General features: G+C 58.6%; 400 protein-coding genes, 1 other RNA gene, 15 pseudogenes and 1 riboswitch (1 of these 417 cut by a window edge). Of the genes and pseudogenes, 198 read left to right on the top strand and 218 right to left on the bottom strand.

Annotation, left to right across the window (positions count from 1 at the left end; all coding sequences use genetic code 11):
* Window positions 1-268 precede the first annotated feature (268 nt).
* From betI to yccS, 9 genes are all read left to right on the top strand, one after another.
* Entirely contained in the window at window positions 269-862 is a 594-nt protein-coding gene (gene betI / locus ACA044_RS28370) for a transcriptional regulator BetI (protein WP_497444219.1), read from the top strand.
* A 111-nt stretch (window positions 863-973) separates the two neighbouring features.
* Window positions 974-2,446 carry a betaine-aldehyde dehydrogenase gene (gene betB, locus ACA044_RS28375; protein ID WP_497444220.1) on the top strand — a complete coding sequence of 491 codons (1,473 nt, stop codon included), beginning with the start codon at window positions 974-976 and terminating at the stop codon, window positions 2,444-2,446.
* A gap of 217 nt (window positions 2,447-2,663) precedes the next feature.
* Window positions 2,664-4,367, top strand: coding sequence for a choline dehydrogenase (betA, locus tag ACA044_RS28380; protein ID WP_497444221.1), 1,704 nt, complete (start codon window positions 2,664-2,666; stop codon window positions 4,365-4,367).
* A 256-nt stretch (window positions 4,368-4,623) separates the two neighbouring features.
* Window positions 4,624-6,066 carry a TldD/PmbA family protein gene (locus ACA044_RS28385; RefSeq protein WP_497444222.1) on the top strand — a complete coding sequence of 481 codons (1,443 nt, stop codon included), beginning with the start codon at window positions 4,624-4,626 and terminating at the stop codon, window positions 6,064-6,066.
* Window positions 6,066-7,415, top strand: a complete 1,350-nt coding sequence (locus ACA044_RS28390; protein ID WP_497444223.1) for a TldD/PmbA family protein — start codon at window positions 6,066-6,068, stop codon at window positions 7,413-7,415. Before ACA044_RS28385 ends, ACA044_RS28390 begins: the two co-directional genes overlap by 1 nt.
* A gap of 189 nt (window positions 7,416-7,604) precedes the next feature.
* A complete protein-coding gene (gene mdtD / locus ACA044_RS28395) occupies window positions 7,605-9,032 on the top strand; it encodes a multidrug transporter subunit MdtD (protein WP_497444224.1) in 1,428 nt (475 codons plus the stop codon).
* A 231-nt stretch (window positions 9,033-9,263) separates the two neighbouring features.
* Window positions 9,264-10,601 (top strand): ATP-dependent RNA helicase DbpA, encoded by a 1,338-nt coding sequence (gene dbpA, locus ACA044_RS28400; protein ID WP_497447326.1) that lies wholly within the window; start codon window positions 9,264-9,266, stop codon window positions 10,599-10,601.
* A gap of 147 nt (window positions 10,602-10,748) precedes the next feature.
* Window positions 10,749-11,927, top strand: coding sequence for a BaiN/RdsA family NAD(P)/FAD-dependent oxidoreductase (locus ACA044_RS28405; protein ID WP_497444225.1), 1,179 nt, complete (start codon window positions 10,749-10,751; stop codon window positions 11,925-11,927).
* Between the two features lie 229 nt (window positions 11,928-12,156).
* Window positions 12,157-14,340: a YccS family putative transporter gene (yccS, locus tag ACA044_RS28410; protein ID WP_497444226.1), complete on the top strand. Its 2,184-nt coding sequence runs from the start codon at window positions 12,157-12,159 to the stop codon at window positions 14,338-14,340.
* Between the two features lie 121 nt (window positions 14,341-14,461).
* On the opposite strand, the gene ACA044_RS28415 is transcribed toward yccS, so the two are convergent.
* Window positions 14,462-15,199, bottom strand: coding sequence for a substrate-binding periplasmic protein (locus ACA044_RS28415; RefSeq protein ID WP_497444227.1), 738 nt, complete (start codon window positions 15,197-15,199; stop codon window positions 14,462-14,464).
* A 258-nt stretch (window positions 15,200-15,457) separates the two neighbouring features.
* Between ACA044_RS28415 and ACA044_RS28420 the strand changes: the two genes are divergently transcribed.
* Window positions 15,458-15,910 (top strand): GNAT family N-acetyltransferase, encoded by a 453-nt coding sequence (locus ACA044_RS28420; protein WP_497444228.1) that lies wholly within the window; start codon window positions 15,458-15,460, stop codon window positions 15,908-15,910.
* Window positions 15,911-16,014: 104 nt separating this feature from the next.
* Here the strand turns inward: ACA044_RS28420 and ACA044_RS28425 are convergent, their stop codons facing one another.
* From ACA044_RS28425 to ACA044_RS28435, 3 genes are all read right to left on the bottom strand, one after another.
* Window positions 16,015-16,311: a winged helix-turn-helix domain-containing protein gene (locus tag ACA044_RS28425; RefSeq protein WP_090178776.1), complete on the bottom strand. Its 297-nt coding sequence runs from the start codon at window positions 16,309-16,311 to the stop codon at window positions 16,015-16,017.
* Window positions 16,312-16,796: 485 nt separating this feature from the next.
* Entirely contained in the window at window positions 16,797-17,387 is a 591-nt protein-coding gene (locus ACA044_RS28430) for an acyl-homoserine-lactone synthase (protein WP_497444229.1), read from the bottom strand.
* A 127-nt stretch (window positions 17,388-17,514) separates the two neighbouring features.
* A complete protein-coding gene (locus tag ACA044_RS28435; protein WP_497444230.1) occupies window positions 17,515-18,231 on the bottom strand; it encodes an autoinducer binding domain-containing protein in 717 nt (238 codons plus the stop codon).
* Window positions 18,232-18,629: 398 nt separating this feature from the next.
* Here ACA044_RS28435 and ACA044_RS28440 point away from each other — a divergent pair, with 398 nt between their 5' ends.
* Window positions 18,630-19,574: a class I SAM-dependent methyltransferase gene (locus ACA044_RS28440; protein WP_497444231.1), complete on the top strand. Its 945-nt coding sequence runs from the start codon at window positions 18,630-18,632 to the stop codon at window positions 19,572-19,574.
* A gap of 85 nt (window positions 19,575-19,659) precedes the next feature.
* Here the strand turns inward: ACA044_RS28440 and ACA044_RS28445 are convergent, their stop codons facing one another.
* The 4 genes from ACA044_RS28445 to ACA044_RS28460 all read right to left on the bottom strand — a co-directional run bounded on the left by ACA044_RS28445 (window position 19,660) and on the right by ACA044_RS28460 (window position 25,302).
* Complete coding sequence (locus ACA044_RS28445) at window positions 19,660-21,330, bottom strand: B12-binding domain-containing radical SAM protein (protein ID WP_497444232.1); 1,671 nt, start codon at window positions 21,328-21,330, stop codon at window positions 19,660-19,662.
* Window positions 21,331-21,454: 124 nt separating this feature from the next.
* Window positions 21,455-22,372, bottom strand: a complete 918-nt coding sequence (locus ACA044_RS28450; RefSeq protein WP_497444233.1) for a DMT family transporter — start codon at window positions 22,370-22,372, stop codon at window positions 21,455-21,457.
* Between the two features lie 269 nt (window positions 22,373-22,641).
* Window positions 22,642-23,133, bottom strand: a complete 492-nt coding sequence (locus ACA044_RS28455; RefSeq protein ID WP_497444234.1) for a M48 metallopeptidase family protein — start codon at window positions 23,131-23,133, stop codon at window positions 22,642-22,644.
* A gap of 45 nt (window positions 23,134-23,178) precedes the next feature.
* Window positions 23,179-25,302, bottom strand: a complete 2,124-nt coding sequence (locus tag ACA044_RS28460) for a putative bifunctional diguanylate cyclase/phosphodiesterase (RefSeq protein ID WP_497444235.1) — start codon at window positions 25,300-25,302, stop codon at window positions 23,179-23,181.
* 318 nt (window positions 25,303-25,620) lie between these two features.
* On the opposite strand from ACA044_RS28460, the gene ACA044_RS28465 reads away from it, so the two are divergent.
* Window positions 25,621-26,289, top strand: coding sequence for a polysaccharide lyase family 7 protein (locus tag ACA044_RS28465; RefSeq protein WP_497444236.1), 669 nt, complete (start codon window positions 25,621-25,623; stop codon window positions 26,287-26,289).
* A gap of 698 nt (window positions 26,290-26,987) precedes the next feature.
* Window positions 26,988-27,350, top strand: coding sequence for a DUF6124 family protein (locus ACA044_RS28470; RefSeq protein ID WP_497444237.1), 363 nt, complete (start codon window positions 26,988-26,990; stop codon window positions 27,348-27,350).
* Window positions 27,351-27,443: 93 nt separating this feature from the next.
* On the opposite strand, the gene fba is transcribed toward ACA044_RS28470, so the two are convergent.
* The 6 genes from fba to tkt form a co-directional block, all read right to left on the bottom strand.
* Window positions 27,444-28,508 carry a class II fructose-bisphosphate aldolase gene (gene fba, locus ACA044_RS28475; protein WP_007945427.1) on the bottom strand — a complete coding sequence of 355 codons (1,065 nt, stop codon included), beginning with the start codon at window positions 28,506-28,508 and terminating at the stop codon, window positions 27,444-27,446.
* Window positions 28,509-28,787: 279 nt separating this feature from the next.
* Window positions 28,788-29,120, bottom strand: coding sequence for an MliC family protein (locus ACA044_RS28480; protein ID WP_497444238.1), 333 nt, complete (start codon window positions 29,118-29,120; stop codon window positions 28,788-28,790).
* Between the two features lie 57 nt (window positions 29,121-29,177).
* Window positions 29,178-29,399 carry a hypothetical protein gene (locus ACA044_RS28485; RefSeq protein ID WP_497444239.1) on the bottom strand — a complete coding sequence of 74 codons (222 nt, stop codon included), beginning with the start codon at window positions 29,397-29,399 and terminating at the stop codon, window positions 29,178-29,180.
* Window positions 29,400-29,433: 34 nt separating this feature from the next.
* A complete protein-coding gene (locus ACA044_RS28490) occupies window positions 29,434-30,597 on the bottom strand; it encodes a phosphoglycerate kinase (RefSeq protein ID WP_497444240.1) in 1,164 nt (387 codons plus the stop codon).
* Window positions 30,598-30,622: 25 nt separating this feature from the next.
* Window positions 30,623-31,684 (bottom strand): erythrose-4-phosphate dehydrogenase, encoded by a 1,062-nt coding sequence (gene epd / locus ACA044_RS28495; RefSeq protein WP_497444241.1) that lies wholly within the window; start codon window positions 31,682-31,684, stop codon window positions 30,623-30,625.
* Window positions 31,685-31,834: 150 nt separating this feature from the next.
* The gene (gene tkt / locus ACA044_RS28500; RefSeq protein WP_497444242.1) at window positions 31,835-33,832 is read right to left on the bottom strand and encodes a transketolase; all 1,998 of its coding nucleotides are present in this window, start codon (window positions 33,830-33,832) and stop codon (window positions 31,835-31,837) included.
* A gap of 273 nt (window positions 33,833-34,105) precedes the next feature.
* Between tkt and ACA044_RS28505 the strand changes: the two genes are divergently transcribed.
* The 4 genes from ACA044_RS28505 to ACA044_RS28520 all read left to right on the top strand — a co-directional run bounded on the left by ACA044_RS28505 (window position 34,106) and on the right by ACA044_RS28520 (window position 38,802).
* Window positions 34,106-35,101 carry an ArsR/SmtB family transcription factor gene (locus ACA044_RS28505; RefSeq protein ID WP_497444243.1) on the top strand — a complete coding sequence of 332 codons (996 nt, stop codon included), beginning with the start codon at window positions 34,106-34,108 and terminating at the stop codon, window positions 35,099-35,101.
* Between the two features lie 18 nt (window positions 35,102-35,119).
* The gene (gene metK, locus ACA044_RS28510; protein WP_497444244.1) at window positions 35,120-36,310 is read left to right on the top strand and encodes a methionine adenosyltransferase; all 1,191 of its coding nucleotides are present in this window, start codon (window positions 35,120-35,122) and stop codon (window positions 36,308-36,310) included.
* A 325-nt stretch (window positions 36,311-36,635) separates the two neighbouring features.
* Window positions 36,636-38,315 (top strand): NAD-dependent DNA ligase LigB, encoded by a 1,680-nt coding sequence (ligB, locus tag ACA044_RS28515; protein ID WP_497444245.1) that lies wholly within the window; start codon window positions 36,636-36,638, stop codon window positions 38,313-38,315.
* A 91-nt stretch (window positions 38,316-38,406) separates the two neighbouring features.
* Window positions 38,407-38,802 (top strand): DUF1090 domain-containing protein, encoded by a 396-nt coding sequence (locus ACA044_RS28520; RefSeq protein ID WP_497444246.1) that lies wholly within the window; start codon window positions 38,407-38,409, stop codon window positions 38,800-38,802.
* A gap of 153 nt (window positions 38,803-38,955) precedes the next feature.
* Here ACA044_RS28520 and ACA044_RS28525 read toward each other — a convergent pair whose 3' ends face one another.
* Window positions 38,956-39,405 carry a c-type cytochrome gene (locus ACA044_RS28525; RefSeq protein WP_052965033.1) on the bottom strand — a complete coding sequence of 150 codons (450 nt, stop codon included), beginning with the start codon at window positions 39,403-39,405 and terminating at the stop codon, window positions 38,956-38,958.
* Window positions 39,406-39,533: 128 nt separating this feature from the next.
* On the opposite strand from ACA044_RS28525, the gene mltA reads away from it, so the two are divergent.
* Window positions 39,534-40,727, top strand: coding sequence for a murein transglycosylase A (mltA, locus tag ACA044_RS28530; protein WP_497444247.1), 1,194 nt, complete (start codon window positions 39,534-39,536; stop codon window positions 40,725-40,727).
* Window positions 40,728-40,893: 166 nt separating this feature from the next.
* Here the strand turns inward: mltA and ACA044_RS28535 are convergent, their stop codons facing one another.
* Window positions 40,894-41,277 (bottom strand): MAPEG family protein, encoded by a 384-nt coding sequence (locus tag ACA044_RS28535; RefSeq protein ID WP_497444248.1) that lies wholly within the window; start codon window positions 41,275-41,277, stop codon window positions 40,894-40,896.
* A gap of 50 nt (window positions 41,278-41,327) precedes the next feature.
* Window positions 41,328-42,162, bottom strand: a pseudogene (locus ACA044_RS28540) (EamA family transporter).
* Window positions 42,163-42,407: 245 nt separating this feature from the next.
* Here ACA044_RS28540 and ACA044_RS28545 point away from each other — a divergent pair.
* Window positions 42,408-42,635 (top strand): annotated as a pseudogene (locus ACA044_RS28545) (MFS transporter); the annotation flags it as partial.
* A gap of 111 nt (window positions 42,636-42,746) precedes the next feature.
* Here the strand turns inward: ACA044_RS28545 and ACA044_RS28550 are convergent.
* The gene (locus ACA044_RS28550; protein ID WP_497444249.1) at window positions 42,747-43,640 is read right to left on the bottom strand and encodes a formate/nitrite transporter family protein; all 894 of its coding nucleotides are present in this window, start codon (window positions 43,638-43,640) and stop codon (window positions 42,747-42,749) included.
* A gap of 225 nt (window positions 43,641-43,865) precedes the next feature.
* On the bottom strand, window positions 43,866-44,270 hold the full coding sequence (locus ACA044_RS28555; protein ID WP_038981033.1) for an acyl-CoA thioesterase: 405 nt from the start codon (window positions 44,268-44,270) through the stop codon (window positions 43,866-43,868).
* A 198-nt stretch (window positions 44,271-44,468) separates the two neighbouring features.
* A riboswitch (S-adenosyl-L-homocysteine riboswitch) is annotated at window positions 44,469-44,567 on the top strand.
* Window positions 44,568-44,590: 23 nt separating this feature from the next.
* On the opposite strand from ACA044_RS28555, the gene ahcY reads away from it, so the two are divergent.
* The 4 genes from ahcY to rhlE2 all read left to right on the top strand — a co-directional run bounded on the left by ahcY (window position 44,591) and on the right by rhlE2 (window position 50,100).
* A complete protein-coding gene (gene ahcY / locus ACA044_RS28560; protein ID WP_497444250.1) occupies window positions 44,591-46,000 on the top strand; it encodes an adenosylhomocysteinase in 1,410 nt (469 codons plus the stop codon).
* Between the two features lie 162 nt (window positions 46,001-46,162).
* Window positions 46,163-47,008 carry a methylenetetrahydrofolate reductase [NAD(P)H] gene (gene metF / locus ACA044_RS28565; protein WP_497444251.1) on the top strand — a complete coding sequence of 282 codons (846 nt, stop codon included), beginning with the start codon at window positions 46,163-46,165 and terminating at the stop codon, window positions 47,006-47,008.
* A 189-nt stretch (window positions 47,009-47,197) separates the two neighbouring features.
* Window positions 47,198-48,013 (top strand): substrate-binding periplasmic protein, encoded by an 816-nt coding sequence (locus ACA044_RS28570; protein ID WP_497444252.1) that lies wholly within the window; start codon window positions 47,198-47,200, stop codon window positions 48,011-48,013.
* Between the two features lie 221 nt (window positions 48,014-48,234).
* Window positions 48,235-50,100 carry an RNA helicase RhlE2 gene (gene rhlE2 / locus ACA044_RS28575; RefSeq protein ID WP_497444253.1) on the top strand — a complete coding sequence of 622 codons (1,866 nt, stop codon included), beginning with the start codon at window positions 48,235-48,237 and terminating at the stop codon, window positions 50,098-50,100.
* 261 nt (window positions 50,101-50,361) lie between these two features.
* Here the strand turns inward: rhlE2 and ACA044_RS28580 are convergent, their stop codons facing one another.
* Window positions 50,362-50,955: a YceI family protein gene (locus ACA044_RS28580; RefSeq protein WP_253546516.1), complete on the bottom strand. Its 594-nt coding sequence runs from the start codon at window positions 50,953-50,955 to the stop codon at window positions 50,362-50,364.
* 32 nt (window positions 50,956-50,987) lie between these two features.
* On the bottom strand, window positions 50,988-51,539 hold the full coding sequence (locus ACA044_RS28585; protein WP_497444254.1) for a cytochrome b: 552 nt from the start codon (window positions 51,537-51,539) through the stop codon (window positions 50,988-50,990).
* A 284-nt stretch (window positions 51,540-51,823) separates the two neighbouring features.
* Here ACA044_RS28585 and ACA044_RS28590 point away from each other — a divergent pair, with 284 nt between their 5' ends.
* Window positions 51,824-52,747: a YncE family protein gene (locus tag ACA044_RS28590; RefSeq protein WP_497444255.1), complete on the top strand. Its 924-nt coding sequence runs from the start codon at window positions 51,824-51,826 to the stop codon at window positions 52,745-52,747.
* Window positions 52,748-53,106: 359 nt separating this feature from the next.
* Window positions 53,107-54,054 (top strand): IS110 family RNA-guided transposase, encoded by a 948-nt coding sequence (locus ACA044_RS28595; RefSeq protein WP_497442862.1) that lies wholly within the window; start codon window positions 53,107-53,109, stop codon window positions 54,052-54,054.
* A 93-nt stretch (window positions 54,055-54,147) separates the two neighbouring features.
* Here the strand turns inward: ACA044_RS28595 and ACA044_RS28600 are convergent, their stop codons facing one another.
* Window positions 54,148-56,022 carry a flavin monoamine oxidase family protein gene (locus ACA044_RS28600; protein WP_497444256.1) on the bottom strand — a complete coding sequence of 625 codons (1,875 nt, stop codon included), beginning with the start codon at window positions 56,020-56,022 and terminating at the stop codon, window positions 54,148-54,150.
* 222 nt (window positions 56,023-56,244) lie between these two features.
* Here ACA044_RS28600 and ACA044_RS28605 point away from each other — a divergent pair, with 222 nt between their 5' ends.
* Together ACA044_RS28605 and ACA044_RS28610 are read left to right on the top strand one after the other, a co-directional pair.
* Entirely contained in the window at window positions 56,245-57,651 is a 1,407-nt protein-coding gene (locus tag ACA044_RS28605; RefSeq protein WP_497444257.1) for an adenosylmethionine--8-amino-7-oxononanoate transaminase, read from the top strand.
* Between the two features lie 158 nt (window positions 57,652-57,809).
* Window positions 57,810-58,529, top strand: a complete 720-nt coding sequence (locus ACA044_RS28610) for a 16S rRNA (uracil(1498)-N(3))-methyltransferase (RefSeq protein WP_497444258.1) — start codon at window positions 57,810-57,812, stop codon at window positions 58,527-58,529.
* Window positions 58,530-58,661: 132 nt separating this feature from the next.
* Here ACA044_RS28610 and trhA read toward each other — a convergent pair whose 3' ends face one another.
* Window positions 58,662-59,279, bottom strand: coding sequence for a PAQR family membrane homeostasis protein TrhA (gene trhA / locus ACA044_RS28615; protein ID WP_497444259.1), 618 nt, complete (start codon window positions 59,277-59,279; stop codon window positions 58,662-58,664).
* Window positions 59,280-59,417: 138 nt separating this feature from the next.
* Between trhA and ACA044_RS28620 the strand changes: the two genes are divergently transcribed.
* Window positions 59,418-60,332 (top strand): LysR family transcriptional regulator, encoded by a 915-nt coding sequence (locus ACA044_RS28620; RefSeq protein WP_052965016.1) that lies wholly within the window; start codon window positions 59,418-59,420, stop codon window positions 60,330-60,332.
* Window positions 60,333-60,446: 114 nt separating this feature from the next.
* Here ACA044_RS28620 and madM read toward each other — a convergent pair whose 3' ends face one another.
* From madM to mdcA, 9 genes are all read right to left on the bottom strand, one after another.
* Window positions 60,447-61,211 carry a malonate transporter subunit MadM gene (madM, locus tag ACA044_RS28625; protein ID WP_123500490.1) on the bottom strand — a complete coding sequence of 255 codons (765 nt, stop codon included), beginning with the start codon at window positions 61,209-61,211 and terminating at the stop codon, window positions 60,447-60,449.
* A 5-nt stretch (window positions 61,212-61,216) separates the two neighbouring features.
* Entirely contained in the window at window positions 61,217-61,609 is a 393-nt protein-coding gene (gene madL, locus ACA044_RS28630) for a malonate transporter subunit MadL (protein ID WP_052965014.1), read from the bottom strand.
* A gap of 66 nt (window positions 61,610-61,675) precedes the next feature.
* Complete coding sequence (gene mdcH, locus ACA044_RS28635; protein ID WP_497444260.1) at window positions 61,676-62,587, bottom strand: malonate decarboxylase subunit epsilon; 912 nt, start codon at window positions 62,585-62,587, stop codon at window positions 61,676-61,678.
* Window positions 62,584-63,204, bottom strand: coding sequence for a malonate decarboxylase holo-ACP synthase (locus ACA044_RS28640; RefSeq protein WP_497444261.1), 621 nt, complete (start codon window positions 63,202-63,204; stop codon window positions 62,584-62,586). Before ACA044_RS28640 ends, mdcH begins: the two co-directional genes overlap by 4 nt.
* Window positions 63,198-64,001 (bottom strand): biotin-independent malonate decarboxylase subunit gamma, encoded by an 804-nt coding sequence (gene mdcE, locus ACA044_RS28645; protein ID WP_497444262.1) that lies wholly within the window; start codon window positions 63,999-64,001, stop codon window positions 63,198-63,200. The genes ACA044_RS28640 and mdcE overlap by 7 nt, the downstream gene beginning before the upstream one ends.
* Window positions 63,998-64,849: a biotin-independent malonate decarboxylase subunit beta gene (locus ACA044_RS28650; protein ID WP_497444263.1), complete on the bottom strand. Its 852-nt coding sequence runs from the start codon at window positions 64,847-64,849 to the stop codon at window positions 63,998-64,000. The genes mdcE and ACA044_RS28650 overlap by 4 nt, the downstream gene beginning before the upstream one ends.
* On the bottom strand, window positions 64,842-65,141 hold the full coding sequence (locus tag ACA044_RS28655; RefSeq protein ID WP_007897982.1) for a malonate decarboxylase subunit delta: 300 nt from the start codon (window positions 65,139-65,141) through the stop codon (window positions 64,842-64,844). The genes ACA044_RS28650 and ACA044_RS28655 overlap by 8 nt, the downstream gene beginning before the upstream one ends.
* Entirely contained in the window at window positions 65,141-66,016 is an 876-nt protein-coding gene (locus ACA044_RS28660) for a triphosphoribosyl-dephospho-CoA synthase (RefSeq protein WP_497444264.1), read from the bottom strand. The genes ACA044_RS28655 and ACA044_RS28660 overlap by 1 nt, the downstream gene beginning before the upstream one ends.
* Window positions 66,016-67,686 carry a malonate decarboxylase subunit alpha gene (mdcA, locus tag ACA044_RS28665; RefSeq protein WP_497444265.1) on the bottom strand — a complete coding sequence of 557 codons (1,671 nt, stop codon included), beginning with the start codon at window positions 67,684-67,686 and terminating at the stop codon, window positions 66,016-66,018. The genes ACA044_RS28660 and mdcA overlap by 1 nt, the downstream gene beginning before the upstream one ends.
* A 487-nt stretch (window positions 67,687-68,173) precedes the next feature.
* On the opposite strand from mdcA, the pseudogene ACA044_RS28670 reads away from it, so the two are divergent.
* Window positions 68,174-68,311, top strand: a pseudogene (locus ACA044_RS28670) (DUF6124 family protein); the annotation flags it as partial.
* Window positions 68,312-68,440: 129 nt separating this feature from the next.
* On the opposite strand, the gene ACA044_RS28675 reads toward ACA044_RS28670, so the two are convergent.
* The 6 genes from ACA044_RS28675 to pilG form a co-directional block, all read right to left on the bottom strand.
* On the bottom strand, window positions 68,441-68,896 hold the full coding sequence (locus ACA044_RS28675; RefSeq protein WP_497444266.1) for a chemotaxis protein CheW: 456 nt from the start codon (window positions 68,894-68,896) through the stop codon (window positions 68,441-68,443).
* Window positions 68,889-74,792, bottom strand: a complete 5,904-nt coding sequence (locus ACA044_RS28680; protein WP_497444267.1) for an Hpt domain-containing protein — start codon at window positions 74,790-74,792, stop codon at window positions 68,889-68,891. The genes ACA044_RS28675 and ACA044_RS28680 overlap by 8 nt, the downstream gene beginning before the upstream one ends.
* 49 nt (window positions 74,793-74,841) lie before the next feature.
* A complete protein-coding gene (locus ACA044_RS28685) occupies window positions 74,842-76,899 on the bottom strand; it encodes a methyl-accepting chemotaxis protein (protein WP_497444268.1) in 2,058 nt (685 codons plus the stop codon).
* Window positions 76,900-77,045: 146 nt separating this feature from the next.
* Window positions 77,046-77,600 carry a chemotaxis protein CheW gene (locus tag ACA044_RS28690; protein ID WP_497444269.1) on the bottom strand — a complete coding sequence of 185 codons (555 nt, stop codon included), beginning with the start codon at window positions 77,598-77,600 and terminating at the stop codon, window positions 77,046-77,048.
* 10 nt (window positions 77,601-77,610) lie between these two features.
* Window positions 77,611-77,976, bottom strand: a complete 366-nt coding sequence (gene pilH, locus ACA044_RS28695; protein ID WP_008068134.1) for a twitching motility response regulator PilH — start codon at window positions 77,974-77,976, stop codon at window positions 77,611-77,613.
* A 57-nt stretch (window positions 77,977-78,033) separates the two neighbouring features.
* Window positions 78,034-78,438 carry a twitching motility response regulator PilG gene (pilG, locus tag ACA044_RS28700; RefSeq protein WP_038980984.1) on the bottom strand — a complete coding sequence of 135 codons (405 nt, stop codon included), beginning with the start codon at window positions 78,436-78,438 and terminating at the stop codon, window positions 78,034-78,036.
* A gap of 220 nt (window positions 78,439-78,658) precedes the next feature.
* On the opposite strand from pilG, the gene gshB reads away from it, so the two are divergent.
* The 7 genes from gshB to ACA044_RS28735 all read left to right on the top strand — a co-directional run bounded on the left by gshB (window position 78,659) and on the right by ACA044_RS28735 (window position 84,717).
* Window positions 78,659-79,612: a glutathione synthase gene (gene gshB, locus ACA044_RS28705; protein ID WP_497444270.1), complete on the top strand. Its 954-nt coding sequence runs from the start codon at window positions 78,659-78,661 to the stop codon at window positions 79,610-79,612.
* Window positions 79,613-79,689: 77 nt separating this feature from the next.
* Window positions 79,690-80,589, top strand: a complete 900-nt coding sequence (locus tag ACA044_RS28710) for an energy transducer TonB (protein ID WP_497444271.1) — start codon at window positions 79,690-79,692, stop codon at window positions 80,587-80,589.
* A gap of 215 nt (window positions 80,590-80,804) precedes the next feature.
* Entirely contained in the window at window positions 80,805-81,377 is a 573-nt protein-coding gene (locus tag ACA044_RS28715) for a YqgE/AlgH family protein (RefSeq protein ID WP_497444272.1), read from the top strand.
* On the top strand, window positions 81,377-81,814 hold the full coding sequence (gene ruvX / locus ACA044_RS28720; protein ID WP_007897947.1) for a Holliday junction resolvase RuvX: 438 nt from the start codon (window positions 81,377-81,379) through the stop codon (window positions 81,812-81,814). The genes ACA044_RS28715 and ruvX overlap by 1 nt, the downstream gene beginning before the upstream one ends.
* 99 nt (window positions 81,815-81,913) lie before the next feature.
* Complete coding sequence (pyrR, locus tag ACA044_RS28725; RefSeq protein ID WP_497444273.1) at window positions 81,914-82,417, top strand: bifunctional pyr operon transcriptional regulator/uracil phosphoribosyltransferase PyrR; 504 nt, start codon at window positions 81,914-81,916, stop codon at window positions 82,415-82,417.
* A 27-nt stretch (window positions 82,418-82,444) separates the two neighbouring features.
* Window positions 82,445-83,449, top strand: a complete 1,005-nt coding sequence (locus ACA044_RS28730) for an aspartate carbamoyltransferase catalytic subunit (protein WP_007897943.1) — start codon at window positions 82,445-82,447, stop codon at window positions 83,447-83,449.
* Entirely contained in the window at window positions 83,446-84,717 is a 1,272-nt protein-coding gene (locus ACA044_RS28735; RefSeq protein WP_497444274.1) for a dihydroorotase, read from the top strand. The genes ACA044_RS28730 and ACA044_RS28735 overlap by 4 nt, the downstream gene beginning before the upstream one ends.
* 96 nt (window positions 84,718-84,813) lie before the next feature.
* Here the strand turns inward: ACA044_RS28735 and ACA044_RS28740 are convergent, their stop codons facing one another.
* On the bottom strand, window positions 84,814-85,245 hold the full coding sequence (locus ACA044_RS28740; RefSeq protein ID WP_497444275.1) for an NINE protein: 432 nt from the start codon (window positions 85,243-85,245) through the stop codon (window positions 84,814-84,816).
* A 250-nt stretch (window positions 85,246-85,495) separates the two neighbouring features.
* Between ACA044_RS28740 and ACA044_RS28745 the strand changes: the two genes are divergently transcribed.
* Window positions 85,496-86,113: a C40 family peptidase gene (locus ACA044_RS28745; RefSeq protein WP_497444276.1), complete on the top strand. Its 618-nt coding sequence runs from the start codon at window positions 85,496-85,498 to the stop codon at window positions 86,111-86,113.
* A 144-nt stretch (window positions 86,114-86,257) separates the two neighbouring features.
* Here the strand turns inward: ACA044_RS28745 and ACA044_RS28750 are convergent, their stop codons facing one another.
* Window positions 86,258-87,292, bottom strand: a complete 1,035-nt coding sequence (locus ACA044_RS28750) for a type IV pilus twitching motility protein PilT (protein WP_497444277.1) — start codon at window positions 87,290-87,292, stop codon at window positions 86,258-86,260.
* Between the two features lie 197 nt (window positions 87,293-87,489).
* On the opposite strand from ACA044_RS28750, the gene ACA044_RS28755 reads away from it, so the two are divergent.
* The 10 genes from ACA044_RS28755 to ACA044_RS28800 all read left to right on the top strand — a co-directional run bounded on the left by ACA044_RS28755 (window position 87,490) and on the right by ACA044_RS28800 (window position 94,520).
* Window positions 87,490-88,185 (top strand): YggS family pyridoxal phosphate-dependent enzyme, encoded by a 696-nt coding sequence (locus tag ACA044_RS28755; protein WP_497444278.1) that lies wholly within the window; start codon window positions 87,490-87,492, stop codon window positions 88,183-88,185.
* Window positions 88,186-88,209: 24 nt separating this feature from the next.
* Complete coding sequence (gene proC / locus ACA044_RS28760; protein ID WP_497444279.1) at window positions 88,210-89,028, top strand: pyrroline-5-carboxylate reductase; 819 nt, start codon at window positions 88,210-88,212, stop codon at window positions 89,026-89,028.
* A gap of 24 nt (window positions 89,029-89,052) precedes the next feature.
* Window positions 89,053-89,640, top strand: a complete 588-nt coding sequence (locus ACA044_RS28765) for a YggT family protein (RefSeq protein ID WP_497447327.1) — start codon at window positions 89,053-89,055, stop codon at window positions 89,638-89,640.
* Complete coding sequence (locus ACA044_RS28770) at window positions 89,640-89,933, top strand: DUF167 domain-containing protein (RefSeq protein ID WP_497444280.1); 294 nt, start codon at window positions 89,640-89,642, stop codon at window positions 89,931-89,933. The genes ACA044_RS28765 and ACA044_RS28770 overlap by 1 nt, the downstream gene beginning before the upstream one ends.
* A gap of 230 nt (window positions 89,934-90,163) precedes the next feature.
* Window positions 90,164-91,303: a homoserine O-succinyltransferase MetX gene (gene metX, locus ACA044_RS28775; RefSeq protein WP_497444281.1), complete on the top strand. Its 1,140-nt coding sequence runs from the start codon at window positions 90,164-90,166 to the stop codon at window positions 91,301-91,303.
* 7 nt (window positions 91,304-91,310) lie between these two features.
* A complete protein-coding gene (gene metW, locus ACA044_RS28780) occupies window positions 91,311-91,931 on the top strand; it encodes a methionine biosynthesis protein MetW (protein WP_497444282.1) in 621 nt (206 codons plus the stop codon).
* Window positions 91,932-91,957: 26 nt separating this feature from the next.
* Window positions 91,958-92,392 carry a DUF4426 domain-containing protein gene (locus tag ACA044_RS28785; RefSeq protein ID WP_497444283.1) on the top strand — a complete coding sequence of 145 codons (435 nt, stop codon included), beginning with the start codon at window positions 91,958-91,960 and terminating at the stop codon, window positions 92,390-92,392.
* Window positions 92,389-92,985, top strand: a complete 597-nt coding sequence (gene rdgB, locus ACA044_RS28790; RefSeq protein ID WP_497444284.1) for an RdgB/HAM1 family non-canonical purine NTP pyrophosphatase — start codon at window positions 92,389-92,391, stop codon at window positions 92,983-92,985. Before ACA044_RS28785 ends, rdgB begins: the two co-directional genes overlap by 4 nt.
* A complete protein-coding gene (gene hemW, locus ACA044_RS28795) occupies window positions 92,982-94,187 on the top strand; it encodes a radical SAM family heme chaperone HemW (RefSeq protein ID WP_497444285.1) in 1,206 nt (401 codons plus the stop codon). The genes rdgB and hemW overlap by 4 nt, the downstream gene beginning before the upstream one ends.
* A gap of 9 nt (window positions 94,188-94,196) precedes the next feature.
* A complete protein-coding gene (locus ACA044_RS28800) occupies window positions 94,197-94,520 on the top strand; it encodes a DUF3392 domain-containing protein (protein WP_084322429.1) in 324 nt (107 codons plus the stop codon).
* A 116-nt stretch (window positions 94,521-94,636) separates the two neighbouring features.
* Here the strand turns inward: ACA044_RS28800 and trmB are convergent, their stop codons facing one another.
* The 4 genes from trmB to ACA044_RS28820 form a co-directional block, all read right to left on the bottom strand.
* Complete coding sequence (gene trmB / locus ACA044_RS28805; RefSeq protein WP_497444286.1) at window positions 94,637-95,362, bottom strand: tRNA (guanosine(46)-N7)-methyltransferase TrmB; 726 nt, start codon at window positions 95,360-95,362, stop codon at window positions 94,637-94,639.
* A 9-nt stretch (window positions 95,363-95,371) separates the two neighbouring features.
* Complete coding sequence (locus tag ACA044_RS28810) at window positions 95,372-96,166, bottom strand: thiazole synthase (RefSeq protein ID WP_052964984.1); 795 nt, start codon at window positions 96,164-96,166, stop codon at window positions 95,372-95,374.
* 60 nt (window positions 96,167-96,226) lie between these two features.
* Complete coding sequence (gene thiS / locus ACA044_RS28815; RefSeq protein WP_008026157.1) at window positions 96,227-96,427, bottom strand: sulfur carrier protein ThiS; 201 nt, start codon at window positions 96,425-96,427, stop codon at window positions 96,227-96,229.
* Window positions 96,428-96,517: 90 nt separating this feature from the next.
* Window positions 96,518-96,889, bottom strand: coding sequence for a DUF423 domain-containing protein (locus ACA044_RS28820; protein WP_038980963.1), 372 nt, complete (start codon window positions 96,887-96,889; stop codon window positions 96,518-96,520).
* Window positions 96,890-96,963: 74 nt separating this feature from the next.
* On the opposite strand from ACA044_RS28820, the gene mtgA reads away from it, so the two are divergent.
* The gene (mtgA, locus tag ACA044_RS28825; protein WP_497444287.1) at window positions 96,964-97,686 is read left to right on the top strand and encodes a monofunctional biosynthetic peptidoglycan transglycosylase; all 723 of its coding nucleotides are present in this window, start codon (window positions 96,964-96,966) and stop codon (window positions 97,684-97,686) included.
* A 182-nt stretch (window positions 97,687-97,868) separates the two neighbouring features.
* Here mtgA and rpoH read toward each other — a convergent pair whose 3' ends face one another.
* The 4 genes from rpoH to ftsY form a co-directional block, all read right to left on the bottom strand.
* Window positions 97,869-98,723 carry an RNA polymerase sigma factor RpoH gene (gene rpoH, locus ACA044_RS28830; protein ID WP_007897890.1) on the bottom strand — a complete coding sequence of 285 codons (855 nt, stop codon included), beginning with the start codon at window positions 98,721-98,723 and terminating at the stop codon, window positions 97,869-97,871.
* Between the two features lie 113 nt (window positions 98,724-98,836).
* Window positions 98,837-99,859, bottom strand: a complete 1,023-nt coding sequence (ftsX, locus tag ACA044_RS28835; RefSeq protein WP_497444288.1) for a permease-like cell division protein FtsX — start codon at window positions 99,857-99,859, stop codon at window positions 98,837-98,839.
* A complete protein-coding gene (gene ftsE / locus ACA044_RS28840; RefSeq protein WP_105340799.1) occupies window positions 99,856-100,527 on the bottom strand; it encodes a cell division ATP-binding protein FtsE in 672 nt (223 codons plus the stop codon). The genes ftsX and ftsE overlap by 4 nt, the downstream gene beginning before the upstream one ends.
* The gene (ftsY, locus tag ACA044_RS28845; protein WP_497444289.1) at window positions 100,524-102,056 is read right to left on the bottom strand and encodes a signal recognition particle-docking protein FtsY; all 1,533 of its coding nucleotides are present in this window, start codon (window positions 102,054-102,056) and stop codon (window positions 100,524-100,526) included. The genes ftsE and ftsY overlap by 4 nt, the downstream gene beginning before the upstream one ends.
* Window positions 102,057-102,400: 344 nt before the next feature.
* Between ftsY and ACA044_RS28850 the strand changes: the two genes are divergently transcribed.
* From ACA044_RS28850 to ACA044_RS28865, 4 genes are all read left to right on the top strand, one after another.
* Complete coding sequence (locus ACA044_RS28850; protein ID WP_497444290.1) at window positions 102,401-103,756, top strand: M16 family metallopeptidase; 1,356 nt, start codon at window positions 102,401-102,403, stop codon at window positions 103,754-103,756.
* Window positions 103,749-105,239 (top strand): M16 family metallopeptidase, encoded by a 1,491-nt coding sequence (locus ACA044_RS28855; RefSeq protein WP_497444291.1) that lies wholly within the window; start codon window positions 103,749-103,751, stop codon window positions 105,237-105,239. The genes ACA044_RS28850 and ACA044_RS28855 overlap by 8 nt, the downstream gene beginning before the upstream one ends.
* A complete protein-coding gene (gene rsmD / locus ACA044_RS28860) occupies window positions 105,239-105,856 on the top strand; it encodes a 16S rRNA (guanine(966)-N(2))-methyltransferase RsmD (protein WP_497444292.1) in 618 nt (205 codons plus the stop codon). Before ACA044_RS28855 ends, rsmD begins: the two co-directional genes overlap by 1 nt.
* 73 nt (window positions 105,857-105,929) lie before the next feature.
* Window positions 105,930-106,928, top strand: coding sequence for a hydrolase (locus ACA044_RS28865; protein ID WP_497444293.1), 999 nt, complete (start codon window positions 105,930-105,932; stop codon window positions 106,926-106,928).
* Between the two features lie 259 nt (window positions 106,929-107,187).
* Here ACA044_RS28865 and ACA044_RS28870 read toward each other — a convergent pair whose 3' ends face one another.
* Window positions 107,188-108,042 (bottom strand): sulfurtransferase, encoded by an 855-nt coding sequence (locus ACA044_RS28870; RefSeq protein ID WP_497444294.1) that lies wholly within the window; start codon window positions 108,040-108,042, stop codon window positions 107,188-107,190.
* Between the two features lie 33 nt (window positions 108,043-108,075).
* Window positions 108,076-108,747, bottom strand: a complete 672-nt coding sequence (locus tag ACA044_RS28875) for a TetR/AcrR family transcriptional regulator (RefSeq protein ID WP_497444295.1) — start codon at window positions 108,745-108,747, stop codon at window positions 108,076-108,078.
* Between the two features lie 147 nt (window positions 108,748-108,894).
* Between ACA044_RS28875 and ACA044_RS28880 the strand changes: the two genes are divergently transcribed.
* The 5 genes from ACA044_RS28880 to ACA044_RS28900 all read left to right on the top strand — a co-directional run bounded on the left by ACA044_RS28880 (window position 108,895) and on the right by ACA044_RS28900 (window position 113,605).
* Window positions 108,895-110,325, top strand: a complete 1,431-nt coding sequence (locus tag ACA044_RS28880; RefSeq protein WP_497444296.1) for a coniferyl aldehyde dehydrogenase — start codon at window positions 108,895-108,897, stop codon at window positions 110,323-110,325.
* A gap of 28 nt (window positions 110,326-110,353) precedes the next feature.
* Window positions 110,354-110,899 carry a twin-arginine translocation pathway signal protein gene (locus ACA044_RS28885; protein WP_497444297.1) on the top strand — a complete coding sequence of 182 codons (546 nt, stop codon included), beginning with the start codon at window positions 110,354-110,356 and terminating at the stop codon, window positions 110,897-110,899.
* A 160-nt stretch (window positions 110,900-111,059) separates the two neighbouring features.
* Window positions 111,060-112,655 carry a GMC family oxidoreductase gene (locus ACA044_RS28890; RefSeq protein WP_497444298.1) on the top strand — a complete coding sequence of 532 codons (1,596 nt, stop codon included), beginning with the start codon at window positions 111,060-111,062 and terminating at the stop codon, window positions 112,653-112,655.
* A 115-nt stretch (window positions 112,656-112,770) separates the two neighbouring features.
* Window positions 112,771-113,250, top strand: a complete 480-nt coding sequence (gene coaD / locus ACA044_RS28895; protein ID WP_218395317.1) for a pantetheine-phosphate adenylyltransferase — start codon at window positions 112,771-112,773, stop codon at window positions 113,248-113,250.
* A gap of 103 nt (window positions 113,251-113,353) precedes the next feature.
* A complete protein-coding gene (locus ACA044_RS28900) occupies window positions 113,354-113,605 on the top strand; it encodes a YfhL family 4Fe-4S dicluster ferredoxin (RefSeq protein ID WP_003195146.1) in 252 nt (83 codons plus the stop codon).
* A 125-nt stretch (window positions 113,606-113,730) separates the two neighbouring features.
* On the opposite strand, the gene ACA044_RS28905 is transcribed toward ACA044_RS28900, so the two are convergent.
* Genes ACA044_RS28905 through ACA044_RS28915 form a run of 3 tightly spaced genes read right to left on the bottom strand, consistent with a single transcriptional unit; the run spans window position 113,731 to window position 115,764 of the window.
* On the bottom strand, window positions 113,731-114,054 hold the full coding sequence (locus ACA044_RS28905) for a multidrug transporter (RefSeq protein WP_497444299.1): 324 nt from the start codon (window positions 114,052-114,054) through the stop codon (window positions 113,731-113,733).
* A 54-nt stretch (window positions 114,055-114,108) separates the two neighbouring features.
* Window positions 114,109-114,921: a bifunctional DNA-formamidopyrimidine glycosylase/DNA-(apurinic or apyrimidinic site) lyase gene (gene mutM, locus ACA044_RS28910; protein ID WP_497444300.1), complete on the bottom strand. Its 813-nt coding sequence runs from the start codon at window positions 114,919-114,921 to the stop codon at window positions 114,109-114,111.
* Between the two features lie 30 nt (window positions 114,922-114,951).
* On the bottom strand, window positions 114,952-115,764 hold the full coding sequence (locus ACA044_RS28915; RefSeq protein ID WP_497447328.1) for an HDOD domain-containing protein: 813 nt from the start codon (window positions 115,762-115,764) through the stop codon (window positions 114,952-114,954).
* A 320-nt stretch (window positions 115,765-116,084) separates the two neighbouring features.
* Between ACA044_RS28915 and ACA044_RS28920 the strand changes: the two genes are divergently transcribed.
* The 5 genes from ACA044_RS28920 to ilvD all read left to right on the top strand — a co-directional run bounded on the left by ACA044_RS28920 (window position 116,085) and on the right by ilvD (window position 123,071).
* On the top strand, window positions 116,085-117,281 hold the full coding sequence (locus ACA044_RS28920) for a class I SAM-dependent rRNA methyltransferase (protein ID WP_497444301.1): 1,197 nt from the start codon (window positions 116,085-116,087) through the stop codon (window positions 117,279-117,281).
* A gap of 435 nt (window positions 117,282-117,716) precedes the next feature.
* On the top strand, window positions 117,717-118,796 hold the full coding sequence (locus tag ACA044_RS28925; RefSeq protein WP_497444302.1) for a SagB family peptide dehydrogenase: 1,080 nt from the start codon (window positions 117,717-117,719) through the stop codon (window positions 118,794-118,796).
* On the top strand, window positions 118,793-119,770 hold the full coding sequence (locus ACA044_RS28930; protein ID WP_497444303.1) for a diiron oxygenase: 978 nt from the start codon (window positions 118,793-118,795) through the stop codon (window positions 119,768-119,770). The genes ACA044_RS28925 and ACA044_RS28930 overlap by 4 nt, the downstream gene beginning before the upstream one ends.
* On the top strand, window positions 119,763-120,971 hold the full coding sequence (locus tag ACA044_RS28935; RefSeq protein ID WP_497444304.1) for a multidrug effflux MFS transporter: 1,209 nt from the start codon (window positions 119,763-119,765) through the stop codon (window positions 120,969-120,971). Before ACA044_RS28930 ends, ACA044_RS28935 begins: the two co-directional genes overlap by 8 nt.
* Before the next feature lie 258 nt (window positions 120,972-121,229).
* Window positions 121,230-123,071 carry a dihydroxy-acid dehydratase gene (gene ilvD, locus ACA044_RS28940; RefSeq protein WP_497444305.1) on the top strand — a complete coding sequence of 614 codons (1,842 nt, stop codon included), beginning with the start codon at window positions 121,230-121,232 and terminating at the stop codon, window positions 123,069-123,071.
* 228 nt (window positions 123,072-123,299) lie between these two features.
* On the opposite strand, the gene ACA044_RS28945 is transcribed toward ilvD, so the two are convergent.
* The gene (locus ACA044_RS28945) at window positions 123,300-124,361 is read right to left on the bottom strand and encodes an HAD family hydrolase (RefSeq protein ID WP_497444306.1); all 1,062 of its coding nucleotides are present in this window, start codon (window positions 124,359-124,361) and stop codon (window positions 123,300-123,302) included.
* 236 nt (window positions 124,362-124,597) lie between these two features.
* Here ACA044_RS28945 and ACA044_RS28950 point away from each other — a divergent pair, with 236 nt between their 5' ends.
* Entirely contained in the window at window positions 124,598-125,989 is a 1,392-nt protein-coding gene (locus ACA044_RS28950; RefSeq protein ID WP_497444307.1) for an L-cystine transporter, read from the top strand.
* A gap of 119 nt (window positions 125,990-126,108) precedes the next feature.
* Here the strand turns inward: ACA044_RS28950 and ACA044_RS28955 are convergent, their stop codons facing one another.
* On the bottom strand, window positions 126,109-126,621 hold the full coding sequence (locus tag ACA044_RS28955; RefSeq protein ID WP_497444308.1) for a dihydrofolate reductase: 513 nt from the start codon (window positions 126,619-126,621) through the stop codon (window positions 126,109-126,111).
* Between the two features lie 85 nt (window positions 126,622-126,706).
* On the opposite strand from ACA044_RS28955, the gene ACA044_RS28960 reads away from it, so the two are divergent.
* On the top strand, window positions 126,707-128,086 hold the full coding sequence (locus ACA044_RS28960; RefSeq protein WP_497444309.1) for a DUF2868 domain-containing protein: 1,380 nt from the start codon (window positions 126,707-126,709) through the stop codon (window positions 128,084-128,086).
* Window positions 128,079-129,455 carry a GTPase/DUF3482 domain-containing protein gene (locus ACA044_RS28965; RefSeq protein ID WP_497444310.1) on the top strand — a complete coding sequence of 459 codons (1,377 nt, stop codon included), beginning with the start codon at window positions 128,079-128,081 and terminating at the stop codon, window positions 129,453-129,455. Before ACA044_RS28960 ends, ACA044_RS28965 begins: the two co-directional genes overlap by 8 nt.
* Before the next feature lie 176 nt (window positions 129,456-129,631).
* Here the strand turns inward: ACA044_RS28965 and ACA044_RS28970 are convergent, their stop codons facing one another.
* Window positions 129,632-131,911, bottom strand: a complete 2,280-nt coding sequence (locus tag ACA044_RS28970) for a heavy metal translocating P-type ATPase (protein WP_497444311.1) — start codon at window positions 131,909-131,911, stop codon at window positions 129,632-129,634.
* A gap of 84 nt (window positions 131,912-131,995) precedes the next feature.
* On the opposite strand from ACA044_RS28970, the gene cadR reads away from it, so the two are divergent.
* Window positions 131,996-132,445, top strand: coding sequence for a Cd(II)/Pb(II)-responsive transcriptional regulator (gene cadR, locus ACA044_RS28975; RefSeq protein WP_007897786.1), 450 nt, complete (start codon window positions 131,996-131,998; stop codon window positions 132,443-132,445).
* 122 nt (window positions 132,446-132,567) lie between these two features.
* On the opposite strand, the pseudogene ACA044_RS28980 reads toward cadR, so the two are convergent.
* Window positions 132,568-132,885 (bottom strand): annotated as a pseudogene (locus ACA044_RS28980) (thymidylate synthase); the annotation flags it as partial.
* Between the two features lie 300 nt (window positions 132,886-133,185).
* On the opposite strand from ACA044_RS28980, the gene ACA044_RS28985 reads away from it, so the two are divergent.
* Together ACA044_RS28985 and ACA044_RS28990 are read left to right on the top strand one after the other, a co-directional pair.
* Entirely contained in the window at window positions 133,186-134,244 is a 1,059-nt protein-coding gene (locus tag ACA044_RS28985) for a hypothetical protein (RefSeq protein ID WP_497444312.1), read from the top strand.
* A 249-nt stretch (window positions 134,245-134,493) separates the two neighbouring features.
* On the top strand, window positions 134,494-135,561 hold the full coding sequence (locus tag ACA044_RS28990) for a beta family protein (protein ID WP_497444313.1): 1,068 nt from the start codon (window positions 134,494-134,496) through the stop codon (window positions 135,559-135,561).
* On the opposite strand, the gene ACA044_RS28995 is transcribed toward ACA044_RS28990, so the two are convergent.
* The gene (locus ACA044_RS28995) at window positions 135,553-136,107 is read right to left on the bottom strand and encodes a sce7726 family protein (RefSeq protein WP_497444314.1); all 555 of its coding nucleotides are present in this window, start codon (window positions 136,105-136,107) and stop codon (window positions 135,553-135,555) included. The genes ACA044_RS28990 and ACA044_RS28995 overlap by 9 nt on opposite strands.
* 519 nt (window positions 136,108-136,626) lie before the next feature.
* Between ACA044_RS28995 and ACA044_RS29000 the strand changes: the two genes are divergently transcribed.
* The 5 genes from ACA044_RS29000 to ACA044_RS29020 all read left to right on the top strand — a co-directional run bounded on the left by ACA044_RS29000 (window position 136,627) and on the right by ACA044_RS29020 (window position 140,212).
* On the top strand, window positions 136,627-136,947 hold the full coding sequence (locus ACA044_RS29000; protein ID WP_497447329.1) for a GntR family transcriptional regulator: 321 nt from the start codon (window positions 136,627-136,629) through the stop codon (window positions 136,945-136,947).
* 413 nt (window positions 136,948-137,360) lie between these two features.
* Window positions 137,361-137,981 carry an SLATT domain-containing protein gene (locus ACA044_RS29005; RefSeq protein ID WP_497444315.1) on the top strand — a complete coding sequence of 207 codons (621 nt, stop codon included), beginning with the start codon at window positions 137,361-137,363 and terminating at the stop codon, window positions 137,979-137,981.
* Window positions 137,974-139,257, top strand: coding sequence for a nucleotide-binding domain-containing protein (locus ACA044_RS29010; protein WP_497444316.1), 1,284 nt, complete (start codon window positions 137,974-137,976; stop codon window positions 139,255-139,257). The genes ACA044_RS29005 and ACA044_RS29010 overlap by 8 nt, the downstream gene beginning before the upstream one ends.
* Before the next feature lie 72 nt (window positions 139,258-139,329).
* On the top strand, window positions 139,330-139,545 hold the full coding sequence (locus ACA044_RS29015; protein ID WP_497444317.1) for a helix-turn-helix domain-containing protein: 216 nt from the start codon (window positions 139,330-139,332) through the stop codon (window positions 139,543-139,545).
* A 49-nt stretch (window positions 139,546-139,594) separates the two neighbouring features.
* Window positions 139,595-140,212 (top strand): hypothetical protein, encoded by a 618-nt coding sequence (locus ACA044_RS29020; protein WP_497444318.1) that lies wholly within the window; start codon window positions 139,595-139,597, stop codon window positions 140,210-140,212.
* Window positions 140,213-140,273: 61 nt separating this feature from the next.
* Here the strand turns inward: ACA044_RS29020 and ACA044_RS29025 are convergent, their stop codons facing one another.
* The 6 genes from ACA044_RS29025 to ACA044_RS29050 form a co-directional block, all read right to left on the bottom strand.
* On the bottom strand, window positions 140,274-143,495 hold the full coding sequence (locus ACA044_RS29025) for a hypothetical protein (protein ID WP_497444319.1): 3,222 nt from the start codon (window positions 143,493-143,495) through the stop codon (window positions 140,274-140,276).
* Window positions 143,496-143,678: 183 nt separating this feature from the next.
* Window positions 143,679-144,392: a hypothetical protein gene (locus tag ACA044_RS29030; RefSeq protein ID WP_497444320.1), complete on the bottom strand. Its 714-nt coding sequence runs from the start codon at window positions 144,390-144,392 to the stop codon at window positions 143,679-143,681.
* A 150-nt stretch (window positions 144,393-144,542) separates the two neighbouring features.
* A complete protein-coding gene (locus tag ACA044_RS29035) occupies window positions 144,543-145,658 on the bottom strand; it encodes a hypothetical protein (RefSeq protein ID WP_497444321.1) in 1,116 nt (371 codons plus the stop codon).
* Window positions 145,659-145,712: 54 nt separating this feature from the next.
* Window positions 145,713-146,513 carry an abortive infection family protein gene (locus ACA044_RS29040; RefSeq protein ID WP_497444322.1) on the bottom strand — a complete coding sequence of 267 codons (801 nt, stop codon included), beginning with the start codon at window positions 146,511-146,513 and terminating at the stop codon, window positions 145,713-145,715.
* A gap of 174 nt (window positions 146,514-146,687) precedes the next feature.
* On the bottom strand, window positions 146,688-149,993 hold the full coding sequence (locus tag ACA044_RS29045) for a UvrD-helicase domain-containing protein (RefSeq protein ID WP_497444323.1): 3,306 nt from the start codon (window positions 149,991-149,993) through the stop codon (window positions 146,688-146,690).
* Between the two features lie 2 nt (window positions 149,994-149,995).
* Window positions 149,996-150,961: a hypothetical protein gene (locus ACA044_RS29050; RefSeq protein ID WP_497444324.1), complete on the bottom strand. Its 966-nt coding sequence runs from the start codon at window positions 150,959-150,961 to the stop codon at window positions 149,996-149,998.
* A gap of 144 nt (window positions 150,962-151,105) precedes the next feature.
* Here ACA044_RS29050 and ACA044_RS29055 point away from each other — a divergent pair, with 144 nt between their 5' ends.
* Entirely contained in the window at window positions 151,106-152,197 is a 1,092-nt protein-coding gene (locus ACA044_RS29055) for a TauD/TfdA family dioxygenase (protein WP_140894902.1), read from the top strand.
* Window positions 152,198-152,492: 295 nt separating this feature from the next.
* Here the strand turns inward: ACA044_RS29055 and ACA044_RS29060 are convergent, their stop codons facing one another.
* Window positions 152,493-152,960, bottom strand: a complete 468-nt coding sequence (locus ACA044_RS29060; RefSeq protein WP_140894901.1) for a transcriptional regulator — start codon at window positions 152,958-152,960, stop codon at window positions 152,493-152,495.
* Between the two features lie 192 nt (window positions 152,961-153,152).
* Here ACA044_RS29060 and ACA044_RS29065 point away from each other — a divergent pair, with 192 nt between their 5' ends.
* From ACA044_RS29065 to serS, 4 genes are all read left to right on the top strand, one after another.
* Window positions 153,153-153,881, top strand: coding sequence for a metallophosphoesterase (locus tag ACA044_RS29065; RefSeq protein WP_140894900.1), 729 nt, complete (start codon window positions 153,153-153,155; stop codon window positions 153,879-153,881).
* 23 nt (window positions 153,882-153,904) lie between these two features.
* Window positions 153,905-154,240: a hypothetical protein gene (locus ACA044_RS29070; protein WP_140894899.1), complete on the top strand. Its 336-nt coding sequence runs from the start codon at window positions 153,905-153,907 to the stop codon at window positions 154,238-154,240.
* Window positions 154,241-154,631: 391 nt separating this feature from the next.
* A complete protein-coding gene (locus ACA044_RS29075; RefSeq protein ID WP_140894897.1) occupies window positions 154,632-155,096 on the top strand; it encodes a DUF6957 family protein in 465 nt (154 codons plus the stop codon).
* A gap of 507 nt (window positions 155,097-155,603) precedes the next feature.
* Window positions 155,604-156,887 carry a serine--tRNA ligase gene (serS, locus tag ACA044_RS29080; RefSeq protein WP_140894895.1) on the top strand — a complete coding sequence of 428 codons (1,284 nt, stop codon included), beginning with the start codon at window positions 155,604-155,606 and terminating at the stop codon, window positions 156,885-156,887.
* 259 nt (window positions 156,888-157,146) lie between these two features.
* On the opposite strand, the gene ACA044_RS29085 is transcribed toward serS, so the two are convergent.
* A complete protein-coding gene (locus ACA044_RS29085) occupies window positions 157,147-157,818 on the bottom strand; it encodes an HNH endonuclease (RefSeq protein ID WP_140894894.1) in 672 nt (223 codons plus the stop codon).
* Between the two features lie 156 nt (window positions 157,819-157,974).
* On the opposite strand from ACA044_RS29085, the gene ACA044_RS29090 reads away from it, so the two are divergent.
* Together ACA044_RS29090 and ACA044_RS29095 are read left to right on the top strand one after the other, a co-directional pair.
* Window positions 157,975-158,805, top strand: coding sequence for a hypothetical protein (locus tag ACA044_RS29090; protein WP_007897749.1), 831 nt, complete (start codon window positions 157,975-157,977; stop codon window positions 158,803-158,805).
* Window positions 158,806-158,859: 54 nt separating this feature from the next.
* Window positions 158,860-159,015, top strand: a complete 156-nt coding sequence (locus ACA044_RS29095; RefSeq protein ID WP_161990865.1) for a hypothetical protein — start codon at window positions 158,860-158,862, stop codon at window positions 159,013-159,015.
* A gap of 72 nt (window positions 159,016-159,087) precedes the next feature.
* Here ACA044_RS29095 and ACA044_RS29100 read toward each other — a convergent pair whose 3' ends face one another.
* From ACA044_RS29100 to ACA044_RS29145, 10 genes and pseudogenes are all read right to left on the bottom strand, one after another.
* Window positions 159,088-159,279, bottom strand: coding sequence for an MbcA/ParS/Xre antitoxin family protein (locus tag ACA044_RS29100; RefSeq protein WP_007897747.1), 192 nt, complete (start codon window positions 159,277-159,279; stop codon window positions 159,088-159,090).
* Window positions 159,280-159,395: 116 nt separating this feature from the next.
* Window positions 159,396-160,379, bottom strand: a complete 984-nt coding sequence (locus tag ACA044_RS29105; RefSeq protein WP_497444325.1) for a hypothetical protein — start codon at window positions 160,377-160,379, stop codon at window positions 159,396-159,398.
* Window positions 160,380-160,512: 133 nt separating this feature from the next.
* Complete coding sequence (locus ACA044_RS29110; protein ID WP_140894893.1) at window positions 160,513-161,346, bottom strand: thymidylate synthase; 834 nt, start codon at window positions 161,344-161,346, stop codon at window positions 160,513-160,515.
* Window positions 161,343-161,849 carry a hypothetical protein gene (locus tag ACA044_RS29115; RefSeq protein ID WP_007897744.1) on the bottom strand — a complete coding sequence of 169 codons (507 nt, stop codon included), beginning with the start codon at window positions 161,847-161,849 and terminating at the stop codon, window positions 161,343-161,345. The genes ACA044_RS29110 and ACA044_RS29115 overlap by 4 nt, the downstream gene beginning before the upstream one ends.
* Window positions 161,846-163,927, bottom strand: coding sequence for a tyrosine-type recombinase/integrase (locus ACA044_RS29120; RefSeq protein ID WP_497444326.1), 2,082 nt, complete (start codon window positions 163,925-163,927; stop codon window positions 161,846-161,848). Before ACA044_RS29120 ends, ACA044_RS29115 begins: the two co-directional genes overlap by 4 nt.
* The gene (locus ACA044_RS29125) at window positions 163,924-166,272 is read right to left on the bottom strand and encodes a site-specific integrase (protein WP_497444327.1); all 2,349 of its coding nucleotides are present in this window, start codon (window positions 166,270-166,272) and stop codon (window positions 163,924-163,926) included. Before ACA044_RS29125 ends, ACA044_RS29120 begins: the two co-directional genes overlap by 4 nt.
* On the bottom strand, window positions 166,269-167,516 hold the full coding sequence (locus ACA044_RS29130; protein WP_497444328.1) for a tyrosine-type recombinase/integrase: 1,248 nt from the start codon (window positions 167,514-167,516) through the stop codon (window positions 166,269-166,271). Before ACA044_RS29130 ends, ACA044_RS29125 begins: the two co-directional genes overlap by 4 nt.
* A 126-nt stretch (window positions 167,517-167,642) precedes the next feature.
* Window positions 167,643-168,311: pseudogene (thyA, locus tag ACA044_RS29135) on the bottom strand (thymidylate synthase); the annotation flags it as partial.
* A gap of 64 nt (window positions 168,312-168,375) precedes the next feature.
* On the bottom strand, window positions 168,376-169,182 hold the full coding sequence (lgt, locus tag ACA044_RS29140; RefSeq protein ID WP_497444329.1) for a prolipoprotein diacylglyceryl transferase: 807 nt from the start codon (window positions 169,180-169,182) through the stop codon (window positions 168,376-168,378).
* Between the two features lie 82 nt (window positions 169,183-169,264).
* A complete protein-coding gene (locus ACA044_RS29145) occupies window positions 169,265-170,047 on the bottom strand; it encodes a sulfite exporter TauE/SafE family protein (protein WP_497444330.1) in 783 nt (260 codons plus the stop codon).
* A 134-nt stretch (window positions 170,048-170,181) separates the two neighbouring features.
* On the opposite strand from ACA044_RS29145, the gene ACA044_RS29150 reads away from it, so the two are divergent.
* Window positions 170,182-170,928: an NRDE family protein gene (locus ACA044_RS29150; RefSeq protein WP_497444331.1), complete on the top strand. Its 747-nt coding sequence runs from the start codon at window positions 170,182-170,184 to the stop codon at window positions 170,926-170,928.
* Window positions 170,929-171,088: 160 nt separating this feature from the next.
* Here ACA044_RS29150 and ptsP read toward each other — a convergent pair whose 3' ends face one another.
* Together ptsP and ACA044_RS29160 are read right to left on the bottom strand one after the other, a co-directional pair.
* On the bottom strand, window positions 171,089-173,368 hold the full coding sequence (gene ptsP / locus ACA044_RS29155) for a phosphoenolpyruvate--protein phosphotransferase (protein ID WP_497444332.1): 2,280 nt from the start codon (window positions 173,366-173,368) through the stop codon (window positions 171,089-171,091).
* Window positions 173,369-173,390: 22 nt separating this feature from the next.
* Complete coding sequence (locus ACA044_RS29160; protein WP_007897732.1) at window positions 173,391-173,870, bottom strand: RNA pyrophosphohydrolase; 480 nt, start codon at window positions 173,868-173,870, stop codon at window positions 173,391-173,393.
* Window positions 173,871-174,013: 143 nt separating this feature from the next.
* Between ACA044_RS29160 and ACA044_RS29165 the strand changes: the two genes are divergently transcribed.
* Window positions 174,014-174,670, top strand: coding sequence for a histidinol-phosphatase (locus tag ACA044_RS29165; protein ID WP_497444333.1), 657 nt, complete (start codon window positions 174,014-174,016; stop codon window positions 174,668-174,670).
* A gap of 120 nt (window positions 174,671-174,790) precedes the next feature.
* Here the strand turns inward: ACA044_RS29165 and ACA044_RS29170 are convergent, their stop codons facing one another.
* A complete protein-coding gene (locus ACA044_RS29170; RefSeq protein ID WP_497444334.1) occupies window positions 174,791-175,219 on the bottom strand; it encodes a DUF2269 domain-containing protein in 429 nt (142 codons plus the stop codon).
* Window positions 175,220-175,258: 39 nt separating this feature from the next.
* Window positions 175,259-176,773, bottom strand: a complete 1,515-nt coding sequence (ilvA, locus tag ACA044_RS29175; RefSeq protein ID WP_497444335.1) for a threonine ammonia-lyase, biosynthetic — start codon at window positions 176,771-176,773, stop codon at window positions 175,259-175,261.
* Between the two features lie 335 nt (window positions 176,774-177,108).
* Between ilvA and rpiA the strand changes: the two genes are divergently transcribed.
* Window positions 177,109-177,783, top strand: a complete 675-nt coding sequence (rpiA, locus tag ACA044_RS29180) for a ribose-5-phosphate isomerase RpiA (RefSeq protein WP_497444336.1) — start codon at window positions 177,109-177,111, stop codon at window positions 177,781-177,783.
* 144 nt (window positions 177,784-177,927) lie between these two features.
* Here the strand turns inward: rpiA and ACA044_RS29185 are convergent, their stop codons facing one another.
* From ACA044_RS29185 to ACA044_RS29200, 4 genes are all read right to left on the bottom strand, one after another.
* A complete protein-coding gene (locus ACA044_RS29185; protein WP_497444337.1) occupies window positions 177,928-178,845 on the bottom strand; it encodes an SdiA-regulated domain-containing protein in 918 nt (305 codons plus the stop codon).
* Window positions 178,846-178,942: 97 nt separating this feature from the next.
* The gene (locus tag ACA044_RS29190) at window positions 178,943-179,872 is read right to left on the bottom strand and encodes an SdiA-regulated domain-containing protein (protein ID WP_497444338.1); all 930 of its coding nucleotides are present in this window, start codon (window positions 179,870-179,872) and stop codon (window positions 178,943-178,945) included.
* Between the two features lie 183 nt (window positions 179,873-180,055).
* The gene (locus ACA044_RS29195) at window positions 180,056-180,721 is read right to left on the bottom strand and encodes a fumarylacetoacetate hydrolase family protein (RefSeq protein WP_497444339.1); all 666 of its coding nucleotides are present in this window, start codon (window positions 180,719-180,721) and stop codon (window positions 180,056-180,058) included.
* A gap of 36 nt (window positions 180,722-180,757) precedes the next feature.
* The gene (locus ACA044_RS29200; RefSeq protein ID WP_032835036.1) at window positions 180,758-182,152 is read right to left on the bottom strand and encodes a D-2-hydroxyglutarate dehydrogenase; all 1,395 of its coding nucleotides are present in this window, start codon (window positions 182,150-182,152) and stop codon (window positions 180,758-180,760) included.
* 202 nt (window positions 182,153-182,354) lie between these two features.
* On the opposite strand from ACA044_RS29200, the gene serA reads away from it, so the two are divergent.
* Window positions 182,355-183,584 (top strand): phosphoglycerate dehydrogenase, encoded by a 1,230-nt coding sequence (serA, locus tag ACA044_RS29205; RefSeq protein ID WP_497444340.1) that lies wholly within the window; start codon window positions 182,355-182,357, stop codon window positions 183,582-183,584.
* A 77-nt stretch (window positions 183,585-183,661) separates the two neighbouring features.
* Here serA and ACA044_RS29210 read toward each other — a convergent pair whose 3' ends face one another.
* The gene (locus ACA044_RS29210; protein ID WP_497444341.1) at window positions 183,662-184,087 is read right to left on the bottom strand and encodes a DUF4399 domain-containing protein; all 426 of its coding nucleotides are present in this window, start codon (window positions 184,085-184,087) and stop codon (window positions 183,662-183,664) included.
* Between the two features lie 135 nt (window positions 184,088-184,222).
* Here ACA044_RS29210 and ACA044_RS29215 point away from each other — a divergent pair, with 135 nt between their 5' ends.
* Window positions 184,223-184,810: a transporter substrate-binding domain-containing protein gene (locus ACA044_RS29215; protein ID WP_497444342.1), complete on the top strand. Its 588-nt coding sequence runs from the start codon at window positions 184,223-184,225 to the stop codon at window positions 184,808-184,810.
* A 124-nt stretch (window positions 184,811-184,934) separates the two neighbouring features.
* Here the strand turns inward: ACA044_RS29215 and ACA044_RS29220 are convergent, their stop codons facing one another.
* Together ACA044_RS29220 and ACA044_RS29225 are read right to left on the bottom strand one after the other, a co-directional pair.
* Window positions 184,935-185,420: a 2-thiouracil desulfurase family protein gene (locus tag ACA044_RS29220; protein ID WP_497444343.1), complete on the bottom strand. Its 486-nt coding sequence runs from the start codon at window positions 185,418-185,420 to the stop codon at window positions 184,935-184,937.
* Between the two features lie 2 nt (window positions 185,421-185,422).
* Window positions 185,423-186,055 carry a 2OG-Fe(II) oxygenase gene (locus ACA044_RS29225; RefSeq protein ID WP_497444344.1) on the bottom strand — a complete coding sequence of 211 codons (633 nt, stop codon included), beginning with the start codon at window positions 186,053-186,055 and terminating at the stop codon, window positions 185,423-185,425.
* Window positions 186,056-186,188: 133 nt separating this feature from the next.
* Between ACA044_RS29225 and ACA044_RS29230 the strand changes: the two genes are divergently transcribed.
* Window positions 186,189-186,941: a DUF2059 domain-containing protein gene (locus tag ACA044_RS29230; RefSeq protein WP_497444345.1), complete on the top strand. Its 753-nt coding sequence runs from the start codon at window positions 186,189-186,191 to the stop codon at window positions 186,939-186,941.
* A 120-nt stretch (window positions 186,942-187,061) separates the two neighbouring features.
* Here the strand turns inward: ACA044_RS29230 and bipL are convergent, their stop codons facing one another.
* Window positions 187,062-188,009 (bottom strand): phospholipase BipL, encoded by a 948-nt coding sequence (gene bipL / locus ACA044_RS29235; RefSeq protein WP_497444346.1) that lies wholly within the window; start codon window positions 188,007-188,009, stop codon window positions 187,062-187,064.
* Between the two features lie 97 nt (window positions 188,010-188,106).
* On the opposite strand from bipL, the gene ACA044_RS29240 reads away from it, so the two are divergent.
* Both ACA044_RS29240 and ACA044_RS29245 read left to right on the top strand, forming a co-directional pair.
* The gene (locus ACA044_RS29240) at window positions 188,107-188,685 is read left to right on the top strand and encodes a DUF6436 domain-containing protein (protein ID WP_497444347.1); all 579 of its coding nucleotides are present in this window, start codon (window positions 188,107-188,109) and stop codon (window positions 188,683-188,685) included.
* A gap of 103 nt (window positions 188,686-188,788) precedes the next feature.
* Window positions 188,789-191,200 (top strand): penicillin acylase family protein, encoded by a 2,412-nt coding sequence (locus ACA044_RS29245; RefSeq protein ID WP_497444348.1) that lies wholly within the window; start codon window positions 188,789-188,791, stop codon window positions 191,198-191,200.
* Between the two features lie 94 nt (window positions 191,201-191,294).
* Here the strand turns inward: ACA044_RS29245 and ACA044_RS29250 are convergent, their stop codons facing one another.
* From ACA044_RS29250 to ACA044_RS29285, 8 genes are all read right to left on the bottom strand, one after another.
* Window positions 191,295-192,185 (bottom strand): ABC transporter permease subunit, encoded by an 891-nt coding sequence (locus tag ACA044_RS29250; RefSeq protein WP_497444349.1) that lies wholly within the window; start codon window positions 192,183-192,185, stop codon window positions 191,295-191,297.
* Window positions 192,182-193,063, bottom strand: a complete 882-nt coding sequence (locus ACA044_RS29255; protein WP_497447330.1) for an ABC transporter permease subunit — start codon at window positions 193,061-193,063, stop codon at window positions 192,182-192,184. Before ACA044_RS29255 ends, ACA044_RS29250 begins: the two co-directional genes overlap by 4 nt.
* A gap of 35 nt (window positions 193,064-193,098) precedes the next feature.
* Window positions 193,099-194,241: an ABC transporter ATP-binding protein gene (locus ACA044_RS29260; RefSeq protein WP_497444350.1), complete on the bottom strand. Its 1,143-nt coding sequence runs from the start codon at window positions 194,239-194,241 to the stop codon at window positions 193,099-193,101.
* Between the two features lie 61 nt (window positions 194,242-194,302).
* Window positions 194,303-195,400, bottom strand: coding sequence for a polyamine ABC transporter substrate-binding protein (locus tag ACA044_RS29265; RefSeq protein WP_008067987.1), 1,098 nt, complete (start codon window positions 195,398-195,400; stop codon window positions 194,303-194,305).
* A gap of 239 nt (window positions 195,401-195,639) precedes the next feature.
* Window positions 195,640-196,737 carry a polyamine ABC transporter substrate-binding protein gene (locus ACA044_RS29270; protein WP_052964627.1) on the bottom strand — a complete coding sequence of 366 codons (1,098 nt, stop codon included), beginning with the start codon at window positions 196,735-196,737 and terminating at the stop codon, window positions 195,640-195,642.
* 182 nt (window positions 196,738-196,919) lie between these two features.
* Window positions 196,920-198,284, bottom strand: coding sequence for an aspartate aminotransferase family protein (locus tag ACA044_RS29275; protein WP_497444351.1), 1,365 nt, complete (start codon window positions 198,282-198,284; stop codon window positions 196,920-196,922).
* Window positions 198,285-198,342: 58 nt separating this feature from the next.
* Window positions 198,343-199,701 carry a glutamine synthetase family protein gene (locus ACA044_RS29280; protein ID WP_497444352.1) on the bottom strand — a complete coding sequence of 453 codons (1,359 nt, stop codon included), beginning with the start codon at window positions 199,699-199,701 and terminating at the stop codon, window positions 198,343-198,345.
* 37 nt (window positions 199,702-199,738) lie between these two features.
* Window positions 199,739-200,515, bottom strand: coding sequence for a gamma-glutamyl-gamma-aminobutyrate hydrolase family protein (locus ACA044_RS29285; protein ID WP_497444353.1), 777 nt, complete (start codon window positions 200,513-200,515; stop codon window positions 199,739-199,741).
* Window positions 200,516-200,793: 278 nt separating this feature from the next.
* On the opposite strand from ACA044_RS29285, the gene ACA044_RS29290 reads away from it, so the two are divergent.
* Together ACA044_RS29290 and ACA044_RS29295 are read left to right on the top strand one after the other, a co-directional pair.
* Window positions 200,794-202,170, top strand: a complete 1,377-nt coding sequence (locus tag ACA044_RS29290; RefSeq protein ID WP_007897683.1) for a glutamine synthetase family protein — start codon at window positions 200,794-200,796, stop codon at window positions 202,168-202,170.
* Window positions 202,171-202,431: 261 nt separating this feature from the next.
* Window positions 202,432-203,070 (top strand): TetR/AcrR family transcriptional regulator, encoded by a 639-nt coding sequence (locus ACA044_RS29295; protein ID WP_497444354.1) that lies wholly within the window; start codon window positions 202,432-202,434, stop codon window positions 203,068-203,070.
* A 195-nt stretch (window positions 203,071-203,265) separates the two neighbouring features.
* Here the strand turns inward: ACA044_RS29295 and ACA044_RS29300 are convergent, their stop codons facing one another.
* From ACA044_RS29300 to ACA044_RS29340, 9 genes are all read right to left on the bottom strand, one after another.
* Window positions 203,266-203,481, bottom strand: coding sequence for a TOBE domain-containing protein (locus ACA044_RS29300; protein ID WP_003229256.1), 216 nt, complete (start codon window positions 203,479-203,481; stop codon window positions 203,266-203,268).
* Between the two features lie 34 nt (window positions 203,482-203,515).
* The gene (gene ssuB, locus ACA044_RS29305; protein WP_497444355.1) at window positions 203,516-204,322 is read right to left on the bottom strand and encodes an aliphatic sulfonates ABC transporter ATP-binding protein; all 807 of its coding nucleotides are present in this window, start codon (window positions 204,320-204,322) and stop codon (window positions 203,516-203,518) included.
* The gene (ssuC, locus tag ACA044_RS29310) at window positions 204,319-205,101 is read right to left on the bottom strand and encodes an aliphatic sulfonate ABC transporter permease SsuC (protein WP_497444356.1); all 783 of its coding nucleotides are present in this window, start codon (window positions 205,099-205,101) and stop codon (window positions 204,319-204,321) included. Before ssuC ends, ssuB begins: the two co-directional genes overlap by 4 nt.
* A gap of 9 nt (window positions 205,102-205,110) precedes the next feature.
* A complete protein-coding gene (gene ssuD / locus ACA044_RS29315) occupies window positions 205,111-206,259 on the bottom strand; it encodes an FMNH2-dependent alkanesulfonate monooxygenase (RefSeq protein ID WP_497444357.1) in 1,149 nt (382 codons plus the stop codon).
* A gap of 25 nt (window positions 206,260-206,284) precedes the next feature.
* Complete coding sequence (locus ACA044_RS29320; RefSeq protein WP_497444358.1) at window positions 206,285-207,250, bottom strand: sulfonate ABC transporter substrate-binding protein; 966 nt, start codon at window positions 207,248-207,250, stop codon at window positions 206,285-206,287.
* 101 nt (window positions 207,251-207,351) lie between these two features.
* Window positions 207,352-207,945, bottom strand: coding sequence for an NADPH-dependent FMN reductase (ssuE, locus tag ACA044_RS29325; RefSeq protein WP_497444359.1), 594 nt, complete (start codon window positions 207,943-207,945; stop codon window positions 207,352-207,354).
* A complete protein-coding gene (locus tag ACA044_RS29330; protein WP_497444360.1) occupies window positions 207,946-208,212 on the bottom strand; it encodes a hypothetical protein in 267 nt (88 codons plus the stop codon).
* Between the two features lie 82 nt (window positions 208,213-208,294).
* On the bottom strand, window positions 208,295-208,933 hold the full coding sequence (locus ACA044_RS29335) for a peroxiredoxin (protein ID WP_497444361.1): 639 nt from the start codon (window positions 208,931-208,933) through the stop codon (window positions 208,295-208,297).
* A 295-nt stretch (window positions 208,934-209,228) separates the two neighbouring features.
* Window positions 209,229-210,593 (bottom strand): OprD family porin, encoded by a 1,365-nt coding sequence (locus ACA044_RS29340; protein ID WP_497444362.1) that lies wholly within the window; start codon window positions 210,591-210,593, stop codon window positions 209,229-209,231.
* Window positions 210,594-210,958: 365 nt separating this feature from the next.
* Between ACA044_RS29340 and tauA the strand changes: the two genes are divergently transcribed.
* A complete protein-coding gene (gene tauA / locus ACA044_RS29345; RefSeq protein ID WP_497444363.1) occupies window positions 210,959-211,945 on the top strand; it encodes a taurine ABC transporter substrate-binding protein in 987 nt (328 codons plus the stop codon).
* Between the two features lie 160 nt (window positions 211,946-212,105).
* Here tauA and argA read toward each other — a convergent pair whose 3' ends face one another.
* Window positions 212,106-213,404, bottom strand: coding sequence for an amino-acid N-acetyltransferase (gene argA / locus ACA044_RS29350; RefSeq protein WP_007899457.1), 1,299 nt, complete (start codon window positions 213,402-213,404; stop codon window positions 212,106-212,108).
* Window positions 213,405-213,634: 230 nt separating this feature from the next.
* Window positions 213,635-214,801 carry an acetylornithine deacetylase gene (gene argE, locus ACA044_RS29355; RefSeq protein ID WP_497444364.1) on the bottom strand — a complete coding sequence of 389 codons (1,167 nt, stop codon included), beginning with the start codon at window positions 214,799-214,801 and terminating at the stop codon, window positions 213,635-213,637.
* Between the two features lie 157 nt (window positions 214,802-214,958).
* On the opposite strand from argE, the gene ACA044_RS29360 reads away from it, so the two are divergent.
* On the top strand, window positions 214,959-216,326 hold the full coding sequence (locus ACA044_RS29360; RefSeq protein WP_497444365.1) for a CYTH domain-containing protein: 1,368 nt from the start codon (window positions 214,959-214,961) through the stop codon (window positions 216,324-216,326).
* Window positions 216,327-216,482: 156 nt separating this feature from the next.
* Here the strand turns inward: ACA044_RS29360 and ACA044_RS29365 are convergent, their stop codons facing one another.
* Window positions 216,483-216,953 (bottom strand): Lrp/AsnC family transcriptional regulator, encoded by a 471-nt coding sequence (locus ACA044_RS29365; protein ID WP_018927598.1) that lies wholly within the window; start codon window positions 216,951-216,953, stop codon window positions 216,483-216,485.
* 126 nt (window positions 216,954-217,079) lie between these two features.
* Between ACA044_RS29365 and ACA044_RS29370 the strand changes: the two genes are divergently transcribed.
* The 5 genes from ACA044_RS29370 to ACA044_RS29390 all read left to right on the top strand — a co-directional run bounded on the left by ACA044_RS29370 (window position 217,080) and on the right by ACA044_RS29390 (window position 221,347).
* Entirely contained in the window at window positions 217,080-217,418 is a 339-nt protein-coding gene (locus tag ACA044_RS29370; protein WP_497444366.1) for an ACT-like domain-containing protein, read from the top strand.
* A gap of 101 nt (window positions 217,419-217,519) precedes the next feature.
* A complete protein-coding gene (gene tfpB, locus ACA044_RS29375) occupies window positions 217,520-219,304 on the top strand; it encodes a type IV pilus assembly ATPase TfpB (protein ID WP_497444367.1) in 1,785 nt (594 codons plus the stop codon).
* A gap of 293 nt (window positions 219,305-219,597) precedes the next feature.
* Entirely contained in the window at window positions 219,598-220,512 is a 915-nt protein-coding gene (locus tag ACA044_RS29380) for an SPFH domain-containing protein (protein ID WP_497444368.1), read from the top strand.
* Window positions 220,513-220,523: 11 nt separating this feature from the next.
* A complete protein-coding gene (locus ACA044_RS29385; RefSeq protein WP_497444369.1) occupies window positions 220,524-220,961 on the top strand; it encodes an NfeD family protein in 438 nt (145 codons plus the stop codon).
* Window positions 220,962-221,029: 68 nt separating this feature from the next.
* Complete coding sequence (locus ACA044_RS29390; RefSeq protein ID WP_497444370.1) at window positions 221,030-221,347, top strand: DUF2388 domain-containing protein; 318 nt, start codon at window positions 221,030-221,032, stop codon at window positions 221,345-221,347.
* A gap of 115 nt (window positions 221,348-221,462) precedes the next feature.
* Here ACA044_RS29390 and gcvP read toward each other — a convergent pair.
* Window positions 221,463-224,337 (bottom strand): annotated as a pseudogene (gene gcvP / locus ACA044_RS29395) (aminomethyl-transferring glycine dehydrogenase).
* 511 nt (window positions 224,338-224,848) lie between these two features.
* On the opposite strand from gcvP, the gene ACA044_RS29400 reads away from it, so the two are divergent.
* Window positions 224,849-225,538 carry a hypothetical protein gene (locus ACA044_RS29400; protein WP_497444371.1) on the top strand — a complete coding sequence of 230 codons (690 nt, stop codon included), beginning with the start codon at window positions 224,849-224,851 and terminating at the stop codon, window positions 225,536-225,538.
* A gap of 211 nt (window positions 225,539-225,749) precedes the next feature.
* On the top strand, window positions 225,750-226,469 hold the full coding sequence (locus ACA044_RS29405) for a hypothetical protein (protein ID WP_497444372.1): 720 nt from the start codon (window positions 225,750-225,752) through the stop codon (window positions 226,467-226,469).
* 96 nt (window positions 226,470-226,565) lie between these two features.
* Here the strand turns inward: ACA044_RS29405 and gcvH are convergent, their stop codons facing one another.
* The 9 genes and pseudogenes from gcvH to ACA044_RS29450 all read right to left on the bottom strand — a co-directional run bounded on the left by gcvH (window position 226,566) and on the right by ACA044_RS29450 (window position 235,872).
* Window positions 226,566-226,949: a glycine cleavage system protein GcvH gene (gene gcvH / locus ACA044_RS29410; RefSeq protein WP_497444373.1), complete on the bottom strand. Its 384-nt coding sequence runs from the start codon at window positions 226,947-226,949 to the stop codon at window positions 226,566-226,568.
* 50 nt (window positions 226,950-226,999) lie between these two features.
* On the bottom strand, window positions 227,000-228,082 hold the full coding sequence (gene gcvT / locus ACA044_RS29415; RefSeq protein ID WP_497444374.1) for a glycine cleavage system aminomethyltransferase GcvT: 1,083 nt from the start codon (window positions 228,080-228,082) through the stop codon (window positions 227,000-227,002).
* 316 nt (window positions 228,083-228,398) lie between these two features.
* Entirely contained in the window at window positions 228,399-230,015 is a 1,617-nt protein-coding gene (locus ACA044_RS29420; RefSeq protein WP_497444375.1) for an ABC transporter permease, read from the bottom strand.
* A 177-nt stretch (window positions 230,016-230,192) separates the two neighbouring features.
* Entirely contained in the window at window positions 230,193-231,197 is a 1,005-nt protein-coding gene (locus tag ACA044_RS29425; protein ID WP_497444376.1) for an extracellular solute-binding protein, read from the bottom strand.
* Between the two features lie 229 nt (window positions 231,198-231,426).
* On the bottom strand, window positions 231,427-232,644 hold the full coding sequence (locus ACA044_RS29430) for a 2-octaprenyl-3-methyl-6-methoxy-1,4-benzoquinol hydroxylase (protein WP_497447331.1): 1,218 nt from the start codon (window positions 232,642-232,644) through the stop codon (window positions 231,427-231,429).
* 9 nt (window positions 232,645-232,653) lie between these two features.
* Window positions 232,654-232,749 (bottom strand): annotated as a pseudogene (locus tag ACA044_RS29435) (tetrameric acyl-CoA thioesterase); the annotation flags it as partial.
* A gap of 22 nt (window positions 232,750-232,771) precedes the next feature.
* Window positions 232,772-233,959, bottom strand: coding sequence for a 2-octaprenyl-6-methoxyphenyl hydroxylase (gene ubiH / locus ACA044_RS29440; RefSeq protein ID WP_497444377.1), 1,188 nt, complete (start codon window positions 233,957-233,959; stop codon window positions 232,772-232,774).
* Window positions 233,956-235,290: a Xaa-Pro aminopeptidase gene (gene pepP / locus ACA044_RS29445; RefSeq protein WP_497444378.1), complete on the bottom strand. Its 1,335-nt coding sequence runs from the start codon at window positions 235,288-235,290 to the stop codon at window positions 233,956-233,958. Before pepP ends, ubiH begins: the two co-directional genes overlap by 4 nt.
* A 27-nt stretch (window positions 235,291-235,317) precedes the next feature.
* The gene (locus ACA044_RS29450) at window positions 235,318-235,872 is read right to left on the bottom strand and encodes a YecA/YgfB family protein (protein ID WP_497444379.1); all 555 of its coding nucleotides are present in this window, start codon (window positions 235,870-235,872) and stop codon (window positions 235,318-235,320) included.
* A 216-nt stretch (window positions 235,873-236,088) separates the two neighbouring features.
* Here ACA044_RS29450 and ACA044_RS29455 point away from each other — a divergent pair, with 216 nt between their 5' ends.
* From ACA044_RS29455 to ACA044_RS29470, 4 genes are all read left to right on the top strand, one after another.
* Window positions 236,089-236,298, top strand: a complete 210-nt coding sequence (locus ACA044_RS29455) for a TIGR02449 family protein (protein WP_007982902.1) — start codon at window positions 236,089-236,091, stop codon at window positions 236,296-236,298.
* Entirely contained in the window at window positions 236,295-236,612 is a 318-nt protein-coding gene (locus ACA044_RS29460; RefSeq protein WP_105340714.1) for a cell division protein ZapA, read from the top strand. The genes ACA044_RS29455 and ACA044_RS29460 overlap by 4 nt, the downstream gene beginning before the upstream one ends.
* 30 nt (window positions 236,613-236,642) lie before the next feature.
* Window positions 236,643-236,821: non-coding RNA, 6S RNA (gene ssrS / locus ACA044_RS29465), on the top strand.
* An 85-nt stretch (window positions 236,822-236,906) separates the two neighbouring features.
* A complete protein-coding gene (locus tag ACA044_RS29470) occupies window positions 236,907-237,512 on the top strand; it encodes a 5-formyltetrahydrofolate cyclo-ligase (protein ID WP_497444380.1) in 606 nt (201 codons plus the stop codon).
* A gap of 35 nt (window positions 237,513-237,547) precedes the next feature.
* Here ACA044_RS29470 and ACA044_RS29475 read toward each other — a convergent pair whose 3' ends face one another.
* Window positions 237,548-237,697: a hypothetical protein gene (locus ACA044_RS29475; protein WP_497444381.1), complete on the bottom strand. Its 150-nt coding sequence runs from the start codon at window positions 237,695-237,697 to the stop codon at window positions 237,548-237,550.
* 200 nt (window positions 237,698-237,897) lie between these two features.
* On the opposite strand from ACA044_RS29475, the gene ACA044_RS29480 reads away from it, so the two are divergent.
* On the top strand, window positions 237,898-238,350 hold the full coding sequence (locus ACA044_RS29480) for an EVE domain-containing protein (protein WP_497444382.1): 453 nt from the start codon (window positions 237,898-237,900) through the stop codon (window positions 238,348-238,350).
* A 139-nt stretch (window positions 238,351-238,489) separates the two neighbouring features.
* Here ACA044_RS29480 and ACA044_RS29485 read toward each other — a convergent pair whose 3' ends face one another.
* The gene (locus ACA044_RS29485; protein WP_497444383.1) at window positions 238,490-238,897 is read right to left on the bottom strand and encodes a flagellar basal body-associated protein FliL; all 408 of its coding nucleotides are present in this window, start codon (window positions 238,895-238,897) and stop codon (window positions 238,490-238,492) included.
* Between the two features lie 150 nt (window positions 238,898-239,047).
* Here ACA044_RS29485 and ACA044_RS29490 point away from each other — a divergent pair, with 150 nt between their 5' ends.
* The 3 genes from ACA044_RS29490 to ACA044_RS29500 all read left to right on the top strand — a co-directional run bounded on the left by ACA044_RS29490 (window position 239,048) and on the right by ACA044_RS29500 (window position 242,592).
* Window positions 239,048-240,025 carry an NADPH:quinone oxidoreductase family protein gene (locus ACA044_RS29490; RefSeq protein WP_497444384.1) on the top strand — a complete coding sequence of 326 codons (978 nt, stop codon included), beginning with the start codon at window positions 239,048-239,050 and terminating at the stop codon, window positions 240,023-240,025.
* Between the two features lie 183 nt (window positions 240,026-240,208).
* Window positions 240,209-242,326, top strand: a complete 2,118-nt coding sequence (locus tag ACA044_RS29495; RefSeq protein WP_497444385.1) for an S-type pyocin domain-containing protein — start codon at window positions 240,209-240,211, stop codon at window positions 242,324-242,326.
* On the top strand, window positions 242,323-242,592 hold the full coding sequence (locus ACA044_RS29500) for a bacteriocin immunity protein (RefSeq protein ID WP_497444386.1): 270 nt from the start codon (window positions 242,323-242,325) through the stop codon (window positions 242,590-242,592). Before ACA044_RS29495 ends, ACA044_RS29500 begins: the two co-directional genes overlap by 4 nt.
* Window positions 242,593-242,790: 198 nt before the next feature.
* On the opposite strand, the gene ACA044_RS29505 is transcribed toward ACA044_RS29500, so the two are convergent.
* Window positions 242,791-243,246: an energy transducer TonB gene (locus tag ACA044_RS29505; RefSeq protein WP_497444387.1), complete on the bottom strand. Its 456-nt coding sequence runs from the start codon at window positions 243,244-243,246 to the stop codon at window positions 242,791-242,793.
* 328 nt (window positions 243,247-243,574) lie between these two features.
* Between ACA044_RS29505 and glpT the strand changes: the two genes are divergently transcribed.
* Window positions 243,575-244,924 (top strand): glycerol-3-phosphate transporter, encoded by a 1,350-nt coding sequence (gene glpT / locus ACA044_RS29510; protein WP_497444388.1) that lies wholly within the window; start codon window positions 243,575-243,577, stop codon window positions 244,922-244,924.
* Here glpT and ACA044_RS29515 read toward each other — a convergent pair.
* The 6 genes from ACA044_RS29515 to ACA044_RS29540 all read right to left on the bottom strand — a co-directional run bounded on the left by ACA044_RS29515 (window position 244,900) and on the right by ACA044_RS29540 (window position 251,004).
* A complete protein-coding gene (locus ACA044_RS29515) occupies window positions 244,900-245,568 on the bottom strand; it encodes a gamma-glutamylcyclotransferase (protein WP_497444389.1) in 669 nt (222 codons plus the stop codon). The genes glpT and ACA044_RS29515 overlap by 25 nt on opposite strands.
* Before the next feature lie 194 nt (window positions 245,569-245,762).
* Complete coding sequence (locus tag ACA044_RS29520) at window positions 245,763-246,731, bottom strand: CDP-6-deoxy-delta-3,4-glucoseen reductase (protein WP_497444390.1); 969 nt, start codon at window positions 246,729-246,731, stop codon at window positions 245,763-245,765.
* Window positions 246,731-248,197 (bottom strand): 4-hydroxy-3-polyprenylbenzoate decarboxylase, encoded by a 1,467-nt coding sequence (ubiD, locus tag ACA044_RS29525; protein WP_497444391.1) that lies wholly within the window; start codon window positions 248,195-248,197, stop codon window positions 246,731-246,733. The genes ACA044_RS29520 and ubiD overlap by 1 nt, the downstream gene beginning before the upstream one ends.
* 142 nt (window positions 248,198-248,339) lie before the next feature.
* Window positions 248,340-249,599, bottom strand: a complete 1,260-nt coding sequence (gene rho, locus ACA044_RS29530; protein WP_007899384.1) for a transcription termination factor Rho — start codon at window positions 249,597-249,599, stop codon at window positions 248,340-248,342.
* A gap of 247 nt (window positions 249,600-249,846) precedes the next feature.
* Window positions 249,847-250,176, bottom strand: coding sequence for a thioredoxin TrxA (gene trxA, locus ACA044_RS29535; RefSeq protein WP_003206727.1), 330 nt, complete (start codon window positions 250,174-250,176; stop codon window positions 249,847-249,849).
* Window positions 250,177-250,296: 120 nt separating this feature from the next.
* The gene (locus ACA044_RS29540) at window positions 250,297-251,004 is read right to left on the bottom strand and encodes a FadR/GntR family transcriptional regulator (protein WP_497444392.1); all 708 of its coding nucleotides are present in this window, start codon (window positions 251,002-251,004) and stop codon (window positions 250,297-250,299) included.
* A 256-nt stretch (window positions 251,005-251,260) separates the two neighbouring features.
* On the opposite strand from ACA044_RS29540, the gene ACA044_RS29545 reads away from it, so the two are divergent.
* The 5 genes from ACA044_RS29545 to ppx all read left to right on the top strand — a co-directional run bounded on the left by ACA044_RS29545 (window position 251,261) and on the right by ppx (window position 255,857).
* On the top strand, window positions 251,261-252,046 hold the full coding sequence (locus ACA044_RS29545; protein WP_305424593.1) for a transporter substrate-binding domain-containing protein: 786 nt from the start codon (window positions 251,261-251,263) through the stop codon (window positions 252,044-252,046).
* Window positions 252,047-252,068: 22 nt separating this feature from the next.
* The gene (locus tag ACA044_RS29550; protein ID WP_497444393.1) at window positions 252,069-252,737 is read left to right on the top strand and encodes an amino acid ABC transporter permease; all 669 of its coding nucleotides are present in this window, start codon (window positions 252,069-252,071) and stop codon (window positions 252,735-252,737) included.
* A complete protein-coding gene (locus ACA044_RS29555) occupies window positions 252,734-253,384 on the top strand; it encodes an amino acid ABC transporter permease (protein WP_008012514.1) in 651 nt (216 codons plus the stop codon). Before ACA044_RS29550 ends, ACA044_RS29555 begins: the two co-directional genes overlap by 4 nt.
* Entirely contained in the window at window positions 253,371-254,108 is a 738-nt protein-coding gene (locus ACA044_RS29560) for an amino acid ABC transporter ATP-binding protein (protein WP_497444394.1), read from the top strand. The genes ACA044_RS29555 and ACA044_RS29560 overlap by 14 nt, the downstream gene beginning before the upstream one ends.
* A 246-nt stretch (window positions 254,109-254,354) precedes the next feature.
* Window positions 254,355-255,857 (top strand): exopolyphosphatase, encoded by a 1,503-nt coding sequence (gene ppx / locus ACA044_RS29565; protein WP_497444395.1) that lies wholly within the window; start codon window positions 254,355-254,357, stop codon window positions 255,855-255,857.
* Between the two features lie 222 nt (window positions 255,858-256,079).
* Here the strand turns inward: ppx and ppk1 are convergent, their stop codons facing one another.
* Both ppk1 and hemB read right to left on the bottom strand, forming a co-directional pair.
* A complete protein-coding gene (ppk1, locus tag ACA044_RS29570) occupies window positions 256,080-258,302 on the bottom strand; it encodes a polyphosphate kinase 1 (protein ID WP_497444396.1) in 2,223 nt (740 codons plus the stop codon).
* Between the two features lie 18 nt (window positions 258,303-258,320).
* Window positions 258,321-259,334 (bottom strand): porphobilinogen synthase, encoded by a 1,014-nt coding sequence (hemB, locus tag ACA044_RS29575; protein WP_008150323.1) that lies wholly within the window; start codon window positions 259,332-259,334, stop codon window positions 258,321-258,323.
* A 207-nt stretch (window positions 259,335-259,541) separates the two neighbouring features.
* Between hemB and ACA044_RS29580 the strand changes: the two genes are divergently transcribed.
* A complete protein-coding gene (locus ACA044_RS29580; protein ID WP_497444397.1) occupies window positions 259,542-260,174 on the top strand; it encodes a DedA family protein in 633 nt (210 codons plus the stop codon).
* On the opposite strand, the gene ACA044_RS29585 is transcribed toward ACA044_RS29580, so the two are convergent.
* Window positions 260,155-261,390 (bottom strand): sterol desaturase family protein, encoded by a 1,236-nt coding sequence (locus tag ACA044_RS29585; RefSeq protein WP_497444398.1) that lies wholly within the window; start codon window positions 261,388-261,390, stop codon window positions 260,155-260,157. The two genes, ACA044_RS29580 and ACA044_RS29585, sit on opposite strands and share 20 nt — an antisense overlap.
* A gap of 115 nt (window positions 261,391-261,505) precedes the next feature.
* On the opposite strand from ACA044_RS29585, the gene elbB reads away from it, so the two are divergent.
* Window positions 261,506-262,174 (top strand): isoprenoid biosynthesis glyoxalase ElbB, encoded by a 669-nt coding sequence (gene elbB / locus ACA044_RS29590; protein ID WP_497444399.1) that lies wholly within the window; start codon window positions 261,506-261,508, stop codon window positions 262,172-262,174.
* A gap of 28 nt (window positions 262,175-262,202) precedes the next feature.
* Here elbB and ACA044_RS29595 read toward each other — a convergent pair whose 3' ends face one another.
* Both ACA044_RS29595 and ACA044_RS29600 read right to left on the bottom strand, forming a co-directional pair.
* Complete coding sequence (locus tag ACA044_RS29595) at window positions 262,203-262,658, bottom strand: YaiI/YqxD family protein (RefSeq protein ID WP_008012502.1); 456 nt, start codon at window positions 262,656-262,658, stop codon at window positions 262,203-262,205.
* 106 nt (window positions 262,659-262,764) lie between these two features.
* Complete coding sequence (locus tag ACA044_RS29600; protein WP_497444400.1) at window positions 262,765-264,663, bottom strand: FTR1 family protein; 1,899 nt, start codon at window positions 264,661-264,663, stop codon at window positions 262,765-262,767.
* Between the two features lie 153 nt (window positions 264,664-264,816).
* Between ACA044_RS29600 and ACA044_RS29605 the strand changes: the two genes are divergently transcribed.
* From ACA044_RS29605 to ACA044_RS29625, 5 genes are all read left to right on the top strand, one after another.
* Complete coding sequence (locus ACA044_RS29605) at window positions 264,817-266,211, top strand: COG3014 family protein (protein WP_497444401.1); 1,395 nt, start codon at window positions 264,817-264,819, stop codon at window positions 266,209-266,211.
* A gap of 206 nt (window positions 266,212-266,417) precedes the next feature.
* A complete protein-coding gene (locus ACA044_RS29610; protein WP_497444402.1) occupies window positions 266,418-267,812 on the top strand; it encodes a COG3014 family protein in 1,395 nt (464 codons plus the stop codon).
* Window positions 267,813-267,827: 15 nt separating this feature from the next.
* On the top strand, window positions 267,828-268,199 hold the full coding sequence (locus ACA044_RS29615; protein ID WP_497444403.1) for a YcfL family putative periplasmic lipoprotein: 372 nt from the start codon (window positions 267,828-267,830) through the stop codon (window positions 268,197-268,199).
* Between the two features lie 39 nt (window positions 268,200-268,238).
* On the top strand, window positions 268,239-268,826 hold the full coding sequence (gene lpoB / locus ACA044_RS29620; RefSeq protein ID WP_497444404.1) for a penicillin-binding protein activator LpoB: 588 nt from the start codon (window positions 268,239-268,241) through the stop codon (window positions 268,824-268,826).
* A gap of 3 nt (window positions 268,827-268,829) precedes the next feature.
* Entirely contained in the window at window positions 268,830-269,573 is a 744-nt protein-coding gene (locus ACA044_RS29625; RefSeq protein WP_497444405.1) for a penicillin-binding protein activator LpoB, read from the top strand.
* Window positions 269,574-269,768: 195 nt separating this feature from the next.
* On the opposite strand, the gene ACA044_RS29630 is transcribed toward ACA044_RS29625, so the two are convergent.
* The 4 genes from ACA044_RS29630 to ACA044_RS29645 all read right to left on the bottom strand — a co-directional run bounded on the left by ACA044_RS29630 (window position 269,769) and on the right by ACA044_RS29645 (window position 274,799).
* On the bottom strand, window positions 269,769-271,103 hold the full coding sequence (locus ACA044_RS29630; RefSeq protein WP_497444406.1) for an IS110 family RNA-guided transposase: 1,335 nt from the start codon (window positions 271,101-271,103) through the stop codon (window positions 269,769-269,771).
* Window positions 271,104-271,423: 320 nt separating this feature from the next.
* Entirely contained in the window at window positions 271,424-272,056 is a 633-nt protein-coding gene (locus ACA044_RS29635; protein ID WP_497444407.1) for a LysE family transporter, read from the bottom strand.
* 251 nt (window positions 272,057-272,307) lie between these two features.
* Window positions 272,308-272,889, bottom strand: coding sequence for a mechanosensitive ion channel domain-containing protein (locus ACA044_RS29640; protein ID WP_497444408.1), 582 nt, complete (start codon window positions 272,887-272,889; stop codon window positions 272,308-272,310).
* On the bottom strand, window positions 272,889-274,799 hold the full coding sequence (locus tag ACA044_RS29645) for an ATP-binding cassette domain-containing protein (protein WP_497444409.1): 1,911 nt from the start codon (window positions 274,797-274,799) through the stop codon (window positions 272,889-272,891). The genes ACA044_RS29640 and ACA044_RS29645 overlap by 1 nt, the downstream gene beginning before the upstream one ends.
* 50 nt (window positions 274,800-274,849) lie before the next feature.
* Between ACA044_RS29645 and ACA044_RS29650 the strand changes: the two genes are divergently transcribed.
* Window positions 274,850-275,314, top strand: coding sequence for a TIGR02444 family protein (locus ACA044_RS29650; RefSeq protein ID WP_497444410.1), 465 nt, complete (start codon window positions 274,850-274,852; stop codon window positions 275,312-275,314).
* On the opposite strand, the gene ACA044_RS29655 is transcribed toward ACA044_RS29650, so the two are convergent.
* A complete protein-coding gene (locus ACA044_RS29655) occupies window positions 275,311-276,432 on the bottom strand; it encodes an AlgP family protein (RefSeq protein ID WP_497444411.1) in 1,122 nt (373 codons plus the stop codon). The genes ACA044_RS29650 and ACA044_RS29655 overlap by 4 nt on opposite strands.
* 192 nt (window positions 276,433-276,624) lie before the next feature.
* Here ACA044_RS29655 and ACA044_RS29660 point away from each other — a divergent pair, with 192 nt between their 5' ends.
* Window positions 276,625-277,290 carry an FKBP-type peptidyl-prolyl cis-trans isomerase gene (locus tag ACA044_RS29660; RefSeq protein WP_497444412.1) on the top strand — a complete coding sequence of 222 codons (666 nt, stop codon included), beginning with the start codon at window positions 276,625-276,627 and terminating at the stop codon, window positions 277,288-277,290.
* Between the two features lie 75 nt (window positions 277,291-277,365).
* Here ACA044_RS29660 and ACA044_RS29665 read toward each other — a convergent pair whose 3' ends face one another.
* The 7 genes from ACA044_RS29665 to ACA044_RS29695 all read right to left on the bottom strand — a co-directional run bounded on the left by ACA044_RS29665 (window position 277,366) and on the right by ACA044_RS29695 (window position 283,884).
* Window positions 277,366-277,824 (bottom strand): Rsd/AlgQ family anti-sigma factor, encoded by a 459-nt coding sequence (locus ACA044_RS29665; RefSeq protein WP_007899333.1) that lies wholly within the window; start codon window positions 277,822-277,824, stop codon window positions 277,366-277,368.
* 179 nt (window positions 277,825-278,003) lie between these two features.
* Window positions 278,004-278,555 carry a disulfide bond formation protein B gene (locus tag ACA044_RS29670; protein ID WP_497444413.1) on the bottom strand — a complete coding sequence of 184 codons (552 nt, stop codon included), beginning with the start codon at window positions 278,553-278,555 and terminating at the stop codon, window positions 278,004-278,006.
* Window positions 278,556-278,900: 345 nt separating this feature from the next.
* On the bottom strand, window positions 278,901-280,139 hold the full coding sequence (locus tag ACA044_RS29675; RefSeq protein ID WP_497444414.1) for a heme biosynthesis protein HemY: 1,239 nt from the start codon (window positions 280,137-280,139) through the stop codon (window positions 278,901-278,903).
* Complete coding sequence (locus ACA044_RS29680; protein ID WP_497444415.1) at window positions 280,136-281,290, bottom strand: uroporphyrinogen-III C-methyltransferase; 1,155 nt, start codon at window positions 281,288-281,290, stop codon at window positions 280,136-280,138. Before ACA044_RS29680 ends, ACA044_RS29675 begins: the two co-directional genes overlap by 4 nt.
* A 16-nt stretch (window positions 281,291-281,306) precedes the next feature.
* Window positions 281,307-282,074, bottom strand: coding sequence for a uroporphyrinogen-III synthase (locus tag ACA044_RS29685; protein ID WP_497444416.1), 768 nt, complete (start codon window positions 282,072-282,074; stop codon window positions 281,307-281,309).
* Window positions 282,071-283,012, bottom strand: coding sequence for a hydroxymethylbilane synthase (gene hemC, locus ACA044_RS29690; RefSeq protein ID WP_497444417.1), 942 nt, complete (start codon window positions 283,010-283,012; stop codon window positions 282,071-282,073). Before hemC ends, ACA044_RS29685 begins: the two co-directional genes overlap by 4 nt.
* 125 nt (window positions 283,013-283,137) lie before the next feature.
* Window positions 283,138-283,884, bottom strand: coding sequence for a LytR/AlgR family response regulator transcription factor (locus ACA044_RS29695; protein ID WP_497444418.1), 747 nt, complete (start codon window positions 283,882-283,884; stop codon window positions 283,138-283,140).
* A 462-nt stretch (window positions 283,885-284,346) separates the two neighbouring features.
* Here ACA044_RS29695 and argH point away from each other — a divergent pair, with 462 nt between their 5' ends.
* Window positions 284,347-285,741: an argininosuccinate lyase gene (gene argH / locus ACA044_RS29700; protein ID WP_497444419.1), complete on the top strand. Its 1,395-nt coding sequence runs from the start codon at window positions 284,347-284,349 to the stop codon at window positions 285,739-285,741.
* 95 nt (window positions 285,742-285,836) lie between these two features.
* On the opposite strand, the gene ACA044_RS29705 is transcribed toward argH, so the two are convergent.
* Window positions 285,837-286,496 (bottom strand): glutathione S-transferase family protein, encoded by a 660-nt coding sequence (locus tag ACA044_RS29705; protein ID WP_497444420.1) that lies wholly within the window; start codon window positions 286,494-286,496, stop codon window positions 285,837-285,839.
* Window positions 286,497-286,621: 125 nt separating this feature from the next.
* On the opposite strand from ACA044_RS29705, the gene ACA044_RS29710 reads away from it, so the two are divergent.
* The 3 genes from ACA044_RS29710 (at window position 286,622) to ACA044_RS29720 (ending at window position 290,502) form a co-directional block, all read left to right on the top strand.
* The gene (locus ACA044_RS29710; protein ID WP_497444421.1) at window positions 286,622-286,906 is read left to right on the top strand and encodes a hypothetical protein; all 285 of its coding nucleotides are present in this window, start codon (window positions 286,622-286,624) and stop codon (window positions 286,904-286,906) included.
* 308 nt (window positions 286,907-287,214) lie between these two features.
* Window positions 287,215-287,460, top strand: a complete 246-nt coding sequence (locus ACA044_RS29715; protein ID WP_007894898.1) for a TIGR02647 family protein — start codon at window positions 287,215-287,217, stop codon at window positions 287,458-287,460.
* A gap of 195 nt (window positions 287,461-287,655) precedes the next feature.
* Window positions 287,656-290,502 (top strand): class I adenylate cyclase, encoded by a 2,847-nt coding sequence (locus tag ACA044_RS29720; protein ID WP_497444422.1) that lies wholly within the window; start codon window positions 287,656-287,658, stop codon window positions 290,500-290,502.
* A 7-nt stretch (window positions 290,503-290,509) separates the two neighbouring features.
* On the opposite strand, the gene rnk is transcribed toward ACA044_RS29720, so the two are convergent.
* The 3 genes from rnk to cyaY form a co-directional block, all read right to left on the bottom strand.
* The gene (gene rnk / locus ACA044_RS29725) at window positions 290,510-290,920 is read right to left on the bottom strand and encodes a nucleoside diphosphate kinase regulator (RefSeq protein ID WP_497444423.1); all 411 of its coding nucleotides are present in this window, start codon (window positions 290,918-290,920) and stop codon (window positions 290,510-290,512) included.
* A 289-nt stretch (window positions 290,921-291,209) separates the two neighbouring features.
* A complete protein-coding gene (locus tag ACA044_RS29730) occupies window positions 291,210-291,428 on the bottom strand; it encodes a DUF1289 domain-containing protein (RefSeq protein ID WP_497444424.1) in 219 nt (72 codons plus the stop codon).
* Window positions 291,429-291,432: 4 nt separating this feature from the next.
* Window positions 291,433-291,765, bottom strand: a complete 333-nt coding sequence (gene cyaY / locus ACA044_RS29735) for an iron donor protein CyaY (protein ID WP_223429530.1) — start codon at window positions 291,763-291,765, stop codon at window positions 291,433-291,435.
* 307 nt (window positions 291,766-292,072) lie between these two features.
* On the opposite strand from cyaY, the gene lptM reads away from it, so the two are divergent.
* The 6 genes from lptM to ACA044_RS29765 are packed head-to-tail and all read left to right on the top strand — an operon-like array spanning window position 292,073 to window position 296,677.
* Window positions 292,073-292,243, top strand: coding sequence for an LPS translocon maturation chaperone LptM (lptM, locus tag ACA044_RS29740; RefSeq protein WP_074871901.1), 171 nt, complete (start codon window positions 292,073-292,075; stop codon window positions 292,241-292,243).
* A 9-nt stretch (window positions 292,244-292,252) separates the two neighbouring features.
* Window positions 292,253-293,500, top strand: a complete 1,248-nt coding sequence (gene lysA / locus ACA044_RS29745; protein ID WP_007894881.1) for a diaminopimelate decarboxylase — start codon at window positions 292,253-292,255, stop codon at window positions 293,498-293,500.
* A 4-nt stretch (window positions 293,501-293,504) separates the two neighbouring features.
* Window positions 293,505-294,335: a diaminopimelate epimerase gene (gene dapF, locus ACA044_RS29750; protein ID WP_497444425.1), complete on the top strand. Its 831-nt coding sequence runs from the start codon at window positions 293,505-293,507 to the stop codon at window positions 294,333-294,335.
* Window positions 294,336-294,348: 13 nt separating this feature from the next.
* The gene (locus tag ACA044_RS29755) at window positions 294,349-295,074 is read left to right on the top strand and encodes a DUF484 family protein (RefSeq protein ID WP_497444426.1); all 726 of its coding nucleotides are present in this window, start codon (window positions 294,349-294,351) and stop codon (window positions 295,072-295,074) included.
* 2 nt (window positions 295,075-295,076) lie between these two features.
* Window positions 295,077-295,976, top strand: a complete 900-nt coding sequence (gene xerC, locus ACA044_RS29760; protein ID WP_018927532.1) for a tyrosine recombinase XerC — start codon at window positions 295,077-295,079, stop codon at window positions 295,974-295,976.
* Complete coding sequence (locus ACA044_RS29765; protein WP_497444427.1) at window positions 295,973-296,677, top strand: HAD family hydrolase; 705 nt, start codon at window positions 295,973-295,975, stop codon at window positions 296,675-296,677. Before xerC ends, ACA044_RS29765 begins: the two co-directional genes overlap by 4 nt.
* 199 nt (window positions 296,678-296,876) lie before the next feature.
* On the opposite strand, the gene sutA is transcribed toward ACA044_RS29765, so the two are convergent.
* The 4 genes from sutA to glnK all read right to left on the bottom strand — a co-directional run bounded on the left by sutA (window position 296,877) and on the right by glnK (window position 299,655).
* Entirely contained in the window at window positions 296,877-297,200 is a 324-nt protein-coding gene (sutA, locus tag ACA044_RS29770; protein ID WP_497444428.1) for a dormancy-specific transcriptional regulator SutA, read from the bottom strand.
* 103 nt (window positions 297,201-297,303) lie between these two features.
* Window positions 297,304-297,729 (bottom strand): secondary thiamine-phosphate synthase enzyme YjbQ, encoded by a 426-nt coding sequence (locus ACA044_RS29775; protein WP_007989493.1) that lies wholly within the window; start codon window positions 297,727-297,729, stop codon window positions 297,304-297,306.
* 214 nt (window positions 297,730-297,943) lie between these two features.
* Window positions 297,944-299,281: an ammonium transporter gene (locus tag ACA044_RS29780; RefSeq protein ID WP_497444429.1), complete on the bottom strand. Its 1,338-nt coding sequence runs from the start codon at window positions 299,279-299,281 to the stop codon at window positions 297,944-297,946.
* A gap of 35 nt (window positions 299,282-299,316) precedes the next feature.
* A complete protein-coding gene (glnK, locus tag ACA044_RS29785; protein WP_002555808.1) occupies window positions 299,317-299,655 on the bottom strand; it encodes a P-II family nitrogen regulator in 339 nt (112 codons plus the stop codon).
* Window positions 299,656-300,072: 417 nt separating this feature from the next.
* On the opposite strand from glnK, the gene ACA044_RS29790 reads away from it, so the two are divergent.
* Window positions 300,073-300,333: an accessory factor UbiK family protein gene (locus ACA044_RS29790; RefSeq protein WP_008076132.1), complete on the top strand. Its 261-nt coding sequence runs from the start codon at window positions 300,073-300,075 to the stop codon at window positions 300,331-300,333.
* A gap of 438 nt (window positions 300,334-300,771) precedes the next feature.
* Entirely contained in the window at window positions 300,772-301,293 is a 522-nt protein-coding gene (locus ACA044_RS29795) for a BRO-N domain-containing protein (protein WP_497444430.1), read from the top strand.
* An 11-nt stretch (window positions 301,294-301,304) separates the two neighbouring features.
* Here ACA044_RS29795 and ACA044_RS29800 read toward each other — a convergent pair.
* Window positions 301,305-301,400, bottom strand: a pseudogene (locus ACA044_RS29800) (HigA family addiction module antitoxin); the annotation flags it as partial.
* Between the two features lie 376 nt (window positions 301,401-301,776).
* Between ACA044_RS29800 and ACA044_RS29805 the strand changes: the two are divergent.
* A pseudogene (locus ACA044_RS29805) lies at window positions 301,777-302,622 on the top strand (YifB family Mg chelatase-like AAA ATPase); the annotation flags it as partial.
* Between the two features lie 582 nt (window positions 302,623-303,204).
* Here the strand turns inward: ACA044_RS29805 and ACA044_RS29810 are convergent.
* Genes ACA044_RS29810 through ACA044_RS29820 form a run of 3 tightly spaced genes read right to left on the bottom strand, consistent with a single transcriptional unit; the run spans window position 303,205 to window position 317,000 of the window.
* Entirely contained in the window at window positions 303,205-303,555 is a 351-nt protein-coding gene (locus ACA044_RS29810) for a hypothetical protein (protein WP_497444431.1), read from the bottom strand.
* Window positions 303,552-315,269, bottom strand: a complete 11,718-nt coding sequence (locus ACA044_RS29815) for a two-partner secretion domain-containing protein (RefSeq protein WP_497444432.1) — start codon at window positions 315,267-315,269, stop codon at window positions 303,552-303,554. The genes ACA044_RS29810 and ACA044_RS29815 overlap by 4 nt, the downstream gene beginning before the upstream one ends.
* Window positions 315,270-315,293: 24 nt before the next feature.
* Window positions 315,294-317,000, bottom strand: coding sequence for a ShlB/FhaC/HecB family hemolysin secretion/activation protein (locus tag ACA044_RS29820; protein ID WP_497444433.1), 1,707 nt, complete (start codon window positions 316,998-317,000; stop codon window positions 315,294-315,296).
* Between the two features lie 566 nt (window positions 317,001-317,566).
* Between ACA044_RS29820 and ACA044_RS29825 the strand changes: the two genes are divergently transcribed.
* Complete coding sequence (locus ACA044_RS29825) at window positions 317,567-317,872, top strand: hypothetical protein (RefSeq protein WP_497444434.1); 306 nt, start codon at window positions 317,567-317,569, stop codon at window positions 317,870-317,872.
* 683 nt (window positions 317,873-318,555) lie between these two features.
* Here ACA044_RS29825 and ACA044_RS29830 read toward each other — a convergent pair.
* Together ACA044_RS29830 and ACA044_RS29835 are read right to left on the bottom strand one after the other, a co-directional pair.
* Window positions 318,556-322,686, bottom strand: coding sequence for a hypothetical protein (locus tag ACA044_RS29830; RefSeq protein WP_497444435.1), 4,131 nt, complete (start codon window positions 322,684-322,686; stop codon window positions 318,556-318,558).
* Window positions 322,687-323,657: 971 nt separating this feature from the next.
* On the bottom strand, window positions 323,658-325,265 hold the full coding sequence (locus ACA044_RS29835; protein ID WP_497444436.1) for a hypothetical protein: 1,608 nt from the start codon (window positions 325,263-325,265) through the stop codon (window positions 323,658-323,660).
* Window positions 325,266-325,601: 336 nt separating this feature from the next.
* On the opposite strand from ACA044_RS29835, the gene ACA044_RS29840 reads away from it, so the two are divergent.
* From ACA044_RS29840 to ACA044_RS29850, 3 genes are all read left to right on the top strand, one after another.
* Complete coding sequence (locus ACA044_RS29840; protein WP_497444437.1) at window positions 325,602-326,582, top strand: TIR domain-containing protein; 981 nt, start codon at window positions 325,602-325,604, stop codon at window positions 326,580-326,582.
* A 203-nt stretch (window positions 326,583-326,785) separates the two neighbouring features.
* Window positions 326,786-327,214 (top strand): DUF6957 family protein, encoded by a 429-nt coding sequence (locus tag ACA044_RS29845; protein WP_497444438.1) that lies wholly within the window; start codon window positions 326,786-326,788, stop codon window positions 327,212-327,214.
* A 150-nt stretch (window positions 327,215-327,364) separates the two neighbouring features.
* Window positions 327,365-328,003 (top strand): antitoxin Xre/MbcA/ParS toxin-binding domain-containing protein, encoded by a 639-nt coding sequence (locus ACA044_RS29850; protein ID WP_497444439.1) that lies wholly within the window; start codon window positions 327,365-327,367, stop codon window positions 328,001-328,003.
* A gap of 278 nt (window positions 328,004-328,281) precedes the next feature.
* Here the strand turns inward: ACA044_RS29850 and ACA044_RS29855 are convergent, their stop codons facing one another.
* The 5 genes from ACA044_RS29855 to ACA044_RS29875 all read right to left on the bottom strand — a co-directional run bounded on the left by ACA044_RS29855 (window position 328,282) and on the right by ACA044_RS29875 (window position 334,772).
* The gene (locus ACA044_RS29855; RefSeq protein WP_497444440.1) at window positions 328,282-329,082 is read right to left on the bottom strand and encodes a hypothetical protein; all 801 of its coding nucleotides are present in this window, start codon (window positions 329,080-329,082) and stop codon (window positions 328,282-328,284) included.
* 123 nt (window positions 329,083-329,205) lie between these two features.
* A complete protein-coding gene (locus ACA044_RS29860) occupies window positions 329,206-329,967 on the bottom strand; it encodes a hypothetical protein (RefSeq protein WP_497444441.1) in 762 nt (253 codons plus the stop codon).
* A 4-nt stretch (window positions 329,968-329,971) separates the two neighbouring features.
* Complete coding sequence (locus ACA044_RS29865; protein ID WP_497444442.1) at window positions 329,972-331,069, bottom strand: hypothetical protein; 1,098 nt, start codon at window positions 331,067-331,069, stop codon at window positions 329,972-329,974.
* Window positions 331,070-331,078: 9 nt separating this feature from the next.
* Window positions 331,079-333,436 (bottom strand): sensor histidine kinase, encoded by a 2,358-nt coding sequence (locus ACA044_RS29870; protein WP_497444443.1) that lies wholly within the window; start codon window positions 333,434-333,436, stop codon window positions 331,079-331,081.
* Between the two features lie 25 nt (window positions 333,437-333,461).
* A complete protein-coding gene (locus ACA044_RS29875) occupies window positions 333,462-334,772 on the bottom strand; it encodes an Eco57I restriction-modification methylase domain-containing protein (protein WP_497444444.1) in 1,311 nt (436 codons plus the stop codon).
* A 742-nt stretch (window positions 334,773-335,514) separates the two neighbouring features.
* Here ACA044_RS29875 and ACA044_RS29880 point away from each other — a divergent pair.
* Entirely contained in the window at window positions 335,515-337,254 is a 1,740-nt protein-coding gene (locus ACA044_RS29880) for a hypothetical protein (RefSeq protein WP_497444445.1), read from the top strand.
* Between the two features lie 469 nt (window positions 337,255-337,723).
* Here the strand turns inward: ACA044_RS29880 and ACA044_RS29885 are convergent, their stop codons facing one another.
* The 5 genes from ACA044_RS29885 to ACA044_RS29905 form a co-directional block, all read right to left on the bottom strand.
* Entirely contained in the window at window positions 337,724-338,725 is a 1,002-nt protein-coding gene (locus ACA044_RS29885) for a hypothetical protein (RefSeq protein WP_497444446.1), read from the bottom strand.
* Between the two features lie 449 nt (window positions 338,726-339,174).
* A complete protein-coding gene (locus ACA044_RS29890) occupies window positions 339,175-340,293 on the bottom strand; it encodes a TniQ family protein (protein WP_497444447.1) in 1,119 nt (372 codons plus the stop codon).
* Window positions 340,245-341,138, bottom strand: coding sequence for a TniB family NTP-binding protein (locus ACA044_RS29895; protein ID WP_497444448.1), 894 nt, complete (start codon window positions 341,136-341,138; stop codon window positions 340,245-340,247). Before ACA044_RS29895 ends, ACA044_RS29890 begins: the two co-directional genes overlap by 49 nt.
* Entirely contained in the window at window positions 341,135-343,054 is a 1,920-nt protein-coding gene (locus tag ACA044_RS29900; protein ID WP_497444449.1) for a transposase, read from the bottom strand. The genes ACA044_RS29895 and ACA044_RS29900 overlap by 4 nt, the downstream gene beginning before the upstream one ends.
* A complete protein-coding gene (locus ACA044_RS29905) occupies window positions 343,051-343,602 on the bottom strand; it encodes a TnsA endonuclease N-terminal domain-containing protein (RefSeq protein ID WP_497444450.1) in 552 nt (183 codons plus the stop codon). Before ACA044_RS29905 ends, ACA044_RS29900 begins: the two co-directional genes overlap by 4 nt.
* A gap of 231 nt (window positions 343,603-343,833) precedes the next feature.
* Here ACA044_RS29905 and ACA044_RS29910 point away from each other — a divergent pair.
* Window positions 343,834-344,484 (top strand): annotated as a pseudogene (locus ACA044_RS29910) (ATP-binding protein); the annotation flags it as partial.
* Window positions 344,485-344,490: 6 nt separating this feature from the next.
* Here the strand turns inward: ACA044_RS29910 and ACA044_RS29915 are convergent.
* From ACA044_RS29915 to ACA044_RS29925, 3 genes are all read right to left on the bottom strand, one after another.
* Complete coding sequence (locus tag ACA044_RS29915) at window positions 344,491-345,705, bottom strand: aldose 1-epimerase family protein (protein WP_497444451.1); 1,215 nt, start codon at window positions 345,703-345,705, stop codon at window positions 344,491-344,493.
* Between the two features lie 251 nt (window positions 345,706-345,956).
* Entirely contained in the window at window positions 345,957-347,933 is a 1,977-nt protein-coding gene (locus ACA044_RS29920; protein WP_497444452.1) for a methyl-accepting chemotaxis protein, read from the bottom strand.
* Between the two features lie 184 nt (window positions 347,934-348,117).
* On the bottom strand, window positions 348,118-349,038 hold the full coding sequence (locus ACA044_RS29925; protein WP_497444453.1) for a LysR substrate-binding domain-containing protein: 921 nt from the start codon (window positions 349,036-349,038) through the stop codon (window positions 348,118-348,120).
* A 157-nt stretch (window positions 349,039-349,195) separates the two neighbouring features.
* Between ACA044_RS29925 and ACA044_RS29930 the strand changes: the two genes are divergently transcribed.
* Complete coding sequence (locus tag ACA044_RS29930) at window positions 349,196-350,593, top strand: NorM family multidrug efflux MATE transporter (protein WP_497444454.1); 1,398 nt, start codon at window positions 349,196-349,198, stop codon at window positions 350,591-350,593.
* Window positions 350,594-350,734: 141 nt separating this feature from the next.
* Here the strand turns inward: ACA044_RS29930 and ACA044_RS29935 are convergent, their stop codons facing one another.
* Complete coding sequence (locus ACA044_RS29935) at window positions 350,735-352,408, bottom strand: putative bifunctional diguanylate cyclase/phosphodiesterase (protein WP_497444455.1); 1,674 nt, start codon at window positions 352,406-352,408, stop codon at window positions 350,735-350,737.
* A 262-nt stretch (window positions 352,409-352,670) separates the two neighbouring features.
* On the opposite strand from ACA044_RS29935, the gene rep reads away from it, so the two are divergent.
* Together rep and ACA044_RS29945 are read left to right on the top strand one after the other, a co-directional pair.
* Complete coding sequence (rep, locus tag ACA044_RS29940; protein WP_030132421.1) at window positions 352,671-354,680, top strand: DNA helicase Rep; 2,010 nt, start codon at window positions 352,671-352,673, stop codon at window positions 354,678-354,680.
* A gap of 55 nt (window positions 354,681-354,735) precedes the next feature.
* Window positions 354,736-355,308: a xanthine phosphoribosyltransferase gene (locus ACA044_RS29945; RefSeq protein ID WP_497444456.1), complete on the top strand. Its 573-nt coding sequence runs from the start codon at window positions 354,736-354,738 to the stop codon at window positions 355,306-355,308.
* Between the two features lie 159 nt (window positions 355,309-355,467).
* Here ACA044_RS29945 and srmL read toward each other — a convergent pair whose 3' ends face one another.
* Window positions 355,468-356,616 (bottom strand): PheS-related mystery ligase SrmL, encoded by a 1,149-nt coding sequence (srmL, locus tag ACA044_RS29950; protein WP_497444457.1) that lies wholly within the window; start codon window positions 356,614-356,616, stop codon window positions 355,468-355,470.
* A 456-nt stretch (window positions 356,617-357,072) separates the two neighbouring features.
* On the opposite strand from srmL, the gene ACA044_RS29955 reads away from it, so the two are divergent.
* A complete protein-coding gene (locus tag ACA044_RS29955) occupies window positions 357,073-357,996 on the top strand; it encodes a CgnE/CgnB domain-containing protein (RefSeq protein ID WP_497444458.1) in 924 nt (307 codons plus the stop codon).
* Window positions 357,997-358,367: 371 nt separating this feature from the next.
* Here the strand turns inward: ACA044_RS29955 and ACA044_RS29960 are convergent, their stop codons facing one another.
* The 6 genes from ACA044_RS29960 to dadA form a co-directional block, all read right to left on the bottom strand.
* Window positions 358,368-360,290 (bottom strand): acetyl-CoA hydrolase/transferase C-terminal domain-containing protein, encoded by a 1,923-nt coding sequence (locus ACA044_RS29960; protein WP_497444459.1) that lies wholly within the window; start codon window positions 360,288-360,290, stop codon window positions 358,368-358,370.
* A 135-nt stretch (window positions 360,291-360,425) separates the two neighbouring features.
* Complete coding sequence (locus ACA044_RS29965) at window positions 360,426-360,839, bottom strand: c-type cytochrome (RefSeq protein ID WP_063342144.1); 414 nt, start codon at window positions 360,837-360,839, stop codon at window positions 360,426-360,428.
* Between the two features lie 182 nt (window positions 360,840-361,021).
* Window positions 361,022-361,570 (bottom strand): cupin domain-containing protein, encoded by a 549-nt coding sequence (locus tag ACA044_RS29970; RefSeq protein WP_007894746.1) that lies wholly within the window; start codon window positions 361,568-361,570, stop codon window positions 361,022-361,024.
* Between the two features lie 128 nt (window positions 361,571-361,698).
* Window positions 361,699-362,772 (bottom strand): alanine racemase, encoded by a 1,074-nt coding sequence (alr, locus tag ACA044_RS29975; protein ID WP_497444460.1) that lies wholly within the window; start codon window positions 362,770-362,772, stop codon window positions 361,699-361,701.
* A 125-nt stretch (window positions 362,773-362,897) separates the two neighbouring features.
* Entirely contained in the window at window positions 362,898-363,251 is a 354-nt protein-coding gene (locus ACA044_RS29980) for a RidA family protein (RefSeq protein ID WP_497444461.1), read from the bottom strand.
* On the bottom strand, window positions 363,223-364,527 hold the full coding sequence (dadA, locus tag ACA044_RS29985; protein ID WP_497444462.1) for a D-amino acid dehydrogenase: 1,305 nt from the start codon (window positions 364,525-364,527) through the stop codon (window positions 363,223-363,225). Before dadA ends, ACA044_RS29980 begins: the two co-directional genes overlap by 29 nt.
* Window positions 364,528-364,683: 156 nt before the next feature.
* Between dadA and ACA044_RS29990 the strand changes: the two genes are divergently transcribed.
* The gene (locus ACA044_RS29990) at window positions 364,684-365,172 is read left to right on the top strand and encodes an Lrp/AsnC ligand binding domain-containing protein (RefSeq protein WP_497444463.1); all 489 of its coding nucleotides are present in this window, start codon (window positions 364,684-364,686) and stop codon (window positions 365,170-365,172) included.
* Window positions 365,173-365,293: 121 nt separating this feature from the next.
* Here the strand turns inward: ACA044_RS29990 and ACA044_RS29995 are convergent, their stop codons facing one another.
* On the bottom strand, window positions 365,294-365,647 hold the full coding sequence (locus ACA044_RS29995) for a YkgJ family cysteine cluster protein (RefSeq protein WP_476217099.1): 354 nt from the start codon (window positions 365,645-365,647) through the stop codon (window positions 365,294-365,296).
* A 147-nt stretch (window positions 365,648-365,794) separates the two neighbouring features.
* On the opposite strand from ACA044_RS29995, the gene ACA044_RS30000 reads away from it, so the two are divergent.
* On the top strand, window positions 365,795-367,108 hold the full coding sequence (locus tag ACA044_RS30000) for an NAD(P)/FAD-dependent oxidoreductase (protein WP_497444464.1): 1,314 nt from the start codon (window positions 365,795-365,797) through the stop codon (window positions 367,106-367,108).
* Between the two features lie 143 nt (window positions 367,109-367,251).
* Here the strand turns inward: ACA044_RS30000 and ACA044_RS30005 are convergent, their stop codons facing one another.
* Window positions 367,252-367,485, bottom strand: coding sequence for a DUF1127 domain-containing protein (locus ACA044_RS30005; protein WP_497444465.1), 234 nt, complete (start codon window positions 367,483-367,485; stop codon window positions 367,252-367,254).
* Window positions 367,486-367,664: 179 nt separating this feature from the next.
* On the opposite strand from ACA044_RS30005, the gene ACA044_RS30010 reads away from it, so the two are divergent.
* Window positions 367,665-369,086: an aminotransferase-like domain-containing protein gene (locus tag ACA044_RS30010; RefSeq protein WP_497444466.1), complete on the top strand. Its 1,422-nt coding sequence runs from the start codon at window positions 367,665-367,667 to the stop codon at window positions 369,084-369,086.
* Window positions 369,087-369,156: 70 nt separating this feature from the next.
* Window positions 369,157-370,005, top strand: a pseudogene (locus ACA044_RS30015) (phospholipase D-like domain-containing protein); the annotation flags it as partial.
* Window positions 370,006-370,178: 173 nt separating this feature from the next.
* Here the strand turns inward: ACA044_RS30015 and ACA044_RS30020 are convergent.
* Window positions 370,179-371,324: an MFS transporter gene (locus tag ACA044_RS30020; RefSeq protein ID WP_497444467.1), complete on the bottom strand. Its 1,146-nt coding sequence runs from the start codon at window positions 371,322-371,324 to the stop codon at window positions 370,179-370,181.
* A 183-nt stretch (window positions 371,325-371,507) separates the two neighbouring features.
* Window positions 371,508-373,001 (bottom strand): aldehyde dehydrogenase, encoded by a 1,494-nt coding sequence (locus ACA044_RS30025; RefSeq protein WP_497444468.1) that lies wholly within the window; start codon window positions 372,999-373,001, stop codon window positions 371,508-371,510.
* Between the two features lie 236 nt (window positions 373,002-373,237).
* On the opposite strand from ACA044_RS30025, the gene ACA044_RS30030 reads away from it, so the two are divergent.
* Window positions 373,238-373,600 carry a cupin domain-containing protein gene (locus ACA044_RS30030; RefSeq protein ID WP_497444469.1) on the top strand — a complete coding sequence of 121 codons (363 nt, stop codon included), beginning with the start codon at window positions 373,238-373,240 and terminating at the stop codon, window positions 373,598-373,600.
* Between the two features lie 189 nt (window positions 373,601-373,789).
* On the opposite strand, the gene rpmG is transcribed toward ACA044_RS30030, so the two are convergent.
* Window positions 373,790-373,945 carry a 50S ribosomal protein L33 gene (gene rpmG, locus ACA044_RS30035; protein ID WP_007894709.1) on the bottom strand — a complete coding sequence of 52 codons (156 nt, stop codon included), beginning with the start codon at window positions 373,943-373,945 and terminating at the stop codon, window positions 373,790-373,792.
* 11 nt (window positions 373,946-373,956) lie between these two features.
* Window positions 373,957-374,190: a 50S ribosomal protein L28 gene (gene rpmB, locus ACA044_RS30040; RefSeq protein ID WP_007894701.1), complete on the bottom strand. Its 234-nt coding sequence runs from the start codon at window positions 374,188-374,190 to the stop codon at window positions 373,957-373,959.
* 447 nt (window positions 374,191-374,637) lie between these two features.
* Here rpmB and ACA044_RS30045 point away from each other — a divergent pair, with 447 nt between their 5' ends.
* Window positions 374,638-376,224, top strand: coding sequence for an ABC transporter substrate-binding protein (locus ACA044_RS30045; protein ID WP_497444470.1), 1,587 nt, complete (start codon window positions 374,638-374,640; stop codon window positions 376,222-376,224).
* A 135-nt stretch (window positions 376,225-376,359) separates the two neighbouring features.
* Here the strand turns inward: ACA044_RS30045 and radC are convergent, their stop codons facing one another.
* Window positions 376,360-377,034 (bottom strand): RadC family protein, encoded by a 675-nt coding sequence (gene radC, locus ACA044_RS30050; protein WP_497444471.1) that lies wholly within the window; start codon window positions 377,032-377,034, stop codon window positions 376,360-376,362.
* A gap of 135 nt (window positions 377,035-377,169) precedes the next feature.
* On the opposite strand from radC, the gene coaBC reads away from it, so the two are divergent.
* The 8 genes and pseudogenes from coaBC to ACA044_RS30090 all read left to right on the top strand — a co-directional run bounded on the left by coaBC (window position 377,170) and on the right by ACA044_RS30090 (window position 382,924).
* On the top strand, window positions 377,170-378,378 hold the full coding sequence (gene coaBC, locus ACA044_RS30055) for a bifunctional phosphopantothenoylcysteine decarboxylase/phosphopantothenate--cysteine ligase CoaBC (protein ID WP_497447332.1): 1,209 nt from the start codon (window positions 377,170-377,172) through the stop codon (window positions 378,376-378,378).
* A 5-nt stretch (window positions 378,379-378,383) separates the two neighbouring features.
* A complete protein-coding gene (gene dut / locus ACA044_RS30060) occupies window positions 378,384-378,839 on the top strand; it encodes a dUTP diphosphatase (protein ID WP_007894692.1) in 456 nt (151 codons plus the stop codon).
* 120 nt (window positions 378,840-378,959) lie between these two features.
* Window positions 378,960-379,169 carry a hypothetical protein gene (locus tag ACA044_RS30065; protein WP_497444472.1) on the top strand — a complete coding sequence of 70 codons (210 nt, stop codon included), beginning with the start codon at window positions 378,960-378,962 and terminating at the stop codon, window positions 379,167-379,169.
* Window positions 379,170-379,186: 17 nt separating this feature from the next.
* Window positions 379,187-380,563, top strand: a pseudogene (locus ACA044_RS30070) (phosphomannomutase/phosphoglucomutase); the annotation flags it as partial.
* A 39-nt stretch (window positions 380,564-380,602) separates the two neighbouring features.
* The gene (gene argB / locus ACA044_RS30075) at window positions 380,603-381,508 is read left to right on the top strand and encodes an acetylglutamate kinase (RefSeq protein ID WP_305497915.1); all 906 of its coding nucleotides are present in this window, start codon (window positions 380,603-380,605) and stop codon (window positions 381,506-381,508) included.
* 199 nt (window positions 381,509-381,707) lie between these two features.
* Window positions 381,708-381,968: a hypothetical protein gene (locus ACA044_RS30080; protein ID WP_497444473.1), complete on the top strand. Its 261-nt coding sequence runs from the start codon at window positions 381,708-381,710 to the stop codon at window positions 381,966-381,968.
* A gap of 13 nt (window positions 381,969-381,981) precedes the next feature.
* Window positions 381,982-382,554: a hypothetical protein gene (locus ACA044_RS30085; protein WP_497444474.1), complete on the top strand. Its 573-nt coding sequence runs from the start codon at window positions 381,982-381,984 to the stop codon at window positions 382,552-382,554.
* On the top strand, window positions 382,541-382,924 hold the full coding sequence (locus ACA044_RS30090; RefSeq protein WP_497444475.1) for a hypothetical protein: 384 nt from the start codon (window positions 382,541-382,543) through the stop codon (window positions 382,922-382,924). The genes ACA044_RS30085 and ACA044_RS30090 overlap by 14 nt, the downstream gene beginning before the upstream one ends.
* 194 nt (window positions 382,925-383,118) lie before the next feature.
* Here ACA044_RS30090 and pyrE read toward each other — a convergent pair whose 3' ends face one another.
* Window positions 383,119-383,763: an orotate phosphoribosyltransferase gene (pyrE, locus tag ACA044_RS30095; RefSeq protein ID WP_007894680.1), complete on the bottom strand. Its 645-nt coding sequence runs from the start codon at window positions 383,761-383,763 to the stop codon at window positions 383,119-383,121.
* An 82-nt stretch (window positions 383,764-383,845) separates the two neighbouring features.
* Here pyrE and crc point away from each other — a divergent pair, with 82 nt between their 5' ends.
* Window positions 383,846-384,625, top strand: a complete 780-nt coding sequence (gene crc / locus ACA044_RS30100; protein WP_007934608.1) for a catabolite repression control protein Crc — start codon at window positions 383,846-383,848, stop codon at window positions 384,623-384,625.
* 172 nt (window positions 384,626-384,797) lie between these two features.
* On the opposite strand, the gene ACA044_RS30105 is transcribed toward crc, so the two are convergent.
* Together ACA044_RS30105 and rph are read right to left on the bottom strand one after the other, a co-directional pair.
* A complete protein-coding gene (locus ACA044_RS30105; protein WP_497444476.1) occupies window positions 384,798-385,166 on the bottom strand; it encodes a DUF4870 domain-containing protein in 369 nt (122 codons plus the stop codon).
* 29 nt (window positions 385,167-385,195) lie between these two features.
* Window positions 385,196-385,918 carry a ribonuclease PH gene (gene rph, locus ACA044_RS30110; protein ID WP_497444477.1) on the bottom strand — a complete coding sequence of 241 codons (723 nt, stop codon included), beginning with the start codon at window positions 385,916-385,918 and terminating at the stop codon, window positions 385,196-385,198.
* A 269-nt stretch (window positions 385,919-386,187) separates the two neighbouring features.
* On the opposite strand from rph, the gene ACA044_RS30115 reads away from it, so the two are divergent.
* The 6 genes from ACA044_RS30115 (at window position 386,188) to ACA044_RS30140 (ending at window position 391,481) form a co-directional block, all read left to right on the top strand.
* On the top strand, window positions 386,188-387,051 hold the full coding sequence (locus tag ACA044_RS30115; protein WP_497444478.1) for a YicC/YloC family endoribonuclease: 864 nt from the start codon (window positions 386,188-386,190) through the stop codon (window positions 387,049-387,051).
* Window positions 387,052-387,063: 12 nt separating this feature from the next.
* On the top strand, window positions 387,064-387,684 hold the full coding sequence (gene gmk, locus ACA044_RS30120) for a guanylate kinase (RefSeq protein ID WP_497444479.1): 621 nt from the start codon (window positions 387,064-387,066) through the stop codon (window positions 387,682-387,684).
* Window positions 387,685-387,851: 167 nt separating this feature from the next.
* Window positions 387,852-388,115, top strand: coding sequence for a DNA-directed RNA polymerase subunit omega (rpoZ, locus tag ACA044_RS30125; protein ID WP_003177259.1), 264 nt, complete (start codon window positions 387,852-387,854; stop codon window positions 388,113-388,115).
* Between the two features lie 57 nt (window positions 388,116-388,172).
* On the top strand, window positions 388,173-390,278 hold the full coding sequence (spoT, locus tag ACA044_RS30130) for a bifunctional GTP diphosphokinase/guanosine-3',5'-bis pyrophosphate 3'-pyrophosphohydrolase (protein WP_007934594.1): 2,106 nt from the start codon (window positions 388,173-388,175) through the stop codon (window positions 390,276-390,278).
* 24 nt (window positions 390,279-390,302) lie between these two features.
* The gene (locus ACA044_RS30135; RefSeq protein ID WP_253546077.1) at window positions 390,303-390,683 is read left to right on the top strand and encodes a RidA family protein; all 381 of its coding nucleotides are present in this window, start codon (window positions 390,303-390,305) and stop codon (window positions 390,681-390,683) included.
* Window positions 390,684-390,740: 57 nt separating this feature from the next.
* On the top strand, window positions 390,741-391,481 hold the full coding sequence (locus ACA044_RS30140) for a hypothetical protein (RefSeq protein WP_497444480.1): 741 nt from the start codon (window positions 390,741-390,743) through the stop codon (window positions 391,479-391,481).
* A 140-nt stretch (window positions 391,482-391,621) separates the two neighbouring features.
* On the opposite strand, the gene ACA044_RS30145 is transcribed toward ACA044_RS30140, so the two are convergent.
* A complete protein-coding gene (locus ACA044_RS30145; RefSeq protein ID WP_497444481.1) occupies window positions 391,622-392,479 on the bottom strand; it encodes an SDR family oxidoreductase in 858 nt (285 codons plus the stop codon).
* Between the two features lie 189 nt (window positions 392,480-392,668).
* On the opposite strand from ACA044_RS30145, the gene exbB reads away from it, so the two are divergent.
* From exbB to ACA044_RS30165, 4 genes are all read left to right on the top strand, one after another.
* Window positions 392,669-393,670: a tonB-system energizer ExbB gene (exbB, locus tag ACA044_RS30150; RefSeq protein WP_497444482.1), complete on the top strand. Its 1,002-nt coding sequence runs from the start codon at window positions 392,669-392,671 to the stop codon at window positions 393,668-393,670.
* Between the two features lie 6 nt (window positions 393,671-393,676).
* Window positions 393,677-394,105 carry a TonB system transport protein ExbD gene (gene exbD / locus ACA044_RS30155; RefSeq protein WP_007894651.1) on the top strand — a complete coding sequence of 143 codons (429 nt, stop codon included), beginning with the start codon at window positions 393,677-393,679 and terminating at the stop codon, window positions 394,103-394,105.
* Complete coding sequence (locus tag ACA044_RS30160) at window positions 394,102-394,857, top strand: energy transducer TonB family protein (protein WP_497444483.1); 756 nt, start codon at window positions 394,102-394,104, stop codon at window positions 394,855-394,857. The genes exbD and ACA044_RS30160 overlap by 4 nt, the downstream gene beginning before the upstream one ends.
* Before the next feature lie 505 nt (window positions 394,858-395,362).
* Window positions 395,363-395,743: a DUF6124 family protein gene (locus tag ACA044_RS30165; RefSeq protein ID WP_497444484.1), complete on the top strand. Its 381-nt coding sequence runs from the start codon at window positions 395,363-395,365 to the stop codon at window positions 395,741-395,743.
* A 251-nt stretch (window positions 395,744-395,994) separates the two neighbouring features.
* On the opposite strand, the pseudogene ACA044_RS30170 reads toward ACA044_RS30165, so the two are convergent.
* The 4 genes and pseudogenes from ACA044_RS30170 to ACA044_RS30185 all read right to left on the bottom strand — a co-directional run.
* A pseudogene (locus ACA044_RS30170) lies at window positions 395,995-396,786 on the bottom strand (serine/threonine-protein kinase); the annotation flags it as partial.
* Window positions 396,787-397,232: 446 nt separating this feature from the next.
* Window positions 397,233-397,406, bottom strand: coding sequence for a hypothetical protein (locus ACA044_RS30175; protein ID WP_497444485.1), 174 nt, complete (start codon window positions 397,404-397,406; stop codon window positions 397,233-397,235).
* Window positions 397,407-397,426: 20 nt separating this feature from the next.
* Window positions 397,427-397,699 (bottom strand): hypothetical protein, encoded by a 273-nt coding sequence (locus ACA044_RS30180; RefSeq protein WP_497444486.1) that lies wholly within the window; start codon window positions 397,697-397,699, stop codon window positions 397,427-397,429.
* A 188-nt stretch (window positions 397,700-397,887) separates the two neighbouring features.
* Window positions 397,888-398,067: pseudogene (locus ACA044_RS30185) on the bottom strand (transposase domain-containing protein); the annotation flags it as partial.
* Between the two features lie 292 nt (window positions 398,068-398,359).
* Here ACA044_RS30185 and ACA044_RS30190 point away from each other — a divergent pair.
* The 3 genes and pseudogenes from ACA044_RS30190 to ACA044_RS30200 form a co-directional block, all read left to right on the top strand.
* Entirely contained in the window at window positions 398,360-399,031 is a 672-nt protein-coding gene (locus ACA044_RS30190) for a DUF2931 family protein (RefSeq protein WP_497444487.1), read from the top strand.
* Window positions 399,032-399,044: 13 nt separating this feature from the next.
* Window positions 399,045-399,398, top strand: coding sequence for a hypothetical protein (locus ACA044_RS30195; protein ID WP_497444488.1), 354 nt, complete (start codon window positions 399,045-399,047; stop codon window positions 399,396-399,398).
* A gap of 12 nt (window positions 399,399-399,410) precedes the next feature.
* Window positions 399,411-399,589, top strand: a pseudogene (locus ACA044_RS30200) (DUF6124 family protein); the annotation flags it as partial.
* A gap of 59 nt (window positions 399,590-399,648) precedes the next feature.
* On the opposite strand, the gene tagQ reads toward ACA044_RS30200, so the two are convergent.
* The 12 genes from tagQ to tagH form a co-directional block, all read right to left on the bottom strand.
* Window positions 399,649-400,578, bottom strand: a complete 930-nt coding sequence (tagQ, locus tag ACA044_RS30205) for a type VI secretion system-associated lipoprotein TagQ (RefSeq protein ID WP_497444489.1) — start codon at window positions 400,576-400,578, stop codon at window positions 399,649-399,651.
* 84 nt (window positions 400,579-400,662) lie between these two features.
* Window positions 400,663-402,390: a formylglycine-generating enzyme family protein gene (locus ACA044_RS30210; RefSeq protein ID WP_497444490.1), complete on the bottom strand. Its 1,728-nt coding sequence runs from the start codon at window positions 402,388-402,390 to the stop codon at window positions 400,663-400,665.
* Complete coding sequence (locus ACA044_RS30215; RefSeq protein WP_497444491.1) at window positions 402,383-403,579, bottom strand: ABC transporter permease; 1,197 nt, start codon at window positions 403,577-403,579, stop codon at window positions 402,383-402,385. Before ACA044_RS30215 ends, ACA044_RS30210 begins: the two co-directional genes overlap by 8 nt.
* Window positions 403,579-404,295, bottom strand: a complete 717-nt coding sequence (locus tag ACA044_RS30220) for an ABC transporter ATP-binding protein (RefSeq protein ID WP_497444492.1) — start codon at window positions 404,293-404,295, stop codon at window positions 403,579-403,581. The genes ACA044_RS30215 and ACA044_RS30220 overlap by 1 nt, the downstream gene beginning before the upstream one ends.
* Entirely contained in the window at window positions 404,295-407,336 is a 3,042-nt protein-coding gene (locus ACA044_RS30225; protein ID WP_497444493.1) for a serine/threonine-protein kinase, read from the bottom strand. The genes ACA044_RS30220 and ACA044_RS30225 overlap by 1 nt, the downstream gene beginning before the upstream one ends.
* On the bottom strand, window positions 407,333-408,064 hold the full coding sequence (locus ACA044_RS30230; RefSeq protein ID WP_497444494.1) for a PP2C family protein-serine/threonine phosphatase: 732 nt from the start codon (window positions 408,062-408,064) through the stop codon (window positions 407,333-407,335). The genes ACA044_RS30225 and ACA044_RS30230 overlap by 4 nt, the downstream gene beginning before the upstream one ends.
* The gene (gene tagF / locus ACA044_RS30235; RefSeq protein WP_497444495.1) at window positions 408,065-408,718 is read right to left on the bottom strand and encodes a type VI secretion system-associated protein TagF; all 654 of its coding nucleotides are present in this window, start codon (window positions 408,716-408,718) and stop codon (window positions 408,065-408,067) included. It lies immediately after the preceding gene.
* Window positions 408,715-412,215, bottom strand: a complete 3,501-nt coding sequence (tssM, locus tag ACA044_RS30240) for a type VI secretion system membrane subunit TssM (RefSeq protein ID WP_497444496.1) — start codon at window positions 412,213-412,215, stop codon at window positions 408,715-408,717. The genes tagF and tssM overlap by 4 nt, the downstream gene beginning before the upstream one ends.
* Window positions 412,212-413,510, bottom strand: coding sequence for a DotU family type VI secretion system protein (locus ACA044_RS30245; RefSeq protein ID WP_497444497.1), 1,299 nt, complete (start codon window positions 413,508-413,510; stop codon window positions 412,212-412,214). Before ACA044_RS30245 ends, tssM begins: the two co-directional genes overlap by 4 nt.
* Before the next feature lie 6 nt (window positions 413,511-413,516).
* Window positions 413,517-414,851, bottom strand: a complete 1,335-nt coding sequence (tssK, locus tag ACA044_RS30250) for a type VI secretion system baseplate subunit TssK (protein WP_497444498.1) — start codon at window positions 414,849-414,851, stop codon at window positions 413,517-413,519.
* 15 nt (window positions 414,852-414,866) lie between these two features.
* Entirely contained in the window at window positions 414,867-415,385 is a 519-nt protein-coding gene (gene tssJ / locus ACA044_RS30255; RefSeq protein WP_497444499.1) for a type VI secretion system lipoprotein TssJ, read from the bottom strand.
* A 74-nt stretch (window positions 415,386-415,459) separates the two neighbouring features.
* On the bottom strand, window positions 415,460-416,899 hold the full coding sequence (tagH, locus tag ACA044_RS30260) for a type VI secretion system-associated FHA domain protein TagH (protein WP_497444500.1): 1,440 nt from the start codon (window positions 416,897-416,899) through the stop codon (window positions 415,460-415,462).
* Window positions 416,900-417,303: 404 nt separating this feature from the next.
* Between tagH and tssA the strand changes: the two genes are divergently transcribed.
* From tssA to ACA044_RS30350, 18 genes are all read left to right on the top strand, one after another.
* Window positions 417,304-418,329, top strand: a complete 1,026-nt coding sequence (gene tssA, locus ACA044_RS30265) for a type VI secretion system protein TssA (RefSeq protein ID WP_497444501.1) — start codon at window positions 417,304-417,306, stop codon at window positions 418,327-418,329.
* Window positions 418,330-418,409: 80 nt separating this feature from the next.
* Window positions 418,410-418,919 carry a type VI secretion system contractile sheath small subunit gene (gene tssB, locus ACA044_RS30270; protein WP_007894500.1) on the top strand — a complete coding sequence of 170 codons (510 nt, stop codon included), beginning with the start codon at window positions 418,410-418,412 and terminating at the stop codon, window positions 418,917-418,919.
* A gap of 15 nt (window positions 418,920-418,934) precedes the next feature.
* Window positions 418,935-420,428, top strand: coding sequence for a type VI secretion system contractile sheath large subunit (gene tssC / locus ACA044_RS30275; protein WP_497444502.1), 1,494 nt, complete (start codon window positions 418,935-418,937; stop codon window positions 420,426-420,428).
* Between the two features lie 225 nt (window positions 420,429-420,653).
* Window positions 420,654-421,142, top strand: a complete 489-nt coding sequence (locus tag ACA044_RS30280; RefSeq protein WP_497444503.1) for an Hcp family type VI secretion system effector — start codon at window positions 420,654-420,656, stop codon at window positions 421,140-421,142.
* Between the two features lie 81 nt (window positions 421,143-421,223).
* On the top strand, window positions 421,224-421,682 hold the full coding sequence (locus ACA044_RS30285) for a type VI secretion system amidase effector protein Tae4 (RefSeq protein WP_497444504.1): 459 nt from the start codon (window positions 421,224-421,226) through the stop codon (window positions 421,680-421,682).
* The gene (locus ACA044_RS30290; RefSeq protein WP_497444505.1) at window positions 421,679-422,119 is read left to right on the top strand and encodes a hypothetical protein; all 441 of its coding nucleotides are present in this window, start codon (window positions 421,679-421,681) and stop codon (window positions 422,117-422,119) included. The genes ACA044_RS30285 and ACA044_RS30290 overlap by 4 nt, the downstream gene beginning before the upstream one ends.
* 68 nt (window positions 422,120-422,187) lie before the next feature.
* Entirely contained in the window at window positions 422,188-422,625 is a 438-nt protein-coding gene (locus ACA044_RS30295; protein WP_497444506.1) for a hypothetical protein, read from the top strand.
* Window positions 422,619-423,131, top strand: a complete 513-nt coding sequence (tssE, locus tag ACA044_RS30300) for a type VI secretion system baseplate subunit TssE (protein WP_497444507.1) — start codon at window positions 422,619-422,621, stop codon at window positions 423,129-423,131. The genes ACA044_RS30295 and tssE overlap by 7 nt, the downstream gene beginning before the upstream one ends.
* Window positions 423,128-424,987, top strand: a complete 1,860-nt coding sequence (tssF, locus tag ACA044_RS30305) for a type VI secretion system baseplate subunit TssF (protein ID WP_497444508.1) — start codon at window positions 423,128-423,130, stop codon at window positions 424,985-424,987. The genes tssE and tssF overlap by 4 nt, the downstream gene beginning before the upstream one ends.
* Window positions 424,951-426,003: a type VI secretion system baseplate subunit TssG gene (tssG, locus tag ACA044_RS30310; RefSeq protein ID WP_497444509.1), complete on the top strand. Its 1,053-nt coding sequence runs from the start codon at window positions 424,951-424,953 to the stop codon at window positions 426,001-426,003. The genes tssF and tssG overlap by 37 nt, the downstream gene beginning before the upstream one ends.
* On the top strand, window positions 425,996-428,674 hold the full coding sequence (gene tssH / locus ACA044_RS30315) for a type VI secretion system ATPase TssH (RefSeq protein WP_497444510.1): 2,679 nt from the start codon (window positions 425,996-425,998) through the stop codon (window positions 428,672-428,674). The genes tssG and tssH overlap by 8 nt, the downstream gene beginning before the upstream one ends.
* A gap of 171 nt (window positions 428,675-428,845) precedes the next feature.
* Window positions 428,846-430,783, top strand: a complete 1,938-nt coding sequence (locus tag ACA044_RS30320; protein ID WP_497444511.1) for a type VI secretion system Vgr family protein — start codon at window positions 428,846-428,848, stop codon at window positions 430,781-430,783.
* A gap of 18 nt (window positions 430,784-430,801) precedes the next feature.
* Window positions 430,802-431,236 (top strand): DcrB-related protein, encoded by a 435-nt coding sequence (locus tag ACA044_RS30325; protein ID WP_497444512.1) that lies wholly within the window; start codon window positions 430,802-430,804, stop codon window positions 431,234-431,236.
* 12 nt (window positions 431,237-431,248) lie between these two features.
* On the top strand, window positions 431,249-435,700 hold the full coding sequence (locus ACA044_RS30330) for an RHS repeat-associated core domain-containing protein (RefSeq protein WP_497444513.1): 4,452 nt from the start codon (window positions 431,249-431,251) through the stop codon (window positions 435,698-435,700).
* Between the two features lies 1 nt (window position 435,701).
* Window positions 435,702-435,980, top strand: a complete 279-nt coding sequence (locus ACA044_RS30335) for a hypothetical protein (RefSeq protein ID WP_497444514.1) — start codon at window positions 435,702-435,704, stop codon at window positions 435,978-435,980.
* Window positions 435,981-436,124: 144 nt separating this feature from the next.
* Complete coding sequence (locus tag ACA044_RS30340; protein ID WP_497444515.1) at window positions 436,125-436,406, top strand: hypothetical protein; 282 nt, start codon at window positions 436,125-436,127, stop codon at window positions 436,404-436,406.
* 96 nt (window positions 436,407-436,502) lie between these two features.
* Window positions 436,503-440,921: an RHS repeat-associated core domain-containing protein gene (locus ACA044_RS30345; protein ID WP_497444516.1), complete on the top strand. Its 4,419-nt coding sequence runs from the start codon at window positions 436,503-436,505 to the stop codon at window positions 440,919-440,921.
* 12 nt (window positions 440,922-440,933) lie between these two features.
* The gene (locus ACA044_RS30350; RefSeq protein ID WP_497444517.1) at window positions 440,934-441,545 is read left to right on the top strand and encodes an Imm43 family immunity protein; all 612 of its coding nucleotides are present in this window, start codon (window positions 440,934-440,936) and stop codon (window positions 441,543-441,545) included.
* A gap of 226 nt (window positions 441,546-441,771) precedes the next feature.
* Here the strand turns inward: ACA044_RS30350 and ACA044_RS30355 are convergent, their stop codons facing one another.
* The 3 genes from ACA044_RS30355 to ACA044_RS30365 form a co-directional block, all read right to left on the bottom strand.
* A complete protein-coding gene (locus tag ACA044_RS30355) occupies window positions 441,772-442,047 on the bottom strand; it encodes an HU family DNA-binding protein (protein ID WP_003213368.1) in 276 nt (91 codons plus the stop codon).
* A gap of 192 nt (window positions 442,048-442,239) precedes the next feature.
* Window positions 442,240-443,388 (bottom strand): NAD(P)/FAD-dependent oxidoreductase, encoded by a 1,149-nt coding sequence (locus ACA044_RS30360; protein ID WP_497444518.1) that lies wholly within the window; start codon window positions 443,386-443,388, stop codon window positions 442,240-442,242.
* Between the two features lie 23 nt (window positions 443,389-443,411).
* The gene (locus ACA044_RS30365; protein ID WP_282376312.1) at window positions 443,412-443,579 is read right to left on the bottom strand and encodes a rubredoxin; all 168 of its coding nucleotides are present in this window, start codon (window positions 443,577-443,579) and stop codon (window positions 443,412-443,414) included.
* A 200-nt stretch (window positions 443,580-443,779) separates the two neighbouring features.
* On the opposite strand from ACA044_RS30365, the gene ACA044_RS30370 reads away from it, so the two are divergent.
* Window positions 443,780-444,343, top strand: coding sequence for a chorismate--pyruvate lyase family protein (locus ACA044_RS30370; protein WP_497444519.1), 564 nt, complete (start codon window positions 443,780-443,782; stop codon window positions 444,341-444,343).
* Window positions 444,343-445,233 (top strand): 4-hydroxybenzoate octaprenyltransferase, encoded by an 891-nt coding sequence (ubiA, locus tag ACA044_RS30375; RefSeq protein ID WP_497444520.1) that lies wholly within the window; start codon window positions 444,343-444,345, stop codon window positions 445,231-445,233. Before ACA044_RS30370 ends, ubiA begins: the two co-directional genes overlap by 1 nt.
* 78 nt (window positions 445,234-445,311) lie before the next feature.
* On the opposite strand, the gene ACA044_RS30380 is transcribed toward ubiA, so the two are convergent.
* Window positions 445,312-445,698: a COG4315 family predicted lipoprotein gene (locus ACA044_RS30380; protein WP_497444521.1), complete on the bottom strand. Its 387-nt coding sequence runs from the start codon at window positions 445,696-445,698 to the stop codon at window positions 445,312-445,314.
* Window positions 445,699-445,850: 152 nt separating this feature from the next.
* Between ACA044_RS30380 and phoB the strand changes: the two genes are divergently transcribed.
* The 3 genes from phoB to ACA044_RS30395 all read left to right on the top strand — a co-directional run bounded on the left by phoB (window position 445,851) and on the right by ACA044_RS30395 (window position 449,365).
* Entirely contained in the window at window positions 445,851-446,540 is a 690-nt protein-coding gene (gene phoB / locus ACA044_RS30385; protein WP_497444522.1) for a phosphate regulon transcriptional regulator PhoB, read from the top strand.
* Window positions 446,541-446,614: 74 nt separating this feature from the next.
* Window positions 446,615-447,901 (top strand): phosphate regulon sensor histidine kinase PhoR, encoded by a 1,287-nt coding sequence (phoR, locus tag ACA044_RS30390; RefSeq protein ID WP_497447333.1) that lies wholly within the window; start codon window positions 446,615-446,617, stop codon window positions 447,899-447,901.
* A 123-nt stretch (window positions 447,902-448,024) separates the two neighbouring features.
* Window positions 448,025-449,365 carry a hemolysin family protein gene (locus tag ACA044_RS30395; protein ID WP_497444523.1) on the top strand — a complete coding sequence of 447 codons (1,341 nt, stop codon included), beginning with the start codon at window positions 448,025-448,027 and terminating at the stop codon, window positions 449,363-449,365.
* A gap of 114 nt (window positions 449,366-449,479) precedes the next feature.
* On the opposite strand, the gene ACA044_RS30400 is transcribed toward ACA044_RS30395, so the two are convergent.
* The 8 genes from ACA044_RS30400 to ACA044_RS30435 all read right to left on the bottom strand — a co-directional run bounded on the left by ACA044_RS30400 (window position 449,480) and on the right by ACA044_RS30435 (window position 460,317).
* A complete protein-coding gene (locus ACA044_RS30400; RefSeq protein ID WP_497444524.1) occupies window positions 449,480-450,376 on the bottom strand; it encodes a peptidoglycan DD-metalloendopeptidase family protein in 897 nt (298 codons plus the stop codon).
* A gap of 209 nt (window positions 450,377-450,585) precedes the next feature.
* Window positions 450,586-451,536: a response regulator gene (locus ACA044_RS30405; RefSeq protein ID WP_497444525.1), complete on the bottom strand. Its 951-nt coding sequence runs from the start codon at window positions 451,534-451,536 to the stop codon at window positions 450,586-450,588.
* A gap of 168 nt (window positions 451,537-451,704) precedes the next feature.
* Entirely contained in the window at window positions 451,705-452,466 is a 762-nt protein-coding gene (phoU, locus tag ACA044_RS30410) for a phosphate signaling complex protein PhoU (RefSeq protein ID WP_007896483.1), read from the bottom strand.
* Window positions 452,467-452,538: 72 nt separating this feature from the next.
* The gene (pstB, locus tag ACA044_RS30415) at window positions 452,539-453,372 is read right to left on the bottom strand and encodes a phosphate ABC transporter ATP-binding protein PstB (RefSeq protein ID WP_095052363.1); all 834 of its coding nucleotides are present in this window, start codon (window positions 453,370-453,372) and stop codon (window positions 452,539-452,541) included.
* A gap of 206 nt (window positions 453,373-453,578) precedes the next feature.
* Window positions 453,579-455,249, bottom strand: coding sequence for a phosphate ABC transporter permease PstA (pstA, locus tag ACA044_RS30420; RefSeq protein ID WP_497444526.1), 1,671 nt, complete (start codon window positions 455,247-455,249; stop codon window positions 453,579-453,581).
* A 15-nt stretch (window positions 455,250-455,264) separates the two neighbouring features.
* Window positions 455,265-457,298: an ABC transporter permease subunit gene (locus ACA044_RS30425; RefSeq protein ID WP_497447334.1), complete on the bottom strand. Its 2,034-nt coding sequence runs from the start codon at window positions 457,296-457,298 to the stop codon at window positions 455,265-455,267.
* 480 nt (window positions 457,299-457,778) lie between these two features.
* A complete protein-coding gene (locus ACA044_RS30430) occupies window positions 457,779-458,777 on the bottom strand; it encodes a phosphate ABC transporter substrate-binding protein PstS (RefSeq protein WP_497444527.1) in 999 nt (332 codons plus the stop codon).
* Between the two features lie 241 nt (window positions 458,778-459,018).
* Window positions 459,019-460,317 carry an MFS transporter gene (locus tag ACA044_RS30435; protein WP_497444528.1) on the bottom strand — a complete coding sequence of 433 codons (1,299 nt, stop codon included), beginning with the start codon at window positions 460,315-460,317 and terminating at the stop codon, window positions 459,019-459,021.
* Window positions 460,318-460,826: 509 nt separating this feature from the next.
* Between ACA044_RS30435 and ACA044_RS30440 the strand changes: the two genes are divergently transcribed.
* Together ACA044_RS30440 and ACA044_RS30445 are read left to right on the top strand one after the other, a co-directional pair.
* Complete coding sequence (locus ACA044_RS30440; RefSeq protein ID WP_007896491.1) at window positions 460,827-461,231, top strand: acyl-CoA thioesterase; 405 nt, start codon at window positions 460,827-460,829, stop codon at window positions 461,229-461,231.
* An 83-nt stretch (window positions 461,232-461,314) separates the two neighbouring features.
* Window positions 461,315-461,373: the beginning of a D-hexose-6-phosphate mutarotase gene (locus ACA044_RS30445; protein WP_497444529.1), read on the top strand. 841 nt of this gene lie beyond the right edge of the window; the window shows 59 of its 900 coding nt (coding positions 1-59); the start codon lies at window positions 461,315-461,317; its stop codon lies beyond the right edge, outside the window.

Raw genomic sequence — 461,373 nt, forward strand, 5'->3', positions numbered from 1 at the left:
CCAATCGGTTAGTTGGCAGCCGACCGGTGGGTGATATAAAGACACCCCGAAAAAAGCCCGAAACCCTTGGAACGCCTACGCGTATAGGTTTCGAGCATTTTTGGATGTCGGTTTATCGCCATTTACACGTAGGAAAAATCTGTAAGCAGCGACGATTTGTCGCAGATCTTATTCTTTGTTAATTGAACGTTCAATCAAAACAAAATAGACTGGCCGTCAATCCGGTAGCCGTTTTTCGTCCACCGGAAGGCCTAAGGAGATGTGCAAGATGCCCAAGGTCGGTATGCAACCCATCCGCCGCCAGCAATTGATCGATGCCACGATGCAGGCCGTCGATCAGGTCGGCATGGGGGATGCCAGCATTGCGCTGATCGCCCGTTTGGCCGGTGTCTCGAATGGCATCATCAGTCACTACTTTCAGGACAAGAATGGCCTGATCGCCGCCACGGCGCAGTATCTGATGAGTGTCCTCAGCGAGAACGTCACCGCGCGCCGTCAGGCGCTGGAGGACAACAGCCCACGGGCTCACCTTCAGGTGATTATCGAAGGCAACTTCGACGCCAGCCAGGTCAATGGCCCGGCAATGAAAACCTGGCTGGCCTTCTGGGCCACCAGCATGCACCACCCGTCTTTGCACAGGTTGCAGCGGATCAACGATCACCGCCTGTATTCCAACCTGTGCTGCCAGTTCCGCCGTGTGTTGCCGCTTGATCAAGCGCGCAGTGCCGCCCGCGGCCTGGCAGCCCTCATTGACGGTTTGTGGTTGCGCGGCGCGCTGTCGGGAGATGCTTTCGACACCGGGCAGGCGCACCAGATCGCTTACGAATACATGGATTTCCAACTGGCCAAGCAGGTGAGTTAGAGCACACATAAAACCGCTCAGCCCCTGAACCGCCACTGACCAGCGTCGCCAACGCTACACGGCACGCCCCAGTGGTTAACGCCAACCAACTTATGCACTTGCGAGGACTTTATGGCCCGTTTCGAACTGCAAAAACTCTACATCGATGGCGGCTACAGTGACGCCAGCAGCGACGCCACTTTCGAAGCCATCAACCCGGCTAACGGTGAAGTCCTCGCAACCGTACAACGTGCGACCAAGGAAGACGTTGAGCGTGCTGTGGTCAGCGCCGAAAAGGGTCAGAAAATCTGGGCCGCGATGACCGCCATGGAGCGTTCGCGCATCCTGCGTCGTGCCGTCGACATCCTGCGCGAGCGCAACGATGAACTGGCCGCCCTGGAAACCCTGGACACCGGCAAGGCGTACTCCGAAACCCGTTACGTCGACATCGTCACCGGCGCTGACGTGCTGGAGTACTACGCAGGTCTGGTGCCGGCCATCGAAGGCGAGCAGATCCCGCTGCGCACCACGTCTTTCGTCTACACCCGTCGCGAGCCGCTGGGCGTTGTGGCCGGTATCGGCGCGTGGAACTACCCGATCCAGATCGCTTTGTGGAAATCCGCACCGGCCCTGGCAGCCGGTAACGCGATGATCTTCAAGCCAAGCGAAGTCACTTCCCTGACCACGCTGAAACTGGCCGAGATCTACACCGAAGCCGGCGTTCCGGCTGGGGTGTTCAACGTCCTGACCGGCAGCGGCCGTGAAGTCGGTACCTGGCTGACCGAACACCCACGCATCGAAAAAATCTCCTTCACCGGCGGCACCGACACCGGCAAGAAGGTCATGGCCAGCGCTTCTGGCTCGTCCTTGAAAGACGTGACCATGGAACTGGGCGGCAAATCTCCGCTGATCATTTTCGACGACGCCGATCTGGATCGCGCCGCCGACACCGCGATGATGGCCAACTTCTACAGCTCCGGTCAGGTCTGCACCAACGGCACTCGCGTGTTCGTCCCGAGCCACCTGAAGGCTGCGTTCGAAGCCAAGATCGTTGAGCGCGTTGCGCGCATTCGCGTTGGCAACCCGGAAGACGAAAACACCAACTTCGGCCCTCTGGTCAGCTTCGCCCACATGGAAAGCGTGCTGGGTTACATCGCCAAAGGTAAGGAAGAAGGTGCGCGTCTGCTGTGCGGCGGCGAGCGTCTGACCGACGGCGAATTCGCCAAAGGCGCGTTCGTGGCCCCGACCGTGTTCACCGATTGCACCGACGAGATGACCATCGTTCGCGAAGAGATCTTCGGCCCGGTGATGAGCATCCTGTCTTACGAAACCGAAGAAGAAGTGATCCGTCGTGCCAACGACACCGAGTTCGGTTTGGCGGCTGGCGTCGTCACCAAAGACCTGAACCGCGCTCACCGCGTGATTCATCAACTGGAAGCCGGTATCTGCTGGATCAACGCCTGGGGCGAGTCCGACGCCAAGATGCCGGTCGGCGGCTACAAGCAGTCGGGCGTGGGCCGTGAGAACGGCATCAGCTCGCTGAACAACTTCACACGCATCAAATCGGTACAGGTCGAACTGGGCGATTACGCCTCGGTGTTCTGATCTGGCGCAGAACCTGAGGCTTGGGCTTTTTGTGGCGAGGGAGCTTGCTCCCGCTGGGCTGCGAAGCGGCCCCAACCTCAGGTTCCGCGCTCATTCAGACAGAACATGGTCGCTGATTTGCGACTGCTGCGCAGCCGAGCGGGAGCAAGCTCCCTCGCCACAGTTGAGTGGTGCATCGGCGACCGCGACCTGACCAACTTCAAAGAGGGTGCATTCAATGTCCCAAGAATTCGATTACATCATCATCGGTGCCGGCTCGGCCGGTAACACCCTGGCGACCCGTCTGACTGAAGACGAAGGCGTCACCGTCCTGCTGCTCGAAGCGGGCGGCCCGGATTACCGTCTGGATTTCCGCACGCAAATGCCGGCCGCCCTGGCGTTCCCGCTGCAAGGTCGTCGCTACAACTGGGCGTATGAAACCGATCCAGAGCCGCACATGGACGGCCGCCGGATGGAATGCGGTCGCGGCAAGGGCCTGGGTGGCTCTTCGCTCATCAACGGCATGTGCTACATCCGCGGCAACGCCATGGACTACGACAACTGGTCGAAGCTGCCCGGTCTGGAAGACTGGACCTACCTCGACTGCCTGCCGTATTTCCGCAAGGCGGAAACCCGCGACATCGGCCCGAACGACTACCACGGTGGCGACGGCCCGGTCAGCGTGACCACACCGAAGGCTGGCAACAACCCGCTGTTCAGCGCGATGGTTGAAGCAGGCGTACAGGCCGGTTACCCGCGTACCGAAGACCTGAACGGCTACCAACAGGAAGGTTTCGGCCCGATGGACCGCACCGTGACGCCGAACGGCCGTCGCGCCAGTACCGCTCGCGGTTACCTGGACATCGCCAAGAAGCGCTCGACCCTGACTATCGTTACCCACGCCCTGACCGACAAAATCCTGTTCGAAGGCAAGCGTGCGGTCGGTGTGCGTTACCTGATTGGCGCCGCAGAAGAGCGCGTTGAAGCCCGTGCCCGCAAGGAAGTGCTGCTGTGCTCCGGCGCCATCGCTTCGCCGCAGATCCTGCAACGTTCCGGCGTCGGCCCGGCCGAACTGCTGAACAAGCTCGACATCCCCGTGGTCCACAACCTGCCGGGCGTCGGTGAAAACCTGCAGGATCACCTTGAGCTGTACCTGCAATACGCCTGCACCCAACCGGTCTCGCTGTACCCGTCGCTGTTGCTGCACAACCAACCGGCCATCGGTGCCGAGTGGCTGTTCAACGGCACCGGTATCGGCGCCAGTAACCAGTTCGAAGCCGGTGGTTTCATCCGCACCCGTCCGGAATTCGATTGGCCGAACATTCAGTACCACTTCCTGCCGGTCGCGATTAACTACAACGGCAGCAACGGTGTGAAAGAGCACGGTTTCCAGGCGCACATGGGTTCCATGCGTTCGCCAAGCCGCGGTCGCATTCAGGCCAAGTCCAAGGATCCGCGCGAGTACCCGAGCATCCTGTTCAACTACATGGCCACCGAGCAGGACTGGCAGGAATTTCGCGACGGCATCCGCCTGACCCGTGAAATCATGCAACAGCCAGCGCTGGACGCCTTCCGTGGTCGCGAAATCAGCCCGGGCATCGAGGTGCAAACCGATGAACAGCTGGACACGTTCATCCGCGAACACGCCGAAACCGCGTTCCACCCATCCTGCTCGTGCAAGATGGGCACCGACGAAATGGCGGTGGTCGATGGCGAAGGTCGTGTGCACGGCATGCAAGCCCTGCGCGTGGTCGATGCTTCGATCATGCCGATCATCACCACCGGCAACCTGAACGCGCCAACGATCATGATGGCCGAGAAAATCGCCGACAAGATCCGCGGTCGCAAGCCACTGCCGCGCAGCAAGGCTGATTACTACGTGGCAGGCGATGCGCCGGTGCGTGGCAAGCCGTTGCGGGATGTGAGCCTGATTGCTCAGTAAGTCGTAATACCGAGGCGCGGCCTTCGCGGGCAAGCCTCGCTCCTACAGGGAATCGCACTCTTCCTTGTAGGAGCGAGGCTTGCCCGCGAAGGGGCCAGACCAACCAACACACACCCTCCGACACATCCTGGCAATCCCCTCCGGCTCCGCTCCGCCCTTGATCTACCCCCCGCCCAAGCCTAATCTAGCGCCACGCAAACGCTTCACCCCCTCGCCACATCGATGCACCGCCACTCCATAACAAGGAGGTTCCCGAATGTTCGATTTCCACCCCCAGCTCAAGCAGCGTTTCGCTGCGTTGCGCACGGGCGCTGAGTTCTTTTCGCTACGTTATGTGCGCGAATCCGGACAGTACCTGTCGGTGCGCAAGAACGTCGCCGAACCGCCGAGCCTGAGCCGGGACGAAGGCGCGATGCTGACCGTTCGGGTCAACGGCGTCGAAGCCTATGCCGCGACCAATGACCTGTCGCAACAAGGCTTGCAAGCCGCGCTGGATAAAGCCGAGCAACAAGCCCGTCGACTCAAGCCCCACGCCCTGCTCGACCTGCGCGAGCAAGCGGTTTCCAGTGACCGCGCCGACTATTTCTCGCCTGACTTCGACCAGCCCTTTGCGTCCCTGAGCGATTGCTACCAATTGCTCGGTGCCGAATCTGCCAGCGTGCCCAAGGACGAGCGACTGGTGAACTGGCAGGCGAGCATCGGCATCACCAACGTCGAGCAAATCTACCTCAACAGCGCCGGCGCCGAATTACGCCAGGCCCAGCGCTTCGTCTACCCGAGCATGGACGTCACCGCCTACGACGGCAGCGACAGCCAGACCCGCACCCTGGGCCGCGAGAACTTCGGCCAGCAGGGCGGCTTTGATGTGATCAGCCGTTGCGGCCTGATCGGCGCCGGCCCGAAAGTCGCGGATCAGGCGCTGCAATTGCTGCTGGCGCCAAACACCCCGCAAGGCCCGCGCGATCTGTTGCTGATGCCTGACCAAATGATGCTGCAGATCCACGAGTCCATCGGTCACCCACTGGAACTGGACCGCATCCTTGGCGACGAGCGCAATTACGCCGGCACCAGTTTCGTCAAGGCAGAAGACTTCGGCAGCCTGCAATACGGCTCCGAACTACTCAACGTGACGTTCGACCCGGACATCCCCGAGCAACTTGCCAGCTACGGGCATGACGACGACGGCAGCGCCGCCAGCAAGCAATTTCTGATTAAAGAAGGTTTGCTGCTGCGTCCGCTCGGTGGCGCGCTGTCGCAATTTCGCGCAGGCCTCGACGGCGTCGCCAACAGCCGCGCCTGCGGCTGGAACCGTCCGCCGATCGACCGCATGGCCAACCTCAACATCGAGCCCGGCGATCAACCGCTGGAACAGCTGATCGGCAATAGCGAGCACGGGATTTTGATGAGCACCAACCGTTCGTGGTCCATCGACGATGCGCGCAACAAATTCCAGTTCGGCTGCGAATGGGCTCAGTTGATCGAAAACGGCGAACTCAAGGGCGTGGTGAAGAACCCGAATTACCGGGCGATTTCCGCACAGTTCTGGAAAAGCCTCAGCGCCGTCGGCGACGCCAGCACCTTCAAGGTGCTGGGCACGCCGAACTGCGGCAAGGGCGAACCGAACCAGGTGATCCGCGTCGGCCATGCATCGCCGGCCTGCGTGTTCAGCAATGTTGATGTGTTTGGGGGAGATGCCTGATGAGTACTTCAACGAGCACTTCAAATAGCCAGGCTGAGTCGTTCAAGGCCCTGGTCAACTGGTTGCGCGACGCGCTGCACACGCCTGAGCAATTCACCCTCAGCTACGCCGCCGAGTCGTCGGCCTTCGTGCGCTTCAACCACGCCAAGGTCCGTCAGGCCGGGCAAGTGCAGCAAGCGAGCATCGGTTTCAAACTGATTAACGACGGCCGTCATGCTGATCTGAATATCACGCTGTCGGGCGATGTAGAAATCGACCTTCAGCGTCTGGCCGAGGGACTGCAGCAATTGCGCGAAACCTTGCCGCTGCTGCCTCAGGACCCGTACCTGCGGCTCAACCACAACAGCTGGCAGAGCAACAACGTGCAGGATCATCCACTGCCGGATACCGAACAGGTGGTCGCTGAAATCACTCAGGCTGCTGAAGGCCTGGATCTGGTCGGCTTCTATGCCGCCGGGCCGATCAGTCGTGGTTTCGCCAGCTCTGCAGGCGCGTTCGGCTGGCATCAGGCCAACAGTTTCAACTTCGATTTCAGCCTGTTCCATGAAAACGGTCAGGCGGTGAAAGCCAGCTATGCCGGTCACGACTGGAACAGCGAAGGGTTTGCCAGACGCTTCCAGCAGGCCCGCGAGCAGTTGGCGTTTCTGGGTCGGCCGTTGCGCACGCTGGCGCCCGGCGAATACCGCGCCTATCTGGCGCCGGCAGCGCTGGAAGAAATCATGGGCATGCTGAGCTGGGGCGGGTTTTCGGCCCAGGCGATTGCCAGCAAGCAGAGCCCGTTGCAGAAGTTCTACGCCAACGAAAACGTCTTCAGCCCCAACGTATGGTTGAGTGAGCAGGTCAGCGGCTCCTTGAGCCCAGCGTTTTCCGACGAAGGTTATCCCCGCGATGATCTGGGGTTGATCGCCAAAGGCATGGCCAATGCCCGACTGATCAATTCCCGCAGCGCCGCCGAATACGGCCTCACGGCCAACGGCGCCAGCAGCCATGAATACCCGACGGCGCTGGTCATGAACGGTGGCAACCTGGAGCAGGCGGACATCCTCAAGCGCCTCGGCACCGGGCTCTACATCAGCAACCTGTGGTACCTGAACTACTCGGACCAACCGGCGGCGCGCCTGACCGGCATGACACGGTTTGCGACCTTCTGGGTCGAGAACGGCGAAATCCAGGCGCCGGTGAGCACCATGCGGTTTGATGACAGTGCTTACAGCTTGCTCGGTTCGCAGCTGGAAGCGTTGACCGAGGAGCGGGAATTACTGCTGTCGGCCAGCACTTACAGTCAGCGGGCGACTGCTTCGGCGTTGTTGCCCGGTGCGCTGATAAACCGACTCACCTTAACCTTGTAAACACTACCCCTGTGGCGAGGGAGCTTGCTCCCGTTGGGCTGCGCAGCGGCCCCAAACCCGGCACATGCGGTTTACCAGTTAAACCGCATTCTCAGGATTTACGACTGCTACGCAGCCGAACGGGAGCAAGCTCCCTCGCCACAGGGTTCAGCGTCAGCCATGAATCTGCATTAACCCACAAGAGGTCCCATGCCCAACCGCCAACCTCTCGACGCTGTCACCGCCCGCTGGGTACCGTGGGTTGTGGCCATTGCCTTCTTCATGCAGTCCCTCGACGGGACGATCCTCAACACCGCCCTCCCCGCCATGGCCCGGGACCTGGCCGAAGACCCGCTGCGCATGCAGGGCGTCATCATCGCCTACATGCTCACTGTCGCCTTACTGATCCCCGCCTCCGGCTGGATCGCCGATCGTTTCGGCACCAGGAAAATCTTCTTCGGCGCGATCTTGCTGTTCAGCTTCGGCTCATTGCTCTGCGCCTTGTCGAGCACCTTGAGCATGCTGATCGGCGCCCGGGTAATCCAGGGCTTGGGCGGCGCCTTGATGTTGCCGGTCGGTCGATTGGTGGTCCTGCGCGCGTATCCGCGCTCAGATCTGGTGCGGATCATGGGGTTCATCACCATTCCTGGCCTGCTCGGCCCACTGATCGGCCCGACCATGGGCGGCTGGATGGTGCAATACCTGACGTGGCACTGGATCTTTCTGATCAACCTGCCGGTGGGTCTCGTCGGTTGTTACGCGGTATGGAAATTCATCCCCGACCTGCGCGGCAGTGAGCGCACCCGCTTCGATAGCCTGGGCTTTTTGCTGTTCGGTGCGGCGATGGTATTGATCACCATCGCCATGGAAGGCCTCGGCGAACTGCACCTGCCGCACTTGCGAGTGATGTTGTTGCTGTTTGGCGGCATGGCGTGTCTGGCGGCGTATTGGTTGCGGGCCGGGCACATCGACAATCCGCTGTTTGCGCCATCGCTGTTCAAGACCCGGACCTTCGCCGTGGGCATCCTCGGCAACCTGTTCGCCCGGCTGGGCAGCGGCGCCCTGCCTTTCCTCGTACCGCTGCTACTGCAAGTGGCGCTGGGTTATTCGCCCTCACAGGCCGGGATGAGCATGCTGCCCCTGGCGGCGGCCGCGATGGTCGCCAAGTCAGTGGCGCGGCCGCTGATCGAACGTTTCGGCTACCGCACAGTGCTGACCGGCAACACGCTGGCGCTGGGGATCATGCTGGCAAGCATGGGCCTGGTCAGCGAGCAGACGCCGTATTGGCTGCTGCTGGCTCAGTTGGCGATTCTGGGAGCGATCAATTCCTTGCAGTTCACCGCGATGAACACCGTCACCCTGATCGATCTCGACGACGCCAGCGCCAGCAGCGGCAACAGTTTGCTGTCGGTGGTCGCGCAATTGTCCCTGAGCCTCGGTGTGGCCTGCGCCGGCGCCCTGCTCGGCGGCTTCACGGCGGAGATCGGCAATGACGGCGTGGACACGGTTCTGGGCGCGTTCCAGCTGACGTTTGTCACGGTCGGAATCATGGCGATGCTGGCTGCAACGATCTTCTCGCAGCTTTCACCCAAGGATGGCCGACGGACGGTCAGCCGCGAGCACGATATAGAACACTGACTTGTAGCAGCTGCCGAGGCACGAGGCTGCGCTGGGCTGCGCAGCGGCCCCTGAGGGCGGTCCTGCGGACACGCAACGCAGCCTCGTGCCTCGGCAGCTGCTACACGCTATTCGTCCAGAACTTGCAGGTGGAGAGCACGGGACTGATACACTGCGCGACATTTTGTTTTGCAGGCCAGTCCCGTGACCACCATCGCCACCGCTTTTAATACTTTGCCGCTGTCCGCCGCCATGCTGGCTAACCTCGACTCCCTCGGTTATGCCCAGATGACGCCGATCCAGGCGCAAAGCTTGCCGGTGATCCTCAAGGGGATGGACCTGATCGCCCAGGCCAAGACCGGCAGCGGCAAGACCGCGGCCTTTGGTATCGGCCTGTTGAACCCGATCAATCCGCGTTTCTTCGGTTGCCAGGCGCTGGTCATTTGCCCGACCCGTGAGCTGGCCGACCAGGTCGCCAAGGAAATCCGTCGTCTGGCCCGTGCCGAAGACAACATCAAGGTGCTGACCCTGTGTGGCGGCGTGTCCTTCGGCCCGCAGATCGGCTCGCTGGAGCACGGCGCGCACATCATCGTCGGCACCCCGGGGCGCATTCAGCAACACCTGCGCAAAGGTTCGCTGGTGCTTCATGGCTTGAACACCCTGATCCTCGACGAAGCCGATCGCATGCTCGACATGGGTTTCTACGACTCCATCGAAGAAATCATCGCCCAGTGCCCGGAGCGTCGCCAGACCTTGCTGTTCTCCGCCACTTATCCGGTGGGCATCAAGCAACTGGCTTCCAAATTCATGCGCAACCCGCAGCAAGTGAAGGCCGAGGCGTTCCACGACGATACGCAGATCGAGCAGCGCTTCTACGAAATTTCCCCGGAAGAGCGCATGGATGCCGTGGTCAAAGTCCTCGCGCATTTCCGCCCGGCGTCCTGCGTAGCGTTCTGCTTCACCAAGCAGCAGGTTCAGGAAACCATCGATCACCTGACCGCCAAAGGCATCTCTGCCGTCGGCCTGCATGGCGATCTGGAACAGCGTGACCGCGACCAGGTGCTGGCGATGTTCGCCAACCGCAGTACTTCGGTACTGGTCGCCACCGACGTCGCTGCGCGTGGTCTGGACATCGATGCATTGGACATGGTGATCAACGTCGAACTGGCCCGTGACTCGGAAATTCACATCCACCGTGTCGGCCGTACCGGTCGTGCCGGTGAGAAAGGCATTGCGATCAGCCTGGTCGCCCCGTCCGAAGCGCACCGCGCCCAGGCCATCGAGCAACTGCAGAAGTCGCCGTTGAGCTGGGATCAACTGGACAGCCTGAAATCCCAGGGCGGCGCGCCGCTGCTGCCGGTGATGAGCACGCTGTGCATTGGTGCGGGCCGTAAAGACAAGGTGCGTCCAGGCGACATTCTTGGCGCACTGACCGGCGATGCCGGCATTCCGGGCGCCCAGGTCGGCAAGATCGCGATTTTCGACTTCCAGGCCTATGTGGCTGTGGAACGCGGGATCGCCAAGCAAGCCTTGCAACGCCTGAACGACGGTAAAATCAAAGGCCGCTCGCTGCGTGTGCGCATCCTGTAAAACCGCCACAGCCCCCTAGTAGGAGCGAGGCTTGCCCGCGAAGAACGATTACACGGTGAATCAGGTAGACCGAGTTATCGTTCTTCGCGGGCAAGCCTCGCTCCTACAGGATTTGGTTAGCCCTGAGATTTGTGTGAGGACACCGTTTTGCGCTCTACCGAAGTCGTGATCATTGGCGCTGGCGCCGCAGGGTTGATGTGTGCGCTGGCCGCAGCCGGGCGCGGACGCAAGGTGATGTTGCTCGACCACGCGAACAAGGCCGGCAAGAAAATCCTGATGTCGGGCGGTGGCCGCTGCAATTTCACCAACATGTACACCGAACCAGGCAATTTCCTGTCGCAGAACGCACACTTCTGCAAATCCGCGTTGGCGCGCTACACCCAATGGGATTTCATCGCCATGGTCGCCAAACACGGCGTGCCGTACCACGAGAAAAAACTCGGTCAGTTGTTCTGCGATAACAAATCCAGCGACATCCTTGAAATGCTGCTCGATGAGTGCGATCAGGTCGGCGTCAGCCTCCACCTGGACACCTCGATCCAACACATCGAGAAAATGGAAAGCGGTTACCTGCTGCAAACCACCCTCGATCAGATCACCTGCGAATCCCTGGTAATCGCCACCGGTGGCCTGTCGATTCCGACCCTGGGCGCCACTGGTTTCGGCTATCAGGTAGCCAGACAATTCGGCCACGATTTGCTGCCGACCCGCGCCGGCCTCGTGCCGTTCACCATCACCGATCAGCTCAAGGAGCTTTGCACCGAACTGTCCGGTACGTCGGTGGATTGCCTGGTGAGCTGCAATGACCAGAGTTTCCGCGAGAACATCCTGTTCACCCACCGCGGCCTCAGCGGCCCGGCGATTTTGCAGATCTCGTCGTTCTGGGAATCCGGCGACACGGTGGAGATCAACCTGATGCCGGATCACGACGTGCCGAACTGGCTGCAACAACAGCAGGCCGAACGCCCGAACAGCGAGTTGAAAACCCTGCTCGGCGAAATCTTCACCAAGAAGATGGCCAACCTGCTGGCGGACAACTGGTTCGTCTCAAAACCGATGAAGCAATACACCCACGCCGAGCTGGCGGACATCGCCGAAAAACTGGCGAGCTGGAAAGTCGTGCCGGCCGGCACCGAAGGCTACCGCACTGCCGAAGTGACCCTGGGCGGTGTCGACACACGTGAAGTGTCGTCCAAGACCATGGAGTCGCTGAAAAGCCCCGGCCTGTATTTCATCGGCGAAGTGCTCGACGTCACCGGGCATCTGGGTGGTTTCAACTTTCAGTGGGCCTGGGCCTCCGGTTACGCCGCCGCGCAGTACGTCTGATCGACCGCGTTATCGTTCTTCGCGGGCAAGCCTCGCTCCTACAGGTTCACAGTATTATTCGCGCATACCGAAAACCTGTAGGAGCTAGGCCTGCCCGCGAAGGCCGTGCTGACAGTCAACATACAATGCGCAAGGAACAGATTTTGCTGTCAGATGTGATCGGCGCCATTGCGCCGGCGTCATTAGTGGCTCAATTTAGCGTCATCGCCTCGGAAGGCCTTCGCACTTCATGTCATCGACCACATTTCGGCAATCTCTGCGCCGCCTCTGGGCGCTGGATAAATTCAGTTACAGCGTTCGGGTATTCATCGCCCTGACCGGCAGCATGGCGCTGTGTTGGTATCAGGATGAAATGGGACTGCTGATCCCGTTGTTCCTGGGGATCATCGCCAGTGCCCTGGCCGAAACCGACGACAGCTGGCAGGGGCGCCTCAACGCGCTGGCCGTGACGCTGGTGTGTTTTATTGTCGCCGCCCTGTCCGTCGAACTGCTCTTCCCTTACCCCATCCTCTTTATCATCGCCTTTGCACTGGCCAGCTTCTGTCTGACCATGCTCGGTGCGCTGGGCGAACGTTATGGCGCGATTGCTTCAGCGACGTTGATTCTGTCGGTCTACACCATGATCGGTGTGGACCAGCGCGGCGGTGCAGTCACCGATTTCTGGCACGAACCGGTGCTGCTGGTGGCCGGTGCAGCCTGGTACGGTTTGCTCTCGGTGCTGTGGCAGGCGCTGTTTTCCAACCAGCCAGTGCAGCAAAGCCTGGCGCGGTTGTTCCGTGAACTGGGTTTTTACCTGAAACTCAAATCGTCGCTGTTCGAACCGATCCGGCAAATGGACGTGGAAGCGCGACGGCTGGAACTGGCCCAGCAGAACGGTCGTGTGGTCGCCGCGCTGAACGCCGCCAAGGAAATCATTCTGCATCGGGTCGGTGACGGTCGGCCGGGCTCGAAGCTCAGCCGTTATCTGAAGCTGTACTTCCTCGCCCAGGACATCCACGAGCGCGCCAGTTCCTCCCACTACCCCTACAACGCGCTGTCCGAAGCGTTCTTCCACAGCGACGTGCTGTTCCGCTGTCAGCGCCTGCTGCGCCAGCAAGGCAAGGCCTGCCGCGCGCTGGCCGAATCGATCCAGATGCGCCAGCCATTCATCTATGACGCAAGCTTCGCCGAAACCCTAAACGACCTGCACGCCTCCCTCGAACACCTGCGCATCCAGAGCAATCCGGCATGGCGCGGTCTGTTGCGTTCATTGCGGGCATTGGCGGCGAACCTCGGCACCCTTGACCGCTTGCTCAGCGACGCCAGCAACCCCGATGCGCTCGCAGATGCTACCGACAGCAGCCTGCTCGACCGTTCGCCCCGCAGCCTCAAGGATGTCTGGGTACGGTTGCGCACACAGCTGACGCCGACCTCGTTGCTGTTCCGTCATGCCCTGCGTCTGCCTCTGGCGTTGAGCATCGGCTACGCGATGGTGCATTTGATCCACCCTTCGCAGGGTTACTGGATCATCCTCACCACGCTGTTTGTCTGTCAGCCGAACTACGGCGCCACCCGCCGTAAACTCGGCCAGCGGATCATCGGCACCGCCATCGGCCTGACCGTGGCCTGGGCGCTGTTCGATCTGTTTCCGAACCCGCTGGTGCAGTCGTGCTTCGCGATCGTTGCCGGGGTAGTGTTCTTTACCAACCGCACCACCCGCTACACCCTGGCGACTGCCGGGATCACGATTATGGTGCTGTTCTGCTTCAACCAGGTGGGCGACGGTTATGGGCTGCTCCTGCCGCGACTGTTCGATACCTTGCTCGGCAGCCTGATCGCCGGGCTGGCGGTGTTCCTGTTCCTGCCGGACTGGCAGGGCCGACGCCTGAACAAAGTGCTGGCCAATACCCTGACCTGTAACAGCATTTACTTGCGCCAGATCATGCAGCAATACGCCGCTGGTAAAAGCGACGACCTGGCTTATCGCCTGGCTCGGCGCAACGCGCACAACGCCGACGCCGCGTTATCGACGACGCTGGCCAACATGCTGATGGAGCCGGGGCACTTCCGTAAAGAAGCGGATGTCGGGTTCCGTTTCCTGGTGCTGTCGCATACCTTGCTCAGCTATTTATCGGGGCTTGGGGCACACCGCGAAACCCAACTACCGTCGGACGTGCGCGAGCATTTGATCGACGGCACCGGCGTGAACCTGGCCGCCAGCCTCGACGAAATCGCCCAAGGCCTGGCGAGCAAACAGCCGATTGCGATTCAGAGTGATGAGGAAGAAGCGCTGGCCAATGAGCTTGAACAGATGCCGGATGAAATCGATGAAGGCCAGCGGTTGGTTCAGACACAACTGGCGTTGATCTGCCGGCAACTGGGGCCGTTGCGGACGTTGGCGGCGCATCTCATCAAGGACACTAGCGAAGCCTGAGATTTGTAGTGACGGGGCCGGCCTCATCGCGGGCAAGCCTCGCTCCTACAGGTTGAGGTGATTCCGTAGGAACGAGGCTTGCCCGCGAAAGCGTCAGCTCAGACACCGCAGTCCTTTCAGATCACATCCCATGCTGCTTGAGCAACTTCTCATAACTCCCATCGGCCTTCATCGCCGCAATCTCGCGGTCGAAGCCGGCGACGATCTGTTCATGCTGCGGATTTTTCAGGCTCACCAGAATATGCAGGCTGTTCTCGCTCAACGGCTTGGGCAAAAACTCCACGGCATTGCGCACTTTGGATGATTCACGAGCGAGGTAATACCGGGCGACAAACTCGTCTTCCAGGGTCAGCTTGACCCGATCGGCCGCAACCATGCGCACGGCCATGGCGAAGCTATGCACCGGGACTTTCTGCAGCGACACATCGTCGTCGAATGCTTGCGAATAGGCATAACCGCGTACCACCGCAATCGGGTAAGTGTGCAGTTGTTGCAGGTTATTGAATTCGATCGGCGCGTCCTTGCGCTTGAGAAAGCGCACGCGGTTGAGCAGGTACTCGCCGGAAAACTGCCCCAGCTTCGTCCGATCGTCGGTGTACCAGGCGTTGACCAGCACGTCGTAACGCCCCTCGCCTACCCCAAACAAGGCTCGCGCCCACGGCACTTGCTCAAAATCACTGGCATACCCTGCCCGGGCCAGCGCGGTGCTGACGATGTCCGTGGCCAATCCGCCATTGATCAGCGTGGCGTCGGTAAAGGGCGGCCAGGCATCGGCTACCAGACGCAGCTTTTCCGCTGCCGCGGCGTGTGTCAGCAACAGCAATCCAATCAAAGCAAACGCTCGATGCAATCGCGGCATGCCAGAAAATCCTTAGCGGGCGGGCTGCCCGACGCGTTTTTCAACCAAAACTCCAGGGTCCTTTACCGGCGAAACCCAGGTCCTAACATTAGCTCATTGAGGCCATTGCACAGCGCTTCATCGCAGATTACACAAAGAAGACAATCTCGCGAGAAATGAATGATGGCATTTTGGGCTTTATCAAAGATTTCTCCGCCATCAAGACATCCCGCGTCAGGGCGCTTAGTATCAGAACAACGTTGTTCAAGGAATGTGAAGATGACAATCGATTGGATCTGTAAACACCACAGCAATCTGGGTAAAGAGCAGCTGTATGCGATTCTGCAGTTACGCGCCGAGGTGTTCGTCGTCGAGCAGAAATGCGTTTATCAGGACGTCGATGGCCAGGACCTGGAAGGTGACACCTGCCATTTGATGGGCTGGGACGGGGATCGGTTGGTGGCCTATCTGCGCTTGCTCGACCCGGAGTTACAGGGCGGCGACGTGGTGATTGGCCGAGTGATCATTGCTCCCGCTGCACGCGGCACCGGACTTGGCCATGAGATGATGAGCCAGGCGTTGAAACAGGCCGGGAAGCACTGGCCTGAAGTGCCGATCTATCTCTCGGCCCAGGCGCATTTGCAGGGGTATTACGGGCGGTACGGGTTTGTGGTGGTGGGTGAGGAATACCTGGAGGATGACATTCCGCATATCGGGATGCGCCGCCCTTAAGGGCCTCTTCGCGGGCAAGCCCGCTCCACGTTCGTCCTGTGACCGCAGTTCCAGTGTGGGAGCGGGCTTGCTCGCGAAAGCGTCAGCCGAATCACAGCAAGCGTTCAGGGGTATTCCAGCACCGCTTTGATCTGCCGCAGATTACGCTCGATCCACCCCCGATCAATCGCCCCCCACTCGCGAATCCGATAGCGCCCCGCATGGTTGCGCGCGCCTTCTTCCTGCTCGAATTCACAAATGATATCCAGATCCGCCAACGCCGCGATGGTGTCCTGAGCCGTGCGCCTAGGCATGCCAGTCACTTCGGTCAGCGCCGGCACGCTGCTCGCCAGCCCGCTGTCGATCAGGTACGCCACGTACAACCGGCGGTAAAAACTGCTTTTAGTCTTGCTTACGTCCATCCGCCTGTTCCTCGCCTCCTAATGACCCCGAAAGATCGCAGGCTTGCAGGACGATAACAAGCCATCACCCTCAATCACCCGAGTGTTTATGACCGCAACCGCTGTGGACTATCTGTTTTGATAGTGTACATTCAGCGAACTCCCGGACTAGATTCCAGTTAACTAACCTATGCGCTCTTCATTGCGCGCCACTGAAGCCTTTTTAAAGCACTGGCGAAGAGCTAAATGCCGTTTTGGGAGAACAACAATATGACTGTATTTGAACCTGGCGCATGCGTTCGCCTACGCTCGGGGGGAAGGAGGATGGTGGTAAAATCCCCATCATCCGATGTCTATTTGCTCACGACGTCCCTGGTACCGTGCGAATACCGTGAAAAACACCGAATTGTCCAAGGATTTTACGCAGCATGTGACCTGATCGCCACACCTGACAACCTCCCATTCAAGCGCCCATAACTACCTGAATTAATAGGTAGAACACCTTTTTATGGGCACTGAACGACAGCATTCAACCCTAAAGCCTTACGAGTAAGGTCGCCAAGATCGATAGTCAATGCAACAGCCTTTTCGACCCCAATTTGCAATGGTGTGCCTAGACGACCGATCTCCAGCCCCGCCTTCAACAACATCCGTTCAATACCTACCGTCGTTACCGTTACATAAGTTTTTATACCATTACGGATACCAAAAGAAATGACTTCCTTGATCGCCTCGAAGGTTAAATTTGAAAACTGCATTGTTGACTGTTGCCCTGCAGCGACAGCGAATCGACTGAGTTCCCACACATCGCTGGCTTCAGGAGCCGCCGCGGCAAGAAGCTCAGGAAATGTATCCTTGAGCATGTAAGGACCGGTCGTAGGTAATAATCTCCAGCATCCTTGGACATCATTCGGCTGAGCCTGGCTATTGATCAGCATGTAAAACGGATTAAGCGCGTCGTATCCATCGATTTCCATACCGGCAATCAGAGTAACGTCCCAACCTTTTTTATACTTGAATACTTGGGCCCGCAAAGTGTGCATGGCTTGAAGTTTTGAGCCATCAAACTCTGTACGTCGGGCGATTTCATACTGCATGAACAGATCCTCAATTGACTGGCTAGCCAGACAAAACTATTCAACTTCAACTTGGTTTTCACCTATCAAATGCAGTAGTTCCTTGAGGAAAAATATTCTGCTACCGTAAAGGCAACCGCCCTGCCTTTCATACGGCTATAAGTCCTAGCGCTATCGCTTTAACGGCAGCGGCACGCCGGGTATTAACTTTGAATTTTGATCTTATGTTTTTAATATGATAATCGATATTCGCCTCAGAGCAATTGCAAATTTTCGAAATCTCCCATGTCGACTTCCCGATCGCACTCCACTTTAGAATTTCCATTTCACGCGGAGAAAGTATGATATCAGGCTCAGCCTTATGGCCCCTTACAAAACCAAGCGCCTTCTGAAACAACGAATCCTTTAAAAAACTGATCTCCATCAATTTACTGTGAATGAATTTTTCGGCATCCGCATTCTCAGCATCGACTTGCAGGCTTAACATCCCAAACTCGGCAGCTGGGCCATGAAGCGGAAATGTCACACCCGATTTCAAATTGAAAGACTTGGCTTCTTCCAGAAAGCACTTCTGCCGGGGTGTCACATACAAATCGTCGTGCCAGATGACATGCCTGACACTACTTCGTGCATGTGCAACCACAGGATCTATATCAGCGTATCCATGGGCGTCGTATCTATCACGCCAAATCGAGGAATAACTGGTCAGAATAATTGCTTCATGCAGCGGAGACTGAGCACTGTCGATAATGCCAAGAAGTGTTTGCTCAAAGCCCATAAAATTGGCTGTTTCGGTGATCAGCCCATGCCAATTTTCAATATTCGTTGCTGATTCTAATTGCACTACTCTCTCGAGAAAATCCATTTCCAATACCTCTCCCTTTGCGCCGCATGCTACCACGCACGTTGTTACATTCTCAATCCACCTAGGCCGGCAAGCAACAGGGCCAATATCTTGAAAATACACCCGTATCGTTTGTAATCGCCTTATTTCAAAAATGAAAAACCATACAAATAAATCACCTTAAACCTTAAGATTCTTTCTTGACATCGCCCTATCAAGCATCGTTGAAGTTTTTCGCGATGCACTTTGGCGACCTCAGTAGCTTTCGAGAATAAAAAGGCCAAAACAGCAAGCAGTTGATGCAAAAACTGTCAACGTTTAAAGCGTCCGCATAGCTATCAAAACAGATAGTGTTCATGCCCTGCTTTGCTTGCTAAGTTCAATCAGTATTTTTATTCATCATCGAGACCCTGTGACCTATGACCACTTCCACTCAGAGCGTCAGTGATTTTTACAGCCGGTTTTCGGCAAGTTATACGCAATACGCCAACGGCACTTCGACGTTTGAAGAGATTATCGACCTCAAGGCCTGCAAAGCCGACCACCCTTTTTCCTGGAGCGACTTACAAACCTGGCAAGCCCTGCAGGAATCTATTGATGCGATTATTCTTGAAAAAGAGAAATCCGGAGAACCCCGGGCTCTTCAACTGCTGGACGTGGGGTGTGGTGATGGAATGTGGGCCATCAGAATTGCGAACTATTGCCTGCAACAAGACATTGCCATTGATGTTGAATGCCTGGACTTGTCTACGGACATGCTGCAGCAAGCCGAAAATATGTTTTCAGCTTATATAGAAGCACGAAAGGGTACTGCTGCACTGTCAGTGACTTACGCACAGTGCGATTTGACAAAGGGACTGGCGCATACGCTTCGACACACAACTTATGATTTGACCCTGTGCCTTCACACCGTCTTGAATCATGTGCCCAGTGAACATCTGGCGTTCTGTATTGCAGAGCTTATCGAATACAGTTCCGGCTTTCTTTACTTCTCGGTCAAGCCGCCCTTCAGCCGCCCAACGTTCTACGCCGCCCCCATGTCCGAGATCCTGCATTATGAAAGGCGCGACGAGCATCTCTATGCTCTGGACCTGAAGGGTCACTTCCATGTCGTACGCTCTAATCCTATTTCACGTAAACAGCTGGATGAACTGTTGAGCCAGCATCCCGTGAGCTATGATTTCGTTGCGCTGGATGTGCTGATATCACGCTTCCTGCCGGATCCTAGATGGCTAGGTGATGAAAAGCACACCAGCTCTCTTCCGATGGATGATCTTCTCGCGCTGGAAGCAAGAACCGGCCTCAATCCAAAATACCTGGACTTTGCCAATCATATTCTTGCGGTGGTTAACACACGTCAGTAGCAGGACGGTACAGAAAAACAGGCCTGCCGCCGCACTTCGTATCAAAGAAGTGCGGGGCGGTCATGGTAGCCATGCCCTGAGCAGATCAAGCGCCTATTGCAATGATGTTAGTAGCCTCATCCTCGAACGATGCGTGTGTGAAAAGGTCCTCGAATCGCTCGCTCGAGAGGTAATGCACCTCATCGTAATCATCAATTAACGCGTCACTATTGAGCATTTTGGCCATGGCACCGCGCGCTTGCGTGATTTCCAAGGGGGAAAAAAATGGCGTCCTCAAGGAACCCAGATAAAAAGTAATAACTTCAGGGTCTTGCGTCAAATCAAACTCCAGATTCTGTTTGTAACGTCTAAAGTCAACGGTGCCGGGTAGCAACGAAAGAATATATATATTGAAATAAACCTGAACCTGCGGATTAAACTCCTTACACAGTGAACGAATCTGCAAGGAGCGAAGATAAGTCAGGCTCAAGCTTTGTTCATCATCCTCGGGCCGACCAATAATCACATTGAACGAAAGCGAATGAATTCCGGTATTAACGATTTCCTCAATAACATCCTTGATAACACCCAGCGGCTTTAGCTTCCTGAATAATTTCGAGCAATCGTCCGTCAAATTTTCCAGTGGCAATGTTGCGCGATAGCAACCAACCAGTTCACCATTGACAAATTCGGAGTCAAACATGACACGAATCAATTCACGATCCACGACACCTTGATATTCAAACTGCCCCAATTCGATACCATTGGTAAATTCCCAGCTAAACCCCATATCCCTTGCAAGGTTAAACATATCAAACAACTCATCCCGCCCCGTTGAGAACACTTGCTTCCCTGAGGTAGAACGATGAATACGGGACAACAAGTTATCCTCTTGAAACAAAAGCGTCCTGATGCCCTTGCTTTTGAAATAATCGAAATGCCGTCTTATTTTTTCAAGTTGCATAAACCTGAACCGACCTTTGGTCGTCGGCGTTGCACAAAACGAACAAGCTTGCGCACATCCGCGTGAAGTTTCCACACTGATAAAAGGACCTTCAATACCGTAGGGTGGTTTACCCTCACCGGTATCGGAGTAACGCTCAAGATCGACAATATCCAGGTTGGGAGGAGGCATATCGTTGACATCATAGGCTCCCGTTTTTGTTAAGAACGATTTGACCGTGTGAACAACTTCACCATCCATGGCACGATAGGCAATATTGGGGACCGCGCTATAATCCTTGCCCTTATCGACACATTCCAGCAAATCGGCAAAACAAAGCTCTCCTTCGCCTTTAACGACCACATCAGCGCCAACGGAAACATGATAGTCCGGCTCTACAGTGGCGTCGGTTCCGCCCAGCACAATAACGGCATCAGGATTTTGCTCTTTACAGTACTGTATGAAGTCAACGACAATTCGACGAGAATGAGTAAAATTAGAATTAATACCAATAACGTCAGATTCCTGGATTTCTTTTATAACGGCATTGAACGGTAAGCCTACCCGGAATTTTTCCAGCACCAGGTCACCAAAAAAAAGTTCTCCGTACTTCTCTTTGAGCCTGTCTTCAACCCGCAGCGCGCCTTGTGTTTGCATGTCACATATTCGCACATCAACAATGACACTCCGCGCCAGCATGGCTTCTTTCAATCCTGCTGCCAGCGCCGTTAAAGGCGCCTTATGCATACTCGTCCTCACCGTGCCAAGAAAACGATCATCGCCTTTGACACATTGTCCCGGCGCGGGAACCGAAAAAAGGGTAACCGTCAACATAGCTCTATATTCCTTGTGTTATTCCACCAAGAAGCCAGCCCCTTGAAATTAACAAGGGGCAGAACAAGATGAGTTGGAGGCCGGCTTTATCAGACTTGACTAACAATCTGATCCAGCGTGTATATCATTCGCGAATAAACAGTGCCTTACGACGCAAGAACGTCAAAAAGGAACGATGATCAATCAGTCCGATGGACACACCGAAGATAACCAACATCATGGACATCATTTGCGTCCAGTCGACGTTCTCGTTGAGGATCAAAATAGAAAACAGCAAAGTGAAAATAGGGATGAGATTAAAATACATGCCCCCCTCGGAAGCGCTCACCTTGGAGATACCTATATTGAAAAAAGTATAGGCACCGGCCGTCACTATGGTTCCAAGATAGAGAACCGCCAATAGAGCATGGACACTTACTTCACGGGGAATGTCCGACTCATAAAGGGCAAAAGGAAGAAAAAATAGAGTACCTATAAAACTTTGCATTGCTGCCAATAAAAATGGAGAGTATTGCCCAGATAATTTCTTCAACATAATGGTGTATACGGCTGCACAGGCCATCGCCAATAATTCCAGAAAGTTACCTTTTACTGGCGCAATAGCTGCCTCGCTCTTCGTACCCGTCAAGCATAATAGGATGACGCCGAGAGTGGCGACAACCCCACCCAGGCATTGCGAGATACTGGGTTTTTCTCGAAGCGCAAAAAAACTGAAGGCAATAATGAATATCGGGAGAAAGGCAAATACCACACCCGCCTGGGACGCTGTTGTATATTGAAGAGCCATTGTTTCAAATATGAAATACAGACACGGCTCGAGCGCGCCCATCATCAGCAAATACACATAGTCCTTCTTTTCTATTTTTGCCTGCCCCTTATATTTCCATAACATCAAGAAAAAAATGCTTCCGAGTGCCAATCGAGAAAAAATAAGCAAAAACGGAGGCACCTCTTCAAGTGCTATTTTCAAGGCGATGAAAGCGCTGGCCCACAACGCCATTGCCAGCGTCAGGCACATCATCGCCTTCATATTTTCAACCATTGACGTCATCCAACTTGCCCCTTGCGTAAATTTGGCGGCAACGCTGAACGCGCTCCGGCAAAAAATGGGAACAGCAGTGATTTACGGTGGGTAGGGCATGGTTGAAAAAGGTATCAGGGAACACCTGGCTTCAGAACTATTGATTTGGGTAGTTGCTTTCACTGCGCAATTCAGTTCAGTTTCCAAGGCTCGTCTGCATGCACTCTGGAATGTTCGAAGCCACCATCACAGGTGATTGATTTTATTGATATTTATTCACTTCTCGATTTTTACTGCATATCCCGCCACGTCAGGTACACCCGCAAATCGAACTCCACCTGGTGATACCCCGGCAACATGTGTTCGCACAGTTTGTAGAACGCCTTGTTGTGATCCGACTCTTTGAAGTGCGCCAATTCATGCACCACAATCATTTTCAGAAACTGCGGCGCGGCGTCCTTGAACAGCGAGGCGATACGAATTTCTTTCTTGGCCTTGAGCTTGCCGCCCTGCACCCGGGAGATCGCGGTGTGCAGGCCGAGCGCGCGGTGGGTCAGGTCCAGGCGGTTGTCGAATAACACTTTGTCGATGGCCGGGGCGTTACGCAGGTATTCCTGCTTGAGGTCCAGGGCATAGGCGTACAACGCCTTGTCGCTCTGCACCCCGTGCTTTTCCGGATACCGTTGGCTCAGGTAGTCGCCCAGCCGACTTTCGGCGATCAGCTGGCGCACCTGGTCTTGCAACGCAACGGGATAGGCCTGGAGGTATTTCAACACAGTCATTGGGGCGGTAACACGAGTCACGAAAAGGTCGCCAGTGTAGCGAATTCAACTCGTCAGCGCGCTCCAGTCGAACGGTTCCACAAAGTGACGGGTATCCTCGGCCATCAACGGCCGCGCTACCAGAAACCCCTGCACGTACTGGCAACCATTGGCTTGCAGCCATTCAAATTGCGCCACCGTTTCAACCCCTTCGGCAATCACCAGCAGACCGAATTGTTTGCACAAATCGATGACACTGCGTGCCAGCGCCGCATCCCGTTCGGAGCCCGGCAACCGGGCGATCAAATGCCGGTCGAGTTTGAGCGTGTCCAGTTCCAGGTCTCGCAAGTGCGCCAGCGAACAAGCCCCGGAGCCAAAGTCATCCAGCGCCACCCGCACCCCCAGATTGCGCAACAAACGCAGTTGCTTGCGGGTTTCATCGGGGTTATGCATCAAGGCCTCTTCCGTGACCTCGACCTCCAGCTGACGTGGCTTTAAACCATGACGCTCCAGTACCTGACGCAGCTCGGTGACCAGGTTGGGCAAACCGAACTGCGTGCTGCTCAAACTGACGCCCAGCACCAGATCTTCGGCAAACAAGGTTTCCCAGGCTTTTCGCTGTTTGGCCCCGCGATGGTAAATCCAGCTGCCCAGACGACTGATCAACCGCGCCTCTTCCAGCAACGGCAAAAACAGTCCCGGCGGCACATCGCCAACACTCGGATGCTGCCAGCGCAGCAACGCCTCGAACCCGCGAATCTGCCCGTCGGCAATGGCCACCTGAGGCTGATAAACCAGGTTGAAATCACGGTTCTCGATAGCCGTGCGCACGCTTTCTTCGAGCATCAGCCGCGAGCGCGCCCGGCCATTCATTTCGTGATCGTAGAAGCGATATTGCTGACGCCCGGCCCGCTTGGCTTCGTACATGGCGATGTCAGACGCCCGCATCAACCCGTCGAGATTAGCTCCGCAATCGGGATAAGTGGCAATGCCGATACTGGCGCCCAAGGCAATGTCCATGCCTTCGATTTGCTGACAGATCGACACCCGCTCGATGAGTTTCTCGGCAATCTTGGCCGCTTGCTCGGGGAGCTCAAGATCCAGCAGCGCGGTGAACTCATCGCCACCCATCCGCGCCAGAATGTCGAAGGGCCGCAGACACGCCTTCAACTGCTCGGACACCCAACGCAGCACCCGGTCGCCGGCATCGTGGCCGAGGGAATCGTTAACCCGCTTGAAGCCATCGAGGTCCAGGTACAACAGCACCCACGTGCTGTCGGAGCGTTCGCCGCGCAGCAGCAGGTTTTCAACGGTCTGGTAGAAACCCCGGCGATTGAGCAGCCCGGTCAACGGATCGGTTACCGCCTGGAACTCCAGTTGCTGATGCAGATGGCGCACCACCGACATGTCCAGCACCGTCACCACCATGGCGTGTTGCTCGGTGGGCAAAGGCGCGCAGGACAACGCCACCGGCACTTGCTGGCCGGGCGCCGTACGCAGCAGCGCATCGTGCAGGCGCAGGGTTTCACCGCGTTTGTAGCCAGCAAACAATTCGGAGTCGGCCCAGATCGGGATGTGCGGTTTTTGCAGGAAATCCAGAAACTCCTTGCCTTGCAGCTCGTGCACCGTGGCATTGAGCAGGCGGGACATCGCCGGGTTGGCAAAGCGAATCAGCCCGTCCTCGCCTACCACCAGAATGCCTTCGGCGGCGTTATCCAACACCGAGGCATTGAAGGCCCGCGCGACTTCCAGGTCATGGCTCAACCGCTGCAAGGCACGGCGATTACGTTGGTGTTCGAGCAACGCCTGGACTTTGGGTTTGAGAATTTGTGGGTCGAACGGTTTGAACAGATAATCCACCGCACCACTGGCATAGCCCTTGATTACAGCGGTCTGGGACTGTTCGTTGGCGGTGAGGAAAATGATCGGCGTGAGGCGGGTTCGCTGGCTGCCGCGCATCAGGTGCGCCACTTCAAAACCGTCCATACCCGGCATCTGCACATCCAGCAGCACCAGGTCGACATCGTGTTCGAGTAACAGACTGAGGGCTTCAAAACCGGAAGCCGCAGTAATGATCTGCCAGTCCTGGCGCTGTAGCAACGCGCGCATGCTGATCAGGTTTTCAGGGTAGTCATCGACAATTAAAAGGATTGAGCTGCCTTCAGCTGGCGTAGGTTGTGCGCATTCCATGCTGCATCTCTTGTGCGGGACCCCAGGCCGGTCTCTTGTGAAAACCGGACACATACTGCGACTTCACTCTAGACCCGGATCCGCGAAAGCAGAAGCGGCCGGTGTGCCATCATTTAAGCAAAGTTTCAGAAGCCGACTAACGGTCAGTCCTACAGCCCCCGGAAACCGGGAAAGATGGCATTTCGACAGGTTGTTGACGTCAACCATCTGCCGGACGGGCGTTAACAAACAACCGTTCTACGCTTATAAAGACGGCTCGAAGGCGCGGGCCAGAGCTTCTGGTACGCGCGTGCAGTAAAAAAATGTGGAAGCTTGAATATGATCGATCTCGCAACCTGGAACCTCAGTGTTCCTGTCGGCAGTCCGCCGTATACCGTCGAAACACCCAAGCTGGTGGACGGCTTCAAGGATCAATACTTCCACTCTGATACCGGTACGTTGTTTTTCTGGTCCCCGGTAACCGGCTCCCGCACTGAGAACGCAATCTACCCTCGCACCGAACTCCGCGAAACCTACAGCAACGGCACGTTGAAAAACTGGTACTACCCTGACGCGGACAATTCCCTGCGTGCGACCCTGACGGTCAACCAGGTACCCAGCACGGGCAAGATCGTCATTGGCCAGATCCACGCCTACAACAGCCAGAAGCCAATGGTGAAACTCGAGTATCAATATAAAGACTACAGCGCGACCGGAAACATCGTCGCCAAAGTCCGCATGCACCCCGACGACGACACCGCCCGGGTCATCACCCTTGCCACTGGAGTGAAACTCGATCGGGAATTTTCCTACCTCATCCACCTCAGCCCCGGCGGTGCATTGGGTATCAGCGCGGCAGGCTACCAGTGGGACACCGACATCAGCGCGATGTGGCGTGATAAGCCGCTGTACTTCAAGGCCGGCGTCTATGTACAGGACAACAGCGGGTACACCAGCGAAGGCGGGAAAGTAACGTTCAGCAAGCTGGATATCGATCACGATACCTGAGGGGCAACTCGATCCTCTGTAGCAGCTGCCGAGCCCGCGAGGCTGCGTTCGGCTGCGAAGCAGTCGCAGTCCGGCGAATACGTTTTACCTGGAATAACGCGGTGTCTGATTTTACGACTGCTGCGCAGCCTCGCAGGCTCGACAGCTGCTACGCAAACAAGAACGATCCAGGCATCCGAAAACCTCGTAGGAATCCACCCATTGTGGCGAGGGAGCTTGCTCCCGCTGGGCTGCGAAGCAGTCCCTCTTTTTGGGGCCGCTTTGCGCCCCAGCGGGAACAAGCTCCCTCGCCACAGGTTCTTTATTTCCAACTCCATCTCTTCACTGATCGGCTCAGGCCCCACTTAAACGCCCACGTTTAAAGACACTCAGCGTTACTTCATGAGGCCTACAACGGCTTGCGTCGCCGCCTACAGGTACGCCAGAATCCGCTGGCTTGTGCGCTTTGAAGCCCATCGGTAACTTGATTCGCATCACTGATTCCCAGTGATCGGGTTTAGTAGCCCGTGGTGTTTTTTCAGTTAGGTGCAAAGCTCTATCCATCAGATGTTCCTGTCTGAACGTGATGGTGGCTGTGCTCAGGGCGCTTCGGCGCGCCGGTTAATGCTGATAACTCCCCGGTCTACTAACCTGCGCACAGCTGCCACCCTTCTTTTAGTAGAGAAGGTTAAGCAGCTCCATTCAGGAGTTTTCAGCTTATGTTCAAGGTAACGCCTAATCCGCCGGACACAGATCCGGCATCCCCCTACGAATCCCCCGATTCAAAAAAATTCCACGAAGCCGCCGAGCGCGCCCTCGACCACTACCTCAACCCGGCCGCCCAAATCATGGCCAGCACCAACGAACCCGAACCCATGTTCCTCGCCAATCCGAAGTACAACACCGAATCCCTGCTGGCCAACGCCAGCGAAACACTGGGATCGGCCACCACCATGCTCAACAATTTCGCGGCGCTGCTGGAGACCTCACATCGCAAGACCCTGCTTGGCATTGCCCAGGTGGTCATGCTCGGCGAACTGGCGGTGAACCAGGCGCTGGATCACGTCGAACCGAAGGAGTAATCGCAGCCCGGTTGGAGCAAGGCGAGCAAACTTGCTTCCAACAAAAAACCCGCCTCTCGGCGGGTTTTTATCAATGCAGCATAACGCTCAGGCTCAGTTCACCTTGGCGTTCAACTCACCCTTCAAATACCGCTGATACATCCCTTCCAACGAAATCGGCTTGATCTTCGAAGCGTTGCCCGCTGTACCAAATTGGTTATAACGGTCAATACACACGTCACGCATGGCAGTGACGGTAGCGCCGAAGAACTTACGCGGGTCGAACTCGCTCGGGTTGGTAGCCATCAAACGACGCATCGCACCGGTGGAGGCCAGGCGCAGGTCGGTGTCGATGTTGACCTTGCGCACGCCGTGCTTGATGCCTTCGACGATTTCTTCAACCGGTACGCCGTAGGTTTCTTTGATGTCGCCGCCGTACTGGTTGATGATCGCCAGCCACTCTTGCGGAACCGAAGACGAACCGTGCATCACCAGGTGGGTGTTCGGGATGCGTTTGTGGATTTCCTTGATGCGGTCGATGGCCAGCACGTCGCCGGTAGGCGGCTTGGTGAACTTGTAGGCGCCGTGGCTGGTGCCGATGGCGATGGCCAGGGCGTCGACCTGAGTGCGTTTGACGAAGTCCGCGGCTTCTTCCGGGTCGGTCAGCATTTGGCTGTGATCCAGAACGCCTTCTGCGCCGATGCCGTCTTCTTCACCGGCCATGCCGGTTTCCAACGAACCCAGGCAGCCCAGCTCGCCTTCTACCGATACGCCGCAGGCGTGAGCCATGGCTACGGTTTGTTGGGTAACGCGGACGTTGTAGTCGTAGTCGGTCGGGGTCTTGCCGTCTTCGCCGAGGGAGCCGTCCATCATCACTGAGCTGAAGCCCAGTTGGATGGAGCGCTGGCAAACGTCAGGGCTGGTGCCGTGGTCCTGGTGCATGCACACCGGGATGTGCGGGAATTCTTCGATTGCCGCCAGGATCAGGTGACGCAGGAACGGGGCGCCTGCGTATTTGCGAGCACCGGCCGAAGCCTGGACGATCACCGGGGAGTCAGTCTTGTCAGCGGCTTCCATGATGGCGCGCATCTGCTCAAGGTTGTTGACGTTGAAGGCTGGAACGCCGTAGCCAAACTCGGCTGCGTGGTCCAGCATCTGGCGCATGCTGATAAGTGCCATTGTGTGTGTCTCTCCCGGTTGAGGGTCGTTAATCGTGCCAGCCTGCCGTAGCGGCGGCGGCTATTCAAGTTATTGCAGATCGGGGGTTGGCCCGGGCTGCGAATTCGGTGTCACTAGAATCTCAAGAACTACACAGAACCAGTGTGGGAGCGGGCTTGCTCGCGAATGCGGTTTCACATTCAACATTGATGCAAGCTGACCCACCGCTTTCGCGAGCAAGCCCGCTCTCACATTTGGGTCTGCTTCCACATTGGCTCTGTGGTGTATCAACTTCGTGTCTTACTCGGCTTTACAACCGCGGCCGATCAAATCATTGGTGGCGACCCAGTACACCAGGCCTTCCTCACCCTTTACGTGAAACGCCAGCATGTCGTTACTGTACAGCGAACCTTCGGCACCTGGCTCAAGCTTCAAGCTGTAGACCTGATCGGCGCCGCCCAAGCGAACATCGACTTCCTTGCGGCTAGCGTCAGTGTAGCGCCAGAGTACTTTGGCCTGACTGTCGCAGGTCCAGGTGGTCCAGCTGTCCGCAGGCTTGGCAGCGTTGAACAGGTTCAAATTGGAGCAACCTGCCAGCAATGCCAGTGCCGCAACGGCGATAAAGCCTTTCATCCGTGTTCCTCGACTGACGGCGCACGCCGCCAGCCTTGAGTTAAAGAGTCAGACCCATCAAGGGCAGCCACGTTCCTTGGCCGGGGTCTGTGTCTCGTATTTGTCCAGGCCATCCGGCCCGGAACGCTTGTTGATCACCGGGTTGGTTTCCGCTTGCCAGTCGGCCTGGTAGCAGCCTTTTTCCTGTGTTTGCGGCGCGGGTTCCGGCGTGGCTTTCGGGTTACTCCCGCAAGCCGCCAGCATACCCGCGGCGATCAACAGCACTAAGGACCTGACCATGTGAACACTCCTTTGCCTGGTCAAATGGACGGTCTCAGGCCTTGGCCCGGCTTTCCAGGACTTCAACGGCCGGCAGCACTTTGCCTTCGACGAATTCGAGGAACGCGCCGCCGCCGGTAGAAATGTAGGAGATCTGCTCGGCAACGCCATATTTATCGATGGCCGCCAGGGTGTCGCCGCCGCCGGCGATGGAGAACGCCGAGCTTTCGGCGATGGCCTGGGCCAGCACTTTGGTGCCGTTACCGAATTGGTCGAATTCGAACACGCCCACCGGACCGTTCCACAGAATGGTCTTGGACGACTTCAGCAACTCGGCGAAATTCGCCGCGGTCTGTGGGCCGATGTCCAGGATCATGTCGTCTGCGGCCACATCGGCAATCAGCTTGACGGTTGCGGTCGCGCTTTCAGCGAATTCCTTGGCAACCACCACGTCCACCGGCAGTGGCACGCTGACCTTGGCAGCGATTTCACGGGCAGTGTCCAGCAGGTCCGGCTCGTACAGGGACTTGCCAACCGGGTGACCGGCCGCAGCCAGGAAGGTATTGGCGATGCCGCCACCGACGATCAGCTGGTTGCAGATCTGGCTCAGGCTGTTGAGCACATCGAGTTTGGTCGATACCTTGGAGCCGGCAACAATGGCAGCCATTGGCTGGGCCGGGGCACCCAGGGCCTTGCCCAGCGCGTCCAGTTCGGCGGCCAGCAATGGGCCTGCGGCAGCGACTTTGGCGAACTTGGCCACGCCATGGGTCGAACCCTCGGCGCGGTGAGCGGTGCCGAAGGCGTCCATCACGAACACGTCGCACAGGGCGGCGTATTGCTTGGCCAGTTCGTCAGCGTTCTTTTTCTCGCCCTTGTTGAAGCGCACGTTTTCGAACAGCACGATGTCGCCAGCTTTCACGTCGACGCCGCCCAGGTAGTCGGACACCAGTGGCACTTCGCGGCCCAGGGCGCGGCTCAGGTAATCAGCCACTGGCTTGAGGCTGTTTTCGGCCGAGAACTCGCCTTCGGTCGGACGGCCAAGGTGCGAGCAGACCATCACGGCCGCGCCTTTTTCCAGGGCCAGCTTGATGGTCGGCAGCGAAGCCAGGATTCGCGCATCGCTGGTGACAACACCGTCCTTGACTGGGACGTTGAGGTCTTCGCGGATCAGTACGCGCTTACCTTGCAGATCGAGGTCGGTCATCTTCAACACGGTCATGGGTCGCATTTCCTGGATAGCTGTTTTAGAGAGCAGGTTTTAGTTGTGGTGCAGCTGTTTGCAAATAGTGTTCTGCAACGTCCAGCATTCGATTGGCAAAACCCCATTCGTTGTCGAACCAGGCCAGGATGTTCACCAGCCGCGGGCCGGAAACTCGAGTCTGACTGGCATCGACGATGGCCGAATGTGGGTCATGGTTGAAATCACAACTGGCGTGAGGCAACTCGGTATAGGCCAGAAGGCCTTTGAGCGGGCCAGTGGTGGCGGCCTCGCGCAAAATCCGGTTGACCTCGGTGGCGTCGGTGTCGCTCACGGTCTGCATCGTAATATCGAGGCAAGACACATTAACCGTCGGCACCCGCACGGCTTTGGCCTGAATTCGCCCGGCAAGTTCCGGCAACAGACGCTCAATGCCTCGCGCCAGACCAGTGGACACCGGAATCACCGACTGGAACGCCGAACGGGTGCGGCGCAGGTCTTCGTGGTGATAAGCGTCGATCACTGGCTGATCGTTCATCGCCGAGTGGATGGTGGTGATCGACACGTATTCCAGACCAATGGCCTGATCCAGCAAGCGCAACAACGGCACACCGCAATTGGTGGTGCAGGAGGCGTTGGACACCAGCAGCTCAAAGCCGGTCAGGCAATCCTGGTTCACACCGTAGACGATGGTGGCGTCGACATCCGCCTCGCTGGCCATCGGCTGGGAAAACAGCACCCGTGGCGCACCGGCGTCAAGGAAACGCTGGCCATCCTGACGGGTGTGATAAGCGCCGGAGCACTCCAGCACCAGATCGACGCCCAGCGACGCCCAATCGATGCCTTCGGGGGTGGCACTGCGCAGGACCTTCACGCAGTCGCCATTAATATGCAGACAATCGCCCTCGACCTTCACTTCGCCGGGAAACCGCCCGTGAGTGGAGTCGAAGCGTGTCAGGTATTCGATGCTGGCCATGTCGGCCAGATCGTTGATCGCGACAATTTCAAACCCAGCCGTCGAGCCTCGCTCAAACAACGCACGCAAGACGCAACGACCAATCCGGCCGTAGCCGTTGAGTGCAACTTTGTAAGGACGCGGTTGAGGCATGGGGTTCTCGATTACCGTGGTGAATCCGTCATTGCAGCGTTGGCCGGACCACCGTCTTCGCGAGCAAGCCCGCTCCCACAGGAGAATGCGATCTCATGTGGGAGCGGGCTTGCTCGCGAAGGCGGCAGTCCAGATAACGCAACTTCTGGATCAGTCTTCCAGCAGCTCTTCAGCCTGACCCAGGATGTTTTCCAGGGTGAAGCCGAACTCTTCGAACAAGGCAGGCGCAGGCGCCGACTCGCCGTAGGTGGTCATGCCGATCACGCGGCCCTCCAGGCCCACGTACTTGTACCAGTAGTCCGCGTGAGCAGCTTCGATGGCGATACGCGCGCTGACCTGCAACGGCAGAACCGCTTGCTTGTAGCCGGCGTCCTGGGCATCGAACACGCTGGTGCACGGCATCGACACCACACGCACCTTGCGGCCTTGCTCGGTCAGTTTGTCGAAGGCTTGAACCGCCAGGCCGACTTCCGAACCGGTAGCGATCAGGATCAGCTCAGGCTCGCCTGCACAGTCTTTCAGCACGTAGCCGCCGCGATTGATGCACTCGATCTGTACCGCATCACGGGTTTGGTGCTGCAGGTTCTGACGGGAGAAGATCAGTGCCGACGGACCATCGTCACGCTCCAGAGCGCATTTCCAGGCCACCGCCGATTCAACGGCATCGGCTGGGCGCCAGGTGTCGAGGTTCGGCGTGCAGCGCAGGCTGGCCAGTTGCTCGATCGGCTGGTGCGTCGGGCCGTCTTCGCCCAGACCGATGGAATCGTGGGTGAACACATAAATGATGCGTTTTTTCATCAACGCCGACATGCGCACCGCGTTGCGGGCGTATTCCATGAACATCAGGAAGGTCGCGCCGTAAGGCACCAGGCCGCCGTGCAGGGCCACGCCGTTCATGATCGCGCTCATGCCGAACTCGCGAACGCCGTAGTACATGTAGTTGCCGCTGGCGTCTTCGGCGGTGACGCCTTTGCAACCTTTCCACAGGGTCAGGTTGGAACCGGCCAGGTCAGCCGAACCGCCGAGCAGTTCCGGCAGCAGCGGGCCGAATGCGTTCAGGGCGTTCTGGCTGGCTTTACGGCTGGCAATGGTTTCGCCTTTGGCCGCGATTTCAGCGATATACGCCGAGGCTTTTTCAGCGAAGTCCGTCGGCAGGTCACCGCTCAGACGACGAACCAGTTCGTTGGCCAGCTCCGGGAACGCCGAAGAGTAAGCCGCGAAACGCTGGTCCCACTCGGCTTCGGCAGCGCGACCGGTTTCCTTGGCGTCCCACTCGGCGTAGATGTTGGCCGGGATTTCGAACGGGCCATGGTTCCACTTCAGTGCTTCACGGGTCAGAGCGATTTCCGCGTCACCCAACGGGGCGCCGTGGCAATCTTCCTTGCCTTGCTTGTTCGGCGAACCGAAGCCGATGGTGGTCTTGCAGCAGATCAGCGTCGGTTGCGCGCTTTTGCGCGCGGTGTCGATGGCGATCTTGATTTCTTCCGGGTCGTGACCGTCGACGTTGCGGATCACCTGCCAGTTGTAGGCCTCGAAACGCTTCGGCGTGTCGTCGGTAAACCAGCCTTCGACTTCGCCGTCGATGGAGATGCCGTTGTCATCGTAGAAGGCGATCAGTTTGCCTAGGCCCAGTGTACCGGCAAGGGAACTGACTTCGTGGGAAATGCCTTCCATCATGCAGCCATCACCCAGGAACACGTAGGTATGGTGGTCGACAACGTTATGGCCGGGACGGTTGAACTGCGCCGCCAGGACTTTCTCTGCCAGGGCGAAACCCACGGCGTTGGCCAGGCCTTGGCCCAGTGGACCGGTGGTGGTTTCGACACCCGGTGTGTAGCCGTATTCCGGGTGACCCGGAGTGCGGCTGTGCAGCTGGCGGAAGTTTTTCAGGTCATCGATCGACAGGTCGTAGCCGGTCAGGTGCAGCAGCGAGTAGATCAGCATCGAACCGTGACCGTTGGACAGCACGAAGCGGTCACGGTCGGCGAACGATGGATTGCTCGGGTTGTGCTTGAGGTAGTCACGCCAAAGTACTTCGGCGATATCCGCCATACCCATAGGGGCACCGGGATGGCCGCTGTTGGCTTTTTGCACGGCATCCATGCTGAGGGCACGAATGGCGTTGGCACGCTCACGACGGCTGGGCATCGCTGTTCTCCTGCGGATATTGAATCGAGAGTGAATAAAACGAAACGGAAAAAAGGCGAGCATTTTCCCTCACCGACCGCCCTCGGGGCAATGACAGATAATCATCTGAAGGCGTTTTTCCAATGCATAACGACGTATTCGGCTGATGAAACCTTTCCGCTGTTCGTTTGTTGACTGAACCTGACGTCAAGAAGTGCCATCCATCGAGCAATATCAAAACTTTTTGATATTGCTCTTGCGGTGATTTCTGAGCGTCACTAGACTGCTGGCCTTATGAATTTACGCGTGCCTTCCATTCGACATGACGATTGCGATGAGCTGGCGGCCCTGTGCAAGGCCGGCGGCGATCCTCTGCGGCTGAATGTATTGCGCGCGCTGGCCAACGATTCGTTTGGCGTACTGGAACTGGCGCAGATCTTCGGCATCGGTCAGTCCGGCATGAGTCACCACCTCAAGGTACTGGCCCAGGCCGACCTGGTGGCGACCCGCCGTGAAGGCAATGCGATTTTCTACCGTCGTGCCCTGCCCCACACCGACCTGTTGGGCGGCAAACTGCATGCCGCGCTGCTGGAAGAAGTGGACAACCTGACCCTGCCTGCCGATGTGCAGTCGCGGATCGGTCAGGTCCACGGGCAACGGGCGGCGGCCAGCCAGGACTTTTTTTCACGGGTCGCGGAGAAGTTTCGCGCCCAGCAAGACTTGATCGCCGGCCTGCCGCAATACCGCGAAAGCGTGGTGGCGCTGCTCGACAAGCTGAGCTTCGGCCCTGGTGCCACGGCCATCGAAGTGGGCCCCGGCGATGGCGGTTTTCTGCCAGAGCTGGCGCGTCGTTTCACTCAGGTCACGGCACTGGACAACAGCCCGGCGATGCTCGAACTGGCCCGTCAGGTCTGCGAACGCGAAACGCTGGCTAACGTCAGCCTGCAATTGGCCGATGCATTGAACGGTGTGAGCCTTCAGGCCGATTGCGTTGTACTGAACATGGTGCTGCACCATTTCGCTGCACCGGCCGAAGCGCTCAAGCACATGGCCGACTTGCTGCAACCGGGCGGTAGCCTGCTCGTGACAGAGTTATGTAGCCACAACCAGAGTTGGGCCAGGGAGGCCTGCGGTGATCTGTGGTTGGGGTTTGAACAGGACGATCTGGCCCGTTGGGCCACCGCTGCGGGACTCGTTCCCGGGGAAAGCCTCTATGTAGGCTTACGTAATGGTTTCCAGATTCAGGTCCGCCATTTTCAGCGACCTGCTGGCGACACTCACCATCGGTAAATTCAGGAAAAAATCGAGATGAGCGAATACTCCCTCTTCACCTCCGAGTCCGTGTCCGAAGGGCATCCGGACAAAATCGCCGACCAGATTTCCGATGCGGTGCTGGACGCCATCATTGCTGAAGACAAGTTCGCCCGTGTGGCGTGCGAAACTCTGGTGAAAACCGGCGTGGCAATCATCGCAGGTGAAGTCACCACGTCGGCCTGGGTCGATCTGGAAGACATCGTCCGTAACGTGATTCTCGACATCGGCTACAACAGCTCCAATGTCGGTTTCGACGGTGCAACCTGCGGCGTGATGAACATCATCGGCAAGCAGTCCCCCGACATCAACCAAGGCGTTGATCGTGCCAAGCCTGAAGACCAGGGCGCCGGCGACCAGGGCCTGATGTTCGGCTACGCCAGCAACGAAACCGACGTGCTGATGCCAGCACCGATCACCTTCTCGCACCAGTTGGTTCAACGCCAAGCCGAAGCCCGTAAATCCGGCCTGCTGCCTTGGCTGCGCCCGGATGCCAAGTCGCAAGTGACTTGCCGTTACGAAGGCGGCAAGGTTGTGGGTATCGACGCCGTTGTTCTGTCGACCCAGCACAACCCTGAAGTGTCCTACAAAGACCTGCGCGAAGGCGTGATGGAGCTGATCGTCAAGCACGTACTGCCTGCCGAACTGCTGAGCAAAGACACCCAGTTCCACATCAACCCGACCGGCCAATTCATCATCGGTGGCCCGGTGGGCGACTGCGGCCTGACCGGTCGCAAGATCATCGTCGACAGCTACGGCGGCATGGCCCGTCACGGCGGTGGCGCGTTCTCCGGCAAGGATCCATCGAAGGTTGACCGTTCGGCGGCCTATGCCGGTCGTTACGTGGCCAAGAACATCGTCGCCGCCGGCCTGGCCGAGCGTTGCGAGATTCAGGTTTCCTACGCGATCGGTGTTGCCCAGCCTACGTCGATCTCGTTGAACACCTTCGGCACCGGCAAAATCAGCGACGACAAAATCGTCAAACTGGTTCGCGAAGTGTTCGACCTGCGCCCATACGCGATTACCACCATGCTCGACCTGCTGCACCCGATGTACCAGGAAACCGCTGCGTACGGCCACTTCGGTCGCACCCCGGAATCCAAGACTGTGGGCGAAGATACTTTCACCACCTTCACCTGGGAAAAAACCGACCGCGCCGACGACCTCCGTTCGGCTGCCGGCCTGTAAGACTTTCCTGGCGGTACCAAAAGCCCCGCACGGTTCGCCGTGCGGGGCTTTTTATTGTCCGTGCTTTTTGTAGGAGCGGGCTTTTGTGGAGAGGGGGCTTGCCCACGTTCGGCTGCAAAGCAGTCGTAAATCGGACGACGCAGTCTAACTGAAGCATCGCACCCGCTGCCTTCGGGAGCGCTTCGCACTCCAACGGGGGCAAGCCCCCTCGCCACAAAGCCTCGTTCCAGCAGGGTCCATCGACACACACTGAAAAACAGTCAGCCTCGTCATTGTGAAAATCCGTCCTAGCCTTCAAGCATCCCAACGAGCAAGGACGCTCTCGATGCTGCCCAACCTGCGCCTGTTTTTCGGTTTCCTGCTGACCTTCGCCTGCCTGACCGCCAATGCCGCCGAATGCCCCGACTGGCCACCCGTCCGTGCGCAGGAAGAAATCACCACCCTGCAACAGCAAATCGATCGCTGGGACGACAGCTACCACCGTGAAGGCCAATCGCTGATCGCCGACGAACTCTATGATCAGTCCCGTGCGCGACTGAGCGAATGGCGCGAGTGTTTTGATTCCGGCCCCTCCCCCGAACCGTTGCGTACGGCCGGCGGCACGCTTGCTCACCCCATCGCCCACACCGGCCTGGAAAAGCTGCGCGATGGGCTCGCCGTCGAAGCCTGGCTAAAAGATCGGGAGGAGGTCTGGATTCAGCCCAAGGTCGACGGCGTGGCGGTGACGTTGATCTACCGCAACGGCTGGCTGCACCGGGCGATCAGTCGGGGTGACGGGGTAAACGGCCAGGACTGGACTGCCTCGGCGCGCCAGATCGCCGCCATCCCTCAAAAACTTCCGCAGTCGCTGGATCTGCTGCTGCAAGGCGAACTCTATTGGCGCCTGACCGAACACATACAAGCCCAGGCCGGCAGCCTCAATGCTCGCACCACGGTGGCCGGGCTGATGGCGCGCAAGGCGCTGAGCCCTGAGCAAGCCGCCGGTATCGGGCTGTTTGTCTGGGATTGGCCCCAAGGCCCGAAAAGCCTGCCGGCTCGCGTGGCAGCGCTGGATAAACTGGGGTTCCCGAGCATGGCGCCCTACAGCCAGCCGATCAAGGCATTTGCCGATGCTGAACGCTGGCGCGATCACTGGTATCGCTCGCCCCTGTCCTTCGCCAGCGATGGGGTGGTCTTGCGTCAGAGCCAGCGCCCACCGGCCGAGCGCTGGCAGGCGAAAGCGCCTTACTGGAGCGTTGCCTGGAAATACCCCTTTGCCCAGGCACTGGCCGAGGTGCGCAAGGTCCACTTCAAGATTGGACGAACCGGCCGAATCACGCCGGTGCTGGATCTGGTACCGGTGATGCTCGATGACCGGCAGATCAAGCGCGTCAGTGTCAGCTCTCTGCAACGCTGGGAGGCGCTGGACATTCGTCCCGGTGATCAGGTCGCCATCAGCCTGGCGGGGCTGACCATCCCCAGGCTCGATGGTGTCGTATTGCGCAGCACCGAACGGCCTGAATTGAACGTACCGCGGGCAGCAGACTTTCACCCGTTAAGCTGCTGGCAGCCGACACCGGGATGCGAGAGCCAGTTCCTCGCACGCCTTAATTGGCTCAGCGGCAAACAGGGGCTGGCCTTGCCTCATGTCGGGCCGGGCACCTGGGAGAAACTGCTCAAGGCCGAACGCCTCGGCAGTCTGCTCGATTGGATGACCCTCGATGAGCAAGAGCTTGCTAACATTGATGGCTTCGGCGAACGCAGCAGCGCGCGTCTTTTGAACAGCCTCAACAGCGCCAGGCAACGCCCATTCGCTCGCTGGCTCAAAGCCCTGGGCTTGCCTCCAACCGGCCAGGCACGCCTTGCCGATTCATGGCAGGCGCTGGCGCAACGAAACACCGAACAATGGCAGGCCGAAGCCGGCATCGGCCCGGGACGCGCGGCGCAATTGAGCGCTTTTTTCCGCGACCCTCAGGTCCTGGCCTTGAGCGAGACATTACGTGTTGCCGGGATTGACGGTTTTTAGCAGGCGGGGATGCCCGTCAACCCGGGAACCCAAAGGTGCCGATGCGCTCAAACAGCCCATCGCTACATCGATTTTTTCATCTGGAGCTTTTATGAAACTTCTTTCACCGCTCGCCTTGTTGACCCTGTGCAGCGTGATGGCCGCTCCATTAATGGCCGCTGAAGACGCCCCGGGCCTGACCGGCTGCGCCGCAAAGAAACAAGGCTTCATCAACCAGATCGAACTGGCCAAGTCCCGCGGCAATGCCGATCAACAGGCTGGCCTGGAAACCGCCCTGAGCGAAGTCACTGCCCAATGCACCGACGCCTCCTTGAAGAAGGAACGGGAAAACAAGGTGCTCGACGCCAAGCACGAAGTCAGCACGCGTCAGGCCGACCTCGACAAGGCGATGAAAAAAGGCGATGCCGAGAAGATCAACAAGCGAAAGGACAAACTGGCTCAGTCGCGCAAGGAATTGCAGGAAGCGCTCGACGAGCTGGACAAGTAGTCTGGCTTGAACAAGGGGCCTTTGTGGCGAGGGGGCTTGCCCCCGTTCGGCTGCGCAGCAGTCGCAATCCAACCAATGCAATCTGACAGATTGATTGCGGTTGCCATTTGGGGCTGCTTCGCAACCCAACGGGGGCAAGCCCCCTCGCCACAATCAATGATCCCGAAACTCTTTATGGCAGGCACTACAAGCGTCTTCGACTTTCTGCACCGCCGGCCCCAGATTGCTGACCTTGTAAGGCTGAACCTTGCTGGCAATCACCAGTTCACCGGTGGCACCTTCAAGGGTACGGGCCATTTCCTGGAAACGTGCCTGCTTCTGCCAGACATCGTCCTTGGCGCTGGTGTGATCCTCTTCGCGCACTTGCGGGAAATGCTTCCACGGCTCATGGGACAACGCGTCGAGTTTCACAGCGCCGTCGGCGAATTTTGGGCCATCGAACGGAATACGCCCACGCAACATGCCGCCCAGGTCTTCGCCGGTCTTGAGCATCTGTTTGAAGATCGCCTTGCGCTGACCCAATGGCGAGTTGGGGTCGACACCGCCGCAGGCGGACAAGGTCAGGCAGGCCAGCAATACAACAGAAAGTCTTTTAAGAGTCATGGTGGCTTCAGGTCACTGGAAACGGCGGCCAGTATCCTCGCGTCACCCGCAAAGACCAATAGCCCTATTATCAATACGGGTTGCTTGAGCGCATGGAGCACTCAAGCAACCGGCAAAGGAATTACTCCATGAACAGCCGTTTCAAGGCATGGCGTCACAATCTGGCCTGGACCCTTCCGATGGTGGCCGTGCTTGCGGGCTGCACCGGTGGCGACAGCAGCAAACCGAAAACCCACGCACTGGCGACCTACTCCAGCGCCACCTGGGAAGCGCTACCAGCGGTGTCCGACAACGACCTCGTCGCCGGTTTCGGCTCGTGGCGCAGCGCCTGCACCCGACTCAAGGCCGACCCGGTCTGGGGCTCGACCTGTGCGGCTTCCGCCAATGTGTCGCCAACCGCCAGCGACATCCGCGGTTTTCTCAAACAGAACCTCGACGTCTACGGTCTGCGTGCCGCCAATGACAACCCCAACGGGTTGATCACCGGTTACTACGAACCGGTGTATCCCGGCAGCCTGACTCAAACCGAGGAAGCCAACATCCCGGTGTACGGCGTGCCCGAGGACATGATCATCGTCTCCCTGGACAGCATCTACCCGGAACTCAAAGGCAAACGCCTGCGCGGACGACTCGAAGGGCGCGTGCTCAAGCCGTACGACGATGCGGCAACGATTGAAACCAAAGGCGTGAAAGCGCCGGTGATTGCCTGGCTGACCGATCCGATGAACCTGCAGTTTCTGCAAATCCAGGGTTCGGGTCGCATCCAGCTTGATGACGGTCGTCAGTTGCGCATCGGTTACGCCGATCAGAACGGCCACCCCTACCGGCCCATCGGCCGCTGGCTGGTGGATCAGGGCGAGCTGAAGAAAGAAGACGTAACCATGGGCGCCATCAATAACTGGGCCAAGGCCAATCCGACGCGCATTCCCGAACTGCTCGGCAGCAACCCCAGCTACGTGTTCTTCAATCGCAATCCCGACAGCAACGAAGGGCCACGCGGCTCGCTGAATGTGCCATTGACCGCCGGTTATAGCGCGGCGGTGGACCGCAAGGTAATTCCACTCGGCAGCCTGTTGTGGTTATCGACCACGCGACCGGACGGCAGCGCGCTGGTACGTCCGGTGGCCGCTCAAGATACTGGCGGCGCGATTGCCGGCGAGGTCCGCGCGGACCTGTTCTGGGGCACGGGCGACGCGGCCGGGCAATTGGCCGGCGACATGAAACAGCAGGGGCAGATCTGGATGCTCTGGCCTAAAGGGGCGGCGTTGCCTCAGGTGCCACAGGTGCCACAGGTGGCTGATACGGTTAAAGCCAATCCTTAAGCGTTGTATCGACAGCACGACTGCATTCGCGAGCAAGTCGGATCGCCGCACCGCCGCTCCCACATTGAATTATCGGCGGACACATATCTTGTGCTCACTGAAGATCCAATGTGGGGCTTGCTCGCGAAGAGGCCCTGACAGACACCGAAAATTTCAACGGCAAGATTCAGACCGACACAACGAAGAAACTGACGATCAACCCCATCCCCACAAACCACACCAGCGACCGCAGAGTCGCCCAGTCCGCCAGGTAGCAAATGATGAATAGCAACCGGCTGGTGATGAATAACACCGACAGCACATTGATCGTCACCAGTTCAGCATTGCCAGCCAGATGCGCCACGATCACCGCCGCCGCAAACGCCGGGGTCACTTCAAAACTGTTCAGTTGCGCCGCATACGCCCGCTTGCCCAAGCCTTCCAGGGAGTCGAGAAACCCTCGAGGGTCATGATTGTGTCTAAGCCCGTACCCGCCACTGATCTTGGCGATGCCTATGCACAAGTAAGGCAAGCAGATCGCAATCAAAATGCACCACAGAGCAACTGTCATAACACAGTCCCTTCTTCAAGTTATAGAAAATCGAATTCCATCAGGGGCGACTAAAACTTCATCACCAACATGCCGATCAGCACCAGCCCACAGGCTAAGAGCCGCGGTCTGCCGAAAGGTTCTTTCAGGTAACGCATACCGAACAGCACCACCAGAATCACGCTGATCTCGCGCAGCGCCGCCGCTTCGGCAATCGAGCCGAGCTGCATGGCCCACAGCACCAGAGCGTAGCTAAACAATACGCAGAACCCGACTGCCAGCCCCAACCGCCACTGCTCACGCCAGAACAGCATGAACGCCGGCCGCTTGCGCAGCAGCGCCAGCAATGGAAACGGCCAGGCGCTGAACAAGGTAACCCAAACCAGATAATCCAGCGGATGGGACCAGCGCCGCAGGGCCTGGCCATCGATGAAGGTATAGCAACCGATGCACAACCCGATCAGCGCCACCACCGGCAGCATCGACCACGGCAGACGCACCCCGCCACCGCCCTGCCAAAGCAGACACAACATGCCGAACGGGATCAGCAAAATCCCGAAAACCTGCTGGGCCGTCAGCACTTCTGCGGCGAAGATCAGCGTCAGTGCCAGCACCACCCAGCGGCGACAGGCCGCGCATCAACGGATAGACCAGACCGAGATCGCCGACTCGATAGGCCTGGATCAGCAGGTAGCGATAAAGCAGCTCGAATGCCGCCGACGCCAAAATCCACGGCCACATTACCAGAGGCGGAAGCGCCACGAAGGGCAGCATCAGGGCGACAAACAGCAGCGCCACGCTGTCCATGCAGGCCACCACCAACAGCCGCTCCGCGCTGAATTTGATCAGGGTATTCCACGCCGCGTGCAACAGCGCTGCCACCAACACCAGAACCGTCGCAAGCACGGCACACTCCTTTTTGTTGCCCGTCTCTCCCTTGCAGGAGCACGGCTTGCCGGCGATATCGTTGTCAAGATCGCCAGCGCCGGCAAGCCGTGCTCCTGCATAAAGCGGGGCAGAAAATTGATTCGCCATGTCCGCAGCTGTTTATACTGCAAACGACCACGCCGCACTCAGTTGCGCACACACTAATTCCAATAATGCCTGCCTCTGCCCGCTCTCACCGAGAACGGTCTTCGGCCTGCGTATGCCTGATCATCGATCAGGCCCATGAGGCGCCGAATCTCGGGTCGACGTTGAATCAAAGCGCATTCAATCTCGGCAACGCAGCCGGGCCGTGGATTGGCGGGTTGGTTGTGGCCAGTGGTGCGGACCTGGCGGACTTGCCGTGGACCGGCGCACTGGTCAGCGGGTTGACGGCACTGCTCTTCATCTACCTGCAACGTCGCAGTGCTGCCACGGTCAATGTGTCCGGCTAAATGCCAGCCAGTTAATGTGTGGGCTTGCTCGCGAAGGCGGCGGCACAGTCAAGATTCATGTCGCCTGACACACCGCCTTCGCGAGCAAGCCCGCTCCCACATGGAATTGCGCTACCCTTCATTTTCGATCTTCTGCGGTTCGGGTTCCTGACCCCGTTCCGCAGATGTCTTCGACGGCCCGCCTTCACTGCGAATCTGCGCGTGACTGATCAATGCGAAGATAAAACTGCCACCGATGATATTCCCCACCAGCGTGGGACCTGCGAACACCAGCCAGAAATCCTTCCACGGCAACTCGCCGGCAAACACCAGGTACGAGACCTCGACCGATCCGACCACGATGTGGGTGAAATCGCCCAGCGCCATGAAATAGGTGATGAGGATGATGATCCACATCTTGGCGCTTTCCATGGACGGGATCATCCAGACCATGGTGGCGATCATCCAGCCGGAGATGATGCCTTTGGCGAACATTTTGCTGGCGTCGTTCTCCATGACCTTGCGCCCGATGTCGAGGAAGGCCAGATCGGTCTTGGTGTCGAAAATCGGCAGATGCAACATGACATACGCCACCAGCAAGGTGCCGCAGAGGTTGCCCACCAGCACCACCGTCCACAGCCGCAAAAGCCGACCGAAGTTACCCAGCGTAGGTTTGCTCATGATCGGCAGCACGGCGGTCAGGGTGTTTTCGGTAAAGAGTTGCTGACGGGCGAGAATCACCGCGAGAAAACCTGCGCAGTAACCGAAACTGGCGATCACCTTGAAGCCTTCGCCGTCTGGCAGACGCGAGTTGAGCAGCCCCATGCCCATCAGCGACAAGCCCATGGTCAGGCCGGCAGCCAGAGCCGACCACCACAGCGCCGCAACGCTGCGCTCGAGTTCCTGATCACCTTGGGTACGAATGATTTCGTGCAGCACCGCCGCGCGCGGTGGCTGATTCTTGTCGACCTCGCGCTGTTCTTGCGCCGAGAGGTCCGGGGTCTTGCCGTCTTTTGGCGTGTCCATAAAGCACCTGAACCAGTGGCGTGTCGTTTAGATACGACACGCGGGGTTCGGAGCTGTTCACTATCCGGTAGAACGAAGCAAGCCCTGTGGCGAGGGAGCTTGCTCCCGCTCGGCTGCGAAGCAGTCGTAAGCTGACGTGAAGTCTGCCTGAAAGAACCCGATGACAGATTTCAGGGCCGCTTCGCACCCCAACGGGAGCAAGCTCCCTCGCCACAGAAGCGGCAATTACTCGCCGATGTCATCATCCTTGAACTGGTCTTTGACGTACCTGATCTCGGTCCGGCCGTGCGGCGCGGGCAGGCCGTCTTCGCCCAGGTTCACGAAAACCATCTTCTCCACCGTCAGGATGCTCTTGCGGGTGATTTTGTTACGCACTTCACAGGTCAGCGTGATCGAGGTGCGACCGAACTCGGTCGCCGTGATGCCCAGCTCGATGATGTCGCCCTGACGCGAGGCACTGACAAAGTTGATTTCGGAAATGTATTTGGTGACCACGCGCTGATTACCCAGCTGGACGATGGCGTAGATCGCCGCTTCTTCGTCGATCCAGCGCAGCAAACTGCCGCCGAACAGCGTGCCGTTGGGGTTGAGGTCTTCGGGTTTTACCCATTTGCGGGTGTGGAAATTCATACTCACTCCTGACCGTCTTGCCTTTGATGCCCTGCATCATGGCAGAGCACTACCCTTAAGCTCTATTAAGCATCGACTATGGTCTCGATTACCGTTCGGACATTGACCAACAGAAACGCTTTGGAAGTATCGTCTACACGGCTATAATCGCCACCGTTTCAAAACGGTAACTTTCACTTGTTACCGTTTTCCCGCCACCTGTCCGAGGGGCGCTGCAGCAGGTTCGACCTGTCAGGCTCGGATGGGGCGTTGACTGGCCACGGTCGGACACTAAACGCACAACGGCGCCCATTCGCATACATTACGAATGGAGGCTCTTTATGAGCGCTGTTATCACGCCTGTAGATTTTAACGATTACAAAGTCGCCGACATGTCCCTGGCTGCCTGGGGCCGTCGCGAAACCATCATCGCCGAATCCGAAATGCCAGCCCTGATGGGTCTGCGCCGCAAGTACTCCGCCGAGCAACCGCTCAAAGGCGCGAAGATCCTCGGCTGCATCCACATGACCATTCAGACTGCCGTGCTGATCGAAACCCTGGTTGCCCTGGGTGCCGAAGTGCGTTGGTCGTCCTGCAACATTTTCTCGACTCAAGACCAGGCCGCTGCCGCTATCGCCGCTGCTGGTATCCCGGTTTTCGCCTGGAAAGGTGAAACCGAAGAAGAGTACGAGTGGTGCCTGGAGCAAACCATCCTGAAAGATGGCGCGCCTTGGGATGCCAACATGATCCTCGACGACGGCGGCGACCTGACCGAGCTGCTGCACAAGAAATACCCGGCGATCCTGGACCGCGTCCACGGCGTGACCGAAGAAACCACCACTGGCGTTCACCGCCTGCTGGACATGCTGGCCAAGGGCGAGCTGAAAATCCCGGCCATCAACGTCAACGACTCGGTGACCAAGAGCAAGAACGACAACAAGTACGGCTGCCGTCACAGCCTGAACGATGCTATCAAGCGCGGTACCGACCACCTGCTGTCCGGCAAGCAAGCGCTGGTCATCGGTTACGGTGACGTGGGCAAGGGCTCGGCCCAGTCCCTGCGTCAGGAAGGCATGATCGTTAAAGTCTCCGAAGTCGACCCGATCTGCGCCATGCAAGCCTGCATGGACGGTTTCGAACTGGTTTCGCCGTTCATCGACGGTATCAACAACGGTACCGAAGCAAGCATCGACAAAGCGCTGCTGGGCAAGATCGACCTGATCGTGACCACCACCGGTAACGTCAATGTTTGCGACGCGAACATGCTCAAAGCCCTGAAGAAGCGCGCTGTTGTCTGCAACATCGGCCACTTCGACAACGAAATCGACACCGCTTTCATGCGCAAGAACTGGGCGTGGGAAGAAGTGAAGCCACAGGTTCACAAGATCCACCGTACCGGTCCTGGCGCGTTCGACGCCCAGAACGACGACTACCTGATCCTGCTGGCCGAAGGCCGCCTGGTTAACCTGGGTAACGCCACTGGCCACCCAAGCCGCATCATGGACGGTTCGTTCGCCAACCAGGTTCTGGCACAGATCTTCCTGTTCGGCCAGAAGTACGCCGACCTGTCGCCAGCCCAGAAAGCCGAGCGCCTGACCGTTGAAGTACTGCCGAAAAAACTCGACGAAGAAGTGGCCCTGGAAATGGTCCGCGGTTTCGGTGGCGTGGTCACTCAACTGACCAAACAACAGGCTGACTACATCGGCGTGACCGTCGAAGGCCCGTTCAAGCCGCACGCTTACCGCTACTGATTGGTCCTGCTGCCTGCTCTCCCTTGTGGGAGCGGGCTTGCTCGCGAAGGCGGTTTATCATTCAACATTAATGTCGTCTGACCCACCGCTTTCGCGAGCAAGCCGGCTCCCACATTGGGATGTGCACGTCTTCCAGGCTTACGTGTTTCCAAGGATATGACCATGTCCCAAGACCGTCGCTACAGCTTCGAGTTCTTCCCTACGAAGACCGATGCTGGGCATGAAAAACTGATCGCCACTGCCCGTCATCTGGCAACCTACAATCCTGACTTCTTCTCCTGCACCTACGGCGCTGGCGGTTCGACTCGTGATCGCACCCTCAACACCGTGTTGCAACTTGAAAGTGAAGTCAAAATCCCTGCCGCACCGCATCTGTCTTGCGTGGGCGACAGCAAGGACGACCTGCGCGGCCTGCTGGCTCAATACAAGGCAGCCGGTATCAAGCGTATTGTTGCCTTGCGCGGTGACCTGCCGTCTGGCATGGGCATGGCCAGCGGCGAGATGCGCCACGCCAACGACCTGGTTGAATTCATTCGTGAAGAGACCGGCGATCATTTCCACATCGAAGTCGCCGCTTATCCGGAGATGCATCCGCAAGCGCGCAATTTCGAAGAGGATCTGACCAACTTCGTGCGTAAGGCCAACGCTGGCGCCGACAGTGCGATCACCCAGTACTTCTTCAACGCCGACAGCTACTTCTATTTCGTCGAGCGTGTACGGGCAATGGGCGTGAACATTCCGATCGTGCCGGGGATCATGCCGATCACCAACTACAGCAAGCTGGCGCGCTTCTCTGACGCTTGCGGTGCGGAAATCCCGCGCTGGATCCGCAAGCAGCTGGAAGCCTACGGCGACGACACCCAAAGCATCCAAGGCTTTGGTGAGCAAGTCATCACCGAAATGTGCGAACGCCTGCTGCAGGGTGGAGCTCCAGGGCTGCATTTCTACACATTGAACCAGGCCGAAGCGAGTCTGGCGGTGTGGAACAACCTGAAGTTGCCGCGTTAAGAAAAAAGCCACAAGCAAAAGCAAGATCAAAGGATCGCAACCTTCGGCAACTCCTACGCACCGGTGGGCAATGCCGAAGGCTGCGATCTTTTGCTTTTTGGTGCCCTGTTATTGTGCGGCAATGTCTTGAACCAGAGCTTCTGGATCCGCTTTCTGGCTCTTTATGATTTCTCGTCGTAATCTCAAGCCATGCCTCTGATCGCTCAGTTACTGACCGTGCTTCTGTTCACTTGCCTGAGCTTCACCGCTCGGGGCGAGCAGTTGCGTATTGTCACCGAACCCTGGGCACCTTACGTGTACGAGGAAAACGGCAAGTCTCTGGGACTCGACTACGAAACCACCGCCATTGTCTTCAAACGCCTCGGGATCGATGTGGAATGGCAGTTCCTGCCGTGGAAACGCTGCCTGTCAATGCTCGAGCAAGGCCAGGCGGATGGTGCGCTGGATATTTTCCACAGTGATGAACGCGACGCGACCCTGCTCTACCCCAGCGAACCGCTCTCGCAAGTCGAGTTCGTGATGTTCTACGCCAACGACCGGCCGTATCCGTTTCGCATCCTGGACGATCTGAAAGGCCTGACCATCGGCACCTCGCCGGGCTACCTGTACAGCAAGGACTTCAGCGAATCGACACTGTTCACCCGGGAACCGGCGCCCACCCATGAAGCCAATTTCGGCAAACTGGTGCGCGGCCGGATCGACTTGATGATCACCGATCGCCGGGTTGGCCAGCATTTGCTCGATCAACTGAACATACGCGACAAGATCACCGAAAACCCGACCGTCATCAGCCAGCAGAGCCAGTTTCTGGCGGTACGCCGCAACGCCGGGATGGATTTGTTGGTGCAGCGTTTCGGTGCCGAGCTCAAACGCTTCAAGCGCGAGCCCGCCTACGCCGAACTGAGCGCCCGCTATGGCGCCGGCCCGACCATCGAAGCACGGGCCGCAAGCGCCACCGCAACCGGCGGAAAAACCGTTGAGCAGCGGGAAAGCGGCACGCAGTGATTGCTCTGTTATACTCCGGCCTTCCCGCCAGGCTCACGCCCGGACGCTCGGACTTGTTCAAGGCATCTCGAACCGCTACAGCGCAGCTTTTCAGCCCGCGCGAGCGCTCCAGATGAGCCTTCGAGACCCAGCAGGACCGGACGGGATTGCGTCCTCTTAAACGCCATTCGCGCCAGGCAAGACTCCCATTGGGCCAAGCCCTAACTAAAACAGGATTACTCATGTCCTTTGCTTCCCTCGGTCTCTCCGAGGCTTTAGTCCGCGCCATCGAGGCAGCGGGCTATACCGAGCCTACTCCGGTGCAACAGCGGGCCATTCCCGCCGTGTTGCAAGGTCGCGACCTGATGGTTGCGGCACAGACAGGTACTGGTAAAACCGGCGGCTTCGCCCTTCCGATTCTGGAGCGGTTGTTTCCCAACGGTCACCCGGACAAATCCCAGCGTCACGGCCCGCGCCAACCGCGCGTACTGGTCCTGACCCCAACCCGCGAACTCGCAGCCCAGGTACACGAGAGCTTCAAGGTCTATGCCCGTGACCTGAAGTTCGTCAGCGCCTGCATCTTCGGCGGCGTTGGCATGAACCCGCAGGTTCAGGCCATGTCCCGCGGCGTCGACGTGTTGGTGGCCTGCCCTGGTCGCCTGCTCGACCTCGCCGGCCAAGGCAGTGTCGATCTGTCCCACGTGGAAATCCTCGTACTGGACGAAGCCGACCGCATGCTCGACATGGGCTTTGTCCATGACGTGAAAAAGGTCCTCGCCCGTCTGCCGAGCAAACGCCAGAACCTGCTGTTCTCGGCGACGTTCTCCAAAGACATCACCGACCTCGCCGGCAAGCTGCTGCACAACCCGGAACGCATTGAAGTCACGCCGCCGAACACCACGGTCGAGCGGATCGAACAACGCGTATTCCGCCTGGCTGCCAGCCACAAGCGTTCGTTGCTGGCGCACCTGATCACCGCCGGTGCCTGGGAACAGGTGCTGGTGTTCACCCGCACCAAGCACGGCGCCAACCGTCTGGCCGAGTACCTGGACAAGCACGGCCTTACCGCCGTCGCCATCCACGGCAACAAGAGCCAGAACGCCCGCACCAAAGCTTTGGCCGACTTCAAGGCCGGTGAAGTGCGCATCCTGGTTGCCACCGACATCGCCGCTCGCGGCCTGGACATCGACCAGTTGCCCCACGTGGTCAACTTCGAACTGCCAAACGTCGACGAAGACTACGTTCACCGCATCGGTCGTACCGGCCGTGCCGGTCGTTCGGGCGAGGCGATCTCGCTGGTGGCTCCGGACGAAGAAAAACTGCTGAAAAGCATCGAGCGCATGACCAAGCAGAAAATCGCCGATGGCGACCTGATGGGCTTCGATTCCAGCGCCGTGGAAGCCGAGAAACCGGAAGTTCGCGAGCGTCCGGATGTGCGTAACCCGCGCAACCCACGTGGCCCGCGCGGCGACGGTCCGAACGGCAGCGGTGGTGGTGGCGGTCGTAAAGACAAGGGCAAGGACAAGGGCGGCAAGGAAAAACCTGCTGCCACTGGCCGAGGCGAGCGCCCTGCACGTGAACACAAGCCGCGCGAAGGCACTCCGGCCCGCGAGCAACAGCGTCCGGCACCACGCGCCGCCGCTGATCGTGCTCCAGACGAGTTCCTGGACGACGATGTCGATAACTTCGGTAACCGCGTCGATTACGTTCCTCAAGCCAAACCGGCTCAGGGCCGTGGCCGCCGTCCCGGCGCACCGGCACAAGGCGCAGGCGCGAGCACTCCGCGTACCGGTCAGCCACAAGGTCGTCAGAACGGTCCGCGCAACAGCAGTGGCGCAACCACTGGTACTCCGCCGGCCAAGCGTAGCGGCCCACGCAACGGTGCTCCACGTGACGGCCAGGCCCGTCGCGAAGAGTCCCGCAACCGCCGCCCGGCCCGTGACGAACAGCCGCGTCCGGAACCGACCGTGCAAAACCCGCGAGGGCCGGCGCCGAAGATCATTCACAAGGAGTCGAAAAGCGATCGTTTCCCGACACCTGAGCAACTGGATCAACTGCCAGGCCGCCCGCGCGGCGAAAAACCAGCGTTGCTGACCCGCAACCGCTGAGTTTTTCAAAGCCATGAAAAATGCCCCGGATCGCAAGATCAGGGGCATTTTTTTATGCTTCAACGTAACCCTGTAGGAGCCAGGCTTGCCGGCGAAGGGGGCGACCCGGTTTCTGCGGCGTAGCTGATGACGCCTTCGCGGGCAAGCCTCGCTCCTACAGGGTTATGTGCCGATCACAGAAATAGCGGTTGGCCCGAACCCATCAGAAAAAAAACGCCCCGGATCGCGAGATCAGGGGCGTTTTTGTTCAAGAGACGAAATTCACTTCGCTTTGACACCTTCAAACGTAACGTACAGCTCAACCGCGTCGGACGCTGGGCCCAGGTCTTTCTGTTTGCCGAAATCGGAACGCTTGATGCTGGTGGTGCCTTCGAAACCGGCACGGTAGCCGCCCCATGGATCCTTGCCTTCACCCAGGAAGGTGGCCTTGACCACGATTGGCTTGGTCACACCCAACAGGGTCAGGTTACCGGTCACGTCGGCGGTGTCTTTGCCTGCGGCGTTTTTGCCGGTGGATTTGACGCTGGTGGAGACGAACTTGGCGTCGGCGAATTTGCCCACGTTCAGGAAATCACCGCTGGCGATGTGCTTGTCACGTTCGGCGTGGTTGGTGAACACGCTGGCGGTGCGCACATTGAACTCGATTTTGCTGTCTTCAGGTTTGGCAGCGTCGAAGCTGAACTTGCCGTCGATATCCTTGAAGGTACCGGTGATGTAGCTGTAGCCCAGGTGGCTGATCTTGAAGTCAACGAAGGCGTGCTGGCCTTCTTTGTCGACCACGTAATCGGCCGCCATCACGTTAGCGGACAGCAGAGCAGAACCGATTGCCAGAGCGGCGAGCGTCTTTTTCAACATGCTTTCTATTCCTTGGGAGTCGAGGTTGAACATCAGGCTTTGCGTCCCAGCATTCGCGTCAGGGTCGCATCACGATCGATAAAGTGGTGTTTCAATGCTGCCAACGCATGGAGACCGGAAAAAATTACCAGCACCCAGGCCAGGTACAAATGGATCACACCCGCGGTGTCTGCCTGGTCCGGTAGTCCGGAAACCAGTGCAGGAACTTCAAACAGACCAAACACCGGAATCCCGACACCGTCTGCGGTGGAAATCAAGTAACCGGCAATCATCACAGCGAACAGACTGAGATAGAGGAAGGAATGACCGAACACGGCACTGAGGCGCGTCATGCGGCTATAGCTTTGCAGAGGTGACGGCGGTGGGCTGATGAAACGCCACAATACCCGCAGTGACATAACGGCGAACAACACCAGACCAATGCTCTTGTGCAGATCCGGCGCGTCTTTGCGCCAAACGCTGTAGTAGTCGAGACCGATCATCCACAACCCCAATGCAAACAGGCCGAAGACCGCGAGCGCCACACCCCAGTGCATGAAGATGCTGACCCAACCGTAGCGGGAAGAAGAGTTACGTAGCTGCATTGCCCAAATCCTGTAAGAACTGCGCCCAAGACTATCGAGTTATCTATTGATTTAAAGCGGAAAATTTCGCTCTGAAATATCGAGAAATACGATCAAGACCTTGGGGGCGAGATGTTAAGAGAGTGTTAACCGGAGGAAAAATTTTCAGACGCCGTCCGCATTTTCACTTCCAAGAGCCTTTGCCACTCGTCAGAACTGTCATATCTGCCAGTAGATGTCACTTCTGGTCATTGATGAACTTGAACTCGGGCGTTTGTCCGAGCGTCCCGAACAGGAGTTCTATCATGAGTCACAATTCGAGTTCATCCCCCGTGACAACGCACAACGATTCGATAGCTGTAGGGGAAGGACCACGAGGAATAGCCATCAGCGATGATGGGGTACGGGTTTTTGTTTGCAATTACATTTCAAGCAATGTGTCAGTCATCGACACCCGGAACAAAAAGGTAATCTGCATTATCGCCGTCGAGCGTTACCCCCAAAGCATCGCCCTCGACCCCGCTGGAAAAAGAGCTTACGTGACCAACTACGGTTCAAGCTCGGTATCGGTTATTGATACCGAAACATACGCGGTGGGTAACGTCACGGTGGGAAGACACCCTTGGGGCGTCGTCGCGAGCCGAGACGGGAAGCATGTTTACGTCACTGTTCGACATGAGAAAGAATGGTTGGCAATTATTGACACCCACACTTATGCGGTGAGCAGAGTGCGAGGGTTACCCTCTCCGTCCATCAGTGTGGATATCAGCCAGGACGATTCGCGTCTTTATATTTCCAGTACCAATTCCCCTACCGGCCCCTATCGGGACGCGCTCACGGTCATCAGCAGCAAGACTTTCGAAGTCATCAACATCATCAAAACCGAACAATATCCGTCAGCGGTTACTGTCAGTCCTGATGGCAGCAGCGTGTATATCGTGGGTCTGGACGCTCGAAAACTTACGGTGCTGGACACTCGATCATCGACCACCCGGCATTTCGATTTTGTGACTTGCGAAGGAAAAATAGTGTTTGGCGAAAACAACGCTTATGCCGTTGATCAAACCAAAAAAGAGGTCGTGGAAGTTAATACCGCCACGCATGAGATTGTTCGCAGGATCCCCATCCCTGGCGCTTTCGAACCGTATGACATGGTGCTTGATCAACACAACCGTGCCTATATCAGCGACTACCAAAGCGACGAAGTCCATATTGTCGATCTGGATTAGCCTCAAAGCACAATCAGCAGCAACACATAAAAAAGCGCGGCAGTGATGCCTGTCAGTTAAGGAACGAAACCTGTGGGAGCGGGCTTGCTCGCGAAGACGGTGTGTCATTCAGCATTGATGTTGGCTGACCCGACGCATTCGCGAGCAAGCCCGCTTGTATGGTAGGACTTGAAGGGAGGAGGAGGGACAAAGCCCGATTCTGACTGTTGACGCAGTACAGATCCGTGGGAGATTTCGCCCCTCCTCCTTTCACCCAAGCGCCGATAAAGAATGCATCTGGCTAGACCGACGATAGGAACAAGCCTGCGCCTCTGGGTGAGCCCTTCAAGTGCTCAAAACCATATCCCGGAGGAAATTTAATGGCAATGCTGGTTTCTGTCTCAAAGCCGATCGTAGGCGTGGATGTTGCCAAGAATGAACTGGTGATCTATCACGCCGAACTTGACCTGCTTGAAACGATTCCCAACAACAAGGCAGCCATCAAGAAGTGGTTGAAGGCCTTGTCGGGGACTGTCGCTATTGCCATTGAATCGACCAATATCTATCACCTGGAGTTCGCCGATCTGGCCTATGAGGCCGGCTGCGTGATTTACATGGTGGGTGGCTACGAACTCAGCCATTACCGCAAAGGGGTGAATGTCCGCGCCAAAACCGACGCGCTGGATGCCAGGCTACTCGCTCGCTATCTGAAGAACGAGGGTGATGATCTTCATCCTTGGACCCCGCCATCACCGCTGTACCGCCAGCTCTTGAGCCTTTTTCGTCGTCGCGCAGCCTTGGTTCAGGCTCGAGTCGGCCTGGTGCAAAGCTGGGCGAATGAGCCGCTGCTGAAGGCGGCTTTTGCCGAGCAAGTGAAATCGATGCAGCAGCTTGAGACGCTGGTCGAGAAGACGATTAACGATCATCTGAAAGAAGCCGGTTTGCTCGGCCAGTTGAAGCGTTGCCTGAAAGTTGAAGGCATCGGATTTCTGACCGGGGCTCGCTTGCTCACGGCGTTTCAGCGGGGCGACTTCAGAAACGCAGATGCCTTTATTGCCTTTCTGGGAATGGATTTACGGGTGTCGAAGTCGGGACAAAAAGACGGTCGCCGGAGCTTGACCAAGCGAGGTGACCCGGAAGCTCGCCGGCTTCTGCACAACGCGGCCATGTCGGCCAGTCGTACGCCAGCCTGGAAAGGCTTTTACGAAGAGCAAAGAGCTCGAGGCTTCAGCACCACTCAGGCGCTGGTGATACTGGCTCGCAAGCTTGCTCGGATCGTATTCGCTCTACTGAAAGGACAGAGCGAATACCAACCCAAAGCCGGTTGAGGGGCTTCCCCTCAACCATAGAATCTCCCACAGGGATTTCGCTTAACTGACTGGCATTTGGCAGAGATGCCGCGCTTTTTTTGATTCCAGGACTTACTGCGTCTTGGTTTCAGTCGCCGCTGGGGTCTTCGCGGCGGTACTGGTCGCTGGTTTCTTCACCGGTTCAGGCTTTTTTACCGTCGCCTTGGCCGGAGCCTTTTTGGTCTCGGTTTTGGCAGCAGGCTTTTTCACGGGTGCTTTGGCCGGGGCCTTCTTGGCAGGCTCGGCTTTCACCGGCACCGCTGGCTTCGGTGCCTCAACCGGTGCGGCCACTGGAGCCGGCGCAGGTACAGGGGCTGGAGCTGGAGCTGGAGCAACCGGTGCCACTGGTTCTGGCGCCTTGGCCGGGGCCTTGTCGGAACCGCCGCCGAACATCCGCGAGAATAAGCCAGGCTTGGACTCTTCAGCTTTCACTTCAGCCTTGGCCGGTTCTGGTTTGTCGGCCGCTTTATCAGACGAGCCACCAAACATGTTGCTGAAGAAGTTGCCTTTCTTCGCCGCTACCGCGCCTGCCGCCGCCGCGGTCGCCGCCGGCACAACCTTCGCCGGTTCAAACGATTTGCCCGCCGCCAGGTCTTCAACCTGACTGGCCGCACGCTGACCGGTGCGCAATGCGCCTTCCAGGGTGCCTGGGTACATCGTGTCGGTGTGTTCGCCGGCAAAGGCTACCCGTTGCAGTGGGCGTTCCCACAGGCGCCAGTACTTGCTGATCTGGCCCGGGCCGAAGGCCAGGTAAGCGCCGCCCATTGACGGGTCGGTGCTGTAGCGACGGATTTCATAACCGGTGAACGAACCGCGTGCCTGTGGATAAAACGCATGCAAACGAATCAGTACCTGATCGACCATCTGCTTGTCGCCGAAGGCCTGCATTACCCGCGCGTTGTCGCCGGACAGGTTGATCACCACGTTGGCGCCGCCCTTCAGGGCCGGCTCAACCCACAACATGCCAAGGCCGGTGTTGCTGTAGATTTCGCCGGACATGCGCGCCTTGCTTTCCCACACCGGCGTCTTGAACTTCAGCATGATCTGATCACGCCAGCCGTAGTTGGTGCCTTTGATGGCGCCCATGTGCTGGGCATCCAGCGCCGGAGTCATCTGGATCTTGCTCAGTGCGCGCAACGGCACGGCCAGTACGACGTAATCGGCCTGATAGCCAACACTGCCGACCTTGACGGTCACGCCGTCCTTGTCCTGAGTAATGGCCGAAACCGGGGAGCTGGTCTTGATGGTTTTCAGTTGTTTGACGAAAGCCTGGGCCAGCACCGGGCTGCCGCCGGGCAGACGCGAAGCGCGCAGGTCACGGTCGGCAATGCCCCGGTAGACGCGGCTCTGTTGTGCAAAGTACAGCAACGACAGGCGCGAAGGTTCGTCATAGCGGGTACGAATCTGCTGATTCACCAACTGACGCGCAGTGGCTGGCAGATTCAAGCGATCGAGCCAGTTGGACACGTTGATCTGGTCCAGGGCAAACAGCGTGCTGTTGGCGGCCGGGTTTTGCGGGTCCTCGATCGAACGCGCCAGATCATCCAGAGTCTTTTCGTAGCGTTTCAGCGCGTCGCTGGTGGCCGGCTGTTTAGTCGCCAGATCGGCAGCGGTGAAGTATTCGCCATCGATCAGATAGCCTGGGGTGCGCACGAATTCAGGGGCTGGCGTGGTGGTCAGCTTGAATGTCGAGACGTACTTGTTCAGCACCGGTTGGGTCTTGTCGTTGCCGATCCACTCACTGGTGGCCATGCCAGAGCGACCGCCCAGGGTCGGTTTGGATTCCAGCAGGGTGACCTGCCAACCCTTGCTTTGCAGTTCGTAAGCAGCAGTGAGGCCCGAGAGCCCGCCGCCGACCACGATCGCCGTTTTATCCTTGGCCAGCGCCGAAACGCTGAACAGCCCCAACATCACCAGCGCACAGGCGCGCAGCCAACCAGCAGACATTCAGCGAACTCCGGAAATACACGAGGAAATAGCGGTTTTACGAGTCAGACGACTCAAAGAGCCGCGAAGAATACGTCAGCCATCAAAACGCCGCCAGCAACGTCTATCTCCTTATACAAAGTAGCTCAATCGACACAATGGGTTGTCCCCATGACGCGCATTGCATAGGCTTGCGCGATTGTTTGCCCGCGCACCAAGCGAGCCGCCTCGAGGAGACTGAAAATGGGCCTGAATAATCAGTGGATGCAACGCGATCTCGCGGTGTTGTGGCATCCCTGCACCCAGATGAAAGACCACGAACAGCTGCCGCTGATCCCGATCAAGCGCGGTGAAGGCGTGTGGCTTGAAGACTTCGAAGGCAAACGCTACCTCGACGCGGTCAGCTCCTGGTGGGTCAATGTGTTCGGTCACGCCAACCCGCGGATCAACCAGCGCATCAAGGATCAGGTCGATCAGCTGGAACACGTGATCCTCGCCGGTTTCAGCCATCAGCCGGTGATTGAATTGTCCGAGCGTCTGGTGAAGATGACGCCCGAAGGCCTGACCCGGTGCTTCTATGCCGATAACGGTTCGTCGTGCATCGAAGTTGCGCTGAAAATGAGCTTTCACTACTGGCTCAACCGCGGCCAGCCGAACAAGAAGTGCTTCGTCACCCTCACCAACGGCTACCACGGCGAGACCATGGCGGCGATGGCGGTGGGCGACGTGCCGCTGTTCACCGAAACCTACAAAGCCCTGCTGATGGACACGATCAAGGTGCCGAGCCCGGATTGCTACCTGCGCCCCGAGGGCATGAGCTGGGAAGAACATTCACGCAATATGTTCGCCGCCATGGAGCAGACGCTGGCCGACAACCACGACTCCGTGGCTGCCGTGATCCTGGAACCGCTGATTCAGGGCGCCGGCGGGATGCGCATGTACCACCCGGTGTACCTGAAGTTGCTACGCGAAGCCTGTGATCGGTATGGCGTACACCTGATCCACGACGAAATCGCCGTCGGCTTCGGCCGCACCGGAACGATGTTCGCCTGCGAACAGGCCGGCATCCGCCCGGATTTCCTCTGCCTGTCCAAGGCCCTGACCGGCGGTTACCTGCCGTTGGCGGCCTGCCTGACCACCGATGAGGTCTACAGCGCCTTCTACGACGACTACCCGACCCTGCGCGCCTTCCTGCACTCCCACAGCTACACCGGCAATCCGCTGGCGTGCGCGGCGGCATTGGCGACCCTGGATATCTTCGAAGAAGACAACGTCATCGAGAACAACAAGGCCCTGGCCCAGCGCATGGCCTCCTCCACCGCGCACCTGGCCGATCACCCGAACGTTGCCGAAGTGCGCCAGACCGGCATGGTGCTGGCCATCGAGATGGTCAAGGACAAGGCCAGCAAGACCGCTTACCCGTGGCAAGAACGTCGCGGTTTGACCGTGTTCCAGCATGCGCTGGAGCGGGGTGCTTTATTGCGGCCGTTGGGCAGCGTGGTGTATTTCCTGCCGCCGTACGTGATTACCCCGGAGCAGATCGATTTTCTGGCCGAGGTGGCCAGCGAAGGCATCGACATCGCCACCCGTGACAGCGTCAGCGTGGCGGTGCCTAAGGACTTTCATCCGGGCTATCGCGATCCGGGCTAGAAGTCACCGAGAAACCCTGTGGCGAGGGAGCTTGCTCCCGCTGGGTCGCGAAGCGGCCCCAAAAGAGGGACTGCTGCGCAGTCCAGCGGGAGCAAGCTCCCTCGCCACAAAAGCTGATTGCGCACGCTGCTACATTCGACTTTTTACAGAGACCCAAGATGAGACTGTCCCGCTTTTTTATCGACGCCCCTTTAAGCACCGGCGAACACGAGCTTCCCGAGGCCCAGGCCCATTACATTAGCCGTGTGCTGCGCATGGCCGAGGGTGATGCGGTGCAATTGTTCGACGGCTCGGGCCATGAGTTTCGCGGCACGCTGGCGGAAGTCGGCAAGAAGCGCGTCGTGGTAAACATCGATGAAAGCTTCGCCGGGCAGGTCGAGTCGTCACTTGCGGTCCATCTCGGCCAGGGTTTGTCCCGTGGCGAGCGGATGGACTGGGCGATTCAGAAAGCCACCGAACTGGGCGTCAGCGAAATCACCCCGATTTTCACTGACCGCTGCGAAGTCCGCCTCAAGGACGAGCGCGCCGACAAACGCCTGATGCACTGGCGTCAGGTGGCGATCAGCGCCTGCGAGCAGTGCGGACGTTCACGGGTACCGGTGATTCATCCACCGCTGTTGTTGGCCGATTGGCTGAAGCAGACAGAGGCAGACTTGAAACTGGTACTGCACCCGGTGGCCGAACCGCTGGTGAGCCATGCGAAACCGGCGACGCTGGCGTTTTTGATCGGCCCGGAAGGCGGATTGTCCGACGCTGAAGTCGAGCAGGCCAAGGCTGGCGGTTTTCACGCCGCCCGCCTCGGCCCTCGCGTGTTGCGTACCGAAACCGCGCCGGTGGTGGCGCTGGCGGTGGCCCAGCAGTTATGGGGCGATTTCTAGAGCCTTGTGGCGAGAGGGCTTGGCCCCGTTGGGCTGCGAAGCGGCCCCGGTCTTGCAACGCGTCTTCTCAGATACAACGCATAAACCGGATTTACGACTGAACGGGGGCAAGCCCCCTCGCCACAAAAGCAGTCACAAGACATAAAACCAAATCGCCACAAAGTGCAGCAAACTGCCGGCAATCACGAACAGATGCCAGATCCCGTGGGCATGGCGCAAACGGCTGTCCAGCGCAAAAAAGACAATCCCCACGGTGTACAACACCCCGCCCGACGCCAGCCAGGCAAAGCCGACAGGGCCCAGTGCCGCCAGTAACGGCTTGACCGCCACCAGCACGATCCAGCCCATCACCGCATAAATCACGATCGACAGAATCCGCGCTTCCGAGCGGGGTTTGATCTCTTGCAGGATACCGATCAGCGCCAGCCCCCAGACAATCCCGAACAGCGTCCAGCCCCACGGCCCGCGCAAGGTCACCAGGCAGAACGGTGTGTAGCTGCCGGCGATCAGCAGATAGATCGAAAAGTGATCGACCTTCTGCATGATTGCTTTCTTGCGCCCGCGAACGCTGTGATACACGGTCGAGGCGCTGTAGAGCACCAGCAAGGTAAACGCGTAAATCGCTACGCTGACGATCTTCCACGGACTGCCGTCCATACTGGCGATCACCAGCAGCCACACACCCCCGACAAACGCCGCCACCGCCCCGACCAAATGCGTCCAGGCGTTCAATCTTTCCCCGTGATACATGTGTTGCTCACCTCAAAATTCATTACCGCCGCGCGCAAGGCTCAGGCCTCAAGGTTAAAAGCGCAATGTTTCAGAACACAGCTCCTGCAAGAACCCACATATGTGCACAATCGAGCCATTCGAATAAGAGCCACGTCCATGCTGATCGATGAAGAGTTGACCCTGAAAAAACTCGAGGTGTTCCTGGCCTTCATGCGCACCGGCAACCTCGCCCGCGCTGCCGCCGAGTTGCAGACCAGCAACGTCAGCGTGCACCGCGCCATCCATTCTCTGGAAAGTGCCCTGCGTTGCCCGCTATTCAAGCACGAAGGCCGCAACCTGACCCCACTCGAAAGCGCTTATGTGCTGGAAGAACGGGCGCAGAAGCTGATTCAGGACGTGCTCGAAAGCGTGCGCCTGACCCGCGAAGCTGCCGGGTTCTCGGCTGAGCGTTTCAAGCTTGGGTCACTGTATTCGCTGACGGTGAAGACCGTACCGCAGCTGATCATGGGCCTGAAAATTCGCCGCAGCGAACTCAATATCGACCTGATCCTGGGCTCGAACATCGACCTGTTGTACAAGCTCAAGAACATGGAAGTCGACGCGATCCTGGTGTCGCTGGACGACAGCGTCAACGACCCGGACTGCGAACAGATCCCGCTGTTTTCCGATGACATCTTCCTCGCCACCCCGGCGGACTCGCCCTTTGCCCAACGGACCGAAGTCGACCTGGCCGAGGTGCGCGACGAGACGTTCATCACCTTGACCCAAGGCTTCGCCACGCACCAGGACGGTATTCGGGTGTTCAAGCAGGCGGGGTTCGAGCCGAAGGTGGCGATGCAGGTCAACGACATCTTCACCCTGCTGAGCATGGTCAGCTCGGGAGTCGGTTATGCGTTGCTGCCGGGAAGGATTGCGGCGGTGTATGAGAATCGGGTGAAGCTGATTCCATTGCAGGAAAAGTATCGGTTGCAGCAGCACATCGGCGTGGTGTTTCTGAAGGCCAAGGAGCGTGATCCAAATTTGCTGGCGTTGTTGGCGGAGTGTCGGATGTATGCCAATCGGCAAGCCTGACAGACCGTGGCGCCTGCATCGCGGGCAAGCCACGCTCCCACAGGAAATGCGCTGTCCTTGTGGGAGCGTGGCTTGCCCGCGATGGCGACAGCCCGGTCAATAAGGATTCAAATCCTAGCCAAGCAATCCGCGCATGATCAGAAACAGCAGCGAAGGCCCGAGCAGGCAGCCCAGTGCGGTATAGAACGCCGCCGTCAGGCAACCATAAGGCACCAGCTTCGGATCAGTCGCCGCCAACCCGCCGGCCACACCGCTGGAGGTACCCATCAACCCACCGAAAATCACCGCACTGCGTGGATTGTTCAAACCGATCATCGGCGCCACGAACGGCGTCATGACCATGACCAGAATCGCCTTGATCAGCCCAGCCGCAATCGATAGCGCCATGACTTCCGAACTGGCCCCGATAGCCGCGCCAGTCACCGGCCCGACGATATAAGTCACCGCGCCCGCGCCGATGGTGGTCAGGCTAACCGCATCGGTATAACCAAACGCCATGGCCACCGCGACACCTGCGATGAACGAAGTCCCAACACCTACGAACAGTGCCAGAACTCCGACGAAGCCGGCTCGTTTGAGCTCATCGACACTCACACCGAATGCCGTGGCGACAATGGCGAAGTCTCGCAGCATGGCTCCGCCGAGCAGACCGATACCCGAGAGCAACGGAATGTCGACCACGCCTTTCTGGCCACCGGTCAACGCGCCACCGATGTAAGACAGCAGCAGGCCCAGCAGAATGGCGATGGCCGAACCGTGCAGGCGGCCTTTGGTAAATGTGTTGGAAATCCAGTAGGACAGCCACATGGTTACGCCGACAATGGCAAACCCACTGATCAGCCCGTAGCTGGTAATCACCTTCATCATCGATTCGTACATGGTGATCACCCTACTGTTTTTGGTGGAGTGACAGGTTCAGGTGCCTTGTTGCCGATACGCACCAGTACCGGTACCAGAGCGAAGGCAATGGCCACTGCCACCGTACCGGCCAGGATCGCCATCGGCCCACCCTTGAGCGCACCGTAGACGTTTTGCTGCGCGGCCATGGCGACCACGATAGGGATGTAGATCGCGCTCCAGAACTCCACGCCCTGCTCGGTCTTGCCTTTGAACCAACCGCTTTTGTTGAGGTAGCTGCCGAGCCCGATCAACAGCAGCATCGCGATACCCACGCCGCCCACGTTGGCCGGCACGCCAATCAATTTGCCAAGCAGTTCGCCGATAAAAATACCCGCCAGGGTACAAAAGGCGAGAAACGCCACACCGTAAATAATCATTGTTGTAGTCCTCAAAGTGCATCGTCGGAATTGTTGTTTTTTTCGTTCGCAGCCTGAGTCGGTGATCTAGGGTTGGCGGCTTCCCTCCTCACGCAACAGCGCCTGCAAGGTATCGAGCCGCGCACCGTCGAAGGCAATCACGGTGCCCTGCTCGAACACCCGGCGCGCCAGCCCGGTCAACACCGCACCGGGCGGCAGTTCGATCTGTAGACGTACGCCACGCTCGTAAGCGCTTTGCACCGTGCCGCGCCAATCCACCACGCGGCACATGTTGAACGCCAGGTCGTCGCGTAGCGCCTCGGGATTGATAACAGGCCGGGCGCGACTGCCGCTCAGGTAACCCAGGGTCGGCGTTTTCAATTGCACCTTGGCGAACGCTTCAACCAGGGTTTTTGCCGGTGTTTCCAGCAGCGGGCAGTGGGACGGCACGCTGACCGCCAGACGCTTGGCCAGTCCGGCGCCACGCCCTTTCGCCAACTCGGCAACTGCTTTCATCGCACCATCGCTGCCGGCGATGACGACTTGGTTATCGGCGTTGATGTTGGCCAGGTAAACCGGCGTGTCGAGGCTATGAACCTGCGCCAGCAAACCTTCCACCGCCGCCAGATCCAGACCGATGATCGCGGTCATGCCGTAGCCCTGAGGATAAGCCTGCTGCATCAGCTCACCGCGCAGGCTGACCAGATGCAGCGCATCGCTGAAGCTCAAGGCACCGGCAACCACCGCCGCCGGATAGGCGCCGATGGACAATCCAGCCACGTAATCCGCGCTCAATAACAACTGACGTGAAGCTGCCACTCCGGCGATCAGCAGGCATAACTGAACCGCCCTCGTCGACTGCAACGCCTCGGCAGAATCCAGCAACAAAACATCTTCACCCAGCACCTCGCTCGCCTCGATCAGCGTTTCCCGAGGCAAGCGATGGAGCATGCCCGGTTGCTGCGCGCCCTGGCCGGGGAACACCAGCAAACTGCTCACGCTGCTTGCTCCTGCGGGTTCCAGGGATCGGTGACCAGGCAGGCGACCTGAGCGTTTTTGAGCAGTACCCGTTGCGACGGGCCGGCCCATTCGCGCAGAGCCACGGCGCCATTCGGCGTCTGCAACTGCATGTCCACCAGACATTCAGCGGTGCCGAGAAGAGTCACCAACTCTTGCGCTTGAAGTCGGCTCAGCGGTTGCGGTGTACGCAGAATCAAATCGAGATCGCTGCGCTCATGCAACGCCGCAAAACCACTGGCCAATTCAAACCCGGCGCTGCCGCTGACACCCCACACCCAACCGCAGGTGTCGAGCATTGGTCGCAATTTCGCCAGCGCTCGCAAAGCCGGGAGATCCCGAGCTGTCTCGACATGACAAAGCTCTTCCGGCCTTACCCGACGTGAAATCGCCGTGATCGCCATCGACGTTGCATAACGCTGCTCGCGCAAGCGTCCGCGCACGCCGACCGCGATCTGATCCGGCGCGGTCATCGCGCGCCGAACCACCACCGGCTGACCCGCGCTGATCGACTCGACCACCCACCCAGGCGCCTCCGCAGGCAACTGCTCCGGGGTCATCCCCCACAGCAGGTCGTGGGCCAGAAGCGAGTTCACCACTGCTCTCTCAGCAGTTGGCGCACCTTGCTCGACGCGGCGCGATTGCTCGCACCCAAGCGGCCGCTCAAATCGCGACGACCTGCCTCGACATCTTCAATCGCCTGAACCAGACACTCGTTCACCCGCGCCAGATCCGCCGTCGTCGGCTGCTCGATCTGATCCACCGACAAGGTTTCCCAAAGCAAACCCAGGCTGGCAAAGCTGTCGATGTCATACGCCATCGGCGGCACGCTGGCGGCCAGCGCTTCAAGCTCTTCGACGCTGCGCAATGTGACTCGCGCCGCCGAAACCTTGCCCATCGCATGCACCATCACCCCCGGATCGCGCAACGCGATCAGCCGGTTGGCCTGATAACCATGAGCGAGAAACGCCCCGGACATCGCCTTGCCCACCAGCAAACCGATCACCCCATGGCCGGCCAAACGGGCGCGGGCATAGCTGTCCGCCGCACCGGCCAGGGCCTGATGAATGCCGAGGGCTTCTTCGCGTCGGCCGTAAGCCTGACTCGGCACATCGACAATGGCGATCAAGGCGCGTTTTTGAGGTTTGTCGGCATCCGCAGTAATGACTTCATCCACCGCTTTGGCCAGGCCCCAACCTTCCAGCAGACCGACCTCGCCATTGCGCGCGCGGACGAAGCGGTTGTCAGGATCGGCCACCACCGCGATAAACCGCACGGGTTGATCGCCCAATAAACCATCGGCGACTTTCAACGACGCCGGCAAACCCTCGACCGGTTTCGCGCTGGCACTCAAGGCGTTGAACCAGTTCAAGCCCCTCAGGGAATACGAACTCATGAGCGCTCTCCTTGATACAGATCGCGAACCGTCGCCGGCTCGATTTGCGGTTCGGCGTCCAGGCTGGCCAGTCGTCGCAGAAACCATTCGGCCTGGCGACTGCGTTGCTGCGCCGACAAACCTTGCTGGAGCAACTCGCTAATCTGCTGCTGAATCTGCGCCACGTCGTCAGCGACATAGCGGTCCACCAAGCGACTGGCAAAACGTTGCTCGCCGCCGGTCAGGCTCCAGATAAACGGGCGGTCGCGGGAGTCGTATTCTTCAAGCCCGGCTTCCTGCTCAATCACTTGTGGACCGTTGAGGCCAAGGCGCGCTTCCTGAGTCACCAGCAAATAGCTGCACAACCCGGCGGCAATCGACATCCCGCCAAAACAGCCAATGCTGCCGGCGACCACGCCAACTACCGGTTGGTACTGGCGCAGATCGACAATCGCGGCATGAATATCGGCAATCGCCGCCAGCCCGAGGTTGGCTTCCTGCAAACGCACGCCACCGGTTTCCAGCAGCAACACGGCGCGAGTGGCAATGCCTTTGCGGTTGTCCTCGGCGGCCAGTTCCAGCGCACCGGCAATCTTCGCCCCGCCGACTTCACCCAGGCTGCCGCCCTGAAACGCACCCTCGATGGCCGCGATCACCACCGGCAAACCGCCGATGCTGCCCTTGGCGATCACCACGCCGTCATCGGCCTGCGGCACCACGCCCTGGCGCGACAGCCATGGCGACATGACCCGCTGAAACGGGTCGAGCAGTTCACGGAAAGTCCCGGCGTCGAGCAGCGCTTTTGCCCGTTGTCGGGCGCCGAGTTCGACGAAGCTGTACTTGTTGAGAAGCGCTGCGCTGTCAGTCATGGCTGATCTCCTCAAAGCCTTGTTCCAGGCGCAAGCGCACCACGCCGGGAGTGGCGCCGAAATCGTGGATATCAATCGCCATCGCAGGCGGTGTCTGGCCGTCGAACATCCGCGCGAACAGATGCTGCCAGCGTTGTTCGCTGCCGTTGACCGAGGTCTGCACCTGAATCGTCAACTTGCCGGCCAGCCCCGGTTCGATCAGCACTTCCAGATCGCCCGAGCCCACGCAGCCCACCAGCGCCCTGCCCCTGGGCGGCTGCCCGGCGGGGAATTCAAAGGATAAGGTTTCCATCAAAATGCTCCCTGGAAGATGCCGTCACACGACTCGATACGGTCGATAAACAGGCAGGCTGCGAGCAAGTCCGCAGCACCGCCGGGCGAGGCATTCAACGTGATTAATTGTTGGTCCAGCTCATGCAAACGGCGGCGACCGGCGAGGCTGGCGCTGCCGCCGGCGTCGAGCACGGCTTGAGCGCCGAGTTGCATCGTCTGCAGGCCGAGTTCGCCCGCGCGGTAGAGCACGCAGGTGTCGGCCAGCGTCGTCATGATCGCCAGCAAAGCATCAAGCCGGGCGTTCTGTTCGCCATGGCCTGCGGCGCGGCTGAGTTTGAGTTGCGGCAATGCGCGTTGAATCACTGCAGGGAAACCAAGCTGCGCCTCTTCACGAGCACCGCGAGCACCATAACGTTGCGCGACTTGAGCGCCGTGACTGAGCACACGCGGCGCGTAACGGTCGTCGAGCAAGGCCAGACGTGCAGCGCGCAAGGTCACGGCGCTTGCTTTGGTATTCGTGCACTCCAGCGCCGCAGCAGCGACCAACAGCCCCAGCGCCCAGATCGCCCCACGATGAGTATTCACACCGTGGGTGGTGGCGAGCATTGTTTGCTCACCGTCGCGACCAATCCGCCCAAGGGCTTCGCGCAGGGGTAAACCGACTTCGCCAAACTCGATGGCCGCTTCTGCCATGGCCTTGAACGCCGGCCACAACGACAGCGCCGATGCGTGCATCAGGCTCAGGTGTAAATCGGTGTGCGCGCCATTGCCGCGACGGTCGACCAGCGCCGGTTTCGGCGACAGATCGGCTTCGTCGATCAGCGCGTCCACCGCCATGTCCGCCAGCCGCTCGGGCAGGGATAACGCTTTCGGTTGCAGGTTGAATGCGTGCATTACCAGCTCCTGAACTTGGCGGGCGGGTTGTAGAGGCCACCGGACCACTCCACCAGATCGGCCACGCTTTTGGCCGCGAGCAGCTCGCGAGTGGCGTCGGTGCGGCGGATGCCGAGGTCTTCGGGCAAGGCAATCAGGCCTTCGCGGCGCATGCGGGCGGTGTCTTTCGGGTTGTGGCGCAGGCCGATGGCGGTCACTCCGGCGACGGCGGCAATCATCGCCTGGCGCTCTTCGAGGGAACGGGCCTTGTACAAATAGGCGATGCCTTCCTCGGTGAGCAGGTGGGTGACGTCGTCGCCGTAGATCATGATCGGCGCCAGCGGCATGCCGCTTTTCTTCGCCACTTCCACCGCGTCGAGGGTTTCGACGAACGTCGGTTTGCCGCCCTCCTGGAAGGTCTCGACCATTTGCACCACGAGTTTTTTACCGCGTTCCAGCAACGCTTCAGGCGCATCGTCGTGACGCATGTCGAGCCAGGCCGGCGTGCCATGGCGGCGACCACGCGGGTCGTGGCCCATGTTCGGCGCACCGCCGAAACCGGCCAGCCGTCCACGAGTCACGGTGGAGGAATGGCCGTCGCCATCGATTTGCAGGGTCGCGCCGATGAACAGGTCCACCGCGTATTGCCCGGCCAGTTGGCAAAACATCCGATTGGAACGCAGCGACCCGTCGCGGCCGGTGAAGAACACATCCGGTCGAGCGGCGATGTAGTTTTCCATGCCCAATTCGGTGCCGAAGCAATGCACGCTTTCAACCCAGCCGCTTTCGATGGCCGGGATCAAGGTTGGATGAGGATTGAGCGTCCAGTTGCGGCAGATCTTGCCCTTGAGGCCGAGGGATTCGCCGTAGGTCGGCAGGATCAGTTCGATGGCGGCGGTGTTGAAACCAATGCCGTGGTTCAGGGACTGGACGTTGTGCTTTTCGTAGATCCCGCGAATCGCCATCATCGCCATCAGCACGTGTACAGGCTTGATGTGCCGTGGGTCGCGGGTGAACAGCGGTTCAATGTAGAACGGCTTGTCCGCCACCACCACGAAGTCGACCCACGACGCGGGGATATCGACACGGGGCAACTCGCTGACGTCGTCCACCAATTGGTTGACCTGAACGATGACAATGCCGTCGCTGAACGCCGCCGGTTCGATCAACGCCGGAGTGTCTTCGGTGCTCGGCCCGGTGTAGATGTTGCCGGCGCGGTCGGCCATGAAACCGGCCGAGAGCACAACGTTGGGAATCAGGTCGACCACCAATCGAGCGTAGAGCTCGATGTAGGTGTGGATCGCGCCGATTTCCAGCAAACCGTCTTCGAGCAACTGGCTGATGCGCAGGCTCTGGGTGCCGGCGAAAGAGAAATCGAGCTTGCGGGCGATGCCGCGCTCGAACAGGTCCAGATGCTCGGAACGCCCGACGCTGGGCATGATCATGTGCAGGTCATGCAGCTTGCCCGGATCAGCCTTGGCCAGGGAGCGAGACAGGAAATCCGCCTGCTTCTGGTTATTACCCTCCAGCACCACACGGTCGCCGGGCAGGATCAACGCCTCCAGCGCCGCAACGATCTTGTCGGTGGGCAGCACCACACCGTCGGTGAAACTCGCTACCTGCGCGAGGCGCCGCTGCTTTTCGCTGCGCCGCCGCGTCCATCGCGAGTCGGGGGATATTGTTGTTGTCATGACCACTCCACGGGTTCGCTGTCGTGGGGGTCACCTTAGGAGTGTTGGTGGGGGGCATCAATCAAGCTGGGCGTTGGATCGTTACGGCCAGGGTAATGGTTGTCCCGACTGACGCCTTCGCGGGCAAGCCTCGCTCCTACGGATTGGTGTGATGCGACATAAACCCGTAGGAGCGAGGCTTGCCCGCGAAGGGGCCAGAACAATCCCCGCCGGTTTCAATGCCGGAGTGCAATGATCGATAAGTCCCAAAATAGGACCAATCGGTCCCTTTTTGGGAATCTTCAACCTAGCGCAGAAACCTTTGTGGCGAGGGGCTTGTCGGAACGCCGCATCGCCCCGTTCGGCTGCGCAGCAGTCGTAAACCATTGTTCTCGACGTACCTGATACACCTCGGTTGCAGGTTTTGGGGCTGCTTCGTAACCCAACGGGGGCAAGCCCCCTCGCCACAGGAAGGTCCGATAGCCTGAGGTTTTGTGTTTAAACATTTGCGAGTGTGATGCTCAGTGATTTCGCCGCGTTGCTGGACGCGCCATATCGCAACACGATGCTCGGGACTCAACAGGTCGTGATGCTCGGTGAGCTGGCGGTGAACCGGGCGCTGGGTAATATCGATCCGCAGGGATAGCGGCTTTAGCGGTCTGTCAGGTGGACCGCGTTATCGTTCTTCGCGAGCAAGCCCGCTCCCACAGTTGACCGAGTTCTTAGCAACTACTCGATCAAACTGTGGGGGCGGGCTTGCTCGCGAAGGGGCCAGTCAGATCAACCCAGCGTTCACAAGTAACTCCTCCAGCGCCAACAAATCCGGCACTTTCGCCACCTGCTCGCCCACCTGCACCGCCGCTTTTTCCAGCGAACACAACGGCACATCGACATAACTCAACTGACTGTCGAGCTTGTAAGACCGCGGAATCCCCTGAACCAATAACGCGATGAACTTGAGCTCAGGCCGCCCACCGAGGGCATTGAGGATGACGATCCGCGCTCGCTCACCAATCACCACTTTGTCGCCACACGCCGACTCGAAACTGAGCAATGGAATCTGCCGTTCCCGCCACGTCACCCGCCCCAGGTACCACGGCGGGGTGTCGAGGTCGAAGGCACCGGGGTGGTAATCGATGAGTTCGGCGACGGCAACGTTAGGCAGGATCAGGTTGCGGTCGGCCAGGGGCAGCAACAGGCCGGTGAGGTTGCTGGAGCGGTGTTCATGCATGGGTTTTGCTCCACAATGCGATGCTGTCGAGCAGCACCGATTCCTGATACGGCTTGCCGAGGTAGTCGTTGACGCCGATGGCCATGGCGCGGTCACGGTGTTTCTGGCCGGTACGGGAGGTGATCATGATGATCGGCAGATGGCGCAGACGCTCGTCGGCGCGTACCTGGGTCGCCACTTCAAAGCCGTCCATGCGCGGCATTTCGATGTCCAGCAGCATCAGGTCGGGCATGTGCTCTTCGAGCAGCAACATCGCGTCGACACCGTCCTTGGCGGTCAGCACGTTCATGCCGTGGCGTTCCAGCAGACGGCTGGTGACCTTGCGCACGGTGACCGAATCGTCGACCACCAGCACCAGCAAGGGTCGTTGCGATTCGGCCTCTACGTCCTGCGTCACAGGCCGTTGCGGCACCCGCGTTTGCATCGCGCGGATCGGCGCCAGCAAGTCGAGAATCAGCACCACCCGGCCATCACCGAGAATCGTCGCGCCGGACAAACCCTGCACCGCGGCGAACTGCGGGCCAAGGCTTTTGACCACGATTTCCCGGGTGCCGGCCATGGCATCCACTTGCACCGCGACGTGCCGCTCGTTGCATTGCACCAGCAACACCGGCAACGGCAGGCTCTGGCCCAATAGTTTCGGACGCGTGCCGGTTTTCAGCAGCTCGCCGAGGTAGCACAACTCATAACGTTGCCCGGCGTATTTGTAGGTCGGCGGATCGAGCCGGTAATGCCCTTCGAGTTCGTTGGGCAACACACGCACGATGCCGTCGATGGTGTTCAGCGGAATCGCATATTGATCCTCCCCGCATTGCACCATCAGCGCGCGGTTGACCGACACGGTGAACGGCAGGCGAATCCGGAAATGCACGCCCTGCCCCGATGTCGAGTCGATGCTCATGCTGCCACCGAGCTGCCGGACCTCTTCGTGAACCACGTCCATGCCGACGCCACGCCCAGATATCTGGGTGATTTTTTCGGCGGTGGAGAACCCCGGTTGCAGGATGAATTGCAGTACGTCGCGATCACTGATGTCGCTGTCCGGGTCGAGTAACCCGCGCTTGATCGCCTTGCGTCGCACGGCGTCCAGCGGCACGCCGGCACCGTCGTCACGGATGTCGAAAATGATGTCGCCGCCCTCTCGCGACAGGTCCAGGGTGATCTTGCCCTGAGCCGGTTTACCGGCCGCGATCCGCACCTCGGCCGATTCCAGCCCATGGTCGACGGCATTGCGCAGCATGTGTTCCAGCGGCGCGGCCATGCGTTCGAGCACGTTACGGTCCATCTCGCCTTCGGCATTGCCGACGACGAATTCCACGTCCTTGCCCAGCTCGCTGGAAACCTGACGGACGATGCGCTTCAAACGTGGCAGCATCCGTTCGAACGGCACCATGCGCGTACGCATCAAGCCTTCCTGCAATTCAGTGTTGATGCGGCCCTGCTGTTGCAACAGGTTTTCTGCGTCCTGGTTTCGCCGCTCGAGGGTTTCCTTGAGGTCGAGCAGGTCGGAGGCAGACTCGAACAGCGCCCGCGACAGCTGTTGCAGCTGCGAGTGGCGGTCCATTTCCAGCGGATCGAATTCTTCGTACCCCAGCCGTTCGGCTTCGACTTGCTGACGGCTGAGAATCCGCCCCTGGGTTTCGGTGTCGAGGCGGCGTAACTGATCGCGCATGCGCTCGATGGTGGTTTCCATCTCGCTCAGGGCCACCCGTGCGTCGTTGACCTGTTGTTCAATGCGGCCACGGAAAATTGAAGTTTCCCCGGCCAGGTTGACCAGATCGTCGAGCAACTCCGCCGAAACCTTGACCGTGTCGGTGCCTTCGGGTTGCGGTGTGGCTGGCTCGGCTTTGGGGGCTGCGGGTATCACCACCGGTGCCGGTGTTTCGGGCACCGCCGGATGGCTGAAATTCTTGATCGCATCGATCAGCCGATCGGCCAGTGGCAATGGCTGACCGGCGCGGGTGGCGTCGAGCATCTGCGCCAGTCGGTCATGGCTGCTTTGCAGCAGCGAGAACAGCGCAGCGGTCGGTTGCAACACGCCAGCCGACAAGCCTTCGTAGAGGAATTCCAGTTCATGGGCCAGGTCGCCAATCGGGGCGATCTCCACCATTCGTGCCCCACCCTTGAGGGTATGCAGGTCACGCAGCAGGGTTTCCACTTCCTGGCGATTCGCAGGCTCGGCCTGCCAGCGCAGCAGTGCCGCGCCGGAATTTTCGATGATGTCGAAACCCTCCTCGAGGAAGATCTCCAGAAGCTCGGGATCATGGCCCGCCGAATCGTTGCGGGCCTTCGGTTCGATCAACTCGACGCTGCCAGCATGGCCCTGGCGAAACTCACGAATGGCTTCGATCAACTCACCTGGATCGCCCAACGGTCGGTTGTGCTGCAACTGATCAAGGAACACGGCCAGTCGGTCATGGCTCTGTTGCAGCAACTGCGCCAGGGCTTCGCTGTGGCTGTAACGGCGGTCCACCAGGCCTTCGTAAAGGCTTTCCAGTTCATGGGCCAGATCGCCGACCGGCTCGACCTCGGCCATCCGCGCACCGCCCTTGAGGGTGTGCAAGTCGCGCTGCAAGGACGACAGCGGCGCGGCGTTGTCTGGATCGCCCAGCCAGCGCTGCAAGGCTTGGCCGGCGCTTTCGAGGATGTCCACCGCTTCTTCCAGGAAGATCGAAACGATTTCGTCGTCCAGCTCCACCTGCGTCGCGGCCTGCTCCAGCTCGGCCGTGGCACTGCCCAGCTCCCGAATGCTCGGGGTACGGCTGCCGTCACTGCGGATCAGGCCCATGGAGGATGGGTCGAGACTCTCATCGAGCAAGCCGCGCAAGGCCCGAACGCGCTCTGGCTGCGCAGTGACTTCCTGGCCGGCGGCCAGCTCGTCGAGCATGTTGATCAGCGCTTCATGGGCACTTTGCGCCTCGTGGAAAAACCTGTCGCTGACCGCCAGGCTGCTTTCTTCCACAGCACCATAGAGGTCGAGCAAGGCTTCGCAGAGTTCATCCACCGGATGCAGATCGGCCAGGTGCGCGCCTTCGCCGAGGGTGGTCAATTCGTCCAGCAGCGCGCTGAGTTCCTGGCGCTCGCCGGGATGCTGCTGCCAACGCTGCAACAGGCTTTCGGCGTCCAGCAGGATATCCATGCCCTGGGCGAGGAAGTTATTGATCAGTTGTGGATCGCGCTTGATGCGCAGCTTCGTATTGGGTGCGCTCAAGAGGCTTTGCAAACGTTCGGCCAGCAAGGCCTGGGTTCGCTCGATCAACGAGCGGGCGTCGGGAATTTCGGCCAGCGGGTCGCTCTTGAGCTGTCGCAGCCCAAGACGGAACAGCCCTTCGGCTTCCAGCAGCAATTCGACTTCATCCAGGTCGAGGACAATCCGGTGTGCCTTGTATTCCCGGGCCAGTTGGTCCAGCGACGCCGCCAGCTCGGCGATCGGCAGCACCCCCGCCATCGAGGCGCTGCCCTTGAGGGTGTGCAAGGCCCGCTGTAACTCATCGCTGGCCTGAAGCGGCACATGCTCGGCGGCTTGGTCGAGGAAGCGATTGAGGCTGCTCAAATGGGTTTCGGCTTCGTTGCGGAAAATCTCCAGCAACAGTGGATCGAGCGCCGCGACATCCTGCGCGTCCTCATCGGACACTGGCTCATCGCCCTTGGCGAGGGCATGGGCGCGGGCGGCCAATTGGTCGACATCGTTGCGCTGGCACTGGGCATTGGCAGCGAACTCCGCCACCAGTTCCGGCAGCAGCTTCAGCGTATCGCCCACCAGGTACTGCACCGCAGGCGAAGGCGCAACGCTGTGTTCAAGCACACGGTTGAGCAGGTTTTCCACTGCCCAGGCCAACTCGCCCAACACCAGCGCGCGGACCATCCGGCCACTGCCCTTGAGGGTGTGGAAGGCACGGCGCAATTCACTCAAGGCCGATGGGCTGTCGGGATTGGCCGACCAGCGCGGTAGATACTCCTGGAGGATTTCCAACACTTCGTCGGTCTCTTCGAGGAAGACCTCCCGCAGCTCATCGTCCACCGGCTCTTCACCGGCGGGCGGCGGCAACAGGCTACCCGGCGTCGTCAGCGCCGGCGGGTTTACCGACGACACCGGGCTGGCCAGCACCTCGGCCAGAGACTGAACGATCTCGGGGTCGTTCAGTTCCTGCATGTCCTTCATGACCAGGGCTTCACTGGGGCTGAGCACATCTTCAAGCATCGGCACGTGTTGTTCGCTGGGGAAAAAACCGAGTGAGACCAGGCCTTTTTCCGCGACGTCGAGCAGGTGTTCCCCCGGCGCTTCGGGGTCGTCACTGAGGCGCTCCAGGTAATACTCGATGCTGGTGACGACATCGGCCAGGCTGTCCAGTTGCTGCCAACCGGGCTGGCCCGGGTCCACCAGCAAATGCTCGCGGATGAAGCCGTTGCAGGCCTCGACCAGGCTCGCCGTGCGGGCCAACGGAATCATCGCCAGCGCACCGCGCACTTGGGTCAGCAACGCCGGCAAGGGTTGCAAATACTGACGGTCCCAGTCGGCGTCGATGTAGTCGACGATCATGTCCTTGGCCTGTTGCAGGCAGATGCGCGCTTCCTTGATCACGATCTGATGGATCTGCGTCAGGTCGGTGGTCGGCAGACGGCTGTCTTCCTGGCTTTCCGGTTCCACGGTGCCGACCATCCCGGCCAGGGTCGCTTCGACGTAGAGCAAGGCCCCGGCAACGTCCATGAGGGTCGCGTCGTTGGGCTCGCGCTGGCCCTGGGCGAGGCTCAGCACCACCGCCAATTGATCGATGATGACCTTGCGCGGCTGGCCGAAACCGAGCACCGCCAGGGTGTCGGCGATTTGCCGCAGGGGCGCCAACAGGCTGTCGAGGTCCGAGGTGTGCTGACGGTCGCTGCGCACGAACAGGTCCAGGCGTTCCTTGACCCGCACCAGCTCTTCGCACAGCGCTGCCAATACCGAACGCATGGCGTCGCGGTCAGGGCCGGCCAGCCGTGCCCGTTCTTCATCGACCATCGCGCTGTCGGGTAGCGCGTCGTCAAGTGAGTAGCGATCTTTCATGGTCAGCATCTGCCCGGTGGGGTGTTCGGCCTTGGCAATATAGAACAACAAGCTCTTGAGCAGCTCTGGCGGCGCCGGTTGATTGATTCCGGACATGCCTTGTTCAAGCAAACGCTTGAGCTCTTTGTCGGCGTCCTTGAACAGGCTGCGCAACGCGGGGCTGTTGGCGATCGCGCCGTTGCGCATGCCTTCGACCAGCGCCGAAGCGACTTGCCATAACGGGCTCAGGGGCGCATTACCGCACAGCCCTTCAAGGCGCGCAAAAACCCTGGCCAGATAGCCGAAGTGGGTTTCGTCATCCTGCTCGCGCAGCAAGCCGACCAGCGCCATCTGCAACATCTGCCGCAACTTGCGCAGCACATTCGGCAAGTCGGACGGTTCCAGCAGCACCAGGGCTTCGTCGCTCAGGGGTGGCAGGTCTGGCAGTTGCGGGCTGAACAGACTGGTTTCCGACAACAGACTTTCGCCACGGGCACTGCGCAGGTCGTTGATCAGCGGCAACACCACCAGCGGCAAATCACGACGGGCGCCTTGCACCCTGTCGAGGTATGTCGGCAATTGCCCCAAGGCTTGCAGCAAGAGATGGAGCGCCTCGTCGTGATGGCTGACGCGGTTCTGCTGCAAGGCGATGGTCAGTTGCTCGATCTCTTCGGCGAGCAGGGCTGCGCCGTAGAATTCGACCATCTGCAAACTGCCGTGAACCTGATGGACACAGGCCAGGCACTCACTCAGCGCGTGCGTCGCCTGCGGGTCGTCGATCAGGGTTTCGATCGCCTGATGAGCCTGCTTCAGCGTTTCGGCAATCTCGCCTTTGACCCACTCGAGGGCCACATAGTCGTGCCGATCACCCATAACCACTCCAATCCCCACTCCAATCAAGATGCATCCGCCCGGGGGCGGCTCAAGCGTTGTCCGCAGTCTCGGCAGGCTTGGCCGGCAAGGTGAAACCGGACACCGAACGCCGCAGCTGGCTGGCCATTTTCGCCAGGTTGCCAATGCTCTCGGCGGTGGCTGTGGAGCCGGACGAAGTCTGCGTGGTGATCTGCTGGATCACGTTCATCGTCAGGGAAATCTGGCCGGCCGAAGAGGTCTGCTGCTGCGCGGCGTTGGAAATACTCTGGATCAGCGCCGCGAGGGTCTTCGATACACCTTCAATTTCTTCCAGGGCTACTCCGGCATCCTGCGCCAGACGCGCGCCGCGCACCACTTCGGTGGTGGTCTGCTCCATGGAAATCACCGCTTCGTTGGTGTCGGTCTGAATTGCCCGCACCAGGGTTTCGATCTGCCGGGTCGCCGCCGATGAGCGCTCGGCCAGGCGCTGCACTTCGTCGGCCACCACCGCAAAACCGCGCCCGGCATCACCGGCCATGGACGCCTGAATCGCCGCGTTGAGGGCGAGTATGTTGGTCTGATCGGCAATGTCATCGATCAGGCTGACAATGTCGCCGATTTCCTGAGAAGACTCCCCCAGCCGTTTGATGCGCTTGGCCGTGTCCTGAATCTGCTCGCGAATATTGTCCATGCCATGGATGGTGTTGTGCACCACTTCGTTGCCCTTGTTGGCGATTTCCACCGAGCGCTCGGCCACCGCAGAGGATTCGGCAGCGTTGGCCGAGACTTGATCGATGGACTGGGCCATGTCATTGATGGCCGTGGAGGCTTCGGAAATCTGCTGCGCCTGATGCTCCGAGGCCTGGGCCAGGTGCATCGCAGTGGCCTGGGTTTCCTGCACGGCAGCGGCGACCTGGCCGGCGGTGAGGTTGATGGTCGCCACCAGATCGCGCAGTTGATCGACGGAATAGTTGATCGAGTCCGCAATGGTTCCGGTGAAGTCTTCGGTCACCGAGGCGGTCACGGTCAGGTCGCCGTCGGCCAGGTCTTCGATTTCATCCAGCAGACGCATGATCGCGTTCTGGTTGCGCTCGTTCTTCTCGGCGGTTTCGCGCAGCTGACGGTTGGTTTCGCGCACCATCACCAGGCCGATGAGGATGATCGACATCAATGCAAGCAAACCCAGCACATAGCCGCCAATGGTATCGGTGTCGCGCCCGCCGGCAAGGTTTTCGAAACGGCTGGCCAGGTGCGAGGCTTCATCAAGCAGGGTTTGCGACAGGGTAAAAATGTTGGAGGCCGATTCGCGGACCTTGAACAGCTCCGGCGAGGTTTCGAGGATTTCGTCCACCGAACCCGACACGAATTCGAACAGCTCTGAAATCTCGGTCAACCGGGCGCGCGCATCGCGGTCTTCGACCTGGCTGATTTTCAGTGCCGCATTGCCCTGAAGCATGCCGTTGAGCACCAGGCCAAAACGCGCCGCGTCGCGACCGAAGGCGTCGGCCGCCTGCTGGGAGTTTTCGTCGCCGGACAGCACGGTGTTCACCGCACCGAGAATCCGCTCGGCCAGCAGCGACTGACGCTGGGCCATCGCCACCTGAGCGGCCGGGGCGCCACGTTGAAGGAGGGTTTCGACGACCTTTTCATACTCGACCTGCAACTGCGGCACGGTTTCGGCCAGGGTCGCGGCGACCTGATGCAAGGACAGCACGGTTTGTTCGCTGGAGAGGATGGCGTCGGTGTTTTTCAGCAGACGCTCCCAATCCAGCTGCACCGCGCGCATTTCCGGGCGCACGGTGGACGGTGCCGACGGCAGGCCGGTGGATGGGTCGCCTTTTTTCAGATAGCCCCAACGCTGGGCGAAGTCGTTGCGCGCATCGCTGAGCAACTTGAACGCAGCAGCCTTGCCGGCGGCGGCTTCGGTGGCGTTCTTGGCAATGCGCTGGGACAGCACCCGCAGTTCACCGGCGTGGCCGATGTACTGCTTGTCGTAATTCGCCTGGGTGTTGAGGTACGCGAAGTTGGCGAACAGCAGCATGATGAAGACGATCAGCGCGATGAACAGCACGATGATCTGCGACCGGCTGCGCGACCCTTCTGGCTTGCCTGTTTTTGCTTTTATCATCGGTCCTCGCCTGTCCTGCCCAATTCACTCTATGCCCTTGTAGGAGCGAGGCTTGCCCGCGAAGCAGGCGCTGCGGTCTTTCAGGAACACCGCGTTTTCGTTCTTCGCGGGCAAGCCTCGCTCATACAGGATCGGCGTCGCCGCGTTTACAGCGCCACGTTCATGAATCCTTGCGACTGCGCCAACGCAAACGGGCTGAACACCTGCCACTTCTGCTCACGCTGAAACCGGCCTTTGACGAACGCCGACATCGGCCCTTGCAAGTCATCGGCCGGCACCGGCTCCAGACTGTCCTGGGCAAAGTGCTGCAAACCGAAGACCTCATCGACCATCAACCCTGCAAACACGTCCTTGTGCTCCACCACCAATATCCGCCGTTGCTTGCGCAAGGCAGGCAGTTCATGGCCGAGCTCATAGCCATAAAAAAAGCCATACAAATCCATGATCGGCAGCAGTCGCCCGCGCAGGTTCGACACACCCTTGACCCAGGGTTTGACCCCCGGCAATTGCGTAGCGCGCGGTTCGTGCAGGACTTCGCTGACTTCGCCCATGGGCGCAACGTACCAATGCTCGCCCAAGCGAAAGCCGATGCCGCTCCAGCTGTCCTGTCGGGTCGGCTGGGACGGCAGGTCCGCCGCCAGCAGGCGACAGCGCTGGTCAATCTGCAGCAGCAGTTCGAAGGCCGTCAGCGACTCGGTCATGGCCGGACGATCAACCGGCCAGCACGTTGTTCAGGGTTTTGATCAGGGTCTCTTCGTCGACCGGTTTGGTCAGGTAGTCCTTGGCGCCTTGACGCGTACCCCAGACTTTGTCGGTTTCCTGATCCTTGGTGGTGATGATGATCACCGGGATATGCCCGGTTTCCGGGTCTTTGGTCAGCTGACGGGTCGCCTGGAAACCATTGAGGCCAGGCATGACGATGTCCATCAGCACCGCGTCGGGTTTTTCCTGACGAGCCAGGGCCACGCCGTCGGCGCCGTTTTCGGCTTTCAACACCTCATGACCGTGCTTTTCGAGCATGCCGGTCAGTTTGTACATTTCAGTCGGCGAATCATCGACGATCAGAATACGTGCCATGGTCTTCCCCATTCTTGTCGACACCGGGCCCCATGGCCGAGCGTCACTGTGCGTGTCCTACTGCGGCGAAACGGCGGCGAAGCCCGGTACATGGGCCTGAATCGCGTTCAGCAGTTCTTCCTTGCTGAAAGGCTTGGTCAAAAACTGGTCGGAACCGACGATCCGACCCTTGGCCTTGTCGAACAACCCGTCCTTGGACGACAGCATAATCACTGGCGTGGACTTGAACGCACTGTTGTTCTTGATTAAAGCGCAGGTCTGATAGCCATCCAGACGCGGCATCATGATGTCGACAAAAATGATGCCGGGGTGATTGTCGGCAATCTTGGCCAGGGCATCGAAACCATCGATTGCGGTGATGACTTCACAGCCCACGTTTTTCAACAGCGTTTCGGCGGTGCGACGAATCGTTTTCGAATCGTCGATCACCATGACCTTCAAGGCGCTGGAATGCTGTTCCATAGTGGCTCTACCGTCGCCTTTGTGAATCAAATTGTCCGTTTACGGCTCATCGATGGCTCGAAGCCCTTGATACTCAAGGGCCAGCCTTTTTAGCACAGTCTCCCAATCCAATCTATCGGGCGACCTTTGCGGTGGTTTCTCCTTGACCGGGAACACACTCAGCGCCACTCTGACGCCACTTTTTCACAACACTTTCCACCCCAATTTCGAGGAAAACCCCATGAGCGTTCGCGTCGGGATTGTCATGGATCCTATCGCCAGCATCTCCTATAAAAAGGATAGCTCGCTGGCCATGCTGCTGGCCGCGCAAAAGCGTGGCTGGGAACTGTTCTATATGGAACAGCGCGATTTGTATCAGGCCGAAGGTGAGGCGCGCGCACGGATGCGTCCACTGAGGGTGTTCGCCAACCCGGAAAAATGGTTCGAACTGGGCGCCGAAAGCGACGCACTGCTGAGCGATCTGGACGTGATCCTGATGCGCAAGGATCCACCGTTCGACATGGAGTTCGTCTACTCCACTTACCTGTTGGAGCAGGCCGAGCGCGCAGGCGTGCTGGTGGTCAACAAGCCGCAAAGCCTGCGCGATTGCAACGAGAAGCTGTTCGCCACGCTGTTCCCGCAGTGCACGCCGCCGACCATCGTCAGCCGTCGCCCGGACGTACTGCGTGAATTTGCCGACCATCATGGTGACGTGATCCTCAAGCCGCTGGACGGCATGGGCGGCTCGTCGATCTTCCGTCACACCGCTGGCCACCCGAACCTGTCGGTGATCCTCGAAACCCTGACCTTGCATGGCAAGCAGCAGATCATGATCCAGGGTTACCTGCCGGCGATCGTCGATGGCGACAAACGCATTCTGATGATCGACGGTACACCTGTGGATTACTGCCTGGCACGGATTCCGGCCGCAGGCGAAACCCGTGGCAACCTCGCCGCCGGTGGCCGTGGCGAAGCGCGACCGCTGACCGAGAAAGATCGCTGGATCGCCGCGCAAGTCGGCCCGACCCTGCGCGAGAAAGGCTTGCTCTTCGTGGGTCTGGATGTGATCGGTGAGCACCTGACCGAGATCAACGTCACCAGCCCGACCTGCATTCGCGAGATCGATAATGCGTTCGGTACCGACATTGGTGGCCTGCTGATGGATGCCATCGATCAGAAGCTCAAAGCTCGTTGACATAGAACAGCCAAGAAGGAACCAACATTGCGTTATCATCCCCGGCCTGTAAAAAACGCGATGTTGGTTTTCTTGTCATGACACTCCCGTCCGATCTGCCCGCTGAACTCGCCCATCGTGGCGTGCGCCCGGCCGATCGCCTCGGTTTTACCCTGTTTCTCGCGGCGCTGATTCACCTGGCCTTGCTGTTGGGCGTCGGGTTCACCATGGTCGAACCCCAGCAAATCAGCAAAACCCTGGAAATCACCCTCGCCACCTTCAAAAGCGAAAAAAAACCTGCGAAAGCTGACTTTCTCGCCCAGGAAAATCAGGAAGGCAGCGGCACCCTGGAGAAAAAGGCGATTCCCAAGACCACCGAGGTCGCGCCGTTCCAGGACAACAAGGTGCAGAAAGTCACCCCACCGCCGGCGGCCAAGCCTCAAGTGCAGGAAGCCGCGCCCAAGGCGTCTGTGACCACCGTCGCGCCGAAGCCGAAAAAAGCCGCAACCAAGACCGAAGAACCCAAGCCCCAAGCCAAACCCCAAGTGGCGGCACCGACGTTCGACAGCTCGCAGTTGTCCAGCGACATCGCCAGCCTGGAAGCCGAACTGGCCAACGAACAACAGCTGTACGCCAAGCGCCCGCGCATTCACCGCTTGAGCGCCGCTTCGACCATGCGTGACAAGGGTGCCTGGTACAAGGATGAATGGCGCAAGAAGGTCGAACGCATCGGCAACCTCAACTATCCCGACGAGGCCCGGCGCAAACAGATTTACGGCAATTTGCGACTGATGGTCTCGATCAACCGCGACGGCTCGCTGTATGAAGTGCTGGTGCTGGAATCGTCCGGGCAACCGTTGCTGGACCAGGCGGCGCAGCGCATCGTAAGGCTCGCGGCGCCGTTCGCACCGTTTACCGGGGATCTGTCGGATATCGACCGCCTGGAAATCATCCGCACCTGGAAGTTTGCGCGTGGGGACCGGTTGTCCAGTAACTGACCGATTGATTTGTAGTGATTGAGCCGACGCCTTCGCGGGCAAGCCTCGCTCCTACAGGTTTGGTATGCACCACGAAAATGGCGCATGACCTGTAGGAGCGAGGCTTGCCCGCGAAGAGGCCCTCAAGCAAAACCCCATCAAAAAGACATTCACGCAGACATTTCCTGTGCATCCTCGGCTTGTCAGTTCGCCCCTCCAACGCCACACTAGCGCTCATGAAGAACGTCAGCCCCAGCTACCTCAAGCATCACTTCCTGATCGCCATGCCTCACATGGCCGACCCGAACTTTGCGCACACCTTGACCTACATCGTCGAGCACACGGCCAATGGTGCCATGGGGCTGGTGGTCAACCGTCCGCAGGACCTGAACCTGGCCGATATCCTCGAGCAATTGCGTCCCGATATCGAACCGCCAGTGCTCTGCCAGCATGTGCCGATCTTTATCGGTGGCCCGGTGCAAACCGATCGCGGTTTTGTCCTGCACCCGTCGGGAAAAACCTATCAGGCAACCGTTGATCTGGAAGGTGAGCTGTCGCTGTCGACCTCCCAGGACGTGCTGTTCGCCATCGCCGACGGCGTCGGCCCCGCGAAAAGCGTGATCACCCTCGGCTATGCCGGTTGGGAAGCCGGGCAACTGGAAGCCGAACTGGCCGACAACGCCTGGCTGACCTGCCCGTTCAACGCCGACATCCTGTTCAACACCAGCAGCGAATTGCGCCTTGAAGCGGCGGCCAGGCATCTGGGTGTCAATCTCAGTCTGCTCACCAGCCAGGCGGGGCACGCCTGATGGCCCTGCGGTTGATTTTGGGTTTCGACTACGGCACCAAACAGATCGGCGTTGCGGTCGGCCAGGTGATTACCGGCCAGGCCCGCGAGCTGTGCACCTTGAAGGCGCAAAACGGCATACCTGACTGGAATCAGGTCGAAGCCCTGATCAAAGAGTGGAAACCCGACGCCGTGGTGGTCGGCCTGCCGCTGAACATGGACGGCACACCCAGCGACATGTGCCTGCGGGCCGAAAAGTTCGCCCGACGTCTGAACGGCCGCTATAACCTGCCCTTCTATACTCACGACGAGCGCCTGACCACCTTCGAGGCCAAGGGTGAACGCCTGGTCCGTGGCGGCCAGAAAGGCAGTTACCGCGACAACCCGGTCGATGCCATCGCCGCCGCCCTGCTGCTGCAAGGCTGGCTCGACGAAAACACCGCGCTGTTCGAATCCTGACCGCACCTAATTCTGAAGAGCCGCTGCGGCGTCTCCCTTAGCTACAACCCGAGCCACCACTCAAGCAGCATCCGGCTCGGGACAAAGAAGGAGCAAACCATGAGCCTGCCCAATCCCGCCGAACTGATCAGCCAGATGGCAACCCGTCTTGACACCTATCTGGCCAAACGGGGCATCAGCGAACCGCGCTATATCGGCATTCGGACCGGTGGCGTCTGGGTCGCGCAGGCGTTGCTCGATGAACTGGGCAGCGATTCGCCCCTGGGCACCCTGGACGTTTCGTTCTACCGCGACGACTTCAGCCAGAACGGTCTGCACCCACAAGTACGCCCATCGGCGCTGCCGTTCGAGATCGAAGGCCAGCACCTGGTGCTGATCGATGACGTGCTGATGAGCGGTCGGACCATCCGCGCCGCGATGAACGAACTCTTCGACTACGGCCGTCCGGCCAGCGTGACACTGGTGTGCCTGCTGGACCTGGACGCCGGTGAGCTGCCGATCCGTCCGAACGTGGTCGGCGCGACCCTGACGCTGGCGGCCCATGAACGGGTGAAGCTGTCCGGCCCGGAGCTCAAGCTCGAACTTCAAGACCTCGCCCTTTAATTCGCCCTATTGAGAGTCCCCCTCGCGATGACGCCTCTAGAAACCAAGCGCCCGCTGCAGCTCAATGATCAGGGCCAGCTGCGCCACTTCCTCTCGCTCGACGGCCTGCGCCGCGAGCTGCTGACGGAAATCCTCGACACCGCCGACTCGTTCCTCGAAGTCGGCGCCCGGGCGGTGAAGAAAGTCCCGTTGTTGCGCGGCAAGACCGTGTGCAACGTGTTCTTCGAGAACTCCACCCGCACCCGCACCACCTTTGAACTGGCGGCCCAGCGGCTGTCGGCCGACGTGATCACCCTGAACGTGTCCACGTCGTCGGCGAGCAAGGGCGAAACCCTGCTCGACACCCTGCGCAACCTGGAAGCCATGGCCGCCGACATGTTCGTCGTGCGTCACGGTGACTCCGGCGCGGCGCACTTCATCGCCGAGCATGTCTGCCCGCAAGTGGCGATCATCAACGGCGGCGATGGCCGCCACGCCCACCCGACCCAGGGCATGCTCGACATGCTCACCATTCGTCGGCACAAGGGTGGCTTCGAAAACCTTTCGGTGGCCATCGTCGGCGACATCCTGCACTCGCGGGTGGCGCGTTCGAACATGCTGGCCCTGAAAACCCTCGGCTGCCCGGACATCCGCGTGATCGCGCCGAAAACCCTGCTGCCGATCGGCATCGAGCAGTACGGCGTGAAGGTCTACACCGACATGACCGAAGGCCTGAAAGACGTCGACGTGGTGATCATGCTGCGCCTGCAGCGTGAACGCATGACCGGCGGCCTGCTACCGAGCGAAGGCGAGTTCTACCGCCTGTTCGGCCTGACCACCGCGCGCCTGGCTGGCGCCAAACCGGATTGCATCGTCATGCACCCGGGGCCGATCAACCGTGGGGTGGAGATTGAGTCGGCGGTGGCCGACGGTCCGCACTCGGTGATCCTCAACCAGGTGACCTACGGCATCGCCATTCGTATGGCCGTGCTGTCCATGGCCATGAGCGGGCAGACTGCCCAGCGCCAATTCGAGCAGGAGAACGCCCAGTGAAGCTCAGCATTCTCGGCGCACGCGTTATCGATCCAGCCAGCGGCCTGGATCAAGTGACTGATATCCACGTTGAAGCCTGCAAGATTGTCGCCCTTGGCGCCGCTCCGGCCGGTTTCACTGCAGTAGACACCATCGACGCCAAAGGCCTGGTGGCCGCTCCAGGCCTGGTTGACCTGAACGTCGCCCTGCGCGAGCCGGGCTACAGCCGCAAAGGTTCGATTGCCAGCGAAACCCGCGCCGCTGCCGCCGGTGGCGTCACCAGCTTGTGCTGCCCACCGAAAACCAGACCGGTGCTGGACACCTCGGCCGTGGCTGAATTGATCCTCGACCGCGCTCGCGAAGCCGGCAACACCAAAGTGTTCCCGATCGGCGCCCTGAGCAAAGGCCTGGATGGCGAACAGCTGGCCGAACTGGTCGCCTTGCGCGATGCCGGCTGCGTGGCCTTCGGCAACGGTCTGGAGAGCTTTCGCAACACCCGCACCCTGTGCCGGGCGCTGGAATATGCGTCGACGTTCGACCTGACCGTGATTTTCAACTCGCAGGACCACGACTTGGCCGAAGGTGGTTTGGCCCATGAAGGCGCGACCGCGAGTTTCCTCGGCTTGCCGGGCATTCCGGAAACCGCCGAAACCGTGGCCCTGGCCCGGGATCTGCTGCTGGTCGAGCAAAGCGGCGTGCGGGCGCACTTCAGCCAGCTCACCAGCGCCCGCGGCGTGGCGCTGATTGCTCAGGCCCAGGCCCGTGGCCTGAAGGTCACGGCAGACGTGGCGTTATATCAACTGATCCTCACCGACGAAGCGCTGATCGACTTCAGCAGCCTCTATCACGTCCAGCCGCCGCTGCGCACTCGCGCCGACCGCGACGGCCTGCGGGCAGCGGTGAAGTCGGGGGTGGTGTCAGCCATCTCCAGCCATCACCAGCCCCATGAGCGCGATGCCAAACTGGCGCCGTTCGGCGCGACCGAGCCAGGCATCAGCAGTGTTGAACTGCTACTGCCGCTGGCGATGACGCTGGTGGAAGATGGTTTGCTCGATCTGCCAACCCTACTCGCGCGCTTGAGCGCTGGCCCTGCCGAAGCGTTGCGCTTACCCGCGGGGAAATTGGCGGTCGGTGGGCCGGCAGATATCGTGCTGTTCGACCCTGCGGCTTCGACCGTGGCCGGTGAAACCTGGCTGTCCAAGGGCGAAAACTGCCCGTTCATCGGCCACAGCCTGCCGGGCGTGGTGCATTACACCCTGGTGGATGGGCGGATCAGTCACCAGGCTTAAGACTGTGGCGAGGGAGTTTGCTCCCGCTGGGCTGCGCAGCAGACCTGTTTTGGGGTCGCTTCGCGACCCAGCGGGAGCAAGCTCCCTCGCCACAACTTACTGGAAGGCGCCTCTGTTCTGAGCGTTACGAATCGACACTTGGTCATTCAACGTCCAGAAGTCATACAACACCCCCAGAAAGAACAACCCACCCGTCACCAGATACAGCAACCCGCTGATCCACTTCCCCTGATACATCCGGTGCACACCGAATACCCCAAGAAACGTCAGCAGAATCCACGCAACGTTGTATTCGATAGGCCCGGAGGTAAAACGCAGGTCCGCTTCACGATCCATGGCCGGGATCAGAAACACGTCGATCAACCAGCCGATACCCAACAAACCGAAGGTAAAAAACCAGATCGTCCCGGTCACCGGCTTGCCGTAATAGAAGCGGTGAGCCCCGGTAAAACCGAAAATCCACAACAGGTAACCGATCACTTTGCTATGTGTGTCTTGCTGTGAAACGGTGTGTTGATAGGTGTTCATGGATGACCTCGACTCACACGATAGAGAAATATTCTTGAATTCTTTGTGACTTTTTTACAGGCGGCCGACATACGGCAAATGCTACTTTCCCTCCTGTCAAAGCCTTGTAATGCCTGACTTTTGTCCGACAACTCACGTCAATTTTGCCGCTTTTTAGTTCCGCGGCCCCCAGCCTGAATCGACCAACGGCCTCGGAAGGGAAAAAAAAGCTGTTATAAAGTTGCGCGCTAACCCATATGAGCCTTGCCTAATGCGTCCATTTTTCAAGACATGGCTAACCATTTGCCTATTATTGCCCCTGGCCGCCCACGCCACCAATCGTGAGCAACGTCTTCCTAACGTTAATGGTTACACCCCAAAATCCCATGCTTCTGCTCCTTCGAGCAAAAACAAACAGACTGTAAAACGCGCCCCGCAGCTTGCCAGTAAAAGCAGCCTGGTTCCGCCGATGGCGACCAAGGAAAGCAGCAACGTGTTAAGCCGCGCGGTGAACGTCCTCGGTACACCTTACCGTTGGGGCGGCAGCAGCCCAAGTAAAGGGTTCGATTGCAGTGGTCTGGTGAAATACGCGTTCAACGACGCTACGTTTGACCTGCCGCGCACTTCCAACGCGATGGCCAGCGGTCATGGCGAGAAAGTCGATCGCAAGGATCTGAAGCCGGGCGACCTGATTTTCTTCAACATCAAGAGCCGTCGAGTCAATCATGTTGCCATCTACCTGGGCAACGACCGCTTCATCCACGCACCACGCCGTGGCAAATCGGTGACCATCGACACCCTGAAAAAACCGTACTGGGAAAGCCACTACGTGGTTGCCAAACGGGTTATGCCGAAAGAACAGAACGCGTTGCGGGTTGTGCAGCGCTGATTTGAGAACCCCCACCTTCTGAAGGCGGGAATTTGTGGCGAGGGCGCTTGCTCCCGTTCGAGTGCGCAGCGCTCGCAGTTTTTTGGGGCTGCTTCGCAGCCCAGCGGGAGCAAGCTCCCTCGCCACAGGTCCGCGCTCCAACCCTCAAAAATTATCCGGCGACCGCGCCTTTTCCCGCGCATGCTCGCGACTGATCACGCCTTTGGTCACCAACTCCTTCAGGCACATATCCAGCGTCTGCATCCCCAACGACCCTCCGGTCTGAATCGATGAGTACATCTGCGCCACCTTGTCTTCGCGGATCAGGTTACGGATCGCCGCGGTGCCGAGCATGATTTCGTGGGCGGCAATCCGTCCGCCGCCGATTTTCTTGATCAATGTCTGGGACACCACTGCCAGCAACGACTCGGAGAGCATTGAGCGCACCATCGACTTCTCGTCGCCCGGAAACACGTCCACCACCCGGTCGATGGTTTTTGCCGCCGACGTGGTGTGCAGCGTGCCGAATACCAGGTGACCGGTTTCGGCGGCGGTCAATGCCAGCCGAATAGTCTCCAGATCTCGCATTTCTCCCACCAGTATCACGTCCGGGTCTTCACGCAGGGCCGAGCGCAGGGCGGTGGCGAAACTGCGGGTATCGCGATGGACTTCACGCTGGTTGATCAGGCATTTTCGCGATTCGTGGACGAACTCAATGGGGTCTTCGATAGTGAGGATGTGGTGATGGCGATGACTGTTCAGGTAATCGATCATCGCCGCCAGGGTGGTGGACTTGCCGGAACCGGTCGGGCCAGTCACCAGCACCAGCCCCCGGGGCGCTTCGGTAATCTTGCGAAACACTTCCCCCATGCCCAGATCCTCCATGCTCAGGACCTTGGACGGAATGGTCCGGAATACCGCGCCCGCACCACGATTCTGGTTGAAGGCATTGACCCGAAAACGCGCCACACCGGGCACTTCGAAGGAAAAATCGGTTTCAAGATGCTTTTCGAAGTCCACCCGCTGGACGTCGTTCATGATGTCGTAGATCAGCTCATGCACCTCCTTGTGGTCCAGAGCCGGCAGGTTGATGCGCCGCACATCGCCATCAACCCGAATCATCGGTGGCAGGCCGGCAGACAGGTGCAAGTCGGACGCGCCCTGTTTGGCGCTGAAAGCCAGCAGCTCAGTGATATCCATAGCGCTCCTCAATTCCAGTAGAATGCCGCGAACCTCAGACCCGCTGGCGCCTCAGATCCTCGTCTGAAAAGTTGCCGAGCGATGATCAGGCAAGGCAAAAGTCGGCGAAGAAGCGGAGTTGACGTCAGTCAATGAGCATTCTGAGTCGACTTTTAACGCCGCATGATCGAGTGCAGGCACTTTTCAGGCAGGATTGAATGTCCACGATAGCAGACAACATTGCTCAGGTTAGTTCACGCATCCGCGCTGCAGCGCTTGTCGCCGGGCGCGACGAACACAGCATCCAGCTGCTGGCCGTGAGCAAAACCAAGCCCGCCGAAGCCCTGCGGGAAGCGTATGCCGCCGGCCTGCGCGATTTTGGCGAGAACTACCTGCAGGAAGCGCTGAGCAAACAGCTCGAATTGGCCGACCTGCCCTTGATCTGGCACTTCATCGGCCCCATTCAATCGAACAAGACTCGTGCTATCGCCGAGCACTTCGCTTGGGTGCACTCCGTGGATCGCTTGAAAATCGCACAACGCCTGTCCGAACAACGCCCTGCCGATTTGCCTCCATTGAACATCTGCATCCAGGTCAACGTCAGTGGTGAAGCCAGCAAATCCGGCTGCACCCCCGCCGACCTGCCTGCCCTGGCCAATGCCATCAGCGCTCTGCCCCGCCTGAAATTGCGCGGTTTGATGGCGATTCCCGAGCCGACTGAAGATCGCGCCGCCCAGGACGCTGCTTTTGCTGCCGTGCAGAGCCTGCAAGCCAGCCTGAACCTGCCACTCGACACACTTTCCATGGGCATGAGCCACGACCTCGAGTCGGCCATCGCCATGGGCGCCACTTGGGTCCGCATCGGTACGGCCCTGTTTGGCGCCCGCGACTACAGCCAGCCTCAACGTGGCTGACACACCTCTCTATAAGGACCTGACATGAGCAAGACTCGTATTGCCTTTATCGGAGCCGGCAACATGGCTGCCAGCCTGATCGGCGGCCTGCGCGCCAAAGGTCTGGACGCCGCGCAGATCCGCGCCAGCGATCCGGGTGAAGAAACCCGTGCCCGCGTGCACGCCGAACACAGCATCGACGTGTTTGCCGACAACGCCGAAGCCATTCAGGGCGCGGACGTGGTCGTGGTGGCGGTCAAACCCCAGGCGATGAAAGCCGTTTGCGAAGCCATTCGTCCCAGCCTCAAGCCAAATCAACTGGTGGTCTCGATTGCGGCCGGCATCACCTGCGCCAGCATGAACAACTGGCTTGGGGCCCAGCCCATCGTGCGTTGCATGCCCAACACCCCGGCGCTGCTGCGTCAGGGCGTGAGCGGCTTGTACGCCACAGCCGAAGTAAGCGCCGAGCAACGCCAGCAAGCTGAAGAGCTGCTGTCGGCGGTTGGCATTGCTTTGTGGCTGAACGAAGAACAGCAACTGGACGCGGTCACGGCCGTTTCCGGCTCGGGCCCTGCGTATTTCTTCCTGCTGATCGAAGCCATGACCGCCGCTGGCGTGAAACTCGGTCTTCCAGCGGAAATCGCCGCACAACTGACCGTGCAAACCGCTTTGGGCGCTGCACACATGGCAGTTGCCAGCGATGTCGACGCGGCTGAACTGCGTCGCCGCGTGACGTCGCCTGCGGGCACCACCGAAGCGGCGATCAAGTCGTTCCAGGCCGGCGGCTTCGAAGCCCTGGTAGAAAAAGCACTCGGCGCCGCCGCGCACCGCTCGGCCGAGATGGCTGAGCAACTCGGTCGCTAATCAGCTCTAACAAAGGAATCAATGATGCTCGGACTCAATGACGCTGCCATTTTTGTGATTCAAACCCTGTGCAGCCTGTATCTGCTGATCGTGCTACTACGCTTCATCCTGCAACTGGTACGGGCGAATTTCTACAACCCGCTCTGCCAGTTCGCCGTGAAAGCCACTCAACCGCTGCTCAAGCCATTGCGTCGGGTTGTCCCGAGCATGTTCGGGCTGGACATGTCGTCGCTGGTACTGGCGTTGATCGTGCAAATGGCGCTGTACGCGGTCATCCTGCTGCTCAGTGGCTACGAGGTCGACGTGCTGTTTCTGGCGCCGTGGGCATTGATTGGTATCTTCGCGCTGTTTCTGAAGATCCTGTTCTGGGCGATGATCATCAGTGTGATTCTGTCCTGGGTTGCTCCGGGAAGCCACAACCCCGGCGCAGAACTGGTCCAGCAGATCACTGAACCGGTACTCGCGCCGTTCCGCCGGATCGTGCCGAACCTGGGCGGCCTCGACATCTCGCCGATCTTCGCGTTTATCGTGCTGCAGTTGCTGCAAAGCTGGGTGATTCCACGTCTTGCGGGTTACGCCCTCATGCCGAAGGAATTGTTCGGCCTGATCTGATGAGCTACTTTCGCTGGGACGGCGATGACCTGATTCTGGAATGTCACCTGCAACCTGCGGCCCGTAGCGATGATTTCGCCGGGCTGCATGGTGATCGTCTGAAGATCCGCCTGACCGCACCGCCTGTCGAGGGCAAGGCCAATGCGTATCTGATGGCGTTTCTGGCCAAGGCTTTCGGGGTTTCCAAGAGCCAGGTGAACTTGATCAGCGGGGAGCTGAACCGGCAGAAGCGGGTGCGGATTTGCTCGCCGAAGAATCTGCCGGATTTGCCCGATCTTGCGCGCCCGGCCTGACCTCAATGTGGCGAGGGAGCTTGCTCCCGCTGGGCTGCGAAGCGGCCCCAGACCAGTCGCCGCAAGATCCCTGACAGACCCGGGCATCAGCTTTCAGGGCCGCTTCGCGCCCCAGCGGGAGCAAGCTCCCTCGCCACAGGTACATCGGGGAAAAATCAGGCCCGGCCTTTGCTTGCCGCTAGCCACAGCGGTCTTTAGACTTACGCCTCATTTCAACGAGAGCAGGGTCGATGCCAGCTGCCTTCCCCCCCGATTCTGTTGGTCTGGTGACGCCGCAACTGGCGCACTTCAGTGAACCCCTGGCCTTGGCCTGCGGCCGTTCGCTCCCAGCTTATGACCTGATCTATGAAACCTACGGCACGCTGAACGCTGCGGCGAGCAATGCCGTGCTGATCTGCCACGCCTTGTCCGGTCACCATCACGCCGCCGGCTTCCACAGCCCCGACGACCGCAAACCCGGTTGGTGGGACAGCTGCATCGGCCCCGGCAAACCGATCGACACCAACAAGTTCTTCGTGGTCAGCCTGAACAACCTCGGCGGGTGCAACGGCTCCACCGGCCCCAGCAGCGTCAATCCGGAAAGCGGCAAGCCATTCGGTGCCGACTTCCCGGTACTGACCGTGGAAGACTGGGTGCACAGCCAGGCGCGCCTCGCCGACATGCTCGGCATCGGCCAATGGGCGGCGGTGATCGGCGGCAGTCTCGGTGGCATGCAGGCGATGCAGTGGAGCATCACGTACCCTGATCGCATTCGCCACTGCCTGGCCATCGCCTCGGCACCCAAGCTGTCGGCGCAGAACATCGCGTTCAACGAAGTCGCACGCCAGGCGATCCTCACCGACCCGGAGTTCCACGGCGGCTCGTTCCAGGAAGCGGGCGTGATCCCCAAGCGCGGGCTGATGCTGGCGCGAATGGTCGGGCACATCACGTACCTGTCCGACGACTCCATGGGCGAGAAATTCGGTCGCGGCCTGAAGAGTGAAAAGCTCAACTACGACTTCCACAGCGTCGAGTTCCAGGTTGAAAGCTACCTGCGATATCAGGGCGAGGAGTTCTCCGGGCGTTTCGACGCCAACACCTACCTGCTGATGACCAAGGCGCTGGACTACTTCGACCCGGCAGCGAACTTCGACGATGACCTGGCGAAAACATTCGCCAATGCCCAAGCCAAGTTCTGCGTGATGTCCTTCACCACCGACTGGCGCTTCTCCCCTGCCCGCTCGCGAGAGCTGGTGGACGCGCTGATGGCGGCCAGGAAAGACGTCTGCTACCTGGAGATCGACGCTCCGCAAGGCCACGACGCCTTCCTGATTCCGATCCCGCGTTATTTGCAGGCCTTCAGCAATTACATGAACCGTATAGCGCTTTGAGGAAGACATGAGAGCCGATCTGGAAATCATCCAGGAATGGATCCCCGCCGGCAGCCGCGTGCTCGACCTCGGCTGCGGTGACGGCGAACTGCTGACCTGGCTGCGCGATCACAAGCAAGTCACCGGCTATGGCCTAGAAAACGACCCGGACAACATTGCCGAGTGTGTGGCCAAGGGCATCAACGTCATCGAGCAGGACCTAGACAAGGGCCTGGGCAACTTCGCCAGCAACAGCTTCGACATCGTGGTCATGACCCAGGCCCTGCAAGCCGTGCATTACCCGGACAAGATCCTCGACGAGATGCTGCGGGTCGGTCGCCAGTGCATCATCACCTTCCCCAACTTCGGTCACTGGCGCTGCCGCTGGTACCTGGCGAACAAGGGCCGGATGCCGGTTTCGGAATTTCTGCCGTACACCTGGTACAACACGCCGAACATTCACTTTTGCACCTTCGAAGACTTTGAAGCGCTGTGTCGCGAACGTGAAGCCAAGGTCATTGATCGGCTTGCCGTGGATCAACAGCATCGGCACGGGTGGGCCAGTAAGCTATGGCCTAATCTGTTAGGTGAGATCGGCATCTACCGCGTCAGCAGCCCCGGTCTGCCGGACCACAAGGTCGCGGTCTGAATCACGACACTTCGAGGAGAACCATCATGGGTCGTCTAGCGCTGTTTTTACTTACTGCCTGCCTGAGCGTCACCGCCATGGCCGCCGATGTCATCAAGGGCGAGCGCAAGGAAACCTTTGGCGACGTGACGGTGCATTACAACACCTTCAATTCCACCTTCCTGACACCGGATATCGCCAAAGCGGCCGAGCTGACCCGCAGCAAGAATCAGGGCGTGATCAACGTCTCGGTACTCAAGGAAGGTAAACCACAGACGGCTCAGGTCAGCGGCACGGTCAAAGACCTGACCAGCCAAAGCATCCCGCTGAAGTTCAAACAGATCACTGAAACAGGCGCGGTGTACTACATCGCCCAGTTCCCGGTGGATCAGCAGGAAATCCGCACCTTTGACATCAAGGTGCAGACCGGCGACAAAATCAACACCATCAGTTTCCAACAAGAGCTTTTCCCCGGCCAATGATGAATTTCACGCAACTCGTACTGGCCAGCCATAACGCCGGCAAACTCAAAGAACTCCAGGCCATGCTCGGCGAATCGGTGCACTTGCGCTCGATCGGCGAGTTCAGCAGTGTCGAGCCTGAAGAAACCGGCCTGTCGTTTGTCGAAAACGCCATTCTCAAAGCCCGCAATGCCTCGCGCATTTCCGGTCTGCCGGCCTTGGCCGATGATTCGGGGCTTGCAGTGGATTTCCTCGGCGGCGCACCGGGTATCTATTCGGCCCGTTACGCTGACGGTCAAGGCGATGCGGCGAACAACGCCAAACTGCTCGACGTCTTGAAAGACGTGCCCGAAGCCGAGCGCGGTGCGCAGTTCGTCTGTGTGCTGGCGCTGGCGCGACATGCCGACGATCCGTTGCCGATCCTCTGCGAAGGCCTGTGGCATGGGCGTATCCTGACCCAGGCCAGCGGCTTACACGGTTTTGGCTACGATCCGCTGTTCTGGGTGCCGGAGCGCGAATGCTCCAGCGCCGAGCTGAGCCCGAGCGAAAAGAACCTCATCAGCCACCGCGCCCGTGCAATGGATCTGCTGCGCCAGCGTCTGGGCCTGAAATGACCCATGACTCGTCCGCGTCGCCGCTGATCTTCGGCGGCGCCGCACAATCGCCTCGGGCGGCCCTGCCCGTGCTGCCGCCCCTGGCGTTGTACATCCACATCCCGTGGTGTGTACGCAAATGCCCTTATTGCGACTTCAACTCCCACACCGCCAGCCCCGTGCTGCCGGAAGAAGAGTATGTGGATGCCTTGCTGGCCGACCTCTATCAAGACCTGCATGCAGTCTATGGCCGCGAGCTGAGTTCGATCTTCTTCGGTGGCGGCACGCCGAGCCTGTTCAGTGCCCAAGCGCTGGGCCGCTTGCTCAAGGGCATCGAACAACGAATTGCGTTTGCCAGCGACATCGAAATCACCCTGGAAGCCAACCCCGGTACATTCGAGCAGGAGAAATTCCGCGCCTATCGGGCGTTGGGCATCAATCGCCTGTCGATCGGCATCCAGAGCTTTCAGCAAGAAAAACTCAAGGCCCTGGGGCGGATTCACAACGGCGATGAAGCCGTGCATGCCGCCGGCATGGCCCGCGAGGCCGGCTTCGACAACTTCAATCTGGACCTGATGCACGGTTTGCCCGATCAGTCCCTAGACGACGCCCTGAACGACCTGCGTCAGGCCATCGCACTGAAGCCGACCCACTTGTCCTGGTATCAGCTGACCCTGGAACCGAACACAGTGTTCTGGAACCAGCCGCCAACGCTGCCGGAAGACGATACGCTGTGGGACATTCAGGAGGCCGGTCAGGCGCTTTTGGCCGAACACGGTTACGCGCAATACGAAGTCTCGGCCTATGCCCAGCCCGGCCGTCCGGCACGGCATAACCTCAATTACTGGAGTTTCGGCGACTTCATCGGCATCGGCGCCGGCGCCCATGGCAAACTCAGCCATCCGGACGGGCGCATCGTGCGCACCTGGAAGACCCGCTTGCCGAAGGACTACCTCAACCCGGCCAAAAGCTTCCAGGCCGGCGAGAAAACCCTGACCAACGAAGAGCTGCCGTTCGAGTTCCTGATGAACGCCTTGCGCCTGACCGAGGGCGTCGAAGCGCGGTTGTATCCAGAGCGTACAGGGTTGCCTCTGGAAAGCCTCGCCGAAGGCCGCCGCGAGGCCGAACAAAGTGGCTTGTTGCAGGTCGAACCGTCACGTCTGGCGGCCACGATGCGCGGACAACTCTTTCTCAATGACTTGCTGCAGAATTTTCTGACATAAGGAAATCGAATGGATCTGATACTCGACCTGCTCGCCACTGTGTCCCGCTGGAGCCGTAGCAACCTGTCGGAAATCTCTCTGGCGCTGGTGGGCTGCTTGCTGGTGTTGTTTGGCGCCGATATCAAAGGCTGGGTCGACCAACGCCTGGGCAGCATCGCCGGCGCCTTGCGCGTCCCGCTGATGGCCCTGCTGTGCATGGTCGGCAGCGGCGTGGCGCTGATCTATGCCACGCCATGGATCATCAAAGGCCTGAGCCAGTTCAACAACTACAGCCTGGCGCCGGTGTTGTTGGTGGTGCTGGTGTTGATCGGCGTCGTAGCAGACCGCCGCTAAATTCGAATAGCACACAAAACAATGTGGGAGCGGGCTTGCCCGCGATGAGGCCATAACATTCAACATCTTTGTTGACTGTCAAACCGCCATCGCGGGCAAGCCCGCTCCCACAGGTTTTACGCCTGTTTCTCGAACTTCAGGTCCCACACACCATGCCCAAGACGTTCGCCGCGGCGTTCGAACTTGGTGATTGGGCGTTCGGCCGGGCGTGGGACGCATTTGCCGTCTTCGGCGAGGTTGCGATAGCCCGGCGCGACGTTCATCACTTCCAGCATGTACTCGGCGTACGGTTCCCAGTCGGTGGCCATGTGCAACACACCGCCGACTTTCAACTTGCTGCGCACCAGTTCGGCGAACGATGCCTGCACGATACGACGCTTGTGGTGACGGCTCTTGTGCCACGGGTCCGGGAAAAACAGCATCAGGCGATCGAGGCTGTTGTCGGCGATGCAACGGTTGAGCACTTCGATCGCATCGCAATCGTAGACGCGCAGGTTGGTCAGGCCCTGAGTCAGCACGCCATTGAGCAGCGCGCCAACACCCGGACGGTGCACTTCCACGCCGATGAAATCCTGTTCCGGCGAGGCCGCGGCCATCTCCAGCAGCGAATGGCCCATGCCGAAGCCAATTTCCAGCGAACGCGGTGCCGAGCGACCGAACACCTGGTCGAAGTCCACCGGCGCATCGGCCAAAGGCAGTACGAACAGCGGCGTACCTTGGTCCAGACCGCGTTGCTGGCCTTCGGTCATGCGCCCGGCACGCATCACGAAACTCTTGATGCGGCGGTGTTGGCGCTCTTCGCCTTCTTCCGTCTGGATTGGCGTGTTGTTCGATTCAGTCATCAATGGCTCTTACTTGATCAGACCATCCAGCGGCGAGGAGGCGCTGGCATAGAGTTTTTTCGGCATGCGGCCGGCGAGGTAGGCCAGACGGCCCGCCACGATGGCGTGTTTCATGGCTTCGGCCATCATGATCGGCTGCTGGGCGTTGGCGATGGCCGAGTTCATCAGCACCGCTTCACAGCCCAGTTCCATGGCGATGGTGGCATCGGAGGCGGTACCAACACCGGCGTCCACCAACACAGGGATCTTGGCTTCTTCAAGGATGATCTGCAGGTTGTACGGGTTGCAGATCCCCAGGCCTGTGCCGATCAGACCGGCCAGTGGCATCACCGCAATACAGCCGATTTCCGCCAGTTGACGGGCAATGATCGGGTCATCGCTGGTGTAGACCATCACGTCGAAGCCTTCCTTGACCAGCACTTCGGCGGCCTTGAGGGTTTCGATCACGTTGGGGAACAGGGTTTTCTGGTCTGCCAGCACTTCCAGCTTCACCAGGTTGTGGCCGTCGAGCAGCTCACGGGCCAGGCGGCAGGTGCGCACGGCTTCAATGGCGTCGTAGCAACCGGCAGTGTTCGGCAGGATGGTGTAGCGATCCGGCGGCAGGATATCGAGCAGGTTCGGTTCGCCGGGGTTCTGGCCGATGTTGGTCCGACGCACGGCGACGGTCACGATTTCGGCGCCCGAGGCTTCGATGGCCAGGCGGGTTTCTTCCATGTCGCGGTACTTGCCGGTGCCTACCAGCAAACGCGACTGGTAAGTACGACCGGCCAGGACGAAGGGCTTGTCGCTACGAACGATGCTCATGGGAAATCCTCTGTTGGGGTGAGGTTCTTGCAGAATTCTGTGCCCTTGCGAGCTGCACGGCTAGCCGCCGCCGATGGCGTGAACGACTTCGACAGAATCTCCGTCGTTCAGCGTGGTGTCGGCATGCTGACTGCGCGGGACGATATCCAGATTGAGTTCGACCGCCACCCGGCGTCCAGTCAGTTCCAGACGGGTCAGCAGGGCCGCAACGGTTTCACCGTCGGGCAGTTCAAGGGATTCGCCGTTCAATTGAATGCGCATACCGAATGCCGCCATCATTTTTAGGGGCTGGCATTCTAGCCCGATCAGTCAGGCCGACCCAAGCCATTCGTCACGAAATGGACCGCGTGGTCAGCTCAACCGCCAGGCGGCAAGCCCCAGGCAAACCCAGCCGACCAGGAACGCCAGGCCACCGAAGGGCGTAACGATCCCGAGCTTGCTGATGCCCGTTATCGTCAGCAGGTACAGGCTGCCGGAAAACAACAGAATGCCGATAGCAAATGATGCGCCGGCCCAAGTAATCAGTCGACCGGGAATCTGCGTGGCCAGCAGCGCCACCCCCAGCAACGCCAAGGTGTGCACCAGTTGATAGGTGACGCCCGTATGGAAAATCGCCAGGTACTCGGCACTCAGGCGGCTTTTCAGGCCGTGGGCGGCGAATGCGCCCAAGGCAACACCGGTGAAGCCGAAAAAGGCAGCCAGCATCAGGAAGCCACGCAACATGAAGAACTCCAGTCAGACTCGATCAACAGGGTCTGTATAATGGCCGGCTCAACGGGTTCGGCCAAGCCATCTCTATGCTGCATTTATTTTTCCGTCGTTTCACGAAGGCCCTGCTCTGGTTCGCGGGGGGCAGTGTATTGCTGGTGCTGCTGTTTCGGGTCGTGCCGCCACCGGGAACGGCGCTGATGGTCGAGCGTAAGGTCGAATCCTGGTTCGACGGCGAACCCATCGACCTGCAACGCACCTGGAAACCCTGGGATGAAATCTCCGACGACCTGAAAGTCGCAGTGATTGCCGGTGAAGATCAGAAGTTTCCCGAGCATTGGGGCTTCGATATCGGCGCGATTCAGGCTGCATTTGCGCATAACGAGCGCGGTGGCTCGATTCGCGGCGCCAGCACCTTGAGCCAGCAAGTGTCGAAAAACCTGTTTTTGTGGTCTGGCCGCAGCTGGCTGCGCAAAGGCCTGGAAGCCTGGTTTACCGGGCTGATCGAAGTGTTCTGGCCCAAGCAGCGGATTCTTGAGGTGTACCTCAACAGCGTCGAGTGGGATGAAGGCGTGTTTGGCGCTGAAGCGGCGGCTCGGCATCACTTTGGTGTGGGCGCTCGTTCGCTGTCCCGGCAGCAGGCAAGTTTGTTGGCTGCGGTACTGCCGAACCCTCGGGTGTGGAGCGCCAGCCATCCAACCTCTTACGTTGCAAGACGGGCCGGGTGGATACGCCAGCAGATGAGTCAGTTGGGTGGGGACAGTTATCTGGTCGGCCTAAACGATTCGCGCCGGGCGCCTTGGTCCCAGTAACTTGACGCAAATCCTGTAGGAGCGAGGCTTGCCCGCGAAAGCGGTGTGTCAGTCGACATCATTTCTGAATGACACACCGCTTTCGCGGGCAAGCCTCGCTCCTACAAGGGTTCGGTGTAAGCGGGCATAAACAAAAACGCCCCGATCAATGATCGGGGCGTTTTTTTATGCCTGCGCTGCGGTTATGCAGCGATCGACAACTTGAGCTTGTTCATCGCGCTCTTCTCGAGCTGACGAATACGCTCGGCCGACACGTTGTACTTCTGCGCCAGGTCGTGCAGCGTGGCCTTTTCTTCCGCCAGCCAGCGCTGGTAGAGGATGTCGCGGCTGCGGTCGTCCAGCACTTCAAGCGCTTCGTGCAGGTTGTGGTTGGAGTTGTCGCTCCAGTCGGCATCTTCCAGTTGACGGGCCGGGTCGTACCGGTGGTCTTCCAGATAGTTGGCCGGCGACTGGAATGCACTGTCGTCGTCCGCTTCCGCGGCCGGGTCGAAAGCCATGTCATGGCCGGTCAGGCGACTTTCCATCTCGCGCACTTCCCGCGGCTCTACGCCAAGGCTTTCCGCCACACGATGGACTTCCTCGTTGTTCAGCCAGGCCAGACGTTTCTTCTGGCTGCGCAGGTTGAAGAACAGCTTGCGCTGAGCCTTGGTGGTCGCGACTTTCACGATCCGCCAGTTGCGCAGGATGAACTCGTGGATTTCCGCCTTGATCCAGTGCACCGCAAAGGACACCAGGCGTACGCCCATTTCCGGGTTGAAGCGCTTGACCGCTTTCATCAGGCCGACGTTGCCTTCCTGGATCAGGTCAGCCTGGGCCAGGCCGTAGCCGGAATAGCTACGGGCAATGTGTACGACAAAACGCAGGTGGGCGAGCACCATCTGCCGAGCCGCCCCCAAATCCTGCTCATAATAGAGACTCTCGGCCAGTTCACGCTCCTGCTCCGGTGTCAGCAATGGAATGCTGTTCACCGTGTGCACATAGGCCTCCAGGTTCGCACCCGGGACCAGAGCATATGCAGGCTGCAAAGAATTGGTCATACGAAAAAACCTCCGACTTACATAACTCGTGCAGTTCAGCACTGCGAAAATTGACCGGAAACCAAAAGACAAGTTCCCATAAACGCTGAAAGGTCAATACGAGCAAAATGATATTACTTTGGCGCAAGCTCCCGCAGGTGGCGTGCGACTGCAATCCATGCACCGATATACCCCAACAGCACCGCGCCAAGCAAGAGCGATAGACCGTCGGCAACTGGCACTCCGGCCAGCGCAAAATCACTGCCGTACAAACCGGCCAGTCCAACTACCGCGTCGTTCAGCCAGTTCAGGCCAAACGCCAATACACCCCAGGAAAGAATCCCCGCACCGAAGCCATAAAGCGCGCCCATATACAGAAAGGGCCTGCGCACATAGCTGTCAGTGCCGCCGACGAGTTTAATCACTTCTATCTCTGTGCGGCGGTTTTCAATATGAAGACGAATGGTATTGCCTATCACCAAAAGTAATGCAGAAACCAAAAGCACGGTCAGACCGAAGACAAAACGGTCGCCCAGCTTGAGGATGGCTGCCAGACGCTCGACCCAGACTAGATCAAGTTGCGCCTGTTGTACCTTCGGCAATTCGGAAAGTTTTTGTCTCAATGCTTCAAGCGCGGACTTGTCGACCTCGTTCGGGGTCACCAGGACCACGCCCGGCAGCGGGTTTTCCGGGAGCTCCTTGAGCGCCTCACCCAGTCCGGACTGCTGCTGGAACTCTTCCAGCGCCTGATCGCGGCCCACGTATTCGGCGTCGGCCACACCCGGCATGCCCTTGATCTGCTCGCGCAACGACTCACCCTGTTCAGGGCCGGCATCGAGTTGCAGGTACAGGGAAATCTGCGCCGCACGCTGCCAGGAACCGCCGAGACGCTCGACGTTATTCAGCAAAAGTGACAGGCCCATCGGCAAGCTCAGGGCAACCGCCATCACCATGCAGGTGAAAAAGCTGCCGATCGGGTGTTTACCCAAGCGGCGCAAACTATCCAGCAGGCTGGCGCGGTGGCTTTCGATCCAGGCGCGGAACAGCGTGGCGAAATCCGGGCCGTCGTCATCGTCGCGTTTTTTCTTCTGCGGTTGCGGATCGGCGGCCTTCGGGGCCACGCGCTCGGAAACCTTGGGACTACGTGTCGCACTCATACGCCAGCCTCCCCGTCACCGATCAATCGGCCACGCTGCAGGGTCAGCATGCGGTGACGCATGCGGGCAATCAGCGCCAGGTCGTGACTGGCGATCAGCACGCTGGTGCCCAGACGGTTGATGTCTTCGAAAACGCCCATGATTTCTGCCGCCAGACGCGGGTCGAGGTTACCGGTCGGTTCATCCGCCAGCAGCAAGGCCGGACGGTGAACGATGGCGCGAGCGATGCCGACGCGCTGTTGCTGGCCGGTGGACAGATCGCCGGGGTAGAGATCGGTTTTGTCCGAGAGCGCCACGCGCTCCAGAGCCGAGTCCACGCGCTTGGCGACTTCGGCCTTGGACAGGCCAAGGATCTGCAGCGGCAACGCGACGTTGTTGAACACCGTGCGATCGAACAGCAGCTGGTGATTCTGGAACACCACGCCGATTTGCCGGCGCAGGAACGGAATCTGCGCGTTACTGATGGTGCCCAGGTCTTGCCCTGCCAGCAGCAATTTACCGGTGGTCGGACGCTCCATGGCCAGCAACAGCCGCAACAAGGTGCTTTTGCCGGCGCCGGAATGGCCGGTGACAAACAAGAATTCGCCCCGACGGACTCGAAAGCTCAGCTCATGCAAGCCTACGTGACCGTTCGGGTAGCGTTTACCGACCTGCTCGAAACGAATCATGAACGCTCCCGCTCGGCAAACAATGCCTGGACAAAGGGTTCTGCTTCAAAAGTACGCAAATCATCAATGCCTTCACCGACGCCGATGTAACGAATCGGCAAGCCAAACTGCTTGGCCAGGGCGAAAATCACCCCGCCCTTGGCGGTGCCGTCGAGTTTGGTCAGCGCCAGGCCGGTCAGTTCGACGGTCTGGTTGAATTGCTTGGCCTGGTTGATGGCGTTCTGGCCGGTACCCGCGTCGAGTACCAACAGCACCTCGTGGGGCGCGTCGGCATCAAGCTTGCCGATCACCCGGCGAACCTTTTTCAGTTCTTCCATCAGGTTGTCTTTGGTGTGCAAACGACCGGCGGTGTCGGCGATCAACACGTCGATGCCCCGGGCCTTGGCGGCCTGCACGGCATCGAAGATGACCGAAGCCGAGTCGGCGCCGGTGTGCTGGGCGATGACCGGAATCTTGTTGCGCTCACCCCAGACCTGCAATTGCTCGACCGCTGCGGCGCGAAAGGTATCACCGGCGGCGAGCATGACTTTCTTGCCGTCGAGTTGCAGCTTCTTCGCCAGTTTGCCGATGGTGGTGGTTTTGCCGGCACCGTTGACGCCCACCACCAGAATCACGAACGGCTTGTTCTGCGAGGTGATTTTCAGCGGCTGCTCGACCGGTTTTAGCATGGCGGCCAGTTCGGCTTGCAGGGATTTGTACAGCGCATCGGCATCGGCCAATTCTTTGCGAGCGACTTTCTGAGTCAGGCGCTGAATGATCACCGACGTCGCTTCGACGCCGACATCGGCGGTCAGCAGACGGGTCTCGATGTCTTCGAGCAGCTCGTCGTCGATGATTTTCTTGCCCAGGAACAAGCTGGCCATGCCCTCGCCAATGCTGGCGCTGGTCTTGGACAGACCTTGCTTGAGGCGGGCGAAGAAACCAGCTTTGGACTCTTCGGTACGCACAGGCTCGACCGGCGTTTCGACGGGCGCAACAGGCGTGGCGACAACAGGAGCGATGACCGGTGCAGGTGCAGGTGCAGGTGCAGGCTCTGGCGCTTGAACAGCCGGAGCAACCGGAGCGGGAGCAACAAATACCGGTACTACAGGTTCTGGAACAACCGGTGCAGGCTCGGCCACGAACACCGGTTCAACGACCGGCTCAACCACTGGCGCCTGAACCGGCTCAGGAGCAAACGCAGTCGGGGCAGGGATCGGCGGTGTGATGTGAGCCGCTTGCTCATCTTCGACCAGCGCCACCGGCTCTTCCGCCACCGGCAACGTCAACCAGGGCTCGGCGACTGGCGTCAGCGGCAATGGGGCCACAACGTCAGTTTCCGGTTCAGGCTCAAGTTGCAGCACCGGCTCGGCGATCGGCAGGACAATCGGCGCTGGCTCTTGCTCCATGACCGGCGCAGGTGTTGGCTCAGGAAGTGGTTGTGGCTGTTCGACAACGGGTTCCTGCGGCTTTTTGCGCAGCCATCCGAACAGGCTTTTTTTCTCGCCAGCCGCAGCTGGGGTCTTCTTGTCGTCGTTGGAACCAAACATGGAGGACGGCTATCTCACGGTAGCGACGCGCCAAAGGGCGCCTCGGCAATAAAAAATTCGATGCAGAACAGACTGCGATTCATCCAGCTTGTTCACGCGCAACATTTTGTCGAAGTACCAACGGCACCTCAAAGGTTGATTAATACGAAGGACTGGAACGGCATCGTCGGCGAAAACGCAGAGTTTAGCTGACAAACTCAAAGCCCAAGCCGCAAACCCAAACAACCTACTGACCGATCAAAGGCCTGATAGGCGTGGCCGCCAGTAAAACGGATCAGTATCCTAGCACCCTCTCGCCCGCTGACGCTAAGACCAAGCAGGCAGCCCAACAGGTTTAAAAACGAATGAATGCTCTAGCCCGCCGCGCTGCAGGCCTGCTGCTCAGCACAGTTTGTCTGCCCCTCTCGGCCCTGGCTGCCGATCCACAACCCACCCACGAATTCACCCTCGACAACGGCCTGAAGGTCGTCGTGCGCGAAGACCATCGTGCGCCGGTGGTCGTTTCCCAGGTCTGGTACAAGGTCGGCTCAAGCTACGAGACCCCGGGCCAGACCGGGCTGTCCCACGCCCTGGAACACATGATGTTCAAAGGCAGCGAGAAAGTCGGCCCCGGCGAAGCCTCGCTGATCCTGCGCGACCTCGGTGCCGAAGAGAACGCTTTCACCAGCGACGACTTCACCGCTTATTACCAGGTGCTGGCCCGCGACCGTCTGGGTGTGGCCTTCGAACTGGAAGCCGACCGCATGGCTAACCTGCGTCTGCCGGCTGACGAGTTCACCCGCGAGATCGAGGTGATTAAAGAAGAACGTCGTCTGCGCACCGACGACAAGCCGATGTCCAAGGCCTACGAACGCTTCATGGCCATGGCCTACCCCGCCAGCGGCTATCACACGCCGACCATCGGTTGGATGGCGGACCTCGACCGCATGAAGGTCGAAGAACTGCGCCACTGGTACCAGTCCTGGTATGTGCCGAACAACGCTACCCTGGTGGTGGTCGGCGATGTGACCCCGGACGAAGTCAAAACCCTCGCCCAGCGTTACTTCGGCCCGATCGCCAAGCGCAACGTGCCACCGGCGAAAATCCCGCTGGAACTGGCCGAGCCCGGCGAACGGAAGATTACCCTGCATGTGCAGACCCAATTGCCGAGCCTGATGCTGGCTTTCAACGTGCCGAGTATCGCCACCGCCGAAGACAAGCGTTCGGTGAACGCTCTGCGCCTGATTTCCGCCCTGCTCGATGGCGGCTACAGCGGGCGCATCCCGACGCAACTGGAGCGCGGCGAAGAGTTGGTGTCCGGCGGTTCGTCGAGCTACGACGCCTACACCCGCGGCGACAGTCTGTTCACTTTGTCGGCTACGCCGAACACCCAGAAGAAGAAAACCATGGCCCAGGCTGAAGCCGGGTTGTGGAAACTGCTCGAACAACTGAAAACCACCGCGCCGTCCACCGAAGAGCTGGAGCGGGTGCGAGCACAAGTCATTGCCGGCTTGGTCTACGAGCGTGACTCGATCACCAGCCAGGCCACCGCCATCGGCCAACTGGAAACCGTCGGCCTGTCCTGGAAACTGATGGACACCGAACTCGCCGAGCTGGAAAGCGTGACCCCGCAAGACATCCAGAAGGCCGCCAAGCTGTATTTCACCCGCGAACGTCTCAGCGTCGCCCATGTACTGCCACAGGAGACGACTCATGAGTGAGCGTAAAAAATCGAGTCTGGCCCTGATCGGCCTGATCGCTGTCGCACTGATCGGGTCCGCTGCCTTCTATTTGTCCAGATCCGACGAATCCAAAGCCAGCGAAGCCCTCGACAAAGCCAAGGCCAGCCAAAAACTGCAATCCCTGGCGGAACTCAACGGCAAAGCCCCAAGCCATCGCTCGCTGAACGTGCAGACCTGGAACACCGCCGAAGGCGCCAAGGTGCTGTTCGTCGAAGCCCGTGAACTGCCGATGTTTGACATGCGCCTGATCTTCGCCGCTGGCAGCAGCCAGGACGGCAACGCACCCGGCCTGGCCCTGCTGACCAACGCCATGCTCAACGAAGGTGTGGCCGGCAGAGACGTCAGCGCTATCGCCCAGGGCTTCGAAGGGCTGGGAGCCGACTTCGGCAACGGCGCGTATAAAGACATGGCGATTGCCTCCTTGCGCAGCCTTAGCGCCGTGGACAAACGCGAGCCGGCCTTGAAGCTGTTCGCCGAAGTCGTCGGCAAACCGACCTTCCCCGCCGATTCGCTTGCCCGCATCAAGAACCAGATGCTGGCCGGCTTCGAATACCAGAAACAGAACCCCGGCAAACTCGCCAGCCTGGAGCTGATGAACCGCTTGTATGGCGATCACCCGTATGCGCACTCCAGCGACGGCACGGCGAAAAGCATTCCACCGATTACCCTGGCGCAGTTGCAAGCGTTCCATCAGAAAGCCTACGCCGCTGGCAACGTGGTGATTGCGCTGGTGGGCGACTTGTCCCGCTCCGAGGCCGAGGCGGTTGCCGTACAAGTGTCCGCCGCTCTGCCCAAAGGCCCGGCCGTGGCAAAAGTCGAACAACCGACCGACCCCAAGCCCGGCATCGGCCACATTGAGTTTCCGTCCAAGCAGACCAACCTGATGCTCGCGCAACTGGGCATCGACCGTGACGATCCGGATTACGCGGCGTTGTCCATGGGCAATCAGATTCTTGGCGGCGGTGGTTTCGGCACTCGGCTGATGAGCGAAGTGCGCGAGAAGCGCGGTCTGGCCTACGGCGTGTACTCGGGTTTCAGCCCGATGCAGGTTCGCGGCCCGTTCATGATCAACCTGCAAACCCGCGCCGAGATGAGCGAAGGCACGCTGAAACTGGTGCAGGATGTACTCGCCGACTACCTTAAAACCGGCCCCACCGAGAAAGAACTCGACGACGCCAAGCGCGAACTGGCCGGCAGCTTCCCGTTGTCCACCGCCAGCAACGCCGATATCGTCGGTCAGCTCGGCGCCATGGGTTTCTACAACTTGCCGCTGAGCTACCTGGAGGACTTCATGCAGCAGTCCCAGAGCCTGACCGTCGAGCAAATCAAAACCGCACTGAACAAACACCTGAGCACGGACAAACTGGTCATCGTCAGCGCTGGCCCGACCGTGCCACAAAAGCCGTTGCCGGCCCCTACTGACAAACCTGCCGAGCAACCGCTCGGGGTTCCGGAGCATTAATGGCCAGTCCATCGCGTCCAAAAAAACCTGTTCACAACGTGCATAACGGCGTGAATCAACTGCGCATCATCGGCGGTGAATGGGGCAGCCGAAAGCTGAGCTTCCCCGATGCGCCAGGCTTGCGTCCAACGCCGGACCGAGTCCGTGAAACCCTGTTCAACTGGCTCGCGCCTTATGTCGCCGGGGCCAAGGTGCTCGACCCATTTGCCGGTAGCGGCGCGTTGTTTCTCGAGGCTTTGTCCCGTGGCGCAGCCATGGGCCAGGCGCTGGATGCCAGCAACATCGCGGTAGCGAGCATCAAGGAACATCTGGGCACCCTGCGTTGCACGACTGGTCAGGTACAGACTGCCGACGCCTTGCGCTATCTGGAAACCCAGCCAGCCACGGCGTTCGATCTGGTGTTTCTCGACCCGCCATTCAATCAGAATCTGTTGCCGGTCGTTTGCACTTTGCTCGAAGAGCGTCAGTGGCTGAGCGACGATGCGTGGGTCTACACTGAAAGCGAAACCGCACCGTCGATATTGGGTTTGCCAAAAAATTGGCGCCTGCATCGGGAGCAAAAATCCGGACGAGTGTATTACGCGTTGTGGCAACGTATGGCAGGGATCGCCGGTTAGTCCGGCCTGAAAGAACGGTGCGAAACTCAGTCAGCTAACGCTGCGGGTAAGCACCGCTGCATCGAGAGCAATCGTGTCCCATCTGCCAGAACGCTTCACGCCCGCCTACGGCCTGGGCAATCCGCACTTACAAACCTTGTGGGGACCGCTATGGCGCAAAACCACGCATATCGACCGCGAGCGCGAACGATTGTGGCTCGACGATGGCGACTTCCTTGACCTGGACTGGCACGGCCCCCACAGCGTGAATGCGCCGTTGGTGCTGGTATTGCACGGCCTGACCGGCTCGTCGAATTCGCCTTACGTGGCCGGCGTGCAGAAGGCACTGGGCGCCCAGGGCTGGGCCAGCGTCGCGTTGAATTGGCGAGGCTGCTCCGGCGAGCCCAATCTGTTGGCGCGCAGTTACCATTCCGGGGCCAGTGAAGACCTGGCGGAAACCATTAAACACCTGCGGGCCCAACGCCCTCTCGCGCCGCTGTATGCGGTTGGTTATTCCATGGGCGGTAACGTTTTACTCAAGCATCTGGGCGAAACCGGCTGCAACAGCGGCGTGCTCGGCGCGGTGGCGGTGTCGGTACCGTTTCGCCTCGATCAGTGCGCCGATCGTATCAGCCAGGGTTTTTCCAAGTTCTATCAGGCGCATTTCATGCGGGAGATGGTCGCCTACATCAAGAACAAGCAGCGCAAGTTCCAGCATGACGGGCATGAAGATGGCCTGGCGGCATTGGCGGCGCTGGGTTCGCTGGAGAACATGCGCACCTTTTGGGAGTTCGATGGCCGGGTGACCGCACCGCTGAATGGTTTCGCCGATGCCGCGGATTACTATCGTCGCGCGTCGAGTCGCTACTTTCTCGGGGAGATTCGCACGCCGACCCTGATCATCCAGGCGGCCGATGACCCGTTTGTGTTTCCTCACAGCCTGCCGCAAGCCGACGAATTGTCCAGCAGCACGCAATTCGAGTTGCAGGCCAAGGGCGGACATGTCGGTTTCGTCGAGGGCTCGTTCCGGCAACCGGGTTACTACCTGGAGCGACGCATTCCCCAATGGCTGGCCACCACAGGGCGCAAGTAAACCATGGACGCCGATCAAGGTGAGGACCAGGGGCGTATCGCAGCGCGCGGCGGCTGCCCGGCCATGGATGACGAAGATCCGAATGTGGGAGCGGGCTTTTGTGGCGAGGGGGCTTGCCCCCGTTGGAGTGCGAAGCGCTCCCGAAGCCAGCGGATGCGGTGTTTCAATTAGACCGTGTCGTACGATTTACGACTGCTTCGCAGCCGAACGGGGGCAAGCCCCCTCGCCACAAAAGCTCGCCCTCAAAGGGGATAAGTGTTTACTCGCCCTTGGCGACGCCTCGCGCGGGATCGTTGATCCACTCGCTCCACGACCCGGCATACAACGACCCCAACGGATAACCCGCCAGACACAGCGCGAACAGGTTGTGGCAGGCCGTCACGCCGGAACCGCAATACGCGACCAACTCCGTCGGCGAACGATTACCGAGCTTCGCGGCAAACCGCTGCTTGAGCTGATCGGCCGGCAGGAAACGCCCGTCGCTGCCCAGGTTGTCGGTGAACGCAGCACATTGCGCGCCGGGGATATGCCCGGCAATCGGATCGATCGGCTCCACTTCGCCCTTGAAACGCGGCAAGGCGCGGGCGTCGAGCAAGGTCAACGCTGGCTGGCCGAGACGTTGCTGGAGCTGTTCGGCACTGAGCAACAACGAAGCATCCGGCGTCCCGGTGAAGGCGCCACGGGTAATCGACGGCGCATCAAGACTCAGGGGTAATCCGGCGGCGTGCCAGGCTTTCAGCCCGCCATCGAGAATGAACACACCGTCGCGCTTGCCCAGCCAGGCCAGCAACCACCAGGCCCGCGCCGCGTAGGCGCCAGGACCGTCATCGTACAGAACCACTTCGCTGTCGGCGTTGATGCCCCAAGCTTGCAGACGTTCGATCAGATCGGCGGGTTCAGGCAACGGATGACGCCCGGTAACGCCCTTGACCACTGCCGCGCTCAAGTCACGCTCAAGATCGGCAAAACTCGACCCGGCAACGTGCCCTTCGGCATAGCTGCGCTGGCCGTAATCAGGGTCTTCAAGGGCAAAACGACAATCCAGAATCACCAGCCCTGGTGTCTCCTTTTTCAGGTCCAACGCTTGCGGGCTGATCAGTTGCGCAATGGGCATAACGGGCTCCTGTGATTTTGTCGGTCTTGAATCCTAATGCACTTCTTCCAGCGCCTGGGCCAGCGGCACGTAAAATTCGTCGAACAGCGCATTCACCGCATCGCGCGATTGATCGGTGACAAAACCGGCCTCCAGCACCAACACCTGATACACGCCCCGTTTGATGGCCTGCTCGCTCAGATGGTTGGAGTTTTCCCGCGTGGTGCACAGGAATCGCACCCAGGACGTGAGGATGATCCAGGCATTGAGGGTCAGGGATTCGATCTGGACCTTATCCATATTCAGGATGCCAGCCGTGACGAACCCTTCGTAAATGGCGGTGCCCTGAATCAGGCAGCGCTGGGAAAAGCGCCGGTAACGAGCGGCGAGCTCGGGATCACTGTCGAGCAAGTGCTCGAGGTCGCGATGCAAAAACCGGTAGCGCCACATGGCGGCGAGCAGTTCCTTGAGGTAGAAGCGCTTGTCTTCGACCGTCGCGGCGCGGCCCTGGGGCGGGCGCAGGAAGCTGTCCACCAGGCTTTCGTACTCACTGAACAGCACAGCGATGATCGCCTGCTTGTTGGGGAAGTGGTAGTACAGGTTGCCCGGAGAAATCTCCATGTGGGCAGCAATGTGATTGGTGCTGATGCTGCGCTCGCCCTGCTGATTGAACAGCTCCAGGCTGTTCTGCACGATGCGCTCGCTGGTTTTGATCCGAGGGGCCATGGCTTGAGCTTTAATTCAGAGTGCGGTGACGGGCATCTTACGACCTATCCGCGGATGGATAAAACAATGCTGTCCCAGGATGTCATTTGACTTTATAGAGCACAAACTCTAAAAACCCCCTTCATTACAATAAATCCGGAGCCGACCATGCCTGCTGACATCGCCTATCTGCAGAACCTACAGCAGCCTCTGGACGAGCTCCAAACCCTGTTCGACGCTCAACGCTCCGCGTATGCAGCCCACCCGATGCCACCCGCAGCGCAGCGCCAGCAATGGCTGAAAGCTTTGCGAGACCTGCTGAGCAATGAACGACAGGCCCTGATCGATGCCATCAGCCAGGACTTCAGCCACCGCAGCGCCGATGAAACCCTGCTCGCCGAGCTGATGCCCAGCCTGCACGGCATACATTACGCCAGCCAGCACCTCAAAGGCTGGATGAAAGCCTCGCGGCGCAAAGTCGGCATCGCCTTTCAGCCGGCGTCGGCCAAAGTCATCTACCAACCGTTGGGGGTGGTCGGGGTGATCGTGCCGTGGAACTACCCGTTATATCTGGCCATCGGCCCACTGGTGGGTGCTTTATCGGCGGGCAACCGGGTGATGCTCAAACTCAGCGAATCGACCCCCGCCACTGGTCTGCTACTCAAGGAACTGCTGGGCCGAATATTTCCCCAGGACCTCGTCTGCGTGGTGCTGGGCGAGGCCGATATCGGCGTAGCGTTCTCCCGGCTACGTTTCGATCACTTGCTGTTCACTGGCGCCACCAGCATCGGCAAACACGTGATGCGCGCGGCGGCCGAGAACCTGACCCCGGTGACCCTGGAACTGGGCGGCAAGTCCCCGGCCATCGTCTCCCGCGACGTACCGCTCAAGGACGCCGCCGAACGCATCGCTTTCGGCAAGACCCTCAACGCCGGGCAAACCTGTGTCGCCCCGGACTACGCGATGGTGCCGGAAGACCGCGTCGGCTCTTTCGTTGAAGCCTATCGTCAGGCGGTTCGCCGGTTTTATCCGACCCTGGCGGACAATCCGGACTACACCGCCATCATCAATGACCGACAACTGGCGCGGCTCAACGGCTACCTCAGCGACGCCACCAGCAAGGGCGCGCTGCTGATTCCGCTGTTCGAGCAGGGCCAGGGCCGGCGCATGAGTCATAGCCTGCTGCTCAACGTCAGCGACGACATGACGGTGATGCAAGACGAAATCTTCGGCCCGTTGCTGCCGATCGTGCCGTACAAGGATCTCGATGAAGCGTTTGCCTACATCAACCAACGACCTCGTCCGCTGGCGCTGTATTACTTCGGCTACGACAAGCGCGAGCAAAACCGCGTCCTTCACGAAACCCACTCCGGGGGCGTTTGCCTCAATGACACCTTGCTGCACGTTGCTCAGGACGACATGCCGTTCGGCGGCATCGGTGCCTCGGGCATGGGTCACTACCACGGCCGCGAGGGCTTCCTGACCTTCAGTAAGGCCAAGGGTGTGCTGATCAAACAGCGCTTCAACGTAGCGAAGCTGATTTATCCACCGTACGGCAAATCCATTCAGAAACTGATCCAGAAGCTGTTTATCCGCTAACAACCATCGCCGCCGGGTAATAACAATAATGAGCCCAAGCCTGTCCGATACACCCGCGCTGTCACGGCGCGGCCTGCTTAAATTCAGCCTCGGCGCCAGCGCCTTTCTGGCCGCTGCCGGATTAGGCGCGAGCCTCAGCGGCTGCTCGTCGAGCACCCCGGCCAGCGGTTTCGCGATTCTGCGCAGCGGCGACCTGCTGTTTCTGCGGGCACTGATCCCGGTGATGCTCGACGGCGCCGTAGCCGTCGAAAAAATGCCGGCCACCGTTGCCGAGACCCTGCACTGCCTGGATAACGGCCTCAATCACCTGTCGCCGGAAATGCTCAAACTGACCCGGCAATTGTTAGATGTGCTGGGGATGAGCATCACCCGCGGCCCACTGACCGGGATCTGGGGCAGTTGGGAAAACGCCAGCAGTGAACAGATCCGGCACTTTCTCGACCGTTGGGAAAACAGCTCGCTGAGCCTGCTGCGCATGGGCCACAGCTCCTTGCTGCAAATGGTGATGATGGCGTGGTACAGCCGGGCGGAGTCGTGGGCGCATTGCGGGTATCCGGGGCCGCCAACCGTTTGAGACCCTGGCGCCCCTATCGCGGGCAAGCCACGCTCCCACAGGGTTTGAGTCGTTCACAAAAAGGTGGTCCACCTCAAAACCTGTGGGAGCGTGGCTTGCCCGCGAAGGCGCCAGCCGCCTCACCATCGCACCCAAAACATAACAACAAGAGAGCCCGAACATGCCGGTACCCGATCCGTTCCGCGAAGGCCTGGCCCGTGGCTGGAAAACCTACAACGGCGCCCAATTGACCCAGGACCTGACCCTCGAAGCGGATGTAGCGATCATCGGCAGCGGTGCCGGCGGCGGGACCACCGCCGAAACCCTCAGCGCCGCCGGCTACAAGGTGTTACTGATTGAAGAAGGCCCGCTCAAGACCAGCAGCGACTTCAAGATGCTCGAAGACCAGGCCTACACCAGCCTCTATCAGGAAGGCATCGGGCGCATGAGCAAGGACGGCGCGATCACCATCCTCCAGGGCCGGGCGGTGGGGGGCACTACGCTGATCAACTGGACCTCAAGCTTTCGTACCCCGGATCCGACCCTCGACCATTGGGCCAAAGAGCACGCCGTCAAAGGCCACACGCCGGCCGAGATGGCGCCCTGGTTCGAGAAAATGGAACAACGCCTGGGCGTCGCCCCGTGGAGGGTGCCGCCCAACGCCAACAACGACGTCATCCGTAAAGGCTGCGAAAAACTCGGCTACGCCTGGCATGTGATCCCGCGAAACGTGCGCGGCTGCTGGAACATCGGCTACTGCGGCATGGGTTGCCCGACCAACGCCAAGCAATCGATGCTGGTCACGACCATTCCGGCGACCCTGGAAAAAGGTGGCGAGCTGCTCTATCTGGCCCGCGCCGAAAAGCTGTCGATCAAGGACAACAAAGTGACCGGCCTGCAATGCGTAGCGATGGATGAACGTTGCGTGTCCCCCACCGGACGCACGATCACGGTCAAGGCCCGGCATTACGTGCTGGCCGGCGGCGGGATCAACAGCCCGGCGCTGCTGTTGCGCTCCGAGGCGCCGGACCCTCACGAGCGGCTGGGTAAACGGACCTTCCTGCACTTGGTGAACATGTCCGCCGGGCTGTTCGATGAAGTGATCAACCCGTTCTACGGCGCACCGCAGTCGATCTATTCCGACCATTTCCAATGGCAGGACGGCACCACCGGCAAAATGTCCTACAAACTGGAGGTGCCACCGCTGCACCCAGCGCTGGCCAGCACCCTGCTCGGCGGCTTCGGCACGGAAAACGCCCGGCACATGGAAAACCTGCCGCACACCCACGCCATGCTGGCATTGCTGCGGGACGGTTTTCACCCGGACAGCCCCGGCGGCAGTGTTGAATTGCGCGGTGACGGCACACCCGTGCTCGACTATCAGGTTTCACCCTACGCCTGGGATGGGTTGCGCCGGGCCTTCCACAGCATGGCCGAGATCCAGTTCGCCGGGGGCGCCAACGCCGTGATGCCGATGCATGCCGACGCTCGTTACGTGAAAACCCTCGCCGAAGCTCGTACATTGATCGACGGATTGAGCCTTGAGTTGTATCGCACGCGTCTGGGCAGCGCTCATGTGATGGGCGGTTGTGCCATGGGCGAAGACCCGAAAAACGCCGTCACCGACAGCCTCGGCCGACATCACCAACTCAGCAATCTGTCGATTCACGACGGCTCGCTGTTCCCCACCAGCATTGGCGCAAACCCACAATTATCGGTCTACGGGCTGACGGCACAATTGGCAACTTCGCTGGCCGAACGTTTGAAAAACCCATGAAAACGCGGAATATTCCCATCGTCTATAGTGCTTTCTTACCCAACAGGCGACTTGGCCGACCGGGAAGGCTGCGATACCATCCGACTCCCCAACGGACTCCCGCCAGGACGACGCGATGAACCGAGTGTTGTACCCAGGTACCTTCGACCCTATAACCAAGGGCCATGGCGATCTGGTCGAACGCGCCTCGCGCCTGTTCGATCATGTGATCATCGCCGTCGCCGCCAGCCCGAAGAAAAACCCGCTGTTTCCCCTGGAACAACGTGTGGAGCTGGCCCGCGAGGTCACCAAGCATTTGCCGAACGTTGAAGTCGTCGGCTTCTCGACGCTGTTGGCGCACTTCGCCAAGGAGAAGAATGCCAACGTGTTTCTGCGTGGTTTGCGCGCGGTGTCGGACTTCGAATACGAATTCCAGCTGGCCAACATGAACCGCCAACTGGCCCCGGATGTGGAAAGCCTGTTTCTTACCCCGTCCGAGCGTTATTCGTACATTTCCTCGACGCTGGTCCGTGAAATCGCAGCCCTGGGCGGCGATATCACCAAGTTCGTCCACCCGGCGGTGGCCGACGCCCTCACCCTGCGCTTCAAGAAGTAACGACCGCTCAAGCGGCGCCCGCGTGCACTGCGGGCGCCAATGCGGCACAATTGTGCGCATTGGTTTTATTGCGCCCGGGCCTGCCGCCCCGGCTGGAGTTAGCATGTCCCTGATCATCACCGACGATTGCATCAACTGCGACGTCTGCGAACCCGAGTGCCCGAACGCCGCCATCTCCCAGGGCGAAGAGATCTACGTGATCGACCCGAACCTGTGCACGCAATGTGTCGGCCACTACGACGAACCGCAGTGCCAGCAGGTCTGCCCGGTGGATTGCATCCCGCTGGACGAGGCCCATCCGGAGACTGAAGAACAGTTGATGGAGAAGTACCGCAAGATTACCGGCAAGGCTTGAGTCATTCGGCGCCTGTCAGGGCGCCTTCGCGGGCAAGCCTCGCTCCTACAGAGTCCCATCGTTCACGGATGTCGGGCACGACTCGAACCTGTAGGAGCGAGGCTTGCCCGCGAAGCTCTTAGAGCTCACTCCCGCTGCTCGAACCCCTCCCCGATACACCCCAGGCACCGCACAAATGCGGCTTTCGCCGGGTCGACCACCAACGCCTGCCCCGCATCGCCAATGCCGCCGCCCAGCGCGGTAAACGGCAGAGATACCACAAACGCCCCGGCACCGATCACCGTCGCCGCCACCAGTAACGGCCGGGCAATCAGTAGATCGCCAAGCATGGCGTAGGCCGGTGGGTTCTGGATGGCGTAACGCGGATCGCCGCTGCCATTGTCAGCCGCCAGCGCGGGCGCACCGACACTGAGCAGCAGCGTGACGACAAGGGTTCGAAACAGATTCATGGCACGGTCCTTCGGCTAGGCAGTGAGAACACTGACTATAGACCGTAGGCGATATCAGCTCTGACAGCGCGGGCAAAAGACGCTGGCGCGCTGGCCAAGCTTGACCTCCCGCAGCCCTGTGCCACAGACCTTGCAGTGCTCACCGCCACGGCCGTACACGAACAGTTCCTGCTGGAAATAGCCCGGCTGACCATCGCCGCCGATAAAGTCCCGCAACGTGGTGCCGCCGCGCTCGATGGCGAGGGCAAGGATGCGCTTGATCTCGATCGCCAGCCTCAAATAGCGCGCCCGGGAAATGCTCTTGGCCTCGCGCCGAGGGTCAATGCCGGCCGCAAACAGTGCCTCGGTCGCGTAGATATTGCCGACGCCGACCACCACCGCGTTGTCCATGATGAACGGCTTGACCGCCATGGAACGCCCGCGGGATTGCTGGAACAGCCGCTCACCGTCAAACAGATCGGTCAACGGCTCCGGCCCAAGGCGAACCAGCAGTTCATGGTTGAGTGGGTCCAGGCTCCAGAGCATCGCCCCAAACCGTCGCGGGTCGGTGTAACGCAGGGCCAGGCCCGATTCCAGCTCGATGTCCACATGCTCATGTTTGGCCGCCGGCATCCCGACTTCCACCAGCCGCAGGTTCCCCGACATCCCCAAATGACTGATCAGCGTGCCGACTTCGGCATTGATCAACAGGTACTTGGCGCGCCGCTCCACCAGGACGATGCGCTGGCCGGACAGCCGCACATCCAGGTCTTCGGGAATCGGCCAGCGCAGACGGCGTTCACGCACGATCACCCGGCTGACGCGCTGGCCTTCCAGGTGCGGTGCAATCCCGCGGCGGGTAGTTTCGACTTCCGGCAGTTCAGGCATGGGGCTCTCGAATCAGGCGAGGCTCGACACTCAACGAGTGGCGAGGTCGCGAATCTCTTGTTTCTGGGTTTCAAAATCGTATTCCGATAGACCGATGTAATCGAGCACAAGGTGCCCGACACAGTTCCATTCATGGTCTTCGGACTGGTTGCCCAGTACCCGGAAGGAAGCGCAAATGTGCTCGGCCATCTTCAGGAGCGCCAGCAGGTTTTTCAGCGGCGTATTGCGGGATGATTCATCGCTGAAAATGGCCAGGGCGTTGTGATGGTTGGCAATGGCCTGGGTGACGTGTTCCGGCAGGCGCCAGGATTTGGCGGTGTAATACCCGACCACGGCGTGGTTGGTGTTGTAGAGCTTGTTCTCGGTATCCACCACGCGGCATTCGGCACTGGCGTTGCCATAGGCCTGTTCCAGCACTTTCATGTAATCGGGGAATTTCTTGAGCATCAGCGGGATGCCACAATCGTGGAACAGCCCCAGCGCATAGGCTTCATCACCGGCCTGGATACCCACTCGCTTGGCCAGGGTCAGGCACGTCATCGCCACGTCCTGCGCCGTGTCCCAGAAACGGTTGAGGGTGACGATGGTGTCGTCGTTCAACTCGCTCTTGATCGACTGGGCATTGATCAGATTGATGATCGAACGGCTGCCCAACAGGTTCACTGCCCGCTGGATCGCGGTGATTTTGTTGCTCAAGCCGTAGTACGGCGAATTGACGACTTTCAGCAAGGCGCCGGAAAGGCCTGGGTCCTGGGAGATCAACTTCGCGATCATTTCCAGGTCCGGGTCGGGCATGTACTGCTCCATTTGCAGATCCACCATGATCTGCGGCTGGGGCGGCACGCTGATGCCTTGCAGGGACTGTTGGATCTGTTCGGTCGTCAGCTCTTGGGACATAAGTACGCACTCCGGGTCAGGCGGGGATTCTAACCCTTAAGAAGATGGATCCGACAGTCAGTCAAGCGCAATCCCCCTGTGGGAGCGGGCTTGCTCGCGAAAGCGGTGTGTCAGGTAACATGAATGTCGACTGACATGCCCTCTTCGCAAGCAAGCTCCCACAGGTTGCGCACCTTACTGACTGCCCTCATCCGCGTTTCATCGACCACCAAACCCACCACTCCCTCAACACGCTATACTCCCGCTCTTTTTTCCGGAGCGACGTCATGTCCCTGCCTAGCCTGCGCCTCAAAGCCAACGCCGACCGTCGCCTGCGAAACGGCCACCTGTGGGTCTACAGCAACGAAATCGATGTAGCCGCCACCCCGCTGCACGGTTTCAAGGCCGGCGATCAGGCGATCCTCGAAGCCGCCGGCGGCAAACCGCTGGGCATCGTTGCCATGAGCCCGAACAACCTGATTTGCGCCCGCCTGCTGTCGCGCGACATCAAGTTGCCGCTGGACAAGTCGCTGCTGGTGCATCGCCTGAACGTTGCCCTGTCCCTGCGCGAGCGCCTGTTCGACAAGCCATTCTATCGCCTGGTCTACGGCGACTCCGACCTGCTGCCAGGCCTGGTGGTCGACCGTTTCGGCGACATTCTGGTGGTTCAGATCGCCTCGGCGACCATGGAAGCTCATAAAGATGACGTGATTGCCGCGCTGACCCAAGTGCTCAAGCCCAGCGGCATTCTGTTCAAGAACGACTCCGCTGCCCGCGATGCCGAAGGCCTCAACCGCTACGTCGAAACTGTGTTCGGCCTGGTGCCGGAATGGGTCGCACTGGAAGAGAACGGCGTGAAGTTTGAAGCACCGGTCATCCAGGGACAGAAAACCGGCTGGTTCTATGACCACCGTATGAACCGCGCGCGCCTGGCACCTTATGCCAAAGGCAAACGCGTGCTGGACCTGTACAGCTACATCGGCGGTTGGGGCGTTCAAGCGGCCGCCTTCGGCGCCAGTGAAGTGTTCTGCGTCGATGCTTCGGCCTTCGCCCTCGACGGCGTCGAGCGCAACGCCGCATTGAACGGCTTCGCCGAAAAAATGACCTGCATCGAAGGCGATGTGTTCGAAGCCCTGAAGGAACTGAAAGCCAGCGAAGAACGCTTCGACGTGATCGTGGCCGACCCACCGGCATTCATCAAACGCAAGAAAGACATGAAGAACGGCGAAGGCGCCTACCGTCGTCTGAATGAGCAAGCCATGCGCCTGCTCAGCAAGGACGGCATCCTGGTCAGCGCTTCGTGCTCGATGCACCTGCCCGAGGACGATCTGCAGAACATCCTGCTGACCAGCGCCCGTCACCTGGACCGCAATATCCAGATGCTCGAACGCGGTGGCCAAGGCCCGGATCACCCGGTACACCCGGCCATCGCCGAAACCCGCTACATCAAGAGCATCACCTGCCGTCTGCTGCCAAACAGCTGAGTACGCCAGTTTGACGGGGAGCCAACAGGCTCTCCGTCAGCCGTTTTACCCCCTCAAAATTCACGACCCACCCCAACTTCTTACTCTTGCTGTCCTACCGACTTGCAGGACGTTTCCCTGCATCTTTTACTTTAAAGAATATAACTTACAAACCTGTTCCAACCGTAAGATCGCTCCGACAAAATTACTGGAACTTTCCTACTTAATATCCCCTTGATAAGAACTCATTACGGCCTATGATTGAGTTGTCACCGCGAAGTGACACTCACTATCAATGACAAGGAGTCAAAACATGAAAGCAATTACTCTGGAAGCTAACAAGATCGCTAATCTGGCTTTTCTGGTTGCGCCAAAAGCCCGCTAAGTAAATGAGACGCTGGGGAGTGCCGGCTACCCAGCGTTTTCCATGGCATCGCCCAGAGATAACCGCCCACCATGCAGATAAACCCACACGTGTTCATACTTCCTCGTACGCCCGGTCAAATCGTCTGGGATTACAAAAACCACAAGCAATTTGAATTGAATCTGGAATATTCAACCCGACTTGCACAACTTATCGCCGACCCCGAACTGTATAACGACAGCAACATACTAGACACTCAACTTCTAAATGCCGGAATACTGACAACTTCAACACAGGACACTATTGAGTGGGGCTGGGATGAACTGTCGAAGATATTCCATATCGGCACCAAGAACATCCCCTGCGAACATGTCCCTCAGGATATTCATGAATGGTCGAGACACTATCTGGACCATTGCACCGAAGTACTGACTGCACCCCCGCCGGACGCCAGGCTCTCGGAGCATCTGATACACGAGCTGATTGCCCTGCCAAAACCTTCCTGCCTGCCGGAAGGTTCTCTTGCCAACGTCCTGACCGGTCGAAAAACCTGCCGCACCTTCACGGATGAAGCGGTTTCACTGGAAGATGTCGGCACACTGCTTTATCTATCCCTGGGCTACTTGCATGAGCGCGAAAACGACGTCGACGAAACCATTGTCGAAGGTCTCGGTGCCCGACGCAGCAGCCCATCCGGTGGTGGGCTGAATGCCTGCGAAGGCTTTGTTCATGTACAAAACGTCAGCGGCCTTAATCCAGGACTCTACGCCTACCATCCCACCGATCATGCACTGAGCTTCGTCAACCCGGCACCTGACTCGCCACTGGGGCAGTTGCTGTGTGGGCAACATTTCATCAATAACCTGCCCATGGGCCTGTTCATCACCGCTCGCTTCGACAAGTTGTGGTGGAAATATGAACACTCGCGAGCCTACCGGATGGCTTACGTCGAAGCTGGCCATATTTCCCAAACCTTTCAACTGGTGGCCACTGCACTGGGGTTGAACACGTGGTTGACCGGAGCACTGACGGACGATCAGGTCGAAACATTGCTGGGACTCGAGAACAACGCAGAACAACCCTTGTTTTTTGTCGGCTGTGGCCACAGCGACGGACAAGTGATGTGCAAGGAGTTGAAAGATCTGCTGAGCAGTCGGGAGCCGCAACAATGACCGCCCCTATCACTGCCCCGTCGAACCGCCCCGTTTCGTGGGCGCTTCGTTTCACCCTCGGCGACTGGAATACCCGGGCGTCGGTGCGAACCAGCGAGCATGACTATCTATTACCGCCAGACCTGGAACAGCAACTGGAGACACGTCACTGGTTTCCCCCGGGCTTTCTGGCTTACTTGACTCACCCGGCGATCGAAGCGGCAGGTCCAACCGTCATCCATCGGTTATCGGCCAATCATCTGGTGTACTTCCTCGACTACACCACCTTGCTCGAACACCGCATCGTCAACCGGTCCGTGGAAACCATCGTCCACGGTGAACTGAAGGTCCACATTCCCCCACAGATGAAGACCGCCGCGCTTCAGCTGTATACCGACGAGGGTTATCACGCCCTGTTCTCCAATAACCTTGCCGAACAGATTGCCAGGGTCTACGGGATCGGCCTGCGTCCGGTCATGCCCCACCGCATTGCGCGATTGAACACCCTGCTCGACCGCGCGCCTGAAAAACACAGGGCGCTGGCCTGGTTTCTCGTCGGGTTCGTGTCGGAGACGATCATTGCCAAGGAACTGCTCGACGTCTGCCGTGACGACCTGGTTTCCAGCGTCCAGGCCATGCTCAGGGATCATCTCGCGGACGAGGCGCGCCATAGTCGCTATTTCTCTGAAGTATTCCATTACCTGTGGCTGACGCTGAACAGCCGTCAACGCACGTTCGCCGCCAGACAGCTGCTGGACATCATCCGGATTTTCTTTGAGGCCGATGAGCAATGGCTGCGGGAAAGCCTGCACAGCGCGGGTCTCGGCGAGACCACCATCACGGAAATTCTCGGCGGGCTTAGCAGCCCTCAAGCCACCCTTCAACGGGCGCGATCCGGCGCTGGCGCGACGCTTCAGGCGTTGAAAAAGGCCGGCTTCTTCGACCTGCCTTACAACCAGCATCTGTTCATGAAGGCAGGACTTGTCGATGGATGAAGCAAACGATGTATCCCGTGTCGAAAAACATCGGGCCACGGTCATTCTGTTGATGACTATGACGCTGCTCGGCGTCTTCCCCCTCGATGTGGTGCTCCCGTCCTTTCCCGGTCTTTCTGACTACTTTCAGACTTCACCGTCCGAGATTGCCCTGTCCGTCAGTGTGTTCGCCATTGGTCTGGCGTTGTCCGTGGTGCTGGTCGGACCGTTGTCAGACTTGTGGGGGCGCAAGAAGCTGTTGTTGGCAGGTATCGCAATCACGGTGGTCGGTGCGACGGGTTGCCTGGCCTCCAGCGAATACAACTGGTTTTTGTTCTTTCGCGTGATCCAGGCGGTTGGTTGCGGATCCTTCGTACTGTCACAGGCACTGGTTCAGGATTTGTTCATCGGCAAGGAGCAGGAGCGAATCAGAATCTGGATGGTGACGGGCGGCGGGGTGTTCATTTCGATTTCTCCCCTGCTGGGAACCTGGTTGCAGTTGCAACTAGGCTGGCAGGGCAGCTTTTATGTGTTTATCACGCTGGCCGTTATTGTCTGGCTTAACGCCTACTTTCTGCTCAAGGAAAACCCGCACCGTCATACGGCGCCGCACGGACGATTGTTCAGTGCCTATTGGCGAGTGTGCTCGGATCTGCGCTTCATGGGTTACTGGCTAATTTCAGCCTTGGCCTTTGCCTGCCATTTTTCCTTCATTGTCATTTCACCCATCATTTTCATGGAGCATCTGGCACTTTCGCCATACGAATTTTCCTGGGTGTTATTGCTGTATGGCATCGCCTATGTGTTTGGCGGGATTGTCGCCAGCGCTCTGCATCGACACCTGCAGGCCAACACGCAGATAATCATCGGTCTGGGTCTGATCGCTCTGTCGGGGTTGGTCATGCTGTGGTTGGCGGATCAGTTCGGGCTCTCTGCGGCGGCGGTGCTGATACCCATGTTGATTTGTACGGCAGGCACCAGCATTGCCAGACCTATCGCCAACTCCCAAGCCATGAGTCTCTACCCGCAGAGTGCCGGAACGTCTACCTCGGTCGGCGGCGTGTTGATTTTCATGTGCGGCGGAGTGATCAGCGTGGTGATCAATCTTGCGTCCGAGGATCTGACCAGGACGCTCGCCTTGTGTTTCTTGACCTTGAGTGCTGCGGGTCTTGGCTTGAATGTACTGATCACACGGCGACATCTGGCGCTGAAGGTGGGTTGATACCTGCCGGTCGTCATCCCGCCCACTCCGTCAGCGCGGGATCAACGCTTTCCGGCATTCCCTCCTGACGCCAGCGGTGTAGAATCGCAAGATTCATCGCCAGTCATCCCCCGGCGGGTTTATGAGCTCAAGCTGAAGCGCGCGGCGATCCCGCAAAGTTATCGGCAACTTCCGGACACACGGCCATTTCTGAGTGTTCCAGACGTCAATAGAAGCTCACTTCCCTTTTGATACCTGATTAGCCGCCCGGAGTGCTTCATGCCTGATTACCGCTCGAAAACATCCACCCACGGCCGCAACATGGCCGGTGCCCGCGCACTGTGGCGCGCCACGGGGATGAAAGATGACGACTTCAAGAAGCCGATCATCGCCATTGCCAACTCCTTTACCCAGTTCGTACCGGGCCATGTGCACCTCAAGGATCTGGGCCAACTGGTCGCTCGCGAAATCGAACGGGCCGGCGGCGTAGCCAAAGAATTCAATACCATCGCCGTGGATGACGGCATCGCCATGGGCCACGACGGTATGCTCTATTCGCTGCCGAGCCGCGAGATCATCGCCGACTCCGTCGAATACATGGTCAATGCCCACTGCGCCGACGCCATCGTCTGCATTTCCAACTGCGACAAGATCACCCCAGGCATGCTGATGGCCGCCTTGCGCCTGAACATCCCGGTGATCTTCGTGTCCGGCGGCCCGATGGAAGCCGGCAAGACCAAACTCGCCAGCCACGGTCTCGACCTGGTTGACGCCATGGTGATCGCCGCCGACTCCAGCGCTTCTGACGAGAAAGTCGCCGAGTACGAGCGTAGCGCCTGCCCGACCTGCGGTTCGTGCTCCGGCATGTTCACCGCCAACTCGATGAACTGCCTGGTCGAAGCCCTGGGCCTGGCATTGCCGGGCAACGGTTCGACCCTGGCCACCCACAGCGACCGCGAACAGCTGTTCCTGCAGGCCGGCCGCACCATCGTCGAGCTGTGCAAGCGTTACTACGGCGACAACGACGAGTCGGTATTGCCGCGCAACATCGCCAACTTCAAGGCGTTCGAAAACGCCATGACCCTGGACATCGCCATGGGCGGTTCCACCAACACCATCCTGCACTTGCTGGCCGCGGCCCAGGAAGCCGAGATCGATTTCGATCTGCGCGACATCGACCGTCTCTCCCGTCACGTGCCGCAACTGTGCAAAGTTGCGCCGAACATCCAGAAGTACCACATGGAAGACGTGCACCGTGCCGGCGGGATCTTCAGCATTCTCGGCTCGCTGGCCCGTGGTGGCCTGCTGCACACCGACCTGCCGACCGTGCACAGCAAGAGCCTGGCCGAAGGCATTGCCAAGTGGGACATCACCCAGACCAATGACGAAGCCGTGCATCACTTCTTCAAGGCTGGTCCTGCGGGCATCCCGACGCAAACCGCGTTCAGCCAGTCGACCCGTTGGGAAACCCTGGACGACGACCGTGAAAACGGCTGTATCCGCAGTGTCGAACACGCTTATTCGAAAGAAGGCGGCCTGGCCGTTCTGTACGGCAACATCGCGCTGGACGGTTGCGTGGTGAAAACCGCTGGCGTCGACGAGTCGATCCACGTGTTCGAAGGCAACGCGAAGATCTTCGAAAGCCAGGACAGCGCTGTACGCGGCATCCTCGCCGACGAAGTGAAGGCCGGCGACATCGTGATCATTCGTTACGAAGGCCCGAAAGGCGGCCCGGGCATGCAGGAAATGCTGTACCCGACGTCTTACCTGAAATCCAAAGGCCTGGGCAAAGCTTGTGCCCTGCTCACCGATGGCCGCTTCTCGGGCGGTACCTCGGGCCTGTCCATCGGCCACGCTTCGCCAGAAGCCGCTGCCGGCGGCGCGATCGGCTTGGTGCAGGATGGCGACAAGGTACTGATCGACATTCCGAACCGCTCGATCAACCTGTTGATCAGCGATGAAGAAATGGCCGCGCGCCGTGCCGAGCAGGACAAGAAAGGCTGGAAACCGGTGGAAGTGCGTCCACGTAAAGTGACCACTGCGCTGAAAGCCTATGCCCTGCTGGCCACCAGCGCCGACAAGGGTGCGGTACGTAACAAGGCGATGCTCGACGGGCTGTAATACTTAATCGTCGAACAAAAAATGCCCCGCCAAGTGCGGGGCATTTTTTTGCGAACAACTCGGGCGACTGCTTGCAGACAACCCGAATCAACTGTGGGAGCGGGCTTGCTCGCGAAGGTGGAGTGTCAGCCGACATCAATGGTGACTGACACACCGCTTTCGCGAGCAAGCCCGCTCCCACATTTGTTCCAGGTTGCCTTTGAGAGTGAGCTTGGCCGCGATTCGGTTTTATTGAATCTCTTCCGGCTTCACAATCACCCAGTTCTTGTCCGCCGTCACCGCCAGCCCTTCTTTCGCCTGGGCCGCAGCGTGCTTGGCCATCATGCCGTTAATCTGGGTCATGTACTTGTCTTTGCGATTAACCCACAAATGGATGCCGCCCTTGGACACATCGACGCTGTGGAACAGCATGTAACCGTCGCTGGTCGGGGTGTCGCCGCCCACGAGGACGGGTTTCTTCCACTCATCGATGTAGGTCAGGATGGCCGCGTGCTTGCCGGCCATCCAGGTGGCCGGGGTCCACAGGTACGGGGTCAGTTCGAGGCCCAGGTTAGCCTTCTCGTCATACTTGCCAGCGGTGACCTGCTTGCGTGCCGTGGTCAACTCGCCGGTCTTGCGGTCCTTGAGCAACAGGCTCACGCCGATCACGTTCTGCGGCTTGACGTTGTAGCCGTACTTCGGATCGGAAGCGACCATGCGCACCAGTTCTTCGGAGGCGGCGGTCATTACGTAGACCTCGATGCCGTTCTCCATCAGTTTGTTGTAGAGCTCTTTCTGACCGGTGAAGATTTTCGGTGGGTTGACGTCGATGGTCTTGACCACGTCGCCGTCGTAATAAGTGCTCGGCACCGGTTTGCCAGACGCCATCAGCTCATCGACGTTGCCTTTGAGCTCCTGAAGCGTGAAACCGGAAAACACTTGGGCGACCCATGGGTAGCAAACCATGTCGTCGATTTCACAAAGGCGATAGTAGTAACTGAACAGGCTTTCCTTGTGGTCGGCGGTGTCCTTGAACGGGATCAGTTTCAGGGAGGGATCGAGGCTCTCGCGGGTGATCAGGCCCTTGTTTTCCATGAACGGCAACAACGACTCTTCGAGGTCGTAGCGGTAACTGGTGTTGTCCATGTCGAACACCGCGAAGTTACCCTTGTTGGCATTGGCCACGATCATCGCGTCCAGCGCCTTGGCCTGATCGGCCGGCCAATGCTTCAAATCGGTGGCGAATACCTGGCCGACAAGGCCCAGGCCCAAACCCAGTGCGACAGCCAGAAATTTCGGTGCAAGCTTCATCGGCGTTCCCCTGATATCAAAGATATCGACGCTAACAAATCTGTATGACAGTCCCCGCCTGCCCGCGACCGCTTGCATCCTGATTCCGTCAGCCGCATACCCCATAGCGTCAGCTGCTTATTCCAAAAACGACAGTAGAGCGCTGTTTTTGATATTAATTCATTACATATCAAGCTGTTAGGCTTACCGGTTCGCAGCTGTCCCGGAATGCAGCTGACACGTTTATTGGAGCCTTTATGAATCTGCCGCTGATCCTCAATCTGCTGGTGTTCCTCGCCTTGCTCTTCGGCCTGGCTCAAACCCGTCACACCACCTGGAGCCTGGCCAAAAAGGTTCTGCTGGCGTTGGCACTGGGCGTGGTCTTTGGTGTAACCCTGCACACGATTTATGGTGCGGGCAACCCGGTACTGAAAGCCTCGATCGGCTGGTTCGATCTGGTGGGCAACGGTTATGTGCAGTTGCTGCAAATGATCGTGATCCCGCTGGTGTTCGCCTCGATCCTCAGCGCCGTGGCGCGACTGCACAATGCTTCGTCGCTGGGCAAAATCAGCTTCCTGACCATCGGCACGCTGCTGTTCACCACAGCCATCGCGGCGTTGATCGGCATCGGCCTGACCAACCTGTTCGGCCTCACCGCCGAAGGCCTGGTCGCCGGCACTCAGGAAATGGCTCGTCTGCAAACCATTCAGACCGATTACGCGGGCAAGGTCGCCGACCTGAATGTGCCGCAACTGCTGCTGTCGTTCATCCCGCAGAACCCGTTCGCCGACCTCGCTCGGGCCAAGCCGACATCGATCATCAGCGTGGTGATTTTCGCCGCATTCCTTGGAGTCGCTGCGCTGCAACTGCTCAAGGATGATGTCGAGAAAGGTCAGAAAGTGATCAACGCCATCGACACCCTGCAAGCCTGGGTGATGCGTTTGGTTCGCCTGGTGATGAAGCTGACTCCATACGGCGTATTGGCGCTGATGACCAAAGTGGTCGCCGGCTCCAACCTGCAAGACATCATCAAACTCGGCAGTTTCGTGGTGGTGTCCTACATCGGCCTGGGTTTGATGTTTGTGGTCCATGGCCTGCTGGTATCGGCCGCCGGGATCAACCCGCTACGGTTTTTCCGCAAGATCTGGCCGGTGCTGACGTTTGCTTTCACCAGCCGCTCCAGCGCCGCCACCATTCCGCTGAGCATCGAAGCCCAGACCAGCCGTTTGGGCATTCCACAGTCCATCGCCAGTTTCGCCGCCTCGTTTGGCGCGACCATTGGCCAGAACGGCTGTGCCGGTCTGTATCCAGCGATGCTGGCGGTGATGGTCGCACCGACCGTGGGCATCAATCCGCTGGACCCGCTGTGGATCGCAACGTTGCTGGCGATTGTGACGCTGAGTTCGGCCGGGGTGGCCGGGGTCGGTGGCGGCGCGACCTTCGCCGCGTTGATCGTGTTGCCGGCCATGGGTTTGCCGGTGTCACTGGTGGCGTTGCTGATTTCGGTTGAGCCGCTGATCGATATGGGCCGCACGGCATTGAACGTCAGTGGCTCGATTACCGCTGGCGCGATCACCAGCCAGGTCATGCAGCAGACCGATAAAGAATTGCTGGATGCCGATGAGCATGGGGCGTTGGCTCAGCCTTAAGACTTTCATCGTCTGAGCGGGCCTCTTCGCGGGCAAGCCTCACTCCTACAGGGTTGTAGTGAACCACATTAGGTGATCGACACAAATCCCTGTAGGAGCGAGGCTTGCCCGCGAAGCTTTCAGGCCTTCTCCCAAACCTCGAAGCTGTACGCCGGTTTGTCACCCTCCGCCGGATTCGGAACATTCGACACCAGTTTCCACTGGTTCAAATCAAACGCCGGAAACCACGCATCCCCTTCCGGGCTCAGCGCCACACGGGTCAGGTATAGCCGATCAGCCTGTGCCAACCCTTGCGCATACAACTGCGCCCCGCCAATCAACATCACCTCATCGACGCCCTGCTCGTTCGCCCATTCCTGCGCGCGAACCACCGCCGCCTCCAGCGACGGATAAACCTCCGCACCTTCCAGTTGCAGATCCGCCTGACGGCTGACCACGAGGTTCAACCGGCCCGGCAGCGGACGACCGAGGGAATCCCAGGTCTTGCGACCCATGATGATCGGCTTGCCGAGGGTGGTGGCCTTGAAGTATTTGAAGTCCCCCGGCAAGTGCCAGGGCATGCTGTTGTCGATGCCGATCACACGGTTTTCACCGAGGGCTGCGATCAAGCTGAGGGGGAGTGATTTAGTCATGCCGGCGAGGATACCAGAGCCTCCCTTACCCCGATAAGCGTCACAGCAGTTATGCTCACCGCTCAATTAAGCGACGGGATGCCGCGTGACTGAACTGACTCCACTGCAAAACCTCTGGCTGAGCGAAACCATACGCCTGCGTGAAGAACACGCAGGCCCCTTGGATGATCTGGAAGCCAACCGAATCGCCCGTAGCGCCGGCGGCAACCTGCCGACGCGCATTCAACGCCGCGCCCTGTGCCTGGCCGAGCGCGACGGACAGACCCGCGCCCTCAAGCATTGGCTGCAAGGCGCGCGACTGGCGCTGATCGTGTTGGCCGTGCTGGCGGTGATCAGTGGCGCCGGCCTGGCGTTTGCTGCACTGGGCGACGGCCAGACCCCGGTCAATGTGTTCTGGGCGTTGGGCAGTCTGCTCGGGCTGAATCTGATTCTATTGCTGAGCTGGGCCCTGAGCCTGGTATTCGCCGGCGAACAAGGCGCCGCCCTCGGACGCTTGTGGCTGTGGCTCAGTGAAAAACTCGCCCGCGATGCCAACGCCGCGCAACTGGCACCCGCCCTGCTGCTGTTGCTGCAACGGCAGAAACTCAATCGTTGGGCACTGGGCGTGCTGGTCAACGGACTGTGGTTGCTGGCGATGCTCAGTGCCTTGGTAATGGTGCTAACGCTGATGGCGACCCGGCGCTACGGCTTCGTCTGGGAGACCACCATTCTCGGCGGCGACACCTTCGTCGCCATGACCCAAGCCCTCGGTGCTCTGCCGGCCTTGCTCGGTTTCAGTGTGCCCAGCGTGGAGATGATCCGGGCCAGCGGCGATGCCGCGCTGAACATCGAAAGCGCTCGCCAGGCCTGGGCGGCGTGGCTGGTGGGCGTGCTGCTGGTGTACGGCGTTTTACCGCGTCTGTTGCTCGCATTGTTCTGCCTGTGGCGCTGGAAAACCGGCCAAGCGGCCTTGCGTCTGGATTTGAACCTGCCCGGCTACGCTCAACTGCGCGAACGGCTGATGCCCACCAGCGAACGCCTGGGCATCAACGATGCCGCTCCCGAACAACTTCATCGGGTTGAACACGCTACCAGCGATCTGCAAAGCGATGGCGCGCTGTTGGTGGCCATCGAGCTGGACGATCAACGCCCCTGGCCGCCGCAGCTGCCGAAAAATGTAAACAACGCCGGCGTCCTCGACAGCCGCGAATCCCGGCACAAACTGCTCGAACAGCTGAGTCGATTTCCCCCGGCCCGTCTGGCCATCGCCTGTGACCCTCGGCGCTCGCCCGACCGTGGCAGCCTGGCGCTGATTGCCGAACTGGCCCGCAGCGCCAGCGCTACCCGCGTGTGGTTGCTGCAAGCGCCGCCCGGCGAAGCGCTGGATGCCGAACGCCTGGGCGACTGGCATGTTGCGCTACAACAACTGGACCTGCCGTTCTCCGATTGCGCGCCGTTGAGCTGGTTGGAGACGGGTCATGACTGATGCCTGGAAACGGCCCTTGAAACTCGCCGTGGTCGGCCACACCAACGTCGGCAAAACCTCGTTGCTGCGAACGCTGACGCGAGATGTCGGCTTCGGCGAAGTGTCCCATCGCCCCAGCACCACTCGTCATGTCGAAGGCGCGCGATTGTCGGTAGACGGCGAGCCGTTGCTCGATCTCTTCGACACGCCGGGCCTGGAAGACGCCATCGCCCTGCTCGACTACCTCGAGCGCCTGGAACGGCCCGGCGAACGCCTCGACGGCCCGGCACGGCTGGCACGATTCCTTGAGGGCAGCGAAGCCCGGCAACGTTTCGAACAGGAAGCCAAGGTGCTGCGACAATTGCTCGCCTCGGACGCCGGCCTCTATGTGATAGACGCCCGGGAGCCGGTGCTGGCCAAGTACCGCGACGAACTGGAAGTGTTGGCCAGTTGCGGCAAACCGCTGCTGCCGGTACTGAATTTTGTCAGCAGCGCCAACCACCGCGAACCGGATTGGCGCGAAGCGTTGGCGCGTCTGGGCTTGCATGCATTGGTCCGTTTCGACAGCGTCGCGCCACCTGAGGATGGCGAACGTCGACTCTATGAAAGCCTCGCGCTGCTACTCGAAAACGCTCGGGAACAGCTTGAGCGTTTGATTGCCGATCAACAGGCCCAGCGGGTGGCCCGCCAGCAGAGCGCGGCGCGGCTGATTGCCGATCTGTTGATCGACTGCGCCGCCTGCCGTCGAAGCGTGGTCAGCGAGGCCGAGCAGGAACAACAAGCAATCAGCGAACTGCGCAAAGCCGTTCGCCAGCGCGAACAACGTTGCGTCGAAGCCCTGCTCAAGCTCTACGCCTTCCGCCCACAGGACGCGGCGGCCAGTGATCTGCCGCTGCTCGATGGCCGCTGGGGCGATGACCTGTTCAACCCGGAAACCCTCAAACAACTGGGCGTGCGAGTTGGCGGTGGTATTGCGGCCGGTGCAGCGGCAGGTGCTGGGGTCGATTTGCTGGTGGGCGGCCTGACCCTCGGCGCGGCGGCACTGGCAGGGGCGATTGCCGGCGGCGCTCTGCAAACCGCCCGCAGTTACGGCAGCCGTCTGCTGGGCAAGATCAAAGGCCAACGGGAACTGACCGTCGACGACAGCGTGCTGCGGCTGTTGGCGCTGCGTCAGCGGCAATTGCTGCAAGCCCTGAACCAGCGCGGGCATGCGGCGATAGACAGCATTCAGGTCGCCACGCCGCAGGACAAAACCTGGCGCGAAGGCAAACTGCCGGAAGCGCTGAATAAGGCGCGGGCGCATCCGCAGTGGTCGTCGCTTAATCCTCATCCGAAGTTGAGTCAGGCGGAGCGGCAGGAGCAGGTTGAGGTGTTGGCGCAGCAGCTGTAGAGCCCGAGTGATGTGCTGTTCAGGCGGGCCTCTTCGCGAGCAAGCCCGCTCCCACATTAGTCCTGCGGTGTACACAGCATTTGTGAACACCCGAGATCCAATGTGGGAGCGGGCTTGCTCGCGAAGGCGCCAGACCAGTCACCGCAATTTCTTAAGCCGAGGCCTCAGTAAATCGTCTATTTGCGCAACAAGCGCAAACCGTTGAACACCACCAACAGGCTCACGCCCATGTCGGCGAACACCGCCATCCACATGGTGGCGATCCCGGCGAAGGTTACCCCAAGAAAGATCGCTTTGATGACCAATGCCAAGGCAATGTTTTGTTTGAGGATATTTGAGGTGTGCCGCGACAGGCGGATGAAGGCCGGGATTTTGCGCAGATCGTCGTCCATCAGGGCGACATCGGCGGTTTCAATGGCGGTGTCGGTACCGGCGGCTGCCATGGCGAAACCGATCTCGGCCCGCGCCAGTGCCGGGGCGTCGTTGATGCCGTCGCCGACCATCCCGACCCGATGGCCCTGGGCATACAGCGTTTCGATGGCTTGCAGCTTATCGGTCGGCAACAGATCGCCTTGCGCCTGATCGATGCCCACGTGGGCGGCGATGGCCTGAGCGGTGTGAACGTTGTCGCCGGTCAGCATCAGGGTTTTGACACCCAGCTCATGCAACTGCCGGATCGCTTCGCGACTGGACGCTTTCACTGTGTCTGCCACGGCGAACAGCGCCAAGGGGCCGGATTTATCGAGCAACAGCACCACGGATTTGCCCTGTTTCTCCAGAGCAAACAGTTTCTCTTCCAGCGCTGGAGAACACAGGCCCAAATCTTCCACCAGGCGATGGTTGCCCAAGTGGTAGACCTCACCGTCGATCTCACCACGCACACCACGACCCGCCAGGGCTTGGAAGTTATCCACAATCAGCGGCGCGCGCTGGTTATCCACAACTGCATCCACAGCCGCATTGGCGATGGCCAGCGACACCGGGTGATCCGAGCGACCGGCCAGTGCCGCCACAATGGCCGGGGCGGTTTCATCAGCGGTCGGGTCGAGGGACAAGTAGTCGGTCTGCACCGGTTTGCCGTGAGTGAGGGTGCCGGTCTTGTCGAGGGCCAGGTAGTCGAGTTTGTGGCCGTGCTCCAGGTAAACGCCGCCCTTGACCAGAATCCCTTTGCGCGCCGCTGCCGCGAGGCCGCTGACGATGGTCACCGGGGTGGAAATCACCAAGGCACACGGGCAGGCGACCACCAGTAACACCAGCGCCCGGTAGATCCAGTCGAACCACAGCGCGTTCATGAACAGTGGCGGAATCACCGCCACAGCCAAGGCCAGGATGAACACGGCCGGCGTGTAGATTTTCGAGAAGCTGTCGACGAAGCGCTGGGTCGGCGCCCGCGCCCCTTGGGCCTGCTCCACGGCATGAATGATGCGCGCTAGCGTCGAGTGGCTGGCCTCGGCAGTCACGGCATATTCCAGCGAACCGGACTGGTTGATGGTGCCGGCAAACACCTTGTCGCCGATGGTTTTCTCTACCGGCAGGCTTTCACCGGTGATCGGCGCCTGATCGATGGTCGAGTTACCGGACAGCACTTCGCCGTCCAGACCGATTCGCTCACCGGGACGCACTCGCACCCGCGCACCCAGTTCGATGTTTTTAACCGGTTGGGCGACCCAACTGCCGTCGGCCTGCTGCACCGTGGCCTGCTCGGGGGTCATCTGCATCAGCCCGCCGATGGCGTTGCGTGCCCGGTCCAGAGACCTGGCTTCGATCAACTCGGCCACGGTGAACAGGAACATCACCATCGCCGCTTCCGGCCACTGACCGATCAGAATCGCGCCGGTCACGGCGATGCTCATCAGCGCGTTGATGTTCAAGTTGAGGTTTTTCAGGGCAATCCAGCCCTTCTTGTAGGTGCTGAGGCCACCGCTGAGGATCGAGATCAGTGCAATAACCGCCACCACCCAGTTCGGCGCCGCATTGGTGAAGTGGATAAGCTCGGCGGCCAGCGCCCCGACGCCGGACAACGCCAGCGGCCACCAAGGCTTTTTCGCAGGTGCAGGGCTCGACGCTGGAGCTTCAGCGCCCTGCTCCATCGGCTCGGCGTGCATGCCGAGGGACTTGATCGCGTCGATGATCGGCGTGGTGCTTGGCAGGTCATGGGTCACGCCCAACACCCGGTTGATCAGGTTGAATTCCAGTTGCTGCACACCCGACAGCTTCCCGAGTTTGTTCTGGATCAACGTCTGCTCGGTCGGGCAGTCCATCGCCTCAATGCGGAAACTGCTCAGCCGCGCACTGGCGGTCGGCGTCTCGCTCAACACAATCCGCGAAGGTGCCGCGGCTTTGGACGAACAGCAGGAATCCCCGTGGCTTCCATGGCCATGCTGGGGCACAGGCTGCAGCTTGTGGCTGTGATCGTGCCCGGTCTCGGGTTTGTGGGTGTGAAGAGAATCGCTCATTGGTCGCGTCCATGAAGGTGCCTGTTGCCAAGTAAAGACCCTGTAGCCACTATAGGGTCAAGCACCCTTTTGGAGATTGTCGCGATGAAAATCGGAGAACTGGCGAAACTCACCGACTGCGCCGTGGAAACCATTCGCTACTACGAGCGCGAAAACCTGCTGCCGGAGCCAGCCCGCAGCGACGGCAATTACCGCGTCTACACCCAGGCCCACGCCGAGCGCCTGACCTTCATCCGCAACTGCCGCACGCTGGACATGACCCTCGAGGAAATCCGCAGCCTGCTGGCCCTGCGCGACAGCCCGCAGGATCAATGCGAAAACGTCAACGCGTTGATCGACGAACACATCCACCATGTGAAGGCTCGAATCGACGGTTTGCTGGCCTTGCAGACACAGCTGCTCGACCTGCGCCAACGCTGCAGCGAAGGGCCGGATATCGATCAGTGCGGGATTTTGCAGCGGTTGGAAGTGAGCGGAGGGGTTGTGGCGACGGAGGTTGAGCATTCCCATGTCGGGAGAAGTCACGGCCACTAAGAACACCACAAAAACCTGTGGGGGCGGGCTTGCCCGCGATAGCGGTTTGTCAGTCACATCAATGTTGGATGTGACGCCGTCATCGCGGGCAAGCCCGCTCCCACAGGCTCAGTAGTTGATCTTCAGACCGCCATCGGCGCGGTCATCGGCGCGTGGTGCTCATAGCCTTCGAGCGAGAAATCACTCGGCTCGATCAATTCCAGCCACTCCGGCTGATAAACACCGGTCTTGGCAAACTCCGGCACACGGTCGGAAATCACCAGTTTTGGCATCGGGAACGGCTCGCGCTTGAGCTGTTCGTTGAGCATGTCCAGGTGGTTTTCGTAGACGTGGGCGTCGCCGATGAAATAGGTGAACCAGCGCGGTGTGTAACCGGTCAGGCGACCGATCAGGCTCAGCAGCGCGGCGCCTTCGGTGAGGTTGAACGGCGTGCCCAGGCCCCTCATCCCCCCATATTACTGCACATTACGTTGACTTGTAATGCCTTCCAAGCAACTTTGTATATGTGCATTGTAGCTTTTGCACATTACATACTCAAGCCCTAATACTGGATGAACCACCAGTTTTTTTAAGTCTCGCCCAAAGCTCATCTTCTTCTGAAGAGGCCTAAATACGGGCCTCATAGCCAAAAATTGATTCATCCTGGCAATGTGCTATCCATGAGGTCGGGGGAATCTATCTCCCCAGGATCAGCTCCAGCGCTTCCGCAGGCACTAAGACGCAAACAGCAGGGAGAATCGATGCGCCTAGATCAGATGCCATACCACTCAATGCCCACCTTGGCCATCCTTCCATTCCGGCAATTCCGCACCGGATGGACGTGGCAGCTGGGGGCACTCAAGCTCTTCCCCGACTCCCAGCTGTCCTGGAAGCGTTACTTCTACGATAACGGCAGCGGACATGCGAGGGCAGCTGTTTTCACCTCCTACGAGGAGGCCATGGAAGCTGCAGACGAGTTCAACAGCCGCACCAGTGATCTGGTAGTTCAGGCGGTATCGGATCCTGTGCTTCAGAGCTCGACCACCCTGAAAGTCGAGAAAGCACTGACGGCGGCGCGCCGTATCCAGGGAGAAGAGGAGCTCATGGAGCGCGAGGCTATCAAGAGGAACGCCCATCTGCCCAGGCTCTCGGTGCAAGAGCTGAAACTGCACAATACGATGGAGAGCTTGCGCCAACCTCTTTATGAGGAGCTCGAACGAGCCCCCTATGTGGATGTGGTGGCCCTGCCGAGATTCAACATGTGCCTTCGCCGTGTCGATGACCAGACATGGGAACAGATCGGAGCCCTGTCTCCCAAACGCTCGCAGATCTGTCTGCGCGAAGTGACAGCCAAAGGGTTTGGTCTTTCGGGAGCTGAACACTGGGGAAGAACTAAAGCGCAGATACGCGCACTCTTGCTACCCCGAGCCAATCAGCTGCTGCAACTAGCGAGCGTCAAGCAAATGCTCGCTGAGGCAAGGATGCGCGGCCAGAGGGTACTGGTCTGCGCTGGCTTTGTATTCTGGTATGAGGACGACGGGGGGCCACGGTGGGTGGTGAAAAACACGGGTGGCGAGTCCAGCAGTGAAGAAGGAAACACCTTATGGCACGAGGGAACGATCCTATCCAAGAACCATGGCCGGATCGTCGTGCTTCCCTATATCAAGGAGAACGGGGAAAAGGTTCAAGGGCACACGAAGAATGCACCGCACGACGGAAAGGCGCTGCCTCGGCATCCTGACCAGTACGTCACCCTCCCTTTTGAGATCCTGGATGGTGACCTCATGATCGGACTGTTTGGTGAACTCCACTACGAGTAACGCACCGACTTATCGGACATAGGCGCACCCCATATCCCAAAACAGCGCATTAAAGCTTTTATTGAGTGGCCAAGTGCTATCTTACCAATCTCCACCTGCCGTCCCGCTGGAAGCATGACGTCGGCCAGTGGCAGTGAGCAAAACCGATATGTTTCGCATGTCGACGCTCGCTGATCGCCGGGGCCCTTTACTCGCTATGCAATCAGCGTCACGGCGAAGCCGTTTTTCACAGCATGCAAGGAGTGCAAGATGCAGTACGTGGCTTGTTTACGAGTTGGTCAGAATGACGTTAAGGCGCTGATAAATCTGGAAGACCACAGGCGGGACGTCGTAGCTCCGCTGTTGGACATGCGAGGTGACGACGACAGACACCTACAAACATTCCTAGCGAATTGGACTGAACATCCTTTTTTCCTAGACGTTTCAAGAATAACGAAGGACGTTGGTGAAGAATTCATTACTACTAATGACCTGCACAATCCTCATGGTGCGTTTGAGAACAAACGTCGATTCTTCTCAGATGTGGCAGGCATCAACCAGAACGCAATACCAGTGGTTTCCTGGGTTGATGACGACCCCCAACGAGCAGTCATCCAAAGTGCTCTCGCTCTTCAGAGCGATTTCCCCCATATAGCCATCAGGGTTACCTGCCCAGAGAACCCCACTGCGACTTCATGGAGCAGATTGCTATCGATCCTGGATGCTCTTGAAAGCCCGGACACCGCGACGGTGATTTTGGACTTCGGTGCCACAGCTCCGGCCAATACTGCCTCAGGGTCGGATTTCAATGTATCCCTGCGTCAACTCAACAGCTATCAGATACGGAATTTGGTTCTAATGAGCACCTCCTTCCCTATCGATAAGCCCGCCTCAAATACCTCCCGTTCCTCCGCCTGTTACGACGTTGCGTGGCAAGCAAGGGTCGATACCAGTGGCATAGCTTCGGATATTGTCTACGGGGATTACGCCGCCACCAATCCAACCGCCTCGATGGAATACATACGAGGCATGCCTGTGCTTCCTTTCGCCTGCTATTACACACCAACAGAATGGTGGCAACGACGCAAAGGTTCGGACAAGGAATTTGTACGGTACATTGAAATCGCCCAAGAAATCAGAGGGCTGCCGGGTTACCACGGTGATGATTTTTGCTGGGCTACTCGTGAGTACAGCAGAATTGTCGCCACATCTACCGGCTACGGGAACAACGGTACGTGGAATGGATACAGGATCAATCAGCATATCTGCGCCATGATCGAGTCCATCGTAGCTACGGATAACAGTTTCGATGATCTCGATGCTGACGACTTACTCTAGCGAGCGATAGCGTTGTTTCAAGCTTGCTAGGACATGTGATCTGATCAAGCTCATGGGGAGGGTGTCGCATAGCTGGCGACGCACTTCTTTTATGAGGTGACGACTTTTCGTTGGCACGCCATTCTGGTTCGCGAGTGCGTCCAACTCGCTACGCCACAAGAATCCCGTAAGGTGGAATTTATCCTGGAGCTTGTTGGGCTTCGCCTTTCGAATCATCGCCATGCCGGAATAGTCATCGACGACGAGTACGCCAACATGCGGTAGACATGACTCAAGAGCCTTCACCAAGTGCTTTGAATGGCAGCATAGCCAGACTTCGTCAAAGCACGCCATATAGGCCTGCTGCTGGCCCTCCCAGCGTGTCAAGGTGTCAGCATGGGACTTGATCTCGAAAGCGGTTAGCTTCCCATTGGCATGAACGAGGTCGGCGCGTCTGGCCTTATCGATGAAGCACAGCTCCTCGATGAAGACGTCACTCTCTTCATGGGGCATCGCTTTCGCGACCCACTGCTTGAGGATTGGACGGATTTCGGTTGGATTCAACATGCGCGGATTATAGACAGACAGTTGAGGCTTCTCACGCTAAAAAAGCATCCGGTCGTCGAGCACTCCAGTGCTGGCACCTGCTGCTACCCCTCTTGCACAAGATGAGAGGTATGCGGCAGATGTTAGCTTGGGCCAGGGCTTCCTAGCTTTACTAGCTCCCCCCTGACTGACCTCAGTCCGTGATGACCACATCGGCAAGTTCATCAGCAAAGGGGAGTATCTGCCCTTATCCTCAGCCGATTTCTATGTGGCGGTCACAAGGGCGAGCAAAGCGTAACGATTGTCTTGAATAAGCCAGGGGCCTCACAGATCCCCTATTGGCATCCACCTGTAGACGCTTCACCGCCAGATTGATGCCTTGATGTGTGAGCAACTGAACTTAGGTGGAGCCGGCGCCCATCTGGAACGAGAACGGATCACTGGACTCTCTCCGATACAAGTTGGTGACTCCCCGCCCCAGCACACGGCCTCATCAGCGACGGCTCCCTGGCTCCTGGCACGTGCATCACTCAAGAAGAGATCGCCGAGCAGATGCGCATCTCTCGCTCGCTGATTTTTCAGGCATTGCACCTGCTGAAGAAGTACGGACTGATCCAGGACGCGCCCGCCAGAGGTGTATCGGTCACCCCACTGACCACCGATGACATCAGCAACCTCTATCTGATCCGTTGCGCGCTGGACAACCTCTCTGCGAAGATGGCTGCCGAGCGTAAATTCCAGCTCGATCCTGCGGTGATCAAACCGGGCTACGAGGCTTCACAGGGCAAGAACATCAAGGAGATGGTCGACGCGGACGTGGCGTTCCATGCCGCAATCTACGATCCTCTGGCAACCCGCTGATTGCCCAGAGCGCTCAGGTCTACTGGGTACACCTGCGCCGCGCGATGGGTGCCGTTCTGCAGTCGTCCGAGTAGTGCGAGGCGATCTGGAACGAGCATGAAGCCGTTGCTGAAGCGATCGCGAGCTGACGGACGTGCACACGACTCATGCCAGGTAAAATCTGCTTGAGCGTCTCAGCAATCGCCTGATGGCTTGAGAGTAAGGGTGCCCGGTTTCGGGCACCTGAATGCCTTACTAGCGCTTAGCCATCGCTGGCCGATTCGGCTTATGGTAACGTCCACAAGCCTTCTGCTGCAGTAACCGGGACATGCTGCGGCCCAGAGGTAAATGCCGGCTTGTCAGACGACCACGTGACCTCACGGCTCATTGGCACTGCAGTTGAGCAGCCACAAGGATTGAGCTCAGAGGTTCACATGGATCAGCAGGTAGCGCTGCGAATGATTGCGGAAAAGGCATACGACGTTGGGTATGCCGCCAAGCTTCACTTTTCGACTTTCGACATCGTTGAAAAAGCGCCTGGGTGGATCGGTATGGTCTCACTCATCATAGGTGTCCTCTCCCTCTACATCGATGTTTTGGCCGCCAAAAACATATCAGCCCTCATCACAGTGATTGGCATCTGCAGCCTTTACATCGCGCTCTACTCAGAGACGAAGGGACAGTATTACCAGGCGGGTAGCGCGCTGACCGCGCTGTTTGATCGGTTGAAGGTGCTACATGCCCAATGCAAAGCAGCCACTGGGTTCACGCCTGCTCACCAGCTGGAGTATGACCTCATTACCGAGGCGTTCCGGAGTGCGTGCCTGAACAAGCACATCCTGTTTTCTGGGTGGCTCGCCCACAAGAAATTCTTCTGGGAACAGCAGATCGACTGGATCACCGATTCCAGGAAGTTTTCCCTGTGGAGGGACAAAGTCCCGTTCTCTTTCTATGTCTCTATTCTCGCGGTTTTGGCTGCCATGGGCGCGGTTTCGTATCTCGGCTCCCACCCTGAAATAGTGAATGCCCTGCAAAGGATTTGCACCCATGAGTAAAGAGCTGTTTGAACTATTTCGGAAGAATCTGGCGGTCAGGAACGCTGATGCGATCTCCAAGAGCTATCGCCAGATCACGGAGAAGCTCAACGGGAAATATTACGACAGCGACTCTACTAGCCTGCACTGTCGCCAGGTCGGGTCGTACGGGCGCCATACGGCAGTCCATGGCATCAGCGACTTGGACATGGCTTTTGTTCTGCCGTGGTCAGTGTATGACCGGTTTCAAAAGTACGTGAATAATAAGCAGTCCTCGCTGCTTGGCGAGATCCGCCTGGCCCTCAAAGACCGGTTTCCCAACCATACCGTCCGCGCTCAGCAGCAGGTGGTGTCGGTCGACTTCACGGACTACATCGTCGAAGTCTTACCAGTGTTCGAGCACGATGATGGCAGCTACACCTATCCAGATGCCAACGATGGCGGCAGTTGGAATACCTGCAATCCGGTCGCAGAGATCGATGAGATCAACAGCCTTAACCAAGACAAGAACCACAACCTCAAGCGCCTCTGCAAAATGGTTCGCGCCTGGAAGAATGACCACGGCGTCCCGCTGAAAGGGATGCTCATCGACACCCTGTGCTACCAGTTCCTCAAAGGCACGGCAGACTACGACGATGAGTCGTACTCCGTGTACGGTGAGATGTCACGGGACTTCTTTGCGTATCTGGTGGATATCAATGAGGACAAAGAACAGTGGCGAGCGCCGGGGAGCGGTTCGATCGTCACAAAGTCGGGGCACTTTCATCCAAAAGCCAAGAAAGCTCTGCGTCGACTGCAGGAGGCTCTGGACGATGCTGACGTTGCCCACGAACGTTGGAGCACTGTTTTTGGTGAGCATTTCCCTGAGTACGTGGAAGAAGAGAAACAGCAAGCCATCAACGAAGGCCGGGTCAAGAACATGGAGCAGTTCATTGGCCAGAAATTCAGCCTGGATATCCAGTACAACCTGCGCATCGACTGCAGCGTCAAAAACGAAGGGGATCAACTGCGCAATCTGATGTCGAGGGTCATCCGCTACAAAATTCCGAAGGAACGCGAGCTAACATTCTGGGTAGCCGAAATTGACGTGCCGCCGCCCTATAAGATTTATTGGAAGGTAAAGAACGTAGGCCCTCAAGCAATTGAGCGAAACATGATTCGTGGAGACATTCGGATGGACAGCGGGCCGCATCAGATCACCGAGCGATCAAGCTTCCAGGGGGATCACTACGTAGAGTGTTTTGCCGTCAAAGAAAACGTCTGCGTGGCCCGCAGTCGAATCGTTGTCCCGATCTAAGCTCACTCTCCCGCTGCGCACCAGACGATCAAGGGCACCCGAGCAATCGGGCACCCTTCGAGCCATCAGCGGTTGACCACCGACTTCGGCATTGCCAAGCAAATGCACGCAGCGAAGACCAACGAACCTGCGATGCAGTACAGCGCGATGTCCGTGGAAGACGTCACATCCTTGAGAAAGGTACATCAGCTCAAGGCGGAAGGCCTTAACCAGAAGCAGATCGCCGAAAAAATGGGGATTTCTAAACAGACAGTGCACGACCTGTGGCACCGCAAACTGGACGTGTGACGCTCCTCACCGGGCGAGCAAGGAGTTTCTGCATCGTGAGTAAAGCGGTATGAAATTGAGTAAGTTCCGTGTCGGCTGGTGGGCAAGTATCGTGGCGGGAATCGTTTTCCTGATTCCGCATCTCAGAGACGTGTCAACCATACTAGGGCCGCTGGCACCCTACATGGTTCAGCCGAGCACATCCGATGGTCTGAACCCAAAACTGCTGGGCTTGTGGTATGAAGAATACCAATACCCTCAACGCAATGGCGTTGTTGGCTTTGAGGGCACTACAGAGTTCTTTCGTAACAGGACATACCGAATCAATGGCCTCCTTAAGAGCACTACCTTTTTGCCTGTCCCGCTCTCTCCCTACACCACGATCTATAACTTCGATGGCAATGGAGAGTGGCAAGCCTCCGACGATGAGTTGGTCATCAAACTGCTCAGCGTAAGAATGCGTGTAGCCGCCAGATTGCTGGCTGGAATGACCCTCAAGATACGTGATACCTCGCGCCCACCGAGCACTGAAGAAACCGAGTTGGAGCATGGTCTCCTCATGGCCCAGTCACAGCGTTACGACATCCGCAGCACGAATAAGAGCGAAGTCGTACTGGAGACAAACGGCCTGTTCGCTGACAGCTACCGAATCAACATGACTCGCACCAAACAGGTGTACATGAGATAGCTCAGGCGCCACGCATGAGACGCCTGGAGCAAGCAACCTCTGGTGTCTATGGCTACCGGCCTTACGATGAACGAATCCGCGCCAAAGCACGGCTGATCGGAGGGTTGTCTACCCCCTCCGGGATTAACACATCGTCATCAGGTTGAAGCGCTGTAATCTCTAGGTGGTTATCATCAATTTCCCAAGCATTTATAACCACAAGCCCTGAAGTTGATAAATGATGTGTGGGTCTCCCTTTTGCGTCCACCGTGACGACATAGCACCTTTTGTAGTTTTCATAATCGCTCAGGAACCTATCAAGATTCTCAGAGGAATCCGGCGTAACCGTAAGAATTCTGGACGAGGCCGAATGAATACTCGAAGAATCGTCATCATTCTGCTCAAGATTACTCGTAACCACCACTCTATAGTGCGCAGGGTTCTGCTTGCTAATTCCGCGCATGAGTGCGATACGCAACTTTTTGCCAGGATCTTTATCACCGACAGTTTTAGCGATATTTGAAAAAATCTTTTCCCCAACCACCGGGTTTTCAAAAAGGAATACAACAGCAGGAATCTGGCCTCCCCCCCCTTGAAAACCGACTCCCCTCCATCCAGCTTGATCCCACAGACTGACCTGAATGAGAGATGAAATCTTCAAGTCTCTATGTTTAAGGGTTGAAAATTGGAACGGATGTTTTGGTCGCTCCTCGGAAACGTCAGCTTTAGGTCGCCAGTCCATGGGTTCAATGTTGTGATGCTCAAACCAAGTCACGCGACGAGTCGGCTGGTACAATTCTAAGGACGCGTCCTGATGAGACGCAATTCCTGGGACAGCCTCACGCCCCATGAAATAGCTGTCCAATCCAATATTACAATTGAAGACAACGGCTCGCTCCAAGGCTTTATCGCCTCGAAGCATTTCTTCCAATCTCGTCCAGCCAATCTGAGGGCAGATGATGGTGACAAAACGGAGGCAGAATTCACTGTAGAAATCCTTGATTGTATCTCGTTGCTCATCGGTCAAATTGGCGATACTGAAGGGCGAGCAGAGTATTTCAGCAGAAGTTACCTGTGCAGCAGTATCGAAACTGTGCTGAAGTATGAATTCGTCCTCATCTTCCAGCGAGATATCAATATTTACGGCGGGCAATGTAGACGCTAGATGGTCTGCCATCATCGGGGCGCAGAAGCTTTCCAGCACAGCCAATAATTGCTGCGCTAGCTCCATGCAAGGGGACTTCACGGGGAAGGATACGGACACCTTACAACCCAGGATGTAGGAGCTTATGGTCGTCCAGCGGTCTATATAAAGGTCGAGCGGGGCCACCGGGGCGCCCATATCAATGCCGCGCCACATATTTATAAATTGAAGATCAATAGGCTCACCTTCGGGCCCTGCTTTATCTTCATGACCTAAGCAAATCAATAGCGCATCGGCACTGAGCCATAAACCTAACTGATTTAGTTTATCCGGCAGCCAAGCTAGTCTTTCAATATCTGAGAAATTGGCGTTGAAAAATAGCTTACCAATGAGAGCCTCGTAACTCATTTTCTGACTTTCTGTCCACAGCTCTTCATCCAGTGTTTGAGAGATCAGTTGAGCCAGGTGGTACCAAGTTAATGACTGACCCAAACGACCAAGCTGACCTTCAATCCACATGAGTTGCTGGTAAATAGCAGCTTGCTTAGCACTGCTCCGCTGCTCCTTCAGTGCCTCAGAGGTGACGAGGTAAGCTGCCATCAGCGCAGAACCTCTGGCAGCCCAGAGTAGGCCCTGCTTCTCGTATGCATGGGACAACATATAAAGGGCAGCGAACATTTCCGTCTTGCTTTCGCTGCTATACAACCCATACAGAGACAACCCAAAGCACTTGATTGCCCTGTAGTAATCCTTTTTATCGCTGCTCAGCGCTCCTCGCCTCAGGTATTTGTCTGCCTTAATCCGGCTATTTTCCCGTTCACCCGCATCATCAATGAGCTTATCCATGAGATCTTCGTAGGCCTTGAGATCTCCAAAGGCCACGTCGAGTTCTTCGAGCAAGTTGACGAGACGAGCCATAGGGTAGCCAATCAGCTTATGAGCACTATCAGCGATGGTGCCCAAAGACCTGAAGGTGTTGTTGACCTGCTCCTCGCTTTTAGCAGCCAAAAGATCCAGGAGCGCCAGTGATGTCTTGGCTTGCAATGCGCCGCTGATCATATCCGCGTCGCCGGCTATCGAGTTCAATTTCTCTCGAATGGTGGCTTCGATGCAGGCCACATCAAGGGTGCACTTGCCGTCTCGATGAGTGGTGACAACCAGATTGAACAACGTTACGACGTTCTCCCAGACCTCAACGTTGTCGGTCTCTTGTGCCACGCCAAGCGCTTTCTCAAAGGTGTCCTCGAAGAGCTCGGCATTTTCCAGCCACCAATACGCGGCCCATGTCAGCTGATAAAGGGACTCGAAATGCTGCCTCTGGGTGCCAAACTTTTTCGCTGTCCGCACAGCGAGATTGAACTGGTGCTCAACAGCGACGGCATCCCGTTCCAGCTCTTTGTAGATGATGGCACGCTTGGTATAGAGGTCGACCTGGGAGAGCGTTAAACGGCTTGGATCTTCAATCTGTTCGATCTGACGCTCAATGTCTGCTAGCTGGATCTGCTTGTCAGCGTCGAATGGGCCGATCTGAATTTTGCTCTCAATGCTGCCTGTAAGACCTAGGTAGTCGATGGCAAGCTGCTGATTCTTGGGCTGCAGTGTTTTATCAAGCAGCCAGGTTCGATCAAGGATTGTGACCGTGACGCCATGCTTTTCCGAAAGGTCATCCTGAAGCTGCGCCCTCAGGCTGTTCTTGATGAATCGACTGGAGACACAAAAGATGCGTGAGTACCCACGCCCGGTGGACATGATGCTCTCGACATCCTTCGTGCATTTTGTCTTCCAGTCTTTCTGGGTACTGACACCGAATGCCCATCGCTCAGACTCCGGAGCCTCGTTTAATCCCCAGAAAAAGGCGATTTGGCTGGCTACAGGGTACGTTTCGGTATCGGTTTTACCGTCTCCACCCGCAGTCGGGCCGGTCTGGGCAACCAGGTTGGGACAGATTTCTCGCTCACAAAGCTTGCGTACGAATATCTCGAACTCAAGCTCTTGGCTTCGGTTGTTCAGGGTCTCGAAGTGGTACTCCAGCATCAAGCGGTCGATGGTAGCTTCTTGAAGCTTTACAGAGTCCGAGAACTGCTCTGGACGTCTCGCTCGCAGGAAGTCTTGCGGTTTAGGGCCATTGATCTTGGTAGCCGATTGTTCCTTGCCCATCATCCACTCCTGGAATGACCAATGGCATCGCCCTGCTACGATTAACGCTCTAGCCCTAGGTCAACGCAGGGCTCGACGTCATCGTGTGGTGTGCGGGTCACGATACCTGGTAACGTCCGAGCAGACATGGTGAGCGGACGTTCATTAATACCAGCCACCGGCACCGAACCTGATGGCTTGCCAAATTTATAATGCCGGCCTCTCGGCCTGCCAAAAATTGCAGCTGAAGTTATTCAACCCCCCACCGTGGGGACTAGGTCTCACCGCGAACACCTCAGGCACAGCATCACCGTCGCCACCATCGCGGAAGAACTCCCTCATAGAGAAAAGGGCCTGAGCCTTCAAGCGTTCCCATTCTCGGTACAGACTGTCTTCGAGATCCCTCGCTGCCTGCGCCGCGCTGGGTTTGCGCTTGGGAAGCGGCAGGGTGTAGCTGGGCTGAGGGGAGAAATCGTAGACGAACGTCAGGTGCCCGTACTTCCAGTCCGCAGACGGCGACGCTCGCCAGCGGAACGACACTTGCACTGATAGTCGCTTGCTGAGGTGGAAAGGCGGCCTGATCTGATCATCAATGAAGAACAGTTCCCCCTCTTTGCGCTCAGTTTCGAGCTGCCCTTTCATTTGCTGCAAGGCGTGAACGAGGTCATTGCCGGCATACAGCGCATCTTGCCGAGTCCGTTCGCGCTTGGCATGGGCCTTGGCCTTGCTGTACTCAGCGATCGCTTGTTGGAACCCATAAAGCCTAGTAGCCACGTAAGGCCCGCAGTCACTGAGCCCAAGGCCATGAATCGGCCCTATGCGCTCTTCATCCAGGCACTTGCTCACTGCTGCCCGAAGCGCCGTTTCGTCCACGTCGCTGATTGCAGCTTGCTGATCACTCGGCAGGTTAATGTACGTCATAACCACAACTTTCCTTGTGTAAGAGGTCTAGCCACCGCCTCATCTTGGGCTAAAGCCACTGGCAACTTTCCGCCTATCCCTCACCCCAGAAGGTGGCCGTTTAAGATGCCACCACACGGTGAGGTTATTTAGGTTTACCTGCTCAAAACTTCAGAATGGCCAGCGAAGCCAATCCTCATTGCGCACACCAAACTTAATATTTGACCACTCATCCGTCATTTCACAAACCTTCTTGTAGTGCTCGTGATTCGCTGGGAGATTAGCCGCCATACGCCAAGAAACAAAGCCCTCATCTCCAGCAGCACAAATTAATTTTTGGGTGTAAGTTTGTATTCCGAGCGCCATACCGTCATAAGTTTCTTTATTACCACCAGCCAATTGATGCTCAAGAGAGGTAGCCTCAATGCTTTGCAGTCTGAAAAGATGAGAGGGGTAATCATCTTCTTGGGTATCATTCCGCATTGGCCGCTGGAAGCTGAACGCCCAGAACAAGGAAGCTACCATGTAAATACATACGCCAAAATGCACTGAGCGGAGCGCTCCTTCGTCATAGCCAATATACTCCGACTCCGGAAGCAAGCTTTCTCTAAGCTCGACAAGCATGAACTGAAATGCATAAGTATCTGCGATGATTTCACGAGTGTGTGCAGCCAGCCTATCGGCCTCACTCATAGCCTCACCTCCACTCAGCGCCTCATGCACAAAGACTTCATCAGTGCTTGATGATGAGGAAGGGGGTGCAGATTTTGAATTTCCGGCTCGTCTGTCCCCGTGCAAATTATGGAGATGTCCTATTTCATGCAACACAAGAAATACAAACAAGCCTTCGGCAAGCATTTCGAAAGCTTTCCTATAATCGTCCTGATGAAGCCACCAATACCTTTCATCCGACCAATCGAATTCAGCGCTCTTAAACCAGTAACTTAAACTGTTTACCCAGGGCTCGTAGAATTCATCCTCTGGGGATTTCTGACGCCGCTCTGCCCCCACCATCATAGCTGAGGTACGAAATATAAGATCAAGCATGCCCTTACAAACTAAAACCGCTTGATGACCATGAACAGCTGCGGCTTGGACTTGCACGCTGTCTAATAGATAGAAGCTCGAATCACCCTCTATATATTTCTGACACAGCATTCGACCGAGAAAATCAAACTCAGAATAGATTACATCCTCTTGGATCGAAAGATCGAGAAACGCTTCGCCAGTTTCCGAGAAAATCTGCCGCTTGATGTAATCTTCAACAACATCTTTATAACTTTGCATCACAATCCTTTGCGCAAGTGATATTTCGGGTTTGTGTATTGGAAAAATCAGATCCTACTTATAAGCCTGGTCATTTAGGAACACCATGGCGGATGCTGTCACGTTGAGCGCGTACTTTGCCACATGCTCGGGCACTACCTTCGCCTTTTCTCCTGCTCCGTGGGCAGAGCCAAGCTTATTACGAAGAGTGCCCACGATCAGCAGTGGCGACTCCCAAAAGCTGTCCATTTGAGTCTGCCCCATGATCGTTCTCAAGAGCTTCGAGGTGGTATCGCCCTGGGTATACCCGAAGCCCTTCTGGCCACAAATCACCTTCATCACGCTTTCGTAACTGGAGTTGCACTTAGTGACACAGTCTCCGAATTTCTGGTGCCTGTAGTCCTCTAGCGCAGCCATGAATTCAGCATTGGCATGGCGGAAGGCGGGCTGCCGAAGCAGCTCAAGAGCTGGCTCGATCGCTGTCTCATGAATCACCTGGCTGTCTTTCGGAATCACCTTGGACTCTTCGAGCAACCGAATGGATTGGCCGCGAAAGTCGTCACTCTGCCACGACTCCCAAATCTGCTTGGTGATGAAATAAGGCAGATCGTCAACACTCAAAAACTCATTGAGCCTTTCCACGACCTTCTCTTGCTGGCCGCCCAAGCAACGGTGTGCGTCTGAGTGGACAATGTATTCCACAGCATCGAGAAAGTGAGCGTCACTGCACGTTCGGAGGAACTGCATGGCGTCCTCCACAATTGAGTCAACCTTGGTCTGAGTGAGCGGGACTCGTCCAACTAAATAGGTCAGCTTTCCGTGAAGAAACTCAAGGGTTTCATACAAGCTTCCACCATTTGCGTCGCGCAGCAACATGAGCGTCCGACGCCTGAATCCGTCTGTCAGTGGTTTTCTAGCCACCGACTTGTTTTCCTTCCTTCGAGAAAAAACGTTGAAAATGTTGCCTATCACATAGTCATCCTATTGCTAGGTAAACAGGAGAACAGCCTATTCAAGCCAGCCACTCAAAATCGGGGCCACGGAGGTCAATCAGGGGATATTGGCACAGATGCTCAGATACGCGCAGCGCCCACAATGCCGGCCCCTGGAAGCAGATCGATCACCTGCAGCAAAACGTTGAGCCATCTTGTAAACGGACGTGCTTGCGATCTGCCTGGAAGGGCCATCCATCACGTGCTGTTCAGTGATAATGGAGTAGATCTTCGCACTCGGCCTTCGAGATCCATTGATATCAAGCATCATGGGCCGTAGGTGACTAAGGGTGTACTGGATCCCCGTCTGAGCTCGAATCCAGTGCAGCTGCCCTTTATCGGCGATCATCCAAGGGAGCTCAATGCGCACCCCGTTGACTTCGGAAACCATCCCTTCTTCGACGGCGCCGCCGACGCTGTTAACCACTACCAGCCCGCGCTTGGCGGCGGCAATCGCATCATCCATCAAGCCAGGATCTTCTGTCCTATCTGGTAGACCGTGTAACGCCCATGCGGCTTGAAATGCCGTGTTGGGGTCAGCGCCGTCCCTCGCCACTGCCAACAGCATGTCCATAATCGCCCAGCGAGCACGGATCGAGACATCGATTTCCTGCTCGGCAGTGAGCGCTAGCTCGTAACGATAGTGGTACTGCAGGGGACAGCTCATGTAGGCCTGAAACGCCTCATAGCTCACAGTGGGTACCACGGTACTGCTAGCCAACGGCACCGGTATGATGGGTGCGGGCGGTACCTTCACCCCCGAGCGCTTAACCAGACTCGTGGCAGCAGCGCGATTGAGCGGAACTGGACGTGGCCACCCGCTGATCTCATAGAGATACAGGTAATCACGGGCCCGAGACAGAGCGACGTAGAGCAGGTTATTGCGCTCCACCCGCTCTTCGAACATGAACTCTTTTCCGGTGCTATTCAGCACTTCCGGGGGGATGAGATCCAACCCCCGCACATCGTATGCGAAGGGCCGATTGGCGCCGTATGACGCGTCGTCAACGTCGGTGACGTGAACTGCAGGGTATTCAAGCCCCTTGCTGGAATGCACAGTCATGACGCTCACCGCATCCAGGACTCGCGCCTCAGGCGGTAAGCCACGATCCCCCAGCTTTTCTCCGATCCTGCGGCGTAGCTCCTCACGAAGCAGGAACTGGGAAAGCCGTGCCTGGCGGATATCTCCGTCACCATTGCGTACGGCGTAGACGAATAGCCATGTCGCCAAGCGCTGAGTATGGGCCTGTATGGTCTGATCAGCGGGGTTTGGAAGACCGTAGCGCTGATCGAGCAGTACTTTGGAGACAAAATCCCAGGGCCTTGAATTACGCTTGAGCCCCTTCAACAGCAACGCCAAATTTGACTTGGCTTGCTGGCCAGCGGGCGATAGACCTGGCGTAGGCAGCCACAGCCAACGGCCTCGCTGCATGCTCAATCCCGCGCCTTTGCGGGTCAGGAATATGAGGTGCTCGATGTCTTGGGGTGGCATTCGAAACGCTGGCTCAGAGATCAGCCCGACCAGTGAGCGCGGCTGTCGCATGCACAGCAGTTCCATCAGGCACAGCAGTTTCTTTATCTCGGGGCGCTGGCAGACATCGCCAATGTGCAGCACTGGCACATTCAGGTTTTCAAGCGCTTCAACAATTTGCTCAACGTTTGCCGATTTACGGCTGATCACGACTTGATCCCTGTACGGGACACCCCTCTGCACTAGTCCATCAATGCGCTGAGCGATCGTGACGGCTTGGGAGGGTTTGGAGTCGCATTCATACAGGGTAGGTATAACCCCGATTGAGGGACGATACGCCGTGACTGGCTCCAGAGGCATCCGGTCATTCAGTGCATGATGGATGCCTGCGCAGGAAAATAACTCCAAGATCTCAGGCGTGCTTCGCCGGTTCAGATCGAGAGCGTAACGGCGCACTGTTGCTCCTGGAATGGTGCTCAGAAACGTGGCGTCGAAGTGCATCAAGCTACGGATCGATGCGCCTCGCCAATGGTGAATGGCTTGGCGCACGTCACCAACGACCCAGAATGATTGAGCATTGAGAGCCAATTGGCGAAGGAGGTCGACCATCACCTCGGTGACATCCTGATACTCGTCCACTAGCACGTGCGAGAAATGGTCGATGTACTGAGCAACGGTTGTTCGATCCCGCTTGGCCTGGGATGCAGGGAGGGCAATAAGGTCAACGTAGTCGACCAAATGCTCAGCCCGCATTGCCGTTTCGTAGGCTTCAAACAGAGTGGCGATGTCTTCGCGCTCATTGGCTACATCCGGCTCACAGGGCGGCAGTGCAGCCAAGCGTGCTCGGTAGTCGGCAACGGTGAGGCATTCTTCCTTGAGTCGTTTGATATGGCCCAAGACGCCAGGTAGCCAATCGTAGGGGTTTTGCAGTCTCAGATAGTACTTGAGCCGCACCTTGGGCAGCGTGCTCACCATCAGGCGAACTTGCATCAGCGGATCTGCGAGCCGAACGTCGGACTGCAGGCCGAAAATCTGATGATATTTGCGAAGGAATTCGAGCCCGAATGCATGGAAAGTCCCGGCCCACACGTCGGAGGCCCCGGCGATGCCAGATACCTTCAGGCGCTCCACCAATTCATGAGCTGCCTTGTTCGTGAAAGTAAGCACCAAGATTTGACTAGGAGGAATACCGCGCTCTACCAAGTGTTTTATGCGATGGATCAGTGTTGTCGTTTTACCAGTACCCGGCCCCGCAACAACGTTGACGAAGGTTTCGGACGCGGTAGCGGCATCGTGCTGCCCCTGCGTCATAAGCGGCAGAGGCGGAGGTGGAGCGGGAGGCAATATTGGGAGCAAAATGCCGTCGAACAGCTGAAGACGAACGATCTCCAGCGGTACCTCCAGAGTGACCGCGATGGCCGTAGCACCATTACCATTATGGAACAGGTGGCTTGCGACGCCACGTGGTAGCAGTAGCTCACGGGCAAATACGTTGGCCTGAAGCTCCAAGCGCTCACGAGCACCGTATGCTTCCACCGCCACTGTAGCCTGACTCCCGTAGGAATCCGTCATGCTAGTCAGATGAGCAACAGTCTGTGCAGGGCGATCGCCGTCGAGGTACCAATGGCCCAACTCATGGGCGATGAGATAGGCGGTTTCTCCTGGAGAAACGTCGTTGCGGATGTAGATGGTTTGAATTTCTCGCTTGAGCACCCCGCTGCCGCCACCCAGCTCTGGGTGCCCGAAAGGCAACCGCTCGATTGCGATTTCGAGTGCGTCCTCAACATGAGCCAGTAGCTCAGAGGAGCTGACCCCACCTAGAGAGTCGGCCAATCCGACTAGGGCTTCTCGGGTTTCGAATGCTTGCCGACGTGCCCGGTCGAATGGATTCACACTTAGCCCTCTAGATTCAGGAGACGCTGTTGCTCCTCAGCTGGTAGCTGAAGCTCTTTGACTGCAACACTCCAAGCCTTGCGTTCCGCTTGCACGGTTGGTTTTCCATCAGTCGCTTTAAAAGCTGGAACGCATTGGGTGGCGAACCGACGCTCTAAGGCTACCGACAAAACGTCCAGAGGCATCTTCAAAGCGGCGGCCAGCTTCGCCAGGACTCGCGCAGGTGCCAGTACCGAACCACCAAGGATCATGTTGGTCAGGCCGCGTTGCTCACCTAGATCGATCTGAGGAGCGAGAGCACGAGCTTTGACCCCACTGGTCTGCTCGATCTCCCTGATAGCCTCTACGACAGCCTCATCACTGGTATTCGAACTAGTCGTCGCCTCACGCACAGCGGCAGCGTGAGGGCAATGGATCAACGCGTCGGCGAGAAGGAAGTTGGTAAAGGAAGACAACGAGCGCTCATACTCGCCTGCGCGTAAACGCGCTCTCATCACCAGCCGTCTGTCAGCCCGGATAATCCAACTTTCCGAATCCGCGCCTTCGTAATCACTGGCTGTGCGCTCGTAATCAGTCAGCAGCTCCGACGGGTCTACTGTCCTTGATTCCTTGTCGAATCGAGTCAACCCATCCTGCAACAGATCACGCGCAGCGATCGATAGCGATACCCCACGGCGTTTTGCTACTCCCCTTACCAACTGGTGAAGCGAGACCTTAGTAGTTAAACCAATTTGCAAGCGGGCAGCTTGGGTTCGTTCATCGGTGTTTTTGGTACTAGTGGCAGGTTGCATGGTCGTCTCCAAAGTCTGCTTATCAGCAGGCGCTGTGCGTGAGACAGGTGCCATCGCTGACCGTTCGTCAGTGGGAACTTGAGGAATCAGTTCGACGAGTACGGACATCAAGCTAAGCAGCAGATGCGGCTCGTCCTTGCCAGTGACCACCACAGACTGGCCATTAGCCAGAGTCATCTCGCACTCAATGCCCTGAGAGTTCTCCCGCAGGTGCATGAATGGCTTAAGGCAGGCTAGGAAACTAGCGCACCCTTGGAGATAATCGGCAGGCTGAAGCTTAGGCAATTTCATAGACGGATTTGGTCGCTGGTAGGATCGTGCGTGAGAATCACGCTGACGTACATCACTTTTATATCACTCGCGAGTGTAGGGATACAATTGATCCAGACAATCTTTTCAGAAGCAGTGCGTGTCGCTGTCAGCGAATGGCGAGCGAACGTGACCTTTGAGCAAGTGCTTGAGTACTTGGCGCGCCCTGGCGATCTGGGGCGTGAGCTGCAGCCAGCGATCGAACGTGAGCTGATTAGCCGGGGCAGCAGCTGTGCAGACGTGCAAGCCTTTGCATGGGCACAGCCATGCCTGAAGCTGGAGGCTATTTTCCAGCCAGGTGACCTACCCGACACCCCCATTGATTTTTGCCCGGTACCCGAAGCAGAAGGAACTGTCCTGGCCCGAGTAACTGCGATCGCGTGCCTTGCGGCTATCAATTCAGCCACGGTTTCCTACGGATCCGAGAACGAAGGCGACCTGTTCGTGAACTTGGTGGTGTTCCCGCCTGGCCGAGGTAAATTCACAGTCAAATCGGCGGACAAGATGAGCGGGCACACGGATGGTGTGACCTTCCCGTTGCGGGGGTACCGCGACCCTCTGAATGACCGCATTGCACCGTCTCCAGACTTCGTGTGCTTGTCGGCACTGCGTAACCCGAAGCAAGTTCCGACTACGGTGATGCCCCTCGACCACCTCATGGCGCGATTGAGCCAAGAGCATATCGAAGAGCTCCAGAAGCCCCAGTACATCATTGGTTCGCAACTGACCTTCCGTGATGGAATGGTGGACATTCTGGGCGACGAACTTGATGTCGATGATGCGCAGCTTCTCTTCCAAATGAATGGGAGCTGGTGGATCCGGTTCAGCCACAGCACTACGCAGATTGCTGACATTGGCCACAAATCCGCGCAGGAAGCAATGGACGCTTTGAAGCACGCATGTGCTGACTGTGCGATCGCTGTAGCTCTGCAACCAGGTGATATCGCCCTCGTAAACAATCGGATCGCGCTTCACGGTCGCAGTGAACCTGGAAGTGACCACGGCCAGCAAACACGCTGGCTGCTACGTACCTACGGGCTAGACATCACGGATATCGATCCTAGCCAGTGGCATGATGGCAGCGCTTTCATGCTGTATCCGTAGGTATTGGAAAGAGGGCGTCTCCGCAGGGTTGCTCGGTTTCGTGGGGGATTTACCTCTCTAGCACCTCAGGTCATGATGGGCTTCCCTTGCCCAAAAATGAGGGGCCCTGCCAGCCTTCTCGCAACCGCCCCGCTTGCCGATATCCGCTGCATGGGCGCGAAGGCGGTGATCATCGAGTGCCGATGTCGATGTCGATCTTGGCAGACCTCCAGCGCGCCCCGTATTCGATCATGCTTACATCGTTGCGTTTATTTAACGCTGTAAAGATAGTCCGGTAGCGCCTCAAATAATTCAATCATTTTTGCCAGTAGCGATGCACTGTTGATTTCGATAATCCAAGAATCCGGCAGGTTTCTGCTTGGCTTAACCCTTCAGATTTTAATTTTTTGACCGCGTCAGCATTTTCGTTATTGGTCGGTTTCCCAGAGCGGCGCTTGACCAGTTCGCTTCCGGCATATTCGCTCTCCAGCTGCTTGATACCTCCCAAGTGTATGAAGTCACTCAGTTGGGCATGGGCGCGTTCGAGTGCTTGATCAGGAGTATTGCCATCTCGCAAGGCAACGCATATCGCCAATAGAGCCACGGGATCAAAGTCTAATGCGGCGGCAAGACTCATCAGCTTGCCAAGGCTGGGGTTGGCATTGCCCTGCTCCAACGCACTGATATGGCGTTGCACGCTGACGTCGGCCAGATCCTCATACCCGAGTCCACGTTGCCTGCGAATCACTCTGATTGCTGCGGCAAGCTGTTTAGTGAGCGACATGTTCGTCCCAAAAGACAAGGATGGGGCCACATCGCAGCTGTTCCGATAAATGCAATTTAGTGCTAGTATCGGAACTTCTGGCTTTTCAACCCTGCGCATCTGCTCCGTTAGGAAGGCAGGTCGCACTCACCACGCGTGAAGCTGTGCCTAGGGTCTAGTCAATATAGGTTTAAATCGAGATCGAGCGAGCCCATGAGGATTCGAGTTTACTCAGACCTGCACAACGAGTTCGCCCCATTTGAACCGCCCTCGACTGACGCCGACCTGGTCATTTTGGCCGGCGACATCGACACCCAGGCGAGAGGCGTTAGCTGGGCAAACGAGGTGTTCAGCCAGCCCGTCATTTATTGCGCCGGCAACCACGAGTTTTACAAAGGCCACATCGACCACACGCTACGCAAAATGCGAGAGGCCGCTTCACCGCATATTCACGTCCTGGAAAACCAGGTTTTTGTTTGCAACCAAACGCGCTTCCTGGCCACAACGGGGTGGACGGATTTCTCATCCACCGGAGATGTTGTGGCAGCGACGAAGACGTGTGGCCAATGGATGAATGACTTCCAGGTGATCAGAGCGGAGGAGAGCTTTCGCCGACTACGCCCTAATGACGTGATTGAGCGAAACCGGGTTGCGTATGACTTCCTGAGCGATGAACTCGCTAAGCCGTTTGAAGGTTCAACGGTCGTTGTTACGCACCATTGTCCCATCCCGGAAGTTGAGGGAGACAAGCATGACGGGGATCTCAGCGCGGCTTACACAAATCGATGGCACTCGCTTTTGCCACAGGTGGACGCTTGGATCTTTGGGCATACGCATCGCGCTGTTGATGTCGAGCTGGATGGGTGCCGGTTTATCTCAAATCCAAGAGGTTATCCACGGGAAGACACAGGATTCATTCCGGATTTCACGATTGAAATCTGACCCATTTAAGGAAGGTAGCCAGGATGTACTGGATAAAGACTTATGGTGCCGGACTTTCGGATCTCCGCTTTCACAGATATCCAAGAGTCATTGAGAGAGCACGTGAAGCCATTACTGATCCGGATGTTGCCGGGTACTTGCTCTGCGCCTTGGAGCGACCTCCAAAAATCACAGGTCTGTTGTTTTTCGACCCGGCAAAAAAGTACCCGGAAGGTCTGCCCTTCCATGCTCTGCCGGTCATCAACCGGTGTCGGCGTGCAGGCTACGACCTTTTCACGATAATCGATGGCGGGATTTTCGTCGTTGCTCATTGGCTGCATGAAAATGGCGCTTTAGACCGTTTTGACCGAGTTCACTGATGTCGCCTTCGGTGGCGTTTGCAGGCAAAAAGGTAGGGGAATGGGGCTTCCACAATGTGTGCGGGACGCAAAGAAAATCGATTTCGGTGTACCGATTAGTGGGTATCTATGTTGCGCCGAGTTTCAACCTCCCTGCGTGATTGGAGTGTTTTTTTCAGAAACGCCAGGGCGGTTTGCGGATGGTAAAACGATCCGTAGTTCCAAGCTCGAAAGAGTGTTCCAGGTTAAGGGGTATCAGCTCTGTGAGACGTTGAGCGGGAGCCGATACTTGATTTGTCACTGGTGGTATGAAAATGGTGCCTTGCCCGCGTTCAACATAATTCATTGACGAAGCTTAGGTTTCCAATCTTCAGGCGAAGCTAAAACAATACTCACGACCCAAGGGCAGCAGATGTCTGGAAGGCTTTCGTGCAGCATTAAAATTTTCAAAGAACTAGGCAGCAATGTGCAAACCGAATTGATTGAAGATGTGTTGTATGGCCCGGCAAGGATGATAGGGGGATCGCGATTAGAGGATGACGAGCTGATCAGACTGGCACGCGAGGAGTTCGATGGCCAACCATTTTGCATCGTTCGAAACTGGATGCTCCTAGACATCTTGCTCCCTGAAACTGAAGAGAGGGACGTCAGAAAACGAGGCCTGCAACCTTCAGTTCTGCTCGTCCACGAAGCAGTATTCGACAGCGAAGGGCGAATTGCAGCACGCGACAGGTTCATCACTGGATTTCAAAAAGACCTCCACGGATGTTTTTTTGAAAGCGAAGACGCCCTTTACATCTTGTCCGGCAGAGGCTTTCGCAAGCATGTGAGCTTGCCGGCTTTTCAAGCGTTAAATGCATACAGTAAGGCACGCTGATCGTAACTGCATTCCTGGCTCGCGAACACTCTCCAGAGTCTTCCCCATTACTCACTTCGGATAATGTGAATGTTTGATCCACGCAGCGAGCTCCCCTTGTGTGCCAGCTACTACATACAAGCGGTTGAGGCTGTTTGGGGACGGGGGCCGCTCTACAACTTCTGAAGGAGTTTTTATGCCTGAGCGCTCGCGCCGAAATGGTTTATGCGCCAGGTATCAACGCCTACTTTCTTCGCTTGGACGACGTCGATCGGTGGAGCAACAAACGCGTCGGAATGCTCGATGCCACGGCCACCATGCCTTTTAAATCTATGGAGGTGTTCCGGGCGGAAATTGCGACTTGGACGCCACAGCATTACGCACACATCCATGACACCACGGGGATGGATGCCTTGATTAAATTAGGATTGCCTCTGGGCAACTGATCTCGGTTTCAGATCAAGTTCGAATCATCGATCAACCCAGCCCTATGCGAAGCGACATATTCCAACACTGCGAGATATTCCTATGCTCGATCCCAAGCTGTTACTACGCGGTCATACTCAGGAAGTGGCGGATCGCTTGACCTCCCGTGATTTCATCCTAGATGTTGCGCGCATCGAAGCGCTGGAGGAACAGCGCAAGACCTTCCAGACCCGCACCGAAGCACTGCAGGCTGAGCGTAACGCGATTTCCAAGAGTATTGGTCAGGCCAAGCAACGCGGCGAAGACATCGCACCGCTGATGGCCAGTGTCGAGAACACGGGCAGCCAGCTGAACGAGAACAAGGCTGTGTTGGACAAGATCCAAGCCGAGCTGGAGGCGATCCTACTGAGTATTCCCAACCTGCCGCACGAGTCCGTGCCGTTCGGCAAAGACGAAGACGATAACGTCGAAGTACGCCGCTGGGGTGCTCCACGAATCTTTGATTTTGAGATCAAGGGCCAAGTCGCACTTGGCGAGAAGTTCGGTTGGGTGGACTTCGAAACCGCCGCCAAGCTATCCGGTGCGCGCTTCACTCTGCTGCGCGGCCCGATTGCCCGTTTGCACCGCGCCCTGGCGCAGTTCATGATCAACCTACACACCAGCGAGCACGGCTACGAAGAGACCTACACCCCGTACCTGGTGCGGGCATCGGCGCTGCAAGGTACCGGTCAACTGCCGAAGTTCGAGGAAGACCTGTTCAAGATCGGGCGCGACGGCGAAGCCGATCTGTACCTGATCCCTACCTCCGAAGTCCCATTGACCAACCTGGCGGCGGGGCAGATTCTCGATGCAGAACAACTGCCCCTCAAGTTTGTTGCCCATACCCCGTGTTTCCGCAGCGAAGCCGGCGCGTCGGGTCGCGACACCCGTGGCATGCTCCGCCTGCACCAGTTCGACAAGGTCGAGATGGTACAGATCGTCGAGCCGTCGACGTCGATGGAAGCGCTGGAAAGCCTAACTGCCAACGCCGAGAGAGTCCTGCAGCTGCTGGGCCTGCCTTACCGCATCCTGGCGCTGTGCACCGGCGACCTGGGCTTCAGCGCGTTCAAGAGTTATGACCTGGAAGTATGGATTCCGAGCCAGGACAAATACCGCAAAATCTCCTCGTGCTCCAACTGTGGCGACTTCCAGGCCCGCCGCATGCAAACGCGTTGGCGCAACCCGGAAACCGGCAAGCCGGAACTGGTGCACACCTTGAACGGTTCCGGGTTGGCAGTCGGTCGTACGCTGGTGGCGGTACTGGAGAACTATCAGCAGGCTGACGGTTCGATCCGCGTGCCGGCTGTTCTTAAGCAGTTCATGGGCGGCGTCGACATCATACGTTGAAGACCTTAAATCTAGCTTTGGCAGATACAGTGGATCACGGCTTCGTGGACTACTGCCTACCGGTCAGCTTGTTTGAGCAAGTGGCTGAGGTGCTGTCGTTGGGCGGAGCAGTGTTAGGCAAGTACCTCTAGATGCCTACTTGCACGCTATCGAGGACGGCAGGTGCAGGACACTTGTCTGTGAGCGAAAGCGGGAGGCTAGCGGCTCTGATCCGCGTTATACGATTGGCCAGGGTGTACCTGATCATCCATCCAGGGGGCTAGACTCGAAGTTTCTTGTTTTCTGCCTTTTGTTTTTGGGCAAATTGCGCAGCTTCACCGCTATCAATAAAAGTGAAGGCAAAATTTTGCGCGTCCAGCATGCTCGCGAATCTCTTTCGCCCTGGCGCCTGATTGATGATCAACTGGAAGCTTTGCTGGTCAGGGATAACTGCGACAGTGAGGGCACCATGTTTGGTTTTCAGACAGTTGTTGTCTCCAGTCCATTTCGTCGCGGACATGAATCGCCTGTATCGCCCTAGGCGTCGCCTTCCTTCTGTAGCCTCTTTCGTTCCGGTGAGGTTGTCGCAGCAATGTGTGCCGACGCCCATCTGCTCCCAGTGCTCATGTATTACGTAGTGAACATAGCGGATGGCGTTGTCGCACAGTTCACAGTTTCCACTCAAGTCTCCCAGATCTTCCTCGCCGATATACTCCCACCCGCTGTCTGGCTGGATTTCTCCGTGCTCTCTGGCGTGACAGCCCCTGCAGAGCGTTTCGCAATCGAGTGTTTCGTACTCCCAAGGCTTGCGGCCCTTGATGTAGTGCTTATGGTGAACCTGCAGAACGACCTCATCCTTGCCTCTTCCGCAGTCAACACATAGCCCGCCATCAAGAGCAATGATCTGCTCTCTGAATATTGACCAGAGTTTGTGTGCGTAGAGATTGATCATGATGCAGTTCCAGTCCTTGGATTGTTCGTCAGAAGAGTGCGTCGTTAACCGTTATTTTTCACTCCCTGGGGGAGCGAACCCGTGGAAGGGTGCTTGAGCTCATGCCGATGCCCCCTTGGCCGATACCGTGACGGGACTAATTGGTAGGGCGTTCAGGTGGACATTTTGTGGAATCTGCAGCTGCTGTGGGAAGGGATTCTTGATTCTTTTCGGGCCGTATGGCGTCTTGCTTGCAAAGTGGGCGTTCTGGGAGGGTTCACGTTCATTGCCACGGTGGCTTCGGCGGTAGCGGCCTGGTTCACGTGGGAAGCGGCGGAGAGCGCGAACAGTGTTGCAAAGGCTTCTCAGGCCTTCGCCCAGAAAGTCTATATCGATCAAATCGCGCTTGGTCGCCCCTCGATTTCTGTACTTTCAGGGGAGACGTCTCTGAGTTCGCAAAGGCCAGATACCTTCTATTCAGATCAGACGGTGAAGGAGTACGCAGTCACCATCACGTTAAGAAACAGTGGTCTTCGTGACGCACGAAGAGTTTGGGTTGTGCTTTCCCAGGAAACAAATTTCGGTTACATGGACTCAAACACTCCGGAGCTCGTTCAACTACCGAAGGACACGGACATACCCATCCGATTCGAGCTGCATTCAGCGCCGAGCGACGCTTCGCATCGAAGTCCTTGGTACGTCGCATTCGTATACGAAGACGAGGTTCCTTTCAATGGTTTCGATCCAGTGAATCCGCTATCGCCTGAGGTCGCACCTCTTCGTATGGTCTGTTCGGAGGCGAAGATCTTCAAGATGTCATCCTGGCCGAAAGATGTTGATAAGGATCCTTTGCTTAGAGTTCTTTCACCAGGATCCCCCCTCGCCATCGGGCCGATCGAGTTCGACAAGATTGGTCGCCCTAAGGCAGGCACGACAGCTGAAGCCCTAAGGAATGCTGTGGTCGGGGCTGCTCAACAGAAAGGTGCATGCACGAACATAGGCTACTGAGTTGCATGCTTGTCTCAATACGAAAAGGGCGTTCACCAGCCGGGTGAAAGCATCGTGAAGCAGATCGCTGCTGTCCTGAACCTGCCAGTGCCCTATTTCTATTGCGAGGATGACGAGACGGCGCATCTGCTGCTGTGCTTTCACAGCTTGAACAAATACGCTCGAAAACAGGTGATTGATTTGGCTGAAAAGCTCGCTTTCAGCGACTGACGCATGCCTGCGGAGTTGGCCATCAGCTCGCGTGCTGTTGCGATCTGATGTTCTTCCCATCACTTGACCCTGTTAGCCGGTGTATCCATGGTCGATTCGCTCAAGCGCATCCTTGGCCAATAGATACCCAGCTTCTTTGCGGGCGAGCTCAATCGGTGATTGACCACCCAGAGCGACTTTGGGCTGAGTCAGCCAGTCATTTGCTTTCGTTTTGTTGCCAAAAACCAACTCAGCTTTTTGTTGGATCAGCTCAACGTTATTCATGGAGGGCTCTCATGATGTTTGTCGGTGGGCGCAACTGACACAAGGATCTGCCTGACTGATCCGCTGCAGCCCTAGGGAGAGGTGCACAGGCTATGCGGAGAATCGTGAGTGGCCAGCTACAGCAGACTGCCCTGCGAGAAACGAGTCATCAGATCCTCTGGCACGCGTGCATCCGCTGGTATCAGAACGATAACTTCGACCCCTGGCAAGGCAGAAGGAAGTCGTAACTGCCTCATATCACCACTTAGACCCAAAATGATCAGACCTTTGGTGAGGGCACCTCTGTGGGCCCTCAGAAGCTCGTGCAACTGCGTTAACGACCAACTAAAGGTTTCTGAACTGTATCGGCCTTTGGTTTCAACCATGACCTGCTCATCCTCATGAGCAACTATAAAATCTGCACTCATGCGTCCTAAGGGAACGTTTGTCTGGACAACAAGCTCAGGGGCAACGGTAGCCATATACCCAGATAGACCGCCGATGAACTGTGCTTGCCGACGCGCTGGGCCTGACTTCATATCCACTTCAGAATGGGACAAAAAACGCAAAAACAATTCCGCCACCCATTCCAGAAGACCAGCTTCCTTCGCAGCATTGATACTCTCAATAGCAGCTTGTATTTCACGCTTTGCTTCCGCCTGAGCCGCATTGTAAGCAACGCGCTCAGTGATCTGATCCAACAAGAGACATGAGAATGCGGAGACGGACACGATGGCCAAGAAGGCCTCGCTCTCGTCAAAATTCAGTTTGTAATCGTGAGAGGATGGATTCCGCCACTCTGTGCGGTAGGTCGTTAGCTGGGACAGAACCCGAGGTTTGAACACACCGTTTTTTTCAAGGTAGCTCTCAATCTCGTACGGTTTTTTTCGGCCAGGATCCTTGTTGGCCAGAACTCGGTACGCTTCCTTGATGCTGCCTTCGAATGCTTGGTTAGTACGATAGATTGAATCTGTGAAGGCGGTATCCTCACCATCCTCCTGCCCCCTCGACAGATGACCAAATGCGGTCTCTATGTGGAGGAGCACGGCCTTGAGCCCTGGAACACATTCCTCATCGCCCAGTGCCGAAATTTTGTTACGCAGAGTATCGACCAGATCCATCTCGTGGAAATCCTAATGGGTGTGCTCAAGCTTACGCCCGAGAAGCTGGCGTTTGAGGAAGGAGGGAAAGAGCCCGGTAGCTGGTCTCAAGCGCTTGAAGCGCTGGTAACGGCGGACTCGATCCCCCTACAGATCAGATCGATACAGGAGCAGGAATATGAGGATGTGGGTCGTAGCCTACGATCTCAAAGTCCTCGAATTTGTAGTCGTAGATACTCTCTGGCTTACGCTTGAATACCAACTTCGGGAGAGGACGAGGCTCACGAGTCAGCTGCAGTTTTACTTGCTCAATATGATTCAAGTAAATATGCGCATCACCCATAGTAACTACAACTTCCCCAACCCCTAAATCACACTGCTGCGCAAGCATATGTGTTAAAAAACTTACACCAGCTAGATTGTACGGATTGCCCAACAGTAGGTCGGAAGACCGAATATATAGATGCGCAGACAACTTATTATTTGCCACATAAAACTGGTACAACAGGTGGCAAGGCGGCAAAGCCATTTTCCCGTTACTTGCATTCTCTTGTGGGCTCACCGACTCATCGGGAAGGTACTCGACGTTCCATCCGTGGAAGAGGATGCGACGACTGTTCGGGTTCGTTTTGAGCGTATTAACGACGTAGTCGATCTGATTGATGGTCTTGCCATCCTGGGTAGGCCAGGCCGTCCACTGCTTGCCGTAGATCGGGCCGAGGTCACCGTCTTCAGTCGCCCACTCATTCCAGATACTTACACCATGCTCCTTTAGCCATTTGGTGTTCGTGTCACCGTTCAGGAACCAAATCATCTCGTTGATGATGCTCTTGAAATGCAGCTTCTTGGTGGTGAGGAGCGGGAAGCCATCTTCAAGGTTGTGGCGGAATTGGCGACCAAAGACACTCAGCGTGCCTGTGCCGGTGCGATCGCCTTTCTCGACGCCATTCTCCAGCACGTCGGCCAGCAAATCGTGGTACATCTTCATTTCGGTTCCTCAAGGTTCGCGCTGACCAAATCCAGCGCGTCACGCAATTTCAAAATTTCAGTATCTTGCTGTTTGATCTTCTGACGCAGCTCATCTGCGACCTGGACGTAGTAATCCCTAGACTCGCGGACGGTGACTAACCGCTTGTCGAGCGTGGCGCAAGAGTTCTCAGATTCCTGATACCTATTGAACCAATAAAGCACTTCCAATCGACTCTTTTCAAGGCGTTGCAGCAGAATCGTCTTGGGATCCTGTTTCTTCTCTGCCTTCACCCTCTGAGCAAGCACTGCAACGCGGCGGCTCTCCTTGATCGCCTCAAGGCGCTCCGCCGGAAAATCTCGCTGGCGGATGGTGTTGCGATGAATGCCAGTAATGCGGCTGAGCTCAGCCATCGTTGGCTTCAAATTTGGGTCGGAGGAGATTTGTAGGATCCCTTGAGCCAGCAGCTCAGTGTTTTTTTCGTAGTCGAGCTTATTTTTGACATCAAACGCCTGGCCCGTCATACCTCGACCTCCTCGCCCAGATGCTCCAGCACGCCTTTGGCTTCCTCCATCGCCGCTCTCAACTCCTCCTCAACACCTGCAGAGTTAGGAGAGCCCAATGCCAAGTTGTTCTGCACATAGATCTCCCGCCATTTAGGGGCATGAACCTTGGTGACCACGGCGTTTTTGCAGCGATTCGGATTGCAACGCAGGGATCCGATGCAAGGTAGGGACTCATCAAATGCCTCGCGCTGACTGCCGTAGCAGAAGCCTTGTCCCACGTTGATGATCGCCATGCGCTTCTTGGCCATCTGAGCGATGATCTGCTCCTTGGTATAGCCAGCAGCCATGTACCCGCTGAACACCTTCTTCATCCGCGCCTTGTGGCTCTCCGCGTTGGGGCCGGCGTAGTTACCGTCAGGATCGCAGTAGCTCTGGATGTACTCCTCCTCTGCCATTTGCGTCGGCGTTTTGCCAGAGGAGCGCCCACCCTTGGACAAGATCTCAGCGATCGCACCGTACCCAAGCGTCACCGCACTGAACGCCTTGTTCTGACCCGCCCCACCGATGAGGTCGCCAAAGTGCTTCAGTTGGTGAGAGATGAATGGGAGCCCAAGCTCAGCCCTGGCCATCTGGTACGCCAGGGTGTGCCGCAACGTGTAGGGCGAGAACTGGAGGACTTCAAACTGTTCGTCGGTGAGGATCTCTTCGAAGAATGCACTGAATTGATAGGCGATTCCTAATGACTTCATAGAAGCTGGTTCCGCCCCTTGTGCAACCGTATCCACGTTGGAAAACAGGTAAGGGTTTTGCTTAACCTTGGCGATGAGACGGGCCGCTCGAATAGCATCACGGACGACGGGAATGGCGATCCATTTGTCATCGAACAGCTTGGCCAAGCCCTGCCGGTGTTTGATCACATTGCTGATGAGCAACCAGTAGTCGCTCTCTCGCTCCATGCACGACTCAACCAGGATCTCAGAGAGCTCGGAGGGACGCATGCCGGTGTACTGCGCCACGAGATAGCACGCGCTGTATGATACAAAGTTGATGTACCGACGGAAATCATCGTCCAGCTTAGAATCCGAGAGTTTGAGCAACGTTTCGGTCGCCTTGAAATCATGTTGACCAGAGCCGGACTGGAAGGCTGGTGGAACGTGACCAAACGCTGCGGACAGAGCATCCGCCATCGCATCGGAATCATAGCCTTTTCTCCGCAGCCTCAGCGCGACGTACAACTCGAAATTGTAACGCGACAGCTCTTGAGCGTTGGCCAGCGAGTAGCCACTGTTGTTTTGGCGGGTCAGGGCTACCAGGTCATCTACGGGCTCCCTGAGGGTGCTTAGGAAATCGACAACTGCGAACGAAGCCTCGCGAGAAGCCTTTTCGAAGACGTCGTTCGGGAGAATCCGGTACGTTCGCTCGGAATCCTGGACGTGCTTGAGCACCTTAGCCCAAGCCAGTGACTCCAGCTCAACGTAAGGCAATGGCTCGTCGAAAATCTGCTCTTGAAAAAATGGCGATCTAAGCAGGGTGAAGAACTTCTTGAGATCAGGGCCAAAAGCATAGGGATGAATGAGTGCTGCCTCGCGATACATACCCGCGTCGAAGTACGTCAGACTATGATACCCAACCTCAAAGAATTCATCCGTCATGAGCTGCCGCGCCTGCCCAGACATCGTATCCAGGAAGCTCAAGCCCGCCTTCATGCATGAAATGGCAGTATTGGCTTTGATGTTTCTTGGCGAGGCAAACGTGCGCAGTGCCGACGGCATCTTAAGCCAGCAATACAGAGCCACCTTGACCTCTAAGACCGCCGACTGATTGAGTAATGGATACGATTCAAAATTGAGCCGCAGCTTGGCTCCTTTGACGTTCCTAGCTGCATTCGGATGATCGTCATTGAAGTCCCAGACTGGGTCACCCAGGACAGATGTCTTACTGACAGGCAGCGCCATCAGCGCCTGGTACCAAGAGAGCGCTTCCAACGACACAGGTGCCGGATCGGCGACGTTTTTTTGCAACTCCACCATGAGGGTATGAGCGGCTGTCCGCCACTTTTTGTAAGCTGCAAGTACAGGGATCAGAGCGTGGCTCATAGCGTTACTACCTCGGTCATAATACTGACCTGCAGGTTTTCAGAGAGACGCTCAGCCTTGATCAGCTCTTCCACGGAAAAGTCAGATGTCTCCGCGTGAAGGATGTTGTTGAGCACATCAAGGTTGTCCAGGATAACGGCTCCGTAGGGCGTATCGAGCACCCGGTTGACCTCAATCATCCGCTGGTAATCGCGCCGCATGGCAAAGAGCTCTGGCAGGTGCGACACGGTGATAATGCTGTTGCTGCATGAAAGGCATTTGTTGAACAACGTGCAGGGCTTGCTAGGGTCGTAGCTTGCCAAAGCTTTGATGAAAGCTGGTGGGTCAAACACGTTCATGCAGGTCGCCAAGCCAGACCGCAGCGGCATCGCCTCTGGCGTGGACTCAATCGTTTTGGTTGGGATGAGCTTTGGCATTTCATCCAAAGTGTCTTGCTGCATTTCATGGAGAACCTTGTTCAGCATCCGGCGCGCCATGGGGTTGAAGTCCATCTGATCCAGATAGGCCATGGTGGTGCTGAGGCTCTTATGGCCCAGAAGCACCTGGATCTCGCGTGGTGAGACACCGCGCTCGATCAGCTCACTCACGAAGCTTGGCCGGAAACGTGACGGTGAGAGCTTGAGAGGATTGCCATCTTCGTCAAGCAGCCCGTGATCCTGAGAGAACTTATCCAGGGTCTTATTGAGCTGGTTGCCGCCAGAGTTCTCAAAGGAATCCACGACACCGTATTTCCTGCGAGAACTCGACCGGTAGATGAAGAGCTTATTCTGAGCGTCGACGGGAGCATTTAGGCGAATATCACGGGTCAAGAGTTTCACATCATCAAAAATCTGCTTGACCGCACGACCTTGAGAAGTGGTCAGCCAAGAGATCTCCGCATGGAAAATATCAAGATGAAGCATCTTCGCGCCCTCAGAACGCTCTTTCCAATACTGCAAGCAGGGGCGATCGGTTAAATCATGACGCTCGATGAAATCATCCAGTTCAAGCCCAAACAAAGAATCCGCGTTCATGCCAGTAACCTGGGCAAGCCGAGCGATGTACGGCGCAATTACTCGACCATCAACCTGATACTGCACACCCCAACTTTTATAAATCTCGAAGATCGAAATTGACGAAGTCGAAATAATCGACATAAACGCCCGTTGGTAAGGGTCATTTCGATCTACAGATTCGAAACTCAAAGGCTTGCAGTCAAGTTTGTTTTCAAAAACCCACCGAGCATTATCAAGGTTGTTAAAGCCTCGACGCACTCTTCCGTCAGGGTTTAGCGGGTCTTCCCCTACATGGCTTAGGACGTAAGGATGAGCCAGGCGATTGGTTTCCTCAATCTCTTGCTCAATGACCTGCGAAATGCGGTTTCGCACAGCTTGGGGATAGGGCTTGTATTGGTCAGTTTCACGTTCAGCATCGAACCCCGCAGCTCCGACATAACTAGTCAGCCCGAGGCCCTCGATCTGGACTGCACGAGCCATCATCTTCCGAGCCGAGCTCATCATCGAACTGCAGTGACTGGTAGATAGCAAGCGCTCAAGAATCTTGTTTTGAAGATAGCTTCTGAACTTTGGCAGAGAGTAGGCAGTTACGAGCTCCCGGATGTCTTCCAAGCCCGTGTAACTCGATTCCTTGAGATAGGCTCGGTAATTTTTGAAAGCTTCGATGAAATTCGACTGACCTGACGCACTACTGCTCTTCATTGATGAAGCGCTGAACAGGTGCAGCAGGTGCAGGAAGGGACGCTCCGGCTCCGGGCTTGCGAGGTCGGACAGACGATGGATGTGGACTGAGCGCAAAGCTCTGAAGGCATCTCGCACTGACTCAGTCTTTTCGACTACCTTCTTCGAGGCGATACGCTGCTCGACGGTTTGGTAGTTCGGATTAAGAACACCGAGCTTGCGAAGATCATCGAGAATTTCCTCGAACGTGATCCGCACCAATTCGAATTTCCCCCTCGCCATCTTGAAGCCTGCCAGCTCAGGGATTTCGCTCATGAAGCCACGATCCCTGACGGTATTGGCATTCACTGGAATGGCCAACTTCTCCTCCATAGGCATCCCTTCATACCAAGCAAGCAGCCTACGGCGCCAATCGCAGGCGCTCGACGAATGACCTGGGATAATGATTCCTTCGGCACGCATAGCATCGAAGATAGGCTCGAAGTATGAGGTGCGCTTTGAGATAGCCTTTGGGCTTAGATTGGTCTGTTCTACGACGTATCTAGAAGCCACCGCCAAGTCCTCACCCCCGCTGAGACAGACCTTCAGCAACGACTCACGATCATCAGTAACGCGTGCCACAAACGACTCGATAGCGGCGTCTACCTCAGCACTATTAAGCCGACTCATTTCATATCTCCCGCATCAATTTTCAGGCGCGTCCGCTGGGAAAGCTCAGCCATCTCACCTGCTTTCGTATTGGTTTCAGTTCCGGGACGTACGAGCTTCTGGTAGAGGTCGTAGGGGATCTGGGTATAAGTTTCCGACGTATTGAGGTGCGAGTGACCCAAGGTCTTTTGCACGGCCACCAGTCGATCAAGGTAATCACTACCGATGTCTGGCGTCCTCAGCAGGGCATAGGCGTTCCCGTGCCTCAACTTATGCGAGGAGATCTTTCTTTCGATTTTCAGAAGGTTCAGAGCACGCGTAGACGTGCGCTCCAAGAGCTTGGAAATCGAGCGTCGGGTGTATTCACCCCCTTCCGCATTCAGGAAGGCAGGGGTGTTCTCAGCTCCGGAGAATTGACGCTTGTACATCTTGTACAGCGGGGATGCGTGGTACTTCTTCACACGCAGCAAAGTGGCGCGACTGACCAATGTCTGACGGGGTTTAACGGAGTCCGCAGGGCCTTTGCTACCGTCGATATGCATGGGGCAGTAGTCGGCATTGATTGGCTCAAACACACCTGGCGAGATGAACAACGTGTCCTGGAATCGAAGGGCGTCATCAATGGCCTTGAGGGTCACTCGCGGGACTTCTGAGCGTCGCAGGCCTGCGTCGTACATGAACTGGAGCAAGCAACGTTCACGCTCACTCTGCGTAGCCAGGATGAGCTCTCTCAGATCATTCAGGGAACAGGCCACCACAAGGCTCTTGTTGGGACGGGGGGACAGGTAGCCGACAGTGTAGGGGTTAGGCGCGGTACGAGGTGCAGGTACGTCATCCACTCCTTTGCACAGAGAATCATTGAAAAACGCCATCAAGGACGAATCCCGATTGCGCACCGTCTTCTTGCAAAGCCCCCCTGTCTCGCGGAGGTGAGCGAAGTACTCCTCGATGACATGGGTTCGGATTTCCAAGAACGCAGAGTCACGCTCGCAATCCAGAAACTCACGGCGGTTCATCAGGTACTCGCAGGTGTACCCAAGGTTGCGACCGTAGGTGATAGCCGTCAGCTGGGAAATCTGGGCGTTCTGGAGCGCGTGGGAAAGGTAACCCGACATCAAAGGCATTAGGCGCTCATCGTCATCAAAGACGGCTGCCCCTGTGACCTTCACGGCTTCCTGGATTTGGGTTTCTTCGGATGGGTCGTCCCGCCTGGTTGGGGACTCTCTGAAATCTAGGGGTTTGCCCCTAACTGCGATGACCTTCACTGCTTCCATTCTCCTCAAAGCGGCCCGTACTATACACAATGTGCAATTCGTACAGGGGCACAATAAATGAGCTTGGAAGGTGGAGCCTTACTACGCAGCCATTGCGTAATGTGCGGATTCTTTGAGGGGGTATAAAAACCCCAGATCGTTGGAGCGGATGTAGAGGGTCAGGGAGATCTCTTGGGTCTCGACATTCGGGTGGAACTGATACAGCAAGTGGCACGGCGGCAGGGCCATTTCGTCGAGCTGGGCGACGTTCCAGCCGTGGAACAGAATGCGACGACTGCCCGGGTCCTTGATGATGGTGTCGACACACTGGCGGATCTGGTCGATCGCCTTGTACAGCACCACATAGGCCTGGCCGGCCTCGAAGCCTTCGGCGATCTGACGATAGCCCTGGCTCAGGGTCTGCTCGATGGCGGCCTGGTTGCTGACCGGGATCTGTTTGTACGCCGGCCATTTGCGCCATTGCACGCCGTAGATCTCGCCGAGGTTGTCTTCGCCCTGACGGAACGGGTTGGCCAGCCATTGGGCGTTTTCGTTGGCGTTCTGGTCCCAGACCTTGCAGCCCAGCGCACGGAATTCAGCGGCGTTGTTCACCCCGCGCAGAAAACCACACATCTCGCCGATGGCGGATTTGAAGGCCATCTTGCGCGTGGTAATCGCCGGGAAACCTTCCTGCAAATCGAAGCACAGCATCGCGCCCGGAAAGCTGATGGTGTTCACCCCGGTGCGGTTGGCTTGTTTGGTGCCATTCTTGATGACGTGGGCGACCAGTTCGAGATATTGCTTCATGAATTACCTGTGTCCTTGAACCCGGGACCGTCGCCCCGGGGTTCGAATTTTTAGCGCCTGCTTCTTATACAACAGCCGCGGGAGCCGCCGGGGCGCGTCGATAGGCCAGCCAGATCAGGAACAGCCCGCCGACGATCATCGGTACGCACAGCACCTGGCCCATGGTCAGCCAGTTCCAGGCCAGATAGCCCAGTTGCGCGTCCGGTACGCGGACGAATTCGACGATGAAGCGGAAGATGCCATAGAACAGCGCGAACATCCCGGACACCGCCATGGTCGGCCGCGGCTTGCGCGAGAACAGCCAGAGGATCGCGAACAGCGCCACGCCTTCCAGCGCGAACTGGTACAGCTGCGACGGATGACGCGCCAGTTGCGCCGGATCGGTCGGGAAGACCATCGCCCACGGCACGTCGGTCGCCTTGCCCCACAACTCGGCGTTGATGAAGTTACCAATGCGCCCGGCACCCAGGCCAATCGGCACCATCGGCGCGACGAAGTCCATCAGCTGGAAGAACGACTTGCCGTTCTTTTTACCGAACCACAGCGCCGCCAGCATCACACCGATAAACCCGCCGTGGAACGACATGCCGCCCTTCCACACTTCGAAAATCAGGGTCGGGTTGGCCAGATAGGCGTTCAGATCGTAAAACAGCACATAACCCAAACGGCCACCGACGATGACACCCATCGACATCCAGAACACCATGTCGGAGAGCTTCTCCTTGGTCCAGGTCGGGTCGAAGCGGTTCAGCCGACGGGACGCCAGCCACCATGCACCGCCGATGCCGATCAGGTACATCAGGCCGTACCAGTGGATTTTCAGCGGACCGATGGCCAGGGCCACCGGGTCGATCTGCGGGTAAGGCAGCATTGCGACTCCTCGTTAGAGTTGAAACCTTCAAATTCCCGGGCGACGCTGTCACGCCAGGATTAAGCCAGGATTGCGTTATGCGTCAGAGCAAGAAGCTCAAGCCGACGCAAAACAGCAAAGCGGCAAACAGTCTTTTCAGCAAGCGCGGTGAAAGCGTGTGGGCCAGTCGCGCACCGAGGCGGGCGAAGACCATGCTGGTCAGGGCGATCCCCAACAGCGCCGGCAAATAAACAAAACCGAGACTATGGGCCGGCAGCAATGGATCGTGCCAGCCCAGAATCATGAAACTTAATGCACTGGCCAAGGCGATCGGCAGGCCACAGGCCGACGAAGTGGCCACCGCTTGCTGCATCGGCACGCTGCGCCAGGTCAGGAACGGCACGGTCAACGAGCCGCCGCCAATCCCGAAAATCGCCGAGGCCCAGCCAATGACACTGCCAGCCACGGTCAGACCGACTTTGCCCGGCACCGTTCGGCTGGCCTTGGGTTTGAAGTCCAAAGCGAGTTGAACGGCGATGATCAGCGCAAATACACCAATGATCTTCTGCAAATTCGGCCCGGAAATCGCTTCGGCAGTCAGCGCGCCGAAACCGGCACCGATCAGAATGCCGAGGGTCATCCAGGCAAAAATCGGCCAACGCACAGCGCCGCGGCGATGGTGCTCGCGAATCGCATTGACCGACGTAAAGATGATCGTCGCCAGCGAGGTACCGACTGCCAGATGCGTCAGGATCGAGGCATCAAATCCCTGCAAGGTGAAACTGAACACCAGCACCGGAACAATGATGATCCCGCCGCCTACTCCAAACAGCCCGGCCAGCACGCCCGCACAGGCGCCCAGCGCCAGATAGAGCAGAAATTCCATGGCCGCATCCCCAAGCATCCCGAATCAGGAGCGGCATGGTAACGGATGCATGGCCTCGGGCTCCACTGTGGATGGCGATGGATCGATGAGCGATGTCTGCGTAGAGTGAGCAAAAAACACACAAGGACCACCTTATGTGCCTGATTGTTTTTGCCTGGCGGCCGGGTCATGCCCAGCCGCTGATCGTAGCGGCCAACCGCGACGAATTCTATGCCCGACCCAGCCTGCCCCTGGCGCAATGGCCGCAAGCCCCGCACGTGTATGCCGGTCGCGACCTTGAGGCTGGCGGTACGTGGCTCGGTGTCGGCGCCAACGGGCGCTTTGCCGCGCTGACCAACATCCGTGATCCCCTTCAGCCGCCGGCACCCAAGTCGCGGGGAGAACTGGTGGCACGGTTTCTCAGCACAGATATGCCAATTGAAGACTATTTAGAGGACGTTGTCGGACGTTCGCCTGAATACGCCGGGTTTAATCTGTTGATCGGCAATAGCAACGAGCTATGGCACTTCAATGCCCGGGAGACGGAGGCCGCCATGCTCAAACCTGGCATTTACGGGTTATCGAACGCGGGGCTGGATACGCCGTGGCCAAAAGTGCTCAAAGCCAAGGCAGCATTGAGCGAGGTGTTGGACGATCCGCAGCCGCAGGCGCTATTGGCCTTGCTCAGCGATCCGCAGACGGCGCCGCTTGCCGAGCTGCCGGACACCGGCGTGGGGCAGGCTACCGAGACGTTGTTGTCGAGTGTGTTTATCAAGAGCCCCACTTACGGGACACGGGCAAGCACGGCGTTGATCGTTCAGGCGGATGGAGGGCGGGTGATGGTAGAACGGAGTTTCGGGCCGTATGGGGGGCATTTGGGGGAAGTGGAGATCAGGATCTGAAGGTCGGACGATAAACTGTGGCGAGGGAGCTTGCTCCCGTTGGAGTGCGAAGCACTCCCGACCCGGCCAATACGTTCTTCCAGAAAGATCGCATCGGCCGGATTACGACTGCTTCGCAGCCGAACGGGAGCAAGCTCCCTCGCCACAGGCCCTCAGCGTTTTAGAGGGTTTTGACCGAAGCCGGATTAATCATCCGCGCCAACCCAAGGTTTTTCAGCGCCAACTGCAACGAGCTGTGGATAACTTGCGGGTTGTCGATGGTCATCAGCTCCGCCAGCAACTCCTTGGCCTTGCTCAGATTGATCTGACGCAGCATCCACTTCACTTTCGGCAAGTTGGTGGCGTTCATCGACAAGCTGTCGAAACCCATCGCCATCAACAACACCGCCGCCGCCGGGTCACCGGCCATTTCACCGCAGATACTCACAGGCTTGCCTTCGGCATGGGCATCGCGCACCACGCTCTGCAAGGCCTGCAACACTGCCGGGTGCAGGTAGTCGTAGAGGTCGGCCACCCGCGGGTTGTTACGGTCCACGGCCAGCAGGTACTGGGTCAGGTCGTTGGAACCGACCGACAGGAAGTCCACTTGCCGAGCCAGTTCCTTGGTCTGATACACCGCCGCCGGAATCTCGATCATCACGCCAATCGGCGGCATAGGCACGTCGCAGCCTTCGTCGCGGACTTCGCCCCAGGCCCGGTGAATCAGGTGCAGGGCTTCTTCCAGCTCGTGGGTGCCGGAGATCATCGGCAGCAGAATCCGCAGGTTGTTCAAGCCTTCGCTGGCCTTGAGCATGGCGCGGGTCTGCACCAGGAAAATTTCCGGATGATCGAGCGTGACGCGAATACCGCGCCAGCCGAGGAACGGGTTGTCTTCCTTGATCGGGAAGTACGACAGCGACTTGTCGCCGCCGATGTCCAGACTGCGCATGGTCACTGGCTGCGGGTGGAACGCGGCGAGTTGCTCGCGATAGATCGCCAGTTGCTCCTTTTCGCTCGGGAAACGCTGGTTGATCATGAACGGCACTTCGGTGCGGTACAGACCCACGCCTTCGGCACCGCGCTTCTGCGCCCGCGCCACGTCCGCCAGCAAGCCGGTGTTGACCCACAGCGGCATGCGGTGACCATCAACCGTTACGCACGGCAGGTCCCGCAATGCGTCCAGCCCCAGGGCCAGTTGTTTCTCTTCCTCGACCACATCGGCGAACTGCTTGCGCAGCACGTCGCTCGGATTGGTATAGACCTCGCCGTGGTAGCCGTCGACGATCATCTGGATGCCGTCGACCTTGGAGTACGGCAGGTCAACCAGGCCCATCACCGTCGGAATACCCATGGCACGCGCCAGGATCGCCACGTGGGAGTTACCGGAACCGAGTACCGACACCAGCCCCACCAGCTTGCCTTCCGGCACCTCGCCGAGCATCGCCGGCGTCAGTTCTTCGCTGACCAGAATGGTGTTGTCGGGGTAGACCAGCGTCTGCTGCCGCTCTTCCTGCAGATAAGCCAGCAAGCGCCGACCGAGGTCTTTGACGTCCGAGGCGCGCTCACGCAGATAGGCGTCGTCCATCAATTCGAATCGGTTGACGTGTTCGGTGACCACTTGACGCAACGCGCCCTGAGCCCACTGACCGGTCTTGATCACCGTGGTGATTTCGCTGCCGAGCGAGGCATCGTCGAGCATCATCAGATAAACGTCGAACAGCGCCCGTTCTTCAGGCCGTAACTGCGTTGCCAGCTTGGCCGACAAGGCACGCATGTCGGCGCGCACGCCCTCGATGGCAGTCTTGAACAACCCAAGTTCTGCGCCGATATCGGTGATGGTCTTGTCCGGCACCACATCCAGATCGGCCGGTGGCAGCATGACAACCGCTGTACCGACCGCCGCGCCCGGCGAACCCGGTACGCCGACGAACTTTGCTTCCTGGATACCTTTGCCCTGACGGCCCAGGCCACGGATGGAGCCCGTGGCCTCGGCATGGGCGATAACACCAGCAAGCTGCGCGCTCATGGTCACGAGGAAGGCTTCTTCACCTTCATCGAACTGGCGGCGTTCTTTTTGCTGAATGACCAACACGCCGACGACGCGACGGTGGTGAATGATCGGCGCGCCGAGGAACGAGGCGTAGCGTTCTTCACCGGTCTCGGCGAAGTAACGGTAGCGCGGGTGATCCGCGGCGTTTTCGAGGTTCAGGGGTTCTTCACGCGTGCCGACCAGGCCGACCAGACCTTCGTTGGGTGCCATGCTGACTTTACCGATCGAGCGCTTGTTCAAGCCCTCGGTGGCCATCAGCACGAAGCGGTTGGTCTCTGGATCAAGCAGGTAGACCGAGCAGACCTGGCTGCCCATGGCCTCTTTGACGCGCAACACAATAATCCCCAACGCCGCCTTGAGATCCTTAGCGGAGTTAACTTCCTGGACGATCTTGCGCAGCGTATTGAGCATGGCTCGGGGTCGAACTCCGTCGTCAGTCGCGCGCTAAAAGGCGCGGGGCAAGCTCTTTGAGAGCGCGTCGATACACCTCGCGCTTGAATGTCACCACCTGGCCCAACGGATACCAATAACTGACCCAGCGCCAGCCATCGAATTCCGGTTTACCGGTCAAATCCATCCGCACCCGCTGCTCGTTGGAGATCAGGCGCAGGAGAAACCATTTCTGTTTCTGGCCGATGCACAGCGGTTGGCTGTGCGTCCTGACCAAACGTTGCGGCAAACGATAGCGCAACCAGCCCCGGGTGCAGGCGAGAATTTCAACATCTTCGCGCTCCAGGCCCACTTCTTCGTTCAACTCGCGGTACAAGGCGTCTTCCGGTGTCTCCTGGGGGTTGATTCCTCCCTGTGGAAACTGCCAGGCATCTTGATTGATACGGCGAGCCCATAGCACCTGGCCAGCATCATTCGTCAGAATGATCCCGACATTGGGGCGGAAACCATCGGGGTCGATCACGGCAACAACCTCGCAAACGCATGTCGCCGCATTGTTCCACAAAGGTTGTGAAAGCAGCAACGAGCCGACCTACCTTATGTGCACTCTTGTGAAAAGTCCGTATTCTGGACGCCTTTCTACAGACTTTTCAGCGAGTAACTGCAATGCGGCTGGCTTTATTCGACTTGGACAACACGCTACTGGGCGGTGACAGTGATCACGCTTGGGGCGATTACCTGTGCGAACGCGGCTTCCTTGACGCCGTCGCCTACAAAGCACGCAACGACGAGTTCTATCAGGATTACCTGGCCGGCAAGCTGGATAACGACGCGTACCTGAACTTCTGCCTGGAAGTCCTCGGCCGCACCGAAATGGCCACCCTGGATCAATGGCACCTGGACTACATGCGCGACTGCATCGAACCGATCGTACTGCCCAAGGGTATCGAACTGTTGGCTCAACACCGTGAGGCTGGCGACAAGCTGGTGATCATCACCGCCACCAACCGCTTTGTAACCGGGCCAATTGCAGCACGTCTAGGCGTTGAAACCCTGATCGCCACCGAATGCGAAATGATCGACGGCCGATACAGTGGGCGCAGCACCGACATCCCGTGCTTCCGTGAGGGCAAGGTGGCACGGTTGAATCGCTGGCTGGAAGAAACCGGGCACAATCTGGAAGACAGCTACTTCTACAGCGATTCGATGAATGATTTGCCGTTGCTGGAGCAGGTGGCGAATCCGATCGCTGTCGATCCGGATCCTAACCTGCGGGCCGAGGCTGAGAAGCGGGGTTGGCCGGTGATTTCGTTGCGCGATTGAAATCGCCTTCGCGGGCAAGCCTCGCTCCTACAGGATTTGTGTTGGTCGCCGGAAATGGACACGACGCATAATCTGTAGGAGCGAGGCTTGCCCGCGAAGAGCTCGACTCGGTCTGAAGCCTTACACCGGCTTGGCACCCATCAACCCCGCAATGGCGACAAAACAGACAAAGCTGAACAACGCCAACGCAACTGTAAACTTCCCACTTCCCCCAGCGGGCGCCGTGCGCAGCCGATTGAGCCGCACCAGCAACCAGAACCAGCCCAACGCCGCCACGGTGTAAAGCGCACTGGAAGCCAACAGCCAAGTCTGCCCCAACGGCCAGCCCACCAGATGCACCATCCACCAGCCGGTGAACGGCATGCTCAGCAGTGCCAGCCCCATCACTACCCAGACAAATATCTGCGGTCGCTGCAAGGTGCGAGCATGGGCCGTCGCATCACCGTTACGGCGTGTACGCCAGACCCAGATCGCCAGCCCCAATGCGCTGATCAACAGCAGCACCGTCGCCACCATGTGCGCCACTTTCAGGGCGGTTAACGTTTCCATTGTTTGATTTCCTTATGGCCTGCTCGTCAGCGTAGCCGCTCAGCCGAGAAACAGCTTATAGGCTGGATTGTCGCTTTCGTCCCAGTACGGGTAGCCGATTTCTTCCAGCGCGGCCGGTACCAGATGACGCTCGTCGTGCGGCACTTGCAGGCCCGCGACCACACGACCATCGGCCGCGCCGTGGTTGCGGTAGTGGAACATCGAAATGTTCCAGCGCCCGCCGAGCTTGTTGAGGAAGTTGAACAACGCACCCGGACGCTCCGGGAACTCGAAGCGCAGCACCACTTCATCGACAACCTGGGCGGCACGCCCGCCAACCATATGGCGAATGTGCAACTTGGCCAGTTCGTTGTCGGTGAGGTCGAGCACCGGGAAACCCTGTTCGGTGAGACTGGCGAGCAGCGCACTGCGCGGGTCGTTTTCCGGGTGCGTCTGCACGCCGACAAAGATGTGCGCTTCGCTGCCGGTGTTGTAGCGGTAATTGAATTCGGTGATCTGGCGCTTGCCAATGGCTTCGCAGAACGCCTTGAAGCTGCCCGGCTTCTCGGGAATGGTCACGGCGATGATGGCTTCGCGGCCCTCACCCAGTTCGGCGCGCTCGGCGACGTGACGCAGGCGGTCGAAGTTGACGTTGGCACCAGAGTCGATGGCCACGAAGGTGTGACCGGTGACGCCACGTTGCTCGACGTACTTTTTGATTCCGGCCACGCCCAAGGCACCGGCAGGTTCAGTGATCGAGCGGGTATCGTCGTAGATATCCTTGATTGCGGCGCAAATCTCGTCGGTGCTGACGGTGATCACTTCATCAACGTAGTCTTTACAGATAGCGAAGGTGTGCTGGCCGATCTGCGCCACCGCAACGCCGTCGGCAAAGAGACCCACGGTTGGCAGCACCACGCGCTCGCCGGCCGCCATGGCGGCTTGCAGGCAGTTGGAGTCATCCGGTTCGACGCCGATGATTTTGATGTCCGGGCGCAGGTATTTCACGTATGCCGCGATCCCGGCGATCAGCCCGCCGCCACCCACCGGAACGAAAATCGCATCCAGACGCCCCGGATGCTGGCGCAGAATCTCCATGGCCACCGTGCCCTGCCCGGCAATGGTGTGGGGATCATCGTAAGGGTGAATGTAGACGTAGCCTTTCTCATCGACCAGTTTCAGCGAGTAGGCCAGGGCTTCCGGGAACGAATCCCCGTGCAGCACCACTTTGCCGCCGCGCGAACGTACGCCTTCGACCTTGATCTCCGGGGTGGTCTTAGGCATCACGATAATCGCTTTCACGCCCAATACCTTGGCCGCCAGGGCCAGGCCTTGCGCATGGTTGCCCGCCGACGCGGTGACCACACCGCGAGCGCGCTCTTCATCGCTGAGCTGAGTCAGCTTGTTGTACGCGCCGCGAATCTTGAACGAGAACACCGGCTGCAAGTCTTCACGCTTGAGCCAGATATCGTTGCCCAGCCGCTCGGAGAGCTGGCGGGCAGTCTGCAATGGGGTTTCTACGGCAACGTCATAAACGCGCGAGGTGAGGATCTTTTTGACGTACTGTTCGAGCATCGGAAAGCATCACTGAGCGGGTTGGGCAGGGCCAAGGAGTCTAACCCGGCTTTTGGGTGGGCGACCACACTAAACAGATGGTTTTAGACACTCGCAAACGCTGGAGACTCGTTGTGGCGAGGGAGCTTGCTCCCGCTGGAGTGCGAAGCGCTCCCCAAAACAGGCAACCCGTTCTTTCAGGCACACTGTATCAGCAGGTTTTACGACTGCTGCGCAGCCGAGCGGGAGCAAGCTCCCTCGCCACAAAAGCAACCCGCCAATCGGGCAATGACCTTCCCCATCGCGAGGCCTATAATGCCGGCCTTTCGTCCCCCTTTCGGCACCTCGGAGCCCGTATGACCCAGGATCAACTCAAACAGGCAGTGGCCCAGGCCGCCGTCGACTTCATCCTTGCGAAACTCGACGACAAGAGCATCGTCGGGGTCGGCACCGGCTCCACCGCCAACTGCTTCATCGATGCCCTGGCCAAGCACAAAGGCGCGTTCGATGGCGCGGTCGCCAGTTCCGAAGCGACCGCTGCGCGCCTCAAGGGCCACGGCATTCCGGTGTATGAACTCAATACCGTCAGCGACCTGGAGTTCTACGTCGACGGCGCCGACGAAAGCGACGAGCACCTGCACCTGATCAAGGGCGGCGGCGCGGCCCTGACCCGCGAGAAGATCGTGGCGGCCGTGGCCAAGACCTTCATCTGTATCGCCGACGCCAGCAAACTGGTGCCGGTGCTCGGTGCGTTCCCGCTGCCGGTGGAAGTGATCCCGATGGCCCGTAGCCATGTGGCCCGCGAACTGGTGAAGCTCGGCGGCGACCCGGTTTACCGCGAAGGCGTACTGACCGACAACGGCAACATCATCCTCGATGTGTTCAACATGCAGATCACCAACCCGGTGGAGCTTGAAACACAAATCAACGCCATCGTCGGCGTGGTCACCAACGGTTTGTTCGCCGCCCGGCCGGCCGACGTTCTGCTGCTGGGCACGAGCGAAGGCGTGAAAACCCTGCGCGCCGAGTAAGCCGAATACAAAATTTGTGATCGACACTCATCCCCCTGTGGGAGCGGGCTTGCTCGCGAAGAGGCCGTGTCAGTCGATAGAGATGTCGGCTGACAGTGCGCTTTCGCGAGCAAGCCCGCTCCCACATTTGTTTTGGGGTGCTTGTTAGTTTTGTGTTGGTTTCTTGAATACGTAGAAAAGGTTCGGTTCGCTGACGAGGTACATCGTGCCGTCGTCGTCCATCGCGATACCTTCCGCTTGCGGCACAGTCTTGTGCAATCCCTGACGCCCCTTGCTCAGTGACATGGTGCTCAGCGGCCGTCCGTCGACATCCAGCTCCAGAATCAATCGCGACTCATCAGACAGCGCCAGCAGATGACCGCTGCGCTCGTCGTATTGCAGGCTCGACAGGTCTCGCACGAACATCCCGGCATCGCGCTTGGGGTTGTTCACCACATGCACCGCGTAGGATTTTTCCGGGTTGTAGTGTGGAAAGCCCTGCACCTCGTAAATCAGCATCGGATCGCGCTCCTTGGCGACAAACAAGCGCTTGCCCACCGAGTCATAGGCCAACCCTTCGAAACCCTTGTTGCCACTCATGTGCACGCCGAGGGTCATCTGCTCGGCGTCCGCGGCATCGAGGAACGTCGTGTCCTTCTCCAGATGAATCTTAATCAGCCGTTGCTCGCGCTCGTCGGTGATCACGTAAGTGTCAGCGCTGATGAACTCCACCGCCTCCGGGTCGCCAAACCCGACCAGCGCCACACGCCGCAGGATTTTGCCCTCCAGGGACAACTCGATCAATTCGGCGTTTTTATTGGTGACGGTGAACAGGCTTTTGCGCACGGGATCGAAGGTCAGCGCGGAAACATCATCGTCCAGACCGTCAATGACTCGCGCCTCGATCGCTACCTGATACTGATCCAGACCGATGGACTGGGTATTCATCGGCTGCCATAGCGCCTGCACATTGAACCAGGTGCGCTCGAACAGGCGCAGGTGCTGACCGACGGCAACCAGCACGATCAGCGCGATTACCGACAGGATCAACATCAAGGGTTTGGGACGGGCAAGTCGGCGCATTCAGGCAAGCTCGAAAACAGGGCGGGCTGATGAAATACCACGGCAGTATGAATTCAAGCTTAATGGCCAGTGGCCTGCGACCACAACTATCGAACGCCTACTGTTGTTTTTCGAAGCGGTAGAACAGGTTCGGTTCGCTCACCATATACAACGTGCCTGCTTCGTCCATGGTCACGCCTTCGGCACGGGGAATGGTTTTCTTCAGACCATTGAAACCACCGAGCAAGGTCATGAAACTGACTTGCTCACCGTTCTCGTCCAACTCCAGCAACAAGTGAGAATCGGCGGACAGCACCAGGGTGTGGCCGGTGCGCGGGTCGATGGCCAGGGCCGACAGGTTGCGGATGTCCAGCTCATCGCTGGACAGCTTTTGCTTGTCGCCCTTGAGGATTTGGCTGCCGTCGCTTTTCCAGTTGAACAGCGCCGGCGGACGCTCTTCACCCAGCAGCAATTGCTGCTTGTGCGCATCCCAGGCGATCGCCTCGAAGGCTTTGTTCTGGTCGTTCGACGAGCCGAGATCGTATTTCGGGAAATTGGCGATGTTCAGCTCGCGAGTATCGGCATCGACCTTGACGATGGAGAGCAGGTGCGCACGCTCATCGACAATCGCCAGCAAACCATTGCCCATGGCCGTCACCCCTTCCGGGTTGCTCCAACCCACCAGCGGCATCTTGCGCAACACATCGCCCTGCAACGTCAGCTCGACCAGGAACGGCTTTTTGCCCATCACTGCAAACAGGGTTTTGGTTTGAGGGTCGTAAGACACGTCCGATGCTTCGTCCTTCTCCATGCCCGGCAGCAGTTTGGCGTCGATCACCGCCCGGTAATCCGGCAGCCAGATACTCTCTTTGCGCTCGGCCGGGCTTTCGAAACGCTCCAGCACCCAAAGCACACCGCGGTCATCCCAGTGCATCGCAAACACGAGGCTATACACCGCAGCCGCCACCAGCAAAAGCCAGGAATACCAACGCACAACGAAGCGCGAGCGGCGGGCAGTTTTCAGCTTGGGCAACGGTTGGGTGGCCATGCAGGGATGTGTTCCAGAAATTCAGGCTATGGGTAATAACACATTGGGACTGGCTCAGACGCCAGACGCCCCGGAATTATCCAGACACGATGTGAAAAAAACGGGAAATGGCGGGAAAGCCCTATGCGGGCAGATGCGATATGCAGGGAGGATCACAAAACCAATGTGGGGTTTTGCGTTGGGTCAGCGGACGCTGCTGGTGAAGCTGCTGGCGCCTGGCAATTCAATCACCAGCTCATCGCCGACATTCAGCGGGCCAACGCCCACCGGTGTGCCGGTGAGGATCACGTCACCTGCCTGCAGCGAGAAGCAGCCGGCCATGTACTGGATCATCGGCACGATCGGGTTCAGCATGTCCTCGCTGTTGCCATCCTGGCGGACTTCGCCGTTGATGGTCAGACGGATGCCGATGTCGGTCAGGTCGGCAAAAGTACTGCCGGCCACGAACGGCGCAATCACTGCCGCGCCATCGAAAGACTTGGCGATTTCCCATGGCAGGCCTTTGGATTTCAGCTCGGCCTGCTTGTCGCGCAGGGTCAAGTCCAGGGCCGGAGCAAAACCGGAGATGGCATCCAGCACTTCTTCACGGCTCGGTTTGGTCGACAACGGCTTGCCGATCAACACGGCGATTTCCGCTTCGTAATGCACTGAGCCACGTTCGGTTGGAATGCTGAAACTGCCTTCCAGTGGCACCACACAACTGCCCGGCTTGATGAACAGCAGTGGTTCGGTAGGCACCGGGTTGTCCAGTTCCTTGGCGTGTTCGGCGTAGTTGCGGCCGATGCACACCACTTTCCCCAGCGGGAAGTGAATACGCGTACCGTCGACATACTGGTGCTGATAGCTCATTACCGACTCCTGCTTCGTGCTCTTAAATTCGAAGAATCAAACAGCGAAAATCTTGCCCGGGTTCATGATGCCGTTCGGATCAAACACCGCTTTGACGGCTTTCATGTACTCGATCTCAACCGGCGAGCGACTGTAGGTCAAGTAGTCACGCTTGGTCATGCCCACACCGTGTTCGGCGGAAATCGAACCGTTGTATTTCTCGACGGTTTCGAACACCCACTTGTTGACGGTGGCGCACTTGGCGAAGAACTCGTCCTTGCTCAGGTTATCCGGCTTGAGGATGTTCAAGTGCAGGTTGCCGTCGCCGATGTGACCGAACCAGACGATTTCGAAATCCGGGTAATGTTCGCCGACGATCGCGTCGATTTCCTTCAGGAATCCCGGGACTTTCGACACAGTGACCGAAATGTCGTTTTTGTACGGCGTCCAGTGGGAAATGGTTTCGGAGATGTATTCGCGCAGCTTCCAGAGGTTCTGCAACTGGGTTTCACTCTGGCTCATTACGCCGTCCAGCACCCAGCCTTGCTCGACGCAGTGCTCGAAGGTTTCCAGGGCGTGGTTGGCCACTTCTTCAGTGGTCGCTTCGAATTCCAGCAGCGCGTAGAACGGGCAATCGGATTCGAACGGCGCCGGCACATCGCCACGTGCCATGACCTTGGCCAACGCTTTATCGGAGAAAAATTCGAATGCAGTCAGGTCCAGTTTGCTCTGGAACGCGTGCAATACCGGCATGATCGAATCGAAATCAGCAGTACCGAGGACCATCGCTGTGAGGTTTTTCGGTGCACGGTCCAGACGCATGGTGGCCTCGACCACAAAGCCCAGGGTGCCTTCGGCGCCGATGAACAGCTGACGCAGGTCGTAACCGGTGGCGTTCTTGATCAGGTCTTTGTTCAGCTCCAGCAGATCGCCCTTGCCGGTGACGACCTTCATGCCGGCCACCCAGTTGCGGGTCATGCCGTAGCGAATCACCTTGATCCCGCCAGCATTGGTGCCGATATTGCCGCCAATCTGGCTGGAACCGGCCGACGCGAAGTCCACCGGGTAGTACAGGCCGTGTTCTTCGGCCTTGTTCTGCAATTGCTCGGTGACCACCCCCGGCTGACAAACAGCCGTGCGGTCAGTGAGGTTCACGTCGAGGATCTGGTTCATGTAGTCGAAGGACACGACCACTTCGCCATTGGCCGCCACCGCAGCAGCGGAAAGCCCGGTACGACCGCCGGAAGGCACCAGCGCAACCTTGTGCTCATTGGCCCAACGGACAATGGCCTGGACTTGCTCAGTGGTCTTGGGGAACACAATGGCCGTCGGGGCCGGGGCGAAATGCTTGGTCCAATCCTTGCCATAAGCATTCAGGGAGTCGGCGTCGGTCAGCACCTTACCAGGCTCAACCAGGGTCTTCAGCTCATCAATCAGGGCAGGATTGGTCATCGACAGAACTCTCGAACAATTCATGGTCATCCTGAGGACGCTTCACGTCGCAGGAATGAGTGTTTAGCGGGGTGCATATGCTAGCATACCGACCCCGCAGGATAGTGCCCAAAGGCTGTTCTGCGGCGACGGCTTTCTTGCCGTCCGGGTCAGCATCTGCTGACTTCCTGCCAATTTTTCTCCGGGACACAGGTTTACGCAGATGAGCAAGACTTCTCTCGATAAGAGCAAGATCAAGTTCCTTCTTCTCGAAGGCGTCCACCAATCGGCTGTCGACGTCCTCAAGGCGGCGGGCTACACCAGCATCGAGTACCTCACAGGTTCTCTGCCGGAAGCCCAGCTGAAGGAAAAGATCGCTGATGCTCACTTCATCGGCATTCGCTCCCGCACTCAACTGACCGAAGAGATCTTCGATCACGCGAAGAAGCTGGTGGCTGTCGGCTGTTTCTGCATCGGCACCAACCAGGTCAACCTCAACGCGGCTCGCGAACGCGGCATCGCGGTATTCAACGCGCCGTACTCCAACACTCGCTCCGTAGCCGAGCTGGTATTGGCCGAAGCGATCCTGTTGCTGCGCGGCATCCCTGAGAAGAACGCTTCCTGCCACCGTGGCGGCTGGATCAAAAGCGCAGCCAACTCCTTCGAAATCCGGGGCAAGAAGCTGGGTATCGTCGGTTACGGCTCGATCGGTACCCAATTGTCTGTTCTGGCAGAAGGCTTAGGGATGCAAGTGTACTTCTACGACACCGTGACCAAGCTGCCACTGGGCAACGCCACTCAGGTCGGCAATCTGAACGAGCTGTTGGGCATGTCCGACATCGTCACCCTGCACGTTCCGGAAACCGCTGCCACTCAGTGGATGATCGGCGAGAAGGAAATCCGCGCCATCAAGAAGGGCGGCATCCTGATCAACGCTGCTCGCGGCACCGTGGTCGAACTGGACGCCCTGGCGGACGCGATCAAGGACAAGCACCTGATCGGCGCGGCCATCGACGTATTCCCGGTAGAGCCGCGCTCTAACGAAGAAGAGTTCGAAAGCCCGCTGCGAGGCCTGGACAACGTGATCCTGACCCCGCACATCGGTGGTTCCACCGCTGAAGCGCAGGCCAACATCGGTCTGGAAGTGGCGGAAAAACTGGTCAAGTACAGCGACAACGGTACTTCGGTATCGTCCGTGAACTTCCCGGAAGTGGCCCTGCCGGCTCACCCTGGCAAGCACCGCCTGCTGCACATCCACGAGAACATTCCGGGTGTGATGAGCGAGATCAACAAGGTGTTCGCTGAAAACGGCATCAACATTTCCGGTCAGTTCCTGCAGACCAACGAGAAAGTCGGCTACGTCGTGATCGACGTCGATGCCGAGTACTCGGACCTGGCGCAAGAGAAGCTGCAGCACATCAACGGCACCATTCGTTGCCGCGTGTTGTTCTGATCGCTACTTGAGCGACAAAAAAGGGAGCTCCTCGGAGCTCCCTTTTTTACGGCTGCTTTTTCATGGCTGTGGAAAAGTTACTTCACAGTCACGGTGATTTTCTTCGAAACGATTGGCGGATCGAACGGCAGGTGACCGCTGTCGCCCAGCTCAAGCTGCAAGGTGTGCTTGCCCGGTGCCAGTTTGATTTCAGCCTGGGTCTGCGCCTTGCCGAAGTGCATATGGTTGGCATCCGCTGGAATCGGAGCACCGGCGGCCGGTAGTTTGTCGACATCGATCAGCAAATGGTGATGGCCGGTGTTTTTGGTGACGTCACCCGCTGGCGCCAACGCAATGTTCTCGACGGCGAACTTGACGATGAAGGTTTGCGCAACCGTGGCACCGTCCGCAGGAGAAACGATGGACACTTCTGCACCTTTGGGCGCCGGTGTAGCAGCAGCTGCCAGCATCGAAGCCCCCATCAGCAGGCCAGCCAATGCTGCTCGTGACATAAAGCTTTTCATTCTCTTCTCCAGTTTTTCCGTAAAATTCGCTCGACCGTGACAACTTCACGGCCATTCGTTGTCGAAGGCACACGACAACCATAGCAAAGCGAGCCTGAACAGCGCGTCGCGATAAATGAATTCAAAGGAGTGACCATGCGCTTTTTGCCTGGCCTGATCTGCCTGCTGCCCCTTTTGAGCCCTTTGGCTCATGCCGAACTGATGGATGATGTAAACGACCGCGGCGAATTGCGCATTGCCCTTGAGGCTAATACACCGCCCTTCAATTTCAAGGATGACGACAAACTGACCGGCTTCGAGGTCGAGTTGGGTCAACTGCTGGCCGGTGAGCTGGATGTACGGGCCGACTTCGTCGTCACCGATTCCGGCGACCTGTTGACCGGCGTCGAAAGCGGCAAGTACGACGTGGCCATCAATCACATAGCACAGACCCCGGACCTGAAGGATCGTTTCGACTTCAGCGAACCTTACAGCTACGCCGATGCGCAATTGCTCGCGCAGAAAGAAGAGCAGCCACGCCCGTTGGTGCTGGTGCAATCGCTGAAGGAAGAAGAACCGAAGGCCGGCCCGCCGGTGAGCCTGGCGATTCCGTTTCAGAAGGGTAACCCGGCGTTTCATGCCAGCCTCGAAAACGCCTTGCAGCGGATCAAGGGGGATGGCCGATTGGAAGGGTTGTCGCAAAAGTGGTTCGGGGCGGATACGAGTGTGGCGCCGAAACCATAAGGCACTGAAGATTTAATGTGGGAGCGGGCTTGCTCGCGAATACGGTGTGTCAGGCAACATTGATGTCGACTGACACTCCCTCTTCGCGAGCAAGCCCGCTCCCACATGGGTTTTGGGCAGGCCGCTAGTTCAGGGCTGCCAGAGCCTGTGCCGCTTCGACCAACTCCAGCTCGCTGAAAACCTGGACGCCATTGCGCTTGAGCAATGCCGCGGTGACACCCTCACCGCTGACCTTCACGCCGCTGAACGTCCCGTCATAGGTCAGCAGATTCCCGCAGGAGGGGCTGTTGGCCTTGAGCACGGCAATACGGATGCCATGCTGTTGCACCAGTTCCAGCGCCTGATAGGCCCCCGAAAGAAACTCGGCACTGACGTCCTTGCCCTCGGTGCTGATGACCGATGCAAGGCCATCAAGCACTTCACCGCCCTGCCCACCGGGAATCTCCGCCGCGGCCCTTGGCGTCGGCAACCCGCCAGCGACTTCCGGGCACAACGGCACCACCCGGCCTTCGGCAATCCACTGCTCCAATAGATAGAACAGCCCACTGGCCCCGCCGTCATAACGGACGCGGTGACCGAGCAAACAGCGACTTACCAGAATCTTTTGCATGATCAGAACGGCTCGTTGCCACGACGGCGGAACCAACCCGTCAACGACAGGCGTTCTCGGGTCGCGGGCAGGACTTCGTGGGGCACCTCGCCCGACAGGAACACTACCAGGCATCCGCCGGTGGGCACCACATCATGTTCGACGCCTTCGTCCAGGTACATGCGCAACTGACCGCCATGCTCGGGTAGCCAAGCGTCATTGAGGTAGATCACCGCCGAGACCATGCGCCGGTCGTCGTCGCGGAAACGGTCGACATGCTTGAGATAGAAAGCACCGGGCGGATACAGGGCGAAATGGCTTTCGAAATCTTCCAGGCCCAGAAACAAACCGCGATTCATCGCCTCGCGCAGGCTGTCCATCAACCCCAGATAGCGGTCGCAAGCCTCGGCCTGACCGGGCTCGAGCCACTGGATATGGTCACCGCGAATGCCCTCACGAATCTCCGAAAACGGCCCGCGCCCCACGGCGGCCGGTGCGAGCTCGCCCTCGGTGGCACGTTTGCGGCACTCGGCCGCCAGTGCCCGGGTCAGATCCAGAGGCAGGAAAATATTCTGCCGCGACCAGCCGCGTGTAGCCAGGTCATCGACGATACGTAACAGCAGCGGGTGATCAGAGGGTATGTGCATGGCGCGCATAATATTCCTGTGCCCGCAAATCCGACAGAGCCGCGCAGCGGAGGATTGGTCGGATAAGGCACTCAACCTGATACGAATTCTCGACAAGTACGAATGCCGCACGGAGAATAGTCGGCTGCTGACAGGAGTCCCTATGCGTCGCTTGCTTTTCTCACTGCTGATGTTCTGCGTTTTGCCCGCCTGGGCAGACGGCCACGACCAGTTGTACAAGGTCGCCGGTTGGCCAGAACAACGCGCGCATTTCAACGATGCGCTCTCGGCCGCTCAGCAGCGTTATCAGAACAGCCTGCCGCCAGCGGTGTTTCAGGCCCTGGTCAACAACAGCAATCAGCGTTTCGCCCCCAAATCCATGGATCAGCGTGCCGAAGCGCAACTGCGCAAGAAGCTCACCGACCCGAAACCTGCGCTGACCTTCTTTCAATCGCCCCTGGGCAAGAAAATCGTCGCCGCCGAGCTGCTGGCAACCCGTCGCGATCAATTGGCGAAAAACGCCAAGGGCTTGCCGAAAATGCAGGCCAGCGATACCCGCCAGCTGATCATCGGCCACCTCGCCCAGGCCCTCCCCGCCCGCGAGGCCGGCGCTGAAGTCAGCCTGGCGATCGCTGGCGTGGCGGCCGACAGCCTGAGCTCGATGATCCCCGGCCTGCTCGGCGGCGGACAGGCTCAAGGCATGTTGAACGGTCAGCGCCAGCGCCTGATGGAGCAGATCGGCGCCGACCTGAACAACACGCTGCTGTATGTCTACCGCGACCTGTCGGATGACGAACTGGAAGAGTTCGCGACCTTTGCCGAGTCCATTGAAGGCAAGGCTTACTATCAGGCCGCACTGGCGGCGATTCGGGCGGGGTTGGCGGTGGGGCAGAGTACGTCGAGCCTTACCCAATAATCTGCAACGACCGGTAGATCGCTATCGCGAGCAGGCTCGCTCCCACAGTTGACCGGGTTGCCCAGCCAGACACGGTCTAATGTGGGAGCGAGCCTGCTCGCGATAGGGTCGCAATGGCCACTAAAGATTCCGCCCCTTCATCCGCCTGGTCAAAAACCCGAAATACTCCTGCCGCAAACCCGGCGTCTCATTCGCCAGATGATGCCGTGCCTCAGGCAGCATCAGCACCTGAGGCCGATCGAACTTGCCTCGCAATACGTCAAGGTTGTGCTCCCAATCCACGGTCATGTCCGCCTGCCCCTGCACAATCAGCGGTCGCCGTGGGCTGCTCGGTGCCGCTTCGATACGCTTGATCCACCGCCCCAGCGCGCCGACCCAGGCCGTTGACAGACGCAGCGGTTGCAGCGGATCGGCTTGCAGGAACGCCAGGAAGTCAGGGTCGTTGGAGTTCTCGCTGAAACGCCGGGCGATGCCTTTGACGAACGGCTTGAGCAGGTAATAACTGAGCTGCGACCAGCCCCAGGCTCGCGGCCGCACCAATGGCGACAGCAAAATCACTTGTCCCTGGGCGGGACTGTTCGCGCCCTGATTGAGCACATGATCGATCACGATCGCCCCGCCAGTGCTTTGCCCACACAGGTGCCAGGGCTGCGGAAGGCCCAGCGATTGCGCCTCGGCCAACAGCCCTTGCAGCGTGCTCTGATACTCGGCGAAGTCCTTGATGCTCGCCCGTTCGCCACTGGACAGGCCATGCCCTGGCAGGTCACAGGCGATCACCGCAAAACCCTGGTCCAGCGCCCACTCGATCACATGCCGATAGAGCCCGGTGTGATCGTAGAAGCCGTGAAACAGAAACAGCGTCGCCTTCGCCCGCTCGGGCCACCAGAGCTGGCTGACCACTTCATAGCCATCGACCTCGAAACGCCCCAGGCCACTGCGCAAGGTTCGCTGCGGGAAATCCAGCCCATAAAAATTCTGATAGGCCATGGCCTCGCTCGACAGCGGCTGCCACTCGGCCAATGGCCGTAGGCTGGCACGCAAATGATCGGGATCGAAAGTGGCGGACATGGGCTATTCCAGAGCGCGAAACGGACTTTATGGGCCTGCGATATTCATCTGTCGCGGCAAGCATGGCAAGCTAGCCGACCTTCGAGGATTGAAACCCATGCGTCCGGCCTACCGCACCACACTGCTTGCCAGCCTGCTCGCCCTTGTGTGTGCCGGCGTGCTGTGGGCCGCCTATGACTGGTTTCAGGGGCGCTACTTGCGCGCCTTCAGTTCGCACACTGCGGTGTTCTCCGGCGATCCATTGCGCCTGCCGGACGAACTGGCCGGCCCCGGCGCCATTCGCCTGGTGCACTTCTGGGACCCGGCCTGCCCGTGCAATGTCGGCAACCAACAACACCTGACCGAATTGGTTGAGCAGTATGGGCCGCAGGGCGTCGAGTTCTATGCGGTACAAAAGCCCGGCAGTCACGGTCAGTTGCCCAGCACCTTGAGCCGCCTTAAAACCCTCACCGTCCTGCCAGGTTCCGAACAGATTCCTGCCAGCCCGGCGGTGGCGATCTGGGACCGCAGCGGCCAGCTGGCGTATTTCGGTCCGTACAGCGAAGGCCTGACCTGCAATTCAAGCAACAGTTTTATCGAGCCCATCCTGCAAGCGCTGAACGAAGGCCGGACGGTGAACGCCACCCACACACTGGCGGTGGGTTGCTACTGCCCGTGGCCTGCGCAGGTGAAGTAAGGCATTCCTGACTTTTCCAGGACCGCGATGCCCGGCACAGGTGGTCTGTGCTACACGTTTGCAGCCCACACGGGCGGCATTCCCGAAAGAACAAGGAGTCACCATGAAGCGCATCCTGACCGTACTTGCCTTGCTGATCGTCGTGCTCGTCGCCGGGGGCGGCTGGTATGTGTACAGCAAGCAACCGACGCGCCAGGGCCTGGTGAAGTTGCAGCACCTGCAAGGTTCGGTGACCGTGCGTTACGACGAGCGCGGCGTGCCGCATATCCGTGCCGAAAACGAAACCGACCTCTACCGCGCTCTCGGCTACGTGCACGCCCAGGACCGACTGTTCCAGATGGAAGCCATGCGGCGCCTGGCCCGTGGCGAACTGGCCGAAGTCCTCGGCCCGAAACTGATCGACACCGACAAACTGTTTCGCAGCCTGCGCATTCGCGAACGGGCTGAAAGCTATGTGGCCGCGCTGGATCGTCAGTCGCCGGCATGGAAGGCTCTGCAAGCCTATCTGGACGGCATCAATCAATATCAGGACAGCCACGCTGCGCCGGTAGAGTTCGACGTGCTGGGGATCCCCAAGCGCCCTTTCACCGCCGAAGACAGCATCAGCATCGCCGGCTACATGGCCTACAGCTTTGCCGCGGCGTTTCGCACCGAACCCTTGCTGACTTACGTGCGTGACCAACTGGGCGCCGAGTACCTGAGCATCTTCGATCTCGACTGGCAGCCCAAGGGCGTGCTGGCCAAAGGGAACGCCAACCCTGCACCAGCCCTCACCGCCAATGACTGGAAGGGCCTGAACGCCCTCGCCCGTTTGAGTGAGCAAGCCCTGGCCGACCACGGCCTGCCGCAATTCGAAGGCAGCAATGCCTGGGTGATTTCCGGTAACCGCAGCAAAAGCGGTAAACCACTGCTGGCCGGTGACCCGCACATTCGCTTCTCGGTGCCGTCGGTGTGGTACGAAGCGCACCTGTCGGCGCCGGGCTTCGAGCTTTATGGCTACCATCAGGCGCTGGTGCCGTTTGCGTTTCTCGGTCACAACCTGGACTTCGGCTGGAGCCTGACCATGTTCCAGAACGACGATCTGGACCTGATCGCCGAGAAGGTCAATCCGGACAACCCGAACCAGGTCTGGTATCGCGGCCAGTGGGTCGACATGGTCAACACCGAACAACAGATCGCGGTGAAAGGCCAGTCACCGGTCACGCTGCCCCTGCGCCGGTCACCCCACGGCCCGATCGTCAACGATGCCCTCGGTACTGCCGCCGGCAAGACGCCGGTCGCCATGTGGTGGGCCTTCCTCGAGACCCCGAATCCGATCCTCGAGGGCTTCTACCAGCTCAACCGCGCCGACACCCTGGCCAAGGCCCGCGCCGCGTCGTCCAAGGTTCAGGCACCGGGGCTGAACATCGTCTACGCCAACGCCAAGGGCGACATCGGCTGGTGGGCCTCGGCGCTGCTGCCCAAGCGCCCGGTCGGGGTAAAGCCCGGTTTCATCCTCGACGGCAGCACCCCTCAGGCGGACAAGGAAGGTTTTTACCCGTTCAGCGCCAACCCACAGGAAGAAAACCCGGCGCGGGGCTACATTGTCTCGGCCAACTTTCAACCGGTGTCGCCGACCGGCATGGAGATTCCCGGTTACTACAACCTCGCCGATCGTGGGCAGCAGCTCAATCGTCAGCTCAGCGACAAAAACGTGAAGTGGGACAACGAGGCCAACCAGAAGCTGCAACTGGGCACCACCACCGACTACGGTCCGCGTTTGCTGGCGCCATTATTGCCGGTACTGCGTGAAGTGGTGAGCGATCCCGCCGAGCTCAAACGGGTGGAGCAACTGGCGCAGTGGAGCGGCGATTACCCGCTGGACTCCATCAGCGCCACACTGTTCAACCAGTTTCTGTTCAACCTCGCCGACGCGGCGCTGCGTGATGAACTGGGCAATGACTTCTTCGAAACGCTGCTCCCGACCCGGGTGATCGATGCCGCGCTGCCGCGCCTGGCGGCCTCCGCCGATTCACCGTGGTGGGACAACCGCAACACCCCCGGCAAGGAAACCCGCGCCGATACGGTCAAGGTGGCGTGGCAAGCAAGCATGGCTCACCTCAAGACCACCCTTGGCGCCGACTCCGCGCAATGGCAATGGGGCAAGGCGCACACCCTGACCCACGGCCATCCGCTGGGTATGCAGAAACCGCTGGAGCGGATCTTCAACGTCGGCCCGTTCGCGGCGCCCGGCACCCACGAAGTGCCGAACAACCTCTCGGCCAAAATCGGCCCGGCGCCGTGGCCTGTGACCTATGGCCCATCGACCCGGCGGCTGATCGACTTCGCCGACCCGGCCCACAGCCTGACCATCAACCCGGTCGGCCAGAGCGGTGTGCCGTTCGACAGCCACTATGCCGACCAGGCTGACGCGTATATCGAAGGGGTTTATTACCAGGCGAATTTCAATGATGAAGAAGTGACGGCCAATACCCGCAGTACCTTGAAGCTGTTGCCGGCGCGTTCAGGGCAATAGATTTCTGTTGGTTGAACTGACGTCATCGCGGGCAAGCCCGCTCCCACATTAGATTTGGGTTGACCACGCAACGGTGGTCAACCCGGCATCAGGCTCAAGCCGCTTCCGGCGCCTGCGCCCGGCGCACGTCCGGTTGTTTCCAGGAATCGGCAGCGCCTTCCTCGATAGCCTGCTGGATCGCCCGCTTGCGAATTTCTTCGGCGCGGCGGCTGAAGAACCAGACCAGGAACGTCACCAGTGACACCGACAACAGAATCAGGCTGGCCACGGCGTTGATCTCGGGCTTCACGCCCAGGCGCACCGCCGAGAACACTTCCATCGGCAAAGTCGTGGAACCCGGACCGGAAACGAAGCTCGCCAGCACCAGGTCATCCAGCGACAAGGCAAAGGACATCATCCCGCCCGCCGCCAGCGACGGCGCGATCATTGGAATCGTGATCAGGAAGAACACCTTCCACGGCCTCGCCCCCAGGTCCATGGCTGCCTCTTCGATGGACAGGTCCAGCTCACGCAAGCGCGCCGATACCACCACCGCCACATACGCCGCACAGAACGTGGTGTGGGCGATCCAGATGGTGACGATGCCGCGTTCCTGTGGCCAGCCGATCATCTGCGCCATGGCCACGAACAGCAGCAACAGCGACAGACCGGTGATGACTTCAGGCATCACCAGCGGCGCGGTGACCAAACCACCAAACAACGTACGGCCCTTGAAGTGGGTGATACGGGTCAACACGAAGGCCGCCAGCGTTCCCAGTGCCACCGCTGCAATCGCCGTGTAGCAGGCGATCTCCAGCGAGCGCACCACCGAGCCCATCAGCTGGGTATTGTCCATCAATCCCACGTACCACTTGATCGACCAGCCGCCCCACACCGTCACCAGTTTCGAGGCGTTGAACGAGTAGATCACCAGGATCAGCATCGGCGCGTAGATGAACAGCAAACCCGCAACCAGCATGAAACTTGAGAAACGGAAGCGCTTCATTCCTTACCCTCCATTTCCTTGGCCTGACTACGGTTGAACAGGATGATTGGCACAATCAGGATCGCCAGCATCACCACCGCAAGCGCTGACGCCACCGGCCAGTCACGGTTGTTGAAGAACTCTTGCCAGAGCACTTTACCGATCATCAGGGTTTCCGGACCGCCGAGCAGCTCCGGGATTACGAACTCACCCACCACCGGGATGAACACCAGCATTGCGCCTGCGATGATGCCGTTTTTCGACAGCGGCACGGTGATCTTCCAGAAACTGTTGAAGGTGCTCGAACCGAGGTCCGACGCGGCTTCCAGCAGACTGGTGTCGTGTTTCACCAGGTTGGCGTAAAGCGGCAGGATCATGAACGGCAGGTACGAATACACCACGCCGATATAGACCGCCATGTTGGTATTGAGGATCTGCAGCGGCTCGTCGATCCAGCCCATGCTCATCAGAAAACCATTGAGCAGACCGTTGTTGCTGAGGATGCCCATCCACGCATACACGCGGATCAGGATCGCGGTCCAGGTCGGCATCATGATCAGCAACACCAGCACCGTTTGCATTTCTTTGCGGGCGCTGGCGATGGCATAGGCCATCGGATAACCGATCAGCAGGCAAAGGATGGTGCTGATCAGCGCCATTTTCAACGAGCCGAGGTAAGCGGCGATGTACAACTCATCGTCGCCGAGCATCGCGTAGTTGGCCAGGTTGAGCAGCACCTGCAGTTTCTGGTCAACGAAGGTGTAGATCTCGGTATACGGCGGAATGGCCACGTCGGCTTCGGCGAAGCTGATCTTCAACACGATGAAGAACGGCAACATGAAGAACAGGAACAGCCAGATGAACGGAACCCCGATGACCAGCTGACGGCCACCGGGAATTATTCGGTTGAGCCGGCGTTTGAGTTTGCGCATGTTCATGAGCGAAGTACCACGCCGCTGTCGTCTTCCCACCACACGTAAACCTGATCACCCCAGGTCGGGCGCTGGCCACGGCGCTCGGCGTTGGCGACGAAGGACTGCACCAGCTTGCCGCTCGGCAGTTCGACGTAGAACACCGAATGGCCACCCAGGTAGGCAATGTCATGCACCTTGCCGCTGGACCAGTTGTGTTCGCAGGTCGGCATGTCGGCCGTCACCAGCAGTTTTTCCGGACGGATCGCGTAGGTGACGGATTTGTCCTGCACCGAAGTGCTGATGCCGTGGCCCACATAGATACTGCGGTCCAGATCCTTGCAGGTGATCAGCGCATGACCCTCGGCGTCATCCACCACTTCGCCTTCGAAGATGTTGACGTTGCCGATGAACTCGCAGACCAGACGGCTGGTCGGGGTTTCGTAAATGTCGATCGGGCTGCCGATCTGGGCTATCCAGCCCAGGTGCATGATCGCGATGCGCTCGGCCATGGTCATGGCCTCTTCCTGGTCGTGGGTCACCATGACGCAGGTCACGCCGACCCGCTCGATGATCTCGACCAGCTCCAGCTGCATTTGCGAGCGTAGTTTTTTGTCCAGTGCGCCCATCGGTTCGTCGAGCAGCAACAGCTTCGGCCGCTTGGCCAAGGAGCGCGCCAGTGCCACACGCTGACGCTGACCACCAGACAACTGATGGGGTTTGCGCTTGGCGTACTGGCTCATCTGCACCAGCTTGAGCATCTCAGCCACGCGAGCGTCGACTTCAGCCGACGGAATCTTGTCCTGCTTGAGGCCGAAGGCGATGTTCTGCGCCACCGTCATATGCGGGAACAAGGCGTAGGACTGGAACATCATGTTGATCGGACGCTCGTACGGCGGCATGTCAGTGATGTCTACGCCATCGAGAAAAATGCGCCCCTCCGTGGGCCGTTCGAAACCTGCCAGCATCCGCAGCAAGGTGGATTTGCCCGAACCCGAGCCGCCGAGCAAGGCGAAGATTTCGCCTTTCTTGATTTCCAGGGACACGTCGTCCACGGCAATCGTCTCGTCGAACTTTTTGGTGACCCGGTCGATTTTGACCAGCACCTGCTTAGGTGTCTGGCCGCCCTCGAGGGCTTTCTTATAGGCGCCGGAGGCAACTGCCATTTACGAAACTCCCAACAGAATTTGCAGTTCGCTCGACGTGGCGAACCTGGATAGGTTGAAGCTATTTGCCCGACTTGACCTTGGTCCAGCTGCGCGTCATCAAACGTTGAATATTCGGTGGCAACTCGATGGACACGTATGTCTTGTCGAGGACCGCTTGCGGTGGATAAACCGAAGCGTCGGTGCGTATGGACTGCTCCATCAGTTTGTCCGACCCCGGGTTAGGGTTGGCGTAGCCTACCGAGTTACTGACCTGGGCAATCACCTCAGGTTTGAGCAAATAGTTGATGAAGGCATGGGCTTCCTTGACGTTGGCCGCATCCTTGGGGATCGCCAGCATGTCGAACCAGAGCGCGCCACCCTCTTTCGGAATCGAGTAAGCGATGTTCATGCCTTTGCCAGCTTCAGCCGCACGGGCCTTGGCCTGGAACATATCGCCGGAGAAACCGATTGCCACACAGATGTCACCGTTGGCGAGGTCTGCGATGTATTTGGACGAGTGGAAATACGTCACGTAAGGCCGCACTGCCAGCAACTTGGCTTCAGCCTTTTTGTAGTCTTCAGGGTTGGTGCTGTTGGCGTTCAGGCCCATGTAGTTGAGGACCGTGGGCATCATTTCATCGGCGGAGTCGAGGAACGCCACGCCACAGCTGTGCAGCTTCTTGATGTTCTGCGGCTCGAACACCACATCCCAGGAATCGATCTTGTCGAGGCCCAGCACTGCCTTGACCTTGTCGACGTTGTAACCGATGCCGTTGGTGCCCCACAGATACGGTACGGCGTACTGGTTGCCCGGATCGTTCTGCTCCAGGCGCTTGAGCAGTACCGGGTCGAGGTTGGAATAGTTGGTCAGCTTCGATTTGTCGAGCTTCTGGAAAGCCCCGGCCTTGATCTGTTTGCCAAGGAAGTGGTTGGACGGCACGACTACGTCATAACCGGTACGCCCGGCCAGCAACTTGCCTTCCAGGGTTTCGTTGGAATCGAATACGTCATACACCGGCTTGATGCCGGTTTCTTTCTGGAAGTCGGCCAGGGTGGTCTCACCGATATAGTCAGACCAGTTATAAATATGCACTGTGCCAGCGGCCTGAACACTGACAGCAAGTGTCAGTCCGGCGCCGACCAGCAGGGCATTGCGCAACAAAGAAAAAATAGGCACGTGGAGGTCCTCTAAAATTAGTTGGGCCCAAGTTGCCCCGCGTTACATGACAGCCATGGCTGCCTGGCAACAAAACCGGCGCGCAACTTACCCTCGAAAAACCGTTCCAGCAAACTTTATGAAGATCCCTGTAGCAGCTGCCGCAGGCTGCGTTCAACTGCGAAGCCGTTGTGCTGTCGAAAAGCGGAGGTCCTTCGGACCTCAACGCAGCCTTCGGCAACTGCTACAGGGTTTATTACTTATTTACCGGATTTGATCTTGGTCCAGCTGCGAGTCAGGATCCGCTGGGTCGCGGCCGGCAAGTCGGCAATCGCGTACAGCTTGGCCAACACTTCCGCTGGCGGGTAGATGCCAGGATCGCTGGTGATTTCTTTATCAACCAGTGCGGTAGACGCCGCGTTACCGTTCGGGAAACGCACGGCGTTGGTGATCTCGGCCATGATTTCCGGCTTCTGCAGGAAGGTCATGAACTTGTAGGCGCCTTCGACGTTTTCGGCATCTTTAGGGATGGCGACCATGTCGTAGAAGCTGCCGGCACCTTCTTTCGGAATGTTGTAGCTGACTTTCACCTTGTCACCGGCTTCAGCGGCGCGAGCCTTGGCCTGGTAGATGTCACCCGAGTAACCCACGGCGACGCAGATGTTGCCATTGGCCAGGTCGGAGATGTACTTGGACGAGTGGAAGTAGCCCACCGAAGGACGAATCTTCAGGAACAGCGCTTCGGCTTCAGCCAGTTGTTTCTTGTCCTGGCTGTCGGTTGGATAGCCCAGGTAATGCAACGCCACCGGAATCATCTCGGTTGGCGAATCGAGGAAGCTGATACCGCACGACTTCAACTTGGCAGCGTTTTCAGGTTTGAACAGCAAGTCCCAGGAGTTGGTTGGCGCATCGGCACCCAGTGCAGCCTTGACCTTCTCGGCGTTGAAACCGATACCGATCGAACCCCACATGTAAGGGAACGCGTGTTCGTTACCCGGGTCGCTCACCGATACCGCTTTGAGCAGGTCCGGGTTCAGGTTTTTCCAGTTAGGCAGCTTGGACTTGTCCAGCTTCTGGTAAACGCCGGCCTTGATCTGCTTGGCCAGGAAGTTGTTCGACGGCACGACGATGTCGTAGCCGGACTTGCCTGCCAACAACTTGGCTTCAAGGGTTTCGTTACTGTCGAACACGTCGTAGACGACTTTGATACCCGACTCGGCTTCGAACTTCTTGACGGTATCCGGTGCGATGTAATCGGACCAGTTGTATACGTGCAGCACCTTGTCGTCTGCCTGAACGGCACCCGCCATCACGCCCATCAGGGACATGGCGAGGAGGGTCTTGCCAGCTATCTTCATACCTAATGCCTTCATGGGTAATGCTCCAATTTTTCTTTTTAACCACGTGCTCAGCGGCCTGTTACTGGGCATCCGAACAACCGGTAGTCTGGCAAGATCCAAGGCAGGCTTTCAAGGAAAGACCCATCCTTTGTTTGCACTGAGCGAAATGCAAGCTTCGCACCTCGCTCAGAGCCTAGCACTTAGCCCTGCAACGCACTCAGGGTCAGGTCCAGGCACTTGCGTGCCTTGGTCACCAACTCGTCGATTTCAGCCGGTGTAATCACCAGTGGCGGAGCAATGATCATGGTGTCGCCGACGGCACGCATGATCAGGCCGTTATCGAAGCAAAACTGCCGGCAGATCATGCCGACACCCTTGCCTTCGTAACGTTTGCGGGTGGCCTTGTCCTGAACCAGCTCAATGGCCCCCAACAGACCGACCCCACGCACTTCCCCCACCAACGGGTGATCGTTCAGCTCCCGTAGACGCTTTTGCAAATAGGGTGCCGTTTCTGCACGCACGTGCTCGACAATTTTCTCGTCGCGCAGGATGCGGATGTTTTCCAGCGCCACCGCAGCGGCCACCGGGTGCCCGGAATAAGTGAAACCGTGGTTGAAATCACCGCCCTCGTTGAGCACCTCGACCACGTCGTCATGCACGATCAGGCCACCCATCGGGATGTAGCCGGACGTCAGGCCTTTGGCGATGGTCATCATATGGGGCTTGAGGTCGTAGAAATCGCTGCCGAACCACTCACCGGTACGGCCGAAACCGCAGATCACTTCGTCGGCCACGAACAGAATGTCGTACTTGGCGAGGATTTCCTTGATGCGCGGCCAGTAGCTGTCTGGCGGGATGATCACGCCGCCGGCGCCCTGGATCGGCTCGGCAATAAAGGCACCGACGTTGTCGACGCCGACTTCCAGAATCTTCTCTTCCAGCTGATTGGCCGCCCAGATACCGAACGCTTGCGGCGTCATGTCACCGCCTTCGCCAAACCAGTACGGCTGGGCGATGTGGACGATGCCCGGGATCGGCAAGTCGCCCTGTTCGTGCATGTACGTCATGCCGCCCAGGCTCGCGCCGGCCACGGTGGAACCGTGATAGCCGTTCTTGCGACTGATGATGACTTTCTTCTTCGGCTGGCCCTTGATCGCCCAGTAGTGGCGAACCATCCGCAGCATGGTGTCGTTGCCTTCGGAACCGGAACCGGTGAAGAACACATGATTCATGCCTTCAGGCGCGATGTCGGCGATGACTTTGGCCAGCTCCAGCACCGGCGGGTGAGCCGTCTGGAAGAACAGGTTGTAATAAGGCAGTTCACGCATCTGTTTGCTGGCAGCATCGGCCAGTTCATCACGACCGTAACCGATCGCGACACACCACAGGCCGGCCATGCCGTCGAGGATCTTGTTGCCTTCGCTGTCCCAGAGGTAAACACCCTTGGCATGCGTGATGATCCGCGGGCCTTTCTCTTTCAGCTGCTTGAAGTCGCTGAACGGGGCCAGGTGATGATCGCTGCTCAGGGTCTGCCACTCACGGGTTTGCGGGTTGTTGCTGGTCATGCGAATTCTCCTAGGATTCCGGTGAAGGGCGCCGCCATGAACAGCGGCGCCCGGCGCATCAGACGGCGAAGAGCAGGAACTCGCGCTCCCACGAACTGATCACGCGCTTGAAGTTTTCATGCTCGGCCCGCTTGACCGCGACGTAGCCCGTGATGAACTTCTTGCCCAGGTACTTTTCGATGGTCTTGCTGTTTTCCATGCGATCCAGGGCGTCTTCGATGGTCAATGGCAGGCGCAAGTTGCGCCGTTCGTAGCCACGACCCACGACCGGGGGACTCGGGTTATGCCCTTCGACCATGCCGATAAGGCCGCACAACAGGCTGGCGGCGATGGCCAGGTAAGGGTTGGCATCGGCACCCGGCAGACGGTTTTCCACCCGACGGTTCTGCGGCCCGGCATCCGGAACCCGCAGGCCCACGGTGCGGTTCTCTTCGCCCCACTCCACGTTCACCGGTGCCGAGGTATCTGGCAGGAAGCGGCGGAACGAGTTGACGTTGGGTGCGAACAACGGCAGCAGCTCAGGAATGAATTTCTGCAAACCGCCGATGTGATTGAGGAACAGCTGGCTCATGGTCCCGTCTTCATTGGAGAAGACGTTTTTGCCGGTCTCGATGTCGATGATGCTCTGGTGCAAGTGCATGGCACTGCCCGGCTCGCCGGTCATGGGCTTGGCCATGAAGGTCGCGGCTACGTTGTGCTTGAGCGCGGCTTCGCGCATGGTGCGCTTGAACACCAGAATCTGGTCGGCCAGGGACAGGGCATCGCCATGACGGAAGTTGATTTCCATCTGCGCCGTGCCGTCCTCGTGGATCAGCGTGTCGAGGTCCAGCTCTTGCAGTTCGCACCAGTCGTAAACGTCTTCGAACAACGGGTCGAATTCGTTCGCCGCTTCAATCGAGAAGGACTGGCGACCGGTTTCCGGACGGCCGGAGCGGCCAATCGGCGGTTGCAGCGGGTAGTCCGGGTCATCACTGCGCTTGGTGAGGTAGAACTCCATTTCCGGCGCCACGATCGGCTGCCAGCCGTGGTCGGCGTAGAGTTTCAGCACCTTCTTGAGCACGTTGCGCGGCGACAGCTCGATCGGGTTGCCCTGCTTGTCGTAGGTGTCGTGGATGACCTGGGCGGTGGGCTCAATGGCCCAGGGCACCAGGAACACCGCGTTCTGGTCGGGGCGGCAGATCATGTCGATGTCGGCCGGGTCGAGCAGTTCGTAATAGATGTCGTCTTCGACATAGTCGCCGGTCACGGTCTGCAACAGAACGCTTTCGGGCAGGCGCATGCCTTTTTCGGCGATGAACTTGTTGGTCGGCGAAATCTTGCCCCGGGTGATGCCGGTCAGGTCGCCAATCATGCATTCGACTTCTGTGATCTTGTGGTCTTTCAACCAATCGGTGAGCTGGTCGAGGTTGTGACTCATAAATGCCTCTTAGGCTGAGTTTCCTGACTCTTATAAGTCAGGCGTTGTTTGACGCATCGGCGTCGCGTTGTAGTGCGCGCTTGCGGCAGGCATCGCCAAATGCCTGGAAAATCGCAAGGTAGTCAGGGTTTAAGCTTATCTGCCATTCGGGATGCCATTGCACGCCTAAAGCAAAAGTCTTGCCTTCGATAACAGAGACGGCTTCGATCAACCCGTCGGGCGCCACCGCTTCCACACGAAGGCCCGGCGCCAGACGTTCAACGCCCTGACCATGAATCGAATTGACTTGAATCTCATCCGCCAGGCCCAGCCCGGCCAATACACCGCCCGGTTGAACGTGAACCGGGTGACTTGGCGCGTACTGCCCTTCCAGCGGGAGGCTGTCGTCTTCACGGTGATCCATGAAGGGACCGGCCTCATGAACCTTCTGATGCAGGCTGCCGCCGAACGCCACGTTCATTTCCTGAAAGCCGCGGCAGATGCCGAGCACGGGAATGCCGGCCTCGACAGCGGCGCGGATCAGCGGGAGAGTGGTGGCATCGCGTGCAGAATCATGAGCAGTACCCGGCGCACTGGCCGGGCCGTTATAGTGAAACGGTTCTATATTAGAAGGGGAGCCTGTAAAGAGAATGCCGTCCAGAACGTCCAGAATTTCGGACGGCGCCAGTTGATCCGCCAGGGATGGAAGAATCAACGGCAGGCCCTTGGCAGCTGAAGCCACGGCGCGTACGTATTTGTCGCCACTGATGTGATAAGCATGCAGACCGATCTGCTTTGAGCAGGCGGTGACGCCAATTAACGGCAGGCGAGACATGAAGCACCCCGGTATTATTGCTGTTATGGGTTTGAATCGAGCTTAGCCTTGTTCATTTTTTTACACAACACCCCCGTAAAAAATACAACACGGCCTGCTCAAGCTCGCGGGCGCCAAGACGACTGAAGGCAGAAAAACGCCCCAAAGTGCCGCAAAAAAGCCTTGCTAGCGCTTTTTCAGGGCAAAAAAGGCCTTGCTTGACTTCGGCATGCCGTTCGGGTTGACTGGAATCCGAAGAGATCAATGATTGATATTTTTAACAACAAAGGTGTTGCATCATGTCGGTACCCCCGCGTGCCGTTCAGCTTAACGAAGCGAACGCGTTCCTTAAGGAACATCCTGAGGTTCTGTACGTTGACCTTCTGATTGCGGATATGAATGGTGTGGTGCGCGGCAAGCGCATCGAACGCACCAGCCTCCACAAGGTTTACGAGAAAGGCATCAACCTGCCGGCCTCTCTATTTGCCCTGGATATCAATGGCTCGACGGTGGAAAGCACCGGCCTTGGCCTGGACATCGGCGATGCTGACCGAATCTGCTATCCAATCCCCGACACCCTGTGCAATGAGCCCTGGCAGAAGCGCCCGACCGCGCAACTGTTAATGACCATGCACGAACTCGAAGGTGATCCTTTCTTCGCCGACCCGCGCGAAGTCCTGCGACAAGTCGTAGCCAAGTTTGACGAGATGGGTCTGACCATCTGCGCTGCGTTCGAACTGGAGTTCTACCTGATCGACCAGGAGAACGTGAACGGTCGCCCACAACCGCCGCGCTCGCCGATCTCCGGCAAACGCCCGCATTCGACCCAGGTTTACCTGATCGACGACCTCGACGAATACGTCGACTGCCTCCAGGACATTCTGGAAGGTGCGAAAGAGCAAGGCATTCCTGCCGACGCGATCGTCAAGGAAAGTGCCCCGGCGCAGTTCGAAGTGAACCTGCACCACGTGGCCGACCCGATCAAGGCCTGCGATTACGCGGTCCTGCTCAAGCGTCTGATCAAAAACATCGCCTACGACCATGAGATGGATACCACCTTCATGGCCAAACCTTACCCAGGCCAGGCGGGTAACGGTCTGCACGTCCACATCTCGATTCTGGATAAAGACGGCAAAAACATTTTTGCCAGTGAGGATCCCGAGCAGAACGCCGCACTGCGTCACGCGATCGGCGGTGTGCTCGAGACCCTACCGGCGCAGATGGCCTTCCTCTGCCCGAACGTCAACTCCTACCGTCGTTTCGGCGCACAGTTCTACGTGCCGAACTCGCCATGCTGGGGTCTGGACAACCGCACCGTGGCCATCCGCGTACCGACCGGTTCCTCCGATGCCGTGCGCATCGAGCATCGCGTTGCCGGTGCCGACGCCAACCCGTATCTGTTGATGGCTTCGGTTTTGGCGGGCGTGCACCACGGCCTGACCAACAAGATCGAGCCGGGCGCGCCCGTAGAAGGCAACTCCTACGAGCAGAACGAGCAAAGCCTGCCAAACAACCTGCGCGATGCACTGCGTGAGCTGGATGACAGCGAAGTCATGGCCAAGTACATCGATCCGAAATACATCGATATCTTCGTCGCGTGTAAAGAGAGCGAGCTGGAGGAGTTCGAACACTCCATCTCCGACCTCGAGTACAACTGGTACCTGCATACCGTATAAGCGGTTGCAGAAAAAAAACGCCGTTGGCTATTGAAGCCTGCGGCGTTTTTTTATGGCCAACATTAAACCTGTGGCGAGGGAGCTTGCTCCCGCTGGGTCGCGAAGCGGCCCCAAAACAGTCAATAAGGTGTGTCTGACAGAACCGTATCGCTGTTACAGGGAGTCCTTCGGCCTCCAACGGGAGCAAGCTCCCTCGCCACAGGGGATATGGAACATCTGCCCGCTCTGCGTACAATGCCCGCTGCCCCGCAGGAGACTTCAATGACCCGACTCGCCACCCCACGCAAGCCCCGCGCCCGCAGCCAGGCCCGGATCGATTCGATACTCGATGCCGCCCGCACGCTGCTGGCCGCCGAAGGCGTGGGCAGTCTGTCGATCTATAGCGTCGCCGAACGCGCGGAGATCCCGCCCTCCTCCGTCTACCACTTTTTCGCCAGCGTCCCGGCCCTGCTCGAAGGCCTCACCGCCGACGTCCACGCTGCGTTCCGCGCCTGCCTGCAAGCGCCCATCGACCACAACGCGCTCAACGGCTGGCGCGACCTGTCGCGACTGGTGGAACAGCGCATGCTCGCCATCTACGACGAAGACGCCGCCGCCCGGCAATTGATCCTCGCCCAGCACGGCCTGACCGAAGTCACCCAGGCCGACCGCCAGCACGACATCGAACTCGGCGACCTGATGCACAAACTGTTCGACCACCACTTCGAGCTGCCGACGCTGCCCAGTGAGGTCGATGTGTTTGCCCTGGCCATGGAGCTGGGGGATCGAGTGTATGCACGCTCGGTGCAACAACATGAGCAGATCACGCCGCGCATGGCTGAAGAAGGGATGCGGGTGTTTGATGCTTATCTTGGGTTGTATTTGCCACCCTATCTGCCCAAGCGCATTCACTCAATCTGACTGCGGCGGCGGTCACGCTGGCCTCATCGCGGGCAAGCCCGCTCCCACAAAGATCTCCAGCGAACACAGATTTTGTGAGTGACAAATAAACCTGTGGGAGCGGGCTTGCCCGCGATGGCTACACCACTGAGTTCAAGACATGCGCAAAAACCCCGAAGGGCTCACACCCTCCGGGGTTGTTGTTTGCGCACGCGCTTACAACTTGGCGATCGACACCTCGGTGGATTTCACAAACGCGATCACTTCACTGCCAACCACCAGCTCCAACTCTTTCACCGAACGGGTGGTAATCACCGAAGTGACGATACCGGAGGCAGTCTGCACGTCGATTTCCGACAACACATCACCCAGTACGATTTCCTTGATCGAGCCTTTGAACTGGTTACGAACGTTGATGGCTTTGATAGTCATGATGTTGATTCCTGTCGTTGGATGAATCTTTAAGTTATTGAGCCCAGCGCAATTGCGTAGGCAGTGGTGAAACAGGTTCCGGCTCCGGCGGTTGGCCGGGCAGGGACAGCACGCGGTTGAGCACTTCGGTTTCCAGCGCCGCCAGCCGATGGGAGCCGCGGACCCGAGGGCGCGGCAGTTCCACGTGCAGGTCGAGGCCGACTTCGCCCTCTTCAATCAGGATCACCCGATCGGCAATCGCCACCGCTTCGCTGACGTCGTGGGTCACCAGCAACACGGTGAAGCCATGCTGTTGCCAGAGCCGTTCGATCAGTTGCTGCATCTCGATCCGGGTCAAGGCATCCAGTGCGCCCAGGGGCTCGTCGAGCAGCAGCAAGCGCGGTTGATGAATCAGCGCGCGGGCCAGGGCCACACGCTGCTTCTGCCCGCCGGACAAGGCTGCCGGCCACTCATTAGCGCGATCCGCCAAGCCGACCGCTTCCAGCGCTTGCAGCGCCTGCGGCCGCCAGTTGCCGTTGAGCCCGAGACCGACGTTGTCGATGACCTTTTTCCACGGCAGCAAACGCGCTTCCTGGAACATCAGTCGGGTGTCTTCCCGTGCGTCACTCAGTGGCGCTGCGCCGGCGAGCAACTCGCCAGCCGTGGGTTTGTCCAGACCGGCGAGCAAGCGCAGCAAGGTACTTTTGCCGCAACCGCTACGCCCGACCACCGCCACAAACTGCCCGGCCGGAATATGCAGGTCGATTGCACGCAGTACTCGCCGCGAACCGAACGTTTTTTGCAGCTGGCGTACCGCCAACGGAATACCGCGCAGCAGGCGTGGAGGTTGTTGAGCCGTCATGCGGCACCTCCCTTGGCAACCTGATAGGCCGGATGCCAGCGCAGCCACACGCGTTCAAGTCCGCGCGCCGCAAGGTCGGCCAGCTTGCCGAGCACCGCGTACATCAGGATCGCCAGCACCACCACGTCGGTCTGCAAGAACTCCCGGGCATTCATCGCCAGGTAGCCGATGCCGGAGCTGGCTGAGATGGTTTCGGCGACGATCAGGGTCAGCCACATAAAGCCCAGGGCAAAACGCACACCGACCAGAATCGACGGCAGCGCCCCCGGCAGGATCACCTGACGGAACAGGCTGAAACCGGACAAGCCATAACTGCGGGCCATCTCCACCAGCGCCGGATCGACGTTGCGGATGCCGTGATAGGTGTTGAGGTAGATCGGGAACAACGTGCCCAACGCCACCAGGAAAATCTTCGCCGACTCGTCGATGCCGAACCACAGGATCACCAGCGGAATCAGCGCCAAATGTGGCACGTTGCGGATCATCTGCACCGAACTGTCGAGCAGGCGCTCGCCCCATTTCGACAATCCTGTGATGAAGCCCAACGTCAGACCAATGCCGCCGCCAATGGCGAAACCGAGCGCCGCACGCCAGCCGCTGATGGCCAGGTGAGTCCAGATTTCACCGCTGCTGACCAGGCTCACACCGGCCTCGATCACCGCGATCGGCGCCGGCAGAATCCGCGTCGATAACCAGCCCGCCGACACCGACAACTGCCATACCGCCAGCAACAAGACCGGCAACGCCCAGGGCGCGAGGTTGTGGATAATTTTCTTCATGGCGGCGCCTCAGCTCTGGGACGCGGCTTTGGGAAGAATGTCGTTGGCCACCATCTCGCCGAACGGGCTGACGTAGTTGGCGCCTTTGGGCAGCTCCGGGCGCTCGATATCCAGATGCGGGAACAGCAACTCGGCTACCCGGTAGGATTCTTCCAGGTGTGGATAACCGGAGAAGATGAACGTATCGATGCCCAGGTCCGCGTATTCCTTCACCCGAGCGGCCACGGTCGGACCGTCGCCGACCAGCGCCGTACCGGCACCGCCGCGCACCAGACCGACACCGGCCCAGAGGTTGGGGCTGACTTCCAGATTGTCGCGGCGGCCACCATGCAAGGCGGCCATGCGTTGTTGACCGACCGAATCGAAACGCGCCAGAGACGCCTGGGCACGGGCGATGGTGTCGTCGTCCAGATGCGAGATCAGTCGATCCGCCGCTTGCCACGCCTCGGCGTTGGTTTCGCGAACGATCACATGCAAGCGAATACCGAAGCGCACGGTGCGGCCGAGCTTCGCGGCTTTGGCGCGAACCTGCTCGATTTTTTCGGCAACAGCGGCCGGTGGCTCGCCCCAGGTCAGGACCATTTCGACCTGCTCTGCCGCGAGGTCTTGTGCGGCTTCCGACGAGCCGCCGAAATACAGCGGCGGACGCGGTTGCTGGATCGGCGGGTAGAGCAATTTCGCGCCCTTCACGCTGATGTGCTGACCGTCGTAATCGACGGTTTCACCTTCCAGTACCCGACGCCAGATGCGAGTGAATTCCACTGAGGCCTGATAGCGTTCTTCATGGCTGAGGAACAAACCGTCGCCGGCCAATTCTTCCGGGTCGCCACCGGTCACCAGGTTGAACAGCGCACGACCGCCAGACAGACGATCCAGTGTCGCGGCCTGACGCGCCGCCACCGTCGGGGAAATGATCCCGGGGCGCAGGGCAACAAGGAATTTCAAACGCTGGGTCACCGGGATCAGCGATGCGGCCACCAGCCAGGAGTCTTCGCAGGAACGACCGGTGGGAATCAGCACCCCGCCAAAACCCAGACGATCCGCCGCTTGCGCGACCTGTTGCAGATAACCGTGGTCGACGGCGCGAGCGCCTTCGGCGGTGCCAAGGTAATGGCCGTCGCCGTGGGTAGGCAGGAACCAGAAGATATTGAGGCTCATGGAGTGGTCTCCTTGGGGAATCGAATTACTGCGCTGTGGCCACGGCCGCCGGGGGCGTCCAGATCACGTCTTTGATGCTCAGCTGTTTCGGAATCAGCTTCAGTTGGTAGAAGCTGTCGGCGATCTTCTGCTGGGCCGCGACTACTTCAGGCGTGAGGAACAATGCGCCGTAGCCCTGGCGTTTCACCGAAGTCAGGGTAATGTCCGCTGGCAGGCCGAGCAGTGGTGAGACTTGTTTAGTCACGTCTTCGGGATTGGCCTTGGACCATTCGCCGACCGCGCGCACTTCTTCCACCAGAGTCTTGATCACTTCAGGATTTTTCTGCGCGTAAGGCTTGGTCGCCAGGTAGAACTGATGGTTGTCGACGATGCCTTTGCCATCGCGCAGGGTGCGCGCTTGCAGTTGCTGTTCGGCGGCAGCCTGGTACGGGTCCCAGATCACCCAGGCATCGACACTGCCACGCTCGAACGCGGCGCGGGCATCGGCCGGCGGCAGGAATACAGTCTGGATGTCGGTGTATTTGAGGCCGGCGTCTTCCAGAGCACGCACCAACAGGTAGTGAACGTTGGAGCCTTTGTTCAGGACGACTTTCTTGCCCTTGAGCTCCTGCACCGATTTGATCGGCGAGTCCTTCGGCACCAGGATCGCTTCGCTGTGGGGCGCTGGTGGTTCGTAGGCGACGTAGAGCAGATCGGCACCGGCCGCCTGGGCGAACACGGGGGGCGTTTCACCGGTGACACCAAAGTCGATGGAGCCGACGTTCAGGCCTTCGAGCAGTTGCGGGCCACCGGGGAATTCAGTCCATTGCACGTCCACACCTTGGGCGGCGAGGCGTTTTTCCAGGGTGCCTTTGGCTTTGAGCAGCACCAGGGTGCCGTATTTCTGATAGCCGATTCGTAATGTCTCGGCCTGAGCTTGAGTAATGGCGCCGAAGGACACAGCCGCAGCAAACAGAGCGACCAGACCACGACGCAAAATGACAGTGCGCATAGCGCTCTCCTTTTTGCAGTTGGGTTTTGGCTGCACCTGCTTGGCCGTTAGCGGCTGAGTAAGGTGAGTACTTCAAATTCAGGTGTGGCTTGAGTGCTGGCTTAAATGCTCCAGCGAGCACTCAACAAACGTTCGTTCAACAGGTTCGGATCGAGCGGCTTGGGCCGTCGGGCCATGGCGCTGAAAAACAGCTCCAGTGATTCATTCAGTCTTTGCGCAAGCTCCGGCGCCAACTGCGCCTGGGCACTGCCTTCGCCGTAAGCGATCTGGCTGTCTACGGCGAAAATCCCGTGGAGCATTTCCTGGGCTTTCAATGCCGACAGCACCGGCTTGAGCGCGTAATCCACCGCCAGCATGTGGGCCATGCTGCCGCCGGTAGCCATCGGTAAAACCACCTTGTGGCTCAGGGCGCGTTCGGGCAACAAATCGAGTACGGCTTTCAGCGCGCCAGAGGACGACGCTTTGTAAACCGGCGTGGCGATCAGCAAGCCATCGGCGCTTTCAATTTGTTGCAACAGGTCGATCACCTTCGGGCTGTCGAACCGGGCATGCAGCAAGTCTTCGGCCGGGAAGTCCCGTACCTGGTAACTCACCACTTCCACACCTTGCTCTTGCAACCAGCGTTGGGAGCGCTCCAGCAACACCCCGGAACGGGAGCGTGGGCTGGGGCTGCCACCGAGTGAGACGACCAGCATTCAGACAATTCCTTGAACGGTGTTGGCGATTCGCGGCGTGCGATCTCGCGTCGATGGAATGACCTTAACAGGTGATTTATATATCCATAAATCATATTTATTCATTTGGTTATGCATTGTAGATCTATGCGAAACTGCTTTTTCCAGGCAAAAAAACAGGCCGTCGTAACGGCCTGAAATCCCCTGCTTTATGGATGACATGAAATTTTCACTGGCCGGCCTGCCGCCTTCGCGGGCAAGCCCACTCCCACAGGGTTTTAGGTCCACACATCTCTGACCCTCCCCAATCCACTGTGGGAGCGGGCTTGCTCGCGATAGCGATTTCAGCCACACCGCAAAATTCGGATGATTACCTGTTCGGCTGCGGCGTCAGGCGCAGATACGGCTTCACCGCACGATAGCCCTTGGGAAAGCGTTGCTTGATTTCGTCTTCGTCCTTGAGCGACGGCACGATCACGACTTCATCACCGTCTTGCCAGTTGGCCGGGGTGGCCACCTTGTAGTTGTCGGTGAGCTGCAGCGAATCGATTACCCGCAGAATTTCATGGAAGTTACGGCCGGTACTCGCCGGGTAAGTGATGGTCAGCCGAATCTTCTTGTTCGGATCAATCACGAACAGCGAGCGCACGGTAAGGGTGTCGTTGGCATTCGGGTGGATCAGATCGTACAGGTCGGACACTTTACGGTCCGCATCGGCGAGGATCGGGAAGTTAACAATGGCGTTCTGGGTTTCGTTGATGTCCTCGATCCATTTGTGATGCGAGTCCACCGGGTCTACCGACAGCGCAATGGCTTTGACGCCGCGCTGGGCGAATTCATCTTTGAGCCTGGCGGTGAAGCCCAGCTCCGTGGTGCACACCGGTGTAAAGTCCGCCGGGTGGGAAAACAACACGCCCCAGCTATCGCTCAGCCACTCGTGGAAACGGATGGTGCCGGCGCTGGAATCCTGTTCGAAATCGGGGGCGATATCGCCAAGTCTGAGGCTCATGGTGCTGCTCCTGGTGAGTGCGTGTTGAGCTCAACTGTGCCTGCGTTCGACATTAATTAAAAAGAATAAATATTGATTTATTTAGATCCAAAAAGAATATTAAAGATCTGTTCACTGGACCTGAACGGCCATCGGGACGAACATCGACCACAAGGTTCGAGAAGGCCTTGAGTTGCTGCAAAAGAAGGGAACTTCAAGGAGGGTTTACGGGGGTGAGCCCGCCTTGAAAACGCAAAAAGCCCCGCCCGGCGTGATGCCGGGCGGGGCTTTTTTTACGTCGGTTACGCGAGCGCTATTACAACAGCGGGATCGAGTAGCTGACGATCAGACGGTTTTCGTCCTGGTCGCGTTGACCTGGAATGTCGTTGCGCCACATGGCGTTTTTCCAGGTGAAGCCCAGGTTTTTCAGCGGACCTTCTGGCACTACGTAAGCCAGGGTCAGGTCGCGTTCCCACTCGGAACGGCCGGAACCGGCCACGGCAGTGCTGGTGCTGCTGATGGTGTCGATGTTGTCGCCACGCAGGTAGACAATACCGGCGGTCGCGCCTGGCAGGCCAACCTTGGCGAAGTCATACGAGTAGCGAGCTTGCCAGGTACGTTCGCCGGCACGGGCGAACTTCTGGATCTGCATGTCGGTAGTGAGGTAAGCCGACGAGCCGTCACCCTGGTTCAGCCAAGGGAAGTCGCTGCTGCCGTTGCTGACCTGATAACCGCCGCCAAAGGTGTGACCGGCAACGGTATACAGGAACAGGCCGCTGTACAGGTTGTTGTCGACTTTACCGCGACCGGCACGGAAGCCCTGATAGTTACCGGAGCTGAAATAAGCCGAGTCGTGGCCGTTGGCACCGTCATCAGAGCTGTTGAAGTAGCGCAGGTCAGACTTCAACACACCAGGGCCGATCGACCAGTTGTGAACCAGACCCAGGAAGTGTTGCTTGTAGAAGTCTTCCAGGTTGCCGTAGTAGTACTGGGCAGTCAGGTCTTTGGTGATTTTGTAGTCACCGCCACCGTAGATGAACTTGTTGCTGTCACGACCAGCAGCGGTGTGAGCGTTCGCACCAGCGATCGACAACTCTTCGTTGTTGCTGGAGTTACGGCCCTTGGCGTGCTCGATCTGACCGCCGACCAGTGTCAGGTCTTTGATTTCGTTCGAGGTGATCTGACCGCCCTGGAAGGTTTGCGGCAGCATACGACCATCGTTGGTCACGATCACTGGCAGTTTTGGCTGCAGGGTGCCCAACTTCAGTTCGGTCTGGGAGACCTTGGCTTTCGCAGTCAGGCCCAGGCTGGAGAAGTTATCAACCGCTTCGCCGTTGGATTTGCTTGGGAAAACAGTGCCGCCATAAGAGGTAGCAGTGGCGCCGTTGGTGCCGCCGCCCGAATCCAGACGCACGCCCAGCAGACCGATAGCATCAATACCGAAGCCAACGGTACCTTGGGTGTAGCCCGAGGTGAAACGCAGATCGAAGCCTTGGCCCCATTCTTCGTTTTTGCTCTGAACGCCTGCAGCGGTGCTGGCAGCCGAATCGCGGTTATCGTTGTTGATGTAGAAGTTACGCAGCCCCAATGTGGCCTTGCTGTCTTCGATGAAACCGGCGGCGCCTGCCTGCTGCGCCAAAACCCCTACGGCCACAGCCATGGCCAAGGTGGACTTCTTCATATATCGCTCCTCGTTCTAATTTTTGTGTTCTTTGGTCTTGGGTCTAATGCCCCAGATCCACAGATGCGCGATTAGCGCCAGACCGTGACTGACCAGTCAATTGCAACCAAGTGAGCCTACGACCAAGGCCTAACCGCAGTGATTTGGTCCCTGCAGGGTAATGATTTCCTCATAAACCCAAAAAGAATTATTTCATTCTTTTTAATACCCTTTAGGAATATAGCTCGCTACGATGATCCGAACCGGGATCACAAGGTATCGGCTCATAAGCTAATTCCTAAATGGTATTTATTGGCATTTTTTTAGATCGATTAGCGTTGGCGTATCCCCTATACGTCAATCACTTTCGAAAAGGCGACGCCATCATGGCCAAATGCGCACTATCTAGTCAATTTGTTACAGTTTGTATATCGCTAGTATTTTCTTTTTCCGCCCAGGCGGCGACTCTCACGGTCGGTTATCAAACCGGTATCGACCCCAGCAAAGTCCCTCAGGCTGATGGTGTTTACGAGAAAACCATTGGCCAGAAAATCGATTGGCGTCGTTTCAACAGTGGCCCGGAAGTGGTCACCGCCATAGCCTCCGGCGATGTGCAGATTGGCAACCTCGGCTCAAGCCCGCTGGCCGCTGCCGCTTCGCGTAATCTGCCGATTGTCGCGTTCATTGTTTCGGCTCAAATCAACGCTGCCGAAGCACTCGTGGTGCGCAACGGCAGCGGCATCGATAAACCGGAAGATTTGATCGGCAAGACCATCGCCACGCCCTTCGTTTCAACGTCCCACTACAGCCTGCTCGGTGCACTGAAGCACTGGGGCCTGGACGCCTCGAAAGTCAAAGTGGTGAACCTGCAACCAGCCGAAATCGCCGCGGCCTGGAAGCGTGGCGACATCGATGGCGCGTTTGTCTGGTCGCCGGCGCTAGGGGAAATTCGCAAGACTGGCAAAACGTTGACCGATGCCGCGCAGGTCGGCCAATGGGGAGCGCCGACCTTCGAGGTGTGGGTCGCTCGCAAGGATTACGCCCAGAAGCATCCTGAAGTCGTGGCCCAATTTGCCAAGGTCACCCTGGACTCCTTCGCCGACTATGCCGCTCATAAAGACAGCTGGACCGTCGATTCGGTACCGGTGCAGAAAATCGCCAAATTGACCGGTGCCAATGCCGTCGATGTGCCGGAACTGCTGGCCGGTTCCGCATTCCCGGATGCCAAGGCACAACGGACCACCGCGCTGTTGGACGGTGGCACGGCCAAGGCGATTGGTGAGACGGCGAAGTTCTTGAAGGAGCAAGGAAAGGTAGAAACGGTGCTGCCGGATTATTCGCCGTATGTCAGCGCGAAGTTTGTCACCGAGTAACCCCGTGGCGAGGGAGCTTGCTCCCGCTGGAGGCCGGAGGACTCCCAAACCCAACAACGCGGTGAATCAGTCATAACGCGTTCAATGGTTTTGGGGCCGCTTCGCAGCCCAGCGGGAGCAAGCTCCCTCGCCACAAAAGCCAACACAGACAGCCATTCAGTCAGAGCGCTTTTTCGAAGATCTTCGAATTACGCTGATAGTTGTACAGCGATGCCCGCGCCGATGGCAGGCGCTCGACGCTGCTTGGCACAAAACCCCGCTCACGGAACCAGTGGGCAGTCCGGGTAGTCAGCACGAACAAGGTTTTCAGTCCCTGTGCCCGGGCACGGGTTTCGATGCGCTCCAGCAATTCATCGCCGCGACCGCCATGGCGGTACTCCGGGTTCACCGCCAGACACGCCAACTCCCCTGCATCCGAATCGGCAATCTGATACAGCGCGGCGCAGGCGATGATCATGCCTTCGCGTTCGACCACGCTGAACTGCTCGATCTCACGCTCCAGCACCTCGCGGGAACGGCGCACCAGAATCCCCTGTTCTTCCAGCGGGCTGATCAAGTCCAGCAAACCGCCGACGTCCTCGATAGCTGCCTCGCGCACAACTTCGAATTGCTCCTGAGCCACCAGCGTACCGCCACCGTCACGGGTGAACAGTTCGGTCAGCAGCGCACCATCTTCGGCGTAGCTGACGATGTGACTGCGCGCCACCCCGCCCCGGCACGCCTCGGCGGCGGCGTCCAGCAGCTCAGCCTGATAGTTGCTGCCCAGACGCTGCAAATGCGCCGGCACTTGTTGCGGACGCAGTTCGCGAACCAGACGACCGTTTTCGTCGATCAAGCCCAGATCAGCGCCGAACAGCAGCAACTTGTCCGCCCCCAGATCGATGGCCGCGCGGGTAGCGACGTCTTCGCAAGCGAGGTTGAAGATCTCACCGGTCGGCGAGTAACCCAACGGCGACAACAGCACGATGGAGCGTTCGTCCAACAGGCGATTAATACCCTTGCGGTCGACCCGGCGCACTTCACCAGTGTGGTGATAGTCGACACCTTCGAGCACGCCGATCGGCCGTGCAGTGACCAGATTGCCGCTGGCCACTCGCAGGCGCGAGCCCTGCATTGGCGACGAGGCCATGTCCATGGACAGCCGCGCTTCGATGGCGATGCGCAGTTGACCGACCGCATCGATCACGCACTCAAGCGTCGCCGCATCGGTGATGCGCATGCCGTGGTGGTAATGCGGGGTCAGGCCGCGAGCCGCGAGGCGGGTTTCAATTTGCGGACGTGAACCGTGAACCAGCACCAGTCGCACGCCCAGGCTGTGCAGCAGCACCAGGTCGTGGACGATGTTGCCGAAGTTCGGGTGCTCCACACCGTCGCCGGGCAGCATGACGACGAAGGTGCAGTCGCGGTGAGCATTGATGTAAGGCGAAGCGTGACGAAGCCAATTGACGTATTCGGGCATGAACCTGGGCCTGTAATAAATAGCAGCCGAAAAAAGAGTAAAGCAGTAAACGCACAGCGGGCTGATGGTTATCGTCGGAACAGGCTTGGCGACACGCGCGCTCTCCTCATGAATACGGGTTGGGACATCGGCAATTTATACGCGCTCCCTGTAGGAGCTGCCGAAGGCTGCGATCTTTTGATCTTCGAATTTTAAAAACAAGATCAAAAGATCGCAGCCTTCGGCAGCTCCTACACTGGCATCGCCGTTTTGGCCGGTGCCAGGCAGTAATGTTCAATCAGTTGACGTAATAGATGCACGGTAGGCTGCAAACGTGACATTTCAAGGTATTCCCCCGGCTGGTGAGCACAGGCGATGTCGCCGGGGCCCAATACCAGTGTTTCGCAGCCAAGACGCTGAAGATAAGGTGCTTCTGTGCCAAACGCCACTGCTTCGGCGCGATGACCGGTGAGCCTTTCGGCGACTCTCACCAATTCCGAGTCCTCGGCCTGCTCGAATGGCGGCACTTCGGGGAACAGCGGCGCGTAATCGATCTTCACCTGGTGCCGCTCGGCAATGGGGTTGAGCTTCTGCAAAATCGCCGCGCGCAGGGCGTTGGGATCCATGCCCGGCAGCGGACGCAGGTCAAACTCCAGGGAGCACTGACCGCAGATACGGTTGGGGTTATCGCCACCGTGAATGCAGCCGAAATTCATCGTCGGCTGCGGCACGCTGAACTGCGGATTACGGAACTCGCGCTGCCAGAGCAGACGCAAACCGCGCAGTTCGCCGATGGCGTCATGCATGGCTTCGAGGGCGCTGTGGCCCAGGCTAGGGTCCGAGGAGTGACCGCTCTGACCGAGAATGTCGATGCGCTCCATCATCACGCCTTTGTGCAGGCGGATCGGCTTCAGCCCGGTCGGCTCACCAATCACCGCGGCCCGCCCCAGCGGACGCCCTGCTTCAGCCAGAGCGCGAGCGCCGGACATCGAGCTTTCTTCATCGCAGGTGGCGAGGATCAGCAAGGGTTGCTTGAACGGTTGGTCGAGCAAGGGTTTGACGGCTTCGATGGCCAGGGCGAAAAAGCCCTTCATGTCGCAACTGCCCAGGCCGACCCAACGACCGTCCACTTCGGTCAGTTTCAGCGGGTCGGTCTGCCACAGCGCCGCGTCGTACGGCACCGTATCGCTGTGACCGGCCAGCACCAGACCGCCGGGGCCAGAACCGAAACTGGCCAGCAGGTTGAATTTGCCGGGGCTGACCTGCTGGATATCGCAGGCAAAACCCAAGTCCCCGAGCCATGCGGCAAGCAGGTCGATCACCGGACGATTGGATTGATCGAGGCTCGCTTGGGTGCAGCTGACGGACGGTGCGGCAATCAGCGCAGCGAACTGATCTTTCATGGACGGCAAAGGCATCGCTGACTCCCAACTCCCGAATTGAAGTCCATCATAGAACCATCCGGCGACAGGAATAAACCGCCACGGCACGTAGGACGGGCGAGTCCTGTACACTGCACGACCTTGGCAGCCACACATTCCCCCGGCTGCGCTCCCGATCCTGGATTTTCCGGCCATGCAGAAAGAAACCGAAATCAAACTCCGCGTCAGCCGCGAAACCCTCGCCGCCCTGCGCGAGCACCCGTTACTGAAAAAACGCAACAAAAGTGGCTGGGAACGCCGTGAACTGATGAACCAGTACTTCGACACGCCTGAGCGCGACCTGGCCCGCGCCAAGGTTGCCCTGCGCCTGCGCCGCGATGGCGAAGAAGTGATTCAGACCCTCAAGACCCGTGGCCAGAGCGTTGCCGGTCTGTCGGAACGTCACGAATACGACTGGAATCTGCCCAAAGCCAAGCTCGACGTGAAGAAACTCGACGGTGAATGCTGGCCCGAAGAGCTGGCCGAGCTGGACAAGAAAACCCTGAAAGCCATCTTCACCACCGATTTCGTTCGCGAACGCGCGGAAATCGCGTGGGGCCGTGGCAAGACCAAAGTGGTCATCGAAGCCGCGCTGGACTTGGGCCATGTGGTGGTCGGCAAGCAGAAAGAAGAAATCTGCGAACTGGAACTGGAACTGCGCGAAGGCGAACCCGCCGCGCTGCTGGAACTGGCCGCCGAACTGGCTGCGACCCTGGCGCTGATGCCGTGTGACATCAGCAAGGCCGAACGCGGTTATCGCCTGTTCGACGCCAACAGCTACTCGCTGAGCTTGCCAGCGCCGCCGATCACCGCCGAAATGCCGCTGGACGATGCGTTCGCCGCCCTGAGCTGGCATTTGCTGAGCAGCAGCCAGCGTCTGGCCGAGCAATATCGCTTCAATGGCCACTGGCGCCTGTTGCAGGACTGGGTCGAGAACCTTGCTGAAATGCGCGCGCTGATCAGCAGCCTCGGTCAGGCCGCACCGCGTCAGTCGACTCACGATCTGCGGGTCGCGCTGGATGCCTTGCTGGAAGACTGGCGCCCGCTGGTACAAGCCGGCCTGGATGACGAAGACGTGCGCAAAGCCGCGCCGGAGCAGTTCCTCGAAGAACTGGAAGACGTGCGCTGGGGCCTGTTCTCCCTGAACACCTCGCGCTGGTTGCTGGCCCGCACCTGGGCCGCCGATCGCAACACCCGCGGCAATCGCCAGGGCGCTGCACAACTGGGCAGCTGGCTGCCACGCCTGCTGGGCGAAGAAGCCAATTCACTGCAATTGCAGCGTTACCAGCAACAGCCCGAAGACTTGGCCGAGCAACTGCCGCGCATCGAGCGCATCCAGGCCTGGATGCACCATGCCCGCAACGTGCTGGACATCCCGGAAATGGATCGCCTGTACGGTGAGCTGAACAAACTCGCGCAATTGGCCAACGAGCCGATTACCGATGAGTCGCTGGACGCGCGTAAGCAGCAGGCGATTGCGGTGTATCAGAATCGTGCCTGGAAGACTTTGCTGCGCCTGTAAGTACCCTGTGGCGAGGGGGCTTGCCCCCGTTGGAGGCCGAAGGACTCCCAAAACCAGCCAACACGGTGTATCAGGCATAACGGGTTGACTGGGTTTACGACTGCTTCGCAGCCGAACGGGGGCAAGCCCCCTCGCCACAAAGGCCCTCGAACATCATCAGCGCAACACAGGCAAACTCGTCGTGGACTTGATTTCGGACAAGGCCACGATCGAGTTGACCTCCTGAATCCCCGGCACCATCGACAGCTTCTCGAAGAAGAAGCGCTCATAAGCCTCGATGTCTGCCGTGACGATCCGCAGCAAGAAATCCACCGACCCCATCAGCACATAACATTCCAACACTTCGGGAAAACCGCGAATCGCCTCGGTGAATTCGGTGAAGTTCGAACGTCCGTGGGCGTTGAGTTTTATTTCGGCGAAGATCTGCGTGTTAAGACCGATTTTCTTCCGGTCAAGCAACGTCACCTGACCGCGAATGATCCCCTCCTCCTTCATCCGCTGAATCCGCCGCCAGCATGGCGACTGCGAAAGCCCCACTTGTTCGGCGATCTGCGCGCTGGAGAGCGAAGCGTCCTCTTGCAGCAACGCGAGAATCTTGCGGTCGTAGCCATCCAGCTCGCTGTGCATAGAAAAACCTTTGTTTTATAGGAAGTCGAATTGAACGATTCGATAAACCGCCAATATTCCCAATCATAGATAAGAAATACCCGGCACCGAATGTAAAAATTCCTCCAGTGATTTTGGAGCCCGACCATGCCGCATTTAGAAGCCGTAAACACCTCGCCCGCCCGCGCCGATGTCTGGAACGTCAGCAACGCCCACTGCCGCGTTCACTATCAATTGCTGGCCGAAGCCGAGCCGGATCTGCTGTGCCGGGCGCTCAACCTGTTCGCCTTGCAGTTTCTGACGCCGCAGCAGGTCAACGTGCAGCGCAGGGATGATCTGCTGTCGATCGACATCGTCATGGACGGCCTGAGCTGGCACCGTGCTCAGGTGATTGCGGAAAAATTACGTAACCTGGTCAGCGTCTGCTCGGTGAATCTGCAAGCGGCTGATTCTGCGTGGGAAGCGCCGGCTCAGGCAGCTGGTTAAAAAAAACCTGAAAAAACCCGACACGTCTTGGTCGGGTAGTGGCCCAACGGTCTGCGGGTCCGCGACTATCCTTTGCGAACGGTTGTTCATAAGGAGCCCGCATGTCCGTTCAACTTGCCACTCAGGACCGCTGGCTGGACCTCAATGATTTGCTGCGTGAACTGGTCGCCCAAGGCTTTATCAGCCAGGATTCGGCCGAACACGCACTCAACGCCCGCCGCCGTCACGCCACAAATGGTCAGCAGCATCCGCTGGAGTTCATCGCTAGCCAACACCTGGACGACCTCAGCCGTCCGGGCAAACACCTGGATCTGGAAAGCCTGACGCTGTGGCTGTCCCAGCAGGCCGGCCAGCCTTACTTGCGCATCGACCCACTGAAAATCAACGTTGCGGCCATTACGCCGCTGATGTCCTATGCCTTCGCCCAACGCCACAAGATTCTGGCGGTGTCCATCGACCGAGATGCCGTTACCGTGGCCAGTGCCCAGCCCTTCGTCAGCGGCTGGGAAACCGACCTGACCCATGTGTTGAAGCTGCCGATCAAGCGCGTAGTGGCTAATCCGGTAGACATCCAGCGCTTCAGCGTGGAGTTTTTCCGCTTGGCCAAATCGGTCAGCGGCGCCACCAACGCTGATCAGCAGACCAGCACCCTGGGCAACTTCGAACAGTTGCTCAACCTTGGCGCCAGCGACCAGGAGCCGGACGCCAACGATGCGCACATCGTCAACATCGTCGATTGGCTGTTCCAGTACGCGTTCCAGCAGCGGGCCAGCGATATCCACATCGAACCCCGGCGCGAGCAAGGCACGGTGCGCTTTCGCATCGACGGCGTGCTGCACAACGTCTACCAATTCCCGCCGCAAGTGACCATGGCCATCGTCAGCCGCCTGAAAAGCCTGGGGCGGATGAACGTCGCGGAAAAACGCAAACCCCAGGACGGTCGGGTCAAGACCAAAACCCCGGATGGCGGCGAAGTCGAGCTGCGGCTGTCGACATTGCCCACCGCGTTCGGCGAAAAAATGGTCATGCGGATCTTCGACCCCGAAGTGCTGCTCAAGGACTTCGATCAGCTGGGTTTTTCCGCCGATGACCTGCGTCGCTGGCAAGACATGACCCGCCAGCCCAATGGCATCATTCTGGTGACCGGGCCGACCGGTTCAGGCAAGACCACCACGCTGTACACCACCCTGAAAAAACTGGCGACGCCGGAGGTCAACCTCTGCACCATCGAAGACCCGATCGAAATGGTCGAACCGGCGTTCAATCAGATGCAGGTCCAGCACAACATCGACCTGACCTTCGCCGCCGGTGTGCGCGCACTGATGCGGCAAGACCCGGACATCATCATGATCGGCGAGATCCGCGACCTCGAAACCGCCGAAATGGCAATCCAGGCCGCACTCACCGGCCACTTGGTGTTGTCGACGTTGCACACCAACGACGCTCCGAGTGCCATCAGCCGACTGCTGGAACTCGGCGTGCCGCATTACCTGATCAAGGCCACGGTGCTCGGTGTCATGGCTCAGCGTCTGGTCCGAACCCTCTGCCCGCACTGCAAGGCACCATTAACTTTGGGCGAGGACGACTGGCAAACCCTGACCAGACCCTGGCAAGCGCCACTGCCAGGTAACGCACAACGGGCCATCGGTTGCCTGGAATGCCGCGAAACCGGCTATCGCGGCCGCGCCGGGGTTTACGAAATCATGCAACTGACTGACGGCATCAGAGCGCTGATCAACCCTGACACCGATTTACTGGCGGTCCGGCGTCAGGCATTCAAGGAAGGCATGCGCAGTTTGCGGTTGTCGGGGGCGCAGAAAGTGGCGGCGGGTTTAACCACGATCGAAGAGGTGTTGCGAGTAACGCCGCAGAGTGAGCAGAAATAGACAGCCCCTAATGCCTGATACCAGTCAGTCAGGAATAAAACGCCGAACGCAGAACCTGTGGCGAGGGGGCTTGCCCCCGCTCGGCTGCGAAGCAGTCGTAAAACCGGCAAATGCGTTCTTCCTGACACAATGCAATTGGCGATTTTAGGGCCGCTGCGCGCCCCAACGGGGGCAAGCCCCCTCGCCACACTGACTGGCATTAGCCATAGTCCCTGGCCCCCTCCAAGTCGCATACGAGCCTTTTGCCCTACACTCTGGTCATCGCAACTCCACCAGACTGGACAGGGACCGTTATGGGTATTGCACTGATTCTTTTCGTCGCGCTGACCGTGGCCATTCTTTTCATGGGCTTCAAGGTGGTGCCTCAGGGTTTTGAATGGACGGTCGAACGTTTCGGCCGTTACACCAACACCCTCAAACCAGGCCTGAACATCATCATTCCGGTGATGGACCGCATCGGCCGCAAGATCAACGTGATGGAAAGCGTGCTGGACATTCCACCCCAGGAAGTCATCACCGCCGACAACGCCACTGTGCAGATCGACGCCGTCTGCTTCTTCCAGGTGGTCAACACCGCACAGGCCGCCTACGAGGTGAACAACCTCGAACACGCCATCCGCAACCTGCTGCAAACCAACATCCGTACCGTGCTCGGCTCCATGGAACTGGACGCGATGCTCAGCCAGCGTGACAACATCAACGAAAAACTGCTGCGCACTGTCGACGAAGCCACGGCACCGTGGGGTATCAAGATCACCCGGATCGAGATCAAGGACATCAGCCCTCCCGCCGACCTGATGGCCGCCATGTCCGGCCAGATGAAAGCCGAGCGGATCAAACGCGCACAGATTCTTGAAGCCGAAGGCCTGCGTGCCTCGGCGATCCTCACCGCCGAAGGCAAGAAGCAGGCGCAGATTCTGGAAGCCGAGGGTAGCCGGCAGGCTGCATTCCTCGAAGCCGAAGCCCGGGAACGTCAAGCCCAGGCTGAAGCCCAAGCCACCAAAGTGGTGTCCGAAGCCATCGCCGGCGGTAACGTGCAGGCGGTCAACTACTTCGTCGCACAAAAATACATCGATGCCCTGGGAAAACTGGCCTCGGCCAACAACAGCAAAGTGATCCTGATGCCGCTTGAGGCCAGTTCGATGATCGGCGCGGTCGGCGGTATTGGCGAAATCGTCAAAGCCACGTTCGACGGCAAGAAAGGCTGAGGTCAGTGCCCATGGAGCTTTTTTCGTTCTGGAGCTGGCTGGCCCTGGGCACGCTGTTGCTGATCCTCGAGGTGTTCGGTGCCGGTGGTTATCTGTTGTGGATCGGTATGGCAGCAGCCGCCATCGGCGTGTTGACCTTCGTGATACCGGGCTTGCCCTGGGAACTGCAGGTGCTGCTTTTTGCCGTCTTTTCAATCCTCACCGCCCTGTACTGGTGGAGACGTCAACGCAGCGTGGTGCGGGCCAGCGACCAGCCGAATCTGAATCTGCGAGGGCAAGAGTTGATCGGCAAGGTGTTCGTGGTCAGCGAAGGTATCGTCAACGGCCGCGGTAAGATCAAGGTCGCCGATGGCGTGTGGATGGCTCGAGGACCTGACACTGCATCCGGCAGCCGTGTTCGGGTGGTCGGCCAGCAAGGGGCGATTTTACTGGTGGAGCGGGCCGACTAACGTCACGGAACTCGATTGGGTAAATGGCAATCCAAGCCGGTAGTTAAAACCCAGTGGAGTCACCTTTTATGCGTCTCAAACTTGCTGTCGCTACCTTCGCCGTGTTGTCCCTTCCAGTCGGTTCGGCGATGGCTGACAGCTTTTGGCGTAACGTCCTTACGTCCGGTGCCACCACCGGTTCGACCTACCTGACCTCAAGGGATCACAAGCTGATCGTCGCCGCCCAGGACGACGCCGGCAGCTTTGTCGCCAGTGACGGCGCAATTCGCGGTCCCTACCTGGAAGCTGCGATGCAGAAAGTTCGCGCCGACAACCCAGGCCTGCAAGCCACGGACATGGAACTGGCGAACGCAATCCTGGCGAAGAATGCCATCGCCTCGAAATAAGGTTTGTTGCTCAACAAAATGCCGCTCTCATGAGCGGCATTTTTTTGCCTGAAATGCGATCCATTGTGGGAGCGGGCTTGCTCGCTCCTACATTAGATCTTCATTTCTCGTGATTTCAGCGGTATTCATCCACCGGCACACACGCGCAAAACAAATTGCGGTCACCGTAGACATTGTCCACTCGGTTCACCACCGGCCAGTACTTATGGGCCTTGGTGTGAGCATCCGGCGTCACCGCTTGCTCAATGCTGTACGGCCGCTCCCACACCCCGGTGATGTCGGCCAATGTATGCGGTGAACGCTTCAGCGGGTTGTCCTCTGCCGGCCAGTTGCCGTTCTGCACCTCGGTGATTTCCGCGCGGGATACTCAGCATCGCGCCAATAAAACGGTCCAGCTCCGCCTTCGACTCACTCTCGGTCGGTTCGACCATCAACGTCCCCGGCACCGGGAACGACATGGTCGGCGCATGGAAGCCGTAGTCCATCAGCCGCTTGGCAACGTCCTCTTCACTGATCCCGGTCTGCGCCTTGAGCGGCCGCAAGTCGAGGATGCATTCGTGGGCCACTCGCTCGTTGCGCCCGGTGTAGAGTACCGGGAACGCCCCGGACAAATGCTGAGCCAGGTAATTCGCGGCGAGGATCGCCACCTCACTCGCATCCGCCAGTTGCGGCCCCATCATGGCGATGTACATCCAGCTGATGGGCAAAATGCTTGCACTGCCCCAAGGTGCCGCGCTCACCGCGCCGTTCTCCGGCAGCGGGCCTTCGATCGGCACCACCGGATGATTGGCGACGAACGGCGCCAGGTGCGCGCGGACACCAATCGGTCCCATCCCCGGACCACCGCCACCGTGGGGAATGCAGAAGGTTTTGTGCAGGTTCATGTGCGACACGTCGGCACCGATGTCTGCCGGCCGCGCCAATCCGACCTGCGCGTTAAGGTTGGCGCCATCCATATACACCTGTCCGCCATGGTGGTGGATCACTTCACAGATCTCGCTGATGCCTTCCTCGTAAACCCCGTGGGTCGAAGGATAAGTCGCCATCAGGCAGGCGAGTTTGTCCCCCGCTTGCGTGGCCTTTTCTTTCAGGTTATCCAGATCGACATTACCCGCCTCGTCACATTCGACGATCACCACCCGCATCCCGGCCATTTGCGCCGAAGCCGGGTTGGTACCGTGGGCCGAGGACGGGATCAGGCAAATATCCCGCGCGCCCTGATGACGGCTCTCGTGATATTTGCGGATCGCCAGCAACCCGGCGTACTCACCCTGAGCGCCCGAGTTGGGTTGCATGCAGATCGCATCGAAACCAGTGATCGCGCAGAGCCAACGTTCCAGTTCCTCGATCATCAACGAATAACCCACCACCTGCTCTTTCGGCACGAACGGGTGCAGGTTGGCGAACTGCGGCCAGGTGATGGGGATCATCTCGCTGGTGGCGTTGAGCTTCATGGTGCAGGAGCCCAGCGGGATCATCGATTGATTGAGCGCCAGATCTTTGTTTTCCAGTTGCTTGAGGTAACGCAGCATCTCGGTTTCGCTGTGATGAGCGTTGAATACCGGATGACGCAGATAAGGCGTACTGCGTTGCAATGTTGCAGGAATGCCGGACATCAAGGCTTCAGCATCCAGTTCGTCGACGTTGAGCCCATGATCGGCCCCGAGAAACACATCGAACAGCTTCGCCACGGTGGTTTCGTCACAGGTTTCGTCGAGGCTCAGGCCCAGTTGCCCACGGCCGAGAATGCGCAGATTGATCTGCGCCGCTTGGGCACTTTCGATGATCGCGGTCTGAGTGCCACCAACCTCCAGGGTCAGGGTGTCAAAGAAATGCTGGTTGAGACGTGTAATGCCGTGACGCTCCAGGCCGGCGGCGAGGATGCAGGTCAGCCGATGGACACGCTGGGCAATCCGTTTGAGGCCTTCCGGGCCATGGTAGATCGCGTAGAAACTGGCGATATTGGCCAGCAGCACCTGGGCGGTGCAGATGTTCGAGTTGGCCTTCTCCCGGCGGATATGTTGCTCGCGGGTTTGCAGGGCCATGCGCAGGGCGACGTTGCCACGAGCATCTTTCGACACGCCGATGATCCGCCCGGGAATCGCCCGTTTGTACTCATCGCGACTGGCAAAAAACGCCGCATGCGGCCCGCCGTACCCCATGGGCACGCCGAATCGCTGGGACGAACCGAACACCACGTCGGCGCCCAACTCCCCCGGCGGGGTCAGCAATAGCAGGCTTAGCAGATCCGTCGCCACACAGGCCAGGGCCTGCTGGGCATGCAGATGATCGATCAATGGGCGCAGATCACGCACTTCGCCATGGGTATCGGGATATTGCAGCAGCGCGCCGAACACCTGGTGCTGTTTCAAGTTATCCACAGCGTCGATGATCAGCTCGAAACCGAACCCTTCGGCTCGGGTCTGTACCACGGAAATGGTCTGGGGGTGGCAATTCTCATCGACGAAAAACAGGTTGCTTCTGGATTTAGCGACCCGCTTGGCCAAAGCCATCGCTTCGGCTGCTGCGGTGGCTTCATCCAGCAGCGAGGCATTGGCCAGTTCCAGGCCGGTCAGGTCGATGGTCAGCTGCTGGAAATTCAGCAACGCTTCGAGCCGGCCCTGGGCAATCTCTGGTTGATAAGGCGTGTAAGCGGTGTACCAACCGGGATTTTCCAGCACGTTACGCAGAATGACGGCCGGCGTGAGAGTGCCGTGGTACCCCATGCCGATCAGGCTGGTCCAGACCTGGTTCTGATCGGCGTAGCCTCGAAGTTTCGCCAGCGCGGCTTCTTCGTCGAGGGCGGGCGGCAGGTTCAGCGGTCGGTTGAGACGGATTCCCGGCGGCACCGTCTGCTCGATCAGCTCGACCCGGCTGCCAAGGCCCAGGCTGTCGAGCATCGCCTGCTGCTCGGCGGCATCGGGGCCCAGGTGGCGGCGCAGGAAGGTATTGGGGTCGCGTAACTGGCTCAAGGACGGCAACTGGGACATGACGGGCTCTCTCTTGGCTGGCGCTCTGCGTCTATGCAATACGGTCAAACCAGCATAGCTCCCCTGCGCGCGCGGCATGGCGTCATTGCAGCCTCAGGCTCATCATGTGCGGCGCCTGTAACCCCCTGACCTCAGCTGCATTGATTGTCATGCTCTAACGGCCGTTTGTTATCTGCCGTTTACAGAACGCTTTTTTATTTCAGCGATATATATATAGTTTCCAATCGCTATAGATAGCCCCATCACGCTTTATTTTTTTGCGCCAGAAACAAAACCCGCCCTGAACCCCATTAAAAAACAGCGCCTGCAAATACGTGATAAATCAGCATTCGCCCATACGCTCTCTTTTTGGAAAAACCAATCGCGATAGATAAAGCGCAACAATAGCCAATCAATCTATAGGTCAAAATTCCGCATGCTATGTTTGTTGATGACTGGGCAGCGGAGACAAAAGGCCACTACCAGCGACGAAAAACTTCTGCTTAAACTTATTCGAAATGGAGTTCAAAAAATGAGCCAGCAAATAATTGCATACATTGAAGAAGAGCAGTTGAAGGCACAAAAAAACAACAATTACAGCTTCTATCTGGCAAAAAAAGTAAACAACGCCTTCACCGTTATTTGGCAATCAAAAGGGCCTGTAGCCACCGTCAACAACCCTAGCTATCAATACAAAAATACGTTTGACATCACGACACCCTCCTTCATGGTCAACTATACAAACGACCCCGTAACAACGGGTAATGTCACCTTTACCTCCGGCGGGAAAAACCGGCCAATCAGTTTAGGCCAATCAACTATCCTGGATGCAAACGGCACATTTTCACAGCCGAAAAATGATGCCAAACCATCAGATGTTTTAATCAGAAACGAGTTACAAGCCAATCCACATGAAATATTGCTGGATGCCAAAGGGCAAAACATCTGGGTAAACCGTGAGAGCGGGATGAATCTTGGTACCGCAACGTTGACACCAAAGGATGAGTACCAACTATGGTTCGGCAATCGTCAAGAAACCGGCTCATTAATTGCCGAAAATCTTTCTTACTCGACTGTCGTGTCCTTGGTCAATGGACAAAGCGTGACCATCACCTACACCAACGCCGGTGTCTGGGTACCTGGTGAACCCAACGACCTCCTGAGTGCCATAGAAATCTCGGCACTTCACGCCAGGCTCGGGATTGTAGAAAAAGTTGCATAGCCACCACCCGGCTGATCAAGCATCGTCTACGAGAGGGATTGTGAACACTATGCATGCCCAGATCGCAGGCTTTTCTTAGGCCAATAAAAACCCTGTACATCATGGATCTACAGGGTTTTTTATATAGGGAAGCCAGGGCGTAGTCGAATCGGGTCAGGTGGATCTGGAACTCCGCCATGAAGTCACCCACAGGATGAATGGGAGATCCGCCATGAGCAAGCAAACCATTATCGTTTATATTGAAGAGGCTCAACTAGTCGCACAAAAGTCCAACAACTACAGCCTCTATCTGGCAAAGAAAGTAAACGACACCTTCACGGTCATCTGGTTTTTGAGAAGCCCATTTGCCACGCCAGATCAATCTGCCTATCAATATCGAAACCAATTCGACGTTGTGAATGATACCTACATGGTGAACTTTACAACTACGCCACTGCAAGAAGGAGACATCACGTTCACCTCAGGAGGAAAAAACCTGCCTATTAACACCGGTCAAACTACGACATTAGATACGTATGGTGTGTTCAGCGCTGCCAAGAATAATGGCACTCAGGGAAACGTTACAATCAACAACAATCTGCCGGCCAACCCTCGTGAAATACTACTGGGCTCCAAAGGTCATAGTATTTGGGTTAACTGTTCAGGTGGCATGAGTATCGGTACAGCCATCATGACACCAAAGAACGAGTTTAAGTTATGGTTCGGTCCAGCCCAGGTGACGGGCTCGTTAATCCCCGGCAATCTATCCAATCCTTATGTCCTGACCGTAAACGACGGAGAAACCAAAACGATCACTTATAACAACAATGGCAGCTGGGTTTCTGGTGAACCGGCAATGCGCCTGACAACAATAGAAGTAACGGCACTTCAAGCCAGGGTAAACAAAGCGGTGATGCTCGCCACATCAACCACCCGTCGAGCTAACAACTAAGCTAGTTATAGCTGACCCACTACATTAAACGAAAAACGCCGCGCCCCCGATAAGGGAAACGCGGCGCTCTTGCAGCGGATTCGCTTCTGGCGGTGATTACTCGCCGATAGCAGCCTTGTAGGCCACCGGGTCGAGCAGGTTGTCCAGCTCCGAGGTATCGCTTGGCTCGAGTTTGAAGAACCAGCTGTCATAGGGCGCGCTGTTGACCAGTTCCGGGCTGTTGGCCAATTCTTCGTTAACGGCAATGACTGTGCCGGAGACTGGCGAGTAGATATCCGACGCGGCCTTGACCGACTCGACTACACCTGCAGCTTCACCAGCAGCGAACACTTTACCGATTTCCGGCAGCTCGACGAACACTACGTCACCCAAGGCTTCCTGAGCATGGTCTGAAATACCCACTTTCACGCCGCCATCATGGTCTAGACGGGCCCATTCGTGACTTTCGGCAAAACGCAGGTCGACAGGGATTTCGCTCATGTTCTGTGTCCTCAAGAAAAATGTCAGCGGTCATTGCCCGCCAAAAAAAGTTAGATCAAGGTTTTGCCGTGGCGTACGAAGGTCGGTTTGACCACTCGAACCGGATACCACTTGCCACGGATTTCCACTTCAGCGCGGTCGGCGGTGGCCACCGGCACGCGCGCCAGTGCAATCGACTTGCTAAGCGTAGGAGAGAAACTACCACTGGTGATCTCCCCTTCGCCAACATCGGCGATGCGAACCACCTGATGAGCACGCAAAACCCCACGTTCTTCAAGGACCAGACCGACCAGTTTGTGCTGCACGCCACTGGCCTGCTCAGTTTCCAGGGCAGTGCGGCCGATGAACTGGCGCGTGGCCGGTTCCCAGGCAATGCTCCAGGCCATGTTGGAAGCCAATGGCGAAACTTCTTGATGAATGTCCTGACCGTAGAGGTTCATGCCGGCTTCGACACGCAAGGTATCGCGAGCACCAAGGCCGATCGGAGAAATACCCGCGCCCACCAGATCGTTGAAGAACCCTGGCGCCTGGTCGGCCGGCAGCACGATTTCCAGGCCATCCTCCCCGGTATAACCGGTGCGCGCGATGAACCAGTCACCGTCAGTCTGACCTTCGAAATGTTTGAGATGCTGGATCAGCGTGCCGCGGGACTGAGTCACCAGTTCGGCAATTTTGTGTCGGGCGTGAGGCCCTTGAATGGCCAGCATCGCCAACTCGGAGCGCTCGTTGAGCTGCACATCGAAGTCGCCGAGATGAGCCTGCATCCAGGCCAGGTCCTGATTGCGAGTGGAGGCGTTGACCACCAGGCGATAACCGTCCTCGAGGCGGTAGACGATCATGTCGTCGACGATGCCGCCGTGCTCGTTGAGCATGGCGCTGTACAAGGCACGGCCGGGGTTGTGCAGACGTTCGACGTCATTGGCCAGTAAATACTGAAGCCAGGCCTTGGCCTGGGGGCCGCCAACATCGATCACGGTCATGTGGGATACATCGAAAACCCCGCAATCGCGGCGCACCTGATGGTGTTCCTCGACCTGCGAGCCGTAATGCAGAGGCATATCCCAACCGCCAAAATCGACCATCTTCGCGCCGAGGGCGAGATGAAGGTCATACAGAGGCGTACGCTGTCCCATGGGTTTCTCCTTCCGGGCGTGGCGAAGGTGCGGGCAGGCGCTGTACGGGGTGAAATGCCTTGAAATAAAAGGCCTTCAGCCGTTTCAGCCACCCGGTCTGAAAGACGGACCGCACCGAATGCCGCGCATTGTAGCCGCAAGGTGTAGGACTGGCACAGCGTCCTGTCTCACGAATCCGTCCCGCGTTTGACGAGTGACTGTTATTGTCAGGCAAGGCGCCGCGACGAGTCATAGCTCGCTATGGCGAGGAGCGGCAACGCAGCATGCCAATAACAGGCGCCGTCAAAACGGGACAGTGATTCGTGAGACAGGACGCCTAAGTGTTTCGATGCGCCGAGCGTCGGATCAATCCGATGACCGGCAACAGCCCAACCAAAACCAGGGTCAGTGCCGGCAACGAGGCCCGCGCCCACTCGCCTTCGCTGGTCATTTCAAAAATCCGTACCGCCAGCGTGTCCCAGCCGAACGGGCGCATCAGCAGGGTCGCGGGCATTTCCTTGAGCACGTCGACGAACACCAGCAACGCAGCGCTCAACGTGCCCGGCAGCAGCAGCGGCAGATACACTTTGAAAAACAGTCGTGGCCCACTGACGCCAAGGCTACGTGCTGCTTCGGGCAAAGATGGCCGTATTCGCGCCAGGCTGCTTTCCAGCGGTCCGTAAGCCACGGCGATGAATCGCACCAGATAGGCCAGCAACAACGCCGACAGACTGCCCAGCAGTAACGGTTTGCCCGCGCCGTCAAGCCAGCCCGACAGCGGAACCACCAGTTCACGATCCAGGTAACTGAACGCCAGCATGATCGACACCGCCAGCACCGAGCCCGGCAAGGCGTAGCCAAGGTTGGCCAGACTGATGCCGGAACGGATCGCCCGGGTCGGAGCCAATCGACGGGCAAAGGCCAGCACCAGAGCAACACTGACGGTGATCAGCGCCGCCATGCCGCCCAGGTACAAGGTATGGACGATTAATCCGGCATAGCGCTCATCCAGATCGAAGCGCCCACGCTGCCAGAACCACACCACCAGTTGCAGCACGGGAATGACGAAGGCGCAGGCGAACACCAGACCACACCAGCTCATCGCCGCCAGCGCCTTGACCCCACGCAGGTGATACAGCGCCTTGACCCGTGGCCGCTCGTTGCTCGCCCGGTTGGCCCCCCGGGCACGGCGCTCGCCGTACAGCACGACCATCACCACCAACAACAACAGACTGGCCAGTTGCGTGGCAGTGGAGAGACTGAAAAAGCCGTACCAGGTTTTGTAGATCGCGGTGGTGAACGTATCGAAGTTGAACACTGATACCGCACCGAAATCCGCCAGGGTCTCCATCAGCGCCAACGCCACCCCCGCGCCGATGGCCGGACGAGCCATGGGCAACGCAACTCGCCAGAACGCCTGCCACGGAGATTGCCCAAGGACTCGCGCCGCTTCCATCAGGCCTTTGCCCTGAGCCAGGAATGCAGTACGTGCCAACAGGTAAACGTAGGGATAGAAGACCAGCACCAACACCAGAATCACGCCGCCAGTGGAGCGCACTCGCGGCAGCCTCAAACCGCTGCCGAACCATTCGCGCAGCAGGGTTTGCACGGGGCCGGCGAAATCCAGCAGGCCGACGAAGACGAATGCCAGCACGTAGGCAGGAATCGCGAACGGCAGCATCAACGCCCAATCCAGCCAACGCCGCCCGGGGAATTCGCAAAGGCTGGTGAGCCAGGCCAGGCTTACGCCCAGAAACGTTACGCCGATGCCGACGCCGAGCACCAAAGTCAGGGTATTACCCAGTAGTCGCGGCATCTGGGTATCCCACAGGTGGGACCAGATCTGCTGATCGATGGTGTGCCAGGAGAGAAGCAGGACGCTCAGGGGCAGCAGGACCAGCGCAGCAATGGCGAAGACCAGGGGGTACCAGCGGCGTTGGGCGGGGTGGGCCAAGGAAAGCTCTCGTTTAAATGATTGCGCCCACGCTCTGCGTGGGCACACATCTTGTGACGCTCTGCGTCACGCCTCGACGCGGAGCGTCGGTGGATGCATTCCCACGCAGAGCGCGGGAATGATCAGGCCGGCAGGGACGCCGCCGACTTCATTCTGTGGCGCAGTATATCGACAGACTCAGTTCCAGCCAGCCCGATCCATCATCCGGATCGCTTCAGCCTGACGCTTGCCGGCGATTTCCACCGGCAAGGTATCGGCCACAAACTTGCCCCAGCTCGCGACTTCAGCTGAAGGCTGAACGGCAGGGTTGGCCGGGAATTCCTGGTTCACATCAGCGAAGATCTTCTGCGCTTCAGGCGTGGTCATCCACTCCACCAGCGCCTTGGCGGCTTCCGGGTGCCGCGCATGTTTGGTCAGGCCAATGCCCGACAGGTTGACGTGCACGCCGCGATCACCCTGATTCGGCCAGAACAGCTTCACCGGCAGGTCCGGCTTCTGTTTGTGCAGACGGCCGTAGTAGTAAGTGTTGACGATGCCGACGTCGCACTGGCCGGCGTTGATCGCCTCCAGCACGGCAATGTCGTCGGAGAACACGTCAGTGGACAGGTTATTGACCCAGCCCTTGAGGATTTTCTCGGTTTTCTCGGCGCCATGGACTTCGATCATGGTGGCGGTCAGGGACTGGTTGTAGACCTTCTTCGCCGTGCGCAGGCACAGACGGCCTTCCCACTGTTTGTCGGCCAGCGCTTCGTAGGTGGTCAACTCACCGGGTTTTACCCGGTCGGTGGAGTAGGCGATGGTCCGCGCCCGCAGGCTCAGGCCGGTCCAGGCATGGGAGGAAGCGCGGTACTGCAGCGGAATGTTGGCGTCGATCACCTTGGAAGTGAACGGCTGGAGGATGCCCATCTGCTCGGCCTGCCAGAGGTTGCCGGCATCGACGGTCAGCAGCAGGTCGGCGGTGGCGTTTTCGCCCTCGGCCTTGATCCGCTGCATCAGCGGCGCTTCCTTGTCGGTGATGAACTTCACCTGCACCCCGGTTTTCTGGGTGTAGGCATCGAAGACTGGCTTGATCAGTTCATCGATACGCGAGGAGTAAACCACCACCTCGTCGGCGGCCTGGGCGGCAGTGCAGCCAATCAGGGCCAGGGCCAGGGCGGTCAGTAGACGCTTGGGTGCCAACATGGAAGCGGTCTCTCGAGTGGGGAAGTGATGCCAAATGATAAGGACTCACATTTCGTTTCTCAATCGAACAGTGGGCGGAGGAGTTACCAGATGTTGCACGATGGGATTGCGTGGTGAATGTACGGCCGCCTTCGCGAGCAAGCCCGCTCCCACATAGGATCTGCGGCGTTCACATAACCCTGTGGGAGCGGGCTTGCTCGCGAAGAGGCCTTGGGCCTCACCGAAGATCTCAAGCCTTGGCCAACGCCGGCAGATCCCCGATCAACCCAAGCGCTTCGCGCACGAACAACGCCTTGGCCTCGGGCATCTGATCGACCATCTTCAACCCGGTATTGCGCAACCAACGCACCGGCAACGGATCGGCCTGGAACAGCCGCTCGAACCCTTCCATCGCCGCCATCAATGCCAGGTTGTGGGGCATGCGCCGACGCTCATAGCGACTGAGCACTTTCACATCCGCCAACCGCTCGCCGCGCGCGGCCGCTTGCAGCAGCACTTCGGCCAGCACCGCGGCATCGAGGAAACCGAGGTTCACGCCCTGCCCTGCCAACGGATGGATGGTGTGGGCCGCGTCGCCGATCAGCGCCAGACCTTCAGCCACATACCGCTTGGCATGACGCTGACGCAGCGGCACGCACAAACGCGGGTCGACGCTGAGCACTGTGCCGAGGCAACCTTCGAAGGCCCGCTCCAGCTCCTTGCAGAAGCCTTCGTCGTCCAGCGCCATCAGGCGTTCGGCTTCGCTCGGCGTGGTCGACCAGACAATCGAGCACCAATCCTGTTGACCGTCCCGTTCCAGCGGCAGAAACGCCAGCGGGCCGTTGTCGGTGAATCGTTGCCACGCGGTCATTCGATGAGGTTTTGCGCAGCGCACACTGGTTACGATCGCGTGGTGCATGTAATCCCACTCGCGAGTCGCAACGCCGGTCAGGCGCCGAACGGCCGAGTTGGCGCCATCCGCCGCGATCACCAAAGGTGCCCGCAAGGTGCGGCCATCGGCCAGGGTCAGCAACCAGTCGTCACCGGAGCGGCGCATTTGCTCCAAACGCGCATTGGCCAGCATCCCGAGATCGCAGTCGTGCAGTCGATCGAGCAAGGCATCCTGAACCACGCGGTTCTCGACGATATGCCCGAGCACTTCGGCATGCACGCTGGTCGCCGAGAAATGGATCTGCCCGGTACCGCTGCCGTCCCAGACGTGCATGTCGGTGTAGGGACTACTGCGTCGATTGGAGATGCCTTCCCAAACGCCCAGACGTTCAAGTATTCGCTGGCTGGCCGCCGACAAGGCACTCACCCGCGGCTCGAAAGGAGCCCGCCCATCGAAGGGTTTGACGCTCAGGGGGCTACCGTCCAGCAGCAGGACTTCGAGCCCGCTGTTTTGTAACGCCAGCGCCAGGGCACTGCCGACCATTCCGGCCCCGACAATCAGCAGATCTGCGCGCATTTCCATGCTTTAAGCCTGTCTCGCTTGCGGCTTGAGCCGCACATAAAGGTTTTTCTCGACCCGCGTCACCCAAGTGCGCGCGCCGCCATGAATATCGACTTGCAGGTGCACCCTGCCCGGTTTTCGCTTACTCATCGGGACGCGTACCCAAGCCCATGGCCTGCCGGGCAAACCAGCGCTTGGCGGGCGGCAGCAGATCGAGGCCGAGCAGCCCAATGTTGCGGCCCAGGGAAACCAGGGGCTGGGTGCTGCCGAACAAGCGGGTGACCTGATCGGAAAAACCCACGGTCAGGCTCTGGTCCAGACGCTGACGCTCGCGGTAGGCCCGCAAGGTGGCGAAATCGCCGGGCCCGGTCTCGCTGCCCAATAAGGTATCGGCCAGGGCTTGGGCATCGCGCAGGGACAGGTTGAACCCTTGCCCGGCAATCGGATGCAGGCTGTGGGCGGCGTTGCCGAGAATCGCCAGATGCGGGCGCACTTGTTCCTCGGCTTCGATCAGCGACAACGGATACAAATGCCGTACGCCGACCTGTTTCAGCGTGCCGAGGCGGTAACCGAACACGCCCTGCAACTCGCTGAGAAAGCTGCGCTCATCAAGGGCCGCCAGCCGTTGCGCGTCCATGCCCAGACGGGTCCAGACCAGAGCGCAGCGATTGTCCGGCAACGGCAGCAAAGCCATCGGGCCATCGTCGGTGAAGCGTTCGAAGGCCATGCCATTGTGCGTTTCGCTGGGGGTGATGTTGGCGATCAGCGCACTCTGGTTGTACGGGCGTGTTTTGATGCCGATCCCCAGCTGTTCGCGCAGCCCCGAACGGCCACCATCGGCCAGCACCGCAAGGTCGCATTCCAGCAGGGTTTCATCGTTGAGCGTCAGGCGATAGCCGTCGGTCAGCGGTTCCATGCCGGTGACTTCCGCCGGGCAGCGCCAACTGATCACGTCCTTGTCCAGACCTTGCCAAAGGCATTGGCCGAGCCAGGCGTTTTCCACCACATAACCCAGCGCCGGAACGCCCTCTTCCATCGCCGACAGCCGCGCGGTGGAGAAACGCCCACGGTCGGAGACATGAATCTTCTTGATCGGCTCGGCGCGGCGGGAGATTTCCTGCCACACGCCCAACCGTTGATAAATCTGCCGGGCGCCGAACGACAGCGCCGAAGAGCGGGCGTCATAGCTCGGTTGATACGTGTCACCGGGGGCAAACGGCTCGATCAGCACGATCTTCCAGCCACGGGCCTTGGCCCCGGCTTGCAAAGCCAACGCCAGACTGGCGCCGACCAGGCCACCGCCGATGATTGCCAGATTGACTCGACTCATGCCGCTTGCGTCCGTGCCGCAGCCATCAAGGCTTCGATCTCGGCGACCGTTTTCGGCACGCCGTTAGTCAGGATTTCACAACCGGTTTTCGTGACCACCACGTCGTCCTCGATGCGCACGCCAATGCCGCGCCATTTCTTCGCCACGTTCTGGTTGTCCGGAGCAATGTAAATGCCCGGCTCAACCGTCAGCGCCATGCCGACTTCCAGCACGCGCCATTCGCCGCCGACCTTGTACTCGCCGACGTCGTGCACATCCATGCCCAGCCAGTGGCCGGCGCGGTGCATGTAAAACGCCTTGTAGGCTTCGTTGGCGATCAGTTCGTCGACGTCGCCCTGCAACAGGCCCAACTTCACCAAACCGGTGGTAATCACCCGGACTGTGGCTTCGTGGGCCTGATTCCAGTGTTTGTTCGGTGCAATTTCGGCAAACGCCGCTTCCTGGGAAGCCAGCACCAACTCGTAAATCGCCTTCTGCTCCGGTGAATACTTGCCGTTGACTGGCCAGGTGCGGGTGATGTCGCTGGCGTAGCAGTCGATCTCGCAACCAGCATCGATCAGCACCAGATCGCCGTCCTTGAGTACCGCGTCGTTCTGTTGGTAGTGCAGGATGCAACTGTTGCGCCCGGCCGCGACGATTGAACCGTAGGCCGGCATCTTCGCCCCGCCCTTGCGGAATTCGTAATCGAGCTCGGCTTCGAGGCTGAACTCATGCAAACCGGCACGGCTGGCCTGCATCGCACGGATATGGGCTTGGGCGGAAATCCGCGCGGCTTCGCGCATCACCTTCACTTCTGCCGCCGATTTATACAGGCGCATGTCGTGAAGCAGATGATCCAGGGCAACGAATTCGTTCGGCGGCTGGGCGCCGAGGTGCGCTTTGGAGCGGATCACGTTGATCCAGTCCATCAGGTGCCGATCGAATTCCGGGTTGCTGCCCATGGCCGAATACACTCGGTCGCGGCCTTCGATCAGGCCCGGCAGGATGTCGTCGATATCAGTGATAGGGAAAGCGTCATCGGCGCCGAAATCGCGGATCGCGCCTTCCTGGCCGGCACGCAGACCATCCCACAATTCGCGCTCAGCATTGCGCTCACGACAAAACAGCACGTATTCGCCATGTTCGCGACCGGGCATCAACACGATAACCGCCTGCGGTTCAGGGAAGCCGCTGAGGTACTGGAAGTCGCTGTCCTGACGGTAGACGTGCTCGACGTCGCGGTTGCGGATGGCCACCGCGGCAGCGGGCAGGATGGCGATGCTGTTGGGTTCCATCTGCGCCATCAGGGCCTTGCGGCGACGGCTGTATTCCGATTTCGGGATATGAATCATGGGCAGATGGCTTTCCCTGGCACGCGATTAATGCAACGACGGTTTGGCAGCCGCTTCGTCGGTTTTCTTGGTTTCGGTGAACAGCAGCAACGGAGCGACGCGCAGGTACTCCATGACTTCCATGTAATCGCTTTCGCCGTCGTCGGATTCTTCCAGGGCGTCTTGCACCTGGGAGATGGCGGCGAGATCCTGCAGCACTTCGGTGGCTTCAGCGCTCAGGGCGTATTCGCGGCGAGTCAGACCGAAGCCGGTGAGGAAGCCCTGGCACCACTGGCCCAGCGCGGCTGCACGCTCGGTGAGCGGCGCGTCGTCGGTCGGCAGCAGCAGAACGACGGTCATGTCGTCGCTGGTGAGCTCGCCCTTGACCATCTCTTGCAGGCCGATCAAGGCGTTGCGAACGTTGTCTTGCGGCTCACCTTCGAGCAGCTCGGCGGCGTCTGCCAGCCAGCTGTCGGCATCGAAACCGGCACCGGCGCAACTGCGACCGAGCAACAGGCCGTGCAGTTCGGCAGGCGAGACGGGATGGCCGCTGGTGCTCAGCAGGGTGGCAAAGGCTTGGTACGGAGAATTCTGAATGGGCATGGGCAGCTAGGCGCCAGACGGCGCTATGTCTAGAATGAAGGCCTTGTATCCTACATCGACAGACTCGCCAAGACTATTAAAGGCTGTCCGCCAGCCAGGCCTGTACGAAAACTCGCCGAGCGGTGATCAGGCGAGCCTGTTTTTAACGCAGCATGATCGACGCGTAGGCAGTTTTGTACAGAGCCTGCCACCCATCAGACACAACCAGTGGACAAAATGGAAGACACCGACCTGCAAGCGCTGATGGCCAGACTCGAACTGCTAATTACTCGAGTCGAGCAACTAAAGAGTCAGAATGGACTCCTATTAGCTCAGGAAAAGACCTGGCGCGAGGAACGCGCGCACCTCATTGAAAAAAATGAAATCGCCCGGCGTAAGGTCGAATCGATGATTTCGCGCCTCAAGGCCCTGGAGCAAGACTCATGAGTTCAAGCAATAGCGTTACCGTGCAGATCCTCGACAAAGAGTATTCGATCATCTGCCCCCAGGAAGAGCGCAGCAACCTGATCAGCGCTGCCCGTTACCTGGACGGCAAGATGCGCGAAATCCGCAGCAGCGGCAAAGTCATCGGCGCCGATCGCATCGCCGTGATGGCCGCGCTGAACATCACGCACGATCTTCTGCACAAGGAAGAACGCCCGGATGTGCAGGCCAGCGGCTCGACCCGAGAGCAGGTTCGCGACCTGCTGGACCGCGTCGATCTGGTGCTGTCGACCGACCCGGATGTCACCAAGGGCTGATTCGCGTGACCGCTTGGGGTATACTCGCCTCACTCCCTGGGGTGCTTGCCAGTTGACGACGTCCCTGAGCCGATTCGCACTACCCTGGAGGTTGCACGTTGGGCTGGTGTGCATGTCCGCTAGACGGAAAGCCTTAAAGCCTACTGCATCTTCCACCTTGAACTTTCGGGTTCAAGGGCTAAGTCGACAGCGGTTCATCCGGGGAGCCTGATTCCAGTCCGATGCCGGTTTTCATACCGGCATCGGCTTTTTTACGGGTACGCTTCAGTACTCGCACTTCCGAAGCCTGAATCCATGACCGAACCTGCGCTGCTGCCCCGCCCGCAACTTCGACGCATGCTGCGCAAGGCCCGCCGCGCACTGACCCCCAGTCAGCAGCGCGAGGCCGCTCGCGGGCTGTATAAACAATTGGCCCGGCACCCGCTGTTCCGCCGCGCAAAACACATCTCCCTGTACCTGCCCACCGACGGCGAAATCGATCCGCGCCTGCTGATGCGTGCTGCGCAACGGCGGGGCAAGGCGACGTATCTGCCGGTGCTCAGTGCCTGGCCGCGAACCAAAATGGTGTTTCAGCGGATTCGTCCCGGCGAAAAGCTCAAACCCAACCGTTTCCGTATCCCCGAACCACGACACAACATCGCCCGACAACGCAAGGTCTGGGCGCTGGATCTGGTGCTGTTGCCATTGGTGGGGTTTGACGATGTCGGCGGGCGCCTGGGGATGGGCGGTGGCTTCTATGACCGGAGCCTGGCGTACCTGGCGCGCCGCAAAAACTGGCGCAAGCCGACACTGCTGGGCCTGGCCCATGAATGTCAGAAAGTTCAACGATTGGCTCAGGCGAGCTGGGATGTGCCGCTGCAGGGAACGGTCACGGACAAGGCGTGGTATTTCGCGCACTAGACGCCACTGATTTCAGCGGCGTCGAAAAGACAGGTTCAGCGTTTGAAGGCCGACGGCTGTTGCTGCGCGATCTCGACGGGAGCATTGGTCTTGTTGCTCCACAGGCTTTGGGCATAGCCGGTGGTCACGACGCCAAGGCCGAATAAAATAACCAAAATCCATAGTAAATCCGGTTTGCGTTTCATCGATTGCCCCCCAAAGGCACATCAACACGATGACAGCAGCGGTTTCCGTTGTAGGTGTAGGCCGTGCAGCAGCGTCAAGCTTAGAAGGCCGGCATTTTGCGACAACGTGAACTGACACGCAAACGCTGGCGTCAACCGACCGTCGGTTTGTCATAAAATTGCCGACAACCCGCCCACTCACCTCGCAAGGAGCAAAAACCATGGCCTATTGGCTGATGAAATCCGAGCCCGACGAACTCTCGATCAAAGACCTGGAGAAACTTGGCCGAGCGCGTTGGGATGGGGTTCGCAACTACCAGGCGCGTAACTTTCTACGGGCCATGGCGGTGGGTGACGAGTTCTTTTTCTACCATTCCAGCTGCCCGGAGCCCGGGATTGCCGGGATCGGAAAGATTGTCGAGGCCGCGTATCCGGACCCGACGGCGCTGGAGCCTGAAAGTCATTACTTCGATCCGAAGGCCACTGCAGAGAAAAACGCCTGGAGCGCGATCGATGTTGCTCACGTTGAGACGTTCCCCAAAGTGTTGAAGCTGGATTATCTGAAACAGCAAACGCCGCTGGCCGAGATGCCACTGGTGCAGAAAGGCTCGCGACTGTCGGTGATGCCGGTGACGGCCGAGCAGTGGGCGGCGGTGATTGCGCTCACGCCGTAAATCTCCAGCGCTACTCCGAATGTCATCGCGGGCAAGCCCGCTCCCACAGGTATCTGGGGTGGATGCAAAAGCTGCATTCACTGGAGATCATTGTGGGAGCGGGCTTGCCCGCGATGAGGCCCGTCCGGACAGCGAAAAATTACTGAATGATCAGGTTGTTGAACAACAAATCCTCAACCACCGGCTTGCCGGTTTCGTCATTCATCACTTGCTGGGTCTGCTTCAAGGCTTCCTGACGCAGTTTTTCCTTGGCTTCGACGTTGTTCATGGCTTCGGTGGTCTGCTGCGCAAACAACGCCACCAGCTGATTACGGATCAATGGCTCATTGGCCTTCACCGCTTTGGTCGCCTCTTCGCCGGTCACCCGCAACGCCACATCGGCCTTGTAGACCTTGAGCTTCGGTGTACCGTCCAGCCCATAGTTACCCACGAATGGCGGGCTGAGGGTGATGTAGTTGACCTTCGGGGCTTCACCTTCTTTGGCTGCTTCGGCCATCGCTGCCACAGGCAGAGACAGGGCCAGCATCAACATGATCCACGCTTTCACAATTCGCTCCTTATCCGGTTTGCGGCCTAGCATAACGACCCGCCGCCCAAGCACAAGCTTATGGCTGACTATCAGGGTCGGGCATGCTCGTTGACCCATCGACTCACACACCTACACTTATCGGCCATCACTCCCAAAGGAATAGCCCTGATGAAAGCCGTGCTGTGCAAAGCCTTCGGCCCTGCCGAATCGCTGGTGCTGGAAGACGTCGCCAGTCCTGTTGCGAAGAAGAACGAAATCCTGCTGGACGTGCACGCCGCCGGGGTGAACTTCCCGGACACGCTGATCATCGAGGGCAAATACCAGTTCAAACCACCCTTCCCGTTTTCACCGGGCGGCGAAGCGGCAGGCGTGGTCAGCGCGGTGGGCGAAAAGGTCAGCCACCTCAAGGTCGGTGACCGGGTCATGGCCCTGACTGGCTGGGGCAGCTTCGCCGAGCAGGTCGCGGTGCCGGGCTACAACGTGCTGCCAATTCCGCCATCGATGGACTTCAACACCGCCGCCGCGTTCAGCATGACCTACGGCACGTCGATGCACGCCCTCAAGCAACGGGGCAACCTGCAACCCGGCGAAACGTTGCTGGTGCTCGGCGCTTCCGGCGGCGTCGGCCTCGCTGCCGTGGAAATCGGCAAAGCCATGGGCGCCCGGGTGATCGCTGCCGCCAGCAGTGCGGAAAAACTCGCGGTGGCCAAGGCCGCCGGCGCCGACGAGTTGATCAACTACAGCGAAACCAGCCTCAAAGAAGAAATCAAACGCCTGACCGACGGCCAGGGCGCCGATGTGATTTACGATCCGGTGGGCGGCGACCTGTTCGACCAGGCCATCCGCGCCATCGCCTGGAACGGCCGTCTTTTGGTAGTCGGCTTCGCCAGCGGACGAATCCCTGAGCTGCCCGTGAACCTGGCACTGCTTAAAGGCGCAGCGGTGGTCGGCGTGTTCTGGGGCTCCTTCGCCCAACGCCAGCCGCAGGATAACGCGGCAAACTTCCAGCAACTGTTTGTCTGGTTCGCCGAGGGCAAGTTGAAGCCGTTGGTGTCGCAGGTGTATCCGCTGAGCAATGCGGCGCAGGCGATTAATGATCTTGGCCAGCGTAAGGTGGTCGGGAAGGTGGTGGTGCAGGTTCGCTGAATCAGCGCGAGGCACAAAAAGGGCCAGGACAAGCGACAAGGTTGTTCTGGCCTTTTCATTGGGCAGGTTTGAAAAGCCGGCAGCAACACATTAATTTTCAATTGGTGTGGTGGTAATTATGTAACGCCCTCTCTGCAAGGTCTTGCATTAGTTTGATTCCATACAGACACAGGGAGTAACTGTATGAGCGATCAAAACTGGCAGCCAGGCCAGACCTTACATATAGATGTAACCGAGATTAATCCATACAAACAACAAAGCTATTCACGAGTCTTTGGAGGAGGTGGATACCTAAACAGGATACAAGACGATTTTCGAATGACACCGAGAGTTGCAGAAAGAACGTTAAGCCTTCACAGTGATATAAAAAGCGAATACGAGGCTAAGCTTAATGATCTTCAGCAGCAAATACAGCACGAACTTTCTAGGAATGGCGCAGCAAGTACCACAACAACCATGCCGACCGACTCACCCAGCATCGAGCGCGACCAATTAATCGTAAATCGGTTAATTCAGCTGAAAACAGAACGTTTGCAAAGCAGCTTGAAAGAGGCGAATTCGTTTTATGGCAGCGACCCAAACAACAAATCAAATCAGGAGTATATAAGCACCTTCAATCGCTACATTCACCAAGATTACAGTGCGAGGGAAACACACAAACATTGGGCGCGATCTTACGCCGCCGGATATTCGGTCAAACTCTATACCGAGTCCATCCGCCTTCTTACGCAGCGTTCAAATCAGCTCAATGCCGCTTATGCGGATGCGCGGGCTCGTCAAGAGGCAGCACGGCAAGCAGAGGCTCAGGCTCGTCAGAAGGCAGCGCGGCAAGCAGAGGCTCGGGCCAGGGACATTGCGGAGCAACAAGCCAAAGCAGAGCTTCGGGCCAAGCAAGAAGAAGCAAGGAGAGCGGAACAACGAAGGAAGCAGCAGATCGCGACTGAACTCGCTGATCGGTTCGACGCAATGCTTCACCAACTCACCCAGAACCAACCTGAGGGTATTGACGAAAAACTGCGATGGATGAAGAAAAAATACCAAGAACTGTATGCTGCAAACCTCAAAGCGTCTGAAGCGGAGCGCGAGGTCGGTGGCTTCTACGGCTTTCCAAAGAGCGGCAAACGCTGGGGCTCGCTGGGAAAAGTACAACATAACATCGAGGCATTAGTCCGAGTAAAACATGGGATCGAAAATGTAAACCTAGCTACGGTCAGCGGCGCGGCAGCATCCGCTCGATCTTTGGTAATCACTCCGGATGGGGTAATCGCTGGGTATGAAGGCGCACCCTTCTCTGTAAGTAGAGCAACTGAGTCCCTGAGCAACCTGCGAGCCTTGGCAATTAGCGGACCGGTGGCCGCACTTTTTGCATCAGTGTTCTACACCCCGACGTTAGGAAACGGTGAACTCCAACGCAATCCTGTCGTGGTCACCATCCCATTGTCGCAATTTGGAGAAGACGAGGTATACACCCCTATCCGACACAAAGGCAAAGCCCAAACGGATTGGTTGCCATACCGTGTCGTAGCGTCAGTACACGGAGAACACACCCAACTCTATTTCACCCCGTCTGGTAACTCACCCTTCGTCCAAGTAAGGCAAGTAAAACTTGATCCTGAGACGAATCTCTACACATTCACAACGGAAGGCCTTCTACCAAGAACGCTGACCTGGACAGCGAATAATGCGCCTGGTGATGATTCCCTAGGCTCAACGGAGTTACCTGCCCATCAATCTGACATCAAGATTTACCCAGGTGCCAGAGTCACGCAAATAGAGGGCCGGACTGACGAACATCCGATGTGTGATCAGGCCGACGTTGATGATTACATTTTGGAGTTTCCAGCAGAGTCGGGAATTGAACCCGTCTATGTCATGGTCAGCCGTTCGGGCCCGCGCTATGAACCGGGTACGGTGACTGGAATGGGTCAAACCGTTGGGGAGAATTGGCTCGGTAGCGCGGGGGAGGTTGGTGGTGCTCCGATTCCTGCTCAGATAGCGGATCAGTTGCGTGGTCAGGACTTCAGGAGCTTTGATAAATTCAGGGAGAAATTCTGGAGTGCTGTGACAAATGATTCAGAATTGAGCAAGCAACTCAGTCCTCTAAACAAAACGATAGCAAAAGGTGGATACTCACCCTATGCCCCTCGAAGCGAACAAGTGGGCGGACGTGAAAAATTCGAAATCCACCATGTGCTTCCTATTGGTAAAGGCGGCGAAGTCTATAATATTGACAACATGGTAATAACAACTCCAAAAACTCATATTGCTGAACACTCAAAGGACAATGGTGAGTCTCTATGAATCCAATAAAACCTTACGATCAATATACCGAATCTGAATTCCTAGAGATGATCAATAGATTGTTTCTCGGCGAATACTCATCCGAAGAAGAGCTGGATACTCTTGTTCACCAAATAGTCGATGCCTCTGAGCACCCGAATGGTACTGATATCCTTTTCTATCCTGAGCAAGATATTGACAATTCCCCCATTGGAATACTGAACAGCATCAAAGAATGGCGTAAAGCAAACGGTAAACCAGGCTTCAAAGCCGAACAACTCAAGTAATGTAAAGGAGCGCGGCCGTACGGCCGCGCTCCACACTTTCCTACAGCAGCTCGCGAATATCCTGTGGCAGAAAACGCACATACCGGCTCGCAGGATGCTCATTACATCGCCGAACAATTGAAGGAACACTTTTATTGAGTTTGGCGATAAGTGCCAGACGCTTCTCCTCCGGAAATTGCGCTGGCGAAATAGAGTGGGTCAGATAACTGCGTGTCCAATTGAAAACCGGCAGATCCACCCACGAGAAATCCGAAAATACTGTGCTACTCGACTGACATCTGAACAACGTAACTTCTTCAATTCTTCGTTAGCGTGAATAGGCGGGGTATCGTCCAGCCTGAAGACCATGGGCGCGACTACCTGAATTTGCGCCGGGCGATCGTCGCTGATTTCCCATGGCTGGAATCGCCACTGGCTGATCGCAAACCGGGAGGCTTCGGCAAGCTCGGGGTGAGCGTCTTCTGGAACGACTAGCTTACTGACCGATCCATCGGCATGGACGGTCAAGTTGACCCGAACCTCACCCGTGATTCCAGCCCGGTAAAGTGCCCTTGGGTAAGTCGGCTTGGGATTGTCCGCCGGTATCAGGAACACCTCCCCTGCGCGAACACCGCTGGAAACCACACACAAAACAATCAACGCAAACCACCGCATAACCCCTCCCCTTTTGCGACTGAAATGCCAGACCTGACACCCGCACAAAGGGTAAGGCTCGAGGGCTTGGAGCTGAATGCACCGGTTTCTCGTTTGAATGAAGGACATTTCCCAAAGAACTGCCCTACTCCGGACAGATGAAGGCATGAAGACCCGCGAGGTAACGTTTCCCACACCGCCCTTCATTTATACCTGAGCGACATGTTCATAAAAGAACATGCGATCTCCAACATTTCCGCTATTTGGCCGATGCGAACCAGTGCTATTTTCGGTAACGAAACTGTAACATTCACATCCGCAGTCAAAACAAGAAATCTGGAGCCCTTGAATGTTTGCTTTCTTTCGTCCTGCTGCACATCAGGCTCCATTGCCTGAAGAAAAAATAGACGACACCTACAAACGACTTCGCTGGCAGATCTTCGCCGGGATTTTCATTGGGTATGCGGGTTACTACCTGCTGCGCAAGAACTTCACCCTGGCGTTCCCGGATCTGATCGCCCAAGGCTATACAAAAGGCCAACTCGGGGTGGCGATGTCGGCGATTGCAATCGCCTACGGCCTTTCCAAGTTTTTGATGGGCATCGTGTCCGACCGCTCCAACCCTCGCTACTTCCTGCCCTTTGGCCTGGTGATGTCCGCCGGGGTGATGTTTATTTTCGGTTTCGCACCCTGGGCGACGTCCAGCGTGACCATGATGTTCATCCTGTTGTTCATCAATGGCTGGGCGCAAGGCATGGGTTGGCCACCGAGCGGGCGAACCATGGTGCACTGGTGGTCGCAGAAAGAACGCGGCGGTGTGGTTTCGGTATGGAACACCGCGCATAACGTCGGCGGTGGTTTGATCGGCCCGCTGGCGATACTCGGCATGGGTTGGTTCAACGACTGGCACAGCAAGTTCTACGTACCGGCAGCGGTGGCGTTGCTGGTCGCTGTATTTGCCTTCATTGTCATGCGCGATACCCCGCAATCGACGGGCTTGCCGCCCATCGAGAAGTACAAGAACGATTACCCGGAAGGCTACGACGCCAGCCACGAAGAAGAATTCAGCGCCAAGGACATCTTCGTCAAATACGTGCTGCGCAACAAAATGCTCTGGTTCATCGCCCTGGCTAACGTCTTCGTCTACTTGCTGCGCTACGGCATCCTGGACTGGGCGCCGACCTACCTCAAAGAGGTCAAACACTTCGATTTCGACAAAACGTCGTGGGCGTATTTCCTGTACGAGTGGGCAGGCATTCCCGGCACGCTGTTGTGCGGCTGGATGTCGGACAAGATCTTCCGTGGCAACCGTGGCCTGACCGGCATGGTGTTCATGGCGCTGGTGACCGTGGCGACTGTGGTGTATTGGCTGAATCCACCGGGCAATCCAATGGTCGATATGATCTCGCTGTTCGCGATCGGCTTCCTGATCTACGGTCCGGTGATGCTGGTCGGCCTGCAAGCGCTGGAGTTGGTGCCCAAGAAGGCCGCAGGTACGGCTGCCGGTTTCACCGGTTTGTTTGGTTATCTGGGTGGTTCAGTCGCGGCCAGTGCCCTGATGGGTTACACGGTGGACTATTTCGGCTGGGATGGCGGCTTCATTCTGTTGGTCGTTGCCTGCCTGCTGGCGATGGCGTTCCTCGCACCCACCCTGGGCCACAAGAACGTCGCCAGTCAGAGCCGCGAAGCGATCGCCTGATCAGCCTTTGATTTGCAGCGCTTGAGCCGCGCCTCCAGATTCCGGTCTGGCATGGCGTGGCTACGCAGGGCGTGGGCAGTCTGCTCGACATACTCGCGAGTGGTGCCGTAACGCCCACAAGCGCTTTCGAACACCTGGCTCAGCACATGATCCGGCAAGTTGCCGGCATAGCTGGGCAGGTGTCGCTCCAATACAAATCCCAATGCCTGAACCTGGCCTCCGTCTTCAAGACGGCAGTTGAGCCAGTGTGGGCGATAGGACGGGAATGGCATCTCACGCTGCCAAAGTGCATAGAGAGACGCTTCGAGTTGCTCTTCGGGCAAGCGATAGGCGAACCCGCTGCAAGAGCCGCCGCGATCCAGACCAAACACCAGCCCGGGCACTTCCGGCGTACCGCGATGTTCGTGGGACCACAGGTACAAACCGCGATGGTAGCCATGCACGCGACCGCGCACTCGCTCAACCGCCGGACATTCAGGGCGCCAGATCAGCGAACCATAAGCGAACAGCCAAACCGGCCCACCCTTGTGGCGCGCCATAGTCGACTGCATCGAGCTGAGCAATTGTTCGTGCGTAAGCTGCGGCCCCAGATCGAGCCGCGGAGGGTAAGCCAGATTCAAAAAAGCAGATTCAATGGCGCTCATGGCGAATAGCGTTCAGCTCCCCGCGGGTAAGAATTACTTAATAGAACGCACCGCTGTAACAATAAGGCACATATGATTTAAGGCAATTTAAGTGCCATGGCACAGCGCTTAACTTATTGCCTGCAAGACATATAACCTACCGGCATTTATATAAATCTATAAATACCGATCGGCTATATATGGAGTTATAACGCTTAAGGTCGCGGAGCGTAGGCAAACACGTCGGCGCGCATCTGATGAGCATCCATCCCGGCTTCAACCAGCGCGTCCAGCGTGCCGTAGACCATGGCCGGAGAGCCGCTGGCGTAGACGTGCAGAGCTTTAAGATCAGGGAAGTCTTCACACACCGCCTCATGCAACATGCCGCAACGTCCCTGCCAGCCGCATTGATCGCTGACGACTTTATGCAGGAACAAATTCGGCAGTTTCAGCCATTCATCCCAATGCTCAATGTCATAAAAGTCTTCGGGACGACGCACGCCCCAATACAGATGCACCGGATGCTTGAACCCCGTGGCCCGGCAATGTTCGATCAGGCTGTGGATCTGGCCCATGCCAGTACCGGCAGCAATCAGTACCAGTGGACCGTCCGGCAGTTCCGCCAGATGGGTATCGCCGAACGGCACCTCGATCCGCACCATCGGGTTGCGCTGAAGTTGTTCGATCAGGCTCAGCGCACTGCTTTCGCGCGCCAGTACATGAATTTCCAGGTCGCGGCCGGAGTGCGGTGCAGAGGCCAGGGAGAAGGCGGATTTCTCGCCACTCTCACGCTCGATCATCAAATACTGGCCGGCGTGATAGCGCGGCGGCTTGCCCGCTGGCGCACGCAGATGCACGCGCCAGGTATCGCCGCCGACGTCCCTGCACTCAATGACCTGACACGACACGCTGCGCACCGGCAGTTCTCCCAGCGCGAGCACGCCATCCCACAGCACGATGCAGTCTTCCAGCGGCTCTGCAATGCAAGTGTAGAACTCGCCATGATCCCGCACATCGCCGGCCTGTTCGACCCGCCCTTCCACCAGCAACGCGCCACACACATGGCAATTGCCGTTGCGACAACTTTGTGGGCATTCATAGCCCAGGCGTCGCGCGCCATCGAGAATCCGCTCGCCGGGCAGAATCTGTAGCACGGCTCCGGAGGGCTGCAAAGTTACACGCATCAATCTATTCCTAACTGATTCCAGATGGCATCGATCCGTTGGGTAACGGCTTCATCCTTGACAATAACCCGACCCCACTCGCGAGTGGTTTCGCCCGGCCATTTATGCGTGGCATCGAGCCCCATCTTCGAACCCAGGCCGGAGACCGGCGAAGCGAAGTCCAGGTAGTCGATCGGCGTGTTGTCGATCATTACCGTGTCGCGCTTGGGGTCCATGCGCGTGGTGATGGCCCAGACCACGTCGTTCCAGTCCCGCGCGTTGATATCGTCGTCAGTGACAATAACGAACTTGGTGTACATGAATTGTCGCAAAAACGACCAGACACCGAGCATTACCCGCTTGGCATGGCCGGGATACGACTTCTTCATGGTCACGATGGCCATGCGGTACGAGCAGCCTTCGGGCGGCAGGTAGAAGTCGGTGATCTCCGGGAACTGCTTTTGCAGGATCGGCACGAACACTTCGTTCAGCGCCACACCGAGAATCGCCGGCTCATCCGGCGGACGGCCGGTGTAGGTGCTGTGGTAGATCGGTTTGATCCGATGGGTGATGCGCTCGACGGTGAACACCGGGAAGCTGTCGACTTCGTTGTAGTAGCCGGTGTGGTCGCCATACGGGCCTTCGTCGGCCATTTCTCCCGGATGGATCACCCCTTCGAGGATGATCTCGGCGGTGGCCGGCACTTGCAGGTCGTTGCCTCGGCACTTCACCAGTTCAGTGCGGTTGCCTCGCAATAGACCGGCGAAAGCATATTCGGAGAGGCTGTCCGGCACCGGCGTCACAGCGCCGAGAATCGTCGCCGGGTCAGCGCCCAGCGCCACGGACACCGGGAACGGCTGACCCGGATGCTTCTCGCACCACTCGCGGTAATCCAGCGCGCCACCACGGTGGCTCAGCCAGCGCATGATCACCTTGTTGCGGCCGATCACTTGCTGACGGTAGATACCGAGGTTCTGGCGATCCTTGTTCGGACCTTTGGTGACGGTCAGGCCCCAGGTGATCAGCGGGCCAACATCACCCGGCCAGCAGGTCTGCACGGGCAACATCGCCAGATCGACATCGTCGCCTTCGATGACCACTTCCTGGCAGACCGCGTCTTTGACGACTTTCGGCGCCATGGCAATGATCTTGCGGAAGATCGGCAGCTTGGACCAGGCGTCCTTCAGGCCCTTCGGCGGCTCGGGCTCCTTGAGGAACGCCAACAGCTTGCCGATTTCGCGCAATTCGCTGACCGCTTCTGCACCCATGCCCAGCGCCACGCGCTCGGGGGTGCCGAACAGATTGCCGAGTACTGGAATGTCATAACCGGTAGGGTTTTCGAAAAGCAGCGCCGGGCCCTTGGCTCGCAACGTGCGATCGCAGACCTCGGTCATTTCGAGCACTGGGGACACTGGAACCTGGATGCGCTTGAGTTCGCCGCGCTTTTCCAGGCCGCTGATAAAGTCGCGCAAGTCGCGATACTGCATGCGTGAGCCTCGTGTTGGCCGTGGCGTTCGGGGCAGGCAGTTTAGCGCCGAACCCCTCTATTCAGAACCACGAACTGCCGGTTCATCAAAAATCAGATAGCAAAAAGCCGGGTTTCCCCGGCTTTTGCTGACTTTCTGCGATTTACTTGCGTTTCATCGACAGGAAGAACTCGTCGTTGGTCTTGGTCTGTTTCAGTTTGTCGACCAGGAACTCGATGGCAGAAACTTCGTCCATCGGGTGCAACAGCTTGCGCAGGATCCACATACGCTGCAGTTCGTCGTCGGCCGTCAGCAACTCTTCGCGGCGGGTACCGGAGCGGTTGATGTTGATGGCGGGGAACACTCGTTTTTCCGCGATCTTGCGATCCAGAGGCAGTTCCATGTTGCCAGTGCCTTTGAATTCTTCGTAGATCACTTCGTCCATCTTCGAGCCGGTTTCAACCAGCGCGGTAGCGATGATGGTCAATGAGCCGCCTTCTTCGATGTTCCGTGCAGCGCCGAAGAAACGTTTCGGTTTCTCCAGGGCGTGGGCATCGACACCACCGGTCAGCACCTTGCCGGAGCTTGGGATCACGGTGTTGTAGGCACGCGCCAGACGAGTGATGGAGTCGAGCAGGATCACCACGTCCTTTTTGTGCTCGACCAGACGCTTGGCCTTCTCGATCACCATTTCGGCAACCTGCACGTGGCGGGTTGGCGGCTCGTCGAACGTCGAGGCAACCACTTCGCCGCGCACGGTGCGCTGCATTTCGGTTACTTCTTCCGGACGTTCGTCGATCAGCAGCACGATCAGATGAACTTCAGGATTGTTACGTGCGATGTTCGCCGCGATGTTTTGCAACATGATCGTTTTACCGGCTTTCGGCGGTGCAACGATCAGGCCGCGCTGGCCTTTGCCGATCGGGGCGCACAGGTCGATGACACGACCGGTCAAGTCTTCGGTGGAACCGTTGCCGGCTTCCATCTTCATGCGCACGGTCGGGAACAGCGGGGTCAGGTTCTCGAAGAGAATCTTGTTTTTCGCGTTCTCGGGACGATCGTAATTGATCGTGTCGACCTTGAGCAGCGCGAAATACCGCTCGCCTTCCTTTGGAGGGCGGATCTTGCCAACGATGGTGTCACCGGTGCGCAAGTTGAAGCGGCGGATCTGGCTCGGCGAGACGTAGATATCGTCTGGGCCGGCGAGATAGGAAGCGTCAGCGGAGCGCAGGAAGCCGAAGCCGTCCTGGAGAATCTCCAGCACGCCATCACCGGAGATTTCCTCGCCGCTTTTAGCGTGCTTTTTGAGCAGGGAGAAAATCACGTCCTGCTTGCGCGAACGGGCCATATTTTCTATGCCCATCTGTTCGGCCAATTCGAGCAGTTCGGTAATCGGCTTTTGCTTGAGTTCAGTCAGATTCATATAGGAATGACGTAATCATTTATGGAGGGGGGAAATTAAGCTTTTGGCTTAATGAGGCCGCGCCGCAGAGAAGGCGACAGGATCGCGTACTTATTCGAAAAGGAGTGCGTCGGCGACGGCTAGCAGGGGGCAGTGGAGAAACCAGTGCGGGGCCGAATGTACCACCTGAGTTTCGGAGCGTCTAGCCCTCAATAACGAAAAGGCCCCGCAATAAGCGGGGCCTTTTCATGACACTTTATAACAACGCTTAGATATTGGCGTCGAGGAAAGCAGCCAGTTGCGACTTCGACAGCGCGCCAACCTTGGTGGCTTCGACGTTGCCGTTCTTGAACAGCATCAGCGTCGGGATACCGCGCACGCCGTGCTTGGCCGGAGTTTCCTGGTTTTCGTCGATGTTCAGCTTGGCAACGGTCAGCTTGCCTTTGTAGGTCTCGGCGATTTCGTCCAGAACAGGAGCGATCATTTTGCAAGGGCCGCACCATTCAGCCCAGTAGTCGACCAGTACAGCGCCTTCGGCCTTGAGTACGTCGGCCTCGAAGCTAGCGTCGCTAACGTGTTTGATAAGATCGCTGCTCATGGAAGTCTCCAGGTTGTAAGCAAAAAAACGTGGCCCATCATAGCTGCCCTTCCCTCGTTCAGGAAGGTGCAGATGATTGAGTCTCGCTATGGTGGCCCATGAGTTTGGGTATAGCTCAAGTCACGAGGTGGCGGGAGCAACGAACGCGATTCCAGTGCGCAGTGCGGCGTTGCGCACATGCTCCTGCATCGCCTTCTGCGCGGCGCCAGAAGCCCGACGAGCCAGCGCGCGGAGGATTTTACGGTGTTCCTGCCAGGTTTCCATGGCCCGTTCGGCCCGGATGAACGGTAGCTTCTGGCTCTCCAGGAAGATGTCGGCGCTGGCCGTCAGGATGCTCAGCATCGCCTGATTGCCACTGGCCAGAAGGATGCGCCGATGAAACTCGAAATCCAGTCGCGCCGCCGCCTCGAAGTCGGCGGCACGCAGTTCATTGCGCATGGCAGCGACATTGTCTTCCAGGGCATCGAGTTCATCGGTGCTCAGGGTCACGGCCGCCAGCCCGGCGGCAAACCCCTCTAGCGCGTAGCGCAACTGGAAGATGTCCAGCGGCGATGCCTGGGCCGCGAACGGCCAGCTTGGCGCTGCATCACCCCGGGGCAAATCGACCGGCGATTGCACGAATACGCCCTTGCCCGGCTGGATAGTGATCACGCCCAGCGCACTCAGGGACGACAACGCCTCGCGTAGTGACGCCCGACTGACCCCCAATTGCACCGCCAGGTCCCGCTGCGAGGGCAAGGCATCCCCCGCCCCGAAACCTTGCTCGGTGATCAGTTTGCGGATGGCTTGCAGCGCCACTTCGGGTACGGCGCGGGAGATCGAGTTCATGGTTTTTCAGACGAGCCAGGCCAATGAGCGGCTAGTTGTAAAGCTATTCGCGACGTCCGGCAAGTCGTGCCCCATGGGGGTTCGGGAATTTTCACGGGTGCGCCATCAGGGTGCGAAATGCCACCCAACTGTTCAGACCAGTAAGACCGAACGACACCAGCAAAACCGTGGCCTGTGCCCCCCAAACGCCAATCTTGGCATGACCCGTGCTCTGTCGATCCGCAGAAATCACTTCCCGCCGATCCGGAGATTTGCCATGACCCAGCGTTACAGCGTCCTCCTCGCAGCCCTGTTTGCCAGCCTGATGCTGAGCCAGGCACCCGCCCACGCCGACGGTCTGGAGGATGTGGTCAAACGCGGCACCCTCAAAGTCGCCGTGCCCCAAGACTTCCCGCCGTTCGGTTCGGTCGGCCCGGACATGAAACCTCGGGGCCTGGACATCGACACCGCCAAACTGCTGGCCGACCAACTCAAGGTCAAACTCGAACTGACCCCGGTCAACAGCACCAATCGCATCCCGTTCCTGACCACCGGCAAGGTCGACCTGGTGATTTCCAGCCTCGGCAAAAACCCTGAGCGCGAGAAAGTCATCGATTTTTCCCGTGCCTACGCGCCGTTCTACCTCGCCGTATTCGGCCCGCCAGACGCCGCCATCAAGGGCCTGGACGATCTCAAGGGCAAAACCATCAGCGTCACCCGTGGCGCCATCGAAGACATCGAGTTGACCAAAGTCGCCCCCGAAGGCGCGACCATCAAACGCTTCGAAGACAACAACTCGACCATCGCCGCCTACCTCGCGGGGCAAGTCGACCTGATCGCCAGCGGCAACGTGGTGATGGTGGCAATCAGTGAGAAAAACCCGAAACGCGTGCCGGCCCTGAAAGTGAAGCTCAAGGATTCGCCCGTGTACGTCGGCGTGAACAAGAACGAGCCGGCGCTGCTGGGCAAGGTCAACGACATCCTCGCCACGGCCAAGGCTGACGGTGCGCTGGAAAAGAATTCGCAAACCTGGCTGAAAGAACCGCTGCCGGCCGATCTCTGATCGTTCGCGCGGGAGACGACTTATGGCTTATCAGTTCGATTTCTTGCCAGTGGTGGAAAACACCGATCTGCTGCTGCGCGGTGCGCTGTTCACCCTTGAGCTGACGGCCATTGGCGCGGTGCTCGGGGTCGGTCTGGGCATCGTCGGGGCGCTGGTGCGGGCGTGGAACATCCGCCCGTTCGCCGGCATTTTCGGGGTTTACGTCGAGTTGATTCGCAACACGCCTTTCCTGGTGCAGTTGTTTTTCATCTTCTTCGGCTTGCCGTCGCTGGGCCTGCAGATTTCCGAATGGCAGGCGGCGGTGCTGGCGATGGTGATCAACCTTGGCGCCTATTCGACCGAGATCATCCGCGCCGGCATCCAAGCCATCCCGCGAGGGCAGCTGGAAGCTGCGGCCGCCCTGGCGATGTCCCGTTTCGAAGCCTTCCGCCACGTGGTTCTGCTGCCGGCGCTGGGCAAGGTCTGGCCAGCCCTGAGCAGCCAGATCATCATCGTCATGCTTGGTTCGGCGGTCTGTTCGCAGATTGCCACCGAAGAGTTGAGCTTTGCCGCCAACTTCATTCAATCGCGCAACTTTCGCGCCTTTGAAACCTATGTCCTGACCACACTGATCTACCTGTGCATGGCGCTGCTGATCCGCCAATTGCTGAACTGGATCGGCCGCCGCTACATAGCAAGGAACAGCCAATGAGCGATTTTACCTTCTGGGACATCCTGCGCAACCTGCTCACGGGCCTGCAATGGACCCTGGCATTGTCGCTGGTGGCGTTTATCGGTGGTGGGCTGATCGGTTTGCTGATCATGGTGATGCGGATTTCAAAAAAATCCCTGCCCAGCAACTTCGCCCGCACCTACATCGAACTGTTCCAGGGCACGCCGCTGTTGATGCAGCTGTTTCTGGTGTTCTTCGGCGTGGCGTTGGCCGGGGTGGAAATTTCACCATGGATGGCGGCGGCGATTGCCCTGACGCTGTTCACCAGCGCCTACCTGGCGGAGATCTGGCGCGGTTGTGTCGACTCGATCCCCAACGGCCAGTGGGAAGCCTCGTCGAGCCTGGCGCTCAACCCGCTGGAGCAATTGCGTTACGTGATCCTGCCGCAAGCCCTGCGCATCGCCGTGGCGCCGACCGTGGGCTTCTCGGTGCAGGTGGTCAAAGGCACCGCTGTCACCTCGATCATCGGCTTCACCGAACTGACCAAAACCGGCGGCATGCTCGCCAACGCGACCTTCGAGCCCTTCATGGTCTACGGCTTGGTGGCGCTCGGTTATTTCCTTCTCTGCTACCCCTTGTCCCTCAGTGCGCGCTACCTGGAAAGGAGACTGCATGCCTCTGCTTAGAATTTCCGCCCTGCATAAATATTACGGCGATCACCATGTGCTCAAAGGCATCGACCTGAGCGTCGAGGAAGGCCAGGTGGTGGCGATCATCGGCCGCAGCGGCTCGGGAAAATCCACGTTACTTCGCACCCTCAATGGCCTGGAATCGATCAATGATGGCGTGATCGAAGTCGACGGCGAATACCTCGATGCCGCCCGCGCCGACCTGCGCAGCCTGCGGCAAAAAGTCGGGATGGTGTTTCAGCAGTTCAACCTGTTCCCGCACCTGACCGTGGGCGAAAACGTCATGCTCGCGCCGCAAGTGGTGCAGAAAGTGCCGAAAGCCAAAGCCGCCGAACTGGCGCAGCAGATGCTGGAACGGGTCGGGCTGGGGGAGAAATTCGACGCTTTCCCGGATCGACTCTCCGGCGGCCAGCAACAGCGCGTGGCGATCGCCCGGGCGCTGGCCATGTCGCCGAAAGTGCTGCTGTGCGACGAAATCACCTCGGCCCTGGACCCGGAGCTGGTCAATGAGGTGCTCAGCGTGGTCCGGCAACTGGCCAAGGAAGGCATGACGCTGATTATGGTCACCCACGAAATGCGCTTTGCCCGCGAGGTGGGGGACAAGTTGGTGTTCATGCACCATGGCAAGGTGCATGAAGTGGGGGATCCGAAGGTGTTGTTTGCCAATCCGCAGACGGCGGAGCTGGCGAATTTCATTGGGACGGTGGAAGCGGCGGGCTGATAGATCTTCAGCGCCTGTTCGGACGTCTTCGCGGGCAAGCCTCGCTCCTACAGGGTTTTGTGCTGTCCGCGAGATTGTGGACAACACAGATTCCTTGTAGGAGCGAGGCTTGCCCGCGAAGAGGCCGCCTGCAACGCCACGAATGCCACCCGTGGTAAAAGATCGCAGCCTTCGACAGCTCCTGCGCGTTGGCGGCAGCGTTTGATCGTGGCACGATGTCGAGGTTATCGACCGAGACCCCTGACCATGCCGCTATCCCAAGCCAAGAATCTGTCCCTGATCGCCGCAATCGACCTCGGCTCCAACAGCTTTCACATGGTCGTGGCCAAGGCCCAGAATGGCGAAATCCGTATCCTCGAACGTCTCGGGGAGAAGGTTCAGCTGGCGGCCGGCATCGACGAAGAGCGTCAACTCAGCGAAGAATCCATGCAGCGCGGGCTCGATTGCCTGAAACGTTTTGCCCAACTGATCAACGGTATGCCGCCCGGCACCGTGCGGATCGTCGGCACCAACGCCCTGCGCGAAGCCCGTAACCGCGGCGAATTCATCCGCCGCGCCGAAGAAATTCTTGGCCATCCGGTAGAAGTCATCTCCGGCCGTGAAGAAGCGCGTCTGATTTACCTCGGCGTCTCCCACACCCTCGCCGACACCCCGGGCAAACGCCTGGTGGCCGACATCGGCGGCGGCAGTACCGAATTCATCATTGGCCAGCGCTTCGAACCGCTGCTGCGCGAAAGCCTGCAAATGGGCTGCGTCAGCTTCACCCAGCGCTATTTCAAAGATGGCAAGATCACCCCGGCCCGCTACGCCCAGGCGTACACCGCGGCGCGGCTGGAGATCATGAGCATCGAACACGCCCTGCACCGCCTGACCTGGGATGAAGCCATCGGCTCCTCGGGCACCATTCGCGCCATTGGCCTGGCGCTGAAGGCCGGCGGGCATGGTACCGGCGAAGTGAATGCCGAAGGCCTGGCCTGGCTCAAGCGCAAGCTGTTCAAACTCGGCGATGTCGAGAAAATCGACTTCGAAGGCATCAAGCCCGACCGCCGGGCGATCTTCCCTGCTGGCCTGGCGATTCTCGAAGCGATCTTCGATGCCCTCGAACTGCAACGCATGGACCACTGTGAAGGCGCCCTGCGCGAAGGCGTGCTCTATGACCTGTTGGGCCGTCATCATCATGAAGATGTCCGTGAGCGCACGCTCAGCTCGCTGATGGAGCGTTACCACGTCGACCTGGAACAAGCCGCGCGGGTCGAACGCAAGGCGCTGCATGCCTTCGATCAAGTGGCCGAGGATTGGCAGCTGGATGACGGCGTCTGGCGCGAACTGCTGGGGTGGGCGGCCAAGGTTCATGAAGTAGGCCTGGACATCGCCCACTATCAGTACCACAAGCACGGTGCCTACCTGATCGAACACTCGGACCTGGCCGGATTCTCCCGCGAAGACCAGCAAATGCTCGCACTGCTGGTGCGTGGCCACCGACGCAACATTCCCAAGGACAAGTTCGCCGATTTCGGCGACGACGGCATCAAACTGATTCGCCTGTGCGTACTGCTGCGCTTTGCGATTCTGTTCCATCACATTCGCGGCACCCAGGAAATGCCACAAGTCGTGTTGCACGCCAACGGCCACAGCCTGGATGTGTTGTTCCCGGAACACTGGCTGGACGATAACCAGCTGACCCAGGCCGACTTCGCCCTGGAAGCGGAATGGCTGACTCGCGTCAGCTTCGTGCTTAACGTTCGCTGAAACCCCGGAAAGGACGAACACTTCCCTGTGGCGAGGGAGCTTGCTCCCGCTGGGGTGCGAAGCGCCCCCATCTGACTTTGCGGTTTATCAGAAAGTATACGGTGACCGATTTTGGGGCTGCTGCGCAGCCCAGCGGGAGCAAGCTCCCTCGCCACAGGGATGTCACTAAAACCAAAAAGGGCGATCCACATGGGTCGCCCTTTTTTGTCCGCCTGATCCGCGTTAACGAACGGTAAGAATCGGACTGCCCAAGCGTTCCAGCAGCGTGGCCTGGGCACTGCGCGGGTTCTGGTTGCCGGTCGGCGTGTTGCGGATGTAGCGACCGTCCGCCTGCAAACTCCAGCTGTGGGTGTTATCGGTGAGATAAAGCTCCAGCTCTTTCTTGACCCGCAAAATCAGCTTCTTGCCCTCGACCGGGAAGCAAGTCTCGACGCGCTTGTCGAGGTTGCGCTCCATCCAGTCAGCGCTGGACAGGAACATCTGTTCTTCGCCGCCGTTGAGGAAGTAGAAGACCCGTGTGTGTTCCAGGAAGCGACCGATGATCGAACGCACGTGGATGTTGTGGGAGACCCCGGCGATGCCCGGCCGCAGACAGCACATGCCGCGCACCACCAGATCGATACGCACCCCGGACTGACTGGCCTTGTACAACGCGCGGATGACCTTCGGATCCGTCAGCGAGTTGAACTTGGCGATGATGTGCGCCGGTTTGCCATCGAGGGCGAACTGCGTCTCCCGGGCAATCATGTCGAGCATGCCCTTTTTCAACGTGAACGGCGCATGCAGCAGTTTCTTCATGCGCAGGGTTTTACCCATGCCGATCAACTGGCTGAACAGTTTGCCGACGTCTTCGCACAAGGCATCGTCGGAGGTCAGCAGGCTGTAGTCGGTGTATAGACGGGCGTTGGCCGCGTGGTAGTTGCCGGTACCCAAGTGGGCGTAGCGGACAATCTCGCCAGCCTCGCGGCGCAAAATCAGCATCATCTTGGCGTGGGTCTTGAAGCCGACCACGCCGTAAATCACCACCGCACCGGCCGCTTGCAGACGACTGGCCAGTTGCAGGTTGGATTCTTCGTCGAACCGCGCGCGCAATTCGATCACCGCCGTCACTTCCTTGCCGTTGCGCGCAGCATCCACCAGCGCATCGACGATTTCGGAGTTGGCGCCGCTGCGATACAACGTCTGCCGAACCGCCAATACGTGCGGATCCTTGGCCGCTTGGCGCAGCAAGTCGACCACCGGGGTGAACGACTCGAACGGGTGCAGCAGCAGGATGTCCTGCTTGCTGATCACACTGAAAATGTTCTCGCTGTTCTGCAGCAGTTTCGGGATCTGCGGAGTGAACGGCGTGTATTGCAGCTCCGGATGACTGTCCAGGCCAGTGATGCTGAACAGCCGGGTCAGGTTGACCGGACCGTTGACCTGATACAGCTCGGTCTCGTGCAGGTTGAACTGCTTGAGCAGGTAATCGGACAGGTGTTTCGGGCAGGTATCGGCCACTTCCAGTCGCACCGCGTCACCGTAGCGACGGGAGAACAACTCGCCGCGCAAGGCGCGGGCCAGGTCTTCTACGTCTTCGGTATCGACCGCGAGGTCGGCGTTTCGGGTCAGGCGGAACTGGTAGCAGCCCTTGACCTTCATGCCCTGGAACAGGTCATCGGCGTGGGCGTGGATCATCGACGACAAGAACACGTAGTTGTCGCCTGGGCCACCGACTTCTTCCGGCACTTTGATGATCCGCGGCAACAGACGCGGCGCCGGAATAATCGCCAGACCGGAGTCGCGACCGAAGGCGTCGATGCCTTCGAGCTCGACGATGAAGTTCAGGCTCTTGTTCACCAGCAACGGAAACGGGTGCGTCGGGTCGAGACCGATCGGGGTGATGATCGGCGCAATCTCGTCGCGAAAATAACGACGTACCCAGGTCTTGAGCTTGGTGGTCCAGTAGCGGCGACGGATGAAGCGGACCTGATGTTTTTCCAGTTCCGGCAACAGAATATCGTTGAGGATCGCGTATTGGCGATCGACATGACCGTGCACCAATTCGCTGATGCGGGCCAGGGCCTGGTGCGGTTGCAAGCCATCGGCACCGGCCTGTTCACGGGCGAAAGTGATCTGCTTCTTCAGGCCGGCCACACGAATCTCGAAGAACTCGTCCAGGTTGCTGGAGAAGATCAGCAGAAACTTCAGCCGCTCCAGCAATGGGTAGGACTCGTCCAGCGCCTGTTCCAGCACGCGGATATTGAACTGCAGTTGCGAGAGCTCACGATGGATGTACAGGCTGCTGTCATCCAGCCCGGGAATGGCAATCGCTGGCGCCGCCACAGCAGGCTCGGCCACCACCGCGGGTGGAGCAGGCTCCAGCTCCGGCGGGGTTTCGGCGATTTGCTCCACCACAGGTTGAGCGTCTTTTACAGCAACTTCAGTGAGTCCTTCGGTATTCATCGAATGTTCCTGGGAGGGCTATTTTTGCTCTCGTAACAATTGAGCAGCGCGGACGGCAAAGTAAGTCAGGATGCCATCAGCGCCTGCACGTTTAAAAGCGGTCAGGGATTCGAGGATAACCCCTTCGCTCAACCAGCCATTCTGGATCGCCGCCATGTGCATGGCGTATTCGCCGCTGACCTGATAAACAAAGGTCGGCACTTTGAATTCTTCTTTGACCCGGTAAAGGATGTCCAGATACGGCATGCCTGGCTTGACCATGACCATGTCCGCGCCTTCCGACAAGTCCGCCGCCACTTCGTGCAGGGCTTCGTTGCTGTTGGCCGGGTCCATCTGATAGGAGGCCTTGTTGGCCTTGCCCAGGTTCAGCGCCGAACCCACCGCATCGCGGAACGGGCCGTAATAAGCGCTGGCGTACTTGGCCGAGTAGGCCATGATTCGCACATTGACGTGATCGGCTAGCTCCAGCGCTTCGCGGATCGCCTGAATGCGACCGTCCATCATGTCCGACGGGGCCACCACCTGAGCGCCGGCTTCGGCGTGGGACAGGGCCTGTTTAACCAGTGCGTCGACGGTAATGTCGTTCTGCACGTAGCCTTCTTCGTCGAGGATGCCGTCCTGACCGTGGGTGGTGAACGGGTCTAGGGCAACGTCGGTGATCACACCCAATTCAGGGAACTGCGCGCGCAAGGCACGAGTAGCACGCTGGGCGATGCCGTTGGGGTTCCAGGCTTCAGCGGCGTCCAGGGATTTGAGCTCCGGTGGCGTCACCGGGAACAGTGCCAATGCCGGAATCCCCAGCTCGACCCACTTGGCGGCCTCTTCGAGCAACAGATCGATGGTCAGGCGTTCGACGCCCGGCATCGAGGCCACCGCTTCGCGACGGTTTTCACCGTCCAGCACGAACACCGGCAGGATCAGATCGTCGACGGTCAAAACGTTTTCACGGACCAGTCGGCGCGAAAAATCATCACGGCGATTGCGACGCAGGCGGGTTGCAGGAAACAAACGGTTGGCGGGGGTAAAGCTCACGGCAGACTCCTGAGCCCGCGCTGGCGGGCGAGCGTGACAGTTATAAGCGGCCATTATGACCAACGCATGACAGTTATGTGCACCCCTGTGACCGGAAGCCGCATCCATTGTCCTTGTAGGAAATGTTCACGTCGAGACACATTTGGACACTTTCATGAATGTGCACGAAGGGTTAGGCTGCGCGTTCATTTCGCCAGCACCCAGACAATGCTCCAACAATTTCTGCATGACTTCGGCTATTTTGCCCTTTTTCTCGGCACGTTTTTCGAAGGCGAAACCATTCTGGTGCTCGCAGGCTTCCTCGCGTTCCGCGGATACATGGACATCAATCTGGTGGTGGTCGTGGCGTTCTTCGGCAGTTATGCCGGCGATCAGCTGTGGTACTTCCTGGGGCGCAAGCACGGGCGCAAATTGCTGGCGCGCAAACCGCGCTGGCAACTGATGGGTGATCGGGCGCTGGAACATATTCGCAAGCACCCGGACATCTGGGTGCTGAGCTTCCGCTTTGTCTACGGGTTGCGCACCGTAATGCCGGTGGCAATCGGTCTGTCGGGCTATCCGCCGGGACGTTATCTGCTGCTCAACGGGATTGGCGCAGCGATCTGGGCCACTGCGCTGGCCGCTGCCTCTTATCACTTCGGCGCGGTACTCGAAGGCATGCTTGGCAGTATCAAGAAGTACGAGCTGTGGGTGCTGGGCGCCCTGCTGGTACTGGGCTTTGGCCTGTGGCTGCGGCGGCGCTTCAAGAATGCCCGCCTGGCGAAGAAGGTCTACGCCGACGAGCAGGCGCTGAAAGCCGAACAGGCCAAGCCCAGCGAACCTACGACGCCCATCGAGTGAAGCGGTCTCTACAACAGTAGAGACCGATGCCGCTGAGCAGGCTGTAACTGAGCAACCCCACCCAGCCCACCGCGCTGCCCGGCCATAGCCCGACCATCGGCGCCAGCCACACCAGAGGCAGGTTCGACGCCAGCCGCAACAGCTCCAGTTTCAACGCCCGCGGGCGATTTTCCAGGGCCACACCCAACACAAACAGCCCCCATGCCACGGCCCCCCAGCCCAACACCAGAGCCGAAGTCGGCAGGCTCTGCTCCAGGTTCATCAAGTAACTGCCCAAGGCGATGTAGACACAGAACTGCAGCGCCACATACCACTGCTGGCGCCCGTCCAGCGGCACCTCGAATTTGCGGAACTGGCTCAGGTCCGGTTTGTTCATCGGGTGTTTGGCCGCCACATCCGCTGGTCGCCAGCCGGTACGCATGAACCAGATCCGCAGCTTGTCCCACCCGTTTTCGGCACGCCGGGCGTCATCCCACAGCTGCGCATAGAACTGCACGTTCGCCCACAACGGATTCCAGCTCGCCAACGGAGTGGTCACACCGAAAATCACCGGTTCGTTGTCGTCCTCTTCCTGGAACGAGCCGAACAGACGGTCCCAAATAATGAACACCCCGCCGTAGTTACGATCCATGTAGAGAGCGTTCTGTGCATGGTGAGCCCGATGACTGGACGGCGTGACGAAGAACCACTCGAACCAGCCGAGCTTGGGAATGTGTTTGGTGTGAACCCAGAATTGATACAGCAAGTTCAGCGCCGCGACGCTGACGAACACCAACAGCGGCACGCCGAGCACGGCCATGGGCAGGTAGAAGATCCAGCTCAACAGAAACCCGGTGCTGGTCTGGCGCAAGGCCGTGGAGAGGTTGTAATCCTCGCTTTGATGATGCACCGAGTGGGCGGCCCAGAGGATGTTGCGCTCGTGACCCATCCGATGCAGCCAGTAGTAGCAGAAGTCATAGAATACGAAGGCAAACACCCAGACCCAGGCGCTGCCTGCAGACAGCTCGATCACGGCCAGGTGTTCCAGGGCGAAGGCATAAGTGACCAGGCCGACGCCTTTGGTCAACAGGCCCGTAGTGGTCGACAGCACGCCGGTGCTGAGACTGTTGATCGCATCTGCCACGCGATAACTGCTTACCCCGCGCCAACGGTCGGCCAGCAACTCGACCGCAATCAGCACAAAGAAAAACGGCACCGCATACAGAATGAAGTCCATGACGCGCCCTGATCGGAATCTTGAGGACAGATCCTATGTGCAGCCGTGAATTAACCCTATGGCAACGAGTGACAAATTAGTGGACATTTAACGCCATGAATCTGGAGAAAAGCCCATGAGCAAAAAAATTGCAGTGATCCTTTCCGGCTGTGGCGTGTACGACGGCGCCGAGATCCACGAAAGCGTGATCACTCTGCTGCGGCTAGACCAGCGTGGCGCCCAGGTGCAGTGTTTCGCACCCGATATCGCGCAATTGCATGTGATCAACCACGTAACCTGCGAAGAAATGCCCGAGTCGCGCAACGTGCTGGTGGAATCGGCGCGCATCGCCCGGGGCAACATCAAGGATATCCGTGAAGCCAGCGTCGAAGACTTCGATGCGCTGATCGTTCCTGGCGGGTTCGGATCGGCCAAAAACCTGTCGAATTTTGCCGTCGAAGGCGCCGGTTGCAGCATTCAACCTGACGTCCTGGCGTTGACCGAAGCATTCGCCGAGGCCGGCAAACCGGTGGGGCTGATCTGCATCTCGCCAGCGTTGGCGGCAAAGATCTACGGCCCGGGTGTGACCTGCACCATTGGCAACGATGCCGATACCGCCGCCACGATGAACAAGATGGGCGCCACCCATGCAGAGTGCGCGGCGACCGACATCGTCGAAGACAAGGCGCGCAAGCTGGTGAGCACCCCGGCGTACATGCTGGCGCAATCGATCAGCGAAGCCGCTTCCGGCATCAACAAACTGGTCGACCGCGTCCTGGAACTGACCCACGAAAACGACGAGTAACCCGCTCCCACAGGGTTCAATGCATGGCTCAAGATTTGCGAGATAGCCGGGTAAGTATCCGGTCCAGCGCATTGGCGAACGCCTGCTTCTCGCGGTCGCCAAACGGTGCCGGTCCGCCGCTCATCTGCCCCTGCTCGCGCAGGTCGGTGAACAGGTTACGCACCGCCAGTCGATCGCCCATGTTCTGCGCATCGAACTCCTTGCCCCGTGGGTCCAGCGCCGCAACGCCTTTCTTCACCAGCCGGTCCGCCAGGGGCACATCGCTGCAAATTACCAGTTCACCCGGCACCGCGTGTTCCACCAGGTAATCGTCGGCTGCATCCGGGCCGCTGGGCACCACGATCAGTTTCACCAGGGCGAGGCCCGGCTTGATCTGCGGCTGACCGGCCACCAGCACCACTTCGAACTGGCGCTTGAGGGCGAATTTCACCACCAAATCCTTGGCGGCCCGAGGGCAGGCGTCGGCATCGATCCACACGCGCATAGTGTTTTCCTCTTCCAAAAAAAATCGCGAGCAGGCTCGCTCCCACAGGTTATACGCAATCCTGTGGGAGCGAGCCTGCTCGCGATTGTGAGCGCAGCGAATGCTTTTAAGAAGCCGGCAGACGCCGCTTCTCAGCCATCCGACTGCGGCTGTACAGCACGATGATCGCAATGATCGCCACGGCCTGAGCACTCAGCGAATAGGCATCAGCGTGGATCCCCAGCCAGTCGAAGTCAAAGAATGGCACCGGCCGCGTGCCGAAGATCCCGGCTTCCTGCAACGCCTTCACGCCATGGCCGGCAAACACTACCGACAACGCGCACAGCAATCCGGCATTGATGCCGAAGAACAACGCCAGCGGCAGTTTCGCCGAGCCACGCAGAATCACCCAGGCCAGACCGACCAGCAAAACCAGCGCCGTCGCCCCACCCGCCATTACGGCGTTATGCCCTGCTGGCCCGGCCTGCAGCCACAGGGTTTCGTAAAACAGGATCACTTCGAACAGTTCGCGATAGACCGAAAAGAACGCCAGGATCGCAAACCCGAAACGTCCGCCACCGCTCACCAGGCTGCTCTTGATGTAATCCTGCCAGGCCGCTGCGTGGCGACGGTCGTGCATCCACACGCCGAGCCAGAGCACCATGACGCTGGCAAACAGTGCAGTGGCGCCTTCCAGCAGCTCACGCTGGGCACCGCTGACGTCGATCACATACGCCGCCACCGCCCAGGTCGCCAGCCCGGCCAGCAGCGCCAGGCCCCAACCGATGTTGACGCTGCGCACCGCCGATTGCTGGCCGGTATTGCGCAAGAACGCCAGGATCGCCGCGAGCACCAGGATCGCTTCCAGACCTTCTCGCAACAGAATCAACAGCCCGGAAATGTAGCTCAGCGACCAGCTCAAGCCATCACTGCCCAGCAGGCCGGCGGATTCTTTCAACTTGGCCTTGGCCGCCTCCAGGCGCAGCTCGGCCTGGGCCACCGGCAAGCCGTCCTGCAATGACTGACGATAAGCCATCAGGGACTTCTCGGTGTCTTTGCGCACGTTGGCGTCGACGTTGTCCAGGGAGCTTTCGACCAGTTCGAAACCTTCCAGGTACGCCGCCACCGACAGGTCGTAGGCCTGATCGTGATCGCCGTTGCGGTAGGCTGCGATGCTCTTGTCTAACGTGGCTGCCGTGTAATCAAGCAATTGCCCCGGGCCACGCTTGACCTGCGGCGGTTGCGCTCGCTGCGCGCGGAAGGTCGCGGCCGCTTGCAGACCTTCGGCGGCCTGCACTTCGGCTGGTGTCTGACGTGCCAGGTCGGCGATGTTGTAGGTTTTCTCGGATTCTGCCGCGGCCGGATCGGCGCTGAAGCTGGCGATGTAGGTTGCCAGGTCCCAACGCTGGCGATCATCGAGCTGATCGGCGAAGGCCGGCATGTCGGTGCCTTCGACGCCCATGCCCAGCGTGTTGTAGATCGCGTAAAGACTCAGACGGTCCAGTCGCGCGGCATCACGCAGATTGGCCGGCGGTGGCGTCATGCCGACGCCCGCCGGGCCGTCACCGGCGCCCGCATCGCCATGGCACACCGAGCATTGCTGGGCATACAGCGGCGCGCCGCGGGTCGGGTCCGGGGTGATGACCGGGGCTTGGCTCACCTCGTAGGTCACCGCCAGTTTTGCCCCCAGTTGCCGCGCCTGACGGGCGACATCCGCGCCGTCCTTGCGAGCGGCGATCGCAGCGCGAAGGCTGCTGACGCCTTGCTCCAGCTCTGCGCGTTCGGACCTGGCTGGCAAATCGGCAATCAAGCCTTGCAGCACCTTCAGGAATTCCTGCTGTTCGCGGTATTCGGACTCATCGATGACTTTGCCCGCCTCGACCGTCGCCGGGTAATCGGCGCCAATGTAATCGAGCAAGTGCAGGGCCTTGGGCGCACCTTCAGCGGTTTCGGCCAGCGCACTGAAGCTGCAGAACGCGATCATCGGCAGCACAAGCCACGCCAGAAAACGAGAGGAGGCAGTCATGAATAAATCTCAAATGGAAATACGAAGTAACACATTGTTCACTTCCAATGAGTTTCACTCAAGCTTTGTTGGTATTTCCTGTGCAGCTGCGTATACATTCAGCGGCGAATTGCTATCTCCTCGCGGTATCCGATCAGGGAAGAATCATCGTCCATGCGCTCCTGCCTCTTTTTCTCGCTGCTGCTGAGTCTCGCCCTGCAACTGAGTGGATGTGCCGCGTACCGAAATTATGATCAGGAGATGCAACAGACCAACGACCAATTATTGATGGGTAACCTCCAGGGTGCGCTGGACCTGGTGGAGTCGCACAATCCCTGGGAAGACAAGGATCTGCTCTATTACTTCGAGAAAGGTGCCATCCTGAGTGTCGCCAGTGCGCTGCCGCAGAGCCAGAAAGCTTGGCGCAGCGCCGACCAGATAGTGTTCCAGCGCGAAGAAGCGGTGCCCTCCGGCGCAATGAAACTGCTCACACGATTTGGCAATGAAATGGGCACCATGCTGGTCAATGACAAACTGCGTCGCTACGAAGGTTACGACTACGAAAAAGTCATGTTGACCACGCAAATGGCCCTCAACCAATTGGCTGCGAATGACTTCGACGGCGCCCGTGCCGACATCAAGAAAACCCACGAACGCGAAGCGCTGATTGCCCGTCAGCGCGAGCGGCAGTATGAAGAGCTCGAGGAGCAGGCCAAGGCCCAGGGTATTTCGGTGCGCTACAAGGATCTGCAGGGCTACCCGGTGACCACCCTCGATGCGCCAGCCGTTGTCGAACTGAAGAACGGCTACCAGAGTGCCTTCAGTCATTACCTGGCTGGCTTCACCTACGAAGCCCTCGGCGAACGCGATCTCGCCGCGCCGGGCTATCGCCAGGCAATTGAATTGCGCCCGAACCTGCCGTTTCTCGAGCAGGCACTGCGCAATCTCGACAAGCCGCCGGCAAAAGCCGATGAAAGTGATGTTTTAATCATCGTCCAAAGCGGTCTGGCGCCGGCACGCAGTTCGGTGCGCGTGCCGATTCCGGTACGGCTCAACGAAAACCTGGTGATCGTTGCCCCGATTTCTTTCCCGGTGATGATCCCGGACAGCATCACGCCAGCGTTCGACCACATCATCGTCGATGGTCGCAAACGGCCGCTGACCGCACTCAACAGCGTCACCGACATGGCCTTGCGCACCTTGCGTGATGACATGCCCGCCATCATCTCGCGGGCCATGTTCCGCGCCAACATGGCGGCTATCGGCCAGGCCGAGGAAAACGAACGCAACCCAGCCAAAGCATCGCTGGTGGTTACCCGCGAAGACCCATTCGAGGAGGCCGACACCCGAACATGGCGCACCCTGCCGGACAAGACCCTGGTCGCGCGTCTGCGGCTGAAAAAAGGTGAACACCTGTTCAACGCGCCGAACGCGCCCGGCACCGCGCCGGTTACCCTGCGCATCGACCGCGACTTTCAAGTCATCAACCTGCGCACAATAAACACCGTGGCATTCGTCGTCGGAAGAAATGTGCAAACCTCGCCAGCGCCGATATCTGGCCAGAAATAAGCAATGGCACATTTGTGAAAACATGTAACTAAAAAGCCATTACATAGCCACCGTCCCTGTTTATAATGCCGCGCCTACGTTATTGCGATATGGCATTTAAGCTCCTTTTTTTATGAGGAATTGGCAGGAGGCCAACAGCCCTGCCGATGGGTCCCAACAGCCCGACCAGCACGCGGCTGCTTATATTCAGGGAAGACGTACACCCTATGGTATTCCGCGCCCCCACCTTGATCGCGCTCAGCGCTGTCACCTTGCTTTCCGGCTGCTCGGCCTTTCGTAACTACGATTCGGAACTTGCACAAACCAACCAGCAACTGGCTTCCGGCAACGTCGATGCCGCATTGACCCTGCTGGAAAAGAACAACACCGGCACCGACAAAGACCTGCTCTACTACTTCGAGAAGGGTGAATTGCTGCGTGCCAAGGGCGACTTGTCCGGCAGCCAGAACGCCTGGACCAGCGCCGATCAGGTGGTGGGCAAGTGGGAAGACGCGGTCAAGCTCGACACCGATAAATACCTGGCCCAGTTCGGCAGCTTCCTGGTCAACGACAAGGTTCGTCGCTACGAAGGCTACGACTACGAAAAAGTCATGCTGACCACGCAGATGGCCCTCAATCTGTTGGCGGTGAATGACTTCGACGGCGCCCGCACCGCAATCAAGAAGACTCACGAGCGTGAAGCGGTGATCGCCGACCTGCGCGACAAGGAATACCTCAAGAGCGAAGAGGAGGCCGAGAAAGAAGGCGTCAAAACCCAGTACAAGGATCTTCAGGGTTATCCGGTGGCCAGCCTCGACGCACCAGAAGTGGTCAGCCTGAAAAACAGCTACCAGAGTGCGTTCAGCCATTATCTGGCCGGTTTCGTCTATGAAGCCCTGGGCGAGAAAGATCTGGCGGCGCCGGGTTATCGCAAAGCCGCCGAGTTGCGTCCGAACACACCGCTGCTGGAACAGGCGCTGGTGAATCTCGACAAACCCGCCAAGGATGAGGACAGCGACATCCTGATCGTCGTGCAAAGCGGTCTGGCGCCGTCCCGCGACTCGATCCGCATTCCGCTGCCGTTGCCGATCAGCAACAACGTGGTGATCACGCCGCTGTCGTTCCCGATCATCAAACCGGATACCTCCACCGCTACCTTCGCCCAGATCGGCGTGGACGGGCAGCAGCTGAACCTGACCCAACTCAACAGCACCACGGCCATGTCCCGTCGCGCGCTGCGTGACGACATGCCGGGCATCATCCTGCGCACCACCGTGCGGGCGATCACCCGTGGCGTGGCACAAAAGCAGATCAACGAAACCAACCCGCTGGCGGGTCTTGCGGTCGGCATCACTTCAGCCGTGCTCGAAGGTGCCGATACCCGTACGTGGCGTACGCTGCCGGACAACACTCAGGTGGTGCGTCTGCGCTTGAAGAAAGGCGAACACCACGTCACGCTGCCGAGCGCCGTGGGTGGTTCGGTGGTCAAGGTCAACGTTGATCAGCGCTATCAGGTCATCAGCCTGCGCGCCGTGGGCAATCACGTGTTCGCCAGCGGCCTGGCAGCGCACGTAATCCCGAGCGCCAACCCGACCGCCGTGGCCAGCCTCAAACAACCTTAAGAACGGAGTCTTTGCATGCACTTCAAATTTATCGCTGTCGTTGCCCTGGCCTTGTTGGCCGGCTGCGCCACCCCGCCACCGCCGGAACCAGGCAGCGCAGCCAGCAAGGTCGTGGCCATGGGCAAACTCAAGAACATCGTGGTCGGCGCCATGCGCGTGGCTCGGGAAAACGGCTTCATGACGGTCAATGCGCAGCTGAGCAACACCAGCTACAACAACAAGACCTTCTACTACCGTTTTGCCTGGCTCGGCCCTGAAGGCTTCCCGGTTGCCGAAGAAGAAACCTGGAAAAGCCAGATGATGTACGGCGAGCAGAGCAGTTTCATTCAGGCCATTGCGCCAACCGCCAAAGCCGTGGATTTCCGTCTCGAAATCAAAACGCCTTAAGCCCGACACCCTATTCGTTCAGTTCTAGAGAGCATTCCCATGTTTGCACGCTTTTCGTTCATCGCCGTTGTCGCCCTTCTGGCCAGCGGTTGCGCCAACACTTCGCCAACGCTTGGCAGCAAAAACATCAGCTACGGTGACACCAAAGCCGTCGAGACCGTGACCAACGAGTTCGGCTCCACCGACCTGCAGATGATCGCCGAATCCATGACCCGCTCCCTGGCTCAGTCCGGCATCCTGCAAGGTCGTCCGGTGGTTCAGGTCTACGACGTGAAGAACAAGACCAGCGAGTACATCGACACCCGCGAAATCACCACCAGCATCAAGACCCAGCTGATGAAGACCGGCGTCGCCCGTTTTGCCAGCGATAACACCGCCATGCAGAGCCAGGTCGACCAGCTCAAGCTGCAAAACCAGAGCGGCCTGTACAAGAAGAGCACCGTGGCCAAGACTGGCAACATGATCGCTGCCCAGTATCGCATCGAAGGTTCGATCAGCTCGATCGTCAAGCGCAGCAGCGATTACAAGGACGTCTTCTACAAATTCAGCCTGCAATTGATCGATGTTGAAAGCGGTCTGGCCGAATGGATGGACGAGAAAGAGATCCGCAAAACCACGGAGCGTTAATCAATGCGTGCATGGATTGGCATGATGGCCCTGGCTTGCGCGTTCAGCGTGCAAGCGGCCCCGAAAGTCGCAGTCGCTGACCTGGCGTATCAGGAACGGGTGGAGCAATACGTCCACACTATTTCGGCCCAGAGCAACCACAGCGAGAGCTATTACAGCGCCAGTGGTTCGTCCAGTTACGAAGAGTACGAAGCAACCAGCAGCTACATCGAGCAAGGTGAACTGCGCAAATTTACCGGCGACATCAAGGGCGAGATCCTTCGCACCGGGATGTTCCAGCTGGTGCAGGGCACGCCTTACACAGCATCGTCCAAAGGTGACGTGTATGACGTGATCAAGCGGATCAAGGCCGGTAGCTTCAAGGGTGCCGACTACGTGCTGTTCGGCACCGTCTCAGACATCGACTTCACCCGCGACATGAATGAGCTGGCCAACACCGACAGTTATTCGGCGGTGCTGGGGCTGACGCTGGTGGCGGACTTCAGCCTGATCAACACCAAGACGTTTGAGATCACCTCGGCCTTCACGGCGATGGGCGAAGGTCAGGACACCAAACTGGTGAATAGCCGGGACATCCGGGTTTCCCTGAACCGCCCACGGGTGGTGCGTGACGTGTCCAAGGCATTGGGTGAAGACGTGGCTGCGCAATTGAGCCAACAGCTCGGTGGCGGTGGCTATGAGCAGCCGGGGCAGGCCCCGTTGCGCAATAACCTGCCCGCGGACACGGCGCCGGTGATTCTGCGCTGATCCAAGGCTGGCCACCCTGTGGGAGCGGGCTTGCCTGTGGCGAGGGAGCTTGCTCCCGTTGGGCCGCGCAGCGGCCCCAAAACCACTCCTCCGGTAGTGTCAGGCAAACTGCATCAGTCGGTTTACGACTGCTACACAGCCGAGCGGGAGCAAGCTTTCATCAAACAAAAGCCAACCCTTTGTTTTTAATGTTTTTTAAGCGACGTCGACCAACCTCATGCCCAGCTTAGTAGCCTTGCGTTGCAAGGCTCTGACCTGGCGATCACGACTTTTAGCCTCATATTCTTCCATGCCTTTTTCCACGTACGGCTGTCCTTTGGTCAGCATGGCATAGATCAACCGAGCCAGTTGATGTGCCGTGGCCTTGATCGCGCATGAGGTATCCATGCGGGCCAGTCGGGCGCGATGACTGGCGCCAATGAAGCTTTTGTCGTTGCGGGCGCTGGAAGCGGCCTGCTTCAGAGCCTGCGCCGCTCGGTTAAACACTTTCGCAACCTGACCGGGTAACGGCTTGCCCCCTGATATTCGGGTGGGAGGTGCCAGGCCCATCCAGGAAGAAAATTGCTGCGGAGTCGGAAAGCGCGACAAATCAGGTCCTATTTCGCTCGCCAGAACCAAAGCGGTTTCAACTCCAATGGTGGGAATAGCGGTCAAATCAACGCCCATGATTTTCCCAAGCGCCTCATGCAGGCTGGCCTGTTCATCTGCCGAACGATGAGGGCTGCGCAGTGCCTTGGTGGGCTGCATGGGCGCATTGTTCAATACGGGAAGTCGATCAAGAGCCTCAACGATGGCCTGATCGCACTCGGTAATTTGCTCTTCCAGAAAATCATGGGCCGCCACTTCCTGAGCCAGGGCATGCAGATGCTCGATCCGCCAGTTACCGTGCAAACTACGGGCAATGGTTTGGTGATCAGCCTTGATACGACCGTCTCGAAAATTGGCTAATACTTGAGGATCGCGCTCGCCGCCGATGATGGCCTTGATAATTTTCATGCCTGTCAGGCCGGCGATATTGCTGATGACAGTGGCTAGTTGAATGTTCATCTGGGTCAGAGCTTTTTGCATGCGATTGATGGTCTTGGCTTGATCGCGAACCTTCATGGCACGCTGGCGAACCAAAGATCGCATCGAGCAAATATCATCAGCCGGCCGGAAAGCGCCTCTGAGTAAGCCGTGGGTCATGAGCTGCCAAATCCACTGGCAATCCAGGACATCAGATTTACGGCCGGTTATCTGGCGTGTAGCCCGGGAATTGACCAAATACACCTCGAAGCCTCTCGAGTCGAGAAGCTCGAAGAGCGGTATCCAGTAAACACCGGTGGCCTCCATCGCCACGACGTTGATTTTCAGCGATTCCAGCCATTCTGCCAGCTTCACCAAATCCTCAGTAAAGGTCGAAAAGCAGCGAACCGGCGTATCGCTTTGGCCGGGGTTGATGCCGACCCAGTGCTCACGGCTACCGATATCGATCCCCGCACAATGAGGATGAATTACTTCAAATCGTTTCTGCTGGTTCTTGCGCGCCATGACAATTCCTCGCAGGATTGAAAGGCGCGCGGGGAACACGGTGGCGAACGGATTCACTCTCTCATACGTGGTCACAGCTTGCTGTGCCTACAACGACTCCACGCCGATACCGTGCAGACCACTCTCCCTCTCGGGTGCGCACACACCAGTGATGGCTACGGTCTCTGCCCCCGCGCGCTCCCCAATCTTAGGTCGGACACTTGTTTGCTGCGCGACAGCGCAGCGTCGAAGACGCGGCGACCACTCCCTCGCCACAAAAGCTCGCTCGCTACAGATGAAAAAGGCGACCTCGATAGGTCGCCTTTTTTGTGCCTGACGGTTTACACCGCTGCTTTGCGCAGGGTCGCCATGAACGCCGCCGCGCCAATGAACAACCCGGCAAAAGTACGGTTCATGCGTTTTTGCTGCTTGGGTGTGCGCAACAAACGCAGGACCTTGGCCGCCAGCCCGGTGTAGCCGGCCATGACGATCAGGTCGACGCCGATCATGGTCACGCCAAGAATCAGGTACTGGGCCACCAGCGGCGCATGGGGGTCGATGAATTGCGGCAACACCGCGAGCATGAACACCAGGGCCTTGGGATTGCTGACGTTCACCAGAAAACCACGGAACACCAGCGCCATCGGCTTGCCGATCTGCCGGATGGCAGCGTCGTCGCTCATGTGATTGGGCAGCGCGCGCCATTGCTTGATCGCGAGGTAAACCAGGTAAGCCACGCCGAACCATTTGATTGCATAGAAAGCCGTGGAGGATGCTGCGAGGATCGCACCCACACCGGCGGCGACAATTACAATCTGCAACACCAGGCCCAGTTGCAGACCCAGGGCATTCCAGTAACCGCGCCAGAAACCGTAGCGCAAGCCGCTGGACATCGACGCAATGGCACCGGCGCCAGGGGAAAGACTGATCACCCAGCAGGCGGCAAAAAACGCCAGCCATGTTTGAAGCACCATCGCACACCTCGACTCAGACTCGTGACAAACGTCTAAGCTAATGCGCCTTTGGGCCAATGACTACCGATTTTTTGCAGGAAAGAGCGACTGCCGACCAGCGTTTACGGCTTGAGCCCCCCTTCGCGAGCAAGCCCGCTCTCACACTGGATTGATGTGAATCACACATTTTGTGTCCACTGAAGATCCCATGTGGGAGCAGGTTTGCTCGCGAAAGCGGTGTATCAGGCGACATCGATGCAGGAATTCAGAGCCTATTTTTCAAACCCGCTGGACGGGAATATATCGCTACCACGCCAGCGTCGAACCGAACGCTGGAAGAACAGGCTGTTGGGCACTTGCACCATGGCGCTGCCGGTACCGAGTTCTTCGGCTTCGATCAGCGTGGTGTAGAGCAGATTGATCGCCACCACCCGGCCTTTGACGCCGGGCTTGTCGGTGGTATCCACCAACTCGACCACATCGCCGATGCGAAATGGGCCGACGGTGAAGATCAGGATCGCGCAAAGCAAATTGGAGAGCACACTCCACATGGCGAAAAACGCCACGGCGGCCACCGCCACGAAACCGGACAACGCCGTCCAGAGCACCGTGGCCGACACGCCAAGGCGTTCCAGCACGAAGATCAGCGCACTGCCCATGATCAGCCAGCGCAAACCGCCGCGCAGCGGCATAAAAAACTGCGGCGGAAACGAGTAGCGCTCGCCCAACCGGGTCAGGCATTTAGCAACGACGCGCTGGGCGATATAGCCGGCCAGCAGAATCAACAGAATTTGCACGACCAGCCAGAGCGGCTCGGCCCACATCGTCGGCAACGGCAGCTTGAAGGCTTCCATCAGGACAACGCCTCCAGCTCCGCCTGCATGCTTTCGAGCAGTTCGAGCGCTTCCATCCAGGCCTCTTCCAGCTCGGCTTCACGCACTTTCAACCTGGCCTGTTCGGCCAGCAGATCACGTAATTCGTTCTTGCGCGCCGGTTCGTAAATATCGCTGTCGCCAAGGCTGGTGTCGATCTTCGCCAGTTTCTCGTGCAGCTTGCCCAGCTCGACTTCAAGCTTGTCGGCCTCGCGCTTATGCGGTGCCAGTTGCTGACGCAACGCGGCAGCGGCCTGGCGCTGGGCCTTCTTGTCGGTCTTGTCCGGATTGACTGGAGTGTTGTTGACCGGCGCGTTGCGCTGGCGGTACTCCACCAGCCAACGGGTGTAGTCTTCCAGGTCGCCGTCGAACTCCTCGACCTTGCCGTCAGCCACCAGATAGAAATTGTCGGTGGTGCTTTTGAGCAAATGGCGATCGTGGGAGACCACCAGTACCGCGCCAGTGAACTCCTGAAGAGCCATGGTCAGCGCCAGACGCATTTCCAGGTCCAGGTGGTTGGTCGGTTCATCGAGCAGCAGCAGGTTCGGCCGGCCCCAGGCGATCAGTGCCAAGGCCAGTCGCGCTTTTTCGCCACCGGAAAAATTCAGCACCGGCTCATCGATGCGCGCACCCCGGAAGTCGAAACCGCCGAGAAAATCGCGCAAGGTCTGCTCACGCTCGGTCGGCGCCAAGCGCTGCAAGTGCAGCAACGGGCTGGCCTTGGAATCGAGGGAGTCCAGCTGGTGCTGGGCGAAATAGCCGACCACGGTGTTCTCGCCACGGGTCAGCCGGCCAGTCAACGGCTCGAGCTCACCGGAGAGGTTTTTGATCAGGGTCGATTTACCCGCGCCGTTGGGGCCGAGCAAACCGATCCGCGCGCCGGGGGTCAGTTGCAGCTTGACCTTCTCCAGCACGGTTTTGTCGCCGTAACCCAGGCGAGCATCCGACAGGTCGATCAACGGACTGGAAATTTTCGTCGACTCTCGGAAGACGAAGTCGAACGGCGAATCGACGTGGGCGGCGGACAGCTCTTCCATCCGCTCCAGCGCCTTGATCCGGCTCTGGGCCTGACGGGCCTTGGTGGCCTGGGCCTTGAAGCGAGCGATGTAGCTTTCCATGTGCGCACGTTGCGCCTGCTGCTTCTCGTAGGCCTGTTGTTGCTGGGCCAGACGTTCGGCACGGGCCCGTTCAAACGCTGTATAACCACCGCGATACAGGGTGATCTTGCGTTGATCGACGTGGGCAACATGATCGACCACGGCATCGAGGAAGTCCCGGTCGTGGGAAATCAGCATCAAGGTGCCGGGATAGCTTTTGAGCCACTCTTCGAGCCAGATGATGGCGTCGAGGTCCAAGTGGTTGGTCGGTTCGTCGAGCAGCAACAGGTCCGAAGGACACATCAAAGCCTGCGCCAGGTTCAGACGCATCCGCCAGCCACCGGAGAAATCTCCGACCTGGCGATCCATCTGCTCATTGGTGAACCCAAGACCGGCCAGCAGCTTTCGAGCCCGTGCATCGGCGGTGTAGCCGTCGGCACTATCCAACTCGGAGTGGTAGCGGGCCTGAGCGGCACCGTCATGGGCCGCTTCGGCTGCCGCAAGGTCGCGTTGCACCTGGCGCAGGCGCAGGTCGCCATCGAGCACGTAGTCGACCGCCAGGCGTTCGAGCGTGTCGACCTCCTGGCGCATGTGGGCGATGCGCCAGTCGGCCGGCAGGAAGCAGTCACCCGAGTCCGGGTGCAATTCGCCCCGAAGCAAGGCGAACAGGCTCGATTTGCCGGCGCCATTGGCACCGATGAGGCCGGCTTTGTGGCCGGCGTGCAGGGTCAGCTCGGCGTCTTCTAGCAGACGTTGCGGGCCACGCTGTAAAGTCAGGTTCTGAAGTCGAATCATAATGGCGGCGGAGTCTACCAGCTTCGCTCGCAACTGGCGCGAGTAGCACTATGTCCTCTGACCTGTGGAGCTTTTCCGTTATCACTTACTCCCGTCACGGGGTAGAACGTGCGTGCCTGCAATTGCAGTCGGCAGGCGTGAATGTGTGCCTGCTGCTGTGCGGGTTGTGGCTGGAAGAACGTGGAGTTACCTGCAACAAACAACGCTTGCAGCTGCTTCGCGATGTAGCCGGGCCTTGGGACGAGGATGTCGTGCAACCGTTGCGCGCCTTGCGCCTGCAATGGAAAGCCGCCGCTAGCGAGGATGCCGGGCTGAATGATTTGCGCGAACAAGTAAAGTCACTGGAGATGGAAGCCGAACGACATCTGTTGTCACGGCTGGAACGATTGGCACAGAGTTGGCCGCAGTATGAGGAGACCGAACGAACGGCCTGGCTCGAAGGTGTGGCGGCAGACGCCGCCAACCTGGACCGCGACGCGCTGCATCAGCTGCGCGTCGCGGCAACCGGCACTTAGGAAGCGCTGGTTGGGGTGGTGCTGGTGCTGGTGCTCGACGGTGCGGCTGGCGTTGGCGCAGACGTGGTGGTCGAGGTGGTTGCTACAGGCGCGGGCGAAGCCGAAGAAGCCCGGGCCGGAGTTGCTGGCTTGATCGCTGGCGCAGCAGCCGGTTTGGCAGTGGCGACTGGCTTTTTCACGGCCGGTTTTGCTGCTGGCTTGGCCGCGGATTTGGCTGCTGGTTTTGCAGCCGCTGGCTTGGCAGCGGCAGCAGGTTTCGCAGCAGCAGTTTTGGCAGCCGGTTTAGCGGCGGGTTTGGCCGCAGCTTTTACAGCGGGTTTTGCAGCTGGCTTGGCTGCGGCGGTTTTAGCCGCAACAGGTTTGGCGGCTGGCTTGGCAGCCGGTTTCGCGGCGGCAGTTTTAGCAGCTGGCTTGGCAGCAGTTTTAGCCGCTGGTTTTGCCGCTGCAGTTTTTGCCGCGGCGGGTTTGGCAGCCGTGGTTTTTGCAGCTGGTTTAGCGGCGGCTGTTTTGGCAGCAGCTGGCTTGGCGGCAGGTTTGGCAGTCGTCGTTTTAGCTGCTGGTTTCGCAGCACTGGCAGCGACTGGTTTTTTCGCCGCCGGTTTTGCGGCTGGCTTGGCTGCGGTTTTCACCGGAGCTTTGGCAGCAGGCTTGGCCGATGCTTTTGCAGCAACCGGTTTGGCAGCGGCTTTCTTCGCAGGTGCCGCAGCAGGCTTGGCCGAACGCAGGGATAACACCTTGCCGACAGCCTCTTGGACACGACCGACACCCTGGGCCAGTTTCAGGCTTTCTTGAGCGTCGCGTTTGAGTTGCAGGATGTAGCTGCGCGTTTCGGACTGGCGATCCTTGAGGGCGTCGAGCAAGTCCTCAAGTTCTTTCACCGCCCCTTTGGCCTTGGCTTGCGCCTTGGCTTTGCCGGCCGCCGCAGCGTCCTGCAATTTGGTCCGGGATTTGTGCAGTTTTTCCTGCGCTTTTCCGCGCTGCTTTTCCAATTTGGCGAGCAGTTTTTCAGCATCAGCCAAGGCTTGGGAACAAGCGTTTTCCAAGTGCTCGAGCAGGCTGCCCGAGAGTTGTTGGAGTAAGTGCAACGGAGTATTTACAGGCTTCTTGGTGGCCGACATGGTTTACCTCCTGGCTGACGTGAGTGCGGCTCATACTAGACCTCTGCTGCTACCGCCGCTAGGGCATGTTGACAGTATCGAAAGCACTCCGTTTCAACTGAGCAAAAATGTTCTGCGCTTACGTAAAACCAGTTCACCTCTGAGCCCATTCACACTGGCATAATCCTGCGCATTCCAGGTCGGAGAGTGCCCATGTCGCGCTACCTTTTTTTATCGCTGTGCGTGTTTTTTTCCGTGGCCCAGGCCGCCGAAAAAACCACCGCAAATGACGATCACGATCTCGCTTACAGCTTGGGTGCAAGCCTTGGCGAACGCTTGCGCCAGGAGGTTCCGGACCTGCAACTTCAGGCACTGCTTGAAGGTTTGCAGCAAGCCTATCAAGGCAAGCCACTGGCACTGAAAGATGAGCGGATCGAACAGATTCTTGCCGAGCATGAAGCCCGGGTCGCCGAGCAGCCCGCCATCGCGCAAAGCGAAGTTGCCCTTGAAAAAGAGCGGCGTTTTCTCACCGAAGAAAAAGCCAGGCCGGGCGTTCGCGAATTGGCGGATGGAATATTGCTGACGGAGCTGGTGCCAGGAACCGGCGCCAAGGCCGGTCCGAACGGCAAGGTCCAGGTGCTGTATATCGGACGCCTGCCTGACGGCACAGTGTTCGACCAGAACAGCCAACCGCAGTGGTTCAATCTTGATAGTGTGATCGCGGGTTGGCGCAGCGCGTTGAAAAACATGCCGGTCGGCGCGAAATGGCGCTTGGTGATTCCATCGGCCGAGGCCTATGGTGCCGACGGTGCCGGCGACTTGATCGCGCCATTCACACCGCTGGTATTCGAAGTCGAATTGCGTGGTGCTACAAGCTGAAAGCCGGAAACGAAAAACGGCGCGCCTTGCGCACCGTCTTAGTCTCTTGCTGGAAGAGGGTCTTGCGGGAAGGGTTCAGGCCTGGACCGAATCCTCTTCCTTGTGAGCGGTGTGCAGCACTTCGATCAGGCAATCTTCCAGTTCGAAGCGTTCGTGCAACAAGCCACCCAGCTCCTTGAATTTCTCCGCGACACACTTCCCTGCATCACACAGATCGTTGAACGCCAGCAGCTTCTCGGTGATGACGTCGATGCGCGGGTAAATCGTCTCGGCCAACTCCAGACCGCGAGTATCACCGAATGCCTTGGCTTCGCCGGTCAGCTGTTCGTAGATCTCGAAATGCCCGGCAGACACGTAGTCGACCAGCACACCGCAGAATTCCTGCAACGGTTTTCGGTTCTCGCCCAAAGCTTCGGGCTTGGCGCCGAGAGCGTCATAGGCCCGAACCAGTTCGTGACGCTCCTGCAACCAGCGATCGATCAGCAGATGCACTCCACCCCAACGTTCCTGAGCATTCTGACAACTTTCGAGCATGGTGATTCTCTCTTCCCTTGTGGGTCATGCTGCTCTACACCTGTCGCACACTTGAAGATCAAGAATCGACCAGGCAGAGCGTCATTCGAGCAACATAAATCCAATGACACGTGCGGGCCAGATTATGCCCGCACGCTTATGGCTTCAAGGTACCCAGGAGATAAAGTTCATACAAGTGTTTAATCGCCTGCCAGTGCCCGGTGCGACGACTCGCCGCTGAGCGGTCGCTGACACGCGATCCAGACAAGGCGCAGCAGCTGATACCCGCCCAGAATCATCATCGCGACGAAGAACAGCAAACTCCATTCCGGGATGCTCAGGTCGAACAGCGTCCAGGAGATTTCCGCGCAGTCGGCGGTGCCTTTGAACATTCGCTGCACGACACACATCAAGGGCGTACTGGCGAACAGGTCGGCCAGATTGGGCGAGCACACCGATAGCTGATGCACTGGATCGCTCTGCAACACGACCTGCCGCCACGCCGTGACGGTACCCGCCAGACTGCAGAGCAGGCCCAGCAGCCAATACAGAAACGATCCGAAGCGGCCAGGCCCCTGCACCGAAGCCGCCAGGCAGACACCCGTGAGCAGCGCCAGGCAAACCCGCTGCAACAGGCACAACCCGCAGGGCTTGAGGCCGACCGCATATTCCAGGTAATAGGAAACGCCCAAGGCCAGGGCACCTGCAATGAAAACCATGAAAAACAAGGAGCGTGAGCAGGCCAAAGACATGGCTTTTCCGTAACAGTAGAGACAGACGGTTACGGTAGAGGAAAGCGCAGCAGCCTTTCAAGGCAGGCCAGCCCGGACACTTCACCAGAAGTGTAGGGAATTCCCGACAGAAGCGAGAGGATAAGATGTAGTCCGCTGTAGGACTTTGCCGGCGAAGGATTACAACGCCAAAACAGTGGTGGATTCAGAGCGATTCTCGCCCCTTGTAGCAGCTGGCGCAGCCTGCGTTCGGCTGTGCAGCAGTCGTAAAACAGATACCACGGTTTGGTCTGGCGAGTCGCATTAAACTTGGACGACTGCTGCGCAGCCGAACGCAGGCTGCGCCAGCTGCTACAGGGGCGCAAATCATGCGTGAACCGGCACCGGCAGCGGTGCCGCCAGCAAGCGCTCATCCAGCAGGCCCAAGCCCTCCTGAAACAGCTGATTACTACGCTCGGCGTCACCCAGTTGCGCCAGCAACCGAGCCAGCTCGGCGCAGGCTTCAGGATTGCGCTGCACGCGCAGACTGCTCTCCAGATAATCCCTGGCCTTGCCCCACAAACTGCTTTGCAGACACAAACGGCCCAACGTCAGCAACAGGCTCGGATCGGCCGGATGATCCTTGAGCCAACCCTCGGCGGTGTGCAGCTGCCTGGCCGGATCGCTGCCGCGAACCAGTCCGTACAGGCGGGCCAGATGACTGTCGTATTTGCGCTTGAGGGCTGTACGCAGGACCTCTTCGGCCTCGACCTGTGCCCCCAGTTGCCGCAGTTGCTCGGCATAGGCCAACACCAGTTGCGGTTCCTGGCGCTGAGCGGCGGTGAGCTGCTGCCAGGCGCGATTGACCGATTGCAAACCGACTGTTGCGCCTTCTTCCTGGTGTGCCGCCAGCGAAAGATTCTCACCCCAGGCGCGGCGTTCCAGTTCAGCCAGCTCGGCCGGTGGCAGTACTTTGTCTTTGCGTAACTCCGGCAACAAGCGAACCACTGCCGACCAGTCGCCCCGCTGCTGAAGCAGGCGCTGCAACTGGCGTAGCGTCTGGACGTTATGAGGATGACGTTCGTGCATGGCTTGCAGGGTTACCAGCGCGCCTTCAGTGTCGCCGCGGTCGGTCTGCAATTGGGCATGGCTCAAGGCAATTGCCAGCTCGGCCTGAGGCTGGCGCTCCAGGGCGCGCTCCAGCAGGTTGTCGCTTTCCTCATAATGGCCTTGTTCGTTCGCGGCGCGGGCAGCCCCCAGGTAATAGAGCAGCGGCTGACGCTCGGCTTCCGCTGCGCGATACAGATGACGCTGTGCACTGGCCCAGCGGCCCTCGGCCAGATCCAGCTGACCGTGCTCGATTGCCACTTGCACCCGCCGACTGCGATTGCGCCGCGACCATGGATTGACCACCCCACCGGAAGTCGTCACCAGTTCGATCAACGCTTTGATGCCCCAGAACACCAGCCAGAGCACGGCCACCAGGGCCAGGGTTGCCCACAGGCTCGATTCAAAACGGAAGCTTTTGTAGGCGATCAGCACGTAGCCGGAATGCTCGGCAATCGCCAGGCCCAGCGCCGCGGCAGCAGCGATGACCACAAACACGATCACATAGAGGCGCTTCATGGCGTGGCCTCCTGCGCGGTGCTCGCGGCAGGTTTGGCCAGAGGTTTCACGGAGTCCTCAGCGTTGACATTGCGTCGCTCAAGGTAAGCCTGAACCGCGCTCAATGTGCCCGTCAGGTCTGGCGTGACCACCGTGACCGGCTGCTTGCTCAATTCGCCCACCTGCTCCAGCATGATTTTGCTCTGCGGGTTGTCCGGGTTGAAATTGCCCTTGAGCACGTCCCGCGCTTCGGCCAGCGCCTGGGTGTAAACCGCGGCCTGGCCATTGAGCGCGGCCCACTGCGCTTGCTCCAGCGCCAGGCTCAGGGCCAGACGCACCTGGCTCAGGCTCTGCCCAGCCAGCAACGGACGGACATTCTTGTCGGCGCTGAAGTCGATGCGGATGTAACGTGAGATCTGATCCCACCATTGCGCCCAACGACTGGCACCGTCGCCATCGGCCGTCAGGCCCAGCAGGGATTCGCCACGGTTTTTGTACTCGGGCGCCAGCTCGGTGAGGCTGATCACTTGATCGCGCAAGGCACCCAGCCGCAGGAACAACCCGGTGCGATCCGGTTGTTCGGTGCTACGCAGAGCTACCAGGGTTTTGGCCACTTGCTCGCGAGCGGCAAAAGCCCCCGGGTCGTTCTGTTCACGGAGAATCTCATCGGCGCCCACCACCAGGGCCTGGGCGCTGCTGATGTCCTGCAACGCCGACAGGCGCAGGCTGGCCAGACGCAGCAAGTGCTCGGCTTCGGCCAGGCGCCAGTCCTTGCGACTCGCGCCGAGGACGGTTTCCAGACGTTGATTCAGGCGTTGCTGATCGCCTTGGAGTTGAATGACCAGACGACTGCGCGCGTCGAGCTCCTCGGCGGCAGGCATTTGCTCGAGGCGAGCCGTCAGGCGTTGCTCGTTGAGCTTCAGGCTCTGCGCCTGATCGTTCAACACTTGTACTTGACTCGATTGCTGCTGGTTATTGGCTTGCAGGTGACGCACCTGCCAGACTCCCCAACCGCCCACGGCAACACCGGCAGCGCCCAACAGCAGCGCGACGATTGCCAGCCCATTGCCGCGGCGTTGCTCGGCAGCAGGTGGCCGGGTTTCAACCGGTGCTTCAACCGCTGCATCGAGCACCGGCTGGACGTCATCTTTAGGCAAGGCTGTTTTGCTCACGTATCCATCCTTTGCATTAGAAAACGGGCACGGGGTGCTCCCGTAACGCCGTCAGCAAGGCCGTGGCACTGGCGCCACGACAATCCACAACTGTTCGGGCCCCAGCGGCACGTACCAGCTCGGCGACCCTGGGACTTGGAACAAACAACGGCAACCGCACCATGCTCGGCCAGGTATCGCCAGCCAATCGGTGCAGGTGCTCAAAACCCTGTCCACTGCTGACCACCAGCCCGTTCAAGCGTTCCGCTTCGATCCGGTCAGGCAGCGTCGCCGGTGGGTACTGCGGCAAGCCGCGTCGGTACAACTCCAGATACTCGACACTAGCACCAAGCTCGCGCAAACGCTCAGCCAGCAGCTCGCGCCCACCCTCCCCGCGCATGATCAGCACCCGTGGATCGGGTCGGGCGATAGCCTCGCGCAACTGTGAAAGTTCGAGCAAGGCTTCACTGTCATCGCCATCGACCGGAAAGCTCACGTCCAGCCCGTTAGCCTCGAGGATCTGCGCCGTCGCCGCCCCCACGCTGAACCACCTCAGAACCGGTGGTTGCGGCCAGTACTGGTTGAGCAGGTCGACAGCGATTCTGGCGGCCGGTTTGCTGACTACGATCACCGCGCAATAGCTATCCAGGCTCTGAATCACTTCGCGCATTGTGTCAGAGGCAGGAATCGGCTCGATGTCCAAAAGCGGCAAGCTGCTAGTGAAAACCCCCGCTTCAGCCAGCACACGGGCAAGCGCCGCCGACTCATCCGCAGGACGCGTCAGCAGCAGGCGCCAGCCAGTCACTCGTGACCTGCCTCGCCATAAACTGCTTTCAGAATGGCGCCGGCACCCTGACTCAGCAGATCCTCGGCCACTTGCACACCCAGAGCCTCGGCATCGCTACGTGGCGCACGAGCTTCGGCGCTGAGCAGCAGGCCACCGCTCGGATCGCCCACCAGGCCACGCAACCAGATCTGTTCGCCTTCAAGCACGGCGTAGCAGGCGATCGGCACTTGGCAGCCGCCATTCAAATGTTTGTTGAGGGCACGTTCGGCGGTAACGCGCGTGGCAGTGTCCTGGTGATGCAGCGGCGTTAGCAGTGCATGAATTTCAGTGTCGACGCTACGGCACTCGATACCGACCGCGCCCTGGCCACCAGCTGGCAGACTGTCTTCGACACTGATGGCCGACGTGATGCGGTCTTCGAAGCCCAGGCGAATCAAACCCGCCGCAGCAAGGATGATGGCGTCGTATTCGCCGGCATCGAGCTTGGCCAGGCGAGTGTTGACGTTGCCGCGCAGGAAGCGGATTTCCAGGTCCGGGCGGCGGGTCAGCAACTGAGCCTGACGACGCAGGCTGGAGGTGCCGACGACACTGCCTGGCGGCAACTCATCCAGGCTGGCGTAGGTATTGGAGACAAATGCATCGCGCGGGTCTTCGCGCTCGCAGATGCAGAACAGACCGAGGCCTTCGGGGAAGTCCATCGGCACGTCTTTCATGGAATGCACGGCGATGTCGGCTTCGTTTTCCAGCAGCGCGGTTTCCAGTTCCTTGACGAACAGGCCTTTGCCGCCGATTTTCGACAGGGGTGAATCGAGCAGCTTGTCGCCGCGACTGACCATGGGCACCAGCGTCACGAGCAGGCCCGGATGAGCCTCTTCCAGACGAGCCTTGACGTATTCGGCCTGCCACAGGGCGAGGGCACTTTTGCGGGTGGCGATGCGGATTTCGCGAGAGGACATGGATCAATCCGTACTGAATAGATACGGCGGATAATAACAGCTCAGCCAAATCCACTTTGACTTGTATCAGCAACTGCATGGCCTCCCTGGCCCTCAATGTCCGGTAATAGGGTAGAAATCCGCCCTTAAAGCTGTTGCATCATTTTGCGCACGCCGGCCACATGCCGTCGGCTGACGATCAGGGCGTCACCGTTCAGGCCTTTGAGGAACAACTGGAAATGCCCCAGGGGCGTGCGTTGCAGCCGCTCGATGCGTTCACGGGCCACCAGTGCGTTGCGGTGGATACGCACGAAACGGTCGCCGAATTCGTCTTCGAGGGCCTTGAGTGGTTCATCGAGAAGCACTTCGCCGCCTTCGTGGCGCAAGGTCACGTACTTGTGGTCGGCGATGAAGTAGACCACCTGATCCAGCGGGATCAGTTCGATGCCTTTTCGGGTACGGGCGCTGATGTGGCTGCGCGGACCGCTGCCGGTTTCCGCTGCCGGGCGAGTCAAGGCCGCGAGCTGGATGCGATTGGGTCGCTCGGCTTTCTTTAATGCTTCGTGTAACTGTTCTGTGCGCACTGGCTTCACCAGATAGCCCACGGCGCTGGCCTGTAGGGCTTCCACGGCAAATTCATCGGGCCCTGAGCAAAACACCACGGCGGGCGGGGTTTCGCGTTCGCACAATCGTGCAGCCACTTGCAGGCCATCGAGGCCCGGCATGCGAATATCGAGCAGCACGATATCCGGCTTGTGGCTGTCGATCAGTGCCAACGCTTCTTCGCCATTCGTGGCGCTGGGCTCCAGGACATTATATCCCTCGAGTTCGCCAACCATTCGGCTCAGGCGCTCGCGGGCCAAGGGTTCGTCATCAACGATCAGGACATTCATATTGCGCTGGATTCCTGCGTGAGTCTCGCACAAAGATAGCGTAGACAGGTGAAGTGACGTCCGTCACCGCGATCCACGCTAAGACTAGCGCGAGGGCCAAAAAGTGCCGCGAGACCGGCGGCTAAATTTTCATCTGCCGGGTGACTAGCGGCCCAGGCCCGCATTGGCGAGGCATCGCCGTAGGGTTTGCTGATACACAATATGAACACCCCTCTTCTCTCTATAGTCAGCTGCAGCATCGAGAAGTGCGCTGATCCTACTGTCCAACTGTAGACGGTTGCCGGGACGATATTGCCCAATTGAGAAATATCGTTGCGCAATTTCCGTGTGGCTTGCTTCAAGTATGGGTCGCACGGTGAGAAAAAAACGTATCGACCAGTGTCAGCGACAGGATTGGCAACCCTGTTATTATCCGCGACAGCGTTCCACACCATCTTTCTTCAAGCCGATACGAGCGAATTCATGAGCACTGACAAGACCAATCAGTCCTGGGGCGGCCGCTTCAGTGAACCCGTCGACGCCTTCGTCGCCCGCTTCACCGCCTCCGTCACCTTCGACCAGCGCCTGTATCGCCACGACATCATGGGCTCGATCGCCCACGCCACCATGCTGGCCAAGGTCGGCGTGCTGACCGATGCCGAGCGCGACAGCATCATCGATGGCCTGAAGACCATCCAGGGTGAAATCGAGGCCGGCCAGTTCGACTGGCGCATTGACCTCGAAGACGTGCACATGAACATCGAAGCGCGTCTGACCGACCGCATCGGCGTGACCGGTAAAAAACTGCACACCGGCCGCAGCCGTAACGACCAGGTCGCCACCGACATCCGCCTGTGGCTGCGTGACGAGATCGACCTGATCCTGGGCGAAATCACCCGTCTGCAACAAGGCTTGCTGGAGCAGGCCGAGCGCGAAGCCGGCAGCATCATGCCAGGCTTCACTCACCTGCAAACCGCGCAGCCGGTGACCTTTGGGCACCACATGCTGGCCTGGTTCGAAATGCTCAGCCGCGACTACGAGCGTCTGGTGGACTGCCGCAAGCGCACCAACCGCATGCCGCTGGGCAGCGCCGCACTGGCCGGCACCACTTACCCGATCGACCGCGAATACACCGCGCAACTGCTGGGTTTCGACGCTGTCGGCGGCAACTCGCTGGACAACGTGTCCGATCGCGACTTCGCCATCGAGTTCTGCTCGGCCGCGAGCATCGCGATGATGCACTTGTCGCGGTTCTCCGAAGAATTGGTGCTGTGGACCAGCGCGCAGTTCCAGTTCATCGATCTGCCGGACCGTTTCTGCACCGGCAGTTCGATCATGCCGCAAAAGAAAAACCCGGACGTGCCGGAGCTGGTTCGCGGCAAGACTGGCCGGGTATTCGGCGCGCTGATGGGCCTGCTGACCCTGATGAAAGGCCAGCCCCTGGCCTACAACAAGGACAACCAGGAAGACAAGGAACCGCTGTTCGACGCCGCCGACACCCTGCGCGACTCGCTGCGGGCCTTCGCCGACATGATCCCGGCGATCAAGCCCAAGCACGCGATGATGCGCGAAGCGGCGCTGCGTGGTTTCTCCACCGCCACCGATCTGGCCGACTACCTGGTACGCCGCGGCCTGCCGTTCCGTGATTGCCATGAGATCGTTGGCCACGCGGTGAAGTATGGCGTGGACAGCGGCAAGGACCTGGCGGAAATGAGCCTGGAAGAACTGCGCAAGTTCAGCGACCAGATCGAGCAGGACGTGTTTGCCGTGCTGACCCTGGAAGGCTCGGTGAATGCCCGTGACCATATTGGCGGGACTGCGCCAGCGCAGGTCAAGAAGGCTGTTGCTCGCGGTCAGGCGTTGCTCGCCAGCCGTTAAAAGCTTCGCGGGCAAGCCTCGCTCCTACAGGGGACTGTGTTTGTCCTTGTAGAGCGAGGCTTGCCCGCGAAGGCATTCTCAAGATCGTTACACGTCTACTTTTTGGACGCGATCATCTCCAGAAACGCAGGCATCGCCGCGTCCTTGTCCTTTGCGATCCGCTGCACATGCGGACTCTGCTCCAGCCGTTCCAGCAGCGCCCTGGCCGCTGGCATCTCGGCCAGCAGATCAATATCGAACAGCTTCTGTGCCACGGCACAGGCCAACGGTACGCTGTAGAAGAAATACAGATCGGCCACGCTCAGGCTGTCACCCGCCACATAAGGGGCGAATTTGCCGTGTCTGCCCAGCGAGGCAAACCCCAGCAGTAACTCTGCCTTGGTCTTTTCCTGGATAGCGTCCGGTACCGTCATGCCAAAGAACGCCGCTGGATAACAGGCGCGTCCGGGCAGTTCGATGTACAGCTCGATTTCCTTGGCCAATGCCAATGCCCTAGCCCGCTCGAAAGGATCGCTAGGCAGCAGCGGCGTGCCTTTCTGGCTCTGTTCGAGGTACTCGAGAATGATGCTGGTTTCGTTGATAAAACCTTGTTCGACGCCCAGCACAGGAACCTTTCCACGTGGGCTGATAGCTAGCGCCTCGGGGGTAGTGCCTGGGTAAAACGGCACCTCTTCAAACGGCAGTCCCTTCTCCAGCAACGCCAGCTTGACCATGTTGTAGTAGTTGCTGACGCAAAATCCATAAAGCTTGAGCATTACATAGCCTCCAGGCCGTGCAGGGGGTTGGCAGCGCCAGTTATAGAACGCCCGGGCACTTCTTGCCAGCAGCATCACAGCGCTGAATGCAGGTAAACTGGCCGCCTTTCCTTGAGGAGCCTGCCATGAGCGAGCAAAACGACATCGACAACGACGAAGAAGAGTTCACCGAAACGACGCTGATCGAAGCGATCGAGAACCAGATCGAAAGCGATAACCCGCCAGCGGCCAAGGCGACCTTCAACAAGCTGACCCTGGTGGGTTACGAGCGTGAAGAAATCCTCAACCTGATGGCTCACGTGCTGGCGGTGGAAATCGACGCGATCCTCGAAGAAGACCGCGCGTTCAACACCGAATGGTACGAAGCGGCCCTGCGCGCGCTGCCAGAGTTGCCACCGGAAAAGAAATAAGCCAACCCTGTCACGGGGCTTTTGTGGCGAGGGAGCTTGCTCCCGTTCGGCTGCGTAGCAGTCGCAAAGCTTTTGGGGCCGCTTCGCGACCCAACGGGAGCAAGCTCCCTCGCCACAGGCAAGCCCCCTCGCCACAGAAGCCCGCCGCCACATCGATTGTCACCAATCAGTACCGCCTTGCTCCAGACGCTGACTAAACTGGAAACCACCCCGAGGCGAAAAACCCTGTTACGAGCACTGGACATGCTGCGCGAGTGGGATCACCTTAGGAGCGCTGTCGTCCAATTCCTAGAAAGTCTGGAGTCCTTATGTCGCTTACCCCTGAGTTGGTTGCCGAACTGGAAATCCTCGCCCTCTTCAACCTGGACAGTTCCCAGGAAGGTTTGAAAATTCATCAGACCGCTGCCCCGAAAGCCATTGCCGCCGCCCAAAGACTGTTCGACAAAGAATTGATCACCCAGCCCGATGGCGGTTATCTGACCAGCCTGGGTCGTGACGCCGCGCAAAATGTACAAACCGTTCTAACCATTCTGTCCGTGCGGGAAACAGCCTGAGCATCACTGCATCGCCCACGGAAAGCTCTGTCACGGGATTTCCGCGGGCACACTTTGGTGCCCGCTGTTGCCGCGCGATAAAAATCTGACGCCAGAAAAACAAAATCAGCTTAAAAGTCCCGGGGCCGAGGCGCTAAACTGCCCCTCATTCTGAGCCCTCCCACGTCCGAGCCCCGCGAGCCGGATTGAGCTGACATGACCCGTACCCATGAAATCCGCCCCGATCTGGACGAGGGAATCGACCGCAAGGTTCTCAGCCAGCTGCGCGCCCGTTTTCTGAAGCTCAACGAGGGCCGCATGGCCCGTGCCATGGAAGGGTTGTCGACCCGCCAGCAAGCGGTGCTGACACTGCTGCCGCTGTTTTTCCACGTCAATCATCCGCTGTTGCCGGGTTACGTTTCGGGTAGCACCCCGGCCGGGCTGTCGAATTTCGAGCCTGATGCCAACACTCTCGCCGAAGCCCAACGCCTGACCCGCTCGTTTTCCTATAAGCCACGCCACGGCAGCAATCCGCCGCGACCGATTCACGGCCTGTTCCTGATGGGCAGCCTTGGCACCCTGGCCCAAGCCGACCAGAGCGACATGGACGTGTGGGTCTGTCACGGGCCGGACTTGAGTGAAAGCGAACTCTCTGAGCTGCGCAAGAAATGCCAGTTGCTTGAGATATGGGCCGCCAGCCAGGGCGCCGAGGCGCATTTCTTCCTGATCGACCCGGCGCGCTTCGTCTTGGGCGAGCGCGACAATCAACTCAGTTCGGAAGACTGTGGCACCACCCAGCACTATCTGCTGCTGGACGAGTTCTACCGCACCGCAATCTGGCTGGCCGGACGCACCCCCATCTGGTGGCTGGTGCCGGTTTACGAAGAAGCGGCGTATGACCGTTACACCCACACACTGCTTTCCAAGCGCTTCATCCGTGCCGACGAAACCCTGGACTTGGGGCATCTGGCATATATCCCGCCCGGGGAGTTCATCGGTGCCGGGCTCTGGCAGTTGTTCAAAGGCATCGAGTCCCCGTACAAATCGGTGCTCAAACTGCTGCTGACCGAGGTTTACGCCAGCGAACACCCCAAAGTCCACTGCCTGAGCCTGCGTTTCAAGCAGGCCGTGTTTGCCAATCAACTGGACCTCGATGAGCTGGACCCGTACATCGTGGTTTACCGGCGCATTGAGGAATACCTCACTGCCCGGGGCGAACTGGAACGGCTGGAGTTGGTACGCCGCGCCCTGTACCTGAAGGTCAATCGCAAGCTCACCGGCAGCAGCGGTCGCACCCAGAGCTGGCAGCGTTCGTTACTCGAACGCCTGGCCCACGAATGGCATTGGGATCAGCGCCAGCTGGCGTTGCTCGACAGCCGCAGCCAGTGGAAAGTCCGCCAGGTCAGCGCTGAACGGCGGGCTTTGGTCGGCGAGCTGAATTACAGCTACCGCTTTCTGACACAGTTTGCCCGCAACGAGCAGGCTGTCAGCCTGATCAACAAACGTGACCTCAATGTGCTGGGCCGGCGGTTGTACGCGGCCTTCGAGCGCAAGGCCGACAAGGTCGAATTCATCAACCCGGGCATCGCCCCCGATCTGGCCGAAGACACTCTGACGCTGGTGCAAGCCCCGAACAAGAAAGAACCGGGGCAAACCCAATGGGGTTTGTACAACGGCAGCCTGACCACCCACGAGTGGGAGCACTTCGTCCCCATCAAGCGCAGCCGCCAGTTACTGGAACTGCTCACCTGGTGCCATCGCAACGGCGTAATCGACAGCAGCACTCGTCTGGCCCTGCACCCCGGCACCAGCGACTTGAGCGAGTTCGAACTGTTCAACCTGCTCGGCAGCCTGCAACAAAGCATCGCCCTGCCCCTGACCACTGTCGCCGAAGAGCCTTTGCTACGCGCCAGTGTGCCGAGCGAAATACTGATTCTGGTGAACGTCGGCGTCGATCCGCTCAAGCACCATCGCGACTTGAACATCCTGATGACCACCGAGCGCACCGATTCCCTGAGCTACGCCGGCGTGCGGGAAAACCTGGTACTGACCCTGGACCAGGTCACGCTCAACAGCTGGAACGAAGTGCTGGTCAGCCGCTTTGACGGCCCGCACGCCCTGCTCGACTGCCTGCGCGATTACCTCAACAACCTGCCGGGCGGGTCACAGCAGCCCAAACTGCGGGTGCGTTGCTTCTGCCACAACCGCGCGCAATTCATTGCCCGGCGGGTCGAAGAAATCCTCGATACCGCGCAAAACCTGCTGCTGAGCAAACTCAATCATCGTTACCTGATTCAGGTCCAGCAGCATTACCACGTGCTGGAGCTGGTGCCTGGCCAGGTCAATCACGTTGCCCTCGCCACGTTGCCGGCACTGCTTGACTACCTCGGCGAGGAACTGGCGAGCTACAGCCCGCTGCATCTGGACTCGATGGCACTGGAAGACCACGACCTGGCGCTGATCCTGCCCATGGGGCAACCCGACTGCATTCAGGTGTTCTACCGGATCAACGAACACCAAGCCGATTTGTACGTACTGGATGAATTCAATGCCCTGTGGCAACAGCGCTTGCCGTACCACGACGAACAAAGCCTGCTGGTGCCGCTGCAACGGTTCCTGCAGTCGATCCAGTACCGGCGCGATGCCTTACTGCCGATGGACGCAGCCCAGCCGCTGAGCCTGGAGACGTTGTGTTACCAGTTGTTGCCTTCAGGTACCGCACGGGCGCGTCGGGTCGAAGCCCGGCCGGTGCCGCAAACCCCGGTCAATAAACCGTTCTATGACGTGCAGGCCATCGTCGGCAAAGCCGCACCGGGGCAGGTACAGGTCACGTTGTACTGCAATCAGCAGGAATTTTCAGAGCTGGAGCATGGCGACCAACTGTTCAGCGTGGTCGCCCGGGAAATCGTCGAGCAGCGCCGCGAGACCGAACGCTATCGCTGCTACATCACCGATCTGGACCTGTCGGGCCTGCTCGGTGATGGTCAGAGTTCAAGCCATCTATATCTGCGCTACAAGGCCGACCTGGAGCGCGCATTGAACGAGGCGCTCGAGCAGGTCTGAAGGGATGTCATTCCGGAAAGGCGCCGCCATTGGCAGGCTGCGATTCGACTTCCAGCAACGTTAGTTTGAGGGTCTTGCCGCCTGGTGCCGGCCAGTCGATATGCTGGCCAACCTTCAGACCGAGCAACGCACTGCCCACCGGCGCCAAAATGGAAATCCGGCCTTCGTCGGCGTTGGCATCCTTGGGGTAAACCAGGGTCAGGTGATAGTCCTTGCCGCTGCTTTCTTCACGGCAATGCACTTTGGAATTCATGGTCACGACATCGGCTGGCACATCTTCGTGACCGACCAGGGTATCGGCGCGATCCAGTTCGGTTTGCAGCGCGATAACGCCCGGCAGCGTGTCATCCAGGCTGTCGATCAGGCGCTCCAGACGTTGTACGTCCAGACGGGTAAGGGTAATGGAAGGTGCGGTCATGATCAGGGCAGACTCCTTTCTTCTGCACGAAAAAAGCAAAACCCCGCCAGAAAAAGGCGGGGTTTTCACGAGCCTCGATGGGTTGAGGCGTCTCTGGACACTATCACAGCTCAATAAATATACAAGTCAGGCCGCTGAACGCCCTCTTTAGGGTTGGCGAGTAACTTTGTGGCGAGGGAGCTTGCTCCCGCTGGGGAGCGTAGCGGCCCCGAAAAGCTCACGACTGCTGCGCAGCCGAACGGGAGCAAGCTCCCTCGCCACAAGTAAGCATCGTTACCCAATAGAGTTATCAGACCGCAGATTTACGCTGGAGAGCCTGCGCGCAAATCACCCGCCGCCGATCATCATCGGCCGAACGCCATTCGCGAATATCTTCGACATGGCGCAAACACCCCAGACAGACCTTCTGCTCATCCAGCCGACACACACCGCTGCACGGCGAAGGCACTGCCGGGCTGACGTTGCTATAGAGCGGTTTGAGCGGACGAACGGGCGCGGGCGGGGTCACGATTTCACAGACCTTCGAAATCGAGTTCGACGTCGGCTTGCTGTTTGACGATGCGCTCAAGCATCTCACCCAGTTGCTCGTCGCTCTTGTCGCACATCCAGCGCTTGCTCTCTTCGTCGTAATCGAAGTGGAAGCCACCGGATACGGCCGCCAGCCACAGCTGACGCAGCGGTTCCTGACGGCTGAAGATCAACTGGCTGCCGTTTTCGAACTTGACGGTGAGCACACCGGCCGAGCTCTCCAGATCGATATCCAGGTCACACTCGTCAAAAATATCCTCCAGCGTCTGCTGGGTGGCATCGACCAGATCGTGGAAACGGGCTTCAGTCAAACTCATTGCGGGAACCTCAAAAAGTGTCTACTCACGCTCAAGCGCCGCAAGATACGGGCGAGCCCCGATGATTGCAAAGAATAACGTCCAAGCACCGATCTGTGGGAGCGGGCTTGCCCGCGAAGGGGCCAGCCCATTCAACATCTTTGGTGACTGACCCACCGCTTTCGCGAGCAAGCCCACTCCCACAGGGATTGCACCTCGCCGGACAACATCAGGCGAAGCCCCGCCGGACGGGAGGCGCGTCGCATAGGCAAGCTGCCGGGTGGCCGGTATACTCCGGCGCAATTAATGCATTTTCAAGGATTTCGCCATGAAGCGCCTGATCTCTTCCCTTGCTGCGCTCGTCGCGGTCGCCTGCCTTGTATCGGCCTGTGGTCAAAAAGGCCCGCTGTACCTGCCTGATGAAAATCAGGATCCTGCAGAGCAAGCCAAATCGTCGCAGCAGACTCCGTCGAAAGCACACAAGCACGACGTCTACTAAGGGAACGCTATGGACGCTTTTAACTACCGTGACGGTGAGCTGTTCGCGGAAGGTGTTGCCCTGTCCGCCATCGCCGAACGCTTTGGTACACCGACCTACGTCTACTCCCGTGCCCACATCGAAGCCCAGTACCTGGCTTACGCCGATGCGCTGGCTGGCATGCCGCATCTGGTCTGCTTTGCGGTCAAGGCCAACTCCAACCTGGGTGTACTGAATGTCCTGGCGCGTCTGGGCGCAGGTTTCGACATCGTCTCCCGTGGCGAGCTGGAACGTGTACTCGCCGCTGGCGGCAGCGCCGACAAGATCGTCTTCTCTGGTGTCGGCAAGACCCGCGACGACATGCGTCGTGCACTGGAAGTCGGCGTGCATTGCTTCAACGTCGAATCCACCGATGAGCTGGAACGTCTGCAAGTGGTCGCCGCCGAGCTGGGCGTTCGCGCGCCGATCTCGCTGCGCGTGAACCCGGATGTCGACGCCGGCACCCACCCGTACATTTCCACCGGTCTGAAAGAGAACAAGTTCGGCATCGCCATCGCCGACGCCGAAGACGTGTACATCCGCGCCGCGCAGCTGCCGAACCTGGAAGTGGTCGGTGTCGATTGCCACATCGGTTCGCAACTGACCACCCTGCCGCCATTCATCGACGCCCTCGACCGCCTGCTGGGCCTGGTCGACCGCCTCGGCGATTGCGGCATTTACCTGCGCCACATCGATCTCGGTGGTGGTTTGGGCGTGCGTTATCGCGATGAAGAGCCGCCGTTGGCTGCCGACTACATCAAAGCCGTGCGCGAGCGTCTCGACGGTCGTGACCTGGCGCTGGTGTTCGAGCCAGGCCGTTTCATCGTCGCCAACGCCGGCGTGCTGCTGACCCAGGTCGAGTACCTCAAACATACCGAACACAAAGACTTCGCCATTGTCGACGCGGCCATGAACGACCTGATCCGCCCGGCGCTGTATCAAGCCTGGATGGACGTCACAGCCGTGCGCCCGCGCAATAGCGCCGCTCGCGCCTACGACATCGTCGGCCCGATCTGCGAAACCGGCGACTTCCTGGCCAAGGATCGTCAACTGGCCCTGGAAGAAGGCGACCTGCTGGCCGTGCATTCGGCCGGTGCCTACGGGTTTGTCATGAGTTCCAACTACAACACCCGCGGCCGTGCCGCTGAAGTGTTGGTGGACGGTGATCAGGCATTTGAAGTGCGTCGCCGTGAGACGGTAGCCGAGTTGTTTGCCGGCGAAAGCCTGCTGCCGGAGTAAAACCATGCTGCTGCGTTTTACCAAGATGCACGGCCTGGGCAATGACTTCATGGTTCTCGACCTGGTCAGCCAGCACGCGCACATCCTGCCAAAACACGCAAAGCTTTGGGGCGATCGGCACACAGGGATCGGTTTCGACCAGCTGCTGATCGTCGAGGCGCCCAGCAACCCGGACGTGGATTTCCGCTACCGGATCTTCAACGCCGACGGCTCCGAAGTGGAACAGTGCGGCAACGGTGCGCGCTGCTTCGCCCGCTTCGTGCTCGACAAGCGCCTGACCGCCAAGCGGCTGATTCGCGTCGAGACCAAAAGCGGCATCATCGAACTGGACATCCGCAACGATGGCCAGATCAGCGTCAACATGGGCGCTCCCCGCCTGGTGCCGGCCGAGATTCCATTCGAAGCGCCGACTCAGGCCCTGAGCTATCAGGTCGACGTCGACGGCACCCCGGTCGAACTGGCTGCGGTGTCCATGGGCAACCCCCATGCCGTGTTGCGGGTCAGCGACATCAACAACGCACCGGTGCATGAACTGGGGCCGAAAATCGAACATCACCCGCGCTTCCCGGCGCGGGTCAATGTCGGTTTTCTCCAGGTCATCGACCGGAACCGCGCGCAGTTGCGCGTCTGGGAACGCGGGGCCGGGGAAACCCAGGCGTGCGGAACCGGCGCTTGTGCTGCCGCAGTGGCCGCGATCAGCCAGGGGTGGATGGATTCGCCGCTATTGATCGACCTGCCCGGCGGGCGTCTGTCCATTGAATGGGCAGGCCCTGGCCAACCGGTCATGATGACCGGCCCGGCAGTGCGCGTATACGAAGGACAAGTGCGTCTTTGAGTGAGCGAAATCCATGACCGACAAGCCTCAGATTCCCGCCCTACAGCCCGACGAATCCCCTTCCGAAAGCCTTGAGGCGGCGGCGATTGCCGCGTACCTGGAGGCTCATCCGGATTTCTTCATCGAGCATGAAGAACTGCTCCCGGCCCTGCGCATTCCGCACCAGCGCGGCGACACCATTTCGCTGGTCGAACGCCAGATGACGATTCTGCGCGACCGCAACATAGAGTTGCGTCATCGCCTCTCCCACTTGATGGACGTGGCCCGCGACAACGACCGCCTCTTCGATAAAACCCGTCGCCTGATTCTCGCGCTGATGGACGCCACCAGCCTGGAAGACGTAGTAATCAGTGTCGAAGACAGCCTGCGCCAGGACTTCCAGGTGCCCTTCGTCAGCCTGATCCTGTTGGGCGACAACCCGATGCCGGTGGGTCGCTGGGTGACACATGCCGACGCGCAAACAGCCATCGGCGGCTTGCTCTCGGAAGACAAAAGCGTCAGCGGCAGCCTGCGTGAGCACGAACTGGACTTCCTGTTCGGCGAAGAACAACGCAAGCAGATTGGCTCCACCGCCGTCGTCGCCATCAGCCACCAGGGCATCCACGGCGTCCTCGCCATCGCCAGCCGCGATCCGCAGCACTACAAGAGCTCGGTGGGCACGCTGTTCCTGAGTTACATCGCCGAAGTCATGGGCCGCGTGCTACCACGGGTCAATAGCTCCCTGCGCTCGGTACGCTGACCATGGAACGACAGCTGGACGCTTACTGCGAACACCTGCGCAGTGAGCGACAGGTGTCGCCGCACACGCTGTACGCCTACCGCCGCGACCTCGATAAGGTACTGGGCTGGTGCGTCAAACAGAACATAGGCAGTTGGGCCGCCCTGGACATCCAGCGCCTGCGCAGCCTGATCGCTCGCCTGCATGCTCAAGGTCAATCGTCCCGCAGTCTGGCGCGGCTGCTCTCGGCAGTGCGCGGGCTCTATCACTATCTGAACCGCGAAGGCCTGTGCGACCACGACCCGGCTAACGGTCTGGCACCGCCCAAGGGCGAACGTCGGCTGCCGAAAACCCTCGACACCGACCGTGCGCTGCAACTGCTTGAAGGCGCGGTGGAGGATGATTTCCTGGCGCGTCGGGATCAGGCGATTCTGGAACTGTTCTATTCCTCCGGCCTGCGACTTTCGGAACTGACCGGGCTCAACCTCGATCAGCTGGATTTGGCTGATGGAATGGTTCAGGTGCTTGGCAAAGGCAGCAAGACTCGACTGTTGCCAGTGGGCAAAAAGGCTCGCGAAGCGCTGGAGTTATGGTTGCCGTTACGGGCAATGACCAACCCGGCGGACGACGCGGTGTTTGTCAGCCAGCAAGGCCGGCGCCTCGGCCCTCGGGCGATTCAGGTGCGGGTCAAGGCCGCCGGCGAGCGCGAGCTGGGGCAGAACCTGCATCCGCACATGTTGCGACACTCCTTCGCCAGCCATTTGCTGGAGTCCTCTCAGGACCTGCGCGCGGTGCAGGAATTGCTCGGCCACTCGGACATCAAGACCACCCAGATCTACACCCACCTGGACTTCCAGCACCTGGCGACGGTCTACGACAGCGCCCATCCACGGGCCAAACGCATTAAAGGCGATGATTCATGACCATCCAATTGATCACCTTCGACCTCGACGACACCCTGTGGGACACCGCCCCGGTGATCGTCAGCGCCGAAGCCGTATTGCGTGAATGGCTGACCGAGCATGCACCGAATCTGGGCGCGGTGCCGGTTGAGCATTTGTGGTCTATTCGTGAACGGATTTTGAGCAACGAACCAAGTCTCAAGCATCGTATCAGCGCCTTGCGTCGGCGGGTGCTGTTCCATGCGCTGGAAGAGGCCGGTTACGGACATGCCGAAGCCTGCGACCTGGCCGATCAGAGTTTTGAAGTGTTTCTGCAGGCGCGCCATAAGCTGGACATCTTCCCGGAAGTGCAACCGACCCTGGAAATTCTGGCCAATAACTATGCGCTTGGCGTGGTGACCAACGGCAATGCCGATGTGCGTCGCCTGGGGCTCGCGGATTACTTCAAGTTTGCCCTGTGCGCCGAAGACATCGGCATCGCCAAGCCGGATGCGCGACTGTTCCATGAAGCGTTGCAACGTGGCGGTGCGACGGCCGAGACGGCAGTGCACATCGGCGACCATCCCGGCGACGACATTGACGGCGCCCAGCAGGCGGGGTTGCGGGCAATCTGGTTTAACCCGGCGGGCAAGGTGTGGGAAGCGGAGAAGGCGCCGGATGCCGAAATTCGTAGCCTGAACGAATTGCCGGGGTTGTTGGCGCGGTGGAATTCGGTTTCGTAGCGTTTTCGAGATCGCCTTCGCGGGCAAGCCTCGCTCCTACAGGGTTTGTGTCGTACGCCAATTAAGTGAACGACACAAATCCTGTAGGAGCGAGCGGTGCGGCGATCCGACTTGCCCGCGAAGCTCTTCGGTCCACTTATCCTCACCCATGAAAAAGCCCGCAGCGACGGCGGGCTTTTTCAGCAAGCAGGAAGCAGGCTCAGATAGGTCGGCTGCCGTACTTGTTATCAGGTTTCTTGGGAGGATCGGCGACCACATTGGCCTCCACTTCCTGCACCTTGCCACCCCGCGCCAGAAACTCTTCCATGGCCTTGGCCAGGGCATCGCGTTCCTTGTTCTTGGCTTCGACGCTCGGCAGCTCATCGACCGATACCGCAGCCTTGGCCTTGCCTTTGGCCGTTGGAACGGGCGCATCACCGCTGTCATCTTCAGCGACATCTTCTGCCGCCGCTTCAAGGCCTTCTTCGGTTTCGTCTTCGTCGCCTACTTCGAGGTCGTCGTTTTCCAGATCATCGTCGCTCATGTTCTACCTCATGACTTGCGAAAAGCAGATTAGTTATAGCCCAGCTTTGCCGTCTGTCGACGGCTGCCGGAAAAAAATCAACCACCGCTGGTAACCAGCGGTTTTATGCCCCTTCACCGTGCACGGTGGCGAGGACTTTACGGGCACCGCCATGATCACGGTGCTCGCCCAGATAAACACCTTGCCAGGTCCCTAACGCCAGTCGGCCTGCCGAGATCGGCAAACTGAGCTGACAGCCAAGCACGCTGGCCTTGAAGTGCGCCGGGAGGTCGTCCAGGCCTTCGTCGTTATGCTCATAGCCGTCTGTTCCTTGTGGGATCAGACGATTGAAAAATCGTTCGAAGTCGCGACGTACCGCCGGATCGGCGTTCTCGTTGATGGTCAACGACGCCGAGGTATGCTGTAGCCACAAATGCAACAGACCGACCCGACACGCCTTGAGTTCAGGCAAACCGGCAAGTAACTCGTCCGTTACCAGATGAAAGCCCCGGGGCCGTGCCCGCAGGGTAATCAGAGTCTGTTGCCACATACAGTTCTCCGCACGTTCGGGGCGCATTCTAGCGCGCTCTGGGAAAAAACAAAGGCCCTAATATTCCTTCAATCGTGTAAGCCATTGGCCGTAGAAAAACGCCCGTCGTAAACACGACTGAACGTGTCTGAAAAAACCTTTCAGCCCTTCCTTCACCGACAAACTCCAGACAAAAAAATGCCCGGCAAGCCGGGCAATTTTTTTATGCGCGTGCTTACAAGTTGTAGCCGCGTTCGTTGTGGAGCGCCAGATCGATGCCGACAGCCTCTTCTTCCTCGGTGACACGCAGACCCATGACGACGTCCAGGACCTTGAGGATGATGAAGGTGACGATCGCGGTGTAGATCACAGTGAAGCCGACGCCTTTGCACTGAATCCAGACTTGTGCGGCAATGTCGGTGACGGTGCCGAAGCCACCCAGGGACGGTGCTGCGAACACACCGGTCAGGATCGCGCCGAGGATACCGCCGATACCGTGCACGCCGAAGGCATCCAGAGAGTCGTCATAACCGAGTTTGCGTTTCAGGGTGGTCGCGCAGAAGAAGCACACCACGCCCGCCGCCAGACCGATCACCAGAGCGCCCATCGGGCCTACGGTGCCAGCTGCCGGAGTGATTGCAACCAGGCCGGCCACAACACCCGAAGCGATACCCAGTGCGCTTGGCTTGCCGTGGGTGATCCACTCGGCAAACATCCAGCCCAATGCCGCAGCGGCGGTGGCGATCTGGGTCACCAGCATCGCCATGCCGGCAGTGCCGTTGGCGGCAGCCGCAGAACCGGCGTTGAAGCCGAACCAACCGATCCACAGCATCGCGGCGCCCATCAGGGTGTAACCGAGGTTGTGCGGGGCCATCGGGGTGGTCGGGAAGCCTTTACGCTTGCCCAGTACGAGGCAGGCAATCAGACCCGCCACACCGGCGTTGATATGCACCACGGTGCCGCCCGCGAAGTCGAGCACACCCCAATCCCACATCAGGCCGCCGTTGCCGGACCAGACCATGTGCGCAATCGGTGCGTAAACCAGGGTGAACCAGATGCCCATGAAGATCAGCATGGCGGAGAACTTCATCCGCTCGGCGAAGGCACCGACGATCAACGCTGGGGTGATGATGGCGAACGTCATCTGGAAGGTGATGAACACCGCCTCAGGGAACAGTGCCGCAGGACCGGTCAGGCTCGAAGGTGTGACACCGGCGAGGAACGCCTTGCCCATGCCGCCGAAGAACGAGTTGAAGTTGACGACGCCCTGCTCCATGCCGGTGGTGTCGAACGCAATGCTGTAGCCATAAATGACCCACAGAATGCTGATCAGACCGGTAATGGCGAAGCACTGCATCATCACGGAAAGAATGTTTTTGGAGCGAACCATGCCGCCGTAGAACAGCGCGAGGCCGGGAATGGTCATGAACAGCACGAGGGCTGTCGAGGTCATCATCCAGGCGGTATCGCCGGAGTTGAGGACTGGGGCTGCCACTTCGTCTGCCGCCATGGCCAGGCCGGGCATGACGAGGGACAACAGGGCTCCTAGCCCTGCGATTTTACGCAGAGTCATATTGTTTTCTCCTGGGGCGTTGGGTTTGTGGCAGCTTAGATTGCGTCGGTATCGGTTTCGCCGGTACGGATGCGAATCGCCTGTTCCAGATTGACCACGAAGATCTTGCCGTCACCGATCTTGCCGGTGTTGGCAGCCTTGGTTATCGCCTCGATAACCCGGTCCAGATCCTTGTCGTCAATGGCGACATCGATCTTCACCTTGGGCAGAAAATCGACCACGTACTCCGCGCCGCGGTACAGCTCGGTGTGACCCTTCTGCCGACCGAAGCCTTTGACTTCAGTAACGGTAATGCCCTGCACGCCGATCTCGGACAACGACTCGCGCACGTCGTCCAGTTTGAACGGCTTGATGATGGCAGTGACTAGCTTCATGAAAACTCTCTCCCGATTTGGTGGACTTGCCCCAGGAAAACAAACCCGACTCAAGTCTAAGCGCAGTGCCTGGCTTTGTAACGCATCGTCGGCCTTACCTGCCCGTCCGACGCCAGCTAACCACTCCGCACGAAACTTCCCCCGTTCCGCTTGGCGCACTGCATTCGTCACAGCGACTGCATCAGTGCATGGGTCACCAGCGACTAAGCAGAAAGCTTGCCATCTATCCAAAACCCATTGATTTCAAGCCCTTGGCCGCTGCCGCAGGCCCCTCCAGCCGATTGACGCAACAGTTACGCACAACAACAGTGCACCGCCATCCACTCGCATGCGCGAAAAGCGTGCATCGCCGCTGCCGAGATTGACTATAGACACTGCGTGGTACACTGCCCGCCATTGTTGACAGGACATTTCCCCATGCTCGCGCCCAAAGACTTCCTCGACGCCCTGAGCGGCACCGCCTCCCGCCTCTTCAGCGGCGACACCCCACTGCCGAAAAGCGAAATCGAAAGCCAGTTCAAGGCCCTGCTGCAGAGCGGCTTCAGCAAGCTGGATCTGGTGAGCCGGGAAGAATTCGATAGCCAGATGGTCGTGCTGGCCCGAACCCGCGCACGGTTGGAGAGCCTTGAGGCGAAAGTGGCGGAGCTGGAAGCGAAACTGAATCCACCCGCCGAGTAATCCCACCGCTCCCAATGTGAACCCCGATCTACTGTGGGAGCGGGCTTGCTCGCGAATAAGGTCGGAACGACCTTCCGACTCACCTGTAGGAGCTGCCGAAGGCTGCGATCTTTTGATCTTAAGCCCCGCAAACATCCCGGCAACGTCCTACAAAGATCACCACCGCCGTCCGATTGCGCCGTGAAGCCAAGGTTCCTAAGCTCATCCTCAGCTGAATATTCAGCACTGGGTTTGGCGACCTGGAAACCCCCGACGCACCGCGACCACATTCGAACAGGGAACTTTTCCCATCCCGAGTTATGGCGGCTGTGCGTGGGAGACCTTCGGGTCTGCCGGATTTCGGGGTTCACCGGTTCGCCAACCCACGTACAGCTGCCACCCTTTTCGTTTGGCGACGATCAGAGGCAGTTTTCTTCACTCGCCCCCGAGAACTGCACCATGGACGAAAACTATCTAACCCCCCACGTCTTCACCCGCCACAAACTCCACCTCCACGCCCTCCTCCTGGAAAACCAGGCCTGGTTCAGCGCACGCGACCTCGGCCGATTGCTCAGGCTTTTCCTGGACGAACGAGCGCTACGCAAACTCGATCCCGACCAACACCAGAATCTGCAGATGCTCATCCACGGCACCGTCGAAAACACACTGCTGATCAGCGAGTCCGGCGTCTACGCGTTACTGATCTACCACTACTGCCCCGAATACCGAGGCCTGCGCGAATGGCTGACCCACGACGTAGTGCCAGCCCTCAGAGACGCCCAGCAACCCACCTCAACCGAACGCCCGATTCTGAGCCTACTGAATTGGCCGGAAATGTCTTTGAGTTTGCTGCACTGGAATAACCAGCCGTGGATTCGGTTGCAGGATGTTCCGCAGCTGCTGCCGAATGAGGAGCGCCCGCGAGGTACGGTCAATGCACCGTGGTGGAAGCGTGCTTCGCGGGTGCTGCAGTCTTTTTAAGTAGCCGAAGCTCAACCACGCTCGATTTCGGCTCTTCGCTGATCGTAGGTCGATTGCAGGTTTAGCCAGAACTCTGGCGTGGTTTTCAGGTAGAGCGATAGCTTCTTTCACCGAAGTCCTTCATTTATCCAAGACCAGTCCTACAAAAAAATAGCTGCCGCGGCTGATTACGCCTAAATACCAGCCGCGGCATAACCTTTGTAGCAGCTGCCGAAGGCTGCGTTCGGCTGCGCAGCAGCCGTAAATCAGATCACTCGGTGCATCAAACAGACCGTACAACTCGAATTTACGACTGCTGCGCAGCCGAACGCAGGCTTCGCCAGCTGCTACGGATCGCGTTACGACTTCACTGACTGGAATCAGCTCGCCACCCCAGCAACATCCTGCGAAAGTTTGGTTACTCCGCCGCCACGCTAAATCCTCTGCCCACGACTACCCTTCAAAAACCGCAGGAAGCGGTGCTCTTCAGCTCAAGGAACGACCATGTCCCTATCCATCGTCCACAGCCGCGCCCAGATTGGCGTTGATGCGCCCGCTGTTACCGTAGAAGTCCACCTGGCCAACGGTTTGCCATCGCTGACGATGGTCGGTTTGCCTGAAGCCGCCGTGAAGGAAAGCAAGGACCGGGTGCGCAGCGCGATCATCAATTCAGGCCTGCAATTTCCAGCGCGGCGTATCACCTTGAATCTCGCTCCAGCCGATTTACCGAAGGACGGCGGGCGGTTCGATCTGGCGATTGCCTTGGGGATTCTGTCGGCCAGTGTACAGGTGCCGACGTTGACGCTGGACGACGTGGAGTGCTTGGGAGAGTTGGCGCTGTCGGGCGCGGTGCGGGCGGTTCGGGGTGTGTTGCCCGCTGCGCTGGCGGCGCGCAAGGCCGGGCGTACGCTGGTGGTGCCGCGGGCGAATGCCGAGGAGGCGTGCCTGGCTTCGGGGCTGAAAGTGATTGCGGTGGATCATTTGCTGGAGGCCGTCGCGCATTTCAACGGCCACACGCCCATCGAACCCTACGCTTCCAATGGCTTGCTCTACGCCAGCAAACCCTATCCAGACTTGAACGAAGTGCAGGGACAACTCGCGGCCAAGCGTGCCTTGCTGATTGCAGCGGCGGGGGCTCATAACTTGCTGTTCAGCGGACCGCCAGGGACGGGGAAAACGTTGTTGGCGAGTCGTCTGCCGGGGCTGTTACCGCCATTGGCCGAAAGCGAAGCGCTGGAAGTCGCGGCAATTCAATCGATCGCCAGTTGTGTGCCGTTGAGTCATTGGCCGCAGCGCCCCTTCCGACAGCCTCACCACTCTGCGTCTGGCCCGGCACTGGTAGGCGGCGGTTGTGACATTTGAAAATAAATGTAACTGAACGGAAATAGATGCAACTGGAGCGCCGTTTGAACTCACGACTGATTTTCCAGCTCGCCCAGTAAATACGGGCCGTACACCAAGGCTGGAGGGCTTTTGAAAGCTGCGCGCGCTCATTTGTGTCTACCTATTTCATTTTTTTTCGTCCTTTTAAGAGGGTCAATCACGTTTCCTCCCCAAACGACTGGGTGCGCTGCTCCCCGCGAACGCCGCTGTGTGCTGAAGGTCACAACTGATAAGCGGCTATTGAAACGATGGATCAAGTCCACCCAACAGATCAGCAACAACGATGCGAAACCCCTAGTAAAAATGGGGGAAAAGCAGATTTTCTATCTAAGAAATAGAATTTTTTTTCGGTCTGCCCGGGCATCCCCGCCGAGCTCGTCGCCCAATCAAAGCTTCAATTTCGGCAGCAAATCGCGAACCGCCAAGTACAGATAGAAAATCGGAGAAAAACGGGGACAGACCACATTTAAATCGAAAGGAGCACTGCTCTTTCTTCAAGAAAAACGTGGACTACCCCTGTTTATCCCGCCTCCTTTTCTCTTCTAGCCCTTAATCCTCAAGAATGGACCAATCAATACAAAGATCTGGATAGACCCTTAAACGCAACGCCACCGTTGAACCGTTAAAACCTCCTCGCGCACAAAGAGCATTATCAGTACCCGTCGAAATCCATACTTCACTAATCCCTTCGGAAAGAAACTTTGTCACCACATTATCTTTAAACTTTAAAACGGTCTGAACCCATCCCTCAACGACGGAAAAAGAAAAAATCAACACGCCCTCTGAACCCACAGAGATTTCATAGGCGAAATGTCCTTTCTCTCGGTCAAAAAACGATGGTTCCGTACAAAAAAACTCAAACAACTCACTGGCGTCAGGATAGCTATTCAGATTACTCATTGTTTAGTCATGCCTTTCGGAATGGTAGTAATAAAACGTCTGGACCCATCAGGAAGCACTTCATAGGTTGAGAAAAACATCACCGCTTTATTACTCGGTCCAAACAGTATTGACTCTCTGTTCTCATAGTTACCGAATTCATTCGAGAATGCTTTCGTCAGGCTCCCGACATTGTCTGGCACGCCTTTAAAATGCTCCGCCAGCACATTCCTGCTTACATCATTATCTGCAAAACCGAGCCTTTTCATTGCGGTAGCCAGCTGGTTAGCTCTCGGCGTGTTGTGATCATCTAGGGCAACATCGCCAAACAAGTATTTAAATTTGTTCGTATCAAATACGACATCCTTGGTTTTCGGACGACCCGGGTTCCCCTTAAATACATCGACATAGCCTACCTCTGTAGTGGTTTTCCCGCCACCCACAGCACCTGGAACTACACCTGGAACGTTGATAGAGAATGGATTGAACCCTGACTGATCCAGATACTGCCCAAAGGAACCCGCCCAGTTTGGGTTGTCGTTCCAGTACATGTTGGCTGTATCGTCCAGATGAAGCTGGCCCGCCAATGTCCAGTCACTGGGATTGTCACCTCCGATACTGGTCAGCCGGCCAAAAATGTCGCTGGCTTCCCCGTCAGGCAGAGTAACAGCGAGTTCATCCACGGCACGTGAACCAGCATCAATTTCCGCTCTGATTTCGGCACAGTTGTGCGTCAATTCACACCCAAGAAGTCGTTCATGATTAGCAGCGCTTCGGACTTTTACTTCTTCCGCCAACTGATCACACGTTCCCTTGGCCTCACAGGTTCTCGCCTTTTCAGCCAGCTCTCTTACATCGGTGTGATTTAAAAAGTTATTAGCCGTTGCATTTTCTGCAACCGCAGCGCCAATGGAGGCGTCGCCCCCTGTCACAGCGGCGGTCAGAACGCCCACCAACTGTGATGCCGCCAGCAACTTATTCACACCCTGGATGTAAGCAGGGCTGTTATGGTCAAGCCCGACCGGCAGCAGCTTGTCAGCCAGGAAATCAACCAGTGCTTCATTCGCCCCCGCAGCAATCGCCCCGGTACGGAAGTCCCCGCCCATAGCCTCGGCCATCAAGCCACCCAACGCGGCATGCATGACGACTTTGGACAATTTGCCATTGTCGAAAACGGTGATGTTGCCAATCTTGTTCGCCGTCACCGCGCCGCCGATGCTGATCGCCGAACCCAGTGCGGAGGCGATCAAGTTGTCTTTCAGACTACCGCCCATGATCGCTGTTTTTGCAAGGGCATCGGCCGTCGCCTTGATGGCAACGGTTTTTACTGCCTCCACCTCGAACTTCAGTTCGGTAGGGACGAAGCCAAACTTGGCGGCGATCCCTGCCGTGACACCCGCTAGCACATAGCCTTTTAGGCTCTCGGACGAAAAGACGTCCTTGAAGGTGTCTCCTAAATTGCCTTTGTTATTGATCGTACTGACTGCGGCGCTGCTGGCCATGGAGGTCAACACCGCCGAAGCCACAATGTTGCCCAAGCCCGCAGCCGTTGTCGCAGTAGCCGCAGCCGTTGTCGTAGCCAGGGTTCCGCCTGCGGCGCCCATGGTGCTGCCGGCAGAAGCCACTGCAGCACTGGCCGCCCCTGCCGTCAGCACGCTGACGATGATAATCACCGCCAACATCGCTGCCGGCCCCATGCCAGAACTGCTGTATTTGAAGGAGTCGTGAGTTTCCTTCACCAAACGCCAGTCAACATCACCGCGCTTCTCGGCATCCTTGAGCCAGGCCAGACCCGGATCAGCCTTGACCATGGCATCGATGGTCTGGCTGACGGTGTTTTGGTTGATGTCCTTGATGTCGATGTTCAAGCCTTCGACGGCATGAATCACCAGATTGCCATTGGCGATCATTTCGGTCTGGCGCAGTGTCTCGTCGGTATTGCCTCGGCCCTTGGCCGAGCTCCAGGTCATGCTGTTGCGACTTTTCTCATGGCTTTCTTGGTGAAGATCTTTCACGCCTTCGAAGGTGATGGAGCCACCACTGAGCAGGGCGATGTCCTTACCGCTGTCGAGCTTGGCAGCTTGATAGCGCTGGTCTCCACCACTGACTAAGGTCAGGTCCCCACCGGTGGTGATTTCAGTACCGACGTTTCTCACATCGGTAACTTCATCACGCTGAGTTTTCCCAGTGCCAAAACTGCCTTTTTTCTTCATCTCATACAGCGAATAATCGCTGTCTTGCGCCGCCAACAGCTCCAGATTCCCACCCGCCACCAGATAGGCCTCATCACCGGCCTTGATCCGACTCGATACCAGCGTCATGTCGGCGCCAGCGTACATGTCGACATCTCCACCAGCCGTGATGGACGACGCTACTTGGTCGACATGATCTTCCTGGCGGATGGTTTTGCGGACTTTGGAGTAGGTATGGCTCTCGTCCGCTGCGGATGTGACGAACACGTTCTCGGTGGCTGTTATGGATACGTCGCGCTTGGCAGCAATGTCGCTGGCGACCACAGCGATGTCCCGTCCGCTTTTCAATGTCAAATCGCGTCCGGCATCTATTGATGCGCCCAACTGCGTGATTTTGTCGTTAAGATAGCGAGACTTGCTGTCCGTCGTGCGCTCTTGCACAGACACAATGTTGATGTCACGAGTGGCATCAATGTATGTGTCACCGCCGCTTTTGAGCACGCCGCCAGAGTTGGTGAAGTCGCGGCCGGCCGAAATCGTCAGCTCGTTGGCGGCTTCAATCCGTGCGGCGGTATCCACAAAATCCCGATGTTGGGTTTTGCCCGAATAGCGCGCATCCATCCCTGTCACGGTGCGTTCGTTAATTACATCGCCACCGATGGCGACCATGTTCACATCACGCCCGGCAATGATTCCCCCGGATTTGTTCACCAGATTATTACTGGCCAGCAAGTCCACTCGACCGCCTGCCTCGATCAACCCACTGTTGGTCAGATCATTGCCCGCTGTGGCCTTCAGATCATTACTGGCGCGCAAAGTCCCGGAGTTGTTCAGGTTCTCACCAGCAATCAACGTCACATCCGAGCCCTGAATCAACGCCCCATTCGGTGCCAGGCGATTGTTGGCATTGGCCATGTACAGCACCGGCACCAACAACTTTTCACCATTCACTTCATGCTCTTCGAGCCAGACGATATCGTGGGTCAGGGCAGCGACTTGCTGGGCGGTAAGCGTCACGCCCACAGACAGGTTGAGTTGGTCCTTGCTGGCGATGGCGTTGTTCATCAGGTACTTGAACATCGCTTCGTCGGAGGTCTGGCCGTCGATGAAACGCTGGCCGGTGCGGGCGACTACGGCTTGCTGAACCAGACGTTGCTCGTAGAGGCCATCACCCAGGCGTTTGGCGCTGGTGTCCGGGTCGTAGCCGAGGTTGCTCAGCAGGTAATCCGAACTCATGAACTGCTTGAGGTTGGTGAGTACCGGATTGGTTTCGATCAGGTATTTGTGGCCGTTGGCCGGCGCTTTCACGTCCGGCAGGCCGGTGACGCGAGTCAGGGGACGAATGCCGATCGTGGACTTGATGTCGTTGCCGAGCCCGCCTCTGCGAGGAGCGACCGAGGTCACGGAAGCGTCGAGTGTGCTGGCTACGCCCGCAGTCACCGTCGGTGGGCGCCTGACCGGATCTACGGCGCGATCACTGCTGGAGAGGACCGCGGGGGTGTCTACCAGCAAGCTGCGCGGGCCACCGCTGGATGCAACGGTCATGTGTTCCAGAGTGCTGACGTTTTCGCTGCCGACGGTCCAGTTCGACGGATGCTGTGTCCCTACCCCCGCTGGAAGACTGCTTGCGCCCTGTTCACTGAGGCGAAACAGGCCGTTCTCCCCGGTGGGAAGGCTAAAGCCCGGCAATGTCAGCGGGTTGACTTGCTGCTGAGAAAGCTCCGGTGGTAGTTGGCTGTTGAGGTGTACCAGCAGCGGTTTTCCGGTACCGCCACCTTGGGTGTCTTGTCGGCGGTCGATGCCGGCGATGAAGCCGTAATCCTGATGGATCACACTATTGGTGAGGTTCTGCGTGGCGGTGATGCTGACCTTGCCACCTGCCTGAACGATGGCCGATTGAACTACGCCGCCGTCGCGGGACACCTCAACATCGCTGCTCACGTTGAAGCGGGTGAGCTGGGCTGGAAGAGGTAGCAGGTTGTCGGGGTCGTACTCGGAAGTTTCATAGCGTTCAGGCTTATGCCATGCGCCATATTTAACCAATTTGCGCTTGGTTACGCTGTCCACCAGGATCATGCGCTGCTCTTGACTACCCTTCTGGAAATAATCCTCCATGGCGTAGTCGGTGGTTCGGAACTGCCCGACATCATCGATGTAGTGGAACGTTAACGGCCCGTTGTCGTTGCGCTTGTTGAACTCCCACATCGCCCCTAGGGCAAATCGATTGTGCGTACCGTCGGTAATCCCCGGCGCACTGAAAATCCGTGTGCGCTCAATGGTCCCACCGGCCGCACCGATATTGCTGAAGTTGTTGGCCGCGATGGTGATGTTGCGAGCCGCCGTCACTTCGCTGCGGCTGTTGAGGAAGTCCCCGCCATTGAATGTGAAGTTACCGCCCGAGGTCAATTTTGCCCCGGGCGACTGGTCCGAAACAGAGCCCTCGTAGATCTCCCGCAGACCATAATCGACGTAATAGGTGTCGCCGCTACAATCATTGCAATGAACCGCAATGAAACTGGACACCAGCTTGCGCGATACCTCAAACTTTTCGCCACGATTGTCCAGGGTCGTGGCATTGATCGACATGTTGCCGACACTCTCCATGGACCCGGAGATGTTCGAGACCTGCAAGGCCTGATCTGCGCCATAACCCTTGATGACGACGTTACGCAATCCGTACAGATCGCCGTTCTGATTGGTGAAGTTTGCGACGCTCAGCGTCATGTCGGTGCCGCTGAAGATCAGCCCTCGATCATTGAGCAGTGACGCGGTATTGAGATCAAGGGTTTCAGCCGAGCCCAAAGTTCCATAGTTGGCAACGCTGCCGGCGCGAACCAACATTTCACCGTTGGAAGTGATACGGCCCGAATTGCCGAGTTGTCCACCAACTTTGACCGTCGAGTAGGTACCACTGGCGATACTGCCAGCGGCACCAATGTTCAGTTGCGCTGCTGTCAGAGAAAGACCACCCAGACTCGACATCCGCCCGTTGCCGCTGTAACTGCCGCCCAACTGCATATCCACGACACCATCGCTGGCGATCAGGCCATCGTTGGTCCAGTTGCCGCCACGCGCTTGCAAGTAGTCAGAAGCCAGCAGCTGACCGCTGGCGGTCTGACTGAAATTACCGACATTAACGTTCAAGCGCCCGGCCTGGATGACGCTGGAGTTGGTCCAGCTATCGGCATTCAGATCCAGCGTGCCGCCGGTGATGATGCTGCCCCCAGCACCAATGACGTTGGCGGTGGAGATATCAAACCGGCCAAGACCGACGTGATTGAGTTGACCACCGGCATTCAGAAAGCTGCCAACGGCCAAGTTCAGGTCGGTGTTGGCGGTCTCGAGCACGCCATTACGGTTATCCAGCAGGCCGCCAATCTGGAAGCTGGTCTTGCCGGTACTGCCCAAGGAACGAAGCCGGCCAGTCTGATTATCGACACTGGAGGCTTTTACCGTCAGCGTGGTCTCGCTTTCAACGATACCGGCGCGGTTGTTCAGCGCGCCGCTGAGGCTGAGGTCGATGCGGTTGCCAGCAATCTGACCGTTACCGTTGTCCAGGTTGGTACCGGTCACACCGACCAGGCCCTTGGCGTAGAGCACACCATTGCGGTTGTCGAACGCGGCGGTGGTGATGCTTGCGTCGGTGGCTTGGGCCGAGATCCGTCCACCGTTGTTGTCCAGGCCGGCCAGTGCCGACAGCGTCAGGCCCTGGGCTTGAATGATTCCGCCCTGGCGGTTGTTGTTGAGGTCGTAGCCGTTGCGCAACACGCCGACGGTTCGCGCTTCAAGGGCGCCTTTGATACTCGACAGCACCCCACCGCGGTTGTCGATGTTGGCGGCTTTGACCATCACCAAGCCGTTCTCGGCAATGACTTTGCCGCTCTGGTTATCGAGGTCGCCGCTGACGTTGAGGGTCAGACCATTCTGGCTCTGGATCGCGCCTTTGCTGTTGGCCAGGCTGGCTGCTTGTAAGTTCAGGCCGGCGTTCTGGCTGTAGATCAAACCATTGGTGTTGTTGCGTACCGCGCCGCTGGCGGTGATCTGCAAGGCGTCCTTGGCGGCGAGGGTGCCGTTGTTGCTGTTGTCCAGCGAGCCGGTCAGGAGGGTCAGCGTGCTTTGGCTGGCGAGTTGGCCGTTCTGGTTAGCGAGGTCGGTAACGCCCTTGATCAGCACCGGTCCGGTGCCGACCAGTTTGCCGCTGGTATTGGTCAATGCACCGAGCAGATCCAGCGTCACCGCGCCATTGCCGGCGATGCTCCCGGCCGTGTTGTCCAGGCCGGTGGCCGTGGCATTGATCACCTGTTGCGCATTGATCGTGCCGCCCGCATTGGTCAATGCGCCGGCAGTGATGCCCAGTGCGGCGCCGCTGTCGATCAAGCCGCCCTGGTTGTTGTTGAGGGACTCGGTCAGGGTCAGGGTCTGTCCTGCCGCGCTGCTGAGGATGCCTTTGTTACTGTTATCCAGACGCTTTGATTTGACGCTCAGGCTGCCCTGGCTGACCAAGGCCCCGGCATTGCTGTTGAGCAACGCGCCCTTGAGGTCCACGGCAACATCACCGTTGCGACTTGAGAGTGTGCCGCTGTCGCGGTTATCAAGGCTATCGCCGTTGACGGTCAGACCCTGCCAGCCGGAGATCAGTCCCTTCTGGTTGACCAGGCTGGTGCCGTTGACCGTCAGGAGCTGACTGCTGATCAGCTTGCCGGCGCTGTTATCCATGGCGCGGGCAATCACATCGAAACCGAGGTTGCTGGAGATTTCGCCGTTCTGGTTGTTGAGATCGCGCAGGTGCTTGAGGGTCAGCGGCCCCTTGGCCGTGAGCAGGCCGTTGCGATTGTCGAAGTCGCCGTTGGCCAGCTCCACGGTGACGGCTTTTTCGCCGAGCAGGCGACCGCCGTCTTGGGTCAGAGACGTCAGGGTCAGGTCAATATCGCCCTTGGCCGAGACTTCGCCATCGTTGCTGGAGTCCAGGCCAGTGGCGGTCAGGGTCAGATTGCCCTGGCTGTTGATCAACCCGCTATCGCGGTTGTTCAGCGCCATGGCGTTGAGGATGACGGCGCTCGCGCCGAGCACCGTGCCGCTCTGGTTATTGAATTCGGCGCTACCGACTTTGAGCAGTTGAGCCGCGTTGATCAGCCCCTTGGCATCGTTGCGCAATAAACCATCGACGGTCAGTTCAAGATCACCGCGGCTGGTCAGGCTGCCGCCGCTGTTGTTCAGGCTGGCGGCGCGCACGTCGAGGGACGCAGCGCCGATCAGGCCTTTGACGTTGTCCAGCGCGTTGGCGATGCGCAGGGTCAGGCCCTGATTGCTCAGCAATTTGCCGTTGCTGTTGTCCAGGCTTTGCGCGGTCAGCGTGAAGGCTTCGGCGCTGGAGATTTCACCGCTCTGGTTGTTGACGCCCTTGAGTTGTTTGAGCAACAAGGCACCGGGAGCATTGATCAGGCCGTTCTGGTTATTCAGTTGGCCGTTGTTCAGGTCCAGGCTGAGGCTGCTGTTGCTGAACAGCTTGCCACCCTGCTGATCCAGCCCGGTAACCGAAGCGGTCAAGGCGCCTTGGCTGCCGATACGGCCGTCATCCTGGTTGGTGACCTGGCCCGCGACGAGATTCAGGGTACTGGCGCTGTTGAGTCGGCCACCCTGACTGTTATCGAACGCGCCGGTGGTGACTTTCACCGCGCCTTTGGCGCTGATGCTGCCTTGCTGGCGGTTGTCGAGGCTGGCACTGGTGAGTGTGAGCGCACCATCGGTGACAATTGCACCGCCCTGGTTGCTGACACTGCCATCGCTGGTAAGCGCCAGACCGGCGGCGCTGGAAAGACTGCCTTGGGTGTTGGTCAGTTGCGTGGTTTTGACGGTCAATGCACCTTCGCTGCTGACCTGGCCCAGGCTGTTGTCGAATACGCCGGTCAGGTTCAAGTGCATGTTTTGCAAACTGAGCAGGTTGCCGCCGCTGTTATCCAGCAAACGCCCTTGCAGGTTCAGCGCGGTGGTGGCGCTAAGCAGGCCTTTGTTGCGGTTGAGCAACTGGTCCACCGTGAGGGTCAACGCTTGACCGGTGAAAACCTGGCCACCATCGCTGTTGTCGAGTTTTGTGCCGGTGACCGACAGGTCGGCGTTGGTGCTGATTTCACCACCGCGGTTATCGAGTTCATCGACCGTCAGGGTCATGGCGTTGGTGGAACCGAGCAGACCTTTTTGGCGGTTGTCGAGGGTGTCGGCGGTCAGCTTGAGCACACCGGTGGTGATCAATTGGCCTTTCTGGTTATCCAGGGTTTTGACCTGAACGGTGGCGTCGGCCTTGCCGGCAATATCGCCGCCACGGTTGTCCAGGGTGTCGGCGGTGAGCAGCAGTTCACCGTCGGCGATGACCGCACCTTGCTGGTTATCCAGTGTGTTGTCGGTGGTGAGTTCCAGCCGGTCGTGGCTGCTGATCAAGCCTTCGCTGTTGTTGAGGCTGTCGCTGTGGCTATCCAGGGACGCGGCGGAAATCACACCTTTGAGGTTGTTCAGGGCTTGCGCGATGCGCAGGGTCAGGCCCTGATTGCTCAGCAATTTGCCGTTGCTGTTGTCCAGGCTCTGAGCGGCGAGTGTGAAGGCTTGGGCGCTGGAGATTTCACCGTGCTGGTTGTTGACGTCCTTGAGGTTTTTCAACACCAGCAACGGCGCGTTGATCAGACCGTTCTGGTTGTTCAGTTGGCCGTTGTTCAGGTCCAGGCTCAGGCTGGTTTGGCTGAACAGTTCACCGCCCTGTTGATCGAGCCCGGTGACCGAAGCGGTCAACGCTTGCTGGCTGGCAATTCGCCCGGCGGCGTTGTTGACCTGCTTTGTGGTGAGCTCCAGGGTGCTGCCGCTGATGAGACGACCACCCAGGCTGTTATCAACGTTGCCGGTGACGACGCGGGTGGCATCTTTACCGGAAATCAGGCCTTTCTGGCTGTTATCCAGGCTGGCACTGTCAAGAAACAAGGTGTTATCGGTGCTGATCGAGCCGCCCAGATTGAGCAAGCCGCCACGACTGGTCACGGACAACGCACCGGCACTGCTCAGGCTGCCGGCGCTGTTATCGAGGCTGGCCGCGTTGACGGTCAATGTTCCTTCGCTGCTGATCAGCCCTTGGCCATTGAGCAAGGCATCGTCAAGGGTGATCACCAAACCATTGAGGCTGTCGAAGGTGCCGCCGGTATTGTCCAGCGTGGTGCCGGTCAACGTCGTTGCGCCCTTGGCGACGATCAGGCCTTTATTCTGGTTGATCAGTTTGGCAACGACCATTTGCAGATCGGTAGCGGCCAGCACTTTCCCGCCGTCGCTATTGTCCAGGCGCTGACCTTTGATGTTCAGCAACAAGCTACTGGAGAGCTCGCCTGCACGGTTGTCGATGTCGTCGACCTTCAGGGTCAGCGCTTTGGTGGTGCCAACCAGACCGCCATTTTGGTTATCGAGGGTTGTGCCGGTCAGGCTCATGTTACCTTGGGCGACCAGCGCCCCGCCTTGTTGTTGCAGCAAGCCAATGGTGGCGGTGAGGTCACTTTGGCTGGAAATCCGCCCGGCCGCGTTTTGCACTTCATTGGCGTTGAGGGTGACTGGGCCGATGGCACTGAGCAAGCCGCCACTGTTGTCCAGGCGAGTACCGTCATAGACGATACCGGCCTTGCCGCTGATCAAGCCTTTGTCGCGGTTATCCAGTTGGCCTACTTGCAGTTTCAGCTGTTTGTCGGCCTGGATCACCCCAGCGCGGTTATCGGCAGAATCGCTGATCACAGTCAGCGTGCCTTTACCGCTGACTGTGCCACCGCGGTTGTCGAGTTTGCCCGTGCGCACATCGATGGCGCCCTTGGCGCTAATTTCGCCCGTGTTCTGGTTATCCAGCAAACCGCTGATGCGCACGGTGAGGCCGCCGTCGCTGACCACCACGCCGGCGTCGCGGTTGTCGAGGCTGGCGGCTTTGAGATCCACGCTCTTGCCCGAACCCAATACACCGTCGCGGTTATCCAGAGCGCCGCTGAGGTCGATATTCAAACCCAGGTCGCCCAGGACCTGACCGCTGCGGTTGTTCAGTGTGGTTGCGTTGAGCCGAGTAATGCCAGCACTGGAAATCTCACCGGTGCTGTTGTTCAACTGACCGATCGTGCCCGTCAAATTACCGGTGCTGTTGATCACCCCTTTGGTGTTGAGGACCTGATTGGCCGTGACGTTCAGCGCGCCACTGCTTAACACTCGCCCATTGTTCTGGTTATCCAGGGTCCCGGCGGTGATGTTGGCGGTTTGCGCGGCGCTCAGCGTACCGCCCTGGTTACTCAGGGTCTGGCTTGAATTGACCGTTAGGGTGCGACTGGCCACCACGCTCTTGCCGGTGTTGTTGAGGTTCTGTGCGCTCAGGCTCACATCGCCGCTGGCATTGCGGCTGGTGTCGGCGTTGACCCCGGCTTCGATGACGCCGTTGTTGGTCAGCACACCGAGGGCACTCAGGGTGATGGTGTCCCGAGCGGAGAGGGTTTGCTGGTTGGTCAGGTTGCCTTGGGTTTGCACGTTCAGCGCCGTGCCGGCATAGACCGGGCCGCGAGCGTCGAGGCTGGCAGCCTTAACGTTGACGGCGCCGTTCGTGGCCGAGGTGTCGACCAGACTCAGGTGGCCGTTGGCATTGAGCTGAATGTCGCCACCGCTGGCGATCAGTTTGCCGTCGAGCTTCACCCCGACCCCGGCCTCCGTACCAACCAGTTTGATCGCCCCGGCGTACATCCCGCCCAGCGCCGACGAATCGATGGCCAGTTGCGGTTTCGCGCTGCCGTCATCGGCGCGTGCGGTGGCATTGAGGCTTTGTGCATTGACGTCGTTGCGACCGGCCACAATCGTCAGGTTTTTCGCCTGGATTTCGGCATTGATCTTCGCGCTGCGGGTGATGATTTCGAAGCTGTCGACGTTGTTGGCGTTGAGCCCGGCGCCGTCGATGGAGACGCTGCCCTGATCGACCTGGAAGCGATCCAGACGTCCGTTGTCGAGCACCGGTTTGCCTGTGGTCAACGTCACACGCGGCGTATTGATAAACCCGCAACCGTTGCAACTGATGCCGTAAGGGTTGGCGACGATAACGCGCGCCGACTGACCCGCCACTTCCGTGTAACCGCGCAACTGACTCGGACTGCCGCCGACCACTTCGTTGAGAATGGTTTGCGCAGCGACACGATTAGTGAGATTCGGGTTGCCGACGATGATGCCGCCCAATTGCGTCGCACCAGTCTGGTTGGCGACGTTGTTGAGGATGACGCCTTGGGTGCCGACGTTGTAATCGTGAAACTGGTTATGCGACAGGCCGGTGCCATTGGGCGTGGCGATGTTGACGATCGGCACGCCGTTGCCCGCCTGACCGAGACTGGTGCCTGGCGAGGCCACGACGATTCCTTCCGCTTGGGCCCACATCGGTTGCCAGAACATTACGTTGGCCAACAGGAACGCCAGTCCCCGCTTGGGCATGCCCCAGAAGTGCTCGCGGGTTTTCACGGCAGAAGAAGGCTGACGGCTCAGGAAGGCGAATTGACGGGCGTCCATGTCGAAGGTCTCGATGCAGCGAAATTAGAGGAAGAAATCCAGGCGGAAATAGATCGGCGCTTCGCGCTCGGTCAGGGTGTCTGGACGTTCGAGGGAATGAGCAAAGGTCACGCTGGCGGCCAGGTGCTGACCGCGGGCAAACACCTCCACCGAGTTGCTGGACATACGGCCGTGCTGGTCGCCGTTGTAGCGATCGCCGCGGATCACGCCCTGGTCGTAACCGAGGCTGGTGCCGTATTCGGCGAACACCGGGCGCAGCCATTCCAGCGTTACCGGACGGCTCCAGCGCAGGTCGTTGCGCCAGTAACCGCCGCTGTCGCCGGACAAGGATTGATCCTTGTAACCGCGGATCGACGACAGCCCGCCGAGGCTAGTGCGCTGCGGGCTGAACAGCACGTCTTCACTGCGCTGGCCGGTCATCAGGCTGCTGAAACTGAACGACTCGCCCCACACCTTGAACGGTTGCAGGTAGCTCGCGGTGGCGGTGTATTTGCGGTAGCGCGCATCCGGTTCGCCGGGGCCCGGGTGACCGTTGCCCTGAGCATCGAACGCGCCGATGCCTTGCTGCATGCCGAGGTCAAGGTTGACGAAGGCACTGCCGACTCGCCGACCGTGGTTGATGCCGAACTGTGCTTCGCTGATGCGGTTGCTGCTCAGCTTGAGTTTGCTGTCTTCGATGAAGTTATTGGTGCGCAGGTACGAGAGGCCGGTGCTGAGGGAGGTCTTGCTCACGGCATCGCGATGGATCACCCGCTCGGCGCGCAATTGATGGTTTTCGCTGTCGCCGGTCTGCTTGAAGTTGAAACCGTTGGCTTGCGCCTGCGAGCGGTATTCACTCTGGCTGTAGGTGTAATTGAAGTTCCACCAGCCCCACGGCAGGTTGTAATTGAGCAGCGCGTTGTTGGAGGTGTGCTGGTGATCGGTCATCGCATCGTGACCGCCGCGCAGATTCAACTGATCGGCCAGGCCCAGCGGGCTGTCCCAATCAAACGTGGTGCCCCACTGCTGTTCACCGGTGCTGCGCTGGCCGTCGTTGCTGCGGGACACCCCGGCACGCCACGGCTTTTGCGGGGTGTTCTTGACCAGCACTTCGCTGCCGCCGACGTTCTTGCCCGGAGCCAATTCCATCTGTGCCTGATTCGATGGCAAACGGTTGAGTTGATCGACCAGTTGCTCGATTTCCCGCAGGTTGACCAGTTCGCCAGTCTTGCCGGGAAAAGCCATGGCCAGTTCACGGTCCGACAGCTTGCTGTCGTCTGCGCCCTTCAACCCTTCAAGCCGTCCCTCGACCACCAGCACCTTCAAATGCCCGCCGGACAAATCCTGCTGGGGCAAGTAGGCACGGCTGGTGACCAGGCCTTTCTCGATGTAGTGGTCGGTGATGACTTTCAGCAGTTCATTGAGCTGGGTAACACCCAGGCACTGGCCGATATAGGGTTTGAGAAGCCGCTCGCGCTCACTGGCGGAAAGACTGTCGGCGCCTTTGAGCTCAATGTCCTTGATGGGGAAACAACGGGCGTCGGCCGGGGCCGTCGGTTGCGTGGGTTTGGCGGCCTTGCCGGGCAATTCCTTGAGCTCTTCGAGACGCCGACGCTGCTCTTCGAGCAGGCGATCCTGGCGTTCGCGGATGAGGTCGGTTTCACCGGGGGTGGGAGCGGCGTGAGCAAGATTTAGCGGAGAAAGGCACAGCAAAGCCAGGCACAACCTCGCCACGAGGGCGGGTGGGGACATGTTCGATCCCTCGAATGGAGAGCAGTGGCACAATAGTGGCGCGATATTAGATGGCCATTATTCTGGCGTCAATCGAATGAATTGCCGTTTGCCTGGATATTGGGCTTGGAATGGCCTGAGTAGGCTCTGATTATTTCGGACTGCTAGAGCGGGGTAATCGAGTGTTTAGTAGCGAGCCTTAGGGGAAACAATCCATTACCACACTCTTCGGATCAGCTCAAGACCTGTCGCATTTATTTCGGAATTCCACATCAAGATCATCGAACAATTAGTGGGGACGCATTCATGAAACCCGTTACATTGGAATTACAGGAGGAGCTCAGTTGGTGGAAATGCTTCACATCGACCGTTCATAATCTGCTCCCAACCCCACTCGTGCAGTCGTGCTGCGCGCCAGTAATTTTTGAGGATATCCTCTGGGGTATCCAACTCTTCGTTGAGGTCGAACTGCGGAGCCATAGGGTACTGCCACATCCACACCTAACGCCAAGGCAGGTGGTTCTCTAGCGCAGTATTTCGCGACCGGTTTCGCTGCAAGGTTGCTCGCAGGCAGCGGGTCTGGAGTTGTGAATACTGCCGGAAATTCCATCCCCGCCAACTCAGTAACTCCGGAAATACATGAAGCCAACAAGATAAAACAGCAATCTCAGATTGCCGTAATTAATGAAATAATGACAAAAATCTCAGACGCAACTGGAAAATTAGATAAAACGAAGAAGGATGCGTTGGTAAATAAGGCGACCTTTTCCAGTGAGAACACCAAACAAGCGCTATTGCGAGAGACGTCCGGCCCTAACTTTAGAGATCTTTTGCTTCTTTCGTACAACGGAACCGCAAAACCACTAAATGACGCCCTAAGCGGAGGGAAATAAAATGACTCAGTTAGCAATACAGATCTGTGACTCCGAAGACCAAGCTAAGACCCAAGCAGATTTCTACCACCAGGCCGGATGCAAGGTTGAGCCAATTTTTAGTGTACGAACTGTCTCAGTAATAGCACCGTCAGGAGACATAGAAGTCTTCGGCGACCAGGACGGCGATGACCGTGTGTGGGTTGTGCAAGTGTATAAATAGATAAACCACTCAGTACCATTGCACACGTGCCGAGTAAGGTTGCGCTGACACAGGCACTCAAGGAGGGAGACGTCATGAAAACCAAAAGACGTCGCTCCAACATAATCCCGCTTTGATCTGCGGAGCTGTGGTCCATCGAGTACCAAATAGGCCCTTTTCGTTTGTGCCTATGAATGCGCTAGTTGAGCTTGACTGCGGAATCAGGAGTTTACCCCAAACAGGATTCTGTTCAGGATAGGTATGTACGACGGCGCTTTCCTATTTTTATTCCAGAGCTAATACATCCGAATGGGGATAACCTCAAATCACCGACTGAATGCGCCATGGGATCTTACGTCCGTTCGCTTAGCGGCCACTCGCGAGTGGTTTATCGACCCATTCGGACGTTTGATGCGTCTCAGAAATCGGAAGCAACTCCCAAAACGTATGACGCCGAATGAGATGGTAAGGATATCCCGGGTGATAATGAATTGGGGCAACGTCAAGGGATGGCGGGAGATATCCAGCGATACTGCTGGTAATCGTTGACGGTTTTGCGCAAAGACCAGTGCACAGAATCATCAGTCGTAAGCTCGCGCGCCCATACATCCCGGTCTGAACGAGTGGTTTTGCAAAGAGCAACCACCACCAGCCGTCCCGCCAAAGCATCTAGCTGTGCCAGAGCTTCCAGATGCAACTTAAGTTCGGATTTTCCTAGGCGGAAGTAAAGATATTGAAAAGACTTGTCCAGCTGGTGACAAATCCGACGTTTTTGCACAGCGCTGAGATGCTTCAGAGCAGGACTGTACAACAACCGAAGAGCCGTAAGATTTGCTCCAGCAATGTCACTTGTATTTAATTGAATATCCATCACACGCCCGAGCAGCCTGACTTGTGGCAATTTGGCGTCGGGTTGTAATGCGAAGTCGATCAGAGCAGCCAGTAGCGGTTGACTCAAGCTTAACCCCTTCAACACCAATGCCTGCCGCAGTTGAAAGATGGAGTGATGCCGGACGTTCCCAGGTTGATTCAGTGCGGCATTCAATAGCACCTGTATGGTCTGCTCGCTATGTTCCACGTTGACGCAAGTCACTAGCAAATGTTGTACGGCAACCTGTGCGGAGGTACGAAGCCTGGTTTCCTGCTCCGCCCAACTCAGCACTTGGGGTTGCGAAAGCCTATTCGCCAATCTTTGCTGGATCAACAGATCCAGCAGCGCATAGGCCCATGCACGCGGTTGTGCTTTTGTATCTTGGCTCATGATCAAGGCAAGCTGTAACAGGCTCGGGGCGTGCCGCTCTGCGGCGGGACGCAGAGTTGACCAGCCGTCATTGGCAATAGCTTTATTCAGAGCGCGAATTGCCAAGGTGCTGGACTGCCCAGCTACAGCCAAGCTCAAGGCCATATCCAGATGCGAAGAGGTGCGTAATAACCTAGGCAACGCCGCTCCTAGCACGCTGACGTGGGAAGGATATTGCTCAGTGTCGCCCAACAGCGTAAGCAATGACTCTTTTGCATACGGCAACCCATTGACTAAAGCCATAGGCAACAATCGTAACAGGCTAAGGTCGTCGAGCCATTGCTTAGCTGGGATGAGACAGAGGAAGTCATCGAGTGCTGCGGGACAGCTTTCCTGATCGTGAAGTACCCGCACGAAGTCAACCACAACCGACTTAATTGATGCCTCCCATGCATAGGATTGGTCGCTCAGGCCAGCTACTAGTTGGGCGCACCGACCAATCACCTGGGAGCGCAATGCAGGCAACAGTCTAGTGCTCTGCAATTGTGGGATCACCATTTGCTGCAACAGAACCTGCAAGGCGGCGGGGCCTAAATTCTGATTCAAGCGCATCAGTAATCTATTGCGTATACCAAGCAGAGCCTCATCTTCTATCAATGCGAGTGCTCGCAATGATAGGTGCAGGTCTGCGGTCTTGGTTAAAACCACATGATCACTGTGTAGTTGGCATAGTGCGGGGAAACGTGACCATAAAATTCCCAAGCAGCGCGCCGCCAGATCTATGACCGGGCCGAGCTGCGATGCTGAGGATGATCGGGCCCACTTCAACAATTGCCTGACCAACCACCACGCATGATTGCGTTTGATGGAGTCTGCACCTGCGCAACGGATGAGAAATATTAAGGTAACCCCTTCCTGTCGACCGGTCCGCAACAAGCGAATAGAGTTTCGTAGCACAAACGACGGATCGGCCGTGAGACCGTGTTGCAGTATCTGTGTACCTATTTTCGCGACAATGCCATTAGCACTCGCCAGTCGGTTCAGGCTACCGATGAAGTTTTGTTCTCCAATCAGGCGCTTGCAAGTTGGCCAATCGACAGGGGATAGCCAGATCAGCAAATTGGAGGTCCATTGAAGAATTTTCCAATCTTGGTGGGGCTTGGCCGCCACGATCAGCGCTTGAACTTCGTCTGCACGCGAGCGCGGTAGGTGATGAATTAACTGACAGACGCGTTTGAGGACGTCGGCATTGCCATCACGAACCTTCTCCAGCAAATATTCTCGGCCACTCACATACCCATGGCTGTCCATCAAGTGCAGTCGCAAAGCAGTGCTCGAGGGGCCAGGATGGTGTTGTTGCAAAAGGCTGATTACGTACGGTGCCATCAGGGTCGCTGGCGAGGAATTGTGGCGGGCACAGTGCCAGAATTGATGCTGGCGAATAGGAAACTCGAAGCGGTCATCCGCATGCTGCAGTATGTCGGTCCTGCAAATATCAGGCGAATATCCTGACTTCTCAGCCAGGGCTAATCCCGCAATATATTCGAAGAACGTTTGGTGGAAGAACTCTATCCGACCAGCGTTTCGCCTCAAAAGGTGGCGGCTGATTAACTCACGGATGTCGTAAAAATCGACATTGTTATAAAAGGTCAAATCATCACATTGCTGTTCGGTCAAAAAAGGCGCCGACGATGCGAACATTTTTAACGCGATAAGCTTTGCAGTGTTAAGTAGGCTCTCGCGCTTTGCAGCGGAATGCGGTGTACCTGCTCGTATATCTACTTTGACACGTGTGCTTAGGTACTGTTGGTATAGCCGCAGCGAGTCAATATCTTCAGGTACTTGATCCGGCGCATACAACTCAAACAGCATGCGAAGCGCAAGTGGATTTAAACACACGTCCTTTGCGGGTCGGCCTAGGGCCACCAGTTCCGCTAACCGAGTCGCGTACAGCGATGCCTGAGCGATGGCGTCGGCACCGGCATGGAAAGCGGCACAATGTGCCTGCAAGGCTCGAGGGAATTCATCCTCGTCGTACTCGTTCAAATATAGTCGAACAGTAGACGTCACCAAGTCTTCAAATTTGAGATCAGCCAACTCCTCGGGCCGACTGGAGATGATCACCGAAGCGCCCTGCTCTACCAATTCGCGAATCAGTTGCAATGCGAGCGGCCAAAGATCCTCACGGTGCATCAGCACATCAAAGGTATCCAACCATACTGTGAATCGAATCCCAGCGTCTCGCAGATTCACCGCATGCTTCAACAACGCTCCACGTATGATCTCGAAGCCCGCACCTGGAAGCATTGTGGCCAGTTGCGCAGCCGCCAGCGGCAAGCTCACCGTGTCGGTACGCTCATCCCACCGCCTGTGGCATCCCCACAACAAGCTGGTCTTGCCAAAGCCAGCGGGTGCCACGACCGCAATCAGTACACCATGTTCTGTGGTGGTGCAGGACTTTTCAATCTTATTATCTATTTCATCTTCAATATTTCTTCGGGTATAAACCTCAGACAAGCTAATCAGGCGCTGCGTGCCGTCGTGCTTACGAGCTTGAGCAACAGCCAAGGCGGATAGCTCCCGACTTTGGTCCAACGCTTCTAACGAAAAGTTACCTTTCAACAGCTGTATGACTTGTTCTAAGCGCTCCATCACCTCAGCTTTGTCTACGACGTAACGCGCCTGAAAAAAGGTCGAGAACACCATTTCGCTACTATGCAGCCAGATCGCTAGGTCTTGCTGTTGCAGCAGTTGAATATCGATTCGGGCTAAGACGTCGCTAACGTGGGTCAGCGCTTCGGTCGGGTCCAATTTCGACAATCCCTTAAAATCAAGAATGGCCTTGTCCACAGCTTCAGTTAATAGCTTTGGAGACTCACGCAGAACACGCGCCGTTTCTTGAAACAAGGATGCGGCTTTGCCGTTGGCTCTCCTAGATAGCGCCAACACGTAGGTAAAGTCGTCAGGATTGGGCAGTAAAGCCGGGTAGATTTTCGCAGCAAGAATGAATCGACATATTTCCCTCAAAGCTTGCGGTAAGGTGTAATCGTTCGCGTAGTGTTTGCATTGAACGACGCCGACAGCCATTCCCTCACGCATCAGCACGACATCGCGGCCCATATCCGCTGTACCCTGCATCAACCAGGTACTGTCGTGTCGAATCTCAATACCACACGGATGCTTACCCTGCTCGCACTGCCAGTCCTGGAACAAGCGAAACATCAGCAGCTCAAATTCCCTGTCGCCCAAAACCTCTACAGGGACGCGCAATGGAGCTGCGTCCAGCGCACTATGAACTTCAAGATCTCGCAATTCAGATTCGATCTGCGCCTCTTCAATCTTTGCAGGCATGTCGTCTACCAGATTCGTCTGATTTTGCTCCAGTTCAGCCATCCTTCCACCCCATATCGTCCAGGAAGAGCAAAAGAACTAAGCATACTGCATTTATCAATTAACCATGCCCAAAGGGCGCTCTACTCTAAGGTGCAGTGCTTATCATGCAAATACACCTCCTGAAACGCCCCCTGTCTGTAGGCACCGAGCGACTGCTTCTGGACGAGGAAAGGTCCATTGGTTTGCAAGACCTCAGCGCCGAATCTTTGGCTCTGCTCAGTACAGATTTTTCCACCCGCGAACAAATCGACCGCTGCTGTCGCAAGCCCGCTATTCGACCTCAAGTGCAGACGGAGGCCAATTTCCTTGGGGGAATCGAAATTGTTCGCCGGGCTAATCTGTCGACTTTATAGCCTGCCAAAATCGCGTTGGCCCAAGACGACCTAGTGCACACCAAGCTGGGGATAAAACGCTTGCAGTGAACCGCCGTCCTTATGCGGCACAAGACGCCTTTTAGAGCGCAGCGGTGCAAGTTTTCATTGACCTAGCGAAAGAAGTATCCAACGAACTGGATGAGTGAGCTGGTAAGCGACGCGACTTGTGTACCCACGCGAGCCCCGCAAGTACGAATCACTTGGTATTCCGGGGCTTCAGCCTTATGGGCGTAGTGGTTTGAATGCTATGCACGCGAAAACTGCCGGGGCCTTTTTTCATGACGACCTCTTAGCTCTGTAGGATGCCAAAGTCTATCTACGCTCTTGAACTATAAGCTTCGACACCGCGCCACATTAGCGTCAGGGGGGCCGAGCCAGACACGCTTTCACGATCAGTACGGGAGAATATTGCGGGTGCGTGAGCATACCGATCGACAGCCTCATTATCGGCATAAACCCAGGACTGCTAGGTTATCGCGTGATAACCAGAAATGAGTAGTAAGCATTCCGCAGCAAACCCGGGCTATGGCTCCGCATGTACCACTATCACAACGATGTGATAACCGAGAAAGGCTCAGCATAGGCAGAGCCTGATTGTCACTCTGATTTCAGCAGCGCTTTTTTGCTGAACGGCCAAATTTCACCGCTCTGCGATGCGTTCATAAACTCACTGATCGATACGCAGGAAAACTCTTTGATCTTGGTGGACACTATGGTCGGGTACAACGTAACCATCGCGTAGCCAGCCACCTCAAGCCTAGTGTCCAAATTGAATTTATGGGCAAAGTGTTTTTCCACATTCTCCACGTTCTCTAGCACCCAGTTGTACTTCTTTATGAACTTGGCACTGTAGCTTTTCGAGTCGCCTATAAACTTGGACTGATCATCCAAAAACGTACGAGGCTCGGTCGTGAATCCAACCTGCTTCACCTCGATGATCACCAATAATTTTTGCGCCTCATGGAAGCCGAGGAAATCAATCTCACCCACTTCGGGTGGAATTTTCATGCTCTGGCCGTTACCGAACGACAAACTTTTGACTGAAGAGGATCCCGCAATGCCCAAAGTTTCGAGATTTCGTTCTACGACATTCTCGAACCACCGGCCAGATTTAAGAGACAAGACGTCGAGTGCCTTTTTTACGCTCACGGACTGCCACTCGGGCGGTAATTTTCTAAAAGGCACGTCGGCAATCAGGATGCTCAAACACTCCTGCGCCATGCGCCGGGAGAAAAATATCCAGTCAACGCCATCAATGGGATCTTTGAAGAAAGCTCGTTTATACGCACGATACTCTTGTTTTGGACGAAACAGCTCCCGATCCTCCATGGTTTGCGCACTTAGGCAAAAGCCATTCAGGAGCAACTCCGCCTGCTCTGAAGTGATGCGAAAATTCAGGGCGATCGTTTCGATTGCTTCTTTCCATTCGAACATGCCCAGCGCTTCGGGATTCTGCTTGTCGCTATAGTTGTCGATGATCCAACCAAGCGTGCCCAGCGTATCCCTGTAACTCAGACCGAGTGTCTCGACGAAGCTTGCGTCTAGGATTTCGGCGTGCGCGGCCATGTCTTGGAGGAACATAGGGGACGGCACGTACTTTTCAAAATCACGAACCGATTCACGAATGTCAAACTTGAGCTTGCCGTCCTCTTCCACATGGAAGTAGGTGAACTCGCTCGGATCGAGCGTCAGCGTGACCTCGTCTAGAAAGCCCCTGTAATTGTCGCTCCTCATGTACAAGCTGACCAACTCTTCCACCGCAATGAAGACCATAGAGATCGCGTCTTCCTGCTCGTCTTGAGTTTTGGCGACTTTGTCAGATGCCATATTGGAGCGGCACAGCAGTTCAAAAAGATGTTTGATGCCCCTTCTCGCATGCAGCGCATACGGCTGCCAGAGGTTTTCTTCATCTTCGGACAGCTTATTGAGCTTATGAGCATCAGCAACCTGACCATAACGCTCGTATTCGGACGCCAGGTAGGTGACGAACTCTCGGGGGCTAACCTTAGGTAAGTACTCATCCAGGAGCGCGTAATACTCAGTGAACATCAGGTTTACGATTTCGACAATGACAGCCTTATCAGTGTACCGACCCGGTCTGAATTTTTTGAAAACCGCTTCCTTGATTATTTTGTATACGCGCTCTTCGTGTGCTGGACTGGCTCTGAAGATCTCAATTCCGGCGATATTACGGCTCTTCAGCACAATTCTCTCCTTAGGTTGTTCGCTCTCGAATCCGTTGGTACAGGTTGAGCGCAGCGAGTAGCTTAGCGGCTGCAACCCTATCAAGAGGATATGGAAACCATCGTCACAGTTTCATTAAGTTTCTGCTGCAATTTCTTGCCATCACATGTCTGACCGTGCGGCCACGCCTACTTACAAGCGAGTCAAACACTCATCAATGCCCAAGAGCTCCTCATGTGATAGCAATGAGCCTGCATCATTCCTCGGTAAGGTCTTTCGTGTCAACGTGTGCATCGCAATACGTCGGTCCAGTAAGGCGACCCGGCGAAGTAGCTCACTCCGCAGAAGATTCGGAAAATGACTGAACTAGAAAACCGTGGCCACATCTTCATTTCTTACGCATGGGGCAATGGATTTGAGAGCAAGGAATGGGTACGGCAACGGGTCCTCACCCAAATTAGTTGGAACCATAAAGTATTTTGGGACCGTGACAGCATTGCATTTGGAGACTCGATCGATGGAGTCATCGCCAAGGCCTTGTCCGAGCGCCCGATCCAAATCTTGTGCTTATGTGACCAAGACTATGTCAATGCAGCCCAGCGAGAAGGTTCAGGTCTGCACCGCGAGCTGAAAATGCTGACCGAGATTGCCGATGAACCAGGTGTTCGAATTGTGCCGATTATTCTGGACTCGGGGTGCATTGCTAACCTGCCAGAGCCTCTGATAGGACGTCTCTACCTAGATCTGCAACCTTTGCACGAACTGGAGATTAATATTGGAGCGGCGGTGATGGAAGTAGCCGATGGCAGGACAGCGGCCCAAGTGCAAAGCAGCGTCAACGCTCGACTGGCAGCTTTCAAACTACGCGAGCGAGCCCTGAAATACTTTCAAAGGCGACCGGTCGAGGTTTGGGGTAATGGTCGCAATCATGAGGTGACTGTCTATCGAGAAGGCAGAACTCCGTGCCTGCTCCTGCCAGCGTCGTGGATGTGGGAAAGCAGTAATTGGAATTACATGCTGAACGATGAATGCCCTACGTTTTGCCCAACTGAGGGACGCTGGCATTGGGAGCTTTCCTCCTCCTCCATCGATATGCGCCCCTTAGCAACCGCCGTTTTATCGGAATTCTTTGATCAAGTGGATAGCAGGAGCGCAGAGCCTTGGCTTAATCAGGGCGGTATCGTCTTGGCTAACACGTTTTTCAGGACAGTCATGGAATCTGAGCCATTCCGTTTCGATGCGAAAGATGTAGTGGGCTTCCTTATGCGCCGCGACGAAGGCTATGAGGCCCTGGAGAAATTACTGAGCGCCGCAGTTGAAGGTAGGGACCGCGCGTAGTTTTGATATCTCAACGTAGCAGCCGTTCGGGGCTCGTCCGGACGGCTCGCGTAAGCTAATTTGTCGAGACTAGGCACTGAAAGAATGCGGTGCCAATGCTCGACAAGACGTCCGAAAGCCCCGTTTGACAATCGGCCGAACAAGCACTCACCATCGGTCAAAGCCTACGCAGGCGGCCGCTCTTAACAGCCGCCGGCGCTCACTTGAAAGAGCTGTATTTGAGAGGGCATGCGGATATGGATCTTGAACGGTTACAGCAACTCTTGAGCGGGCAAGGGGAGATCATCAACGGGTGCAGACTTTCAGCTGAAGACGCAATCAACTTTGTCGAAAGCAATTTCGGCGAATATTCGTTTTGCCTAGTGCGAGACTGGACGTTACTCGAACTTGAATCTTGCGGTACGGAGTATGACGCATTACACGACCGTGGCTTGAAACCGGTGCTGGTTTACGCGCGTAACGTAGTGCTCGATAGTCGCGAGCGCTTTAGCCCAGGCGACTGGGTACGCAGCACCTTCCAACTGAGCCACGAGCGCACAGGATTTTTCTTCACGCGAAACACTTTGTATGTCCTGCTCGGCCCGGGCACTCGACAGACAGTAACGTTGAGTGATCTTATGAGCCTGAGTTGAATGACCCCAAACCTTGCTACAAGCAAGCGGACCATTTATCGCAATTCCGGCTCTGCCGACATGCGAAGGCTCATTTACTCCATGACAGCAGGCGCTGCAAGCGCGAGCATAGATCACCATCTCTCGCTGACAGCACCAAGGGTGGATGATATGAAGAACGACAGACAATGGTACGTACAGGCTCAGGCCACCAACGATGGCAGTGGAGATGTCATCGTCGATTTACCTGCTGCCTTGTTGCAGGAGATGGGCCTGGTGATCGGGGATGACCTAGTGATCACCGTCTCCGGCGACACGATCACCCTGACGCCGATCCGCTCCCTTTCGCATGAGTATCTCGGAGCCAACGACTTCTTACGCGCACAAGCCGATGACCGCTACCGAAACCGCATGCAGGTGTTGCTCAATATCCCCGTTGACGCAACTGCTCAACAAATCCACGAGTTGATCGATGCTGGCTTTGAGGTAAATAGCGTTGCGGCAATGCGCGACTCAGGTCTTATCGACCCTGCCATTCAGAACGCAATCTTCCCAACCCGTACACTCAAAATGAAGCTGGCGAATGGCGAGCGTTTGACCACCAGTCAAAGCGATCACCTGTTTCGTCTGGCGCACATCATCGCTTTAGCTGAGTCTTTTTTTGGCGACAGTGCTAAAGCTATGCGCTGGCTGTCAAAACCGAAGTCTCTTTTCTCGGGCAAAAGCCCCATCGAGATGGTCTCCACGACCGTCGGGGCCCGTCAGGTCGACGAGCTTCTTGCTCATGCAACGGAAGGAATGTCGTTCTGACCTTATTTGTCGAAACGCTTGAACATCGATTCGACTAGCCGGATTGCCAACTTGGTGCAGACCCTTTTTGCAGATAACGCACAGCACCTCTGGCGGAGCTTCAGACAAGTCAGGAAGATAAGTTTAGTTAGACACCTATAGTTCAAGAGCTTGTAGGTAATGAATATTCGGAGTTGCAAATTATTCCGTCGAACGAAGGGAGTTCCGTCCCGCGAAATAAAATCGAACTCCACCCTGACTCTACGAGTGAACCCAGCGTTTTATAGAAGCAATGGAGTCTAGCGTTCTTGCAATTTGAGATCTTTCTCTCTCGCCTTTGCAAACCACAGTGGCACGTTGAGCGTGTCGCTACTGACTCTGTTGGGAATCATACTCCAGAACTCAACAACTGCGCCGTAGAAGTCCTCAAGCTGCTGATCAGTAACCAAAAGATTAGTGTGATCGATCCAACTGGCGTCCAGGGCACTTACGTCAGCAGACAGCACACGCAAGTACTCTGGATGGAAGACTTTGAGTTTTTCTAAAGAACTCCCTTCACCGTGTTTATAAACATTCACTACATATCGACAAGCGCTCAGCTTTTGGAGGGGGCCTGCGCCGGACTCCACCAGCCCACAACTCACTAGCAATTCTACAATGTCCTCGAATGTGGCCTTCCACACTGCATCTATAACGTTAGGACCTCTGTGCCAGTGCTGAATCTCTGTCATAAGCCACCGACGTAACTCCTTGTCCCAAGAGTGATACATGCCCGCCACGATGCTGAGCCTGGTTTGATCTCGCAACTCACTTAGCAACCTGTGATACTCAACGCCCTCATGGTAGGCATCCTCTTCGAAACTTCCGGGGTCATCTCGATCGGGGTCAAAATATTCAGAGTTCCTCTCTAGCCAGCGCTCAGCGGCCTCATGTGCTTCTTTCTCAATATTGTTAAATTGAGACAGCAGCTTATTTTTTCCCTGCTCAACGTAGAAACGATGTTGCTCTATGATCGACTTTCGCCAAGGGTCCCAAATGTCAAAGAATGTAATCGGACGCCTTTTATCTTTGCTGTCGTGGTCTTCTATCGCAGTGGACATACATCGTCTCCCAGATGAAAGTTACAAAGGTTGGCTACCCTGCTTCAGCTATTGAACTGAGAGAATTTTAAAAAGATCCGCGCGAGCGGTACGGAGATCGTTCTCAATATCGCCCCCAAAAAACTATGAGCAACTTTCCTGATACCAATGGGCTGCAGAGAACGGCGTGCTACCGTCGTGGGTAGCCCAACGCTCCTCCAGTCGACGTGACTGCCTGCCAATACGTGCGACATTTTTTGGATTCTTAACCGTCTGTAGGAGTTTTTTGAATCCGAGAGTCACCTCGTTGGAGCTGTCGCTCCCACAAAAGTAGTCAGCAACAACCATCACCAGCATTGAAAGATAATCCATCTGAGGTGTCGGAATGCGTACATCTCGAGTAGGCATGTTGATATTTCTATCAATCACTATCCGACCCGGCTGAACCTTTGCCAACCGAACAATTTTCCCCTCGAGTGCCCCCAAGTCCAAATGATTGTTTTTACCAAACTGAACATGAAACATTGGATGAAACGGAGACTGGTCAGCATTAGGCTCAATATCGAAGTGCATGGCCTCCAATAACTTAAGCGTACATTGACCGGCTGCGTTTGTGACACTATAAACTTCTAAAGATGCGCCGCCTTTATCAAAGGTTTCGTCCTTAAAATAAAAACTACCATCCATCACAATCGCTCGCTTGCTGGCAGACTTGGATGAACCTCTCAGGGGGGCATTCCAAATTATTGCCGGCTCCGAGAATCTTAACTTCGACCCTTCTTCACCTGCGTCATTCATAATCAGTTCGGGCCAAACCGCCTTGGTTTGTTGTCCTTTTTCGATAACAATGTCAGCGGCTTTCTGTATTTCTAATATATGTCGCTTGAATAATGCATACCCTTGCATAACTTCAGATTCCTGCTAATGGACCGAGTTCGTCCAAGACTTCCTCTTTGATTTTTGCTTCGGTCGCGCCCGAAGGAACCCAATCTGGACTGGTCGCCGACTGATCTTGGGTGATTGCCTCCCCGGTGATCATGCAAACAAAGGTCGGATCGCCGGCATTGTTCGAATCCACCCGTCGCAGTGGTGCACCGGTGATTGACTCATGCGTTGCGAGGTCTCCATTGCTCTCGTCCAGTAGAGCTATGAGACGGGTGCGCCAAAAGTACGGCTCTACTTGGTCAAAAGGGCCTTGGTAATGAGCCCTACCCACTAAAGAAGAAAAATCTTCCCTCGCCTCCAGTTCATCCGGGAGGACGTTGAGATAGGCAGCCGCTGCCGGTGCCGTCAGAATCGGGCCGGGAAATGTAATAATATAGTTATAAAGCCAATACCCCAGTTGGGTTGCGTACCGCTGCTCTTTTGATATTTCCTGTTCTTGGACTTCTTGCTCAGGCTTAGCAAAATAAACGAGATTTTGTGCTGCGTAGCCGAGAAATTCGTAGGAAAGATCCGTATCTCCGAGCACGCTGGCCAAAACATCGGCAGGGCTATGCCTATGCTTGTCGTCCAGCAGATCAGGATTTGATCTCAGAGCAGCGAGAATGTCCTTGAACCCTCGACTAATCGCGATTAGACGTGGGACGAGGCCGTTTATACGATCGCCGCTTACGTAGGCTTTTGGAATCCAGATCGCCGACGCCCCATCGCGGACGGTACGTTGCAACTGCTGCAGTCGCGCTAAAGGTGGCTCAGTACCTCCTTTTTGGTATCGGCAGACCGGCATCCCGAGTTCACGCAGCGCAGCTTTGTAGCTGGAATGAGGCTGTAAAGAACGGCCACGAGAAAGATCTGTGTCCAGCAATACCAAATCTATCTGCTGTTGCTCAATCTGAGCTTTCAGATGTTTGGCTAACTGTTCCTCGACTGATTCGGTTTCTTCTGGGGCCCAGCCAGCCAGCCCCACATCTGCAGGCGATAAGAACGTGAGCTCAGTACCTTTAGATAGGCCCTGAAACCTTTCAATCGCAGCTAGTTCATCTTCAATAATCAGTACCCTACACACATAACCTCCTTAGTCCTTGTCCTCAACTGGAAATGCCACTCTGAATGCGGTAACAAATCCAGGAGGAGATCTCTTCATGAGCTCAATTTTTCCGCCCACACCGTCCACTACGCGCTTGACCACAGGTAGCCCTAGTCCTAAGCCCGAATTTAACGGGTTTTGGTCGTCTTGGCCTTCCGTTGTCGTAAATAACGGGTCCCAGATTCTGTCCTGCACATACTCGGGAATACCGATACCGTTGTCGGCGCAAACCAGCACGTGTTTGCTGTCAGCATTGACTGCGTAGAGCTTGATTTTTCGATCGTCGGTGCTAACACGAGCGACAAGTGCTTTCATCGCATTGGAAACCAGGTTGATCACCACGCCATGGTAGGCGGCTAAAGGTACAGCGGGGCCCGGTAAGTTAGCGTCGATATCAATCTCTATTTCGATACCGTGTTCGATTGCAAGCGCCTCTAATGTTCGTATCGCTACCTTAACCTGTGACTTTGCTTTAAACGGAGTGACGGTTAGTTTGCGCGATGCACCTACGTACAACCGCATATATTCGGCCTGCTGGGCCAGAATGACTTCGTTCTTCAGCACAAGCTCGGCGTCGTCCGCCAATTCTGGGTGATCGACCGCCAAGCGCTGTAAAATGCTGCCGACCGTGTGGATGCTCCCTAGAATCTTGTCGAACTCATGGGTCATGAATCCAGCCATAACCCCCATCATAGACATGAGTTCTAACGACATCCGAACACTTTTGTCGTACTCCTCCGCAATGGTGAATTGCTGCTCCACCTCTTGCAGCTGACGGAGCATCGCCCGTTTGTGGTCGGCATTGATTTCGGGCGACGAACTGATCTGAGCAATAGCAGAGGCAAGCCCGGTTCGTGCGTTCTTCCTGGCCTCGGCGTCTTTACGCTCTTCGTCTTTCAGTCGGAAAGATCGGTCGAAGTGAGCTAAAGCTTCAACCGTAAATCTGACGAGGTGCCATAGCAGCCGATACGCGCCATTCTCCCTGAGCTGCTCTCGGTCCATGTTCGGCTGCAGCCAGTCATCATCCTCTTTGATGTCAGCCGGCACCTTGCGCGTAGCTACATGTACACGGCCAATTAACTGGGACATGCGCGGCAATGCGAGCATGGGGTTCAGTCCCGGGCTTCGCTTAGCTGTCGGATCCATGGGGTAAAAGGATGGTGTAAATATTGATTGCCAATTGCGTTCGTTCGACGCTTTTGACGCCTCTATCGCGAGCCAATCGCTATTTTCATCCGCATAGGCTGGCATTGCGAAACCATTGTCCACCACCGCTATACCAGATTTTTCCTTTACCCACTTCATGGCCGATTTGCCATTGACTGGCAGGTCAGCGAACGTTCCCTGGCGACTAGGGAAAAAACGCAGATCCATGAGCACGGGGCTATTGAAGCCGCGGGCCAGTGGCAGGTAATCAACGCTTTCCAGCTCTAAGGGCAAGCCACGCGCATCGACGTCCCCCAACTGGGCTGACAACACTTTTGACGTATATGGCTTGGCCAGCTCTTCCAGCTGGAAAGTCTTCTTCTCAACAGGTTCTTTGGATCCTTTCCAATAAATTCGGAAGTCGACCTTGCCGTTCTCATCGACAGCGACCCGTGCCCGAGCGACATATTTCTCAAGAATCGAAGCGGCTAGGTTTTCCTGTGCGCCATCTTCTTCGTCGCCTTGGGGAAATGAAATCTGGAATCCGGGATCGGAATAAAATTGGGACTGACCCGTGGCAAAGATTGGCTGTTCAAGGCCACCATCAGCCTTTACCAACCGCAGGACATCGGTACGAACCTTTGAGACAGGAAGGTCCGCAACGTTATCCCTCAGGGTACGAATCGACAGTTTCACTCCAGAGGACTGGCCGTCTGCAGCGGGTCCAACGGTGTACTCAATGCTGATCTCAGACACATCGCGCTTAGCTGATATGTCTACCCAGTTGAAAGTAGCTTTCAACGTCATCAAAGCATCAGAGCTGGCTTCGTGAGCTGTCGACTCTACCTCAAGGACAGTCCCGAGAAAGCGAGCAGAGAAGCGGCCAACGCCCTTGGATCCTGCCATCTGACGCTTGTACTTACGTGAATGTCTGGCCTTTGCCTTATTCGTACTACTGACGGTCATCCAGTTATTCAGAAACTCGTGTTCCGTCAGCCCATGGCCGTTATCAACCACCTCAATGAGATCATCAGCAATCCTCACCGTGCAGGTTTCGGCATCAGCGTCGTAGCTATTTTTAATCAGCTCGGCGAGCGCGATCTCCGGTTTGCTGACTAAACGTTCGCCTAGCTCCTCAAACAGGGCTGCACTGATATGGAAATGCGCAATTTTTTTCCCTTTCTGGTCATCCATTGCCATGCGGTCGCGCTCATTGTTTAGTGCTTCAACGTGGAAGCAAGTCGGCCAAGACGGCGTTCAATTGACGAACCTCAACTTTTTTGAGGCCGTTGGAATGATGCACCAATCGCCGTCGGAAATCATAGTCTCGCAATTTGGTAAGCATGATTTGTGGCAAATCAGGAAGTCCGTCAAGCAAGACGCCATATACGGAACCAACTGCGACAGCGCCGACCTGGTTCAGCAACGCTTTAGGCCCCTTTGAGGTAAAGCCAGAGGCTACCAGCAATGCGGGAGCTGGATGGGGCCTATATCGCCACCAAATTTTACGCGATGTGCACGTACTGTATTTCTTCCAGGCATCGTCGTTGGTATCACTGAGGTAACGCTTCAATTCTGGTGAGTGATCATCCAAATCGCTTCTAATAAGCCAACAACGAGCCCCCGCACGCACGAAGAGTCGCTCAAACGCAGCCTCATCCAAGCGCTCCATCTCATGATTGACGGACCGTAGTGACGTCACGCAGGGCCGGACATCGACGCCTCGTTTGAGGGAGTGAAAAAGACGTTCCTCTTCTGTGAGGACAAAGATCTCTTGTCCACCGGGGCTCAAGCCGCGTATTGCCTTACAGATGTCGGTCCCGTTCGCGTACGGAATGACTCTTGAACGAGTGCCAGAGGCATGGTTTGACAACGTAACCGAGCCTGAACGGTTAATGGTCCCAAATTTCCAAGCCCCAGTGGTACCGCGCTTATCGATTATCGTAATGGATGCAGTGGTAAGAACTGTGGGGAAAATGTTTGAGTCAAATCGATACACATAAACATCCCACCCTTTTTCTTGGATAAACTCACGAAGTTCCGAAGCACTAGGGCGTGTCACCCATTCATAAGGTACGACTTGAGCAACAATTCCATCGAGCTTTGTACGCGTAAGCGCCTGAGTGAGAAACAAAATGAAAGCATTGGCTGTTTTCTTCAGTGAAGGCCCACCACTCGCTTCAATATTGCGCAGCGCCATGTCCCGCCATTTAGCATCTAAACCGTGATGGCGAATGTAAGGTGGGTTACCTACGCAAATCTCGTAATCCGACCCTTCCCACTGAAATGCGTCAGCTATTACTAGACTAGCGTTAGGAGGGAGTTTGACATTGAGTGTTTTGCTCTTATCTCTTTCAACGCCAACATAAGATTGATAAATACCTTCCACATGGCTAAAGCGCCCGTCCCCAGCACCAAGATCCAATACTGAATCAAAAAACTGCCCAGGCCGCTGCGAGGAAATTAACGACCAGACCAACCGGACGACGTCAGGAGGCGTTGCAACTTGGCAGCGTGTTAAGTGAGCTTCTTTCATTTAAAGATAATACCAAAATTCGCTGAAACCAAATATAAAAATGAACCGATTATTAGTTAATTTAACGCCAAAAATCCAATTTACAACCGGCCTACCAACATTCTCGCGAAAATTAAAAATCCAAGCTTTTTATGAATACAGATGTATCAAGACCTGTCATCGAAACCCTTCCGCTACTCACATGACGGCACAAAAAACCCTATAGAACAATTTAGCACGATAGCTGCATATGATGCTCATCAAGGGGGCGGTCTGGAGCAACGAAGATAGGCTTTTATTCGCCAGAACCTTCAAAACTCAAATTGATTTAGGTTTTAGACATCCTCGTAGGTCAGGAGCTAGATGTGAGCTTTCTGCAGCTTGCTCACTCAGAGCTTTCCCGAGCATCGGAGGTGTGAACCAAACCAAGCAACCGGAGGGGTTGAGCCCTCCTTGTTCAATGAATCTTTAGGGAAGGCATAAGACCTGCTGGAACGCTCTCCCTCAGCAACCGCAGTCCTCGTCACGTAGACGAGCTCCTTGTTCAAGCAGCGGAGGCGGTCTCGTTCTGACCCTGATCGCCGAGACGCTGAAGAAACGATCCGACTGCACGATCTGCCAACTTGGTGCGGCCCTGGTTTGCAGGTAACGTACAGCCCCTCTGGCGGAGCTTTAAACAAATCAGGACGATATGCATGAGTCCAGCTTAGTCAGCCATCAGACAGCGACGAGCTTTATGCTCCTGCATATTCGGAGTTGTGAATTGTTCCATCGAATCAAGCGAGTTCCGCCACGCGAAAATCTGTGTACTACCAAAGATGGCGAAGCCATCAATCACATCCGCAATGGCACGGTGGTGGTCTGGTCTTACGAACGCATCAAAAAAAACTTCGAAGCAGAAAGCATTCCGCTGGTTGAAGTCGTCTTTCGGTTTCTAGACCGCAACGATCAACCCGCCGGCGTGACCCAAGCATCGATCGGCGTAGGCCGGTTGGGAAGCTTTCGCCTGGGGACGATTTGGCAAGGGGGGAAATGCATTGCCGAGACCGATCTTGGTAAAGACCAAGAGTTTTCTGTGGACTTCACTGAAGGTGTCTGGTCCTACGTAAGTATCCACGGCAACCACCAATCCGCTCCCTATTTCAAAACCGATTATCCGCTGAGAAGCCAGCCAACGGACAAGATGTTGACCGAGTTTCTCAGCTTCCCCCTACCGGATGACAAAACCCTACTGATCCCCTGTATTGAGTTTCTCTACCGGTGTTATGGCAGCACATCGGACATGGCCAGAATCCTGACGACCTACCCGTGGCCAAAGGTGCAGGAACTTCTTTATGCCGACACCTCGAAAGACCCCAGCAGATGGCTTGTCAAACCACAATCCATTGTTCCTGACGATGATGGGCTGTTTCTGGCTCACGCGTTATACAACGGCTACACCGAAAAGGTGGCCAAGCTCCTCTACTCCGAACTGGACAATGCTTACGGCAAGCACATGAAAGAGATAGGGCTGCGGGTTAGACCTTGGTTTCAAGGCCCTGCAAAGGTGAAGGTTCGCGGACGTTGGATCAATAACCACAATACATTTCTGTGCTATGAAGTCACAGGCATGAGTCAGCCCCAAGATCATGCCTATGAGATAATCCGGGTCAAATACTCCTCAGAGGATCCTAAGCAGGATCAGACCCCACTGGACACGATGCGGGTCAAGGTTGAAGCGCCAAAGCCGCAGGACCCTTTTTTGATCACAGACCATCAGGAGCCAGATCAGGGAGCCTTTCGCTGGTCCAAACCCGATCCGGGATTTCAAATCCTGGGGCCCAAATGTCCCCAAACCGTGTCATACGATGATCGAGCGCTTTCCAAAAAAAGCGTCCTCACGATTCCACCGGGAACGGTCAAGGTACTCTCCACCGGAGACCCACGGGGGCACAACAAAGGCGTCGGCAAATTCACTGCGGTCGCAAAGCGCGTCCAAGGAGATGGAGGTGCAATTCAGGCTGTATGGACAGAGCTTCAGCGTCAAGAAGGCCAAAAACATTTTTCGAGCGTGGCCTGGCTGTCAGAACGCCAAGGCTTTGTTCAAAGCACAGACTTCAGATTGCTGGCACTTCCGGCCTTTACCCAATCCGAGGCACCCTCAGATAAAAACAGGACCTGGTTGGCGTACAGGGAAAATGCCATTCGCCGACGAGGGATATTGGTCGTGCGTATCAAGGTCGGTGCCCGCTGCTTCTACATGTTTGAACTCCAGCGCAAGAAAGTTCGAAAAGGCACTGTATACAGTGAACAGAAAATGTCAGGGCTTCTGATGGAGATCAACCATGAAGCCGAAGCGTTGGTCGAGATCTCCAGAATTTGCGCTGAAATCCGGACTGCCAATGGGAATTTCCGAAACCTGAGAACAGGTCTAAAGCATCGGCATAACATCTTCCGACACCACTCGGAAGTCGACACAACGATTTTCTACGCATTCTTTCACCTAGGCATTAGGCTCATCTGAGCAAGTCCCGGTGCCTAGTGTGACGACGATATGTACTGAAATTAGGCAGTTTATCTTCCCAACATAAACCCCCTAATTTCAGTACAACTCATGACGCCCGGGATCCCCAGACCATCAAGGCCAAGGGCCCGCTCAACGGCCGGATCCCTGTTGTGTCAGATACACGCAATCGGCTTTGCTCAGCTGGCCCACTGTGCAGGGAAATCAGCTCTGCGTAGGGCAGGATCACAGCCCACGATCTCGAAACTCGCCAGCCTTTGAATATCAAACGGGTCTTCTGCGATTATTTTTTCGATTGCGATCAAGTGCGGCTATAACGAAGACACCTCGTTCCGACGGGCTTACATTCAGCTGATGGGAATGACCCCGGCGGACTACAAAAGCTGGTCGAAAGGGCGATCCTCCAATGCCAATGGGTCAAGAAAGCGCTCTTTGCAAACGTGATCTTCATTTGCGGCGGGCTTGACCACTATGGCTGCTCGGAGCGATCAGCCAAAAAGCCTGGTGCCGATGCCGGGCTTGGAACCCAGTAGTTTTTGGCATTGATCACAACGTTAAAACCAGCCACGTCCTGCATGGCCATCGCGCTATAGGCGAGCTCCTTCTTGTTTACATTGCGCACACCATGTAACGCCATCAGGGCGACCTTGATCCAACTGCGTTCGTAGGCTTCGCCTTCGCCGCCGGCGGAGAGCAGAGCGTACAGTTGCGCTTCCAACTTATGGTTTTGTGCCCTAGCGACCGAGCGCTCCCTGAGTTCTGTAGAAAGACTCAGCCCATGAGTGCGGTTCAAGTACCCGATAAAACCCTGTGCGGTCGCGCGTTGGCCCGGCGTATTGGTGAGATATGCCGTCACCGTCTTTTGTGTAGGCAACTGATCGAACTGCTCTGAAGTAAAAGCCAGAACATTTTTCGCGGCACGCAAGGAGAGCCGAACAGTTCCGATCGACGTGCTCCCATCGCCTTGCTTGAGCAATAGATACGCCCGGTATCCCAGCAGCGCGTCCAAACCAACGCCCAACGGCGTCGACTCGATCATCTCTTGAATTCTGCGTTTTTCCGAATGTTCCTTGCGCAGCTGCTCATCGGCCGTAACGCCATACCGAGCATGAAGCCATAGCATCGGGGTCTGCATTCGGCGAAGCCCTTCTGCGCTGAAGTGTTCGAGCAGAAAAGCGTACGAAGGCAATCCAACGGAATGCGCATCTAGGAAGATAAAAAAGGGGACGTAGTGTTTAAGTTTCAGTGCAGCCTTGTGCGCGCCCATCTGGGTTTTGAGCCACAGACAGAAGTCATTGAAGCGTTGACGCGTACTGACATTGGCAAACAGTTCGGCATGAATACGCGTGCGCCGATCAAGGCTCTTTTCCCAGGCGCAGTCCTCACATTCGTTTTTGCGTCCCGCCGGCATCGGCCGAGCGCAGGTGGCACACTCCACCTCGCCTTTTTCAGCGCACAGCTTGCACCGCATACAGCCGTCGTTGCACTGAACCAAAAACCGGTGACGCCGGCAATCCGGGCACGTTGCCGCGCCTTTTCTTACGCATTGAGGGCAGCAGCGCACATCCGGATCAATCGCAAGAACTCGGGTTAATTGCGTCGACATCCTGCCGCACTGTTCGCACGGTTCAGGCTCGGAAAAGTGATGAGCACAGCTGTTGCATGCCGGGCCGTAAAGCGTCATCACGCCAACCGGCTTTCCGACCTTTTTGCACCGTACACATGGTGCTTTCGAAATACAGCGGGTGCACTTGTCGTCCTCTTTAAGTAGACGAGCGAAATTGCCACAGCCCGAGCACAACCGGCGCTTGAACATCCGCGCATAGCAGGTGTTGCAGAATCGCCGCCCCTGGTAGACGCGGTGAACCTTCGTCGGGATGCATTGGCATTCATCGCATTTCAGCGGCAACTCCGAGGACATCATCGTTGAAACTTCCTGAGCAATCGTTGCCACCTCATCAACACGCTTTTGACAGAGCGCGGATTGTCGATTGGAGACTGGCGGTAGTTAAGGCGTCGTCGGCTTTTCAGCACTGCTCGCAGCCCAGCAAGTGAGGCCGGCAATTCACCAGCACGCGGCAGCAACAGCGACGGCCGAATGCACTCGCATTCGGCCACCGCTATCAATCGTTCGGGACCGGCTTCCAGCATGCTCCACACGTTAGACAGAAGAACCGCCCGGTCTGCGGGTGTCAAAAACTCGAAGGGTAGGCCTGTTGATGGAGGCTTGATATCAGTCAGATCGACTCCAAGCTCATTGAAAAATGTCTGCGTGCGAGAACTAGGAGCACGTGCTGCGGTGCGCAATATACCAATCATCCAGCGCGACAGAACAAGCCATTCTGTTAGCAACAGAGGCTGATCGCCGTAGCGTCGCACAGGCAGGAAAAATAGTCCGTCGGTAGCTCGCTGGAAACTCAGCGCATTGGCCTGGCCCCCATGCGTTGGAGCACAGTGCAGCTCATACCCACACCGGTGGCATCGACCAAGCGTCTCTTGCGGTGGGGCTACTAACTGAGGGCACAGCGGTGCCTGGCAGCGTTCACAATGGTCGAGCAGGATCACCTGATGCACCGGGCACATGCTGTGCCAGGCCAGTCGATCTTGGATCAAGTAATAGGGGACGTTATCCTTGAAGCACTTGGGGCAGTATTGAAGTCCGCCGCATCGGCGTCGATTTCGATATCCCAGACAGAGAAACCAAGGCGCTATCCCTCTGGGAAAACTGGGTGTCCCCGTCATCGTCTGGTATAGCGGCTGCAAGGTCGCCTCCTGAAGTGCGACTGACGGTATGCCCGAAAGCAGACTCAAGCGATGGGCTTGCTCAAGGGACAACTCCCGGTCCGAATCGCTGCACCAAAACCTCCACCTCGGCCAGACCTCGCCGGTGAGTGTGGTGGCATCGCATCCCTGCGCCAAGGCACATCGCATCAACCAGGAAGAGATGACCTCGTCCTGGAGAAGAGGTGGTACCAATGGCCACACGGCATTTACAGGACTCGCTCCCTGACCCCATCTGCACTGGTAGGACGCATCCATTGGTTTTTCTCGAGCAACCGACGTTCAATCACTTCCGAACCGTTTCGGATTGCCTCTCTTGCACACTCACGCAGAAGGTATTCGATGTTGCCCGTGTTGCCATTGGAGATCGCATGGATGAGCAGGGTGAGCTCCGGCGAATACAGCTTTGAAGCGCATTTGAGCGGGAGCACTGACTCAAAGCTTTTAAGGAAACGCTGAAATTCGACATTGACCGACCACTTGGGCAGCGAGACCACCTCAAACCGACTTGAGTACTGCGAGTCCAACACCAGCAGCTGGAGTGCCGTTCGAGTGCCGACCAACACCAAAGGAATATGGAGAATGTTCGAGAGCATCTTCAACTCGTTCATGACGTCCATACGCTTGGCAGCCGATCCGTTATTGATCGTGTGGACTTCGTCAAGAATGAGCATGCGAGTGCGCGCATCACGCAAAAGATGGATGGCTTGATGTCGAAGCTTTGCCAACGGCGCGACGGGGTTATGAGGTGCCCAGAACTCTCTGAGGATGGCGTTATACAGCTCACGCTCATCAGGCTTGTGCACTTCAGCGCAGATCACCGGACGCACGCTCACCGCATCATCGCTGACGTAGGGCTGTCCTGACAGCTCCTTGAACCGCGTGATCACCGTGGTCTTACCCGTGTTGGATTCACCGACCAGCATGAGGTTTGGCATGCGAGGACGTTCGGGTTTGCGTAACAAACCGTCGAGAATATCCATCAGATTATTGGCCGCCTTGTAATCAACCCAGCGCGGCTGATCCAGAAATGCGAGCCGATCAAGATCGGACTTTTGCATCACATCTCTGAATTGGGGGGTGATGTGAGCGTAATCGGTCACCAGACTTCTCCGAAAGTGTCTACTTCATCAACCGACAATAGCTGCGGCGAATCAGATAAACCGATAGGTGGAAACTTAGGCTCGACATGTGGCGTAGGCCGTGCCGGCGTAGTTTGCTTGGTGTTGTTCGTACGCTTTTGAACGCTCTTGCGGGCCTGCTTGGTGCGCACGGCGGCCTCAGCTTCCTGCTTTTTGTTCTCGTCCAACATCCGTTCGATAACGTCATGGTTGACCGCGTCGTGTCCTGCCTTCCTGGCTTTCTTCTTGGCGTTGACGTACTCACCGACCGTAACGCCGGCGTATCGACCGCGAATGATCGGGATCTCGAAGTGCTCTTTCAAAGCTGGGTCGTAGAACCAGATTCGGTTGATGTCCCGAGGGTCGCGCCGGAAAAGGAATTTTCGTGCCTTGCCTGTTTCAGGATCGGTCGCACCTATCCAAGGCCGAAGAGCTTCAGCGAAATACATCGCGTCCATTTCCACACCGTAAGGGTGAATGGTTCTCAGCGTCGCGGGCAGGAAGTCGAGTTGAAACCCCCAAGGATCCGCAACTCTAGGAGGTAGCGGCAAGATCGAGTCATGCTCTTTGTCGCCAAAGAATGCCAAGTTCCACTTTTTGATCGGCGCCATGTCGATCTCTTGATGGTACTTGTTGTTGTACTTGATGATATTTCTGACAAGCCGCTGCTCGTATTCTGCGAACGTATAAATCGACTGTTTCTCGGAGTCGTACTCTCGGCGCTCCGCCGGATTGCTGAACGTCGCTCCCCGATCCTTTTTGTTGATGCCAGCGAACGTACCCATCCAGCGTTCAATGTGTCCGCCCCATTGCGGGTTTTTCTTCGGCCTGAAGTCGCGACGGATATTGTGGTTCACACAGGACTGCACGAGGCTGTTGGTCCTGAAGTCAGCACCGTTGTCACTGTGCAGCGTACTCATTTTGCCCCACACCGGCCATTCGGCATCCACGCCATGAAGGGCCAGCCATTTCTCCTTGGGCAGGATGGAATGAACAACACACATCGCCACCGAGACCGCAGAGGGCGCATCCATCGACAGGTAGTAGCCGGTCACCATCCGCGAATACACGCAGATTGCCAGAGTCAGCCAAGGTCGACCGATGGGACGCCGGTGGACGTCGTCGACAATGATCATGTCCGCCGGCGTGTGGTCGATTTGAACAATCTGGAGCGGGTACTCGGTGTTGAGCCCCCCCGGACGCGGGTCGTATTTATTGCCAGCGAGTTCTCTATCGCCGCGTCTTCGCAAACGCGTGCGATCAGGAATGTTCTTGATGCGCGCCTGCACCGTTGAAACGGATGGAGGAGACAGCTTCAAAGCTTTGCAACGCCTTCGGACCTCATAAACAGTCGAGGAAACGTCCGGGCGTTGCTCGGTCAGGTAAAAATCCTCAATGGTCTCGGCAATAACGTTTTCGACGCCCTCAGAGATCCTGGAGCGCCCCTTGCCCCATCCTCGTTTGAGCGGGATGAGCGCGGTCACTTCACCTTGTTCTTTGTAACGGCGCAGCCATCGATAAACCGTCACAGCATCAACGCCGGCATCCTTAGCATGTTGTTCGACCACGCTACGTGACTGCCCCTCAATACCCAGAAGGGGGGCAATAACTGCATAGCGCTTCTGTGCAATCGCCCACTCTTCAGCACCGATGTCTTCCAGGTCGTAATCGGCGTACGGCCCTCTGACTTTGTCGCCAAGAAAGGGCTTGAGCTCACCGATTCGCAGCACCTTCGGTTGCCCGGTTTCGACATTGATCGCCAGTACAGACTGGAAATCCAATACCTGGGTGATCCGGAAGGTCTCTTTCTGATAACACGCAAGTTCGCCCGGCGCGATGTTGACGAACGACCGGTCGATCTTCCCTCTACGCGGCTGTTCACTCACGAAATCATTCATTCAGCCACCATGACTTCTAACGAATCGTTCAGAGGCCCAGTGATGTCGCAATCGAGCTGGCGTTTCGCGATGAGATGAAAAATGTGGGACCTGCCTAAGGCTTCAGCGCCTTGAAAGTGCAGTGCCACAAGATAGCTGACTGATGCAATGCCTTTGAAAGCGACTGTGCGAATAATCGGGTCCAGATCCTGCTCGGCGTAATCACCATTCTTGAAACGCTCCAGGTACTGGATGTTCTTCAGCGATTGGCCTCGAATCCGCGATTCGTCATAGATGTGAAAGCGCCAGCCTCGCTCCTTCGCATACCGCAACGCGGCTTTCCATTTTGGCAACAGCTCGCGCCAGTTCTCACGCCAGTTTTCAGCTGGTTTGACCTCCACCAGCATGGGGCTCAGATGGGTATGAGAATGGAAATGAACAAGATAATCCGGGGTGTAGGTATAGGACCGGCCGCTGCGAGAAACGAAATCCAATTGCACCGGCTGCGAGCGGACAGCGAGAACATCCCTCCTGAAATCCATGCGGCTTAGGAAGTCACGTTCAAGCATTGACTCGAAAGCAACGCCTTGTCCGCGAAAAGCAAACACTCCGGAAAGGCTACGCGTCGTAGATTTTATGCGCCTCGCAACTGAAAACCGAGGCTGGTTGCAGCTATTACTATCCATAATGAGGCCAGTTGCACTTATTAAAAGATCTGAGTTGCATAATATTGGGATAAATCATACGACAGATGCGGCTTGCGGCGAAGGTGCGTTGCATCTATTCCCACATGTCACAGCGGTTCGAAACCACAACCCGGCGAAATCACCCTCGCCCACCATGGCGTGCTGTTCCTCGATGAACTCCCGGAGTTTGATCGCAAGGTATTGGAGGTGTTGAGAGAGCCACTGGAATCCGGCCACATCGTGATCTCCCGCGCCAAGGACCGCGTACGCTTCCCGGCGCGTTTCCAGCTCGTCGCAGCGATGAATCCCTGCCCCTGTGGATATCTTGGCGAGCCGAGCGGCCGCTGCTCCTGTACGCCGGATATGGTGCAACGTTATCGCAACAAACTGTCGGGACCGCTGCTGGATCGCATCGACCTGCACCTGACGGTTGCTCGCGAAGCCACGGCGTTGAATCCTGCGTTAAAACCCGGCGACGACACTGCTACCGCCGCCGAGCTGGTTGCCGATGCAAGAGAGCGGCAACACAAACGCCAAGGCTGCGCCAATGCCTTCCTCGACCTGCCAGGTCTACGCCGGCACTGTAAGTTATCCACAGCCGATGAAAACTGGCTGGAATCCGCCTGCGAGCGCTTAACGCTGTCGTTGCGGGCGGCCCATCGACTGCTCAAGGTCGCGCGCACGCTGGCAGACCTTGAACAGGCCGACGGGATCAGACGCGAGCACCTGGCCGAGGCGCTGCAATATCGGCCGACAACGCTCTAGTCGGCGTCATCCCTTGCTGAGATCCACCAACGGCGTCTGCCGCACCTCAGTCTCCCGCCCACCCTGAATCTCGCTCACCTGCTTCAACGCCTTATCCACAGCCGCTTTATCCGACAACAAGCTATAGCTGATGCGGAACTGCTTCTGTTCCTTCGGCGCAATCGTCGGCACCAGGTTCAGTGGCCGCTGATACCGGCGGTTGTAGGAAAAACTAGTCCCCGGCTCCAGCCCCGTGACATAGCCCTGCCCTTGGGTATCGGTGTTTTTCCACAAGGAGAACACGGGCAGTGTTTGAGTATTGAAGCCGACCGAAACACCCAGACTGCCGGCCTTGTTATGCAGCACGGTCAATGTATCGCCCTTTGCATCGGCATACGGCACCACGTTGTAAACCGTTTCGTCGTAGTCCTTGGTCGGTGCACGGTAGGTTTGCCAGTCCGGCAGATCGCCTTTGGCCTTGTCGTTGAAAGGCGATACCTGCTTCACCGGCGCGGCGAAGCGGGCGCCCTGCTCCAGGAACGGCGTACTGAAGTTGCTGTGATACAGCGCCTGGTATTCCTTCGGATAGTCGCCGTTGTTGGTCAGGGTGTCGTTGAGGGCGAACGCTACGCTGCCGGGTTCGGTGACCAGTTCGGTTGCGACGGAAAAGTCGACTTTCTTGAACGCCTGCTCTTTCAGCTCGCCACGCAGGCTAATGGCGTACGGTGGTTTTTCGTCGATGTGCAGGGTGACTTTGTTGGCCGGGATGTTGGCGGCGCGACCGTGCAGGGTCAGCAGCTCACCATTGTCCATGCCGGGGTGGCCGACCCATTCGTAGCCGCAGCGGGTGACCAGTTCGTTGAAACCTTCCAGCCAGCCCAGGCCACCGCGGCCGTTGAGTTCGATGAAGGATGGATTGACCACCTCCTTGACCGGCGAATCCCAGCCCATGCGTACATCGCCAACCGAGGCCTGCAGGACATTCATGCCACGAGTCGGCACCACCGAGAGTTTCATTGTGCCGTTATCGATGTCGACGATGCTGACGCCCTCCTGCCGCCCACCGTGCAAAGTGCGCAGGGTCACGCTGAAGGGTTTGTCGGTTTTTACGCCGAGTTGCTGGCTGGTGATCTGCCAGTTCTGGGCGGCTTTGTCGGTGTCGAGCAAAACATAGTCCCAGGCCATGGCTTGGGAGGCAGCGGACAGTGCGCTGAGGGCAACGATGAGTTTGAGCGGGGTCATGGCAGCAGCCTTTCTTGGAGTTGTGCCATTTTTATAAACTTGAAGAAACGTTTCAGCAAGCTTAAAAATCGAGACACGGGCGTTAAATGCCAAGAAAGATAACCAGTAAGGAATTGATTCGCAGCTTTGAGACAAATCGGGAATTGAGGCGATCCCTTCGCGAGCAAGCCCGCTCCCACATTTCATCTCGGGTGTCACCGCAGATCTAATGTGGGAGCGGGCTTGCTCGCGAAGGCGATTTCAGAGGCGACTCAACGAAACCGGTCAACCTCATGCCGCAGATCGGCCGCGAGCTTCTCCAGCTCTTTGGCAGTCACAGCCAGGTTCGACACCACTTCCCGCTGCTCACTGTTGGCCAAAGCAATACTTTGCAGATTGCTGCTGAGCAAGGTCGCGGTGCTGCTTTGTTCCTGGGTCGCAGTGGTGATCGCGGCGAATTGCTGACCCGCCGAGCGGCTTTGTTCATCGATCCGCGCCAGCGCCGAAGCGACGTTGGCGTTGCGCGACAGGCCTTCTTGCATCAGCACGTTGCCCTGCTCCATGGTGCTGATGGCGTTGCCGGTTTCCTGCTGAATGCTTTGGATCATCCCGGAAATTTCGTCAGTGGCCTGGCGGGTGCGTGAGGCCAGGTTGCGCACCTCATCGGCCACCACCGCAAACCCACGGCCTTGCTCACCGGCACGGGCGGCTTCGATGGCCGCGTTGAGCGCCAGCAAGTTGGTTTGCTCGGCGATCGCGGTAATCACCCCGACAATGCCGCCGATTTCCTGGGAGCGCTGCCCCAAGGTATTGATCACCGTCGCGGTGCTGTTCAGCGCACCGGCGATTTGCTCCAGGGACGAGGACGCTTCGTCCATCGACGTACGACCGATCTGGGTTTGCTGTGCGTTTTCCTGAGCCATACGCTGGGTGTTGCCCATGTTGTCGGCGATGTTCAGCGAGGTGGCGCTGAATTCTTCTACAGCGCCGGCCATGCTGGTGATTTCGCCGGACTGCTGCTCCATCCCTTCGTAGGCACCACCGGACAAACCGGACAACGCCTGAGCGCGGCTGTTGACCTCTTCCGAGGCCTTGCGGATATGCTCGACCATGGCCGACAACGCCTGGCTCATTTGGTTGAAGGCACGGGCCAACTGACCGATCTCGTCATTGCTCGACACGTTCAGGCGCACACTCAAATCACCGGCGCCCAAGGCTTCGGCCTGACGCACCAGATCACCCAGCGGCGCCAGTTTGCTGCGCAGCAACCAGACCGCCGCAGCGACTGCCAGCAACATCGCCAGCAGACTGCCGATGGCCAATTGAATGCCGACGCTCCAGGTCACGGCGCGGATTTCGGTTTTCGGCATGCTCGCCACCACCGACCATGGTCCGCCTTCGAACGGCACGGCAATGCTGTAGAAGTCTTGCGACGAATCGCTCCAGAAATCGCCCTTGCCCGGCGTCTTGGCCAAACCAACGATGGTCGGGGCCGCCTGATCCAGCGCTTGTACACCAGCAATCGGCACCAGCCATTTGTTCTGCTCATCCAGCAGTGCCAGGGAGCCGGTCTGGCCGATGCGAAAGCGCTTGAGGTTGTCGAACTGGACATTCTGCGCGTCGGTGTAATCGAATCCTACGAACAGCACGGCTATCACCTTACCGCCACTGTCCCGTACGGGGGTGTACTGAGTCATGTAGGACCGTTCGAAGAGCAAGGCGCGACCGACGTAGCTCTGCCCCGCCATCAAGCGCGTATAGGCCGGATGAGCGTGATCCAGCAACGTGCCGATGGCCCGGGTGCCGTCCTGTTTGCTCAGGGAAGTGCTGACCCGAACGAAGTCTTCGCCTTTGCGCACGAACAGCGTGGCGACACCGGCGGTCATTTGCTTGAACTCGTCCACTTCCTTGAAGTTGTTGTTCAGCACTTCGCTGCCCAGGTGCAGGCCCGGGGTCTGCACACCCGCCACGGTCACCGGCTCATCCGGGTGCACGCTCAAACCGGCGCTGAAGCGTTTCTCGAACAGGCCGCTGAGACGCTGGGTACTTTCACGCAACGTGCTGTGAAAGGTGCTCAGTTGATCGGCCAGCAACCGCGCCTCGCTGGCCAGGTGCTCTTCGCGGGTAGCGAGGTTGGCAGTGTCCAGCGAACGCAGAGCGAATACAGTACTGCCACTGATGACAATCGCCAGTATCACGGCAAGCGCAAGACCCAGCTGTGAGGCGATCCGAGCACGAGGTTGAGACATGACAGCTCCTGACCCAGTGGCCGGATCATCCTGACCCCATCGCACACTCGGCAAAATTTCTGATAGGGGGAAAACATGGAGCCTGCACGAAGGTCCCATCAGCAGACTTTCGGCGGCAAAGCCGAATACTTGAGTGATGAACCGGGATATAGCTCAGGGCCGCCATTGCGGTCGCTCCATCGATTCAGCCCAGACGTTCGACATCCGGTAACTCCATGGCCCGGACTTCGCCTTGCAGGAAATCGCTGAGCCTGCGTAAACGCTCACCGCCAGGGCGGGTTTTCGGCCAGACCAGGTAATAATTCTCACCACTGGCAACGGCCGTCGGCCACGGCAAACTCAGCCGTCCCTGTGCGACATCCTCCGCCACCATCAACAAGTCGCCCATGGACACGCCATAGCCTCGGGCAGCAGCGATCATGCCCAGCTCCAGCGTGTCGAATACCTGCCCGCCCTTGAGCGAGACTTGATCGGTCAGGCCCATGCGCTCCAGCCAGTTGCGCCAGTCCCGTCGATCCGGCGTCGGGTGCAGCAGCTCGGTACTGGCCAGGCGCGCTACGTCCCACGGTTGATCCTTCAGAAGATTCGGTGCACCGACCGGAATCAGCTCTTCGGGGAACAGGAAAGTCGCCTCCCAGTCCGGTGGAAAATGCCCGTTGCTAAGAATGACGGCGCAGTCGAAGGGTTCGTGGTTGAAGTCCACCGTATCGATGTCCATCCAGGCGCTGGTCAATTGCACCTCGTTCCCCGGTCGCAGGTGCCGAAAACGACTGAGCCGCGCCAACAGCCAGCGCATGGTCAGGGTCGATGGGGCTTTCATGCGCAAGATGTCGTCCTCGGCACGCAAGGTATTGCAGGCCCGCTCGAGGGCGGTGAAGCCTTCACGAATGCCGGGCAGGATCAGCCGCGCCGATTCGGTCAGTTGCAGGTTGCGCCCGCTGCGATGAAACAGCCGACAGGCGAAATGCTCTTCAAGCGTACGAATGTGCCGACTGACCGCACTTTGCGTGATCGACAGCTCTTCGGCGGCGCGAGTAAACGAGCTACGCCGCGCCGCCGCTTCAAATGCTCGAAGGGCATACAAGGGAGGAAGACGACGAGACATCAGGAAAGCTCCTATAGCGCGACTGCACCAACTTATCAGAAACTCCCAAGCATGAGTTTTAATCATGCCACCCATCCTTTTTATCCCTTTGTGCAAACCCCGCAGAGCGCCGAGAATCGACGCTTCCTGTTCATTTTGACAATCGAGCGTGATGACCATGCAGCATCCAGCGCGTATTGAACTCTGGGCCATCTTGCGGCTGGCGGGGCCGTTGATTGCCTCGCAGTTGGCGCACATGTTGATGGTCCTCACCGACACATTGATGATGGCGCGCCTGAGCCCCGAGGCGCTGGCCGGTGGTGGCCTGGGCGCGGCGACCTACTCGTTCGTGTCGATCTTCTGCATCGGTGTTATCGCGGCGGTCGGTACGCTGGTGGCGATCCGTCAGGGCGCGGGCGATATCATCGGCGCGGCGCGGCTGACCCAGGCCGGGTTGTGGCTGGCCTGGTTGATGGCGCTGGTGGCGGGTTTGCTGCTGTGGAACCTCAAACCGGTGTTGCTGCTGCTCGGACAAACCGAATCCAACGTCCAGGCTGCCGGCCAGTTTCTGTTGATTCTACCGTTCGCCCTGCCCGGCTACCTGAGCTTCATGGCACTGCGCGGCTTCACCAGTGCCATCGGCCGGGCGACACCCGTGATGGTCATCAGCCTCGGCGGCACGGTGGCCAACTTCCTGCTCAACTATGCGTTAATCACCGGCATGTTCGGCCTGCCAAAAATGGGCCTGGTGGGCATCGGCCTGGTCACGGCGATCGTTGCCAATCTCATGGCGCTGGCGCTCGCGCTGCACATTCGTCGGCATTCAGCCTACGACGCTTATCCGTTGCGCCAGGGCCTGTCGCGGCCCAACCGTCAGTACTTGCAGGAATTGTGGCGCCTGGGCCTGCCGATTGGCGGCACCTATGCGGTAGAAGTCGGCCTGTTTGCCTTCGCCGCGCTGTGCATGGGCACCATGGGCAGTACGCAACTGGCGGCGCACCAGATCGCCCTGCAAATCGTCTCGGTGGCGTTCATGGTTCCGGCGGGGCTTTCCTACGCGATCACCATGCGCATCGGTCAGCATTACGGCGCCGGGCAATTGCTCGATGCGCGGCTGGCAGGACGGGTCGGCATTGCTTTCGGGGCTGCGTCGATGCTGGGGTTTGCCATGGTCTTCTGGCTGCTGCCGAATCAGTTGATCGGCTTGTTCCTGGACCACAACGACCCGGCGTTCCGCGAAGTCATCAACCTGGCCGTGAGCCTGTTGGCGGTGGCGGCATGGTTCGAGCTGTTCGACGGCACGCAAACCATCGCCATGGGCTGCATCCGCGGGCTCAAGGATGCCAAGACCACGTTCCTGGTGGGTTTGGGTTGCTACTGGCTGATCGGTGCACCGGCCGCCTGGTGGATGGCCTTCCATTTGACTTGGGGGCCGACAGGGGTCTGGTGGGGCCTGGCGCTGGGGCTGGCGTGTGCGGCGGTGAGTCTGACATTGGCGTTTGAGTGGAAGATGAAGCGGATGATTCGGCGGGAACCGTCGTCAGGGGCGAGCTTCCAAATCGCTCAGCCAGATTGAGATCCCCTGTGGGAGCGGGCCTTTGTGGCGAGGGAGCTTGCTCCCGCTGGGTCGCGAAGCGGCCCCAAAAGCTTTGCGACTGCTTCGCAGCCGAGCGGGAGCAAGCTCCCTCGCCACAAAAGCATCCACAGTTGTTTGTGGTTAGCTCACGACTTCCAGTGCGGGCTGCTGGCTGCTGCCAAAGGTCAAATACTCCACCAACTCTGCCAATGGCAACGGCTTGCTGATCAGATACCCCTGCACCTGATCGCAACCAAACCCGCGCAACAAATCCAGCTGTTCCGGCGTTTCCACACCTTCGGCAACCACTTCGAGGTTGAGGTTGTGCGCCAGGTTGATCATGGCGTGGACCAGTTTACGATTCTCTTCCCGCTCTTCCATGCCGCCGACAAAGCTCTTGTCCACCTTCAACAACGCAATCGGCAGGCTGTTGAGGTGCACGAACGAAGAGAACCCGGTGCCGAAGTCGTCCAGCGAGAAGCGCACGCCGAGGCGTCCGAGGGCATCCATGGTCTGCTTGACCAGATCGCTGCGACGCATCACCGCGGTTTCGGTCAGCTCAAATTCCAGCCATTGCGCCTCGACACCTCGCTCGGCAATCAACCGGCTCAGGGTCGACAGTAATTGGCTGTCCTGAAACTGCCGGAACGACAGGTTGATTGCCATGTGCAGCGCTGGCAGACCCCGTTCTCGCAACGCCTGCATGTCTCGCAAGGCCCGGGAAATCACCCAGTAACCCAGCGGCACGATCAAGCCGCTTTGTTCGGCCAGCGGCACGAATTCGCTGGGGGGCAACAAGCCGCGTTCGCTATGACGCCAGCGCACCAAGGCTTCGAGGCCGACGATCTGGCCGTCCTCAAGGTTCAGCCGTGGCTGGTAATGCAGCTCCAGTTCATCGCGACGCAAGGCCCGGCGCAGCTCGCTTTCGAGGTCGGCGATGCTGCGGGCATTGCGATTGATCCGTTCGTTGAAGATATGAAAGGTGCAGCCCTGGGTGCTCTTGGCCTGCTGCATGGCGATGTGCGCGTGCCACATCAATGGGTCGGCGCCGGCCTGTGCTCGTGCGTGGGCAATGCCCAGGCTGGAACCGATCAACAGACTTTCGCCGTCGACCCAGTAGGGCTCGGACAGGGCTTCGGTAATACGCTCAGCCATCCATTCGGCGCGCTGAGGGGCGCGGCGAGTGTCGATCAGCAGGGCGAACTCATCGCTGCCCAGCCGCGCCAGTTGATCGCCGACCTCCAGCTGGCTTTTCAGCCGCGAGACCACTTGGAGGATCAGCCGGTCACCGGCCTGATGGCCGAGAGCGTCATTGGCATGTCGAAAGTTGTCGAGGTCGAGGTGACCGAGGGCCAGACCGCGGCCGTCGTTTTCGGCCAGACGCGCCGCCAGCAAGGTCTGGAAACCCTGGCGATTAGCGATACCGGTCAACGGGTCCTGTTCGGCCAGGCGCTGCAGCGTGTTTTCCAGCAAGCCGCGCTCACGCACATGACGCAGGCAGCGACGCAGCATGCCGGGATCCAGCAGATCGCGTACCAGCCAGTCACTCACACCGTCGGGCGGTGCCAGCGGTTCGTGTTCGAGCAGCAACACCGTGGGTAGGTTGCAACGGCCAGGCAGGGGCTGGAGAGCAGGAATCGTCAACAACACCGCGCTACGGTTGTCATCGAACAAATTGCTGACCGACTCCCAGCTCGGGGCGCTGATCAGAACAGCCGAACTCCCCATCGGAGCCAGACACTCGCGCAACAACGCTGCCCACGCCGGCTCTTGGGCCAGTAGCAGCAAACGCAAGGGTTCGACAGGCGTAGACAAGCTAGCTCCCTAGACTCTGCAAAGATGTAGGCGGCGGGAATTATGCCGCGCGGGTAACCAATGACCAAATGACATCGGTTATCAAACACGTTTTTGTGTCTCGAATACGAACATTAGACGCAAATTCACTACGCATCCTGCGTGAAAGTTGCAAAACCGGCAAATGAAGATAGCGTGTTGCGTCACAAGTCGGACAGAGCAGCACAATTCGCTGAGCCTGTTAAAATGCCGGCCCATTTCGCTAACGACTCCCTGATTTCGTATGTCCCGACTCAATCCCCGGCAGCAAGAAGCCGTGAGCTACGTCGGCGGCCCTCTTTTGGTGCTCGCCGGCGCAGGCTCCGGCAAGACCAGCGTGATCACGCGCAAAATCGCGCATCTGATCCAGAGCTGCGGCATCCGCGCCCAATACATTGTCGCCATGACCTTTACCAACAAGGCCGCGCGGGAGATGAAGGAACGGGTCGGCACCCTGCTCAAGGGCGGCGAAGGCCGCGGCCTGACGGTCTGCACCTTCCACAACCTGGGCCTGAACATCATCCGTAAGGAACACGTGCGGCTGGGCTACAAACCGGGCTTCTCGATCTTCGATGAGACCGACGTCAAAGCCCTGATGACCGACATCATGCAGAAGGAATACTCGGGCGACGACGGCGTCGACGAGATCAAGAACATGATTGGCTCGTGGAAAAACGACCTGATCCTGCCGCCCGAAGCCCTGGAAAACGCACGCAACCCCAAGGAACAGACCGCCGCCATTGTCTACACCCACTACCAGCGCACGCTCAAGGCGTTCAACGCGGTGGACTTCGACGACCTGATCCTGCTGCCGGTAAAACTGTTCCAGGAACATGACGATATCCTGGAAAAATGGCAGAACAAGGTCCGCTACCTGTTGGTGGACGAATACCAGGACACCAACGCCAGCCAGTATTTGCTGGTGAAACTGCTGATCGGCAAACGCAACCAGTTCACCGTGGTGGGCGACGACGACCAGTCGATCTACGCCTGGCGCGGCGCCCGCCCGGAAAACCTGATGCTGCTCAAGGACGACTATCCGTCCCTGAAAGTGGTGATGCTGGAGCAAAACTACCGCTCCACCAGCCGCATCCTGCGCTGTGCCAACGTGCTGATTTCCAACAACCCGCACGAATTCGAAAAACAGCTGTGGAGTGAGATGGGCCACGGCGACGAGATCCGCGTGATTCGTTGCCGCAACGAAGACGCCGAAGCCGAACGCGTGGCCGTGGAAATCCTCAGCCTGCACTTGCGCACCGACCGGCCGTACAGCGATTTCGCGATTTTGTATCGCGGCAACTACCAGGCCAAGCTGATCGAACTGAAGCTGCAGCATCACCAGGTTCCTTACCGACTTTCCGGAGGCAACAGCTTTTTCGGACGTCAGGAAGTGAAAGACCTGATGGCTTACTTCCGGCTGATCGTGAACCCGGACGACGACAACGCCTTCCTGCGGGTGATCAACGTCCCGCGCAGGGAGATCGGTTCGACCACGCTGGAGAAGCTGGGCAACTACGCTACCGAGCGAAAAATCTCGATGTACGCCGCCACCGACGAAATCGGCCTGGGCGAGCATCTGGACACGCGCTTCACCGATCGCCTGTCGCGCTTCAAGCGTTTCATGGACAAGGTCCGCGAGCAGTGCGCCGGCGAAGACCCGATCTCTGCCCTGCGCAGCATGGTCATGGACATCGACTACGAAAACTGGCTGCGCACCAACAGCTCCAGCGACAAGGCCGCCGACTACCGCATGGGTAACGTCTGGTTTCTGATCGAGGCGTTGAAAAACACGCTGGAGAAGGACGAAGAAGGCGAGATGACCGTCGAGGACGCCATCGGCAAACTCGTCCTGCGCGACATGCTGGAACGTCAGCAGGAAGAGGAGGACGGCGCCGAAGGTGTGCAGATGATGACCTTGCACGCCTCCAAGGGGCTGGAATTTCCCTACGTGTTCATCATGGGCATGGAGGAGGAAATTCTCCCGCACCGCTCCAGCATCGAAGCCGACACCATCGAAGAGGAACGTCGCCTGGCTTACGTCGGGATTACCCGAGCGCGTCAGACCCTGGCCTTCACCTTCGCCGCCAAGCGTAAGCAATATGGCGAGATCATCGACTGCGCGCCAAGCCGCTTCCTTGATGAACTACCGCCGGACGACCTGGCCTGGGAAGGCAACGACGACACCCCGACCGAAGTCAAAGCCGTTCGCGGCAACAGCGCATTGGCGGATATACGCGCGATGTTAAAGCGCTAGAATCGACTACTTTTAACCGACTTTCGGCACGCAAAGCGCCAATAGAGGAAGCTCCGTGGAAGCACTGCACAAGAAAATTCGCGAAGAAGGCATCGTGCTTTCCGATCAGGTCCTGAAAGTCGACGCCTTTCTGAACCACCAGATCGACCCGGCCCTGATGAAGTTGATCGGCGACGAATTCGCCACGCTGTTCAAGGATTCGGGCATCACCAAGATCGTCACCATCGAAGCCTCGGGCATCGCTCCGGCGATCATGACCGGCCTGAACCTTGGTGTGCCGGTAATTTTCGCCCGCAAGCATCAGTCCCTGACCTTGACTGAAAACCTGCTGTCGGCGACCGTTTACTCGTTCACCAAGCAGACCGAAAGCACCGTGGCGATCTCCCCACGCCACCTGACCAGCAGCGATCGCGTGCTGATCATCGATGACTTTTTGGCCAACGGTAAGGCGTCGCAAGCGCTGATCTCGATCATCAACCAGGCCGGCGCGACTGTCGCAGGTTTGGGTATTGTGATCGAGAAGTCGTTCCAGGGTGGCCGTGCGGAACTGGATGCCCAGGGTTATCGCGTTGAATCGTTGGCGCGGGTGCAGTCCCTGGCCGACGGTGTTGTGACCTTCATCGACTAAAACACCAAAAAACCAATGTGGGAGCGGGCTTGCTCGCTCCCACATTAAACCGCGTCCGCCTGGACAACTCGGTCAACTGTGGGAGCGAGCTTGCTTCGGCCGGCGTTCCGACGATGAACGATAACGCGGCGATTCAGTGATTACTCGGACACTTCGGTTTCAAGCCTTTGGCAGGTCCATTCTGTAACCCGCCCCAGGCGCTCCTTCATGCATCGCCGCCTGAATGTCCGCATACAAGGCGTTCGCCTCAGCGGTAGTGATTGATCGCGAACAATCACGCAGCACCACGCGTAAAAGCACATTTTCCTGACCCGGCAGCAGCCCAAGCCGTTCAATTGCCTGCGCGGGTAAATCCGAGAGCTCCCACCGTCCCTTGACTTGCATCTCCTCGATCCAGTCAGAGCAGTCGCCGGCCGCCTGCAACATTCTTTCGGTCAACACTTCCTCGCTCAGCCCTGGCGTTACCGCCAACGAAATGTCACGAGCAATCGATGGCAAACGAGATACCGCCGTCCATGGATTCAGATCATGCATCTGCGCCTGCACTCGCACGTTCTGATCGCGCAGCAAGCGAATATCCGGAATGCCTTTTCGCAACATAGTCAGGCGATCTAGCCCCATCCCGAGCGCCAGCCCTCCATGATGCAGCGGGTCTATGTTCAAGCGCTCCAACAAAGACCTCGCAATACGACCGCACTCCAACACCTCAACCGGAGCCCCATCATTCAACACATTCACTTCGATTCCGCCCTCTGTGTAGTGATGCGGACTATCGCTATAGACCCAACGTTTGTCAGGAACGGCAGACTTAAGGATATCGCCGACCAAACGCAACAGATGTTCGTTCGTTGCCAGTTCCGGATCACCCAGCACCCAAATATCCATTTGATGCGGTTCCGCGCAATGCCAACGATCCCGGCTATCACGACGGAAAGTAATACCTGGCGCTGCCAGCAATATCGTCTGTCCCGGCTGGCGCACCTGAGCCGCTCGCTGAAGCGCTATCGGGATCTGGCTGGTGGTTTGTGTTCGCAATAGCGAGTGCTCATCGACCCAACGGGTGTGTTCACTCCCCAGCGTAACCTCCGCCGGGTCATAACCGAGCAAACCGTAATTTTCTTCAGCAGACACAATCCTCGGCCCGGTTTGTAGTTCCGCTTGAGGCCAACCTTTTTCAGAGAGTCCTTTGAGGATTTCATTTAGCAGCAATCGGACGGCGTGATCGGGATCTTTGGTTTCGGTTAGATCATCCAATAATAGGGCCTGATGGACAGACGTATCTGTCAGATATTTCTTTGATGCGCGCACTATATAACCCTCGATCTACAGTTGAATATCGAGCCAGAAAACCAAGCCCATAAATAAACCTAACGACACAAGATCATCTACCACAACCAAAAAATGGCAAATACCAAAGTTTCAGAACAAGACTACAGATACGCCCCACCCAAATAACCGAATTAAACCTTCGAGCCCCTTGGCAGACAAATTGATTCTAAAAAACGCCTAACAAATCATTTAACACATCAAAAAATTCTGTATTAATTATTCCACTCCCAAGCAGTTCGGGGAGCAAAAACCAAAAAATGAAAAAGGATGATCAGATGAAAAATGAAAAAGTCGTCAAAGAAAAGCTTAACCGGATCACTTCTGGCCCGGATAATTTTGGGGGGGCACCGTTGGCTTGGGCTCACACCGAAGAATAAATAATACCAATGCGCGGCGAGTATTCTTGCCGCGCATTGAAAAAAACAGGAGGGTTTTATGTCGCCACCGAATATGATATCGACACTCTTCGGCCATGAGGACTTATCCATTATTGCAGATTCAGAGGACTTCCTCAGAGAATATGCGCTCTTAGGGTTCAATACGGTCAATATTTCTGAACTAAAGAAATTACCAAAAAATAGTATTGTTTTTTCTTTTAGCAATGACGCTGCAAAAATGACGTTTGAGCTAGCAAAAAACACAGAAAGCAAGAAAAGCGTTTTCTGCGCAACTCAAGTGTTCGAACCCAGCGTAGCTGCTGCACTCTATAGCCTCAAACTTTTGCTGAGCTGCAATTTTGAACATGCCTTATGCACACAACGATCCGTATTAAACATGCTCAATTCAAATGAGTCATTTCTCCTGTCTGGTAACGGCGCCGATGCGCAGGTCTCAGTTTTTCCGCACGCCCAACCTTACGCGCTACTTGCCGAAGACGTGTCTCATGATTTTGTTCAGTCCGTGGCAGAATTTTTTGAAGTTCATTACGCACACATGAACCCACAAGAGCTCTGTCCGTTTTCTTTTACCGGCATATTAAAAATCGCTGGAATATTGACAGTACTTAGAAAACCTAATCCGATATTACCAGAGGGCTTGAAAACCTCCCTTAAATGGTTGAGTGACCGAATTGCGAAAGAAGGTGCATTATTATCAATTAAAGACAACACCATCACTTCACTAAAAATAAATAACGAGGAACACATAAAACTTCTGGATCTTGCGGCTGGCTTTCGTGGACTCAAGCTGACGGAGTTCGCCATTGGAGTAAACGAGGCCATCGCATTAAACATTGATTATAAAATAAACTCACAAATTAATGAAGGCATCAGCGGGGTCAACCTAGCTATTGGTGACGGGTCTTCCGGTTATCACATAGACTTCCTTAGTCCATCCGTGAGCGTAAATCCAATACACTAGTGAATTGAGCAGTCACTCGAGAAAGTTGAAAACACCTGATCTATATCTCCTGTCTCAATAACGCCTGCGTATGCGGCCCCTATGGGGCGTCGCTGAATACATTGCTATCACGAGCAAGCCCGCTTCCACATTGGATGTTCGTCGGACACAGAATATGTATTCTCTGGAGATCCGTGTGGGAGCGAGCCTGCTCGCGATGAACGATTACACGGTTTTCCAGTGGTTACTTGGGCCGGTTTACCGCCAGCTCCGCCAGCATGATGATCTGTTGAATCGCCATCGTGTATGCCGGCGTACACTTTTAAACAGGCACTTCGAGCTGGCTCCTATATCGCGGACAAGCCTGCTCCCACAGGTTTTTGTGGTGGCTGTTACTGCGCCGTGGCCTTCAGGCCGGTGAGCAACAACCGCTGAAACAGATCCTCCTTCAGCCCTTCCGGTTTCGTCAGCTGCATCCTTTCCAGATGCACGGGAAATTCCGAAGCCGCTGGCGCATCCAGCGCAGCCTTGCCCAACTCCAAAATCTCCGTGAGCTTGAACTTGCTCTTCAACCAGTTCAGCGCCCGCAATAAGTCCCGTTCCTCAGCAGTGAAATCGCAGCCCAACGGATATTCTGGAAACAGATTCGAATGCCGCCCCTGAATGGCCTGCAACCGCTGTGGGCTGTTGTCAGCGAAACGCGGATCGAGACGAAAATGCTTGGGCAATTTGCCAACGCTCTGCGCCTGCTCGATCAGCCCCGGCTGGAAGCGTGAGTCGCTGATGTTCAGCAACGCCTCGATCACCGCCGCGTCGGTCTTGCCCCGCAAATCGGCGATGCCGTACTCGGTGACGACGATGTCCCGCAGATGCCGCGGGATCGTGCAGTGGCCGTATTCCCAGACGATGTTCGAACTGACATCACCGCCCGACTCGCGCCAACTGCGCAGCAGCAGGATCGAACGCGCGCCTTCCAGGGCATGGCCCTGGACGACAAAGTTGTATTGCCCGCCAACGCCGCTCAGCACCCGCCCGTCTTCGAGCTGATCGGCCACGCCGGCACCGAGCAGGGTCATGGTGAAGACGGTGTTGATGAAGCGTGCATCGAGGCGCTGCAAGCGTTTGAGCTCTTCCTGACCGTAAAGCTCGTTGATGTAGCTGATGCGGGTCATGTTGAATTCGAGCCGCTTACTTTGTGGCAGCTCGCGCAGGCGCTCGTAGAAACTGCGCGGCCCGAGAAAAAACCCGCCATGCACCGAGATGCCGTCAGTCTGCGCCGCTTCATCCAGGGTGCCGGCATTCGCCTGTTGCTGGGTCGGCACATCGGGGAAGACCTTGCGCCGCACAATCCCGGCGTCGGCCAATACCAGCAAACCGTTGACGAACATTTCGCTGCAACCGTAAAGGCCCTTGGCGAACGGTTCGAGGCCCCCTTCGCGCTCAATCAACTGCGCCCACTGGCTGAGATTCAGGTCCGCCAGCAACGCCTTGTAACCGTCATTGTCAGCCTGGCGCGCCAGCAATGCCGCCGTCAGGGCATCCCCCATGGCGCCAATGCCGATCTGCAAGGTGCCGCCATCGCGCACCAGCGTGCTGGCGTGCAGCCCGATGAAATGATCCTGAAAACCCACCGGCATGTTCGGCGTGGAGAACAGCGTGGTGTTGTCCTTCGCGTCGATCAGCAGGTCGAAGGTGTCGATGCCGATTTCCGCATCGCCGGGCATGTACGGCAAATCGTTGTGCACCTGCCCCACCATCAGGATCGTTTCCCCCGCCGCCCGGCGTTTAGCGATCATCGGCAACAGGTCGAGGGTGATGTCCGGGTTGCAGCTCAGGCTCAGTCGATCGGGATGCTCGGCATGGCTGGCCACCAGTTGCGCCACGAGGTTCAAACCAGCGGCGTTAATGTCCCGCGCTGCATGGCTGTAATTGCTGCTGACGTAATCCTGCTGGGCCGGTGCGCTGTTGAGCAAGCTGCCCGGCTGCAAGAAGAATTGATGAATGTGGATGTTGTTCGGGAGGCTGTCGCGATGCAGGTCAGCGAGGAAATTCAGTTCCGGGTAATCGCCGAACACTCGCTCGATAAAGGGTTCGAGGAAACGTTTTTGCAAGCCATCGCCCAATGGTGGGCGTCCGAGGCACAGGGCGGTATAAATCGTCAGTTGCCGCTCGGGCAGTTGCGCGATCCGTTGATACAGCGCGTTGACGAAGTGGTTGGGCTTGCCCAGCCCCAGCGGCAGGCCCATGTGGATATGCGCCGGCAACCGTGCCAGGACGTCATCGACCGCCTGCTCGATAGAACACAACTGCACCATCTGATCCTCCCGCCCGTTCCATGAATTGGGGTGGAGCCGAGCTTGCCGGGGCTTTGCTGCAAAGCATAGCCTCGGGGGGGAAATCGCAGGCACAAAAAAGCCGCTCGTAAGCGGCTTTTCGCTGAAAATGAAGGCTTATTTCAGGCCAGACATCTTCTGGATGGCACCCTTGAGATCGCCATCAGAGCAATCGGCGCAGGTGCCTTTTGGTGGCATCGCATTGACGCCGGAGATTGCTTTCGCCAGCAAGCCGTCAAGGCCGCCTTCTTTCTTGGCGCGCTCGCCCCAGGCTGCGGCATCACCGATTTTCGGCGCGCCCAACAGGCCGGTGCCGTGGCAAGCGTTGCAATGTTTTGCAATCACTGAGTCAGGGGTTTTGGCATCACCACCACCCGCGGAAGCAGCGACTTCCATCCCCTTGCACTCTTTGCCCTGCACACAGACCTGGCCGACTGGTTCAAGACGTTTAGCGATATCGTCGTTGGTCGCAGCTTGTGCGCTGACTGCCCAAAGGGCCAATACGGTTGCTGGTGCGGCCAGCATTTTCATAATTAGGTTCACGCGTACACCCTCAATGGTGGCTAGTCACGCCCACGGCCACGGTTCGCAGGCGGGCGCAAGTATAGCGGTAAGCCCGCCACACTGAAACAACCCCAAAGTCGAAGGGGTCTTATCGTGAGACGGAAATACAGCATGGGCGTCTCCGCAATCCGGGCAGGACGCCTCTTCTCTTAGAAATTCGCTGGAGTGGCTGCGCTGATTAGTCGCGCCGGAGCATCGAACGGATTACGGAAGCGGTGCGGCTTGGTACTTTCAAAGTAGTAGCTGTCGCCGGCTTCGAGCACAAATGTTTCGAGCCCGACCACAAGCTCCAGCCGGCCTTCCACCAGAATCCCGGTTTCTTCACCCTCATGGGTGAGCATCTCGTCACCGGTGTCGGCGCCAGGCGGGTAGATTTCGTTGAGGAACGCGATAGCCCGGCTCGGGTGAGCCCGACCGACCAGTTTCATGGTCACTGCCCCATCGGAAATATCGATCAGCTCGTGGGCTTTGTAGACGATCTGAGTCGGTTTTTCCTGCAGGATTTCTTCGGAAAAGAACTCGACCATGGACATGGGAATCCCGCCCAGTACCTTCCTCAGCGAACTGATCGAGGGGCTGACACTGTTCTTCTCGATCATCGAAATGGTGCTGTTGGTTACCCCCGCGCGTTTGGCGAGCTCACGCTGGGAAAGACCTTTGAGCTTACGGATGGATTGCAGTCGTTCACCGACGTCCAATGCTGGAGCCTCCAGGGATTCAGGTTGCAGGAATATTGAGCGTTATCATGGCGACAGCGTTCAGTATTTACAACACTTGGACCTGAATCCTGTTTGGCGAAGCGACTTTCGGTCGAAAGCGCTATTGGTCAGACCCCGGAATAGAGCAGCGGCACCCGACGCAGGTTGCAGAAAATCTGGTAAGGAATCGTGCCCGCGGCTGTCGCGACGTCACTGGCGAGGATATTTTTGCCCCACAACTCGACGGGCGAACCGAGACCGGCTTGCGGCACATCGGTCAGATCGACGCAGAGCATGTCCATCGATACCCGGCCCAACAGCTGACTACGCTGCCCAGCCACCAGCACCGGCGTGCCGCTCGGTGCCTGGCGCGGATAACCGTCGGCATAACCCATTGCCACCACGCCCACGCGCATCGGCTTGGAGGTGACAAATTTCGCGCCGTAACCAATCGGCTCGCCGGCCGGTAGTTCACGCACGCAAATTACTTTCGATTCCAGGGTCATCACCGGTTGCAGGCGGGACGCCACGGCATTGGCCTCTTCGAACGGTGTCGCGCCGTAGAGCATGATGCCTGGGCGCACCCAATCGCTCGGAATCTGAGGCCAACCGAGCACCGCCGGCGAGTTACGCAGGCTGATTTCGGCCGCCAAACCCTGACGCGCCGCCTCGAACACTGCAACTTGATCGGCGCTGGCCTGGCAGTGCAGCTCATCGGCACGGGCGAAGTGACTCATCAGCACGATCTTCGCCACTTTGCCGCTGGCCAACAGCCGCTGATAGGCCGCCTGGTAATCCGCCGGATGCAGGCCAACCCGATGCATGCCCGAGTCGAGCTTGAGCCAGACCGTGATCGGTTTGCTCAGCGCGGCTTTTTCGATGGCTTCGAGTTGCCACAGCGAATGCACCACGCACCAGAAGTCATGCTCGACGATCAGCGACAACTCATCAGCTTCGAAAAAACCTTCGAGCAACAACACCGGCGCACGAAGGCCGGCGGCGCGCAACTCCAACGCTTCTTCGATGCACGCCACGGCGAACCCGTCCGCCTCGGCTTCCAGCGCCTGGGCGCAGCGTACCGCGCCGTGGCCATAGGCATCGGCCTTGATCACCGCGAGGGCTTTGGCCCCCGTGACTTCACGGGCGATCCGGTAGTTGTGGCGCAAGGCTTGAAGGTCGATCAGGGCACGGGCTGGACGCATGGCGGCAGACTTCTAGTCGGTCATTGGGGAAAAACCGGCGCTGGTTGACAGCGTGAACCGCCAACAGCGCGCCGGGAGAGGGATCTTTCTGAGCTACTTGTGTCAGAGCAGTTATGTCAGAGCGTTTATGGCAGTGCGGCAACAACCGACAGCTCAACCAGGATTTGCGGTTCGCACAGCTTCGCTTCGACTGTCGCGCGGGCCGGTGCAACGCCTTTTGGCAACCACTGGTCCCACACCGAATTCATGCCTTCGAAGTGCGCGTCGATGTCTTTCAGGTAAATCGTCACCGACAGCAAGCGGCTCTTGTCGGTCCCGGCCAGATCCAGCAAACGCTCGATGTTGGCGAGGGTTTCACGGGTCTGTTGTTCAATCCCGGCGCTCATGTCATCGCCTACCTGCCCTGCCAGATACACCGTACTGTTGTGGACAACGATCTGGCTCATGCGCTCATTGGTGAGCTGGCGCTGGATTGACATGTTTTGCGGACTCCTGAAGTTTGTTGCCATAACGGGAAATATCAAGGCCTTCGGCGCTGATCTGCGGCGTTCTCTTCGCCATCAGGTCAGCCAGCAAACGACCGGAACCACAGGCCATGGTCCAGCCGAGTGTGCCGTGGCCCGTGTTCAAAAACAGGTTCTTGAACGGCGTGGCACCGACAATCGGCGTGCCGTCCGGAGTGGTCGGACGCAGACCAGTCCAGAAACTCGCCTGGGCCAGATCGCCGCCCTGAGGATAAAGGTCGTTGACGATCATCTCCAGGGTTTCGCGCCGACGTGGGTTCAACGACAGGTCAAAACCGGCGATTTCCGCCATGCCGCCGACGCGGATGCGGTTGTCGAAACGGGTAATCGCGACTTTGTAAGTCTCGTCGAGAATAGTCGAAGTCGGGGCCATCGCCGGGTTGATGATCGGCACGGTCAGCGAGTAACCCTTGAGCGGATACACCGGCGCCCGGATGCCCAACGGCTTGAGCAGTTGCGGCGAGTAGCTGCCGAGGGCCAGCACGTAGCGATCGGCGGTTTCCAGCTTGCCATCGATCCACACGCCGTTGATGCGATCACCGGCAAAGTCGAGGCGCTGAATATCCTGGCCGAAACGGAACTCCACACCCAGCTTCGTGGCCATCTCGGCCAGGCGGGTGGTGAAGATCTGGCAGTCGCCGGTCTGGTCGTTCGGCAGGCGCAAGGCACCGGCGAGGATGTCGGTGACGCTGGCCAGGGCCGGTTCGACCCGGGCAATGCCCGCGCGGTCGAGCAGTTCAAACGGCACGCCGGACTCTTTCAGCACGGCGATGTCCTTGGCGGCGCCATCGAGCTGCGCCTGGGTGCGGAACAGCTGGGTAGTCCCCAGGCTACGACCTTCGTAGGCAATGCCGGTTTCGGCGCGCAATTCGTCGAGGCAGTCGCGGCTGTACTCGGACAGACGCACCATGCGCTCCTTGTTCACCGCGTAACGGCTGGCGGTGCAGTTGCGCAGCATCTGCGCCATCCACAGGTATTGGTCGATGTCGGCAGTGGCCTTGATCGCCAGAGGCGCGTGACGCTGCAACAGCCACTTGATGGCTTTGAGCGGCACGCCCGGCGCGGCCCACGGCGAGGCATAACCCGGCGAAACCTGCCCGGCGTTGGCGAAACTGGTTTCCATGGCCGGCGCTGGCTGACGGTCCACGACCGTCACTTCAAAGCCGGCCCGTGCCAGATAATAGGCACTGGCGGTACCGATGACGCCGCTACCCAAGACCAGAACGCGCATTTTCATATCCCTCATCGCGGCTTACCGCTGACGTTTATTGTGCAGACCGAAGATGTGGGCAGTTTAAAAAAGATTAGCCAGTGCTTTTCACTATATAAGTGCCTATATTTGGCGACAATTCTCGGCAAAAACCCTTTTCACGGAGGCGCATCCCCTATGCGGACCAACACTCAGACCAAACGTGAGCTGGACAAGATCGACCGCAACATCCTGCGGATCCTGCAAGCGGACGGGCGTATTTCCTTCACCGAACTGGGGGAAAAGGTCGGCCTCTCCACCACACCCTGCACCGAACGGGTACGGCGGCTGGAGCGTGAAGGGATCATCATGAGCTACAACGCCCGCCTGAATCCGCAGCACCTCAAGGGGAGTCTGCTGGTGTTCGTCGAGATCAGCCTCGACTACAAATCCGGCGATACTTTCGAAGAGTTCCGACGCGCGGTGCTGAAACTGCCCCACGTACTGGAATGCCATTTGGTGTCAGGTGATTTCGATTACCTGGTGAAAGCACGGATTTCCGAGATGGCCTCGTACCGCAAACTGCTGGGCGACATCCTGCTCAAGCTGCCGCATGTGCGCGAATCCAAGAGCTATATCGTGATGGAAGAAGTGAAAGAGAGCCTGAATCTGCCGATTCCGGATTGAGGTTCAGCCACAAGGAAAGGGTTGTCTGAGCGACCGCTATCGCGAGCAGGCTCGCTCCCACAGGTACAGCGGTGTCCTTGTGGGAGCGAGCCTGCTCGCGATTGAAGCGACTCGGTCCCAGCTAAACCAACACCTGCCGGGTACTGGCCATGTACTCATGAATCTGCTTCTCGACCCGCGGATGGATCAGCTCCACCGGTCGCCGCCCATTAGGGCACGGTAAAGTCTTTGTGGTACCGAACAGCCGACAAATCAGCGGTCGTTCGTCATACACCGTGCAGCCGTCAGGCCCCAGGTGAACGCAATTGAGTTCATCCATCGCTGCGTCCTGCTCGGCTCGGGTCTTGCGCGGCAGGCGGGACATTTCTTCGGGCGAGGTGGTCACCGGCCCACAGCAGTCATGGCAGCCGGGCACGCACTCGAAGGAGGGAATCTGCTGGCGCAGCGTACGAATTTTCTGACTGTTGCAACTCATCGAAGCGGTGACCGAATGCGGAATAGATCGGGATTCTGACGCAAAACCCCCGATCCAGACAGCGCCAACCGACCGGTGTTGCCCGCGTTCGAAGCGGCGGCTTATGCTCCGTCAACTTTTTCAAACACACGCATCAGGATGACGGATATGAACGCCCCTGTTCAGCAACCTGCCCCGAGCCATCAACACGCGGCCTCTTATTATGCCGCCAGCAGCTTGCCGCAGCCCGACCTTCCGGCGCTTACAGGTGAGCTGGCTGCGGACGTGTGTGTGGTGGGCGGCGGGTTTTCGGGGCTGAACACCGCGCTCGAACTGGCCGAACGTGGCTTCAGCGTAGTGCTGCTGGAAGCCCACAAGATCGGCTGGGGCGCCAGCGGACGCAATGGCGGGCAATTGATTCGCGGCGTCGGCCATGGTCTCGATCAGTTCGCCAGCGTGATCGGTGCGAACGGTGTGCGTCAGATGAAACTGATGGGCCTGGAAGCGGTGGAAATCGTCCGACAGCGAATCGAGCGCTTTCAGATCCCTTGCGATTTGACCTGGGGCTACTGCGACCTCGCCAACAAAGCCCACGACCTGGAAGGCTTCGCCGAAGACGCCAGCGAGCTGCACAGCCTCGGTTACCGTTACGAAACCCGTCTGCTGCAAGCCAACGAAATGCACAGCGTGGTGGGTTCTGATCGCTATGTCGGCGGCTTGATCGACATGGGCTCCGGGCATCTGCATCCACTGAACCTGGCCTTGGGCGAAGCGGCCGCCGCCCGAAAATTGGGCGCGAAGCTGTTCGAACAATCGGCGGTAACCCGCATCGATTACGGCCCCGAGGTCAAGGTCCACACTGCCCAGGGCACGGTTCGCGCCAAGACGCTGGTGCTGGGCTGCAACGCCTACCTCAACGATCTCAACCCGCAACTCGGCGGCAAGGTGCTGCCTGCTGGCAGTTACATCATCGCCACCGAACCCTTGAGTGAAGAGCAGGCTCGCGTATTGCTACCGCAAAACATGGCGGTCTGCGATCAACGGGTGGCGCTGGATTATTACCGACTCTCGGCGGACCGACGCTTGCTGTTCGGCGGCGCCTGCCATTATTCAGGACACGACCCGAAAGACATCGCCGCGTACATGCGACCGAAGATGCTGCAGGTGTTCCCGCAACTGGCCGGGGTGAAAATCGACTATCAATGGGGCGGGATGATCGGCATCGGCGCCAATCGCCTGCCGCAGATCGGGCGGCTCAAGGAGCAGCCGAATGTGTATTACGCCCAGGCCTATTCCGGCCATGGTGTAAATGCCACACACCTGGCGGGCAAGTTGTTGGCTGAGGCCATCAGCGGCCAGCAGAGCGGTGGGTTCGACCTGTTTGCCAAAGTGCCGCACATCACCTTCCCGGGCGGCAAACATTTGCGTTCGCCGCTGCTGGCGCTGGGGATGCTTTGGCATCGGATGAAGGAGTTGGTCTGATCGGTTGGCTGCGTTCTTACGGGCCTCATCGCGGGCAAGCCCGCTCCCACAATGGTCGCTGGTGTTCACAAGAGTTGTGTTCACCACCAATCCCTGTGGGAGCGGGCTTGCCCGCGATGAGGCCCGTAAGAGCGCCATAGAACTCAGATCCGCCAGAAAGGCTTAAGCCCCTCCTCCTGCGCCTGCTCCAGACTCAACCCGACATCCTTGAGCTGTTCCGGCGTCAATTCCAGCAAGATCTTGCGCGTGTGCAGACGATGCCAGAACAGGCCCCAGCGACCCAGGCAGGACGGCGCGTTGCGCTTGAGCCCGTTTTTTTGCCCTGCCGCCAGTTCCTGACTGTGTAACGTCAGCCGCACATCGCTCAAGCCGTTCATTTTCGTCGCTCCTGTTTACTTGGGTAGCCAGAGGTTTCATGATGCGCGGACGGAAAAAAGCATTACAGATTCAAAGAGAATGTATTAACTCCATACAGATTTTCCGTTTAAGCCTCTGAATCGTATATTTTTGCCCAATCTGTACTGGTTAACCGAATCACTCACACCGAGACTGCGCCATGACCCTTTACGTCAACCTCGCCGAGTTGCTCGGCACGCGTATCGAACAGGGCTTCTATCGCCCCGGCGACCGGTTGCCCTCAGTACGGGCGCTGAGCGTCGAACACGGGGTCAGCCTGAGCACGGTGCAGCAAGCTTATCGAGTGCTGGAAGACGTCGGTCTGGCGATGCCCAAACCCAAATCCGGCTACTTCGTACCGGCGAGTCGTGAACTGCCGGAGCTGCCAGCAGTTGGCCGGCCAGCCCAACGACCGGTGGATATTTCGCAGTGGGATCAAGTGCTGGAACTGATCCGCGCCGTACCGCGCAAGGATGTCGTGCAGCTGGGTCGCGGCATGCCGGACATCACCACGCCGACCATGAAACCCCTGCTGCGCAACCTGGCGCGAATCAGCCGTCGGCAGGACATGCCCGGCCTGTATTACGACAACATCTGCGGCACTCTCGAACTGCGCGAACAGATCGCTCGCCTGATGCTCGATTCCGGTTGCCAGTTGAGCGCCAACGATCTGGTGGTCACCACCGGTTGCCACGAAGCGCTGTCCACCAGCATCCGCGCTATCTGCGAGCCGGGGGATATCGTGGCCGTGGATTCACCGAGCTTTCACGGCGCCATGCAAACGCTCAAGGGCCTGGGCATGAAAGCCCTGGAAATCCCCACCGACCCGCTCACCGGCATCAGCCTCGATGCTTTGGAACTGGCGTTGGAGCAATGGCCGATCAAGGTCATACAGTTGACCCCCAACTGCAATAATCCGCTGGGCTACATCATGCCGGAGTCGCGCAAACGTGCGTTGTTGACGCTCGCGCAGCGTTTCGACGTGGCGATTATCGAGGACGATGTGTATGGCGAACTGGCCTACACCTACCCACGCCCGCGCACGATCAAATCCTTCGACGAAGATGGCCGCGTCCTGCTCTGCAGTTCCTTTTCCAAGACCCTGGCACCGGGCCTGCGCATTGGCTGGGTCGCACCGGGGCGTTATCTGGAACGGGTGCTGCACATGAAGTACATCAGCACCGGCTCCACCGCACCACAACCGCAGATTGCGATTGCCGATTTTCTCAAGGCCGGGCACTTCGAACCGCATTTGCGGCGGATGCGCACACAATACCAGCGCAATCGCGACGTGATGATCGATTGGGTCACCCGTTATTTCCCCACCGGTACCCGCGCCAGCCGTCCGCAAGGCAGTTTCATGCTGTGGGTCGAACTGCCGGAGGGCTTCGACACCCTGAAACTCAATCGCGCGCTGCATGATCAAGGCGTGCAGATTGCCGTCGGCAGTATCTTTTCTGCCTCGGGCAAATACCGTAATTGCCTGCGGATGAACTACGCTGCCAAGCCAACGCCGCAGATCGAAGAAGCCGTGCGCAAGGTAGGCTCGGCTGCAATCAAACTGCTGGCGCAAGCCAACTGACCTTTCTTCGGGATCCAGCGTCCATGTAACTAACAACGGCCGCCACCGGAACATGCTCCGTGAGAATCAGACAGCCAAGGACCTGGAAAACACCCGAACCCGACTGGACGAATCCCTAGAGGAAACGCGCAAACAGAATCACGCGCTCTATCAACAGTTGATGACCTACACCACTCATCCGCGCCTGGACGTCTGGCGCCGAGAGTTGATCTGGGCGTGGACCCAGGCGCTGTGGGACGCTCCAAGCAAGGTGCTGTCAGACGGCGAACCTGACCCGCACTTGCTGCTGACCACCCAGTTGGCACCCGAGCTCAATGGGGTCAGCAAAGAGCTGATCATGGTCTCGGCCTACCTCGTACCCGGCCAACCGGGGCTGGTTTACCTCACCGGTCGCGCCGATGCCGGCGTGTCGATCAGTGTGCTGACCAACTCACTGGAAGCCACCGATGTACCCGCCGTGCATGGTGGTTACGCGCCCTATCGCAAAGCCTTGCTGGAGCATGGCGTGCAATTGTTCGAATTGCGTCGCCAGCCCGGCGACAACGGCGGCAGCGCGCCGCGCCTGTTTTACAGCAAGTCCAGCCACAGTTCCGACTCCAGCCTGCACAGCAAGGCAATGATCTTCGACCGGCAAAAAACCTTCATCGGATCATTCAATTTCGACCCGCGCTCGGTGCTGTGGAACACCGAAGTCGGCGTACTGGTGGACAACCCGCAGCTCGCCAGACGGGTGCGCGAACTGGCGCTGGAAGGTATGGCGCCTGCCCTCAGCTATCAGGCCCGGCTGGAACAGGGTCAGATGGTCTGGGTCACCGAAGATGACGGCAAGCAGCACACATTGACCAAGGAACCGGGGAGCTGGTGGCGGCGTTTCAATTCGTGGCTCAGCAGCATGGTCGGTCTGGAGCGGATGTTGTAGTCAGGAGGCTGGCGATAAATTTTGGCGAGGGCGCTTGCTCCCGCTCGGCTGCGCAGCAGTCCCAAATCGGCATCTGCGTTCTACCGGCGCATGATTTAGGGCCGCTGCGCGCCCCAACGGGAGCAAGCTCCCTTGCCACAGACAAGCCCATTGCCACAGGTTTTGTGCAGCGCTCAGGCCGGTTCGGCAACCGTGCCAAACGCCCCTTGCCGCGACACCAGAATCACCAGCCCCAACGCGCCCGCCGCCATCAGCAACGGCAAGGCATGCCCGCTGATCCACTGGCTTCCCGCACCAGCCGCCAAAGGTCCGACCAAGCAACCAATGCCCCACAGCTGCGCGATGTGGGCATTGGCCCGCACCAGCGCATCGTCGCGATAACGCTCGCCGATCAGGATCAGCGACAAGGTGAACAAACCGCCAGCACTGGCGCCAAACAACACCCATAGCGGCCAGATCAGCAGCGTGTCGATCAACAACGGAATCGCCAGGCTCGACAGCAGCAAGAGCAACGCGCAACCGGTAAATAACGTTCGCCGGGACAAGCGATCGGCCAGCGCGCCAATCGGCAATTGCAGCAAGGCATCACCCACCACCACCGTGCTGACCATCGCCAACGCGATTTCCGTGGTGAAGCCCTGGCGCAGGCAGTAGACCGGCAGCAAGGTCAGGATCATCGCTTCGAACGCCGCGAACAGCGATACCGCCCAGGCAATCGCCGGCAAGCCTCGGCAGAAGGTCAACAAGTCACCGAGGGTTACGCTGCAAGCTTCGCTGGTGGGCGCCCCGCTACGGCCCAGCAACAGGAACGGTGCCGCCACCAGCAAACCGACACCGACCCAGAAGCCATAATCGTGCTCGGTGCCCAACGCACCCAACAGTAACGGCCCGGCCAGCTGACTCAGCGCATAGCTACTGCCATACAGCGCCACCAGTCGACCGCGCCATTGCTCGATCACCAGTTGATTGATCCAGCTTTCACCGAGGATGAAGACAAGAGTCAGGATCACCCCGATCATCAACCGCAGCACCAGCCAGACCGGGTAGCTCGGCCACACTGCCAGCAAGCCGATGGATACCGCACCGGCCCACAGGCACAGGCGCATCAGATTGGCCGTACCAAGACGGGCCGCGAGGTGGCTGGAGATTTTCGCCCCCAGCAGTACCCCAATCGCCGGCATCGCCGCCATCACACCGATCGCGAACGAGCCATAACCCCAGCCTTCCAGACGCAGCGACACCAACGGCATGCTGACACCCAGGGCCAGGCCGACACTCAAGACAGACGCCAAAACGGCGAAATACGTCGCCCAACGCATGTTCCACACTCCTGTGGATATTTTATGTGCAGCGCAAAACACTGTGGGAGCGGGCTTGCCCGCGATGGCGTCTTAACATTCAACATAAAGGTTGGCTATCAGATTGCTATCGCGGGCAAGCCCGCTCCCACAGGGGATCTGTGTCCTTCAGGAGCCCGATGTTCAATCGGGCCCCTCACAGGCTTACAACTTGATCCAGGTCGCCTTCAGCTCGGTGTACTTGTCGAACGCGTGCAGCGATTTGTCGCGACCGTTGCCGGACTGTTTGAAGCCACCGAACGGCGCGGTCATGTCGCCGCCATCGTACTGGTTGACCCACACGCTACCGGCGCGCAGTGCCTTGGCGGTGAGGTGGGCCTTCGAGATGTCCTTGGTCCATACCGCAGCGGCGAGGCCGTACGGCGTGTCGTTGGCGATCTGGATGGCTTCTTCGGCTGTATCGAAGGTAAGCACCGACAACACTGGCCCGAAGATCTCTTCCTGGGCAATTTTCATCGCGTTGCTGACACCGTCGAAAATCGTCGGCTCGACGTAGGTGCCCCCGGTTTCCTGAAGAATGCGCTTGCCGCCAGCCACCAGTTTGGCGCCATCGGTGTGGCCGGACTCAATGTAGGACAGCACGGTGTTCATCTGCTGGGTATCCACCAGCGCACCCACGTTGGTCGCCGGGTCCAGCGGGTTACCCGGCTTCCAGGCCTTAAGAGCTTCGATCACCAGCGGCAGGAATTTGTCCTTGATCGAGCGCTCCACCAACAGGCGCGAACCGGCGGTGCAGACTTCACCCTGGTTGAAGGCAATAGCACTGGCAGCCGATTCGGCGGCAGCTTGCAGGTCCGGCGCATCGGCAAACACGATATTCGGGCTCTTGCCACCGGCTTCGAGCCAGACGCGCTTCATGTTCGATTCGCCGGAGTAAATCAGCAATTGTTTGGCGATCTTGGTCGAACCGGTGAACACCAGCGTGTCGACGTCGTTATGCAGGGCCAGGGCCTTGCCGACGGTGTGACCGTAGCCCGGCAGCACGTTCAGCACGCCCTTCGGGATGCCGGCTTCAACCGCCAGCGCTGCAATGCGAATGGCCGTCAGCGGCGATTTTTCGGAAGGCTTGAGGATCACCGAGTTACCGGTGGACAGTGCCGGGCCAAGCTTCCAGCAGGCCATCATCAACGGGAAGTTCCACGGCACGATCGCACCGACCACACCGACCGGCTCGCGAGTCACCAGACCCAACTGATCGTGCGGGGTAGCGGCGACTTCGTCATAAATTTTGTCGATGGCTTCACCGCTCCAGCTCAGGGCTTGTGCCGCGCCAGGAACGTCGATGTACAGGGAGTCGCTGATCGGCTTGCCCATGTCCAGGGTTTCGAGCAGGGCCAGCTCTTCGGCGTGCTGTTTCAGCAGGCCGGCGAAACGGATCATGGTTGCTTTGCGTTTGGTCGGCGCCAGGCGCGACCAGGCGCCGGAATTGAAAGTGACGCGGGCGTTGTCCACGGCACGCTGGGCGTCGGCGGCGTCACAGCTGGCAATCTTGCCCAGCAGACGGCCATCGACCGGGCTGATGCACTCGAAGGTCTCGCCGGAGACGGCATCGGTGTATTCGCCATTGATGTAGGCGCGGCCTTCGATCTTCAGATCGCGAGCCCGTTGTTCCCAGTCGGCACGAGTCAGGGTGGTCATTCGAGTGTCCTCCTCTTATTGAATACGAGTGCCCCGCGTTCTATGCGGGTGCTGTCAGGAATTCTGCCCGGCCAGCCTGCTTTTCGGCTCAAGGCAACCGTTACCCTAAACCAGCGGCCGGTGAAGTTTCAATATATTTGACATAAGGCCGGCAAACGGCCTTGCGATGTTCAATTTAATAAACATAGACTTTCAATTTTCCAGCCAGTCGCGCCGTAATCACGGGGAATACCAGCATGAGCATTCAGGATATCGTCGATTTCAGTCAGGCCACCACCCAGCCCGATCGCTATCGGCCAGACCCGACAAAAGTCCTCAAGGGCGACCCCGAACAAGCGGTGTACAACCACTACAACAGCCCGTGCGGCCAGATGAGTGCAGGTGTTTGGGAAGGCGAAGTCGGCCAGTGGCTAGTGAGCTACACCGAACACGAATACTGCGAAATCGTTCAGGGGGTTTCAGTGCTGCGCGACGGCGCTGGTAACGCCAAGACCCTGCGCGTGGGCGATCGCTTCGTGATTCCGGCCGGTTTCAAAGGCACCTGGGAAGTGCTGGAGCCGTGCCGCAAGATCTATGTGGTGTTTGAACAGAAGGCTTGAGGATTTTTGCTGTTTGGGCCGGCCTCTTCGCGAGCAAGCCCGCTCCCACAGGGATCTGTGTCAATCACAAAACCTGTGGGAGCGTGGCTTGCCCGCGATGAGGCCCTGACAGACAACGCATAACCGAAAGGCAACAAAAAAGGCCCGTATCTCGCGATACGGGCCTTTTTCGTAAGAGAGAAAAATCAATTACTTGATTTTTCCTTCTTTGTAGATCACGTGCTTACGAACAACCGGATCAAATTTCTTGATCTCGATTTTGTCCGGAGTAGTGCGCTTGTTCTTGTCGGTAGTGTAGAAGTGACCAGTACCGGCGCTCGAAATCAAACGAATCAATTCACGCATGATTAGCTCCCTTAGATCTTGCCAGCTTTGCGGATTTCGGCCAGCACGACAGTGATGCCACGCTTGTCGATGATACGCATGCCTTTGGCAGATACGCGCAGACGCACAAAACGTTTCTCTTCTTCAACCCAGAAGCGGTGATGCTGCAGGTTCGGCAGGAAACGACGACGGGTTTTGTTGTTTGCGTGGGAAATGTTATTCCCAGTCACCGGACCCTTACCGGTAACTTGACAGACTCTCGACATGCCTCAGCCCTCTAAAACCACATGCCCAACCCGGCATGGGTTGGCCGCTTAATCTCTCAGTCATTTGGCGCCAGGCGCCGCGTTTCTTTAAGGGTCTTACCGGCTACACCTACAAACGAAGGAACCGGGCCCCTAGAAAAGAGCGCTGCTTTATACCAGAAAGACCAGAGAGCAACAACAACCGGTGTGCATTGAGTTGATAAAAACCCGACTTTCCGGGCGCCGAGCGCCTTGGACAAAGGCCGCGACCGATAGCGACCGCTCGTCGCAGAGAATCGGCCAACGGGCCAATTCAGGGTTTTCTTCAACCATCATTCACCGAAAACAATCACCCATATTCCCCTCAAAATGAAAAAGGGGATAGTCATTTGCAAAAGAGCCCACTAGGGTAAGCCTTTTCCAGACTGCACTTGCAGATGGGCCTTCGATCTGTAAAGGAATCCGACCATGCGCCTCGCTGCCCTACCGCTGCTGCTCGCCCCGATTCTACTGAGCCCCCTGGCCCATGCCGCTGCCCTGAGCGTCTGCACCGAGGCCAGCCCGGAAGGGTTCGATGTGGTGCAATACAACTCGCTGACCACCACCAACGCCTCGGCCGACGTGCTGATGAACCGTCTGGTGGACTTCGACACGGCCAGCGGCAGAGTGGTCGCCAGCCTCGCCGACAGCTGGGAAGTCACGCCCGACGGCCTGACCTACGTCTTCAAATTGCACCCGCAGGTGAAATTCCACCGCACCGAGTACTTCAGCCCGACGCGTGACCTGACCGCCGAAGACGTGAAATTCAGCTTCGATCGCATGCTCGACCCGGCGAACCCATGGCACAAAGTCGCCCAGAGCGGCTTCCCGCACGCCCAGTCGATGCAGTTACCGGCGCTGATCAAGAAGATCGATGCAGTGGACCCGCTCACTATCCGCTTCACCCTCGATCACCCGGACTCGACTTTCCTGCCAACCCTGAGCATGGGCTTCGCCTCGATCTATTCGGCCGAATACGCCGACAAACTGATGAAGGCCGGCACCCCGGAGAAGCTCAATAGCCAGCCGATCGGCAGCGGTCCGTTCATCTTCACGCGCTTCCAGAAAGATGCCTCGATTCGTTACAAGGCCAACGCAGACTACTTCCGTGGCAAGCCTTCGGTAGACCCGCTGATCTTCGCCATCACCCCGGACGCCAACGTGCGCTTGCAGAAATTGCGCCGCAACGAGTGCCAGATCGCCCTGTCGCCCAAACCGCTGGACGTACAGGCTGCAAAGCAGGAATCGACCCTGAAGGTTGAAAAGACTGACGCCTTCATGACCGCGTTCGTCGGCATCAACAGCCAGCATCCGCCGCTGGACAAACCTGAAGTGCGCCAGGCGATCAACCTCGCGTTCGACAAGGCCAACTACATCAAAGCCGTGTTCGAAGACACCGCCGAGCCTGCCAGCGGACCCTACCCACCCAATACCTGGAGCTACGCGAAAAACCTGTCGGGTTATCCCCATGATGTCGAGAAAGCCCGCGCATTGATGGCCAAGGCCGGGCTCAAGAGCGGTTTCCAGACCACCATCTGGACCCGCCCTTCCGGCAGCCTGCTGAACCCCAATCCGAGCCTCGGCGCACAATTGCTTCAGTCCGACCTCGCGGAAATCGGCATTCAGGCCGAGATTCGCGTGATCGAATGGGGTGAACTGATTCGCCGTGCCAAGGCCGGCGAGCACGACCTGCTATTCATGGGTTGGGCCGGCGACAACGGTGACCCGGACAACTTCCTCACGCCGCAGTTTTCCTGCGCGGGGGTCAAATCCGGCACCAACTTCGCCCGCTACTGCAATCAGGACCTGGACAAGCTGATCAGCGCCGGCAAAACCACCGGCGAGCAAGGTGTACGCACCAAACTCTACGAACAGGCCCAGGAGCAGATTCAGCAGCAGGCGCTGTGGCTGCCGCTGGCTCATCCGACGGCCTTCGCCCTGACACGCAAAGACGTCGAGGGTTATCAGGTCAGCCCGTTTGGTCGGCAGGACTACTCGAAGGTTAACCTCAAGTAATCCGCCCCGACACAAAACCCTGTGGGAGCGGGCTTGCTCGCGAAAGCGGTTTGTCAGTAGACATTGATATCGACTGACACGACGCCTTCGCGAGCAAGCCCGCTCCCACATGGGTTGCGTACCCCTCTAGCCCTCTCACATCCACCCATACTCGGCCATGGACAGCGGATCGCCATCACCGATGATGAAATGGTCGAGTACCCGCACATCGATCAAGTCCAGCGCCTCTTGCAGGCGCTTGGTCAGCAGTCGGTCGGCCTGACTGGGGTCTGGATTGCCCGACGGATGGTTGTGGCAGAGGATCAACGCGGCGGCGTTACAGGCCAACGCGCGTTTAACCACTTGTCTGGGATAGACACTCGTGCTGTCGATGGAGCCGCGAAACAGCACTTCAAAGGTCAGCACTTGATGCCTGGAATCCAAAAACAGACAGCCGAACACCTCGTGAGGCTCGTGACGCAGCATCGACTTCAGGTAATCACGAACGGCCTGCGGATTTTCCAGCGCCGACTTTTGGCGCGCACGCTCGGCCAAATGCCGCCTGCCCATTTCCTGCGCAGCTTGCAACTGAGCGAACTTCGCTGGCCCGAGACCCAATTGCCTGCTGAACGCCGCCTGATCGGCCTCGAGCAACGAGCGCAGGCTGCCGAACTGATTCAGCAGGTGTCGCGCCAGATCTACTGCGCTTTTACCCGACACGCCGGTACGTAAAAAAATCGCCAGCAACTCGGCGTCCGAAAGGCTCGCCGAACCCAACTCCAGTAACCTCTCCCGCGGCCGCTCCGCCGCCGGCCAATCGCGAATGCTCATAACACCTCCATGTCTGTGGGCGCCGCTGTTCCGTAGCGGTCGCTGTGATATCGTAGCCCATCTTTTTTGCTGGCGAATTCATCCCTGGGGAGGGGGTATCGCCAAGCAGTCACCAACGAAATGAAAGGCAGACCTATGCAGCGGTTGTATCGGAAACGCATCGTTCTGGGCGTCGGCGGCGGCATTGCTGCCTACAAGAGCGCCGAGCTGGTTCGTCGCCTGATCGACCAGGGCGCCGAAGTGCGCGTGGTCATGACCCGTGGCGGCAGCGAATTCATTACCCCGCTGACCATGCAGGCCTTGTCCGGGCATCCGGTCCACCTGGACCTGCTGGACCCGGCAGCCGAAGCCGCCATGGGCCACATCGAGCTGGCCAAATGGGCCGACCTGGTGCTGATCGCTCCCGCCACGGCGGACCTGATCGCCCGCCTGGCCCAAGGGATTGCCGACGACCTGCTGACCACGCTGGTACTGGCCACCGACGCGGTGGTCGCCGTGGCGCCAGCGATGAATCAGGCCATGTGGCGCGACCCGGCGACCCAGGCGAACCTGCAAACCCTCGAAAGCCGCGACCTCAAAGTCTTCGGCCCGGCCTCCGGCAGCCAGGCCTGTGGCGACGTCGGCATGGGCCGCATGCTCGAAGCCACCGACCTCGCCCTGTGCGCGGCGGACTGCTTTCAGCGCCAGGCGCTGACTGGCAAACACGTTTTGATCACCGCCGGCCCGACCCAGGAAAACATCGACCCGGTGCGTTACATCACCAACCACAGCTCCGGGAAAATGGGCTTTGCCCTGGCCGAAGCGGCGGTGGAAGCCGGCGCCCGCGTGACCCTGATCACCGGCCCGGTACATCTGCCGACCCCGGATCGCGTCACGCGCATCGACGTGGTCAGCGCTCGCGATATGCTCGCCGCCTGTGAAGCCGCGATCCCTTGCGACCTGTTCATCGCCTCTGCTGCGGTCGCGGATTACCGCCCGGAAGTCGTGGCCCCACAAAAACTCAAGAAAGACCCTACGAACGGCGACGGCTTGTTGCTACAGATGGTGCGTAACCCGGACATCCTGGCCACCATCGCCACTCGCCCTGACCGTCCGTTCAGTGTTGGCTTTGCTGCCGAAACCGAACACCTGCTCGATTACGCTGCCCGCAAGTTGAAAGACAAGAACCTCGATTTGATCGTCGCCAACGACGTCGCCAACCCGAGCATTGGCTTCAACAGCGAAGAAAACGCCTGCAGCGTGATTGATCGGGAACTGCACGCCACGCTTTTCGCCCAGACCAGCAAGAGCAAAATCGCTCGCCAGCTGATCACTTTTATCGCCGAACGTCTGAACCAGGTTTAATTTACATGCACGCTTTGCAAGCCAAGATCCTCGACCCCCGCATCGGTACCGAATTCCCGCTGCCGCAGTACGCCACGCCAGGCTCCGCCGGCCTCGACCTGCGCGCCATGCTGGAAAAAGACACCGTCATCAAGCCGGGCGAAACCCTGCTGATCCCTACCGGCCTGTCGGTGTACATCGGCGATCCGGGCCTGGCGGCGTTGATTCTGCCTCGCTCGGGCCTGGGCCATAAGCACGGCATCGTGCTCGGCAACCTGGTCGGCTTGATCGACTCCGATTACCAGGGCCCGCTGATGGTGTCTTGCTGGAACCGTGGTCAGACCGATTTCAACATGGTGGTAGGCGAACGCCTGGCCCAATTGGTCCTGGTGCCGGTGGTACAAGCGCATTTTGAAATGGTCGAAGAGTTCGTCGAAACCCAACGCGGCACCGGCGGTTTCGGCCACTCCGGCAGCCACTGATCCGATAGAGAACCCCTGTGGCGAGCGAGCTTGCTCGCGCTGGGCTGCGAAGCGGCCCCAAGATTTTATGGGCGCTGCGCACCCAAGCGGGAGCAAGCTCCCTCGCCACAGGTGCATTGCTTGCTGAAAATTGCGCAACCACATCTGGAAGGTTTACCACTGAAAATCAAGGCATTGAACGGCCAATTGCTCGCAGATGCTGATGGCATGGCCTTTTCACACCACGAACTCTCTGTGGAAAACGCCGTCATACCCTTCAGTTTGAGCCTGTCGACGAGTTCTTCGCCGACAGGTCCAGCCACTTTCGAGATGGAGCATTCCTACAGATGAGCACCCCAGCCCAAGTCGCACCCAAGTTTCCCGACAGCATCTTCCGCGCCTACGACATTCGCGGCACCGTCCCGGAATTCTTGAACGCTGAAACCGCTTATTGGCTCGGTCGCGCCATCGGCTCCCAGAGCCTGGCCCAGGACGAACCCAACGTGTCCGTCGGTCGAGACGGCCGCCTGTCCGGCCCGGAACTGGTCGAACAATTGATCAAAGGCCTGGCCGACAGCGGTTGCCACGTCAGCGACGTCGGCCTGGTGCCAACCCCTGCGCTGTATTACGCCGCCAACGTACTGGCCGGCAAGTCCGGCGTGATGCTCACCGGCAGCCACAACCCGTCGAACTACAACGGCTTCAAGATCGTCATCGCCGGCGATACCCTCGCCAACGAGCAGATCCAGGCCCTGCACGAACGCCTCAAGACCAACAACCTGAGCAGCGGCAAGGGCAGCATCACCAAGGTCGAGATCCTCGACCGCTACAACACTGAAATCGTCCAGGACATCAAACTCGCCCGCCGCCTGAAGGTTGTGGTCGATTGCGGTAACGGCGCGGCCGGCGTAATCGCCCCACAACTGATCGAAGCCCTGAACTGCGAAGTCATCCCGCTGTTCTGCGACGTCGACGGCAACTTCCCGAACCACCACCCAGACCCGGGCAAGCCTGAGAACCTCGTGGACCTGATCGCCAAGGTCAAGGAAACCAACGCCGACCTGGGCCTGGCCTTCGACGGCGACGGCGACCGTGTGGGCGTGGTGACCAACACCGGCAGCATCGTCTACCCCGACCGTCTGCTGATGCTGTTCGCCCGTGATGTGCTGGCGCGCAACGCTGACGCTGAGATCATCTTCGACGTCAAATGCACCCGTCGCCTGACGCCACTGATCAAGGAATACGGCGGTCGTCCGCTAATGTGGAAGACCGGTCACTCGTTGATCAAAAAGAAAATGAAACAAACCGGCGCCCTGTTGGCCGGTGAAATGAGCGGGCATATCTTCTTCAAGGAGCGCTGGTTCGGTTTCGACGACGGTATTTACAGCGCCGCGCGGCTGCTGGAGATTCTCAGCAAGGAAAAATCCACTGCGGAAGAGCTATTTGCGACCTTCCCGAACGATATTTCTACGCCAGAGATCAATATCCATGTGACCGAAGAGAGCAAATTCAGCATCATTGATGCATTGCACGACGCACAGTGGGGCGAAGGCGCCGACCTGACCACCATTGACGGCGTGCGAGTCGACTATGCCAAAGGCTGGGGCCTGGTTCGCGCCTCCAACACCACACCGGTGCTGGTGCTGCGCTTCGAGGCCGATGACGAGGCTGAACTGCAGCGCATCAAGGATGTGTTCCACGTCCAGCTGAAGCGTGTTGCACCTGATCTCCAACTACCATTTTGACCTTCTGAAGCGCCCTTATTTGAAGTGCCGGAGCCCTGAATGACCCTCGAACGCGAAGCCGCCGCCAACACCGCCAAGGTCCTGTCCGAAGCGCTGCCTTACATCCGCCGCTATGTCGGCAAGACGCTGGTGATCAAATACGGCGGCAACGCGATGGAAAGCGAGGAGCTGAAAACCGGCTTCGCCCGCGATATCGTGCTGATGAAAGCCGTCGGCATCAATCCGGTGGTGGTTCACGGTGGCGGCCCGCAAATCGGCGACCTGCTCAAGCGTCTGTCGATCGAGAGCCACTTCATCGATGGCATGCGCGTGACTGACGCGCAAACCATGGACGTGGTGGAAATGGTCCTCGGCGGCCAGGTCAACAAGGACATCGTCAACCTGATCAACCGTCATGGCGGCAGCGCCATCGGCCTGACCGGTAAAGACGCCGAGCTGATTCGTGCGAAAAAGCTCACCGTCACCCGCCAGACACCGGAGATGACCCAACCGGAAATCATCGATATCGGCCAAGTGGGCGAAGTAGTCGGCATCAACACCGACCTGCTGAACCTGCTGGTCAAAGGTGACTTCATCCCGGTGATCGCGCCAATCGGCGTCGGCGCCAACGGCGAGTCGTACAACATCAACGCCGATCTGGTGGCCGGTAAAGTGGCCGAGGCACTGAAAGCTGAAAAGCTGATGCTGCTGACCAACATCGCCGGCCTGATGGACAAGACCGGTAAGGTCCTGACCGGACTGAGCACCCAACAAGTCGACGATCTGATCGCCGATGGCACCATTTATGGCGGCATGCTGCCGAAGATCCGTTGCGCGCTGGAAGCGGTACAAGGCGGTGTGGGCAGCTCGCTGATTATCGATGGTCGGGTGCCGAATGCGATTCTGCTGGAGATCTTCACCGATACCGGTGTGGGCACGCTGATCAGTAATCGCAAGCGTCACTGATTCAAACCTTAAAAAGATCGCAGCCTTCGGCAGCTCCGACAGAGGATTTTCGGATGTACGAAAACCCTGTAGGAGCTGACGAAATCTGCGATCTTTTTTATGCGCGCAGGAAGCGTCTGACCTGATTGTGCGAAACATCCGACATCCGACCAGCATCAGTCCGCATAGGATCTTCCCTGAGTCCACAGGAGATCTACCCATGCAAAAAGACTACGTCTCATACGGCAGCGATGTTTCACCTGGCACCTATGCCTGCGTCGATTGCGGTCATGAATACTCGAATCAGGCCAAAACTTCGATGCCGCCGTGCCCGCAACTCCGGAAAACCCCACATACCCGTCATGGCTGGAAAATTCTTACCGGTCAGGGCGATGCCGCTATTGATCCGTACCCAGAGAAAGTCGATAAATCCGCCGGGATCAAAAAGGCCGAGGCATTCAGCAGTACCAGCAAAGAATAATCCCGGAGGAGCCATGCAGATCTCGTTCACGATCGACGCCCAGGCCTTCGACCTGGAACAAAAGGAACCGGTCAAAAAAACCCTGAGGATTTCCGACCACGAGATCGCTCATGCCCTACAGCGAATAGCCAAGGCGAGTCTGACCGAATACTTGAAAATGCTGGTCGAAGGCGGCATGCCCAGCAGGGCCGATGAGGCAAAGCAAGATCGTTTGCTGTATTTGATTCAAAGCTACTTCGGGCAAACGCTCCCGACCGAATCGCAGATATCAACAATCTTCCAACTGACCCAGAGCCAAAGCAAAACGCTCCTGAAGAACACCGTCTCGCGGTTTCGCAACCAACTCGACGAAATCCTACACAACAGCATGCGGGCCGTGATCGAAACCGCAGACCATGCACAGACGGTTTACCTGGTGGTCATCAGCTCCGACGTCATTCGTGATGAGCTGAATATGCTGATCACCCAGAACGAGCCGACCTTCAAACCCATCACCAAACGCAAAGGCAGCGCCGGGCTGTTCGAAATCAGCGAAGACTCTCACAATCTGCTGTGCCGGACGCTTGGTCTGAATGCCGTTCAGTGACATCGTCGCGGTCAGCGGTTTGCTGCTGACCCTGACCACTTTCATGTTCAACCTGGCGTGGCCAAAGCTGCATGAAGCGCTGGATCTGGATGAAAAACAGTCAGGTCCACAGGCGAGAAAACGCAGCCGGGAACAGGTGATCAATGTTTTCTTCAGCTGTGCATTGCCGCTGACTTGCACCTTCGTGGCGCTGTTTTACGTCAACCTGCCGGCTGCCGTGCGGATCATGCGCAGCAGCACGCTGGATCTGTGGGATTTCGACGTGGATCGCACGCTTTACGTGTTAGTCGTCCTGGCGCTGCTGGTGTTTGCCCTGTTCAACCTGGGATTGGCGCTAAAGCTGATAGGAAAATGGCGAAGACTGCACTGACAAAAAAAGACCCCGCTCAGACTGGCTGAGCGGGGTCTTTTTTTGCCTGCAATCCCTGTGACAATCCATCTTTTGTGGCGAGGGAGCTTGCTCCCGCTTGAGTGCGCAGCGCTCACAAAATCCTTGGGTCTGCTACGCAGCCCAGCGGGAGCAAGCTCCCTCGCCACACAAGCCCGCACCCACAGGAATTATGGTCAGACGCCGAATTGGGCGCGGTAGGCTTCAACTGCCGGCAAGTGCTGCTTGAGCTGCGGATCGTCAGCCAGGAACTCGAGCACCTGGTTCAGCGAAACAATGCTGATCACCGGAATACCGAAGTCACGCTCCACTTCCTGAATGGCCGACAATTCACCATTGCCACGCTCCTGACGGTTCAGGGCAATCAGCACGCCAGCGGCTTTGGCGCCGTCCTGGGACGCGATGATCTGCATCACCTCGCGGATAGCCGTCCCTGCGGTGATCACGTCGTCGATGATCAGCACGTCGCCGGTCAATGGCGCGCCGACCAAGCTGCCGCCTTCGCCGTGGGCCTTGGCTTCCTTGCGGTTGAAGCACCATGGCAGGTCACGACCATGATGTTCGGCCAACGCCACGGCAGTGGTTGCCGCCAACGGGATGCCTTTGTAGGCCGGGCCGAACAGCACATCGAACGAAATACCACTCTCGACGATGGCTGCCGCATAGAAACGACCCAGCTGCGCCAGGGCAGAGCCCGAGTTGAACAGGCCGGCATTGAAGAAGTAGGGACTGGTGCGTCCGGACTTCAGGGTGAACTCACCGAAGCGCAAAACGCCACGATCAATGGCAAAACGAATGAAGTCGCGCTGATACGCTTGCATGAAAAAAACCCCAAATACCACGGATTTAGCTAATTAGGTAGACGCCGTGTATCATACCCGCACGCGATTTTTGGGGCCACTTATGCGGATCATCAGTGTGAACGTCAATGGTATTCAGGCTGCAGTCGAGCGTGGTTTGCTCAGTTGGCTGCAAGCACAGAATGCCGACGTCATCTGCCTGCAGGACACCCGCGCCTCCGCCTTTGAACTGGACGATCCAGCCTTCCAACTGGATGGCTACTTCCTTTATGCCTGCGAAGCCGAAGTTCCCGCCCAAGGTGGCGTGGCTTTGTACTCGCGGTTGCAACCGAAGGCTGTCATCAGCGGTCTCGGCTTCGAGACGGCCGACCGCTACGGGCGTTACCTGCAAGCCGATTTCGACAAGGTCAGCATCGCGACCTTGCTGCTCCCTTCGGGGCAGAACGGCGATGAAGACTTGAACCAGAAGTTCAAGCTAATGGACGACTTCGCCCGTTATCTGGATAAACAGCGGCGCAAACGTCGCGAGTACATTTATTGTGGCTCGCTGTACGTGGCGCAACAGAAGCTGGATATCAAGAACTGGCGCGACAGCCAGCAATCCCCGGGCTTTCTGGCACCTGAGCGTGCCTGGATGGACGAGATTGTCGGCAACATGGGTTATGTCGATGCCCTGCGCGAAGTCAGCCGTGAGGGCGACCAGTACAGCTGGTGGCCGGACAACGAACAGGCCGAGATGCTCAACCTGGGCTGGCGCTTCGACTACCAGTTGCTGACCCCTGGCCTGCGCCGCTTTGTACGCAGCGCACGCCTGCCACGTCAGCCACGGTTCTCGCAGCACGCACCGCTGATCGTGGACTACGACTGGACGCTGACGATCTAAGCGTCTTTTCGCAGATGCAAAAAAGCCGACTTCAATGTCGGCTTTTTTGTGCGCGCTGTCTCAATCCTGTAGGAGCGAGGCTTGCCCGCGAACGGTGCGCCGCGGCGTGTCATCTGCACCGCGTTATCGTTCTTCGCGGGCAAGCCTCGCTCCTACAGATACAGAGGCGAAGCTACTTCACCAGGCGCCAGGTGAACGGATACCGGTAAGGGAACCCTTCATTGGCTTTCACGCCGGCAATGATCGTCAACACCAGCGCACCAATCGCCACCAGACCAAACAGGAAGAACCCGACGATCACCACCATCAGCAGAAAGCAGATGGCCGAAGCAATGGCGACGGTGATCTGAAAGTTCAGCGCTTCCTTGCCTTGCGCATCGATGAACGGGTCAGACTCGCGCTTCATCTGCCAGAGAATCAGCGGCCCGATCAGCGTACCGAACGGCAGCCAGATCCCCAGCAAGGCGGACAGGTGACAAAACATCGCCCACTGACGAACCTCTCGGCTCGGTGTGGGTAGCGGCAGTTGCTCGTCACTCATGCTGTCCTCCTTGCGTGGAGCGGGTCCGATCAGTCGGCCAGTGCAGCCTTCTGCAGTTCGAAAATCTCGTTCATGCCTTTCTTCGCCAGTGCCAGCATCGCGTTCAGCTCTTCCGGCTGGAACGGCGCGCCTTCGGCAGTGCCCTGAACTTCGATGAAGCCGCCGGTGCTGGTCATCACCACGTTGAGGTCTGTCTCGGCAGCCGAATCTTCCAGGTAGTCGAGGTCAAGCACAGGCTCGCCCTGGTACATGCCCACCGAAACGGCAGCGATCATTTGCTTGAGCGGGTCGCCGCCTTTCAGGCCGCCGCGCTTCTTGATCACTTTCAAGGCGTCGACCAGTGCAACCATGGCCCCGGTGATGGACGCGGTGCGGGTGCCGCCGTCAGCCTGAATCACGTCGCAGTCGACGTACAGGGTGACGTCGCCCAGCTTGGACATGTCCAGCGCAGCGCGCAGGGAGCGACCGATCAAACGCTGGATTTCCAGAGTACGGCCGCCTTGCTTGCCGCGGCTAGCTTCACGCTGGTTACGTTCGCCAGTGGCGCGCGGCAGCATGCCGTACTCGGCGGTCAACCAACCCTGGCCCTGACCTTTCAGAAAACGCGGCACGCCATTCTCGACACTGACGGTGCAGATGACTTTGGTATCACCGAACTCGACCAGCACAGAACCCTCGGCGTGTTTGGTGTAGTTGCGGGTAATGCGGATCGAGCGGAGCTGATCGGCAGCGCGACCACTTGGACGTTTCATAGGGATTACCTGTACGGGGGACGGAAAACTGCCGAGCATTATAGAGCCGTGGGCCGCCAGTGGGCACTTCTAAAAAAATCGCCCGACGATTGAATCCCCTGAATAGAGCTTAGCCGACGGCCTGCAGCTCTTTGTCACAGCGTGTGTTTGGGCGCATCCGCCCCACTGCGCTACAATCCTGCGCCTTTGCTGCTTGTCGGCTTTAATTCACAGATAGCGGGTGCGCGAACCCAAGGGTTACGCGCCGACCTGCATTGCGAGGTACCTCCATGGTGCACAGCATGACCGCCTTCGCCCGCGTCGAAAAAGCCGGCGTCCAGGGCACCCTGAGCTGGGAACTGCGCTCGGTCAACAGTCGCTACCTGGAACCCCACCTGCGTCTGCCGGAATCTTTCCGCGACCTTGAAGGCGCGGTCCGCGAAGCCCTGCGCCAGGGTCTGTCCCGGGGCAAGCTCGAATGCACCCTGCGCTTTACCGAAGAAAGCACCGGCAAACCATTGCAAGTGGACCGCGAGCGCGCCGCGCAACTGGTCGCTGCTGCCGAGACGGTCGCCGGGCTGATCAAGAACCCGGCCGCGCTGAACCCACTGGAAGTCCTGGCCTGGCCCGGCGTGCTGGTGGCCGATGCCGTCGATCCGCAAGCGCTGAATGCCGAAGCCCTGGCGCTGTTCAATCAGGGCCTGAAGGAACTCAAGGCCGGCCGCGAGCGTGAAGGCACAGAGCTGGCGCGGTTGATCAACGAGCGCCTGACGTCCATTGAGGAAGATGTGGTGATCCTGCGTGAGCTGGTCCCGCAGATGCTCGCCACCCAGCGCCAGAAAGTCCTCGACCGCTTCACCGACATGAAGGCCGACCTCGACCCGCAACGTCTGGAACAGGAAATGGTCATGCTCGCGCAAAAGAGCGACGTCGCCGAAGAACTGGATCGCCTGAGCACTCACATCATCGAAGTTCGCCGGGTGCTCAAGTCCGGCGGCGCTGCCGGTCGGCGCCTGGACTTCCTGATGCAGGAGCTCAACCGCGAAGCCAACACACTGGGCTCCAAAGCCTTCGACCCGCGCAGCACACAGGCGGCGGTCAACCTCAAGGTGTTGATCGAGCAGATGCGCGAACAAGTGCAGAATATTGAGTAAGGCAAACCCGACATGACCCACAGCACCGGCACCCTGTACATCATTTCCGCCCCTTCGGGCGCGGGCAAGAGCAGTCTGGTCAAGGCCCTGACCGACGCTGATCAGGAGATCCGTGTCTCGGTCTCCCACACAACCCGCGCCATGCGCCCCGGTGAAGTGAACGGCGTGAACTATCACTTCGTCGAACGCAGCGAGTTCGTGAAGATGATCGAGCATGGGGATTTCCTCGAGCGCGCCGAAGTGTTCGGCAATCTCTATGGAACCTCGCAAAGCCATCTGCAGCAGACCTTGGACGAAGGCCACGACCTGATTCTGGAAATTGACTGGCAGGGTGCAGAGCAAGTGCGCAAATTGATGCCCCAAGCCCGTTCGATCTTCATTCTGCCGCCGTCCCTGGAAGCCTTGCGTCAGCGCCTGAACAATCGCGGCCAGGACAGCAACGAGGTCATCGAAGGCCGGATGCGTGAAGCGGTCAGCGAGATGAGCCACTACGTCGACTACGACTACCTGATCATCAACGACGATTTCGCCCACGCGCTGCGCGATTTGCAGGCGATTTTCCGCGCCAATCAGCTGCATCAGAAGCGTCAGCAGCAGCGTCATGGCAAATTATTGGCTGAATTGCTCGGCTAAACAGCTCTTCCCAAAACCGCTGCAAGGGCTTTACATTGGCACTTATAGCGCGTTGAAGAGCTTGGTCAAAAAATCAGCGCTTCCCTAATCGCTGGTGATTTTTTAAACTGTTGAGTCCGCTCGCCCAACCGGGCAGCGCGCATATTGCATTCGCTCCGAGGAATACCATGGCCCGCGTAACCGTTGAAGACTGCCTAGAACACGTGGAAAACCGCTTTGAGCTGGTCATGCTCTCTACCAAGCGTGCCCGTCAACTGGCCACCGGCGGCAAAGAGCCCCTGGTTCAGTGGGAAAACGACAAGCCTACCGTTGTGGCCCTGCGTGAAATCGCTGAAGGCCTGATGAGCTACGAGTTCATCGCCAACGCTGAAATCGTCGAAGACGAACCGCTGTTCGCAGCGTTCGAGGACGAGTCCAACGAGGCAGTATAAGCCCATGCCTGGTCGACGTAGCACGGCGCGGGGTCACAGCGAACGGCAGGTGTCATCATGCCGAGCATAGACGCCCTCGCCGATCGCTTATCGACCTACCTCGGCAAGGACCAGGTCAATCTGGTCCGCCGAGCGTACTTCTACGCCGAACAAGCCCATGACGGCCAACGCCGCCGCAGCGGTGAGGCGTACGTCACGCACCCACTCGCGGTTGCGAATATTCTTGCCGACATGCATATGGACCATCAGAGCCTGATGGCGGCCATGCTGCATGACGTGATCGAAGACACCGGCATTGCCAAGGAAGCGCTGCAAGCGCAGTTCGGCGAAACGGTGGCCGAACTGGTCGACGGGGTCAGCAAACTGACCCAGATGAACTTCGAGACCAAAGCCGAAGCCCAGGCCGAAAACTTCCAGAAAATGGCCATGGCCATGGCGCGCGACATTCGCGTGATCCTGGTCAAACTGGCCGACCGCCTGCACAACATGCGTACCCTGGAAGTGCTATCCGGCGAAAAACGCCGGCGGATCGCCAAGGAAACCCTGGAAATCTATGCGCCCATCGCCAACCGGCTGGGCATGCACGCCATCCGCATAGAGTTCGAAGACCTCGGCTTCAAGGCCATGCACCCGATGCGTTCCGCGCGGATCAACCAGGCGGTCAAACGCGCCCGGGGCAACCGCAAGGAAATCGTCAACAAGATCGAAGAGTCCCTCAGCCACTGCCTGGCCATAGATGGCATTCAGGGCGAGGTCAGCGGTCGTCAGAAACACCTCTACGGCATCTACAAGAAAATGCGCGGCAAGCGTCGAGCCTTCAACGAGATCATGGACGTTTACGCGTTCCGGATCATCGTCGACAAGGTCGATACCTGCTACCGCGTGCTGGGTGCTGTGCACAATTTGTACAAACCGTTGCCGGGGCGCTTCAAGGATTACATCGCGATCCCCAAGGCCAACGGCTACCAGTCGCTGCACACCACGCTGTTCGGCATGCACGGTGTACCGATCGAAATCCAGATCCGCACCCGTGAAATGGAAGAGATGGCCAACAACGGCATCGCCGCCCATTGGCTGTACAAATCCAGCGGCGACGAGCAGCCCAAAGGCACCCACGCCCGCGCCCGCCAGTGGGTCAAAGGCGTGCTGGAAATGCAGCAACGGGCCGGCAACTCGCTGGAATTCATCGAGAGCGTGAAGATCGACCTGTTCCCGGACGAGGTCTATGTGTTCACGCCCAAGGGCCGGATCATGGAGCTGCCCAAAGGCTCCACGGCGGTCGACTTCGCTTACGCGGTACACACCGACGTGGGCAACAGTTGCATTGCCTGCCGGATCAATCGTCGCCTCGCGCCGCTGTCCGAACCGCTGCAAAGCGGCTCCACGGTCGAGATCGTCAGCGCCCCGGGCGCGCGGCCGAATCCGGCATGGCTGAACTTTGTGGTGACTGGCAAGGCGCGGACCCACATCCGCCATGCGCTGAAACTGCAACGCCGCTCCGAATCCATCAGCCTCGGCGAACGCCTGCTGAACAAGGTACTCAACGGCTTCGACAGCTCCCTGGAAAAAGTCCCGGCCGAGCGCGTGCAGCTGATGCTTCACGAATACCGCCTCGAACTGATCGAAGACCTGCTCGAAGACATCGGCCTGGGCAATCGCATGGCTTATGTGGTTGCCCGTCGCCTGCTCGGCGAAGGCGAACAGTTGCCTAGCCCGGAAGGCCCGCTGGCGATTCGCGGCACCGAAGGCCTGGTGCTCAGTTACGCCAAGTGCTGCACGCCGATCCCGGGCGACCCGATTGTCGGCCATCTGTCCGCCGGCAAAGGGATGGTGGTGCACCTGGACAACTGCCGCAACATCAGCGAAATCCGCCACAACCCGGAAAAATGCATCCAGCTCTCGTGGGCCAAGGATGTCACCGGCGAATTCAACGTCGAGCTGCGTGTCGAACTGGAACACCAGCGCGGCCTGATCGCCCTGCTGGCCAGCAGCGTCAACGCGGCCGACGGTAATATCGAAAAAATCAGCATGGACGAACGCGACGGTCGTATCAGCGTGGTCCAACTGGTGGTCAGCGTGCACGACCGCGTGCACCTGGCCCGCGTGATCAAAAAACTGCGCGCCCTGACCGGAGTGATCCGCATCACCCGCATGCGCGCGTAGCCTACCCCTAACAAGGAGTCATACATGACCAAGACCGTTATCAACAGCGACAAGGCCCCGGCCGCCATCGGTACGTACTCCCAGGCGATCAAGGCTGGTAACACCGTTTACATGTCGGGTCAGATTCCTCTGGACCCAAAAACCATGGAACTGGTCGAAGGCTTCGAAGCCCAGACCGTCCAGGTGTTCGAGAACCTCAAAGCCGTGGCTGAAGCGGCCGGTGGTTCGTTCAAGGACATCGTCAAACTGAACATCTTCCTCACTGACCTCAGCCACTTCGCCAAGGTCAACGAGATCATGGGCAAGTACTTCGACCAACCTTACCCAGCCCGCGCCGCCATCGGCGTAGCAGCCCTGCCAAAGGGTGCGCAGGTTGAAATGGATGCCATTCTGGTCATCGAGTAATGTGTCCGGCGCAGCCCTCTAACGGCTGCGCCGATCCTGCTTTGAAAGGATTCCACCATGCGCCAAGCGCTAGTTCTCTCGCTGGTTGCCCTTCTCTTGGGCGGTTGTGCCAGCGACCCTGCCGACCGTGATATCAGCGGCACCTGGATCAATCAGTCGGCGATCGATGCTGCATCCAATGGCGGCCCCCTGCGTGAAGCACTCCAGGCCTATGGTCCGAACCTGGAATGGGACGTCAACACCAAGGCCGGTCAGGCCCGCTACACCAATGGTTTTGAAAACGTCGAAGGCAAACTGCTGGGCGAAGAGTCCGGCGCCTGGAAAGTCGACTTTTATGGCAGTTCCGCCAGCGAGCTGAAGCGTGATGGCAAGCAACTGAGCCAGGCCGCCAACGACAACGAGCCGGAGCAAGTCTTCGACCGCGCACAGATCCAGGTACCGGAGGGCGCACCGATTGGCGCGAGCTTCGAACGTGCGTTGTACTCGGCCTATATGGGCGGCAGCTGGAAAATCGTCAGCGGCCCCGGCGAAGGCAATACCGTGCAATTCCAGGCAGATGGCCAGATTGCCGGTTTACCGAGTGCTGATCGTTATGCCCTGTGCCTGGCGGGTGATTGTGCGTCGATGAGCGGCGGCAACGACAACATGTGGCTGCAACTGAACGGCCAGGGAAACACCTGGATCTTTGCGCGCAAAGGCAAGGAACTGGAAATCCTCCAGGCGGTGAACACCGCGCAGGCGGATGAAATGCCGCAGTTCACCCCGGGTGATCGCAAGTGGTTGCTGGAAAAGCAGTGACCCGGCTCTAGAACCAACGCCGAACCAATGTGGGAGCGAGCCTGCTCGCGATGGCGGCATAACAGTCAACGAAGATGTTGAACGTTAGGGCCTCATCGCGAGCAGGCTCGCTCTCACAGTTGTTTTGGGGTGTTTGGGGATTAGCAGCGGCCTTCGAGGATGGCGGCGTAGCCTTCGCGATAGCTTGGGTACTTTGGCGTCCAGCCCAAGGCTTTGGCGCGCGCATTGCTGCAACGCTTGCTGCCCGTACGCCGTACGCTCGCGTCGTCAGCCCATTCCGTCACGCCCAGATACTCACGCAACCAGCCCACCACTTCCGCCAGCGGTGCGGGCGCGTCGTCGACACCTATATAGACGTCATCCAGCACAGCCCCCCGTTGATCCGCCTCCAGCAGATACGCTATCAACCCCGCCGCATCGTCCGAGTGAATACGATTGCCGTACAACGGTGGATTAATCGCCACGCGATAACCCCGACGAACCTGAGTCAGCAGAAACTCTCGGCCCGGACCGTAGATCCCGGTCAAGCGCACGATGCTCGCCGGGATGCCGCTCTCAAGTGCCACTTGCTCGGCTTCCAGCATCACACGCCCTGAATAGCCAGCGGCCACGGTCGGCGAGTTCTCGTCGACCCACTCGCCCTCTTGCTGGCCGTAAACGCTGCTGCTGGAAACGAATAGCAGCCGATTGGGCACTTGCCCGTAGTCGCCCAGCCATTCCAGCACGTGCTGCAAACCCTGAATATAAGCGGCGCGGTATCCGGCCTCATCGTGATCGGTAGCCGCCGCGCAATACACCAGGTAATCCACCGCCCCGATTGGCCAGGTCGCCGGGCAGTCTTTATTGAACAAGTCACCAGCAACGCCAATCACCCCTTGGGGCAGGTGTGAGACGTCACGCCGCAAGCCGTGAACCTCCCACCCCGAATTCAGCAATTGCGTGGCCAGACGACTGCCGACATCACCGCAGCCGGCGATCAAAACAGAAGGCGCGGACATCAGAAAACTCCCATCGGAAAGCTACAGACTAGCGCTGGCAACGGACACGCGGCTAGCAATGAAGGAAAAAAAGATACTCTATTACTTTTGTTAACAAGAATTACTTGCAATAATGCTCGCCACTTTTGTTCTCGGCCTCACGAGGCCTGGAAGAACATCTACCTTCTTTTTTTCTCAGGTCCGGCCAGCATGACACCCAATCAATTCCCCGCTTCGCCAACCAAACGACCTCGCGCCTGGAGCGCAGTGGCCGCCCTGCTGCTCAGCCTGATGCTCGCGCCGACCGCCGCATTCGCCGATGAAGCCTCTGTACCCGCAGCCGCCAATGTGCCAACTGCTAACGCCACGCCTGACGTGCCGAGAAACCCTGATGGCAGCGTCGATACCTCGTCACTGCCACCAGAAGTGCAAAAAGCTTTGGCTGAATTCGGTGAACAGACAAAGCTGATGGAAGAGCAGCTGGAAGAAGGTAATTCCCTAGGCATGGCCCATGACCTGTCGCCGTGGGGCATGTACCAGAACGCCGACATCATCGTGAAGATCGTGATGATCGGCCTGGCCATCGCCTCGATCATCACCTGGACCATCTGGATCGCCAAGGGCTTCGAGCTGATAGGCGCCAAGCGTCGTCTGCGTGTTGAAATCGCCCACCTGAAAAAAGCCGCCACCCTTAAAGAAGCCAGTGCGACGGCGGCCAAGGAAGGCACCCTCGCCAACCTGCTGGTCCACGACGCACTGGAAGAAATGCGCCTGTCGGCCAACAGCCGCGAGAAAGAAGGCATCAAGGAGCGCGTGAGCTTCCGCCTGGAGCGCCTCGTCGCCGCCTGCGGTCGCAACATGAGCAGCGGCACCGGCGTGCTCGCCACCATCGGTTCCACCGCGCCGTTCGTCGGCCTGTTCGGCACCGTGTGGGGCATCATGAACAGCTTCATCGGCATTGCCAAAACCCAGACCACCAACCTCGCCGTCGTGGCCCCCGGCATCGCCGAAGCCCTGCTGGCGACCGCGCTGGGGCTGGTTGCAGCGATTCCTGCGGTGGTCATCTACAACGTTTTCGCCCGCTCCATTGCCGGCTACAAGGCGCAAGTGTCCGACGCCTCGGCAGAAGTCCTGCTGCTGGTCAGCCGTGATCTCGACCACCTGCCGGCCGAGCGTAGTACCTCGCAACCGCACATGGTGAAAGTGGGGTAATCGGCCATGGGCCTGCATTTGAAAGAAGGCGCAGACGACGATCTGGCCGAGAACCACGAAATCAACGTCACGCCGTTCATCGACGTGATGCTGGTGCTGTTGATCATCTTCATGGTGGCGGCGCCGCTGGCCACCGTGGACATCAAGGTCGACCTGCCCGCCTCCACCGCCAAACCGGCACCGCGGCCAGAGAAACCTGTGTTCCTTAGCGTGAAAGCTGACCAGCGCCTGTTTCTCGGCGAAGACGAAGTGAAGGCCGAAACCCTCGGCGCCACGCTCGACGCCAAGACCCAGGGCAAGAAAGACACGACGATCTTCTTCCAGGCTGATAAAGGCGTGGACTACGGCGACCTGATGAGCGTGATGGACGCCCTGCGCGCCGCCGGTTACCTGAAGGTCGGCCTGGTCGGACTCGAGACGGCAGCCAAAAAATGATCAACACGCGCCAAAAGCTGACGCGTTACAGCGCGAGCCTGGCCGTGGTGCTGGGCGTGCATGCGCTGGCCATTGCGCTGGCGCTGAACTGGACGTCGCGCCCGCCGATCGAGCTACCGCCGCAAGCGATGATGGTCGAACTGGCGCCGGTTCCGGCCCCGCCACCGCCCGCACCGCCGAAGGTGATCACGCCGCCACAGCCACCGGCCCCGGTAGAAGAACTGCCGCTGCCGAAACTCGCTGAAGCGCCGAAGGCCGAGATTGCCGTGCCCAAACCGGTCAAACCCAAGCCAAAGCCAAAGCCTCAACCGCCCAAGCCTGTGGAGAAAAAGCCGGAGCCACCGAAGGAGAAACCCTCCGAGGAAAAACCGAGCGACGCGCAACCGACCCAGGCACCGACGGAGAAATCCGCTCAGCCGGCACCCGGTCCATCGCCCGCGCAGCAAGCGGCCAAAGCCAATTGGCAAGGCACCCTGCTCGCGCACCTGGCCAAGTACAAAAAGTACCCGGCCAGTGCACAGATGCGGAACAAGGAAGGTTTGAACCGTCTGCGTTTCGTGGTGGATGCTGAAGGTAACGTGTTGTCATTCGAACTGGTGGACCGCTCCGGCAATGCCGATCTGGACCGGGCCACCCTGGAAATGATCCGCCGTGCCCAACCGCTGCCCAAGCCACCGGCCGACATGCTGAACAACGGCTCCATCGAAATTACTGCGCCGTTTGTATACTCGCTGGAAAAACGCCGGCGCTAAGGCATCCCTGATCCACTGTGGGAGCAACTGTCTTGATGGCCTTTATTTTGAGACCGTTGAGCTCCCACAGCTTTAGGCCATGTGATTCCTTCCTACAGAAACACCGCCACTGCGCAGACAAAACAGACCCTCCTGTAGGAACTGCCGAAGGCTGTGATCTTTTGATCTTGATCCCCTCAAACCTCTCGGACATTTCCTTCAACACGCCGGGCTGTTCATGAACTATCCGGCCCTCGCTTTCACCGATAATCTCTATTTGTCACCGCAAAAACGGTGACACGGACGTGCAAGTCCGGTACATATCGACGCGCAAATCGCCTAGCCAAACATCGAGCCTTTAAATGCTCGCTGTAACGCTTTATGGCGGCTGTGCGCGGGAGGTCCCTTTGGGGTCTGCCGGGGTCCGATATGCCCGGTCTTGCACACCTGCGCACAGCTGCCACCCTCATTCGAATGCAAGCGAACGGGTGTCAGCTCCTTAAAATATTCATATCGGAATACACCTATGTTCAAGCCAACACCAAATCCTCCTGAAAACGAATCTACATCCCCCTACGAATCCTTCGATTCGAAAAAACTCCACGAAGCCGCCGAACGCGCCCTCGACCACCATTTCGCCCCACCACCCAAAGACAAACCCAAGCGCAAAGGCAGACTCTTCACCGTCTCCCCCGACATCGACACCGAAGCCCTCCTGGCCAACGCCTCCGAAGACCTGCTATCCATCAGCGCCATCGCTGCCGACCTGGCTGACGACATCGACGGCACTCGAAGATCAGTAGCCTTGGCGCTCAGCAGAATGGCGGATGGGGTGCAGTTGCTGGTGGAGCGAGCGCTGGATCATATTGATTCGCCGAATCCGGCGGAGCATCGGGCTAAGGCGTAGCGAAAAGAGGACTTGGCATAATGCCTGCCGGTTAAACGCAATCTATGTGGGAGCGGGCTTGCTCGCGAAGACGGCGGCACAATCAACATTGATGTCGCCTGACACTCCGCATTCGCGAGCAAGCCCGCTCCCACAGATTCCGCGCCTTAACTGACTGGCATTTGGGACTTGGCATTCCTTTCCTGCTGATCCGAGGTCCAGGTTTTCGCTGACCAGTTCCAGGTCGAAGTCCCTGTTCGATAGTCATCCGTCGCCCGGAGTCGCAGACGTTGCGGCCAAGACGATTTGGCACCCATAGCGTCGCGCAGTTGGGCGACGGTGATCGTTCGATCTGCCGCATCGAAAGCCAGCGCCGTTCGCAGGGCTGGCCAGCAGTGTTTCGGTAAGTTCTTCGGTGCTTGCAGCTCGCGCTGCAGGTACTTGTCGCGGGCCTGGGTCGAGGGCAAGCGGCGGAATGGGTGTTTGCCACCCGCCAGTTCGTAGAGCACGCAGGCCATGCCGTACACGTCCGCACTGGCCGACAGCGCCTGGCCTTCGAGCAATTCCGGGGCGGCGTAGTCAGGGGTCCAAGCGGTGAAGCGGCTGCGGCTCAGGTGCGGCAGGCCGGGCAAGATGCCCTCTTGCGCCTGGCCGAGGCCGAAGTCAAACAGGCGCACGCCCTCTTCGCTGAGCATCACGTTGCTCGGTTTCAGATCACCGTGCAACACGCCGCGAGCGTGGGCGTAGGCCAGCGCGTCGAGCAGCGGCAGCGCGATGTCACGCAGCTCGAACCACGGCAAACCCAGAGGCCGCTCGCAGAGTAATTTGTCCAGGGTCAGCCCACGCATGAGTTCCATGGTGATGAAGGCGCGCTGGCAGTCGGTGTCCACTTCATAGGTGTGCAAACGCAGCACATTGTCGTGGCGCAGTCGTCGGGTCAGGGCGAACTCGCTGTAGAGCAAGGCACTGGCGTCCGGCGATTCGGCAAATTCTTCGCTGAGGATTTTCAGCGCGATGTAAGGGGCGGGATCGCCGAACTGTTCGTACAGCAAATCCCTTGTCCGGATTCGGATTGATGGGACTTGGCGAATGTGAACAAGTCAGGTTATTGGCTTCTTCGGTCACCAGTCGGAGCATCGGACTAAGGCGTAGCGAAACCACGAATAGAGAAAGGGGACTTCATGTCCCCTTTTTTGATCCGGAATCGCACTTCGTGATCAAACATTGCTACAACAACCTTCATTTACGCGGACGCGAAAAATTCACCCCCCTCCTACGGCCTCGGCCCCACGTTTTACGGCGGGGCTTGAGGTGTACCTGGGCGGCAGATCCGCACCATTCCTATGCACCCAGTTTCGGCGGTGTAGGTTTGATCCAGACCATCACACCCAGCCAGTTCATCAATACGTGATCTGGCTCAGAAAAGTCCCCACCGGGCAACAGCCGAAAACGCTTCGCGGCTCTTATTTCAACCTGCTTCGAACGAACATTGAAGATCACGATGCAACTCCTAGACCTCGACGATTTCCAGTCGGTACTCGTTCATCCAATCAGTACCAGCACCACCATCATCGGTGACAACACCGTTATCGTGCCGATTGCGAAACGCTTGCTCGACCTCTTGCAGTGATTCGCACAGTACGTCTTCATGGTTAGCATCGGTTACTTTTACTTTGATTTTCATGCTCGCTTTCCTTGAACACTTCAGATGCTATTTGTATCCAGCAGACGTCTGCGAATGACATCCATCAAATCGCATCCGTCCCTCAACAAAAGAACGAGCACATCCGAAATTTCCTGTATCAAAATGGGCTTCCCGAAAGAAGCTTCCTGATGAATTAGAGCCTCAAGAAACTGCGTTGCGAGCCTAATTCGATGATCAGCATTTTCATACAGCACATCAATTGGCGCATGGGTATCAATCAATAACGCTGGGATACTGCAATCTATTCCAGTAATTGGCTTGTAGCGACTCACGAGGCATCTCCTAGCGTGTGAAAGGGCAGAGTCCGACAAAAGTGCCTGAGGACCATCTAAAGCTAAGTTGTTCCCCTGAGCTTTCGCCACTTCACGTAATTCGCTACAGCTTGAAGGAAACCTCCTACAGAATACGTCCTTTCCTACGCCGGAAGGCCGTAAGCGTTCGGGCATCCCGTATTGCGTAACTAAGTCGGTTGCCAACGATGCGGCAACAACTCCCCGATTTCACTCGCCCGCTGCGTCGGCAGGCGAGTGAGGACGTCCTTCAAATAAGCATATGAATCATGCCCGTTGAGCTTGGCCGACTGGATCTAACTCATCAGCGCCGCCGCCCGTTTTCCACTGCGCAACGAGCCGGCAAACAATTCGGCGAGCACCAATAACCAAATAAAAAACAACATCAAATTTATAACAATTTATGCACCCAACATTTTGAATGCGGAAATTTCAGGCTTGGCTTCCAGCCCCTTCCTACATCAATCATCAAAGTGCCTTGTTAGCGTGTTCAGCCATTGACGCCTGTCCGGGCCAGGTTACGCAGTCGCTACATCCACCTTTCCGCTAACTGGAACGCAGCCAAAGGCCTGAACAGCAGCGACATGAACATCGTTTTTATCAACCGACCGACCAAACACAACCAACGGGTGGTGCATCTCGATGAATAACTTCGCCCGATTTACCAAAAAAGGCGCAGGTCTGTTTTTCGGATTGCTGTTGGCTGGCTGCACGCAAAGCTTCGCTCAACCGGCTAACAAATTGCCTTGGTTCCTGGGCTTTTCAGCACCAGCCTATATGGAGGTCTGGATCGAAACAGCGGATGTGGTGGATATCCAGGAACGAGTGTTTCGGGGGGCAGGAGGCGGTATCGCTTCTGTTCCAACACCTCCGAAAAATCAAGGTATCGCCAGAGGCTGGGTAAGCAGTAATGGTGCAGGTAAAGGCAAGTATGTCACCGGTGCCGACCTGCCCCGACTGATCTACGTACGTTGGCAATCCTTGGCTGAACCGCAAACCTACGAGGCCTACATCGTCATTCCCGAATCCGCCCGGGAGATCATGCGCAAACCTGAAAAAGCCTTTTGCCATTTTGGCGCCGAATGGATCACCGAATCCCGCGACAACATCGGCATTGGTTTGGCGCCGGGCGGTATTGCCAAGGTCTGGCTTGGTGGTGCCTGCCTGGACGCAGTCGAGATTGCTCGGGTCGTAGGCACCGTCAATAAACAAGGTCCGTCTCAAGGCAAAAACGAAGGTCGCTACGCCTTGCCTCTTGAGCCGGAGTCCAAAGCCTACATCGACAAATTCGGTATCCCCTATGGAAGTTGGTAAGGAGAGCAAATACATGGATTTAAGAACATTACTTTTCGCAGCGTTTATGTGGCAGCCCCTTGCTTACGCCGCAGCAGAGTCCAGTTCGCTGGACGGGCATTATTTCTTGCACGGTGCAATGGAAATGGGAGCGGAGTTGCTGCTGCGAAAGGACGGCACTTTTGCCGGAGGGATAACTTATGGAAGCGCTGACGGTATTGCCAAAGGGACTTGGCATGTCGAAGGCAACACCCTGACGCTAAAGGCTGACACCTTGCCCGACAAAGATAATTTGGGAGTCTTGTTCGACGACCTTCAGTTGGCGATTGAACCTGATTGCCTCGCGGTGGATTTTGGCTCTGGTAAAGCGTGCTTTCGCCGCCGTTAACATCCTGCTCTTTCTAGGGGTGTTCATTCCATCAGCGCCATCGTCGCCGACCTCGCCGACGATGTGGACGGCTCACGCCGCTTTATAGCCTTGGCACTCAGCCGCATGACCGACGGGGTGCATTGTTGGTGACGCGAGCGCTGGATCATTTACAAGCGCTGGAGATGGCGGCGCATAGCGCCAAGGTGTAGCCAGTACAGAGCATTCCCACGCAAAGCGTGGGAATGCTCAAAGACCTACAGAAACTCAATCAAACATTCGGGCAAGGCACCGGTGCCCAGTCGCCCAGGTCCGGGTTCTTGCACATGCTGTTGACCTGAGTGGTGCCTGCGCTAGCCACTTGCTTGCTTTCCGCCTGTTTGGCTTGTGCGGTCTGCAGGGTTTTCTCGGTGGTGACCGCTTCTTTCGGCACGGTTGGCAGCACCGGTTTTTTCGCCGGTTTCACGATTTTTTTGCTCTTGGTCGGCGCCACGACCGGCGTGATGTCGGCGGTCGCCACGGTGACCACATCGGTGCGCTGCACGCCTACTTGCTGCAGGTCTTTTTCGTAGGCCTGGGTGTAGTTGTTCAGGTCTTCGCTGGCTTTACCGTTAACCGCGACGATCAGGTCGTTGGACTCTTTGAGGCCAGCGACGATTTCTGCCAGGCGCTTGCGGCCTTCGGTGTCGTTGACGGTTTTGGCCTTGCGGTCGGCAACCAGTTTGGTGAACGCGCTCTGGTAGCACTGCTGCGAAGTCTTGGCGTACGCAGTGCTGCGGTCGATGTCGGCGGCGCTTTTGTTGACGTCGGTGGCGTAGGACGCGATGCGCAGGTTGTCATCAGCGATCTGCTTCTGACGCTCGGTGTAGTAACCGGCCGCGCCGCCCGCCAGGGCACCGCCCGCGGCACCGATGGCGGCGTTGCGGCCACGGTTCTCGGAATCGGTCAGGGCGCCCAGCAGAGCACCACCGACAGCGCCGACAGCCGCGCCGGTGACGACTGACTTGGTCATGTTCGAATCGGTGGCACGCAGGTGCTGCACCGGCTCGTAGCAGTTCGGGTAGTACTCGACCTTGGTGCTTGACGCGACCTTGGAGGTTGGCGACGTCGCGCAACCGGTCAGTACGGTGCTGAAGCCGACGGCGATCAGCAGCAAGTTACGCTTGGAAAGCGAAGCAAAAGGTTTACGGGAGGAAAGCATAGTTGTGTTCTCTTTTAAGTTTGACCAGCTCAGCACGGCCCACCGCCGCCTGAGTCCCTTCCAAGCTCGCTGTACAACGAACGATCAAGACCGCTGAGCGTTCGATGCGAGCAATTCCTTCAATATCGCCGCCGGGTCGGCTCGTCGTTGCTGACGATAATCACCGACATGGCGAACGAATAATGTCGCGCGCGTCACCAGGCTCTTGCCCAGTACCGGCTTGCGCTCCAACTCTTCCTTGATGCGTTGAAACTGCGCCTGGATCACGGCATCGGTGTAGCGCGTGCCGGTCGCCAGGTTGTCGATGTAGATCGCCACCGCGCCGTCCAGCGCACTGCGGCCGTTGTCGATAGCCGTGGCGAACAGCTTGGCGCTGGCCTCGTCCTTGGCGTCCAAGGCCTGCTGGCGACTCTTGTGCAAATTGGTCAGGCGAATGTTGTAGTTGTTGACGGTCTCGGCCACCAGGGCCGCCGACTGAATCAGGTTGCCGGCCGCTTCTTCGCGCTGCTGGGCGATGAGCGAGACGTTGCGCTTGAGCTCTTCGTTGACCAGCCCCAACTCGGCTTGCAGGCGCGGGTCGATACTGGCGGCGATGATGCTGTCCAGGCGTTTGGTCGGGTCCTGGGCGTCGTCGATGGCATCGGTCAGCGAAGCCAGCCGACCTTCTTTCTGCCATTGGGCAAACAGTTCCTTGTAGCGCGAACGTGGCGCCGACAACGCGCCAATCGCGACCCGGAACCCGGTGGTTTCGTTGTGTTGCTCGGTGCCGTCGGCAGCGAACAGCGGGTACTCGCGGCGCATCCCGGTGAACAAGGTGCCCTCGCCTTCCAGGTAGTTGCCACCCTTGACCACGAAGCCGCCGTAGGTGCCCTGGCGACGTCCGGCGTGCACCAGTTGGAAGGATTCCTGGACCATCTCGGCGGCGTTGCCGATCACGTCGAACAAGCCGATGGGGTTTGGCAGTTTGCTACCGATCGGCATCAGCCGCGCTGCCTGACCGGTGCCGCCGGCGACCTGATTGAAGACCGCCCAGTCCGCCAATGGCCCGTCGCTTTCGCTGCCCTCCAGACGCCGGGGAAACAGGCGCCCTTCCAGGTCCTGACGGCTAACGGCCTGCCCGCCACGGGCAGCGAATTCCCATTCGACCTCGGTCGGCAAGCGCACAAAACCCAGCCCGCCCTCTTCAGCCGAAGTGCCGCGGCCGCTCACCGGTAGCAGGTCTTTGTGGTACTTCATCAACCAGGCGCTGTACACCGCCGAGAAGCGTTCGGCCTCGAATCGCGACAACTTCACCTTGGGCAAGCGTCCGGCCATGCCTTGCGGCACCTGCGCTTGCAGTGCCTCGCAGGCTGGCGCCGGCTCGCCGCTGGCCAACGATTGCGCCTGGGCCATGACCTGGGCGTATTGGCGGTCGGTGACTTCGTATTTGCCGATGAAATAGAGCATCGGTTTGAGCGGGGTCTTGGCATCAGCCTTGGGCATCAACGGCGTGATGCTCTTGCCCCAATCCTTGGGCAGATCCTTGAGGGTGAACTGGCCGTTGATAAAGTCCCGGCGGTAACCGGAGATGAACGACTGTTGATAACCGGCCTCGCCCTCGCTGAATGGATAGCCGAGACTGATCTCGCGGTCGTCCAGGGTGCCTTCGGCCAGAATGTACACGTAGCGAAACACCATCTGCCCTTCGCACGGCAGCGGCAGGCTGACGTCATCGGGCAACGGCTTGGGGTTGTCCAGTTTATCTGTATTTTCATCAGCCCAGACCATGCTGGCCAGGCTCAGCGCCACGGCGGCGCCCAGTAACTTATACATCTCGAATTCCTTCACACGCGTGGATACGCGCCACTCGCCAGCCACCACAGACCGCCGCCACGGCGCTGACGCCGAGTACTGCCGCCAGGGCCAACGCGTAGTGACGCGCCAGCAGATGGCTGGCGTACTCGCCCGGCATCTGCGCAAATAAATGGTTCAGGCCCGATTGCGCCAGGCCATACAGCCCGGCACTCAACAGGGCGGCAAGGCCGGCGCTGTACAGCGCCTGCAACACCACAAACAAAAGCAACGCCGCCGTGGAAAACCCCAGCAGGCGCAACACCGACAACTCTCGACGCTTGCGCTCGACCGCTGCCAGCGCACCGGAAAAAATCGCCGCGAACGCGCCCGCCAAAGCCAATCCGGCGATGATCCAGAACACGATCGACAGGTTGCGACTCAGCGATTGCACTTGGGCGATGGTCTGGGCCTGGGTCGAGACCAGCAGATTCTGTGCAGCGAAGTACTGGCGCAGCGGCTCGACATCCTTGAGGCTGCGGGCGTACAGGCGAAACGCCGGATACACCCGTTGCTCCGTCATGCCCGCCGCATCACCTGGCCAACCGAACGCTGGCACGGCGCGGCCGTCCCGGTAATCTTCAGCCGCTTCCAGTAACGTCAATGGCGCGAACAATCCGTCCCGGGCGAAGGCTTCCAGCGGCAGAACGTGCAGCACCTGGACGCGAGTGCGCTGCGCCTCGCCACGACCGGCCACCTGCCGGCCGAAACTGGCCTCCAGCCAATCACCGGCCTTGGCCCCGAGCTTTTCGGCGGCGGTCTGGCTGAGCAGCACCTGATCCAGCCCTTGGGGCACCGGCAGACTGCCGAGCAAGGGATCGTTGGCGGCGGTGGGGATCATTTCGACAGTCACCATCGACGCGCCAGCGGTCAGATCCGCCGTCGCGGCAATCTGCCGGGTGCGCGGTAAGGTGAAGGCCACGTCACTGCGCTGGCTCAACTGTTCGATAAACGCGGCGCTGAACCGGCCGCCACCCAGGGGAATGATTTCCCGGGTGGCCGGGTCGTTCTCCAAGCGTTCGGTCAAACTGCTGACCAGGCCGAATTTCAAGCCGAACAGCACCAGCAACGGCGCAACCACCGCCACCAGCGCCAGTACCGAGCAGGCCGACAGCCACGCATCGTTGCGGTAATCCTGCCAGGCCAGGGAAGCCACCAGCGTATTGCGCATCAGCAGGCCTCCCCGAGGGTAGCGGTGACACCGCCATCGACGTCGCGACGACAACTGATGCGCCGCACCTGCAAACCGCTGGCGCGGGCCAGTGACTCGTCGTGGGTGGCGACGACGCAGCACACGCCGTGTTCGCGGGCCTGGGTCACCAGTAACTGCATCACTCGTTCCGCGTTCAGCGGATCGAGGGCGGCGGTCGGTTCATCGGCCAGCAGCAGACGCGGCCCATGGGCCAGGGCGCGGGCGCAGCTCACCCGTTGCCGTTGGCCGACCGACAAGTCGCCCGGCTTTTTGCCCAGTTGATCAGCGATATCCAATGCTCCGGCCAGGCGATCCACGCTGCCGTCGTCTTTCAAGCCGAGCAGTTTGCGCGACAGGTCGATGTTGCCGCGCACGTCCAGAAAATCCAGCAGGCCACCGGTTTGCAGCACGTAGCCCAAGTGCCGGCGGCGCAGGTCCGCCAAGGCACTTTGCGCATCTGCGCGCCACAGCCCGGTAATGTCCGTCCTGGTTTCGCCGGGCGCAAAATCAAACTGCCCGGCCTGATCCGGCGCCAGCACCAGCGCCAGCAAATCCAGCAACGTGCTTTTGCCACAGCCACTGGGACCGACCACCGCTAATTGTTCACCGGCATGCAGTTGCAGCCGTGGAATCACCAGGCTATAGCGCTGGCTGCCGACGCCGCGGTTTTTGTGCACTGCGTTCATGTTCAGCATCACGGCAGCGTCGACAACGGAACGCGGTACAAGGCATCACCCGGTTCGGCATCGCCGAAACGCACCCAGTTGGCCAGGTCATTGTGGAAGGTTTCGTAGAGGCGGATCTTGGAGTCCAGCTCATCGATGAAGTCTTCCTGCTCGGCCACGCTCAGGGAAAGCCACAAATCCTGGGTCATGTTCAGCGACTTGCTGCGGTATGGCAGCCCTTCCAGGTACTCACCCAGAACCCCGCCATCGGCCAGGTTGCCACCCTTGCGCAAGGCCGAGGGATCGCGGCTCATGTAGGCACTGGCGCTGGCGATTTCCTGGAAGAAATTCTTCGGCGAGGTCTGAGTCTTGCGGGCGGCATCGACGATCAGTTTCAGCGATTGCTGCAAGTCGTTGAGCTGTAACTTGGTCAGCATCACGCACACCTGGAATGCCGGCAGTGCCGGGTTGGTCAGATCGCGATCGGCGGTCCAGGCGCTGACCAATTGCGGAGCCTGGCTGGCGGCTTTACGTCCCAGGAAGTCCATGTGCATCGCGTAGCCGACGGCGGCCGATTTGTCGCTCAGGCTCGGCGCGGCGCTCAGCAGCGGCACGGCTTGAGGCTTGTTGCTACGCACCTGATGCACCAGGTTGGCAAACACCGAACCGATCTCGTCCACCCGCTCACCGAACTTGCGCACATCAGCGCCTGGCACCGGAATGTACAGGTCGCCGATCTGCGGGTTGGCGTCGGCGGTCAGGGTGCGATATTGGCTTTGCGCGCCGCCATGGGTTTTCTTGCCGGCATCGCTGAGCAGGTGCAAGGCGTAGATCTTGATCTGCTTGCCCAGCGCGGCCTGGCGCACTTCGGCCTCGTTCATTTGCGTGGCGGCATACGGGTCGTTCTTGCGCAAGGCACCGGCATCGGTGACCAATAGAATCAAGCGCCCGCCATAGCCGGACCAATCCATGCCCTCGACCGCTTCCATTACGCCGGCAAATGCATCTTCGTTGAACGAATGGCTGGAAACCGTGGACGCCTTGACCTGCCGCGCCAAGTCCATGAAGCGCTGTGGGTCGCGGCCCTGGTCCAGGGTGATCAAGGTTTTGGCGACGTATTCCAAGCCCGGAGTTTTCTGGATGCTGCTGCGAAAGCCCACCAGGCCGAAGCTGACGCTGTCCTGCTCACCACGCTCGGCAATGCGGGTTTGCAGCTCGTGCACCACGTCGCGCACCTGGTCGATGTAGGGCTGCATGGACACGGTGGTATCGACCACTAGCACCACGGCGGTGCGGAAGGCGTCGGCGTTAGCGGTAGTGATTGGCGTGTTGTTGGCGGCAGCCTTCGGAGCATTACCGGGGTCGATGGACGCCACGTTCAGCAACTGCACCGGCTGGCCGTTTTCATCGAAGCCCTCGCGCGAATCGAAGATCGGCAACAGGTAAAACTGGTTCTGCGGCACCGCGCTGGCAGCCGGTTCCAGGGCCAGTACCTGCTGGTTGTCTTCGCGATTCTGCTGGGTCTTGAGCAGCAGGTTTTTTGCGGCCGATGGATCGGCCAGCAGCTTCTCCACGTCGCCGGGCTGACGCAGGAACATCACCGGCGCACGGCCGGAGCGTTCGGTGAACTTGAGCACCAGGCTTTGCTTCCAGTCGCTGACTTGCTCGGCCGGCAACCAGCCGTCACTGCGCCCGTCGGTGGCGGTGCCGACGCGCAGCCATGGGCTACCAGCAACCTCTTTGCGCTGATAGACGTAAAGCACGGAAAACGCCGGCAAGGCCTTGCCTGGTGCGGCCCCCGGTTCGCTGGCGATTTTCGCCCCTGGCTTGCTGAGCACCCGCTGGAACAAGGTTTTTTTGCCAGCCATCAGCAACGGACGCTGACCGCCATCGACTTCCGGCGCCACGGGGGGCTTTACGGGTGGCGCCACGGCCGGCGGCGAATTGGCTGGCGGCGCTGAAACCACCGGCACCTTGGCGTCCGCTTCGACGTCACCCGACAGCCACCAATAACCCGCGCCGCCCAAGGCCAGCGCCACGGCTACCGCGACAACGGCGAGTGCGAACACCGGCCCCTTTCGCTGCTCAGAAACCGTGGGCTGCGGAGTGGGCTGCGGAGTCGGCTTCACAGTCGGCGGAACAGGCTTGGGTCGAGGTTGTGGCTGCGCGGGGCCGGTCGGTATATCGATGGACACCGGCGTCAGTCCCGCCAGGTCATTGCTCACAGGAATGGGCAACGGCTGGATCAAGGTCGCTTCAACCGATTCCCGAGGCAGATTATCCAGCGCCTGCAACAGCGCCGCCGCATCCGGGAAACGCTCGGCCGGATCCTTGGCCAACAGCTTGCGCAGCACCTCTTGATAACGACCGTGGTGCACCGGCAGCTCCGGCAACGGTTCGGTCAAATGCGCCAGGGCCGTGGAGAGCGCGTCGTTGCCGGTATAGGGCAATTTGCCGACAAGGATTTCGTAGAGCACCACGCCCAGGGCATAAAGATCGGCCCGGCCATCAATGTCCTGGCCACGCGCCTGTTCCGGGCTCATGTAGCTGGGAGTGCCGACGGCGAAACCGGCCTGGGTGAACTGGGTGCGGTCGTCCAGGGACTTGGCGATGCCGAAGTCCGAGAGCACTGCCGTGCCATCGGCACGGAACAGAATGTTCGCCGGTTTGACGTCGCGATGAACCAGCCCCAGCCCATGGGCATAGCCCAGGGCCGAGGCGATCTGGCGGATGTAAATCAGGCCCTGCTCCGGCGTCAGGCCGGCGGCGATGCGCTCCTTGAGCGTGCCGTTGGGCAGGTATTCCATGGCCATGTAATACAGCTCACCGACATTGCCGATGTCATGGATGGTGACCGTATGCGGGTGAGACAGGCGTGCCAGGGTTTTGCCTTCGCGCAGGAAGCGCTCGCAGAAACTCGGGTCGGCCGCCAGCGCGGCGGCCATGATCTTCAAGGCCACCTTGCGCTCCAGCGAGCGCTGGGTCGCCAGGTAAACGCTGGCCATGGCGCCTTCGCCGATCTCACCGCCGATGTCGTAGCCCGGGATCAGAATGTTCAGGGTGGGGTTCATGAAGGCACCTTCACGACGATGACGGTGATGTTGTCCGGAGCGCCGCGCATCAGGCCCAGGGACACCAGGCTGCTGGCGATTTCCCCGGGCTCGTCGTGGCTCAGCACCTCGGCGATTTCACGGTCCTCGACGGTCTTGTTCAGCCCGTCGCTGCACAACAGGTAACTGTCGCCGGGCATCAACAGTAGCTCGACCATCGCCAGCTCCAGTTGCGCCTCGACCCCGATGGCGCGGGTGACGATATTGGCCCGTGGATGCACCCGGGCTTCGGCTTCGCTGAGCAGGCCGCTGTCCTGCAAATCCTGAACGTAACTGTGGTCTCGCGAGATGCCTTCGAGCAGGCCGTCGCGCAGCCGATACAAGCGGCTGTCACCCGCCCACAGGCACATCCCGCGCAAGTCACGCGCCGCCAGCACCACCACAGTGCTGCCCATCATGGTCACGCCCCGGTTAGCGGTTTCTTCACGCACGGCGGCGTTGACTCGCAGCAGGTCGGTTTGCAGCGCCGCAACGTATTCATCCAGCGAGCGGCCCACGGCAATGCTACGCAGGCTGTCGACAATCAGACTGCTGACGTAGTCGCCCGCCGCGTGTCCGCCCATGCCATCGGCGACCACCCACAGGCCGTTTTCCGGCAGGTCCAGGCAAGCGTCTTCATTCACCTGGCGGACCATACCGACATGGCTCTTGCTTGCAGACTTGAACGTCTTTCCAGCGCTTGGACGCATCTACACAACACCTTCTTGGCCGAGCAAAAATTGCGCAAAATCGGCGGCGACAGGCAGGCCATGACACCGCAATAAAGCAGGGGCGATACGCTCCGAACCCTGGCCCCACCACAGGCTTGCGCCTTCGCAGGCCTGTTCGGCAAGCGCGGTCATTCGCGCCTTCGGGTCGGTGGCATCAAAGCGATGCAGCCCGGCAAAACGGCTGCTTGGCGTGCGTGGCAGGCACACCGGGCTGCCCAGCGTCTCCAGTCCTGCACCGAAGGCTTCGAAGCTCGCCTCCACGCTCAGCGTGCTCAACAACAATTGCTCAACCTGTTCAAACCAGACATCCGAACCGCCCACCACCGACGCCGGATCAGCGTCGTGATCCAGCAGCACCGCAACAGTCAGCGGAAAATAACGGCCGACCCGATCGATGCTCGGCATCACCACCCCAACGGCGGCCTCTGGCCCACACACACCGGGCGCGACCATGAAACGCCACAGCGGGCTAACCAGATAGGCATCCAGCCAACGGTCCCCGAGGCTGGTCTGGCTGGCGAGCAAACCCGCCGCCAACCACGAATCCCACGGGCCGATAAAACTCTGCGGCAAGCCACGGCTGACAAAGTCCCCGCGACTGGCCAACTTTCCATAGAAGCCTGGCGTGCTCATAACCGCTCCGGCAGGCTGAAACCGCTGAGCACACGGCTCTTGAACGGGTTGAAGGCGCTGTTGGCCCGCAACTCATAAGAGGCGCTGGCACCGTCGACCCGCAGCCGCAGATTGAAGCGGTCCGGCGAATTACCGGCCGTCAGATCCGATTGTTCCAGCAGACGGAACCAGGCCCAGGGCCCGTCCAGGGTGATGCCGGAACGACCGCTGGCCGAAGGCGGCATGATCGAGATCCGCACCACACCGATGCTGCCGGGGTTGGGCCATTGCATGGCCGTCGGGCGGCTCGGGCCGTGGTCGTAGCTCAATTGCTGGCCGTCGAGGTCGAGCAAAAATTGGGTGATGGTGGCGTCCATCGCCACTGGCTTGAGTTCGAAACGCACCATCGGCTGGGTGCCACCGGAACGGAAAAACGCATCCCGGATGGTCGCTGCCCGCTGGAAGGTTTGCAGTACGCCCGGGGCAATGCCGAGCTTCTGCGCGGCGCCCGGTTGCCAGCGCCAGGCCTGGGTCGAGGTATCCACGTACGGCTGCAGGTATTTGCGGAAGTAGTTGTCCATCACCCCGCCCACGCCGAAGAATTGGCCGAAGTCGTCCAGGGTCGCGTCCCGCGCACTGCCCGGCGACATCGGATAACGCCCGGCCAGGGACTGGCGATAGATGTTCACCACTTCGCTGGTCCAGGCTGCGTTCAGTTGGTTGCGTACCCCGCCCATCATGCTGTTGGTGGTGGAGTTGACCACCGACTTGACCAGGCCCTGCACCAACGCCGGTTGACGCTCGGCGTTGAGGCTGACCCGTGTCGCGGCCGCTGCGGCCTGGTTCTTGGCTTCGCCGAGCAAAGCATCGCCGCTGGCGCCGACCATGGCGCTGACCTGCACATACAGGGCGTTCATGTCGGCCAGCAGGCCGTCGATGGCCGCCGGCTCGCCTTCGTTCTTGCTGACGATGCTGTTGAGTTCGGCAAAATGCGCGGTGATTGGATCGTCACTGGCCTCAGGTGCGTTTTGCGTCGCCTGCTCCTGGCCGAGCAAGGTGCCCAGGCGCTCCTTGAGCTTGTCGACCCCGCCGTCCACCGGCGCACCCTTGGCAGCCAGCAGGCGCTCTTCCTGTTGCAGGTCGGTTTCCTTCGCCACCGCCACCAGCAGTTTTTTCAACGGCGAGGTCGGGCCGGAAATCACCCGCAACACGTCGGCGGCCTGGGCCACGCTGGTGATCGGCACGAAGTCGATATCAGCCAGCAAGGCGTCCCACTGGCGCTGGTAATCCTGGAAATACAGACGGCGCACGTCGGCGGCCAGGCTGGCGACGTTCTGTTGTTCTGCCTGGTCGTGACCGAGCACCCATTGCTCCTCGGCCAGGGTGCCGGTCTGGTTCAGGCTGGTGAGCAAAAACCCTTGGCGGTAACCCTTGGCCGTGAAGAAGCCGCTCAGGGGTTCGCCCAGCGGCTTGCCGCTCTTGCGGCTGAACACCAGCGCGGCATCGCGCCCGGCCGCTTCGTTGATACGAAAGTCTGGAATGCCGTCCGGCAGTTTCTGGCGCTTGATCCGGTCATAGACACGCTGGGCCACCGGCAGTTGTTGCAACTGTCGGCGCAGATCGTCGATCAGGCGCGGGTCAAGACGTGCGGTGGGCGGATGGCGCTCGAACAGTGCCTGCAAGTGCTGCCCCAGGGCCTGACGCTGATCGGCCGGCAAGTCGCGCGGCAGGTTGCGGTCCCAGTCCAGGGCGATCCACGCCTTGATGAAGTCGGCATCGTAATGCTCGCTGTCGGCGAGCATCAGGTAGGCCTTCAAGCCTTCGTAAAGGAAGTCCGAATTGCCGCCGCCGTGCAGTTGCTCTTCGATGCGCGTGAGCAAGCGTGGCGCGAAGACCGCGATCAACAGCTTGCGATAGACGCTGCCGGACTCGGCTTCAAGCATGTCGCCCTGATACAGGCCCAGGCCTTCGGCCCAGCTCGGCGCATCGTCGGCCAGGTGCTTCACCGCGTTGAGCAAAGGCAACACCGCAAGCACGTCCCGTTGTGCCGGGCTGAGGTTCTGCACGGTCTGGCCCAGGGGCGCGACTTTCTGATCGACTTGCGCGATATACGCCTGGTTGGCGCGGTAACTGACCCACCACAAGGTCCCTACCACCAGCACCAGGGCCACGGTCGAGGCCAGCACGCCCCGGGCGATCCACTTGCGCCGACGTTCGACTTTCGGGTTGACCCCCACCAGCCCACGCTCGGCAAAGGCCACGGCGGTGAAGAGTTTTTCGATGAAGTAACTGCGCCCGGTGCCGGTCTGGCGCGCCAGGTGCTGGCGGTCCAGGTTCATGCTCTGGGCCATGGAGCCGATCAGCCGGTCAATCGGGCTGCCTTCCTGGGTGCCGCTGGTGAAATACACCCCGCGCAACAGCACCCGCTCTTCAAAGGCGTTGGGTTTGAACACGCCCTCAAGGAAGCTTTGCAGGCAATCCTTCAACGCGCCGAACTGTTGCGGGAAGCCGTAGATCAGATCGCGCCGTGCCGGGTCGCGTTCCTGTTGCAAACGCTCCACCAAACGATCGTTGAGGCGCTGTTCCAGGCCGGCGAATTCGCTTTGCAGATGGGCCAGCGGGCTGTCATTGCTTTTACCGTCGTCCAGGGCAAAGGTCATGCCCCAGACCTGGGCCCGCTCTTCCTTGCTCAGGGTATCGAAATACTCCATGAACCCCGGCACCAGATCGAGCTTGGTCAGCATCAGGTAGATCGGAAAGCGCACGCCCAGTTGGGTGTACAGCTCCTGGATACGCAGGCGGATCGCGGCGGCATGGGCGGCGCGCTCGGCGTCGCTGCCCAGCAGCAGGTCGGAGAGGCTGATGGCGATAAAGGCACCATCGATCGGACGCCGGGCCCGCTGTTTTTTCAACAGGCCGAGAAAGCCCAGCCACGCGGCTTTATCGACTGTCGCGTCGCTGTCCTGGGTGGTGTAGCGCCCGGCGGTGTCGAGCAGTACGGCCTGATCGGTAAACCACCAATCGCAATTGCGCGTGCCACCGACGCCACGCACCGCCCCGGCGCCCAACTGCGCCGCCAACGGAAAATGCAGCCCGGAATTGACCAACGCCGTGGTCTTGCCCGAACCCGGCGGGCCGATGATCACGTACCACGGGAGTTCGTACAGGTTACGTCGCTCGTCACCGCCCAACTTGGCTTTCTTCAACAGCGCCAAGGCTTCGTCCATGCGCTGGCGCAGGGTTTCGAGCTCCTCGGCGGTGGCGATGCTGGTCGGGTCCGGCGGAGTTTGCGCCGCCAGGCTGCGCATGACTTCGGCGGCCTGACGACGGGCCTGGATGATGCGAAACACCCGGTAGGCGATCCATACCGCGAACACCAGAATGATCAGCGCCCAGCGCCGGCCTTCGGGCACCAGGAATTCGAGCAGCGGCCCGACAAACCAGATGATCAGGCTCAGGGCGATCAGCCCCAGCAACGGAATGACCCAGCGGATGATAAAACTGAAAAACGCCTTCACTCGACCCCCTCCGCCAATACTGTGATTTCGACCCGACGATTGCGTGCACGGCCCTCTGTCGTAGCGTTCGAGGCCAACGGCTCGGTGTCGCTGCGGCCTTCGGCGCTGAAGCGCTCGGGCTGGCCGGTCTTGGCCGAGAGGATTTGCAGCACCGACGCGGCCCGCGCCTCGGACAAGGCCCAGTTCGATGGAAACCGCAGGGTGGCAATCGGGCGATTGTCGCTGTGGCCGGTCACCCGGACCTGGCCCTTGATCTTGCGAACCGCATCAGCGATGCGCAGCATCAACGGCTGGAAGTCGTCCTTGATGCTGGCGCTGCCCGAGGCAAACAGTTCATCGCCACGGATGGTCACCACTGAACGGTCGACGGCGTCTTCCACCGCTATCCGACCGGCCTTGATTTCATCGGCAAGGAAGCCCGCCAGGCGGGGGCGCTCGATCAGTTTCGGTTGCACCACCGGACGGTCGATGGCCTGCACCGGGATCTCGCCCAGTGCATGGATGTTTTTAAACACCGGCTCGGCATCGGCGGCCAGTTTCAAGCGCAGGCCGAACAGCAGTGCCAGCAGCAACGCCACGCCGATGGCCACGGCGATCCATGGCGGCATGAATTGCGCCAACCGGTCGCGGGCCACGGTGACGCCGCGCCAATGGGGCGACAGTTCACGCTCATACTCGCCACGGGCGCTGCGGATGACCGCACTGGTGCGTTCACGCAAGGCTTCCAGTTGGCTGCGACCGTCGTTCATGACCCGATAACGCCCTTCGAAACCCAGGCACATGCACAGGTACAACAGCTCCAGCAGATACAAACGTTCGCGGGGGCTTTGCAGGCAATGTTCCAGGAGCTGGAACACCTTCTCGCCACCCCAGGCTTCGTTGTGCACGGTGATCAGCAGGCTCTGTTTGCCCCAGTCGCTGGTACCGCCCCACGGCGTACTCAACACCGCTTCATCCAGGGCGGTGCACAAGGCGTAACGGGCCAGCAACACATCGTTGCGCACCACGCCGGCGGCCTCGGCGCGCTCCTCGAACTGGCGCAGGTAGGCCAACAGTTGCGCCCGCAGGCTCGCCGGCGCCGGGTGGGCAATGGTGTTGCGCAAGCGGGTCAGCAAAGCCAGCAGCGGGCCAGCGGCGCTTTCCAGGGGGTTGAGACCTTCGGCTTTGCCGGTCAAAACCGGCGCGGCCGGCATCGAAAGCGGCGCGGGCTGGGCGCGGCCAGCATCCGGGCGGGCCGGGTCGGCGCCACGGCCACCGGGGGTCGGCATGAATTGGGTACGATCGTCATTGCTCATCGCGGTTTATCCTCGGATCGCCCAGAAAGCCAGGTTCAACCCCGGGAACTGCCCCGCGATGTGGAACGCAAAACCGCCGGAGTTGGCCAGTTGCTGCCAATGCTCGCTGCCCCGGTCCAGTTCGTAATAGGTGGAGCCGGCGTGGTAAGGAAGTTGCCGTGGTGCCACCGGTAGCGGCAACAGCCCGATACCCGGTAATTGCAGGTTGACCAGGTTGCGGATGTGCTCCACCGAGCCGACCTTGCTCTGTTGGCCGAAGTGGCCGCGCAGGGTCTCGGCGGGTACATCGGCGCGCACCACCAGGATGAAACTGGCGCTGTCGAGCAGGGTCTTGTCAGCCAGCATGGCCACATGAATACCGTAGGCTTTTTCGACGATCGGAATCGGCGTGGCCTTGCTGTCGATCAGCATTGACAGAGCCTCACGCAGGGCTTGCATCACCGGCGTAAAACTCAGCGCCAAATCATCGTGCTGGTACTGCGGGTATTCCTGCGGTCGTCGCCCGGAAGCGGTAAAGGTCGAGAACTCTCCGGCCAGGCTCACCAGCTCGCTGTAGAACCGCTCGGGGTGCAAAGGGCTCGACTGGCTCAAGTGCTGGATCAGCGGTTGGGCACGGTTGACCAGTTGCAGCAGCATGAAATCGGCAATCTCCGAGGCACCGCCGGCACCGGACGCCACCACCCGCCCGGCGAGGGCTTCGCCGCGTTGATGAAGCAGGCCCAGCAGTTCGCTGCGAAACGCGGCCAGGGGTTTGGAGGCGACCACATCCAGCAGCGGCGGAATGTAAGTGTCATCGAGCACCAGGGCGCGGTCGGCGCGTTTCTCCTTGATTCGCACCAGGCCGATGGCGGCGTAATCGCTGATGCCATCCTGGGCTACCAACAAACGCAGCGCCCTCGAACCCACGGCCACCGGGGCCCGGTTTTCGAACGGCGCGTTGTCGTCCCGTACTTCGCGTACCTGGCTCACGTAGCGCGCAGCGCCCAGGGCTTCGCCTTCTTCAACGGTGTCACGCGCACCGGCGCGCTTGAGCGGCAAGGCCAGGTACACCAAACCATCGCGCAGGTTGTCGTCGACATTCAGCGGGCTCGGCGCCAGGTCATCCTGGGGAATGTTGAATGGCGTGCCGTCCGGCAACAGGCCCCGTGCCGAGATGATCGCCAGTTTGCCCTGGGCCAGCAGGCCCTGGTCGATCAGCAATTCAGAGAAACCCCAGGCGCCGGCCGACAGCGGGCGGCTCCGGGCGTCGATAAGGTTTTCCAGGTAACGGTCATGCTGCTGGAAGTGCTGCGTTCCAATGAACATGCCTTCCGACCAGACCACGCGATTGTTCCAGGACATGGGGGCTCCGATTGCTTATTGGGCAGGGCTGGATGGGGAAACCACGACGGCGCTGCGCACGGCTCGCACATCGAGGCTGATCTGGTATTCGGTGTATTGGCGCGGCGGGACGTTCATCACCGAGCGCCACAGCGACTGATCCAGCTCGCGATACCCCACCAGTACGCCGATATGGCGTGTGGCCGGGTCGAGGTCGCGCTGCAGGCTCAACTGCTGGCCGGGCTGGATCAGCACTTCGTCCTGGTCGATCAAGTCCGCACCGAGCGTCGCCTGGGCCCGTTCGGCCAGTGCGAAATAATCGGAACGGCCGAAGGTAGCGGCATTTTTCAGTTCGAAAATGCGCACCCGGACCGGGGCCGGCTGGCCAGTGGCGCCGGGGTTGAGCCCGGCAATGGCGTGAAAGTGCAACTCGACGGCGGCCGTGTCGACCTCGGCCTCAGCCTCAGCCTCTTCGGGCTGGGGTTTGGCCGCATCCTTGGCACATGCGGTCAGCAGAAGCGCGGTGGCAACTGCGAGTAAAAACCTGGGAATCATCCTGCGTCCTCATGACGTTTCAGCTATCCGTTGTTCCGTTCTTTGCTATGAATGGCGTTATGCGACAGCGACGCTCAAGGGCGCTGCTGCCTTGTACTGTGTTCTTCGTAGGCGCGGCTGAATTCCCGACCGAACAGGTCCTGGAAATCCTCTTGGGCCTCACGGGAAATATTGCTGTAGAGCTCGGTGAACTGCTGCCAGTATTGGGCCTGTCGCGAGCCATTGAAAATGCTCGACAGGCCACCGGGCTTGCCCATGCGTTCTTCCAGTTGCGACGGTTCGAAGCGAGCCAGTAGATGTTTGATCGCTGCCTCCACTCCGGCCATCACCGCCAATTGGTGGGCACGCAAGTCATCGAAGCTGTCACGCACCGCCAGGTCCGGCGCCATGAACGCCTGATTGCTGTGGCGCAACAGCAACAGCAATGCTTCATCGACGTTAGGAGCGAATTTCAGCGGGTTGTTTTCCACCGGTCGAATCATCGTCTGCTGAATGCGGAACTCGCCCTTGAGGCTGCTGCGGGCGCGCAAGACATCGATCAGGCCCTCGACCATCAGCCGATAACTGCGGCCGATGCTTTCCATCTGCGCTTCGGCCTCGGCCCTGTCCAGACGCACTTGTTCCAGCCCGGCGCCGCGCAGAAAGGCTTGCAACAGGTCGGGTTGAGAATTGTCCGCCGGGGTGACCGGATTGACCGGATTGACCGGATTGACCGGGCTTTCGACGATGGCCACGGGCGGTTCGCGCAGGGGTGCCGGTTCGATCGGTTCGCTGATTTGAGGTACGGGTGGCGGCGCAACCTCTACAACAGGCAGAGGGGTGACAGGCAGGGGGGCAACTGCCACCGGCGCAGGCTTGTCGCTGAACAGGTCCCAATCTTCCGGAATGACCGAGGCCGACACCAGCGGCGCAGGCTCGGCCATGGGCGTTGGGTCGGGGATCGGGGTCGGCGGGCGGAAGTCGTGCTGCTCGGCCGGGACATGGTCGGGCTGGGTGGCCGGCGGGACACTGCTCGGTGCCAGGAAGTCGAAAAGGTCCGGCAGTGTGTCCATGGCCGACACGCCCTGGAAATGTGCAGGTGGTGCCACGGGCAACGATGTCGGCGTATTCACGACGGCGCCCTGGCGCCCCATCAAGGCATCGAAGCTGCTGGACGCATCGGCAAAAGGGTTGCTATCGGTCACCGGCAGACTGAAATCGACCCGCGCCTGGATTTCATAATCACCGATGCGGATAACTTCGCCATCTTGCAACGGTTCGCTGTTTCCCTTGCGCAGACGAATGCCTGCCTTGACCAATTCCACACCATTAGTGCTGTTATCGGTTAAGTAGTAGCGACCATCTTTATATTGAATAACGCAATGTTTGCCAGAAACCAGGCGCTCTGGGTCGGGCAATACCCAGTCATTATCAGAATTGCGGCCAATTGCCATCACGCCCTGATCCATGGATTTCTCAGGGCACTGGCCAGGGGTAATCTTGTGATAACTAGTGATAGTCAAACACAGCGACATCTTGCCTCCTTGCTGAACACTTTGCGCGCGGGCGAGTCAGGGATCTGCACCCGCGAGACTCGCTCCGACAACCTTGCAAACAACCTCAAAAACGGCTTTTTGCCAGCATGATCGCTGATCTTAACCGGCTTGCGTGGCAAAAAACCTGCATCAGTGCTTGCTTCGACCCACCAGTCGCGCAGGTTGTTAAGCACCTCACATCTGTCACACAGAGGAAATAGCTTACCTTGACAAGCCACAAGTACTACACCAAAAATACACAACTTCTTGAATATCAATGATGGCACTTTAAGATCACTGCGTATCCAAAGGGCCATTACACTCAAGGAAACATGTGAAGTTCCACCTGGAACTAACGTGTGAACTGCCCGACTGTCCGTCGGGCGATAGGGAGATCAAATTCAGTGGAAGTGCCTCTGTTGCTTGCTGCCGTTTCTGCGACTTCGCCTTGTGGTGAAGATTTGGAATATGACGCGGATTTTTTGCGCCTGGAACGCGATTCCCTGGGCCAGCCCGAGCGCAGCATGGGCGATTCGATATTGCCTGCCGAACCCCCTGAATGGCGCAGCATCCAGCAGCAGAGCCTGGATTTGTTGCAGCGCAGCAAAGACCTGCGTATCACCCATTTCCTTTTGCAAAGTTCCCTTGCCCTCGAAGGCCTCACCGGCCTGGCCAGCGTCCTGACGCTGATCAGCGAATTGCTCAAGCAATACTGGGCCGACCTGCATCCGCGCCTGGATGCCGAAGACGACAACGACCCCACCGTGCGCATCAATGCCCTTGCGGGCCTGACGTCCGATGCCACCATTCGCCTGCTGCGCGAAAGCATCCTGGCCCGCTCGCGAACCTTTGGCGCTGTCAGCCTGCGCGCCGCCGCCAATGCCAGCGGCCTGCAAAGCTTCCCTGACGAAAACCTCGGCGCCGAGCAGCTCGCCGGCGCGTTTGTCGACAGCGATCCCGGGCAGCTGGAAATCACCCGCGCAGCCTTGCACGAGGCCCGCAGCGCCGCCGAAGCCATCGAGCAACAGGTCAGCGAACAAGTCGGTTCCGCCCAGGGCGTTGACCTTGGCCCGTTGAAGCAGCCGCTCAAAATGGCCTTGCAGATTCTCGGCCAGTTCGCCCCGCAGAGCGGCGACAGCTCCCTGCCCGATTCCATCAGCGACGACAGCGCCGCGCCGGTTGAATACGCCACCGCGCCGAGCGCCCCGCGCAGCACCGGCACTGGCGACATCAACAACCGCGACGACGTGCTGCGCAGCCTGGACCGGATTCTTGCGTATTACACCCGCCATGAGCCCTCCAGCCCGCTGCCGGTGCTGTTGAACCGGGCGAAGAATCTGGTGCACGCCGACTTTGCGGCCATCGTGCGCAACCTGATTCCCGACGGCATGAGCCAATTTGAAAACCTGCGCGGACCAGACAGCGAATAAAAGCGGACGGATCACGCAGTCACGTCACCGGTACCACCGATGACGCCAACACCGTCGCTTGAGCGACCAGGAGCAGCAACGTGGCGAAGCAAAGTTCTCAGAAATTCATCGCGCGCAACCGCGCGCCTCGAGTGCAGATCGAGTACGACGTCGAGCTTTACGGCGCCGAGAAAAAGGTCCAGTTACCCTTCGTGATGGGGGTTATGGCTGACCTCGCCGGCAAGCCCGCCGAGCCTCTGGCACCTGTGGCCGATCGCAAGTTTCTTGAAGTGGATGTGGATAACTTCGACTCCCGCCTCAAGGCCATGCAGCCACGCGTCGCGTTCCACGTGCCCAACGAGCTGACAGGCGAAGGCAACCTGAGCCTGGACATCACCTTTGAAAGCATGGACGACTTCAGCCCGGCCGCCGTGGCACGCAAGGTCGACTCGCTGAACAAGCTGCTCGAAGCGCGCACCCAACTGGCCAACCTGCTGACCTACATGGACGGCAAGACCGGGGCCGAAGAAATCATCATGAAGGCCATCAAGGATCCGGCGCTGCTTCAGGCGCTTGCCAGTGCGCCGAAGCCAGCCGAGCCTCAGGCTTAATCAGGACGAATGATCATGACCGATTCAGTACGTGCAGACGCTCAGACATTGGGCACCACCGAAGAAGCCAGCGAGTTCGCCTCCCTGCTGCTGCAAGAATTCAAACCCAAGACCGAACGTGCTCGCGAAGCCGTCGAGACCGCCGTGCGCACCTTGGCCGAACAGGCCCTGGCGCAGACCGACCTGGTGTCCAACGACGCGATCAAGTCGATCGAGTCGATCATTGCCGCCATCGACGCCAAGCTCACCGCTCAGGTCAATCAGGTCATCCATCACCCGGACTTCCAACAACTGGAAAGCGCCTGGCGTGGCCTGCACTACCTGGTCAACAACACCGAGAGCGACGAGCAGCTCAAGATCCGCGTGCTCAACATCTCCAAGACCGACCTGCACAAGACCCTGAAGAAATTCAAGGGCACCGCGTGGGACCAGAGCCCGATCTTCAAGAAGATGTACGAGGAAGAATACGGCCAGTTCGGCGGTGAACCTTACGGTTGCCTCGTGGGCGATTACTACTTCGACCAGTCGCCGCCGGATGTCGAGTTGCTGGGCGAGTTGTCGAAAGTCTGCGCCGCCATGCACTCCCCATTCATCGCCGCCGCGTCGCCGACCGTGATGGGCATGGGCTCGTGGCAGGAACTGTCGAACCCGCGCGACCTGACCAAAATCTTCACCACCCCGGAATACGCCGGCTGGCGCTCGCTGCGTGAATCGGAAGACTCGCGCTATATCGGCCTGACCATGCCACGTTTCCTGGCGCGCCTGCCGTACGGCGCCAAGACCGACCCGGTGGAAGCCTTCGCCTTCGAAGAAAACACCGATGGCGCCGACAGCTCCAAGTACACCTGGGCCAACGCCGCTTACGCGATGGCGGTGAACATCAACCGCTCGTTCAAACACTTCGGCTGGTGCTCGCGCATTCGAGGCGTGGAGTCTGGCGGTGAAGTGGAAAACCTGCCGGCGCACACCTTCCCGACCGATGACGGCGGCGTAGACATGAAGTGCCCGACCGAAATCGCCATTTCGGACCGCCGTGAAGCGGAACTGGCGAAGAACGGTTTCATGCCGCTGCTGCACAAGAAAAACACCGACTTCGCCGCGTTCATCGGCGCCCAGTCGTTGCAGAAACCGGCCGAATACGACGACCCGGACGCCACCGCCAACGCCAACCTGGCCGCGCGCCTGCCGTACCTGTTCGCCACCTGCCGTTTCGCCCATTACTTGAAGTGCATCGTGCGCGACAAGATCGGCTCCTTCAAAGAGAAGGACGAAATGCAGCGTTGGTTGCAGGACTGGATCCTCAACTACGTCGACGGTGACCCGGCGCACTCCACCGAAACCACCAAGGCCCAGCACCCATTGGCTGCAGCCGAAGTGATCGTCGAGGAAGTGGAGGGCAACCCGGGGTACTACAACTCCAAGTTCTACCTGCGCCCGCACTATCAGCTCGAAGGTCTGACCGTGTCGCTGCGCCTGGTATCCAAGCTGCCTTCGGCCAAAGGCGCGTAAAAACCTGCTGAACGGGACGAGGTAAAAATGTGGGAGCGAGCCTGCTCGCGATAGTGGTGGATCAGTCGCTGCCAGTGTTGCCTGACACTCCGCCATCGCGAGCAGGCTCGCTCCCACAGGGGTCTTCATTAGGTTGGAGATCACCTTGAACCCGTTCAGCAGAACAGATTTTCGCAAGGTCGGCGTTAACCAAACAATGTGGTAGAGACCACACAGGGAGAAAACATGGCTGTTGATATTTTCATCAAGATCGGCGACATCAAGGGCGAGTCCATGGACAAGGCCCACAAGGACGAGATCGACGTCTTGAACTGGAGCTGGGGCATGTCTCAGTCCGGCAATATGCACGTGGGCAGCGGTGGTGGTGCAGGCAAGGTGAACGTCCAGGACCTGTCGCTGACCAAGTACGTCGACAAAGCCTCACCGAACCTGATGATGCACTGCGCCAGCGGCAAGCACATCGACAAGGTCAAGCTGACCGTGCGCAAGGCCGGCGGCGAAAGCCAGGTCGAGTACATGGTCATCAACCTGGAAGAAGTGCTGGTCACTTCCCTGAGCACCGGCGGCTCGGGTAGCGATGATCGCCTGACCGAAAACCTCACTCTGAACTTCGCCAAGGTGCTGGTGGACTACCAGCCGCAGAAAGCCGACGGCACCAAGGAAGGCGGCCCGGTCAAGTTCGGCTGGAACATCCGTCAGAACGTCAAGGTGTAATCGAACATGCCCCCGGCGTTATACGCCGGGGGTGTTTGGTGCTTGCTCGAATCCAATCCTTTCCCCTCCGGTGTCTGAGTCATGGCCAAGCCTTCGTTTATTAATTTGTGGAAAGCGTACTCCGACCTCTTGGTTACGCACCCTGACGCAAAACCCTGCAACGGTCCGTGGGAAAATCAGTGTGCTATCCGCATGAGCATGACGCTCAATGCAGAGCTGACAATCAAGGTCAACAAATCCACCTATACCGAACCCAAATGTGCACATGAGCACGCCAGGGGTGCCGAGTCACTGGCGAACTGGTTGTGGAAACATCATCTAGGGCGGCCGCTGATTCTCGGTGGAAGTGCCGAAGAACGGCGCAAGTTGCAAGACAAGACCGGGCTCATCTTTTTCAAGGATTGCTTCCAGCAGTCAGGGGAGTCTGCTGACAATCGCACGGGCGATCATATCGACCTATGGAATCGTGGCTTGACCATTGGCCGCTACAACGACCCTGCCTACCGATCCAGGGCCATCTGGTTCTGGGAGCTGACATGATCAGACCCAGCCGAAACCTGGCGGCAATGTGCTGTGTGTTGTCGAGCCTGTGGGCGTGCGCCGGCCAACAGGCTGCCCCTGCTTCCGAAGACCAGGTCGTCACTCTGGGCGAACAACGACTGACGCTGGGGAACGATCAGCAGCAATGCGTGTTGCGTAAACCGGATCAGAGCGTGCTGCCCCTCGAGATGCCATGGCCTTGCCAATTTGCCGTCGACCGGCAGGGCAAACCTCACGTCGAATCCTTCAACAACGTACCGATCGTGATCGTGCTGCATGTGAGCGTTGATCCCGCAAACAGTCGCGAATGCCGGTCCGAGTACCGCGCCGTACGCCAAGTCAAAGGCCAGCTCGAACCTTCGGTGGTCGCGCGCAGTGCCAGTTGCCTACGGGGTGCAGGCGATCAGAAAGATTACACAGGTCTTTTCCTTTGGTAACCGACCTCACATGCGATCGTCCACGAGTCTGCACATCGCTCAAAACAGATTGGGCTTTGAAGGTTGAAATGGTCAAACGTACCCTGTTGATACTGTTGTCGGGCTGCCTGCTGAGCCTCAATGCCTGGGCCGAACAGCAACCACCTGCGGCCCCCGGCAATCAAGTAATTCTCGCCGGACAAACACTGACCCTGGAAAGCCACGATCAGCAATGCGCCTTGCGCAAACAGGACCAAAGCCTCTTGAAACTGGACATGCCGTGGCCTTGTTTTCTGAGCGTCGACCGAAAAGGTCAGCCACGGGTCGAAACCTTCAACAACGCCCAAATCATTATCGTGGAGCACTCCACGCCCGAGCCCCCTCCGAGCCCTGATTGTGACGCTCGGTATCAGGCCATCCGCCAAATCAAAGACCAGCCCATGGAAGTGTCGAAGGTCGCCCATAGTGCTGGCTGTATGACCGGCGTCATGGACCAGAAAAGTTTCGTGGCGCATTTCTCGTGGTAACCGAAATCGCCACCCGCGATCGTCTGCAACCGTCCCTGCTGGATCGGTTGACCGACGACGACCCGAGCAATCTCAAGGAAAGCGCCGACAAGCGCGTGCTCTCCCTGACCCAACTCAAAGCCTCGGTGCTGCGTGATCTGGCGTGGCTGCTCAACACCACTTCGTTGCTCAGCGCCGATGCGACGTTGCACACCCCGGCCGGCACCTCGGTCGTCAATTTTGGGCTGCCAGCCCTGGCCGGCAACAGTGCGTCGAACGTCGATATCGCAGCGCTTGAAGCGCTGATCCACCAAGCCATCGCCACGTTCGAACCGCGGATTCTGCGCCATACCCTGCGCGTGCGGGCCCGGGCGTCCGCCGAGATGAACCACAACGCCCTGAGTTTCGAGATCGAAGGCGATCTCTGGGCTCAGCCAGTGCCACTGCGCCTGATGTTGCAAACCGACCTGGACCTGGAATCCGGCCATGTGCGGGTGGTCAACGCCGACCAGCGGAGACGCTCATGAACCCACGGCTGCTGGAGCTGTACAATCAGGAATTGCACCACGTTCGCGAAAGCGCGGCGGAGTTCGCCCAGGAATACCCGAAAATCGCCAGTCGGCTGACGTTGTCCGGTATGGACTGCGCCGACCCGTACGTCGAGCGTTTGCTGGAAGGGTTCGCTTACCTGACGGCGCGAGTACAGCTCAAGCTCGATGCCGAATACCCGACCTTTACCCACAATCTGCTGGAAATCGCTTACCCCCACTACCTGGCACCGACACCGTCGATGACCGTGGTGCAATTGCAGGCCGACCCCGATGAAGGCTCGCTGAGCAGCGGCTTCCCGCTGCCCCGGGACACGGTCCTGCGCGCCGCCCTGGGTCGTGAAACCCAAACCTGCTGCGAGTACCGCACCGCCCATGCGGTGATGTTGTGGCCGTTGCAGGTCAGCCAGGCCGAGTACTTCGGCAACCCGTCCGCCGTGCTCGGGCGCTTGGCCGCCAGCGAACCCAAGGCCAAGGCCGGCCTGCGCCTGACCCTGCGCACCGGCGCCGAACTGCCGTTCAACAGTCTGGCCCTGGACAACCTGCCGCTGTACCTCAGCGGCGCAGACGAGCAGCCCTTCCGCCTCTACGAACAGTTGCTGGGCAACGCCTGCGCCGTGTTCGCCCGTCAGCCCGGCGGCGATTGGGTAGAACGCCTGCCACAGGACGCACTGCGTTCCCAGGGATTCGACGATGCCGACGCCGCGCTACCAGTGGTCCCGCGGGCCTTCCAGGGCTATCGCCTGTTGCAGGAATACTTCGCCCTGCCCCAGCGTTTTCTGTTTGTCGACTTCAGCCAGTTGAGCCGAGCGGTCAAACGCTGCGACGGCCAGGAACTGGAATTGATCGTGCTATTCGACCGTCACGATCCAAGCCTGGAAGGCAGTGTCGGTGCCGCGCAGTTCCTGCCGTTCTGCACCCCGGCAATCAACTTGTTTCCCAAGCGCCTGGATCGCATCCACCTGTCGGAACGGGTCAATGAACACCATGTGATCGCCGACCGCACCCGGCCGATGGATTTCGAGATTCATTCCCTGACCGCCCTCACCGGCCACGGGACCGGGGCGGAGCAGCCCTTTTTGCCGTTCTATGCCGTACGCGATCCGTCTCGCTACGGCCGCGATCAGGCCTGGTACACGGTGCGGCGCGAACCCCGCGTGCTGTCCAGCGGCCAACGGCGCAACGGCCCGCGCTCGACTTACATCGGCAGCGAGACCTTCGTCAGCCTGGTGGACAGCCAGCAGGCGCCCTATCGCCACGACCTGCGCCAACTGGGTGTAACAGCGTTGTGCACCAACCGCGACCTGCCGCTGTTCATGAGCGTGGGCCATAGCAAGACCGACTTCACCTTGGCCGACAGCGCACCTGTAGCGGCGGTGCGCTGCGTGGCAGGCCCGAGCCGCCCACGCGCCAGCCATGCCCACGATGCCAAGGCCTGGCGGTTGATCAGCCAGCTTTCGCTGAACTACCTGTCCCTCAGCGAGCAAGGCCAGGGCGCCGCCGCCCTGCGCGAACTGCTGCGCCTGTACGGCGACAGCAACGATGCGGCGTTGCAATTGCAGATCGAAGGCCTGCGTGAAGTCAGCAACAAGGCCTGCACCCGACGCTTGCCAATGCCGGGCCCGATCGTGTTTGGTCGTGGCCTGGAGATCACCCTGGAATTTGATGAAAACGCGTTTCGCGGCACCGGGGTCTTCTTGCTCGGTGCAGTGTTCGAGCGCTTCCTGGCACGCTACGTGTCGATCAACAGTTTTACCGAGACGGTGATCCGTACCACCGAACGCGGCGAGATCATGCGATGGAAAGCCAAGCCCGGACGCCGTCCGACCCTGTGAGTACCCTGGACGCGATGCACCAGGAGCCCTGGGAATACGACTTCTTCCAGGCGTTGCGGCGTATCGAGTGCGAATCGCCTGAACTACCGCGCCTGGGCCATTCGTTGCGCCTGGCCGATGATCCGCTGCGCCTTGGGCAACAGGCCGATTGCACCTTCGCCCCGGCGACCCTGGCCTCGGTACAACCGGGCCTCGACGGTTCGCCGGCGCGCCTGGAGCAATTCTTTTTCGGCCTCGGTGGCCCCAACGGCCCGTTGCCGCTGCACATCACCGAATATGTGCGCGAACGCCAACGCAACAACGCCGACAGCACCAGCAAACGCTTCCTGGATGTGTTCCACCATCGCCTGCTGAGCCTGTTTTACCGGGCCTGGGCCGAAGCGCGGCCGACGGTCAGCCATGATCGCCCGGACGATGACTACTGGTCGGCACGCCTGGCAGCACTGAGCGGCCGGGGCATGCCGAGCCTGCTTAAACAAGGGCTGATCCCCGACACGGCGAAGCTGCATTACAGCGGTCATCTGTCGGCACAAACCCGCTACCCGGACGGTTTGAAGGCCATTCTCAGCGAGTACTTCGGCCTGCCGGTGGAGATCGAAGAATACGTCGGCCAATGGCTGGAGCTGCCGGAACGTAGCCGCGTGGGCGTCAGCGCCCATCAGTTGGGCGTGGATTTTTGCCTGGGTCGTTACGTCTGGGATCGCCAGCACAAATTCCGCATTCGCCTGGGGCCACTCAAGCTGGATGACTACATGGGCATGCTGCCCGGCAGCCAGCCCTTCAATGAGCTGGTGGCCTGGGTGGCCGAATACCTGGGCCATGAACTGGACTGGGATCTGAACCTGGTTCTGCAACAGCCCGAAGTACCGGCGCTGCAACTCAATGGCCGTTTCCGCCTGGGGTTCAATACCTGGCTGGGCCGGCCTGAAACAGATGCCAAGGATTTAATACTGGCCCGGCATTACGCCGAGCAGGCCAACACCTCACAGACCTCAAGGAGCCATGAGCATGGGTGAAATCAGTCGCGCCGCGTTGTTCGGTAAACTCAACAGCGTGGCCTACAAAGCCATCGAAGCCGCCACCGTGTTCTGCAAGTTACGCGGTAACCCTTATGTGGAACTGGCCCACTGGTTTCATCAGTTGCTGCAATTGCAGGACTCAGACCTGCACCGCATCATCCGCCAGTTCAATATCGAGCCGGCACGCCTGGCGCGTGACCTGACCGAAGCCCTGGACCGTTTGCCACGGGGCTCGACCTCAATCACTGACTTGTCCTCCCATGTGGAAGAGGCCGTGGAACGTGGCTGGGTCTACGGCAGCCTGATGTTCGGTGAAAGCCAGGTGCGTACCGGTTATCTGGTGCTGGGCATCCTCAAAACGCCGAGCCTGCGCCATGGGCTGCTGGGGTTGTCGGCAGAGTTTGACAAGATCAAGGTCGAGGCCCTGAGCGAGCGATTCGACGAATACGTCGGCGACTCGCCGGAGAATGCGCTCAGCGCCAGCGATGGTTTCAACGCAGGCAGCGTGCCCGGTGAAGCCAGCGGTGCCATGGCCCCAAGTGCCATGGGCAAACAGGAAGCGCTCAAGCGTTTTACCGTCGACCTTACCGAGCAGGCCCGCAGCGGCAAGCTTGACCCGATTGTCGGCCGTGACGAAGAGATCCGCCAACTGGTGGACATCCTCATGCGCCGTCGACAGAACAACCCGATTCTGACCGGTGAAGCCGGCGTCGGTAAAACCGCCGTGGTCGAAGGTTTTGCCCAGCGCATCGTCGCCGGTGACGTGCCGCCGGCGCTCAAGGACGTGGAACTGCGTAGCCTCGACGTCGGCCTGTTGCAGGCCGGTGCGAGCATGAAAGGTGAATTCGAACAGCGCCTGCGCCAGGTCATCGAAGACGTCCAGGCCTCGCCAAAACCGATCATCCTGTTTATCGACGAAGCCCACACGCTGGTAGGTGCCGGTGGCGCCGCCGGCACCGGGGACGCGGCCAACCTGCTCAAACCGGCCCTGGCCCGGGGCACCCTGCGCACCGTGGCCGCCACGACATGGGCCGAGTACAAGAAGCATATCGAAAAAGACCCGGCCCTGACCCGCCGCTTCCAGGTGGTGCAAGTGGCCGAGCCGTCCGAAGACAAGGCGCTGCTGATGATGCGCGGCGTGGCCTCGACGATGGAAAAACACCATCAGGTGCAGATCCTCGACGAAGCCCTGGAAGCGTCGGTCAAGCTGTCTCACCGCTACATCCCGGCGCGCCAGTTGCCGGACAAATCCGTGAGCCTGCTGGACACCGCCTGCGCCCGGGTCGCCATTAGCCTGCACGCCGTGCCGGCCGAAGTGGATGACAGCCGTCGCCGCATCGAGGCGTTGGAAACCGAGCTACAAATCATCGCCCGCGAGCACGCCATCGGCATCGTCATCGGCGCCCGCCAGAGCAATAGCGAAAACCTGCTGGCCGCCGAACGCGAACGCCTGGCCGAACTCGAAAGCCGCTGGGCCGAAGAAAAAACCCTGGTGGACGAACTGCTCGCCACCCGCGCCACCTTGCGCGAACGCGTCGGTGTGGTAGACAGCGACGCTGGCAGTGAAGACAGCCACGCCCTGCGCGAGAAACTGGTGGACCTGCAACAGCGCCTCAGCGCCCTGCAAGGCGAAACCCCGTTGATCCTACCGACCGTGGATTACCAGGCCGTGGCCTCGGTGGTCGCCGACTGGACCGGTATTCCGGTGGGCCGCATGGCCCGTAACGAACTGGAAACCGTGCTCAACCTCGACCAGCACCTGAAAAAACGCATCATCGGCCAGGACCATGCCTTGCAGATGATCGCCAAACGCATCCAGACCTCCCGCGCCGGCCTCGACAACCCGAGCAAGCCGATTGGTGTGTTCATGCTCGCCGGCACCTCCGGCGTGGGCAAGACTGAAACCGCCCTGGCGCTGGCCGAAGCCATGTACGGCGGCGAGCAGAACGTCATCACCATCAACATGAGTGAATTCCAGGAAGCCCACACGGTATCCACCCTCAAGGGCGCGCCACCGGGCTACATCGGCTATGGCGAAGGCGGCGTGCTGACCGAAGCCGTGCGGCGTAAACCCTACAGCGTGGTGCTGCTGGACGAGGTGGAAAAAGCCCACCCGGACGTGCACGAGATCTTCTTCCAGGTCTTCGACAAAGGCGTGATGGAGGACGGCGAAGGCCGGGTGATCGACTTCAAGAACACCTTGATCCTGCTGACCACCAACGCGGGTACCGATCTGATTGCCCAGGTCTGCAAAGACCCGCAAAACGTGCCCGAGCCCGAAGAAATCGCCAAGGCCCTGCGCCAGCCGCTGCTGGAGATTTTCCCGCCGGCATTGCTGGGCCGCTTGGTGACCATTCCGTACTACCCGCTCAGCGACGAAATGCTCAAGGCCATTACCCGACTGCAACTCAACCGCATCAAGAAGCGCGTGGAGAATACCCACAAAGTGGCTTTCGATTACGACGACGCAGTGGTCGACCTGATCGTTTCCCGTTGCACCGAAACCGAAAGCGGCGGGCGGATGATCGACACCATCCTGACCAACAGCCTGCTGCCGGACATGAGCCGCGAGTTCCTCACTCGCATGCTCGAAAGCAAAGCGCTGGCGGGCGTGCGGATCAGCGCCCGGGATCACGAATTGCACTACGACTTCAGCGACGCCGCATAGCCCTTGGAGGAATGCGGTCAGTGTGGGAGCTGGCTTGCCTGCGATAGCGGTGTATCAATCGGCATCAATGCTGAATGTCCCACCGCTATCGCAGGCAAGCCAGCTCCCACATTTGATCCGGTTTCTGCTGGGAAAAACGGCGCGGCGATTACAACGTTTACGGGATAACTGATGCTATTCAAGCAACTCTCACGCCTGGCAAAAATCACCAGCCCCCTGGGGCCGGATGTGCTGTTGCTCAAGGACATGGGCGGCGGCGAAGAGCTGGGGCGGCTGTTCAACTATGAGCTGCAGCTGCACTCGCTGGACAACGCCATCGACCTCAACCAGTTGCTCGGCAAGCCCATGTGCCTGAGCCTGCAACTGGACGGCGGTGGCGAACGTCATTTCCATGGCATCGTTGCCCGTTGCAGCCAGAACGTCGACCAGGGCCAGTTCGCCAGCTACCAGGCCACGCTGCGGCCCTGGCTATGGCTGCTGAGCCGCACGTCCGATTGCCGGATTTTCCAGAACCTGACCATCCCGCAGATCATCAAGCAGGTTTTTCGTGACCTGGGGTTTTCCGATTTCGAAGATGCCCTGAGCCGGCCCTATCGCGAGTGGGAATACTGCGTGCAGTATCGCGAAACCAGCTTCGATTTCGTCAGCCGCCTGATGGAGCAGGAAGGGATCTACTACTTCTTCCGCCATGAACAGGGTCGTCATGTGCTGGTGCTGGCCGATGCCTACGGCGCCCACACCAGCGCGCCCGGCTACGCCTCGGTGCCCTACTACCCCAAGAATGAACAGCAGCGCGAACGCGATCACATCCACGATTGGCACCTGGCCCAGGAAGTCCAGCCGGGTTCGCTGGAACTCAACGACTATGACTTCCAGCGCCCCAGCGCGCGTATTGACGTGCGCTCGGCCATGCCTCGTCCGCACACCGCCGGCGATTATCCGCTGTACGACTACCCCGGCACCTATGTGCAAAGCGCAGATGGCGAACACTACGCCCGCACCCGCATCGAAGCCTTGCAGACCCTGCACGAACAGGTCGAGTTCGCCGGCAACGCCCGGGGTCTGGGGTCGGGTCATTTGTTCAGCCTCACCGGCTTCAGCCGCCAGGACCAGAACCGCGAATACCTGATCGTCGGCGCCCGCTATTACATTTCCCAGGAAAGCGGGGAAACCAGCGGCGGCGCGGCCTCGGCGCAGTTCGAAAGCAGCCTGACCTGCATCGACGCCCAACAAAGCTACCGCCCGCTGCCCAACACCCACCGCCCCATCGTTAAAGGCCCGCAGACCGCGCTGGTGGTTGGCCCCAAGGGGGAGGAAATCTGGACCGACCAGTTCGGCCGGGTGAAGGTGCACTTCTATTGGGACCGTCACGACCAATCCAACGAAAACAGTTCGTGCTGGATTCGCGTGTCGCAATCCTGGGCCGGTAAAAACTGGGGCTCGATGCAGATCCCACGGATCGGCCAGGAAGTGATCGTCAGTTTCCTCGAAGGCGACCCGGACCGGCCGATCATCACCGGTCGCGTCTACAACGCCGAACAAACCGTGCCCTACGACTTGCCGGAAAACGCCACCCAGAGCGGCATGAAGAGCCGTTCGAGCAAGGGCGGCTCACCGGCGAATTTCAACGAAATCCGCATGGAAGACAAAAAAGGCGCCGAGCAGCTGTACATCCATGCCGAGCGCAATCAGGACATCGTGGTCGAGGTCGATGAAAGCCACTCGGTGGGCCACGACCGCAACAAGAGCATCGGGCATAACGAGACAGTGACCATCGGCAACAACCGCCTGCGCATCGTCAAACAGGAAGACATTCTTTCGGTAGGCCAGCGCAAGACCGACAGCATCAGCCAGAGCTACGTCATTGAAGTGGGCGAGAACCTGCGGCTGGTCTGTGGTGAAAGCATCCTGGAGCTCAATGCCAGCGGCCAGATCAACCTGACCGGCGTGCAAATCAGCTTCTACGCCAGCGGTGACGCCGAGATCAATACCGGCGGCGTGCTGCACCTGAACAACGGCGGCGGCGCTGGCGCCACGCCTGATGGTCAGGGCGTCAAGGCCAGTATCGACGCCAACATCAATGCCGCGTTCCCCAAGCCCAAGGGCTAATCACGAGATCTGTGTTCCATGACTTACCGAATCAATGAATTCCAGTTCCAACTGCCGGCAAGCGAGCTGCTGGACGCGACGATCAACATCCTCAAATTCCCCGAACTGGGTACTTCGCTGATCGTCAGCCGCAGCTTGCTGGCCGAGGGCGAAACCTTGCAAAGCAACTTCGACGACCAGCTCAAGCGCCTGGAAAAACAAGTGCAAGACCTGCGTTTTCAACCGGGCGTCGCCGTGCGCCTGGGGGCCAACCAGGAAGTCGAGGGCATCGAATTGCGCAGCCAGTTCAACAAGGGCAACGACAAAGTCTTCCAATACCAGTTGGCGCTGGTGTTGCCCGGCACTCGCAAAATGCTCGCCCTGAGCTACGTGAAGGCCGAAAAACTCGGCGATGCCGAAGCCGCGCATTGGGCGACCATCAAGGGTTCGCTGTTGTTCGACGTTCCGGCCTGATGAGCACCTTGCATGTCTGACGCGCTCTGGGCCGCCCGGCTGGGCGATGCGCTGAACCACACCTCGATGATGGCCGACATTCTTGGCGGCGTACTGGAAGTGGCGGCCAATATCGCAATTACCGCACTGGCCACCGCTGCAGTGGTGGCGGCCACGGGCATTACCGTCGCCACCGGGGGGCTGGGTTGCATCCTGCTTGGCGCGGTGGTGGGCGCCGTCGTCGGCCTTGCCATGAGCAAGACCGGGGCCGACAAGGGCCTGAGCAATTTATGCGAGAGTTTTGGCAACGCGCTGTTTCCGCCCACGGTGCAGGCGAACATTCTCACCGGCTCCACCAATACCCTCACCAACAACATCCCTGCTGCCCGGGCCGCCGGAGCGATTCAATCCCATGTCGCACCGGCCGGTACCGAGCTGGAGGAAACCGAGCCGGAAGCAGAACCCAGTTATCTGGACATGGCCGAGAGTTTCTTCTCCCAGATGTGGCGCCCCACCGTCGCCACCCCGGCGCCCGGCGCCGTGCCCAAGCCGCTGGACCTGCTCGTCTGCATGAAGCATCCGCCGATGCCGCCGCAGTTTTTGGCCGAAGGCTCGGACAAAGTCACCATCAACGGCCAGCCCGCCGTGCGCAGCGGCGACCGCAGCACCTGTGATGCCACGGTGGTGTCGTCCGGGCTGATCTCCCCCAACGTGACCATTGGCGGCGGTTCAGTGGTGGTGCGCGAGATCCGCAGCGGCAAGACCCCAGGCGTGGGGCTGGCGGTCACGGCGTTGCTGATGCTCAAGGGTGGCAAGGGCAAATTCCTGAGTAACCTGCCGTGCATGTTGATCGGTGGTGCAACGTCGATGGCCGTCAGCAGCGCGATGGGCGCCATGGCCAACGCTGCCATGGGCTCTTCGAACCCGGTGCATGCCGCCACCGGGGCCAAGGTGCTGGGTGGCGCTGAAGAGCTGGATTTCGTGTTGCCTGGCATCTTGCCGATAGATTGGCAGCGCTTCTACAACAGCCGTGACGAACGTCGCGACGGGTTGTTCGGCGCGGGTTGGAGCGTGTCTTACGAAGTGTGCGTCGAAATCCTGCCTCATCCCGAGGGCGGCGAAACACTGGTCTACACCGACGAACAGGGCCGGCGCATCGACATGGGCTCGATCCCTCTGGGCGGCGCGGCGTTCAGCGCCGGTGAAGGGCTCAGTGTCCGGCGGCATCGCAATGGGCAGTTGTTGATCGAAAGTACAGACGGGCTGTACCGACTGTTCGACGTTACACCCGGTAAACCGTCCTTGTTGCGCCTGAGTCAGCTCGGCGATCGCAACGACAACCGCATCCATCTCGACTATGACGACGACGGGCGCCTGCTGCAGCTGCGAGATACCTTCGATCTGGTCAGCATTGAACTGATCTACGATGCGCGCTGGCGCCAACGGGTCAGCCGGATCGAGCGATTGTACGCAGACCAGCGCCGTGAAGTGCTGATGCACTACGGCTACGATACCCAGGGCGATCTGGCCGAGGTGCGCCAGTCCAACGGGCAGGTGAAACGCCGGTTTGCCTATGACGCCGGACGCCGTATGGTCGAGCATCAGTTGCCGACCGGGCTGCGTTGCTTCTACGAATGGGCATTGGTTGACGACCTTGAATGGCGCGTGGTCCGGCACTGGACCGACGCGGGTGACCAATACACCTTCGATTACGATCTGAAAGCCGGGACCACACGCATCACCGACGGTCTCAATCGGGTCAGCACGCGCCACTGGGATACTCAGCACCAGATCATCGAAACCACCGACGCGCTGGGACGTACCTGGACATTCCGGTGGAATGACGACAGCCAATTACTTGGGGCGACCGATCCCGGGGGTGGGCAGCATCAATTCAGCTACGACGAAGCGGGCAACCTCAGCGAGACCCGCGACCCCCTCGGGCGCAGCGAATCGACCCTGTGGCTGGAACACTGGGCCTTGCCGCTGGCAGAAACCGATGCGGCGGGAAATACCTGGCAGTATCGCTATGACTCACGCGGCAACTGCATCCGCGAAACCGACCCGCTGGGCCACGTTACCCGCTATCGCCATGATGCCCACGGCCAGGTCGTGGAAATCATCGACGCCAGCGGCAAGCGCAAAACGTTACGCTGGACGGCGCTCGGCCAACTCAGCGAACACACCGACTGTTCCGGTTTCACCACGCGGTTGAGTTACTGCGAGCGTGGGCTGCTGCTCACCAGTAGCGACGCGCTGGGCGAACGCACTCGTTTCACCTACGACGACCAGGGCCGGTTGCTCGGCAAGCAACTGCCGGACGGACGCACTGAACATTATCAGCGTGACGCGAGCGGCCAGTTGATCGGCTACTGCGACCCCGCCGGGCACACCACTCACTTCGAACACACATTGAGCGGTCACCTGCGTCTGCGCACCGACGCCCACGGCCGCCGGGTGGAGTTGAACTACGACGTCTATGGTCGCCTGCAAACCCTGACCAATGAGAACGGCGAACGCTATAAGTTTGCCTGGGATGCCAGCGACCGGCTGATTGCGCAACATAGCCTGGACGGCAGCCTCAAACGCTACGCCTACGACCCGCTGGACAACGTCACTCGCGTGGAGGCACTCGCCGCTCCCGGTAGCACGGACCTGGACCTTTCGCCGCAAGCGCCTGCCGTCCATGACCTGGAACGCGATGCGATGGGTCGGCTGGTGGCCAAACTCACCGAGGATGGCCGCACCGAGTACCGCTATGACGCGCTGGATCAGGTCACCGCCATCACCTTCACCGCCCACACGGGCGAGCAACAGAACCTGGGCTTCAGCTACGACCCCCTTGGACAACTGATCGCCGAACAGGGCTGGGCCGGGAGCCTGGAACATCGCTATGACGAGCTGGGCAACCTGACCCAAACGCTGCTGCCTGATGGCCGATGGCTGAACCGCCTGCATTACGGCAGTGGTTATCTGCATCAGATCAACCTCGACGGTCAGGTCATCAGCGACTTCGAACGCGATCGCCTGCACCGCGAAGTGCTGCGAACCCAGGGACGTCTCAGTACCCGTAGCGAATACGACCGCAGCGGCCGCCTGCGTACCCGCCAACGTCGACATCAGAGCCAGTCCGCGCTGCTGCCACCGGCGACGCAAAGCCAATTTGGCTATGACGCCAGCGATCAACTGGTCGAACGTTTCGACAGCCAGCCCGACGCCCAGCACCGCCAATTGCTGCACTACGACGCCACAGGCCGCATCCTCGCCAGCCAGGACAACGTCCAGGGCCAGCGCGAAGCGTTTGCCTATGACCCCGCCGCCAACCTGCTCGATGGTTTATCGACGGGCGCAGGCCTGGTGCTTCATAACCGACTGCTGACTTTTCAGGACAAACGTTATCGTTATGACGGCTTCGGCCGTATGGTTGAAAAACGCAGCGCCCAACGCGGTGTCCAGCGCTTCAGCTATGACGCCGAGCAGCGTCTGGTGGAAGTTCGCAACGACAACGGCTCGGTCGTGAAGATGACCTACGACCCCCTGGGCCGGCGCATCGAAAAGGCCGAGTATGACCGCCATTCCACCCTGCTGAGCCGAACCCGCTTCACCTGGGATGCGTTGCAACTGTTGCAGGAGCATCGAAATAACCAGACCAGCCTCTACATTTACGCCGACGAGGGCCATGAACCACTGGCGCGGGTCGACGGGCTGGGTGAGCAACAGAAAGTCCGTTATTACCACAACGACCTCAATGGCCTGCCCGAGCAACTCTCGGAAAGCGACGGCCACACGCTCTGGCAAGCCCGTTACCGGGTCTGGGGCTCTGCGGCCGAAGAGTTGCGCGAACCGTATTACATCGAAGAACAGAACCTGCGATTCCAGGGCCAATACCTGGATCGGGAAACCGGGCTGCACTACAACACGTTGCGCTTCTACGACCCGGACATCGGGCGTTTCACCACGCCGGACCCTATCGGGCTGGCTGGCGGGCTGAACCTCTATCAATACGCGCCAAACCCGGTGAGCTGGATCGATCCACTGGGGCTGATGAAATGCTCGAGCCCGCCAAAGGGTCGAAAAGTCAGCCGAACGGTTTACCGTTTCGAAGAGCCTGGGCGTATCAGCACGACTTGGCAGGCTCACATGTGGAACGTTGCATCCAGACACCGCTATACGGCCAAAGGCCTGGGTGGGGTCTATGGCGCGAATTCACGCAAGACTGCGCTAGGAGAGGTCAATCACTGGGGGGTTGATCTGTCTACACGGGTACTGGTCAGCAAAAAAGTGCAGCTCAACAACGTCCTGGATTTGACCCGGGCCGATGTGCGCAAGCAATTGGGCGTTTCCCTTAAAAGCATTACCGGCGACAAATACACCCAAACCCATCAGATTGGCGCCTGGGCGAAAGCCAATGGTTATGATGGCATCCTGGCGCCGTCGGCGCGAAACCCGACCGGTAGCAACTTAATATCATTTGCAGGTTTTTAGAATGGGACTGGAAGACGAATACACCGGCGATGACGATTGGCAGGATTTCGTGGATTTGTATAACAAAGTCTATCTCGACGACGACGCCCGCACGCTGGCGAAAGCATTGGATGGCAACCTGGATATGGCGGTCGTCCTCAACGGTAAAAGAGGGCTTAAGGAAGGGTTGTGGTGGATCAAGCAGAAAGTGCCCGCCCTCGGTAAAAAACGGCCGGCCGATTGCCTCAAGGATCCGAATCTGATCAAACGCCTGAGAATGGTGCTGATGAGTATGCCGTAACCGACGGTTGGGTTGCTTCCTGCTCGGTCAGCCCACTACTTGGGAAAGAAAACTTCGAACGGTTTTTTAATTATTTTTATGGTTGATCTTTAGGTCGTGGATCTGACTTGGCCAATGTGCACAAAATAGCTGGATTTTTTGAAGATGGAACAACTGGAAGACGAATACACCGGCGATGCCGATTGGCAGGATTTCGTGGATTTGTATAACAAAGTCTATCTCGACGACGACGCCCGCACCCTGGCGAAACAACTGGATGGCAACCTCGATATGGCGGTCATTCTCTACGGTAAAAGAGGGCTCAAGGAAGGTTTGTGGTGGGTCAAACAGCAGGTGCCGGCCTTGGATAACATACGGCCGGCCGATTGCCTCAAGGATCCGAAGCTGGTCAAACGCCTGAGGACTGCGCTAATGCGCATGCCGTAACCAACAAGGAGAAAGATGCAATGGAAGGCATCGAATTACGCAACAAGCGCAACGATTGCGCGGTGGCCAGACGCTTGTGTCAGATGAACACCGCGCATGTCTGACGCGCTCTGGGCCGCCCGGCTGGGCGATGCACTCAACCACACCTCGATGATGGCCGACATCCTCGGCGGCGTGCTGGAGGTAGCAGCCAACATCGCGATTACCGCGCTGGTCACCTTCGCCGTGGTGGCGGCCACGGGCATTACCGTCGCCACCGGCGGGCTCGGTTGCATCCTGCTTGGCGCGGTGGTGGGCACCGTCGTCGGCCTCGCCATGAGCAAGACCGGGGCCGACAAGGGCTTAAGCAACTGGTGCGAGAAGATCAGCAACGCGCTGTTTCCGCCCACGGTGCAGGCGAATATTCTCACCGGCTCCACCAACACCCTCACCAATAATATTCCCGCCGCACGAGCCGCCGGGGCGATTCAATCCCATGTCGCGCCAGCCGGCACCGAACTGGAAATACCCGAGCCCGAAGCAGAACCCAGTTATCTGGACATGGCCGAGAGTTTCTTCTCCCAGATGTGGCGCCCCACCGTCGCCACCCCGGCACCCGGCGCCGTGCCCAAGCCGCTGGACCTGCTCGTCTGCATGAAGCATCCGCCGATGCCACCGCAGTTCATGGCCGAGGGCTCGGACAAAGTCACCATCAACGGCCAGCCCGCCGTGCGCAGCGGTGACCGCAGCACCTGTGACGCCAAGGTGGTGTCGTCCGGGCTGATCTCATCCAACGTGACCATTGGCGGCGGTTCGGTGGTGGTGCGCGAGATCCGCAGCGGCAAGACCCCGGGCGTGGGGCTGGCGGTCACCGCGTTGCTGATGCTCAAGGGCGGCAAGGGGAAATTCTTCAGCAAACTGCCGTGCATGCTGGTCGCAGGCGCGACGTCGATGGCCGTCAGCAGCGCGATGGGCGCCATGGCCAACGCTGCCATGGGCTCTTCGAACCCGGTGCATGCCGCCACCGGGGCCAAGGTGCTGGGTGGCGCTGAAGAGCTGGATTTCGTGTTGCCTGGCATCTTGCCGATGGATTGGCAGCGCTTCTACAACAGCCGTGACGAGCGGCGCGACGGGTTGTTCGGGGCGGGTTGGAGTATGTCCTACGAGGTGCGGGTTGAAATCCTGCCTCACCCGGAGGGCGGGGAAACGCTGGTCTACACCGATGAGCAGGCCCGGCGCATCGACATGGGTTCGATCCCCTTGGGCGGTGCGGTGTTCAGCGCGGGTGAGGGGCTTAGTGTTCGACGCCATGTTAATGGGCAGTTGTTGATCGAAAGCGATGACGGCATCTACCGCTTGTTCAATCCAACGCCGGGCAATACGGCGCTGCTGCGCCTTGATCAATTGGGCGACCGCAACGACAACCGCATCCATCTCGACTATGACGACGTCGGGCAGCTTGTTCGGCTAAGAGACACCTTTGATCTGGTGCAGGTCGAGCTGATTCAAGAAGGCAGTCGAGTGACTCGGGTTGAACGCCTGTACCCCGACCAACACCGTGAAATACTCGTCAGCTATGGCTACGACGCAGCCGGCAACCTGGCCGAAGTGCACGACGCCACCGGCCAAGTACAACGGCGCTTCAGTTACGACGCCGGACAGCGGATGGTCGAGCATCAGTTGCCCACGGGGCTGCGTTGCTTCTATGAATGGGCGTTGATCGAAGACCTTGAATGGCGCGTGGTCGGGCACTGGACCGACGAAGGCGACGCTTACCAGTTCGACTATGACCTCGGCGCCGGTGTCACGCGCATCACCGATGGTTCGCAGCGCGTCAATACGCGCCGGTGGAACACCCAGCACCAGATCACCGAATACACCGACAACCTCGGCCAGACCTGGCAGTTCGAATGGAACGACGAGCGCCAATTGCTCAGTGCCACCGACCCGCTGGGCGGGCACTACGCCTACAGCTTCGACGACGCCGGCAACATGATCGGCGAAACCGACCCGCTGGGCCGCAGCGATTCGACCCTATGGCTTGAACTCTGGGCCCTGCCGCTGGTGGAAACCGACGCCGCCGGCAACAGCTGGCAGTATCGCTACGATCAGCACGGCAACCGCATCGTCGAGACCGATCCGCTGGGCCACATCACCCGCTACCGCTACGACGCCCACGGCCAGGTCGTGGAAATCATCGACGCCACCGGCAAAAGCAAAAAGCTGCGCTGGAACCCGTTCGGCCAATTGATCGAACACATCGATTGCTCGGGTTATCCGACGCGGTTCAGCTACGACAACCGGGGCTATCTGCAAGTCATCACCGATGCCCTCGGCGAACGCACCCAATTCAGCTACGACGCCCAAGGGCGGTTGCTCAGCAGCCAATTGCCGGACGGGCGCACCGAGCAGTATCAGCACGACGTCAGCGGCCAGTTGACCGGTTATACCGACCCGGCCGGGCACACCACGCTCTATCAACACAACCGTCGCGGCCAGGTGCGTCAGCGTACCGACGCCCATGGCCGGCAGGTGCAGTTCGGGTATGACAGCTACGGGCGGCTGCAAGCGCTGACCAATGAGAACGGCGAGAGTTATCGGTTTGCCTGGGATGCGGGGGATCGACTGACAGAACAACAGGATCTGGATGGCAGCGCCAAGCGCTACACCTATGATCTGCTGGATAACATCGCGGCGGTCACGGCTGTTCCGGCGCCTTACGGCAACGGCCTGGCCGTCGTCCCCGAGACGCCCCTGGCCCCCATCGTTCATCGACTGAAACGCGACGCTGTCGGCCGGCTGATCGCCAAAATCACCGACGATGGCCGTACCAACTACACCTACGACCCATTGGACCAGCTCACCGCCGTCACCTTCACCGACCACCACGGCAATGCACAAACCCTGAGCTTCGCCTACGACGCCCTCGGCCAGTTGCTCGAAGAACAAAGCGCGGCTGGCAGCCTGCAATATCACTATGACGAACTCGGCAACCTGATCCAGACCCAACTGCCCGACGACCGCTGGCTCAATCGCCTGTACTACGGCAGCGGCCACCTGCACCAGATCAACCTCGACGGCCAGGTCATCAGCGACTTCGAGCGTGATCGCCTGCACCGCGAAGTGCTGCGCACCCAAGGCCAGATCAGCACCCGCAGCGAATACGACCGCAGCGGGCGCTTACGCTCACGCCAACGCCGACACACCAGCCAGCCATCGCTGATGCCGGCCGCCGTGCAGAAACATTTCGAGTACGACCCCGCCGACAACCTGATCGGCAAACTCGACCAACAACCCGCCGCGCAACACCGCCAACTGCTGCACTACGACGCCACCGGCCGCATCATCGCCAGCCAGGACAGCCTGCACGGCCAGCGCGAAACCTTCGCCTACGACGCCGCCGCCAACCTGCTGGACGGCCCGCAACCCGGCGCCGGGCTGGTGGTGCACAACAAACTGCTGACCTATCAGGACAAGCGTTACCGCTACGACGCCTTTGGCCGGATGATCGAAAAACGCAGCGCTAAACGGGGCCTGCAACGCTTTGCCTACGACGCCGAAAGCCGGTTGATTGAAGTGCGCAACGAAAACGGTGCGCGGGAAACGGTTGTGCGCATGACCTACGATCCGTTGGGGCGGCGAATCGGCAAGACCGAGCACGACAACAACGGCTATCCGCTGGGTGAAACGCGCTTTACCTGGGATGGCTTGCGCTTGTTGCAGGAACACCGCAATAGCCAGACCAGCCTGTATCTGTATGCCGATAACGGTTATGAACCGCTGGCGCGGATCGATGGCAGCGGCGGCTTGCAGAAGGTCCGTTACTACCACAACGACCTGAGCGACCTGCCCGAGCAACTGACGGAAGCCGACGGCGCCATGGTGTGGCAGGCCTGGTATCGAGTCTGGGGCAACACCCTCCAGGAGATACGCGAACCGTATTACATCGAGGAACAGAACCTGCGGTTCCAGGGTCAGTACCTGGACCGGGAGACCGGGCTGCACTACAACACGTTTCGGTTCTATGATCCGGATGTGGGGCGTTTTACGACGCCGGATCCGATTGGCTTGGCGGGTGGCCTGAACCTCTATGGTTATGGACCCAACCCCATTGGCTGGGCAGACCCGTGGGGCTGGAGCCCCAGCTCTGTCCTCGATAGATCTCTGGGAGGCGTCGTTGGTGACAACATGCAAGCCCAACATGTCATCCCAGTAGCGGTATGGAAGCGGCATGACAAATTCATGAACTCCATTGGTCTGGGCGGCACACAAAACAAAGCCCCCAACGGCCTGCTGATGCCAGATAGCCAAGCAAAGGCCGCGGCCATTGGCAGACCGGTTTACCACAATGGTTCACACAAGGACTATTCGGACCTGGTGGACAGAAAACTGGGCAGGATCAAAGCACGCTATAACGCAAAACTTATTACCAAGGCACAGGCACAGCAACAGGTTTCATCACTACAAAGCAGCCTTCGCAAGAAGACTATTTCAGGAAGAATACGAACCAAATCCAGTACCGGTCGACTTTGCTGACAAGAGGCTTTCATGTTCTATACCCTTGCATTCAAGAAAGACAAAAACTGCCCCACCTTCATTGATGGCGTTATTCATGAGTCGTTCAGCCCTGGCGCCTATGACCATGCGATGGATGCCGACTGGCACGACGCGGGCCCCGACGAAGCTCTCGCTCCCCTCCCGAAAAAGCTGGTGCTGATTACCAAGGACAAGCGCTATGACTTTGACTTTTGCACAGCCTTTGAGGGGCATATTGTCAGTGAGCGCTTCCTGAAAGCCTTCCAGACCCTCAAGACTTCCCGATGGGAGATCGCAGAACTGGAGATCGTCAACCCGAAGGGCGTTTCGGTCGCACAGCGCCAATATTTTTTCATGCGCCAGCAACGAATAGACAAGGAGCCTGTGGACGTGATCGATCAGACACAGTCGAAGATTAATTTTCGAGCGAGCGGCGAAATCAAAAATATCATCAGCCTGACAATCAAAGAAAATATCAGCACAGATTTTTTTAGTATCGATGAAATTACTTTACTTGGATTCGTATTTCTTTCGCCTCACGCCGCCACTGCACTTAAAGAACTAAATCTGATAGGTGCAGAAGTGGTCGATACGGAGAAGGTCGGCTCAATTGATAGAGCCTAGGTCCCACTCAGCATGCAGGTGATTACCCTTTTCAAGATCCAGCTAACCAAAACCGAACCAATCGATTTACTCAAGGGTGACTGAACAAAAATCGTTCTACAACATCTTGTACAGCCTATAGAACGATAATTCAGTTGCCGGCAAAGACAAAAAATGGGCACCCGATTCAATCGGCGTGCCCATTTTTCAATACGGTTCCCCCCACTATTCTGGGAGTTCGCCGCAATTATGGATTGACGCTGTCTTTCAACGACTTGCCTGGCTTGAAGGCGACGGTGTTGCTGGCCTTGATTTTCACTGGCTCACCGGTTTGCGGGTTTTTGCCGGTACGTGCACCGCGATGGCGTTGCAGGAAAGTCCCGAAGCCCACCAGCGTAACGCTGTCTTTGCGGTGCAGAGCGCCGGTGATTTCTTCGAGAACGGCGTTGAGAACGCGGTTGGCCTGCTCTTTGGTGAGGTCTGCTTTTTCAGCAATTGCAGCAGCGAGTTCTGGTTTACGCATTAGTGAAGCCCCTTTGACGGTTTTTTGTTGTTATGTCCGTGCTGTTCTCGTTGGAACAGCGCCCAAGGCGCCGCAGGTGCTCTACTCTGCGGCAGACGGGAGTGAGAATGGCACGCGCTTAAGAGCGGCGCCAGTCTCCCCGCAACCTTTGTAGGGGCAAAAGCGGGGTGATTCCGACAGAACGACCGGTATTTACGCCAGCAAGGGTGGAAGTTCTTTGTTCAGGGCGAGTTTTTCCATCACCGCCGCGCCTGTCAGGGCATAGCCCAGCAATTGGCCGGCGCTGTCGCGGCACAGCACCTTGATGTCCGCGCCCTGCCCTTCGACCGTCCAGACGCCTTCCGCGCCCCGTGGTGGTGGCGAAACCACCAATGGACAGACCGGGGTTTTCACAGTGATCGGCATCGGGCCATAACTCACCGCCACAGGGTTTCCGACGAGGGTCTGGGCCAGCGCTCTCGCACAGCTCATAAGGGGCATGACGTACAACAGATTCAGCCCATCGACCTCGGCGCAGTCGCCCAAGGCGTAGATATTGGCGTGAGAGGTTTTCAGGTGACGGTCGACCACCACGCCACGGTTGACCTGCACACCCGCCGCAGCCGCCAGATCAATGCGCGGACGCAGACCAATGGCCGAAACCACCACGTCGCAAGGGATGACCTGACCGTCGGACAGATGCGCTTCCAGGCCGTCAGCCACTCGTTGCAAGCGATTGAGCACCGGCCCGAGGTGGAAGCGCGCGCCCAGGCTTTCCAGGCCGGCCTGGACCGCAGCGGCCGCGGCCGGGTGCAACAAGGTCGGCATGACCTGTTCGCAAGGTGCCACCAGTTGCACCTCGTAACCACCGAGGATGAGATCGTTGGCGAATTCGCAGCCGATCAAACCGGCGCCCAGCAGCAACACCCGACGCTTGCCGGCCGCGGCCGCGCGAAAGCGTGCGTAGTCTTCAAGATCATTGATCGGGAAAACGGCATCAGCTGCGTCGCCTTCGATCGGCACTCGCACGGTTTCCGCCCCCCAGGCCAGGATCAGGTCGCGGTAGATCACCGCTTCCTCACCAATCCACAGGCGTTTATGGCCAAGATCGATACCGCTGATGCGCGTGTGGGTGCGCACTTCGGCCTTCAATTGCTCGGCCATGGCGCCCGGTTCGGCCATGCTCAGGCCATCGGCGTCTTTATTCTTGCCGAAGCCGGTGGAGAGCATCGGCTTGGAGTAGGAGCGCCCGTCATCTGCAGTAATCAGCAGCAGAGGGGTTTCGCCATCGAGTTTGCGAAACTCCCGGGCCAGGTTGTAGCCAGCCAGCCCAGTGCCGACGATCACGACAGGTGCGTTCATTCCTTGTTGCTCCTTTGATTCTCTTAGTTGATTTCAATCATTTCGAAATCCATCTTGCCCACGCCGCAGTCCGGGCACAGCCAGTCTTCCGGTACGTCCTGCCACAGTGTGCCCGGCGAAATGCCATCGTCCGGCCAGCCGTCGGCTTCGTTATAGATCAGGCCGCAGACCACACATTGCCACTTTTTCATTCAGGTATTTCCTCGGGATTCAGGCTTTTGCCGGCGCGAACGGTCGATGGGTGAGGCGCTGCCGTCCGGCTCAGGGCGTTTTGTACTGATCGGGCCCGACAGATGCAAGCCTGTTTGGTGCAACGGCAGGCCGGATCAATCAAAATCGTTGCCTGACATGGTAAGCTCGCCGCCTCATTTGCTGCCAATAATGACTCACTGTGCCGCACTCAAAAGCCCCCTCCCCGACGCCGCTCTGGCTCCCTCGAAGCCAACTGACGCACCTCCCCGACACGTCTACGCTCAATTGGCTGTTCGATGAAGGATCGCTGACCCGGCGCCTGATCCGCCTGTCGAATGACGGTTTCAGCATCACGCCGTTGTTCGAAGGCTGGCAATCGCTGCGCGCCGACGAATGCGCCGCGCTGGATCTGGCAGAAGGCAGTGAAGGCTGGGTGCGCGAGGTGTATCTGCATGGCCACGGTGAAGCCTGGGTGTTTGCCCGCAGCGTAGCGGCGCGCAGTGCGTTGCAGGGTGATGGATTGCATATGGACGAGCTGGGCAGCCGCTCCCTGGGCGAATTGTTGTTTTGCGATCAGGCGTTTCAGCGTCGGGCCATCGAGGTTTGTCATTACCCTCAGGAATGGTTGCCGGTGGATGCCCAGGCGCCTGAACTGTGGGGCCGACGTTCGCGCTTCGATCGCGGCGCCTTGAGCGTGCTGGTGGCCGAGATCTTCCTGCCGAACTTGTGGAGCGCCGCCCGCGCCCATCCGGAGATTTGCTGATGTACCAGAGCCTGCTCAAGTCCCTGAATCGCTTGAATCCACGAGCCTGGGATTTCATTCAGCTGACCCGCATGGATAAGCCGATCGGCATTTATTTGCTGCTGTGGCCAACGTTATGGGCACTCTGGATTGCCGGTGAAGGCTCGCCTTCATTGGCCAATATCGTGATTTTCGTGCTCGGCGTGGTACTGACCCGCGCTGGCGGTTGTGTGATCAACGATTGGGCGGACCGCAAGGTCGATGGCCACGTGAAACGTACCGAGCAACGGCCGCTGGTGAGCGGCAAGATCAGCTCGAAAGAAGCACTGGTGTTCTTCGCGGTGCTGATGGGTGTGAGTTTCCTGCTGGTGCTGTGTACCAACGCGGCGACTGTCTGGTTGTCGCTGGGCGGTTTGGCCCTGGCGTTCAGTTACCCGTTCATGAAGCGCTACACCTATTACCCGCAAGTGGTATTGGGCGCGGCGTTCTCCTGGGGCATGCCCATGGCGTTTACCGCCGAAACCGGTGAACTGCCAGCGGCGGCCTGGTTGCTGTGGATCGCCAACCTGTTGTGGACCGTGGGCTACGACACCTATTACGCCATGACCGACCGCGACGATGACCTGAAGATCGGGGTGAAATCCACGGCGATCCTGTTTGGCGACGCCGACAGGGCAATCATTCTGACCCTGCAAGGCCTGGCGTTGGGTTGCCTGCTGCTGGCGGGTTCGAAATTCCATCTCGGCGGCTGGTTCCACCTCGGGTTACTGGCGGCGGCGGGCTGTTTTGCATGGGAGTTCTGGTACACCCGCAGCAAGGACCGGATGCGCTGCTTCCAGGCGTTTTTGCACAACCACTGGGCGGGCTTGGCGATTTTTGTCGGGATTGTGCTGGATTACGCGTTGCGTTGACTGCGATTGATCTGTAGCAGCTGGCGAAGCCTGCGCAGCCGAACGCAGGCTACGCCAGCTGCTACAGTCTTGAGCCGGTTACTTTTGCGACTCATGGACGACGTGCCAGACATCCTTCATGCCGTCCCCCTTCATTTCCCCAGGTTTTTCGTCCTTCACAAATGTATACAGCGGCTTACCGTCATAAGCCCATTGCATGGTGCCATCGTCACGTTTGATAGCCGTCCATTTGCCTTCTGCCTTGGCGCCCGCCGGGGCCATCATCGGTGGCCAGTTCTTGGCACAATCATCGTTACACATCGACTTGCCGCCGGCGTCCTTATCGAACGTGTAAACGGTCATACCCTTATGATCGACCATCATGCCGCCCTTCATCATGGCTGGATCGGCGGCGAAGGCCATGGTCGGAAAAATCAGGGCAGCGCCCAACAGCAGGGATTTGAAGGAAAACGTACTTTGATTCATGGAAACCTTCCTTTTGTGGTTGTCAGGATTCGGACTTAGAGCTTAGTTCAGGATCACGACAATCGCAGGGCGGCTAAAATACTGTCACACGACTGCAATAATTCCGTTATCTAATGCGGCGCAAGACAGTTAAATGACAAGAGGATTAAGGCATGGTTGGCAGGAGCATTCTGATCGTCGACGACGAAGCGCCCATTCGCGAAATGATCGCCGTTGCGTTGGAAATGGCCGGCTATGACTGCCTGGAGGCGGAAAACTCGCAGCAGGCCCATGCCATCATCGTCGACCGCAAGCCGGACCTGATTTTGCTCGACTGGATGCTGCCCGGCACCTCCGGCATCGAGCTGGCCCGCCGCCTCAAGCGCGATGAACTGACCGGGGGTATCCCGATCATCATGCTCACCGCCAAGGGCGAAGAGGACAACAAGATCCAGGGCCTGGAAGTCGGCGCTGACGACTACATCACCAAACCGTTTTCCCCGCGCGAGCTGGTTGCGCGCTTGAAAGCCGTGCTGCGCCGCGCCGGCCCGACCGATGGCGAATCGCCAATCGAAGTCGGCGGCCTGCTGCTGGACCCGATCAGCCACCGCGTGACCATCGACGGCAAACCGGCGGAGATGGGCCCCACCGAATATCGTTTGCTGCAATTTTTCATGACTCACCAGGAACGCGCCTACACCCGTGGCCAGTTGCTGGATCAGGTCTGGGGCGGCAACGTCTATGTCGAAGAGCGCACCGTCGATGTGCACATCCGTCGCCTGCGCAAAGCCCTCGGCGATGCCTATGAAAATCTGGTACAAACCGTGCGCGGCACCGGCTACCGGTTTTCCACCAAGGCCTGAGCCGACCGCCAGACTCGCTGACAAGGACGCATTTTTCCGTGAACCAAAACTGGCATGGCACCCTGATTCGCCACATGCTGTTGCTGGTCACCGCCTGCCTGGTGATCGGCCTGATTTCCGGCTACTACGGCTGGAGCCTCGCCGTGGGCCTGGGCCTTTACCTGGCCTGGACCCTCAAACAGTTGCTACGCCTGCACGAATGGCTGCGCCTGCTCCAACCCGATGAAGCACCGCCCGACGGCTACGGCCTATGGGGTGAAGTATTCGACAGCATCTACCACCTGCAACGCCGCGACCAACGGGTGCGCGGGCGCCTGCAAGCAGTGATCGACCGGGTCCAGGAATCCACCGCCGCGCTCAAAGACGCGGTGATCATGCTCGACAGCGACGGCAACCTGGAATGGTGGAACCGCGCGGCCGAAACCTTGCTCGGCCTCAAGACCCCTCAAGACAGCGGCCAGCCCGTGACCAACCTCGTGCGCCATCCGCGCTTCAAGGAGTACTTCGAGCAGGACAGCTACGCAGAGCCGTTGGAAATACCGTCGCCGATCAACGATCGCCTGCGCATTCAGCTGTACATCACCCGCTACGGCAACAACGAACACTTGATGCTGGTGCGCGACGTGACGCGTATTCATCAGCTGGAACAGATGCGCAAAGACTTCATCGCCAACGTATCCCACGAACTGCGCACGCCGCTGACGGTGATCTGCGGCTATCTGGAAACCCTGCTCGACAACGTCGAGGACGTGAACCCGCGCTGGACCCGTGCCCTGCAGCAGATGCAGCAGCAAGGCGGGCGCATGCAGACCTTGCTTAACGATTTGCTGCTGCTGGCCAAACTGGAAGCCACCGATTACCCGTCGGACAATCAACCGGTGTCCATCGACAGCCTGCTGCAATCGATCAAGGGCGACGCTCAGCAGCTGTCCGGTCAACGCAATCAGACCATCACCCTGGAAGCCGATCCGACGATTCTGCTCAAGGGCAGCGAAGCGGAATTGCGCAGCGCGTTTTCCAACCTGGTGTTCAACGCAGTGAAATACACCCCGGCCGAAGGCAATATCCGCATACGCTGGTGGGGTGACGATCAAGGCGCACACCTGAGCGTGCAGGATTCGGGGATTGGCATCGACAGCAAACACTTGCCACGCCTGACTGAGCGCTTTTACCGCGTCGATTCCAGCCGCAACTCCAACACCGGCGGCACCGGGCTGGGGCTGGCCATCGTCAAACACGTGTTGCTGCGCCACCGGGCACGCATGGAAATCAGCAGTGTGCCGGGCCACGGCAGCACGTTTACTTGCCATTTTGCGCCAGCCCAGGTCACCAAATCCCGCGTCATCAGCGCCGCCGACTGATACCAGTCAGCACTCGCCACTAGGCAATTGCCCGGTCAGCCGCTACATTGGCTGACTTGTGCCTGCCCTTCAGGCGCACTTTTTTCTTTCCTTTCGAATACACGGAACCCGCAAAACTCCATCATGGACCCTTCCCCTGGCTTGACCCTCGCGACACTTTTCGCCGATTTCGGCATGATTCTTTTTGCTCTGATCCTGGTTTTGCTCAACGGATTTTTCGTTGCGGCAGAATTTGCCATGGTCAAACTGCGCTCGACCCGGGTCGAAGCCATCGCTGAAAAGCACGGCTGGCGCGGGCATATCCTGCGCACCGTGCACAGTCAGCTCGATGCTTACCTCTCGGCCTGCCAATTGGGTATCACCCTCGCCTCCCTCGGCCTGGGCTGGGTCGGTGAGCCGGCGTTCGCGCACATTCTCGAGCCGGTGCTGAGCGCCGTTGGCGTAGAGTCCGCCGAAGTGGTCAAAGGCGTGTCGTTCTTCACGGCGTTCTTTATCATTTCGTACCTGCACATCGTGGTCGGCGAACTGGCCCCGAAATCCTGGGCCATCCGTAAACCCGAGCTGCTGTCGCTCTGGACCGCGGTGCCGCTGTACCTGTTCTACTGGGCCATGTACCCGGCCATCTACCTGCTCAACGCCAGCGCCAACACGATTCTTCGAATCGCCGGCCAGGGTGAGCCCGGCCCTCATCACGAGCACCATTACAGCCGTGAAGAACTGAAACTGATCCTGCACTCCAGCCGTGGCCAGGACCCGAGCGACCAAGGCATGCGCGTACTGGCCTCGGCGGTGGAGATGGGCGAGCTGGAAGTGGTCGACTGGGCCAACTCCCGGGAAGACCTGGTGACGCTGGAGTTCAACGCGCCACTCAAGGAAATCCTGGCGATGTTCCGTCGCCACAAGTTCAGCCGCTACCCGGTGTACGACAGCGAGCGCCAGGAGTTCGTCGGCCTGCTGCACATCAAGGATCTGCTGCTGGAACTGGCCGCTCTGGACCATATTCCCGAGTCGTTCAACCTCGCCGAGCTGACCCGGCCGCTGGAGCGTGTATCTCGTCACATGCCGCTGTCGCAGCTGCTGGAACAGTTCCGCAAGGGCGGCTCGCATTTCGCTGTGGTCGAGGAAGCCGACGGCAACATCATCGGTTACCTGACCATGGAAGACGTGCTGGAAGTGCTGGTGGGCGATATTCAGGACGAACACCGCAAGGCCGAACGCGGGATCCTCGCGTATCAGCCGGGCAAACTGCTGGTGCGGGGCGATACGCCGCTGTTCAAGGTTGAACGCCTGCTGGGCATCGACTTGGACCACATCGAGGCCGAAACCCTCGCCGGGCTGGTCTACGAAACCCTGAAACGGGTGCCGGAAGAGGAAGAGGTGCTGGAAGTCGAAGGCTTGCGGATCATCATCAAGAAGATGAAAGGGCCGAAGATCATTTTGGCCAAGGTGTTGATGCTGGATTGATAGGCTGATCCGGATCCGCGTCGACCCCTTCGCGGGCAAGCCCGCTCCCACAAGGATTTGCGCAGGACCTGTGGGAGCGGGCTTGCCCGCGATGGCGTTGGGTCAGGCAACCCATTACTGCTTGCCCAACGCAAAGTTGGGCAACGCCCCCACCGGTTGATTGAACTGGTACGGAATCGACACCAGCCCCAACCCGGTATTGCGCTGCACCACAAAGTGCAGGTGCGGGCCGCTGCTGTTGCCGGTATTGCCCGACAGCGCCAGCGCACTGCCCACCACCACTCGCTGACCTTCCCGTACGCTGATTGAACCTTTCTTGAGGTGCAGGTACACGCCCATGGTCCCGTCATCGTGCAATACCCGCACGAAATTGCCCGACGGATCGTTGCCGCGTCCGTTCTGGCCATTCTCGGTTTTCACCACCATCCCGCCGCGCGCCGCGATGATTGGCGTGCCTTCGGGCATGGCGATGTCCATCGCATAACGGTTCTTCGGCCCGTAGTGGCTGTATTGGCCATTGGCGCCCTGACTCAGCCGAAACGGCCCACCGCGCCAGGGCAACGGATATCGATAGGCCATGGCGGCCCCTGCGGGGTCGCCCAGGGAATATTCGAACCTTGGGGTGTATGCCAACGGCCTTCCGGCCTTCGTCGCCTTGAGCAGTGCCAGACGAAGGTTACTGCGCGCCGGCAGAACCCGACGGATCGGCCGGCTCGGCGCACCGCTGACGTTATTCAGCCCGGAAAAACTCAGCTCGATCTCGACCGGCGCATACAGGTCGTTGCGTACGAACACGCTGTCCATGCCGTTCTGCTCCTTGATGTCGAGGTACACCTGCCGCTCAAGGCGCTCGACCATCCGGTCCCGAAAAACGAACACCTTCGCGCCTTTAGTGGGGCGGTCGCTGTAAGAGACCACGCCACTGGCGTCGGTGGACCGGTAAATCGTCATGGCCACAGCCGAGGTGGAGGCCATGAAAAGACCACAGAAAAACAGCAGGCGCGCGAGCATGGGCAAGATTCTGTCGAGTAAGGCCTGGGAAGGAGCCTAGCAGCTGAAATGGACCAGCGTAGTCGGCAGATGTTTCAAAATGGGCTGTTCGGGAGAGGTGCGGCGAACTCGATGGCCTCTTCGCGGGCAAGCCTCGCTCCTACAGGTAAACGGTGAACCTGTAGGAGCGAGGCTTGCCCGCGAAGGCGTACGAGAAGGCGACGCCGGGCTTACGCGCCCGGTACGAAATGCTTCTGCGCGGTGCCCCGGGCAATCAGGCGGGAGATGTAGTCGAGCTTCTGCGCATCCTGGTCGACAAAACGGAAGGTCAGTTGCAGCCATTCGCTGTCGGGCTTCGGCTCGTGGGCGACGATGGCGTGCAGGTAGCCGTTGAGACGAGCAACTTCGGCGTTGTCGCCCTGCTCCAGGTCGAGTACGGCGCTATCGAGGACTTGCGGCAAGGTGTCGGTGCGTTTCACCACCAGCAGTGCTTCCTTGATGCTCAAGGCCTTGATCACGCATTGCTGAGTGCCGCTCGGCAAGCGCAGTTGGCCTTGGCCACGACCGCCAGCTGGCGCGGCGGAAGCAGCAGGTGCCTTGACCGGCGGGCTGTTGAGCAGGCCGCGAGACGGTGCCGCGGCCGGGGCTGGCGCGGCGGCGACAGGTTTGGCGAACGGGTTGACCGGTGCAGCCGAGGGCGTGACCACGGCTGCCTTGCCACCCGTCAACGCGCTCAAGGAGTCATTGCCGAATGCCGAGTTCATTTTGGTCGGCGCGCTGTTCATCAAAGTGTCGAGCTTGCCGACCTTGTTCAGCGCCTGTTTGACCTTGGTCAGCAGCTGTTCATTGGTGAACGGTTTGCTGACGTAGCCGGAAACCCCAGCCTGAATCGCCTGGACCACGTTCTCTTTGTCGCCACGGCTGGTCACCATCACGAACGGCATGGTCTTGAGGTTGTCCTGCTCGCGGCACCAAGTGAGCAATTCCAAGCCAGACATTTCCGGCATTTCCCAGTCGCACAACACTAGGTCGAACGCTTCCTTGGCCAACATGGCCTGGGCCTTTTTGCCGTTGACTGCATCTTCGGTCCGGATCCCCGGGAAGTAGTTACGCAGGCACTTCTTCACCAGGTCACGAATGAACGACGCATCGTCCACGACCAACACACTGATCTTGCTCATCCAACACCCCTTTAAAAATCCCGGCAAGCATAACGCTGGCTGATGGCACTTTGCCAAAACTCTTCAGTCACGCCGGGACTTTTCGTTCGCGGGTGCTGCTTTTCAATTCGAAAGCCACGCAAACAAAAACGCCCGGCCAAAGGGCCGGGCGCTTTCCTAGGGGCAATCCTACTTATCGTCAGCTTTGCCCGGAACATTAGCGGTTTCGGCACTTGTGCCTTCAACTTCTTCTTTCATGCGCTTGAGGCCCAGGTGACGCACGTCGGTGCCGCGCACCAGGTAAATCACCAGTTCCGAGATGTTGCGCGCATGGTCGCCGATTCGCTCCAGGGAACGCAGCACCCAGATAATGCTCAAGACCCGCGAGATAGAGCGCGGGTCTTCCATCATGTAGGTGGCCAGTTCACGCAGTGCGGTCTTGTATTCGCGGTCGATGATTTTGTCGTATTGCGCCACCGACAACGCCAGGTCGGCGTCGAAGCGGGCAAACGCGTCCAGGGCATCGCGAACCATGTTGCGCACCTGGTCACCGATGTGGCGAACCTCGACGTAACCGCGCGGCGCTTCGCCTTCTTCGCACAACTGAATGGCACGACGGGCGATCTTGGTGGCTTCGTCGCCGATGCGCTCCAGGTCGATCACCGACTTGGAGATGCTGATGATCAAACGCAAGTCCGACGCCGCCGGCTGACGACGGGCCAGAATGCGCAGGCATTCTTCGTCGATGTTGCGTTCCATCTGGTTGATCTGGTCGTCGATCTCGCGCACTTGCTGGGCCAGGCCGGAGTCGGCCTCGATCAGCGCAGTGACCGCGTCGTTGACCTGCTTCTCGACCAGCCCGCCCATGGCCAGCAGGTGGCTGCGCACCTCCTCGAGCTCGGCGTTGAACTGTGCGGAAATGTGGTGAGTAAGGCCTTCTTTACTAATCATCTTTGGCGTCCTTGGAGCGTCCGGTAAGGTGCGGCGGACCGCAGCGTCAGTTCAATGAGCAACAACAGCTTCCTAGCCGTAACGACCGGTGATGTAGTCTTCGGTCTGCTTCTTCGCCGGATTGGTGAACAGAGTATCGGTGTCGCCGAATTCCACCAGTTTGCCCATGTACATGAACGCCGTGTAGTCGGAAACCCGCGCGGCCTGTTGCATGTTGTGGGTCACGATAACAATGGTGAACTTGGATTTCAGTTCGTAGATCAGCTCTTCGACTTTCAGCGTGGAGATCGGGTCGAGTGCCGAGCACGGTTCGTCGAGCAGCAGCACTTCCGGCTCCACGGCGATGGTGCGGGCAATCACCAGACGTTGCTGCTGACCACCGGACAGGCCGAGCGCCGACTCGTGCAGACGGTCTTTGACCTCATCCCACAGCGCCGCGCCTTTCAACGCCCACTCGACGGCTTCGTCGAGGATGCGTTTCTTGTTGATGCCCTGGATGCGCAAACCGTAAACCACGTTTTCGTAGATGGTTTTCGGGAACGGGTTGGGCTTCTGGAACACCATGCCGACCCGGCGACGCAGCTCGGCCACGTCCTCGCCCTTGCGGTAGATGTTGTTGCCGTAGAGGTTGATCGCGCCGTCGACGCGGCAGCCGTCCACCAGGTCGTTCATGCGGTTGAAGGTACGCAGCAGCGTGGACTTGCCGCAGCCGGACGGGCCGATGAAGGCGGTCACGCGCTGTTTCGGGATGTTCATGCTGACGTCGAACAGCGCTTGTTTGTCGCCGTAGAACAGGCTCAGGCCCGGCACTTCGATGGCCACGGTTTCCTGCTCGAGGCTCAGGCTCTGTTTGTCGCGGCCCAGGGCCGACATGTTGATGCCGTGAGTGTGTGCTTCGTGCTGCATGGGAGGCTCCCTGTGCTAACAAATTCGGTTCGTTGAACCGCTGGCTTGGTGTTCGGGCCAGCGGCTTACTCAAAATCTCTGTCTGACGCCGGTCCCTGTGGGAGCTGGCTTGCCTGCGATGGCATCACTGCGGTGTTACTGACAGACCGAGTCGTCTGCATCGCAGGCAAGCCAGCTCCCACAAGGGACAGCGCCGACCAATCAATTTAGCTATCCAGTGCTTTGTATTTTTCGCGCAGATGGTTACGGATATAAACGGCCGACAAGTTGAGCGTGGCAATCACCAGCACCAGCAGCAATGCAGTGGCGTACACCAGCGGCCGCGCGGCTTCGACGTTCGGGCTCTGGAAGCCGACGTCATAAATGTGGAAGCCCAAGTGCATGATCTTCTGGTCCAGGTGCAAGTACGGGTAGTTACCATCCAGCGGCAGCGACGGCGCCAGTTTCACCACACCCACCAGCATCAGCGGCGCCACTTCACCGGCGGCACGGGCCACGGCGAGGATCATGCCGGTCATCATCGCCGGGCTGGCCATTGGCAGCACGATCTTCCACAAGGTTTCGGCCTTAGTCGCGCCAAGGGCCAACGAGCCTTCGCGCACGGTGCGAGGAATCCGCGCCAAGCCTTCTTCGGTGGCCACGATCACCACCGGCACGGCCAGCAGCGCCAGGGTCAGCGAGGCCCAGAGCAGGCCCGGCGTACCGAAGGTCGGCGCTGGCAGTGCTTCAGGGAAGAACAACCGGTCGACTGAACCACCGAGCACATAGACGAAGAAGCCCAGACCGAACACGCCGTAAACGATGGCCGGAACACCCGCCAGGTTGTTCACCGCGATGCGGATCAGGCGAGTCATCGGCCCCTGACGTGCATATTCACGCAGGTAGACCGCTGCCAGCACGCCGAATGGCGTCACGATCATCGCCATGATCAACGTCATCATCACGGTGCCGAAAATCGCCGGGAAAATCCCACCTTCGGTGTTGGCTTCACGCGGGTCATCACTGAGAAATTCCCAGACCTTGCTGAAGTAGAAGCCGATCTTGGTGAAAGTGCCCATGGCATTCGGCTGGTAGGCGTGAACCACTTTGCCGATGCCGATTTCGACCTCTTTGCCGTTCGCATCGCGAGCGGTCAGGCTGTCGCGGTTGAACTGAGCGTGCAGATCATTCAGACGCACTTCGATTTCTTGATACCGGGCATTCAGCTCGGCACGCTCGGACTCCAGGTCCGCTTGTGCGCCAGCGTCGAGATGGCCGGCCAGTTCCAGTTTACGACCGTGCAGACGCACACGTTCGAGACCGGCGTTGATCGCGCCAATGTCGACCTTTTCCAGGGTCTTGAGCTGCGCAGCGAGTTGGTTGACGCGATCAACACGCGCCTGCAACTCAGGCCATGCGGCCTCGCCTTCAGCGATGACCTTGCCATCCTGTTTGACGTTGACCAGGTAGCCGTAGAAGTTGCCCCACTCGCGACGCTCGATGGCCATCAGCTCTGGCGGGGTTTTCTGGTTGGTCAGCCACTCACCGACAATCCAGGTGAAGTCAGTGCCGTTCAAATCACGGTTGCCGACCTTGATCAGCTCACGGGTCATGAACTCCGGGCCCTGATCGGGCACCGGCAGGCCAGCGCTTTTCAGACGCTCGCGTGGCACTTCTTCCTTCTGCACCACTTCGCCGATGACGAGGTGATTGGCCTGGCCCGGCACGTCGTAACTGGCGTGGATCAGGTCCGCCGGCCAGAAGTGACCCAGACCGCGCACGGCAATCACCGCCAACAGGCCAATGGTCATGATGACCGCAATGGACACCGCGCCACCGCTGATCCAGACGCCGGGGGCGCCGCTCTTGAACCATCCATTCAGGGAGTTCTGTTTCACAGACTTCTACCTTTCTTAAAGCGACGAGTATTTCTTGCGCAGACGCTGACGAATCAGTTCCGCGAGGGTGTTCATGACGAAGGTGAACAACAGCAACACCAGCGCCGAGAGGAACAGCACGCGGTAGTGACTGCCGCCGACTTCCGATTCGGGCATTTCCACCGCGACGTTGGCAGCCAGGGTGCGCAGGCCTTCGAACAGGTTCATTTCCATGACCGGGGTGTTACCGGTGGCCATCAGTACGATCATGGTTTCACCGACCGCACGACCCATGCCGATCATCAGCGCCGAGAAAATGCCCGGGCTGGCAGTGAGGATCACCACACGCGTCATGGTCTGCCACGGCGTGGCACCGAGGGCCAGAGAGCCCAGGGTCAGGCCGCGAGGCACGCTGAACACGGCGTCTTCGGCGATGGAGTAGATGTTCGGAATAACCGCGAAGCCCATGGCCAGGCCGACCACCAGAGCGTTGCGCTGGTCGTAGGTAATCCCCAGGTCGTGGGAGATCCACATGCGCATGTCGCCGCCGAAGAACCAGGTTTCCATGTACGGGCTCATGTACAGCGACAGCCAGCCCACAAACAGAATCACCGGAATCAGGATCGCGCTTTCCCAACCGTCCGGCACTTTCAGGCGGATGGATTCAGGCAGGCGACTGAAGACGAATCCCGCCACCAGAATGCCGATCGGCAGGAGCATCAGCAGGCTGAAGATGCCCGGCAAATGCCCTTCCACATACGGCGCCAGGAACAGGCCGGCGAAGAAACCGAGGATGACCGTCGGCATCGCTTCCATCAGCTCGATCACCGGTTTGACCTTGCGGCGCATGCCCGGAGCCATGAAGTACGCGGTATAGATCGCTGCGGCGACGGCCAGCGGCGCGGCCAGCAGCATCGCGTAAAACGCAGCTTTCAGAGTACCGAAGGTCAGCGGCGAGAGGCTCAGCTTGGGTTCGAAGTCGGTGTTGGCGGCGGTCGATTGCCAGACGTACTTAGGCTCGTCGTAGTTCTCGTACCAGACTTTGCTCCACAACGCGCTCCACGAGACTTCCGGGTGCGGGTTGTCGAGCAGCAGCGGTTGCAGTTTGCCGCCCTGCTCCACAATCACGCGGTTGGCCCGTGGCGACAGGCCGAACAGGCCTTGGCCGTCGACCACCTGGTCCACCAGCAAAGTACGGTGAGCGGTGCTGTGGAACACGCCGAGCTTGCCGGACGCGTCGAGGGCAACGAAGCCTTTGCGGCGTTCTTCGGCGGTGATTTCAACGATCGGCGCAGTGCCCATCTGGAAGGTACGAATCTGCTTCAGACGCAGCTCGCCATCCGGGTCGCGGGCCATGAACCACTGGGCGAGACCACCCTTGGAGTTGCCGACGATCAGCGAGATGCCGCCCAGCAATTGAGTGCTGGCGGTCACTTCGGCATTGCCGTCTTCAAGCAGCTTGTAGCGACCGTTGAGGCTCTTGTCGCGCAGGCTGAAAACATCGGCCTGAGCGCGGCCGTTGACCACGTACAGCCACTGTTGACGCGGGTCGACGAAGATATTCTTCACCGGCTCAGTCATTTGCGGCAGGTCGATGCGCTTCTGCTCGTTGGTGACTTCGCCGGTCATCATGTTTTCTTCGCTGGTCAGCGACATGACATGCAGCTGCGCACCGGTGGAACCGGCCAGCAACAGGGTCGAATCGGTAGCGTTGAGGCTGACGTGCTCCAGAGCACCGCCCGCCTCGTTCAGCGCGATGGGTGTTTCGCCGTATGGATATTCAACGGCCGGCGAGATGGTTTTCTTGCCGTCCGGGTAACTGACTTTATACGTGTGACGGAACACCAGGGCCTGACCGTTGGACAAACCCACCGCCACCAATGGATGGCCGGGTTGATCTTCACCGATGGAGGTCACGCTGGTGCCGGCCGGAATCGGCAGGTCGACGCGGCGCAGCTCGGCGCCACTGTCGATATCAAAGAACAGTGCCTGGCCCTTGTCGGAAACCCGCATGGCGACCTGGTTCTGCTCTTCGAGGGAGATCATCAGCGGCTTGCCAGCGTCTTGCATCCAGGCGGGCGTGATGGCGTCTTTGGCGGTCAGGTCGGCACCCTGGAACAGGGGCGCGACGACGTAACCGAGGAAGAAGAAGATCAGGGTGATCGCGCCAAGAACGGCGAGGCCGCCGACAAGGACGTACCAGCGGGTCAGGCGATCTTTCAGCGCACGAATGCGGCGCTTGCGTTGCAGCTCAGGCGTATTGAAGTCAATTCGCTTGGGGGGATTTGTAGTCATGGTGGAGTTGGCCAGATCATTCATGCGCACACCCTAGCGATTCTGTATGACAGAAAGATGACAATGCAGTGACGCAACAAATCCGCCGCCTGTGGGAACTGGCAGCGGAGCAAAAATTCGAGGTGTGTGGGAGCGGGCTTGCTCGCGAAAGCGCTGACCGGTTTACGATTGCTGCGCAATCGAACGGGGGCAAACCCCCTCGCCACACAAGCCCGCTCCCACACTGGAATCCGGGACTACCCCGGATTCAGGGTTTTACTTTTTTACGACGTTGGCGCCTTCTTGCAGACCCAGGTCAGCCAGTGCTTTTGCAGCAACCTTGGCTGGCAGAGGGATGTAGCCGTCTTTCACAACCACTTCCTGACCCTGTTTGGACAGGATCAGTTTCACGAACTCGGCTTCCAGCGGGGCCAGAGGCTTGTTCGGGGCCTTGTTGACGTAAACGTAGAGGAAACGCGACAGCGGATACTTGCCGTTCAAGGCGTTTTCTTCAGTGTCTTCAACGAACTCGGTGCTGCCTTTCTTGGCCAGGGCCACAGTTTTCACGCTGGCGGTCTTGTAGCCGATGCCCGAATAACCGACGCCGTTCAGCGAGGAGCTGATCGACTGCACGACCGAAGCCGAGCCTGGTTGTTCGTTGACGTTTGGCTTGTAGTCGCCTTTGCACAGGGCTTCTTCTTTGAAGTAGCCATAAGTGCCGGATACCGAGTTACGACCGAACAGTTGCACTGGCTTGTTGGCCAGGTCGCCGGTCACACCCAGGTCGCCCCAGGTTTTCACGTCGGCTTTGGCTCCGCACAGACGCGTCGAGGAGAAGATCGCGTCGACCTGTTCCATGGTCAGGTGCTGGATCGGGTTGTCCTTGTGCACGAACACCGCCAAGGCATCCACGGCAACCGGGATAGCGGTTGGCTTGTAGCCGTACTTGGTTTCGAAGGCTTGCAGCTCGTTGTCCTTCATCTTGCGGCTCATCGGGCCCAGGTTAGCGGTGCCTTCAGTCAGCGCGGGTGGCGCGGTAGAAGAACCGGCAGCCTGAATCTGGATGTTTACGTTCGGATATTCTTTCTTGTAGTTCTCAGCCCACAGGGTCATGAGGTTGGCCAGGGTATCGGAGCCGACGCTGGACAGGTTGCCCGACACACCAGTGGTCTTGGTGTAGCTCGGGATAGCAGGGTCAACAGCGGCAACCGCATTGGCAGTCGCAACGCCAGCAGCGACAAAAGTCATTGCCGCCATCAAACGCTTCAGTTTCATGCCTTACTCCTAGCAGATAGGTGTGTTAAGTCGGGGCCAAGTATCAGCAGGCCGTGTGAACACTCTATGGCTGAAATATGACAATTGGATGAAAGGCCAGTATTTGGTTTTTACAAGATGATTCGCGTCGCCTTCATCGCGAGCAGGCTCGCTCCCACAGGGGATCTGCGGTGAACACAGAACCAATGTGGGAGCGAGCCTGCTCGCGATGGGGCCAGTGCAGTCGATACAATGAGTCAGCTTAACGCCCTTTCTTCCAGAGATACGCCCCCACCAGAATCCCGACGCCGCAAATAATCGCTACATAATAGGCAGGCCCCATCGGGCTTTCCTTCAGCAACAGCGTCACCACCATCGGCGTCAGGCCACCGAAAATCGCATAAGCCAGGTTGTAGGAGAACGACAGGCCGCTGAAACGCACCACGGCCGGGAAGGCTTTGACCATCACGTACGGCACCGCACCGATGGTACCGACCAGCAGACCGGTCAGGGCGTACATCGGGAACAGCCAGTCAGGGTGATTGAACAGGCTGTGATAGAAGGTCCACGACGTCAGCAGCAGCAAACCGCTACCGAACACGAACACCCGACCGGCGCCGAAGCGGTCCGCCAATGCACCGGAGGCCACACAGCCCAGGCTCAGGAACACGATGGCCAGGCTGTTGGCCTGCAACGCGGTAGTCGGCGGGAAGTGGTAAACGGTCTGCAGCACGGTCGGGGTCATGAGGATGACCACGATGATGCCGGCGGACAGCAACCAGGTCAGCAGCATGGAGATCAGAATCGCACCGCGATGGTCGCGTAACACGGCGCGCAGCGGCACTTCCTCGGCCAGGGCCTTGCGCAATTGCAGTTCGGCGAACACCGGGGTTTCGTGGAGCCAACGGCGCAGGTAGACCGAAAACAGGCCAAACACGCCGCCCAGCAGGAACGGGATTCGCCAGGCGTAATCCGACACTTCCACCGGCGTGTAAATACTGTTGATCGCGGTGGCGACCAACGAGCCCAAAAGAATACCGGCGGTCAGACCGCTGGTCAGCGTGCCGCAGGCATAACCGATGTGCCGCTGCGGCACGTGTTCGGAAACGAATACCCAGGCTCCTGGCACTTCACCACCAATCGCCGCGCCCTGGATCACCCGCATCAGCAGCAACAGGATCGGCGCCCACATCCCTATCTGCGCATAAGTCGGCAGCAGGCCCATGATCAGGGTCGGCACTGCCATCATGAAAATGCTCAGGGTAAACATCTTCTTGCGTCCCAGCAGGTCACCGAAGTGCGCCATGACGATGCCGCCCAGCGGGCGCGCCAGGTAGCCGGCGGCGAAGATGCCGAACGTCTGCATCAGGCGCAGCCACTCGGGCATGTCGGCGGGGAAGAACAGTTTGCCGACCACCGTGGCGAAGAACACGAAAATGATGAAGTCGTAAAACTCCAGCGCGCCGCCCAAGGCAGACAGCGATAACGTCTTGTAGTCGTTGCGGGTCAGCGGACGTGCGGGTTGGGTTGGCTGCGCGATGCTCGAGGGCGCTGTGGTCATGGCAAGGGCTTCTCTTATAGTCGGATCTGCAACCTCAGCAACGCTGGCGGAGGCTTGGGCAGGCTCGGCACGATAGCAAATTGTTCGAAAAAGCACATAGAGGCGCGTATTTGACGGTCGAAATGAGAACCGGACGGTCGTCTCGGAGTCTACCGATCGATATACTCGCAACATTGCAACGGCTTGTAAGGGGTTGCTGTGCGAAACCGTCGTTGGCACCCGGCAGCCGATTTCGCAGAGTTTCCCTTTAGGCGCCTTACGAAAAACGTGACGAACGTAGTATGTTCGGGGCTGAATCGTTTTTCCAAGGCTCCAGTGCGCAAAGTCGCCGAGCGAAGGTCAGGCAAGGAAAAAACAGGCGAGGACGCGTAGTTTACTGCTGTAAATGAGCGTCCGGGCCTGTTTTTAACGCAGCATGACCGAGCGCAGGCACTTTGCGCGCGGAGCCGCAAGACGGCTATTCAACCTGAAGTACCAATGAAGAGTCACGGGTCAGAGGCCCCCCCGGCATGATAGAGCTCGAACAAGAAGATCCGATCCCGCAAGGCGACCTGGCCCTGCAAATCACCGCGCTTCCGCGCGAAACCAACGGCTTTGGCGATATTTTCGGCGGCTGGCTGGTCGCGCAGATGGACTTGGCAGGCACCGCAATGGCCAGCAAGGTTGCCGGTGGTCGCGTAGCCACCGTTGCGATCGATCGCATGGCGTTCCTGGTGCCGGTAGCGGTGGGCGCTCAGCTCTCCTTCTATACCCAGGCCCTGGAAATCGGCCGCAGCTCGATTCAGATGATGGTCGAAGTCTGGAGCGACGATCCACTGTCCAGCGAATGGCGTAAAGTGACCGAAGCAGTCTTCGTGTTCGTCGCCATCGACGGCAGTGGCCGCACTCGTTCGGTTCCGCCTAGAGCTCGTTAAACCAGAGCTCGAAAAAGGGTGCGTTAAACCCGGCGACCGTTTTGCGGTCCATTGCAGTCCTGTTCCTGATCGAGAGTTGCCCCATGAGCACGCCCAACGTTGAAGCCGTGAAACTGGATGAACTGAACTGCTGGCGCATCCG

The organism is Pseudomonas sp. LBUM1673, from assembly GCF_059695645.1.

Bases quoted from the DNA above. Each gene is read 5' to 3' on its own strand.
- betI (WP_497444219.1), top strand. From the start codon at position 269: ATGCCCAAGGTCGGTATGCAACCCATCCGCCGCCAGCAATTGATCGAT.
- betB (WP_497444220.1), top strand. From the start codon at position 974: ATGGCCCGTTTCGAACTGCAAAAACTCTACATCGATGGCGGCTACAGT.
- betA (WP_497444221.1), top strand. From the start codon at position 2,664: ATGTCCCAAGAATTCGATTACATCATCATCGGTGCCGGCTCGGCCGGT.
- ACA044_RS28385 (WP_497444222.1), top strand. From the start codon at position 4,624: ATGTTCGATTTCCACCCCCAGCTCAAGCAGCGTTTCGCTGCGTTGCGC.
- ACA044_RS28390 (WP_497444223.1), top strand. From the start codon at position 6,066: ATGAGTACTTCAACGAGCACTTCAAATAGCCAGGCTGAGTCGTTCAAG.
- mdtD (WP_497444224.1), top strand. From the start codon at position 7,605: ATGCCCAACCGCCAACCTCTCGACGCTGTCACCGCCCGCTGGGTACCG.
- dbpA (WP_497447326.1), top strand. From the start codon at position 9,264: ATGCTGGCTAACCTCGACTCCCTCGGTTATGCCCAGATGACGCCGATC.
- yccS (WP_497444226.1), top strand. From the start codon at position 12,157: ATGTCATCGACCACATTTCGGCAATCTCTGCGCCGCCTCTGGGCGCTG.
- ACA044_RS28415 (WP_497444227.1), bottom strand. From the start codon at position 15,199: ATGCCGCGATTGCATCGAGCGTTTGCTTTGATTGGATTGCTGTTGCTG.
- ACA044_RS28420 (WP_497444228.1), top strand. From the start codon at position 15,458: ATGACAATCGATTGGATCTGTAAACACCACAGCAATCTGGGTAAAGAG.
- ACA044_RS28425 (WP_090178776.1), bottom strand. From the start codon at position 16,311: ATGGACGTAAGCAAGACTAAAAGCAGTTTTTACCGCCGGTTGTACGTG.
- ACA044_RS28430 (WP_497444229.1), bottom strand. From the start codon at position 17,387: ATGCAGTATGAAATCGCCCGACGTACAGAGTTTGATGGCTCAAAACTT.
- ACA044_RS28435 (WP_497444230.1), bottom strand. From the start codon at position 18,231: ATGGATTTTCTCGAGAGAGTAGTGCAATTAGAATCAGCAACGAATATT.
- ACA044_RS28440 (WP_497444231.1), top strand. From the start codon at position 18,630: ATGACCACTTCCACTCAGAGCGTCAGTGATTTTTACAGCCGGTTTTCG.
- ACA044_RS28445 (WP_497444232.1), bottom strand. From the start codon at position 21,330: ATGTTGACGGTTACCCTTTTTTCGGTTCCCGCGCCGGGACAATGTGTC.
- ACA044_RS28450 (WP_497444233.1), bottom strand. From the start codon at position 22,372: ATGGTTGAAAATATGAAGGCGATGATGTGCCTGACGCTGGCAATGGCG.
- ACA044_RS28455 (WP_497444234.1), bottom strand. From the start codon at position 23,133: ATGACTGTGTTGAAATACCTCCAGGCCTATCCCGTTGCGTTGCAAGAC.
- ACA044_RS28460 (WP_497444235.1), bottom strand. From the start codon at position 25,302: ATGGAATGCGCACAACCTACGCCAGCTGAAGGCAGCTCAATCCTTTTA.
- ACA044_RS28465 (WP_497444236.1), top strand. From the start codon at position 25,621: ATGATCGATCTCGCAACCTGGAACCTCAGTGTTCCTGTCGGCAGTCCG.
- ACA044_RS28470 (WP_497444237.1), top strand. From the start codon at position 26,988: ATGTTCAAGGTAACGCCTAATCCGCCGGACACAGATCCGGCATCCCCC.
- fba (WP_007945427.1), bottom strand. From the start codon at position 28,508: ATGGCACTTATCAGCATGCGCCAGATGCTGGACCACGCAGCCGAGTTT.
- ACA044_RS28480 (WP_497444238.1), bottom strand. From the start codon at position 29,120: ATGAAAGGCTTTATCGCCGTTGCGGCACTGGCATTGCTGGCAGGTTGC.
- ACA044_RS28485 (WP_497444239.1), bottom strand. From the start codon at position 29,399: ATGGTCAGGTCCTTAGTGCTGTTGATCGCCGCGGGTATGCTGGCGGCT.
- ACA044_RS28490 (WP_497444240.1), bottom strand. From the start codon at position 30,597: ATGACCGTGTTGAAGATGACCGACCTCGATCTGCAAGGTAAGCGCGTA.
- epd (WP_497444241.1), bottom strand. From the start codon at position 31,684: ATGCCTCAACCGCGTCCTTACAAAGTTGCACTCAACGGCTACGGCCGG.
- tkt (WP_497444242.1), bottom strand. From the start codon at position 33,832: ATGCCCAGCCGTCGTGAGCGTGCCAACGCCATTCGTGCCCTCAGCATG.
- ACA044_RS28505 (WP_497444243.1), top strand. From the start codon at position 34,106: ATGAATTTACGCGTGCCTTCCATTCGACATGACGATTGCGATGAGCTG.
- metK (WP_497444244.1), top strand. From the start codon at position 35,120: ATGAGCGAATACTCCCTCTTCACCTCCGAGTCCGTGTCCGAAGGGCAT.
- ligB (WP_497444245.1), top strand. From the start codon at position 36,636: ATGCTGCCCAACCTGCGCCTGTTTTTCGGTTTCCTGCTGACCTTCGCC.
- ACA044_RS28520 (WP_497444246.1), top strand. From the start codon at position 38,407: ATGAAACTTCTTTCACCGCTCGCCTTGTTGACCCTGTGCAGCGTGATG.
- ACA044_RS28525 (WP_052965033.1), bottom strand. From the start codon at position 39,405: ATGACTCTTAAAAGACTTTCTGTTGTATTGCTGGCCTGCCTGACCTTG.
- mltA (WP_497444247.1), top strand. From the start codon at position 39,534: ATGAACAGCCGTTTCAAGGCATGGCGTCACAATCTGGCCTGGACCCTT.
- ACA044_RS28535 (WP_497444248.1), bottom strand. From the start codon at position 41,277: ATGACAGTTGCTCTGTGGTGCATTTTGATTGCGATCTGCTTGCCTTAC.
- ACA044_RS28550 (WP_497444249.1), bottom strand. From the start codon at position 43,640: ATGGACACGCCAAAAGACGGCAAGACCCCGGACCTCTCGGCGCAAGAA.
- ACA044_RS28555 (WP_038981033.1), bottom strand. From the start codon at position 44,270: ATGAATTTCCACACCCGCAAATGGGTAAAACCCGAAGACCTCAACCCC.
- ahcY (WP_497444250.1), top strand. From the start codon at position 44,591: ATGAGCGCTGTTATCACGCCTGTAGATTTTAACGATTACAAAGTCGCC.
- metF (WP_497444251.1), top strand. From the start codon at position 46,163: ATGTCCCAAGACCGTCGCTACAGCTTCGAGTTCTTCCCTACGAAGACC.
- ACA044_RS28570 (WP_497444252.1), top strand. From the start codon at position 47,198: ATGCCTCTGATCGCTCAGTTACTGACCGTGCTTCTGTTCACTTGCCTG.
- rhlE2 (WP_497444253.1), top strand. From the start codon at position 48,235: ATGTCCTTTGCTTCCCTCGGTCTCTCCGAGGCTTTAGTCCGCGCCATC.
- ACA044_RS28580 (WP_253546516.1), bottom strand. From the start codon at position 50,955: ATGTTGAAAAAGACGCTCGCCGCTCTGGCAATCGGTTCTGCTCTGCTG.
- ACA044_RS28585 (WP_497444254.1), bottom strand. From the start codon at position 51,539: ATGCAGCTACGTAACTCTTCTTCCCGCTACGGTTGGGTCAGCATCTTC.
- ACA044_RS28590 (WP_497444255.1), top strand. From the start codon at position 51,824: ATGAGTCACAATTCGAGTTCATCCCCCGTGACAACGCACAACGATTCG.
- ACA044_RS28595 (WP_497442862.1), top strand. From the start codon at position 53,107: ATGGCAATGCTGGTTTCTGTCTCAAAGCCGATCGTAGGCGTGGATGTT.
- ACA044_RS28600 (WP_497444256.1), bottom strand. From the start codon at position 56,022: ATGTCTGCTGGTTGGCTGCGCGCCTGTGCGCTGGTGATGTTGGGGCTG.
- ACA044_RS28605 (WP_497444257.1), top strand. From the start codon at position 56,245: ATGGGCCTGAATAATCAGTGGATGCAACGCGATCTCGCGGTGTTGTGG.
- ACA044_RS28610 (WP_497444258.1), top strand. From the start codon at position 57,810: ATGAGACTGTCCCGCTTTTTTATCGACGCCCCTTTAAGCACCGGCGAA.
- trhA (WP_497444259.1), bottom strand. From the start codon at position 59,279: ATGTATCACGGGGAAAGATTGAACGCCTGGACGCATTTGGTCGGGGCG.
- ACA044_RS28620 (WP_052965016.1), top strand. From the start codon at position 59,418: ATGCTGATCGATGAAGAGTTGACCCTGAAAAAACTCGAGGTGTTCCTG.
- madM (WP_123500490.1), bottom strand. From the start codon at position 61,211: ATGTACGAATCGATGATGAAGGTGATTACCAGCTACGGGCTGATCAGT.
- madL (WP_052965014.1), bottom strand. From the start codon at position 61,609: ATGATTATTTACGGTGTGGCGTTTCTCGCCTTTTGTACCCTGGCGGGT.
- mdcE (WP_497444262.1), bottom strand. From the start codon at position 64,001: ATGAGTTCGTATTCCCTGAGGGGCTTGAACTGGTTCAACGCCTTGAGT.
- ACA044_RS28650 (WP_497444263.1), bottom strand. From the start codon at position 64,849: ATGACTGACAGCGCAGCGCTTCTCAACAAGTACAGCTTCGTCGAACTC.
- ACA044_RS28655 (WP_007897982.1), bottom strand. From the start codon at position 65,141: ATGGAAACCTTATCCTTTGAATTCCCCGCCGGGCAGCCGCCCAGGGGC.
- ACA044_RS28660 (WP_497444264.1), bottom strand. From the start codon at position 66,016: ATGCACGCATTCAACCTGCAACCGAAAGCGTTATCCCTGCCCGAGCGG.
- mdcA (WP_497444265.1), bottom strand. From the start codon at position 67,686: ATGACAACAACAATATCCCCCGACTCGCGATGGACGCGGCGGCGCAGC.
- ACA044_RS28675 (WP_497444266.1), bottom strand. From the start codon at position 68,896: ATGCATGAACACCGCTCCAGCAACCTCACCGGCCTGTTGCTGCCCCTG.
- ACA044_RS28680 (WP_497444267.1), bottom strand. From the start codon at position 74,792: ATGGGTGATCGGCACGACTATGTGGCCCTCGAGTGGGTCAAAGGCGAG.
- ACA044_RS28685 (WP_497444268.1), bottom strand. From the start codon at position 76,899: ATGATAAAAGCAAAAACAGGCAAGCCAGAAGGGTCGCGCAGCCGGTCG.
- ACA044_RS28690 (WP_497444269.1), bottom strand. From the start codon at position 77,600: ATGACCGAGTCGCTGACGGCCTTCGAACTGCTGCTGCAGATTGACCAG.
- pilH (WP_008068134.1), bottom strand. From the start codon at position 77,976: ATGGCACGTATTCTGATCGTCGATGATTCGCCGACTGAAATGTACAAA.
- pilG (WP_038980984.1), bottom strand. From the start codon at position 78,438: ATGGAACAGCATTCCAGCGCCTTGAAGGTCATGGTGATCGACGATTCG.
- gshB (WP_497444270.1), top strand. From the start codon at position 78,659: ATGAGCGTTCGCGTCGGGATTGTCATGGATCCTATCGCCAGCATCTCC.
- ACA044_RS28710 (WP_497444271.1), top strand. From the start codon at position 79,690: ATGACACTCCCGTCCGATCTGCCCGCTGAACTCGCCCATCGTGGCGTG.
- ACA044_RS28715 (WP_497444272.1), top strand. From the start codon at position 80,805: ATGAAGAACGTCAGCCCCAGCTACCTCAAGCATCACTTCCTGATCGCC.
- ruvX (WP_007897947.1), top strand. From the start codon at position 81,377: ATGGCCCTGCGGTTGATTTTGGGTTTCGACTACGGCACCAAACAGATC.
- pyrR (WP_497444273.1), top strand. From the start codon at position 81,914: ATGAGCCTGCCCAATCCCGCCGAACTGATCAGCCAGATGGCAACCCGT.
- ACA044_RS28730 (WP_007897943.1), top strand. From the start codon at position 82,445: ATGACGCCTCTAGAAACCAAGCGCCCGCTGCAGCTCAATGATCAGGGC.
- ACA044_RS28740 (WP_497444275.1), bottom strand. From the start codon at position 85,245: ATGAACACCTATCAACACACCGTTTCACAGCAAGACACACATAGCAAA.
- ACA044_RS28745 (WP_497444276.1), top strand. From the start codon at position 85,496: ATGCGTCCATTTTTCAAGACATGGCTAACCATTTGCCTATTATTGCCC.
- ACA044_RS28750 (WP_497444277.1), bottom strand. From the start codon at position 87,292: ATGGATATCACTGAGCTGCTGGCTTTCAGCGCCAAACAGGGCGCGTCC.
- ACA044_RS28755 (WP_497444278.1), top strand. From the start codon at position 87,490: ATGTCCACGATAGCAGACAACATTGCTCAGGTTAGTTCACGCATCCGC.
- proC (WP_497444279.1), top strand. From the start codon at position 88,210: ATGAGCAAGACTCGTATTGCCTTTATCGGAGCCGGCAACATGGCTGCC.
- ACA044_RS28765 (WP_497447327.1), top strand. From the start codon at position 89,053: ATGCTCGGACTCAATGACGCTGCCATTTTTGTGATTCAAACCCTGTGC.
- ACA044_RS28770 (WP_497444280.1), top strand. From the start codon at position 89,640: ATGAGCTACTTTCGCTGGGACGGCGATGACCTGATTCTGGAATGTCAC.
- metX (WP_497444281.1), top strand. From the start codon at position 90,164: ATGCCAGCTGCCTTCCCCCCCGATTCTGTTGGTCTGGTGACGCCGCAA.
- metW (WP_497444282.1), top strand. From the start codon at position 91,311: ATGAGAGCCGATCTGGAAATCATCCAGGAATGGATCCCCGCCGGCAGC.
- ACA044_RS28785 (WP_497444283.1), top strand. From the start codon at position 91,958: ATGGGTCGTCTAGCGCTGTTTTTACTTACTGCCTGCCTGAGCGTCACC.
- rdgB (WP_497444284.1), top strand. From the start codon at position 92,389: ATGATGAATTTCACGCAACTCGTACTGGCCAGCCATAACGCCGGCAAA.
- hemW (WP_497444285.1), top strand. From the start codon at position 92,982: ATGACCCATGACTCGTCCGCGTCGCCGCTGATCTTCGGCGGCGCCGCA.
- ACA044_RS28800 (WP_084322429.1), top strand. From the start codon at position 94,197: ATGGATCTGATACTCGACCTGCTCGCCACTGTGTCCCGCTGGAGCCGT.
- trmB (WP_497444286.1), bottom strand. From the start codon at position 95,362: ATGACTGAATCGAACAACACGCCAATCCAGACGGAAGAAGGCGAAGAG.
- ACA044_RS28810 (WP_052964984.1), bottom strand. From the start codon at position 96,166: ATGAGCATCGTTCGTAGCGACAAGCCCTTCGTCCTGGCCGGTCGTACT.
- thiS (WP_008026157.1), bottom strand. From the start codon at position 96,427: ATGCGCATTCAATTGAACGGCGAATCCCTTGAACTGCCCGACGGTGAA.
- ACA044_RS28820 (WP_038980963.1), bottom strand. From the start codon at position 96,889: ATGTTGCGTGGCTTCCTGATGCTGGCTGCCTTTTTCGGCTTCACCGGT.
- mtgA (WP_497444287.1), top strand. From the start codon at position 96,964: ATGCTGCATTTATTTTTCCGTCGTTTCACGAAGGCCCTGCTCTGGTTC.
- rpoH (WP_007897890.1), bottom strand. From the start codon at position 98,723: ATGACCAATTCTTTGCAGCCTGCATATGCTCTGGTCCCGGGTGCGAAC.
- ftsX (WP_497444288.1), bottom strand. From the start codon at position 99,859: ATGAGTGCGACACGTAGTCCCAAGGTTTCCGAGCGCGTGGCCCCGAAG.
- ftsE (WP_105340799.1), bottom strand. From the start codon at position 100,527: ATGATTCGTTTCGAGCAGGTCGGTAAACGCTACCCGAACGGTCACGTA.
- ftsY (WP_497444289.1), bottom strand. From the start codon at position 102,056: ATGTTTGGTTCCAACGACGACAAGAAGACCCCAGCTGCGGCTGGCGAG.
- ACA044_RS28850 (WP_497444290.1), top strand. From the start codon at position 102,401: ATGAATGCTCTAGCCCGCCGCGCTGCAGGCCTGCTGCTCAGCACAGTT.
- ACA044_RS28855 (WP_497444291.1), top strand. From the start codon at position 103,749: ATGAGTGAGCGTAAAAAATCGAGTCTGGCCCTGATCGGCCTGATCGCT.
- rsmD (WP_497444292.1), top strand. From the start codon at position 105,239: ATGGCCAGTCCATCGCGTCCAAAAAAACCTGTTCACAACGTGCATAAC.
- ACA044_RS28870 (WP_497444294.1), bottom strand. From the start codon at position 108,042: ATGCCCATTGCGCAACTGATCAGCCCGCAAGCGTTGGACCTGAAAAAG.
- ACA044_RS28875 (WP_497444295.1), bottom strand. From the start codon at position 108,747: ATGGCCCCTCGGATCAAAACCAGCGAGCGCATCGTGCAGAACAGCCTG.
- ACA044_RS28880 (WP_497444296.1), top strand. From the start codon at position 108,895: ATGCCTGCTGACATCGCCTATCTGCAGAACCTACAGCAGCCTCTGGAC.
- ACA044_RS28885 (WP_497444297.1), top strand. From the start codon at position 110,354: ATGAGCCCAAGCCTGTCCGATACACCCGCGCTGTCACGGCGCGGCCTG.
- ACA044_RS28890 (WP_497444298.1), top strand. From the start codon at position 111,060: ATGCCGGTACCCGATCCGTTCCGCGAAGGCCTGGCCCGTGGCTGGAAA.
- coaD (WP_218395317.1), top strand. From the start codon at position 112,771: ATGAACCGAGTGTTGTACCCAGGTACCTTCGACCCTATAACCAAGGGC.
- ACA044_RS28900 (WP_003195146.1), top strand. From the start codon at position 113,354: ATGTCCCTGATCATCACCGACGATTGCATCAACTGCGACGTCTGCGAA.
- ACA044_RS28905 (WP_497444299.1), bottom strand. From the start codon at position 114,054: ATGAATCTGTTTCGAACCCTTGTCGTCACGCTGCTGCTCAGTGTCGGT.
- mutM (WP_497444300.1), bottom strand. From the start codon at position 114,921: ATGCCTGAACTGCCGGAAGTCGAAACTACCCGCCGCGGGATTGCACCG.
- ACA044_RS28920 (WP_497444301.1), top strand. From the start codon at position 116,085: ATGTCCCTGCCTAGCCTGCGCCTCAAAGCCAACGCCGACCGTCGCCTG.
- ACA044_RS28925 (WP_497444302.1), top strand. From the start codon at position 117,717: ATGCAGATAAACCCACACGTGTTCATACTTCCTCGTACGCCCGGTCAA.
- ACA044_RS28930 (WP_497444303.1), top strand. From the start codon at position 118,793: ATGACCGCCCCTATCACTGCCCCGTCGAACCGCCCCGTTTCGTGGGCG.
- ACA044_RS28935 (WP_497444304.1), top strand. From the start codon at position 119,763: ATGGATGAAGCAAACGATGTATCCCGTGTCGAAAAACATCGGGCCACG.
- ilvD (WP_497444305.1), top strand. From the start codon at position 121,230: ATGCCTGATTACCGCTCGAAAACATCCACCCACGGCCGCAACATGGCC.
- ACA044_RS28945 (WP_497444306.1), bottom strand. From the start codon at position 124,361: ATGAAGCTTGCACCGAAATTTCTGGCTGTCGCACTGGGTTTGGGCCTG.
- ACA044_RS28950 (WP_497444307.1), top strand. From the start codon at position 124,598: ATGAATCTGCCGCTGATCCTCAATCTGCTGGTGTTCCTCGCCTTGCTC.
- ACA044_RS28955 (WP_497444308.1), bottom strand. From the start codon at position 126,621: ATGACTAAATCACTCCCCCTCAGCTTGATCGCAGCCCTCGGTGAAAAC.
- ACA044_RS28965 (WP_497444310.1), top strand. From the start codon at position 128,079: ATGACTGATGCCTGGAAACGGCCCTTGAAACTCGCCGTGGTCGGCCAC.
- ACA044_RS28970 (WP_497444311.1), bottom strand. From the start codon at position 131,911: ATGAGCGATTCTCTTCACACCCACAAACCCGAGACCGGGCACGATCAC.
- cadR (WP_007897786.1), top strand. From the start codon at position 131,996: ATGAAAATCGGAGAACTGGCGAAACTCACCGACTGCGCCGTGGAAACC.
- ACA044_RS28985 (WP_497444312.1), top strand. From the start codon at position 133,186: ATGCGCCTAGATCAGATGCCATACCACTCAATGCCCACCTTGGCCATC.
- ACA044_RS28990 (WP_497444313.1), top strand. From the start codon at position 134,494: ATGCAGTACGTGGCTTGTTTACGAGTTGGTCAGAATGACGTTAAGGCG.
- ACA044_RS28995 (WP_497444314.1), bottom strand. From the start codon at position 136,107: ATGTTGAATCCAACCGAAATCCGTCCAATCCTCAAGCAGTGGGTCGCG.
- ACA044_RS29005 (WP_497444315.1), top strand. From the start codon at position 137,361: ATGGATCAGCAGGTAGCGCTGCGAATGATTGCGGAAAAGGCATACGAC.
- ACA044_RS29010 (WP_497444316.1), top strand. From the start codon at position 137,974: ATGAGTAAAGAGCTGTTTGAACTATTTCGGAAGAATCTGGCGGTCAGG.
- ACA044_RS29020 (WP_497444318.1), top strand. From the start codon at position 139,595: ATGAAATTGAGTAAGTTCCGTGTCGGCTGGTGGGCAAGTATCGTGGCG.
- ACA044_RS29025 (WP_497444319.1), bottom strand. From the start codon at position 143,495: ATGATGGGCAAGGAACAATCGGCTACCAAGATCAATGGCCCTAAACCG.
- ACA044_RS29030 (WP_497444320.1), bottom strand. From the start codon at position 144,392: ATGACGTACATTAACCTGCCGAGTGATCAGCAAGCTGCAATCAGCGAC.
- ACA044_RS29035 (WP_497444321.1), bottom strand. From the start codon at position 145,658: ATGCAAAGTTATAAAGATGTTGTTGAAGATTACATCAAGCGGCAGATT.
- ACA044_RS29040 (WP_497444322.1), bottom strand. From the start codon at position 146,513: ATGTTGCTGCGCGACGCAAATGGTGGAAGCTTGTATGAAACCCTTGAG.
- ACA044_RS29050 (WP_497444324.1), bottom strand. From the start codon at position 150,961: ATGACTCTGGCTAATGGCCAGTCTGTGGTGGTCACTGGCAAGGACGAG.
- ACA044_RS29060 (WP_140894901.1), bottom strand. From the start codon at position 152,960: ATGTCGCTCACTAAACAGCTTGCCGCAGCAATCAGAGTGATTCGCAGG.
- ACA044_RS29065 (WP_140894900.1), top strand. From the start codon at position 153,153: ATGAGGATTCGAGTTTACTCAGACCTGCACAACGAGTTCGCCCCATTT.
- ACA044_RS29070 (WP_140894899.1), top strand. From the start codon at position 153,905: ATGTACTGGATAAAGACTTATGGTGCCGGACTTTCGGATCTCCGCTTT.
- ACA044_RS29075 (WP_140894897.1), top strand. From the start codon at position 154,632: ATGTCTGGAAGGCTTTCGTGCAGCATTAAAATTTTCAAAGAACTAGGC.
- serS (WP_140894895.1), top strand. From the start codon at position 155,604: ATGCTCGATCCCAAGCTGTTACTACGCGGTCATACTCAGGAAGTGGCG.
- ACA044_RS29085 (WP_140894894.1), bottom strand. From the start codon at position 157,818: ATGATCAATCTCTACGCACACAAACTCTGGTCAATATTCAGAGAGCAG.
- ACA044_RS29100 (WP_007897747.1), bottom strand. From the start codon at position 159,279: ATGAATAACGTTGAGCTGATCCAACAAAAAGCTGAGTTGGTTTTTGGC.
- ACA044_RS29105 (WP_497444325.1), bottom strand. From the start codon at position 160,379: ATGGATCTGGTCGATACTCTGCGTAACAAAATTTCGGCACTGGGCGAT.
- ACA044_RS29110 (WP_140894893.1), bottom strand. From the start codon at position 161,346: ATGAAGATGTACCACGATTTGCTGGCCGACGTGCTGGAGAATGGCGTC.
- ACA044_RS29115 (WP_007897744.1), bottom strand. From the start codon at position 161,849: ATGACGGGCCAGGCGTTTGATGTCAAAAATAAGCTCGACTACGAAAAA.
- ACA044_RS29120 (WP_497444326.1), bottom strand. From the start codon at position 163,927: ATGAGCCACGCTCTGATCCCTGTACTTGCAGCTTACAAAAAGTGGCGG.
- ACA044_RS29125 (WP_497444327.1), bottom strand. From the start codon at position 166,272: ATGAGTCGGCTTAATAGTGCTGAGGTAGACGCCGCTATCGAGTCGTTT.
- lgt (WP_497444329.1), bottom strand. From the start codon at position 169,182: ATGCTGCCTTACCCGCAGATCGACCCGGTGGCCCTGGCCATCGGTCCG.
- ACA044_RS29145 (WP_497444330.1), bottom strand. From the start codon at position 170,047: ATGGAATTTCTGCTCTATCTGGCGCTGGGCGCCTGTGCGGGCGTGCTG.
- ACA044_RS29150 (WP_497444331.1), top strand. From the start codon at position 170,182: ATGTGCCTGATTGTTTTTGCCTGGCGGCCGGGTCATGCCCAGCCGCTG.
- ptsP (WP_497444332.1), bottom strand. From the start codon at position 173,368: ATGCTCAATACGCTGCGCAAGATCGTCCAGGAAGTTAACTCCGCTAAG.
- ACA044_RS29165 (WP_497444333.1), top strand. From the start codon at position 174,014: ATGCGGCTGGCTTTATTCGACTTGGACAACACGCTACTGGGCGGTGAC.
- ACA044_RS29170 (WP_497444334.1), bottom strand. From the start codon at position 175,219: ATGGAAACGTTAACCGCCCTGAAAGTGGCGCACATGGTGGCGACGGTG.
- ilvA (WP_497444335.1), bottom strand. From the start codon at position 176,773: ATGCTCGAACAGTACGTCAAAAAGATCCTCACCTCGCGCGTTTATGAC.
- rpiA (WP_497444336.1), top strand. From the start codon at position 177,109: ATGACCCAGGATCAACTCAAACAGGCAGTGGCCCAGGCCGCCGTCGAC.
- ACA044_RS29185 (WP_497444337.1), bottom strand. From the start codon at position 178,845: ATGCGCCGACTTGCCCGTCCCAAACCCTTGATGTTGATCCTGTCGGTA.
- ACA044_RS29190 (WP_497444338.1), bottom strand. From the start codon at position 179,872: ATGGCCACCCAACCGTTGCCCAAGCTGAAAACTGCCCGCCGCTCGCGC.
- ACA044_RS29195 (WP_497444339.1), bottom strand. From the start codon at position 180,721: ATGAGCTATCAGCACCAGTATGTCGACGGTACGCGTATTCACTTCCCG.
- ACA044_RS29200 (WP_032835036.1), bottom strand. From the start codon at position 182,152: ATGACCAATCCTGCCCTGATTGATGAGCTGAAGACCCTGGTTGAGCCT.
- serA (WP_497444340.1), top strand. From the start codon at position 182,355: ATGAGCAAGACTTCTCTCGATAAGAGCAAGATCAAGTTCCTTCTTCTC.
- ACA044_RS29210 (WP_497444341.1), bottom strand. From the start codon at position 184,087: ATGAAAAGCTTTATGTCACGAGCAGCATTGGCTGGCCTGCTGATGGGG.
- ACA044_RS29215 (WP_497444342.1), top strand. From the start codon at position 184,223: ATGCGCTTTTTGCCTGGCCTGATCTGCCTGCTGCCCCTTTTGAGCCCT.
- ACA044_RS29220 (WP_497444343.1), bottom strand. From the start codon at position 185,420: ATGCAAAAGATTCTGGTAAGTCGCTGTTTGCTCGGTCACCGCGTCCGT.
- ACA044_RS29225 (WP_497444344.1), bottom strand. From the start codon at position 186,055: ATGCGCGCCATGCACATACCCTCTGATCACCCGCTGCTGTTACGTATC.
- ACA044_RS29230 (WP_497444345.1), top strand. From the start codon at position 186,189: ATGCGTCGCTTGCTTTTCTCACTGCTGATGTTCTGCGTTTTGCCCGCC.
- bipL (WP_497444346.1), bottom strand. From the start codon at position 188,009: ATGTCCGCCACTTTCGATCCCGATCATTTGCGTGCCAGCCTACGGCCA.
- ACA044_RS29240 (WP_497444347.1), top strand. From the start codon at position 188,107: ATGCGTCCGGCCTACCGCACCACACTGCTTGCCAGCCTGCTCGCCCTT.
- ACA044_RS29245 (WP_497444348.1), top strand. From the start codon at position 188,789: ATGAAGCGCATCCTGACCGTACTTGCCTTGCTGATCGTCGTGCTCGTC.
- ACA044_RS29250 (WP_497444349.1), bottom strand. From the start codon at position 192,185: ATGAAGCGCTTCCGTTTCTCAAGTTTCATGCTGGTTGCGGGTTTGCTG.
- ACA044_RS29260 (WP_497444350.1), bottom strand. From the start codon at position 194,241: ATGGCAGTTGCCTCCGGCGCCTATAAGAAAGCCCTCGAGGGCGGCCAG.
- ACA044_RS29270 (WP_052964627.1), bottom strand. From the start codon at position 196,737: ATGAAGATAGCTGGCAAGACCCTCCTCGCCATGTCCCTGATGGGCGTG.
- ACA044_RS29275 (WP_497444351.1), bottom strand. From the start codon at position 198,284: ATGACCAGCAACAACCCGCAAACCCGTGAGTGGCAGACCCTGAGCAGC.
- ACA044_RS29280 (WP_497444352.1), bottom strand. From the start codon at position 199,701: ATGAGTCACAACCTCGACCAGCTCACCGATTGGTTGAAAGACCACAAG.
- ACA044_RS29285 (WP_497444353.1), bottom strand. From the start codon at position 200,515: ATGTCTCGCCTGCCGTTAATTGGCGTCACCGCCTGCTCAAAGCAGATC.
- ACA044_RS29290 (WP_007897683.1), top strand. From the start codon at position 200,794: ATGTCGGTACCCCCGCGTGCCGTTCAGCTTAACGAAGCGAACGCGTTC.
- ACA044_RS29295 (WP_497444354.1), top strand. From the start codon at position 202,432: ATGACCCGACTCGCCACCCCACGCAAGCCCCGCGCCCGCAGCCAGGCC.
- ACA044_RS29300 (WP_003229256.1), bottom strand. From the start codon at position 203,481: ATGACTATCAAAGCCATCAACGTTCGTAACCAGTTCAAAGGCTCGATC.
- ssuB (WP_497444355.1), bottom strand. From the start codon at position 204,322: ATGACGGCTCAACAACCTCCACGCCTGCTGCGCGGTATTCCGTTGGCG.
- ssuC (WP_497444356.1), bottom strand. From the start codon at position 205,101: ATGAAGAAAATTATCCACAACCTCGCGCCCTGGGCGTTGCCGGTCTTG.
- ssuD (WP_497444357.1), bottom strand. From the start codon at position 206,259: ATGAGCCTCAATATCTTCTGGTTCCTGCCTACCCACGGCGACGGCCAT.
- ACA044_RS29320 (WP_497444358.1), bottom strand. From the start codon at position 207,250: ATGCGCACTGTCATTTTGCGTCGTGGTCTGGTCGCTCTGTTTGCTGCG.
- ssuE (WP_497444359.1), bottom strand. From the start codon at position 207,945: ATGCTGGTCGTCTCACTCGGTGGCAGCCCCAGCCCACGCTCCCGTTCC.
- ACA044_RS29335 (WP_497444361.1), bottom strand. From the start codon at position 208,933: ATGAGCCTCAGACTTGGCGATATCGCCCCCGATTTCGAACAGGATTCC.
- ACA044_RS29340 (WP_497444362.1), bottom strand. From the start codon at position 210,593: ATGAAGAAGTCCACCTTGGCCATGGCTGTGGCCGTAGGGGTTTTGGCG.
- tauA (WP_497444363.1), top strand. From the start codon at position 210,959: ATGGCCAAATGCGCACTATCTAGTCAATTTGTTACAGTTTGTATATCG.
- argA (WP_007899457.1), bottom strand. From the start codon at position 213,404: ATGCCCGAATACGTCAATTGGCTTCGTCACGCTTCGCCTTACATCAAT.
- argE (WP_497444364.1), bottom strand. From the start codon at position 214,801: ATGCCTTTGCCGTCCATGAAAGATCAGTTCGCTGCGCTGATTGCCGCA.
- ACA044_RS29360 (WP_497444365.1), top strand. From the start codon at position 214,959: ATGCAGAAAGAAACCGAAATCAAACTCCGCGTCAGCCGCGAAACCCTC.
- ACA044_RS29365 (WP_018927598.1), bottom strand. From the start codon at position 216,953: ATGCACAGCGAGCTGGATGGCTACGACCGCAAGATTCTCGCGTTGCTG.
- ACA044_RS29370 (WP_497444366.1), top strand. From the start codon at position 217,080: ATGCCGCATTTAGAAGCCGTAAACACCTCGCCCGCCCGCGCCGATGTC.
- tfpB (WP_497444367.1), top strand. From the start codon at position 217,520: ATGTCCGTTCAACTTGCCACTCAGGACCGCTGGCTGGACCTCAATGAT.
- ACA044_RS29380 (WP_497444368.1), top strand. From the start codon at position 219,598: ATGGGTATTGCACTGATTCTTTTCGTCGCGCTGACCGTGGCCATTCTT.
- ACA044_RS29385 (WP_497444369.1), top strand. From the start codon at position 220,524: ATGGAGCTTTTTTCGTTCTGGAGCTGGCTGGCCCTGGGCACGCTGTTG.
- ACA044_RS29390 (WP_497444370.1), top strand. From the start codon at position 221,030: ATGCGTCTCAAACTTGCTGTCGCTACCTTCGCCGTGTTGTCCCTTCCA.
- ACA044_RS29400 (WP_497444371.1), top strand. From the start codon at position 224,849: ATGAGCCAGCAAATAATTGCATACATTGAAGAAGAGCAGTTGAAGGCA.
- ACA044_RS29405 (WP_497444372.1), top strand. From the start codon at position 225,750: ATGAGCAAGCAAACCATTATCGTTTATATTGAAGAGGCTCAACTAGTC.
- gcvH (WP_497444373.1), bottom strand. From the start codon at position 226,949: ATGAGCGAAATCCCTGTCGACCTGCGTTTTGCCGAAAGTCACGAATGG.
- gcvT (WP_497444374.1), bottom strand. From the start codon at position 228,082: ATGGGACAGCGTACGCCTCTGTATGACCTTCATCTCGCCCTCGGCGCG.
- ACA044_RS29425 (WP_497444376.1), bottom strand. From the start codon at position 231,197: ATGTTGGCACCCAAGCGTCTACTGACCGCCCTGGCCCTGGCCCTGATT.
- ACA044_RS29430 (WP_497447331.1), bottom strand. From the start codon at position 232,644: ATGCGCGCAGATCTGCTGATTGTCGGGGCCGGAATGGTCGGCAGTGCC.
- ubiH (WP_497444377.1), bottom strand. From the start codon at position 233,959: ATGAGTCGAGTCAATCTGGCAATCATCGGCGGTGGCCTGGTCGGCGCC.
- pepP (WP_497444378.1), bottom strand. From the start codon at position 235,290: ATGATTCATATCCCGAAATCGGAATACAGCCGTCGCCGCAAGGCCCTG.
- ACA044_RS29450 (WP_497444379.1), bottom strand. From the start codon at position 235,872: ATGCCCATTCAGAATTCTCCGTACCAAGCCTTTGCCACCCTGCTGAGC.
- ACA044_RS29455 (WP_007982902.1), top strand. From the start codon at position 236,089: ATGGAAGACACCGACCTGCAAGCGCTGATGGCCAGACTCGAACTGCTA.
- ACA044_RS29460 (WP_105340714.1), top strand. From the start codon at position 236,295: ATGAGTTCAAGCAATAGCGTTACCGTGCAGATCCTCGACAAAGAGTAT.
- ACA044_RS29470 (WP_497444380.1), top strand. From the start codon at position 236,907: ATGACCGAACCTGCGCTGCTGCCCCGCCCGCAACTTCGACGCATGCTG.
- ACA044_RS29475 (WP_497444381.1), bottom strand. From the start codon at position 237,697: ATGAAACGCAAACCGGATTTACTATGGATTTTGGTTATTTTATTCGGC.
- ACA044_RS29480 (WP_497444382.1), top strand. From the start codon at position 237,898: ATGGCCTATTGGCTGATGAAATCCGAGCCCGACGAACTCTCGATCAAA.
- ACA044_RS29490 (WP_497444384.1), top strand. From the start codon at position 239,048: ATGAAAGCCGTGCTGTGCAAAGCCTTCGGCCCTGCCGAATCGCTGGTG.
- ACA044_RS29495 (WP_497444385.1), top strand. From the start codon at position 240,209: ATGAGCGATCAAAACTGGCAGCCAGGCCAGACCTTACATATAGATGTA.
- ACA044_RS29500 (WP_497444386.1), top strand. From the start codon at position 242,323: ATGAATCCAATAAAACCTTACGATCAATATACCGAATCTGAATTCCTA.
- ACA044_RS29505 (WP_497444387.1), bottom strand. From the start codon at position 243,246: ATGCGGTGGTTTGCGTTGATTGTTTTGTGTGTGGTTTCCAGCGGTGTT.
- glpT (WP_497444388.1), top strand. From the start codon at position 243,575: ATGTTTGCTTTCTTTCGTCCTGCTGCACATCAGGCTCCATTGCCTGAA.
- ACA044_RS29515 (WP_497444389.1), bottom strand. From the start codon at position 245,568: ATGAGCGCCATTGAATCTGCTTTTTTGAATCTGGCTTACCCTCCGCGG.
- ACA044_RS29520 (WP_497444390.1), bottom strand. From the start codon at position 246,731: ATGCGTGTAACTTTGCAGCCCTCCGGAGCCGTGCTACAGATTCTGCCC.
- ubiD (WP_497444391.1), bottom strand. From the start codon at position 248,197: ATGCAGTATCGCGACTTGCGCGACTTTATCAGCGGCCTGGAAAAGCGC.
- rho (WP_007899384.1), bottom strand. From the start codon at position 249,599: ATGAATCTGACTGAACTCAAGCAAAAGCCGATTACCGAACTGCTCGAA.
- trxA (WP_003206727.1), bottom strand. From the start codon at position 250,176: ATGAGCAGCGATCTTATCAAACACGTTAGCGACGCTAGCTTCGAGGCC.
- ACA044_RS29540 (WP_497444392.1), bottom strand. From the start codon at position 251,004: ATGAACTCGATCTCCCGCGCCGTACCCGAAGTGGCGCTGCAAGCCATC.
- ACA044_RS29545 (WP_305424593.1), top strand. From the start codon at position 251,261: ATGACCCAGCGTTACAGCGTCCTCCTCGCAGCCCTGTTTGCCAGCCTG.
- ACA044_RS29550 (WP_497444393.1), top strand. From the start codon at position 252,069: ATGGCTTATCAGTTCGATTTCTTGCCAGTGGTGGAAAACACCGATCTG.
- ACA044_RS29555 (WP_008012514.1), top strand. From the start codon at position 252,734: ATGAGCGATTTTACCTTCTGGGACATCCTGCGCAACCTGCTCACGGGC.
- ACA044_RS29560 (WP_497444394.1), top strand. From the start codon at position 253,371: ATGCCTCTGCTTAGAATTTCCGCCCTGCATAAATATTACGGCGATCAC.
- ppx (WP_497444395.1), top strand. From the start codon at position 254,355: ATGCCGCTATCCCAAGCCAAGAATCTGTCCCTGATCGCCGCAATCGAC.
- ppk1 (WP_497444396.1), bottom strand. From the start codon at position 258,302: ATGAATACCGAAGGACTCACTGAAGTTGCTGTAAAAGACGCTCAACCT.
- ACA044_RS29580 (WP_497444397.1), top strand. From the start codon at position 259,542: ATGCTCCAACAATTTCTGCATGACTTCGGCTATTTTGCCCTTTTTCTC.
- ACA044_RS29585 (WP_497444398.1), bottom strand. From the start codon at position 261,390: ATGGACTTCATTCTGTATGCGGTGCCGTTTTTCTTTGTGCTGATTGCG.
- elbB (WP_497444399.1), top strand. From the start codon at position 261,506: ATGAGCAAAAAAATTGCAGTGATCCTTTCCGGCTGTGGCGTGTACGAC.
- ACA044_RS29595 (WP_008012502.1), bottom strand. From the start codon at position 262,658: ATGCGCGTGTGGATCGATGCCGACGCCTGCCCTCGGGCCGCCAAGGAT.
- ACA044_RS29600 (WP_497444400.1), bottom strand. From the start codon at position 264,663: ATGACTGCCTCCTCTCGTTTTCTGGCGTGGCTTGTGCTGCCGATGATC.
- ACA044_RS29605 (WP_497444401.1), top strand. From the start codon at position 264,817: ATGCGCTCCTGCCTCTTTTTCTCGCTGCTGCTGAGTCTCGCCCTGCAA.
- ACA044_RS29610 (WP_497444402.1), top strand. From the start codon at position 266,418: ATGGTATTCCGCGCCCCCACCTTGATCGCGCTCAGCGCTGTCACCTTG.
- ACA044_RS29615 (WP_497444403.1), top strand. From the start codon at position 267,828: ATGCACTTCAAATTTATCGCTGTCGTTGCCCTGGCCTTGTTGGCCGGC.
- lpoB (WP_497444404.1), top strand. From the start codon at position 268,239: ATGTTTGCACGCTTTTCGTTCATCGCCGTTGTCGCCCTTCTGGCCAGC.
- ACA044_RS29625 (WP_497444405.1), top strand. From the start codon at position 268,830: ATGCGTGCATGGATTGGCATGATGGCCCTGGCTTGCGCGTTCAGCGTG.
- ACA044_RS29630 (WP_497444406.1), bottom strand. From the start codon at position 271,103: ATGGCGCGCAAGAACCAGCAGAAACGATTTGAAGTAATTCATCCTCAT.
- ACA044_RS29635 (WP_497444407.1), bottom strand. From the start codon at position 272,056: ATGGTGCTTCAAACATGGCTGGCGTTTTTTGCCGCCTGCTGGGTGATC.
- ACA044_RS29640 (WP_497444408.1), bottom strand. From the start codon at position 272,889: ATGGAAGCCTTCAAGCTGCCGTTGCCGACGATGTGGGCCGAGCCGCTC.
- ACA044_RS29645 (WP_497444409.1), bottom strand. From the start codon at position 274,799: ATGATTCGACTTCAGAACCTGACTTTACAGCGTGGCCCGCAACGTCTG.
- ACA044_RS29650 (WP_497444410.1), top strand. From the start codon at position 274,850: ATGTCCTCTGACCTGTGGAGCTTTTCCGTTATCACTTACTCCCGTCAC.
- ACA044_RS29655 (WP_497444411.1), bottom strand. From the start codon at position 276,432: ATGTCGGCCACCAAGAAGCCTGTAAATACTCCGTTGCACTTACTCCAA.
- ACA044_RS29660 (WP_497444412.1), top strand. From the start codon at position 276,625: ATGTCGCGCTACCTTTTTTTATCGCTGTGCGTGTTTTTTTCCGTGGCC.
- ACA044_RS29665 (WP_007899333.1), bottom strand. From the start codon at position 277,824: ATGCTCGAAAGTTGTCAGAATGCTCAGGAACGTTGGGGTGGAGTGCAT.
- ACA044_RS29670 (WP_497444413.1), bottom strand. From the start codon at position 278,555: ATGTCTTTGGCCTGCTCACGCTCCTTGTTTTTCATGGTTTTCATTGCA.
- ACA044_RS29675 (WP_497444414.1), bottom strand. From the start codon at position 280,139: ATGAAGCGCCTCTATGTGATCGTGTTTGTGGTCATCGCTGCTGCCGCG.
- hemC (WP_497444417.1), bottom strand. From the start codon at position 283,012: ATGTCCTCTCGCGAAATCCGCATCGCCACCCGCAAAAGTGCCCTCGCC.
- ACA044_RS29695 (WP_497444418.1), bottom strand. From the start codon at position 283,884: ATGAATGTCCTGATCGTTGATGACGAACCCTTGGCCCGCGAGCGCCTG.
- argH (WP_497444419.1), top strand. From the start codon at position 284,347: ATGAGCACTGACAAGACCAATCAGTCCTGGGGCGGCCGCTTCAGTGAA.
- ACA044_RS29705 (WP_497444420.1), bottom strand. From the start codon at position 286,496: ATGCTCAAGCTTTATGGATTTTGCGTCAGCAACTACTACAACATGGTC.
- ACA044_RS29710 (WP_497444421.1), top strand. From the start codon at position 286,622: ATGAGCGAGCAAAACGACATCGACAACGACGAAGAAGAGTTCACCGAA.
- ACA044_RS29715 (WP_007894898.1), top strand. From the start codon at position 287,215: ATGTCGCTTACCCCTGAGTTGGTTGCCGAACTGGAAATCCTCGCCCTC.
- ACA044_RS29720 (WP_497444422.1), top strand. From the start codon at position 287,656: ATGACCCGTACCCATGAAATCCGCCCCGATCTGGACGAGGGAATCGAC.
- rnk (WP_497444423.1), bottom strand. From the start codon at position 290,920: ATGACCGCACCTTCCATTACCCTTACCCGTCTGGACGTACAACGTCTG.
- cyaY (WP_223429530.1), bottom strand. From the start codon at position 291,765: ATGAGTTTGACTGAAGCCCGTTTCCACGATCTGGTCGATGCCACCCAG.
- lptM (WP_074871901.1), top strand. From the start codon at position 292,073: ATGAAGCGCCTGATCTCTTCCCTTGCTGCGCTCGTCGCGGTCGCCTGC.
- lysA (WP_007894881.1), top strand. From the start codon at position 292,253: ATGGACGCTTTTAACTACCGTGACGGTGAGCTGTTCGCGGAAGGTGTT.
- dapF (WP_497444425.1), top strand. From the start codon at position 293,505: ATGCTGCTGCGTTTTACCAAGATGCACGGCCTGGGCAATGACTTCATG.
- ACA044_RS29755 (WP_497444426.1), top strand. From the start codon at position 294,349: ATGACCGACAAGCCTCAGATTCCCGCCCTACAGCCCGACGAATCCCCT.
- xerC (WP_018927532.1), top strand. From the start codon at position 295,077: ATGGAACGACAGCTGGACGCTTACTGCGAACACCTGCGCAGTGAGCGA.
- ACA044_RS29765 (WP_497444427.1), top strand. From the start codon at position 295,973: ATGACCATCCAATTGATCACCTTCGACCTCGACGACACCCTGTGGGAC.
- sutA (WP_497444428.1), bottom strand. From the start codon at position 297,200: ATGAGCGACGATGATCTGGAAAACGACGACCTCGAAGTAGGCGACGAA.
- ACA044_RS29775 (WP_007989493.1), bottom strand. From the start codon at position 297,729: ATGTGGCAACAGACTCTGATTACCCTGCGGGCACGGCCCCGGGGCTTT.
- ACA044_RS29780 (WP_497444429.1), bottom strand. From the start codon at position 299,281: ATGACTCTGCGTAAAATCGCAGGGCTAGGAGCCCTGTTGTCCCTCGTC.
- glnK (WP_002555808.1), bottom strand. From the start codon at position 299,655: ATGAAGCTAGTCACTGCCATCATCAAGCCGTTCAAACTGGACGACGTG.
- ACA044_RS29790 (WP_008076132.1), top strand. From the start codon at position 300,073: ATGCTCGCGCCCAAAGACTTCCTCGACGCCCTGAGCGGCACCGCCTCC.
- ACA044_RS29795 (WP_497444430.1), top strand. From the start codon at position 300,772: ATGGACGAAAACTATCTAACCCCCCACGTCTTCACCCGCCACAAACTC.
- ACA044_RS29810 (WP_497444431.1), bottom strand. From the start codon at position 303,555: ATGAGTAATCTGAATAGCTATCCTGACGCCAGTGAGTTGTTTGAGTTT.
- ACA044_RS29815 (WP_497444432.1), bottom strand. From the start codon at position 315,269: ATGGACGCCCGTCAATTCGCCTTCCTGAGCCGTCAGCCTTCTTCTGCC.
- ACA044_RS29820 (WP_497444433.1), bottom strand. From the start codon at position 317,000: ATGTCCCCACCCGCCCTCGTGGCGAGGTTGTGCCTGGCTTTGCTGTGC.
- ACA044_RS29830 (WP_497444435.1), bottom strand. From the start codon at position 322,686: ATGGCTGAACTGGAGCAAAATCAGACGAATCTGGTAGACGACATGCCT.
- ACA044_RS29840 (WP_497444437.1), top strand. From the start codon at position 325,602: ATGACTGAACTAGAAAACCGTGGCCACATCTTCATTTCTTACGCATGG.
- ACA044_RS29850 (WP_497444439.1), top strand. From the start codon at position 327,365: ATGAAGAACGACAGACAATGGTACGTACAGGCTCAGGCCACCAACGAT.
- ACA044_RS29855 (WP_497444440.1), bottom strand. From the start codon at position 329,082: ATGTCCACTGCGATAGAAGACCACGACAGCAAAGATAAAAGGCGTCCG.
- ACA044_RS29860 (WP_497444441.1), bottom strand. From the start codon at position 329,967: ATGCAAGGGTATGCATTATTCAAGCGACATATATTAGAAATACAGAAA.
- ACA044_RS29870 (WP_497444443.1), bottom strand. From the start codon at position 333,436: ATGGCAATGGATGACCAGAAAGGGAAAAAAATTGCGCATTTCCATATC.
- ACA044_RS29875 (WP_497444444.1), bottom strand. From the start codon at position 334,772: ATGAAAGAAGCTCACTTAACACGCTGCCAAGTTGCAACGCCTCCTGAC.
- ACA044_RS29885 (WP_497444446.1), bottom strand. From the start codon at position 338,725: ATGCGGTGCAAGCTGTGCGCTGAAAAAGGCGAGGTGGAGTGTGCCACC.
- ACA044_RS29890 (WP_497444447.1), bottom strand. From the start codon at position 340,293: ATGGATGCGTCCTACCAGTGCAGATGGGGTCAGGGAGCGAGTCCTGTA.
- ACA044_RS29900 (WP_497444449.1), bottom strand. From the start codon at position 343,054: ATGAATGATTTCGTGAGTGAACAGCCGCGTAGAGGGAAGATCGACCGG.
- ACA044_RS29905 (WP_497444450.1), bottom strand. From the start codon at position 343,602: ATGCTTGAACGTGACTTCCTAAGCCGCATGGATTTCAGGAGGGATGTT.
- ACA044_RS29915 (WP_497444451.1), bottom strand. From the start codon at position 345,705: ATGACCCCGCTCAAACTCATCGTTGCCCTCAGCGCACTGTCCGCTGCC.
- ACA044_RS29920 (WP_497444452.1), bottom strand. From the start codon at position 347,933: ATGTCTCAACCTCGTGCTCGGATCGCCTCACAGCTGGGTCTTGCGCTT.
- ACA044_RS29925 (WP_497444453.1), bottom strand. From the start codon at position 349,038: ATGTCTCGTCGTCTTCCTCCCTTGTATGCCCTTCGAGCATTTGAAGCG.
- ACA044_RS29930 (WP_497444454.1), top strand. From the start codon at position 349,196: ATGCAGCATCCAGCGCGTATTGAACTCTGGGCCATCTTGCGGCTGGCG.
- rep (WP_030132421.1), top strand. From the start codon at position 352,671: ATGTCCCGACTCAATCCCCGGCAGCAAGAAGCCGTGAGCTACGTCGGC.
- ACA044_RS29955 (WP_497444458.1), top strand. From the start codon at position 357,073: ATGTCGCCACCGAATATGATATCGACACTCTTCGGCCATGAGGACTTA.
- ACA044_RS29960 (WP_497444459.1), bottom strand. From the start codon at position 360,290: ATGGTGCAGTTGTGTTCTATCGAGCAGGCGGTCGATGACGTCCTGGCA.
- ACA044_RS29965 (WP_063342144.1), bottom strand. From the start codon at position 360,839: ATGAAAATGCTGGCCGCACCAGCAACCGTATTGGCCCTTTGGGCAGTC.
- alr (WP_497444460.1), bottom strand. From the start codon at position 362,772: ATGCGTCCAGCCCGTGCCCTGATCGACCTTCAAGCCTTGCGCCACAAC.
- ACA044_RS29980 (WP_497444461.1), bottom strand. From the start codon at position 363,251: ATGTCAATCCAGCGCCAGCTCACCAATGAGCGCATGAGCCAGATCGTT.
- dadA (WP_497444462.1), bottom strand. From the start codon at position 364,527: ATGCGCGTTCTGGTCTTGGGTAGCGGCGTCATCGGTACCGCCAGTGCC.
- ACA044_RS29990 (WP_497444463.1), top strand. From the start codon at position 364,684: ATGCGGACCAACACTCAGACCAAACGTGAGCTGGACAAGATCGACCGC.
- ACA044_RS29995 (WP_476217099.1), bottom strand. From the start codon at position 365,647: ATGAGTTGCAACAGTCAGAAAATTCGTACGCTGCGCCAGCAGATTCCC.
- ACA044_RS30000 (WP_497444464.1), top strand. From the start codon at position 365,795: ATGAACGCCCCTGTTCAGCAACCTGCCCCGAGCCATCAACACGCGGCC.
- ACA044_RS30005 (WP_497444465.1), bottom strand. From the start codon at position 367,485: ATGAACGGCTTGAGCGATGTGCGGCTGACGTTACACAGTCAGGAACTG.
- ACA044_RS30010 (WP_497444466.1), top strand. From the start codon at position 367,665: ATGACCCTTTACGTCAACCTCGCCGAGTTGCTCGGCACGCGTATCGAA.
- ACA044_RS30020 (WP_497444467.1), bottom strand. From the start codon at position 371,324: ATGCGTTGGGCGACGTATTTCGCCGTTTTGGCGTCTGTCTTGAGTGTC.
- ACA044_RS30025 (WP_497444468.1), bottom strand. From the start codon at position 373,001: ATGACCACCCTGACTCGTGCCGACTGGGAACAACGGGCTCGCGATCTG.
- ACA044_RS30030 (WP_497444469.1), top strand. From the start codon at position 373,238: ATGAGCATTCAGGATATCGTCGATTTCAGTCAGGCCACCACCCAGCCC.
- rpmG (WP_007894709.1), bottom strand. From the start codon at position 373,945: ATGCGTGAATTGATTCGTTTGATTTCGAGCGCCGGTACTGGTCACTTC.
- rpmB (WP_007894701.1), bottom strand. From the start codon at position 374,190: ATGTCGAGAGTCTGTCAAGTTACCGGTAAGGGTCCGGTGACTGGGAAT.
- ACA044_RS30045 (WP_497444470.1), top strand. From the start codon at position 374,638: ATGCGCCTCGCTGCCCTACCGCTGCTGCTCGCCCCGATTCTACTGAGC.
- radC (WP_497444471.1), bottom strand. From the start codon at position 377,034: ATGAGCATTCGCGATTGGCCGGCGGCGGAGCGGCCGCGGGAGAGGTTA.
- coaBC (WP_497447332.1), top strand. From the start codon at position 377,170: ATGCAGCGGTTGTATCGGAAACGCATCGTTCTGGGCGTCGGCGGCGGC.
- dut (WP_007894692.1), top strand. From the start codon at position 378,384: ATGCACGCTTTGCAAGCCAAGATCCTCGACCCCCGCATCGGTACCGAA.
- argB (WP_305497915.1), top strand. From the start codon at position 380,603: ATGACCCTCGAACGCGAAGCCGCCGCCAACACCGCCAAGGTCCTGTCC.
- ACA044_RS30080 (WP_497444473.1), top strand. From the start codon at position 381,708: ATGCAAAAAGACTACGTCTCATACGGCAGCGATGTTTCACCTGGCACC.
- ACA044_RS30085 (WP_497444474.1), top strand. From the start codon at position 381,982: ATGCAGATCTCGTTCACGATCGACGCCCAGGCCTTCGACCTGGAACAA.
- ACA044_RS30090 (WP_497444475.1), top strand. From the start codon at position 382,541: ATGCCGTTCAGTGACATCGTCGCGGTCAGCGGTTTGCTGCTGACCCTG.
- pyrE (WP_007894680.1), bottom strand. From the start codon at position 383,763: ATGCAAGCGTATCAGCGCGACTTCATTCGTTTTGCCATTGATCGTGGC.
- crc (WP_007934608.1), top strand. From the start codon at position 383,846: ATGCGGATCATCAGTGTGAACGTCAATGGTATTCAGGCTGCAGTCGAG.
- ACA044_RS30105 (WP_497444476.1), bottom strand. From the start codon at position 385,166: ATGAGTGACGAGCAACTGCCGCTACCCACACCGAGCCGAGAGGTTCGT.
- rph (WP_497444477.1), bottom strand. From the start codon at position 385,918: ATGAAACGTCCAAGTGGTCGCGCTGCCGATCAGCTCCGCTCGATCCGC.
- ACA044_RS30115 (WP_497444478.1), top strand. From the start codon at position 386,188: ATGGTGCACAGCATGACCGCCTTCGCCCGCGTCGAAAAAGCCGGCGTC.
- gmk (WP_497444479.1), top strand. From the start codon at position 387,064: ATGACCCACAGCACCGGCACCCTGTACATCATTTCCGCCCCTTCGGGC.
- rpoZ (WP_003177259.1), top strand. From the start codon at position 387,852: ATGGCCCGCGTAACCGTTGAAGACTGCCTAGAACACGTGGAAAACCGC.
- spoT (WP_007934594.1), top strand. From the start codon at position 388,173: ATGCCGAGCATAGACGCCCTCGCCGATCGCTTATCGACCTACCTCGGC.
- ACA044_RS30135 (WP_253546077.1), top strand. From the start codon at position 390,303: ATGACCAAGACCGTTATCAACAGCGACAAGGCCCCGGCCGCCATCGGT.
- ACA044_RS30140 (WP_497444480.1), top strand. From the start codon at position 390,741: ATGCGCCAAGCGCTAGTTCTCTCGCTGGTTGCCCTTCTCTTGGGCGGT.
- ACA044_RS30145 (WP_497444481.1), bottom strand. From the start codon at position 392,479: ATGTCCGCGCCTTCTGTTTTGATCGCCGGCTGCGGTGATGTCGGCAGT.
- exbB (WP_497444482.1), top strand. From the start codon at position 392,669: ATGACACCCAATCAATTCCCCGCTTCGCCAACCAAACGACCTCGCGCC.
- exbD (WP_007894651.1), top strand. From the start codon at position 393,677: ATGGGCCTGCATTTGAAAGAAGGCGCAGACGACGATCTGGCCGAGAAC.
- ACA044_RS30160 (WP_497444483.1), top strand. From the start codon at position 394,102: ATGATCAACACGCGCCAAAAGCTGACGCGTTACAGCGCGAGCCTGGCC.
- ACA044_RS30165 (WP_497444484.1), top strand. From the start codon at position 395,363: ATGTTCAAGCCAACACCAAATCCTCCTGAAAACGAATCTACATCCCCC.
- ACA044_RS30175 (WP_497444485.1), bottom strand. From the start codon at position 397,406: ATGAAAATCAAAGTAAAAGTAACCGATGCTAACCATGAAGACGTACTG.
- ACA044_RS30190 (WP_497444487.1), top strand. From the start codon at position 398,360: ATGAATAACTTCGCCCGATTTACCAAAAAAGGCGCAGGTCTGTTTTTC.
- ACA044_RS30195 (WP_497444488.1), top strand. From the start codon at position 399,045: ATGGATTTAAGAACATTACTTTTCGCAGCGTTTATGTGGCAGCCCCTT.
- tagQ (WP_497444489.1), bottom strand. From the start codon at position 400,578: ATGCTTTCCTCCCGTAAACCTTTTGCTTCGCTTTCCAAGCGTAACTTG.
- ACA044_RS30210 (WP_497444490.1), bottom strand. From the start codon at position 402,390: ATGTATAAGTTACTGGGCGCCGCCGTGGCGCTGAGCCTGGCCAGCATG.
- ACA044_RS30215 (WP_497444491.1), bottom strand. From the start codon at position 403,579: ATGCGCAATACGCTGGTGGCTTCCCTGGCCTGGCAGGATTACCGCAAC.
- ACA044_RS30220 (WP_497444492.1), bottom strand. From the start codon at position 404,295: ATGCTGAACATGAACGCAGTGCACAAAAACCGCGGCGTCGGCAGCCAG.
- ACA044_RS30225 (WP_497444493.1), bottom strand. From the start codon at position 407,336: ATGAACCCCACCCTGAACATTCTGATCCCGGGCTACGACATCGGCGGT.
- ACA044_RS30230 (WP_497444494.1), bottom strand. From the start codon at position 408,064: ATGCGTCCAAGCGCTGGAAAGACGTTCAAGTCTGCAAGCAAGAGCCAT.
- tagF (WP_497444495.1), bottom strand. From the start codon at position 408,718: ATGAGCACGCCAGGCTTCTATGGAAAGTTGGCCAGTCGCGGGGACTTT.
- ACA044_RS30245 (WP_497444497.1), bottom strand. From the start codon at position 413,510: ATGAGCAATGACGATCGTACCCAATTCATGCCGACCCCCGGTGGCCGT.
- tssK (WP_497444498.1), bottom strand. From the start codon at position 414,851: ATGTCCTGGAACAATCGCGTGGTCTGGTCGGAAGGCATGTTCATTGGA.
- tssJ (WP_497444499.1), bottom strand. From the start codon at position 415,385: ATGATTCCCAGGTTTTTACTCGCAGTTGCCACCGCGCTTCTGCTGACC.
- tagH (WP_497444500.1), bottom strand. From the start codon at position 416,899: ATGTCGCTGTGTTTGACTATCACTAGTTATCACAAGATTACCCCTGGC.
- tssC (WP_497444502.1), top strand. From the start codon at position 418,935: ATGACCGATTCAGTACGTGCAGACGCTCAGACATTGGGCACCACCGAA.
- ACA044_RS30280 (WP_497444503.1), top strand. From the start codon at position 420,654: ATGGCTGTTGATATTTTCATCAAGATCGGCGACATCAAGGGCGAGTCC.
- ACA044_RS30285 (WP_497444504.1), top strand. From the start codon at position 421,224: ATGGCCAAGCCTTCGTTTATTAATTTGTGGAAAGCGTACTCCGACCTC.
- ACA044_RS30290 (WP_497444505.1), top strand. From the start codon at position 421,679: ATGATCAGACCCAGCCGAAACCTGGCGGCAATGTGCTGTGTGTTGTCG.
- ACA044_RS30295 (WP_497444506.1), top strand. From the start codon at position 422,188: ATGGTCAAACGTACCCTGTTGATACTGTTGTCGGGCTGCCTGCTGAGC.
- tssF (WP_497444508.1), top strand. From the start codon at position 423,128: ATGAACCCACGGCTGCTGGAGCTGTACAATCAGGAATTGCACCACGTT.
- tssG (WP_497444509.1), top strand. From the start codon at position 424,951: ATGGAAAGCCAAGCCCGGACGCCGTCCGACCCTGTGAGTACCCTGGAC.
- tssH (WP_497444510.1), top strand. From the start codon at position 425,996: ATGGGTGAAATCAGTCGCGCCGCGTTGTTCGGTAAACTCAACAGCGTG.
- ACA044_RS30320 (WP_497444511.1), top strand. From the start codon at position 428,846: ATGCTATTCAAGCAACTCTCACGCCTGGCAAAAATCACCAGCCCCCTG.
- ACA044_RS30325 (WP_497444512.1), top strand. From the start codon at position 430,802: ATGACTTACCGAATCAATGAATTCCAGTTCCAACTGCCGGCAAGCGAG.
- ACA044_RS30330 (WP_497444513.1), top strand. From the start codon at position 431,249: ATGTCTGACGCGCTCTGGGCCGCCCGGCTGGGCGATGCGCTGAACCAC.
- ACA044_RS30335 (WP_497444514.1), top strand. From the start codon at position 435,702: ATGGGACTGGAAGACGAATACACCGGCGATGACGATTGGCAGGATTTC.
- ACA044_RS30340 (WP_497444515.1), top strand. From the start codon at position 436,125: ATGGAACAACTGGAAGACGAATACACCGGCGATGCCGATTGGCAGGAT.
- ACA044_RS30345 (WP_497444516.1), top strand. From the start codon at position 436,503: ATGTCTGACGCGCTCTGGGCCGCCCGGCTGGGCGATGCACTCAACCAC.
- ACA044_RS30350 (WP_497444517.1), top strand. From the start codon at position 440,934: ATGTTCTATACCCTTGCATTCAAGAAAGACAAAAACTGCCCCACCTTC.
- ACA044_RS30355 (WP_003213368.1), bottom strand. From the start codon at position 442,047: ATGCGTAAACCAGAACTCGCTGCTGCAATTGCTGAAAAAGCAGACCTC.
- ACA044_RS30360 (WP_497444518.1), bottom strand. From the start codon at position 443,388: ATGAACGCACCTGTCGTGATCGTCGGCACTGGGCTGGCTGGCTACAAC.
- ACA044_RS30365 (WP_282376312.1), bottom strand. From the start codon at position 443,579: ATGAAAAAGTGGCAATGTGTGGTCTGCGGCCTGATCTATAACGAAGCC.
- ubiA (WP_497444520.1), top strand. From the start codon at position 444,343: ATGTACCAGAGCCTGCTCAAGTCCCTGAATCGCTTGAATCCACGAGCC.
- ACA044_RS30380 (WP_497444521.1), bottom strand. From the start codon at position 445,698: ATGAATCAAAGTACGTTTTCCTTCAAATCCCTGCTGTTGGGCGCTGCC.
- phoB (WP_497444522.1), top strand. From the start codon at position 445,851: ATGGTTGGCAGGAGCATTCTGATCGTCGACGACGAAGCGCCCATTCGC.
- phoR (WP_497447333.1), top strand. From the start codon at position 446,615: ATGCTGTTGCTGGTCACCGCCTGCCTGGTGATCGGCCTGATTTCCGGC.
- ACA044_RS30395 (WP_497444523.1), top strand. From the start codon at position 448,025: ATGGACCCTTCCCCTGGCTTGACCCTCGCGACACTTTTCGCCGATTTC.
- ACA044_RS30400 (WP_497444524.1), bottom strand. From the start codon at position 450,376: ATGCTCGCGCGCCTGCTGTTTTTCTGTGGTCTTTTCATGGCCTCCACC.
- ACA044_RS30405 (WP_497444525.1), bottom strand. From the start codon at position 451,536: ATGAGCAAGATCAGTGTGTTGGTCGTGGACGATGCGTCGTTCATTCGT.
- phoU (WP_007896483.1), bottom strand. From the start codon at position 452,466: ATGATTAGTAAAGAAGGCCTTACTCACCACATTTCCGCACAGTTCAAC.
- pstB (WP_095052363.1), bottom strand. From the start codon at position 453,372: ATGCAGCACGAAGCACACACTCACGGCATCAACATGTCGGCCCTGGGC.
- ACA044_RS30425 (WP_497447334.1), bottom strand. From the start codon at position 457,298: ATGCAAGACGCTGGCAAGCCGCTGATGATCTCCCTCGAAGAGCAGAAC.
- ACA044_RS30430 (WP_497444527.1), bottom strand. From the start codon at position 458,777: ATGAAACTGAAGCGTTTGATGGCGGCAATGACTTTTGTCGCTGCTGGC.
- ACA044_RS30435 (WP_497444528.1), bottom strand. From the start codon at position 460,317: ATGACCACAGCGCCCTCGAGCATCGCGCAGCCAACCCAACCCGCACGT.
- ACA044_RS30440 (WP_007896491.1), top strand. From the start codon at position 460,827: ATGATAGAGCTCGAACAAGAAGATCCGATCCCGCAAGGCGACCTGGCC.